The organism is Salinisphaera dokdonensis CL-ES53 (genome assembly GCF_040361215.1).
Lineage (GTDB): Bacteria > Pseudomonadota > Gammaproteobacteria > Nevskiales > Salinisphaeraceae > Salinisphaera > Salinisphaera dokdonensis.
Genome location: NZ_APND01000004.1, coordinates 1 through 405,000, shown reverse-complemented (window position 1 = coordinate 405,000; position 405,000 = coordinate 1). Strand labels below are relative to the sequence as shown.

372 protein-coding genes, 7 tRNA genes, 1 pseudogene and 1 riboswitch (1 of these 381 only partly in view) are annotated in these 405,000 nt (G+C 61.3%); of the genes and pseudogenes, 197 read left to right on the top strand and 183 right to left on the bottom strand.

All coding sequences use genetic code 11. The features are described from left to right. The 10 genes from SADO_RS14280 to SADO_RS14235 all read right to left on the bottom strand — a co-directional run. Nucleotides 1-610, bottom strand: partial view of a pilus assembly protein gene (locus SADO_RS14280; RefSeq protein ID WP_353112549.1) — the 5' end (the start) only. It extends 3,425 nt beyond the left edge of the window; the window shows 610 of its 4,035 coding nt (coding positions 1-610); it begins with the start codon at nucleotides 608-610; its stop codon lies beyond the left edge, outside the window. An 11-nt stretch (nucleotides 611-621) separates the two neighbouring features. Next, on the bottom strand, nucleotides 622-1,209 hold the full coding sequence (locus SADO_RS14275) for a pilus assembly PilX family protein (RefSeq protein WP_353112547.1): 588 nt from the start codon (nucleotides 1,207-1,209) through the stop codon (nucleotides 622-624). Nucleotides 1,210-1,217: 8 nt separating this feature from the next. Then, nucleotides 1,218-1,994 (bottom strand): PilW family protein, encoded by a 777-nt coding sequence (locus tag SADO_RS14270; RefSeq protein WP_353112545.1) that lies wholly within the window; start codon nucleotides 1,992-1,994, stop codon nucleotides 1,218-1,220. After that, nucleotides 1,991-2,542 carry a type IV pilus modification protein PilV gene (gene pilV, locus SADO_RS14265; RefSeq protein WP_353112543.1) on the bottom strand — a complete coding sequence of 184 codons (552 nt, stop codon included), beginning with the start codon at nucleotides 2,540-2,542 and terminating at the stop codon, nucleotides 1,991-1,993. Before pilV ends, SADO_RS14270 begins: the two co-directional genes overlap by 4 nt. Next, nucleotides 2,542-3,087 carry a GspH/FimT family pseudopilin gene (locus tag SADO_RS14260; protein ID WP_353112541.1) on the bottom strand — a complete coding sequence of 182 codons (546 nt, stop codon included), beginning with the start codon at nucleotides 3,085-3,087 and terminating at the stop codon, nucleotides 2,542-2,544. The genes pilV and SADO_RS14260 overlap by 1 nt, the downstream gene beginning before the upstream one ends. Nucleotides 3,088-3,262: 175 nt before the next feature. Continuing rightward, nucleotides 3,263-3,338 (bottom strand) — tRNA-Thr (locus tag SADO_RS14255). Nucleotides 3,339-3,473: 135 nt separating this feature from the next. Next, nucleotides 3,474-4,082 (bottom strand): hypothetical protein, encoded by a 609-nt coding sequence (locus SADO_RS14250; RefSeq protein WP_353112539.1) that lies wholly within the window; start codon nucleotides 4,080-4,082, stop codon nucleotides 3,474-3,476. A gap of 17 nt (nucleotides 4,083-4,099) precedes the next feature. Next, the gene (locus tag SADO_RS14245; protein ID WP_353112537.1) at nucleotides 4,100-4,711 is read right to left on the bottom strand and encodes a C39 family peptidase; all 612 of its coding nucleotides are present in this window, start codon (nucleotides 4,709-4,711) and stop codon (nucleotides 4,100-4,102) included. Between the two features lie 123 nt (nucleotides 4,712-4,834). Then, a complete protein-coding gene (locus tag SADO_RS14240; RefSeq protein ID WP_353112535.1) occupies nucleotides 4,835-5,203 on the bottom strand; it encodes a hypothetical protein in 369 nt (122 codons plus the stop codon). A gap of 117 nt (nucleotides 5,204-5,320) precedes the next feature. After that, a complete protein-coding gene (locus tag SADO_RS14235; RefSeq protein WP_353112533.1) occupies nucleotides 5,321-6,592 on the bottom strand; it encodes a hypothetical protein in 1,272 nt (423 codons plus the stop codon). Nucleotides 6,593-7,331: 739 nt separating this feature from the next. Here SADO_RS14235 and SADO_RS14230 point away from each other — a divergent pair. Together SADO_RS14230 and SADO_RS14225 are read left to right on the top strand one after the other, a co-directional pair. Next, nucleotides 7,332-8,714, top strand: coding sequence for a sigma-54 dependent transcriptional regulator (locus SADO_RS14230; protein ID WP_353112531.1), 1,383 nt, complete (start codon nucleotides 7,332-7,334; stop codon nucleotides 8,712-8,714). 15 nt (nucleotides 8,715-8,729) lie between these two features. Further along, on the top strand, nucleotides 8,730-9,830 hold the full coding sequence (locus SADO_RS14225) for a transporter (protein WP_353112529.1): 1,101 nt from the start codon (nucleotides 8,730-8,732) through the stop codon (nucleotides 9,828-9,830). Between the two features lie 109 nt (nucleotides 9,831-9,939). Here SADO_RS14225 and SADO_RS14220 read toward each other — a convergent pair whose 3' ends face one another. Next, on the bottom strand, nucleotides 9,940-11,730 hold the full coding sequence (locus SADO_RS14220; RefSeq protein ID WP_353112527.1) for an amidase: 1,791 nt from the start codon (nucleotides 11,728-11,730) through the stop codon (nucleotides 9,940-9,942). Nucleotides 11,731-11,965: 235 nt separating this feature from the next. Here SADO_RS14220 and SADO_RS14215 point away from each other — a divergent pair. The 3 genes from SADO_RS14215 (at nucleotide 11,966) to SADO_RS14205 (ending at nucleotide 15,090) form a co-directional block, all read left to right on the top strand. Beyond that, nucleotides 11,966-12,055: transfer RNA gene (locus SADO_RS14215), tRNA-Ser, on the top strand. Between the two features lie 84 nt (nucleotides 12,056-12,139). Beyond that, nucleotides 12,140-13,159, top strand: coding sequence for a class I fructose-bisphosphate aldolase (locus SADO_RS14210; RefSeq protein WP_353112525.1), 1,020 nt, complete (start codon nucleotides 12,140-12,142; stop codon nucleotides 13,157-13,159). Nucleotides 13,160-13,263: 104 nt separating this feature from the next. Continuing rightward, nucleotides 13,264-15,090, top strand: coding sequence for a patatin-like phospholipase family protein (locus tag SADO_RS14205; RefSeq protein ID WP_353112523.1), 1,827 nt, complete (start codon nucleotides 13,264-13,266; stop codon nucleotides 15,088-15,090). A 109-nt stretch (nucleotides 15,091-15,199) separates the two neighbouring features. Here SADO_RS14205 and dapE read toward each other — a convergent pair whose 3' ends face one another. The 6 genes from dapE to map form a co-directional block, all read right to left on the bottom strand. Beyond that, entirely contained in the window at nucleotides 15,200-16,339 is a 1,140-nt protein-coding gene (gene dapE, locus SADO_RS14200; RefSeq protein ID WP_353112521.1) for a succinyl-diaminopimelate desuccinylase, read from the bottom strand. Between the two features lie 2 nt (nucleotides 16,340-16,341). Further along, nucleotides 16,342-16,692, bottom strand: a complete 351-nt coding sequence (locus SADO_RS14195) for an arsenate reductase family protein (protein ID WP_353112519.1) — start codon at nucleotides 16,690-16,692, stop codon at nucleotides 16,342-16,344. A gap of 15 nt (nucleotides 16,693-16,707) precedes the next feature. Next, nucleotides 16,708-17,529 (bottom strand): 2,3,4,5-tetrahydropyridine-2,6-dicarboxylate N-succinyltransferase, encoded by an 822-nt coding sequence (dapD, locus tag SADO_RS14190; RefSeq protein WP_353112517.1) that lies wholly within the window; start codon nucleotides 17,527-17,529, stop codon nucleotides 16,708-16,710. Between the two features lie 63 nt (nucleotides 17,530-17,592). Further along, the gene (gene dapC / locus SADO_RS14185) at nucleotides 17,593-18,798 is read right to left on the bottom strand and encodes a succinyldiaminopimelate transaminase (protein ID WP_353112515.1); all 1,206 of its coding nucleotides are present in this window, start codon (nucleotides 18,796-18,798) and stop codon (nucleotides 17,593-17,595) included. After that, nucleotides 18,795-21,467, bottom strand: a complete 2,673-nt coding sequence (glnD, locus tag SADO_RS14180) for a [protein-PII] uridylyltransferase (protein WP_353112513.1) — start codon at nucleotides 21,465-21,467, stop codon at nucleotides 18,795-18,797. Before glnD ends, dapC begins: the two co-directional genes overlap by 4 nt. Before the next feature lies 1 nt (nucleotide 21,468). Next, the gene (gene map / locus SADO_RS14175; RefSeq protein ID WP_353112511.1) at nucleotides 21,469-22,233 is read right to left on the bottom strand and encodes a type I methionyl aminopeptidase; all 765 of its coding nucleotides are present in this window, start codon (nucleotides 22,231-22,233) and stop codon (nucleotides 21,469-21,471) included. Between the two features lie 232 nt (nucleotides 22,234-22,465). Here map and rpsB point away from each other — a divergent pair, with 232 nt between their 5' ends. From rpsB to truD, 22 genes are all read left to right on the top strand, one after another. Then, the gene (gene rpsB / locus SADO_RS14170; RefSeq protein ID WP_353112509.1) at nucleotides 22,466-23,377 is read left to right on the top strand and encodes a 30S ribosomal protein S2; all 912 of its coding nucleotides are present in this window, start codon (nucleotides 22,466-22,468) and stop codon (nucleotides 23,375-23,377) included. Nucleotides 23,378-23,448: 71 nt separating this feature from the next. After that, nucleotides 23,449-24,330 carry a translation elongation factor Ts gene (gene tsf, locus SADO_RS14165; protein ID WP_353112507.1) on the top strand — a complete coding sequence of 294 codons (882 nt, stop codon included), beginning with the start codon at nucleotides 23,449-23,451 and terminating at the stop codon, nucleotides 24,328-24,330. A gap of 127 nt (nucleotides 24,331-24,457) precedes the next feature. After that, nucleotides 24,458-25,204, top strand: a complete 747-nt coding sequence (pyrH, locus tag SADO_RS14160; protein ID WP_353112505.1) for a UMP kinase — start codon at nucleotides 24,458-24,460, stop codon at nucleotides 25,202-25,204. Further along, nucleotides 25,201-25,758, top strand: a complete 558-nt coding sequence (frr, locus tag SADO_RS14155) for a ribosome recycling factor (protein ID WP_353112503.1) — start codon at nucleotides 25,201-25,203, stop codon at nucleotides 25,756-25,758. The genes pyrH and frr overlap by 4 nt, the downstream gene beginning before the upstream one ends. Before the next feature lie 35 nt (nucleotides 25,759-25,793). Next, nucleotides 25,794-26,516 carry a polyprenyl diphosphate synthase gene (gene uppS, locus SADO_RS14150; RefSeq protein ID WP_353112501.1) on the top strand — a complete coding sequence of 241 codons (723 nt, stop codon included), beginning with the start codon at nucleotides 25,794-25,796 and terminating at the stop codon, nucleotides 26,514-26,516. Nucleotides 26,517-26,522: 6 nt separating this feature from the next. After that, nucleotides 26,523-27,353 carry a phosphatidate cytidylyltransferase gene (locus SADO_RS14145; RefSeq protein WP_353112499.1) on the top strand — a complete coding sequence of 277 codons (831 nt, stop codon included), beginning with the start codon at nucleotides 26,523-26,525 and terminating at the stop codon, nucleotides 27,351-27,353. Nucleotides 27,354-27,499: 146 nt separating this feature from the next. Next, nucleotides 27,500-28,861: an RIP metalloprotease RseP gene (gene rseP / locus SADO_RS14140; protein ID WP_353112497.1), complete on the top strand. Its 1,362-nt coding sequence runs from the start codon at nucleotides 27,500-27,502 to the stop codon at nucleotides 28,859-28,861. Between the two features lie 13 nt (nucleotides 28,862-28,874). After that, nucleotides 28,875-31,265, top strand: a complete 2,391-nt coding sequence (gene bamA, locus SADO_RS14135) for an outer membrane protein assembly factor BamA (protein ID WP_353112495.1) — start codon at nucleotides 28,875-28,877, stop codon at nucleotides 31,263-31,265. 43 nt (nucleotides 31,266-31,308) lie between these two features. Next, nucleotides 31,309-31,869, top strand: coding sequence for an OmpH/Skp family outer membrane protein (locus SADO_RS14130; RefSeq protein ID WP_353112493.1), 561 nt, complete (start codon nucleotides 31,309-31,311; stop codon nucleotides 31,867-31,869). Between the two features lie 4 nt (nucleotides 31,870-31,873). Further along, nucleotides 31,874-32,920, top strand: coding sequence for a UDP-3-O-(3-hydroxymyristoyl)glucosamine N-acyltransferase (gene lpxD, locus SADO_RS14125; protein ID WP_353112491.1), 1,047 nt, complete (start codon nucleotides 31,874-31,876; stop codon nucleotides 32,918-32,920). Further along, nucleotides 32,921-33,391 (top strand): 3-hydroxyacyl-ACP dehydratase FabZ, encoded by a 471-nt coding sequence (fabZ, locus tag SADO_RS14120; protein WP_353112489.1) that lies wholly within the window; start codon nucleotides 32,921-32,923, stop codon nucleotides 33,389-33,391. It begins immediately after the preceding gene. After that, complete coding sequence (lpxA, locus tag SADO_RS14115) at nucleotides 33,381-34,154, top strand: acyl-ACP--UDP-N-acetylglucosamine O-acyltransferase (protein WP_353112487.1); 774 nt, start codon at nucleotides 33,381-33,383, stop codon at nucleotides 34,152-34,154. Before fabZ ends, lpxA begins: the two co-directional genes overlap by 11 nt. Before the next feature lie 40 nt (nucleotides 34,155-34,194). Beyond that, nucleotides 34,195-35,331, top strand: coding sequence for a lipid-A-disaccharide synthase (gene lpxB, locus SADO_RS14110; protein ID WP_353112695.1), 1,137 nt, complete (start codon nucleotides 34,195-34,197; stop codon nucleotides 35,329-35,331). Further along, nucleotides 35,328-35,957, top strand: a complete 630-nt coding sequence (gene rnhB, locus SADO_RS14105) for a ribonuclease HII (RefSeq protein ID WP_353112485.1) — start codon at nucleotides 35,328-35,330, stop codon at nucleotides 35,955-35,957. The genes lpxB and rnhB overlap by 4 nt, the downstream gene beginning before the upstream one ends. A 209-nt stretch (nucleotides 35,958-36,166) precedes the next feature. Then, a complete protein-coding gene (dnaE, locus tag SADO_RS14100) occupies nucleotides 36,167-39,664 on the top strand; it encodes a DNA polymerase III subunit alpha (RefSeq protein WP_353112483.1) in 3,498 nt (1,165 codons plus the stop codon). A 31-nt stretch (nucleotides 39,665-39,695) separates the two neighbouring features. Beyond that, nucleotides 39,696-40,667 (top strand): acetyl-CoA carboxylase carboxyltransferase subunit alpha, encoded by a 972-nt coding sequence (locus tag SADO_RS14095; RefSeq protein ID WP_353112481.1) that lies wholly within the window; start codon nucleotides 39,696-39,698, stop codon nucleotides 40,665-40,667. Next, complete coding sequence (gene tilS, locus SADO_RS14090; RefSeq protein WP_353112479.1) at nucleotides 40,664-41,983, top strand: tRNA lysidine(34) synthetase TilS; 1,320 nt, start codon at nucleotides 40,664-40,666, stop codon at nucleotides 41,981-41,983. Before SADO_RS14095 ends, tilS begins: the two co-directional genes overlap by 4 nt. 54 nt (nucleotides 41,984-42,037) lie before the next feature. Then, on the top strand, nucleotides 42,038-43,681 hold the full coding sequence (pyrG, locus tag SADO_RS14085) for a CTP synthase (RefSeq protein ID WP_353112477.1): 1,644 nt from the start codon (nucleotides 42,038-42,040) through the stop codon (nucleotides 43,679-43,681). Then, nucleotides 43,678-44,520 carry a 3-deoxy-8-phosphooctulonate synthase gene (gene kdsA, locus SADO_RS14080; RefSeq protein ID WP_353112475.1) on the top strand — a complete coding sequence of 281 codons (843 nt, stop codon included), beginning with the start codon at nucleotides 43,678-43,680 and terminating at the stop codon, nucleotides 44,518-44,520. Before pyrG ends, kdsA begins: the two co-directional genes overlap by 4 nt. Before the next feature lie 26 nt (nucleotides 44,521-44,546). Continuing rightward, nucleotides 44,547-45,830, top strand: coding sequence for a phosphopyruvate hydratase (gene eno, locus SADO_RS14075; protein WP_353112473.1), 1,284 nt, complete (start codon nucleotides 44,547-44,549; stop codon nucleotides 45,828-45,830). Between the two features lies 1 nt (nucleotide 45,831). Further along, nucleotides 45,832-46,206 carry a septum formation initiator family protein gene (locus SADO_RS14070; RefSeq protein WP_353112471.1) on the top strand — a complete coding sequence of 125 codons (375 nt, stop codon included), beginning with the start codon at nucleotides 45,832-45,834 and terminating at the stop codon, nucleotides 46,204-46,206. Beyond that, complete coding sequence (truD, locus tag SADO_RS14065; RefSeq protein ID WP_353112469.1) at nucleotides 46,207-47,289, top strand: tRNA pseudouridine(13) synthase TruD; 1,083 nt, start codon at nucleotides 46,207-46,209, stop codon at nucleotides 47,287-47,289. Between the two features lie 15 nt (nucleotides 47,290-47,304). Here truD and SADO_RS14060 read toward each other — a convergent pair whose 3' ends face one another. After that, nucleotides 47,305-47,883, bottom strand: a complete 579-nt coding sequence (locus SADO_RS14060; protein ID WP_353112467.1) for a Smr/MutS family protein — start codon at nucleotides 47,881-47,883, stop codon at nucleotides 47,305-47,307. A gap of 104 nt (nucleotides 47,884-47,987) precedes the next feature. On the opposite strand from SADO_RS14060, the gene surE reads away from it, so the two are divergent. The 9 genes from surE (at nucleotide 47,988) to murI (ending at nucleotide 57,871) form a co-directional block, all read left to right on the top strand. Next, nucleotides 47,988-48,737 carry a 5'/3'-nucleotidase SurE gene (gene surE / locus SADO_RS14055; protein ID WP_353112465.1) on the top strand — a complete coding sequence of 250 codons (750 nt, stop codon included), beginning with the start codon at nucleotides 47,988-47,990 and terminating at the stop codon, nucleotides 48,735-48,737. Further along, nucleotides 48,719-49,426, top strand: a complete 708-nt coding sequence (locus tag SADO_RS14050; RefSeq protein WP_353112463.1) for a protein-L-isoaspartate(D-aspartate) O-methyltransferase — start codon at nucleotides 48,719-48,721, stop codon at nucleotides 49,424-49,426. Before surE ends, SADO_RS14050 begins: the two co-directional genes overlap by 19 nt. 70 nt (nucleotides 49,427-49,496) lie before the next feature. After that, entirely contained in the window at nucleotides 49,497-50,072 is a 576-nt protein-coding gene (locus tag SADO_RS14045; RefSeq protein ID WP_353112461.1) for a YqaA family protein, read from the top strand. 62 nt (nucleotides 50,073-50,134) lie between these two features. Next, complete coding sequence (locus SADO_RS14040) at nucleotides 50,135-50,968, top strand: peptidoglycan DD-metalloendopeptidase family protein (RefSeq protein ID WP_353112459.1); 834 nt, start codon at nucleotides 50,135-50,137, stop codon at nucleotides 50,966-50,968. A 294-nt stretch (nucleotides 50,969-51,262) separates the two neighbouring features. After that, nucleotides 51,263-52,474, top strand: coding sequence for an alanine transaminase (gene alaC, locus SADO_RS14035; RefSeq protein WP_353112457.1), 1,212 nt, complete (start codon nucleotides 51,263-51,265; stop codon nucleotides 52,472-52,474). 85 nt (nucleotides 52,475-52,559) lie between these two features. Continuing rightward, nucleotides 52,560-53,873, top strand: a complete 1,314-nt coding sequence (locus SADO_RS14030) for a homoserine dehydrogenase (protein ID WP_353112455.1) — start codon at nucleotides 52,560-52,562, stop codon at nucleotides 53,871-53,873. Between the two features lie 18 nt (nucleotides 53,874-53,891). After that, the gene (gene thrC / locus SADO_RS14025) at nucleotides 53,892-55,280 is read left to right on the top strand and encodes a threonine synthase (protein WP_353112453.1); all 1,389 of its coding nucleotides are present in this window, start codon (nucleotides 53,892-53,894) and stop codon (nucleotides 55,278-55,280) included. Between the two features lie 61 nt (nucleotides 55,281-55,341). Continuing rightward, entirely contained in the window at nucleotides 55,342-57,075 is a 1,734-nt protein-coding gene (recJ, locus tag SADO_RS14020; RefSeq protein WP_353112451.1) for a single-stranded-DNA-specific exonuclease RecJ, read from the top strand. Next, the gene (gene murI, locus SADO_RS14015; RefSeq protein WP_353112449.1) at nucleotides 57,068-57,871 is read left to right on the top strand and encodes a glutamate racemase; all 804 of its coding nucleotides are present in this window, start codon (nucleotides 57,068-57,070) and stop codon (nucleotides 57,869-57,871) included. Before recJ ends, murI begins: the two co-directional genes overlap by 8 nt. A gap of 31 nt (nucleotides 57,872-57,902) precedes the next feature. Here murI and SADO_RS14010 read toward each other — a convergent pair whose 3' ends face one another. The 5 genes from SADO_RS14010 to sufB all read right to left on the bottom strand — a co-directional run bounded on the left by SADO_RS14010 (nucleotide 57,903) and on the right by sufB (nucleotide 63,230). After that, complete coding sequence (locus SADO_RS14010; protein ID WP_353112447.1) at nucleotides 57,903-58,223, bottom strand: non-heme iron oxygenase ferredoxin subunit; 321 nt, start codon at nucleotides 58,221-58,223, stop codon at nucleotides 57,903-57,905. 73 nt (nucleotides 58,224-58,296) lie between these two features. Next, complete coding sequence (locus SADO_RS14005) at nucleotides 58,297-59,547, bottom strand: cysteine desulfurase (protein WP_353112445.1); 1,251 nt, start codon at nucleotides 59,545-59,547, stop codon at nucleotides 58,297-58,299. A 21-nt stretch (nucleotides 59,548-59,568) separates the two neighbouring features. Beyond that, nucleotides 59,569-60,897 (bottom strand): Fe-S cluster assembly protein SufD, encoded by a 1,329-nt coding sequence (sufD, locus tag SADO_RS14000; RefSeq protein WP_353112443.1) that lies wholly within the window; start codon nucleotides 60,895-60,897, stop codon nucleotides 59,569-59,571. After that, nucleotides 60,894-61,655: a Fe-S cluster assembly ATPase SufC gene (sufC, locus tag SADO_RS13995; RefSeq protein WP_353112441.1), complete on the bottom strand. Its 762-nt coding sequence runs from the start codon at nucleotides 61,653-61,655 to the stop codon at nucleotides 60,894-60,896. Before sufC ends, sufD begins: the two co-directional genes overlap by 4 nt. An 84-nt stretch (nucleotides 61,656-61,739) precedes the next feature. Continuing rightward, on the bottom strand, nucleotides 61,740-63,230 hold the full coding sequence (gene sufB / locus SADO_RS13990) for a Fe-S cluster assembly protein SufB (protein ID WP_353112439.1): 1,491 nt from the start codon (nucleotides 63,228-63,230) through the stop codon (nucleotides 61,740-61,742). A gap of 205 nt (nucleotides 63,231-63,435) precedes the next feature. Here sufB and SADO_RS13985 point away from each other — a divergent pair, with 205 nt between their 5' ends. The 3 genes from SADO_RS13985 (at nucleotide 63,436) to SADO_RS13975 (ending at nucleotide 64,737) form a co-directional block, all read left to right on the top strand. Beyond that, nucleotides 63,436-63,876, top strand: a complete 441-nt coding sequence (locus tag SADO_RS13985) for a DUF3015 family protein (RefSeq protein ID WP_353112437.1) — start codon at nucleotides 63,436-63,438, stop codon at nucleotides 63,874-63,876. A 127-nt stretch (nucleotides 63,877-64,003) separates the two neighbouring features. Further along, nucleotides 64,004-64,459: an acyl-CoA thioesterase gene (locus SADO_RS13980; RefSeq protein WP_353112435.1), complete on the top strand. Its 456-nt coding sequence runs from the start codon at nucleotides 64,004-64,006 to the stop codon at nucleotides 64,457-64,459. After that, nucleotides 64,459-64,737, top strand: a complete 279-nt coding sequence (locus SADO_RS13975; RefSeq protein ID WP_353112693.1) for an Rdx family protein — start codon at nucleotides 64,459-64,461, stop codon at nucleotides 64,735-64,737. The genes SADO_RS13980 and SADO_RS13975 overlap by 1 nt, the downstream gene beginning before the upstream one ends. A 106-nt stretch (nucleotides 64,738-64,843) precedes the next feature. Here SADO_RS13975 and SADO_RS13970 read toward each other — a convergent pair whose 3' ends face one another. From SADO_RS13970 to SADO_RS13960, 3 genes are all read right to left on the bottom strand, one after another. Continuing rightward, on the bottom strand, nucleotides 64,844-65,260 hold the full coding sequence (locus SADO_RS13970; RefSeq protein ID WP_353112433.1) for a DUF3293 domain-containing protein: 417 nt from the start codon (nucleotides 65,258-65,260) through the stop codon (nucleotides 64,844-64,846). A 66-nt stretch (nucleotides 65,261-65,326) separates the two neighbouring features. Next, complete coding sequence (locus tag SADO_RS13965) at nucleotides 65,327-67,792, bottom strand: acyl-CoA dehydrogenase (RefSeq protein ID WP_353112431.1); 2,466 nt, start codon at nucleotides 67,790-67,792, stop codon at nucleotides 65,327-65,329. A gap of 13 nt (nucleotides 67,793-67,805) precedes the next feature. Then, a complete protein-coding gene (locus SADO_RS13960) occupies nucleotides 67,806-68,468 on the bottom strand; it encodes a TetR/AcrR family transcriptional regulator (protein WP_353112429.1) in 663 nt (220 codons plus the stop codon). A gap of 83 nt (nucleotides 68,469-68,551) precedes the next feature. Here SADO_RS13960 and SADO_RS13955 point away from each other — a divergent pair, with 83 nt between their 5' ends. Further along, nucleotides 68,552-68,992, top strand: a complete 441-nt coding sequence (locus tag SADO_RS13955) for an acyl-CoA thioesterase (RefSeq protein ID WP_353112427.1) — start codon at nucleotides 68,552-68,554, stop codon at nucleotides 68,990-68,992. Between the two features lie 36 nt (nucleotides 68,993-69,028). Here the strand turns inward: SADO_RS13955 and SADO_RS13950 are convergent, their stop codons facing one another. Continuing rightward, nucleotides 69,029-69,655, bottom strand: coding sequence for a nitroreductase family protein (locus SADO_RS13950; RefSeq protein WP_353112425.1), 627 nt, complete (start codon nucleotides 69,653-69,655; stop codon nucleotides 69,029-69,031). 8 nt (nucleotides 69,656-69,663) lie between these two features. Continuing rightward, the gene (gene purB, locus SADO_RS13945; protein WP_353112691.1) at nucleotides 69,664-71,046 is read right to left on the bottom strand and encodes an adenylosuccinate lyase; all 1,383 of its coding nucleotides are present in this window, start codon (nucleotides 71,044-71,046) and stop codon (nucleotides 69,664-69,666) included. 149 nt (nucleotides 71,047-71,195) lie between these two features. Between purB and SADO_RS13940 the strand changes: the two genes are divergently transcribed. The 14 genes from SADO_RS13940 (at nucleotide 71,196) to SADO_RS13875 (ending at nucleotide 81,894) form a co-directional block, all read left to right on the top strand. Further along, nucleotides 71,196-72,587 (top strand): class II fumarate hydratase, encoded by a 1,392-nt coding sequence (locus SADO_RS13940; protein WP_353112423.1) that lies wholly within the window; start codon nucleotides 71,196-71,198, stop codon nucleotides 72,585-72,587. 329 nt (nucleotides 72,588-72,916) lie between these two features. Further along, nucleotides 72,917-73,498, top strand: a complete 582-nt coding sequence (locus tag SADO_RS13935) for a DUF6338 family protein (RefSeq protein WP_353112421.1) — start codon at nucleotides 72,917-72,919, stop codon at nucleotides 73,496-73,498. Between the two features lie 304 nt (nucleotides 73,499-73,802). Next, entirely contained in the window at nucleotides 73,803-74,276 is a 474-nt protein-coding gene (locus SADO_RS13930) for a hypothetical protein (RefSeq protein ID WP_353112419.1), read from the top strand. 283 nt (nucleotides 74,277-74,559) lie between these two features. Beyond that, nucleotides 74,560-75,930 carry a GntP family permease gene (locus tag SADO_RS13925; protein ID WP_353112417.1) on the top strand — a complete coding sequence of 457 codons (1,371 nt, stop codon included), beginning with the start codon at nucleotides 74,560-74,562 and terminating at the stop codon, nucleotides 75,928-75,930. 103 nt (nucleotides 75,931-76,033) lie between these two features. Next, nucleotides 76,034-76,507, top strand: coding sequence for a nuclear transport factor 2 family protein (locus SADO_RS13920; RefSeq protein ID WP_353112415.1), 474 nt, complete (start codon nucleotides 76,034-76,036; stop codon nucleotides 76,505-76,507). Between the two features lie 34 nt (nucleotides 76,508-76,541). Continuing rightward, the gene (locus tag SADO_RS13915; protein ID WP_353112413.1) at nucleotides 76,542-76,994 is read left to right on the top strand and encodes a thiol-disulfide oxidoreductase DCC family protein; all 453 of its coding nucleotides are present in this window, start codon (nucleotides 76,542-76,544) and stop codon (nucleotides 76,992-76,994) included. Between the two features lie 90 nt (nucleotides 76,995-77,084). Beyond that, entirely contained in the window at nucleotides 77,085-77,366 is a 282-nt protein-coding gene (locus SADO_RS13910) for a DoxX-like family protein (protein ID WP_353112411.1), read from the top strand. A 162-nt stretch (nucleotides 77,367-77,528) separates the two neighbouring features. Beyond that, nucleotides 77,529-78,239: an AzlC family ABC transporter permease gene (locus SADO_RS13905; RefSeq protein WP_353112409.1), complete on the top strand. Its 711-nt coding sequence runs from the start codon at nucleotides 77,529-77,531 to the stop codon at nucleotides 78,237-78,239. Beyond that, a complete protein-coding gene (locus SADO_RS13900) occupies nucleotides 78,236-78,580 on the top strand; it encodes an AzlD domain-containing protein (RefSeq protein WP_353112407.1) in 345 nt (114 codons plus the stop codon). The genes SADO_RS13905 and SADO_RS13900 overlap by 4 nt, the downstream gene beginning before the upstream one ends. A gap of 147 nt (nucleotides 78,581-78,727) precedes the next feature. After that, nucleotides 78,728-79,873, top strand: a complete 1,146-nt coding sequence (locus SADO_RS13895; protein ID WP_353112405.1) for an ion channel — start codon at nucleotides 78,728-78,730, stop codon at nucleotides 79,871-79,873. A gap of 39 nt (nucleotides 79,874-79,912) precedes the next feature. Further along, nucleotides 79,913-80,404 carry a GNAT family N-acetyltransferase gene (locus SADO_RS13890; RefSeq protein WP_353112403.1) on the top strand — a complete coding sequence of 164 codons (492 nt, stop codon included), beginning with the start codon at nucleotides 79,913-79,915 and terminating at the stop codon, nucleotides 80,402-80,404. Continuing rightward, nucleotides 80,380-80,676 (top strand): hypothetical protein, encoded by a 297-nt coding sequence (locus SADO_RS13885; RefSeq protein WP_353112401.1) that lies wholly within the window; start codon nucleotides 80,380-80,382, stop codon nucleotides 80,674-80,676. Before SADO_RS13890 ends, SADO_RS13885 begins: the two co-directional genes overlap by 25 nt. A 68-nt stretch (nucleotides 80,677-80,744) precedes the next feature. Next, nucleotides 80,745-80,951 carry a hypervirulence associated TUDOR domain-containing protein gene (locus SADO_RS13880; protein ID WP_353112399.1) on the top strand — a complete coding sequence of 69 codons (207 nt, stop codon included), beginning with the start codon at nucleotides 80,745-80,747 and terminating at the stop codon, nucleotides 80,949-80,951. Nucleotides 80,952-81,003: 52 nt separating this feature from the next. After that, on the top strand, nucleotides 81,004-81,894 hold the full coding sequence (locus tag SADO_RS13875; protein ID WP_353112397.1) for an alpha/beta fold hydrolase: 891 nt from the start codon (nucleotides 81,004-81,006) through the stop codon (nucleotides 81,892-81,894). Between the two features lie 5 nt (nucleotides 81,895-81,899). On the opposite strand, the gene mltF is transcribed toward SADO_RS13875, so the two are convergent. Further along, entirely contained in the window at nucleotides 81,900-83,264 is a 1,365-nt protein-coding gene (gene mltF, locus SADO_RS13870) for a membrane-bound lytic murein transglycosylase MltF (RefSeq protein ID WP_353112395.1), read from the bottom strand. Nucleotides 83,265-83,489: 225 nt separating this feature from the next. On the opposite strand from mltF, the gene SADO_RS13865 reads away from it, so the two are divergent. The 39 genes from SADO_RS13865 (at nucleotide 83,490) to SADO_RS13675 (ending at nucleotide 116,884) form a co-directional block, all read left to right on the top strand. Then, on the top strand, nucleotides 83,490-84,512 hold the full coding sequence (locus tag SADO_RS13865; RefSeq protein WP_353112393.1) for a DNA topoisomerase IB: 1,023 nt from the start codon (nucleotides 83,490-83,492) through the stop codon (nucleotides 84,510-84,512). A gap of 59 nt (nucleotides 84,513-84,571) precedes the next feature. After that, entirely contained in the window at nucleotides 84,572-85,633 is a 1,062-nt protein-coding gene (locus tag SADO_RS13860) for an NAD-dependent epimerase/dehydratase family protein (protein ID WP_353112391.1), read from the top strand. Nucleotides 85,634-85,704: 71 nt separating this feature from the next. After that, complete coding sequence (locus tag SADO_RS13855; RefSeq protein ID WP_353112389.1) at nucleotides 85,705-86,202, top strand: disulfide bond formation protein B; 498 nt, start codon at nucleotides 85,705-85,707, stop codon at nucleotides 86,200-86,202. A gap of 36 nt (nucleotides 86,203-86,238) precedes the next feature. Continuing rightward, nucleotides 86,239-86,721: a ribonuclease E activity regulator RraA gene (gene rraA / locus SADO_RS13850; protein ID WP_353112387.1), complete on the top strand. Its 483-nt coding sequence runs from the start codon at nucleotides 86,239-86,241 to the stop codon at nucleotides 86,719-86,721. 144 nt (nucleotides 86,722-86,865) lie between these two features. Then, the gene (locus SADO_RS13845; protein ID WP_353112385.1) at nucleotides 86,866-87,486 is read left to right on the top strand and encodes a uracil-DNA glycosylase; all 621 of its coding nucleotides are present in this window, start codon (nucleotides 86,866-86,868) and stop codon (nucleotides 87,484-87,486) included. A 26-nt stretch (nucleotides 87,487-87,512) separates the two neighbouring features. Beyond that, nucleotides 87,513-89,336 (top strand): excinuclease ABC subunit UvrC, encoded by a 1,824-nt coding sequence (gene uvrC, locus SADO_RS13840; RefSeq protein WP_353112383.1) that lies wholly within the window; start codon nucleotides 87,513-87,515, stop codon nucleotides 89,334-89,336. A gap of 43 nt (nucleotides 89,337-89,379) precedes the next feature. Beyond that, entirely contained in the window at nucleotides 89,380-89,931 is a 552-nt protein-coding gene (gene pgsA / locus SADO_RS13835) for a CDP-diacylglycerol--glycerol-3-phosphate 3-phosphatidyltransferase (protein WP_353112381.1), read from the top strand. Nucleotides 89,932-90,001: 70 nt separating this feature from the next. Further along, nucleotides 90,002-90,076: transfer RNA gene (locus SADO_RS13830), tRNA-Gly, on the top strand. Between the two features lie 80 nt (nucleotides 90,077-90,156). Next, nucleotides 90,157-90,230: transfer RNA gene (locus tag SADO_RS13825), tRNA-Cys, on the top strand. Between the two features lie 118 nt (nucleotides 90,231-90,348). Further along, nucleotides 90,349-90,435, top strand: a tRNA-Leu gene (locus SADO_RS13820). Between the two features lie 34 nt (nucleotides 90,436-90,469). Further along, nucleotides 90,470-91,108, top strand: a complete 639-nt coding sequence (gene ccmA, locus SADO_RS13815; RefSeq protein WP_353112379.1) for a cytochrome c biogenesis heme-transporting ATPase CcmA — start codon at nucleotides 90,470-90,472, stop codon at nucleotides 91,106-91,108. Next, nucleotides 91,105-91,770 (top strand): heme exporter protein CcmB, encoded by a 666-nt coding sequence (gene ccmB, locus SADO_RS13810; RefSeq protein WP_434547914.1) that lies wholly within the window; start codon nucleotides 91,105-91,107, stop codon nucleotides 91,768-91,770. The genes ccmA and ccmB overlap by 4 nt, the downstream gene beginning before the upstream one ends. Before the next feature lie 162 nt (nucleotides 91,771-91,932). Continuing rightward, on the top strand, nucleotides 91,933-92,667 hold the full coding sequence (locus tag SADO_RS13805; protein ID WP_353112375.1) for a heme ABC transporter permease: 735 nt from the start codon (nucleotides 91,933-91,935) through the stop codon (nucleotides 92,665-92,667). Next, nucleotides 92,660-92,812: a heme exporter protein CcmD gene (gene ccmD, locus SADO_RS13800; RefSeq protein ID WP_353112373.1), complete on the top strand. Its 153-nt coding sequence runs from the start codon at nucleotides 92,660-92,662 to the stop codon at nucleotides 92,810-92,812. Before SADO_RS13805 ends, ccmD begins: the two co-directional genes overlap by 8 nt. Then, entirely contained in the window at nucleotides 92,805-93,269 is a 465-nt protein-coding gene (ccmE, locus tag SADO_RS13795) for a cytochrome c maturation protein CcmE (RefSeq protein WP_353112371.1), read from the top strand. Before ccmD ends, ccmE begins: the two co-directional genes overlap by 8 nt. After that, nucleotides 93,266-95,233, top strand: a complete 1,968-nt coding sequence (locus tag SADO_RS13790) for a heme lyase CcmF/NrfE family subunit (protein WP_353112369.1) — start codon at nucleotides 93,266-93,268, stop codon at nucleotides 95,231-95,233. The genes ccmE and SADO_RS13790 overlap by 4 nt, the downstream gene beginning before the upstream one ends. Nucleotides 95,234-95,250: 17 nt before the next feature. Then, on the top strand, nucleotides 95,251-95,769 hold the full coding sequence (locus SADO_RS13785) for a DsbE family thiol:disulfide interchange protein (protein ID WP_353112367.1): 519 nt from the start codon (nucleotides 95,251-95,253) through the stop codon (nucleotides 95,767-95,769). Then, complete coding sequence (locus SADO_RS13780) at nucleotides 95,769-96,251, top strand: cytochrome c-type biogenesis protein (RefSeq protein WP_353112365.1); 483 nt, start codon at nucleotides 95,769-95,771, stop codon at nucleotides 96,249-96,251. Before SADO_RS13785 ends, SADO_RS13780 begins: the two co-directional genes overlap by 1 nt. Then, a complete protein-coding gene (gene ccmI / locus SADO_RS13775) occupies nucleotides 96,248-97,075 on the top strand; it encodes a c-type cytochrome biogenesis protein CcmI (protein ID WP_353112363.1) in 828 nt (275 codons plus the stop codon). The genes SADO_RS13780 and ccmI overlap by 4 nt, the downstream gene beginning before the upstream one ends. Before the next feature lie 64 nt (nucleotides 97,076-97,139). After that, nucleotides 97,140-98,027: a MaoC family dehydratase gene (locus tag SADO_RS13770; protein ID WP_353112361.1), complete on the top strand. Its 888-nt coding sequence runs from the start codon at nucleotides 97,140-97,142 to the stop codon at nucleotides 98,025-98,027. A 46-nt stretch (nucleotides 98,028-98,073) separates the two neighbouring features. Beyond that, nucleotides 98,074-98,979: a UTP--glucose-1-phosphate uridylyltransferase GalU gene (gene galU, locus SADO_RS13765; protein WP_353112359.1), complete on the top strand. Its 906-nt coding sequence runs from the start codon at nucleotides 98,074-98,076 to the stop codon at nucleotides 98,977-98,979. A gap of 136 nt (nucleotides 98,980-99,115) precedes the next feature. Beyond that, nucleotides 99,116-102,013: a 2-oxoglutarate dehydrogenase E1 component gene (locus tag SADO_RS13760; protein WP_353112357.1), complete on the top strand. Its 2,898-nt coding sequence runs from the start codon at nucleotides 99,116-99,118 to the stop codon at nucleotides 102,011-102,013. A 61-nt stretch (nucleotides 102,014-102,074) separates the two neighbouring features. After that, complete coding sequence (gene odhB, locus SADO_RS13755) at nucleotides 102,075-103,394, top strand: 2-oxoglutarate dehydrogenase complex dihydrolipoyllysine-residue succinyltransferase (RefSeq protein ID WP_353112355.1); 1,320 nt, start codon at nucleotides 102,075-102,077, stop codon at nucleotides 103,392-103,394. Nucleotides 103,395-103,436: 42 nt separating this feature from the next. Then, a complete protein-coding gene (gene lpdA / locus SADO_RS13750) occupies nucleotides 103,437-104,876 on the top strand; it encodes a dihydrolipoyl dehydrogenase (RefSeq protein ID WP_353112353.1) in 1,440 nt (479 codons plus the stop codon). A 6-nt stretch (nucleotides 104,877-104,882) separates the two neighbouring features. Further along, the gene (locus SADO_RS13745) at nucleotides 104,883-106,853 is read left to right on the top strand and encodes a potassium transporter Kup (protein WP_353112351.1); all 1,971 of its coding nucleotides are present in this window, start codon (nucleotides 104,883-104,885) and stop codon (nucleotides 106,851-106,853) included. Nucleotides 106,854-106,940: 87 nt separating this feature from the next. Continuing rightward, nucleotides 106,941-107,690 carry a YebC/PmpR family DNA-binding transcriptional regulator gene (locus tag SADO_RS13740; RefSeq protein WP_353112349.1) on the top strand — a complete coding sequence of 250 codons (750 nt, stop codon included), beginning with the start codon at nucleotides 106,941-106,943 and terminating at the stop codon, nucleotides 107,688-107,690. Between the two features lies 1 nt (nucleotide 107,691). Next, complete coding sequence (ruvC, locus tag SADO_RS13735) at nucleotides 107,692-108,204, top strand: crossover junction endodeoxyribonuclease RuvC (RefSeq protein WP_353112347.1); 513 nt, start codon at nucleotides 107,692-107,694, stop codon at nucleotides 108,202-108,204. After that, nucleotides 108,201-108,812, top strand: coding sequence for a Holliday junction branch migration protein RuvA (gene ruvA, locus SADO_RS13730; RefSeq protein WP_353112345.1), 612 nt, complete (start codon nucleotides 108,201-108,203; stop codon nucleotides 108,810-108,812). The genes ruvC and ruvA overlap by 4 nt, the downstream gene beginning before the upstream one ends. Before the next feature lie 2 nt (nucleotides 108,813-108,814). Then, a complete protein-coding gene (ruvB, locus tag SADO_RS13725; protein WP_353112343.1) occupies nucleotides 108,815-109,870 on the top strand; it encodes a Holliday junction branch migration DNA helicase RuvB in 1,056 nt (351 codons plus the stop codon). Then, the gene (locus SADO_RS13720) at nucleotides 109,863-110,279 is read left to right on the top strand and encodes a YbgC/FadM family acyl-CoA thioesterase (RefSeq protein ID WP_353112341.1); all 417 of its coding nucleotides are present in this window, start codon (nucleotides 109,863-109,865) and stop codon (nucleotides 110,277-110,279) included. The genes ruvB and SADO_RS13720 overlap by 8 nt, the downstream gene beginning before the upstream one ends. After that, the gene (gene tolQ, locus SADO_RS13715) at nucleotides 110,276-111,037 is read left to right on the top strand and encodes a protein TolQ (protein WP_353112339.1); all 762 of its coding nucleotides are present in this window, start codon (nucleotides 110,276-110,278) and stop codon (nucleotides 111,035-111,037) included. The genes SADO_RS13720 and tolQ overlap by 4 nt, the downstream gene beginning before the upstream one ends. A gap of 22 nt (nucleotides 111,038-111,059) precedes the next feature. Continuing rightward, complete coding sequence (gene tolR / locus SADO_RS13710) at nucleotides 111,060-111,500, top strand: protein TolR (protein WP_353112337.1); 441 nt, start codon at nucleotides 111,060-111,062, stop codon at nucleotides 111,498-111,500. Then, nucleotides 111,501-112,610, top strand: a complete 1,110-nt coding sequence (tolA, locus tag SADO_RS13705) for a cell envelope integrity protein TolA (RefSeq protein WP_353112335.1) — start codon at nucleotides 111,501-111,503, stop codon at nucleotides 112,608-112,610. It abuts the gene before it with no gap. Further along, on the top strand, nucleotides 112,607-113,917 hold the full coding sequence (gene tolB, locus SADO_RS13700; protein WP_353112333.1) for a Tol-Pal system beta propeller repeat protein TolB: 1,311 nt from the start codon (nucleotides 112,607-112,609) through the stop codon (nucleotides 113,915-113,917). Before tolA ends, tolB begins: the two co-directional genes overlap by 4 nt. Before the next feature lie 78 nt (nucleotides 113,918-113,995). Further along, the gene (gene pal / locus SADO_RS13695) at nucleotides 113,996-114,568 is read left to right on the top strand and encodes a peptidoglycan-associated lipoprotein Pal (protein ID WP_353112331.1); all 573 of its coding nucleotides are present in this window, start codon (nucleotides 113,996-113,998) and stop codon (nucleotides 114,566-114,568) included. A 9-nt stretch (nucleotides 114,569-114,577) separates the two neighbouring features. After that, nucleotides 114,578-115,336, top strand: coding sequence for a tol-pal system protein YbgF (gene ybgF / locus SADO_RS13690; protein WP_353112329.1), 759 nt, complete (start codon nucleotides 114,578-114,580; stop codon nucleotides 115,334-115,336). 47 nt (nucleotides 115,337-115,383) lie between these two features. Continuing rightward, complete coding sequence (gene queE, locus SADO_RS13685; protein ID WP_353112689.1) at nucleotides 115,384-116,052, top strand: 7-carboxy-7-deazaguanine synthase QueE; 669 nt, start codon at nucleotides 115,384-115,386, stop codon at nucleotides 116,050-116,052. Nucleotides 116,053-116,064: 12 nt separating this feature from the next. Next, nucleotides 116,065-116,760, top strand: coding sequence for a 7-cyano-7-deazaguanine synthase QueC (gene queC / locus SADO_RS13680; protein ID WP_353112327.1), 696 nt, complete (start codon nucleotides 116,065-116,067; stop codon nucleotides 116,758-116,760). A 48-nt stretch (nucleotides 116,761-116,808) separates the two neighbouring features. Next, a tRNA-Lys gene (locus SADO_RS13675) sits at nucleotides 116,809-116,884 on the top strand. Nucleotides 116,885-116,954: 70 nt separating this feature from the next. Here the strand turns inward: SADO_RS13675 and SADO_RS13670 are convergent. Together SADO_RS13670 and SADO_RS13665 are read right to left on the bottom strand one after the other, a co-directional pair. Then, the gene (locus SADO_RS13670; protein ID WP_353112325.1) at nucleotides 116,955-117,821 is read right to left on the bottom strand and encodes a tyrosine-type recombinase/integrase; all 867 of its coding nucleotides are present in this window, start codon (nucleotides 117,819-117,821) and stop codon (nucleotides 116,955-116,957) included. A 138-nt stretch (nucleotides 117,822-117,959) separates the two neighbouring features. Next, on the bottom strand, nucleotides 117,960-118,214 hold the full coding sequence (locus tag SADO_RS13665) for a DUF4224 domain-containing protein (protein WP_353112687.1): 255 nt from the start codon (nucleotides 118,212-118,214) through the stop codon (nucleotides 117,960-117,962). Between the two features lie 319 nt (nucleotides 118,215-118,533). Between SADO_RS13665 and SADO_RS13660 the strand changes: the two genes are divergently transcribed. Then, nucleotides 118,534-119,220, top strand: a complete 687-nt coding sequence (locus tag SADO_RS13660; protein ID WP_353112323.1) for an SOS response-associated peptidase — start codon at nucleotides 118,534-118,536, stop codon at nucleotides 119,218-119,220. 15 nt (nucleotides 119,221-119,235) lie between these two features. On the opposite strand, the gene SADO_RS13655 is transcribed toward SADO_RS13660, so the two are convergent. Together SADO_RS13655 and SADO_RS13650 are read right to left on the bottom strand one after the other, a co-directional pair. Continuing rightward, nucleotides 119,236-119,535, bottom strand: a complete 300-nt coding sequence (locus tag SADO_RS13655) for a hypothetical protein (protein ID WP_353112321.1) — start codon at nucleotides 119,533-119,535, stop codon at nucleotides 119,236-119,238. Between the two features lie 580 nt (nucleotides 119,536-120,115). Beyond that, nucleotides 120,116-121,027, bottom strand: coding sequence for a hypothetical protein (locus tag SADO_RS13650; protein ID WP_353112319.1), 912 nt, complete (start codon nucleotides 121,025-121,027; stop codon nucleotides 120,116-120,118). Nucleotides 121,028-121,566: 539 nt separating this feature from the next. Here SADO_RS13650 and SADO_RS13645 point away from each other — a divergent pair. The 8 genes from SADO_RS13645 (at nucleotide 121,567) to SADO_RS13610 (ending at nucleotide 127,781) form a co-directional block, all read left to right on the top strand. Beyond that, on the top strand, nucleotides 121,567-122,394 hold the full coding sequence (locus SADO_RS13645; RefSeq protein ID WP_353112317.1) for an endonuclease/exonuclease/phosphatase family protein: 828 nt from the start codon (nucleotides 121,567-121,569) through the stop codon (nucleotides 122,392-122,394). 37 nt (nucleotides 122,395-122,431) lie between these two features. Next, on the top strand, nucleotides 122,432-122,893 hold the full coding sequence (locus SADO_RS13640; protein ID WP_353112315.1) for a hypothetical protein: 462 nt from the start codon (nucleotides 122,432-122,434) through the stop codon (nucleotides 122,891-122,893). Between the two features lie 119 nt (nucleotides 122,894-123,012). After that, nucleotides 123,013-123,162: a hypothetical protein gene (locus SADO_RS13635; RefSeq protein WP_353112313.1), complete on the top strand. Its 150-nt coding sequence runs from the start codon at nucleotides 123,013-123,015 to the stop codon at nucleotides 123,160-123,162. A 75-nt stretch (nucleotides 123,163-123,237) separates the two neighbouring features. Continuing rightward, the gene (locus tag SADO_RS13630) at nucleotides 123,238-123,432 is read left to right on the top strand and encodes a hypothetical protein (RefSeq protein WP_353112311.1); all 195 of its coding nucleotides are present in this window, start codon (nucleotides 123,238-123,240) and stop codon (nucleotides 123,430-123,432) included. Between the two features lie 75 nt (nucleotides 123,433-123,507). Beyond that, nucleotides 123,508-123,699: an antitoxin Xre/MbcA/ParS toxin-binding domain-containing protein gene (locus SADO_RS13625; RefSeq protein WP_353112309.1), complete on the top strand. Its 192-nt coding sequence runs from the start codon at nucleotides 123,508-123,510 to the stop codon at nucleotides 123,697-123,699. A gap of 85 nt (nucleotides 123,700-123,784) precedes the next feature. Beyond that, nucleotides 123,785-124,135: an RES family NAD+ phosphorylase gene (locus SADO_RS13620; RefSeq protein ID WP_353112307.1), complete on the top strand. Its 351-nt coding sequence runs from the start codon at nucleotides 123,785-123,787 to the stop codon at nucleotides 124,133-124,135. Between the two features lie 146 nt (nucleotides 124,136-124,281). After that, nucleotides 124,282-126,048 carry an ATP-dependent nuclease gene (locus tag SADO_RS13615; protein ID WP_353112305.1) on the top strand — a complete coding sequence of 589 codons (1,767 nt, stop codon included), beginning with the start codon at nucleotides 124,282-124,284 and terminating at the stop codon, nucleotides 126,046-126,048. Continuing rightward, complete coding sequence (locus tag SADO_RS13610; protein ID WP_353112304.1) at nucleotides 126,045-127,781, top strand: UvrD-helicase domain-containing protein; 1,737 nt, start codon at nucleotides 126,045-126,047, stop codon at nucleotides 127,779-127,781. The genes SADO_RS13615 and SADO_RS13610 overlap by 4 nt, the downstream gene beginning before the upstream one ends. A gap of 167 nt (nucleotides 127,782-127,948) precedes the next feature. Here the strand turns inward: SADO_RS13610 and SADO_RS13605 are convergent, their stop codons facing one another. Then, the gene (locus tag SADO_RS13605) at nucleotides 127,949-129,667 is read right to left on the bottom strand and encodes a hypothetical protein (protein ID WP_353112303.1); all 1,719 of its coding nucleotides are present in this window, start codon (nucleotides 129,665-129,667) and stop codon (nucleotides 127,949-127,951) included. A 379-nt stretch (nucleotides 129,668-130,046) separates the two neighbouring features. Between SADO_RS13605 and SADO_RS13600 the strand changes: the two genes are divergently transcribed. Next, on the top strand, nucleotides 130,047-133,772 hold the full coding sequence (locus SADO_RS13600) for a hypothetical protein (protein ID WP_353112302.1): 3,726 nt from the start codon (nucleotides 130,047-130,049) through the stop codon (nucleotides 133,770-133,772). Between the two features lie 589 nt (nucleotides 133,773-134,361). Continuing rightward, nucleotides 134,362-138,588, top strand: a complete 4,227-nt coding sequence (locus SADO_RS13595; protein ID WP_353112301.1) for an NACHT domain-containing protein — start codon at nucleotides 134,362-134,364, stop codon at nucleotides 138,586-138,588. A 201-nt stretch (nucleotides 138,589-138,789) separates the two neighbouring features. Here SADO_RS13595 and SADO_RS13590 read toward each other — a convergent pair whose 3' ends face one another. From SADO_RS13590 to SADO_RS13570, 5 genes are all read right to left on the bottom strand, one after another. Further along, a complete protein-coding gene (locus SADO_RS13590; RefSeq protein ID WP_353112299.1) occupies nucleotides 138,790-139,209 on the bottom strand; it encodes a hypothetical protein in 420 nt (139 codons plus the stop codon). Next, nucleotides 139,209-140,435, bottom strand: coding sequence for a DNA polymerase Y family protein (locus tag SADO_RS13585; protein ID WP_353112297.1), 1,227 nt, complete (start codon nucleotides 140,433-140,435; stop codon nucleotides 139,209-139,211). Before SADO_RS13585 ends, SADO_RS13590 begins: the two co-directional genes overlap by 1 nt. Before the next feature lie 179 nt (nucleotides 140,436-140,614). Then, a complete protein-coding gene (locus tag SADO_RS13580) occupies nucleotides 140,615-141,187 on the bottom strand; it encodes a hypothetical protein (RefSeq protein ID WP_353112295.1) in 573 nt (190 codons plus the stop codon). A 25-nt stretch (nucleotides 141,188-141,212) separates the two neighbouring features. Continuing rightward, nucleotides 141,213-141,482 carry a hypothetical protein gene (locus tag SADO_RS13575; protein WP_353112293.1) on the bottom strand — a complete coding sequence of 90 codons (270 nt, stop codon included), beginning with the start codon at nucleotides 141,480-141,482 and terminating at the stop codon, nucleotides 141,213-141,215. Then, nucleotides 141,475-142,293 carry a hypothetical protein gene (locus tag SADO_RS13570; RefSeq protein ID WP_353112291.1) on the bottom strand — a complete coding sequence of 273 codons (819 nt, stop codon included), beginning with the start codon at nucleotides 142,291-142,293 and terminating at the stop codon, nucleotides 141,475-141,477. Before SADO_RS13570 ends, SADO_RS13575 begins: the two co-directional genes overlap by 8 nt. A gap of 662 nt (nucleotides 142,294-142,955) precedes the next feature. Between SADO_RS13570 and SADO_RS13565 the strand changes: the two genes are divergently transcribed. Then, nucleotides 142,956-143,405 (top strand): hypothetical protein, encoded by a 450-nt coding sequence (locus SADO_RS13565; protein ID WP_353112289.1) that lies wholly within the window; start codon nucleotides 142,956-142,958, stop codon nucleotides 143,403-143,405. 1,389 nt (nucleotides 143,406-144,794) lie between these two features. Here SADO_RS13565 and SADO_RS13560 read toward each other — a convergent pair. Then, nucleotides 144,795-145,514 carry a nuclease-related domain-containing protein gene (locus SADO_RS13560; RefSeq protein ID WP_353112287.1) on the bottom strand — a complete coding sequence of 240 codons (720 nt, stop codon included), beginning with the start codon at nucleotides 145,512-145,514 and terminating at the stop codon, nucleotides 144,795-144,797. Between the two features lie 741 nt (nucleotides 145,515-146,255). Here SADO_RS13560 and mobI (SADO_RS13555) point away from each other — a divergent pair. The 8 genes from mobI (SADO_RS13555) to SADO_RS13520 all read left to right on the top strand — a co-directional run bounded on the left by mobI (SADO_RS13555) (nucleotide 146,256) and on the right by SADO_RS13520 (nucleotide 155,079). After that, nucleotides 146,256-146,735 carry a conjugative transfer protein MobI(A/C) gene (mobI, locus tag SADO_RS13555; RefSeq protein WP_353112285.1) on the top strand — a complete coding sequence of 160 codons (480 nt, stop codon included), beginning with the start codon at nucleotides 146,256-146,258 and terminating at the stop codon, nucleotides 146,733-146,735. 51 nt (nucleotides 146,736-146,786) lie between these two features. Continuing rightward, nucleotides 146,787-147,101 (top strand): hypothetical protein, encoded by a 315-nt coding sequence (locus SADO_RS13550; RefSeq protein WP_353112283.1) that lies wholly within the window; start codon nucleotides 146,787-146,789, stop codon nucleotides 147,099-147,101. A gap of 476 nt (nucleotides 147,102-147,577) precedes the next feature. Then, entirely contained in the window at nucleotides 147,578-149,641 is a 2,064-nt protein-coding gene (gene mobH / locus SADO_RS13545; protein ID WP_353112281.1) for a MobH family relaxase, read from the top strand. 729 nt (nucleotides 149,642-150,370) lie between these two features. Next, nucleotides 150,371-150,871, top strand: a complete 501-nt coding sequence (locus SADO_RS13540) for a hypothetical protein (RefSeq protein ID WP_353112279.1) — start codon at nucleotides 150,371-150,373, stop codon at nucleotides 150,869-150,871. Nucleotides 150,872-150,961: 90 nt separating this feature from the next. Next, entirely contained in the window at nucleotides 150,962-151,375 is a 414-nt protein-coding gene (locus tag SADO_RS13535) for a hypothetical protein (RefSeq protein WP_353112277.1), read from the top strand. Nucleotides 151,376-151,479: 104 nt separating this feature from the next. Continuing rightward, nucleotides 151,480-151,719 carry a hypothetical protein gene (locus SADO_RS13530; protein ID WP_353112275.1) on the top strand — a complete coding sequence of 80 codons (240 nt, stop codon included), beginning with the start codon at nucleotides 151,480-151,482 and terminating at the stop codon, nucleotides 151,717-151,719. Nucleotides 151,720-152,146: 427 nt separating this feature from the next. Then, a complete protein-coding gene (gene dinG, locus SADO_RS13525; protein ID WP_353112273.1) occupies nucleotides 152,147-154,294 on the top strand; it encodes an ATP-dependent DNA helicase DinG in 2,148 nt (715 codons plus the stop codon). A gap of 29 nt (nucleotides 154,295-154,323) precedes the next feature. Further along, entirely contained in the window at nucleotides 154,324-155,079 is a 756-nt protein-coding gene (locus SADO_RS13520) for a hypothetical protein (RefSeq protein WP_353112271.1), read from the top strand. Between the two features lie 260 nt (nucleotides 155,080-155,339). Here SADO_RS13520 and SADO_RS13515 read toward each other — a convergent pair whose 3' ends face one another. Beyond that, complete coding sequence (locus SADO_RS13515; protein WP_353112269.1) at nucleotides 155,340-156,014, bottom strand: GntR family transcriptional regulator; 675 nt, start codon at nucleotides 156,012-156,014, stop codon at nucleotides 155,340-155,342. Between the two features lie 163 nt (nucleotides 156,015-156,177). Between SADO_RS13515 and SADO_RS13510 the strand changes: the two genes are divergently transcribed. From SADO_RS13510 to SADO_RS13455, 12 genes are all read left to right on the top strand, one after another. Continuing rightward, nucleotides 156,178-157,218, top strand: coding sequence for a zinc-dependent alcohol dehydrogenase (locus tag SADO_RS13510; RefSeq protein ID WP_353112267.1), 1,041 nt, complete (start codon nucleotides 156,178-156,180; stop codon nucleotides 157,216-157,218). After that, complete coding sequence (locus SADO_RS13505; RefSeq protein WP_353112265.1) at nucleotides 157,218-158,222, top strand: NAD(P)H-quinone oxidoreductase; 1,005 nt, start codon at nucleotides 157,218-157,220, stop codon at nucleotides 158,220-158,222. The genes SADO_RS13510 and SADO_RS13505 overlap by 1 nt, the downstream gene beginning before the upstream one ends. Nucleotides 158,223-158,277: 55 nt before the next feature. Then, the gene (locus tag SADO_RS13500; protein ID WP_353112263.1) at nucleotides 158,278-160,002 is read left to right on the top strand and encodes an acetolactate synthase catalytic subunit; all 1,725 of its coding nucleotides are present in this window, start codon (nucleotides 158,278-158,280) and stop codon (nucleotides 160,000-160,002) included. Nucleotides 160,003-160,053: 51 nt separating this feature from the next. Then, a complete protein-coding gene (locus SADO_RS13495) occupies nucleotides 160,054-161,277 on the top strand; it encodes an ABC transporter substrate-binding protein (protein WP_434547913.1) in 1,224 nt (407 codons plus the stop codon). A 53-nt stretch (nucleotides 161,278-161,330) separates the two neighbouring features. Beyond that, a complete protein-coding gene (locus tag SADO_RS13490; RefSeq protein WP_353112259.1) occupies nucleotides 161,331-162,215 on the top strand; it encodes a branched-chain amino acid ABC transporter permease in 885 nt (294 codons plus the stop codon). Nucleotides 162,216-162,255: 40 nt separating this feature from the next. Beyond that, nucleotides 162,256-164,016 carry a branched-chain amino acid ABC transporter ATP-binding protein/permease gene (locus tag SADO_RS13485; protein ID WP_353112685.1) on the top strand — a complete coding sequence of 587 codons (1,761 nt, stop codon included), beginning with the start codon at nucleotides 162,256-162,258 and terminating at the stop codon, nucleotides 164,014-164,016. Beyond that, a complete protein-coding gene (locus tag SADO_RS13480; RefSeq protein WP_353112257.1) occupies nucleotides 164,000-164,704 on the top strand; it encodes an ABC transporter ATP-binding protein in 705 nt (234 codons plus the stop codon). Before SADO_RS13485 ends, SADO_RS13480 begins: the two co-directional genes overlap by 17 nt. A 9-nt stretch (nucleotides 164,705-164,713) precedes the next feature. Further along, entirely contained in the window at nucleotides 164,714-165,514 is an 801-nt protein-coding gene (fabG, locus tag SADO_RS13475; RefSeq protein ID WP_353112255.1) for a 3-oxoacyl-ACP reductase FabG, read from the top strand. A 34-nt stretch (nucleotides 165,515-165,548) separates the two neighbouring features. Beyond that, a complete protein-coding gene (locus SADO_RS13470; protein WP_353112253.1) occupies nucleotides 165,549-166,088 on the top strand; it encodes a 2,4'-dihydroxyacetophenone dioxygenase family protein in 540 nt (179 codons plus the stop codon). A 113-nt stretch (nucleotides 166,089-166,201) separates the two neighbouring features. After that, entirely contained in the window at nucleotides 166,202-167,374 is a 1,173-nt protein-coding gene (locus SADO_RS13465) for an amidohydrolase (RefSeq protein ID WP_353112251.1), read from the top strand. Between the two features lie 53 nt (nucleotides 167,375-167,427). Continuing rightward, nucleotides 167,428-167,655 (top strand): hypothetical protein, encoded by a 228-nt coding sequence (locus SADO_RS13460; RefSeq protein WP_353112249.1) that lies wholly within the window; start codon nucleotides 167,428-167,430, stop codon nucleotides 167,653-167,655. Next, the gene (locus tag SADO_RS13455) at nucleotides 167,652-169,115 is read left to right on the top strand and encodes a sodium:solute symporter family protein (protein ID WP_353112247.1); all 1,464 of its coding nucleotides are present in this window, start codon (nucleotides 167,652-167,654) and stop codon (nucleotides 169,113-169,115) included. The genes SADO_RS13460 and SADO_RS13455 overlap by 4 nt, the downstream gene beginning before the upstream one ends. Nucleotides 169,116-169,604: 489 nt before the next feature. Here SADO_RS13455 and SADO_RS13450 read toward each other — a convergent pair whose 3' ends face one another. Both SADO_RS13450 and SADO_RS13445 read right to left on the bottom strand, forming a co-directional pair. Next, nucleotides 169,605-171,077, bottom strand: a complete 1,473-nt coding sequence (locus SADO_RS13450) for a sodium:solute symporter family transporter (protein ID WP_353112245.1) — start codon at nucleotides 171,075-171,077, stop codon at nucleotides 169,605-169,607. 26 nt (nucleotides 171,078-171,103) lie between these two features. After that, nucleotides 171,104-171,955 carry a carbon-nitrogen hydrolase family protein gene (locus SADO_RS13445; RefSeq protein WP_353112243.1) on the bottom strand — a complete coding sequence of 284 codons (852 nt, stop codon included), beginning with the start codon at nucleotides 171,953-171,955 and terminating at the stop codon, nucleotides 171,104-171,106. A gap of 125 nt (nucleotides 171,956-172,080) precedes the next feature. On the opposite strand from SADO_RS13445, the gene SADO_RS13440 reads away from it, so the two are divergent. The 4 genes from SADO_RS13440 to SADO_RS13425 all read left to right on the top strand — a co-directional run bounded on the left by SADO_RS13440 (nucleotide 172,081) and on the right by SADO_RS13425 (nucleotide 176,127). Continuing rightward, the gene (locus SADO_RS13440; protein WP_353112241.1) at nucleotides 172,081-173,010 is read left to right on the top strand and encodes a LysR family transcriptional regulator; all 930 of its coding nucleotides are present in this window, start codon (nucleotides 172,081-172,083) and stop codon (nucleotides 173,008-173,010) included. Nucleotides 173,011-173,645: 635 nt separating this feature from the next. After that, nucleotides 173,646-174,128, top strand: coding sequence for a CinA family protein (locus tag SADO_RS13435; protein WP_353112239.1), 483 nt, complete (start codon nucleotides 173,646-173,648; stop codon nucleotides 174,126-174,128). A 501-nt stretch (nucleotides 174,129-174,629) separates the two neighbouring features. Continuing rightward, complete coding sequence (locus SADO_RS13430; protein WP_353112237.1) at nucleotides 174,630-175,292, top strand: response regulator transcription factor; 663 nt, start codon at nucleotides 174,630-174,632, stop codon at nucleotides 175,290-175,292. Nucleotides 175,293-175,485: 193 nt separating this feature from the next. Further along, nucleotides 175,486-176,127: a hypothetical protein gene (locus SADO_RS13425; RefSeq protein ID WP_353112235.1), complete on the top strand. Its 642-nt coding sequence runs from the start codon at nucleotides 175,486-175,488 to the stop codon at nucleotides 176,125-176,127. A 52-nt stretch (nucleotides 176,128-176,179) separates the two neighbouring features. Here the strand turns inward: SADO_RS13425 and SADO_RS13420 are convergent, their stop codons facing one another. Then, nucleotides 176,180-177,583, bottom strand: a complete 1,404-nt coding sequence (locus SADO_RS13420; RefSeq protein ID WP_353112233.1) for an amidase — start codon at nucleotides 177,581-177,583, stop codon at nucleotides 176,180-176,182. 400 nt (nucleotides 177,584-177,983) lie between these two features. Between SADO_RS13420 and SADO_RS13415 the strand changes: the two genes are divergently transcribed. The 4 genes from SADO_RS13415 to SADO_RS13400 are packed head-to-tail and all read left to right on the top strand — an operon-like array spanning nucleotide 177,984 to nucleotide 182,203. Further along, nucleotides 177,984-179,615, top strand: a complete 1,632-nt coding sequence (locus SADO_RS13415; RefSeq protein WP_353112231.1) for a DUF4331 domain-containing protein — start codon at nucleotides 177,984-177,986, stop codon at nucleotides 179,613-179,615. 12 nt (nucleotides 179,616-179,627) lie between these two features. After that, entirely contained in the window at nucleotides 179,628-179,888 is a 261-nt protein-coding gene (locus SADO_RS13410; RefSeq protein WP_353112229.1) for a hypothetical protein, read from the top strand. Continuing rightward, nucleotides 179,889-181,088 (top strand): tetratricopeptide repeat protein, encoded by a 1,200-nt coding sequence (locus SADO_RS13405; RefSeq protein ID WP_353112227.1) that lies wholly within the window; start codon nucleotides 179,889-179,891, stop codon nucleotides 181,086-181,088. Continuing rightward, nucleotides 181,085-182,203, top strand: coding sequence for a HupE/UreJ family protein (locus tag SADO_RS13400; protein ID WP_353112225.1), 1,119 nt, complete (start codon nucleotides 181,085-181,087; stop codon nucleotides 182,201-182,203). The genes SADO_RS13405 and SADO_RS13400 overlap by 4 nt, the downstream gene beginning before the upstream one ends. Nucleotides 182,204-182,340: 137 nt before the next feature. On the opposite strand, the gene gloA is transcribed toward SADO_RS13400, so the two are convergent. Further along, on the bottom strand, nucleotides 182,341-182,853 hold the full coding sequence (gene gloA, locus SADO_RS13395) for a lactoylglutathione lyase (RefSeq protein ID WP_353112223.1): 513 nt from the start codon (nucleotides 182,851-182,853) through the stop codon (nucleotides 182,341-182,343). 77 nt (nucleotides 182,854-182,930) lie between these two features. On the opposite strand from gloA, the gene SADO_RS13390 reads away from it, so the two are divergent. The 4 genes from SADO_RS13390 (at nucleotide 182,931) to SADO_RS13375 (ending at nucleotide 187,822) form a co-directional block, all read left to right on the top strand. Continuing rightward, the gene (locus SADO_RS13390) at nucleotides 182,931-183,365 is read left to right on the top strand and encodes a hotdog fold thioesterase (protein WP_353112221.1); all 435 of its coding nucleotides are present in this window, start codon (nucleotides 182,931-182,933) and stop codon (nucleotides 183,363-183,365) included. A gap of 75 nt (nucleotides 183,366-183,440) precedes the next feature. Continuing rightward, a complete protein-coding gene (locus tag SADO_RS13385) occupies nucleotides 183,441-185,093 on the top strand; it encodes an acetolactate synthase large subunit (protein WP_353112219.1) in 1,653 nt (550 codons plus the stop codon). 33 nt (nucleotides 185,094-185,126) lie between these two features. Beyond that, a complete protein-coding gene (locus SADO_RS13380) occupies nucleotides 185,127-187,688 on the top strand; it encodes a sensor domain-containing phosphodiesterase (protein ID WP_353112217.1) in 2,562 nt (853 codons plus the stop codon). Between the two features lie 47 nt (nucleotides 187,689-187,735). Next, nucleotides 187,736-187,822, top strand: a tRNA-Leu gene (locus SADO_RS13375). A gap of 529 nt (nucleotides 187,823-188,351) precedes the next feature. Here the strand turns inward: SADO_RS13375 and thpD are convergent. Further along, nucleotides 188,352-189,305 carry an ectoine hydroxylase gene (gene thpD / locus SADO_RS13370; protein ID WP_353112215.1) on the bottom strand — a complete coding sequence of 318 codons (954 nt, stop codon included), beginning with the start codon at nucleotides 189,303-189,305 and terminating at the stop codon, nucleotides 188,352-188,354. Nucleotides 189,306-189,514: 209 nt separating this feature from the next. On the opposite strand from thpD, the gene SADO_RS13365 reads away from it, so the two are divergent. Continuing rightward, a complete protein-coding gene (locus SADO_RS13365) occupies nucleotides 189,515-190,186 on the top strand; it encodes a potassium channel family protein (protein ID WP_353112213.1) in 672 nt (223 codons plus the stop codon). 6 nt (nucleotides 190,187-190,192) lie between these two features. Continuing rightward, nucleotides 190,193-191,662 carry a TrkH family potassium uptake protein gene (locus tag SADO_RS13360; protein ID WP_353112211.1) on the top strand — a complete coding sequence of 490 codons (1,470 nt, stop codon included), beginning with the start codon at nucleotides 190,193-190,195 and terminating at the stop codon, nucleotides 191,660-191,662. A 24-nt stretch (nucleotides 191,663-191,686) separates the two neighbouring features. Here SADO_RS13360 and SADO_RS13355 read toward each other — a convergent pair whose 3' ends face one another. Further along, the gene (locus tag SADO_RS13355) at nucleotides 191,687-192,058 is read right to left on the bottom strand and encodes a response regulator transcription factor (RefSeq protein WP_353112209.1); all 372 of its coding nucleotides are present in this window, start codon (nucleotides 192,056-192,058) and stop codon (nucleotides 191,687-191,689) included. Between the two features lie 295 nt (nucleotides 192,059-192,353). On the opposite strand from SADO_RS13355, the gene SADO_RS13350 reads away from it, so the two are divergent. Then, nucleotides 192,354-192,977 carry a response regulator transcription factor gene (locus SADO_RS13350; RefSeq protein WP_353112207.1) on the top strand — a complete coding sequence of 208 codons (624 nt, stop codon included), beginning with the start codon at nucleotides 192,354-192,356 and terminating at the stop codon, nucleotides 192,975-192,977. On the opposite strand, the gene SADO_RS13345 is transcribed toward SADO_RS13350, so the two are convergent. Continuing rightward, nucleotides 192,974-197,005, bottom strand: coding sequence for a CheR family methyltransferase (locus SADO_RS13345; protein ID WP_353112205.1), 4,032 nt, complete (start codon nucleotides 197,003-197,005; stop codon nucleotides 192,974-192,976). The genes SADO_RS13350 and SADO_RS13345 overlap by 4 nt on opposite strands. Nucleotides 197,006-198,026: 1,021 nt before the next feature. Between SADO_RS13345 and SADO_RS13340 the strand changes: the two genes are divergently transcribed. Further along, nucleotides 198,027-198,446 (top strand): YbaY family lipoprotein, encoded by a 420-nt coding sequence (locus SADO_RS13340; protein WP_353112203.1) that lies wholly within the window; start codon nucleotides 198,027-198,029, stop codon nucleotides 198,444-198,446. 295 nt (nucleotides 198,447-198,741) lie between these two features. After that, entirely contained in the window at nucleotides 198,742-199,440 is a 699-nt protein-coding gene (locus SADO_RS13335; RefSeq protein WP_353112201.1) for a ferritin-like domain-containing protein, read from the top strand. Between the two features lie 74 nt (nucleotides 199,441-199,514). Here the strand turns inward: SADO_RS13335 and SADO_RS13330 are convergent, their stop codons facing one another. From SADO_RS13330 to SADO_RS13320, 3 genes are all read right to left on the bottom strand, one after another. Continuing rightward, on the bottom strand, nucleotides 199,515-199,901 hold the full coding sequence (locus SADO_RS13330; RefSeq protein ID WP_353112199.1) for a response regulator transcription factor: 387 nt from the start codon (nucleotides 199,899-199,901) through the stop codon (nucleotides 199,515-199,517). Nucleotides 199,902-200,599: 698 nt separating this feature from the next. Then, nucleotides 200,600-200,890, bottom strand: coding sequence for a hypothetical protein (locus SADO_RS13325; RefSeq protein WP_353112197.1), 291 nt, complete (start codon nucleotides 200,888-200,890; stop codon nucleotides 200,600-200,602). Between the two features lie 98 nt (nucleotides 200,891-200,988). Beyond that, on the bottom strand, nucleotides 200,989-201,867 hold the full coding sequence (locus SADO_RS13320; RefSeq protein WP_353112195.1) for an MBL fold metallo-hydrolase: 879 nt from the start codon (nucleotides 201,865-201,867) through the stop codon (nucleotides 200,989-200,991). Nucleotides 201,868-202,287: 420 nt separating this feature from the next. On the opposite strand from SADO_RS13320, the gene SADO_RS13315 reads away from it, so the two are divergent. From SADO_RS13315 to SADO_RS13300, 4 genes are all read left to right on the top strand, one after another. Next, nucleotides 202,288-202,938, top strand: a complete 651-nt coding sequence (locus tag SADO_RS13315) for a phosphoribosyltransferase (RefSeq protein WP_353112193.1) — start codon at nucleotides 202,288-202,290, stop codon at nucleotides 202,936-202,938. 69 nt (nucleotides 202,939-203,007) lie between these two features. Beyond that, entirely contained in the window at nucleotides 203,008-203,244 is a 237-nt protein-coding gene (locus SADO_RS13310; protein ID WP_353112191.1) for a hypothetical protein, read from the top strand. A 490-nt stretch (nucleotides 203,245-203,734) separates the two neighbouring features. Further along, nucleotides 203,735-204,160, top strand: a complete 426-nt coding sequence (locus tag SADO_RS13305; protein WP_353112189.1) for a DUF2267 domain-containing protein — start codon at nucleotides 203,735-203,737, stop codon at nucleotides 204,158-204,160. Nucleotides 204,161-204,260: 100 nt separating this feature from the next. Continuing rightward, nucleotides 204,261-204,455 carry a hypothetical protein gene (locus tag SADO_RS13300; protein WP_353112187.1) on the top strand — a complete coding sequence of 65 codons (195 nt, stop codon included), beginning with the start codon at nucleotides 204,261-204,263 and terminating at the stop codon, nucleotides 204,453-204,455. A 262-nt stretch (nucleotides 204,456-204,717) separates the two neighbouring features. On the opposite strand, the gene SADO_RS13295 is transcribed toward SADO_RS13300, so the two are convergent. Further along, nucleotides 204,718-204,954, bottom strand: coding sequence for a hypothetical protein (locus SADO_RS13295; RefSeq protein ID WP_353112185.1), 237 nt, complete (start codon nucleotides 204,952-204,954; stop codon nucleotides 204,718-204,720). Nucleotides 204,955-205,537: 583 nt separating this feature from the next. Here SADO_RS13295 and SADO_RS13290 point away from each other — a divergent pair. The 3 genes from SADO_RS13290 to SADO_RS13280 all read left to right on the top strand — a co-directional run bounded on the left by SADO_RS13290 (nucleotide 205,538) and on the right by SADO_RS13280 (nucleotide 207,233). Continuing rightward, the gene (locus tag SADO_RS13290) at nucleotides 205,538-205,741 is read left to right on the top strand and encodes a dodecin family protein (protein WP_353112183.1); all 204 of its coding nucleotides are present in this window, start codon (nucleotides 205,538-205,540) and stop codon (nucleotides 205,739-205,741) included. 606 nt (nucleotides 205,742-206,347) lie between these two features. Continuing rightward, nucleotides 206,348-206,653 (top strand): hypothetical protein, encoded by a 306-nt coding sequence (locus tag SADO_RS13285; protein ID WP_353112181.1) that lies wholly within the window; start codon nucleotides 206,348-206,350, stop codon nucleotides 206,651-206,653. A gap of 154 nt (nucleotides 206,654-206,807) precedes the next feature. Beyond that, nucleotides 206,808-207,233, top strand: coding sequence for a DUF302 domain-containing protein (locus tag SADO_RS13280; RefSeq protein ID WP_353112179.1), 426 nt, complete (start codon nucleotides 206,808-206,810; stop codon nucleotides 207,231-207,233). Nucleotides 207,234-207,264: 31 nt separating this feature from the next. Here SADO_RS13280 and SADO_RS13275 read toward each other — a convergent pair whose 3' ends face one another. The 17 genes from SADO_RS13275 to SADO_RS13195 form a co-directional block, all read right to left on the bottom strand. Further along, nucleotides 207,265-207,807: a DUF3280 domain-containing protein gene (locus SADO_RS13275; RefSeq protein ID WP_353112177.1), complete on the bottom strand. Its 543-nt coding sequence runs from the start codon at nucleotides 207,805-207,807 to the stop codon at nucleotides 207,265-207,267. A gap of 55 nt (nucleotides 207,808-207,862) precedes the next feature. Continuing rightward, a complete protein-coding gene (locus SADO_RS13270) occupies nucleotides 207,863-208,606 on the bottom strand; it encodes a hypothetical protein (protein WP_353112175.1) in 744 nt (247 codons plus the stop codon). Then, nucleotides 208,596-209,516, bottom strand: a complete 921-nt coding sequence (locus SADO_RS13265) for a quinoprotein dehydrogenase-associated putative ABC transporter substrate-binding protein (RefSeq protein WP_353112173.1) — start codon at nucleotides 209,514-209,516, stop codon at nucleotides 208,596-208,598. Before SADO_RS13265 ends, SADO_RS13270 begins: the two co-directional genes overlap by 11 nt. After that, nucleotides 209,513-210,349, bottom strand: coding sequence for a quinoprotein dehydrogenase-associated SoxYZ-like carrier (locus SADO_RS13260; protein WP_353112171.1), 837 nt, complete (start codon nucleotides 210,347-210,349; stop codon nucleotides 209,513-209,515). The genes SADO_RS13265 and SADO_RS13260 overlap by 4 nt, the downstream gene beginning before the upstream one ends. A 50-nt stretch (nucleotides 210,350-210,399) precedes the next feature. Further along, entirely contained in the window at nucleotides 210,400-211,332 is a 933-nt protein-coding gene (locus SADO_RS13255) for a quinoprotein relay system zinc metallohydrolase 2 (RefSeq protein WP_353112169.1), read from the bottom strand. A 20-nt stretch (nucleotides 211,333-211,352) separates the two neighbouring features. Continuing rightward, entirely contained in the window at nucleotides 211,353-211,955 is a 603-nt protein-coding gene (locus SADO_RS13250) for a c-type cytochrome (protein ID WP_353112167.1), read from the bottom strand. Nucleotides 211,956-212,077: 122 nt separating this feature from the next. Next, nucleotides 212,078-213,916: a methanol/ethanol family PQQ-dependent dehydrogenase gene (locus SADO_RS13245; RefSeq protein WP_353112683.1), complete on the bottom strand. Its 1,839-nt coding sequence runs from the start codon at nucleotides 213,914-213,916 to the stop codon at nucleotides 212,078-212,080. A gap of 539 nt (nucleotides 213,917-214,455) precedes the next feature. Next, nucleotides 214,456-214,848 (bottom strand): hypothetical protein, encoded by a 393-nt coding sequence (locus tag SADO_RS13240; RefSeq protein ID WP_353112165.1) that lies wholly within the window; start codon nucleotides 214,846-214,848, stop codon nucleotides 214,456-214,458. A gap of 378 nt (nucleotides 214,849-215,226) precedes the next feature. After that, the gene (locus SADO_RS13235) at nucleotides 215,227-215,898 is read right to left on the bottom strand and encodes a response regulator transcription factor (RefSeq protein WP_353112163.1); all 672 of its coding nucleotides are present in this window, start codon (nucleotides 215,896-215,898) and stop codon (nucleotides 215,227-215,229) included. A 181-nt stretch (nucleotides 215,899-216,079) separates the two neighbouring features. Then, nucleotides 216,080-218,290, bottom strand: a complete 2,211-nt coding sequence (locus SADO_RS13230; protein ID WP_353112681.1) for a xanthine dehydrogenase family protein molybdopterin-binding subunit — start codon at nucleotides 218,288-218,290, stop codon at nucleotides 216,080-216,082. Nucleotides 218,291-218,321: 31 nt separating this feature from the next. Continuing rightward, nucleotides 218,322-219,305 carry an FAD binding domain-containing protein gene (locus SADO_RS13225; RefSeq protein ID WP_353112161.1) on the bottom strand — a complete coding sequence of 328 codons (984 nt, stop codon included), beginning with the start codon at nucleotides 219,303-219,305 and terminating at the stop codon, nucleotides 218,322-218,324. Nucleotides 219,306-219,315: 10 nt separating this feature from the next. After that, entirely contained in the window at nucleotides 219,316-219,990 is a 675-nt protein-coding gene (locus SADO_RS13220; protein ID WP_353112159.1) for a (2Fe-2S)-binding protein, read from the bottom strand. A gap of 148 nt (nucleotides 219,991-220,138) precedes the next feature. After that, nucleotides 220,139-220,822: a nucleotidyltransferase family protein gene (locus SADO_RS13215; RefSeq protein ID WP_353112157.1), complete on the bottom strand. Its 684-nt coding sequence runs from the start codon at nucleotides 220,820-220,822 to the stop codon at nucleotides 220,139-220,141. Beyond that, on the bottom strand, nucleotides 220,819-221,847 hold the full coding sequence (locus SADO_RS13210) for an XdhC family protein (RefSeq protein WP_353112155.1): 1,029 nt from the start codon (nucleotides 221,845-221,847) through the stop codon (nucleotides 220,819-220,821). Before SADO_RS13210 ends, SADO_RS13215 begins: the two co-directional genes overlap by 4 nt. Before the next feature lie 234 nt (nucleotides 221,848-222,081). Beyond that, entirely contained in the window at nucleotides 222,082-223,017 is a 936-nt protein-coding gene (gene cbbX / locus SADO_RS13205) for a CbbX protein (protein ID WP_353112153.1), read from the bottom strand. A gap of 90 nt (nucleotides 223,018-223,107) precedes the next feature. Beyond that, nucleotides 223,108-223,524, bottom strand: coding sequence for a ribulose bisphosphate carboxylase small subunit (locus tag SADO_RS13200; RefSeq protein WP_353112151.1), 417 nt, complete (start codon nucleotides 223,522-223,524; stop codon nucleotides 223,108-223,110). 41 nt (nucleotides 223,525-223,565) lie between these two features. Further along, on the bottom strand, nucleotides 223,566-225,017 hold the full coding sequence (locus SADO_RS13195) for a ribulose-bisphosphate carboxylase large subunit (RefSeq protein WP_434547912.1): 1,452 nt from the start codon (nucleotides 225,015-225,017) through the stop codon (nucleotides 223,566-223,568). A gap of 172 nt (nucleotides 225,018-225,189) precedes the next feature. Here SADO_RS13195 and SADO_RS13190 point away from each other — a divergent pair, with 172 nt between their 5' ends. Continuing rightward, a complete protein-coding gene (locus SADO_RS13190) occupies nucleotides 225,190-226,131 on the top strand; it encodes a LysR family transcriptional regulator (RefSeq protein ID WP_353112147.1) in 942 nt (313 codons plus the stop codon). 12 nt (nucleotides 226,132-226,143) lie between these two features. Here the strand turns inward: SADO_RS13190 and SADO_RS13185 are convergent, their stop codons facing one another. From SADO_RS13185 to tkt, 3 genes are all read right to left on the bottom strand, one after another. Further along, nucleotides 226,144-227,025 carry a phosphoribulokinase gene (locus tag SADO_RS13185; RefSeq protein WP_353112145.1) on the bottom strand — a complete coding sequence of 294 codons (882 nt, stop codon included), beginning with the start codon at nucleotides 227,023-227,025 and terminating at the stop codon, nucleotides 226,144-226,146. A gap of 68 nt (nucleotides 227,026-227,093) precedes the next feature. Continuing rightward, nucleotides 227,094-228,122, bottom strand: coding sequence for a class I fructose-bisphosphate aldolase (locus tag SADO_RS13180; protein ID WP_353112143.1), 1,029 nt, complete (start codon nucleotides 228,120-228,122; stop codon nucleotides 227,094-227,096). A 28-nt stretch (nucleotides 228,123-228,150) separates the two neighbouring features. Continuing rightward, nucleotides 228,151-230,229: a transketolase gene (gene tkt / locus SADO_RS13175; RefSeq protein WP_353112141.1), complete on the bottom strand. Its 2,079-nt coding sequence runs from the start codon at nucleotides 230,227-230,229 to the stop codon at nucleotides 228,151-228,153. 231 nt (nucleotides 230,230-230,460) lie between these two features. Here tkt and SADO_RS13170 point away from each other — a divergent pair, with 231 nt between their 5' ends. From SADO_RS13170 to SADO_RS13140, 7 genes are all read left to right on the top strand, one after another. Beyond that, nucleotides 230,461-230,811 carry a hypothetical protein gene (locus tag SADO_RS13170; protein ID WP_353112139.1) on the top strand — a complete coding sequence of 117 codons (351 nt, stop codon included), beginning with the start codon at nucleotides 230,461-230,463 and terminating at the stop codon, nucleotides 230,809-230,811. A 66-nt stretch (nucleotides 230,812-230,877) separates the two neighbouring features. Next, nucleotides 230,878-231,690 carry a TolC family protein gene (locus SADO_RS13165; RefSeq protein ID WP_353112137.1) on the top strand — a complete coding sequence of 271 codons (813 nt, stop codon included), beginning with the start codon at nucleotides 230,878-230,880 and terminating at the stop codon, nucleotides 231,688-231,690. Further along, the gene (locus SADO_RS13160; protein ID WP_353112135.1) at nucleotides 231,687-232,208 is read left to right on the top strand and encodes a TolC family protein; all 522 of its coding nucleotides are present in this window, start codon (nucleotides 231,687-231,689) and stop codon (nucleotides 232,206-232,208) included. Before SADO_RS13165 ends, SADO_RS13160 begins: the two co-directional genes overlap by 4 nt. After that, nucleotides 232,208-233,545, top strand: coding sequence for an efflux RND transporter periplasmic adaptor subunit (locus SADO_RS13155; protein ID WP_353112133.1), 1,338 nt, complete (start codon nucleotides 232,208-232,210; stop codon nucleotides 233,543-233,545). The genes SADO_RS13160 and SADO_RS13155 overlap by 1 nt, the downstream gene beginning before the upstream one ends. Nucleotides 233,546-233,554: 9 nt before the next feature. Then, nucleotides 233,555-236,653 (top strand): efflux RND transporter permease subunit, encoded by a 3,099-nt coding sequence (locus tag SADO_RS13150; RefSeq protein ID WP_353112131.1) that lies wholly within the window; start codon nucleotides 233,555-233,557, stop codon nucleotides 236,651-236,653. A gap of 132 nt (nucleotides 236,654-236,785) precedes the next feature. Next, nucleotides 236,786-237,622 carry an SH3 domain-containing protein gene (locus SADO_RS13145; RefSeq protein WP_353112129.1) on the top strand — a complete coding sequence of 279 codons (837 nt, stop codon included), beginning with the start codon at nucleotides 236,786-236,788 and terminating at the stop codon, nucleotides 237,620-237,622. Nucleotides 237,623-237,970: 348 nt separating this feature from the next. Further along, nucleotides 237,971-238,180, top strand: coding sequence for a hypothetical protein (locus SADO_RS13140; protein WP_353112127.1), 210 nt, complete (start codon nucleotides 237,971-237,973; stop codon nucleotides 238,178-238,180). A gap of 319 nt (nucleotides 238,181-238,499) precedes the next feature. Here SADO_RS13140 and SADO_RS13135 read toward each other — a convergent pair whose 3' ends face one another. The 6 genes from SADO_RS13135 to SADO_RS13110 form a co-directional block, all read right to left on the bottom strand. After that, the gene (locus SADO_RS13135) at nucleotides 238,500-239,567 is read right to left on the bottom strand and encodes an AI-2E family transporter (RefSeq protein WP_353112125.1); all 1,068 of its coding nucleotides are present in this window, start codon (nucleotides 239,565-239,567) and stop codon (nucleotides 238,500-238,502) included. A 413-nt stretch (nucleotides 239,568-239,980) separates the two neighbouring features. After that, nucleotides 239,981-240,808, bottom strand: a complete 828-nt coding sequence (locus SADO_RS13130; protein ID WP_353112123.1) for a hypothetical protein — start codon at nucleotides 240,806-240,808, stop codon at nucleotides 239,981-239,983. 12 nt (nucleotides 240,809-240,820) lie between these two features. Continuing rightward, entirely contained in the window at nucleotides 240,821-241,591 is a 771-nt protein-coding gene (locus SADO_RS13125; RefSeq protein WP_353112121.1) for a DNA-3-methyladenine glycosylase I, read from the bottom strand. Between the two features lie 132 nt (nucleotides 241,592-241,723). Continuing rightward, nucleotides 241,724-243,526, bottom strand: a complete 1,803-nt coding sequence (locus SADO_RS13120; protein WP_353112119.1) for an NAD(P)-binding domain-containing protein — start codon at nucleotides 243,524-243,526, stop codon at nucleotides 241,724-241,726. Nucleotides 243,527-243,597: 71 nt separating this feature from the next. After that, a complete protein-coding gene (locus tag SADO_RS13115) occupies nucleotides 243,598-244,374 on the bottom strand; it encodes an SDR family NAD(P)-dependent oxidoreductase (protein WP_353112117.1) in 777 nt (258 codons plus the stop codon). A 173-nt stretch (nucleotides 244,375-244,547) separates the two neighbouring features. Continuing rightward, complete coding sequence (locus tag SADO_RS13110; protein WP_353112115.1) at nucleotides 244,548-246,425, bottom strand: sigma-54-dependent Fis family transcriptional regulator; 1,878 nt, start codon at nucleotides 246,423-246,425, stop codon at nucleotides 244,548-244,550. Nucleotides 246,426-246,584: 159 nt separating this feature from the next. Between SADO_RS13110 and SADO_RS13105 the strand changes: the two genes are divergently transcribed. Then, a complete protein-coding gene (locus SADO_RS13105) occupies nucleotides 246,585-248,615 on the top strand; it encodes an oxidoreductase (RefSeq protein ID WP_353112113.1) in 2,031 nt (676 codons plus the stop codon). Between the two features lie 147 nt (nucleotides 248,616-248,762). Here the strand turns inward: SADO_RS13105 and SADO_RS13100 are convergent, their stop codons facing one another. Next, a complete protein-coding gene (locus SADO_RS13100; RefSeq protein WP_353112111.1) occupies nucleotides 248,763-249,212 on the bottom strand; it encodes a PACE efflux transporter in 450 nt (149 codons plus the stop codon). A gap of 374 nt (nucleotides 249,213-249,586) precedes the next feature. Here SADO_RS13100 and SADO_RS13095 point away from each other — a divergent pair, with 374 nt between their 5' ends. Continuing rightward, the gene (locus SADO_RS13095; protein WP_353112109.1) at nucleotides 249,587-250,570 is read left to right on the top strand and encodes an acyl-ACP desaturase; all 984 of its coding nucleotides are present in this window, start codon (nucleotides 249,587-249,589) and stop codon (nucleotides 250,568-250,570) included. Between the two features lie 252 nt (nucleotides 250,571-250,822). Here SADO_RS13095 and SADO_RS13090 read toward each other — a convergent pair whose 3' ends face one another. From SADO_RS13090 to SADO_RS13080, 3 genes are read right to left on the bottom strand one after another with little or no spacing between them, the layout of a single operon-like run. Further along, nucleotides 250,823-251,446 (bottom strand): Isoquinoline 1-oxidoreductase subunit, encoded by a 624-nt coding sequence (locus SADO_RS13090; RefSeq protein ID WP_353112679.1) that lies wholly within the window; start codon nucleotides 251,444-251,446, stop codon nucleotides 250,823-250,825. 2 nt (nucleotides 251,447-251,448) lie between these two features. Next, nucleotides 251,449-253,644 (bottom strand): xanthine dehydrogenase family protein molybdopterin-binding subunit, encoded by a 2,196-nt coding sequence (locus SADO_RS13085; RefSeq protein WP_353112107.1) that lies wholly within the window; start codon nucleotides 253,642-253,644, stop codon nucleotides 251,449-251,451. 3 nt (nucleotides 253,645-253,647) lie between these two features. Beyond that, nucleotides 253,648-254,103: a (2Fe-2S)-binding protein gene (locus SADO_RS13080; RefSeq protein WP_353112105.1), complete on the bottom strand. Its 456-nt coding sequence runs from the start codon at nucleotides 254,101-254,103 to the stop codon at nucleotides 253,648-253,650. A gap of 186 nt (nucleotides 254,104-254,289) precedes the next feature. On the opposite strand from SADO_RS13080, the gene SADO_RS13075 reads away from it, so the two are divergent. Next, a complete protein-coding gene (locus SADO_RS13075; protein ID WP_353112103.1) occupies nucleotides 254,290-255,012 on the top strand; it encodes a M15 family metallopeptidase in 723 nt (240 codons plus the stop codon). A gap of 212 nt (nucleotides 255,013-255,224) precedes the next feature. Here SADO_RS13075 and recQ read toward each other — a convergent pair whose 3' ends face one another. The 3 genes from recQ to SADO_RS13060 form a co-directional block, all read right to left on the bottom strand. Beyond that, the gene (recQ, locus tag SADO_RS13070; protein ID WP_353112101.1) at nucleotides 255,225-257,009 is read right to left on the bottom strand and encodes a DNA helicase RecQ; all 1,785 of its coding nucleotides are present in this window, start codon (nucleotides 257,007-257,009) and stop codon (nucleotides 255,225-255,227) included. Nucleotides 257,010-257,040: 31 nt separating this feature from the next. Beyond that, nucleotides 257,041-257,754, bottom strand: coding sequence for a PAQR family membrane homeostasis protein TrhA (gene trhA, locus SADO_RS13065; protein ID WP_434547911.1), 714 nt, complete (start codon nucleotides 257,752-257,754; stop codon nucleotides 257,041-257,043). Nucleotides 257,755-257,954: 200 nt separating this feature from the next. After that, nucleotides 257,955-260,207, bottom strand: a complete 2,253-nt coding sequence (locus tag SADO_RS13060; RefSeq protein ID WP_353112097.1) for an acyl-CoA dehydrogenase — start codon at nucleotides 260,205-260,207, stop codon at nucleotides 257,955-257,957. 263 nt (nucleotides 260,208-260,470) lie between these two features. On the opposite strand from SADO_RS13060, the gene SADO_RS13055 reads away from it, so the two are divergent. Then, nucleotides 260,471-261,172: a TetR/AcrR family transcriptional regulator gene (locus tag SADO_RS13055; RefSeq protein WP_353112095.1), complete on the top strand. Its 702-nt coding sequence runs from the start codon at nucleotides 260,471-260,473 to the stop codon at nucleotides 261,170-261,172. A 13-nt stretch (nucleotides 261,173-261,185) separates the two neighbouring features. Here the strand turns inward: SADO_RS13055 and SADO_RS13050 are convergent, their stop codons facing one another. The 10 genes from SADO_RS13050 to fabD form a co-directional block, all read right to left on the bottom strand. After that, a complete protein-coding gene (locus SADO_RS13050) occupies nucleotides 261,186-261,557 on the bottom strand; it encodes a PilZ domain-containing protein (protein WP_353112093.1) in 372 nt (123 codons plus the stop codon). Next, complete coding sequence (locus SADO_RS13045; protein WP_353112091.1) at nucleotides 261,554-262,579, bottom strand: DNA polymerase III subunit; 1,026 nt, start codon at nucleotides 262,577-262,579, stop codon at nucleotides 261,554-261,556. The genes SADO_RS13050 and SADO_RS13045 overlap by 4 nt, the downstream gene beginning before the upstream one ends. After that, nucleotides 262,576-263,211, bottom strand: a complete 636-nt coding sequence (tmk, locus tag SADO_RS13040; protein ID WP_353112089.1) for a dTMP kinase — start codon at nucleotides 263,209-263,211, stop codon at nucleotides 262,576-262,578. Before tmk ends, SADO_RS13045 begins: the two co-directional genes overlap by 4 nt. Further along, the gene (gene mltG / locus SADO_RS13035; RefSeq protein WP_353112677.1) at nucleotides 263,211-264,161 is read right to left on the bottom strand and encodes an endolytic transglycosylase MltG; all 951 of its coding nucleotides are present in this window, start codon (nucleotides 264,159-264,161) and stop codon (nucleotides 263,211-263,213) included. The genes tmk and mltG overlap by 1 nt, the downstream gene beginning before the upstream one ends. Before the next feature lie 100 nt (nucleotides 264,162-264,261). Next, nucleotides 264,262-265,074 carry an aminodeoxychorismate lyase gene (pabC, locus tag SADO_RS13030; RefSeq protein ID WP_353112087.1) on the bottom strand — a complete coding sequence of 271 codons (813 nt, stop codon included), beginning with the start codon at nucleotides 265,072-265,074 and terminating at the stop codon, nucleotides 264,262-264,264. After that, on the bottom strand, nucleotides 265,067-266,434 hold the full coding sequence (locus SADO_RS13025) for an aminodeoxychorismate synthase component I (protein ID WP_353112085.1): 1,368 nt from the start codon (nucleotides 266,432-266,434) through the stop codon (nucleotides 265,067-265,069). The genes pabC and SADO_RS13025 overlap by 8 nt, the downstream gene beginning before the upstream one ends. A 38-nt stretch (nucleotides 266,435-266,472) precedes the next feature. Beyond that, a complete protein-coding gene (fabF, locus tag SADO_RS13020; RefSeq protein ID WP_353112083.1) occupies nucleotides 266,473-267,714 on the bottom strand; it encodes a beta-ketoacyl-ACP synthase II in 1,242 nt (413 codons plus the stop codon). Nucleotides 267,715-267,812: 98 nt separating this feature from the next. Continuing rightward, a complete protein-coding gene (gene acpP / locus SADO_RS13015; protein WP_353112081.1) occupies nucleotides 267,813-268,052 on the bottom strand; it encodes an acyl carrier protein in 240 nt (79 codons plus the stop codon). 103 nt (nucleotides 268,053-268,155) lie between these two features. After that, on the bottom strand, nucleotides 268,156-268,911 hold the full coding sequence (fabG, locus tag SADO_RS13010) for a 3-oxoacyl-ACP reductase FabG (RefSeq protein WP_353112079.1): 756 nt from the start codon (nucleotides 268,909-268,911) through the stop codon (nucleotides 268,156-268,158). A 44-nt stretch (nucleotides 268,912-268,955) separates the two neighbouring features. After that, nucleotides 268,956-269,918 (bottom strand): ACP S-malonyltransferase, encoded by a 963-nt coding sequence (gene fabD / locus SADO_RS13005; RefSeq protein WP_353112077.1) that lies wholly within the window; start codon nucleotides 269,916-269,918, stop codon nucleotides 268,956-268,958. Between the two features lie 118 nt (nucleotides 269,919-270,036). Between fabD and SADO_RS13000 the strand changes: the two genes are divergently transcribed. From SADO_RS13000 to acnA, 4 genes are all read left to right on the top strand, one after another. Next, nucleotides 270,037-270,480: an NUDIX hydrolase gene (locus SADO_RS13000; protein WP_353112075.1), complete on the top strand. Its 444-nt coding sequence runs from the start codon at nucleotides 270,037-270,039 to the stop codon at nucleotides 270,478-270,480. Next, nucleotides 270,470-271,630, top strand: coding sequence for a tRNA 2-thiouridine(34) synthase MnmA (mnmA, locus tag SADO_RS12995; protein ID WP_353112073.1), 1,161 nt, complete (start codon nucleotides 270,470-270,472; stop codon nucleotides 271,628-271,630). Before SADO_RS13000 ends, mnmA begins: the two co-directional genes overlap by 11 nt. Beyond that, nucleotides 271,627-272,256: a lysogenization protein HflD gene (locus SADO_RS12990; RefSeq protein WP_353112071.1), complete on the top strand. Its 630-nt coding sequence runs from the start codon at nucleotides 271,627-271,629 to the stop codon at nucleotides 272,254-272,256. The genes mnmA and SADO_RS12990 overlap by 4 nt, the downstream gene beginning before the upstream one ends. A 137-nt stretch (nucleotides 272,257-272,393) precedes the next feature. Then, on the top strand, nucleotides 272,394-275,132 hold the full coding sequence (gene acnA, locus SADO_RS12985) for an aconitate hydratase AcnA (RefSeq protein ID WP_353112069.1): 2,739 nt from the start codon (nucleotides 272,394-272,396) through the stop codon (nucleotides 275,130-275,132). A 113-nt stretch (nucleotides 275,133-275,245) separates the two neighbouring features. Here acnA and SADO_RS12980 read toward each other — a convergent pair whose 3' ends face one another. After that, nucleotides 275,246-277,366, bottom strand: a complete 2,121-nt coding sequence (locus SADO_RS12980; RefSeq protein WP_353112067.1) for a putative bifunctional diguanylate cyclase/phosphodiesterase — start codon at nucleotides 277,364-277,366, stop codon at nucleotides 275,246-275,248. A gap of 675 nt (nucleotides 277,367-278,041) precedes the next feature. Beyond that, complete coding sequence (locus tag SADO_RS12975) at nucleotides 278,042-278,824, bottom strand: PilZ domain-containing protein (protein ID WP_353112065.1); 783 nt, start codon at nucleotides 278,822-278,824, stop codon at nucleotides 278,042-278,044. 451 nt (nucleotides 278,825-279,275) lie between these two features. On the opposite strand from SADO_RS12975, the gene SADO_RS12970 reads away from it, so the two are divergent. Then, nucleotides 279,276-279,482 (top strand): cold-shock protein, encoded by a 207-nt coding sequence (locus SADO_RS12970; protein ID WP_353112063.1) that lies wholly within the window; start codon nucleotides 279,276-279,278, stop codon nucleotides 279,480-279,482. A gap of 367 nt (nucleotides 279,483-279,849) precedes the next feature. Continuing rightward, complete coding sequence (locus tag SADO_RS12965) at nucleotides 279,850-280,308, top strand: YaiI/YqxD family protein (protein ID WP_353112061.1); 459 nt, start codon at nucleotides 279,850-279,852, stop codon at nucleotides 280,306-280,308. 50 nt (nucleotides 280,309-280,358) lie between these two features. Here the strand turns inward: SADO_RS12965 and eat are convergent, their stop codons facing one another. From eat to SADO_RS12935, 6 genes are all read right to left on the bottom strand, one after another. Then, entirely contained in the window at nucleotides 280,359-281,786 is a 1,428-nt protein-coding gene (eat, locus tag SADO_RS12960; RefSeq protein ID WP_353112059.1) for an ethanolamine permease, read from the bottom strand. A 25-nt stretch (nucleotides 281,787-281,811) separates the two neighbouring features. After that, the gene (gene eutC / locus SADO_RS12955; protein WP_434547910.1) at nucleotides 281,812-282,684 is read right to left on the bottom strand and encodes an ethanolamine ammonia-lyase subunit EutC; all 873 of its coding nucleotides are present in this window, start codon (nucleotides 282,682-282,684) and stop codon (nucleotides 281,812-281,814) included. Continuing rightward, nucleotides 282,677-284,089, bottom strand: a complete 1,413-nt coding sequence (locus SADO_RS12950; RefSeq protein WP_353112057.1) for an ethanolamine ammonia-lyase subunit EutB — start codon at nucleotides 284,087-284,089, stop codon at nucleotides 282,677-282,679. Before SADO_RS12950 ends, eutC begins: the two co-directional genes overlap by 8 nt. 255 nt (nucleotides 284,090-284,344) lie before the next feature. Next, entirely contained in the window at nucleotides 284,345-286,972 is a 2,628-nt protein-coding gene (locus SADO_RS12945; protein WP_353112055.1) for an EAL domain-containing protein, read from the bottom strand. 383 nt (nucleotides 286,973-287,355) lie between these two features. Then, a complete protein-coding gene (locus SADO_RS12940) occupies nucleotides 287,356-287,661 on the bottom strand; it encodes a hypothetical protein (RefSeq protein WP_353112053.1) in 306 nt (101 codons plus the stop codon). Between the two features lie 145 nt (nucleotides 287,662-287,806). After that, nucleotides 287,807-289,624: a DEAD/DEAH box helicase gene (locus SADO_RS12935; protein ID WP_353112051.1), complete on the bottom strand. Its 1,818-nt coding sequence runs from the start codon at nucleotides 289,622-289,624 to the stop codon at nucleotides 287,807-287,809. 292 nt (nucleotides 289,625-289,916) lie between these two features. Between SADO_RS12935 and SADO_RS12930 the strand changes: the two genes are divergently transcribed. Next, on the top strand, nucleotides 289,917-291,488 hold the full coding sequence (locus tag SADO_RS12930) for an esterase/lipase family protein (protein ID WP_353112049.1): 1,572 nt from the start codon (nucleotides 289,917-289,919) through the stop codon (nucleotides 291,486-291,488). A gap of 7 nt (nucleotides 291,489-291,495) precedes the next feature. Here SADO_RS12930 and SADO_RS12925 read toward each other — a convergent pair whose 3' ends face one another. Next, on the bottom strand, nucleotides 291,496-292,725 hold the full coding sequence (locus SADO_RS12925; protein ID WP_353112047.1) for a D-amino acid dehydrogenase: 1,230 nt from the start codon (nucleotides 292,723-292,725) through the stop codon (nucleotides 291,496-291,498). Nucleotides 292,726-292,887: 162 nt separating this feature from the next. Then, nucleotides 292,888-292,980, bottom strand: a riboswitch (glycine riboswitch). A 104-nt stretch (nucleotides 292,981-293,084) separates the two neighbouring features. Here SADO_RS12925 and SADO_RS12920 point away from each other — a divergent pair. Beyond that, on the top strand, nucleotides 293,085-293,450 hold the full coding sequence (locus SADO_RS12920) for a cupin domain-containing protein (protein ID WP_353112045.1): 366 nt from the start codon (nucleotides 293,085-293,087) through the stop codon (nucleotides 293,448-293,450). A gap of 121 nt (nucleotides 293,451-293,571) precedes the next feature. Here SADO_RS12920 and SADO_RS12915 read toward each other — a convergent pair whose 3' ends face one another. Continuing rightward, complete coding sequence (locus SADO_RS12915; protein ID WP_353112043.1) at nucleotides 293,572-294,600, bottom strand: GGDEF domain-containing protein; 1,029 nt, start codon at nucleotides 294,598-294,600, stop codon at nucleotides 293,572-293,574. 825 nt (nucleotides 294,601-295,425) lie between these two features. Between SADO_RS12915 and SADO_RS12910 the strand changes: the two genes are divergently transcribed. The 3 genes from SADO_RS12910 to SADO_RS12900 all read left to right on the top strand — a co-directional run bounded on the left by SADO_RS12910 (nucleotide 295,426) and on the right by SADO_RS12900 (nucleotide 297,397). Continuing rightward, on the top strand, nucleotides 295,426-296,052 hold the full coding sequence (locus SADO_RS12910) for a carbonic anhydrase (RefSeq protein ID WP_353112041.1): 627 nt from the start codon (nucleotides 295,426-295,428) through the stop codon (nucleotides 296,050-296,052). Between the two features lie 187 nt (nucleotides 296,053-296,239). Beyond that, the gene (locus tag SADO_RS12905) at nucleotides 296,240-296,716 is read left to right on the top strand and encodes a DUF302 domain-containing protein (RefSeq protein ID WP_353112039.1); all 477 of its coding nucleotides are present in this window, start codon (nucleotides 296,240-296,242) and stop codon (nucleotides 296,714-296,716) included. Nucleotides 296,717-296,797: 81 nt separating this feature from the next. Beyond that, entirely contained in the window at nucleotides 296,798-297,397 is a 600-nt protein-coding gene (locus SADO_RS12900; RefSeq protein WP_353112037.1) for a cysteine hydrolase family protein, read from the top strand. A 30-nt stretch (nucleotides 297,398-297,427) separates the two neighbouring features. Here SADO_RS12900 and SADO_RS12895 read toward each other — a convergent pair whose 3' ends face one another. Then, the gene (locus SADO_RS12895) at nucleotides 297,428-298,555 is read right to left on the bottom strand and encodes an aminotransferase class V-fold PLP-dependent enzyme (protein WP_353112035.1); all 1,128 of its coding nucleotides are present in this window, start codon (nucleotides 298,553-298,555) and stop codon (nucleotides 297,428-297,430) included. A 129-nt stretch (nucleotides 298,556-298,684) separates the two neighbouring features. On the opposite strand from SADO_RS12895, the gene SADO_RS12890 reads away from it, so the two are divergent. Continuing rightward, nucleotides 298,685-299,266 carry an acyl carrier protein phosphodiesterase gene (locus SADO_RS12890; RefSeq protein WP_353112033.1) on the top strand — a complete coding sequence of 194 codons (582 nt, stop codon included), beginning with the start codon at nucleotides 298,685-298,687 and terminating at the stop codon, nucleotides 299,264-299,266. A 9-nt stretch (nucleotides 299,267-299,275) separates the two neighbouring features. Here SADO_RS12890 and SADO_RS12885 read toward each other — a convergent pair whose 3' ends face one another. The 4 genes from SADO_RS12885 to hrpA all read right to left on the bottom strand — a co-directional run bounded on the left by SADO_RS12885 (nucleotide 299,276) and on the right by hrpA (nucleotide 306,054). Next, nucleotides 299,276-299,899, bottom strand: a complete 624-nt coding sequence (locus tag SADO_RS12885; protein ID WP_353112031.1) for a hypothetical protein — start codon at nucleotides 299,897-299,899, stop codon at nucleotides 299,276-299,278. A gap of 63 nt (nucleotides 299,900-299,962) precedes the next feature. Beyond that, nucleotides 299,963-300,481, bottom strand: coding sequence for an invasion associated locus B family protein (locus SADO_RS12880; RefSeq protein WP_353112029.1), 519 nt, complete (start codon nucleotides 300,479-300,481; stop codon nucleotides 299,963-299,965). Between the two features lie 500 nt (nucleotides 300,482-300,981). Further along, entirely contained in the window at nucleotides 300,982-301,608 is a 627-nt protein-coding gene (locus tag SADO_RS12875) for a hypothetical protein (RefSeq protein WP_353112028.1), read from the bottom strand. A gap of 540 nt (nucleotides 301,609-302,148) precedes the next feature. After that, nucleotides 302,149-306,054: an ATP-dependent RNA helicase HrpA gene (gene hrpA, locus SADO_RS12870; protein ID WP_353112026.1), complete on the bottom strand. Its 3,906-nt coding sequence runs from the start codon at nucleotides 306,052-306,054 to the stop codon at nucleotides 302,149-302,151. Nucleotides 306,055-306,212: 158 nt separating this feature from the next. Between hrpA and SADO_RS12865 the strand changes: the two genes are divergently transcribed. Continuing rightward, nucleotides 306,213-306,611, top strand: coding sequence for an acyl-CoA thioesterase (locus SADO_RS12865; protein ID WP_353112024.1), 399 nt, complete (start codon nucleotides 306,213-306,215; stop codon nucleotides 306,609-306,611). Nucleotides 306,612-306,651: 40 nt separating this feature from the next. Then, nucleotides 306,652-307,479: an N-acetylmuramoyl-L-alanine amidase gene (locus SADO_RS12860; RefSeq protein ID WP_353112022.1), complete on the top strand. Its 828-nt coding sequence runs from the start codon at nucleotides 306,652-306,654 to the stop codon at nucleotides 307,477-307,479. A 69-nt stretch (nucleotides 307,480-307,548) separates the two neighbouring features. Here SADO_RS12860 and SADO_RS12855 read toward each other — a convergent pair whose 3' ends face one another. The 5 genes from SADO_RS12855 to SADO_RS12835 all read right to left on the bottom strand — a co-directional run bounded on the left by SADO_RS12855 (nucleotide 307,549) and on the right by SADO_RS12835 (nucleotide 311,249). Further along, the gene (locus SADO_RS12855) at nucleotides 307,549-308,694 is read right to left on the bottom strand and encodes a 5-(carboxyamino)imidazole ribonucleotide synthase (RefSeq protein WP_353112020.1); all 1,146 of its coding nucleotides are present in this window, start codon (nucleotides 308,692-308,694) and stop codon (nucleotides 307,549-307,551) included. After that, complete coding sequence (purE, locus tag SADO_RS12850) at nucleotides 308,691-309,185, bottom strand: 5-(carboxyamino)imidazole ribonucleotide mutase (protein WP_353112018.1); 495 nt, start codon at nucleotides 309,183-309,185, stop codon at nucleotides 308,691-308,693. Before purE ends, SADO_RS12855 begins: the two co-directional genes overlap by 4 nt. Before the next feature lie 93 nt (nucleotides 309,186-309,278). Continuing rightward, nucleotides 309,279-309,896, bottom strand: a complete 618-nt coding sequence (locus SADO_RS12845) for a TPM domain-containing protein (protein ID WP_353112016.1) — start codon at nucleotides 309,894-309,896, stop codon at nucleotides 309,279-309,281. Nucleotides 309,897-309,906: 10 nt separating this feature from the next. Then, a complete protein-coding gene (locus tag SADO_RS12840; RefSeq protein ID WP_353112014.1) occupies nucleotides 309,907-310,677 on the bottom strand; it encodes a TPM domain-containing protein in 771 nt (256 codons plus the stop codon). Continuing rightward, entirely contained in the window at nucleotides 310,677-311,249 is a 573-nt protein-coding gene (locus SADO_RS12835) for a LemA family protein (RefSeq protein ID WP_353112673.1), read from the bottom strand. The genes SADO_RS12840 and SADO_RS12835 overlap by 1 nt, the downstream gene beginning before the upstream one ends. A 218-nt stretch (nucleotides 311,250-311,467) precedes the next feature. Here SADO_RS12835 and SADO_RS12830 point away from each other — a divergent pair, with 218 nt between their 5' ends. Next, nucleotides 311,468-312,031, top strand: coding sequence for an SRPBCC family protein (locus tag SADO_RS12830; RefSeq protein ID WP_353112012.1), 564 nt, complete (start codon nucleotides 311,468-311,470; stop codon nucleotides 312,029-312,031). A gap of 116 nt (nucleotides 312,032-312,147) precedes the next feature. Here the strand turns inward: SADO_RS12830 and SADO_RS12825 are convergent, their stop codons facing one another. The 5 genes from SADO_RS12825 to SADO_RS12805 all read right to left on the bottom strand — a co-directional run bounded on the left by SADO_RS12825 (nucleotide 312,148) and on the right by SADO_RS12805 (nucleotide 316,048). Continuing rightward, entirely contained in the window at nucleotides 312,148-312,729 is a 582-nt protein-coding gene (locus SADO_RS12825; protein WP_353112010.1) for a YqaA family protein, read from the bottom strand. A 67-nt stretch (nucleotides 312,730-312,796) separates the two neighbouring features. Continuing rightward, complete coding sequence (locus SADO_RS12820; protein WP_353112008.1) at nucleotides 312,797-313,522, bottom strand: hypothetical protein; 726 nt, start codon at nucleotides 313,520-313,522, stop codon at nucleotides 312,797-312,799. A gap of 91 nt (nucleotides 313,523-313,613) precedes the next feature. Continuing rightward, nucleotides 313,614-313,946 carry a hypothetical protein gene (locus tag SADO_RS12815; protein ID WP_353112006.1) on the bottom strand — a complete coding sequence of 111 codons (333 nt, stop codon included), beginning with the start codon at nucleotides 313,944-313,946 and terminating at the stop codon, nucleotides 313,614-313,616. Nucleotides 313,947-314,184: 238 nt separating this feature from the next. Continuing rightward, a complete protein-coding gene (locus tag SADO_RS12810; protein ID WP_353112004.1) occupies nucleotides 314,185-314,475 on the bottom strand; it encodes a hypothetical protein in 291 nt (96 codons plus the stop codon). Nucleotides 314,476-314,692: 217 nt separating this feature from the next. Further along, nucleotides 314,693-316,048 (bottom strand): MATE family efflux transporter, encoded by a 1,356-nt coding sequence (locus SADO_RS12805; protein ID WP_353112002.1) that lies wholly within the window; start codon nucleotides 316,046-316,048, stop codon nucleotides 314,693-314,695. A 150-nt stretch (nucleotides 316,049-316,198) separates the two neighbouring features. Here SADO_RS12805 and SADO_RS12800 point away from each other — a divergent pair, with 150 nt between their 5' ends. The 4 genes from SADO_RS12800 to SADO_RS12785 all read left to right on the top strand — a co-directional run bounded on the left by SADO_RS12800 (nucleotide 316,199) and on the right by SADO_RS12785 (nucleotide 322,077). Then, entirely contained in the window at nucleotides 316,199-316,627 is a 429-nt protein-coding gene (locus SADO_RS12800) for an META domain-containing protein (protein ID WP_353112000.1), read from the top strand. A gap of 137 nt (nucleotides 316,628-316,764) precedes the next feature. After that, the gene (gene imuA / locus SADO_RS12795) at nucleotides 316,765-317,562 is read left to right on the top strand and encodes a translesion DNA synthesis-associated protein ImuA (protein ID WP_353111998.1); all 798 of its coding nucleotides are present in this window, start codon (nucleotides 316,765-316,767) and stop codon (nucleotides 317,560-317,562) included. Beyond that, nucleotides 317,522-318,946: a Y-family DNA polymerase gene (locus SADO_RS12790; RefSeq protein ID WP_353111996.1), complete on the top strand. Its 1,425-nt coding sequence runs from the start codon at nucleotides 317,522-317,524 to the stop codon at nucleotides 318,944-318,946. Before imuA ends, SADO_RS12790 begins: the two co-directional genes overlap by 41 nt. Then, nucleotides 318,943-322,077, top strand: a complete 3,135-nt coding sequence (locus SADO_RS12785) for an error-prone DNA polymerase (RefSeq protein WP_353111994.1) — start codon at nucleotides 318,943-318,945, stop codon at nucleotides 322,075-322,077. The genes SADO_RS12790 and SADO_RS12785 overlap by 4 nt, the downstream gene beginning before the upstream one ends. A gap of 94 nt (nucleotides 322,078-322,171) precedes the next feature. Here SADO_RS12785 and clpA read toward each other — a convergent pair whose 3' ends face one another. The 5 genes from clpA to SADO_RS12760 form a co-directional block, all read right to left on the bottom strand. Continuing rightward, the gene (gene clpA / locus SADO_RS12780; RefSeq protein WP_353111992.1) at nucleotides 322,172-324,430 is read right to left on the bottom strand and encodes an ATP-dependent Clp protease ATP-binding subunit ClpA; all 2,259 of its coding nucleotides are present in this window, start codon (nucleotides 324,428-324,430) and stop codon (nucleotides 322,172-322,174) included. A 59-nt stretch (nucleotides 324,431-324,489) separates the two neighbouring features. Continuing rightward, complete coding sequence (gene clpS / locus SADO_RS12775) at nucleotides 324,490-324,822, bottom strand: ATP-dependent Clp protease adapter ClpS (protein WP_353111990.1); 333 nt, start codon at nucleotides 324,820-324,822, stop codon at nucleotides 324,490-324,492. A gap of 173 nt (nucleotides 324,823-324,995) precedes the next feature. Next, nucleotides 324,996-326,006: a phosphate acyltransferase PlsX gene (plsX, locus tag SADO_RS12770; protein WP_353111988.1), complete on the bottom strand. Its 1,011-nt coding sequence runs from the start codon at nucleotides 326,004-326,006 to the stop codon at nucleotides 324,996-324,998. Between the two features lie 45 nt (nucleotides 326,007-326,051). Beyond that, a complete protein-coding gene (gene rpmF, locus SADO_RS12765) occupies nucleotides 326,052-326,234 on the bottom strand; it encodes a 50S ribosomal protein L32 (RefSeq protein WP_353111986.1) in 183 nt (60 codons plus the stop codon). Nucleotides 326,235-326,269: 35 nt separating this feature from the next. Further along, nucleotides 326,270-326,806: a YceD family protein gene (locus tag SADO_RS12760; protein WP_353111984.1), complete on the bottom strand. Its 537-nt coding sequence runs from the start codon at nucleotides 326,804-326,806 to the stop codon at nucleotides 326,270-326,272. A 140-nt stretch (nucleotides 326,807-326,946) separates the two neighbouring features. On the opposite strand from SADO_RS12760, the gene SADO_RS12755 reads away from it, so the two are divergent. Then, nucleotides 326,947-327,540, top strand: a complete 594-nt coding sequence (locus tag SADO_RS12755; RefSeq protein WP_353111982.1) for a Maf family protein — start codon at nucleotides 326,947-326,949, stop codon at nucleotides 327,538-327,540. A 16-nt stretch (nucleotides 327,541-327,556) separates the two neighbouring features. On the opposite strand, the gene SADO_RS12750 is transcribed toward SADO_RS12755, so the two are convergent. Next, on the bottom strand, nucleotides 327,557-328,219 hold the full coding sequence (locus SADO_RS12750; RefSeq protein ID WP_353111980.1) for an HAD family hydrolase: 663 nt from the start codon (nucleotides 328,217-328,219) through the stop codon (nucleotides 327,557-327,559). Next, nucleotides 328,216-329,103 carry an RluA family pseudouridine synthase gene (locus SADO_RS12745; RefSeq protein WP_353111978.1) on the bottom strand — a complete coding sequence of 296 codons (888 nt, stop codon included), beginning with the start codon at nucleotides 329,101-329,103 and terminating at the stop codon, nucleotides 328,216-328,218. The genes SADO_RS12750 and SADO_RS12745 overlap by 4 nt, the downstream gene beginning before the upstream one ends. Before the next feature lie 369 nt (nucleotides 329,104-329,472). Here SADO_RS12745 and SADO_RS12740 point away from each other — a divergent pair, with 369 nt between their 5' ends. Continuing rightward, nucleotides 329,473-332,904, top strand: coding sequence for an Rne/Rng family ribonuclease (locus SADO_RS12740; protein WP_353111976.1), 3,432 nt, complete (start codon nucleotides 329,473-329,475; stop codon nucleotides 332,902-332,904). Nucleotides 332,905-332,983: 79 nt separating this feature from the next. Here SADO_RS12740 and SADO_RS12735 read toward each other — a convergent pair whose 3' ends face one another. The 9 genes from SADO_RS12735 to SADO_RS12695 form a co-directional block, all read right to left on the bottom strand. Beyond that, the gene (locus SADO_RS12735) at nucleotides 332,984-333,478 is read right to left on the bottom strand and encodes a low molecular weight protein-tyrosine-phosphatase (protein ID WP_353111974.1); all 495 of its coding nucleotides are present in this window, start codon (nucleotides 333,476-333,478) and stop codon (nucleotides 332,984-332,986) included. Beyond that, the gene (kdsB, locus tag SADO_RS12730) at nucleotides 333,478-334,230 is read right to left on the bottom strand and encodes a 3-deoxy-manno-octulosonate cytidylyltransferase (RefSeq protein ID WP_353111972.1); all 753 of its coding nucleotides are present in this window, start codon (nucleotides 334,228-334,230) and stop codon (nucleotides 333,478-333,480) included. The genes SADO_RS12735 and kdsB overlap by 1 nt, the downstream gene beginning before the upstream one ends. After that, entirely contained in the window at nucleotides 334,227-335,225 is a 999-nt protein-coding gene (gene lpxK, locus SADO_RS12725) for a tetraacyldisaccharide 4'-kinase (RefSeq protein ID WP_353111970.1), read from the bottom strand. Before lpxK ends, kdsB begins: the two co-directional genes overlap by 4 nt. A gap of 11 nt (nucleotides 335,226-335,236) precedes the next feature. Further along, nucleotides 335,237-337,000, bottom strand: a complete 1,764-nt coding sequence (gene msbA, locus SADO_RS12720; protein ID WP_353111968.1) for a lipid A export permease/ATP-binding protein MsbA — start codon at nucleotides 336,998-337,000, stop codon at nucleotides 335,237-335,239. A gap of 65 nt (nucleotides 337,001-337,065) precedes the next feature. Beyond that, nucleotides 337,066-337,473, bottom strand: coding sequence for an ExbD/TolR family protein (locus SADO_RS12715; protein WP_353111966.1), 408 nt, complete (start codon nucleotides 337,471-337,473; stop codon nucleotides 337,066-337,068). Beyond that, entirely contained in the window at nucleotides 337,470-338,081 is a 612-nt protein-coding gene (locus tag SADO_RS12710) for a MotA/TolQ/ExbB proton channel family protein (protein ID WP_353111964.1), read from the bottom strand. The genes SADO_RS12715 and SADO_RS12710 overlap by 4 nt, the downstream gene beginning before the upstream one ends. A gap of 70 nt (nucleotides 338,082-338,151) precedes the next feature. Beyond that, complete coding sequence (locus tag SADO_RS12705) at nucleotides 338,152-340,461, bottom strand: DNA internalization-related competence protein ComEC/Rec2 (protein WP_353111962.1); 2,310 nt, start codon at nucleotides 340,459-340,461, stop codon at nucleotides 338,152-338,154. Between the two features lie 163 nt (nucleotides 340,462-340,624). Continuing rightward, the gene (gene lolD / locus SADO_RS12700) at nucleotides 340,625-341,332 is read right to left on the bottom strand and encodes a lipoprotein-releasing ABC transporter ATP-binding protein LolD (protein WP_353111960.1); all 708 of its coding nucleotides are present in this window, start codon (nucleotides 341,330-341,332) and stop codon (nucleotides 340,625-340,627) included. Then, nucleotides 341,325-342,575 carry a lipoprotein-releasing ABC transporter permease subunit gene (locus SADO_RS12695; protein ID WP_353111958.1) on the bottom strand — a complete coding sequence of 417 codons (1,251 nt, stop codon included), beginning with the start codon at nucleotides 342,573-342,575 and terminating at the stop codon, nucleotides 341,325-341,327. The genes lolD and SADO_RS12695 overlap by 8 nt, the downstream gene beginning before the upstream one ends. Before the next feature lie 95 nt (nucleotides 342,576-342,670). Here SADO_RS12695 and SADO_RS12690 point away from each other — a divergent pair, with 95 nt between their 5' ends. The 4 genes from SADO_RS12690 to mfd all read left to right on the top strand — a co-directional run bounded on the left by SADO_RS12690 (nucleotide 342,671) and on the right by mfd (nucleotide 348,579). Then, nucleotides 342,671-343,093 carry a hypothetical protein gene (locus SADO_RS12690; protein ID WP_353111956.1) on the top strand — a complete coding sequence of 141 codons (423 nt, stop codon included), beginning with the start codon at nucleotides 342,671-342,673 and terminating at the stop codon, nucleotides 343,091-343,093. Next, the gene (locus tag SADO_RS12685; protein ID WP_353111954.1) at nucleotides 343,094-344,125 is read left to right on the top strand and encodes an agmatine deiminase family protein; all 1,032 of its coding nucleotides are present in this window, start codon (nucleotides 343,094-343,096) and stop codon (nucleotides 344,123-344,125) included. Next, complete coding sequence (locus SADO_RS12680; protein WP_353111952.1) at nucleotides 344,125-345,009, top strand: carbon-nitrogen hydrolase; 885 nt, start codon at nucleotides 344,125-344,127, stop codon at nucleotides 345,007-345,009. Before SADO_RS12685 ends, SADO_RS12680 begins: the two co-directional genes overlap by 1 nt. A gap of 72 nt (nucleotides 345,010-345,081) precedes the next feature. After that, a complete protein-coding gene (gene mfd, locus SADO_RS12675) occupies nucleotides 345,082-348,579 on the top strand; it encodes a transcription-repair coupling factor (RefSeq protein WP_353111950.1) in 3,498 nt (1,165 codons plus the stop codon). A gap of 258 nt (nucleotides 348,580-348,837) precedes the next feature. Here mfd and SADO_RS12670 read toward each other — a convergent pair whose 3' ends face one another. From SADO_RS12670 to rpoE, 20 genes are all read right to left on the bottom strand, one after another. Next, nucleotides 348,838-350,604: a hypothetical protein gene (locus SADO_RS12670; RefSeq protein ID WP_353111948.1), complete on the bottom strand. Its 1,767-nt coding sequence runs from the start codon at nucleotides 350,602-350,604 to the stop codon at nucleotides 348,838-348,840. Nucleotides 350,605-351,099: 495 nt separating this feature from the next. Next, on the bottom strand, nucleotides 351,100-351,861 hold the full coding sequence (locus SADO_RS12665; protein WP_353111946.1) for an S-methyl-5'-thioinosine phosphorylase: 762 nt from the start codon (nucleotides 351,859-351,861) through the stop codon (nucleotides 351,100-351,102). A 90-nt stretch (nucleotides 351,862-351,951) separates the two neighbouring features. Continuing rightward, nucleotides 351,952-352,536, bottom strand: coding sequence for a hypoxanthine-guanine phosphoribosyltransferase (locus SADO_RS12660; protein ID WP_353111944.1), 585 nt, complete (start codon nucleotides 352,534-352,536; stop codon nucleotides 351,952-351,954). Then, nucleotides 352,533-353,783: a mechanosensitive ion channel family protein gene (locus SADO_RS12655; RefSeq protein WP_353111942.1), complete on the bottom strand. Its 1,251-nt coding sequence runs from the start codon at nucleotides 353,781-353,783 to the stop codon at nucleotides 352,533-352,535. The genes SADO_RS12660 and SADO_RS12655 overlap by 4 nt, the downstream gene beginning before the upstream one ends. 3 nt (nucleotides 353,784-353,786) lie before the next feature. Continuing rightward, nucleotides 353,787-354,860, bottom strand: a complete 1,074-nt coding sequence (gene nagZ / locus SADO_RS12650) for a beta-N-acetylhexosaminidase (protein WP_353111940.1) — start codon at nucleotides 354,858-354,860, stop codon at nucleotides 353,787-353,789. Further along, on the bottom strand, nucleotides 354,853-355,344 hold the full coding sequence (locus SADO_RS12645; RefSeq protein WP_353111938.1) for a L,D-transpeptidase family protein: 492 nt from the start codon (nucleotides 355,342-355,344) through the stop codon (nucleotides 354,853-354,855). The genes nagZ and SADO_RS12645 overlap by 8 nt, the downstream gene beginning before the upstream one ends. Continuing rightward, the gene (locus SADO_RS12640; RefSeq protein ID WP_353111936.1) at nucleotides 355,344-355,817 is read right to left on the bottom strand and encodes a CYTH domain-containing protein; all 474 of its coding nucleotides are present in this window, start codon (nucleotides 355,815-355,817) and stop codon (nucleotides 355,344-355,346) included. The genes SADO_RS12645 and SADO_RS12640 overlap by 1 nt, the downstream gene beginning before the upstream one ends. Further along, nucleotides 355,817-357,151: a 23S rRNA (uracil(1939)-C(5))-methyltransferase RlmD gene (gene rlmD, locus SADO_RS12635; protein ID WP_353111934.1), complete on the bottom strand. Its 1,335-nt coding sequence runs from the start codon at nucleotides 357,149-357,151 to the stop codon at nucleotides 355,817-355,819. The genes SADO_RS12640 and rlmD overlap by 1 nt, the downstream gene beginning before the upstream one ends. Nucleotides 357,152-357,197: 46 nt before the next feature. Further along, on the bottom strand, nucleotides 357,198-358,118 hold the full coding sequence (gene cysM, locus SADO_RS12630; RefSeq protein WP_353111932.1) for a cysteine synthase CysM: 921 nt from the start codon (nucleotides 358,116-358,118) through the stop codon (nucleotides 357,198-357,200). Nucleotides 358,119-358,196: 78 nt separating this feature from the next. Next, nucleotides 358,197-358,964 (bottom strand): pyridoxine 5'-phosphate synthase, encoded by a 768-nt coding sequence (locus SADO_RS12625; protein WP_353111930.1) that lies wholly within the window; start codon nucleotides 358,962-358,964, stop codon nucleotides 358,197-358,199. After that, nucleotides 358,961-359,722 carry a DNA repair protein RecO gene (gene recO, locus SADO_RS12620; protein WP_353111928.1) on the bottom strand — a complete coding sequence of 254 codons (762 nt, stop codon included), beginning with the start codon at nucleotides 359,720-359,722 and terminating at the stop codon, nucleotides 358,961-358,963. Before recO ends, SADO_RS12625 begins: the two co-directional genes overlap by 4 nt. A 20-nt stretch (nucleotides 359,723-359,742) precedes the next feature. Beyond that, nucleotides 359,743-360,636 (bottom strand): GTPase Era, encoded by an 894-nt coding sequence (gene era, locus SADO_RS12615; RefSeq protein WP_353111926.1) that lies wholly within the window; start codon nucleotides 360,634-360,636, stop codon nucleotides 359,743-359,745. Then, the gene (gene rnc, locus SADO_RS12610) at nucleotides 360,633-361,370 is read right to left on the bottom strand and encodes a ribonuclease III (RefSeq protein ID WP_353111924.1); all 738 of its coding nucleotides are present in this window, start codon (nucleotides 361,368-361,370) and stop codon (nucleotides 360,633-360,635) included. The genes era and rnc overlap by 4 nt, the downstream gene beginning before the upstream one ends. After that, entirely contained in the window at nucleotides 361,360-361,782 is a 423-nt protein-coding gene (locus tag SADO_RS12605) for a DUF4845 domain-containing protein (RefSeq protein WP_353111922.1), read from the bottom strand. Before SADO_RS12605 ends, rnc begins: the two co-directional genes overlap by 11 nt. Nucleotides 361,783-361,804: 22 nt before the next feature. Then, a complete protein-coding gene (gene lepB / locus SADO_RS12600; protein ID WP_353111920.1) occupies nucleotides 361,805-362,584 on the bottom strand; it encodes a signal peptidase I in 780 nt (259 codons plus the stop codon). A gap of 20 nt (nucleotides 362,585-362,604) precedes the next feature. Further along, nucleotides 362,605-364,404 (bottom strand): translation elongation factor 4, encoded by a 1,800-nt coding sequence (lepA, locus tag SADO_RS12595; protein WP_353111918.1) that lies wholly within the window; start codon nucleotides 364,402-364,404, stop codon nucleotides 362,605-362,607. Nucleotides 364,405-364,528: 124 nt separating this feature from the next. Then, nucleotides 364,529-366,028: a DegQ family serine endoprotease gene (locus SADO_RS12590; protein ID WP_353111916.1), complete on the bottom strand. Its 1,500-nt coding sequence runs from the start codon at nucleotides 366,026-366,028 to the stop codon at nucleotides 364,529-364,531. A 118-nt stretch (nucleotides 366,029-366,146) separates the two neighbouring features. Next, nucleotides 366,147-367,142: a MucB/RseB C-terminal domain-containing protein gene (locus tag SADO_RS12585; protein WP_353111914.1), complete on the bottom strand. Its 996-nt coding sequence runs from the start codon at nucleotides 367,140-367,142 to the stop codon at nucleotides 366,147-366,149. Beyond that, nucleotides 367,139-367,807, bottom strand: coding sequence for a sigma-E factor negative regulatory protein (locus SADO_RS12580; protein ID WP_353111912.1), 669 nt, complete (start codon nucleotides 367,805-367,807; stop codon nucleotides 367,139-367,141). Before SADO_RS12580 ends, SADO_RS12585 begins: the two co-directional genes overlap by 4 nt. A 7-nt stretch (nucleotides 367,808-367,814) precedes the next feature. Next, nucleotides 367,815-368,390: an RNA polymerase sigma factor RpoE gene (gene rpoE / locus SADO_RS12575; RefSeq protein ID WP_353111910.1), complete on the bottom strand. Its 576-nt coding sequence runs from the start codon at nucleotides 368,388-368,390 to the stop codon at nucleotides 367,815-367,817. Nucleotides 368,391-368,611: 221 nt separating this feature from the next. Here rpoE and nadB point away from each other — a divergent pair, with 221 nt between their 5' ends. After that, nucleotides 368,612-370,270, top strand: coding sequence for an L-aspartate oxidase (gene nadB, locus SADO_RS12570; protein ID WP_353111908.1), 1,659 nt, complete (start codon nucleotides 368,612-368,614; stop codon nucleotides 370,268-370,270). On the opposite strand, the gene SADO_RS12565 is transcribed toward nadB, so the two are convergent. From SADO_RS12565 to SADO_RS12530, 8 genes are all read right to left on the bottom strand, one after another. Continuing rightward, the gene (locus SADO_RS12565) at nucleotides 370,255-371,664 is read right to left on the bottom strand and encodes an alpha/beta fold hydrolase (RefSeq protein WP_353111906.1); all 1,410 of its coding nucleotides are present in this window, start codon (nucleotides 371,662-371,664) and stop codon (nucleotides 370,255-370,257) included. The two genes, nadB and SADO_RS12565, sit on opposite strands and share 16 nt — an antisense overlap. A gap of 67 nt (nucleotides 371,665-371,731) precedes the next feature. After that, complete coding sequence (locus SADO_RS12560) at nucleotides 371,732-372,199, bottom strand: protein YgfX (RefSeq protein WP_353111904.1); 468 nt, start codon at nucleotides 372,197-372,199, stop codon at nucleotides 371,732-371,734. A gap of 5 nt (nucleotides 372,200-372,204) precedes the next feature. Beyond that, nucleotides 372,205-372,462, bottom strand: coding sequence for an FAD assembly factor SdhE (locus SADO_RS12555; RefSeq protein ID WP_353111902.1), 258 nt, complete (start codon nucleotides 372,460-372,462; stop codon nucleotides 372,205-372,207). Nucleotides 372,463-372,550: 88 nt separating this feature from the next. Beyond that, nucleotides 372,551-373,330 (bottom strand): succinate dehydrogenase iron-sulfur subunit, encoded by a 780-nt coding sequence (locus SADO_RS12550; RefSeq protein ID WP_353111900.1) that lies wholly within the window; start codon nucleotides 373,328-373,330, stop codon nucleotides 372,551-372,553. A 60-nt stretch (nucleotides 373,331-373,390) separates the two neighbouring features. Further along, nucleotides 373,391-375,184: a succinate dehydrogenase flavoprotein subunit gene (gene sdhA, locus SADO_RS12545; RefSeq protein ID WP_353111898.1), complete on the bottom strand. Its 1,794-nt coding sequence runs from the start codon at nucleotides 375,182-375,184 to the stop codon at nucleotides 373,391-373,393. Beyond that, nucleotides 375,184-375,570: a succinate dehydrogenase, hydrophobic membrane anchor protein gene (gene sdhD / locus SADO_RS12540; protein WP_353111896.1), complete on the bottom strand. Its 387-nt coding sequence runs from the start codon at nucleotides 375,568-375,570 to the stop codon at nucleotides 375,184-375,186. Before sdhD ends, sdhA begins: the two co-directional genes overlap by 1 nt. Before the next feature lie 45 nt (nucleotides 375,571-375,615). Next, on the bottom strand, nucleotides 375,616-376,002 hold the full coding sequence (gene sdhC, locus SADO_RS12535; protein ID WP_353111894.1) for a succinate dehydrogenase, cytochrome b556 subunit: 387 nt from the start codon (nucleotides 376,000-376,002) through the stop codon (nucleotides 375,616-375,618). 42 nt (nucleotides 376,003-376,044) lie between these two features. Continuing rightward, the gene (locus tag SADO_RS12530) at nucleotides 376,045-376,257 is read right to left on the bottom strand and encodes a DUF1674 domain-containing protein (RefSeq protein ID WP_353111892.1); all 213 of its coding nucleotides are present in this window, start codon (nucleotides 376,255-376,257) and stop codon (nucleotides 376,045-376,047) included. 129 nt (nucleotides 376,258-376,386) lie between these two features. On the opposite strand from SADO_RS12530, the gene ygfZ reads away from it, so the two are divergent. Beyond that, entirely contained in the window at nucleotides 376,387-377,268 is an 882-nt protein-coding gene (ygfZ, locus tag SADO_RS12525; RefSeq protein WP_353111890.1) for a CAF17-like 4Fe-4S cluster assembly/insertion protein YgfZ, read from the top strand. A gap of 30 nt (nucleotides 377,269-377,298) precedes the next feature. Here ygfZ and lysS read toward each other — a convergent pair whose 3' ends face one another. Together lysS and prfB are read right to left on the bottom strand one after the other, a co-directional pair. Further along, entirely contained in the window at nucleotides 377,299-378,813 is a 1,515-nt protein-coding gene (lysS, locus tag SADO_RS12520; RefSeq protein ID WP_353111888.1) for a lysine--tRNA ligase, read from the bottom strand. A 30-nt stretch (nucleotides 378,814-378,843) separates the two neighbouring features. After that, a protein-coding gene (gene prfB / locus SADO_RS12515) for a peptide chain release factor 2 (protein WP_353111886.1) occupies nucleotides 378,844-379,942 on the bottom strand; the annotation gives its coding sequence in 2 pieces (ribosomal slippage) (nucleotides 378,844-379,869 and nucleotides 379,871-379,942; 1,098 coding nt in all). A 204-nt stretch (nucleotides 379,943-380,146) separates the two neighbouring features. Between prfB and SADO_RS12510 the strand changes: the two genes are divergently transcribed. Together SADO_RS12510 and SADO_RS12505 are read left to right on the top strand one after the other, a co-directional pair. Next, on the top strand, nucleotides 380,147-381,289 hold the full coding sequence (locus SADO_RS12510; RefSeq protein WP_353111884.1) for an OmpA family protein: 1,143 nt from the start codon (nucleotides 380,147-380,149) through the stop codon (nucleotides 381,287-381,289). A gap of 158 nt (nucleotides 381,290-381,447) precedes the next feature. Beyond that, nucleotides 381,448-381,957, top strand: a complete 510-nt coding sequence (locus tag SADO_RS12505; RefSeq protein WP_353111882.1) for a DUF6231 family protein — start codon at nucleotides 381,448-381,450, stop codon at nucleotides 381,955-381,957. A 3-nt stretch (nucleotides 381,958-381,960) separates the two neighbouring features. On the opposite strand, the gene gluQRS is transcribed toward SADO_RS12505, so the two are convergent. Beyond that, entirely contained in the window at nucleotides 381,961-382,839 is an 879-nt protein-coding gene (gene gluQRS, locus SADO_RS12500; protein ID WP_353111880.1) for a tRNA glutamyl-Q(34) synthetase GluQRS, read from the bottom strand. A 365-nt stretch (nucleotides 382,840-383,204) separates the two neighbouring features. After that, nucleotides 383,205-383,903 (bottom strand): SOS response-associated peptidase, encoded by a 699-nt coding sequence (locus tag SADO_RS12495; RefSeq protein ID WP_353111878.1) that lies wholly within the window; start codon nucleotides 383,901-383,903, stop codon nucleotides 383,205-383,207. 149 nt (nucleotides 383,904-384,052) lie between these two features. On the opposite strand from SADO_RS12495, the gene SADO_RS12490 reads away from it, so the two are divergent. Genes SADO_RS12490 through SADO_RS12480 form a run of 3 tightly spaced genes read left to right on the top strand, consistent with a single transcriptional unit; the run spans nucleotide 384,053 to nucleotide 385,420 of the window. Beyond that, nucleotides 384,053-384,373 (top strand): type II toxin-antitoxin system HicA family toxin, encoded by a 321-nt coding sequence (locus SADO_RS12490; RefSeq protein ID WP_353111876.1) that lies wholly within the window; start codon nucleotides 384,053-384,055, stop codon nucleotides 384,371-384,373. A gap of 13 nt (nucleotides 384,374-384,386) precedes the next feature. Further along, entirely contained in the window at nucleotides 384,387-384,887 is a 501-nt protein-coding gene (locus SADO_RS12485) for a toxin-antitoxin system HicB family antitoxin (protein WP_353111874.1), read from the top strand. A gap of 2 nt (nucleotides 384,888-384,889) precedes the next feature. Next, a complete protein-coding gene (locus SADO_RS12480; RefSeq protein WP_353111872.1) occupies nucleotides 384,890-385,420 on the top strand; it encodes a preprotein translocase subunit SecB in 531 nt (176 codons plus the stop codon). Nucleotides 385,421-385,487: 67 nt separating this feature from the next. On the opposite strand, the gene SADO_RS12475 is transcribed toward SADO_RS12480, so the two are convergent. Then, nucleotides 385,488-385,925 (bottom strand): thermonuclease family protein, encoded by a 438-nt coding sequence (locus tag SADO_RS12475; RefSeq protein ID WP_353111870.1) that lies wholly within the window; start codon nucleotides 385,923-385,925, stop codon nucleotides 385,488-385,490. Between SADO_RS12475 and SADO_RS12470 the strand changes: the two genes are divergently transcribed. Continuing rightward, nucleotides 385,924-386,100, top strand: a complete 177-nt coding sequence (locus tag SADO_RS12470) for a hypothetical protein (RefSeq protein ID WP_353111868.1) — start codon at nucleotides 385,924-385,926, stop codon at nucleotides 386,098-386,100. The genes SADO_RS12475 and SADO_RS12470 overlap by 2 nt on opposite strands. Nucleotides 386,101-386,743: 643 nt before the next feature. Next, complete coding sequence (locus SADO_RS12465) at nucleotides 386,744-386,938, top strand: hypothetical protein (protein ID WP_353111866.1); 195 nt, start codon at nucleotides 386,744-386,746, stop codon at nucleotides 386,936-386,938. Nucleotides 386,939-387,765: 827 nt separating this feature from the next. Here the strand turns inward: SADO_RS12465 and SADO_RS12460 are convergent. From SADO_RS12460 to mobI (SADO_RS12440), 5 genes are all read right to left on the bottom strand, one after another. After that, nucleotides 387,766-390,726 (bottom strand): type I restriction endonuclease subunit R, encoded by a 2,961-nt coding sequence (locus SADO_RS12460; RefSeq protein ID WP_353111864.1) that lies wholly within the window; start codon nucleotides 390,724-390,726, stop codon nucleotides 387,766-387,768. Between the two features lie 2 nt (nucleotides 390,727-390,728). Continuing rightward, entirely contained in the window at nucleotides 390,729-391,868 is a 1,140-nt protein-coding gene (locus tag SADO_RS12455; protein ID WP_353111862.1) for a restriction endonuclease subunit S, read from the bottom strand. Further along, a complete protein-coding gene (locus tag SADO_RS12450; RefSeq protein WP_353111860.1) occupies nucleotides 391,861-393,369 on the bottom strand; it encodes a type I restriction-modification system subunit M in 1,509 nt (502 codons plus the stop codon). The genes SADO_RS12455 and SADO_RS12450 overlap by 8 nt, the downstream gene beginning before the upstream one ends. Then, nucleotides 393,366-394,835: a type I restriction-modification system subunit M gene (locus SADO_RS12445; protein ID WP_353112671.1), complete on the bottom strand. Its 1,470-nt coding sequence runs from the start codon at nucleotides 394,833-394,835 to the stop codon at nucleotides 393,366-393,368. Before SADO_RS12445 ends, SADO_RS12450 begins: the two co-directional genes overlap by 4 nt. 462 nt (nucleotides 394,836-395,297) lie before the next feature. Beyond that, nucleotides 395,298-395,813, bottom strand: coding sequence for a conjugative transfer protein MobI(A/C) (gene mobI, locus SADO_RS12440; RefSeq protein WP_353111858.1), 516 nt, complete (start codon nucleotides 395,811-395,813; stop codon nucleotides 395,298-395,300). Nucleotides 395,814-397,370: 1,557 nt separating this feature from the next. Between mobI (SADO_RS12440) and SADO_RS12435 the strand changes: the two genes are divergently transcribed. Beyond that, nucleotides 397,371-397,736, top strand: coding sequence for a hypothetical protein (locus SADO_RS12435; RefSeq protein WP_353111856.1), 366 nt, complete (start codon nucleotides 397,371-397,373; stop codon nucleotides 397,734-397,736). A gap of 363 nt (nucleotides 397,737-398,099) precedes the next feature. Here SADO_RS12435 and SADO_RS12430 read toward each other — a convergent pair whose 3' ends face one another. The 3 genes from SADO_RS12430 to SADO_RS12420 form a co-directional block, all read right to left on the bottom strand. Then, a complete protein-coding gene (locus SADO_RS12430; protein ID WP_353111854.1) occupies nucleotides 398,100-398,519 on the bottom strand; it encodes a type II toxin-antitoxin system VapC family toxin in 420 nt (139 codons plus the stop codon). Further along, complete coding sequence (locus SADO_RS12425) at nucleotides 398,516-398,749, bottom strand: FitA-like ribbon-helix-helix domain-containing protein (protein ID WP_353111852.1); 234 nt, start codon at nucleotides 398,747-398,749, stop codon at nucleotides 398,516-398,518. The genes SADO_RS12430 and SADO_RS12425 overlap by 4 nt, the downstream gene beginning before the upstream one ends. Nucleotides 398,750-398,848: 99 nt before the next feature. Then, the gene (locus SADO_RS12420) at nucleotides 398,849-399,277 is read right to left on the bottom strand and encodes an Xre family toxin-antitoxin system antitoxin (RefSeq protein WP_353111850.1); all 429 of its coding nucleotides are present in this window, start codon (nucleotides 399,275-399,277) and stop codon (nucleotides 398,849-398,851) included. A gap of 176 nt (nucleotides 399,278-399,453) precedes the next feature. Between SADO_RS12420 and SADO_RS12415 the strand changes: the two genes are divergently transcribed. After that, a complete protein-coding gene (locus SADO_RS12415) occupies nucleotides 399,454-399,723 on the top strand; it encodes a hypothetical protein (RefSeq protein WP_353111848.1) in 270 nt (89 codons plus the stop codon). A 503-nt stretch (nucleotides 399,724-400,226) separates the two neighbouring features. On the opposite strand, the gene SADO_RS12410 is transcribed toward SADO_RS12415, so the two are convergent. The 6 genes and pseudogenes from SADO_RS12410 to SADO_RS12385 all read right to left on the bottom strand — a co-directional run bounded on the left by SADO_RS12410 (nucleotide 400,227) and on the right by SADO_RS12385 (nucleotide 404,682). Further along, entirely contained in the window at nucleotides 400,227-400,859 is a 633-nt protein-coding gene (locus tag SADO_RS12410) for a hypothetical protein (protein ID WP_353111846.1), read from the bottom strand. A 106-nt stretch (nucleotides 400,860-400,965) separates the two neighbouring features. After that, a complete protein-coding gene (locus SADO_RS12405; RefSeq protein WP_293624180.1) occupies nucleotides 400,966-401,790 on the bottom strand; it encodes a manganese catalase family protein in 825 nt (274 codons plus the stop codon). Nucleotides 401,791-401,847: 57 nt separating this feature from the next. Next, nucleotides 401,848-402,288 (bottom strand): DUF2383 domain-containing protein, encoded by a 441-nt coding sequence (locus SADO_RS12400; RefSeq protein WP_353111843.1) that lies wholly within the window; start codon nucleotides 402,286-402,288, stop codon nucleotides 401,848-401,850. Between the two features lie 683 nt (nucleotides 402,289-402,971). After that, nucleotides 402,972-403,205, bottom strand: a pseudogene (locus SADO_RS12395) (integrase core domain-containing protein); the annotation flags it as partial. A 104-nt stretch (nucleotides 403,206-403,309) separates the two neighbouring features. Further along, a complete protein-coding gene (locus SADO_RS12390; protein WP_353111841.1) occupies nucleotides 403,310-404,188 on the bottom strand; it encodes a hypothetical protein in 879 nt (292 codons plus the stop codon). A gap of 38 nt (nucleotides 404,189-404,226) precedes the next feature. Further along, the gene (locus SADO_RS12385; RefSeq protein ID WP_353111839.1) at nucleotides 404,227-404,682 is read right to left on the bottom strand and encodes a hypothetical protein; all 456 of its coding nucleotides are present in this window, start codon (nucleotides 404,680-404,682) and stop codon (nucleotides 404,227-404,229) included. Between the last annotated feature and the right edge of the window lie 318 nt (nucleotides 404,683-405,000).

The following is a 405,000-nucleotide window of genomic DNA, read 5'->3' as shown; positions in this document are numbered from 1 at the left end:
TGTTGAAACAGATATATCCATTGCGGTCAGGGATATTTCCGTAGTCCGTTGCGGGAATCACCATTCCCGTTTGAAAATCGAAGGCTCCGGAGTTAGTCGTAGTCAGATTTATATCGCCATCGGCTTCATTTGGATCGTAGAGCGCCTCATCGGGTTCTGTCGGCGGATAGCTTTCGGTCGGCCACGCGCTATATTCGGTAGCGGGATTGAAATAGGCCTTGTTGTAGTCTGAAGAACGCGCGTAAGCGAGCTCGGGGATTGGCGGAATCGTCAGGCCTTGGGCGAGGATCTGATCGAACGGAAACAGGTAGCCGTAAGTCTCCCCGCTGTTATAGAACGTACCGTTGCTATCGGCCCCGGCACTGTTGTTGTCGCTCCAGTAGAGCCACCCTTCGTCTGTCGGGAAAAGCGTCTCCATGTCCATGGAGCCGGAATCGTCGACGGCAACCAGTACATTCGGCTCGGCGCTCGTGCCTGAGAACAATGGCGTTTGCGATAGCTCGAGATAATCCGCTGCCGTTGCAGATCCGAATGCACTGGCCAGCACTGATGCAGCGAAGAACGAGGTGAACTGGCGGCGTAAAGTTTTTTTCATTCCGATGATGCTCATGGGCGCCGCCATTAGTAGTTCTTTTCGTAGAGGCTTTGTGTAACGGCGAGTGCAGCCGGATTCTGGCCGCGCGCGCGAGCGGTAATCCGATACAGCATTGCGCCATCGCAGACCGCCGAGGTATCGGGGTTCAAATCTCGGGCGACACAATCGTAATCTTCCACGAAGTAGTCGATAGGCGGCATCTGTGTATCCAGCACGTACGAGAGTGGTTTGCCGTCTGCCCAGGTTGAGTCGTCTAGAAATGCATCCGCGCTATCTTTCTTGTCTTCGTCTTCGATCATGTCCGCACGCTGCCAGAGCTTCACAGAGATAGCGCCGGTGCTGGTCTTGGAGTCGTTCGGGAAACTTACCGCCACCGTGGAGCCAGGGGCTTGCGGTGTGGTGAACGCCGCATCTTGGAGAAGAAGCTCGCCGCGCCGAAGCGCCGCGTCTGCGGCCTGGCGGGCGCGCGACTTCTCACGCTGATTGGAGGCCATGCGTTCCTGCAGCGTCGAGGAGTTGATTGCGGAAACCGCAAGTAGCGTGATCACGACCAGAAAGATCAGGCTCGTAACGAGCACGAAGCCGTTTTCGCGGCGGGTCTTCGGTATGTGCATGAACCGCCTCATGGCAGCAAGTTGCGCAGGGCAACAGTCTGGTCAATGAATTGATAGGCACGCCGGTCGTCGTCGGTGCTGGTGAACGTGCTCCCGTCTGCAAACTCGAAGTCGCGTGCGAAGCCTTGTGCCAAGACGTTCTCATCGCTACGCAGTAGCAGTTGCAGCCGCAGGCTGCGCACATCGAGCTGGGTATCGTCGTTGCCTAACGCATCGACATAAGCATCGACGACGTTGTCCTTATCGGCGTCTGTATCGAGGCCATATCGAACTCGAAAGCGGGCCACGCTGCCTTCTTCCGTCAGCGGAACGCCGTTACACCGCAGAATGCCGGTGTCGTCTACTGACAAGGAGAAATTACCGACGACGGGCGTATCGGGCGTGCCGACCGCTGCGCCGGTGCAGTCTCGGAAATTGCCATCCGACTCGAAGCGCACATGTACGGCGTCATCCCCTTCGCCTTCGCCGCTATCGATCCCCGATACGACACCGCCGTCCACCAAGGTGAAGCCGTCATCGGTATTCTCGGCAGAGAAGAGGAACTCCTCGTCGGCGATCAGATCGACACGGTGGCCGGCATGGGCGATCACATTTTCAATGAAGAAACTCGCGAGGCGGCCCTGTTCTTGAACGTCGGCGAGCCCACGCTGCGCCTCGAAGCTCTCACGGTTACCCAGCAGAATCTGGAGCACGCCCGCAAGCAGCAGCAGGCCGACGACCAGAGCAACCATTAGCTCCACGAGGCTGAAACCGGCGTTGGCGCGCGGACGGATGGTGTTCATCATGGGCGCACCACGGTCTGGAAGCAGCCACTCACCATGGCGTCGCCGTTGTCACATTGGGCCATATCCACTTCCGCAGCCCCTGCGCCACGATCGGGATCGCGCTCGCTCCAGAGCACCGTAATGAGATAACTGACACATTCGCCGCCCACACTTTCTTCACAATCGACATAGCCAGCGCCGTTGGGAAGTCTCTCGGAAATCTGCTTGTCCCACTCCCAGGCGTCGCGGGTGGCCATGGCGCTGGGGTCGCATGTCTTATTGGGCGTACATGCTTTGGGCTCACTGCTGCCCTCGGCCGCCGGGTTCGCGATGCCTTCATAGGCGCCATCGCGCGCGCCGAGGAAGTTCACACGCATGCGATCCGCCATGTTGTCGGCAGCAAGCGTCGCGTCGCTGCGCGCAGACGAAGAGGCCGTGTTGGCGATACTCACGGTCTGCAGCCCCAGAATGCCAAGCAGCCCGATCGAGACGATAACGACGGTCACAAGCGCCTCAAGGAGCGTAAATCCGGTTTGATTTCTCGGTAGCGATGGGAATGCCGCGTGCATCAGCTGCTCGTCTCCACGGTCTTCTCGGTTCGAATGCGCCCCGTGCCACTGATCACGATTTCGGTCTGCTGCGCGGTCGAGTCGGCGTTGGCAGTAAAGGTGCCGATACTGCCCATGGCGAATCCATTGGGGTCGAAGAACGCCACGGAATCGACGTTGTTGTTGCCGCTTATGGTGATTTGGCCTTCGAGGGCACCCCGAACCCGCAGCGTATTCGCGCGAGTGGGCGTCGTACTGTCGGGATCCGGCACGTAGACGAGCCAACCCTGGCTCCAGTCGCCACCGGCATTGCATGCCGAGTTGCCGCTGCTCTTGCAGACATACACTCGCTGCCCGCGCGTGACAGCCTGACTGCGCGCGTAGTTGAGGTCGCCGACGAGGTCGTTGACCGTGGCAGCCATGGCGTTGCGCTGGACAACGCTACGATATGAGGGAATGGCAATAGCCAGCAGAATCGCGGCCACGGCGATCGTGACCAGCAGTTCCAGAAGCGTGAAGCCTCGGGCGCGCTGGTGGTTCGTAACGGTGTGCGGATGATCCCCCATGCATCCAGTATCGGCACTCGAAGCGCCTTGCGTACCCGCAACGCTGACCGGCGCGGACGTTTCTCCGACAAACGGTGAGTAGCGTGGGCAGACGCGAGTCGAAACCGGGGCGTTCGGTATCTGGAGGGTGCGGGTCAGCCGCATGAGCTGCCCTTGGCATGGATGCGTCAAGGGATGGTGCCGGGGAGAGGAATCGAACCTCCGACCTACTAATTACGAATCAGTTGCTCTACCGACTGAGCTACCCCGGCTCCGTGCGGCAAGGCGCGGATTATAGAGAAACCCTGCGCCTTGGACAATCAGTACGGGCAAGATTCTCGATCGGGGCGCGGTCAGACACAACGCGCGCCGCCGTCTGACACTGGCCTGCGGCGCGGCATTGGATATCAGCGGATAGAGTCCACCAACTGGCGCTGGATCATTGAGCGGCGTAACTCCGCGTTCAGGCCGTTGGTAAGCGTGCGCACGTTGCTGAGTTGGAAGTCGTAGACGGTGGCGTTACGTATCAATTGGTTGTCCAGCGAATTCTGAATGATGGTATGGGCCATGCCGGTATTCGTGTTGAGGATGCTCGACTCAATGCGATTGCCTGGCCCGAGTTGAATCGCGACCGGCTGTCGCGTGTCGGTCATCGCTAGCGCAGGGGGCGCCCCGACGCCGCGCGACAAGCTACCGATGACATCCTCGATTGCGAAGAGAGTCTGGGCAACCAGCGGATTGTCGTTGACCTGGTGGTAGCTCGTCAGGCCGAAAGAGAATTCGAACCCTTTGTTCGAGACGAAACCGCCTCGATATTGATCGAGTTCGGCTAGAGTGAGCCGCGTTGAACTGTCCGCAAATGGCGTGCTGGGGATGTCGATCAGTCGCGAGGCGAACTCGGCGCTGGCCGCCGCGCTGAATAACAACGCGGATGCGCAACCGAGCACTCGCAGCCGGCGTCCCGCCAATACTTTTCGATTTATTGCCTTGTAGCGCCTTGATTTCGTGTATTGCATGACTAGGCCCTCCCGAATCAGAAGTCACGACGCGGCGGACGCAGCAGGGCGAACGACGCCAGGCTGGGGGTGGGCAGACTCTCGCCGAGCGGAGCTTTAACCCATAGGTTCCATTCCTCTCGCCGATTGAAACTGTCCTTCGCCAGCGAACGGTGGCTGCGGACGACAAAGACGATGCCGTTCCACATCTGTTCGAATTCGTTGCGCGAGAATGTGCGTACCCCCAGGGCGGGATCGCCGACGAGTACCTGCTTCGCGGTAACACCCTTGATCAGCACGAAATGCAGGTAGCCGTTTCGATCCAGCAGCACGATCGCCGGTATTTCATTCTCGACCAGCTTGTCCAGCGAAACCCGGAAGCCGTCGGAGGAATAGCCTCGGCGCTCCAGATACTGCTTCATATCGAGCAGAGAGAATCCTTCGTGGGCAATCTTGGCCTGATCGCCATGCTCGTACATGCCGTCAAAGACCGCGAGCTCTTGCACTGGATCGTCGTAGTGATAGGTCAGCAGGGAGGCTAGTGCGGCCGAGCCGCAGCTATAGTCGTAACGCTGCTGCAGGACCGTGCGGAACTTGCGTTCCTTTACGCTTGTGATCCCTACATTGATGTTCACGCCGCCGGCAAGCATGTGGAGTTGTCCGGCATGGGCCTCAGATGTAGTGATGAAGCACAAGACGACGAGCAGCCATGCAGCCAGCGAGTACGACCTGATACTCGATGCGCTGAATAATGAAGTAGCCGTCGTCATGACTCAGGGGCTGATCGAGAAGTTGTAGATGGTCGAGTCCTGGATCACGTTGTTGTTGCCGCTGTTCTGTATGACCGTCGCGTGGCCGCGTACGCCAGAAAACGCCGCATCGCGTATGACGTTGCCGCCGTTGTTATTACCGGTCGCAACGCTATCGATCACGAGCCCGTCCTGACGGCTGGTCGAAGACACAATATCGATGATCGTCGTGCCTTCACGTCCGCGGTGAGTAGCCAGTTCCTGTTCTGCAATGGGTGCGGCGAAGTCGTCTTCTGCCAAGGCTGCGAGGGATAGCGGACTGAACAGTACAATCAGTAGCGTGCCACTCAGTCCTGCTGCGCGGACGCTTGCTGTGAGGCTGGAAAAATTCATGGCGCGGGACTCCCGGAGTTTTCAGCTTGGTCAATGTGTATTGCAGGCCCTGGCGAAAGGCCGGTGGAGGGCCTGGGCCTCTCCACCGGCGATAGGGCTTTGATACACGATCCCGAGCTAGCGGTTGATTTCCGCCTGAACGCTCACGCTCTGCTGCACGTTGCTGTTATGGCCGCTGTTCTGGCCCAGCTGAGTGATGCCTGCCGCATTTGCGAATGACCGATTCGTAACGGTATTGGCGCCGGTGCGGAGCCCGCCACGACCGCGTGAGACAACACTGCCCGAGGTCGTCGCCGACAGAGAGTTGAGGCTTACCGCTGCGTCGATGTCGAAGTCGGTATTGCCACTGTCACGCACAACCGTGCTGTTGTCGCTCATGTCGCGACTGTCGTTATAGCTGTCAACCGCCACATCACCCACGGTGTCGTCGTCACTGTCATTGTCATTGTTGACGACGCTGTTATCGCTCATGTCGCGGTTGTCGGTCTGGTCACGGTTGTCGCTTTGATCACGACTGTCGCTCATGTCCCGGCTATCGCTATTGTCGCTGTTATCGCTGCGATCGCTGTTGTCGTTATTACTGTTGGACGTAAGCGAGTTGCCGCTGGCGACATCACCGACGGTGTCGCTATTGTCGCTGTTGTTGCTGTTGTCGCTCATGTCACGACTGTCGCTCTGATCGCGATTGTCGCTGTTGTTGCTGTTATCGCTGTTATCGCTGTTGTCGTTGTTGCTGTTGGACGCGAGCGAATTGCCGCTGGCGACGTCACCGACTGTGTCGCTGTTATCGCTGTTGTTGCTGTTATCGCTCATGTCGCGACTGTCGCTGTTGTCGCTGTTGTCGCTCATATCGCGACTATCGCTCATGTCGCGGTTATCGCTGTTATCGCTGTTGTCGTTGTTGCTGTTGGATGCGAGTGAGTTGCCGCTGGCGACATCGCCGACGGTGTCGCTGTTATCGCTGTTGTTGCTGTTATCACTCATGTTGCGACTGTCGCTCATGTCCCGGCTGTCGCTGTTGTCGCTGCTATCACTCATGTCCCGATTGTCGCTCTGGTTGCGACTGTCGGCTTGATTGCGGCTGTCATTGTTGCTGTTCGAAGTAACCTGGTTGCCACTGGCGATGTCGCCGACGGTGTCGCTGTTATCACTTTGATTACGGCTATCGTTCTGGCTATTGGTGTCACCAACCGTCCGATTCGTCGTGCTGCTGTCGCTCGAGTCACTCGAGTTGTTGCTGGCGATTGCGCCGGTTGTCACATCGACCGACTGATCGTGTGTGCTTCCATCGCCCTGAACGGTGTTGTCGTTCAGGTCGTCCGCCCAAGCCGGCACAGCCAGCAAAAAAGCCGAACTGACCAGTACCCCATACATACGCGTCTTCATCATCGTTCTCCTGGCAAGGATGAGTTTGCGGAGACGCCTGGCCCCCCGCTGAATTGGGCGCATTTTCCTCGTGCCCAGGTTGGCTGTAACAAGGAATGTGCCAAGCATTACGCAGCGTTGTTTTCAAACTTATAGAGCCTCCAGAACGCGAGAAAACAACGGATTTATGCGGACCAGCTGTAGGGTAGTGGTAACCAGGCGAAACAAGCTATTGCCAAGATTTAAGTACGTATTCCGTAAAGCTCCGAGGCTAAAGTGAAATATTGGAGCCAGGTGCTGTCAGGTAAAGCGACGCTGTCGGAATTAATTGCACTTTTCTATGGGCTGATCCGCGAGGTGGGAGTGGGTGGACGTGGCCGTCTCCGAGCCTGACTGCGCTCGATCGGTGCCTGGGTAGTTCGTACACCACCTACGCATCACGGGTAATCGCGAATATAGGCCGCGGTGGCTCAAACACTCAGGCCTATATATGTGTGGCGCATTCAGAATGTACGACTATATGAAAGCCATTCGGCGGTTTTCGCGATCGCGCAAGGTGATTTGAGACGCAGCTGAGATGGTCCAGGTTGCGGTCATGTGTGGCTACCTTTCTTGTAGCAAAACCGTTTATTTCGTACAGGATTAATGAAGTTCCGCCTAATAGAACATCTTTCGTCGGTGTTGTGGTCAGGTTTGCGTTCGTGCTAAAGCAGGAGTGTCTAGGGGGATGCGCTAGGCCGTCGGTCAAGGGGGACTGGCACAGATGTATCAGCGAGAGATCGTCTGCTTGGACTGCGGTGGGGCGACGCAGGCTATTGCACGAGTACTTGTGGATGGCGGGTGGCGGGTTCGTCCCGCATCAAGCGCGGACGAGGCCAGGCGTTTGCTGGATGAGCTCGCCCCGCGTATTGCGCTGGTGGCATTTGCTGCGGCATTGCCAGATGCGAGTGACGTTCGAACCCTTGAGGATGTGCTCGAGACCAACACGCGTACCGCGTGGGTGGCGCTGGTAGAGCCTGGCCTGCTCGAGTCCCCGGCCATGCAACGGCTTATAGCGAGTTATTTTCGGGATTACATCAGCGCGCCGTTTCTGCCGGAGACCATCCTTCAAAGCGTAGGGCACGCCTACGGCATGGCCACAATAGATGGCGTGGCGTATCAGACGGTCGCTGCTGCGCCGGCAGACGAAATGTTGGGGCAAAGTGCAGCCATGGAAAATGTCCGGCGTGTCTTGCGCAAGTGCGCCCGCTCACGAGCGCCGGTCACGGTCACGGGCGAGAGCGGCACCGGCAAGGAATTGGCTGCGCGCTCGATTCATCATCAGTCGGCCCACGCGACGGGGCCTTTCATCGCCGTCAATTGCGGCGCCATCCCGGCCAATCTTATTCAGGCCGAGTTGTTCGGCCACTGCCGAGGCGCGTTTACCGGGGCCGACCGCGACAAGATCGGGCGTATTGAGGCGGCTCGAGGCGGCACATTGTTTCTTGACGAGATTGGCGATCTTTCGCTTGGTCTTCAGGTCAATCTGTTGCGTTTCTTACAGGAAGGGGTGATAGAGAAAGTCGGTACGCACCGACCGATCTCGGTAGACACGCGGGTGATCGCTGCGACCCACAAGAACCTGGAAAAGGCCGTCGCTGCAGGGGAGTTTCGCGAAGATCTCTACTACCGTTTGAACGTCCTCTGGGCCGAAATGCCACCCCTGCGTGAGCGTGCGGATGATATCGAACTGCTCGCTCAGGCATACCTCGAGCGCTTCTCTAGCCTGCGCAACGGCCGCGCGGCGGGCTTCTCCAGGCAGGCGCTCGCGGTCATCAAGGCCCATCCGTGGCCAGGCAATATCCGCGAGCTTGTGAATAGGGTTCAGCGTGCGGTCGTCATGTCGGACCGGCGCCTGGTGACGCCGGCCGATCTTGATCTCGACCGCCGCTGTATCAGCCGGAATCCGCAGACCCTCGAGCAGGTCCGCGCCGCCGCGGAAAAGGATGCGCTTCGACGCAGCCTGCGGCACTCAGGACATAACGTGGCCGAGACCGCTCGGGATCTAGGCGTCTCGCGTCTGACGATATATCGACTCATGGAAAAGCATGGGCTTCAGCAAAACGCGAGCGGTGTGCCGTTGGCGTGCACGAATCGCAACGCATAATCGAGGGGTAATGGCGTGACGAAAATACTATACGGAAAGCGTGTTGCTCTGCCGGTGGCGCTTGCAGCGTTATCGCTGCAGATTTCCCTGGCGCAAGCTCAATCGGAAGGTACCGGGCCCGGGGGCCAGGGGGCAGGCCAGGGCGAGTCGTTTCGACCGGGGATCTATGAGGAGCCCGAAGAGAATTTGCCGGCGGATGTCGGGGAGTTGTTTGACGATCGCGGGGTGCTCACACCCAAGGGTGCGTTGATCATGGAGCCATCGCTCTCGTTCAGCCATTCGTCTGCCAATCGTGTCGCCATTGAAGCATTTACTATCGTGCCGGCCATCGCTGTAGGTCTTATCGACGTCCGCGAAATTCGACGGGATACGTTTATCCTGGCGGGAACGTTCCGGTACGGAATCACCAGTCGCCTGGAATTTGAAACACGCATTCCGTACGTGCGGCGCAGCGACGACGTACGCAGCCGTCAGCTCCTCGAAGCGAGCTCCGATGACGTGATCATCGATTCCAACGGCAACGGCCTGGGCGACATTGAGGCGGCACTGCATTACCAGCTGAATATCCCCGATCCGGGCGACCCGTATTTCATTGCCAACCTGCGCGCCAAGAGTCGTACCGGCACGGACGTGTTCGAGGTTGACCGCGAGCTGGTGATGCAGGATGACTTGATCGTCGGTGAGCGGTTAATGGAGCAGCCGACCGGCTCGGGGTTCTGGGCTATCGAGCCGAGTATCACCGCCGTCTATCCCACCGATCCGGCCGTATTCTTCGGGAACTTCAGCTATACGTGGAATCTTGAGCGCGACGTGGGCGGGAATATCGGCGAGATAGACCCGGGCGACTTCGTGGGCATCAACTTCGGCATGGGGTTCGGAATCAACGAGAACACGTCGTTCAGCCTGGGCTACGACCACACGGTCGTGTTCAGGACGGAACAGAACGGTAGCGTGGATCAGACCGAATTCGACCGAATCCACGTGGCCAGTCTTCTGCTGGGCTTCGGCCATTCCTTCAGCCCGAAGGCGAATCTGAACCTGGCGCTGGCGATCGGCGTGACAGAAGACGCGCCGGACGTTCAGGTCACGATGCGGTTGCCGATTCGCCTGTTCTAGTGCACGGGGCGAGCCCGCGGAGCTAATCACAGCACAGGCGGAGTAACCCTCTCCGAGGTGGTAAGAGGCGGCCGGTTTGCACCGGCCGCCAACTATTTCTCGCGAGTGGTCAGTCGTCGTTCGCCGCCAGTTCGGGCGTGAACGTCGGTGCCGCGCGCGGGGCGAAGTTCTCCTGGTAGCTGTAGGCCAGACGGATGAGCGTGGGCTCATCAAACTCTCGGGCCAGAAGCTCCATACCCACCGGCAGGGCGGGCTCGGCGTCCGCCGTCTCATCGTCCGCAGCCGGAACAACCATGCCCGCCGGCATGCTCAGTGCCGGGAATCCAGAGAAGGGGCTGAGGCGGTTGTTGCTGCCCGCGCTTGGAGAACTGCCCAGGTCCGGCGCGAGGCTCTGCACGGAGGGATAGAGCAGGGCATCGTAAGGTGCGCCCAGGGCGTTCGCGCTCATGTCGTCGCCGTCGCGATTTTCGAGGATGCGCAGCAGGCCGTTGCGTACGATCGTGGGGCGTTCCTCTATATTGCGCTGGTACTGGTTACGGTAATCGACGGCGTCCTCACTCATGTCGTCCGTGTTTTCTAGCGCGATACCGATAGCGCCATAGAACGCGAAGGTGCCTGCATTGCGTTCCTCGTAGCCACCGCTTGCTGCGACGGCGTCGAAACTACGCAGATGGCCATCAAGGTCGGATGACCAACTCATGAGATAGTCCGTGGCGTCGCGCCGAAACTCGAAGCGGGAGTTGCTCGGAAAATCCGTGAGTTCGTCAGTCGAGACATTCCGCTCGGCGAGATCGGCTTCGGTGAGGACGTCTACCGTGGCGCCAGCGCTACGCATTTTTTCGATCGCATCCATAAGAGCGGCCTGCACTTGTCCGTTCTCGCCTTCGCCGTTGCCGAACAACGGCAGGATTGCGGCAATACGTGCCCCGTCGAGTCCATCTGCGTCCAGAAAGTCGGTGTAGGTCGTGGGGACGTTGGTGATCGTCGCGTATTCGGCCGCGCTTTCGATTGCGGCGGAGTCATAAGCGAATTCCTTACGCTGATTCGCCGCAGGGCTATCGTCAAAGCCGACCATGGCGTCCAGCATCAGCGCGCAATCTTCTACGGTCCGACACATCGGTCCGCCGGTATCCTGTGAGGCGGCAAGCGGCAGGATGCCGTCCTGGCTGACCAGGCGCAGACTCGGACGGATGCCGACAAGGCCTTCGAGGCTGGACGGTACGCGGATCGAGCCGCCGGTATCGCTGCCCGTGCCGGTCATCGCGAAGCTTGCCGCGATGGCCGCGCCGGTGCCGGAAGATGACCCGCCGGGGCCTTTAGTCGGGTCGTAGGCGTTCTTGACCTGTCCCCGCACCGAGCTGCTGCCACGGAAGCCGAAGGCGAATTCATCCAGGTTCGCCTTGCCGAGGATCAAGCCGCCCGCATCGACAATCCCCATCACCGAGAATGCATCGTCGGGCGTCTGGTTGTACTGCAACGCCATGCCGCCCGCAGTGGTCGTCACGTCTACGGTATCGAAATTGTCCTTGAGTAGGACCGGTACGCAGTGAAGCGGGCCAGTGGCACCACTACGGCTGTAGTCGGCGTCGAGCATGCGGGCACGATCGAGCGCAAGCGGGTTCACCCGGATGACGCTACGTAGCTCGGGTCCGGCGTCGTCGTAAGCGCGGATGCGGTCGATATAGCCCTGAACCAGCGTTTCGCAGGTCAGCGTGCCGTCGCGCATAGCGGCGTGAGCCTGTGCGATGGTGCCTTCGACGAAATTGAAGGTCGCGGGGTCTGTCGGTGTCGCCGGCGAACCGCCGCCTGATGAAACGTCGTCGCCCGAGTCGGAGTCGCTGCCGCAGCCAGCCAATAGTGCTGCCGATAACGACAGCAGGAGGAAAAGCCTCGATTTCATGATGTCCCCAAAAAAGTGAAAAATCCGCCCGAAATCTCGAGCGGGTAGATAGAGGGCACAGATCGGCTCGCCCCAGGGCAGTGCACGTCACACCGCTCCGGCCCCCTGCAAGCCCCTGAAGCAAAAGCTGTGCCGTTGCATGCCGCATGCAGCGGATAAGGGTGGGCTCGGGACGCCCGGGCTTGCGCTATGAGGCCCGGGTCTCGGACAATGCGCTCGCTCGCAAGCGCGCTGCGGAGAGGTGGCAGAGCGGTTGAATGCACCGGTCTTGAAAACCGGCAGGGGTTCACGCCCCTCGTGGGTTCGAATCCCACCCTCTCCGCCATTTCCCGCGCAGCGCCAGCATGGTTCTCCAACGCTGGCGTTTTACGGTAAAATCCCGCGAAATTGGCTCATGAAGGACTCGCGCATGCACGAACAAGCACTTATCGATACCGCCAAAGCACTCGTCGCGGATGGCAAGGGCATCCTTGCCGCCGACGAATCGACGGGCACCATCAAGAAACGTCTCGACAGCATCGGCGTCGAGTCGACCGAGCAGACCCGTCAGGCCTATCGCAACTTGCTGTTCACGACTCAAGGCGCGGAAGACTTCATCAGCGGCGTGATCCTGTTCGAGGAGACGCTGTTCCAGAAGGCAGACGACGGTACGTCGTTCGCCAAGCTGCTCGCCGACAAGGGCGTTATCCCGGGCATCAAGGTGGACAAGGGCGCCAAGCCGCTGGCCGCCAGCACCGAAGAGAAAGTCACTGAAGGGCTCGATGGCCTGCGCGAGCGTCTCGCCGAATACGCGGAAGCGGGTGCCCGGTTCGCCAAATGGCGCGGCGTGATCGACATCACTGACGATCGCCCGACCGACTACTGCATCCACGTCAATGCGCATGCGCTGGCGCGTTATGCGGTGCTCTGCCAGGAAGCCGGTATCGTGCCGATTGTCGAGCCGGAAGTGCTGATGGATGGCGCCAACTCGATCGAGCGCTGTGAAGAAGTCACCGACGCCGTACTCGATGCCGTGTTTGCAGAGCTCAAGAAGCAGGAAGTCATGCTCGAGGGCATGCTGCTCAAGCCCAACATGGTCATCTCGGGCAAACAGTGCCCGCAGCAGGCTGGCGTCGAACAGGTCGCAGAAGCCACGCTGCGCTGCCTCAAGCGTCGTGTGCCCTCCGCAGTGCCGGGCATTGTGTTCCTGTCGGGCGGCCAGAGTGACGAGCTCGCGACCGCCCACTTGAATGCAATGAACCGTATGGGGCCGCAGCCCTGGAAGCTGTCGTTCTCCTATGGTCGTGCCCTGCAGGCGCCGGCACTGGATGCCTGGCGTGGCAAGCCGGAGAACGTCGAGACGGCACAGGGCGCCTATCTCAAGCGCGCACGCAACAACGGCGCGGCTGCGCGTGGCGAGTACACGGCCGAGATGGAAGAGGCGGCCTGAATCGTCCAGTAGACTTCATCGTATCGATGTCGTGAAAAGCCCGGGGTTCGCCCCGGGCTTTTTTATGCGCGACGTAAACGCCTGTCGAGCCGTAGAATGATGCAATGGATATAGTCGCCGCACTCAAGTCGAGCACGCTGTTTCGTGAGCTCGACCGGCGTGCACTGCGATCGATCGCCTCCAAGGCCGAATGGATAGAGCGTGGCGGCGGGCAGTATCTGTTCCGGGTGGGTGAGGACAGTGATGCGCTTTATCTCGTCGCTTCCGGCCGCATCCGGGTGGTGCGCCCCGAAGCCGATCGTACGCCGCTGCTGCTTGGCGAGATCGGCGCTGGCGACACCGTCGGCGAGATCACGCTAATCACCGCAGAGCCGCATTCATCGGATGCCTATGCGCTGCGCGACACGGCGCTGATTCGCATATCCCGGGAAGTGTTCGAAACGCTGGTGGTGAGCCATCCGACCGCCATGCTGCGGGTCACGCGCATGGTGGTCGATCGGCTGCGTTCGGCGCGACCGGCGCCGCAGCGCGAAAGCGTGCGCAGCGCGCGCACCTTTGCTGTCGTCCCGGCCCATCCCGGCGTCGACGTCAAGGCGTTTGCGGCCCACCTGTCTCGGGAACTCGGCCTTGCCGGGGCGACGCTGCGACTGGATGCCGAACGCGTGAATCGGGCTATGGGCGAGGGCGCGTCGGCGGTCGATTTCGGCATTGGGGAGCGGAATCGTGAACTGGCGGGGTGGCTGACCCAGCTTGAGGAGCGCTATCGCTATATCGTGTACGAAGCGAGCCCGGAACCCGACGCCTGGACAAGACGTTGTCTGCGCCAGGCCGATCGCATCCTCCTGATTGCCCACGGTGATCAGCGCCCATTCCTGTCACGCAACCTGAGTTGGATTCGCGAGCAGGCCTTGCGAGCCCCGCAGGAGATGGTCGTGCTGGCCCCGGCAAACGCCGGGTATTCGCCGCGCTCCTGGAAAGAATGCGCCGGCGCGAGCGCCCAACACCGTGTACAGATGGGCCTGCCGGATGCCCAGATGGGGCGTCTGGCACGCATGGTGTCCGGGCGCGCCGTCTGCCTGGTGCTGGGCGGCGGCGGCGCACGCGGGTTCGCGCATCTCGGCCTGATTCGCGCGATGCAGGAAAAAGGCATTCCTATCGACGCGGTCGGCGGCACCAGCATGGGCGCGATGGTGGCCGCGATGCTTGCCATGGGGCTCGACGCGCAACAGATGCTCTCACGTATGCGAGAGACGTTCGTCACTGGCAAGTTCCTGAACGACTATTCGTTATCGCGGATTTCGTTGATCAGCGCAGAGAAATTTCGGCGCCAGCTCAAGGTCGTGTTCGGCGAGCGCCATATCGAGGATCTGGAGCTGCCGTTCTATTGCTTGAGCACCAATCTCACGCGAGGCATTCCCGTGGTGCACGATCAGGGCGAACTCGCGACATGGGTGGGGGCGAGCATGGCGGTGCCGGGCATCGCGCCACCGATCGTGCACCGCGGGGAACTGCTCGTGGATGGGGGGCTATTGAACGCCATACCCTTTGACGTGATGGCGGATATGGGCCGTGGTCAGGTGATCGTCTCCGATGTCAGTCGCGAGCCGAATCTACGGGTCGAAATGGCTGAAGACGCCGATGCGACGTCGTTACTATCGCTCGGCGCAGGCGCACGGCATCTGAACATGTTCAAGATTCTGTTTCATACCGCAACGCTCACGAGCGAGCGCGAGAGTCGAGACATCGATGCCCGTGCCGATCTGGTTCTGCATATGCCGGTGGGCGGTATCAGCATGTTCGACTGGGACGAACTGGATGAGATTGTCTATCGCGCCTATCACCACGCCGACCAGAAGCTCGACGAATGGCGCTCGAACCAGGTTGATGCGTTCCGGGCACGGGTGATCGCAAATCGGGCAGAAAAGAGCTAGCTCCAGTGCTTCGGCGCGACGCAGGAAGCGGAGCAAGTTCGATCCAGCGAAAGCATGTCGTCAGCTTGGCCTTACTTCCCAAGTTGCTCTTAGCGAGGTCCGAACGCTCTCAGGAGACCAGAACGCCTGTAACGATGCTCTCGTAGATGGCAGCGAGCTCATCGACATCTGCCGCACGAATACGCTCGTTCGCCTGGTGGATGGTGTCGTTCAGCGGGCCGAGTTCCAGCACTTCGGCCCCGGTCGGTGCGATGAACCGGCCATCGGACGTGCCGCCTGCGGTCGATAGCGTGGTCTCGATGCCGGTCTGGGCGTGGATTGCTCTACGCGTGGCCTCGATCAAAGCACCGCTCCGCGTGATGAACGGCGCGCCCGACAAGCGCCATTCGATTGCGTCCGGTGCGATGCCGAAGGCCTCACACCGACGCTCGACATGGGCACGAATGCTGTCTTCACTCTGTGCGGGATTGAAACGCCAGTTGAACCGCGCTTCGGCCACGCCCGGAATCACATTCTCGGCACCGGTGCCGGAAATGAGGTTGGATACCTGAAACGACGTCGGCGGGAAGAACTCGTCACCGTCGTCCCAGTGGTGGGCGACGAGGTCGGCGAGCAGGGCCGTAAGCCGATGCAGGGCGTTGTCGGCCTTGTGCGGATACGCCACATGGCCTTGGCGCCCCTGGATCCGTGCATGACCATTAAGACTGCCGCGCCGGCCGCTCTTCACCGTGTCGCCAAGCGTCTCGCTGCTCGAAGGCTCGCCGACAATGCAGTAGTCGATTTCAATACCGCGTACACCAAGCCAATCCATGACGGCACGGGTGCCGTCTACGGCCGGGCCTTCTTCGTCGCTGGTCAGCAGGAAGGCCAGTCGACCGTCGTGTTCCGGATGTGCGGCACGAAAACGTTCGGCGGCGCACACCATGGCCGCCACGCTGGATTTCATGTCCGACGCGCCACGCCCGTTCAGCCAGCCCGATTCGTCGACCGTCGCGCTGAATGGGTCGTGGTGCCAGTCTTCTTCAGGGCCAGGCGGCACGACATCGGTATGCCCGGCAAAGCACAGCAGCGGGCCACTATTGCCGGCGACCGCCCACAGATTATCGACGTCACCAAACCGTAGGTGCTCGACCTCGAACCCGGCCGCCGCGAGACGCTCGCCAATGAGCTGCTGACAGCCGGCGTCTTCAGGCGTGACCGATGGGCGCGAGATCAGCTCGCGCGCGAGTTGAAGTGCGTCGTCGCTCATGGTCAGTCTGCGCCGGCAAGCGCGGCTTCGTAGCGGTTGGCGGCAAACCCGGCCAGGGTGTCGGTCGCCGTTTCCAGTATCGGGCGCTTGATCAGCGTGGGGTGTTCGACGAGAACGGGCACCGGGTCGTTCTCGGCCCGGGCCCGCTCATCGCTGTCGAAATCACGCCAGGTCTTGCTGCGCTTGTTGAGTAGCGCCGCATCGCCGAGCGCGTCGCGCCACTGCTCGAGACGCTCGCGGGAGACGCCGTCTTGGCGCAGGTCGACCCATTCGTGATCGATACCCGCATTGGCCAGCCACTGGCGTGCCTTGCGGCAGCTGTCGCAGTTGGGAATGCCGTAGAGTCTGATCATGATGCAGCCGGAAAATCAGGCGCTGCGCAGCAGCTCGTTGATACCGACCTTGGCCCGCGTGCCTTCATCGACCTTCTTGACGATGATCGCCGCGTTGATGCTGTAACGGCCGTTGTCGCGCGGCAGGCTGCCGGCCACTACCACCGAACCGGCTGGTACTTCGCCGTGCAGGATCTGGTCGGTTTCTCGATCGTAGATCGGTGTGGAGGCACCGATGAAAACGCCCATGGAGATGACCGAGCCTTTGCCGATGCGCACGCCTTCGACGATCTCGGAACGCGCGCCGATGAAGCAGTTGTCTTCAATGATGGTCGGGGCGGCCTGCAACGGCTCGAGCACGCCGCCAAGTCCGGCACCGCCGGACAGATGCACGTTCTCGCCGACCTGGGCACAGGAACCCACGGTGGCCCAGGTATCCACCATGGTGCCGCTGCCGACATAGGCGCCGATGTTCACATAGCTGGGCATGACCACGGCGTTCGGTGCGATATGGGCGCCGCGACGCACCATAGCCGGCGGCACGATGCGTGCGCCCTGACGTTTGAAGTCGTCCGCGTCGTAATCGGCGTACTTGGCCGGAACCTTGTCGAAATAGCGCGTATGCCCGCCATCGATCGGCGTGTTATCGCGCAGGCGAAACGACAGCAGAACGGCTTTCTTGAGCCATTCGTTGACGACCCAGCCGTCATCGGTCGGCTCGGCGACACGACCTTCGCCGGAGTCGAGCAGGTCGAGCGCGCTTTGAACCGCGTCGCGTACGCTTTCCTCGGCATTATCCGGCGAAATGTCGGCACGGTTTTCGAAAGTTTCTTCGATGATCTGCTGCATGTCGGCCATGGATGCTCCCTTGCGAGGCGTGGTTCGCGAATGACTGAAGTTTTTTGGACGGCGGAGTTTAACCTAGACGGCAAGGGTCGAGCAGACGCGGGCCAGCCGCTGTACGGCTGCCACGCAGTCCTCGGTGCTCGCGACCAGCGACAAACGAAGCCGGTTCTCGCCGGGGTTGTGGCCGTTCACGGCGCGTGCCAGGTATCGGCCCGGTACGACCTTTAGATTCTCGTCACGAAGCGCGGCGATGGTGAGTTGTTCATCGCTGCTGTCGAACGCGGGCCACAGATAGAACGACCCACTCGGGCGCACGACATCGCAGATTGGTTCGAGCACCGGCATGACGGCGTCGTACTTGGCGCGATAGCGCTCGCGGTTTTCCCGCACGTGCGCCTCGTCGCGCCAGGCCGCGATGCTTGCTGCCTGAATATGATTACCCAGCGTCGCGCCGTGGTAAGTGCGATAGCGCAGGAATTCGGCCAGCACACGGCCGTCGCCGGCAACGAATCCGGAACGCAGGCCCGGCAGGTTCGAGCGCTTGGACAGGCTGTGAAAGACGATGCAGCGCTCGAAATCGCTGCGGCCCTGTTGATGCGCGATGTCCAGAAGGCCGGGTGGCGGCGCCGACTCGTCTGAATAGATTTCGCTGTAGCACTCGTCCGAGGCAATGATGAAATCGTGCCTGTCCGCCAATTCTAGGGCGCGTTCAAGATAGGCCCGATCGGCGACCGCACCCGTGGGATTGCCGGGAGAGCACAGGTATAGCAACTGTACGCGATCCCAGTCGCTGGGTCCGAGCGCGTCAAGATCCGCGAGGAAGCCGGTTTCCGGCAAGCAGGGCAGATACAACGGCTCGGCCCCGGCGAGCAGCGTAGCGCCTTCGTAGATTTGATAACCGGGATTTGGCATGGCCACGGCCGCACCGGTCTTGCGCGGATCGACTACGGCCTGGGCAAAGGAAAACAACGCTTCGCGGGTGCCTGCAGCCGGCAGAATATGGCGCGCATCATCAATCGTTTGGCGCGCTACGTTAAAGCGCTTTGCCAACCAATCGGCTATCGCTGCACGTAACGCTTCACTACCGCGTGTTGGCGGGTAATTCGCGACGCCGCCCATCTGAGCGATTAGCGCATCGCAGGCAACCTGGGCGGGCGGGTGCTGTGGTTCGCCGATAGCCAGAGAGATCGCATCGCGATCGGGATTTGGCGTCGTGTCGCGAAGCAGTGTCGCCAGCCGCTCGAATGGATAGGGCTGAAGCGTATCGAGTCGAGGATTCATGGGTCGTTCTTGTCGAGTTCAGAGGTGAGTGCTTCCCGAATGCGGGCGCGGGTGTCGCGGTCCCGTATGGGCGCGTGTTCGCGATCGGTGATGAAGAACACGTCCTCGGCACGCTCGCCGATGGTTGCGATCTTGGCGGTCTCGAGCAGGATGCCGTACTGGTAGAAGATATCGCCGATTATCGAAAGGAGGCCGGGACAGTCGGCGGTCACCACTTCCATGACGGTACAAGCGCGTTCCGAGGCCTCACTGAAATAGATCTGGGTGGGAACGTTGAAGTAGCGGCTGCGGCGCGAGGCGCGGCGCGTCACATCGATGCTCTCTACGTCCGGATCTGCAATCGCGGCGCGGACCGTGTCCTCGATCTCCCGACGTCTGAAGTCATCGGTGATTGGCTGACCGTCGCTTTCGCAGATCACATACGTATCAAGGGTGTAGTCGTCGCTCGTCGTGTTGATGCGTGCGTCGAGGATCGACAGGCCCAGTTGCGCGAGTACGCCTGTAGCGACGCCGAACAGATAGTTTCGATCGCGGCTGTACACGAACAGCGTGCTGCCTTGATCGGAAATCTCTGCGAGTGTGACCAGCGGCCCGTCGCCTGTGTGGGTCACGATCGCGCGTGTCTGGCGCGCGACTTCCTCGGGGCTATGGCGCAGAAAATAATCGGGTTCAAAGCGTGCCCATACGGCCTTGAAAAGGGGCGTGTTCACACGGGTTCGCGTCAGCATTGCGGCGGCCGCACTGCGGGTCTCTGCGACCAGTTCGGCTTCGTTCAGCGGATCGTCGAGCCCGCGCTCCAGGGCGCGGCGGGTGCTGGTGTACAAGTCCACCAGCAGACTTTCCTTCCAGGAGTTCCAGAGGTTCGGGTTCGTTGCCCGAATGTCGCAGACCGTCAGGAGGAATAGCCGATCCAGGCGCTCGCGCGATCCCACTTCACGTGCGAACTCATTAATGACCTGTACATCGTTGATGTCACGACGTTGTGCGGTCATCGACATGAGCAGGTGCTGGCGAACGAGCCAGCAGACCAGATCGGTGTCATCCGAGGAAATGCCGTGATCCCGGCAGAAGGCGAGCGCGTCCGCTGCGCCCAATTCCGAGTGGTCGCCGCCGCGGCCCTTGGCAATATCGTGCATAAGGCCGGCGATATAGAGGATCTGCGGTTTGTTGAGCGACTGCATCAGCTCGCTGGCGAACGGCAGCTCGTGCCGAAAACGCGGTAGCACCAGCCGGCGTAGATTTCGGATAACAAACAGTGTGTGCTCGTCGACCGTGAGCGTATGGAACAGGTCGTACTGCATCCGACCGATGATCTTTCGGAAGTTGGGCAGATAACGGCCGAGAATCCCGTACCGATTCATCCGGCGCAGGGCGCGTGTCACGCCACCGCGTTGGCGCAGAATTTCTGTAAAAAGACGCCGGCAATGAATTGATGAGCGGAAGTTTTTATCTATGAGGTGGCGGTCGCGCCGCATCAGCCGCAAGGTGTGCGCACGGATGCCGGTCAGCCGCGGCCGCGTCTGCATGAGGTAAAAAATTTCGAGCAGGGCGCTGGGCGTCTTTACGAATACATCGTCGGCAGTGACTTCGATAAAGCCATGCCGCGACTGAAACCGCTCGTTGATAGCGCGCGGGCGCTCGCTCTCGCCGTAATGGAGAATCGCCTCAGAGAAAAGTTGAAGCAATATGTCATTTAGCGCAGTCAATGCCTTGATATTACGATAATATCGCTGCATGAACTGCTCGACCGCGAGGTTGTTCTCCTCGTCTTCGTAACCCAGCATCTTCGCGATCTGGATCTGATGGTCGAAAAGCAGTCGATCCTCGGCGCGATCGGTGAGCGTGTGCAGCGCAAAACGCGCCCGCCAGAGAAAGGCCTGCCCGCGCTTGAGCTCGGTGAACTCGCGATCGCTCAGAAATCCGTAATCGACCAGGCCGTCGAGCGTCTGCGCCGCGAACTGTCGTTTGGCGACCCAGGCGATGGTCTGGATGTCGCGTAGCCCGCCGGGCGATTCCTTTGTATTCGGCTCCAGCTTGTAGGCCGTCTCGTCGTAGCGCGCATGACGGACTTCCTGTTCCTCGACTTTCGCCTTGAAGAAAGCGGCGGATGGCCAGATATGCTCGACCGAGGTTGCCGCGCGCATTGCCGCGAACAGGGCGGCATCGCCCGCGAGCGCACGGGACTCCATCAGATTCGTCATGATCGTGATGTCGTTTTCGGCCTGCTCGGTACACTCGCCGGGTGAGCGTACGCTGTGGCCGACTTCCAGTCCGATATCCCAGAGGTGGGTGAGAAATCGTTCCAGTGCAGGCCCGACGGTCTCGAGCGTGCCTTCACGGTAGAGCACCAGCAGGTCGATATCGGACTGCGGCAGCAGCTCGCTACGCCCGTAGCCGCCAACCGCGACCAGGCACGCGTCGGAGGTGTCGACAACACAGTGCCATGCGTTGATCAGGACCGCGTCCACAAGTGCGCTGCGGGCGCCGACGAGCGTGTCGACGTGCGCGCCGTTGCGAAAGCTTTCCTCGATACGCACGCGGCCCTCATTGAGCTTGTCGCGCGCATCGCTGATCGAGGTGCCCTCGATCTTGGAAACGCTATCCAGAAACGCGTTCCAGTCCGTGGGCCCCGGGCGTGCTCGCGACCGGTCGGCAGATCGGATCGACACCCTAGGAGGCCAGTTGGCTCGGGGTCAGGATTTCGACGCCGTCCTCGGTGACCAGAATGGTGTGCTCCCACTGTGCCGACAGCGAGTGATCCTTGGTTACGACCGTCCAGCCATCGGGCAGTACTTTCACGTGCCGCTTGCCGGCGTTGACCATCGGCTCGATCGTGAACGTCATTCCGGCCTCAAGCCGTAGGCCCGAGCCGGCTTTGCCGTAATGCAGCACCTGGGGTTCTTCGTGAAAGCCCAGGCCAATCCCGTGGCCGCAGTATTCGCGCACCACGGACGCACGACGGGATTCGACGTATGTCTGGATGGCCGCGCCGATATCGCCAAGCGTGGCGCCCGGGCGCACGACGTCGATGCCCTTGTAGAGCGCGGCTTCCGCGATGTCCGACAGGCGGCGCGCCTTGATCGACGGTTCGCCTGCGAAAAACATCCGCGAGCTGTCGCCGTGGTAGCCGTCCTTGATCAGGGTGATGTCGATGTTGACCGCGTCACCTTTCTTCAGCGCCTTCTCGCCCGGGATGCCGTGGCACACGACGTGGTTGATCGACGTACAGATCGATTTCGGGAAGCCGTGGTAGTTGAGCGGCGCGGGCGTCGTGCCCAGTTCGTCGACCATGAATTCGTGACAGCGGGTGTTGAGTTCGTCCGTGGTCACGCCCGGTTCGACATAGGGTGTGATCATGTCGAGGACCTGCGCGGCGAGCCGACCGGCCTCGCGCATCTTGTCCTGTTCTTCGGGCGTCTTGATGGTCACGCTCATGCGTCTTAAATCCTTGCGAATCCGGGAAAAAAATGGCCGAAAGCACGGCCGGTGCTAGCCTATCGAAGGCCGCTATGGTATAAACCGCTCGCGTTTGCGGCAACGCAGCGCCAGAAATCGGCGAATGAACGGCGGTTTCTGCAATCAATCCACACGCGTATCGACACATGAAACTGGGTGCCCGAAAGGGTTGTTTCATGGGATGCGCGGAGGCACAACCCGGAGACAATCCATGAGCCAGATCAGCATGCGCCAGTTGCTCGAGGCGGGCGTCCATTTTGGACACCGCACCCGTTACTGGAACCCCAAGATGGCCCCTTATATCTTTGGCCATCGCAACAAGATTCACATCATCAACCTCGAAGAGACGCTGCCGCTCTTCAAGGATGCGTACAACTATATCAGCCGCTTGTCCGCGAACGGCGGCAACATCATGTTCGTTGGTACCAAGCGCGCAGCGCGCGAAGCGGTGGGCAAGCAGGCCCAGCGCGCCGGTATGCCGTTCGTGAACCATCGTTGGTTGGGCGGCATGCTCACCAACTTCAAGACGGTCAAGAACTCGATCCAGCGTCTGCACGATCTCGAACAGATGATCGAAGACGGCTCGATCCGTAAGCTCAACAAGCGTGAAGCTCTCGATCTGTATCGCGAGCGCGACAAGCTCGAGCGCGGCATCGGTGGCATCAAGGAAATGACCAGCCTGCCGGACGCGCTGTTCGTCATCGACGTCGGCTTCGAGAAGATCGCCATCGATGAAGCGCGCAAGCTGGGCATCCCGGTGGTCGCCGTGGTCGATACCAACTGCTCGCCGGACAAGATCGACGTGGTGATCCCGGGCAACGACGACGCCATCCGAGCGATCCGTATCTACACCGAGATGGTGGCGGATGCCGTGCTGGCCGGTCGTGGCAGCAAGGGTGACTTCACGGGCCAGGACGACGTGGTCGAAGTTCAGGAGAAGGGCGCCGATCACGAAGCCGGCAAGCCGGCCGAGAACGAAGCGGCCAGCGAAGCGACTCAGAACTCCGTGATCCAGGAATCCCAGGGCGAAGCCGAGCCGACCGCAACTGCGTCGCTGGGCGACGTGGCCTCGGTGCCTTCGGAAAACCCGGAAGAAGCCGACCCCAAGCAGGCGGACAAGTAATCACTGCCAGGCCGGCCCGATGCTGATCGGGCCGGCTTGGCTGTTACCTCATTCTTTGCGGAGAACGAATCATGGCAATTAGTGCTGCTCTGGTTAAAGAGCTGCGGGAACGCACCGGCGCCGGCATGATGGAGTGCAAGAAGGCACTCACGGCCGCCGACGGCGATATCGATACGGCGGCGGACAACATGCGTCGCGAAGGCCTGGCCAAGGCCGACAAGAAGGCTGGCCGTGTGGCCGCCGAAGGCCGCGTGGCCACCGCGCTGTCGAGCGATCAGACCGTTGCGATCCTGCTCGAAGTGAACTGCGAAACCGATTTCGTGGGCAAGAACGAAGATTTCATCGGCTTCGCCGAGACGGCAGCCCAGGCCGCGCTCGACAACGGTCCGGCCGATGTCGATGCCTTGGCAGCGATCGAAGTCAACGGGGAAAGCCTCGACGCCACGCGTCGCGCACTCGTGGCCAAGCTCGGTGAGAACATCACGATCCGGCGTTTCCGTCGTATCGAAGCCGGTGAAGGCAAGCTTGACGTCTACATGCACGGCGCGCGTATCGGCAGTGCCGTTGCGGTGTCCGGTGGTGAAGACACGCTGGCCCGCGATCTGGCCATGCACGTGGCCGCGACCGCGCCGGCGCACCTGTCGGCCGACGACGTGCCGCAGGAACGTCGAGATTCCGAGAAGGAGCTGCTGATGGCGCAGGCCCGCGATAGCGGCAAGCCGGAAGAGATCATCGAGAAGATGGTCGAAGGCCGTCTGCGCAAGTTCCTGGCCGAAATCACGCTCATGGGTCAGCCGTTCGTGAAGGATCCGGACGTTACGGTCGAGAAGCTGTGCAAGCAGCAAAACGCGACCGTTTCCGACTATGCCCGGATCGAAGTCGGCGAAGGCATCGAGAAGAAACAGGAAGACTTCGCGGCCGAGGTCAAGGCGCAAGCCGAGAAAACAGCCTGAGGGCTTGATGGCCGGCTGCTCAGACAGCCGGCTTTTTTTTGCCTTGACGGTATGATGCCGTCAGGAAGCTGAGTTATCTTTGCCGGCCAGGAGCCGCCTTCATGTTGCTGTACGCCCGCGCGATTCGATGAGCAAGAAAAAGTCGACCCCCAAACGCATATTGCTGAAACTCAGTGGCGAAGCCCTCATGGGGCAGGCCGACTACGGTATTTCCGCCGATGTAGTCGAGCGGCTCGCCGCCGAAATCCGTGATCTGATCGATTCCGGAATCGAGGTGGCGCTGGTTGTCGGCGGCGGCAATATCTTCCGCGGCGTCGGTTTGGCCGGCCGTGGCATGGACCGCGTGACCGGCGACCAGATGGGCATGCTCGCAACGGTGATCAACGCACTCGGCTTGCAGGACGCCATCGAGCATGCCGGCATGACGGCACGCGTGATGTCGGCGATCCGGATCAATCAGGTCTGCGAGGACTATATCCGTCGGCGGGCGATCCGCCATCTGGAGAAGGGCCGGGTGGTCATCTTCGCGGCCGGCACCGGCAATCCGTTCTTTACCACGGACTCCGCTGCCAGCCTGCGCGCGATCGAGATCAACGCCGATCTGATGCTCAAGGCCACAAAGGTCGACGGCATCTATAGCGCGGACCCGATGCGCGACAGTAGCGCGAAACGCTATACGCACCTTACATACGATGAAGTCATCGACCAGCGGTTGACGGTGATGGATACCACCGCGATCGTGCTGTGCCGAGATAACGGCATGCCGCTTCGCGTGTTCGACATCAACCGCGCAGGCGATCTGCAGAAGATAGCGGCGGGCGCCGATGACGTCGGCACGCTGGTCGACAACGATACGACGAGAGCCAACGGATGATTGACGAAATCTACAGCGATGCCGAACAGCGCATGGACAAGACGATCAACGTCATGCGCGACAACTTCAGCAAGATTCGCACCGGCCGCGCGAGCACCAGTCTGCTGGATCATGTGACGGTGGATTACTATGGCGCGGATGTGCCCCTGAATCAGGCGGCCAACGTGTCGCTCGAGGACGCGCGCACGATCAGCATTCAGCCGTGGGAAAAGACCATGGTGCAGCCGATCGAAAAAGCGATCATGAAGGCGGATCTGGGTCTGAACCCGTCTACCGCTGGACAGGTCATTCGTGTCGTGCTGCCGCCCTTGACCGAAGACCGGCGCAAGGATCTGGTCAAGGTCATCCGTGCCGAAGCCGAGGACGGCCGTGTCGCCGTGCGTAACATTCGGCGCGATGCCAATTCCACGCTGAAGGAGTTGGTCAACGAGAAAGAAATCAGCGCCGACGACCAGCATGGCGGTGAGACGCGTGTTCAGCAGCTCACCGACAAGCACATCGCCCGTATCGATAGCCTGCTCGAAGACAAGGAGCAGGAGATCATGACGGTCTGAGTGCAGACCGCGGACGAGTGACAGGCGCCTCGCGTATGAGTGTTCCCGAACACGTCGCCATCATTATGGATGGTAACGGCCGGTGGGCGAGCCACCGCGGTATGCCGCGCGCGACCGGTCATCGGTCGGGCGCGCGTGCGGCTCGAGAAATTGTGGAAAGCGCTAGAAAAATGGGCGTCAAAACGCTGACGTTGTTCGCATTTTCGAGCGAAAACTGGCAGCGCCCGCGTGCGGAAGTGCGATTGCTGCTCGATCTGTTTCGACGCACGATCCGTCGCGAGATTGACTCGATGCACGCCAATGGCGTGCGTCTCAGCTTCATTGGTGAGCGCTCGCACTTCTCCGACGCCCTCCGGCGCGAAATGAGCAAGGCCGAGGAAAAGACGCTCGGCAACGACGCCCTGAGTCTGGTGATTGCGATCGACTACGGCGGCCGTTGGGATATCGTCGAGGCGACGCGTCGTATTGCGCGCGAATGTGCTGCCGGTACGCTCAGCACGGATGAAATTGACGAGTCCCACGTCGGTCGCCATATGGCGCTATCGCAGTTTGGCGCGCCGGATCTGTTCATCCGGACGGGCGGCGAGCGACGGGTGAGCAATTTTCTGCTTTGGGATCTGGCGTACAGTGAGCTGTACTTCTCTGATGAACTCTGGCCGGATTTCAACGATGAAAGCCTCGCAAATGCGATCGAGTGGTTTGCACAGCGACAGCGGCGCTTCGGCCGTCTGCCGCAGGCCGTAGCGCCCGGCGGCTGAACAAATATGCTGATGACTCGTATCGCGACCGCACTGGCGGTCGTCCCGCTCGCCGTTCTGGGCATGCTGTTTCTGCCAACGGCAGCCATCACGCTCGTATTCGCGGTACTCATGCTCATGGGTGCCTGGGAATGGGGCAATCTGATGCGGCTGGCGGACACGGGTCGTATTCTGCTCACGCTCACCGTCGCGCTCCTTATCTTCCTGTTTGCTCTGGTGCGCACGCAGTTCTGGATCGTTGCGGTCGACAATGTAGTGGTCGGTGCCGCCTGTCTTTGGTGGCTGATCGCCATTTACTGGATCACGTGTTTCCCGAAGGGATGGGCGCAGACCGTCGGGCGTACCGACGTCGGTATCGTGATTGGTCTGATCGTTCTGGTCGCGCCGGTGGCAGCGGTCACCTATCTACACCAAAGCGATCAGGGGCCGCTGCTTCTTCTCACGTTCTTCTTTCTGGTCTGGGCGGCGGATACCGGCGCCTATTTCGCGGGGCGGACCGTCGGGCGTAACAAACTCGCGCCGGCGGTCAGTCCGGGCAAGACAAGAGAAGGCGCGATTGGGGGATTCGTCGCGGCCATGTTGTTCGCCGGTGCCGGCGCCTGGCTTCTGGGCTACAGCGGTGATCGGCTTGTCGCCTTCATGTTTCTCGGTGGCTGGGTAGCGATCATTTCGGTGGTCGGCGACCTGGCGATCAGCATGTTCAAGCGCCATGCAGGTATCAAGGACAGCGGTAAGCTGTTCCCGGGCCACGGAGGCGTGCTTGATCGTCTGGACAGTGTGCTGGCCGCCGCGCCCTGGTTTGTCGCTGGCCTGCATTGGTTGCCGTCTGGCGTCTAGGCGCCTTTGGGCATCGCTGCTGTGCCGAAGCACGTAGCAATAGACAGAAAATGTGCCGCGTTCAGCAGCTTACGGATCGTCTGCGGCGTTACGCGGTCTAAGCGCCGATGGCGGTGAGCCAATTCCTGGAAAGAGAGCAGTAATCCATGTCTGACTGGCTGATGTCAGTGCCCGCGTTCATCGTCTCGATTGGCCTGCTCGTGGCGATTCACGAGTACGGCCATTTCTGGGTGGCACGCCGTCTGGGCGTCAAGGTGCTGCGCTATTCCATCGGCTTTGGCCATCGCGTCTGGGGATTTACCGGACGCCGAAGCGGCATCGAGTACTGGCTATCGGCCATCCCGTTGGGCGGCTACGTCAAGATGCTCGACGAGCGCGAAGGCGAGGTGGCTGATGCCGACAAGCCCTACGCCTTCAACAGACAGCATCCCTGGCGTCGTATTGCGATCGTGGCGGCCGGGCCGGGCGTGAATTTCGTTTTTGCGATCCTGGCCTACTGGCTGGTGTTCATGATTGGCGTCGCCGGGATCAAACCGATCATCGGGAACGCCCCGGACGGCACGCTGGCCGCGTCCGCGGGGTTGCGATCGGGTGATGAGGTCGTGGCTGTCGACGACCGTGCAATCGGCGATTGGCAGGATCTGCGACTCACTCTGCTGGAACGTGGCCTCGACGGCGACCCCGTGACTCTCGATGTGCGCGCACAGAGCGGCACAACGCGCCAAGTCGAGCTGGACCTTACCGGCGTATCGGCCGACCCTGAAAAACTGTTCGACCGCCTGGGCCTGGCCCCATACCAGCCGCCGGCTACGCCGCTGATCGCGCAGGTGGTCGGCGACTCCGCGGCGCAGGCTGCTGACCTTCGCGCCGGCGACGAAGTCCGTGCCGTCGATGGTGAGGCCACGAACTCACCTCAGGCGCTGGTCGAACGGATCAAAGCGCGACCCGGCGAGAAGGTGGTGCTGGCGATCACGCGTGACGGCCGAGAGATCGATGTGCCGGTGACGCTCGGTGAGGCGCAAAACGACGCGGGTGCAGCGGAAGGGCGCCTCGGCGCTCAGATCGGTGTCGATGCGCAAGCGTGGCAGGCCATGCAGACCACGCGCCAGCTGGGCCCGCTGGCTGCCGTTCCGGCTGCCGTTTCCAAGACTTGGGAAGTGTCCGCGCTGACCCTGCGCCTGATGACGCGCATGATCACCGGCGACGTTTCCTGGCGTAATGTCAGCGGCCCCATCCAGATCGCGAACTACGCCGGGCAGACTGCAAGCATTGGCGTGGAAGCCTTTGTCGGCTTCCTTGCGCTGGTGAGCGTGAGCCTCGCGGTACTCAACCTTCTGCCTATTCCGGTGTTAGACGGGGGGCATCTTCTGTATTATTCGATCGAATGGATAAGGGGCCGGCCTCTCTCCGAGGCCGTTCAGGTCGCTGGACAGCAGTTGGGCATGGTCGCTCTCCTGATGTTGATGACCCTGGCTTTTTACAACGATATCCTGCGCTTGCTCGGGTAGCGGAGCTTAATATATGCCTGTAATTCTGATGCGCGCGTTCGCCGTGCTCCTGTGTCTTTTTGCCGTGAACGCGTGGGCTCAGAATCAGTCCGAACCCGGCCAGTCGGGCCAGGGGAGTAGCCAGAGCGGCTATGACTTCCGTGTCGCCGATGTCCGCGTCACTGGCGTCCAGCGCCTCGAGCCCGGCACGGTGCTGACCTATCTGCCGCTGTCGGTTGGTGATCGCCTCAGCGCCGGCCGTGCGCAGCAGTCGATCCGCGCGCTCTACGAAACCGGCCTGTTCGAGAACGTCACGCTCCAGCGCGAAGGCAACACGCTCGTCGTGGATGTGCAGGAGCGGCCGGAAATCGCGCGCTTCACGATCGAGGGCAACAAGAACATCGGCGGCGACCAGCTCAAGGATGCGCTTGCCGACCAGGGCCTCGCTCAGGGCGAGCTCTACAAGCGGTCGCTGGTCGATCAGCTGGAGCAGGAGCTGCGCCGCCAGTACTACGCCAACGGCTATTACAGCGTCGCGATCGATACCGAAGTGGAGGATCTGGGCAACAACCGTGTCGCGATCGACATCGCTGTCACTGAAGGTCAGGTTGCGTCGATCAAGGACGTCAACATCATCGGTAACGAAAACTTTACCGATGAAGAGTTGCAGGACGTGTTTGAACTGCAGGCCAGTTCACCGGCCTATACCCATCCGCTGACGTTCTGGCGCAGTCGTGATCGCTATTCGCGCGAGAAGCTGCTGGGCGATCTCGAGTCGCTGAATTCCTTCTACCAGAACCGTGGCTATATCCGGTTCAACGTGTCCTCGATTCAAGTGTCGCTGTCGCCGGACAAGCGCAACATCTTCCTCACGATCAACGTCGATGAGGGCGACCAGTACACGATCAACGATTATGAGTTCGCCGGTGACATGATCGTGCCGCAGACCAGCCTGCAGCGGCTGGTCACGGTCGAGGGCGGACAGATCTTTTCGCGTAGCGATGTCGACGCTTCTGCTAACGCCATCAGCTCCGGCCTCGCCGACTTCGGCTATGCCTTTGCCGATGTTGACCCGCTCACCCGTGTGGACGAAGACGAGAAGACCGTCGACCTGACGTTCTTCATCGATCCCGGCAAGCGCGCCTACGTTCGTCAGATCACGTTCAACGGCAACGAGAAGACCAACGACGAAACACTGCGTCGTGAGATGCGCCAGTTCGAGGGTGCTCCTTTCTCGCGTCGTGGCGTCGAGCGTTCGCGCACTCGTCTCGCCCGTCTGCCCTATATCCAGGATGTTCAGGTCAATACCGAGAAGGTGGCCGGCAGCGAAGATCTCGTGGACGTCGACTACGACCTGTCCGAGCGCGCGGCGGGTACGCTGCAGTTCGGTGTCGGTTTCTCCGACGCCCAAGGCTTTCTGGTCAACGGTAGCGTGTCGCACAGCAACTTCCGCGGTACCGGTAACCGCGTGAGCCTGCGTGCGGAAACCAACGACTACGCCAAGAGCGTGGGTGCGAGCTGGACCGACCCGTACTTCACCGACGAAGGCGTATCGCGCACCATTTCCGCCTTCTATCGCAATACCGATCAGTTGATTCGTATCGGCTCCGGTTTCGATCTGAACTCGCTCGGCGGCGCGATGACCTTCGGCCTGCCGATCACGGAATACTCGCGCCTGCGTGCCGGTCTCGGCGTTGAGCGCAACGAGATCAATTCGGCTGTGAACCGCGACGGCGAGGATCGCCTCTCGGACGAACTGCGTGAGTTCATCGACGAGAACGGCCGCGAAGCGACCACCTACGAACTCCAGACCGGCTGGCAGCGCGATACGCGTAACCGCACCTTCTTCGCCACCCGTGGTTCGAACACGGAGTTCGAGTTCAACATCAAGGGCCCGGGCTCGGATCTCGAGTACTACGACAGCAGCATCGAACACGAACGTTATTTCCGTATCGGCTCGTGGATTCCGGGACTGTCGGACAAGGTCGTGTTGTCCATGGACGGGCGTGTCGCCCAGACCGATGTCTGGGGCGACGGCGAGGACGTGCCGCCGTACGACAACTTCTTTGCCGGCGGCGCACGTTCGGTTCGTGGCTTCTCGAATGGCGGTCTCGGCCCACGTGACTCGTTCGATAATCCCTACGGCGGCCAGTTCCTGACCACGCTTCAGAGCGAGTTGGTGATCCCGACGTTCCTCGAGTCCGATAACAAGTCGACCCGCCTGACGGCCTTCTACGACATCGGTAACGTCTACGAGGACGCGAGCGCGTTCGAAGCATCGGACCTGCGCAAGTCCGCCGGTGTTGCGTTCTACTGGTTCACCCCGTTCTTCGGGCTGCTCCGCGTGAGCTACGCGGCCTATGTCGACGGTGAGGAAGATGACGAAGTCGATCGCTTCCAGTTCTCCTTCGGTGTGGGCCTGTAACGACACGGCTCGAGCGACAGACCACCCAGGCGAGGCCGCACGCATGACTCAACGACCGCTCAAGCAGATCTTCGGCGCCGCACTGCTGCTGTGCTTCGCGGTAACCCCCGCGATGGCGCAGCAGGCCACGAACGCCGCGCCGACCGCCGCCACGACGACCGATGGCGAAGTGTTGCGTATCGGCGTTGTCGATGTTGCGCGCGTGGTCAGCGAGTCGCCCCAGGCAGCGCGCGCCAAGACGAGTATGGCCAGCCAGTTCGCCAAGCGGAAAAACGAGCTCGAGGCGGAGTCCAACGCTCTGCGGCAGGATATCGACCGCCTGTCCCAGGACGGCTCCGTGATGAGCGAGGGCGATCGTGAAAAGCTGCAGGGCGAGATTCGTGATCGTCAGCGCGAGCTGCAGATGCAGCGCAGCAAATACAACGATGATGTCAGCGATGCCGAACAGAAAGAGTTCGACCAAATGCGAGCCGACATCCTCGAAGTGATTGATGACTACGCCCAGGCCAATGATTACGACCTCATTCTCGGCGATGGCGTGCTATACACCAGCAACGCCGTAGACGTCACCGACGAAATTCTCGCCGAACTCGAGGACGGCTAGACCTATGGCCAACGCGCCTGATTCGACAGTGACGCTGGCGTCGCTCGCGGAACGCTTTGACCTAGAGATCGCCAGCGGCGACCCGAATACGACGATCAACGGCGTCTGTGCACTCGAACCCGGCCAAGCGGGCTGTATTGCGTTCGCCGAGAACGCGGCGAACGCAGCGGCGTTGTCTGGCAGTGCCGCCGAAGCGGTCATCCTGCCGGCAGCGCTAGCCGAGGGGGCGGCCGTTCCGGCACTCATCGCCAGCCGGCCGCGACTTGCTTTCGCCCGTGTTGCGGCCCTGTTCGAACGCCCCAAGCCCGCCCCCGGTGCGCACGCCAGCAGCGTGGTCGATCCTTCAGCGCAAGTGCATCAGGATGCCCACATCGGTGCGAACGTGGTGGTCGGCGCCGGCACGGTGATTGAAGCGGGCGTCATCATTGGCCCGAACACCGTGATCGGCGCCGACGTACGCGTTGGATCGCAATCCACTCTGGCGAGCAACTGCAGCATCGGTGACGGCGTGCAGATTGGTTTACGCGTGAGCATCGAGGCGAATGCCGTGATCGGTGCCCGCGGGTTCGGCCTGGTGCACAACGGCGGTGGCTGGGAAGCCATCCCGCAGATGGGCACCGTGCATATTGGCGACGATGTCGAGATCGGCGCGGGCACGACCATCGACCGCGGCGCGCTCGATAACACCCGGATCGGGCAGGGCGTGAAAATCGACAACCAGGTGCATATCGGTCACAACTGCGTGATCGGCGCCCATACAGTCATTGCCGGCTGTACCGGTATCGCCGGTTCGTGCACGATCGGTTCGAATTGCATGATCGGCGGCGGTGTCGGTGTTGGCGATCACGTCAGCATTACCGATGGTGTGATCATCACCGCGGCCAGTCAGGTACCCAAGGACATAAAAGACAGCGGGGTATACTCGTCGACCTTCCGCGCCATGCCAGCAGGGACATGGCGCAAGCGTCTGGCGCTGTTTCGTCAGCTCGATCGCATCGAGCGGCGTATCCGGCGCGTCGAGCGTGATGCCCCTTCAAGTGGAGATCAGTGAATGAGCGAGCAAGACGATATCCGGGCCATCATGCGCATGGTGCCGCACCGGTTTCCCTTCCTGCTGGTGGACCGAGTGCTGGACTGCGAGCCCGGCAAGTCGATCACCGCGATCAAGAACGTGACGATCAACGAGCCGTTCTTCCCCGGGCATTTTCCAGGCCATCCGGTCATGCCCGGTGTGTTGATTCTGGAAGCACTCGCGCAGGCGGGCCTGATTCTGGGCATGCGCACGGTGGATTCGGCCGACGGCACGATCGTCTACTTCGCCGGGATCGACAAGGCGCGGTTCAAGCGTCAGGTGATCCCCGGTGATCAGCTGCTGCTCAAGATCGTGATCGGCTCGGCGAAGAAGCGCATCTGGCGTTTTGATGCCGAAGCCTGGGTCGGCGACGAGCTGGCCTGTCGTGCACAACTCATGGCGATTCCGGCCAAGCCGGACGAGCAGCCGGAGGCGGCCGATGCCAATTGATCCCAGCGCCCAGGTTCATCCCGAAGCGCAGATTGCCGACGATGTGGATGTCGGCCCGTTTACCGTTATTGGCCCGCACGTGCGTATCGGCGCGGGTTCACGTATCGGGCCGCATGTGGTCATTTCCGGGCATACGACAATCGGGCGCGAGAACAACGTGTTCCAGTTCGTATCGCTCGGCGCCGAGCCACAGCATCGAGTCTATGCCGGCGAGCCGACGCGGCTGACGATCGGTGATCGGAATACCTTCCGCGAGTATTGCAGCGTGCACCGCGGCACCACGATCGATCAGAGCGAAACGATCATTGGTGACGACAATCTGCTGATGGCTTATACGCACATCGCGCATGACTGTGTGCTGGGCAACGGCATAACCATGGCCAATGGCGCGAGCCTGGCCGGGCATGTGCGTATCGGCGACTACTGCATCCTTGCCGGTTTTGCGCTGGTCTACCAGTTCCGGCGCGTGGGCAAGATGGCGTTTCTCGCGTATTGCAGTGGCGTGCAGCAGGACGTACCGGCCTTTGTGCGTTCGGCGGGTGCCCCGGCGGTGCCGCATGGCATCAACTCGGTCGGCATGCGCCGTCGCGGCTACAGCGAGGAAGAGGTTGCGGCCGCCAAGCGCGCCTATCGCACCATCTATCGCTCCAAGCTGCGTCTCGAGCAGGCCCGCGAGGCCTTACGCGAACCGGCGCAGTCGAGCGAATCGGTGCAGCTGATGCTCGAGTCGCTGGAGATGGCCGAGCGCGGCATCATTCGCTAGCGCGGCGCGCGCCGCTGTGGCGAACGACAATCCCTTGTTTGTGATCGTCGCCGGCGAGCAGTCCGGCGACGTCCTTGGCGCTGGGCTCATGAAAGCGCTGCGCGTTCATTATCCGGACGCGCGCTTCGAAGGCGTGACCGGCCCGCTGATGCGCGCCGAAGGCTGTGAGTCGCTGGCAGATATCGAAGAGCTGGCGTTGTTCGGCATAAGCGAGGTGGTAGGCGAGATTCCGCGCCTGCTGCGATTGCGGCGGCGTCTGTTCGCGCATGTGCGTGATGCCCGGCCTACGGCTTTCATCGGCATCGATGCGCCGGCATTCAATACCGCACTTGAGATTCGTGTGCGCCGCTGCGGTATTCCCACGGTGCACTATGTCTGCCCGACCGCCTGGGCCTGGCGCCAGGGGCGCACGAAAAGCATTCGCAGGGCCGTGGATCTGCTGTTGGGCATCTTCCCGTTCGAAGAGGCGTTTTTCCGCCGTTTCGATATCCCCGTGACTTTCGTCGGCCACCCGCTGGCCAACGAGTTGCCGCTTCATCCCGACGGTGCGAGTGCGCGTGCGGCGCTTGGACTGCCGAGCGACGGGGCGCTGGTGGGGCTGTTGCCCGGCAGTCGCGGCTCCGAAGTGCGCCGACTCGGGCCGTTGTTTATCGAAACCGCTCTCTGGCTGGCACGCCGCCAGCCGGGCCTGCGGTTCGTGGCCCCGATGGCGAACGAACGGGTACGCGCCTTGTTCGAAGCGCAGCTCGCCGAGGCCGACGGTGATCTGGACATCACGCTGGTCGACGGACGCTCGCGTGAAGTGATGCGAGCCGTCGACGTGCTAATGCTCGCGTCCGGCACCGCGACGCTGGAAGCGTTGCTGGCCAAGACGCCGATGGTCGTCGCCTACATGCTGTCCCAGTCCAACTACGCGATAGCGCGCGGCCTCGACCTGATCAAGATCGAGCACGTAAGCATGCCCAACCTGCTGGCCGGGCGAGAGCTGGTGCCGGAATTTCTGCAGACTGAGGCACGGGCCGAGATGATCGGTCCCTGGGTCTACCGCCTTCTGAAGTCCGAATCGGCCCGTGCGTGCCAGATCGAGGCGTTCGATGAGATCCATCGCCAGCTCGCCCTTGACGCGGACACACGGGCGGCACAGGCGGTCGCCGATTTGGTCGAATCCCGGCAATGACGCGGCGAAAAAAGACCACACGGTTCGCCTGTCCGTTCATTGCCGGTGTCGACGAAGTCGGACGGGGCCCGCTGGCCGGGCCGGTCGTTGCGGCTGCGGTGATTCTGCCGCCGCGGCCATTGCCGCGCGGACTCACTGATTCCAAAGCGCTGAATGCCGCGGACCGCGAACGCCTGGATGAAAAGATCCGCGCCCGTGCGCTGGCCTATGCGATCGCCGAAGCCTCGCCGGCAGAGATCGACCAGTTCAATATCTTGCAGGCCAGCCTGCTCGCGATGCAGCGGGCTGTACAGGCACTCTGGCTGCGACCCGGTGCGGCCTGGGTCGACGGCAATCAGCCGCCGCCGCTCGGCGTGCCACTACGCACCATCATCGGCGGGGACGGAAGCGTGCCGGCGATCAGCGCCGCGTCGATCATCGCCAAGGTCGAACGGGACCGGCAGATGGTGGCGTTCGATGACCAGTATCCCGGCTATGGTTTTGCGCAGCACAAGGGCTACGGTACGGCTGTGCATCGTGCTGCGCTTGCCGCTCAGGGCATCACCCCGATTCATCGGCGCAGTTTTGCGCCGGTAGCGCGCGCAGCCGGGCCGAGCCAGATGGATTTCGACGATTTGATGAGGTGAGGAAAACCGCTTGCAGCAGGCTTTCACAGGCCAGCGCAGGCGCACGCATCAGAACGTGCCCCATGCCGTGGGCGATGCTCGTTAGAATGAACCCAGCCGCTGCTTTACGCGCGAGTCGGTGGCGACGTTGTTCGATGCCGCGTCGCTGCGCCGACTATTGATGATCCATACCTGATCGATCCATTCGCGATTCAGACCGACCCGATTCTATGCCTGCCGATTTCGTCCATCTTCGCGTTCATACCGAATATTCGCTGTCCGACGGCATCGTGCGGATCAAGCCGCTGCTGTCGCAGACCCGCGAAGCCGGCATGCCGGCCGTAGCCGTCACCGACAACGTCAATCTGTTCGGGATGGTCAAGTTCTACAAGGCCGCGCTCGGCGCCGGCGTCAAGCCGATTGTGGGCGTGGATCTGCATATCGACGAGGGCCCGCAGGAAACCCCGTCGCGACTGACGCTGATCGCCCAGCACCGGGACGGTTACCGACATCTCTGCGAGTTGCTCACGCGGGCGTATCTGCATGGCCAGAGCCGCGGCCAGGTGCTATGCAAGCGTGAATGGGTAGCCGAGAAGGCCGAAGGGCTGATCGCGCTCTCGGGCGGCATGGTCGGCGATACCGGTGTGGCCCTGATGGCCGGCAAGCCTGAGCTCGCGGATCAACGCGCGCTTGAATGGCAGCAGATCTTTGGCGATCGCTATTACCTGGAAGTCACGCGCTGTGAGCGTAAGGGCGAGGCCGCTTGGTTGTCGGAAACCGTGGGTCTGGCGCTGCGCCATGACATCCCGGTGGTTGCCACCAACGATGTGCGTTTTCCGCACGCCGAGGATTTCGAGGCCCATGAAGCGCGCGTGGCCATTCACGGCGGCTATACGCTCGCCGACCCGCGGCGACCGAAGAATTACACGGCCGAGCAGTATCTGAAGACGCCCGAGCAGATGGTCGAGCTGTTCGCGGACCTGCCGGAAGCGCTCGAGAACACGATCGAGATCGCCCAGCGCTGCAATCTCGAGCTCACCCTCGGCGAAAATGTCCTGCCGGAATTTCCGATACCGGAGGGGCACGACGCGTCGTCGTTCCTGCGCGCGGAATCCGAGCGCGGGCTGGCCTTGCGCATGGCCGATCTCTATCCAGACGCAGACAAGCGTGCCGAACAGCAGCCGGTGTACGACCAACGCCTGGACCATGAGCTCGGCGTGATCGAGTCGATGGGGTTTCCCGGCTACTTCCTCATCGTGGCGGACTTCATCCGCTGGGCGCGTGAAAACGGCGTGCCGGTGGGGCCGGGGCGTGGTTCCGGCGCTGGTTCGCTGGTTGCCTATGCGCTCGGCATTACCGATCTGGACCCGCTCGAATACGACCTGCTGTTCGAGCGCTTTCTGAATCCCGAACGCGTATCCATGCCCGACTTCGATGTCGACTTCTGCATGGACGGGCGCGACCGGGTGATCGAGTACGTCGCCCAGGCTTACGGGGCCAACAAGGTCAGCCAGATCATCACCTACGGCACGATGGCCGCCCGCGCGGTGGTGCGCGACGTGGGCCGCGTGCTCGGCCACCCCTACGGGATGATGGATCGGATCGCCAAGCAGATTCCCTTCGCGCCGGACATGACGCTGGAACGTGCCCTGGAGGAATCCGAGGAGCTGCGTCAGTCGAAAGAGGACGAAGAGATCGGCTACCTGCTCGATCTCGCCATGGCCCTGGAAGGCCTGTCCCGAAACCCCGGCAAGCACGCCGGCGGCGTGGTCATCGCACCGTCCGACCTGATCGACTTCACGCCGCTCTATTGCGAGCCGGGCGGCAACAACCGGGTGACCCAGTTCGACAAGGATGACGTCGAAGCGGTCGGCCTGGTGAAGTTCGACTTTCTGGGGCTGCGCACGCTCACGATCATCGATCGCGCGGTGAGCGTCGCCAACGAGCGCATGGCAAAGCAGGGCAAGGAGCCCATCGACATTCGCTCGCTGGGCATGACCGACAAGGCGACTTTCGATCTGCTCAAGGCCGGCGACACGACGGCCGTGTTCCAGGTCGAATCCTCGGGCATGCGACGGCTGATCAAGCGCCTCAAGCCCGATGCCTTCGAGGACATCGTTGCACTCGTGGCGCTGTATCGGCCCGGCCCGCTGGAATCCGGCATGGTCGAGGACTTCATCGACCGCAAGCACGGCGCAAAAGTCGTCTATCCGCACAACTCGCTGGCCGAAGTGCTCGAGCCCACGTACGGCGTCATCCTGTATCAGGAGCAGGTGATGCAGATCGCGCAGGTGCTGGCCGGCTACTCGCTTGGCAGCGCGGACCTGCTGCGCCGCGCGATGGGCAAGAAGAAGCCCGAGGAAATGGCCAAGCAGCGCGGCGGTTTCATCGAAGGCGCGGTTGCAAAGGGTATCGAGGAGAACACTGCAGCCTATATCTTCGACCTGGTCGAGAAGTTCGCCGGCTATGGCTTCAACAAGTCACATTCGGCGGCCTATGCGCTACTCACCTATCAGACCGCCTGGCTGAAGGTGCATTACCCGGCCGACTTCATGTCGGCGGTGCTCTCGGCTGACATGGATCACACCGACAAGGTCGTGATCATGATCGACGAGTGCCACCGCATGGAAATCGAGGTGGCGCCGCCAGACGTGAACGCCTCGGAATATGATTTCTCGGTGGTCGACGATGCGACGATCCGTTACGGCCTCGGTGCACTCAAGGGCGTGGGCAAGGGCGCGATAGACACGATCATCGCCGAGCGGCGCGATAACGGCGTCTACGCCAATCTCTACGATTTCTGCCGGCGTATCGATACGTCCAAGGCCAACCGTCGGGCGCTTGAGGCCATGATCAATGCCGGCGCGCTGGATGCGCTGGGCCCTAACCGGGCCAGTCTCATGCAGGGCCTTACACGGGCGCTTGCGGCCGCCGAGCAGGACCGCAGCGCTGCCAGCGCCGGCCAGAACGACATGTTCGGCCTGGCCGAGGATGCGGCCGACAACCTCGGCCCGCCGCTGGAAGAGCGCCCCGAATGGCCTGAGGACGAGCGCCTCAAGGCCGAGCGCGACACCCTGGGCCTGTATCTCACCGGCCATCCGATCAAGGCCTGGGAAGATGAGCTGGCGCTGATGACCGGCGGCAAGATCGCCGATCAGGTCGCCGCGATGCCGCGCCCCGAAGAGGGCGGGCGCGGCCGGCGTGGCGCCAAGCGCAGCGCGATCGTGGCCGGGCTCGTGGTCGAAGTGCGCCGAATGAAAAAAGGCAAGCGCATCATCGTCGTGCTCGACGACGGCAGTGGGCGCATCGAATGTCCGCTGTTTGAGGAAAAGGCCGCCGAGTACGGCCACCTGCTCGCTGCGGACAAGCTCGTAATCGTCGAGGGCAATCTCCAGTACGACGATTTCACCGACGGTTTCCGGCTGAACGCGAATACGGTGATGGATATCGGCGACGCACGCTCGCGGTTCGCCAGCCGCGTGCTGCTCAGACTGCAGGCGCCCGCCACGCCGGATATCGACGCGCTGGCCGGTTGCGTAGACCGCCATCGCGCCGAGGCAGGCTGCGATGTCGTGCTGCGCTATGCCAACGACCGAGCGCGCGCCGTGTTGACGCTTGGCGAAACGCGAGTGCGCGTATGCGACGAATTACTCGCCGACCTGCGGCATCTGGTGGGTGCGGATCAGGTACAAGTACGTTATCGTCGCGCACAGACCCCGGTTCAATAAATCCGTACAGCGGAAAGACACAGCAATCACGATGGCGCAGAAAAACCTCGACTATCTCGAATTCGAACAGCCGATCGCCGAGCTGCAGGAAAAGATCGAGGAGCTGCGCTTTGTCGCGGACGGCAGTGAGGTCAATCTCAACGAGGAGATCACCAAGCTCGAGGGCAAGCGTCGCAGCTTGACCGAGCAGATCTTCTCCAAGCTGTCGACATGGCAGGTCGCGCAGATGGCGCGCCACCCGCTGCGCCCGTACATGCTCGATTACATCGAGGGCATGTTCACCGACTTCGTGGAACTGCACGGCGATCGCGCCTATGCCGACGATCGCGCGATCATCGGCGGCACCGCGCGTCTGGGCGGTCAGTCGGTGATGGTGATCGGCCACCAGAAAGGTCGCGACACCAAGGAAAAGATCTACCGCAACTTCGGCATGCCGCGCCCTGAGGGTTATCGCAAGGCGTTGCGCCTGATGAAGCTCGCCGAGCGTTTCAACATGCCGGTGCTGACCTTCATTGACACGCCGGGTGCCTATCCGGGCATCGGCGCCGAAGAGCGCAATCAGTCCGAAGCCATCGCCCGCAACCTGTTCGAGATGGCGCGCCTGCGGGTGCCGATCCTGTGCACGGTCGTGGGCGAGGGCGGTTCCGGTGGCGCGCTCGCCGTCGGCGTCGGCGATCACCTGATGATGCTCCAGTACAGCATCTACTCGGTCATCTCGCCGGAAGGCTGTGCCACCATTCTCTGGAAGTCCGCCGAGCGGGCCGAAGAAGCGGCCGAGGCCATGAAGGTGGGTTCCGAGGACTTGCACCGGCTCAATCTGGTCGACGAAGTGATCGAGGAACCGCTCGGCGGCGCCCATCGCGATCCCAAGCAGCTGATGGAGCAGATGCGCGAGCGACTGCTCTCGAATATGGCGCGACTCAAGCACATGAGTGTCGATGAACTGCTGGAAACGCGTTACAAGCGCTGGATGGCGTTCGGCGACTTCAAACTCGTGGGGTGAACGCGCGCACCGGGGCGCTGGTCAGCGCACTGGCCGCACCGCCCGAGAAGACCCGAGCGCTGGTCGTCGGTTTCAGTGGCGGGCTCGATTCAACCGTGCTTCTGCACGCCTTGGCGCACCACGCGCCGCCGTTCGCGGTACGCGCGATCCATGTCTGTCACCACCTGCAGCCGCAGGCCGAGGTCTGGGCCGAGCATTGTCGTCGGCAGTCCCTTGACTGGGGCATCGAGTTCGAGCGGCTGGATGTGTCGGTCGATGGGGCGGGGCGCGGCATTGAAGCGGCTGCGCGCGAGGCACGCTATAACGCCATCGGGACGGCGCTGACGGCCGGCGAAACCTTCGTGACGGCGCATCATTGTCAGGATCAGGCGGAGACTTTTCTCCTCCAGGCGCTCCGCGGTGCCGGCCCGCGCGGCTTGGCCGGCATGCCGGTACTGGGGACGCTCGGGCGCTATTACCATTGGCGGCCTTGGCTTGGCATCGAGCGCGGGGCGATCCGGGACTACGCAGATGGGCAGGGGCTGGACTGGATCGAGGATCCAACCAATCAGAGCCCGGATCTGGCCCGCAGCTTTCTCCGTACGCGGGTCATGCCCGCAGTGGAGGCTCATTGGCCGGCTGCCGGAGCCACGTTGTCGCGCGCGGCGGCTCATGCGCAGGAAGCTGCTGAGGCGATCGAGGCTTTGGCCCGTGTCGACCTGGCCAATGTGCGCGAGGGGGAGGGCGCGTTGTCCTGCGCAGCGCTTGCTGGTCTTACGTCAGCGCGTACGAAACAGGTTATCCGGCTTTGGCTCGAAGAAGCGGAGCTCGATACGCCGGATCATCGGCATTTGGAACAAATCCTCGCGTTGCCAACGTCGCGGCTCGCGTCCAGCCCCTGTGCGCATTTCGCCGATACGGATGTACGCCTGTTCGACGGGCAACTCCATTGCGTCCCGGCACTTGTACCACCGCCGACAGGGCAGACGCTGACATGGGACGGCGGCGAGTTGTCGTTGCCTGCGCGCTGCGGCACGCTGGATATGGAGAATGCGGCTGCGCAAGCCTTGTCGTTGACCGTCACATTTCGCGCCGGCGGTGAGCGCCTGCGCCAGGCCGGATCGGGCCATCGTCGGCTCAAGGACGTGTTGCGCGAAGCCGTGATTGCGCCCTGGGTGCGCGAGCGTATGCCCTTGATCTACTTCGGCGACGCGCTCGTTGTCGTGCCCGGTGTATGGCGACACCCGGAGATCGAGCGCATCGCGGGTGCCGAATTCGGCACCGTTATCTGGCGTCATCGGCTACTCGATGGGTCACTGCGCGTTGTCCGCGCCTAGGCTTTCGGCTAGCATGCGCGCTGTTATTCCCCCGGCATGAGTCTTGGATCGCGCATGGTAGGCGACGCGGCAGGCACCCGCTATATTTTTGTGACCGGTGGGGTGGTGTCCTCGCTCGGTAAAGGCATCGCGGCAGCATCTTTGGGTGCATTGCTTGAATCGCGAGGCCAGAGTGTTTCGGTCATCAAGCTCGACCCGTATCTGAACGTGGATGCGGGCACGATGAGCCCGTTCCAGCACGGCGAGGTCTATGTGACCCGCGACGGTGCGGAAACCGACCTCGATCTCGGCCATTACGAGCGTTTTCTAAAAACGCGCACGTCGAAGTTGTCGAACTTCACGACCGGCCAGATCTATAACAACGTCATCAACAAGGAGCGCCGCGGCGACTACCTGGGTGGCACCGTGCAGGTCATTCCGCATATCACCGACGAGATCAAGCGCTGTATCCTCGAGGGTGGTGAAGGCGCGGATATCTGTCTGGTCGAAATCGGTGGCACGGTCGGCGATATCGAGAGCCTGCCGTTTCTCGAGGCGATTCGTCAGTTCGCGGTCGAACTCGGCCACCATCGGGTGCTGTTCATGCACCTCACGCTGGTGCCGTATATCGCATCCAGCGGCGAGATGAAGACCAAGCCGACCCAGCACTCCGCCAAGGAGTTGCGTTCGATCGGCATCCAGCCGGATATTCTGCTGTGTCGCGTCGATCGGCCGTTGCCGGAGAACGAGCGCCGCAAGATCGCGCTGTTCACCAACGTGTCGGAGCGGGCGGTGATCGCCTGTATCGACGTGGACGACATCTACAAGATGCCGGGCCTGCTGCAGGCGCAGTCGCTGGACGCGCTCGTGCTCGAGCATTTCAACATCACCGCCCCGAACGCGGACCTGTCCAACTGGTCGGCGCTGGTGGAAGCGCGTCGCACCCAGGACGTGACCGTGAAGGTCGCGATGGTCGGCAAGTACGTCGATCTGGCGGATGCCTACAAATCCGTCAACGAAGCGCTTTCCCACGCGGGCCTGCATACCGGCACGCGGGTGGATATCCATTACATCGACTCGGAAACGGTCGAGCGCGACGATGGCGCCTGCCTCGAAGGCATGGACGCGATTCTTGTGCCGGGCGGTTTCGGCGAGCGCGGCATCGAAGGCAAGGTCGCCGCCGCACGCTATGCCCGTCTTCACCAGATTCCGTATTTCGGCATCTGTCTGGGCATGCAGGTCGCCTGTATCGACTTTGCCCGAGATATCGCGGATCTGCCCGGCGCACACAGCACCGAGTTCGTGGCAGAACCCGAGCACCCGGTGATCGCGCTGGTCACCGAATGGCATGATCTCAGCGGCGACGTTCAGCGCCGTGATGCGCGAGCGGACCTCGGTGGCACGATGCGTCTTGGCGAGCAGCGCTGCAATCTCGTCGAAAACACGCTGGCCGCCCGCTGCTACGACGCCGGCGAAGTGTTCGAGCGCCACCGTCATCGCTACGAGTTCAACAATCTCTATCGCGACCGGCTTGGCGACAAGGGCCTGGTGTTTTCGGGCGTATCGGCCGAGGACGATCTGGTCGAGATCATCGAACTGCCGGATCATCCGTGGTTCCTGGGCTGCCAGTTTCATCCCGAGTTCACCTCGACGCCGCGCAACGGCCATCCGCTGTTCATTGGCTTCATCGCCGCCGCGCGCGAGCGCTGCACGGGATGAGGCTCTGCGGGTTCGAGGTCGGCATGGACCGGCCGCTGTTTCTTATTGCCGGCCCGGACAGCCTCGAATCGCCCGGCATGGTCATGGACGTCGCTGGCCATATGGCCGAGCTGTGCCGTGAATTCGGCATCGGCTATGTCTTCAAGGGCTCGTTCGACAAGGCCAATCGCAGCTCGGGCGACAGCTATCGCGGGCCGGGTATCGAAGCCGGCCTGGAGATGCTGGCTGCTGTGAAACGCGAGATCGGCGTGCCGGTGACCACCGATGTGCATGTCGAGAGCCAGATCGGCCCGGTGACTGAAGTTGTCGATCTGTTGCAGACACCCGCTTTTCTCTGCCGGCAGACCGATTTCATCCAGGCCGTTGCCGCGAGCGGTACGCCGGTGAACATCAAGAAAGGCCAGTTCCTGTCGCCGGGCGAGATGAACGGCGTGGTGGCCAAGGCACGCGCTGCGGGTGGCGAGCAGATCATGGTCTGCGAGCGCGGCTACGCCTTTGGTTACAACAATCTCGTCGCCGATATGCGTAGTCTGGCGCTGATGCGCGAAACCGGCTGTCCGGTGGTGTTCGACGCCACGCACTCGGTGCAGTTGCCGGGCGGTCAGGGCAACAGCTCGGGCGGCGCGCGTGATCAGATTCCGGTATTGTCTCGGGCCGCCGTTGGCGCCGGGGTTTCCGGATTGTTCATGGAAACGCATCCCGATCCGGACAACGCACTGTGCGACGGCCCGAATTCATGGCCGCTGGCGCATATGCGCGAGTTGCTGGAAACACTCGTCGAGCTCGATGCCGTGGTCAAACGGCGCGGCACGATCGAGTCGACACTCGTACAACCGTAAAACGAAACGCGAAAAGCAGTATTCCTATGTCGAAGATCAAGCAAATTCGTGGCTATCAGGTAATCGATTCTCGCGGCAATCCCACCGTGGCGGCCCGCGTCACGCTGGAAACCGGTGCCGTCGGTGTCGCGATGGTGCCCTCGGGCGCCTCGACCGGCAGCCTCGAGGCTGTGGAGCTGCGTGACGGCGATGCGGATCGCTTCCTCGGCAAGGGCGTGACCCGTGCCGTGGCCAGCGTCAATGGCGAAATCGCCAAGAAGCTCAAGGGCTTCGAAGCCGACGATCAGGCCGGCCTCGACAAGGCGCTCATCGAATTGGACGGCACGGAGAACAAGGGCCGCCTGGGCGCGAACGCGCTGCTCGGCGTGTCGCTCGCCAACGCGCACGCGGCTGCGAACGATACGAAGAAAGGCCTGTATGACTTCCTAGGTCACGACGATGCCGTGAACCTGCCGGTGCCGATGATGAACGTCATCAACGGCGGCGCGCATGCCGACAACAACGTCGACATCCAGGAATTCATGATCGTGCCGGCCGGCATGTCCACCTTCGCAGAAGCCATGCGTTGCGGCGCCGAGATTTTCCAGCATCTCAAGAAGCTGCTGAGCGAGCAGGGCCTTTCCACGGCAGTCGGGGACGAGGGCGGCTTCGCGCCGAACCTGCCGTCCAACGCGGCCGCGCTGGATACGCTCGTCCAAGCCATCGAGCGCGCCGGTTACAAGCCGGGCGAGAACGTCTGGCTGGGTCTGGATGCCGCGAGCACCGAGTTCTGCGAGAACGGCCGCTACAAGCTGTCTTCCGAGAACGCGGAATACGATGCCGCCGGTTTCGTCGACTATCTCGCCGATCTGGTCGACAAGTACCCGATCCTCACCATCGAGGACGGCATGTCCGAAGACGACTGGGACGGCTGGGCGCTGCTTACCGAGCGTCTTGGCGACCATGTCCAGCTCGTGGGCGATGATCTGTTTGTGACCAACACGCGCATCCTGCAGAAGGGTATCGAGGAGGGCATCGCCAACTCGATTCTGATCAAACCGAATCAGATCGGCACGCTCACGGAAACGCTTCGCGCAATCGATGTCGCCACGCGGGCAGATTACACCGCCGTGGTATCGCATCGCTCCGGCGAAACCGAGGACTCCACGATTGCGGATCTGTCGGTCGCCACCTCGGCGACCCAGATCAAAACTGGCTCGCTGTCGCGCTCGGATCGCATCGCGAAATACAACCGCCTGCTGATGATCGAAGCCGAACTCGGCACCCGGGCAGTCTACCCGGGCCGGAACGCGTTCAAGGTCGGTTTCTAGCATGGCGCTGAGCGCGGATCTCGCCCGTGCTGGACAGCGCCCGCGGGCGCGCTACAATCGCCGCATGTATCGCATCGTGCTCATTGCGCTCGTGGTCGTGCTCGCCGGTCTGCAGTATCGTCTGTGGATCGCCGACGGCGGCTGGGCGGAAGTCCACCGCCTGAGTGAGATGAAGCAGGAGCTGCACGAGGCGAACGAACAACGCCTCGCGCGTAATAACGCCTTGCAGGCAGAAGTCGACGACCTCAAGTCGGGCGAAAGCGCGACCGAGGGCCGGGCCCGTTCCGATATGGGCATGATCCGGCGCGACGAGAGTTTCTTTCTCACCATCGCGCCGCCCGGCACCGTCGACGGTAACCACCAGGCCGCACGCTGAATGCCCTTGCTTGAGGGCGACGCTGTCGACGTCGCCGCGTTGGCCTACGCGCGCGGCAATCCACCCGAAGCGCATGCGGTCATCCGCCAGGAACCTGCGGATTTCTTTGTCGATGAAGACTGCGCCATTGAACTGAGTGGTAGCGGCGAGCACCTGTGGTGCCATATCGAGAAGACGAATCTGACCACGCAGGATGCCGTCCAGGCGCTCTCGCGAGCGGCCGGCGTGCATCCGCGCCAGATCGGCTTTGCCGGCATGAAGGATCGGATCGCGGTGACCCGCCAGTGGATATCACTGGCGTGGCCGATCGCCAGCGAGTTGCCCGCGCTGGAGAATATCCAGGGCATTACGATCCTCGAGATGCGCCGGCATGATCGCAAGCTCAAGCGGGGCGCCCATCGCGGCAATCGCTTCGTGTTGCGTCTGCGCGATCTGCACGGCGATCCGGCCACCATCGAGCAGGACCTGATTCGTATCCGCGATCAGGGCGTGCCGAATTATTTCGGTGCGCAACGCTTCGGCCGTGGTGGGCGCAATCTCGGCTTGTCGCGCGCGCTGTTTGAAGGCAAACGCCTATCGCGTAATCGACGCGGGTTCGCCCTGTCGGCGGCGCGTTCACTCCTGTTCAATGCCGTGCTCGATGCGCGTGTACGCGACGGGAGCTGGAATCAGCTGGTCGCGGGCGAAGCGGTGATGCTCGACGGCAGCCACAGCCTGTTTGCGCTCGACGGCACAACGCAGTCTGCTGACGAACTGCAACAGCGTCTGGAAGCCTTCGACATCCACCCGAGCGGGCCCATGCCGGGACGCGGTGGCAACGATGTCGTGTCGTCGGCCGCCAGCGAACTCGAGACGGGCGTACTCGCGGCGTATCCGGATCTGGTGGCGGGCCTCGAAAGGACCGGCGTCGACGCCGCACGCCGTGCGCTGCGGCTGACTATTCCGGATCTAACCTGGCAGTTCGAAGCCGAGGACTGCCTGCAACTGTCGTTCTCGCTGGCGCCGGGCGCGTTCGCCACCAGCGTGCTGCGGGAGCTGGCGATCGCCCGCGAAGCCGGCGAAATCCAGGACGAGACTGACTAACGGCGGCGTACGCGCTCAGCCGCGGCGCAGCAGCACGTATACGGCGCCCGTGCCGCCGTCCGTTTCGCGGGCCGAGCAGTAGGCAAGCACCTCATCGCGCTGGCGCAGCCAGCCGGCGACCTTGATCTTGAGCACAGGCCCGCGATTACCCGAACGCAGCCCCTTGCCGTGTACGACACGAACGCAGCGGTAGTCGCGGTCGAGGGCTTCGCGTAAAAACACCGCCAGGCATTGTCGGGCCACATCGACAATCATGCCGTGGAGGTCGATCTCGGCCTGGCAACGGTACTGGCCGCGCCGTAGTTTGCGCATCACCGAAAGCTGCACGCCTTCACGACGGTGGAACAGGTCATCGCCGGTTTCGATGTCATAGGGCGGCGGCGTATCGAGCAGCTCGCCGATCACGGCCTGTTCGTCGGCTTCACGCATTGCGGGGCGCGGCGAGGGCATACGCCGCCAGGGCGCGCGACGCTTGCCCTTGGCGACTTTCGCGACCGGTCCGACTGCATCGCGAAACAGCGCGCTGTCGTCGGCATCGATGGGCACGGCGTCGTTACGCTTTGTCTTGCCCGGGTTGTCGGAACGTTCGCTCACAATGTGATTTCAACCAAGCAGGAAACCGCAAAGATAGGCTATGCTAGCGAGCCTGCGGCGTGCTTGCACGTGCCGGTTTCCACGCAATTTTTCAAAGCCCTTGCATGCGATTACTGCTGAGTAATGATGACGGATGTCACGCGCCCGGCCTGACGGCTCTGCGCGCTGCCCTGGCCGAAATCTCCGACGATCTTGTGACGGTCGCGCCCGACCGCAACCGAAGCGGCGCGAGCAACTCGCTGACGCTGGAGCGGCCGTTGCGCGTCAACCGCGTGGCCGAAGGCCTGTATTCGGTCGACGGCACGCCGACGGATTGCGTGCACCTGGCGACCACCGGCCTGTTCGAGCAGGACGCCGACATGGTGGTGTCCGGCATCAATCATGGCGCAAACCTTGGCGACGATGTGCTGTATTCGGGCACCGTCGCAGCGGCGACCGAAGGCCGCTCGCTGGGGCTGCCTGCGGTCGCGATCTCGCTGATGGGCGAGAATCCACGCCACTTCGACACTGCGGCCCGGGTTGCCGTATCGGTCGTTCGGCTGCTGATCGATCATCCGCTACCCAACGACACGATCCTCAATGTGAACGTGCCGGATCTGGCCTTTGAAGAGCTCGACGGCTTCGCGGCGACCCGCCTGGGTAATCGCCACCGTGCCGAACGGCTGATCGAGGACAGCGACCCGCGTGGCCGGCCGATCTTCTGGATCGGGCGCGCCGGCGGCGAAGCGGATGCGGGCCCGGGCACCGATTTTCATGCCGTGGCGCAGGGCAAGGTCTCGATCACCCCGATCCAGATCGACCTGACGCAACACAACGCTGTTTCGAGCGTGGGCGAATGGGTCCAAAGGCTGTGAACGCGCAGGAGAAGCATCCCCATGTCCGGGGTTTCGGCATGGCGTCTGCACGTAGCCGCGCGCGACTCGTGGAGCGCCTGCGCAGCCTGGGTGTCGAAGACGAGACCGTGCTCGCGGCGATCGAGAAGGTGCAGCGGCACCAGTTTGTCGACGAGGCCATGACCAGCCGCGCCTATGACGACACCGCGCTGCCGATCGGCTACGGCCAGACCATCTCGCAGCCCTATATCGTGGCGCAGATGACGAGCTTGCTGATCGCAGACGGCCTGCCGGAAAGCGTGCTGGAGATCGGCACCGGCAGCGGGTATCAGGCCGCGGTGCTGGCCGAAATCCTGCCCTCGATCTATACGGTCGAGCGCATCAAGCCGCTCTACGAGCGCGCCCGCAAGCGTTTCGCCGAGCTCGGTTATCGCCAGGTTCGCGCGCGCTTGGCGCGCGATGGCGTACTGGGCCTGCCGGATTACGGCCCGTTCGATGCGATTCTCGTAACGGCCGGCGCCGAAAAGCTGCCCACGTCGCTCTACGAGCAGATCGCCGATGGCGGCCGCATGATCGTGCCGGTCGGGCCGAGCGGCGACCAGCGTCTCATGGTCATTCATCGTGAGGGCAGCAGCTTTGTCGAGCAGACACTCGATGCGGTGAGCTTTGTCCCGCTCATCGAGCAACGCGCAGATGAGCGAACGTCATGACGGCGACGTATCTCGTTGCGTTGATCAGCCGCGGCATTCTGCCGAGCGTAAGACGATAGGGGCGGCGCTGATGTTTCGTCGTCTCTACGAGGCCGTGGTCCGCGCCTCCGGCCATCGCCGCGCGCCTTCGATACTCGGGCTGCTTGCGTTCTCGGAATCTTCGTTTTTCCCGATCCCGCCGGATGTCATGCTCGCGCCGATGGCGCTGGCGCGCCCGCAGCGGGCCTGGTGGTTCGCGACGATTTGCACGCTCGCGTCAATCGCGGGTGGCGTTCTCGGCTATCTGATTGGCGCCGTGTTTCTGGAAGCGCTGCTGCCGTGGCTGAAGGATCTGGGCTATGTTCATGCCTATGAGACCGCGCGCGACTGGTTCGAGGTCTATGGCTTCTGGGCAATCTTGCTCGCGGGCTTTTCGCCCATTCCGTACAAGATATTCACTGTCGCTGCGGGCGCGGTGGCGATGCCGTTCCTGCCGTTCCTCGTGGGCTCGGCGGTCGGTCGCGGCGCGCGCTTTTTTCTGGTCGCAGGGCTGGTACGCTGGCTGGGTCCCGTTTTCGAGCAGCGTCTGCTCAAATATATCGACTGGATAGGATGGGCCATCGTCGCCGTAATCGTTATCGTGATCGCCGTGCTGCAACTGCGATGAAGCGCCTCGGCATCATAGTTCTCGTCGCTATGGTCGTTGCCGGCTGTTCGCTGCGCGGCGCCATGCGTCCCGACGTGTATACGGTCGAGCGTGGCGACACGCTATCGCGTATCGCGGCCACCTACGGGTTGAACTGGCGGGATCTCGCGCGCTGGAACCAGATCGGGCCGCCGTACCGGATCGAGGTCGGCCAGCGGCTGTCGCTGGACCCGTACCCGCCGCTCGACTATCCCTCATCGACGGCTCGCCGTGCGCCTGCACCGCCGGCGGCACGCCAACCGCGCGTGGCGCGCGCCCCGCAGGATTCGCGTGCGGCACAGGAGGCCGCGATCCGTGCATCGACTCCGCAGCTCACACGCACCATCGAACACGTCGATACACCGGACACCGGGCGGCCGACAACGCCCCAACCGGCGCCGCGGCGCGAGCCGGAACCCGTGCCCGAGGAAGACGTTGCGACCGACGCCCAGATCAATCAGGCCAGTGAGCAGGCACCGGTCCGGCCGACTTCGACCGGTGGCCCGAGCGAAGACGGTTGGCAATGGCCGGCCAGTGGCTCGATCCTGCGAAGCTATGCCGCGCAGCGCGCCCGCCAGGGCATTGATATCGGCGGTCGTGAAGGTTCACCCGTCTATGCCGCCTCAAGCGGCCGCGTCGTCTATCACGGCACCGGCCTGAAGGGTTACGGCAAGCTCATCATCATCAAGCATGACGAAGAGTATCTGTCGGCCTACGGGTTCACCCGCAACACCCGTGTGACACAGGGCGAGGACGTGGCGGTCGGCACGCGCATCGCGGATATGGGCCTGGGCCCGCAGAACACGCCGATGCTGCATTTCGAGATTCGTCGCGACGGCAGTCCAATCGATCCGGTCACGCTGCTCCCGGAGCAATAGGGCGGCGCCGTGCCGGCGATGAACGCACCGCGGACAAGGGGCGCCGTGACTTGGCTGCCCGTCCAGCTGTAGCTCGATAGCGAAGGCGATCCATCGTCCGGGCACGGCTGTACTTGACCCAGTCGCGCTATCACGCGCCGCCTCACGATGGCCGGCGGCATGTACGCATGCGCCGCAATGAGTGTAGCCCCGTGAACCGTGTAGCTGCACTGTCGCTATTCTGGCAAACTGCGGCGCTTGCTTTTGTGTCCGCTGACCCACCGAGTCGCCCGCGACTCTTCAAGCCGATCGACCATGTCAAATCCCACGCCCAAATCCGAATTCGCGCGTATCAATCGCCTGCCACCGTATGTGTTCGCGATTATCAACGACCTCAAGCAGGAAGCGCGAGCGCGGGGCGAGGACATTATCGATTTCGGCATGGGCAATCCGGATCAGCCCACGCCCGAGCACATCGTCAACAAGCTCGTGGACGCGGCCCAGCGTCCGGACACGCACCGCTATTCGGTGTCGAAGGGCGTGCCGCGCCTGCGACTGGCGATCTGTGACTGGTACAAGCGGCGTTTCGACGTCGATCTGGAGCCGGACACCGAGTCCATTGTCACGATGGGTTCGAAAGAGGGCCTGGCCCATCTCATGCTCGCCATCCTCGAGCACGGTGATCAGGTACTGGTGCCGAACCCGGCCTATCCGATCCACCCCTACGGCGCGGTAATCGCCGGCGCCGACGTGCGCCACGTGCGGATGATGCCGGACACGGATTTCTTCGCCGAACTGGAAAAGGCCATCAAAGAATCCTGGCCGCGTCCGAAGATGATGCTGCTCAATTTCCCGGGCAACCCGACCACGCAGTGCGTCGAGCTGGAATTCTTCGAGCGCTGCGTCGAGATGGCCCGCGAATACGATCTCTGGATCGTGCAGGATCTGGCTTATGCGGATCTGTGCTTCGACGGCTACGAAGCGCCGTCGATCCTTCAGGTGCCGGGCGCGAAGGACGTGGCGGTCGAGTGCTTCACCTTGTCCAAAAGCTACAACATGCCGGGCTGGCGTGTTGGTTTCATGTGCGGCAACCCGACACTGATCGCGGCGCTCGCTCGCATGAAGTCGTATCTCGACTACGGCATGTTCACGCCGGTTCAGGTCGCGGCCATTGCCGCGCTGAACGGCCCGCAGGAATGCGTGACCGAGATTCGCGACATGTATCAGAAGCGTCGCGATGTGCTCTGCGACGGACTCAACGATATCGGCTGGCTGGTCGACCGCCCCAAGGCGACGATGTTCGTCTGGGCGCCGATTCCGGCACCGTATCTGGAGATGGGCTCGCTCGAGTTCACCAAGAAGCTGCTGGCCGATGCCGACGTTGCGGTATCGCCGGGGATCGGCTTTGGCGAGTACGGTGATACCCATGTTCGTTTTGGGCTGATCGAGAACGAGCAGCGTACGCGTCAGGCGCTGCGCAACATCAGGCGCATGTTCAAACGCGACGGGCTGATCGACAGCCTGTAGCAAGCGACAATCCGGGCCCGTCCTGCGGTACGAAAAGGGACGGGAAAGGGCGCGTCGCGCACGAGAACTCAACAAGGAGACGCAAGTGCAACCGGTCAACGTGGGACTTCTCGGGCTCGGCACTGTGGGTGCCGGTGCCGTCAATCTGCTCGAACGCAACGGCGTGGAGATCACGCGCCGCGCCGGCCGCGAGATTCGCGTCACCCGCGCTGCGGTGCGCAATCCGGACAAGGCGCGTGAGTGCGATGTCGCCGGTATCGATATCGGCACGGATTGCAACGCAATCGTCACCGATCCCGATATCCACGTGGTGCTCGAGCTGATCGGCGGCGATACCGAGGCCTATGACCTGGTCATGGCAGCAATCGCCAACGGCAAGCATGTCGTCACCGCCAACAAGCACTTGATCGCGCTGCACGGCAACGAGATCTTCGCCGCGGCCGACGAGGCTGGCGTGGTGGTCTCCTTCGAGGCGGCGGTGGCTGGTGGCATTCCCATCATCAAGGCCATGCGCGAGAGCCTCGCGGCGAACCATATCGAGTGGGTCGCCGGCATCATCAATGGCACCGGGAATTTCATCCTCAGCCAGATGATGTTCGAGGATCAGAGCTTCGAGGACGCGCTCGCCGACGCCCAGCGTCTCGGTTTTGCCGAGGCCGACCCGACTTTCGACGTGGAAGGCATCGACGCGGCCCACAAGCTGGCGATCATCGGCGCCATCGCCTTCGGCATCCCGCTGTCGTTCGACAAGATCTTCACCCAGGGCATCCGCGATATCGACAGTGTCGATATCGAGTACTGCGCCGAACTGGGTTACCGGATCAAGCATCTGGGCATCGCGCGCCGCCAGGACACTGGCGTGGAGCTGCGCGTGCACCCGACGCTGGTGTCGCAAAAGGCACTGCTGGCCAACGTGGAAGGCGAGAAGAACGCCATCATGGTCTATGGCGACGCGGTCGGGCCGACGGTCTATTACGGCGCCGGCGCAGGTGCCGGGCCGACGGCCTCTTCGGTTGTCGCGGATCTGATCGATACCGTGCGCATCATGAGTATCGATCCGAAGGGACGCGTGCCGCATCTGGCGTTCCAGCCCGACGCGATCACCAACGAGACGGTGCTCGGCCCTGAGGATTTCATCTGCGGTCACTATTTCCGTGTCCAGGTCGCCGATCAGATCGGCGTGATGGCCGAGATCACCCGCGCATTGGCCGACCAGAAGATCGGTATCGAGGCGATTCTGCAGAAGGACCCGCCCACCGCGGAAGACGATGCCCGCGTGATGATCGTCACCAAGGAAGCGCGCGAGAGCCAGCTCATGAAGGTTCTCGACCATATCCGTTCGTTGCCCTATACCCGCGACGGCATCGTCCATATGCGCGTCGCCCAGTTCGAAGACTAGAGGACGGCCAGGCATCTGATGCGATACATCAGCACCCGGGGCAGCGCGCCCGCACTGAATTTCGAAGAGGTCGTGCTTACCGGCATGGCCAGCGACGGCGGGCTGTACGTGCCCGAGACCATTCCGCAGTTCTCGCATGATGAACTGGCGGAAATGGCAGGGCTGCCGTACACCGAGATCGCATTCCGGGTGATGAAGCCTTTCGTGGGCGGCGAGATCGACGATGCGACGTTCCGCTCGATCGTCGATGCCTCCTATGCCACCTTCAAGCACGATGCCGTCGTGCCGCTCAAGCAGCTCGACAGCAACCATCATCTGCTGGAGCTGTTCCACGGTCCGACGCTGGCGTTCAAGGACGTGGCCCTGCAGCTGCTCGGGCGCCTGCTCGATCACTTCCTCGCCAAGCGGGATCAGAAGGGCGTGATCATGGGCGCGACGTCTGGCGATACCGGTTCGGCCGCGATCGAAGGCTGTCGCCACTGCAATAATCTGGACATCTTCATCCTGCATCCGCACGAGCGCGTCTCGGCGGTGCAGCGCCGACAGATGACCACGGTGCTGGACGACAACGTCCATAACATCGCCATCGAAGGCAATTTCGACGATGCCCAGGCCATGGTCAAGGCCAGTTTTGCGGATCAAGGCTTTCTGCAGGGTACGCAGCTGATCGCCGTGAACTCGATCAACTGGGCCCGCATCATGGCTCAGATCGTCTACTACGTGGCGTCTGCAGTGGCACTCGGTGCGCCGCATCGGGAAGTCAGCTTCACCGTGCCGTCGGCGAACTTCGGCAACCTGTTCGCCGGTTACATGGCCAAGCGCATGGGGCTGCCGGTCAAGCAGTTCGTGATCGCGACCAATGCCAACGACATCCTGCACCGCACGCTGGCCGACAACGACTTCTCCAAGCAGGCGCTCAAGGCCACGCTGGCGCCGTCGATGGACATCGTCGTGTCTTCAAACTTCGAACGCCTCTTGTTCGAGGCCTACGATCGGGACGGGCAGGCTGTCGCAGATCTGCTCGAGCGATTCCAGCAGTCGCCCACGGCACTGCACGACGCGCCGCTGGCCGGTCTGCGCGCGCTTTTCGGCAGTCACAGCGTGGACGACGATACGATCATCGAAGTCATCCGCGAGGCGTTCGAACATACCGGCGAACTGCTCGACCCGCATACCGCGACGGGCTATCGCGCTGCCCAGCGCGCGCGTTCGGATGCCACGACGCCGATGATCACGCTCGCCACCGCGCACCCGGCCAAGTTCGAGGACGCGGTTGTTAAAGCCGGCTTCGAGGGCGCGCCGCTGCCGGAGAATATGCACGATCTGATGACGCGCGAAGAGCGTTACGACGTGCTGCCCGCGGAGCTCGCAGCGGTTCAGCGATACGTGGCCGAACACCGCCACTGAGCCGCTACCGCCGCGTCGGGTGACGGCGCGGCCGTTCACTTTCCCTGGTTCGAAGGTCGCCATGAGTCGCGATGAAGCCGCGCTGCCAAGAATTGTCGAGCGCGATGCGGCCGTACAGGCCGGACTCGCCGAGCTGGCATCGCCGCTACTGCAACGTCTCTATGCCGGGCGTGGCGTCACCGATGCAGATGAGCTCGAATACTCGCTCGCACGCCTGCCGCATTATCGCGATCTGCACGGCATCGACACCGCCTGCGACCTGCTCGAAACGGCGCTCATTTCCGGCCACCGTATTCTCGTGGTCGGCGATTTCGATGCGGACGGCGCCACGAGTACGGCTTTGGTCTGCGACGTGCTCGAAGCCATGGGCGCGGGCCGTGTCGACCATTTCGTGCCGCATCGGGCCCGCCACGGCTATGGCCTGTCGCCGGCAGTGGTCGAAGCCGTAGGGCACGGTGATACAGGCGATCTGATCGTCACCGTGGACAACGGTATCGCCAGTGTCAGCGGGGTCGAGGCGGCCCACGCGGCGGGCTGGCAGGTACTGGTCTGTGATCATCATCTGCCCGGCGATACGCTCCCGGCGGCCGAGGCGATCGTGAACCCGAATCAGCCCGGCTGTGCGTTTGCCGGCAAGACGCTGGCGGGCGTGGGCGTGGCGTTCTATCTTATGGCGGCGCTGCGTGCACGCCTGGCTGAACGCGATCCGAATCGCGCCTTGCCCCGGATGAGCGATTATCTGGATCTTGTCGCGGTAGGCACCGTAGCCGACGTCGTAGCGCTTGATCACCTCAACCGCACGCTGGTCAGCCAAGGTCTGCGGCGAATTCGGCGCGGCCTGGCCCGTCCGGGCATCGCCGCCCTCATCGAGGTGGCCGGGCGTGATGCGACTCGTCTGAACGCCGCGGATATCGGCTTTGCGGTCGGCCCGCGCCTGAATGCGGCGGGGCGGCTTGAGGATATGAGTATCGGGATTGCCTGCCTGCGCGCCACCGATGGTGCCAGCGCTCGAACACTCGCGAGCGAGCTGTCGGCAATTAACCGTCAGCGTCAGAGTGTGCAACGTCGAATGCAGGAAGAGGCCGATACGGCGCTGGCGGCATTGGATCAACCCCCGGCCGAACGCGCTGCATTGGTGGTCTACAGCGACGACTGGCACGAAGGCATCGTCGGGCTGATCGCGTCGCGTTTGCGGGAGCGCCATGGCCGGCCGGTGATTGCGTTTGCGCCGGGCGCGCATGGCCTGCTCAAAGGGTCCGCGCGTTCTATCAACGGCCTGCATATCCGCGATGTACTGGCCGCGATCGATGCGCGCCACGACGGGCTGATGGCCCAGTTCGGCGGCCATGCGCAGGCCGCCGGTTTGGCGCTACGCCCGGAAGCAATCGGCGAATTCGAGAAAGCTCTGGAAAGCGTCGTCGCCGAGCGGCTCACGCCGGCCATGCTCAGCCCGGATATCGTCACGGACGGCGCACTGGCGGATGAGGAATTGGCACTCGACACGGCGCGATTGCTGGAATCGAACGGCCCCTGGGGTGCGGGTTTCGATGAGCCGCTTTTCCACGGTGTGTTCGAAATCGTGTCCCAGCGAATCGTGGGCGAAAAGCATCTCAAGCTGGAAGTTCGACCGGTCGCCGGATCGACGGTCATCGAGGCGATGCGTTTCAATCACGGCGAAATGCTGGACGCGGGGACATGCTATCAACTGGTCTACCGACTGGCGGTCAACGTCTTTCGCGAGCGCACGACGGCTAACCTGATTGTGATCCACCACAGGTCGGCCAAGGGTGGCTGAAACACAGCGCCCGATTCTTGTATTCGATTCGGGGTTGGGCGGGCTCACCGTATTACGCGCTGTGCGCGCGGCACTTCCCGGCCGGCGCGTGATCTATGTCGCCGATGACGCCGCGTTTCCCTACGGCGACTGGCCTGCGCAGACGTTATGCGCGCGCCTGGTCGAGCTGTTTTCCGAACTGCTTGCGCGATACCAACCGGCCATCGTCGTATTGGGCTGCAACACGGCGTCGACGCTGGCGCTTTCGGATCTACGCAGTGCTTATCCGCACACCCCGTTCGTCGGCACCGTGCCGGCCATCAAGCCGGCGGCGCAACGCAGCCGAAGTGGTGTCATCGCGCTACTTTCGACGCCGGCAACGGCGAGCCAGCGCTACACGCGCGAACTGATCGATCAATTCGCCGTTGAATGCCATGTCGAGCGTGTGGGGAGCCCATTGCTCGCTCGCCTGGCCGAGGCGCATATGCAGGGAGACACTGTGGCGGATGCCGATATTCTCGGCGAGATATCACCCTGCTTCGTCGCCCACGGCAGTCGGCGTACGGATGTGGTGGTGCTTGCCTGCACCCACTATCCGTTGCTGGCGGACAGCTTGCGTCGGCTGGCGCCCTGGCCGGTAATATGGCTCGATCCGGCCGAGGCGATCGCGCGGCGCGTGCAGGCGCTGGTGGCCGAACACATCGCAGAAGGGCCCGCCAGCGATCGAGTCGAGCTGGACCGCGCGGTATTCACCCGTGGCATCCCGAAGGACTCGATCAGACGCCTGATGGCGAACGAAGGGCTGGTTTTTCAATAACTCCGGCTCGGCCGGCCGGCCAGGGCAGTGGTCAGTCGAAACGGTCGTCGCAGACCTGGATCATGCCGTCCTCGACCCGAACCGGGAAGCTGTAGACGTCTTCGTAGGCGGGCGGGGTGAGGGCCTTCCCATTCTTGATGCAGAACCGCGCACCGTGGCGCGGGCAGACGATCTCGTCGCCGTCGACTTCGCCACTGGCCAGTTCGCCACCATCGTGGGTGCACATATCCTCGATGGCGTAGTAGCTGCCTTCGCGATAGAACACGGCCACCATCACGTCGTCTACATCGACGACGCGGCACTGGCCTTCCTTGAGTTCGCCGTCCTTGGCGACATCAACCCAGTCCGTCATTATTTGCTCTCGCTACGGTTGCGAAAAATGAATCGTATGCCGGCGCGCTCGACCTGCCAATCGCCGACTTGATCTAGCCGAAGATTCGCTGGACGCTCTCGAGGCCCTTGATCAATGCGTCGACATCGCTGTCGTCGTTGTAGGCCGCGAATGAGGCACGCGCGGTGGCCGGCACGCCAAAGCGCGTCATCAGCGGCATCGCGCAATGGTGGCCGGTACGGATCGCCACGCCGGATTCATCGAGCAGGGTGCCGATGTCGTGGGCGTGGACGCCGTCCATGACGAAAGAAATCGTCGCGGCCTTACCCGGTGCGGTGCCGATGATGCGCAGGCCATCGATGGCAGACATGCCGGCGGTCGCGCGCTCGAGCAGACGATGCTCGTGAGTCGCTACGGCGTCGAGATCCACACCTTCGAGATATTCGATTGCGGCGCCGAAAGCAGCAGCGCCCGCGATGTTCGGCGTGCCGGCCTCGAACTTGTAGGGCAGCTCGTTCCAGGTCGTGCCCTCGAAGGAGACCGTCTCGATCATGTCGCCGCCGCCCTGGTACGGCGGCATGGCATCGAGCAGCGCTTCCTTGCCATAGAGCACGCCGATCCCGGTCGGCCCAAACAGCTTGTGCCCGGAGAAGACATAGAAATCGACATCCAGGGCCTGCACGTCGACCGGCATATGAGCCACGGCCTGGGCGCCGTCGATGAGCGTCACCGCGCCGGCATCGTGCGCAGCGGCGACCATCTCGTTCACCGGCAGCACGGTGCCCAGCGCGTTCGAGACATGCGCAAACGCGGCAATCGCGGTGCGATCCGACAGCTTGGCCTTGAATGCCTCGAGCGTGATGCTGCCGTCGTCCTCAACGGGGACGACGATGACTTTGGCACCGGTCTGCTCGGCGACCATCTGCCACGGCACGATATTCGAGTGGTGCTCGAGTTCCGTGACCAGGATCTCGTCGCCGGCCTGCAGGCGCGGCCGCGCATAACACTGGGCCACCAGATTGATGCCGTCCGTGGTGCCGCGCGTGTAGACCACCTCGGCCCGCGAACGCGCGTTGATGAAGTTCACCAGGCGATCGCGCGCGCCTTCGTACTGCCGGGTCGCGCGCTGCGACAGGGCATGAATGGCGCGATGCACGTTCGCGTTGGCGTGACGGTAGTAGTTGTCACTGGCCTCGATCACGGCCCGTGGTTTCTGCGTGGTTGCCGCATTGTCGAGATACGCCAGTTGCACACCCTGATCCAGCGGCTCCGACAGGATCGGAAAATCGGCCCGGAAGCGGGCCGGATCAAAGGTCAGGTTTTTTACGGCTTCGGCGATGGCCATGATTGTTCTCTCGCGTTGCGATCAGGCGAGGTCCGCGTAACTCTTGCCGCCCGGTAGCTTGGCCAGAAGAGCGGCCTCGACATAGCGCTCGACGGGCTCGATGCCGACTTTTTGCACCAGTGCGTTCGCGAAGCTGTAGGTCAGGATCGCTCGTGCACCTTCGTCCTCGACACCGCGACTCTTGAGATAGAACACGGCGTCTTCGTCGAGCTGGCCGACGGTCGAGCCGTGTGCGGCCACGACGTCGTCGGCATAGATCTCGAGCTCCGGCTTGGCATCCACTTCTGCCTTGTCGGACAGCAGCAGTGCGTCGCAGCTCAGATCCGAATCGGTTTTCTGGGCGTCCTTGCGGATCAGAATCTTGCCGTTGAAAACACCGCGCCCGTAATCGGCAAGCACGCCCTTGTAGATCTCGCGGGACATGCTGTGTTCGGTGTCGTGGTCCACACAGGTGTGGTTGTCCATATGTTGACGCCCGGTCGGCGCATAGACCCCGTAGAAGTGGACCTCCGCGTTTTCCTCGATCAGGTTGGCATTGGTATCGGTACGCGCCAAGCGCCCGCCCAGATCAAAGCCGTGGTTGAGCACGCGGCTGTCGCGCGTCTGACGGGCGAAGAAGCTGGCCACGTGATACCCGCGGTTGGACTCCTGTTGCACACGACAGCGGGTGAGCTGGGCGTTCTGGCTCATCACCGCCTCGGTCACCACGTTGGTGAAATAGGGCTTGTCGCCCAGGCCGACGTAGTGCTCGATAATCGAAGCCTGGCTGCTGGGCTCCATCACGTAGCGATGGCGTACCTGCGACATGCGCTCGTCATGGCCACCACTGGAAACGGTGACCACGTGGATCGGCTTGTCGGCGGCAGCACTCGCGGCGAGATGCACATAGGCACCGTCGGTCGCGAACGCGGCGTTCATGTCCGACAGGCTACCCGGCTGCGACGCGATCTCGGCTGCCTTCACGGTGGCTTTGTCGTCCTTCGCCAGATACTCGGCGAAGGACTGCACGGTCACGCCGTCGGGCAGACCGTCCAGCGTCGACAGGCGCGCACTGAAGTGGCCGTCGACGATGACGATGCGATAGGCGTCCAGATCGGCCGGCAGGAAGGGGGCGAGGGCGTCTTCGGAAACGTCGCCCACTTCGTCGCTGATCTCGAAGCGACGCTTTTCCACCGGGCGCAGGCTGGTGTATTTCCATTCTTCCTGACGCGTATCCGGGAAGCCGGCTTCGCCGAAGGCTTTCAGATCGGCCTTGCGGGCCCGCTTGTTCGCGTCGCTGCCCGGCAGCTGGCGCTCGATACGGGCGTATTCGGCCAGATAGTGGTCGATAAGCGGCGCGATGTCGTTCATGAGGAGGCTGCTTCGCTATCGGTTTCGAGATTGACGTAGCCCTGTTCCTCGAGCGTGTCGGCCAGTTCCGGGCCGCCCGAACGCACGATGCGGCCTTCGGCGAGCACATGCACGCGATCGGGCACGCAGTGTTCGAGCAGGCGCTTGTAATGGGTCACGAGCACGGTGGAACGCTCCGGCGAGCGCAACCGGTTGATGCCGTCGGCGACGATCTTGAGTGCGTCGATGTCGAGGCCGGAGTCGGTCTCGTCGAGGATCGACAGGCTCGGCTCGAGCACCAGCATCTGGAAGATCTCGTTACGCTTCTTCTCGCCGCCCGAGAAATCCTCGTTCACGCCACGCTTGGCCATGTCCATGCTCATGCCCACATGCGCGATCTTCTCGTTGATCAGCTGCATGAACTCCATCGCCTCGATCTCGGACTCGCCGTGATACTTGCGACGGGCATTCACGGCCGCGCGCAGCAGGTAGAGGTTGGACACGCCCGGAATTTCGACCGGGTACTGGAAACCCAGGAACACGCCTTCACAGGCACGCTCGTCCGCGCCCAGATCGAGCAGATCCTTGCCCTTGTAAGTGACGCTGCCGCCGGTGATGTCGTAGTCCTCGCGGCCGGCGAGAATGCTGGCCAGCGTGGACTTGCCGGAGCCGTTCGGGCCCATGATGGCGTGTACTTCGCCGGTCGGAATCTCGAGGTTGACGCCGCGCAGGATCGGCTTGCCCTCGACCTCGGCCTGTAGGTTCTTGATGGAAAGCATAGAGTTTTTTTACGGATTAATAACGTGGCAGGCCCGCGCACGGGGCGCGGGCCCGATAATCTTCTGCCGGGCTGTCGCGGGCGATCAGCCGACGGCGTTTTCCAGCGTGACGTTAAGCAACGCGCGCGCCTCGACCGCGAACTCCATCGGCAGCTCCTTGAAGACGTCCTTGCAGAAGCCGTTAACGATCAGGTTCACGGCGTCCTCTTCGGACAGCCCGCGCTGCTGGCAGTAGAACATCTGGTCATCACCGATCTTGGAGGTGGTGGCCTCGTGTTCAAGCTTGGCGGTCGAGTTCTTGGTCTCGACGTACGGGAACGTGTGCGCACCGCACTTGTCGCCAATCAGCAGCGAATCGCACTGCGTGAAGTTACGGGCGTTGTCGGCGCTGGGCAGGATCTTCACCAGCCCACGATAGGACTGCTCGCCGCGTGCGGCCGAGATGCCCTTCGCGATGATCGTGGACTTGGTGTTCTTGCCCACGTGGATCATCTTCGTGCCGGTATCGGCCTGCTGCATGCCGCGGGTCACCGCGACCGAGTAGAACTCGCCGACCGAATCATTGCCGTTAAGCACGCAGCTCGGATACTTCCACGTGATCGCCGAACCGGTCTCGACCTGGGTCCAGGAGATCTTGGAACGATCACCGCGGCAATCGCCACGCTTGGTGACGAAGTTGAAGATGCCGCCCTTGCCGTTTTCGTCGCCCGGATACCAGTTCTGGACCGTCGAATACTTGATCTCGGCGTCGGCCTCGGCAACCAGCTCGACTACGGCCGCATGCAGCTGGTTCTCGTCGCGCTGCGGCGCGGTGCAGCCTTCGAGATAGCTCACATGACTGCCTTCCTCGGCAATGATCAGCGTGCGCTCGAACTGACCGGTGTTCTCGGCGTTGATACGGAAGTAGGTCGACAGCTCCATCGGGCAACGCACGCCCTTGGGGATGTAGACGAACGAACCGTCGGTGAACACCGCCGCGTTCAGACCCGCAAAGAAGTTGTCCCCGCGCGGCACAACCGAACCGAGATGCTTCTTGACCAGTTCCGGATGCTCGCGGATCGCTTCCGAGATCGAACAGAAGATCACGCCGGCATCGGCCAGTTTCTGCTTGAAGGTGGTCGCCACCGAGACACTGTCGAACACCGCGTCGACCGCGACGTTATTGCTCTTGGCGCCGGGATGGGTCGCGCCTTCGACGCCGGCCAGCATTTCCTGTTCGTGCAGGGGAATGCCCAACTTGGCGTAGGTCTCAAGCAGCTTGGGATCGACCTCGTCGAGGCTCTTGGGCTTGTCCTTGGCGCTCTTGGGCGCGGAATAGTAGGAGATCGCCTGATAATCGATAGGCTTGTAGTGCAGATGCGGCCATTTCGGCGTGCGCATCTGCTTCCACTGACGAAACGCCTCGAGACGCCATTCAAGCATCCACTCCGGCTCTTCCTTCTTGGCCGAGATGAAGCGGATGACATCCTCGTCCAGCCCGGGCGCAACGGTATCGGATTCGAGGTCGGTGACGAAGCCGGGTTCGTATTCGCGTTCGGCGACCAGTGTTTCGACGTCTTCCTGATGTGCGGCCATAGCTTTTTCGATCGTTCGGAAGTATGCGGTTTATCCCGCCGAGTATAACGCGAAACGCGAGTCTCCCGGCGGCATGCATCACGATATGAATGATAGTGGGGGTCTATCGAACTCGTTCAAGGCATCGGAAATCCCGAACCAGTTGCGAGTACAGTGGATTCAAGCTCTAATGTCAGTTCTTTACATTACAAACAGGGAGTTCCATATGCGGCCTATGATTCGTCTGGGTGCATTGGCACTGGCGGGCACGGCACTTGCCGGCTGTTCGCAGATCACCATCACCTCCGACACCATTGTCGACGGTACCGCGCGTATTGCCGACGCCACGACCAATGCGGTCCAGGGCACCAGCAACGTGACCACCAACACCGCCAACGACGTGGATGCGCGCACGCATGCCGCACGGCGCGAGTTCGTCGGCTCGCAGATGGCCATGATCAAGCGCGAAGCCGCGCGTGGCCAGGGCGAAAATCTCGAAACGCTCGCTTACATGATGCATGCCGAAGATACGCAGGCATTCGAGCATCAGGTGCAGGCGAACTACGCAAGCCTGTTCGCTGGCGATGCAGACGCCGAGCAGTGGCTGACCGGCCTGTATGAAGTCGTCGGTACGCCGCCCGACATGCAGGTCGCTTCCGCGCGCTAGTAAACGCGCGTTGCGTACCGGCCGGCATGTTTCTGCATGCCGGCTTTTTTATGCCCGGCTGGTATGAAAGCCCGGCGGCGCGCTAGGCTTGCCAACGTTTTTCATTGCACGCTTGAGAGGTCGCGCGATGCCGCGCAGTGACGACTGGGATATTGAAGCGCCGTTCGTGTCGGCGTTCACCGTGGACGAGGCGCATATCGACCGTCTCGAGCACATGAATAACGCCATGTATCTCACATTCATGGAGCAGGCTGCCTGGCACCATACCGAAGCGCTGGGTATCGACTGGCAGACCTATGTCGATCTCGATGCGGCCTGCGTGGTGCACCGCCACGAACTCGACTATCTCATGCCGGCCTATCTCGGCGATGAGCTGGAAGTCGCCACCTGGATCGCCGAGAACGACGGTCGCCTGACCATGTGGCGCGGTTTCCAATTCCGGCGTGTCGCCGACGGCCGTACGGTGTTCCGTGCCCGTACCCAGTACGTCACCGTCAAGCTCTCGAGCGGCCGGGCGCGGCGTATGCCGCAGTCGTTCGTCGAGGCTTATCGTGCGTTGTCTGGCGCGCCGACCAGTAGCTGATCGTGCCGTCTCCACGCGTCGAAATTCATTACTGTCCCGGCTGTCGCTGGGTCGCCCGCGCCGCCTGGATGTCACAGGAACTGCTCACGACTTTCGGCGAGGCGCTCGGAGAGGTCGCGATCGTACCGGCCGGTTCCGGCGTGTTCGAGATCCATCTCGACGGCGAACTGCTGCACTCGCGCAAGCGCGATGGCGGCTTTCCGGAGCCCAAGCCGATCAAGCAGTTGATCCGCGACCGAATCGACCCGGAACGCGGCCTCGGGCATAGCGATCGATGAGACACGCTCTGAATGTCGTGGCCTTGTAAGCGGACACAGCTGACCGGGGCGTTGATCGAACGTATTGGCGTGCCACCGGCTCCGTGTATCCCGGACGTTTTCCGAGCTAGAACCAGACCAGCGTAACGGGGCCGTCCGCAGGCACCGCGACGATCGCCGCCTGCGCAAAGCGGCGCGCCTGTGCACGAACTTCTCCTTCCTCGATGCCAATCACGAACACGCCCGGCTCGTCGGGCCAGTCGTCCGCGGGATCCTCGTTGACCGTTTCGAGCCAGGCGCTGGCCCGCCGTGCGACCCAGGCATGAAGCAGCGCATCTCGCCCCCGATTACGCTCGGCATCGATCTGTTCGGCGTTCGGGTTGAAGGCTGTGATCAGCCAGGCGCAACCCCCCGGCGCATGGCGTTGTACCCAGACCGCGAGTGGTTCAGGGCAGGGCGCGCCGATTGTCAGCACGTGGCTGTTGTCGTCGATGAAGACCCGATAACGGGTGGCTTCGAAGGCAGCGTTTAGATCGTCGGACATAAAAAAGGCCCGGAAGAGAACTCCCGGGCCTTGTACCGCGAAAGGCGGTGCGCGTGCCAGCGTGGGCTAGGCGACGCGCGATTCGAGGCGCTTGTCCTCGTGCTGGTGCGAGATCGGATCCCGCAGGTAGTCCTTGCTGAATGCATCGGTGAGGATTGCGTCGTAGCGCAGGTCGTCGTATTCCTTCACCTGCTTGGCTTCGGCCTCGGTCAGAATGTCGTTCTTGACCGCGTCCGCCAGTTGCGCGTCCACGGTGAAGCCGGAGACTTCGCCCTTGGAGATGGCCTTGGCGAACTTGTCGTAAACCGGCTCGACCTCGATCAGCTTGTTGAACGCCTTCTCCATACGGCCGGTAGCGCTACGCTCGTCCGTGCCGAGATAGATGTTGGCGGTCATCCGGTCACGGAAGGCCGACGGCTCGAGGATGGCATCACCCAGGGCATTGATGAGCTTGTCGCTCGGGCCCTTGTGGCGACGGCCGGTGGGGAACACCAGCACGCGCATGGCGCCGCCCACGAACGCGCTCGGGAAGTTGCGGAAGAAGCCGTCGAAGGCTTCCTCGATCTTGTGCAGGCAATCTTCCATCACGTAATGCAGATGCGCGATGTCTTCGGCGTCGCTCTTGCCTTCGTCGTAGAAGTATTTGAGCGTGGCCGAGCCGAAGTACAGCTCGGAAAGCACGTCACCCAGACGCGCCGAGAGCAGTTCCTTCTTCTTCAGCTCGCCGCCGAGCATGCCCATGGTGATGTCCGAACAGATCGCCAGCGCCGAGGAGAAACGCTCGAGCTTGCGATAGTAGGGCGCTGCGACGCCGTCGACCGGCGCTTTGGCGGTGATCGAACCGGACAGGCCGAAGGTCAGCGTACGCGCGGCACGGTTGACCGAATGGCCGACGTGCGACCACAGCAGATGATCGAACTCGTCCAGATCGTCCTTGCGCGCCGCTTCCATTTCGTCGAAGACGTAGGGATGGCAGCGGATCGAGCCCTGGCCGAAGATCATCAGGCTGCGGGTGAGAATGTTCGCACCCTCGACCGTGATCGCGATCGGCACCGACTGATAGGAGCCGAACAGATAGTTGCGCGGACCCTGCTGGATACCACGACCGCCGTGGACGTCCATGGAGTCGTTGACGATCTGACGCATCCACTCGGTCATGTGGTACTTGGCCATGGCCGTGACCACCGACGGCGTGCACTGGTCCACGCCCGATGCGGTGAAGATACGCGCGGCTTCCATCTTGTAGTTCAAGCCGCCGATACGCGCGGTGGCTTCCTGTACGCCTTCGAACTTGCCGACTGGCACCTTGAACTGGCGACGGATACGACCGAACGCGCCGGTCATGCGATACGCGGTCTTCGAAGCGGCCGAGGACAGCGCCGGCAGCGAGATGCCGCGACCTGCCGACAGGCATTCGACCAGCATGCGCCAGCCGCCGCCGGCCTTTTCCTGGCCGCCGATGATGGCGTCCAGCGGCACGAACACGTCTTCACCGTAGATCGGGCCATTCATGAACGCGCCCGGGGCATGACGACGGCCGATTTCCACGCCGGGTTCTTCCGACGAGATCAGCGCGCAGGTGATGCCGTAATCGGTCTTGTTCTCGTCGCCGAGCAGACCTTCCGGGTCATACAGCTTGAACGCCAGGCCGATCACCGTGGCGACCGGCGCGAGGGTGATCCAGCGCTTGGAGAAGGTGAGCTTCATGCCCAGCACTTCTTCGCCGTTGTAGTCGCCCTTGCAGACGATGCCGGTATCCGGCAGCGCGCCGGCGTCGGAGCCGACTTCCGGGCCGGTCAGGCCAAAGCAGGGGATCTGGCTGCCGTCCGCCAGGCCGGGGAGCCATTTCTGCTGCTGTTCCTTAGTGCCGTAATGCACGAGCAGCTCGCCCGGGCCGAGCGAGTTCGGAACCATGACGGTGATTGCCGCGGTCAGCGAGCGCGAGGCGATCTTGGCGACCACCGTGGACTGCGCGACTGCGGAAAAGCCCAGGCCACCGTGCTCCTTGGGGATGAGCATGGCGAAGAATTTGTTATCGCGGATGTACTGCCAGGCGGATTCCGGCAGGTCCTTGAGTTCGGCTACCACTTCCCACTCGTCGAGCATTTCGCAGAGCGTTTCGGTCTCGTTCTCGAGGAACGACTGCTCTTCATCGGTGAGCTGGGTGCGTTTGAAGTCCAGCAGATACTGCCAGTCCGGCTTGCCGCGGAACATCTCGGCTTCCCACCAGGTGCTGCCGGCTTCCAGCGCTTCGCGCTCGGTGTCCGACATGGGCGGCAGGACGGCTTTGAAGCCCTTGAAGATCGGCGCGGTGACGATCTTCTTGCGCAGGCTCGTGGTGTTGAAGATCGCCAGGATCGGCACGAAGACCACGGCGGCGATGATCACGCCCACCCAGCCGATCGCGCCGACTGCGGCCAGCAGGCCGAAGTAGACGACCACGGCCGCGCTCCACGCCGCCAGTGGCGCGCCGACATAAGCCAGCGTCCAGACGGCCGCGATCGCGACCAGAATTGATAATAGAGCTGTCATAACAACCTCCGTTTTAGAATTCCTGGCCGCCGCTGTTGGCGGCCCAGCCGGTAACCGGCGGCGGCGCGTCGGTGGCGGCATCAAGTTCCGAGGGCATGAGACTGACCATCAGAAAGCGTACGTACTCGGCGAATGCCGGTTCATCGGCGCTCGGCCATTCGCCTGGCAGATCGCGCCGGATCTGCAGCGCGCCGAGAAAGACCGAGAACGTCATGAGCGCCCAGCGGCGCGCGTTGTCGGCCGACAGCCCGAGCGCGGCGTAGCTGTCGACAATGAAATCGAGCCGGCGCTTGGATACCCGCTCCACATAATCGCGCACGAATGCCGGCTTGGTCGCGCTGGAAAGCGCCATGTAGACGCGGCTGGCGCGCTTGGATGTATTCACCTCGGTGATCAGGCGCTTGATGCGCGCCCGTGGATCGGTTTCCTGCTGTACGCGGCCGAGCACATCATCGGTTTCGCGCGCTTCCCAGCGCTGGAGCGCAGCCACCAGCAACGCTTCCCGGTTAGGGAAGTGCCAGTAGAAGCTGCCCTTGGTCACGCCCAGGTCGCGGGCCAGCGGCTCGACCGCCACGCCTTCCACACCGCGCAGCCCGATGGCGTCGAGCGCGGCTTCGGCCCAATCCTGGGCGGTCAGCATCACTTTCTGCGATTTGGTCATGCGGCGCTGCATCATAGGACTTCCGTATAATGTTGCTGACTTGCCGTGACGTGTCAATACGCCGGCGTATGGAAAAATGGATGAGCCAGGGAGCCTGCATGCGTCAACCGACCCGGTCCGATTACGCCCACTATGTGCCGATCACAGTGAAATGGGGCGAAATGGACAGCCTCGGTCATGTGAACAACACCGTGTTCTATCGATACTCCGAAGATGGTCGTATCGACTACATTCACATGATTGCCGACGGCGGTGATACCCAGACCAGCGATGGCCCGATCCTCGCGGATCTGCGCTGCAGCTTTCGCCAGCAGCTGCGATTTCCCGCGGATGTAGAGATCGGCACGCGCGTCAAACGCATCGGTCGCGCGAGCTTCGAGTTGGAGCAGTGCCTGTTCTTTGCGGAAACCGAAGACGTGATCGCGGTCTACGAGACCGTGGTGGTGTGGTTCGATTTCGGCGCCCAGACCAGCATGCGCGTGCCGGAAACGATCCGTGAACGCATCCGCGAATACGAAAACGTGCCGCCCGAAGAGTAGGCTGGCACGCGCCCAGCCGCGCCCGCGCGGCGAAGGCTATTCCGTTTCGTACTCGCTTTCCGGGAAGCGGTCACGCATGAAGACCTCGTCGAGATCGAGCTGACCGCTGCGCGGATGCGCACCTTTCAGCGTCTTGCCGATACAGATCATCATGCAGATGCGGTGATCCGGCGGCAGGTCGATGAGATGGCCGACCCGCTTGAAGTCGAAGCCGTCCATCGGGCAGGAATCGTAGCCCATCGCGCGGGCGACCAGCATCGCCGTCTGGGCGGCCATGCCACAGGAGCGCATGCCCTCGTCACGCTGCAGGGCTTCGTCGTCGCGGTAGAAGTGCTTGATCTCGCGCACCATTCCGTCGGCGACGTTCGCCGGCGCGTTGCGCCAGTAGCGCTCCGGCGCCTTGGCCCAGCTCTTCAAGTCCATGCAGAGCACCAGCAGCAGCGAGCATTCGGTGATCTGGGCCTGATCCCAGGCCGCCTTGCGAATCTCGCCGCGTAGCGCGTCGTCTTCGACGGCCACGAAACGCCAGTTCTGGATATTGAACGCAGTGGGCGAGAGCAGCACATGCTCCATGAGCTCGCGCACCTCGGTGTCCGCCATCCGGTGTTCGGGGTCGAAATGCCGCACCGAGCGGCGCGTGGCTATCGCCTCATAGACATCCATACCCGCGCCTAGCCTTGCGTGCCGCGAACGGCGCGTGCCTGTTCGGGCGCGTTGCCGACATAATCCTGCGGACGCATGGCCTTCAGGCGTGCTTTGTCATCGGCCGGAATATCCAGCGATTCGATGAACGTGCGCATGGCATCGGCATCGATCACCTTGCCGCGGGTCAGCGCCTTGAGCTGCTCATAGGCGCCGCTGATGCCGCGAATACGCATCACCGTCTGCACGGCTTCCGCGAGCACGATCCAGTTGTCTTCCAGGTCGGCATCCAGGCGCTCGGCGTTGGACTCGAGCTTGTTGATGCCCTTGAGCAGCGAGGCATAGGCCACGCTGCCGTGTGCCAGGCCCACGCCGAGATTGCGCAGCACGGTGGAGTCGGTGAGGTCGCGCTGCCAGCGCGAGATCGGCAGCTTGGCCGCCAGATGATCCATGATCGCGTTCGCCAGCCCGAGATTGCCCTCGGCGTTCTCGAAATCGATCGGGTTCACCTTGTGCGGCATGGTCGACGAGCCGACTTCGCCCTCAACCGTGGCCTGCTTGAAGTAGCCCACCGAGATATAGCCCCAGACGTCCTTCGAGAAATCCAGCAGCACCGTGTTGATACGCATCAGCGCATGGAAGAACTCGGCGATGAAGTCATGCGGTTCGATCTGCGTGGTCGCCGGGCTGACTTCCAGGTTCATGCCACGGATGAAGCGCGTGGCAATGCCGGGCCAGTCCGCGTTCGGATAGGCCGCCAGATGCGCGTTGTAGTTGCCCACCGCGCCATTCATCTTGCCGAAGATGGTGACTTCGGCGAGCAGCGCGCGCTGGCGGCGCAGGCGCTGTACGAACACCGCCATTTCCTTGCCCAGCGTGGTCGGCGAGGCCGACTGGCCGTGGGTGCGCGAGAGCATGGGCGTTTCCGCCTCGCTTTCTGCGATCGCAGCGATCGCCTCGATCACGCGGTCGATCGCCGGCAGCATGTTGTCGTCGCGCGCATCACGCAGCATCTGCGCGTAGGCGAGGTTGTTGATGTCCTCGGACGTGCAGCCGAAGTGGATGAACTCGTTGACGTGCGCGATCTCTTCGAAGTTCTTGATCTTGTTGCGCAGGTAATACTCGACCGCCTTCACGTCGTGATTGGTCGTGTCCTCGATCGACTTCACCTGCTGGCCTTCGCCGATATCGAAATCCGCAATCACGCTTTCCAGGTAATCGGTCGCCGATTCGGACAGCGGCTCGATATCGCCCACCTCCGGTTCGGCGGCGAGCGCCTGCAGCCAGCGGATCTCCACGATCAGCCGGTAGCGGATCAGACCGTATTCGCTGCAGATCTCGCGCAGATCCCAGGTCTTGTCGGCATAACGGCCGTCGATCGGGGAAATCGCAGACAGCGCTGTGAGTTGCATGGCCATGGGCACGCGTCCGTAAAAAGGGCAGTGATAGAATCGCGGATTCTACCGAATTCAAAGGGCGTGCGTCGCCGGTGCGAGCACGCTGGACTTTACCCCGACCGGGTCCGCGCCCGGTCGCCAGCAACCTTAAAGAGGAGCGATCGATGGCCCCACAGGACGATTACCGGATCGAGAAAGACAGCATGGGCGAACTCAAGGTGCCCACCGACGCGCTCTGGGGCGCCCAGTCGCAGCGTGCCGTCGACAACTTCCCGATCTCGGATCTGCGCGCGCCGCGCGCCATGATCAACGCGCTGGGTCTGATCAAGGCCGCCGCTGCCGAGGTCAACCGCGATCTGGGTCTGCTCGATGCGGATATCGCCCAGGCCATCATCGACAGCGCCACGGCCGTGGCCGAAGGCCAGTACGACGATCACTTCCCGGTCGATATCTTCCAGACCGGCTCGGGTACGTCGAGCAACATGAACACCAACGAGGTGGTCGCCCATCTCGCCACCAAGGCCGCCGGCCAGACCGTGCACCCGAACGACCACGTCAACATGGGCCAGTCGTCCAACGACGTGATCCCGACCGCCATCCACGTTGCCGCCGTCATCGAAGGCGAACGCAAGCTGCTGCCCGCGCTCACCCACATGCGCGACACCCTGCGCAATAAGGGCGAAGAGCTTTCGGAAGTGGTCAAGACCGGCCGCACCCATCTCATGGATGCCATGCCGGTACGCTTCGACCAGGAACTCGGCGGCTGGGCCACACAGATCGATTCCGGCATCGCCCGGGTCGAGTCCGCGCTCGTGCGCCTGCGTCATCTCGCCCAGGGCGGCACGGCGGTCGGCACCGGCATCAACGCGCATCCCGAATTCGGCGAGCGTTTCGCCAAGGCCATCGGTACCGCCAGCGGCTGCCGCTTCGAGCCCAGCAGCAACTATTTCGAAAGCCTGTCTTCTCAGGATGCCGCGGTGGAGCTGTCCGGTCAGCTCAAGACGATCGCCGTCTCGATGATGAAGATCGCCAACGACCTGCGCTGGATGAACTCCGGCCCGCTGGCCGGCCTCGGCGAAATCCAGCTCGAAGCCCTGCAGCCCGGCTCCAGCATCATGCCCGGCAAGGTGAACCCGGTGATCCCGGAAGCCGCTGCCATGGTCAGTGCCCAGGTCATCGGCAACGACAGCACCATCACCGTGGCGGGGCAGTCCGGCAACTTCCAGCTCAACGTCATGCTGCCGGTCATCGCCTACAACCTGCTGCAGAGCATCGAACTGCTCGCCAACACCAGCCAGGTCATGGCCGACAAGGCCATCGCCAGCTTCACCGTGAATCAGGACAACCTCAACGACGCGCTCTCGAAGAACCCGATTCTCGTCACCGCACTCAACTCGGTGATCGGCTACGACAAGGGTGCGGCCATCGCCAAGCAGGCCTACAAGGAAGGCCGCCCGGTGAAGGAACTCACCCTTGAGCAGACCGACTTGAGCGAAGAAGAGATCGATCGGCTGCTCGATCCGGCCGACCTGACCAAGGGCGGCATCAAGAAATAGGGCGTTCTCGAAAGAATGGCTCGATGAAAGGCTCGCTTCGGCGGGCCTTTTTTATGTCCAAAAGTATTGTTGCGGGATGCAGGTGGTTTTGGGTAGGTTCGACTGATCCGGGCACGCCCATGCGCGTTGTAAATTTGGGGCGGGGCGATCATGCAAGGGAGTCGGGCAAATGGCGAAATACTTCAATCGCACGGCCGTGCGAGCAATTTTGGCTGCTGGCATCGTAATGCTGCGTTTTACTGCGTTGAAAGACTCAACGTGGGGTTTCGAAGCGTCGCGTATGTGGCAATGCAAGGCCTGACCCCGTGCTTTCTGCGAGATAGCGTTTTATGAATATTTGGACCCCGGATAGCCTCGTTCTATTCGTTGCGTTCGCTATACCTGGATTTGTCGCGTCGAAAACGTACGAAATTCTCGTACCCAGCGAGGGGTCGGCTAAGTTAATTGATGCGGTAGCCTACAGTTGTGCAATTTACGCTGTTGTCGGAGCACCTCTGTATCTCACAGCTCGTTCTGATTGGAGCTTAAATCATCCAGTCTGGCTAAGTTTACTGTTCGCTGTTGTATTGTTCGTCTTACCGATCTTGGGTGCTTTAGCTTGGTGGCAGCTCCGTAAGGCTCAGCTATTCCAAACGTTTGCTCCACATCCAACGTCTAATTCTTGGGATTTTATTTTCTCGCAAAGAAAATCGTATTGGGTAAAAGTACATACAGCGGGCGGAAAGATATACGCCGGATGCTTTTCTTCAAAATCGTTTGCATCTAGCACACCAGCTGAAGAGCAAATCTATCTGGAAGAAAGTTGGTTATTAGATGACCAAAATGGTTTTGACCGTGTTAAGAATAGGAGCGCTGGCGTTCTTATCTTGAAATCAGATATTTCTGCGATCGAATTTTTTGACTTTGAATAAATTAAGAGGCTAGACAAATGCCTGACCGTAAAAAACGCATTGATGAAGGCTATCAGCCTAGTAAAAAAGGGTGGAAGCCAAAGTTACCTCATCCCAACCACAAGCCGAAACCGGAAAGTGGATATCAGCCGTCAACCAGTCAAGGTGACAATCCGACTAAGCCCAAGCCTCCGAAAGAAGAGTAAGCGCATAACAAAGCGCTGCAGCCGATCGCCCAAAACGCTGCCGCGTTTTGGATACCCTCGGCAGGCTTCGCCCACTTCGGCGTCGGCTGAGCTTCGGCGTTAGGCACAAAGGGAGCTTAATGGAACTCTGGCAAAAGATCGTAGATCTTCCCGTAATTATCCAAGGCGCATTAGGCTCCTTTGTCTTCTGGCTTTGCTACGAAGCTGCGAAACTCATAGTCAACTTGATTGCTGACATTGGCGGGCGATTGAGTAGAAAGTATCGCCGAGAAAACGTTCTTTTTGAGCTGGCGAGCCTGTACCAGGATCTTTCCGAGCCCGATGAGGTTCGGGGAAATCGGGCTCATTTGTTGAGCATGCATGCTGCGTTGTATCTAACGATTCAGGGGTTGATTTTTCTCTGCCTGGGTTTCATAGCATCAACTCTCTTGGGGGCGATTTCTGTCGTAGGGTATTTAATCGCTATATTTTTCTTCTTCCGAGCCCTTCGCGCCGCTTATGTTGAGTTTTTTGATAACGGTCAGACCAAAGAAGAAAAAGAAGAAAAGGTTAAAAAACTACTTAAAGAACTAGAAGATACCAAGGAGAAATAAAACGCCTAACAGGTCGCGACAGTTGCCGCCCAAAGCGCTATCGCGCTTCGGCCGGCAACTAAGCTTCGGCGTTAGATAATAAGCGGGAGAAAAGAATGAAAGTGAGTATCAAGGGTTTAAACGTCGACATTAATAATAGGGACAGACCCCAATTTCCGGGCAATAAGAGCATGTTGCGCGGATAGACGAAGCCACTCGGCCAAGCGACGCTGTAAGTTTCGCCGCGAGGGCGGTTTCGGGCAGCATATGGCCGCCCAGCCATCCCCACATTGCTACCGCCGTCATGCTCTACACCCTGATTCTCGTCGCCCTGATCGCGTTCATCGTATTCGCGACCTCCGGCCTCAAACTGCATCCGTTTCTCGTTCTGCTGTTCGCTGCGCTGATTGGCGGGCTGGCCTATGGCGTGCCGGCGGCCGACGTCGTGGAAGCGATCGGCGAGGGATTTGGCGGCATCCTGGGCAGCATTGGGCTGGTGATCGTGTTCGGCACGATCATCGGCGTGATCCTCGAGAAAAGCGGGGCGGCGTTGACGATGGCGGAGACGATCATCCGTGCGCTGGGCCAGCGCTTTCCCACGCTCACCATGTCGCTGATCGGCTATCTGGTGTCGATACCGGTGTTCTGCGATTCGGGTTACGTGATTCTCAACTCGCTGAAGAATGCGGTCGCGGCACGCATGAATGTGTCGGTGACGGCGATGAGTGTCGCGCTGGCGACCGGCCTCTATGCCACGCATACGTTTGTGCCGCCCACGCCGGGTCCGATTGCGGCGGCCGGCAATCTCGGCATCGGCAACAATCTGGGGCTGGTAATCCTGCTTGGCGCCTTTGTCGCACTCGTTACGGCGATGGCCGGCATGCTGTGGGCCAACCGATTTCTCGGGCGTGACGATGCACAGGCGGGGTTGCTGACGGACGACGCAGACGAGCTGAACGCCGAGGACGCGTTCGCCGCGTTTCGTGAAAAGCACGGCACGCTGCCGAGTGCGTTCGCGTCGTTTGCGCCGATCCTGATTCCGATCGTGTTGATCTGCCTGGGTTCGGTCGCGGCATTTCCATCCGCGCCGTTGGGCGAGGGCGGTTTGTCGTCCACGCTCCAGTTCCTGGGTGACCCGTTGATCGCGTTGGCGCTAGGGCTGGTCGCCGCATTCCCGCTGTTGCCGAAAACCGATCGCCGCGATGCCTTGCAGGATCGCGTGGCTGGCGGCATCACGGCGGCCGCACCCATTTTGATGATCACCGGCGCGGGCGGCGCGTTCGGCGCGGTGCTGAAGGCCACGCCGCTGGCGGATTTCATCGGCGAGACATTGTCCACGATGGGAATCGGCATCTTCATGCCGTTTGCCGTGGCCGCGGCGCTTAAGACGGCGCAGGGTTCGTCGACCGTGGCGCTGGTTGCCACCTCCGCGCTGGTCGCGCCGCTGCTGGGCGATATCGGCCTCGACAGCGAGATGGGCCGCGCGCTGTGCGTGCTGGCCATTGGCGCGGGTGCGATGACGGTTTCGCACGCGAACGACAGTTTCTTCTGGGTGGTGTCGCAGTTCAGCCGCATGCCGGTGGCGCTGGCGTATCGCGCGCAGACGATGGCAACGCTCATCCAGGGCATTACCGGCATCATCGTCGTGTGGCTGATGTCGCTCGTACTGCTCTGATTACTTGGCTCGCCGCAGAACCTGGCGAGTGCGGCCGGTGGCTGCAGGAATGAGCGGTCGTCGTGCATGATGCACGGACCCGTTTGGCAACTCTGGAGCCGTGATGGCCGACGAATCCAAGCCGCCGTTTCCGCCGTTCGATAACGAAAGCGCAGCACAGAAGGTGCGCATGGCGGAGGACGCCTGGAACTCGCGCGATCCGGAAAAGGTATCGCTCGCGTATACGCCGGACAGCGAATGGCGTAATCGCAGCGAGTTCCTGAAAGGCCGTGAGCAGATCGTGGCGTTCCTACAGCGCAAGTGGAACGAGGAACTCGACTACCGCCTGATCAAGGAACTGTGGGTGACCGATGGCAACCGGATCGCGGTGCGCTTTGCCTACGAATGGCATGACGACACCGGCGCCTGGTTTCGCGCGTACGGCAACGAGAACTGGGAGTTCAGCGAGGATGGCCTCATGCGCCGCCGTATCGCCAGCATCAACGATCTGCCGATAAGCGAGGATCAACGCAAGTTCCATTGGCCGCTGGGCCGGCGCCCGGACGATCATCCGGGCTTGTCCGAACTGGGGTTGTAGCGGTGCGGTGTGTGGCCAAGCACTTGGGTGCAGCATGAGCACGCAGCAATCTTCAGCCCCGGTGGCCACGGGTGAGCGTGTGATCCTGTTCGACGGCGTGTGCAAACTCTGTAATGCGTGGACCCGGTTCATTATCCGCCACGATGATGAACACCTGTTTCGACTGGCTTCGGTACAGTCGCCGGCCGGGCAGCGCATTCTCGAATATTTCGATATGCCGACGACGACGTTCGACACGATGCTTTATGTCGAAGGCGATCGGGCATTCGACAGAAGCGACGCCTTCCTGCGAATCGTGGTTCAACTCGGCTGGCCGTGGAAACTGCTCGCAGTGGCACGCCTATGCCCGCGCGTGGTGCGCGACTGGTGCTATGACCGAATCGCGCGAAACCGCTACACGATCTTCGGTCGCTACGATCAATGCGTATTGCCGAGCTCGGATCATGACCGACGGTTTCTGGACGACACGACTTCCGGCGATGGCTGAACTGGCGCGTATCAATCGCGTCTGCCGCTATGCCCTGGCTTTTGTCTTCGGCTTTCATGGCCTCGTCCGGGGATTGTCTGACTGAGCCCGATGGAAACCGCCTGGGTGACTACGCATCATCTGTCGCCACCGCCCGCGCTGCTCGCGGCCATCGCGGGCGTGTTCGAGATCGCTATCGCGGCGGCCGTGGCGATGTATGGGCGCACGCCGTGGCCGGTGAGCCTGGCTGCCGGGTTGCTCGCGCTTCTGCTCGTCGACGCGCTGATGTTTACACCGGCGTTGCCGATCCAGGCGTTCAACCCGGTGACCACGAACACCGCCGCGCTCGCGCTGTGCTACGCGATCTACGCGAGCCAGCCGGCAATGCGCTAGTGCCCGCTGTCGCGGGTATAGCGTCCGGTCGTGGCCGGCTCGCGCATGGCATCCAAGAATCACCCTCGACTGCTACGGTTCCAGCCATTGTCTGTATCGTGCAAGATCGCGCCTCTGCGGCCACTTTGTTGCCGCGCTTGGGGTAAACAGGGGAGTCGAACGATGAGCGGGCAGACGCGACTGCGCGACGATTTTCTGGCCGGCGCACGAGCGGTGGCACCGGTGCTGATTGGCGTATTGCCGTTCGCGCTGATTGCGGGCGTGGTTGCGGTACGGCTCGGGCTGTCGCCGCTGGCGGCGAGCGGGCTATCGGTACTCGTTTTCGCCGGCGCGTCACAGCTTGCCGCGATCCAGCTCATTCACGACGGCGCGCCGCTGCTGATCATTCTGGTTACGGTGTTCTTCATCAACGCGCGCTTCACCATGTACAGCGCGTCGATCGCACCGCATTTTCGTGGCGCGCGAGCACGGACCAAGGCGATGATCGGCTATCTGCTGACCGATCAGGCCTATGTGCTCGGGCTTTATGGGTTCTCGGACCGGCCGGAACTGGCACGTCGCATCGCCTTTTATCTGGGCGTCGCACTGCCGTTGTGGCTTTGCTGGCAGGTGGCCACCGTGGTGGGCGCGGTCGCAGGGTCGCGCTTGCCGGAGTCCTGGGGGCTGGAGTTCGGTATACCGCTCACCTTCATGGCGATGATCGTGCCGTCGATCACCGACAAGGGCACGGTTGCCGCGGCACTGGTGGGCGGCGCGCTCGCGGTGGCAGGGCATGCGCTGCCCTGGAATCTCGGGCTGATCCTTGGCGCGCTTGCGGGCATTGCGACGGGGATGCTCGTCTCCACGCTCGCGGGTGACGAGGTGCAGTCATGAGCGAAGGAATGAGCACCACCATGGTCTGGCTCACGATCGCCATGGCAGGGCTACTGACATTCCTGTTGCGCTGGTCGTTCATCGCCATGATCGACTCGCTGGAAATGCCGCCCGCCGTGCGCCGCGCGCTGCGTTTCGTGCCGGCCGCGGTGTTGTCGGCAATCATCTGGCCGGCGGTGATCGTTCAGGACGGCGCGATCGATCTGTGGATCGACAACCTGCACCTGATCGCGGCGCTCATTGCAGCGGTCGTCGCCTGGCGCACGCGCAGCATCTTCTACACGATCGCGGTCGGCATGCTCGCGCTGTGGGGGCTGACCGCGCTGGTGAATATCGCCTGACGAGGGATCTCTTCGGGATAGCCCTCACCGCTTGTCGTCTCGATGCACCACCCGAGCGTTCGCAACCGCGCGGCCAGCAGGTATCGTGACGGCACTGTCTGACGAATAACCATCGCCGCGGGCCGGACGCCGGCCGTGCGTGCCGCCATGCTCCAGATTCGACTCAAACGCCTGCGGCGACGTTCGCACCAGCGCATCGCCCGCGAACTGTATTTCGATATCGGCAGCCGTGTACGACGGCTGCTGCTCGTGCTGCTGGGTGTGGCGATCGCGCATACGCTGGCGATGCTCTGGTTCGAGGACATCGGCGTATCGGACGCGATCTGGCTCACGCTGACCACCCTCACAACCGTCGGCTACGGCGACTTTTCGGCGGCGACGGTGGGCGGGCGCGTTGCGACCACGGTGCTGCTCTACGCGGTCGGCATCACCGTGCTTGCACAACTGGCCAGCGACTATATCGACTACCGCCTGCAGCGCCGCCAGCGCATGATCGAAGGCAAATGGGACTGGGATATGGAAGACCACCTGCTCGTCATCAATACGCCGAAGTTCAACGGCGCGCACTACTGCGAGATCCTCGTGCGCCAGATCCGCGAGACGCCGGCCTTCGCCGAGGTCCCGATCCAGTTCCTTACGACAGGCTTTCCGCACGGCCTGCCGGATGCGCTGCGTGCGCATGGCGCGCTGCATCGCCACGGCGAGGCGGACAATGCCGATGATCTTGCCCGCGTCGAACCAGAAAACGCGCGTCATATCGTTGTGCTGGCGCATGACCACTACGACCGCCACGCCGACAGCCTGACGTTCGACACCACCCACCGGCTGATGCAGCACATCGATCGTAATCGCACCCATGTGATCGTCGAGTGCGTGAACGACGCCAACCGCCAGCGGCTGCGTGACCTGGGCGCCCATTCGGTGATCCGCCCGATTCGTGCTTACCCGGAATTGATCGTGCGGGCCATCGTGTCGCCCGGCGTGGAAACGATGATGGAGAATCTGTTCACCCATCACGGCGATCATTCCCAGCGCTACAATCTACCGGTCGACGGGCTACGCTGGGCGGATCTGGTCGCCGGGCTCATCCAGGCCGACCTGGGCACCGCGCTCGCCTATACGGACGAGACCGGCGAGGTGATCTGCAATCCGCCATCCGACACGCGCGTCCACGGTACGGGCCTGATCGTGATGGTGCGCGCGGATCAGGAACCAACGCCTGCGCGGATCCGCGAATGTCTGGCTGGGATTGCCCGGCAGTCAGCACACGCCGCGGCCGCCGCCAGCGACTAACGGCGCGGCTGATTTTTTGTTTATGCAACGACGCTACCCATGAAACCTTTCGTCCCCGATGACTTCGACGTGCCAGAACAACTGACGGGTGAGGACTTCATGCTGCGCCCGCTCACGGTTAACGACGTGGTCAAGGACTACGACGCCGTGATGACCAGCCGGGCGCGCCTGGAAGACCTTTTCGGCCCGGGGCATGGCTGGCCGGCGCCGGATCTGTCGCTGGAGCAGGACCTCATCGATCTTGGCTGGCATCAGAAGGAATTCCAGATCCGGCAGTCCTTCGCTTATACCGTGATGACGCCGGACGATAGGCGCTGCCTCGGCTGTGCCTATGTCGAACCCTCGCCAAAACAGGGCTACGACGTGCAGGTCTTTTACTGGGTCCGGGACAGCGAGCTGAATACGGGGCTGGAATCGCGCCTCGATGACGCGCTGCATCGCTGGATCGCCGAGCGCTGGTGCTTCGAAAGCGTCGCCTGGCCGGGGCGTGATACGCCCTGGGCCGAATGGCAGGCGCTGCCGGATCGCTGACCGCCGTGGTGACCGATGATCCGCTGCGTTTCTATCTCGTGTACGCACAAGCCGCAGACGCTCAGGCGTTGCAGGCGAGCTTCGACGCGGTCTGGCTGCGCGACGATCTCTTTGCCGTGCATACACGCATGACACGTTCCGAGCTTTACCACGCCGTGCGTGATCTGTGCGTTCCGGACGCGTTGCTGGTCGCGCCGTTGGCGGCACACCCCAAGTTTCGCGGCATGGCGCCCGGCGCGTTGAAATGGTTCAAGCAGCGCAGCAACGATTGAAACGCACGGCAACCGACGCTCGCGGCTCGGCGTAGCTTGCCCGTATTTCATAACGACAGGAGCGACACATGGCACGTTCGATTGGCGATACGGTGAAATGGAACTGGGGCCAGGGCACGGCCGACGGCCGGATCATGCAGATCTACAAGGAGCGCGTGAGCAAGACGCTGAAGGGCTCCGAAATCGTGCGCGAGGGTAGCGACGACAATCCCGCGTATCTGATCGAGCAGGAGGATGGCGATCAGGTGCTCAAGCTGGGCTCCGAACTGGATTGATCGCGGGCGCGTAGCGCGAGACGCGGCCGACGCAGCGAATAAGGAAGTCACGATGCCGATGCCGGACGAGTTCGACAGCACGTACGTCGACACGGGCGAGGTGACATTGCATGTCGCCCACGCGGGCAGTGGCCCGCCGTTGCTACTGCTGCACGGTTATCCGCAAACGCACGTGATGTGGCATCGACTCGTCGGGCGCCTGGCGCAGCATTTTCACGTGATCTGTCCAGACCTGCGCGGGTACGGCGACAGCGCCAAGCCACCGGGTGGAGTGAATCACGCTGCTTACAGCAAGCGGGCCATGGCCCATGACTGCGTGGCGCTCATGCGCCATTTCGGGCACGAGCGTTTCGATATGGTGGGCCATGATCGCGGCGCACGGGTCGGCCATCGCCTGGCGCTCGATCATCCGGACGTGCTTTCGCGGCTATGCGTGCTGGATATCGCGCCCACGCTGCATATGTTTGAGACCGCCGACCAGCATTTCGCTTACGGCTACTATCACTGGTTCTTCCTGATCCAGCCGGACGGACTGCCCGAGCGGATGATCGGCGCCGACCCGGCGTATTACCTGAACGAGAAACTCAAGCGCTGGGCTGCACCCGGTGCATCTTTCGACCCCGCTGCGGTGGCCGAATACGAACGCTGCTTTCGCGACCCCGCCTGTATCCACGCGACCTGCGAGGACTATCGCGCGGCCGCCGGGATCGATCTCGAACATGACCGCGTGGATCGCGCGCAGGGTAGGCAGATCGACTGCCCGCTGCTCGTGCTGTGGGGCGCCCACGGCTTCGTGCACAAAAGCTACGACGTACTCACGGTGTGGCGCGACTACGCCCGCGAAGTGCAGGGCCGGGCATTGAACTGCGGCCATTTCGTGCCGGAAGAAGCGCCCGACGCGTTATACGCCGAGCTGCAATCGTTTCTCGACTTTGCCGACTAGCGCGTCTACTGAACGTGCCTGCGAATCACGTCCTCGTAGTCACGAATACGATGGATATAGCGCACCGGCTCGGGGCCACGGGCATAGCCGTATTTCAGCGACGGGTAATAGCGTTTGTCGGCGAGTAGCGGCAGCACCCGCTTGAGATCGGCCCAGGATTTCGGATTCTTGCCGAGACGCGTGGCGAGTTTCTGGGCGTCGCGAACATGGGCCAGACCGATGTTGTAGGCAGACAACGCCATGAACAGCCGGTCGGGCATGGGTACGGACTCGTCGATACGCGCCCGCATCCGGTCCAGATACTTCGCGCCGCCGCGTACGCTTTCGGCAGGATCCAGACGATTATTGACGCCCATGGCCTTGGCGGTAGGGCGGGTGAGCATCATCAGGCCGCGTACGCCGGTCGGGCTTTTCGCCTTCGGGTCCCATTTCGATTCCTGGTAAGCCTGGGCAGCGAGTAACAGCGGCGGCAGGGCGTGTGTTTCGCCCGCGCGATCGAACAGCCCGTCGTATCGGGGCAACACGGAATCGATGCGCCGCACGAGCGCACGGCGATCGACGAAATCGAACTCGGGCAGATAGTCGTAATAGCGACCTTGGGTCGCGGTCCGAGCCTGCTTGCCGGCCGCGCTTTGCAGCCAATCGGACGCCTGGGTTTTCAGGGCCTCAGCCGGGGGTGGCAGGGCCCAGGCGAGCGATTCCGTCTCATGCAGATCGAACATGACTTTCAACTGCGGGAAGTAGCGTCGGTTGATATCCACGATGTTCGAATCCGCCACGGTGCAGTCCAGCTCGCCTTCCCAGACTTGATGCAGCAACTGTTCCGTGCCGACCTCGTCGTCTTCTGTCCAGTCCAGTTCGGGGTGGTCGGTCTTTAGCGATTCCAGCCGTTCGCTGTAACTGCTGTCGGCAATCACCTCGAGCGAGACATTGCCCAGTTCCGACACGTTCTCGGGCTTTGCGCTATCGGCGTTGCAGACGACCTGTTGCTGTACCTGCTGATAAGGCGCGCTAAACCGAAAGCGTTCGCGTCGAGCAGGCGTGGCCGTCAAACCGGCAGCAGCCATATCGGCGTCACCGGCGGCTAGCGTGGCGAGCACCCCGCTAATCGAATTCTTGACCTGGTACTCGATCTCCACGCCGAGATGTTCAGCAAAGGCTGCGGTGAGCGCGCGTTCGGGACCGGCCGGTTTCTTGTGCCGGTCGATGTAGTAGCTGGTCGGTGCGTTGCGCGTGACCACCCGCAATGTGCCGGTCTCGCGAATGTGGTCGAGATCGCCCCCGTTGTTGTTGACCGATTCGGCGTCTGAGCAGGCCGATACCAGGCCTGTGCATGCGACAAGTGCCGCGAGCGCGATGATTCGATCCATTGTTCCCCCGTATTCGATCCTGAATCGACCCTAGCAGACGATGCCCCGCTAGCCCGCATAGCCGCGCGTTGTGCCGCTTCTATCACCCGCGCTTACGAAAAAGTCCGGATTGTTGCGCGGGTTTGGCTGGTCAATGCTTCGCCGCGCATGGCGACGCATCGCGCCCGCCGACTAAGCCGTAAGCGCATCGATTGAATCCGGCGTTCGCCGGCGAACAGGAAGGCCATGGCCGAAAACAGCAAGACTCGCCACGAGGTCGTCACCCGCCATCGTTGTGGCAAGGGATTTACCTATCGCCTCCCTAGCGGCGAGACGCTGCGAGACAAGCAGCAGCGCGCCTGGATCAAGGCGCTGGCCGTACCGCCTGCATGGCAGGACGTCGAGATATCGCTGGACCCGAGCGCCCGCGTACATGCTACGGGGCGGGACGCCGCAGGCCGCAAGCAGTATGTCTACAACAGCGACTGGCGTGAGGCCCGCGAGCAGGCGAAGTTCGACCGGATACTGGCGTTCGCGGGGCAGCTTTCGACCATGCGGCGTGCCACCGGGCAGCATCTGCGGCGCAAGACCATGTGCCGCGAGAAGGTGCTGGCGTGCATGGTGCGGCTGATCGACGGGGCCTATTTTCGTCCCGGTAGCGAGCGCTATGCGCGCGAAAACGATGCCTACGGGCTCACGACCATGCGCTCCAAGCATCTGACAATCGAAGACGATGCGCTGATCTTCGATTACAACGGCAAGAGCGGCCAGTCCCAGCATCGCGTCGTCGAGGACAGGCGGCTGGCGCGGATCGTGGCCGAGCTCGATGATCAGCCTGGCTACGAGATCTTCAAGTACTACGATGACGATGGTGATCGCGTGGACGTGGATAGCCGCGATCTGAACGACTATATCCAAGAGATCATGGGTGAGGCGTATAGCGCCAAGGATTTTCGCACCTGGGCGGGTACCTCGCTGGCCGCACTGGCGTTGGACGAACTCGGCCCGGATGACGACGATCAGATCAGCGAGAAGAATGTCCGCGAGGTGGTCGAGCGGGTGGCGGAGCGCCTGGGCAATACGCCGAGTATCGCGCGCGCCAGTTATATCGACCCGCGCGTTATCGAAAGCTATCTGGACGGGCGCACGCTCAGCCACTTCCATACCTTGATCGAGGCGGAACTGGAAGAGGGCGATCTCACCGGGCGACAGGAACGTGCGGTCATGAAGCTGCTGGAAAGCCGACTGGAACAGGCAGCGCAGCGCTAAGCCGGTCACGGTATGCGACTTTTGTATAGGATGAGCGCAAATACTCATCGAGTACGTCCATGACGTTCGACAAGACAAAGCCGGTTCTTGTGACTGGCGGCAATGGTTATGTGGCTTCGTGGCTGGTCAAGTATCTGCTCGAGGACGGCATTGACGTTCATGCCACGGTTCGCGATCCGGCCAACAAGAAGAAAGTCGGGCATCTGGAAGCAATCGCGGCCGATGCGCCCGGCACGCTGACGCTGTATGCCGCCGACCTGTTCGACGAGAACGCCTTCGACGAGCCGATGCAGGGCTGCGAAGTGGTCTTTCATACCGCTTCGCCGTTCGTCATCTCCGGCATCAAGGATGCGCAGGCGGAGCTGGTGGACCCGGCGCTGAAGGGCACGGAGAACGTGCTCCAGGCCGTGGAGCGGGTAAAAAGCGTCAAACGCGTAGTGCTCACATCCAGCGTGGTCGCGATCTACGGCGACGCCGCCGACATGGCGGATGCCGGCATCGACGCCTTCACAGAAGCCCACTGGAACACGACGAGCAGCGTCGACCACCAGCCCTACAACTATTCCAAGGTGCGCGCCGAACGCCGCGCCTGGCAGATCAACGAAAAGCAGGATCGCTGGCAGCTTGTGACCATCAACCCCGGCTTTGTGCTTGGGCCGTCGCTGACCCAGGCCAGCGCCTCCACCAGCCTGGCGACGATGAAGCAGTTTGCCGACGGCACACTCAAGATGGGCGCGCCCGAGCTGTATTTCGGCGTGGTCGACGTACGCGATGTGGCACTGGCGCATATCAAGGCCGGTTTTACGCCGGACGCGAGCGGGCGCCATATAACCAATAGTGAAACCCTCAGCATGCTCGAAATGGGCGAGGCCCTGCGGGGTGAGTTCGGTGAGCGCTATCCGTTCCCGACCCGCGAGCTGCCCAAGGCACTGCTATGGGTGGCCGGGCCATTCCAGGGGCTGGCGCGCAAGTTCGTGGCGCGCAACGTGGGCTATCCGCTGGCTTTCGATAACAGCTATACGAAACGGGATCTGGATATGGAGTTCCGCCCGGCGCGCGCGACCGTGGTCGAGCATTTCCAGCAGATGCTCGATGACGGCGTGGTACGTCGTCGGGGCTGAGCCGGAACGCCGTTGATCGTCAGTAGGCTGACCGCATTGTCGGTCTTCGGGCGCTATGGGATGATCGCGCCATGACCACACGCAGCTATTTCCTCGCGGGCTTTCTCGCGGCCGCGGGCGCCTTGGCGTTCGCCTATTATCTCCAGTATGCCCAGGGCCTGGACCCTTGCCCGCTGTGTATTTTTCAGCGTATCGCGATGGCCGGCGTGGGTCTGTTCTGTCTGATCGGTTTCGCGCACGGGCCCGGAGTAGGGGGGCGCCGCATCTACTCCGCGCTGGCAGCGCTGAGTGCCGTACTCGGCGCCGCGATCGCCGCGCGCCACGTATGGTTGATGCATCTGCCCGCCGATCAGGTGCCGGCATGCGGCCCAGGGCTCGATTATCTGGTCGACGTGATGCCGCTTGCCGAGGTGCTTTCGACAGTGCTGCGCGGTGACGCCAGCTGCGCCGAAGTGAAGGGCGCATTCCTGGGTATCAGCCTGCCCGCATGGACCGGAATCTATTTCCTGATGCTGGCTTTCGGCGCGTTGGCCGGCATATTCGGCCGCTTCACGCGTGGCCGGGCTTAAGCGCAACTCTATTCAATATTCGAGAAAGGACGAGCCATGACAACACCTGTGACCGACCTCTGTGACGAATTCAGCGACAAGCTGCAGATCGCCGAACCGATGTTTACCGATTTTGGCGGCACGCTGGATTTTGCCGGCCCGATCAGCACGGTGAAATGTTTCGAGGACAACTCCCTCGTGCGTTCCGCTCTGGAAGAGCCGGGCGAGGGCCGTGTGCTCGTGGTCGATGGCGGCGCCTCGGATCGCTGCGCGCTGTTGGGCGACAACCTCGCCCAGTTGGCGATCGATAACGAGTGGGCGGGCATTCTCGTCTACGGCTGTATCCGCGATTCGGCCGAGATCTCGCAGATGGGTGTGGCCGTAAAGGCGCTCAACGCCCATCCGAAGAAGTCGAACAAGAAGAACCAGGGCGAACGCGACGTGCCGGTGCGCTTCGCGGGCGTGTCCTTCATGCCGGGTGACTGGATCTATGCCGACCTCGACGGCGTGGTCGTGAGCGCTTCCGAACTGGAGCTCTAGCGCTCGACGTTCTGATGGACGCAGCGCCCCGGACGGCTTCGGCCGCCGGGGCGTTTTACCGTCAGGGCGTTAATAAGGGTAGTTGGATATTCGTAATATCAATAAGTTACGTAATAAATCTGATGCTAGAACTGACGTGAAGTCATGACGCAACCGCCTGCCGATTGCAGTTCATGCCCCCGATTGGTGGCACTTAGAAAGCAGGTGCAAATCGACCACCCCAACCATCATGCGGCACCTGTGCCGGCCTTCGGCCCGGCCGATGCGCGCTTGCTGGTTGTTGGTCTCGCGCCGGGTATGCACGGCGCCAATGCTACGGGGCGGCCGTTCACGGGCGATCATGCCGGCGTACTGCTGTACCGCACGCTCTACGATTTCGGCTTCGCCTCGTCGCCGGTTTCCGAACAGGCCGACGATGGGTTGAAGCTGATCGATTGCCGGATCACGAACGTCGTCAAATGCTTGCCGCCCGAAAACAAACCCGTGGCTGCCGAAGTAAACGCCTGCAGCCGCTTTCTGATGGACGAGCTGGGCCCGCCGGATGTGCTGTTGGCCTTGGGCGGCGTCGCGCACAAGGCGGTGATCCGTGCTTACGGCCTGCGCCAGAAGGATCATGTGTTCGGCCACGGCGCGGAGCACGCGCTCAACGAGCGACAAGTGCTGATCGATTCGTATCACTGCAGCCGTTACAACACGAATACGCGCCGGCTCACGCCCCGCATGTTCGCCGACGTATTCGCCGCTGCGCGTAAACGCCTTGCCTGATCCCACTTTGCCGCCATCATGACCGCATGAGCGATACCGGTTTCGATCCCCGTACGTATTTGCGCCAGCTGACCCAGGCGCCCGGCGTCTACCGCATGTATGACGCCAAGGGCGATGTGCTCTATGTCGGCAAGGCGAAGAATCTGAAGAAGCGGGTCTCCAGCTATTTCCTGCGTGCGTCGGGTAACGCCAAGACCGAGGCCATGCTCGATCAGGTGGCCGATATCGAGGTCACGATCACGCATACGGAAGATGAGGCGTTGCTTCTGGAATCGACGCTGATCAAGCGTCACCGGCCGCGTTACAACGTCTATCTGCGGGATGACAAGAGTTATCCCTACCTGATGATCACCGGCGACAACGACTACCCGCGGGTGGTCTATCACCGCGGCGCACAGAAGCGTAAGGGCCATTATTTCGGCCCGTTCCCCAGTTCCGGGGCGGTCAAGCAGACGCAGGACACGCTCATGCGCCTGTTCAAGCTGCGCAACTGCCGCGACAGCTTCTTCGAGAACCGCTCTCGCCCTTGCCTGCAGTACCAGATCAAGCGCTGCACCGCGCCGTGCGTGGGCTATATCAGCAAGGAGGACTACGCGCGCGACGTAAAGGACGCAACGGAGCTGCTGGAAGGGCGCAATGAAAAGCTCATCGACCGACTGGTCGGTGAGATGGAAGCGGCCGCCAAGGCACTGGATTTCGAGACGGCGGCACGGCTGCGCGAAAAGATTTCGGCGCTACGCCGGCTGCAGTCCCAGAGCCAGAAGGTCGGCGGGCAGAGCGATTTCGATATCGTCTGTGCCGCGATCGACGGCGGCGTGGGTGCCGTCGTGGTCGTCACAGTGCGTGGCGGTATCAACCTCGGCCATCGGAGCTTCTTTCCCCACGCGCCGCCCGGCACGGATGTCGCCGATCTGACCGCGGCCTTCATGAGCCAGTACTACCTCGAACGCCGGCCGCCGCCGGAACTGTTGGTCGACCCGCTGCCGGCAGACGACGCCTGGCTTGCCGAGAGCTTGGCGCGGCGGGCCCAGCGCAAGGTGGCGTTCAAGACCAGCGTGCGGGCCGAGCGCAAACGCTGGCTGGAGAATACCCGCGCCACGCTCGCGCAGACGTTGTCGGCGCAACTGGCCAGCCGTGCCGGCGTAGAGAAGCGCTTGTCGTCGCTGGCTCAGGGGCTCGGGCTTTCTGGCCCGCCCATGCATATGGCTTGCTTCGATATCAGTCATACCGGTGGCGAACGGGCGGTCGCGTCCTGCGTGGTGTTCGAAGCGGGCGCGCCGAACAAGTCCAAGTATCGGCGCTTCAATATCGATGGCATCGAGCCGGGCGACGACTACGCGGCAATGCGCCAGGCACTCACGCGCCGTTTCAAGCGCGTCAAGGCCGGCGAGGACAACACGCCGGATCTATTGCTCATCGACGGCGGCAAGGGGCAGCTCGCGGTTGCCGTGGAGGCGCTCGAGGAACTCGAGGTGAAGGGCGTACAGATCATCGGCGTGGCCAAGGGCTCGACGCGCAAGCCCGGGCTGGAGCAGATATTTCTTCCGGGCGAGAAATCGCCGCTTATACTGCCGGCAGACTCGCCGGGCCTGCATCTGATCCAGCAGATTCGCGACGAAGCACATCGCTTTGCCATCGCTGGCCACCGCGGCCAACGCGGCAAGGCGCGCCAGGGCTCAATGCTCGACGGCGTGGACGGGCTGGGCCCGAAACGGCGCAAGAAGCTGCTGCAGACTTTCGGCGGGCCGAAGCAGGTTGCTCGCGCGGGCGTGTCCGAACTTGCGCGCGTGGAAGGGATCAGTGCGACCATGGCGCAACGGATTTACGATTATTTTCATAACACGGCGTGATGATGGCTCGATTCCATTCACGTCGGACCGCGAGGAGACCCGTTTGAACCTGCCCATCTGGCTGACGCTTTTCCGTCTGATCCTCATCCCGTTCGTGGTGGCGTTGATGTTTGTGCCACTGGCCGGCGCCAACATCACGGCTGCCATCCTGTTCGGTATCGCGCTCGCCACCGATTGGCTGGACGGGCATCTCGCCCGGCGGTGGAATCAGACCTCGGCGTTCGGTGCGTTTCTCGATCCGGTGGCCGACAAGCTCATTGTCTGCGCGGTACTGGTGATGCTGGTTTATCGCGACCCGCATTATTACGTCGCCCTGTCCGCGACGATCATCGTCGGCCGGGAACTGACCGTGTCGGCGCTGCGTGAATGGATGGCGGAGCTCGGCGAGCGCGGGGTGGTCGCCGTGGGATCGCTCGGCAAGTACAAGACCGCGATCCAGATGGCCGCGATATTCCTCATGCTCCTCGACCTCGAGCAGCGCAGCGGAATCTACATCGTGGGTGTTGTGCTGCTCGCCATCGCGGCGGCTCTGACGCTCTGGTCGATGGTGATCTATCTGCGTCAGGCGTGGCCTCGACTGAACATGGAACGCTGATCTGAAAAATCGTTCTGCGATATGGGTTGACACCCGTTCGTTTAGCCCTAGAATACGCACTCTCAACGGCGCGGGAATAGCTCAGTGGTAGAGCACAACCTTGCCAAGGTTGGGGTCGCGAGTTCGAATCTCGTTTCCCGCTCCAAATAGACATTGCCGAAAAACCTCGGCCCGCCGGCCGGGGTTTTTCTTTATCAGCATCCGGCTCTCAGGATGTATGCGACCGGCCAGGTGGCAGAGTGGTGATGCAGCGGCCTGCAAAGCCGCGTACCTCGGTTCGATTCCGGGCCTGGCCTCCATCCTCCGCAATGTTTTCAACTCCTCACCGTGCGGTATCAATCGCGATGTGCTCATCGCGGGCTTTTCTGCGTTCGCTCGATGCGAACGTGGTGTGAACTGCTAGAATTCCGCGCTCGCGCCCGGATGGCGAAATTGGTAGACGCATGGGACTTAAAATCCCTTGTCCTTCGGGACGTGCCGGTTCGAGTCCGGCTCCGGGCACCAGCCATTGGCCTCGTGCCACCCCAGAAAGCGAGCTATGACGCTGCCGCGACTCGTCATCCGGAATCTGAGCTGTGGCCGCGGCGAGCGGGCGCTGTTCCGCGATCTCGATATGACGCTTGAGGCGGGCGAGGCCGCACGCATTCTGGGCGAAAACGGTTCCGGCAAGACGACCCTTCTGCGCACTCTTGGCGGGCTCCAGTCGCCGCTTGCCGGCGACATCGAATGGCAAAGCGCGACGCCCTCCGACGACGGCGAGCCAATCCTGCTCCAGGACGATCTGTGCTTCATCGGCCACGAGAATGCGCTCAACGGCGCGCTGACGCCGGTCGAGAATCTCGACGTGTTGATGCGTCTGTCTGCACGACGCGTCACCGAAAAACGCATTGTCGAAACGCTTACGGATCTCGGACTCAAGCGGGTCGCCCGTCGGCCGTGCGAGCGCTTGTCGGCCGGGCAGAAACGGCGGGCGTCACTCGCACGTCTATGGCTGACCGATGCGCCGCTGTGGCTGCTCGACGAGCCGGCGTCTGCACTGGATGTCGACGCGCGCGGCGTGCTGTGTGCGCGCATCGATAGCCATGTTTCGGCCGGCGGCGTCGTGGTGTTCACGACCCACGAAGAGCTTGCGATCGCGAATGGATCCGTCCGACGTGTCGAGCTTGCGCCGTGCTGAGTGTTTTCTGGGCGGTACTGCGACGCGACCTACTGCTGGCATTTCGCCAGCGCGGCGTTCTGGTGCATCACCTGTTGTTTTTCGTGCTCGTGGTCGCGCTGTTCCCGCTGGGGACCGGCGCGGATGCAGCCGTTCTGGTCACGGTGTCACCGGCACTGATCTGGATGGCCGTGCTGCTCGCCGCACTTCTTTCGCTGCAACGTCTGTTTCGGCCAGACTACGAAGACGGCACGCTGGAGCAATACGTGCTTTCGCCCGAGCCGCTGGCGCTGATCGCGCTGGCGAAGGTTGTGGCGTACTGGCTCGCTAGCGGGCTGGTCTTTGTGCTGGCTTCGCCGCTGCTCGTGCTGCTGCTTGGGGTGCCTGCGCACGCTGTACCCGTTATCATGGCCAGCTTGCTGCTGGGCACGCCGACGCTCGGTTTGGTGGGCGCGATTGGCACGGCGCTGACGCTGAGCCTGCCGCGGGCCGGCTTGTTGCTCAGTCTGCTGATTTTTCCGCTGTATGTGCCGGTGCTCATTTTCGGGGCCGGGGCGATGCGGGCGGCCATTAGCGGTCTGCCGTCGGCAGGCGCGCTGTACCTGCTCGGCGCGCTGCTCGCGCTGGGCATCACGACCGCGCCGTTCGCAATTGCGGCGGCACTGAAAATCAGCCTGGAATAGGGAGCGCCAAGCCGCCTCTGGTGTCGAAAGCCCGAATGCTGCGCCCGGCGCGGCCGAAGAAAAGGACAGGAGAACGCGCTTTGCGCGCTGAAGATATGCGTCGACCCGCAACACAATCCACTACCGGCGACACGGTCTAGCGTTTTGGCCAAGTCTGCGTTCATGGTCTGGCTACACCGCTTTGGCTCGCTGCCGTACTTCTATCGGGTGAGCCGGCCGATTGCGTGGGTGCTTGCCGTGCCCGGGGTGCTGCTGGCGGCCTATGGCATCTATGGTGGTCTGGTCGAAGCGCCGGTCGATTATCAGCAGGGCGATGCATTCCGGATCCTCTATATCCATGTGCCCAGTGCATGGCTGTCGCTGTTCGGGTACACGAGCATGGCGGTGGCAGGTTTTGTGGCGCTTGTCTGGCGCCTCAAGCTCGCGGAGATCTTTATTGTCGCCGCGGCGCCGGTGGGAGCGAGCTTCACTTTTCTGGCGTTGGTTACCGGCTCCATCTGGGGCAAGCCGATGTGGGGCACCTGGTGGGTCTGGGATGCGCGCCTGACATCGGAGCTGATTCTGCTGTTTCTCTATCTCGGCGTTATTGCGTTGCATAACGCGATCGAGTCACCGCGTACCGCGGCACGCGCCTGTGCGCTGTTAGCGGTGGTGGGCGTGATCAACGTGCCGATCATCCATTACTCCGTGGAGTGGTGGAACACCTTGCATCAAGGGCCGACGGTCACGCGCTTTGGCCGTCCGGCGATGGAAATGGACATGCTGGTGCCGCTATTGTGTGCCGCACTCGGCTTCACGCTGATCTTCGGCTGGCTCACGCTCTGGGGCATGCGCACGCAACTGCTCTGGCGCGAACGGCGTAGTCGTTGGGTGAAAAGGCTTTTTTCCGATGGATGATTTCTGGGCGATGGGCGGCTATGCCGCGTATGTCTGGAGCAGCTACGGTATCGCCGCCGTGGTGCTGCTCGGCAATATCTTCGGCCCGCTGATCGCGCATCGACGCATCGCGCGGCGTATCAAGAACGAGGAATTCGATGACTAGGACGCGACGCCGTCGGCTGATGCTGGTGGGTGGTCTGTTCGTCGGGCTGGCCGCTGCGGTCGCACTGGCACTGACCGCTTTCAGCGAAAACATCCTCTATTTCTATCAACCCAGCGAAATCGCCGCCGGCGACGTGCCGACGAACACGCGTTTCCGTATCGGTGGTCTGGTGGAAAACGGTTCGGTGGAGCGCAACAACGACGATCTGCTCGTGCGCTTCACCCTGGCCGACTGCGAAGCAAGCGTGCCGGTGCAATTCAAGGGCACGTTGCCGGATCTGTTCCGCGAGGGGCAGGGCATTGTCGCCTACGGCGCGCTGAACACATCGGGGCAGTTCGTGGCCGACGAAGTTCTTGCCAAGCATGACGAGAATTACATGTCGCCCGACGTGGCTGAAGCAATGAAAGACAACCAGGGCGAGAGCTGCATGCCGACCAATATGCAGGCCAATCGATGATTCCGGAGATTGGCCATTTCGCGCTGATCCTGGCGCTCGGGCTGGCGATTATCCAGACCGTGGTGCCGCTCTACGGATTTGCGCGGTCCCGCACGGATTGCCTGGCGGTTGCCGCACCGGCTGCCATTGGCCAGTTCGCGATGCTGGGCATCGCTTTCGCAGCGCTCACGTTTGCGTTCTACGGCAACGATTTCTCTGTCGCTTATGTGGCGGCCAACTCGAATACGCATCTGCCGTGGTTCTATCGGATCGCCGCTGTCTGGGGCGCGCATGAAGGCTCGCTACTGCTCTGGATGACGCTGCTGTCCTGCTGGAGTCTGGCGGTGGCCGCGGCCAGCCGCACCCTGCCGCGCGAAGTGGCCAGCTGTGTGCTCGCGGTGATGGGCTCGGTGAGTGTCGGCTTTCTGCTGTTCACGCTGTTTACCTCCAATCCCTTTGCGCGCGAGTTCCCGATCCCGGCCGAAGGGCGCGATCTGAACCCGCTGCTGCAGGATCCGGGCCTCGTGATTCATCCGCCCATGCTCTATATGGGCTATGTCGGCTTCTGTGTGGCTTTTGCATTCGCCATCACCGCGCTGCTCACGGGCCGTGTGGATAGCGCATGGACGCGCTGGACCCGGCCGTGGACGACGGCCGCCTGGGTGTTTCTCACCATCGGCGTGACGCTCGGCAGTTGGTGGGCCTACAACGAGCTGGGCTGGGGCGGCTGGTGGTTCTGGGATCCGGTCGAGAACGCGTCGTTCATGCCCTGGCTGGTCGGCACCGCGCTGATCCATTCGCTGGCAGTGACCGAGAAGCGGGGCATCTTCAAAAGCTGGACGGTGCTGCTGGCGATCACCGCGTTTGCGCTGTCGTTATTGGGCACGTTCCTGGTGCGCTCTGGCGTGCTGATTTCGGTGCATGCGTTTGCGACCGACCCGGCACGTGGCGTCTATATCCTCGCGTTCTTTGCCATCGTGGTCGGCGGCTCCTTGCTGCTGTACGCGATTCGCGCGCCGCAGTTCGAGGCCGGCTCGGAACCGGTGGCCGCGCTCTCGCGCGAAGGGTTGCTGCTGCTCAACAACATCTTTCTGGTGGTCGCCGCGGCGGGCGTGCTTCTGGGCACGCTTTACCCGATTCTGGCGGATTCGCTGGGCATGGGCCGTATTTCCGTCGGCCCGCCTTACTTCAACAAGGTATTCATTCCGCTCACGGCACCGCTGGTGCTGCTGGTCGGCGCGGCATCGGTGATGGCCTGGAAGCGCACGCGCGCGGAAGTGCTTCGTTCGCGACTCTGGGCGCCGGCGTTGATTGCGATCGTGCTCGGTGTGGCCTTGCCGCTACTGACCGTGGGCACGGGCGCGCTAGCCGCTGTCGCCGGTTGCGTGCTCGGCTGCTGGGCGATCGTGACGGCGCTCGAGGACGTCGTTCGGCGCTGTCGCGGTCGCCGCATCATGCTGCCGCGCAACGTGCTGGGCATGGCGCTGGCGCATATAGGCGTGGGCGTTTTCGTGATCGGTATCAGCCTGGTCAGCGGCTTCGGCGGCGAACATGACGTCCGCCTGGCGCCCGGCGAAAGCACGACCATGGCCGGCTACGACTTCACATTCCTGGGTACGCGCCATGAGGAAGGCCCCAACTTCGTGGCCGAGGTGGGTGATTTCATCGTGCGCGAGGACGGTGAGCAGATCGCCGAGCTGTATCCGTCCAAGCGTCGCTACAACGCGAGTGGTCAGACCATGACCCAGTCCGGCGTCGACGCTGGCCTGTGGCGCGATCTCTATGTATCGCTGGGTGAGCCGCTATCGGGCGATGCCTGGAGTGTGCGTATCTATCATCGACCGTTCATCCGCTGGATCTGGGGCGGCGCGTTCCTCGCCGCACTCGGCGGCGTGCTGGCACTTTCCGACAAGCGTTATCGCCGCCGGGCGAGCTCGCGCAAGGCCGTGGCGACCGACGGCGGCAAAAAAGCGGCCTACGCCTGATGCGCTGGCGCCTGATCGTGCCCGTTGTCGTTGTGATGATGCTGATCGTGTTGCTTGGCTACGGCCTCACGCGGCGTCCCGACGTATTGCCCTCGGCGCTGCTCGACAAGCCGGCCCCGGAGTTCGATCTGCCCACGCTGGCTTCGGACCGGGAGCGTATCCGCACCGCGGACCTGAAAGGCGAGGTCACGATGGTCAACGTGTGGGCGAGCTGGTGCGTGGCCTGCCGCGCCGAGCACGCGCTGATCACCGAAATCTCGCGGCGCACCGGCGTGCCGGTCGTAGGGCTGAACTACAAGGATACGAAAGAGGGCGCGCTGCGCTGGCTGGGGCGCTATGGCAATCCGTTTGCTGTGGTCGCGTTCGACCAACGCGGTGATGTCGGCATCGACTGGGGCGTGGCTGCTGTGCCAGAGACATTCGTCGTGGATGAGGAGGGTGTTATCCGCTACAAGGTCGTTGGCGCGATCACGCGTGAAGAGATGAACGAAAACCTCGTGCCCACGCTCGAACAGCTCAAGGCGTCGGACTCCTGATGCGTGCACTGCTGTTTTTTGTGCTTCTGCTTGGGGTTGTTGCAAACGCGCCCGCGGTGGATCTTGAAGGTGAGCAGCTGGCCCGCTATCACGACCTCAACGCGGAACTGCGTTGCCTGATCTGCCAGAACCGCAGCATCGCCGAGTCCGATGCGCCGCTTGCGCAGGATCTGCGTGCAATCGTGGAGCGACAGATCGCTGCCGGGCGCAGCGACGGCGAGATCAAGCAGTATCTGGTCGATCGCTACGGTGACTGGGTGCTTTACGACCCGCCGTTGAACTCGGGTACGTTGATCCTGTGGGCTGGGCCATTCGTGCTGCTCGCGGTGGGGCTACTGGTGGTCGTATTGATGATGCGACGCCGCCGCAGCGCCCCGGTATCGGAGCCAAGCCTCGATCGCGACCGGTTGGCGCGCCTGCTGGACGATGAAAAGCCCCGGCCATCTTCTGACGACGACGATTCTTCCAGAGAGCGCTCATGACCGAGTTTCTCGTTTTTGCGGCCGTACTTGTGGTCGCGAGCCTCGTATTTGTCCTGGTGCCGCTATGGCGTGCCGGCACGCCCACGCCCGACAAGCGGCGCGAGGCGAACATCACGATCTACCATCAGCGCTACAACGAAATCGAGCGCGAGGTGGGCGCCGGGCGAATCACGCGGCTCGAAGCCGAACACGAGAAAGACGAGCTCGGGGCCCGGTTGCTTGCCGATGTGGAGGACACGCCGGAACTCGTCTCGTCGCCGCAGGCGGCCTCTCGTCCCTGGTTCGCGACACTCCTGGTCGTGGTGCTTCTGGTCGGCGGCAGCAGCGCGACGTACTGGTATCTGGGGGATCACGCGGCGATCAGCGGCAAGGAGATGCCCGATATCGCGACGATGATCGGCGAACTGGAACAGCGCGTCGCCGAAGCGCCTGACGACGTCCAGGCCCGCTCGATGCTGGCCCGCGCCCAGCAGGCCACCGGCGACTATGCCGGCGCGGCTCGTAATTACCGGGCGATCAACGCCTCGATGCCGCAGCCGCGTGCCCCCATACTCGCGGCCGAAGCGGCAGCCACGCTGCAGGCCAGCGATGACCTTCAAGGCCGCACGGCCGAGCTCTATCAACAAGTGCTCGAGCTGGATCCGGCGAGCAGCGAAGCGCTGTGGTACCTGGGCCTGGCGGCGGCCGAGCGAGGTGAGTCATCGCAGGCGATCGATTACTGGGACCAGTTGCTCGATCAGGACCTGCCCGAGGAATTTGCCAGCATGGTCCGCAACCGTCGCGCCGAACTGGCCGGGGAGAAACCGTCCTTGCAGGGTAGTTGAGCGTATTGTTTCGCCCTGGCAAAGCGGTTAACGTCCCGATCAGCTTTTATCAACGATAAATTACATGGCCCAAGAGACACGGCTCGAGTATCAATCCCTGCCGGCGGTCGCCCCGTCCTACCTGAGGGCTGCGACCACGCTGTCCGGCGGATTGTCCCAGGGTGAAACGATTCCGGACATCGTCGCCGAGATCGCCGACCTCGAAGTCCGCGCCGAGGAACTCGCGAAATATCGCAAGGTCTGTGGTTTTCGCCATTCGCCTTATCTGCCGGTCACTTATCCGCACGTGCTCGCCTTCCCGATCCATATGGCGGTGATGACGCACAAGCAGTTTCCGCTGAAGCTGCTGGGCCTGATTCACATCCGCAATGAGATTACCCAGTACCGGAATATCGAGGTGGCCGAGAAGCTTCACCTGCAGGTGAGCGTGGGCGGCCATGAAGAAGTGGCGAAGGGCGTCGAGTTCGGCCTGGTCACCCGGGTACGCGATCGCGCAGGCGATCTGATCTGGGAAGCAACCGCCACGATGCTGTCGCGGCAGAAGACGAGCGTGTCGGACTCGCACTCCAAGCCGCGAAAGAAGCCGGAAGAGGGCTTGCCGTTCGAGCCATCCGACGAAGCAAGCTGGGACGTTCCGGCCGATATCGGCCGCCGCTATGCGAGTGCGGCCGGCGACTACAACCCGATCCACCTGAGTCCGTGGAGCGCGAAGCTGTTCGGTTTTCCCCGTGCCATCGCCACCGGCATGTGGACCAAGGCACGCGCTGCCGCAGAACTCGAACCGCATCTCAAGCAGTCCGCCTACACGCTGTCGGTGGGCTTCAAGAAGCCGGTATTCCTGCCGAGCACGGCACGGTTCGCCTACAACACTGGCGACAACGGCGCGGATTTTGCGTTAACCAACGATAAAGGCGACATCCTCCATCTTCTCGGGGATGTCCGCTATGTCTGATTTTTTACTTTCGTTTTGCTTAGGCCTTTGAGCCAAGGGATCGTCTATGCGTATTCGTAAAGCCGTTTTTCCGGTTGCCGGGCTGGGAACACGCTTCCTGCCTGCAACCAAGGCCAGTGCGAAGGAAATCCTGCCCGTCGTCGACAAGCCGCTGATCCAGTACGCGGTGAAGGAAGCCATCGCCGCGGGTGCCGAGGAGATGGTGTTCATCACCAGCCACACCAAGAACTCGATCATGGATCACTTTGATCGGGACTATGAGTTGGAGGCCACGCTCGAAGCCAAGGGCAAGGAAGAACTGCTCAAGGCCGTCAAGGATGTGCTCCCGCCGGGCATTAGCTGCGTCTATATTCGCCAGCCCGAACAGATGGGCCTCGGCCACGCGATCAACTGCGCGCTGCCGGCGGTTGGCGATCAGGATTTCGCCGTCATTCTTGCCGACGATCTGATCGCGGGCTCGTTCCAGCCCTGCATGGCCCAGATGCAGCGCGTGTACCAGGAGTACGGCACCAGCGTACTCGCGGTTCAACGCGTGCCCTGGGAAGAGACTTACAAGTACGGCATCGTCGAAGTCGAGCCGATCGGGCCCGGCCTGTCGGAAATCCGCGGCATTGTCGAAAAGCCGGATCCCGACAAGGCGCCGTCGAATCTTGCTGTAGTCGGCCGCTATATCCTCACGCCGCGTATTTTCCGCTTGCTCGACAAGACCAAGCCGGGCGCCGGCGGCGAGATTCAGCTGACCGATGCCATTGAAGCTCTGATGGGCGAACAGACCGTATTGGCCTATGAGTTCGAAGGCACCCGCTACGATTGCGGCAGCAAATTCGGCTATCTCAAGGCGAACGTGGAGATGGGGCTGCAGCATAAGGAAATCGGCGACGAGTTCCGCAGCTATCTGAAAGATCTCACGTCCGGCTGGGACGACGAAGACAAAGGCGACAACAACGGCTGATCGACGGCCGACAGACAGCGCGGCAAATTGTTCGGTTTGTTATCATTCGCCGCATGGGGCGCCAACCGGCAGGCGCTGTAGCGGCACGGTTTGAACGAGGCGATTCCGGCGCCTCACGCGGCCACGAGCCTACTTTATGAAAAGCGAACTTAACGACAAGTTCATCTCCAATTCGCCGCTTTTCGGCGGTAACGCAGCCTACGTCGAATCCTATTACGAGCAGTACTTAAAAGATCCGGATTCAGTCGAGCCCAGCTGGCGCGAGTATTTCAAGAGTCTGAATGGTGATGGCGCGGAAGATATTCCGCATAGCCCGATTCGCGACTCCTTTGTCGATACTCAGGCTTCGGCTGGCCAGGGTGCCCGGCCTCGCGCCAGCATGTCGCAGCAAGCGGCACAGAAGCAGGCCGGCGTGCTGCGCCTGATCAACTACTACCGGATGCGTGGCCACCAGGCCGCAAATCTCGACCCGCTGGGCCTGTACCAGGCACCGGCGGTACCGGATCTCGATCCGGCGTTCCATGGCCTCGGCGAAGCCGACATGGATACGGTGTTCAACACCGGCTCGCTGTTTACCCAGGCCGATGAGTTGCCGCTGCGCGACATCATCGACGTCTGCAAGCGCGTGTACACGGGTACCGTTGGCACCGAGTACATGTACATCACCGATACACGCCAGAAACGCTGGATCCAGCGTCGCCTGGAAGCGAGTATCGACGAGCAGCGTCTCAACGAGAAGGAAAAGCGCGAAGTGCTGCGCCAGCTCACCGCTGCGGAAGGCATCGAGCGCTACCTGCATACCAAGTATGTCGGCCAGAAGCGTTTCTCGCTCGAGGGCGCCGACAGCATGATTCCGGCACTCGACGAAGTCGTGCGCTCGGCAGCGCGCAGCCACGTCGACGAGATCGTGATCGGCATGGCGCATCGCGGCCGCCTCAACGTGCTGGTGAATATCCTCGGCAAGTCGCCGCAGGAATTGTTTGCCGAGTTCGAGGGTGATTACGACCTCGACGATCTCGAAATGTCGGGTGACGTGAAATATCACCTCGGCTTCTCGACGGATATCGAAATCGAAGACGAGCGCGTGCACTTGGTGCTCGCCTTCAACCCGTCGCATCTGGAAGCGGTGAACCCGGTGGTTCAGGGTTCGGTGAAGGCGCGCCAGGAGCGCCGTCACGATGACGACGGCGATACGATCCTGCCGGTGCTGATTCACGGCGATGCGTCGTTTGCGGGTCAGGGCATCGTGATGGAAACCCTGCAGTTGTCGCAGGCGCATGGTTATTCCACGGGCGGCACGTTGCACGTGATCGTGAACAACCAGCTTGGTTTCACGATGCAGAATCCGATCACGGCCAAGCAGGGCGAGGTGTCGCGCACATCGCAGTACTGCACGGACATCGCCAAGATGCTCGAAGCGCCGGTATTCCACGTCAACGGTGACGACCCCGAGGCGGTGGTATTCGTCACCCGTCTGGCGATGGATTATCGCGAGACCTTCGGCAAGGACGTGATCATCGACATGATCTGCTATCGCCGCCACGGTCATAACGAGGCCGATGAGCCGGCGGTGACGCAGCCGATGATGTACCAGAAGGTCAAGCAGATGGAGACCACCCGCAAACTGTATGCGGGCAAGCTGGTCTCCGAAGGCGTGATCGAAGACGACGAGGCCGAGAAGCTGTCGCAGGCCTATCGCGATGGCCTCGACGAAGGCAAGAACATCTCGCGCACGACGCTCGGCCTGGTCGGCAACGAGCACACGGTCGACTGGGCACGTTATAGCCGCGACCATTGGTCGAATATCGTCGACACGTCGGTCCCGGTCGAAACGCTTCAGCGTCTTTCCTCCAAGCTGCACGAGCTCCCGGAAAGCTTTGAGTTGCACAAGCGCGCTCAGCGCATCATCGACGACCGCGCCAAGATGGCCGCGGGCGCGTCGCGTATCGATTGGGGGTTTGCCGAGCATATGGCCTATGCCAGCCTGCTCGATGACGGATTCAACGTACGCCTGTCGGGCCAGGATTCCGGTCGCGGCACGTTCTTCCATCGGCATTCGGTGCTGTACAACCAGAAGGACGGCGAAGAGTTCATCCCGCTGCGCCATGTCGGTCGCGACAATGCGGTCTATACCGTCAATGACACGCTGCTTTCGGAAGCCGGTGTTCTTGGTTTCGAGTACGGTTACTCCACCGCGGACCCGTCGACGCTGACGATCTGGGAGGCGCAGTTCGGTGATTTCGTGAACGGCGCCCAGGTCATCATCGATCAGTTCATTTCCAGTGGCCAGGCCAAATGGGGCCGGCTCTGCGGGCTGGTGATGTTCCTGCCCCACGGCTACGAAGGCCAGGGCCCGGAGCATTCCTCGGCACGCCTCGAGCGCTTCCTGCAGCTGTGTGCGGAACGCCACATGCTCGTGTGCGTACCTTCCACGCCGGCCCAGTGGTTCCACCTGCTGCGTCAGCAGATGGTTCGCGACCTGCGTATGCCGCTGGTCGTGCTCACGCCCAAGAGCCTGTTGCGTCATCGCCTGTCCACGTCGACGTTGGAAGACCTGGCGGAAGGCCAGTTCAATTTCATCATCGACGAGCCGGACAGGATCGACGACGACGCGATCGAGCGTGTCGTCTTCTGCAGTGGCAAGGTCTACTACGATCTCTACCAGGCACGCGAGGAGCGCGAGCTCGACAACGTGGCGCTGGTGCGTATCGAGCAGCTCTATCCGTTCCCGGCCAACGACTATGCCGCGGTGCTGGATCGTTACAAGAACGCCGACGAAGTCGTCTGGTGTCAGGAAGAGCCGGAAAACCAGGGCGCCTGGTACCAGATCAAGCATCGCCTGCAGGTGCCGCTCGCCGATCGCCACGAACTGCTTTATGCAACCCGTCCGGGTGCGGCCACCACGGCGGTCGGTTATCACAAGCTGCATGTGAAGCAGCAAGAGGCCGTTATCGAGGCGGGACTTGCCGGCGGCGAACGTCTCGTCGACAAGGGCAAGGCCCAGACCCGCAAACCCCGTTCAAAGAAGAAGTGACGCGAAGACGTAATACCACGTCTGCGTACTCCAAGATCTCGACAAGTTAGGAACGACAAGCATGGCCACAGAAGTCAAAGTCCCGGAGCTTCCGGAATCCGTCAGTGAAGCCACTGTGGGTGAATGGCAGAAGAACAAGGGCGACAAGGTCGGTCGCGACGAGAATATCGTCGATCTCGAAACCGACAAGGTCGTGCTTGAAGTTCCGTCGACCTCCGCAGGTGTACTCGCTGAAATTAAGGTCCAGGCCGGTGACACGGTCAAGGCCGGCGACGTGCTGGCGATCGTCGAAGAAGGCGATGGCGCCGGTAGCGGCGATGACGACAGCGATGACGGCGACGACTCGGACAAGACCGAGAAGAAAGAGGACAAGGCCGAGTCGAAGTCGGAGGACGACAAGTCTGACGAATCCGACGATGCCGATAGCGAAGAACCCGTTGCCAGTCCCGCAGCCAAGAAGCTGATGGACGAAAACGATATCGCCGCGCGCGACGTCGACGGTTCGGGCAAGGACGGCCGCATTACCAAGGCGGACGTGCAAGACGCCATCGACAACAAGAGCAGCAGCAAGAGCGACGACAAGCCCGCAGCCAAACGCGAAGACGACACCAAGTCCGAGCGTGAAGCGCAGGCAGTCTCCGAGCAGGCCGACCGTCAGGCACTGGGCGAGGCGCCGACCGAGCGCACCGAGCAGCGTGTGCCGATGACGCGCATCCGCCAGCGCATTGCCGAGCGCCTGCTGGATGCCAGCCAGAACACGGCCATGCTGACGACCTTCAACGAGGTCGACATGCAGCAGGTCATGGATCTGCGCAACCAGTACAAGGACAAGTTCGAGAAGGATCACGATGTCCGTCTCGGCTTCATGTCGTTCTTCGTCAAGGCAGCGGTCGAAGCGCTCAAGCGCTTCCCGATCGTCAATGCCTCGATCGACGAAGGCGATATTGTCTATCACGGTTTCTACGACATCGGCGTGGCCGTGTCCTCGCCGCGTGGCCTGCTCGTGCCGGTGCTGCGTGACGCGGACCAGCAGTCCTATGCCCAGGTCGAGTCCACGATTCGTGACCTCGGCAAGCGTGCCCAGGAAGGCAAGGTCACGATGGACGAGATGACCGGCGGCACCTTCACGATCACCAATGGCGGCGTGTTCGGCTCTTATCTGTCGACCCCGATCATCAACCCGCCACAGGCGGCTATTCTCGGCATGCACGCCACCAAGGAACGCCCGGTGGTGGTCGATGGCGAGATCGTGGCACGCCCGATGATGATGCTTGCGCTGTCCTACGATCATCGCCTTATCGACGGTCGCGACGCGGTGCTGTTCCTGCGCACGATCAAGGAATTGATCGAAGATCCGGCACGCCTGCTGCTGCAGGTCTAGAGCCGCTCGCCGCGACCGCTACACGTTATTTCAAGGAAGAGCATGAGCAACAAATTCGACGTCGTCGTCATCGGCGGTGGCCCTGCAGGCTACGTCGCCGCCATTCGCGCCGCACAGCTGGGCATGAACGTCGCCTGTATCGACAAGTGGCTGGATCTGAACGACAAGCCCTCCTTGGGTGGCACCTGTCTGAACGCCGGGTGCATCCCGTCCAAGGCTTTGCTGGAATCCAGCGAGCTGTATGACCGCGCCAATTCCGAATTCGCCGATCATGGCATCAAGACCAGTGGTGTGGAACTCGACCTGGCACAGATGCAGAAGCGCAAGGCCGGCGTGGTTTCGCAGTTGACCGGTGGTATTGGCAGCCTGTTCAAGGCCAACGGCGTGAAGTCGTACGCTGGCCGCGGTCAGGTCGTCGACTCCGGCGAAGTGCTGTTCGTCGGTCACGACGGCAAGGAAGAAACCCTGCAGGCCGAGAACATCGTGATCGCAGCCGGCTCGGAGCCGGTCGAACTCGATATCGCGAAGTTCGACGGTGATCGCATCGTGGACTCCTGGGGCGCGCTGGAGCTCGATGAAGTGCCGAAGAAGCTCGGCGTCATCGGCGCCGGTTATATCGGCGTGGAACTGGGCAGCGTCTGGTCGCGCTTGGGCAGCGACGTCACGCTGCTCGAAGCCGTCGATGACTTCATGCCGATCGCAGATCGCGATGTGGCCAAGGAAGGCCTCAAGTCGTTCAAGAAGCAGGGGCTGGATATTCAGCTCGGTGCCCGCGTCACCGAAGCCAAGGCGACGAAGAAGGGCGTAGAGGTCAAGTACACGCAGGGCGACGAATCGCACAGCGTGACTTTCGACCGCCTGATCGTTGCCGTCGGCCGCCGGCCGCACACGAAGGATCTGTGTGCCAAGGGCGCGCGCGTCGAACTCGACGACAAGGGCTTCATCGACGTCAACGACCAGTTCCGTACCAGCCTGCCGGGCGTCTATGCCGTCGGCGACGTGGTCAGCAATCCGATGCTGGCCCACAAGGGCATGGAAGAGGGCGTGGCTGTCGCCGAGATCCTGGCTGGCCAGAAGCCGCATCTCAACTACGACGTCATCCCGTCGGTCGTCTATACCCATCCCGAGATGGCCTGGGTCGGCAAGAGCGAAGCGCAGGTTAAATCTGCGGGTACCGACTACCGGGTCGGCCAGGTGCCGTTCGCGGCCAATGGTCGTGCCAAGGCGCTCGGCCAGCAGGGCGGCTTCATCAAGATGATCGCCGATGCCAAGACCGACGAAATTCTCGGCGTGCACATGATCGGTCCGTATGTGTCCGAGCTCGTGCAGGAGATGGTGGTCGCAATGGAATACAAGGCGTCCAGCGAAGACATCGCGCGCATCATCCATGGTCACCCGACCCTGGGCGAGACCGTGCACGAGACCGCTCTGGCGGTCGACGGTCGTCCCATTCACTTCCCGCCGAAGCGAAGCAAGAAGTAGGCGCGGATGCCCGCGGACGAAGAGGACAGGTCTCTAGCCAAGGGCAGCAAGAACGGCGCGGGCAACAAGAACGGCGGCGGACGCGGTTCCGATAGTGGATCGCAGTCGGAGGATCACGGCGAGGGGCAGTCCTTGCCGTTCCTCTGTCTTGCCGCCCTCGGTATCGTCTATGGCGATATCGGCACCAGCCCGATCTATGCTCTGCGTGAGGCCTTCTTCGCCCACGGCGGAATCGGCGTAGCGCCCGAAAACATATTCGGCGTGTTATCGCTTCTGTTCTGGTCGCTGATCATCGTGATCTCGATCAAGTACCTGGCCGTGGTCATGCGGGCGAGCAACAACGGCGAGGGCGGCATCATCGCCCTCGTCGCCTTGCTCAACCCCTGGAAAACCGAGAAAAAAAGCCGTCGTTATCTGCTCATGCTGCTGGGCCTGTTCGGCGCAGCACTACTGTACGGCGACGGCACCATCACGCCCGCGATCTCGGTCCTCAGCGCGATAGAAGGGCTGGAAGTCGCCACCCCGGCGTTCAAGCCTTATGTCGTGCCGATCACCATCGCGATCCTGATCGGCCTGTTCCTCATTCAGAAACGCGGTACCGCGGCGGTGGGCTCCTTGTTCGGCCCGGTCATGCTGACGTGGTTCGTGGTGCTCGGCCTCTTGGGCATCAACGGGATCATTCAGCACCCAGGGGTGTTCGCGGCATTGAATCCGGTGCATGCCTTCGGGTTCTTCCAATCCAACGGGATGGCCGGTTTTCTCGTGCTCGGCACGGTATTCCTCGTCGTCACCGGCGGCGAAGCGCTGTATGCCGATATGGGGCATTTCGGCCTCGCGCCGATCCGTCTGGCCTGGTTCTTTCTGGTGCTGCCCGCGCTGGTGCTGAACTATTTCGGCCAGGGCGCGATGATGCTGGAGAATCCGGACATCACCCAGCCGTTCTATCAGATGGCGCCCGGTTGGGCGCTGTATCCGGTAGTGGGGCTGGCGACGCTGGCCACGGTCATCGCCTCTCAGGCGGTGATTTCCGGCGTGTTCTCGCTGACCCGTCAGGCCGTACAACTCGGCCAGCTGCCGCGGCTGAATATCGTTCAGACCTCGCACGAATCCTACGGCCAGGTCTATATCCCGTTCATGAACTGGATCCTGATGATCGCAACCATCGGGCTCGTGCTGGGCTTTCGTTCCTCGAGCAACCTGGCGGCGGCCTATGGTGTGGCGGTATCGATGGACATGGTCATCACCACGATTCTCGCGTTCTTCGTGGCTTATCGCTGGGACTGGTTCCCGCGCTTTGCCGGCGTTATCGCGGTGCTGTTGCTGATCGTCGACCTGGCTTTCCTAGGTGCCAATCTGTTCAAGGTGCCGGACGGCGGCTGGTATCCGTTGCTCGTGGCCGGCGTGATCTTCTTCATCATGGGCACCTGGCGGCGTGGTCGCGAACTGGTGGGGCGCCACCTCAAGGGCGATACCGAGCCGCTCGAGGACTTCATCGAGTCGATCGATGACGACGCCACCCGTATCGACGGCACAGCCGTGTTCATGACCGACTCCGGCACCAAGACGCCGCCGATGCTCCTGCATCACTTGCGCCACAATCGCGTGCTGCACAGGCAGGTCATACTGCTTACCGTGCACACCCTCGACGTGCCCCGGGTGCCGGCGGCCGACCGGCTCAAGCTGGAGGATCTCGGCAAGGGCGTGCATCGCATGCAGGTCTACTACGGCTTCATGCAGGCGAACAACGTCCCGGTGGCGCTGCGTTTTGCCAGTGAGTTCGGGCTCGACGTGGAGGTCGACGAGGCCACGTTCTATGTCGGCCGGGAATCGTTGATTCCGACCAGCGAAGTGCCGGGCATGATGGTCTGGCGCGAGCACATGTTTGCGTTCATGGCGCTCAACGCGACCCGGGCAACGTCTTATTACCGTATTCCGCCGGATCGCGTCGTCGAACTGGGTATCCAGATCGAGATCTGAGCGCGTTCCCGCAACGCGATCCATCCCGGATCAATCGATCCGGCTGTTAGAATCCCTGCAAGGTTTGCAGCGCAACCACGAGGCATCATGGCAGGCCATAGTAAATGGGCGAACATCCAGCACCGCAAGAACGCCCAGGACAAGAAGCGCGGTAAGATTTTCACCAAGCTGATCCGCGAGATCACGGTCGCAGCACGCATGGGCGGGGGCGACCCGAACGACAACCCGCGTCTGCGGCTGGCCTGGGACAAGGCGCTCGCCGCCAACATGCCCAAGGACAACATCGAGCGCGCTGTAAAGCGCGGCACCGGGGACGGCCAGGGCGACAACTACGAAGAGATCCGTTACGAAGGCTATGGCCCGAACGGCGTCGCGATCATGGTCGACTGCATGACCGACAACAAGAATCGCACGGTCTCCGAAGTTCGCTATACCTTCGATCGCAATGGTGGCAATCTCGGCGCTGCCGGTTCGGTCGCCTATCTGTTCGATCGCAAGGGTGTGCTGACCTACGGCCCGGACAACGACGACGAGGACGTGCTTGCCCCGGCCCTCGACGCCGGCGCCGAGGACCTGGTCGAATACGAAGACGGCTCCTTCGACGTGCTCACGTCCCCCGACGACTACAACACCGTCAAGGCCGCCGTAGAGACCGCGGGCTTCGAGCCCGACGCTGCCGACGTCACCATGCGCCCGGCGACCACCGTGGATCTGCAGGGCGAAGACGCCCAGAGCTGTCTCAAGCTCCTCGACGCGCTCGAAGATCTTGACGACGTGCAGAACGTCTACAGCAACGTCGAACTCGACGAAGAGACGCTATCCGGCGCGCCGGCCTAGCATGGCGGTGATACTCGGGATCGATCCCGGTTCCACCATCACCGGCTATGCAGTCGTCGAAGCCGGCGCGCAACCGCGGGCGATCGAGATTGATTGCATTCGACTGCCGCGCACCGATTTTCCGACTCGACTGGGACTCATCTTCCAGCGCTTGAGCGAGGTGATCGAGACGCATCGGCCCGAGCAGATGGCCATCGAGAACGTATTCGTCTCGCGCAACGCGGCAAGTGCGCTCAAACTGGGGCAGGCGCGGGGCGCGGCGATCTGCTCGGCAGCCTCACGGGGCATTCCGGTGTCGGAATACACGCCCACTCAGATCAAACAGGCGATCGTTGGCCGCGGCCACGCCGACAAGACGCAGATCCAACATATGGTGAAAGTGTTGCTGGGCGTTCAGGGCGCGCTACAGGCGGACGCCGCGGATGCCGCGGGCGTTGCCATCTGTCATATCCATCACGAACGCACGGCGTCGCGTATGCGCGTCGCGGCGACCACAACAGGACGGCGGGCATGATCGGCCAATTGCGCGGGCGCATTATCGAGAAACAGCCACCCCGGTTGGTCATCGACGTGGGCGGCGTGGGTTATGAAGTCGAAGCGCCGCTGTCGACATTCTTCACGCTTGGCCAGGCCAGCCGCAGCGATGGCGAAGTCACGCTGTTGACCCAGATGGTGGTGCGTGAAGACGCGATGCTGCTCTACGGTTTCGCGACCAACGACGAGCGCAGCCTGTTTCGCGAATTGATCAAGGTTTCCGGCGTGGGCGCGAAGCTCGCGCTCACCGTGCTCTCGGGCATGAGCGTGGCCGATTTCGTGGCTACCATCGAGGCCGACGACGCGACGCGTCTCACCGGTCTGCCCGGCGTCGGCAAGAAGACCGCCGCGCGGTTGCTGGTGGAAATGCGCGACAAGCTTTCGGGCAGTAGCATTGCGCCGGCGCTGGCACCCGGCGCGCCTGCAGGCGCCAGTGGCGGGGGCGATGCCAAGGCCGTCGCACGTCAGGCGCTCATGTCGCTGGGCTACAAGCCGGCCGAGTCGGAGCGCCTGCTCGGCGGTATCGACGCCGACGGCATGGATAGCGAAACGTTGATCCGCGAAGCGCTACGCCGGGCGGTACGTTGACCATGGAAGATCAGGAACGCCTGATTGGCGGCGCCGCGCAAGGGGATGAAGGGCGTTTCGACCGCGCACTGCGTCCGCGCGGGCTGGCGGAATATATCGGCCAGGCAAGCGTGTGCGAGCAGATGGAAATTTTCGTCAGCGCCGCGCGCGCTCGTGGCGAGGCACTCGACCATGTGTTGATCTTCGGCCCGCCCGGGCTCGGCAAGACCACGATGGCGCACGTCATCGCCAACGAGATGCAGGTGGGGTTTCGCCAGACGTCGGGGCCCGTGTTGGAGCGCCCGGGCGATCTCGCCGCGCTGCTGACCAACCTCGAACCCAACGACGTGCTTTTCATTGACGAGATCCATCGTCTGTCGCCGGTGGTCGAGGAAGTGCTCTATCCCGCGCTTGAGGATTACCAGATCGATATCGTGATCGGTGAAGGCCCCGCCGCGCGGTCGATCAAGCTCGATCTGCCGCCGTTCACGCTGGTCGGCGCAACCACGCGCGCCGGCGCGCTCACATCGCCGCTGCGCGATCGTTTCGGTATTGCCCAGCGTCTGGAATTCTATTCGCACACGGACCTGGCGCGGATCGTCGATCGGTCGGCGCAGATTCTTGGTGTCGAGATCGTCGCGGCCGGCGCCAACGAGATTGCCCGACGGGCGCGTGGCACGCCTCGTGTGGCGAACCGTCTGCTGCGCCGCGTGCGTGACTATGCCGAAGTGCGGGCCGACGGGCGGGTCAGCGAAGCGGTGGCCCAACAGGCCATGGACATGCTCAAGGTCGACGATAACGGCTTCGACATCATGGATCGCAAGCTGCTCGGCGCGCTGGTCGAAAAATTCGAGGGCGGCCCCGTCGGCGTCGAGAGCCTGGCCGCGGCCATTGGTGAGGCGCGCGAGACCATCGAGGACGTGATCGAACCGTATCTGATCCAGCAGGGCTTCATGATGCGCACGCCGCGCGGACGACTGGCCACGTCGGCGACCTATCGCCATTTCGGGTTGCCGCAGCCGGCTGGGCGCGCGACGCCAGCTCAGGATATGTTCGAGGACGACGAAATCGATGGCTGAGACAGCGGTCGAGCACCCAAAGCTCTCTTACCAGCTACGGGTGTTCTACGAGGACACAGACGCAAGCGGCGTGGTTTATCACGCCAACTACCTCAAATATCTGGAACGCGCGCGAACCCTATGGCTGGAGGCCCAGGGCCATAGTCACCGGGCGCTGGCCGCGGATCACGGTGTCGCATTCACGCTCGCGGATGCCCAGCTCAAGTTCAAATCACCGGCTCGCCTGGATGACACGATCGATGTCACCACCTGGGTCACGGAACACCGGCGCGCACGAATTGTCTTCGAGCAAGAGATTCACTGCGAAAATTGCCTGCTCATTAAGGCACTATTCACGGTTGCGTGTGTCAGAATCCGCGACTTCCGGCCTTGCGCGCTGCCCGATTTTTCTCAAAAGGAGATGGAATGAACGTTGCGACCGACATGTCCCTGTGGGGGTTGGTCATGCAGGCGAGCCTGCTGGTCAAGCTCGTCATGCTCGCGTTGCTGCTGGCGTCCGTTGGCTCCTGGATCGTGATCTTTTCCAAGCGTCGTATGCTGCGCCAGACGCAGAACGACATGGAGTGGTTCGAGGACCGCTTCTGGTCGGGCGGCAATCTCAAGGATATCTACGCCGAAACGCAGCAGCAGGCCGATACCAGCCGTGGCATGCCGTCGATCTTTCGCGGCGGTTATGAAGAACTCAAGCGTCAGCGCACTGCCGGTGTCGCCACCCCGCAGGAAACCGTGCCTTCGGTTCAGCGGGCCATGCGCGTCGCGCTGTCGCGCGAACTCGAGCGCCTCGAACGCGGCCTCGCAATGCTGGCAACGGTCGGCTCGATCAGCCCTTACGTGGGCCTGTTCGGCACCGTCTGGGGCATCATGAGCGCGTTCATCGCTTTAGGTAACGTCAAGCAGGCGAGCCTGTCCATGGTCGCGCCGGGCATTGCCGAAGCGCTGATCGCCACCGCGATGGGCCTGTTTGCAGCCATCCCCGCGGTGGTCGCCTACAACTTCTTCAGCAACAAGGTCGATTTCATCGAGAATCGGTTCCAGACCTTCATGGAAGAGATGTCGGGCATCGTCGAGCGCGGCATGAACGCGGCCAGCCCCGCGCCGAAGGCTGCCAGCGAAAAGCCGCGGCCTGCCGCCAACCCGGAACCGGTTCGTACACCGCCGGAACTCTAGTCTTTCGACGGGACATCTGAACATGGGTATTCGAGGAAAACGCCGGCTCGCGAGCGAAATCAACGTCGTTCCCTATATCGACGTCATGCTGGTGCTGCTGATCATCTTCATGGTCACCGCACCGTTGCTGACGACCGGGGTCGAGGTTGAGCTGCCGCAGGCGCCGGCCGAAACAATCGACTTCAGTGAGGAGAACGAGCCGATCGTGCTCTCAGTCACGAGCGATGGCGGCCTGTACCTGAATGTCGGCGAGAACACCGATTCCGCGCTTTCGCCGGAGCAAGTCACGGATATCGCCAGTCGCGTGATCCGGGCGCGCCCGGATGCGCCGGTGGCAGTGCGCGGCGACGGCTCGGGCTCCTACGGCAACGTCGTGCGCGGCATGGTTTTGTTACAACGAGCCGGTGCTGAACAGGTCGGCCTGCTTACCGACGGCATCGACGACACCGAGAGCGAACGCTGAATGTTTCGAAAGCTGGCTGACAACTGGCGTTCGGTGCTGCTCGCGCTCGGGTTGCACCTGTTGATTGCGGCTTTGCTGGTCGTGGGCGTCAATTTCGTGAGTGAATCGTCCTCACGCGGCAACCGCGGGCAAAAGATCGTGAAGGCATCCGTGGTCAATCCTGACTCGGTGAATACGGATATGCCGGCCATGCCGGAAGCCGTATCGCCGGCATCCGAGCCGGCGCCGAGCGAGCCGGAACCGAAGCCCGAGCCCGAGCCTGACAAGGCCGCTGAGAAAGCCGCCGAGCAAGATGCCGCGGAACAGGCCGCCCGCGAAAAGGCACAGGCCGAAGAGGCAGCCAAGGCCGAAGCAGTGCGCGAGAAAGCCGAGGCCGAAAAGCAGGCTGAAGCCGAAGCCCGACGCAAGGCCGAGGCACAGGCCGAGAAGAAGGCTGAAGCCGAGCGCCAAGCGAAAGCCGAGGCGCAGCGAAAAGCCAAGGCTGAAGCAGAACGCAAGGCACAAGAGCAGGCTGCGCGCGAAAAAGCTGCGGCCGAAGCCAAGCGTAAAGCCGAGGCCGAAGCTAAAGCCGAAGCGGAAGCGGCGCGCAAGAAGGCGGAAGCCGAGCGCGAGGCCAAGGCTGAGGCTGCTCGGAAAGCGAAGGCTGAGGCCGAACGCAAGGCCAAGGCGGAAGCGCAGCGCAAGGCGGAAGCCGAGAAGAAAGCCCGCGAAGAAGCCGCGCGCAAGGCCCGTGAGGAAGCTCAGCGCCGTGCAGCCGCTGAACAATCGGCCCGCGAATCCGCCATGCGCGAGGCCATGCAACGCGAGGCTGCAGGTCGCCAGAATGCCGCAAATTCTCAGGCGCTGGGTGCCTATGTGCAGGCGATCAAGGATCGTGTCGAGTCGAACTGGCTACGCCCACCGGGTGCGCGCAATATTTCCTGTAAAGTACGGGTAAATCAGCTCCCGGGTGGACAGGTCACGGGATTCCGCCTGCTGGGCTCCTGTGGCAGCGCAGCCGTCGATCGCTCGGTCGAACAGGCCATCCGCAAGTCGGATCCGCTGCCGAAGGCACCTTCGGACAGCGTCTTTTCTCCTGAAATCGAGTTTAATTTCGAGCCGGATCAATGAAAAAATCTCTAGCCAGAACATACGTCGCCTTCACGGCCCTGGTCGGATTCGTGCTGACGGCCGCAGCGCCGGCCCAGGCCGCCTTGCAGGTCGATATTACCGACAGCTCGCAGAGCGCAATTCCGATTGCGATCGCGCCGTTCGGTAGCGACGGCGGGCAATTGCCGGTCGACGTGGCGCAGGTCGCGAGCGACGATCTCGAATCCACCGGCCTGTTCGACGTGTTCGAGCGCCAGAACATGGTCGCGAAGCCGACGCGTGCGGACCAGGTCAACTACGAGAACTGGCGCACCTCGTCGGTCGATAACCTTGTGGTGGGCTCGGCTGCACCGAACGGCCAGGGCGGTTATCGGATCACCTTCGATCTGCTCGACGTCTATCAGGGTCGCTCGATCGCCAGCTTCCAGATCAACGCCGGCCGTAACGAACTGCGCGACGCCGCGCACACGGTCGCCAATCTGATCTACGAGAAGTTCGTCGGCGAGAAGGGCTACTTCCTGTCGCGTATCGGCTATATCACCATGGCCAAGGAAAATGGCGGCCTGCGCTATCGCCTGATCGTATCGGACTACGACGGCAATAACCCGGCCACGGTGTATTCCTCGCGCGACCCGATCATGTCGCCGTCGTGGTCGCCGGACGGCACGAAGATCGCTTACGTGGCGTTCGACATCAATCGCGGCCGTAGCAGCCTGCGGGTGCAGGATCTAGCCACCGGCAATATCCGGGAAATCTCGTCGCGCGAAGGCATCAACGGCGCGCCGACCTGGTCTCCGGACGGTCGCCGGCTGGCGATGACGCTGTCGTATCGCGGCAACCCGGATATCTACAGCTACGATCTGGGCACCAATCAGCTGACCCAGCTCACGAACAACGGCGCTATCGATACGGAGGCCAACTGGTCGCCGGACGGCAACCATATCGCCTTCACCTCGGATCGCGGCGGCAAGCCGCAGGTCTATCGTATGCGTAGCGACGGCAGCCAGGTCGAGCGCCTGACTTTCGAGGGCCAGAGCAACCAGCGTGCGAGCTATTCGCCGGACGGCGAGCAGATCGCCATGGTGCAGAAGAGCGGCAACGGCTTCCGTATTGCGGTGATGGATACGCAGACCAATAATATCCGGATCGTCAGCGAAGGCCCGCTCGATGACGGCCCGGATTTCGCACCCAATGGCCAGGCGATCATCTACGCCCGCCAGGGTCGCAATAACGAACTGGCCACGGTCTCCACGGATGGACAGACGCGTTCGCGGCTGTCCCAGGGTGGCGAAGTCCGCGAGCCGGCTTGGGGACCGCTGGGGTATTGAACACCGGTCAGGTAGTGTTTAGACAAGAAACGGCCATTGGCCGAACAGTCCATAGGAGTTTTCACAAGGATGAAAAACATGACGATTAACAAGGGCCAGCGTTTGCCGCTGGTGGCGTTGCTGATGGCCGCTTCGGTGGCGCTGGCAGCGTGTGGGGGCAACAAGAACCTGCGTGATGGCGAAGACATGCCGGCTGCCGGCATGGGCAACCAGGGCGATCAGGGCATGGGCATGAACTCCGGTCGCGACATCGATGTTCGTGGTCTGGAAGGCATCGACCCGGCCGACCGCAGCATGTTCACCGACCCGAACAACCCGCTGTCGACCCGCATCATCTATTTCGATCTCGATCAGAGTGCGATCCCGTCGCGCTTCTCTCAGGCGATCCAGGCCCACGGCCGTTACCTGAGCGAGCACCCGAACGTGAAGCTGCGTATGGAAGGCCACACTGACGAGCGCGGCACGCGTGAGTACAACGTCGCCCTGGGCGAGCGTCGTGCGGAATCCGTGCAGCAGGCGATCGTGCTCTCCGGCGCCAGCGCCAGCCAGCTCTCCACGCTGTCCTTCGGCGAAGAGCGTCCGGCCGAGCTGGGCTCGACTGAATCGGCGTATTCGCAGAACCGTCGCGTCGAGTTCATTTACACCAAGTAAGTACCCGTCATGCGTCACGCTTTATCTATTGCTTTCGTGACGTTTGCCGTGGCCACGGCGGCCGGGACTCAGTCCCGGCCGGCGTCGGCTGCTCCGGCAAGCGCCAACGACCAGCCGGTCATGCTCGCTCAGAACAACAGCGGCGGGCCCAACCTGTTTTCCCTGTTTCAGGATATTCAGCGACTTCAGTCTGAAGTGCGTGACCTGCAGGGGCAGGTCGATACGCTGCAATACAAGCTGCGTCAGAACGAGCAGGGTCAGCGTGATCTCTACGAGAATCTCGACAAGCGTTTGAACGCGCTCGAGAACGGCGGCGGCACGCCCGGCGGTGCCGGCATGCGCGACGGATCGTCGACTCAGCAGAACGACGACTACGCCAACTCCCAGGATCCGGAGGTCGAGAAACAGTACTCGGCAGCCTTCGATCAGTTGAAGAATGGCAATTACGACGCCGCCATTGGCGCTTTCAAGGGCTTTCTTCAGCAGAACCCCGAAAGCAGCTTTACCGACAACGCCTGGTACTGGCTCGGTGAAGCCAACTACGTCAAGCGTAATTACGACGCCTCGCTGGAAGCTTTCCAGACCGTCGTGAATCGTTTCCGCGCCAGTGACAAGGTGCCGGGTTCGCTCTACAAGATTGGCGTAATCCAGGACGAGCGCGGCGAAGTCGATAACGCTTATGGCACCCTCAAGCGGGTTGTCGACCAATATCCCGACAGCAGCGTGGCCGAAATGGCCCGCAAGCGTCTTCAGGGCCTGGACGGATAGCATTGCCGACCGTTATCGAGGCCGGGGAACGGCCTCAATCCGAAGGCATTACTGAGAGCCGCTGGCAGGAGCGCGTCAACGCGCTGCGCCTGACGGAGATCTTCTGTTCACTGCAGGGCGAGGCCCGCGAAGCGGGTGCGGTCTGCACGTTCGTGCGCCTGACCGGCTGCCCCTTGCGCTGCCATTACTGCGATACCGCCTATGCGTTTTCCGGTGGTGAGTGGCATACCCTCGACGAAATAGTCGCCGAAGTGGACCGTCTCGGTGCGCGCCATGTATGCGTCACCGGGGGCGAGCCGCTGGCTCAGCCGAACGCAGCGATGCTGATTCGTCGGCTCTGCGATGCCGGCTACGCGGTGAGCGTTGAAACCGCGGGCGCGTTGGATATTCGGCCCGTCGACACCCGCGCGTCGCGCGTTGTCGATATAAAGACCCCTGACTCGGGTGAAAGCGCCCGTAATCTCTGGGGCAACATCGACGCACTCACCGACCACGACCAGATCAAGTTCGTCATCTGCTCGCGCGCGGATTACGAATGGTCACGGGATCGGCTTGCGGAATTGTCCCTGCCAAACGGTTGCGAAGTCTGGTTCTCGCCGAGCTTCGGGCAAGTCGATGCCCGCGCACTAGGGGAATGGATCGTCGCCGATCGTTTGCCGGTGCGTCTGCAGCTTCAGCTGCACAAGCAACTCTGGGGCGACGAACCCGGTCGCTAACGAAAGTCCATCATGTCTGATATGAACCATCAACGGCGCGCCGTCGTGCTGTTTTCCGGCGGCCTGGACTCCACGACCTGTCTGGCGAAGGCGAAGGCAGACGGTTATGTCTGTTATGCGCTGAGCTTCGACTATGGCCAGCGACACACGGCAGAGCTTGAGGCGGCTCGGCGACATGTCGCGGAGAACGAATGGATCGCAGACCATAAATGTGTTCGGCTCGATTTCGACGGCATGGGTGGGTCCGCGCTGACTGACGACGGCATCGACGTGCCGGAATCACCGAGCGAGGGTATTCCTTCTACCTACGTCCCGGCACGAAACACGGTGTTTCTTTCAGTTGCGCTGGGCTGGGCGGAAGTACTTGGGGCCGAGGCGATCTATATCGGGGTGAATGCGGTCGATTACTCCGGCTACCCCGATTGCCGGCCCGAGTTCATCGACGCGTTCCAGAAACTTGCAGGCTTCGCGACCAAAGCGGCGGTCGAAACAGGCGAGCGCGTACAGATTTCCACGCCGCTCATGCACCTGAGCAAGGGCGAAATCGTAAGTCTCGGTACGTCGCTCGAAGTGGATTACGCCCGGACCGTTTCCTGCTATCAGGCCGACGCCGAGGGCCGTGCCTGTGGGGTTTGCGACGCGTGCCGACTACGTGCAGACGGCTTCGCCGATGCCGGGTTCGCAGACCCGACAATCTATCGCGAATAAAGCGCTGATTTTCACGCGCGAATCGGGTATGATGCGCGCCGCAACAGCGGGCCGTTAGCTCAGTTGGTAGAGCAGTTGACTTTTAATCAATTGGTCGCAGGTTCGAATCCTGCACGGCCCACCATTTTTTCAGGTACTTGCGAGTGTGCATAATGCATGCTTCGCTCGTTATTTTAGAAGAATTCTAAAATAACCTAGTAAACAGGTCGGAATTTTTCCGGCTTCCGACGGTATATCCGACGCCTAGTCGCCTCGCTCATGTGGCCTAGCAGGCGTCCGTCGCCGTCGTCTGAACCCGCCTTTGCCCTGATATCGTGGAACGTGAATCGCTCCGATATCACGCCTGCGCGCATAGAGTCTTCCATCAGGCGTTGCCACGCAGTCTGCACACCGGCGGAGGTATATCTCTGACCATCGCTTTTGCAGATCACGTATAGGCTGGGGCCTTCAGTGAGTTCCCCGGCCGCGCTCAGCACGCTCCTGAGCTGGTCTGAGTATTCGATGATGAGCTTGCGCGCCACTTTGCCTCGCGTGACGCTCTTTTGCTGCCGAAAGTGGATACCGTCTGCTCGAAGCTGCGATCGTTTTAGGCCGACGAGATCAGCTTGGCGCTGCCCGGTGAGATAGGCCAGATCCATGAGAACCCGCATTTGGGCGCTAGCGCGCTGCCAGACTGCGTTGTACTCCTCATGCTCGATATAGCGATCTCGAGCCTCTTCTTTGTGCCGTTGAATCGTAGAGCAGGGGTTAACACCTGACGGCAATTTTCCGATGCGAATCGCATACCTCATAACGTGGGAAAACAGAGCGAGTTCACGGTTAGCGGATACTGCTCGATCACGGCCGCGGATATCGTGGAACTGTGCTACGTGATGCGGCTTTATCGAAGGTGGCTCCATGGCGCCGAATATAGTTTCGAGCTGTTCGAGTTGTCGCCCTTGGGTTTTAGCCGTGCTTGCTGCTTTCTTAGGGAGCACATCTGTACGGTAACGGCGAAAGACCTCTCGCATACCTGGCTCGGCGGTTGTTGTCTCTTTCAACGCCGCGAGATCGCGCAACATGGCCGCCTCGCCGTCAGCCACTCGCGTAAGTCGATTCCAGTTCCCGCTCGTATCAACAAAATAGTAGCTCGGGCCTCGGATATAGACTCGTTTCGGCAGGCCGAGGTCGCGCTGTCTACGACGTCCCATCTCGCTTACTTAACCGCGGGCTTGATGTTTCGTCGCGCGTGCACGCAGCGCATCAAAGTTTGGCTCGCTCGAAGCCGATCCAGCGCTCGCCATGGCACGCTCGTACGCACCCCAGGTCGTACGCGGGCGGCCGTCACGACGCAGTGTGAATGCAACGCCGTTTTCCTTAAGCCATCGCATTTGTCTTTGGATCTGATTCGGCTCGTATCCCGTCAGTTCGGCGAGATCTTCATCGCTCAAGAGAGGCTGTGGGTACAAAGTCATGAGGTCCTCGGAAGTGATCGTCACGGCACACTGCCGATGAGACCAACTTACAACGAGGCATGTGATCGACAAGACGCGCAAAACGCCGATATCGACTACTTTTCCTATATGCGATCTCGAAACTTAGTCTTGGGCAGGCGACTCTCGTGAGAGGCGACTCAAGCGGAGGAGGCTCGTCGCGATCGGCTGCGTATCGTCCTGCATGGCGAGCTCCAAAATTAAAGGGCTCCGCCTGGAGCCGACCCCTACACGCGCAACAGCTCTGGTGCGGTAGATTAAACTCAGGGTTCTGGAACGACGCTGATCGCGTGCTATTGCTATGTGTGGACGCTACGGCCGAACGACCTCGGCAGCGCATTTTGCGAAACTGATCGAGGCGGCCTCGCCCGAAGATGTAGCCGACGTACCAGGGTATAACCTGCCGCCAGGTGGCATGCGGGCGTGCGCACTACGCACGCCACGCGACAACAGCCTCAAGATGGGTTCGGCGTGGTGGGGCTTGATTCCGAGTGGCGCAAAAGACGAAAAGTTTGCTCCGATCAACGCGCGCAGCGAGACGGTTGCAAGCAAGCAGCCTTTCTCCAACGCCTTTCAAAAGCGCCGGCTGCTTTGTGCAGCCGACTACTGGATCGAGTGGCAGAAACGCGAGGAAGGGGGCAAACAACCCTGGTTGATTCGACCTGGGGACGGCGAACCGTTCTTCTTTGCCGGACTATGGACGCAGGCGAAGGGGCTGCCTTCGGATCACAAGCTCGCTGGTGCTGTGACGTTCACGATCCTAACCGGCAAACCGCACGACGATATCGCTCATATTCATAGTCGCCAGCCGCTGGCCCTGACCAACGACGCAGCACGCGCTTGGGTCGATGCGCCGGCCGATGCTTCAGTCGAGGATCTGCATGGAATTCTCGAAGACGGGGTGGTTCGATCCTACGAGAGCTGGCCGATCTCAACACTCGTGAATAAACCGAGCAACGATGAGGCGGCGATAATCGAGCGAGTGTAAGGTCCGGTCGTGACGCTATCCGCGATAGGCGCGGCGCCGCTCCTGTTCGCGCTCAGCCGCAGGGAGCTGTCGTAGATAGGTGTCGAGAGCCGCGCTGAGATACTTTTCCAAGAATCTCCGTCGCAGGTAATACGCTGCGAGAAGCACCGCAGCGAGTACGGTGCAATAACCCGAACCGTCGAGCGGGATCGTGGCCCCGAAACGATCCTGCGTGCTCCATTCGTTCAACAATATGGCCATAAGGGTGGCCCCGAAGAACATGCCCCAGGAGTATTTCGCCCAGGCGGCCAGGCTTTCCCGGTGGGCATTTCGCATGGCTTGGTAGTCGCTCGCGCTCAAAATCGACGATGGGATTGGCATACGCTGGTACGGGGTTAAGACGTGAAGGAAGCGGGCCGAGCAAACTTTCTTCACGTCCGCTCGGCCTCAAGATCAATAGCGAAGACCGAACCGGCCGGTAGAGCGCCGATTCAGGCAGAAGTCGAGGTTCGCAGCGGCCCAGCCGGAGTAGGGACCTCCAGTACGCCGTTTCGAATCGACCTGTCGAGTCGTGCTGGATCGGTGGTGAACTGGCCGATGCGAAACTGAACCATGTCGCCGACGTGATCAACGGTAAATCGTCGTAGCAAGTCAGCCATGCCACGTTGCAGCTGGATTTTGATACCGTGGTAGCGCTGGCCCGAGCACGCGATAATTTCAGTACGTCCGATCGCATACTCGTAGACCTCATCCGAGCTCGCGCTCCGATTAAGGCCAGTCGAACCCGTGGCCGCTAAAGCCGGCACGCTTAACGCTCAGCAGATCGCAGTAGCGAACCCGACCTTGAGGCCGATTATTTTCTTATTCACTGGGCTTTTCCCTTCGTTATATAGCGCAATCTGCGCATGAGAGCGGACTAGGCGCCCGGTGCTGGTTCGATGAAGTACAGCGCCTGGCCCTCGTGGAGAACCATCGGGGCCGGGAACAGGGCGTACTCGGACTCGTTCTTCTGGAATGGCATGCGGTTCGGCGCGATATAGATGAAGTAATTGCGCGGCAATTCTGTGCTCATGCCGTTGAGCAAGCGAAGCATTGGCAGGTGTGGCTCTTTAGTAGCCGTCCAGCCTGCGGTGTCGCGGAAGTAGTAGCTCACGCCGAATTCAACGCGCCACGCTGGATAGCCGCCGAGCACGGCCGGTGCAACTGCATCATTGATCTGTTGCGAGGCCTTCCCGAGCATGGGGATGCTGAAGCTCACTTCGCAGATGTAGGACGATGTTTCGCATTCGCCGCCGCCGATGTATCCAATTAGCGCGTCATAGGAGGCTTTTTGCGGGTCGGTTTGCCTGATCCGCTCCCAATGGTAGGGAGTGGGCATCTGCATGGCTTCCATGCCCGCGCGGGCCAGCGTCGTCATGCGGCTTTTCGCCTGAACGATTGCTTCATCGCTGGTGGCAGCTTCGCTTTTCGGAATCCAGGCAACGATGTTCGTGCCTCCCGCCTTGGGCACGTCGCCGCCCAGAAGCAGGTTCGTGAGCATGTTCATGCCGACGTTGCCGCCGAGAGAAAGACCATTGGGGTTACTCAGAAAGCCCAGCCCGCCGGCCGCCAGCGTGCCGCCCAGGCTCGCGCCGTTCGTGTCGATCTGTTGCTCGACCTTTTCGTGTTCTACGTCTTCGAGGGTTTCGTAGCCGGCCGCACGCGTGAGATTCCACGCTTGTGAGTGGTCGGGGTCGGTGTCGTGCATAGTTGGCGGCGCCGTGGCGCAGCCCGACAAGGCGGTCACTGCGAGCGCGGCTGTAATACCGAAGGTGTGGCGAGAGATCATGGGCTTGGTTTCCTGATAGGTCGTATCGTCAACGCTAGAGCGAAGCGTTGATTCCACAAGCAACTTTAGTTCCTTAGATAACGACCGCGCACGCCAGGGCAAAATAGGGTATGACAAGCGAGACAGCCTTGTCTGCAGCCGAGTTAGTGGACTTGTCCCATCGGGGTGAACTCGGCTAGCTGTCGCGAAATTGAAGCAGCGGCTTCTTCTTTCTTGCTCTCGAATTGGAAGCGGCGTTCGTTCGCACCGTTCGATATCGACAATGCAGTTGCCTGCACCGAGGGCGCGACTGGGTCCGTCGAAGATCAACTCATACCGGTTCTTGTTTCCCCGAACCGTAAACTCACAGGCGCTCTACCGCGGCCGCAGGTGAGCCATACCGACATAAGCCACCCGGATATAGATGGCGCTGGTTCCGGAGTCCCTCATGTTTGAGTTGTCCAAGTAGTCGATAAAGCACCAAAAACAACATCTTCTCGCTGCTTGTGCAGGGATCGACGCGATCTATAGTGGCGCCTGTTTTCAGGGAGACAGGAAGTATGCGCGCTAGGATATTGGCCTCGGTTTTTCTCGTTCTTGCATTCGTGGCTGGCTCGGCACAGGCCAGCCTGAGCGTTGCGAGTTGGAATGTTAGGCACCTGGGTTGGGACAACGAGAAAAACGAGGCGGCGGTGGCCGAGGTGCTCAGCCGGTTCGATCTAATCGCCGTTCAGGAGGTGATGAAGCCACAGGTGATCAAGCGGCTAGAGCAGCGTCTGGAGTCCGTGACGAACGAGGGGTGGAGCAGCCTCGCCAGCGACACGATCGGGCGTGGCTCATACAAGGAGGCCTATGCGTTCATCTGGCGCGATGCCGAAGTCTCGTTCGAGGGTGGGGCAGTCGTCTATCTCGACCCCGGCGATGTGTTCGCGCGTGAGCCGTTTTCGGCGCTGTTCGCCGATCGCGATGACGGCCAGCGATTCGTCTACGCCAGCGTTCATATCCTTTACGGCGACGGCAAAGCCGATCGCACACCAGAAATTCGGGCGCTTGCCGATTACTGGCAGTGGCTCGAGGAGAGCTTCGATGCGCCGGCTGTGCTCGCGGGCGATTTCAACATGACGCCGGATGAGCCGGCTTGGCGAGCACTCGGTCAAAATGCACGCCCGTTGATTACCCATGGCGCCACAACCCTGTCGTCACACGACAATCGCTTCGCAAATCTCTACGACAACATCTGGGTGCGGCCTGGGCGGCTCGATATCGCAGGCAGCGGGATTGCGGATTTTCCGAGTTGGCTGAACATCACCCACGAAACCGCGCGTAAAACCGTTTCAGACCATGCGCCCGTCTACATCACGCTCGGCCAGACCAGAGGCGCGCGTTAAATCAAACGAGAACGATAACAACACCGAGGCAACGACCATGGATAAGACGATCACCTACAAACAGCTAAAGCGGGCACGGCGCATCGGTATACCACTAAAGCTGCTTCTCATATTGTGTATCCCGATCGCTCTTTTTCTCGATGCAGTTTTGATTTTCGAGCTGTCCGTGGTGCCGGGGTTCCATATTCGATCGTTCTTCCTTCCCTTGGCCACAAATGTGCCGACCATAGCTTTGGCGTGGCTGGTGGTCAGGCGTGACAAACGAATCTTCGCGCGCATTCAGAAGCTGACCTACGCAGAGTTTTCTAAGCTGCTGCGCGAGAACCGTGTGGCGGGTGATCTGCGTGCCAAAGGCCTTCTCGATCCGCTGGATCGAAAGGCCAGCGATTGTTACGTGCTCGATGATGGTTGCTTGGTGGAGGTCGCGGGCACGGTAAATCCTCGGCGTGACCACGACACCTATCGTTATTTCCAGAATGTCGAGATTTACAAGATCTAGTGCAATTCCCCTGAGTTCGAGAGAACGCCGACCGGTAGCCCGGCCGGCGTTTTTTTGTCTTGCAGAAATGCCGACCCCTTTTAGCTTTGAGCTGAACCTCAACAGCTAAAGCAACCACCGTGAGTGCAGTCCTTGAAACCATTGACGAACCGACCTTCTTCGCGCCGGCCAACGATGACGCCGTTGATGTTCTGATCGGACAGTACGATGACGCGTTTCCCGGCGTGTTGATTAACATGCTCATACCCATGGTGCTGGCGTCGGAATAAGTAGCGGTATTGGATTGCTCCGCAATGTTGAGATCGTCGGAATATAATGACGATCGCGACACCGATGTAATCGCCATGAGCGTGAACGTAGAGATGAGTCGTAGCGAACGCACGCTCGCCCTGCTGGGCGGTGCACGATTCGTCCAGTTGTCTGCTCGCGAGCTGGGCGACCCGGCCAAGGTCAGAAGCGTTATTCGTGAAGGACTGCCTGTGGCCAGTGCCCAGTACGCGCGTGAGCATAGCGGCGTGCCGAACCGGCTGTTCGATTAGGTCGTACCACGCACGACGCTGATTTCGGCTGGCAAGAGCAAATCGAAGCGACTATCAAAGCGGGTTTCTGAGGTTGTGCTGCGCGCGGCCAAGATCATCGCGCTTGCAGAGGAGGCTTTCGGCGACCGCGATCGCGCGATGCATTGGCTTAATATCCCGAATCCGGTATTCGAAGACGAAGCCCCGGTCACCCTGATGGATACGGAAAGCGGTACCGAGTGGGTCGAACAGTTGCTGGGCCGGATGATTTACGGCGTTGATGCTTGATGCGGTTATATCGCGTCGCACTGCAACGCTATGACGAGGATCTAAGCGGAAAGGGCGCTGAACTCTACGGCGGACGGTTGCGCCTGTGGGGTATCCGGCGATCTACACAGCGGAGCATCCCGCGCTCGCGGGTTTCGAGAAGCTCGTTCATGGCGGCATCGACTTGGCGAGTGCGCGGCTCGCGCATCGGCTGATCGTGCTCGACGTGCCGGGAGGCGACGTCGAGCGTGTTGCGCATGTGCCGAACGATCCCATCGATGTCGGGCAGGCATGGCTCGATGCTGGCGACAAGTCGCTTCTACGGGTGCCATCGGTTGTTGTGCCGTACGCTTGGAACTATCTGATCAACGTTCTCCATCCTGCGATGGCAGATTTAACCGTCAGCGACAACGTGGCATTTGTTTTCGACGGGCGCATTGGATCAGGCCGGTCATAGCGGTCACATAACGCGGCTCCGAACACGTCTACGTCCAATAAGCGCTTCTTACCGCACGGTCTAGCGTCCGGCGGCTATCTGAGCAGCTTGACTCCCCTTGTATTCAACAAGGAGTATCAGAGCGTTGGGGCGAATTAGGGGTAACCGTGTATCTGGCCGAACTGAAGATTTTCAACTTCAGAAAACTGCGGAAGGTTGAGCTGAGCTTCCAACCAGGATTGAACGTTCTCGTCGGTTCTAACAACGCTGGCAAGACCGCCGTGATAGATTCGCTGCGCGCCCTGCTAGCAGGATATGACGGGCCATTCCCGAGACTAGACGCCGAAGACATACATCGGCCTATAGACGGCGTGCCGCCCGGCAACATTGAGTTTCGGTACATCTTTCGCGATCTAGATCCGGACGACGAAGCAGATTTCCTAGCAGCCCTGAAGCCTCGCGCGGACGGCAAGCTTGAAGCTCATATCGCCATTCGCTACTCGGAAGCGGACAAGGCCGGAAGGCTTCGTGCCAAACGCTGGTGCGGGGACCACGAAGACGTGGGCTTGACAACAGACATGTTGGAAAACCTTCGTGGCGTCTACCTGCCGCCATTGCGTGATGCCTCGCAGGGACTTAAGCCAAACCGCACCAGCCAATTGTCACGGTTGTTACAGCTTCTCTCTGATGATGCCGGCCGCGACGGAATCAACGAGGCGTTAAAAAGGCTTGACCATGAACTGAAGGAATACGAGCCAATCGTCAAAACGCACGCTGCGATTAAAGGCCGCCACGACACAATGCTCGGCCCGCAGCTCGCCCAATCGTTAGACGTCGAACTGAGCGGCACCGATTTCCAACGACTTGCTTCGCGCCTATCGCTGTTGGTGGACGCTTTCGAGATCGAGCAGAACGGACTCGGCTTCAATAATCTGATATTCATGGCTGTGGTGCTCAGTGAGCTGGCCAAGAACCCGGAAGCGAACTACCGCAGCCTGATTATCGAGGAGCCGGAAGCGCACCTGCACCCACAGCTCCAAGCGGTGCTACTCAACTACCTGGAAACGATCCCGGCTGTCGAAGGTGAAAAGCCTGTCCAATTGTTCGTCACTAGCCACTCTCCGAATTTCGCCAGTATCGCCAACCTAGACAGCCTCGCTTGCCTGGTCGATACGGGAACATCCATAGAAACGTTCTTTCCACGAACGATTCCCTTCGAGAAAAACAAGCGAGAGAAACTGGAACGCTATTTAGATGTAACGCGCGCCGAGCTGTTCTTTGCTCGCCGCGTCATTTTTGTCGAAGGCGCTTCTGAGTTGATGCTAATGGGCGTGCTCGCAGATAAGTGCGGATACAAGCTGCGCGATCACGGCGTCAGTCTGATCAGTGTCGAAGGCCTGAATTTCGACTCGTTCTTGCCGTTGTTCGGCGAGCAGGCATTAAAGACACCGGTTGCGGTTGTGACCGACGCTGACCCAGTAGGTGAATCCGACGATGACGGGGAGCCTGTGGCAGTCTATCCCGCACCCGGCGACGTGATTAAGGTCTCGGATAACACTGCCAGAATGCAAGAAAACGAGGATGCCTTAGTAAAGATTTTCCATGGGCTCAAGACGTTCGAATATGATTTGGCCCTGTATGCCGTCAACCGCACGGCTATGTTGGCGGCACTCGAAGAAATACATCCTAAAATCTGCGAAAAGGTAGCAGCGGCTGTCGAGGAGGCAGAAGGAGACGCAGCCGAGGCGCGCGCACTTTTCTGCGGTATGTTTGAACGCCGGCAGAACAACGTGCAAAAAGGGCGCTTCAGCCAAGCACTTGCACAGGTGATAACTAGTGGCGCGGATTTCGTAGTGCCTGACTACATTTGCGAAGCGATTGGCCACGCGTGTCAGGTGCAGAACAATGAACAACACGAACAAGTCGAGCAGTGATCCAACCCTCTGACGAGCAGCTGGGGATCATCGACGCGCCGATGACACCGCTATCAGTGATTGCCTGCGCCGGCAGCGGTAAGACCTTCACGGCTGTGCGTCGGCTCGCACAGATGCGTAGGCAACTCGGCGATCATCGCGGCCGGGTCGCTCTCCTATCGTTCTCAAACGTCGCCGTGGACACCTTCAGGCAGGAATACCGAAGCTTAATCGAAAACGCGTCCGCTGCAGTCGCGTCCAACCGCGTCGAGATCAGCACGCTTGATGGGTTCATCACCAGCCACGTGCTACGCACACATGCCTATCGGACTATGGGAGCGCAGCAAGCAGCATTTCTCGTTACGGGCGGAGAAGCTTTCTTGGCTGGCTTCACTTTACCCACGAATACTTATCCGCTCGAAATCACAAAAGTGCAGGTCGGAATTGACGACGGCGGAATCTACTTCTTCTACTCGCGCAACAATCGCGCGTATAGGCTGAACAGCGAGCTGGCGCAACAAATTGTTCATCGCCTTGGGGAAGTAGGTGCATACACACATAACCTCGGGCGCTATTGGTGCTATCGCACTCTGATACATCAGCCTAGAATTCTCCGCGCCTTAGCCCACCGCTATCCGCATATCCTCATCGACGAGGCGCAGGACATTGGTACGGTGCATCAAGCCATCATTGAGCAGCTTATCGGCGCAGGCTGCAGTGTCTCGCTCATCGGCGACCCGAACCAAGGCATTTATGAATTCGCAGGCGCAAACGGCACATTCCTGACTCAATACAGTCAACGGGAAGGTGTGGACGATCTCGGGCTCACCCGAAACTACCGATCCGTGCCCGCGGTAGTGGATTTGGCTAACCAATTGTCGGCGCGCAATGACATCGCAAACAGGGACGCGCCCGATAGTAAACATGGCGCCTACTTCGTGCCTTATCGCGAAGCTGAACGGGAAAACCTCGTCGCTGCGTTTCGAGTGGCAGTTCTAGAAGCCGGACTTGAGATCGAGCGCTCTGCAGTCCTCTGTCGCGGCAGGGACATGGCCGACAGACTCGCCGGCAATCAAGATGCACCGGGCCGAGGGAAAGTCAAGACCCTCGCGCGAGCCGCAATCCTTCGTGACCGGCATCGGGACTATCACGGTGCATTCAAGCTGGTGGCAGCCGGCATTGTCAACCTGCTGGCGGACCCGCCACAGGGCCTCGTCGCAAGGCTCACGCAGCCCGCGCGCTATCCGGATGACCGTGATCTTCTCCGGTTACTCTGGGCGTATACACGCGACCCGCATTCAGGACTCCCTTCTGCGACCTTGCTCGGGGATACAGAATGGCACCCGACGCTACTGCAAAGGACGAGGGCACTGCTGGCGCAAATAGCGCAGGCCCATGGGATGGCTAGTGCCGCAAATCTAGGCAACAAGCTCGCGAGAAGGGGTTTGTCCAATGCACCTTTGAGTTTCGCTGCTGATCTGGCCGAAAACAACGATGCGCCACGCATTCGCGTGGATACAGTTCACCAAGCAAAGGGCGAAAGCCTTGATGCAGTGATGTATCTGGCAAGTCGGCCGCACGTCAACGCGTTCTTGGCTGGTGTAGATACCGAGCTCGGGCGCATTGGCTATGTTGCCGCAACCCGCGCGCGCAATCTCCTTTGGCTTGGCGTACCCGCGAATTCGCTGGAAGGCCTGAGGCCTGAATTGCTCAAACGCGGGTTCCAACAATTAAATGCAATGGGTCCCAATTAAGTTCCAGTCCGAACCGCTGAAATGGCTTCTCTTGGCCGATTGCGACCCGAAGCAGACATCTGAACGTTAAGCGCGGATCATGACCACGTTCCCAACGTCATCGGCTAGCTGTGCGATCGTATCAACGCCTAATAGGTGTCGATATCTCAAGCCCCGACGTCCGCGCCCTAGCCTAGCTTGATCGGCGTGTCGAATGCTCTTAGTACAGAAACGAATGTGTCGTCGCATTCGCCCGCCAAGGCAGTGAACTGTGCGCGCAACGTGCCGTGGTCTTTGCGCGCTCTCTTAGAAGCGGCCGTACGCTGCGAAGGGGCGCCGTGGCCTTTCAGGACGCTGCGCAGCTCATGCAAACGGGCCAGTGGCTCTAGCACCGCTCTCGCCTCCTCAGGGACACGACCTCGTGCTTCCAGATAATCCTGCAGCAAGCGCAACGATTGCCAACCCTTTTCGATCTCGCGACCGGCGTTAACCGCGAGCGTCTTCAAAGGCTTTGCGAGGAAGCCTTCGACCAAGAGCTGGTCTAGCGCGAGGATCTCGTCACCCCACTCGGACACTGAATCGGTCGCCGGATAGTGGACGACGTCTATCAACTCGTCGCCGCGAACCTTCCACCACGCGGGTGGATTCTGGTCGAGCTGGCGGATTTTGTACTTCAGCATCTGCAAAGGATCGTACTCGCTGCTCCACTTACCTTCGAAATCATTCTCGTAGGCACGCTTGGAAATCGGTGCCTTGGGCCATTCGTTGAATGACTGCCAATACACCTGCTCCTCGTACGGCAGCTTGGCCAGGTAACCGACGTACGTGTGGACCTGTCCGGCTTCATTGATGTCGTAGGTCTTAAGGTACCAAGCATTTCGGCACCCGATACTCCGGTCTTCCAAATCGTACTTTTCAGGATCGTTCTTGAATCGCGTGAGCACCTCGGGGCGAAAGAATGCTGGTGAGATCTCGAAAGGCTTGTCGGACTTTTCGAAGTAGTTCGACAAGTGGTCTGGACCGCAAGATGTTTCTATCTGGCGCTGGTTCTTCCAGTCGAAGATCTTGAAGATGGCGTACTGCTTTTTGGATTCGTCCTCTTCTTCCCTCCACGCCTGAACGAGTTGGTCGACCGTGACTTTGGAGCGTAGAATCATGGTGCCGTTGGCATAGCTGGCGTTCGCCGAGTAACCCACGTCGTAGAACAGGTCTGGCGCCGACTTCTTGCCTGACAGAGGCCCCTGATGCCAGCCGTCGAAGTTCTTGGGATCAAAGCGAGTGAAATCGAATTTCAGCACGAGCGCCATGTGAGCTAGTGTCATGTAAGTGGCCAAGTCCTCGATCAGGATGGTCACCACCGCCATGTCGGGCTCCATTGGTGGCCCCTTGAACCAGATCACCCGGATAACGTCTTCGATATCGCCGCGATTATCGAGTCGACAATACGCATTTCGCTCTTCGACCCAGTACAGCCCCAAGCTGTGCACCAGTTTCTGACTCAGTTCAACAGGCGGGGCGTCTTTGGTCACAGCGTTAAACGAACGGCGGTAAATCAGCTTCTCACCACCCACTAGGGATTTGCAGCCCGCGCTGCTAAGAGGCGGCTCGAGGTACATTCGATGACCTTGATCACCGCCCCAAGCTCGTTGAATGCACCACGCGTCCTCCGGCATAAGGTAGGCACCCCTCAAGTCGTCGTGGTCTGGCGGAGTCACCTTCTTGGCCGGTGCGAGTACGCCATGTACCAGGACCGCGCCACCACTAGCGTAGATCATGAGTTCATCGCGCGTGGCGTTATCTCGCAGGAAATCAACAGAGGCCTCGGCACCGAGCAACCATGCGGCCGCGTCTTCTTTTCCCGGAGACCACGCCAGGGCGCCCAGAGCCGTTCTATCGAATCGCCGCATTCCTTCCCTCCAAACGATATGGCCACGGCTTTGGCAGGCAGCCCCTGCTTTGGTCGATTACGTCCGCGAGCACACGTTCCTGTAGTGCGCGTGCGATCCCTATTACTTCAATCTTCTATGGCACCGCCGCGCACCGCAACAGGAATTGTTCATTTTCTCGATATCGTGCCCGAGTAGTTCATTCAGGCGCACGATGCGTTCGGCGACATGGTAGACACCATGTGCGAGCACAAGCCGCACGCCGACAGCAAATGGCAGCGACATGTGGGACTCGGACAGAGGTAAAAAGTCATCGTTCGTACAATAGCGATATGGCAATTGCGTCGGCGGGCTCAATCGGTAACAGTCACGAATAACCGATTTCAGGCGAAAGAAGACGATGTCTAAGCTCAAGCGCAAGAAGCCACGCCGTAGCAGAGCTCGAGGGCCGAAGTGTTCTGTCAACGAAAGCGAGAAGGAATTAGATCGCAGTATTGCAGCGGTCCTCGCTCAACTCACTTCGGTCAGCGCGATTGATGCTTACCTAGCGTTGCTAGTCGGCGAACTATGGTTACCCAATATCTCTGCGCAAAGCCGTCAGGCATTGGCGGTGTCCGTCTTCGTATCGGCGAAAGCCTCAGCCTTTGCCGACCGCAGTTTGAACCAGTACGTCGAGTTCAGCGCATTCTTGAGTCGTTTGTATGCGCTCCTGCCTACGTTCCCAATGTTGGACGACTACGTTCCCGAACCAGATTGGGGGCAAGTACGAATCGGCTTCGAAGGCACGGCTTATCGCTTGATGTACGGGAGCGCCATCGAGCGCATACCGGATTTCGTCGATGCCTTTCGCCTTGCAAAGACGGGAGGCATACCGGCTCAGAATGATCTGAGTGCGGTATTAACGCTGCAGGATTACTTGCTGGCGAACATCGCACAGTCGAGCGACGTCAGCAGTATTAACCTGGGCCACCTCGAAGTTCCGCCGAAAGACTTCTGGGTGCAGGCCCGGGAGGTATTGAAGGACGTTCCAGACATAGCGGCCACACAGTCTGTCAGTACGGCATTGGTCGCCCGCCAAGGTGCAACCACGCGTCCGGACGATGCCTCGTTCACGACTAAGTTCATGGCTGGGAAGCTATTGCCGTTTTTGTGGCTCGAACTGGAGGGGAGGCGCTTTCCAGTTAGTCCGAGAAATCTATGTGGCGTGGTGATTCAGTACTGGGAGGAACGCGAGGCCAGGCCAAGCAGACAACTGGAACGAGAGACTGCCAAGCAAACCGCGAACTTCTTGGCAGCGCGCTTCCGATCAGCAGACGTCATTCCGGGACCGATGCGCGTGTCGCTTCGCCACTCTAGTTTGATCGATCTACAGGTCAGCGCATTGTTACGCATGCGCGAGGTGCTTTGGGTGGTCCTCATCCTTGATGTAAGGCGAGCCCGCGACCTGTCTTCTGCCGAGGAACGGCTTCGCGCACTTATAGAGGAAGACGACGGCCTGGTGGCGCAGGACCTGGCCACGGGCCGTATTCTGCACATACCGCTTCGGGAGCAGTCGGCGGATGCCGTTCGGGTGCTTGCGGTGATCGTGGCACCCATCACCGGCGCTTCGGTCCAGCTCCCACGTTCTCCGACACTCAAGACGTGGTTCCTCATTGATCTGGTTTCGATCGTCGAATCGGTCGAGAGCATGAAAGACATGGAAGCTTATTTTGCCTTCGTGGATGCTAATAAAGAATCGGCCTCGCCGTTGGCCGGCCCGATGGATCACTTCGCAGCCTATCGACAGTCGCACGGCGTGCTTATCGGCGGCGCGATTCGCCCAAGCTTCATCATGCTGGACCCGCACGGCGGGTCTAATTTTCGGTTTGAAAACCTACGGGATTTTTGGGCATCTGCGCCTAGTCAGTTTCCTGACGACGACGCCACGACCTGGTCGGTCGAGCCTACTGCCGGCACCTTGCGGCGACTGATCAATCGCAGCCGCCCGCAGCTTTCGTGGTGCGCCGATCGAGTCGCACCGACGCTGCATTTTATGCTCGATGGCGAGGCGCAGGATCTGGAGCTCCGGCACGGCAAGCTTTTAGAGCTATTCGTCCATTGCGTGGCCGACGCGTGGAATGAGCGGGCCGAGCTGTTCCCTGCCAGTTTGCTTACAGAAACGCGGATTGTGACGCATTGCCGAGCCAACCGTGATTGCTTGCCATTGGAGAGTGGCGGCGAGTCTTCCATCGACCCTTTGCTAACGGGATGGTCGATCCGCGAACGCAACGCAGACTCTTCTGTTCTAGAAGTCCATGTGGACCTGTCTCAGGTCGCTTTTGGCCTGGAGGATGCTTCGGATGCCCAATTCGAAGCCTTCTGCGCGGGCGAGTGGCTACAAGGCGCGTGCGAAATTTTGGGCTCGTCGCTCGATGAGCAGGTCCTGGGGGCGCTCGCGGAGACGGGTAACCGGGCGCCGCGCTTCACGCTCTCGCACTCCGAGCGAACGGTGGACGTTCCGGAACATCCCGATCCGACATCGGCCGACCCGGAGCACTTTAAGTTGGCCCGGCGCGATCTGGCGATGGAGTTTCGTGCCGAAGGCGTTAAACCAGGTCGCTATGAACTCAAGCAGGCCAAGTCGATTATCGACAAGATTCGGGATCGCTACCGATCTATAGTCCATGAACACATTCGCCGGTTCGATCAACACGGGCTCATTCGCTATGGCGTTGAGCAGTTTGACCAATTGGCGGAAAACTATGACCGCGAGAGCATGCGGCTTCGAATGAGTCGGTCGCACGAAGTCGATTTCGATCGCACCGAGCGGCAGGCCAAAGCGCACGAAGAATTCGTGCGGACGACAAGAAACGTGCGCTACGTGCTGGAGTTTAGGTACAGCAGCGGCATAGCCGGTGAGATAGTTCCACGCGTTGAGGATTGGCAACGGCTGCTCGCGCAAGTGGATTGGCTGCTGGTGCTCTATGGTGCGAGCGACACCCTACATAACCAGCTAGAAGTCGGCGGCATCGACGTGGACAACGACTTCATTCCAGAAGTCTTCTACCAAGGTGGCGATGACAAGGCGTATCAGCAAGAAGCCGCGAACGAGACTCTAGAGCACAACATTGCCGAAGATCGCGTGTCGGAGATGGACGGGACGGAGAAGCAGCGGCTAAACACCGCTTTCGTAGATAGTTTCGGCTTTGCCTTGTCGACGCTGCTCCAGGTATTGACGGTTCTCAGCCGCTGGGCGCGCGCCAACGAAGCGGCGCCGCCGCTCGCGTGGTCATACGAAGCGCCCAAATCGGATGTGGTGGCGACGCTCGTAGCGCACTTCCCAGAGGTGTCGGCGGTAGAGGCCGCGGCGGCTGTGGACTTCCTGACCTTGGACGCAAGCGGCGTGCGCGTGCTCGCCGGTCGTGATCGCGAGGAGGGCGATGTGCCCGTCTGGGAGCATCGCAAGCGCGTGCATCGCTACGCCATTCGTCCCTTGCTTCAGATAAAGCAAGACACGCTGTTGTGGGGGGCAGCGGCCGCGTATCGCGCCTTCGGCATCTGGAATGGCACATTCTCGGACGGCTACCCACCGGCCGACTTCGGATATCGAGAGATCGAAGACGTTGCTAGGTCGATCAAGCGCCGCATCGAGTACGACCTGGAGCTCCGTGCCGCTGAGGTGTTCAGTCGACACTATAGATATTTCGAGCACGGCATCGACTTTCGTTCTCGGTTTCCGCAAGAAGGCTTCGACAACGTCGGTGACTTTGACGTGCTGGCCTATCGCCCGGCGGACAATCAGTGGTTCATGGTCGAATGCAAGTACAACAAACCACCGTTTTGCATCAAAGACGCACGCCGCCTTCGCGAAGAAGTCTTCGGAAGGAGCCCCGAGTCGGGGCAGCTGGCGAAGATCGCGCGTCGACGCCGGTTCTTGGAAAAGCACGCGCCGAAAATACTCGAGCTATTGAACTGGCCCGCAGGGGCGGCCGTGGAGCGCCGGATTGAGGACTTGTACGTGTGTCCACGCATTTTCCCATTTATGCGTCGCACACCGCGCATTGTGTCGACACAGTTCGTTCCACTGGGCAAGCTCGATCCTCTGGTTCGCAGTCGACTTTATGGCGGAGCGGATCCGAGTGAATAAGCTTCTCTGCGCCGCGGTGGGAAAGGTTCTACCGCGGCGGTGTGGCGCTCAATTGACATTGCTACAGGTCGGGAGGAAGCGGCGGAGGCGCGCTATCCCCTCGTGTGATGAGTCGGTTCTGTCGCGCGTTGAACGGTGGTGCAAGAGACTGGCGCAGATCGACAAGGCGATTACCGCGTATACGCTGCGCTATCGACAGGCCGAATCAATCCCAGCGAACCGCTAGTAGAGTCGCGCGAGTCCACCCTCAATGTGCGCTACTGGCCGATTGCGACCCAAAGCTGCGTTCGGTTCGGTGACACTCAGCTTACGTGCGAAGCACGCAGCGCGGCCGTTGCGCACAGCCATTCTAGCCCCTTCCGTAGCGGCGCTAACGTCACGCGTGAAAATCAATGGAGCCTAAGGCGGCGCAAACCATTCCTACGCCGGGAATGAGCGTCGCCTTTAGAGTTATTCGTGGGAATGAAGATTTATATCGCGGCAAATTTGTTAGGTTCGAAATTTGACGCAACGTCGAGTGAACAACGATTCGCGGCTAATTAGCGACCCCAGTCGGCTCAATGAGCAGTATGCAAATAACGATATAGCTATGCATGAAATTGACTTTCAAAAAATAACGCCGCGAGGCGGAAGTGTAGAAGAGGCTTTTGAGGAACTGTGCTGTCAATTAGCCTCCAGAACTCGTCCGGCGGGGGCAAAACTGGAGCGTTATCGAGGTGATGGTGGCGACGGCGGCGTGGAATGCAAAGTCGTTTATGCGGATAGACCGGTAACCGGCTGGCAAGCCAAGTATGTTTTCGAAATCGATCGGCTCATAAAGCAGGCTGGAAAATCGCTTGAAACGGCGTTATCCATCCATCCCGACCTCGAACGCTATGTGGTTTGCTTTCCCTTCAATCTCACTGGCCCGACCGCGCGTAAAGGCAAATCCCAGACCGAAAAATTTGACGAATGGGCTCGACGCGCTGAGGCCGATGCGAATGCTCGCGGGACAACGTTGACCGTCGAACGCTGGTCGGCTCACGATATCCAGAATCTACTTCTAAAGAACGACCTTTCAGGCGGCCTGCGCCACTACTTCTTCTCCGAAACCACTTTATCGGAGCAGTGGTTTGCGGAACATATCTCCGCGGCAATGAGCTCGGCGGGACCAAGGTACAGCCCTGAAGTGAGCCTCGAGACCCCCTTGTCCGGATGGTTTACCTCCTTTGGTGAAGGTTCTAACTGGAAGACGCAACTCACGAACAAAGTCGAGATTTGCCGAAAGCAGTCGGCCCACCTTAGGGAAATGATAGAAGACAGCGGTGGTCATTCGGTGTATTCCGCTTGGCCGGAAGCTCTTTACGAGCAGGGCCAGAAGATTTCCGCCAACTCCGTCAGCTGTATTGAGAGCGCGGAAGAGCTTGCAAGCGCTCCCACTGAGAAGGGGCTTTCGAATCTACAGGTTGCGATCGAGCACCTAGTTGACGACCTCGACGGCATTGATCACCAGCTCGCCGAGGATTTAGACGCTAAGCACGGGGAAGGGATGGCGGACTCGAAGCAGTTCCGATCCTATATGGCCGAGTACAACTGCTCTTTTCCAGCGGCTAATCTCGATACGGTACGCGAGGCACGACAACAATGGCACACGTTTTCGGATTGGCTTTCATCCCCAGAGGGATTTCTCGCTTTTAAACAAGTGTTTGTTCTATCAGGGCGAGGAGGCTCGGGGAAGACTCACAGCTTGTGTGATATTGCGCAACGTCGACTGAGCGATGGTGCCTATACATGCCTCGTTTTCGGACATCAATTCAATGGTGAACCCGACCCTTGGACTCGCTTCATCGAATCGCTTGGAGTTCCACTTACGCTAGGTCGCGACGGCATTCTAGATGCGCTTGATGCAGCGGCCGAACATTCAGGGAAAAAACTTCTGGTTTGCATTGACGCGGTGAATGAGACCAATCCCAGAGTGTATTGGCTTACTCGTTTCTCCGAGTTCGCCGACGCGATAACTCGACGTGCGCATCTCAAGCTCTGCGTCTCTTGCCGTACTTCATTTCTCCCGATCTCTCTACCGAACCGCTTCGTGGACCAGGCGATTGAGCATTTGGGCTTTGCGGGCATGGAACGTGAGGCGTGCAACAGCTTTTTCTTGTACTACGACCTCGCCCCGCCGCTGGTACCAGTCCTTCAACCTGAGCTTGCGAATCCGCTCTATCTAACACTCGTTTGTCAGACTCTTAAGGCACGAGCGCTCAAGGAGCTGCCGGCAGGATGGTTTGGTATAGCGCCCGTAATTCGGGCCTTTCTTGCCCACAAAGAAGAACAGTTTGCGACGGAGCACGCCGTTTCCGTAGGCGCCTCGATAGTCAGTGGGGCCCTTATAGCGGTCGCCTCCTCGATTGCCCGACGGGGTAGTACGACACTTTGCTGGTCCGATGCTGAGTCGGCGATTCATGCGGTAAAGCCTCAGGCAAAAGGTATGAGAGTGTTGCAGTGGCTCGTTACTGCGGATCTACTGATTGAAGATGGCCCAGCAACAGAGGCCATTGGCGCGGAAAGCGTGATACGCCCGGCATTTGAGCGATTTGGCGACTTTCTCGTCGCGTCGGAAATGCTCAAAACCATCACGAGTTCGAAGTTCAAAGAAGCCTTTCAAAGGGGTGGCCAGTGTGCCCAGCTCGTAAGCACGGTGCAGGCTGTCCATGAGAACAGAGGGCTACTGTCGGCGCTTTCTGTTCTATTGCCGGAAAAACTTCGCGATGTGGAACTCTCTGATCTGATAGACAATGAGCCAATACGAGGCGAAGTCACAAAAATCGTCGTACAGTCGCTTCATCAGCGTGCAGTCGAGACATTCTCGCCAGCGACCCAGAGAATGCTTCGGGAAGCGCTCAGCAAATATGACGCGTACTCAGCAATGGATGCGATTCTCGCAGTTTCCACCCAAGTATCGGAAATCGATGCATATTGGCTTCACCAAACCTTAGGTTGGTTGTCGTTAGCTGAACGGGACGCGTTCTGGTGCGGCTACCTAAAACGAGGCTTCGAAAAAAATAGCATTGTCCGCCGATTGATTGATGCCGCTCAGCGTATTGAACTCCGGGACGTCAAAGAAAATACCGCAGAACGTTGGTGCATGGTTCTCCTTTGGTTCACCGCCGCGGCCGATCGCAGAGTAAAAGACTCTGCGACTCGAGCCACGATAGCTATTTTGCGCTATCACGCTGTCCTAGTCGTTAAGTTGGTAAGAACGCTTCTCTTCATTGATGACGATGCCGTGAGAGAGCGCACCTTACTCGTGGCTTATGGGGTCCTAACTCACTCACGCAATGAAGCCGTTCTGAAGGAGCTAGCTGACCATCTATTACATACTTATTCGGCGCGCTCGGCAGATTTCCAGAATGCGATCATCCGCGACCATATTCGGTGTATCGCGGAGTTGGCGACCAAACATGGGTGTCTTGATGACAAGCTAGATCCGACGCTCACGACCCAGCGCAACCACAACAAAGTACTATGCCCTGTTCCTCCAACGGAGGAAGAGGTGGAAGGGTTAGACGAAGGCAAAGAGCATGGCGTAAGCCTGTTGCTCCGAAGTTGTCTAAACGACGACTTCAATCACTACTCGATTAATTGTCTCGACCCCTGGAATCACGCGATGCCGAAGCCCGCCATCGGACGCTGGATCGCGAAACGAGTTTTGGACGACTTTGGGTACCGGGGTTCAAATTGCTCTGGGTATGACTCAAAAGTGACGCAAGAAACCGGCGGTGGCAGGGGAAAGCCGGCGTGGGCAGAGCGTATCGGGAAAAAGTATCAGTGGATCGCAATGTATCAACTCGCGTCCCGCCTTCACGATAGCGTTGACCGTCAAAAGGATCTGTTTACGCGCACAACCGGATGTCTTCCATTGATCTTGCAAGAGGAGCGGAAGCTAGACCCCACCATCTCTTGGCCTAAGTCAACCGAGGACTCGCCGGTTGAGTGCTGGTGGGTGGGTAATAACGTCGATCTGGCCGCCACAAAGAAACTCGACTACGCCGAATGGATTGATTGCCGAGACGATCTCCCGTCGATGGCGTCGCTGCTCGCGCCTCTACACCATGAGGATCAGAGTTGGCTGACTCTAGCTTGTTATCCGACATGGTCGGAATACGACATAGACCGTCCTTATAGCGAGCCTTGGAGGTTGACCCGGATCGACGTAAAAGGTTTCTTAGTATCGGAAGCGCAATTCGATGCTGCGGTGAGGTCGCTATCCGACCGTAACTTTTTTGGAGGATGGATGCCGAGCGGCGCGCGCTGGCTCCACACGTTCGTCGGAGAATATCCATGGGCAACCGCGTGCAACGTTGAAACCGATGACTGGCTTGGCTTCGGAACGAAAGCTCGCGGTTCTTCGGTTGAGCTCATTCCCGTTCATAACGAGATAGTTTGCGAGTGGGAATACGACGCCAGTCTTCCAGCAACTGTCGACTTTCACGTTCCTGCCCGCAGGTTTTTCGAGGCGGACCAGCTCCGCTGGAATGGGAGAAACGGATTCTCAAAACCTGATGGAAAAACTGTTTTCTGTGATCCATCAGCGTTGGAGGGCGGCCCGCCAGCCTTACTGGCAGACACTAACGATCTTTTATCTCACTTGGAGAAATTAGGCGTTCGAGTTATCTGGACCCTGCTGGGTGAGAAATTAGTTCTCAACGAAGCACCCGGTGATATGAATCGTGTGTCGTTTTCCCAAAACGCTCATCTGAATAAGGATGGCGGCATCACCATCGGTGATCGCGCCTTTTTCGATAACTACAGCAGCAGCCAAGGGCCGGCTAAGTAACTCGTTTGTCTAATGCGATCCCATCCGAACGCATGACCGCTTCTGGCCGGTAGAAGACACGCCGTACATCCGTTGGACAGCATAAGGGATCGCGCGAAGGTTTGAGCCGAATTGCCTAGCTCAAGCGGCCGAAAATCAGCTCCCTCAATCAGCCACGAGTGCGGCATGTAGCAGTATGACCCGCGTCTTAGCCCTACGGCCTCAAGTTGGAACTATGACTAGCCGCGGCCACCGCTCGAACTCTCCCACGTCGGGCGCGCAGTCAAGCGTTACCACGTAGACCCGACGCTCTCGCTCGAGCGTCGCCACACACCCCTGCAAGAACTGGCCACGCGTGACCATGAACCAGTGCTCTCGGCCGGTGACATCCCGCTCGGCGAATTCATAGACCGGTAGCCGCACGGGTTTCGGGCCGAACTGATCCCAGACACCGCCTTGCAGATGCGTCAGATGCGCCCAGCCGCCTTTTGGGAGCTTTCCCGGTTCATCCGGGCGACGCCCCCAAGGCATGAGCACGATCTGGGCGCCGCGTCGCGCCGAGACGGGCAGACACGCACTGCGATGCTGGAACCGGCTCAGGCGCTCGACCTGGCCGTGCAGATAGCGCACCGCCCAGCTCATCAGTAGTCGATCGATTCACGATGGCCACTCGGCCGCCAGCACGGCGAGATGACATTGGGCATGTCAGTGCGACGAACCAGCGGCGCCCTGTGCACGGCAAACGCGCCGAACTTCTCGTTGATGGCGTCCACTGTCGCGTTCAGACTGTCTGCGGCCGTGGTGACCGTGGCGAACAGGTCGCCTTGCTGTGCCGCCGGTCGTGGATCGAGGGCATTGATCTGCACCTGGAAGCCGCCTTGGCCACCCCAGCGCTTGTCGATGAAGGTCTTGGCCAGCGCGTAGATCGCGGCGCCATCGTCCGTCGCGGCCACCGTGCGGTACTTCGCGCCAATGCCACCGAGATCCGTGCGCAGGCTGATCGCGAAGGTCTGGGCCTCGAGGTCGTTCTTGCGCAGTCGGCGCCCGACCTTTTCGGCCATGTGCAAGTAGTACATCAGCAACAGCTCGCGATCGCGCGTGTCGGGCGCGATCACCTTGCCGTGACCGAGTGATTTCGCCGGCGCAGTTTCTTGCTGCACCGGCTCGGGATCGCGGCCCTGTGCCATCAGCCAGAGTCTGCGACCGGGATTGCCGAAGCGCTGGGCGACTGCGCTGATCGGGATACGTTTCATGTCGCCACAACGCTCGACGCCGCGGGCTTTGAGAAATGCCCCGATGCCGTCGCTGATACCGCACAGCTCGGTGACCGGCTCGTTGGCCAGCGTCGCCTCGGCATCCCAGGGTGGCACCACCGTCAGGCCGACTTTCTCGCGCTTGGCAGCCCACTTGGCTGTCGTCTTGTCGCCGCTGATGCCCACGGCACAGCGCAGCCCGGAGGCATCGAACACGGTCTGCTTGATCAGACGGCCGATCTGCTCAGCCGTGGTGTTGTAGTACGACTGGCAATGCGTCAGATCGAGGAAGGCCTCATCGACCGAGAAGATCTCTATATCGGGGGTGATGTCTTCGAGCGCAGCCATGATCGCGCTGGAGACTTCGGTGTAGCGGACGGGTCGTGACGCGACCTGGATGAAGCCAGGGCAGAGCTGCTTGGCTTCCTTCACACGCATACCGGTTTTGACTCCGAAGGCCCGTGCCTCATAGGACGCCGTGATGATGCACGTGCCGCGCTCGCCGTTGGTCACGCCGATTGGACGGCCGCGCCATTCGGGGCGGTCCATCTGTTCCACGCTTGCGAAGAATGCCGCCATGTCGATTAAGGCGATGATGCGGGGCCAGCGAGTCATAAAGCGGTGCCGAAAAGGTGTATATTTATACAATAATCACGACGAGCAACGAACCCGTCAACGATCGTCGCCCGAGTGCCCGTTCCTCGGTCATCAGGGCCGCCTACGGATCGTGAAAGCGCGCATAAAAAACCCGGCGCATGGGCCGGGTCTGCTGCTTTAAACAGGGTGGGTGGGGCTTATTCGCAGCCGCGAGCTAGTCCATCGGCATCGGCATCCGTGAATACACGCCAGTGGCGCCAGCCCCGCTCACACCAGAAGCCCCATTCGCGTGATTTCTCCGCGGTCAGGAACAGCGTCGTGACCGGACGGCCCTCATCGAGTTCGACGCGGTGCGGGTAGGCCGCTTCGCGGCGCACGAAAATATCGCCAGCCGTTCGCCGGCGGCGCACAGTGGGGCCGGCGGGGTAGTCGAGATCAGCCGGGACATGCTCCCAATAACTGCCATCGAGCAGAACGGTGACCCAGCTCCAGGGATGGTCGTGCAGCGCGCGATCGTCATCGCTACGCAGAAAGCGATGCACGTAGGCGTTCTCGAGCGCGCAATCCTGTGACTGCCAGAGGCGCTTGAGCCACGGTTCGCAGAAGGCGTCGAGCTGGTGAAACTTGCGGCGGGCGAACCACCGCAGCATGTAGGGGTTGTCAGGGTCTGGAATGTACTCGTCCGGCGCGCGATCGTCGGTATGACAGGATCGAGCCCAGTCCAGCATCTTCGACAGCGTTTCGGCGTCCAGCATGCTGTCGCGTTCCAACAATGTCTCTACCAAACCCTACGTCCTACTTGCGTGTGATCCTGATCTGCCAATCGCCGATGGGCTCGCCACCAGCCGATGCGCCGTTGAGGTCGATCGTCGCGCTATCGGCATTGCTACGGCGGGCGAGATCTACCAGCAGATGTGCAGCCATCGCGGTATGCGCACCGGTCGCACCGTACTCGTCGCCGCACATCTGAGAAAGCTGGCGCACCAGCTTGCCGAGCGCGGCATCATCCCAAGCGAGGTAGTTATCGGCAGCTTTTTCGGCTTCTGTGAGGATCAACTCAGCCATTGTTCGCTCCCGACGCGACGCGGCGCGCGACCACCATGCGGATTGTCTGGATGATGTCGCTCGCGGTCATCCACGGCGCGTTCAGGCCCAACTGGCGCAGGAACAGCGTTGCAATCCGGTAGGCGTCCTCTGGCTTCATCGGCACGGCCCGCACCGGATGATCTTTCGCCCAGGTGCGCACGAACAGCTTATTGCCCTGATCCTCGATCGAGAATCCCTTGTCGTTGTTCGCACCATGATTCTTGTATTCGCAGCTCGGAATCAGGCCGAGCAACACGCCGGCGACGACTGGCAACTCGTCACGCGTTAGCTGAACGCGCAGCTTGCTCTTCCAGTCGTACTGACGTGGGGCATTAGAGGTGGCGGAGTCCAGTGCAACCGTGAAATCGTCGCCGCGCGTTGTGGTCGGCTCGAAGCACAGGGCAGCCTTGCCGCCGTAGACGTGCATGGTGTATTCGAATTCGCGTGGCGCGCCGTCGCCGTTCTGTGCCGGCTGCGTGAGCGCCTGCTGCTGTACCGGGGCGCGAGCGCCTTCGAAGTCCGGCCCATCCTGCGGCGCGGGTCGCGGCGCGCTCTGCTGCTGCGGCGCATTCACAACGGACGCTGCCGTCGCACCCACCTCCTTGATCGCCTTTTCCACGAACGCTCGCGCGTTGCGGTCGCTGTGCATGGTTGTGACGGCGGAGATGAGCTGGTTGCGGGGTTTGGCTTCTCGCAGGCTCTTGAACTGTTGTGCCGACAAGTGCGGCAGTTGGGCCTGCTCAAGCAGAGTATTGAATGCGCGCAGGGTTCGAGGGGCGGTCGTGGTCATTTCCTTGCCTGTTCTAACGTCGTAGCTATTACAACTCCCATTGTCGTTATATGGCTGATTCTGCAAGGCGGTCGGATAAGGACGTGTTCGCCAGCCACCACAGCTGAACGCTCGACACTAGAACGGCAAGAATGTGTCGTTGATCTATCAATTCGTGGTAGCTAGCACAAGATATTAGTACAGCCTGAGTACTCACCCGGATCACGCCTACGCCACCGGTTGTCCAGCTAGCTTTGCCGAGTCTCTGCACGCGATCGAGTCCTCGTTTCTGATGCGCGACCACACCACAAGCGCGATCCGCTACATCCGCGGCTCAAGCAAGAAACGCGAATGTCTATGGGTGCGCGGATTCAGTAACAAGGTCGGCTGTAACTGCTAATTTTACAAAGGTCGCTTTCAGAACAGCGGACTGCGGCCGAAATGTAATAGCGAGAATTGGCCAGATTAGAGACTCAAGTATGTTCGGACACGATCCACGGCCGTATTGGCCCAACTTTTCTTGGCAGCCGGGTTCTGGCACGGGGGCGAGTGGGCCCATCCGCGGCTATGAGCGTCTTGAAGGCGAAGCGCGAGACTTGTCCTCGTCCAAGACTAATGGCTACCACGTTAAGACGTTTCATATCGATAACCGTCCTGTCAGCGTGGCCACACGGAACTTGTTGATGATCAGCAACGGGGATCGGGTGCGCGTTGCGGGCGCCAACCGCGCGGGCGTGATCGAGGCGGTCGCTTTCGAGAACATCACCAAGGATTACCGGATTAAACCGTCGGTGCTCAACACGCAGATCGCCATGCTGGTCGGGCTATTAATTATGGTGGTTTTCGGTCTATTCCTGGTGGCCACAGCGTTCGGAGCGATTTCACACGCACTGACCGGCACGGCTTCGGCAGCTTCCGCCTGGTTCGCGCTCGGCGTCCCAGCGCTTTTTCTTGGACTCGGTGGGTTGATCTACCGCCAAGGGCGTTTCAATCATCGCAGCCTCCAGGCACTGGGCGACGGATCGGCGCATACAGCCCAATCCCCAGTTATCACAGCTCCCGAACAAGCGGCTGTACCTATGGCAACCCGTAAGCGTAAGGCGCGCCGTAGCGAATCGGATTTGTGGGAGTAGAGAAGTCCAACTGGGGCACGCAACTGCCACGCTTGTTGGTCACTGCAAGCGGGGGAGGTATTTGTCCAGGTGTGACGCCTAGTACACGCGGCGCGGGTGCGATCCAGCGCTATCGTAGTCGCAGTCCGCGGGTTCATGATGGCCACCGCCGGCTTGGGTATGTCGAATCACAATTCGGCGGCTGGAGCTTGCTCGTCATGCCGCCGGTGGCGTGGAGCACATCTCTGGCGGGTTCGCCGGCACAGGGTGCCATGACTGGATCGGTCGGCCCGAGATCGGTCTGACATAGGTGATCTATCAGCCCCTTGCGGATTCTCTGACCTAGCAGAAACTCGCCTGTAGCTAACCCCGACCATATTGGGAAGTGGAGGTGCACGATGAGACTTCGATTCCGGAAAGTGGTGCGTACGAGCCTTGCGAACGAGCTCAACAAGCTAGCTTGGTGGCTCCTGGCCGGCAGCGTACTTTGCATTACAGTATTCGAGGCCGAAATATGGGTGATGGCCAGTGCCGTCATGGCGTGGATGACACTCGAAGGGGTCACTCTGATGCTGCGTGCTTTGGATGACGACATAAATCGGACAACGCAATGACGGACCATTTAGAAGAACGAGATCTTGAATTTCGATCGAGACCGGTATGGTCATCGAAAAGTGACTGGCTAGCGAGGATCAGGCGATGGTGACCTACGTAATTTTTGGCCTACAGCTATTTGCGGTTCTGATCGCGTGCTTCATCGGGTATATCGGCGTCATATCGAAGCGCGAAGAAATTCAGGCCCGATGTAAACTGGCGCAACGGAAAAACCACGGATCGCATCACCAGTCACGCACGACTGATTCAATGTGATGTAGGCGTGCTCTTTGCAGACCGAAGCGAGGCATATATGTGGCTCGATTTGTTGAGGTCTGCTGTGACGCCTGGATGGCTAGACAATCCCTGCGCTACGCAAGCTGCGTGGATCGGGCGTTCACGTTGTGTCGCCCAAGTCGTTTTATAAGGGTGCGTCGAACGTGTGCGGAATGTTTGGCGCTAAATCGTGTGGCGCGCCTCTTCGCAGTTGCTGTTATTCCCCAAGATCGTTTCAAGGCTGGGCCCCATCTGGGGCCCGCTCGGGGCCCAAGTGGGGCCCAACGGCCGTTGCTAGCGCTGTAGCCGATCCGCTTGGGCCCCAACTCGGCCCCGATTGGGCCCCAGATGGGGACGAAGCCTCTGTTGCGATCTTTCGTCGAAGATAGAAGTCTGAACACGCTATCGTCGCCAAGCGTAGCCGCGCCGGCAGGCTTGCTGACTTTGACCATAGAGATCCAGCGGTATCGCCGTTCAAGCGACGGGCGAAGGGGCGGGGATAGGAGCCGCCCACTTCTGTGGGCAACGGATTGGCGAGCGTCATCGATGCGTCTCACGTGGCAACAATGCGTTGCGGATCTGCGTGACCTTGAAATCTTCCAGTAGTCGCACGTTGGAGCTAAAAAGCGCGTGCTCGATACATCGCGTATCGAAAGCCAGTATCGGCGCAGGTTGGATTTGGTTGTTTTGCCACTGTGTGTGGCGACTGCCGCTAATGACCAGCGGATTGACCCATACTCGTATCCCTCGCCGTTTGAGGTGCTCGCGTAGCGCGCGGGCTTGGCCAGTCGCCTGGCGCACCGGATTGCGCGTTTGCGAGTAGTACACGGTGCCCCCGCGGCCGACTTTCCGTACCGGCCAGTAGCGCTTGTGAGCGCTATCGGCTATTACAACGCCCCGATTACTTTTCACTCCTACAACGCAGACCCCTGTAGGGCCGACGATAACGGCGTCGAGCACGGTGACGTCCGGATGCGAATACGGGTTCGGTATCTCTAACTGTGTGAAAAGGCTGTAGCCATCAGGCAGGAGTCGAGCGATTCGACGAGCAACCGCGACCTGTCCGCGATAGGCCACCCGTCGGGAAGCTGGCACGCTCATCCAGTTGAGTGTTAAACCGCCAAATACCAATAGCGCCAGCGGCTCTTGCGTGCCGAAAAGAGCGAACAACATGGGCAGTGCGGTTACGCTCCAAAGCAGCAAGCGCCAGCGCTGGCGAATGTAATCCCGGGGAAAAGAAAGATAGGTCAGAGCGGCCATTGGGGCTCCAGAGAAGCCGTACAGCGTGTGCACGGCGGAAACCCTTAGCGTCCCTTCGTCTGAGGATTGTGCAACTGGGTCCTAAGACGGTTGCAGCCTTACAGAGCACCTCCGCTTGCCACGGATAGGCCTGCTTAGGCGCGCGTGGAAAACGCCATTAGCGGCGCGCCGCCCGGTCGAACAGGATGCCTAGCGCCGTTCGAGGCCTCATCCCGCCCATCGTCCAGAGCCGTTCTGTCCGCCCAACTATGAATAGGGCACCACGCACCGATTGGCCAACTACGCGCGTGCGCACACACACGGTGGGCATTCGAGCCAGCTGTCCGCTATTCATAGTTGAGCAGTTGGGCGTTATCGCACCCCAGCCGGTCTGTGACGTAGTAGAAAAAGCACGATTTTCGACGTTTTGCGCCCGCCGAATCGCCTGTCTCAAGCCCAGACTTATCACTCGACCTACTCAACTATGAATAGGGCAATACGCTCCCAGTGCTCAACTTTCATAAAGCGTGTAAGTGCGCCAGTCACCCTCTATTCATAGTTGGGCGAACGGCACGATATCGGGCTTCGATTTTGGCTCTGGTGGTACATATCAACGGGCACCCAACCGCTCAACTATGAATGAGGTCATCAGACAGCAAGTGCCCAACTTTCCGCGTGCGCACGCGCGCGCGGTGGGCACTTCTGTCTAGCGCCCTATGAATAGAGAAATGGGCAGTTGTGTGCCATGTAACGAGACGCTGAATGAACGAAAGACAGGAACATCTGCTGGATCTTGTGCTGGAACACCTCACCGGTTACGCCGATGAGCTCAAGGACCAGGCCATGGCGGGCGCCGACCAATTTTGGATCAAGCACCATGAGGTGCGTAAGACCCGTCCGAAGCACGAATGGGGCTTTGTGGGCGTGCGGGTCCGACAACGCGCCGGCGCGGTAATGGTCGAGTGGTTCCGCGCGAAATATTGGCAGAAGCGTCGGTCCGCCGACGGTGGCGAGTCGAATATGCCTGCGCTTGAGTATCTCGCGCGCGGCAAAGCGATGCGCTACAGCGTGCATCCCTTTGAGCGCGTGAAAGCCAAGCCTTGGGAAATCGAGCTCGCGATGGAGCTCGAAAAGCAGTTCGAGATGATCCGACGACAGAGCCAGATGCTCGGCAAGATTCGCCGCTATATCCATGAGACTCGACGTGCAGACAGTCGGGCTCAGGAAAAAATATCGACTTGACGTTTCGGCGGTCTGTGGAGAATCAAATCGACATTCATTGCCGAGAAGCTGATGACCCACTCCACAGTGACCGAGACCCCTGAGTTCTGGCGCGCCGTCTACGACGCGTGTCAGCTGACCGAGGTGCCCGGGGCCCCATCTTTCGTTAGATTTCTTGAACGGCCCCGGGCGTATCTCGACGAATTTGGACAGAGCGAGGCGCTGGCCAGCATGGCGGCCGGATTTCACCCTCTGCTGCCGATTCAGGTTGCGATCGCGAAGCGGCTGCGTGCTGAGACACAGCGCGAATTCCCTTCGAGCAAGGCGCGACGCCAGCTGTCAGTTAGCAACCAAGCGGATAGTTTCGTATTGGAACGCAGCGAGTAGTCCAGTTCAGGGCAGACCGAGCTGGGCTTGTCGTTTGGCAAGTGTTATGTGAAGAGCCTTAACGCAAAGCACACCGTAGCGCTCATGCCGAGCGCGGCCTGGGCATCGACACCCAGAAAGGTTAATACGGCGGCAAGGGCCACGGAAATGATCAGAGCTGGGAATAGAAAAGTCATAGCAGTTAGTCGTGTTAAGTGAGTAACTGCAGTGGGGCTAGGGCGGACAAATCTCGTTCTCGCCTAACTGCTGCGATCGCACCTGCCTATTTGTCTGACTGCGCGGGTCTCAGACCCGACTATCTGACCAGTAGGCAAGGTGCTCCGAACGATCTCGCAACGATGAATAGAGTAAGAGTGAGAGCTTCGACGCGTACAGATCAGCTCATGAGAAGCGTCAAAAATCGGCATTTATCGCCCGCACGGTTGCGGAGGCCACACCGAGAATAAACAGCATGCCAACCAACCTGAGAACTCAGCATGCTCAAGAAAATTGCCTCCTTATTCAGCTCTTCGTCCGATATGACGGCCGCTGACCTTGACGCCCCTCACTACCCACCCCTGCCCAAGGGCATCCCAGCCGTACGAGAATCGACGCTGTTAAAGCCCCACGTCGAACTGATAAAACAGATCCATCAGGCGGTGATGTTCAAGCGTAGTGATTTCGACGCACTAGTCCTGCCGGTTCTTCAACGCTACGCAGCTTTTGTTCACCTGCTGCCTGCTTCCGAAGCGCATCATCACCGCGGGGAGGGCGGTCTTCTACACCACGGTCTTGAGGTGGCCTTTCTGGCGACACGCTCGTCCGAAGATGTTGTGTTCGGGGCACGCGAGGTGCCCCAGCGGCGTCTCGCGTTGGAGCCTCGCTGGCGTCTCGCAGTCTGCATGGCAGCTTTGACCCATGACATCGGCAAGGTGGTAACCGATGTTTCGGTCACCGATAGCACGGGCAAGCACCGATGGGACTGCTGTTCGCAGTCCATAGCTGACTGGTCCGCACGTCACAAGATCGACCGTTACTTTTTGAGCTGGCACCCCGATCGGCAAAGCGAGCACGAAATGATGAGCGCGCTTGTCTTGGATCGGGTGCTGACTACAGAGATCCGGACCTATTTGGGCAGTATGGGCCCGGAGATCATGCAGGCGATGATGAGTGCGGTCCTGCATAGGACATCAGACCCAGGGCATATCGCTCGTCTGGTAAGACATGCTGACTCCGCCTCAGTAGAACGCGATATGCGGCGCCAGCCGACCCCGGGAAATGTGTCGCATGGAGTCCCGGTGGAACGCTATCTTCTCGACGCGATGCGTCGGCTAGTCAAGAGCGGACAGTGGAAAGTTAACGAGAAGGGCGCTCGCCTATGGATGTTAAACGGAGACTTGCACATCGTCTGGCATGCGGCTGTAGAAGACGTCACGAAGTTGCTAAGTCAGGACAAGGTTCCGGGTGTACCGCGTGATCCGGATGCCATGGCCGACGTACTGATCGACCGTGCGCTGGCCAGTCCGCGGGAAACCCACAGTACGACCTATCGGTATTGGCGCATGTGTTCTGTGTCCTTTACCGGCGCCACCCCGCAATCGCTACTCATGCTCCGGCTGAGCAGTCCCCAGCTCCTGCTGGATGTCGAGCCACTATCTATACCTGCCCAGGTCATGGATACGCTAGCGGGCGGGGAAACCGAACAATCGGGTGCCGAAACGATCGCCAGAGTTGATGACGCAGCGGTCCCAGAGCCTCACTTGGCGTCGCCAGCCATCATGGAGCGGCCAACGAGGTCTCGTTTCGATGCGGGCCACGCTGATCTGTTGTTGGAAAGGATTTTTGCAGAAGGAGAGTGGGGCAAACATCTATTCGAGCACAACGGTCAGGTTGTCATCGCTTACCCTGAGGGTGCGGCACTGGCCGCGCAACCGGCCGAAGTGCAGCGCTTGCTCGGTGACGAAGGCATCGTCGTACCCGATCCAATGAGCTCACTGGTCATCGTGCGGTTCTTCAATGGACGCAAAGGCATCATGCTCACCCCACGTATTTCGGCCCTGATCCTTGATCGGCACGGGCGAGAGACGACGGTGCTTTCGCAAGAAGCCCAGGAGACGAGGGCTCAAGAGCAGGAAGCGCTTACCGTCGAAGCAATCCAGGCGGGGCAGGGTAAGTCTGACCAGAACGCGGCGTGGCCCGACGATAGCCAGGTGCCAAAGAATAGGGGCCGGCGTAAGCGAGGCAAGAAGAAGCCGTCGATGTCTGACCAGGCGGCCGTCGTTGCCCACGGCGCTGTCCAGTCGAGCACGAACGAGCCGCTGGATCGGTGCGTTGCCGCGCTCCTAGCGACCGTGCGCGAGGGCACGGGCCGTATTGGTCAGCCGTGCAAAGTCGAGGGCGACTGGATTCGTGTACCGCAATACCTGGTCGGGCACGCAGCTTCAGAGTTCGGCGATGCTCAGGTAATGACTACAGAGCTTCGTGGTGCTCTTCTGAAGCATCCTGATGTCGAGGTCCGAGACCCGAAAAGCTTGTCGGTCCGCGCAATACCGACAGATTGAGACCCATCGCCCTGTGGTAGTCATTTAGACCATCGCACTCTCGAAGTGATTCGCAAGCACTCAAGTTGCAGGATGCCGCGCTCGAGGAGAATAGATCAGATCGATGCGACAACAGGCCGGGCCCGGCCGTTAGCCGGGGTGGGACAAGCTGGCGGTGTCCCGGTCGTCATAGCCGAATAACCACCCGCAGTCAGAGAGGGGCCCGCTCTAATACGGCACCTGCGCCCGCGCGATCTGACCGTTTGCCTCATTATCGGCACGTAGTCTCACGCCCGGCGGCTTCGAGTGATAACCGAAGCCGCCCGGCAATTTGTCCCATACGGCTGCAGACTTTGATAACCAGGGGCGCCTTGCGGATTCCGCGACCTGTTCTACGTTTGCATCGTCCTCCCTTCGCAACTGGCGAAAAGTGACGAAATGCAGCCGTTTACGCCCCTATGCACTACCTCCACCGTTCTACAACCCCGACACGGCTGTACGTGCATGAATGGCTACCTGCTCAAGAGTATTTCCAAGCATCCGAAAGAGGGTGATACACAGTCTGAGCCGGGCTCTGTCGTGGCAAGTGGCTCTTGACCGCTTGTCGTTGCGATACCGCGCCTGGACCGCCGCTGGGCTACCGCGATACAGCGGCCCAGTGCCGGCCTATTTGCGAAGCCGACTGGCGCGCCAGTCAGGCGGTGGCGATGGATCCCTCGGATTCGGGTGCGATGGCACAGGAACCAACCCATGCAAAGACTGCTTGAACTGACCCGCAAGGAAATCGAACTCACAGCCTGGAGTCACGTCGAGAGCGCCCACGAGCCCATGGATGGCAAGGAGCCTGACGCGTTCGCCGATGACGGCGTGGATGTCGTCGCCGACGTGCGCGGCTACACACTTCTCAAGGGCACAACACCACTGGGCAACGAGCTGACCGTGCTCGTCAACTGGATCTGCTACGGCGAGAAGAGTCGTCATCTCCCCGGGGTTTATATCTACTACCCACCGGTGCCCGATCTGGCCAAGCGGCCGGGTCTGACGCTGATGGAGTATGCCGTAGTGCACGATGACGACGGTTGCGCACTGAGCACGTGCGAGCTGACCCGCGTGCTGGGGAGCAGCACCTGGTCATCGAAGTGGTTCACCCAAGCGATTGCCTGCCTGCCACGCAATCCGCACATCGTAACCAGCCAGCGCGCGCCCGCCCCTCGTTCTGGCGCAAATTCACTGAGCGAATACGAATCCTGAATCGAACTGACGCAGCCACTGCATGACGGCTCGCAGGCCGAGCCCGGTCTGGCTCACAATGTGCATCGATTTTTCTCGCACGCTGCCTACATGAACCACGACACACCCATGGCCGAGGTCATCGCCGGCATGGCCCGGGCCGAACACGCCGCCTGCTACGAATTCGTGCGTCGTCAGACGCGCGAGGATCAGCAGGCCCTCGAGACCGGCGCGATCCTGCTACGCGATATCGCCACCGATCTGCGCGCACGCGATGTCGTGGCTCTGATGGCGTGGAAATCCCCCGAGACCTACGACCCCGTGCCTGAAGCGCTGCTCAAGCAAGCCCTCAAGGGCGCGGCCGGCAACGACACCGCGCGCGTGCGCGGCGCGCTCGAGCCGATGGCCTTCGCCGATCTATGCGCCATGGCCACCGCGGCGGATTATCTACGCCAGGCGGCCCAGCACCTGCGTCTGTACGGCGGGCACGGCAACGCAGCGAAGCCCCAGCGCGAGCTGATCTGAGAAAATTTTTAAGCATTTTTGATCAAAAATGCGACCGCCTGAAACGCTTTGCGCCGATCGCCCGAGCGAGTTCCGCGCGGGAATTTCGACCACGGACCGACCCGATGAAACTCTCCGATCTGCGCACCGCGATCGCGTTCTATCGCGGCAAGATCCGCGCCCAGGTCAATCGCGGCCCGATCTATGACGACTACATCATCGTGATTCGCTTTGGCAGCAATGAATGGGCCGTAGTGGAGACCGGCGCCGGCGCCTACCGCACCTTCAAGACGATCGATGCCGCCGTCCGCGTCGTTCACCAGCTCGGCCTCTCCCATGCCGAGGTCGAGACACGCCCGCGATAGAGCGCCTGCCGTTCTGGCAGAACAGGGCGCAGGCAACGCGTCCACACACGACCGCCATCTCGTGATGTCGAGGCCCGGCGCGACCGGCACCTGGTTACATCTGAAGCCACCGCATCGGGTTTTTATCAGCGCGTGCACAAATGCGCGTTTACGGGGCTTGCACATTCCGGCGGCCGTGGAGAATGGAACCCATCAACGCAACAACAGGCCGGCCCCAGCCGCTAACCGGGGTGGGACAAGCTGGAGGGTGTCCCGGTCCACATAGCCGAATAACCGCCAGCAGTCAGAGAGTGGGTTCGCTCTAACACAGCACCTCCGCCTGCGTGATCTGACCGGATTGCCTCGTCATCGGCACGCCTCGCTGACGCTGGGCGGCTTCAACCCCGAAGCCGCCCGGCGGGCAGCCCCTAATTCGAAGGACATGGCAATGGACGACAAGACCGACAACGAATCCATCGAGACGCCGCTCGCCGAGATCCATGACGCACACGCCCAGGTCGTGCAGACCATGCCCGGCTTTCGAGAGCGCGAAGGCCAGTGCCAGATGATCGACGCGATTGCCTACACGCTCCTGGGCGGTACGGCATCGCCGCTGATCGCGATCGAGGGTCAGACCGGTACCGGCAAGACGCTGGGCTATCTGTTGCCGGCGATCCCGGCTGCCAAGGCCCGCAAGAAGTCCCTGATCGTGACCACGGCCACCACTGCGCTGCAAAGCCAGCTGATGCGCAATGAGCTGCCTGCGCTAGCCAAGTATTCCGGTCTGCAATTCACCGCGGTAATGGCGAAGGGCCGTTCGCGCTATGCCTGTCCGTTCCGGATTGAGACTGCACTCGCCCAGGGCGGTGGCCATGCCGATATGTTCGGCCCCGACGCCGATCTGCCGGATAACACGGGCGGCTTCACCCCGAATGAAGACCAAAGCGCGCTGCTCGCCGATCTCCAGCTTCAGCTCACCACAGGCGAATGGGATGGCTGCAAGGACGAACTCGATGAGGACATCGATTCGCGCCTGTGGTCGGCGATCTCGAGCACGCCGCACAGCTGCACCGGCCCGAATCAGTGCGCTCCGCGCGGCCTATGCCCGTTTCATCGCTCGCGTGCGGACATGCGCGAGGCCGACGTCATCGTGGCCAATCACGATCTCGTGCTCTCCGATGTCTTTCTTGGCGGCGGCATCGTACTGCCCGATCCAAAGGACACGTTCTATATCTTCGACGAGGGCCATCACCTGCCGGAGAAGGCCGTAGAGCACGGCTCGGCCCGTAGCTCGATCGGTGCCATGCGTGAGCATGTGCGATCGCTACAGCGGCTGCTGCCCAAGCTGCCGGCCCATATCGCACGCCCGGATATCCGCGAGCCGGCCAAGGACGCCGAATCGGCGCTCAAGGCCCTTGGTGTGGCCTACGGCGAGCTTACGTTCACCCAGGATCGTGACGAGCTGTTTCGTTATCGCGCGCCGCACGGCAAGTTGCCCGAGCCGGTCCGCGAGGCCGCCAACGCGCTGCACGCCGAGATGGCGGTGCTCTGGGAAGTGGCCAACGACATGGCCGAAGAACTCGACGACAAGGAAGGCAGCGCGGGCGCTCAGCAAATCGCGCGTGTGCTGGGCCCGGAGATGGGCAAGCTCTCCGGTCTGCTGGAGAACGATCTGCGTCTGCTGCGTCTGCTCAAGACAGAGCAACCCGATGATGCACCGCCGATCGCGCGCTGGGCCGAGCACGACAACAACGAACTCTGGCTGGAGGCCGCGCCGGTGACGGCCGCGCCCATGCTGCGCACGATGCTCTGGGACAAGTGCGCAGGGGCTGTGATCACCTCGGCGACGCTGACCTCGCTCAACCGCTGGTCGCGCGTTCGGGCCAAGGCCGGCTTGAGCGGCAGCGACGGTACCCAGTATCTGCGCCTGCTTTCGCCGTTCGACTATCCGCGGATCGCCGAACTGCGCGTGCCGTGGATGAAGCACGACGGGGGCCAGGCGAACGGACACACCGAGGAGATCAAGGCGATGATGCCGTCGCTACTGGCGCACTGTTCGAGCGGGACGCTGGTGCTGTTCGCTTCGTGGTATCAGCTCAACGCCGTCTACAAGAGCCTGCCAGCACCGCAGAAAAAGCAGGTGCTGTGTCAGGGCAAGCTCAGCCGCGACACGCTGGTCGCCCGTCATCGCAAGGCGGTCGCCGCCGGCAAAGCCAGTGTCATCTTCCGACTGGCGAGCATGGCCGAGGGCGTGGATCTGGCGGGCTCGGCCTGCGAGCACGTCATCATCGCCAAGCTGCCGTTCGCGCCGCCGACCTCGCCGATCGAGGCCACGCGCGCCGAGTGGCTGGAGAAGCACCGCAAGAACCCGTTTATGACCATGGCCGTGCCGGATGCCTCGCTCAAGCTGATTCAGGCCTGTGGCCGGTTGATTCGCTGCGAGACCGATCAGGGGCGCATCACCTTGCTCGATCGCCGGATCGTGACCAAACGCTACGGCAAGCAGCTGCTGGACTCGCTGCCGCCGTTTCACCAGAGCATCGAGCGCAAGCCGCCGCCTGCGCCTGAGAACACCCGTCAGGCGGCGTTCACCTGATACCTGAAAACCAGACCCAAGAAACCGCTATGACCGCTAAAACTCGACAACTGCCGCCGCACAGCGCGGGCCTGGCCTCGGTACTCTCCAGCCATACGACCGCACTTCAGCGCGCGGCCGTGCGCGCACCTGAATCCTTCCTTCTGCTGGCTGTTTTTGCTGTGGTGGTCGGGCCGGTCTATGCCATGACCCTGTGGTTCGTGCCCCAGGGCATCGGTGGGCTGCTGGCGATGTATCTGCTCGCAGCGATGAGCTATGTCGCGGTCGTGGTGGCCGGCATGCTGCTGATCCATACCGAAGGTCGGCGCCAGAACGAGAACGCACGCAGCCGCCTGCCTCAGCGCTGGACGTTCGTGCGCGCCGAGGTGGGCAAGAACGTCTTCTTCGGCGTCTTATTGCTGGCCGCGATCGACTTCGTTTTCAGTCTGGCGTTCGGTTTCGAGGGGCCGTCACTGCCGGGCAGTGTCTATACCGATGACCTTGTGATCCACGCCACGGCCGGCGCGGCGATGATGGCCTGGGCGGGACATATACGGGCCTGCGTGCATCTCCCCCAGATGATGATGCTCTGTCGTGATCAGCCGCTGGAAGCGCTGCGCAAGATGCTCGCTACCAGAGCGCGCGAACGCTACGACGCCGCGGTCACGTTTGGACTTTTGATCCCGATGACGATGGCGGTGATCACTAGCGAAGTGGCGCCGCTGCTCTCAGTGTTCGCCTGGCTACACACGGCCTGGTACCTACACGTCACGTTGTCAAAGGCGTGGCTTAGCAATGATGGCTAAGCCACGTGTGATACGAACGAATACGCAACGCAACACACCAAGGGCAGGGCGTGCGGCAAATTAGAGCCTAGGCCTGAGAGGCCTTGTTAGCGCAGGGCAAAGCACGCTAGGGATCGATCGGCGAAAGAGGAGGGAACCAAGTTAGCACCGCGAACCGTTTTGCAACCGGCTGTATGCCTTTCTATCAGCGGAACGGGTACGTGGATCTGAGTGTGTATCGCTATCCGCTCAACAAATCGTTTTTCCAAGGTATAAACAATTCAATCGGAATAGTTTTCGACAAACTCGTTCAGACGTCTGCCACCTTCCACTATATCGCGCTCCATTGCGGCACGCGCCTTGGCTCCGTCTCGATCGCGGAGACCCTCCAAGGCGGTGTCGTGAGGATGCGTCTCCCAAGGTAAATCACCTTCATCGTAGAGATGACTAAGGATCGGGCCACAGCGCATCCACAACGTCTCGAGGATCTGGTACGTAATAGGCTGGCGTGACGCGCGCACAAGGCCGAAGTGGAACTCCTCGTTCAGGATCAGGGCTTGGCCAAAGTCGTGCTCAGCGTGACAACGTTTGATTTCGTCCTGAATATCGCTCAACTCGTGAAGCTCTTGTTCAGTGATCAAGGCCGCCGCGCATTCTGCCGCGCCGCCCTCCAATGCAATGCGTAGCTTTTGGATCTCTTTGAGTTCATCTGGTGCGAGCATCGGTACAACAGCCGAGCCACGGCTATCCAGGCGAAGGGCATTCTCCGACACCATTCGAATTAGGGCCTCGCGTATTGGCGTAATGCTGATACCTAAATGGCGCGATAGAGGCCTGAGCCTGAGTATTTCTCCAGGAGCCAGCTCGCTGCGCATTAGGGCGCGTCGCATTTGCTGATAGGCAAGGTCGCTCAGGTTTTCCTTTGCGACCTTTGAAAAGGCTGGAACTCCACTCATTACCAAAAGCTCGATTGTGTCGTCCGCCCATTATGCGTGCTTGACATCGTCTTATCCTCTTGTCCAGTCTCTGTTATAACAAATAAAAAATAACATGATGAGCCCATCGAGCTGCTGTATCGCGCTTTGGTAGCGCCGCAACAGCTCGGTAGCGAGGAGATCAATGCAAGCGCTACGAAAGCTATCCACGGAGTTCGGCCTAGAAGTTGTCGATGTGCCGGAGCCCACCGCGCCGCGGCCTAGCGAGGTCCAACTACGGATCGCATCGACAGGTATCTGTGGGAGTGATCTGCACGTCTACGAATGGACGCCAGGGTACGAGTTCATGACCGACCGGTTGCCCGTAACAATCGGCCATGAATTCGCAGGTACCGTCATTCAGGTGGGGTCGGATGTCACAGAGTACGAGCCCGGCGACCGCGTCACCGCTTGGCCGACTACTGCCTGTGGTGACTGCTTTCACTGCAATCGCGGGAGGCCGCAGGATTGCCAGTCGCGGGAAGTGATTGGACTGCATGTCGATGGTGGATTCGCGGCTCGCGTCAACGTGCCTGCGAAGAACTGTTTTCGACTGCCCGACGACCTTGACCTGGATGTGGCAGCCCTATGTGAGCCGCTGTCCATCGCCGAGAATGCTCTAGACGTTGGCGAATGTGCCGAAGGTGACGCTCTCGTGGTGCTCGGACCCGGGCCGATTGGGTTAGCTCTGGCGTGGTTGGCGCAGCATCGGGGCTGTAGCCCGGTATTACTTGTCGGGATGAACGATGACTCGCGGCTACGGCTGGCGCGTGAGATGGGCATTGCGCACTGTGTTGACCTGCGCGACGAAGACTTGGATACGGCGGTGGACCGAGTGTTCGAGCGCAAAGTCGATCGTGTCATCGAAGCCACGGGCGCAACGCAGTCGGTCACTGACGGGCTGCGTAATCTGCGGTCTAGCGGAATTCTTGTTGTTGCCGGGATTCACAGCGCCGCTGTCGAGATCGATTTAACACCGTTCGTGCGTGACAAGAAGCAAATCCGCGCTGCGCACGATACGAACTTCGACGCTTGGCCGCGTGTGATCGACGTGCTGTCCAAGAACGCCGACATCTTTGCACGAATGATTACGCATTCCGTTGGCCTCTCAGAAGCAATCGATGGGTTCGAGCGGGCGCGTCGCAAAGACGCGATGAAAATTATCGTTCACCCAGAGGCAATTTGATGACGAAGCAAACTGAATCGATGCGGGTAGTGGTCGCGGCCTCTGCGGGAGGCCCTGATGTGCTCACGCACGAAGAACGACCGGTGCCGATTCCTAACGACCGAGAGCTGCTCGTCTCAGTCGCAGCCGCGGGCGTAAACCGGCCGGACGTCATGCAGCGGATCGGAGACTATCCGCCACCGCCGGGCGCCACCGATGTGCTGGGCCTTGAGATGGCTGGCGAAGTCATCGCCGTTGGTAGTGCGGTGTCGCGATATCGCGTTGGCGATCTGGTCATGGGGCTAGTCCCGAGCGGAGGGTATGCAACCCAAGCGATCGTCGACGAGCGCAATGCGCTGCCGGTGCCACGCGGGTTCACGCTCACTGAGGCGGCAGCAATACCGGAGACTTTTTTCACCGTTTGGACGAACGTTTTCGACCGCGCGCAGCTGCGAGAGGGCGAGCGTTTGCTGGTTCATGGTGGGACATCGGGAATTGGTACGACGGCTATTCAGCTTGCTAAGGCGATGGGCGCTGAAGTGATAGCGACCGCGGGTAGTGACGAAAAATGCCGATTCTGCGAAAGCCTTGGCGCCGCCTTTGCGATCAACTATCGGGACACCGATTTCGTCGATGAGGTGAAGTCTTATACCGGCGGAGCCGGTGTTGACGTCGTACTCGACATGGTTGCCGGTGACTACGTCAATAGAAATCTGGATGTCCTGGCCATCGAAGGACGTCTGGTTCAGATAGCGCTCATGCAGGGCTACGACGTGCGGATCGACCTTCGGCGATTGATGCCCAAGCGCGCCACGCTGACGGGGTCTACGCTTCGACCACGCCCGATCGAAGACAAGGCTGCAATCGCGGCCGCACTCGAACAAAAAGTAGCACCGCTCTGGCAGGCAGGTAAGTGCCGTCCTGTCATTGATTCCACGTTTGCCTTTGAGGATGTTGTCGCCGCGCACGAGCGCATGGATGCGCCTCACATCGGCAAAGTCGTGCTCTTGATGAAAAACCAATAGGCCAGTCATACCAGCGCCCGTTAGGGGTGGCCAATAAAATCTGGAGGAGAAAAGCATGGATGGATCAGCGTCCGAACAGAAGAGTGGTGCGCAACGCCTGGCTGCAGCGCTAAGCCGACATGGCGTGACCGAAATCTTCGGTCAAAGCATCCCCTCGAAACTTTTTTTAGCGGCGCCCGATTACGGCATGCGACAGATTGGCTACCGCACCGAGAATGCCGGCGCGGCCATGGCCGACGCCTATGCGCGTGCTTCCAATCGTGTGGGCGTGGTTGCTGCCCAGAATGGGCCGGCGGCCACGCTCCTGGTGGCTGGATTGGCTGAAGCGCTGACGGCTTCGACGCCGCTGGTGGCTATTGTTCAGGACGTCGCACGGCCTAACACCGACCGTAACGCTTTTCAGGAGCTCGATCACTTGGAGCTCTTCAAGGGGGTGAGCAAATGGACGCGGCGAATCAATCGCGCTGAGCGTATTGAGGATTATGTGGACATGGCGTTCACTGCTGCGGCCTCAGGGCGCGGTGGCCCGGCGGTGCTGTTGGTACCGGTGGATGTCCTTGACGAGATAAGCGAGCCCGCTCGCGTAGCGCGCTCAGCCGAACTTGGTCGTTTCCCGCTCGATCGCACGGTCGCGGCACCGGCACAGGTTGAGGTCGCCGCCCGCGCGTTGGCGAGTGCGGAGCGTCCAGTGATCATTGCCGGTGGCGGCATCCATGCTTCCCAGGCAATCGACGAACTGTCAGCGATTCAGGAGCACGGCTTCCCCGTGGCCACCACAGCAATGGGCAAGGGCGCAATCGACGAGCAACATCCCTTGTCGATTGGGGTTGTGGGCTATTTCATGGCCCGGCGCGGTCGTACCGCGGCACTTCGCGCTCTGGTCAGCGAAGCTGATGTAGTTCTGCTTATCGGCAACCGAACGAACCAGAATGGCACTGATAGCTGGTCGTTGTATCCCGCGAACGCAAAATATATTCACTTGGACATAGACGGTCAGGAAGTCGGCCGTAACTACGAAAGTATTCGCCTCGTAGGCGACGCCAAACTGACACTCGCAGCTCTTGATGATGCGCTCGACAGGCAGGATCTGGGTGAGCGCGAACGCGCTCGCGCGTCGCTTGAAAGCACCATAGCCGACGCCCGTAAGGCCTGGCACGAAGACCTCGAGGCGCTGGTGGACTATGACGCCCGCCCAATTCGTCCTGAGCGACTGATGCGTGATGCCGACGCGCTGCTTACATCGGACATGCTTGTCGTTGCCGATGCGAGCTACGCGTCGATTTGGGTCTCCAATTTTCTGACTTGCAAGAAACGCGGCAGCCGCTTCATAACGCCGCGCGGCCTCGCAGGACTCGGCTGGGGGCTGCCCTTCGCGCTCGGCGTGAAGGCCGCTCGACCGGAGTGTCCGGTGTTCTGTCTGACCGGCGACGGCGGCTTTGGGCACGTGTGGGCCGAGTTAGAGACCGCGCGCCGTATGCAGCTTCCGGTAGTCATAACAGTACTCAACAACCAGATTCTGGGCTATCAAAAACATTCTGAGCAGGTGCTGCACGGACGTTATACCGATGTGTGCGAGTTCACGGCCGTGGACCACGCCGCAATTGCGCGTGCATGCGGCTGTAATGGCGTGCGTATCGAGGACCCAGCAGATTACGGGCCTGCACTTGAGCAGGCCTTGGCAACAGATAGCGTGACGGTGCTGGACGTTGTGACGGACGAACGTGCCTACCCGCCGATTACTGGCTTTGCGGGCAGCGACAACCTAGACGAAAAGTTCTAAAAGATTCCAAAAAAATAAAGGGGCACCGCCCCTGCGATCGAGGAGATAACAATGTCACATGTAACGATATTTAAACGCCTGCCCGGAGCGCTTGCCGGGCTGCTGGTGCTAGGCGTGCTCGGAGTGGGTTCGGCCCACGCGGAAGTTAAATTCGGCGCGTTGTATCCATTCAGCGGTCAACTTGCGCTGCTCGGCGAGGAAAGCGCCCGCGGTCTCGAATTGGCCGTGGATGAGGTGAATGAAGCCGGCGGTGTGCAAGGCGAAAAAGTCGTGCTCGTGCGCGGCGACGCGGTCGATAACAACCAGGCGATTGGTGAGGCCCGCCGTCTGATATCACGAGAGCGCGTGAAAGCGATCTTCGGCACGTATTCGTCTTCTCGCGTCATCGCCGCTAGCCAAGTGGCCGAGCTTAGCCGTATGCCCTATTTTGAACTGGGCGCGGTGTCCCAGCAGGTTACAGATCGTGGGCTGGAATACCTGTACCGCACGAATCCGACTGCCAAGGACATGGCACGCACGATCATCGACATGATCGAACAAGCGGTATCACCGAAGCTGGGTGTAGAGCCAGATGACCTGCGTATTGGGCTGATTCACGAGGACTCGAGCTACGGCACCTCCGTGGCCCAGTTCGAGCGCCAGTTCGCCGAGGAAAGCGGCCTAGACATTGTCTCCGAGCAGTCCTATCCGGCTTCCACGGTCGACATGTCATCGATTGTTCTCGCACTGAAGCAGGAAGACGTCGACATTGTGCTGCAGACGTCCTATCAGAACGATACGGTCCTGTTCCTTCGCCAGGCGAGTGAGGCGAACTACAAGCCCAAGGCCATCATCGGTGGTGGTGGCGGATACTCGATGCAGCCGACTGCCGAAGCGGTAGGCCACGACGCAATTGATGGCGTGCTGGACGTGGATTTCACCCAGTACAACGTTGATCCGGAGTTTGCGCCAGGCGTCAAACAGTTCGTTGCTGACTACAAGGCGAAGTACGGCGAGTCACCGCGCTCGGGCCATTCGCTGAACAACTACGCTGGTGCGATGGCTATCCTCAACGCCATCGATAACGCCGACGGATTTGAAGCCGACACCATTCTTTCGGCCGTGGAAGCCATCGATATACCGATGGGTGAAACCGCTGCCGGATACGGGGTGAAGTTCGGGGAGAACAATCAGAACACCCGCGCCCAAATGATGGGCATGCAGTGGCAGGACGGGGAACTCGTAACCGTGTTTCCCAAAGAGGCCGCAACTGCCGAGCTGCAAGTCAATCAATGAGATGTATCGCCGAGGGCATGATCGCATGCTCTCGGCGCATCCAGGGGTGAGCGATGGATATCGTGCTACAGATTCTGGTCAACGGGCTGATGCTCGGAGGCCTATACGCAATCGTGAGCGTCGGATTGACGTTGATATTCGGCGTCACGCGCGTGATCAACTTTGCCCACGGCGAATTTCTGATGGTGGGTATGTATCTCGTGTATTTGCTGACGACTCGACTCGAGGTGCATCCGTACCTAACGGTGGTAGGGGTGCTGCCGTGCCTGTTCTTGCTGGGGGCTTTGACTCAAAAGCTCATAATTGAGCGGCTGCAAAATTCCGACGAGCATGTGCAGATCTTTGCCACGGTCGGCCTATCGATTGCACTGATTAACCTAGCGCTGCTGGTCTTTGGTGCGGACATCGCATCTACGCCGTCGTCCGGTCTACGCACTCGAATTAGCCTTGCCTCCAGTGGCGTATTGCTCGGTCAACTTGTGATCTTCGTGACCGCTATCGGCCTAGTAGCCGGTCTTCAACTCGTTTTGTCGCGCACCCGTCTCGGGCGTGCGATCCGCGCAACTGCTCAAAATCGGGCTGCAGCACGGCTGATGGGGATCAACGTGTCGCGGATCTACGCGTTTACATTCGGCCTTGGTGCGGCATGTGTTGGCCTTGCCGCTGTGATGGTCGCACCTCTCTATCCAACGTCGCCGAACATTGGCACTTACTTCGTGCTGATCGCCTTTGTTGTAGTCGTGATGGGTGGTCTCGGCAGTATCACCGGTGCGTTTGTGGCCGCACTTATTGTCGGGCTAGTGGATGCATTCGCCAGCTACTACTGGGGATCGGATCTCAAGGAAGTAGCGGTATTTGGGATCTTCCTCCTGGTTTTGATTCTGCGCCCGTCCGGGCTATTCGGTACCGCTCGGAATCTTTCGCACGTCTCTCCATGAGGCTGACAAAATGAAGAATTACATTAGTCTGTCGCCAGCAATGCACCGGCGAGCCGGCCCTGTGCTGCTTATGTTTGTGTTGCTGGCGTTACTGGTGATCCCGATGGCGATAGGCGATGCCTTTGTCTATCACATCTTCATCACGATCTGCATGTTTGCGGGCCTCGCTACCGCATGGAACATAGTCGGGGGCTATGCCGGACAGCTGTCTTTGGGCCACGCCGTGTTTTATGGCATCGGGGCGTATGTAGGCATGCTGCTGGTTAGCGCCGGTATCACGCCGTGGATCGGTATGTTTGCGGGGGCGGGCATCGCCGCGCTGGTGGCTGTGGCTATTAGCTATCCTTGTTTTCGCCTCCACGGGCCATTTTTCGCGCTGGCCTCAATCGCATTCCTCGAGGTCTTCCGTGTACTAGCACTGCATTTCGGCGATATCACGGGCGGCGCCACCGGAATGATGGTGCCGCTCGAAACGGGTTGGCAGTGGATGATATTTCGGGATCGTCTGCCCTCGCTGGTCATCGCGTTCGGGCTGATGCTGACCACGCTTGCCGTCGCCTGGGGCCTACGGCGGCATCGCTTCGGATTTTATCTGGTCGCTACGCGCGAACGTGAATCGGCGGCGCGATCGGCGGGAATAGGTACAGTGCGGATGCGACTGCTAGCTGTGGCAGTTTCAGCCGCGCTCACCGCAATGATCGGCACATTCCACGCGATGTACCTAACCTTCATCGAGCCGAGTTCGGTTTTTTCGCTCACGTTCTCGATTCAGATTGCGATGTTCGCGCTTATTGGCGGCATCGGCACCATCTTCGGGCCGCTTGTCGGCACTATTCTGCTGGTGCCTCTTACTGAACTGGCTCGCGGCTGGCTCGGAGCCGAAGCACTAGGCCTCCATGGGTTTGTTTACGGCACGGTGCTTGTACTCGCCGTTTTGTTCATGCCCGACGGCATCATGAGTGCGCTTGGGAAGCTCGTACGCAAGCGCGCTACGGCGCCTGGCGCAAGTGAAGGCGCGCCCAGAACCGCTGAATCTGTCGAGCGCCCTGCGATAGGTGGGGCGGTTCTTAAGGCAGAGAATCTCGACAAGCATTTCGGTGGCCTGCATGTAACCAATAACGTGTCCTTCACCTTGCGGGAAGGCGAAGTGTTGGGCGTGATCGGACCCAACGGCGCTGGCAAGACCACGGTGTTCAATATGCTTTCCGGCTTTCTCAAGCCGGATTCCGGGCGGGTCTTGCTTCGCGACGCCGACGGCGAGTTCCGGAGTCCGACAAGTCCGGGCGACTTTGCGCGGCTTCAGCTCGGGCGAACCTTTCAGATCGTACAGCCATTCGCAGCTATGACAGTCGAAGAAAACATCATGGTGGGCGCGTTCCACCGGCATCCGCGTGTCGCAGATGCCCGCCGCGCGGCCCGTGAGATGGCTGAACGCATGGGCCTTTCGCGCCATCTTGACGACGAAGCACGAGGATTGCCCGTTGGCGCTCTAAAACGCTTGGAAATTGCACGGGTAATGGCGATGGAACCACGCGTGCTACTGCTCGACGAAGCTATGGCTGGCATCAACCGGGCAGATTTGCGTCAAGCGATTGAGCTCATCCGTGAGATTCGCGATACCGGTGTGAGCATTATCGCTATTGAGCATGTCATGCAAGCGATTATGTCGTTGTCGGACCGGGTCATCGTAATCAATTCAGGCGAGGTCATCGCAGAGGGCGAACCGGATGCGGTCGTCCGCGATGAAGCTGTAATCGAGGCCTATCTAGGCAAGGAGTCAGTCGATGCTGAAGCTGCATAACGTCAGGGCTGGATATGGCGATGTCAATGTACTCGACGACGTATCTCTCGAAGTCGACGAAGGTGAGATCGTCACCATTGTGGGCGGTAATGGCGCGGGCAAAACGACAACTTTGCGGACCATTTCCGGGCTCATTGAACCTACGGCGGGCGAGATCAGCTTCGAGGGCCAACCGATCGGCGGCCTGGCGTCGCATCAAATCGTAGACCTCGGCATCACGCTCATACCGGAGGCAAGGCAGCTTTTTCCAGAGATGACGGTCCGGGAAAACCTTCTGATGGGCGCTTATCGCAAGGGGGCTCAGGCAGGTCAAAGTGCGCGCCTCGACGATGTTGTCGGCATGTTTCCCAGGATCGGAGAGCGATTGGCACAGCGTGCGGAGTCGCTGTCGGGCGGTGAGCAACAGATGGTCGCGATCGCGCGCGGGATGATGGCCCGACCGCGACTGCTCATGTTCGATGAACCTTCCTTGGGACTTGCGCCGATCATCGTGTCGCAGGTGTTCGAGGTGATCGAACAAATTAGTCGAGCCGGCGTGACCGTGCTCATTGTGGAGCAGAACGTCTACCAAACCTTGAAGACTGCTAACCGTGGCTATGTGCTGGATAACGGGCGCGTCACGATGGCAGACGCTGCCGAAAGGCTGCTCGAGAATGATCACGTAAGACAAGCCTATCTCGGCATCTAGGGTGCTCTTATGTCTGAAGATAAAAAGCTAACGAGGTCCAATCAGGGATCACATCTCGGCCGGCGTGTGTTGGTAACCGGAGGCGGCGCAGGGATAGGTAGGGCGATCGCGCTGGGCTTCGCACACCAAGGTGCTGAGGTCGTGATAGCCGATTGGTCGGCCACCCAAGCAAAAGAAGTTGTCGAAGAGATTCGATCTACTGGAGGCCCGTTGGCTGACGCGATATCTGTAGATGTGGCCGACTATGAAGCACTCGCGGCAGCCTTGGCCGAACTCCCGCCGGCTCGAAACGAATTCGACGTTCTAATCAACAACGCTGGCATATCGCCTAAGCACGAGGGGCAAGCTCACCGGATCTGGGAAATGGATCCGACCGAATGGAATCGGGTTGTTGGCGTCAATCTCACCGGTACGTTCAACGCCATTCGCCTCTTGGCCCCAGGAATGCGTCAGCGACAGAAGGGCGCGATCGTGAACATGTCCTCGGTGGCCGGTCGTACCTATTCGCCCATCGTGGCGAGCCATTACGCGGCGACCAAGTCGGCGATTATTGGTTTTACCAAGCATTTGGCAGCTGAACTCGGTCCTTACAATGTTCGAGTAAACGCGATGGCGCCCGGACGTATCGAAACACCTATGGTTCGAGGCGTGGACCCGGCGATCAACGACGAACAGGTTCGGCTGACCCCAATGGGGCGACTTGGCCAGCCCGAAGAAGTCGCCGATCTTGCCCTGTACCTCACGTCTGATCAGTCCAGCTTCGTTACGGGTCAAACAATCGACGTGGCTGGCGGCTTGTACATGACGTGACCAACCGGTCCGGATTTGGCAAAGGAGCAGAAAAATGAAAGATGATCGTGATCGGAGCGCAGTGGCGTACCAGCTGCCACAGCCGTTCGGCATGAGGCCCGACGTGTTTCTTGGTGGCGGTCTTGTACTGCCCGAGACATTATCTAAGGACGACCCGGAGTGGATCGTTCAAGACGAGAATGTTTGGTTCAAGCCATTGATCCTGTCGGTGAGCCAGGGCTTTTACGTCAATATCCTTTGGGTAGCCAAGGCCGGCGTGCTTTCGAGACACCGGCATACAGGGCCGGTCCACGCATTCACGCTCCGTGGGGCCTGGCACTACCTGGAGCACGACTGGGTCGCGCGTGCTAACGATTACGCGTTCGAGCCGCCCGGGGAAACACACACGCTCGTAGTACCCCAAGAGTCCGCGGAGATGGTGACGCTATTTCACGTTACTGGCGGCTACACCTATGTCGATCCCTATGGCAAGGCGTTAGGGTACGAGGACGTATTCACCAAACTCGCTAATGTTCGCTCGCACTATGAAAATCTCGGTATGGATCCTGCAGAGGCCGATAAGTTCGTCCGATAGCCCCCTGTCTGGTAGAGATATTCATGCGGTTTAATTTTACTGAGATCGTATTCCAACCTTGCTAATTTGTATTGCAAGCCAATTGGATCAAGAACTCAAAGGCCGAGGATCCCATGTTGGATGAAGTGCCCAACCACCTTTTGACCCTGCGTCATGCATTGCACGAGAACCCGGAACTCGGGTTCGAGGAAAAGGCGACCGCTGGCCGCGTATGCCAATACCTGGACGAGCTCGGCGTCGCTTACGAAAGCGGCATCGGTGTGACGGGTATCGTGGCATGGGTATGTGGGGATAACACCGGTAGCAGCCAATGTGTTGGGTTGCGCGCAGACATGGATGCGCTGCCCATTCACGAGAGTAGCGGCGTTCCCCATGCTTCGAGAGTCGCCGGTCGCATGCACGCCTGTGGCCACGATGGCCATACGACTATGCTATTGGGCGCTGTAGAGCACTTCGCTGCGAACCGGGATTTCGTGGGTACGGTGTACTTTATCTTCCAGCCGGCAGAAGAGGGCGTTGGCGGGGCGAGCGCGATGATCGCGGACGGGCTGTTCGAACGATTTCCCATGGACGCCGTCTATGCGCTGCATAATTGGCCTGGGTTACCGTTAGGGCAGTTCGGCTTGATCGAGGGTCCCATCATGGCTGCCGGCGATCGCGTGGATATCGTGATTCATGGCCGCGGTGGCCACGGCGGGTTGAATCCGCACGGCTGCATCGACCCGGTACGTATCGCCGGTGAGTTGATCACGCAGGCACACTCGATCGTTGGTCGGGATATCGATCCGTTGGCACCCGCGGTTATCAGTCTGTGTTCGGTTCAGGCAGGGGATCTTGCCGGTTTTGCTGTGATTCCGGATACGGCCCGTTTGTCGGGCACGCTGAGGGCACTCGATACGGAGACACTCGAGGCGCTACGCGAGCGTCTTCGCACCCTTTGTGCCGGTCTGGAAGCGACCTATGGGGCGACCATCGAAGTCTCGATTGAGGACAAGTTCAGCGTCACATATAACCATCCGGGACCTACGGCGACAGCACGGGCTGCCATCGTGGCTCGCTTTGGCGAGGCCGCGCTGGCGCCGAACTACCCGCCGTGTATGGGCGGTGAGGATTTTTCCTACATGCTGGATGTGTGCCCGGGCGCCTATATCCATGTCGGCTCCGGCGACGCTGACCATACTCACGGCCTTCACCATCCGGCGTACGACTTCAACGACCGCATCATGGCGCCAGGTATAGACCTGTTCGTTCAACTCGCGCATGAGGCGCTCACCGAATCTGGCTGAGTGCCCTAGACGTTGAGGCAGGGCAGAGTACCGCCAAGACAGGGGGAAGAAGAATGGAAAACACCACCAGACGACGAAAGGCTACCCGCGGTTATATCGTGTTTCTGATCGTGGCTTTGCTTCTGATGACCGTGCCGGTGTTCACCTTCGCCGACCGCGTCGAGCCGATCACGCTCGGGTTGCCTTTCAATCTGTTCTGGATCGTGCTCGTAGAACTGGCCGCGTTCCTGGCGATCCTCGGCTTCTATCTGTTTGAACACGGCGGCGGAGAACAGCAATGAGCAACTGGGTCTTCGCGCTCGGCGCCATGCTGGTCTATCTGGCGTTCGCATTCGCGCTCGGGTTACTCGCCGGTCGTAAGCGTTCGTTCTGGTCGGTGTCCGAATATGCGGTCGCCGATCGTGGGCTCGGCTTCATCGTGGTCTGGTTCATGATGGGCGGCACTGTCTTCAGCGCGTTTGCCTTTCTCGGTGGGCCTGGCATGGCGTTTTCGCAGGGCGCCGCGGCGTATTTTGTGCCGGCATATCTCGCCCTCGGCATTCTGCCCTGGTACGTGCTGGGCCCCAAGGTAGGGCGGATCGGCGCGCGCAAGAACTTCGTGACGCTCGGCGAATTCGTTGGTGATCGCTACCGATCGCGTGCGCTTACGGTTCTGATCGGCGTCATATCGGTGTTGGCCTTCATTCAGTACCTCACGCTGCAGATCAAGGGCATGGCCTTCATCTTCAATATTCTGACCGAGGGTGCGATCCCCTACTGGTTCGGCGCGCTGCTGGCCTACGGGATCGTGGTGGTCTACGTGGCCAGTTCCGGGGTGCGCGGGGCGGCCTGGAGCGATGTACTTCAGGGCGCACTGATGCTGATCGTCGCCTGGGCGGTCGGCTTCTATCTGGTGAATACGCTCCACGACGGTCCGACCGACATGTTCACGGCGATCGCCGCCGAGCGGCCGGATTTCCTGACTATCGGACGGGACGGCTCACCGATGTCCTCGATGGCTTTCCTGACTGTCATCGTCGTTTCGGCGCTGGGTTTTCTGATGTGGCCCCATCTATTCACGAAGTCCTATACCACGACCGAAAAGCGCATCAAACTGACGACGCTCGCCTTTCCCCTGTTCGGGATTTTTCTCGTGCCAGTGCTGTTCGTGGGGTTCGCCGGAATCGGTGTGGTCGAACCTGATGCACTCGGCAGTTCGGACGAACTGCTGCCTTATTTGATCACCAATGAACTCGGTGCGAGCGGTTGGCTCTATGGGCTAATTGGCGCGGGTTCGCTCGCGGCGGCGATGTCCTCGTCGGATGCCATCACCCATGGTGGCTCGGTGTCCTTCGGGCGCGATATCTGCCGAGCCTTAGTGCCCGGTCTGTCTGAGCGTGCCCAGATCTGGATCATGCGCTTGGCTGTGGTTGGGATCGGCGCGGCTGCTTACTGGCTATCGATTTTCGGTGCAGCCGGGATTATCGCGTTGCTGGTCGGCGCATACGGCTCGATCGCCCAGTTCGTGCCGGCTGTCTACGGGGCGTTGATCTGGAAACGCGGAACCGCTGCCGGGGCAATCAGCGGGCTCATCGTCGGAATCGGCGTGAATTATTACTACCAGATTGTGGCCGACCAAACGCTGTGGGACATGAACGCCGGCTTCCTCGGGCTACTGTGCAACTTGGTTATCTTCGTCGCTGTTAGCTTGATTACCTCCCCGGTAGACGAATCGCTTGCGGACGAATATAGAAATGCTTGAACTGCAATGCTTCCGGGCCACCGTGCTCGCCTGATGGTAGGCAGTTCGACATCCATCTCAAATCCGGCCAATCCGACGAAGTTGTAGGCGGCGAGAGTTGCACGGATGACCAAAGAGCGACGATCTCCGGAGCGTTCGAATAGCGAGCAGCCCCGGGATTGATCGAACAAGCACATGTCGGTTGACGTGCTAGAGGAGACTATACCTATCAGCAGTTAACCCGGGTAAACAGAGAGTCGACCCTTTAGGCACGCCGGCTTAATGTGCGGCCATAGGTTCTAGCAACGAGCAATTATTTAGCGGCGGAATCTTGGCCAATTTGGGCCGTATAGAACAGCATTGACCACGAAACCGCCGCGACTTTTCAGTTGGCTTGGCGATGCGCCTGATCTCAGTTGCGATACCAGATAGCGAGGCTAATCGCGCTGGCGAGCAATGCGCCTATGGTTCCATACAGCCAGATCGTCATCATTTCATTGACCCACATGATTAGCCCTCTTGTTTGGTGAGATGGTGTCGCGTCGCGTAGCCAACCGCCAGCATGACTGCTAGGCCGATAACGACCCCAACAGATCCTGCAGCCATAGTGCTTTTAATCGCACCTGAGACCAAGATCGCTAGATAAGACACTAGCCCGGCAACTAGAGAACAGGAGGCTGCCATTCGCGTAGCCATGGCGGGGAAGAACAAGCTAGCGAGCAAAGGGCCAAGGGTGCCCGACGCAACGCCGGAGATACCAATCCAGATGAACATGCCGATTGACTCCGGCGGGTTGAAAACGATCAGTGATGCGATTACACCAACCACGATCACTGATATCCGAGATAGCCATAGCGCTGTTTGTTCGGCTTCTGCCTGAGACTTCTTAATATAGCCGCGGCGGACCAAGAACTTGAGGTAGATGTCGTTCGCGACAATGGTGGACATCACCACAAAAATGCCGTCCGTAGTCGACATCGCAGCGGCGATGATCACAAGTCCAAGAAACGCAGATACGATGGGCGGGAAGGCGACTGTCACATAGCTCAACAAGCTCTTATCAAGATTTTCGACATCGACCGTCACGGCTGCGTACAGGCCGCCGAAAATTACGAGCAGGAAGCACAGAGCGGCGACGATGTAGACAAGGATCATGCGACGCATGTCCTTCGGGTCTTTCAGTGCCAACACCTTATTGAAAAGCTGAGGCTGTGCCGCGAAAGCGAACTGAATGATGAAAGCCCCAATGATGGCCGGTATCGAATAGAAGACAATCGAATCCGGGTTGGTTACGGCCACCAGGTTCGGGTCGCGTTCGCCCAACGTTTCCGATATCTGGGTCATTGCGGAGGTAAGTCCGCCATCGAACATCCAGAACACCGAAAAGAACACCAGCAAACCCATAATGACCATGAGGAGCGCTTGTGCAGCATCGGTATAGATATCTGCATAGGAGCCACCGCCGAATACGTATGCGACGACAATAACGGCGATAAACACGACGCCCACGTCGTAGGGCAAGCCAAGCAGCGTGTTGAAAATCCAGGCACCGGCGGCGAACTGTGCGGCGATATAAAAGATGTTGAACAGGCAGATCAAAGCTGCGCCTACACGGACGAAATCGCTGTCGTAACGATCGCCGAGCCAGTCAGGTAGCGAAAGCGATTTTTGGGTTATGTTCATCGCACGGGCGCGCTTTGCGATAACAATGAGGCCTAGCGGTGACGCCGCTATCAGCGTCAGAAAGATCCAGAGCGAGGAAAAACCCCACTCATATGCCCAGCCGGTATAGCCGATAAATGTCGAGGCACTGAAGAAAGTGGCTGCATAGGCCAAGCCAAGAACCACCGGCCCGAGTGATGCGCCTGCGATAGAAAAGTCGGCAATGGTGGAGGTCTTTTTCGAGCCGATGTAGCCGAGTATGGCAACCAGCGCCAGAAAAATTACTAGGCCCACCCATGTCATGATCCGAGCGTCGGTCATTATTTAATCCCCCTAAGTATCAATCGTTAGAGCAGCCGGTCGGTCAGAAACCGATAGCTGGTGCGTGCGGTGATCAGGTCTTCCGCATCAAGCACTGCACGTATTGTCTCGGCGTCGCTATCACCGGCTGTGGCCTTAACCACCCCTGTCGGGGCCACGACTTGGCTTAGACCGAGTCGTTCCCACGTGCCTGCTTGGCTGCCCATATCGAGATGGCCGCATGCGTTGCATGCGACGACGAATGCCTGGTTCTGGATAGCGGTAACCAGCGGTAGCGCTGACCAGTAATCGCGCTTGACATGTTCGATACCGACACCACCTTTGGCGCCGCCTTTCCAGGTCGAAGAGCAGAACACGATGATGTCTGCATCCTGGTCGGAAAGAGCCCGGAAATACTCCGGGAACATGACGTCATAGCAGATTGCGATGCCGATCCGTCCGAGCGGGGTCTCGATGACGCTGATCGAGTCAGAAGGCGTGTAATAAAGTTTCTCGAGACCCGGCAAGTGAACCTTGCGAGTCACACCCAAAATGCCATCGGGGCCGATCAGTGCAGCGCTGTTGTAAATAACGCCGGTAATTTCTGCCCGCTCCGCAAAACCGACGATTGCGTACAACTGCGCGGCTTTTGTAGCCGAGATAACTCGAGCGAGCTCGGGCCCGTCCAATTTTACTGTGGCGTAGCGCCAGTAGCGCTCATAGCCCCCTGGCTCATGGCGGAAGAAGCTCGTGATACCCATTTCAGGGAACACGACGAGCTCATTTCCATTCTCACCTTCATCGGTGATGGTTTGTTCGATGTATTGAAGGTTCGCTTCAATCTGATCCATATCGCCCGGCTGATGCTGGACGACGGCAACGGAGATATTCGATTGCATGAAAATGTATTCATTTCAGCGGTAGACCGTGTGACAAAACTATCGGCTGACGGGAGAGCCCGATAGGCAAAAATTCTTACCCCAGATGTCATAATTTTTACCAAGGCAATGTCGGGAGTCGCGCAATGTCAGACGAGGCACAGGTATTAGCAACCAATTGGGATGATCTGAAATACTTTCTTGCGGTCGCACGCCATCGGCGGCTCACGCTCGCGGCGCGAGTGCTTGAGACATCGCATGTCACGGTAGGTAACCGTGTACGTTCGTTAGAGGCTGCGTTAGGTACGCAGCTTTTTGTCCATACCGGCGAAGGTTTTGAAATGACCTACGCTGGTGACCGCTTATTCCGGTATGCGGAAAGTCTTGAGAGAAATTTACGGCTTGGATTGGAGGCTATCGGTACGCCCGGCGCTAAGATGTCTCGCGTTCGCATCGGAGTCACGGAAGGCCTAGGCGATAACTACTTGGCACGTCGTATCGCAGGTTGGATCCCGGATAAGCAGGTCGAGATCGATTTCATCTCACTGCCCAAGTCAACAACTGTGACGAGCCGCGAAGCGGATATCAGCATCACACTGGAACAACCCACTGGTGAGTTTGTAATACGGAGACTGTTGACCGATTACAGCTTGGGCATATACGCGAGCAGAGATTACCTTGACCTTCATGCACCCATTTGCCAAAGGCAACAGCTCGTTAACCATGCGTGGATTGGTTATATCGAGAACATGATGTTCACTGGCGAGCTCAAGTACCATTACGAGATATCGTCGGCGCTCAACTTCGTGTTCCAGAGCACCACCATCGCAGCTCAGCGTGAAGCAGCAGTTGCTGGCGTTGGTCTCTCGATTCTCCCCAACTACATGGCCGCCGAAGATCCCAGGCTGGTGCGCGTGTTGGAGGACATCCAGTTCGAGCGCCATTATTGGATTTCGACGAACCGCGACCTCCATCGTTTTTCAGCTGTCAACGACGTTTGGCATTTCATAATCGATCAATGCCGGGCAGACCAGCATTTGCTCCACAAGACTGATGTTAAGACGGGACGTTTTTAAGCTTGTGAGCGACCGGATCGCTCTGCCGCTTAATAAGCGGTAGGCGAACCAGCAGGGCGATTAACGCTTCTAAAACCGCCTCTCGGTGCCACGTTAAAACAGAAACTTAGGCCACATGTCGAATTAGAATATTTCGCCTTAAGGTAATGTTTTTGCACACTTGAAATGGTGTCTTTTAATCAATTGGTCGCAGGTTCGAATCCTGCACGGCCCACCATTACTCTCCCGCGCGAGTGACCGCGTCCCCTGTACTGGACTGCGAACCGCGTACCGATTCAGCCTCTCAGTATTACCGTGGCGAGCCTTGGCTTGCGTACTGCGGCGTTAAAAATTCTGGCGCGACGGTCGCCGTGGCTGCTGCGCGCGAAATCGCTCGAGCAAACTACTGGAACAGCGTGCGGCGCGGGCAGCCCGCGTGATTATGTCTCGTGCGAACGGCTCGGGTCGTAGAGAGGTAACGCCGGGCGCGCGTAGATTGTTTCCCCGGACGCTCCGGGCGACTCCACGACTGCAAGACTCCAAGTCGAAAGGGCACGGCTGGGCCAGCATCTTTGCCTATCTCCGAAAAGACACGGAGAGATTACCCGAGGGGGCGTAGCTATTCTGCTCGACTTTTATCGTGAGAATGCGCTTAGATGCCGCCGATAGACGTTATTGTGGATTACCTTGTCGAGCACCGACTCAAGGTTGCGACCGCTGAATGCGGTACCGGCGGATTGATCGTCTCCGAGATCTTGAGAACCACCGGCGGGCGCGGCGTCCTCGAACACGGCATCTTCGCGCAATCCGGCGAAGCACAGGCCCGCTACCTCGGCGTTCACGATCAACTGCGACACGAACACGGGTCGAACAGCGACGTCGCGGCAGCTGCCATGGTACAGCGACTCATGAGATCGAGCGCGGCCAATATCGTGATTGCGAACACGGAAATCAGGCCCTGCACGCCCGCCGAACCTGAGGGCCCAGGCCGAGCGGTGCTCGGTTGGGGCATACGACGCGACGCGCGATCGCGAATCCACATCAAATCCTGCGTTTTCGAAGGGGATGCTTTCGAGCAACGCCTGGAGGCGACGTACACAGGTCTGCGCGAAGCCATCCGCTTGCACGGCGAGTTCTAATCGTCACACCGGGCGACGAGTAGCGAGGCAACGCACAACGAATATCCGCAGGTGTGGCCGGCCAGTTCACGTCCGACGAACACCACGCTTAGCCCTGCCAGCCTGATGGATCGTCGAGAGCGCAGCCAGGTAGCGTATACCGACAGAACAAACCAGCAAGGGGGAGTTCAGGCGGCTTGCCCTGCAATGGTCCAGGAGCGGATCTGACTTCACCGCGTGCCGAGCGCTGATACATGCACCGAGCCGTGGTTCGGGCGGTTTCGGGCAAGATTTTGCAATACGAAACACAACTCTTGAAAAGCGGGAGTCGATCCGTACATTGGATTTGAGTGGCAAACCTGTATGTCCGAACAACGGCGCACAGGTCCACGATCGCATATCGACCTTCTAGTACATACCGGGGCATGCGCCCCATCCGAAAGAGGCACTTTCAAGCCACTGAATAACTGGGTTCCCGTCAATAAATGCTTGTCGAAAATCAAGTAATCCCAGGAGAGAACAGTGAGTGACTATATTTCGATCATCGACGACGACGATGCAGTCCGCGAGTCCCTGAAGGGCCTGCTCGCCGTTGCCGGCTACCGCGTGCGTTGCTTCAGCAGCGCCGAGCGATTCCTCGAGAATTCCGAAGCGAAACGGGATCGCTGTGCGGTGATAGATATACGGCTGCCGGGCATGGACGGCCTGGCACTTCAAAAGGAGCTGAGCAGCCGGGGTCTGAATCTGCGAACCATCTTCATGACCGGCTACGCGACGGTTCCCTTGGCCGTCGAGGCCATGCGACTGGGTGCCTCGGGTTTCCTTCCCAAGCCGGTCGAGCCCGAGCGATTGCTTGCGGAGATCGAACATTGTGTAAAAACGACCCACGCGCGTGATACGCAGAACGAAGATACCCGCATGTACGTGCAACAGCTCGATCAACTCACCCCGAGAGAGGCAGAGATTGCGAGCGGCATCATTCAGGGGCTATCGACGCGTCAGGTCGCCGTTGCACTCGGTATCAGCAGTCGTACGGCTGAAAGCCATCGCGCGAACATCATGGGCAAGTTGCGCATCGGTTCGGTGGCGACGCTGACCAGGATGGCATGCCTGACCGCATCACAGAACAGCTTGCCGGCGTTCGGGGAGGAAGACCGCGAGCCAGATGACAGCTCATGTGCATGATATGGCCGGCTACGCTGGGCGGTCGTGGATAAGGCGGATAAGGCCGATTTTGCGCGGGGCGGCGCGGCCTGGCTTGACTGGCATTCACAAGACCCAAGCGGCCAGACGTACTATTACCGACAGGAAATCACCGAATTAACCTACTGGGCCTGTCTCTATATTGTGCGGCCGATTACTTTAATGGAGCAGTGCCATGTGGCAATTCATCACGGACCATGGCGCAGCGCTAACGGTTATCGTGACGGCAGTCACGCTGGTGGTCTGGACGGTTTACGGGCAGCTGATGGCGGCGAACCAAAAGCGCCAGCAGAAGACGAGCCTGTTCATAAAACAGGGTGACGGCACGGGTTTCGACTCCATGTGCTTATTCAGCAATATGGGCAAGGAGTCGGTATACCTGCGCGGCGTGTTCATCGATCTCTACACTTCAGATGGTGAACGCTTCACCGAGGTGGTCGAAAAAGATTGGCAGGAAGAGCCCGCAGCCTGCACCGCGCAGGACATCGGGCAGGGGCCCGTGGGTGCCAGCCAGCAACTTGCGGTGGGGCCGTTCAGACGCCTCGTGCTTGAGGCTGCACGTAAAGCCGGCCTGAACTGCGGCAGCGATGCCAGCGACGACGACACGCTCTGGCAACAGCTCCGTTCATTCAAAATCACCGCGATCGTGACCGTCGGCCCGTACGAACAGATCGTGGGTGCGGAGCGCAGCTTCGAAGTTGCCCCTGCAGAAGCGAGACTTCTTCCCGGACGCGACGGCACGATCCTGCGCCAGTCCGCCAGCGACGCCAAGTCGTTGCAGGGATATCTGATGACGCTGACAGAAGAGAACAGCTAACCGAGGAATTCCGCTCTGCGGCACTGCTGTGACCCCACGCTGTTCTCAGGCCTTAATGTTCAGCGATCGCTAGCGGCGTCGGCGATTGCGAATGTAATCGTTCCCACATCCGTGCAATGCATAGCAATCGCTGCTCACCGCCGGCGCGAGCGAGCAGTTGCATGCCAACGGGCAGGCCTTCGCGATCGAAGCCGGCCGGCAGGTTGATGCTCGGCAAACCGGTTACCGGGGCAAGGAGACCATTGCTGCCGTTCTGGTCACCGCCCAACGTTGTGGGTGGTTGGCGCACCGTTGGGTAGACCAATAGGTCCAGCCGGTGTTCGTCCAGATACGTTTCAATCGTCTCACGCAGCCGCTTCTGAAGTGCGAGCGCTTCGAGGTACTTCGGGTCATCGGTACCCGGGTGTGCCACGCGCTTTTCGAATACGGGCGTGAGCTGCTCGTGATTCAGACCAGACGCCAGAATCGCGGCGAGTGTTTTGACAGGGCTGGTTGAACGCTCGGCAAGATACCGGGACAGCGCTTGGTCGAACTCGAAGGCAATGACATTGGCGGTTTGCGCGTCAGCCAGAATATCGGCGATTGAGGCCTCACCTATCCGAGTGCCTTGATCGCGCAATCTCTCGAGCGCGTTGTCGACAACAGCGGAGATGTCAGCGCCGTCGGGCGCGGTTCTATCGAAGGCCTCGCTCAGCACGCCGATCGATATGTCGGTAGCGGTTTCGGTCGCGGCAAGCGGCATGTCTGAAAGCACCGAGAATGCGCGCTCCAAATCCGCGGCGTATCGCGTCAATGGACCCGCCATATCCTGTCGCGGCGATAGCGGCATGATGCCTGTCATCGGCAACGTGCCGCGGGTCGCGCGAAGCCCGTAAAGGTTGTTGAACGCCGCAGGAATCTGGACTGATCCAGCCGTGTCGGTCCCAATCGCCAAGGGCGCATAGCCCGCAGCCACAGCCACGGCGGCGCCACTGCTCGATCCACCGGGCGAGCGGCCCAGATGGTATGGATTGCGTGCGAAGCCGGTCAGCGACGAAGCACCAGTGATGCCGCAAGCAAGTTCATGCATCGCGGTCTTGCCGATCAGGACAGCTCCGGCACGACGCAGGCGCTTCACGATTTCTGCATCGTGCTCGGCGACAAGGCCGTCCAGAGCCCGCGAGCCGCCGCGGGTAGGCCAGCCTGCGACGTCGATATTGTCCTTAAGGAGCACCGGTATGCCTTCGAGCAGCCGCGCCGGCTCACCCTGTGCGCGGCGGTGGTCGCTTTCCAGTGCGGCGGCGCGCGCCTGATCGGCGGCCACGTAGGTCATGGCGCAAAGCGAAGGCCCTTGCTGATCCAGATCCCTGATACGCGCAAGCGTCGCTTCAACGAGATCAAGTGCGCACGTGTCGCCACTAGCGAGCGCGGCCAGCAGGGCGTCGATCGAAGCGTTGGCTGGATCACTATCAATCATTGGTTGGCCCTGCAAAGCGGTGTATTGGCATTGAGCCTCTTCCGAGGCAGGTGCAGCCTAGCAGGGCGCCGGAACCACCGGGGCAGGACCCACTGGGGCGGCGCGATCGCGCGCAATTTATTTTTATACCCTCTGCGCACGTTGTAGTGATTGCATGGACACATGCTGTCCGGTCGTCCGGAGATGCTTTGCCTGCTTGGCTTTTGTCTTTGAAATTCTCCGATTCTTCGCGCATGAAGAACGGGTATGGTGGCTCGCAACCCTCATTTGTGATAATTATCCCAACCAGGCGTCGCGTATGCGAATCAGGCTGAAATCGCCGGTTGGCTGGCGACGCCGCAACAAATAAGCGGCTACTGCACGCAACAAACTAACTCGCTCTGCGAGAGGGGACAGAATAATGATTAGAGTACTCAAGCAACCCGCGCAACTGGGTGCCATTGCGGCGCTGGGTTGCGTGCTAGCGAGCTCTGCAGCGTTAGCCTCCAGTCACCGCGAGGCGCCGTTCATTGCGGAATTGCCGAAAGTGGATGGCACCGATTTCTACATGTTTCGTAGCTACGAGACCGGGCGCGAAGGCTTCGTCACGTTGATTGCCAACTATCAGCCGTTGCAGGACGCCTACGGCGGCCCGAACTATTTCACGATGGATCCGGACGCGCTGTACGAAATCCATATCGATAACAATGGTGATGCAGTCGAGGACATCACGTTCCAGTTCCGCTTCCAGAACACCTACAGAAACGCGGCACTACCCATCGGACCCGACGGGGCGAACGTCACCATCCCGTTGGCGAACGTCGGCCCGGCCGGCAATGCAGCAGACGTGGGCCCCGGTGTAGACGACAACGACGGCCTGAATGTTGTCGAGGACTACACCCTCAGCGTCGTACGCGGCGACCGCCGGAGCGGCAGCGTCCAGCAGGCGAGCAACATGACGCCGTCTAGCAGCAGCGACGCCTCGCAGTTCCGCAAGCCGGTCGACAACATTGGCGAGAAGACCATTTCGGATTACGCGACCTACGCCCAGAACCACGTGTTCGACGTCAGTATTCCGGGTTGTAGCGGCGACAGCCGTGTGTTCGTCGGCCAGCGTGCCGAGGGTTTCGTCGTCAATCTCGGCGAAGTTTTCGACCGGATCAATCTGGACCCGCTCGGCGATCGCAATTCCGCGTCCAACATCATCGAGGGCGCGAATATCACGTCGCTGGCGCTCGAAGTCCCGGCGAGCTGCCTGACGGCCGGTAATGAGCCGGTGATCGGTGGCTGGACGACCTCGAGCCTGCGCCAGGCCCGTGTTCTCAACCCGATGCCGCAAGGCCCGACCAACGCCAGCGGCCAGACCGGCCCGGCCGTGGAGGGTGGCCCCTGGACCCAGGTTTCGCGTCTCGGCAGCCCGTTGGTGAACGAGGTCGTGATCGGTCTCGACCAGAAGGATCGGTTCAACGCCAGCGAGCCTGCGGGCGATCTGGATGCGGACACCGGTTTCGGCACGTTCGTTCTCTACCCGACGCTGCCGGCGCTGGTGAATGCGCTGTTTGATGTCCCGGCTCCGGCCACGCCACGCAACGACCTTGTTGCTGCGTTTGTTACCGGTATCCGCACCTCGGTCAACGGCACGCAGACGAACTTCACTCAGCCGCAGGCCATCACCGATGGCACGGGTTCGGGTGGCGAAATGCTGCGTCTGAACACGGCGTTTCCGACCGGCACCGACGCGGTAGCGCCGGGCCCGGACGGGCAGAGTGATCTCGGCTTCCTGGCTTGCGATCTCAACGGCTTCCCGAATGGGCGCCGCCCGATCGACGACGTGGTCGATATCGAACTCAGCGTTGCCGAGGGCGCGATCACGGCCGACAATCCGAATAACCTCCAGACCTGCGATGTCAGCGGTGAGTCGCCGACGGTGGTAAACGAAGGTGCAGTCGTCAACGATAACGCCCAGCCCGACGCGGGCGAGTACCTGACCGCATTCCCGTACCTCAACACGCCGTTCCCGGGTTCGCCGAATCCGGAAACGCCCGTTCAATAACGGAGGCCTGGCATGAAGATCACGTATCTACTCATTGGCCTGTCGTGTCTCGTACTGGCGGCTTGCAGTGACGGCGATGCCGATATTGCAATCGGCGGCAACGGCAACGGCAACGGCAACGGTGGCGGCGGCGTTGCCGACCTGAGCGCTCTTGTCATCCAGCAATGCACGAAGATGCCGGAGAATCAGGACCCGGTGGCCATCAACGGCCTCGGTTTCCCGGACGGAACCAACGACCCCAATAATCAGGCTTTCACGAACGCCTGCCTGTAAATGGGATGTAAAGGGCCCAAAGCCCGGCTCGCCCGCCACGCTCTGCGTGGCGGGCTTGTTTTGGCCTGCGTAGCGCTCACGCCCGCCACTGGCGTGGCATCGCCAGCCTATCGTCCGGATAGCGATGCGACCGTACTGGAGCGCTTACCTGCTTCCGCCGAACTGCAGCAGCTCCAGCCACTGCGAGACGCGGTAGAAACTTTTCCGAATCGCCTGGCGCCCGCGCTCGAACTCGCGCGCGCCTATATTGAACTGTCCCGCCAACGCGCCGATCCGCGCTATCTCGGCTATGCCGAAGCCACGCTCGAACCGTGGAGCACCGGCGCGTCGCCACCGATCAAGGTGTTGCGTGCCACGATCGCGCAAAGTCGGCATGAGTTCGAAGATGCATTGGTGTTGCTGAACCAGGTGCTAGATCGAGATCCGGGCAATGCACAGGCCCGAATCACACGGGCGACGATCAGACAGGTGCAGGGCCGTATCGCAGACGCGGCCTCCGATTGCCAGCAACTGGCGGGGCATACCGCTGTGCTTGTCGTCGTCATTTGTCACAGCAACGCACGCTCCCTGAAAGGCGACCTCGACGGCGCCTACGACGAGTTGTCCCGTACGTTGAAATCGACACCTGGCGTGCCCGCGACGTTGCGCGTATGGGCGCTGACATCGCTTGGCGAAATGGCGGTGCGTCAGGGCCGGGACGAGATCGCCCGAGCGCACTACGAGGACGCCCTGAAGATAGCGCCCGACGATATCTACCTGCAGGCGGCGTACGCCGATCTGTTGCTGCGACACGGTGAAAAAGCGCGGGTTATCCAGTTACTGCGCGAGCGCGAAGGCCAGGATGTACTTTTGTTACGGCTTGCGCTGGCCGGCGCGGGCACCGAAGACGGCCGGCGTTGGGCGACGACACTCGCTGATCGCTTCGATGCCGCGGCACGGCGGGGCGACACGACCCACGCACGCGAACAGGCCCGCTTCACGCTCGTGATCGAGCAGGAACCCGAGCGTGCATTGGCGTTGGCCCGCGCGAACTGGGATGTGCAGAAAGAACCCGCCGATATCGAAGTGCTGCTGCGTAGCGCCCAAGCGGCAGGTCAACCCGATGCCGCGGAGCCCGCCTTGGCGTGGCTATCAACGCACAGCTATCAGGATCAGCGTATCCGTGCGCTGATTTCAGACCTGCAGAGCACATCGCAATGAGCATTGCCCGCCGCGCCGTGGTGTTGCTGGTCTGCGTGTTCTGGGCCGCAATGCCGGCCAGTGCCCACAAGCCGAGTGACAGCTATCTCAATATCGACACCCGGGGGGAGCAGGTCGAAGGCCGCTGGGATATCGCGCTGCGTGATCTCGAATATGCGCTGGGCCTTGATGGCAACGCAGACGGCGCGATTACCTGGGGCGAGCTCAAGTCACGTCGTGCGGTGATATTCGCCTATGCGCTGGGCCGTCTGTCACTTGCACGTGGTGCGACCTGTACGACCCGCGCGGGTGGACTGCAGGTGACCGACCACACAGATGGCGTTTATGCCGCACTCGATTTCTCTGCCGACTGTCCGGACCAGGGTGCGTCGCTGACCGTCGGCTATCGTCTGCTGTTCGATATCGACCCCAGTCATCGCGGTCTGCTGCGTCTGGACAGTAGCGCCGGGACGCACACGGCCGTGTTCTCACCCGCCCGTGCGCGCCAGACCTTTGATCTGGGCAGCGTCAACGCCGTACAGGCCTTTCTTCAGTATCTGGTCCAAGGCATTCACCATATCTGGATTGGTGCGGATCACGTGCTGTTCGTGCTCACGCTGCTACTGCCGGCTGTTCTGGTACGCGAGAGCGGGCGCTGGCTGGCGCGCACGTCGGTGCGTTCGGCGGTTGTTGAGGTCACCCGGCTGGTGACGGCGTTTACCGTGGCGCACTCGATTACGCTGGCACTGGCCGTGCTCGGTTTCGTGGATCTGCCCAGTCGCCTGGTCGAGTCCACGATTGCGTTGTCGGTGGTCGTGCTGGCGTTGAACAACCTGGTGCCGATCATTCCGCAGGGCCGCTGGCTGCTTGTATTCGGCTTCGGGCTGATTCACGGCTTCGGGTTTGCGAGCGTACTTGGCGATCTGGGGCTACCGGCCGGCGCACTCGCCGTATCGCTGGTGGGGTTCAATGTGGGCGTGGAGATCGGCCAGCTGGCGATCGTCGCGGTCGTCTTGCCGGTGGCGCTGCTGCTGCGCGGCACGACGTTCTATCGCCTCGCGATCCTCGGTCTGGGTTCCGCAGCGGTGGCGGTTGTAGCGGCCTACTGGTTCGTGACCCGGGCTTTCGGGTACTGAAGAGCCTCTAGAGTTTGGCCGGGGTCGCCCGGAGCGTTCCCAGCGACACAAAGTCGCCTGTCCCGCCATTGCGGCGCACCGAGCATAAAAGGGCGGCGACCCGAAAGGCCCGCCGCCCTCATCGACCAGGTCGCCTGTTACTTGCGACCGACCAGCTCGATCCAGTAACCGTCGGGGTCGAGCACGAACGCGATATGGTTCATGCGTCCATCTTCCGGCCGTTTCTTGAACGTGACGTCGTTCTCGTCCATCCAGGCGCAGGCTGCCTGCAAATCTGGAACGGTGAAGCAGATATGACCGTAGCCCTGGGGTTCGTCGTTGCCATTGTGGTAACTGGCGTTGGGGTCTTTCTCGGTGCCCCAGTTATGGGTGAGTTCGAGCACGCCTTCGCGCCCGTTTACATATTGACCGCGTGCTGCCTGGTCTTCGGGTACATCGTCGTCACCCGTGCAGGCCAGAAAATAGAGCGTGAACTCGGCTTCCGGCATATCGACCTTGCGCAGCAAACGCATGCCGAACACCTTGGTATAGAACGCGAGCGATGCTTCCGGATCGACGATTCGAACCATCGTGTGGTTGAAGATGAAACCTTTCGTCTCGGCCGGCAGATCCTTGTGAACGCCGGGACTTTCTTCGGTATTGAATGCCATGTCGATTTCTTTCGAGAGCGATGAATGCGTGCGTTGTACTATGCCTGAGCCATACACACACGTGAACAGGACGATAGATGTCGCGCTACTGGTTTGAACCGGTCGATCTGGATCGGCTGAACGCTCTCAATGAACGAGACATGATCTCTCGTCTCGGTCTGGTCTATACTCGTATCGAGGACGGGATGCTGGAAGCCGAATTCGAGATCGACGAGCGCACACGCCAGCCGTTTGGGCTGTTGCACGGCGGGGTGTCCTGCGCCGTGTCGGAGTCGATGGGCAGTATCGCGGCCAATCTTTGCGTGGATCGCAAGAAACAGGTGTGCGTCGGCGTCGATATCAATGCCAGTCATTTACGCGGCGCTTCCTCGGGTCGTGTTGTCGCGCGTTGCACGCCGATTCGCGTTGGCCGTGGCACGCAGGTCTGGCAGACGGACCTCTACGACGCAGACAATCGCCATTTGTGCGTATCGCGCCTCACCGTTGCCGTGATCGCCGCCGGCGAGAAATGATCGCCGTCCCCGGGGTACGGCCAGCGCGCGGCAATAGGCTATATTCGGGTCACGAGTCTCATTGATGGAAGCGGTTTGAAAGCATCCGATCTGTTTGTTCGTTGCCTTGAGGAAGAGGGCGTCGAGTATGTCTTCGGCGTACCCGGCGAGGAGAATCTGGACCTCGTCGAATCTCTTCGCGAAAGCCGTATCAAGCTCGTCGTCACGCGTCATGAACAGCATGCGGCGTTCATGGCGGCGACCTACGGTCGGCTCACGGGCCGCGCCGGCGTGTGTCTATCCACGCTTGGTCCGGGGGCAACGAACCTGCTTACCGGCGTGGCCTATGCGCAACTTGGCGGCATGCCTTTGCTGGCGATCACCGGACAGAAGGCGATCCGCGATAACCGCCAGGGCAAGTTTCAGCTCATTGATGTGGTCGACACCTTTCAGCCGGTCACCAAGTGGGCGTATTCGGTTACCGATAGCGGCGTGATCCCGCGTTGCGTTCGTCATGCTTTCAAGCTAGCCGAAAGCGAACGGCCGGGCGCGGTGCACCTCGAGTTGCCCGAAGACGTCGCCGGCGAGGACATCGTCCCGAGCGTGCCGCAAAAGCGCATCATGCTGCGCCGGCCGAATGCGGATGATCAGGCGACCCAGCAGGCTGCCGACATGATTCGTGCGGCCGAGCAGCCGATCATCATCTATTCGGCGGGTGCGAACCGAAAACGTATTACCGAGCAACTGGAGGCGTTCGTCGAGGCCACCGGGCTGTTCGCGATCGGCACCCAGATGGGCAAGGGCGTACTCGCGGACGACCACCCACAAAGCCTGTTCTGCATGGGTATTCACAAGCACGACTACGTGCATAGCGCGATCGACGAGGCCGATCTCGTGATTACGCTGGGCTACGACGTCGTCGAGTATCCGCCGGCGGTCTGGAATGCGGACAAGAGCAAGACGATTGTCCATATCGACTTCGTCACCGCGGACCCGGACGAATACTACAGCCCGGCCCACGAGGTGATCGGTGATATTTCCAACACACTCAAGAATCTCCGAGCACGCCTTCAGGACAAGACCTTCGACCGCGCCCGTTTCGGCCGCCTGCGCGACTACGTCAATGCCACGCTGCATGAGAACGAGGCCGAATATAGTTATCCGCTAACGCCCCAGCGCATCGTCCAACAGGTGCGCAAGGCGATGGGCCGGTTCGACGTCATAAGCCTCGATAACGGCATCTACAAGATCTGGTTCGCGCGGATGTATCCCGCGTTCGGTCACAACACGGTATTGCTGGATAACGCATTGGCGAGCATGGGCGCGGGCCTCCCGGCAGCGATGGCGGCCAAGATCGTGCACGCCGATCGACGGGTACTCGCGATCTGTGGCGACGGCGGGTTCATGATGAACAGCCAGGACATGGAAACCGCGGTCCGGCTCGGTCTGGACCTCGTGATCCTGCTTGTGCGTGACGACGGCTATGGTTTCATTCGCTGGAAACAGTCCGGCGCCGGTTTTCCCGATTTCGGCATGTCTTTCGGCAACCCGGATTTCGTCGCCTATGCCCAGGCCTATGGCGCGACCGGCCTGCGGGTGGAAGAGGGCGATCGCCTCGCGGATGTACTCGAGCAGGCCTATGCGCAGGGCGGTGTCGTACTCGTGGACTGCCCGATCGACTACAGTGTTAATCAGGATCTCGATCACGATCATCACGTGCCGGCAGCGGTGCTCGACGGCACTGGCTGATCGCACCGGCGTCAATCGCTGGGGGTAACCGGGATGAACGCGGCACGCTCGGATCTACCGGAACCGATCAAGACGCTGGCCGAACAGCGCTTCGTTCGGCTCGACGATGCCCTGCCCGAGATCATGGAAGTGGCCGCGCATGTGCTGGACGTGAGCCGCGTGTCCGTCTGGCTTTTTTCGCGCGATCGCCGCCGGATCAATCGGGTTCACGCATGGCCTCCGGCGGACCAACGCGAGTTCGGCCTGACGCTGGATATCTCGCTGCGACCGGAGTATCTCCAGGCACTGGGGCAGGAATCCATCTTTCGGTTGAGCGACGCGGCGGAAATTGCACCGCGTTCGGACGACGCCTTTGCTCGTTATCTTCAGACGTTCGGGATCGTGTCGCTACTGGATTCCGCGGTGTTCACCGAAGGATCCCTTGCGGGTGTTCTCTGCCACGAAGATTCGCGACCGCGCTCGTGGTCGCAGCCCGAGCGCGATCACGCGATTGCGCTTGCCAAGATCGTCGGTCGTGCAATCGTCGAGACGCGGGCCTGCCAGTCGGCGGTCGTAGGCGAACGCTTTCGCCGCATCGTGGAAGCAAGCGTCGATGCTGTCGCAATCGCGACGCCGCGTGGCGCCATCGAGTATCTCAATCCCGCGGCGCGTGAACTGCTCGGGCTCGCACCGGACGAGCCGATCTACGGCTTGTGCCTGAAGGACTTCATGGCGAAGCCAAGCCGTGAGCACGTGCGCGACGTGATACTTCCGGCCGCGCGCGACAAAGGAAGTTGGACCGGCGCGCTCCAGCTGTACACGCGGCAGGGGGAACGCTTCGAACCGACGGTCACACTGGACCTGCACCAGGATCCGGACGAGGGCGCAGAATATGTAACCTGCACGGTTGGGGACCTGGCCCGGCGTCTCGAGCTTCAACGGCAGGTGGACGAGGTCCGCAACCATTACGAAACCGCTCTGGCACAGACCGGCGACTGCATGTTTCTCGTCGACCCGGCGACGACACGAATCCTGTACACCGACGCCTCGTTCCAGGAGCTTCTGGGCTACACCGCAGCTAAGCAGGAGTTGATAACTCTGCATGAACTCAGCGAAGAATCGGCAGGCGATGTACAGGCGCGCGTAGAGCGCGCTCGCAACGAAGGACATCTCCTATGCGGGGAACGCCGTCTGCGACACGCGCGAGGCGGATGGGTCGATGTCGAGATGTCCATGTTGCGGGCGCAGTGGCAGGATTTACCCGCGATCTCGGTACGGGTCCGAAACATCGCGGAGCTGATGCAACGTCGCAAAGAGATCGAACGGCTGGCTTATTTCGATCCGCTGACTGGGCTGGCCAACAGCAATCTCTTGCGCGAACGCGCGGACGTCATGCTCGGGAAAAGCCTGGGCCGCCGGGAGAGGGTGCACTTCATGCTGCTCCAGATCGTGCGCTGGGAGAGGGTCTTTGATATTCAGGGCTATCGAATCGCCGAATCCCTCATCCAGCAGATCGGTGCGCGACTGCAGCAGGCCTTTTCGCGCCACGAAGTGACGCTGGCGCGGGTCCTGGGCGGGGTGGAGCTCGGTCTGTTATTCGACGACAGCGAATCGCCCGAGCAAATCGTCGAGATTGCGCACGCGGCATTCGATCCGGTCTTTCACGCCGACGGCGAAAAGATACATCTGCGTGTGCGTAGCGGCAGCGCGCAGGCCCCGCACGACGCGGTCAACTTCAAGGATCTGACCAAAAGAGCGGGACTGGCTCTACGCAACGCAAATCTGCGCGGCATGACGCACTGCCAATACGACCCGACCCAATCAAGCCGCATCCAGGACGAGCGCCTGCTCGAAGACGATCTGCGCGGGGCGATTGGTAGTACGCAGATCAGCCTGCGTTATCAACCGGTGCGGTCGATCGCACGCCAGGGGGCCTGGAGTGCAGTGGAAGCACTCGTGCGCTGGCATCATCCGCAGCTGGGCGAAGTCGCGCCCACGGACTTCATACCGTTGGCAGAAGAAAGCGAACTGATCCTCGCGCTAGACCGTTATGTGCTCGGCGAGGCCTGTGCCGCGGCAGCCGGTTGGCACGACGTGCTCGGCCCGTTGCGCGTGTCGGTCAATATATCGGCCGTCACGCTCATGCATGCCGACGTGCTGACCATGATCCAGCAGGCGATCGAAACCAGCGGAATACTGCCAAGCCAGCTTTGTCTTGAGGTGACGGAGACCACGGTTATTCGAGACCTCGGCCATGCGGTGTCGGTTCTCCAGCGTCTGCACGAACTGGGCGTTTATATCGCCCTGGACGATTTCGGCACGGGCTTTTCCTCGCTTGCCTACCTGAAGGATCTACCCGTCGATGTACTCAAGATCGACCGTGACTTTATCCGCGGCATCGGTCTGGATACACGCGACGAGCGCACCATCACGGCCATCATTCAGCTGGGCCACGACCTCGACATAAAGGTCGTCGCAGAGGGTGTGGAGAAGAGCGACCAGTATCGCTGGCTCGCGCTGCAGAATGTCGACTTCGTACAGGGCTTTCATGTGGGTTCACCCGTAACCTTGCAGGCATTGCGCCGCCAAGGTGGCGATCGGGCAACACGCGGGTGAAAACGTTGCTGCGCGCGAGGGCATTCATCGGTTAGGATAGCGGCCCTGCCGCCGTGGTGGAATTGGTAGACACGCTAGGTTTAGGTCCTAGTAGCCGAAAGGCTGTGGGGGTTCAAGTCCCTCCGGCGGCACCATATATTCCGAATCGTCATGAGCCATCATGGCGATTCGAACCAACTGGTTTAGGCTGCCGGCCTGAACCGTGGTTACGCGCTCGTCGTACCCCCACAATCCATAGATGACCCGCCATCAGTCGGGTTGTGGATGGCGCCAGTGCTTTCGATCGCAGAGTGGTTGTACACGGCCTGGGATTTGCCCTGGCGAAGGCCGGATAACGCCGAGCCGATACGCAGACATCAAAAACCCGCCCGGCTAGCGCCTGGCGGGTTTTTTCATGCTTGGGACTAGGATTTGAAAATCGGGGAGATAGACAGTGGGAAAGTCGGCTGTCTACATCGCGGCGAATTCAGCAGCGCATTTCGCCGAACTGATTGAGGCTTTCCGACCTGTTTCCGTCGCAGCGAAGCCGGTCGATGAACGTAGTCCTTGGGCATGCCTTTTTTGTGCTGCCTACGTGACAGAGAGGCACGCCTTGGCCTTTAGACCGGGATTGGCGCCCCGGGCAAACCCGAGGCGCCAAGGCGCGGTCATACAGCCGCTTATTCAGATCGTCTTCAAATCGGGATGGGCGGCCAAAGGCTCGAAAGCGGCGTCGTTCATCGCCAGCGGTTCAATATTTTCACGCGCGGCGAGGAAATCCGGACGCGGTTTGTTACCGCAATACGGATCTGTCAGAACATTGTCTACACTGTTGTAGACGAAGAACAAATTGGAGCGCGGCCAGGGCGACATGTTCTGATTGGACGCATGAAGGGTATTGCATTCGAACAGCAGTAGGGAGCCGGGGCGTCCCTTGGGCGCCTGAATACCGCCACGACGGGCGAGCCAAGCGAGATGTTCCTGCTCCGGCACGCCAACGCGCTGTGCCTTGAGGGAATCCTTCCAGTTCTGGTCAGGGGTTTTCTGTACGGCCGGCACGAAGTAGTGGTGCGAGCCGGGAATCAGCATCAGCGGGCCGTTGAACTCGTTGTTATCGGTAAGCATCAACGACGCGGATATGGCGCGCATGCGCGGCATGCCATCCTCGCTGTGCCACGTTTCGAAATCCGAATGCCAGTTGAAGCCGCTGCCCTGGAATCCGAACTTATCGTTGATGCGCGACTGATGGATATACGCGTCGCTACCCAGTAGCTGGCGGATCATGCCCAGAATGCGGGGGTCGCGCGTGAGCTCCGAGAATCGTTCCGAGATCTCATGCATCGCGAATACCGAACGGATCTCGTCGGCTTCGGGATCCTTGATCACCCGTTTCGAGTTCATCAGCTCACTGTCGTTCGCCATATTGCGAAGCTCGTCGAAGAACGGCTCGACGCGTTCTTCGGAAAAGAAGCCTTCAAACCACAGGAAGCCGTCGCGCTCGTAGCTTGATAGCGCCTCTTCCCCAAGCGGACCGTCCCAACGTGCCTGGTTGCGGGTATGCACGACAGGGTCTCGTCGCGGAAAAATGGATTGCTTTTCGCCGGTACGGGTGACGTATTCGTCTTGTGAATCAGACATGGTTCTCTTGGATGGGCGCCGTAAACGATGGTGATTGCAGCGCGTGATTGGCTGCTCAAAATTAGCAGCCGCGGTGTGGCATGGATCTTAGGGTGATCCACTAGCGTGCGTCGGGGATGTCCGAAGATCGACTACGTGAGGCCGGTGTGCGGTTTCGGAATACGGCGATGCCGTACAGAATGTCCGCTGTTCAACTGCTGGAGTAGGGCATGCGAATCATTGTGGTCGGCGCCGGCCCGGTGGGCGAATATCTCGTGGATCTCGCCGTCGAGGCCGGACATGAGGTGGCTTTGATCGAGGCAGACGAAAGCCGGGCTGAGCATTGCGCGCAGCACTATGACGCCATGGTGCTGCATGCACCGATCGATGCCGAAGGCATTCTGGACGAGGCCGGTGCCGAGCGGGCAGATGCCTTGATTGCCACCACGGACGACGATTCGACGAATCTGATGACGATGGTGCTCGGCAAGGAGTACGAGATAGACAACCTGACCAGCACGGTGAACGCACGCCACCGCGAGCGCTTGTTCAAACGCCTCGGCGTGAACACGCTTGTCGATCCGGAGGTTCTTGTCGCACGGCATCTGCTCGGTCTCATCCAACATCCGAAAGCCGAAGGCGTGACGGCATTGCCGGGACGCGGTCAGATTTACGAAGTCACGCTGGACGCAGAATCGTCTCTGGTCGACCGAACGTTCGGCGAAATCGATGACGACGATCTGCTCCCGGATAAGGTGTTCGTGGCCTACGTGGAGCGCGACGACGAGGGCTTCTATCCGCGTGAACAACAGCGGCTACAGAGCGGCGACACCTTGTTCGTGTTCAGTAGCGAGCCGCTCTCGGAAGCGGACATGCAGGTCTTTTGCAAGGCATCCGACTGAGTTGCCATGACAGCATGGCGACATCGACTCGAAGGTATGCGGCCGGTAGCACGCGGCGTCGGGCTATTGCTGCATGTGCCCGCGCTCATGGGTGTCGCCTCGATTCCTATCTGTCTAGTATTCGACGAGATGGCCGGCGCCCGAGTGCTCCTGATCACCATTGGGCTGTCTACCGTCATCGCACAGGTCCTGTATTGGCCAGCACGCCGGGGCACCCAGGTGTTTCGGCGCCATGCGATGCTGATCGCCGCGATTTCGTGGCTACTTATCGCCTGCCTTGGCGCGGTGCCGTTCGCGATCGGCGGTGGCATCAAATGGCTCGACGCGGCTTTCGAATCGCTGTCCGGATTCACGGGCACCGGCCTGAGCGTACTCGAGCCCTCGACGCTGCCCCATTACCTGCAGTGGTGGCGCAGTCTTTCCCAGTGGATCGGCGGGGTCGGCGTCATCGTCCTGCTGCTGTCCATTCTTCCGCCGCGTCGCGGGGCCCTGGAGCTCTATTACTCGGAGACCCGAGACCAGAAAATTCTGCCCAGCGTGCGTGCGACGGCACGCGTCATCTGGTCGGTCTACTGTAGCTATACGCTCGTCGCGGTAGGCTTGCTGTGGCTGGCGGGAGAGCCGCTATGGCGGGCTCTCAACCACGGCATGACAGGCATCGCGACCGGCGGCTTCACGATCACCGACGACAGTTTTCAGTCGGCATCGCTCGCTGTGAAGCTGGTCAGCCTTCTTATAATGACCGCGGGTGCCATCAGCTTCTTTGTTCATTACCGCGCGATCCAGGTCAAACCGAGAGCAAAAGCGCTTTTTGCCGGCGCGGAACAGCGCCTGTTCTGGACCGTACTCTGCGGGGGCGCCTTGCTATTGACGCTCGATAACCACGCGCTCGGCCAGAGCGGCTGGGTCGATAGCGTCTTCCAGTGGGTCTCGGCGGTGACGACAACCGGGTTCCAGAGTGCGGCATTGAGCAACTGGCATACCGGGCCGTTGCTCATGCTCTGCCTGGTCATGCTGGTCGGTGCGACAGCGGGTTCAACAGGCGGTGGCCTGAAAATGCTTCGCTTCGTGCTGCTGTACAAATCCGTGCGCTGGAGCTTGCAGACGTTCACCCGGCGTCCGCATGAAGTGTTGCGGCTAACTTTCGATGGGCAGGCTCTGACACGCGAGGATGCCGCGTCGCGTACGCGCGCCGTCACAACCTTGAGCATCGCCTGGATGACCGTAAGTCTGCTCGCCGTGATCATCATGACCCACTGCGTGGCCGACGGAGTGCCGCTGCAGGCTGTGGTGTTCGATGTCGTCTCGGCTCAGTCGAATGTGGGGCTCTCCAGTGGCCTTGTGGATACGGACCTCAGCGCCAGCGGCAAACTTCTCCTCATGGCAGTGATGTGGGCAGGCCGACTCGAGATAGTGCCGGTACTGGTGCTCGTCGCATTGCTGGTGCGCGGGCGTACCCCGAGCGTGAGTGGTTGATCGGGTAGGTCGGCGCGAAAAACGCTATCCAGCGTCAAGGCTGTCGCAAAGGCACTGCTGCGTGATGTTGAGCAATGCTTCGGGGTCGACGGGTTTACGCAAGAACTCGATCGCGCCAGCCGCCATGGCCGCATCCATGTCCGCGCGAGTCGCGTCGCCGCTAACGAAGATCACGGGTAGTCGCGGACTATCCCAGTTGATCAGGCGTTGCAGTTCGATGCCGCTCATGCCGGGCAGACGCAGATCCAGCAACACGCAACGGGGCGCCGTCGGCGCCGTCGGCGCCGGATGCGCGATATATTCTTCCGCTGACGCATAGCTGATGCAGCGGTAAGGCACCGCCTCGAACAGTGCCCGCAGAGACTCCCGTACGCCGGGATCGTCATCGACGAGCACCACTGTCGCCTGACTCGGATCAAACATCACTCGAAAACCCAAACCTATGACCGTGTCTTGCTTAATACGTCTGTCATGCCATGGCGATGCACGACATCTTGATATCAACACACAAGGTAGTTAGAGCGATACAAGCCCAATAGAAGGTTTGGGCGCACCGAATTCGAGAGACTTCAGGCGACTGAAGAAGACGATCACGCACGAGTTTCGCGTTATTTACGTACAAGTACGGAGCGTATCCAAGCGGCCGATGCTGATAATTTACTGATGTCTACCTTATGGTTAGGAGCAACATGTGACGCTCAAGGCACTGGTACACGTCGTCGATGACGATGCGGCCGTCCGCGATTCGGTTCAGGCGTTACTGGCATCGATCGATATCGATACGCTCTGCTACGCGAGCGCACGTGATTTCCTCGACGCGCCGAACACCATGCAACCGGGCTGCATCCTTCTGGATCTGCGCATACCGGACATGAGCGGTCTGGAGCTGCAGACTCTCTGCGCGGATCGCCCCCAGCGCAAGCCCGTGATCTTCATGACCGGCTACGGCGATGTCGATGTGTCCGTGCGCGCGATGCGCCAGGGCGCAGCGGAGTTCCTGACGAAGCCGGTCAACGACGAGCGCCTGCTGCAGACGGTGCGCGAAGCAATCGAACTCAACCGCGCAGAACAGGCCGAGTACAACCGGCGTGAAACGTTGCGCGCACGTTTCGACCTGTTAAGCGAGCGCGAGCGGCAAGTCCTCGAAGGCATCGTGGAGGGCGGCTCCAACAAACAGATCGCTCAAACGCTGCGGATCAGTCACAAGACGGTCGAGCTGCATCGGGGCAACGTGATGTCGAAGATGCGCGCCGGCTCGCTTGCCGAGCTCGTCCGGCTTTACATGGGGCTGGAGTCCGAGGCCCGACTCGCCTAGCGCTGACCTGCCGCCATGCCTGCCGGGAGTCGCAGATAGAACGTCGCGCCGTCGTCGAGTTTCGAGTCGGCCCATATCGATCCGCCATGCGCCTCGATGATCGACTTGCTCAGAGATAATCCCAGGCCGGTGCCTTCAAGCTTCGACGTATAGAACGAATCGAATATACGACCAAGCTTTTCGCTCGGAATGCCCTCGCCGGTGTCCTGCACGCTCAGCTCCACGGCGTGATCGTCTATTGGACGCGTCCGCAGCGTCAGATTGCGATTCTGGTTGGCCATGGTTTCCATCGCATCGATCGCGTTCACCATCAGATTGATGATGACCTGCTCGATCTGGATTGACATGCACTCCAGCTCCGGCAGCGGCGTGTAAAGGTCGAGGTGGATCTCGATGTTGTGTTTGCGAGCCAAACCTTCAGTCAACGACACCGCGCGATGGACGAGGGTATTGATATCGATTTCGCTGTCGTCATTGGTGCGTTCCTTAGCGAAATCGCGCGTTAGTGTCGCCATGTCGGCGGCGTGCTGCACCTGATCGGCGATTTTGTCGAGGATCTGCGCGATGTCGGCCGGATCACGTCCTGCGTGCGTCATCCGCTTGAGGGCGCCGGCGTAATTGTTGATCGCGCTGAGGGGTTGCTTGATGTCGTGGGCCAACGTGCTCGTCATTTCGCCAATCGTGGCCATGCGCTGCAGGTACACGAGCCCGCTTTGACTGTCGATACGGTCGCCCGCGCGCCGGCCGTGCGTGCCGGCGTCAGCCACCAGTAGATACAGCCCGATCGTCTTGCCGTCGACGACTTGCGGAACATGATTGACCGTAAGCGTGCGTGTCTCGCCGTCCGCCATGGCCTGTTCGACCTGGCAGTTGGCCGCACGACCCGACTTGGCTGCCTCGATACAGGGTTCGATCGCGGCATAGCCCTTCTCGTCGAAAAGCTGAGATAGCGTACGCCCGGCCACGTCGCCGGGCGCGTAGCCGAACCCGTCGTTGAACGCCTTGTTCACGAATTGGACGGTTCCATCGACGTCGACATAGCCCACCATCTCGGGGACCGCGTCCGCGAGCAATTGCAGGCGAACGCGCGCCTGGGCGGCGTGGACATCGGTGAGCTTGTGCTCGGTGATGTCCCGATCGATTCCGATCCAACGTGTGAGTTGGTCGTCGTGATCCTTGACCAGCGTGCCGAAGCTGGTGAACCAGCGAATGCTGCCATCACGATGACGGATTCGGTAGTTCACTCCCTCGGAACCGGAGGCCCGGCGCCGCTTGATATCGTGGAAGATGGGGCGATCGGACTCGACGACCCGTTCTTCCCAAGCCTCTAGAGAATCCGGGAACTGGTCATCCTCGAAACCGAGCATTTCCTTGAGCCGCGCCGAGAGATAGACCCGGTCAGGGCGCGCGTCCGTCTCGTCGGCCGTCAGATGCATATCCCACATGCCGCCGCGGATCGCGCCCATCGCCAGATCAAGACGTCGCTCGCTTTCCTGTGAAACGAGCGATGCGCGCTTGAGGTCCGTGATATCGGCGAAGGTAATCACGACACCATCGATCGTGTTGTCCTGGGTCTGGTAAGGCAGCACCCGGCGCTGATACCAGCGCTGGTTCTGGGCCCGCACTTCTTTCTCGACCTGCGTGAGATCCTGCATCACGCGATCGGCATCGGCTTCGAGATCCGGATCCTCGAACTTGAGAGAGATATCGCTGAGCGGCCTGCCGATATCCGAGGCGATCAGGCTCAGCAGCGATTTGATCGCCGGCGTGAACCGTTTGATGCAGAGCGACTTGTCGAGAAAGAGCGTCGCCACATCGGTACCGGCGAACAGGTTCTGCAGATCGTTGTGGGCCGTCTGAAGTTCCGAGACCTTGTTCTCGAGCTCGGTATTCACGGTCACGAGTTCTTCGTTGACCGATTGCAATTCCTCTTTCGAGGTTTCCAGTTCCTCGTTGGTCGACTGGAGTTCCTCGTTCATGGACAGCACTTCCTCGTGCGATCCCTTAAGGTCCTCGTTCGAGGCCTCGAGCGCCTCGATGGTGCTGTTGAGTTCGCTACGTGTGGCGTCAAGCTCGTCGGCCAACTGTGTCTCGTTGTCCGTCGCCGAGCTGCTGCTCGCGCCGGCGCTGGATGCCTTGCGCATGCGCTCGAAGGTGACAAACACGAGCCCCCGTGCGGATTCCGGGTGGAGCAGCGGCCGGGCCGTAATCCGCACGACGTGGTCGCCGCCCTCGGGCATGCCCACCACGGCTTCTGACCGCTCTTCGTCACGAAACGCACGGTGCGTGATCGCGCGGGTGCGGCTTCGGTATTCCTCCTGGACCATGTCGATGAGCGAAAGCGACGAGGTGCCGAAAGGTAGCGTCAGATAATCCTGCGTCGCGCCATAGCTGCAGAGTATTTCGAGCTTGCGGTTGATCAGCACAGACGCCGGCACGAACTCCCGCAAGAGAATGTCCCGCGCAACCTGCTCGGGCTCTTCATCATGTGTTTGATGGTCGGCGGCATGCTCGTTCGCATTTTGGCTGCGCCTGCCGCCTTGGGGCGAAAAGGGCAACGCGACACGCGACGGCCGCTTTGTACCGATCCGCTTGAACAGACGGGCCCTTTTGTCCAGTGATTCGAACAGATCGATTTGGCCGCTGAGCGTCTCGGAGGACCCTAGAAACAGCATGCCCCGCGACTTCAGAGCGAAGTGAAAGGTCGCGATCACCCGTTTCTGCGTTTCCGGCAGGAAATACATCAGTAGATTTCGGCAGCTGATGAAATCCAGACGCGAGTAGGGGGGATCCTCAATCAGGTTCTGGGCAGCGAACACGACCCGTTCGCGCATACTGCGTTTGACGCGATAGTGATCATCGGTCTTGTCGAAGTAATGGCGCAGTTGTGCCGAGGAGAGATCCGCGGCAATCGACTCGGGGTACACGCCAATACGGGCCAGCTCGAGCGCTCGTTGGTCGATATCACTGGCGAATACAATGAAGTTATGGTCTTTGCCGGTTTTGCGAATCGCCTCGTCCAGAGCGATGGCGATCGAATAGGCTTCCTCGCCGCTGGCACAGCCCGGCACCCATATTCGCAACGTATCAGCCGGGTCCCGATCGGCCAGCAGCTGCGGGATCGCTTTGTTACGAAGCACCGCGTACGCCTCTGAATCCCGAAAGAAGTCCGTCACGCTGATCAGAAAATCCTGGGCGAGATTGATCCGCTCGTCGCTATCGTCTTGCAGAAGTTGAATGTATTCGTCGTTCGATTGGGTGCCGACCAATCCTTTACGCCGCTGGATGCGTCGCTTGAGCATATTCGGCTTGTAAGCCGAAAAGTCTCGTGTTTTGTCCGTGCTGCGCAAAAACTCGAGCGTGCGCTCAAGCATGCTGTCGTCGATCTGACGCTCTGGCTGCTGGTTCTTCTGCGCAGTGGGTGTATTCAGGTGTGCGACGTTGTTGTACAGATGGTTGCACAGACGCGACAGCAGGCCTGGCGTTTCCGATACATAGTCCGGCGAAGCGCTGTCGATAGCGAAACGGGGCATGCTCGGATGCTGCGCGGTCTCCGGATCCTGGACCAGCGCCAACCCGCCATTGAGCTTGATCGCCTTCAGGCCCAGCGCCCCGTCATTGCCGCCACCCGAAAGGATGACGCCCACCGCACGCGGGCCATGTGCTTCCGCGAGCGAGCGCATGAAGCGGTCGATCACGGTCGGGCTCGGGTCATGTTCCTTCGGGTGCAAGTGAAAGACATCACCGTCGATCGTCACGGCCGCGTCTTCGGGCAGCACATGGACCTGGTTTCCGGTCGCCTGCATGCCCTCTTCGATGGTGACCACGGAGAGCGCGGTCGCTCGCGCCAGCAACTCCGGCAGCTGCGAGGTGCGGTCGCTGGACAGATGCTGCAACACGACATAAGCCGCGCCGGTGTCCGTCGGGATACCTTCTAGAAGGGTCGAAATCTGCTCGAGCCCGCCCGCCGAGGCGCCGATGGCGACAATGGGCGCAGTTTTACCTGCTTCGGATCGGTTCTCAGTCATAAAGCAATACTACGCGCGCGGCGACGGGGGGTACTTTGCATTGTCCCATTAATTCAGTAACTAGCGGGCCGCGGAATCGAATCGTTTGTATGGGGCCAAGGCAGGCCCGAAACCGGGCCGCCGAGGCCAAGCGGCAGCACGCCCAGGACTTTGTGGTTCGCGACAGTGCTCGCGTCAGTTGCGTGCCGTAACAACGCACATCGTGCGCCAGCAGGCCCCGCGATTCGCCCGCTCGGGCTGTGCCTGGTCCGATGCAGCTCACGGGGACGGAGAAGTCGCGGTAATCGCACAGGATTCTTGGACGCCCACGGCGGCGGATTGTGGCCAATGCACCGCAGACTTTGCTTTGCATTAAGCGGGATATAGCCGCCAGATCGATTATCACGTTCGCGCGCCTGCAGGTCGGACGAGTGGTGTGCCTCAAGCCAACCAGCGCACAAGCAGCCTTCTAGATTGCAAAGGCACTCGCGCGTCGAAAGCAAGTCACGCCCCGTGTAAATCAAGAACTCGGGCGACAGAATGCGGCAGGCTAGCAAGGGGGCAAGAAGCTAGCGTGGCGGAAGAGGTGCACTGCTGACGCCCGAGTTCAGTGAATGATCTACCAGCCGGCCCTCGGGGTCACTGAGGGACGTGCCTAGGTCGGTCCGGGTTCTGCACACGCAACCGGGGCGCGATGCCTGCGATTGGCACGGCGTGAGCCCGCTGCCTGCGCATGCTAGGTGATCTGCGAGGCGGATTCGGGGTTCGCACCAGCGGCCCGAATGATCAGAAGTGCCTAATCTGGTTACAAACGGGATAGAGCTACCGTGGTGTTGACCCGCTCGGGCCCGACTTCTGGTGTTCTACGGCACCAGCGCATCCCCTGATGATCTTGTGTGGCGCCGGGCGCGCTCGAAGCCACGTTCGGCCGGCCCTGCCGCCTGAGAACGGAGCATGGGGCTACCAAGGTCGCCCGGGCCGGCCCAGCTCTATGCTTGGAAAGGGCCTGTTCTTTTCTTGTATCGCTGCGCACCGGTGACCCATGCGGCAAAGAAAGTACATCGTCCCCGTAATCGCAGCTGCGGTGCTTATATGCGCTGCCTGCGGGCCACAGGGTGAAGCAAACATCGTTTTGAGAGGCCAACTCACTTACCCGAGCGATGCGTTGATACCGCAAGGATCGTTGGCGCGAATCAGCGTGCGTGAAGCGGGAGCCGACGCCATTGTCCGGCGGATCGTCACGGAGCGTTACTTGTACGCCATTGGGCAGAAGCCGGTGGCATTTGAGCTGCGCATCCCGCGGCCGCTGCTGCGTGCCCAGAGCGATTACTCGCTCTGGGCGGAAATATTGGGGAACGCCGGCCAGACGCTTTGGGCGAGCGAGAATGCCTTGCCAGTAAGCTTGCCTGGCGACAGCCGCCAGCCACCGTTGACCCTCCATCTTTCCGCTGCCCGGCAATGAGCGGTGGACGGGTGACTCCTTTCACCGTCGCAAGCGTGCAGTCACGGGCTATGCCTACCCCGGATAAGTGAATCTGCTGCTTCTGATCCGTGAGTGAATAAAGGATGCTGGAAGCCTAACGGCCATACGGCATTTGCCCTTGCGGCAGCCCTGTTCGAGATGAACCGTCTGCGAAACCGCCTTCTTCAGCCCTTGGCTGGGACGTCCTCGACGAGGCCGCCAGCGGATAGGCGGTGGGTCGACGCAAAGGCTCGTGTCGTTCGCCAACCGTTATTCCATTGGCAAGGAGCTCCTCATGAAAACGTCCTCATCGCATGTACGCGCGGATAACAGCGACCAAGATCTTCAGGGTCGGATCGAAACCGAGTTGTCCGACGCGGGCCTGATGCGCGCGACCGCCGTGGGGCAGCGGCTGCGCGCAGATATGGACCGCGAGTTGAGAGATGTCTCCAGTGAGCATGAATCAGCAGGGGCCAAGGTCGCGCCGATAGCCGATGATCGCCAAGAAATGGCGTTACCGCCGTATTCGGCGGTTCAGTTACCGCATGAGGATACGCAGACCGCCTGCGCGATCCTCAATCAATCCTTGGCCGACTGCATCAACTTGCAGCTCCAGAGCCAGCAGGCGAAGTGGGAGGCCTCGGCTGACGGCTTGAACAGACTGTCAGATCTTTTCGAGGAAATCGGCCGCACCATGTGCGAACACCAGGAGCAGGCCGCGGCGCGCATTCTGGCAATGGGCGGAACCGCACACGGTACGCTCATCCATGTTTGCGAACGTTCGGGACTGGCCGGTGATTCGTCTGCCGAAATGCCGGCCACAACGCCGATAGACACCATCTCCTCGGCACTCGACGTGATGTGCACCCCCTTGGATGGAGACATCGAGGTACTCGCCGAGATAGGCGATGCCGCAAGCGCGGATATATTGACCGCGCTTTGGTACACATGCGCCCTGTATCGCGACTCGCTGGGAAAGCAGGGTAGCGTGTAACCCAGTCGTTGGCCCGGTCGGTAAGGGGCCTCCAGAGAAAGGCTACGGCACTTATGGGAGGCTGGCGTTGACGCTTACACCAAGCGCTCAACGCACCTCAAAAGGTCTTCCGGGGCAAACGGCTTGTGAAAGAATCCGCTTGCGCCGCCCTTGAACGCGCGTTCCACATAATCAGAGTTTCCACTGCTGATGAAAATCGTCGGCAGCCGGTGCGCGCGCTGATTCCTGAGCAATTTCTGCAGCTCTAGACCGCTCATTCCGGGTAGTTCCACATCCAATACCAGGCAACCGCGCGGCGTCTGCACTTCTTGATTCAGGAATGCTTCCGCGCTTGCAAATCCCGTAAAACGATAGTCCGCGGCCTTGAATAAACACGCCAGTGCATCCCGAACGCCCGAATCGTCGTCGATCGCGAAGATACGAACGGGGTCATTGGCATTGTCTGGAGACGCAGGATGCATGATCAATAACGATGTATTCAGCCTCTAGGCTTCGCCCAGCGCCAAGCACTCACTGCTCGGCCATGCGTTCGATGTGGTTGCCATGAGGTCATCGTATTTTGCGGTGTCCCGGCCTTCATATACGTAACATCCACCTACTCGTGTAGTGCCCCCCCATCTGGCCGAAGCTTCGGCATAAAGACAGCGAGGGCGCCCAGAGCAGGGCGGGTAGATCGTCCTGGCGGCACTCCCATTTAACGCGATACAACAGCCGAGACGCGAGCGGGTTCCGAGACCGGATGCGCGGCAGAAGCTTGATTCCGAAAACCCGCGACCCACAGCAAAGGTTTCAGAGGTGGGCTACAGGCTTGCGCAGCGTAGCGAACGATGAGTTGGCGTGCGCCCAGCCTTGAAGCCGGGGATACATAAAGGTTCGCGCCAGTTCTTGCGTCTGGATCCATCCACAAATTCATGTGGCGTGGCCGTCGCGCCTGCACGTACGCCGTCTCGAACGCCAATTCCAGCCGAACCTGCTCGTAGTCGGCCACTTGCGAGGGCGTCAAATAGAGTTGGTACCACGAGTTTTTTCTGTGCTTTCTGGGCCAGATAAACAGATTCATGGCAGCCGTCCGGGTGTTTCAGTCGAATTTACCGATATTAGATAACAGCTTGAAACGCCGGAACATGCGACGAGTTCCCTATCACAGGTAGATGAAACTCTAGGCACGCGGATGATCTGCGTTCTTTTCAGCCACGTGATCCAGCCAAGTCCCAACTTCCACAGGCGCCGAGCCATACCAGAGAGGGCCAAGATCGAAGATATATAAATGGCTCCAATCGTCTATATAGCCGCGGATATGCGTATAAACGGCGTCTGCGGATTGAATGCTGGCGATTACGTAGCAGTTATCCGCTATTCGGCGCCAACCGAGGTAGCTCTTCATGGCGCCGCACAGGCTTGAACCCATCAGGCTATCCATGGCGTCGTGGACAACTAAATAGTGTTTCATTTATAGCGCCTCCCCCAGTTCTGGCGCATCTGAGTCACAGTTCCGGATGCGACTCTCGTATAGACAATCGAAGAAAGAGTCATGAAGCGAATATCCGGCTAGGGAGCGCCGCGTTCGGTTGCCCGTGGCGGCATGGCCAATTCTTCAAAGCTGGCTACTAGATGGGCCAGCTGAACCGTCAGTTTATGGCCCTGCATCGGCATACCGTGGCCCGTCATGGCGATCGCCGGTTTGAGCCCGTAGAGCCGTTCGACAGAGGCTTTTGCGCGTTTCCAGTCCGAGGTGTAGTAGCGGGGTGGGCCGTTGACCTCACGCTTCTGCGTCAGAACATCGAAGAGCGCTTCCTGTTTGACTGTTACGAACGCATCTCCGGCAACGAGTGCACCGTCTCGCCGCCTGAACAGAGAGATGTGCCCGGGCGTATGGCCGGGGGTCGGTATCCATTCCCAGCCGGTCAGGCCCGGGATCGATTGGTCTTCGGGCAGCGGGTGTACCCGATCACTGATATCAATCGGTGCGTTGGGAAAGAAGCGGGACAATGTCGACACGAGCCCGTTGCCCGCGTCGGGATAGGGGCCGTCGTAATCGGCTGCACCGGTCAGATAGGGCATTTCTCGATCATGCGCATAGACCGGCACGTCCCATCGCTCGGTAATCTCCGATAGCGCGCCCACGTGATCGAAATGGCCATGCGTCAGGATGATCGCCTGCGGTGGATTCTTCGGCCCGAAACGCCAGACCGCGGTTTGCACGATGTGTTTGCCTGCACCATGGAGGCCGGCATCGACCAGCACCCAAGGGTTGCCATACCCGGGGGTACCAAGAAAATAGACGTTCACGATCTGTGTGGTCAGACAGTACACATCGTCGAGAACCGCAAAACCTTGCCCGCTGTGCACGGAGGTCATGGGTAGCGGGTCCGTTTGTCCGAGTTTGATATGCATGGATTTACCGTCGATGCGGAAGCAGATCAGCATCTTGTGATGTGTTTATTGCTTTCATTAGACGGGTTGGCCAATCCGCGTGGCTAGAAGGTCAAGCCCGAGTACCGGTAGGGAGTGCGCTAGTCGCATCGATTCAGGCGCCGCGTTATAGCTTTCTGGCGCATCGGGACAGTCCATAGAGTCGTTCATGTCGACCGCCATTCAGAATGGCCAGAACGGCTTTTCTCCCCCAGTTGAATAAGGGATGGCCCTTATAGCCGCTCCTCGCGCGCTGCGTATCCTGATGCCAATCCCATACTCAGCCGTCGACGCGCCGCGACTTTAGTTACGGCGCAGCCCGCTCGGCGACGTGGCGGTAGGTAATTAACGTTTTGCGGCGTCTATTGCCGCAGGCCGTAACGCAGGGCGAACGGCGTCGGCCCCACCTGACAAGTCTGGACGAGGAAGCTCGATATGACGCTTTTCAACGATCGCCGCGACGCGGGCCGCCAGCTCGCGGCCATGCTTGGCCTCGATGGGAATGACAGTGTCGTCCTGGGGCTGTCGCGCGGCGGTGTGCCGGTGGCGTTTGAAGTCGCGAGAATGCTCGGCAAGCCGCTGGATGTCTTCGTCGTGCGCAAGCTTGGGGTGCCCGGTCAGCCCGAGGTGGCGATGGGCGCGATCGCAAGCGGCGGGGGCAGGGCAATCAACAGCGATATCGTCGCGCAGCTCGATATGACCGACGAGACCATCGAGGAGGCGATAGCCGAGGAACGCGACGAACTTGCGCGGCGCCAGCGAATGTATAGAGGCTGGGACACGCCGGCCGCCGTATATGGCCGACACGTAATTCTTGTGGACGACGGCCTCGCCACCGGTGCAAGCATGCGCGCGGCGCTAGATGGCGTACGCGCATTGGACGCGGGTAGCGTGACCATCGCCGTGCCGGTGGCTGCAAGAGACACCTGCGCCTGGTTCACGCAGGCGGCGGATCAGTTGGTATGCCTTGAAACACCCGAGCCGTTCGGAGGTTTAGGTCGTTGGTACCGCGATTTCGGTCAGACCAGCGACGACGAAGTCTGTCGGCTATTAGGGCAGGCGCGTGCGATTCGCCGATCTGCTTGATCGCCACGAAACTCGTTCGCGTTCCCACTGGTCTTAATCGTAGGTTCGAATCGATAGAGAGACGTTGTGATGACTGACCGCAAGAACTGGGCTCAGGTGCGCGATCAAACCGATTCCGGCCGCACCGGTGACAAGGTCTGCGCCTCCGACCCGGCCGCAGCACCTCTCGGCACCGACGAAGAGGCAGGCGGTCATGCCACCGCGCCAGAGGACATCGCGCGTACCGTGCGCGAAGTGCCACGCCCGCGCAGACCTAAATCGGGTTTGCTCGAGAAGCTGGGGTTACGTTCTCGCCCGAAGTCTTAGCCCCGGCCATAGCCAGCCACTCCTCTGGCACTGCTCTGGCACTACGCTGGCCCGTGGCGGCGCTGCGTGGCCAAAGCGGGATACAGCCAATTATCGATCGGATGGCGTTCCCCGAACGCCGTTCTAAGCCAGCGACGCCTAGCTTTAGGGAAACACTTAGGTGGGTTGGGGGCGGTGCCGTGTTGTGGATCAGACACTGGTGCGCTTTTCTAGGCGTCTTAACTTCCACACGGGCAGATGCAGTGAACATAAGCATTTATGACTTCCCGATTGCCGCCCGTTCAGCAGTAGTCGATGGATTGGCCCTGCTGACAAGACGCGGCGAACGGTACCGGCACGACACAGTCAACACCCAGCTGCGAGGGTTGCCAAGCTCGAAGATTCGGGCGCGCCGTCTGCAACGCATGGGCGTCGGCGTCGCAACACACACACCGCTAGTATCGCGAGCACGTGACGCCTCCCGCGCCTCCGCGGCGAGCGGAGCGTTGCGATGAACGCGGCCGACGTGGTTTCACGGGTTAACCGTCGCTGTCCCGAGCTTGACCCTGTGCGCGCACATGACGTGACCATCATCACGATGCGCACTTTCGCCGAGTACTTGTCCGCTGAGCAGATCGAGGCGATTGCGAGCGTGCTGCCTGCGGTATTCGCCGAAGCCTTCGACGCGGCGCGGGGCGAAAAGCGCCCCCAGGCCGTCGAAACATCTCTTGAAGCCTTCGAGGAACAACTCGTGGCGCGCGCCGAAGTAGGGCACAAGACCGCTGGGGACGTAGCCCGTGCGGTCGCGCGTGTTTTGCGCACGACGCTGGTCGAAGAAAAAGCACAGATCAAACTCGAGTTGCCCCACGAACTCGACAAGCTGCTTGAGTCGGACGAATCCGAGGCTTTGAAAAAGCCGGCCGCCGCGCCTACATGAGTCCGCATATGGACTCATCTCGCCTTGCATTGCGCAGCGCCGGTTTCCGGTTCGGATTTCCAGGCCTCGCAGGCGCATTAAACGATTTGGCGGCGCGCTATTGTGCTCGGGCTATCGAATGATCGCGCAGCTCGGCACCGTCAATGTGGCAGGGCTGCTCGGGCTACTCGCGTTCACGCAGTACGCAGTGATCTCGTTATGGTGTGCCTACGCTGCGGTTTTGAGCGTGCTGCTCTATAGCCATTGCCATCGGCGCTGTCGTGCGAACTGCCTTGGCGGGCCGTTGAAGCATTAGACCCATTAGACCCATGAGCCCCGCGCCACGTAATAACCTCTTCTTGGTCGCGATGGCCGAACGACCCATTCGTCCTTGGCTAGGCACTAAGTTTTTGCCCTCGGCGCGCGGACAGCGAGCACCACACGCGTAGAAGACAGGTGGTGGCCCATATTGGTTTACTGCCTTCGCAACAGGCGTCACGCGAGTCGTTCAGATCACTAGATGCCGCCTCGCGTATATCCAATCACCCGTCCTCTACTTGCGGTGAGTCGATTTGACGTTACTGGCGATCCTGCAGGGCTGTGGCGCCGTTCGTCTCGGCGCAGTGGGCGCAACAATAAACGCTCCCATCGGCTTCCAGGCCGTGTCCCAACACCCGGCAGCCACAGGCCTGGCAACTTGGCGCGATCACGTTGGCCGCGCATTCGATGGAATCGAACACGTGGCGTTGGCCGTCGCTGGTCTCGACGGTGAAGGCCTTGTCGTAGTCGTTACCGCAACATTCACAGCGTGGCATGGCAGACCTCAAATTTTCGGGGTTTTCTACTCGAACAACGACCGTAACAGGCGTTCGCAGGGTGCCGTGATAGGGAAAATCCTAGGTCCAGACCCGGACTTTATGTGGACTGTGAATGCCTTCATGGACGTGGATGCCGGGCCGTGATGCTCAACGAAGTACGCGAAAGTCATCATGGTGTTAACCGCTTCCCGGGTTATGGACGAGGCATCTCGGAGCAAGAGCTGCACTGGGCGAGAAGAACAAAGCCGCCGGGGTGGGTTCACTGGTATCTCGCTGGCAGGCGACAAGCGACACTCCTGTACTGCGCGTTCGCTTGATCGAGGGGGAAGACCATACGCGCGATCGCATCTAGTCGCCGGAGCGGCCACGGCGGTCTATGGAACTGATTAATGGCCCATGCCTTCGCCGTCCTTCCGGATGTTGTCGCTGAGGCACAAATGGCCGCTGGAGGCTTCTGCCCATCAATATCGGGCGATGCCTAGTCGTCAGGGGCGATATTCCGCATAGCTACGGGTGTGCGGATCCGTTGTCATGTTGCTGGCGACAGCGCCAGACATTTATCGACGCGGAGAAGGAAACCATGTCCTTTGCGAAAGTCATTGAAATGAGCGCGCATTCCACGGAAAGCTTTCAAGATGCCGCCAAGCGCGGTGCGGAAAAGGCGAAAGAGCGCCTAGACCACGTGCAGAGCATCTGGGTCAAAGACCACGAGATCACTATGAACGACGGACAGGTCACCGGTTACAAGGTGCATTTGAAGGTTACATTCGAAATGCGTGATTGATTGCTTGATGGCGCGAACCAGAGTCCAGGAACGTGTAGGCGCCCTCACTAACACGTCCATAGTGGCTCTGGCGGAAATACCATCCTGATTGGGTGGTTGTTTCAACCCCGGCCGAGGCCGGGGTTTTTTATTCCGAATTTTCTCGCGGGCGGTCCGCTCGGATCGCGGTTTCCCCGGATTGCAGTCGTCTGGCCTGACGCACGTAATTGAAACACCGCTCAGTTTGGCGTTATCCCTTGAAGAGGCTTGCGACCGATACGTCACAAGGAACACCACACGAGCCGGGATGCCGAGCAAGCCGCCAATACGGAGAGACGAGCTTTTCACGCGGAATCGGCCGACGATGTACTCGAGGGTCGCGAAGTCGATGCCGGCAAGGGCCTGAGCACGAAGCAGGCGAAACGTACGTACGGCGACGCGAAAAGTCAGGCATGGACGAGGGGCAACGTCTTTAAACATTTACGGCGCGGCGAGCCCTCGCGTCTAAAGAAATCGTCCGCTCCGCCGTTACAGAACTCCATGATGCTTCGGGCCGATTCGGATCTCTCGGCCTTGTGGTGTGAATGTTCGTTTGTCTGGGTCCGTTCTTGAAAGGGTCGCATCCCCATGGCATCACGGCGTCGTTATCTGGAAGTTCTACACGCCTTGAGTGCGACTCACAGTCGCCGTAAGCGACGACAGGTGCTGCTCGAAGTATTCATGGAAACCGACGATGAAGTCCTTGCGGGACTTCTCGAGGACGCACTGGCCGCGATGCTGCGATCGCGCACCAACCTGCGACGCACGTCCATTCGGAACGCGCCCGATATCGATGTCGCCGCTTTAAGCCATCATTGCAGCCAACGCATTTTCGGGCGGATCACGTCCACGTCGCTGGTTATCCCCCAGAACAGCGTGGACTGGCTGTCCTGAGATCGAGTAACGCGCTTTAGACACTCTGGCAGGGCGGCGGTCTGGTTCGACCCGTGTCGTAGAACACCCTACGCTCTGCTACATTCGGTTCATGCGTCGCCGATCCTGTCTTTTCGCGTTTTTCCTCATCTTGGCCGCTTTATGGAGCGCGTCTGTGAGTGCGGGCGAGCGCGCTCAGTACGACCGGATCGCGCCCGCAGACAAGAACTTCGTCGATGTGGTGCTTGATCTGGAGCAGGCGATCGGCGAGCACAATTTTGCGATCGTCGGGCGAAACGAAATTGGCGAAGCCGTGCGCCGTCGTGGGCATGCGGATTTCGGCGATGCGGCCATCGTGCACTTCTGCAATCTGCAGTACGCACGACGCGCGATGACAATCGATCCGTCCTTGATTCTCTACATGCCGTGCCGGATTGCCGTTTTCGAGGACGACAATGGCCGGATCCACGCAGGGAGCCTGTTGCTGCCCGAACAGACGTCCCACGAAGCCTTCAACAGTATGGCCTTGGATGTGAACCGCCAGATCCGGGAGATCATCGACTACGCGGTAGCACCGGTCATCGAACCGGAGTCGCCGTGAGCGCTATCGTGACGAATGAGTCGCGGGGCTGCTAGCCCGCACCATCCTTCGCGGCGGCCTGTCGTGAGCGGTAGTTGGATAGAAGACTGTGCTCGATGAGATAGCGGGCGGCGCTGCGCCAGGCCTCGTCGGTATTGCCGCGCATATCCACTGATGCACCGCCGACGGGCTTTGCCTTGCTTACGTCGTAGAGCGTGGCGTTGATATTGATGATGAGGTTGCTGACCTTCTGAACCCAGCCGGTCATCACCAGATCGGCGCCCGCAGACTTGCCCAGATCGATCTCGCAGCCGTTGCAGGCGTACAAATACCGATAAGAACCCTGCGCCGCGTCAATCTGCTTCCCCACACCGGTATTCGAGATCAGAGCGAACTCCGAGCTCTCGTCCAAGGCACGATGAATGACCTTTTCGGTGCGGCGCAGGCGCGCGACGTCCGCAGGCAGCGGGCCGTGATTCATTTCGCCCTGCAGGCTGCTGTCGACCATATCGAAAGGCAGAACGAGCAGCTTTGCCGCCTGACCTGAATCACCGGCCGCGGCGACAGGATCGGCCAGGGCCGGGGTCCAGAACATGACCGCACACAGCCATACGATTAGCTGGACCTGCACAACCTTGCCGCTGGGACGATCAGCTGCCCGTCGCACTCTCGGCTCCAACGCGCTGAGCCGATTTCAGGGCCAGCCGCTCCACCGTCTTGTTGGAAGCGCCGTTCTGCGGCGGGATCTCGCTACGCATTTCCAGTACGCCGCCGGGCACCTCGTCCGACAGGGTGATGACATAACGTTTCTCGGTCTCGCTACCCAGCGCTTCCCGGTGCGCTTTCTCCTGCTTGAAGGGTTGCAGGGAAATCCGTTTGACGGCCACTTCGTGACCATCGTACTCGGCTTTGCCTTCCTCGACCGTCGCCTCGTCTTCAAACGCGAACTTCATTCGCCGCTGAAAATAGCGCCAGCTCCCGCCGGTGCGCTCGGCCAGCGACAACACGTCGTTCTGCAGGAACATCATGATGACGGGATTACCGCGTGCATTGCCCACGTCTGGCGCGTGACGGTGGCGGTCGCCGCTCAAAAAATCCACCTTGACGCTCTTGCCGACGTGTTCGCCCTTGGCCACATCGAGATCGACATGATCGTCAAAGCTATCGTTCTTGTCGCCCTGACGGGTAAAGCTGTACTTCAGCACTGCGGGCGTTTCGACGTTGCTCATGTGGTCGGTCATGAACAGCAGGCGATTGGCCTGCGAGAAGTCGTCGGCGCCAGCCGTTTCATCAGCGTGGGCGGCCAACGTGAAAACGCTGGCTACAAGCACCAACGCGAGCCGGTGCGCGAATTTTGAAAACGGGCCGAAAGTCTTGCGGGCATCAATCATCATCGTCCTCCTGTACCTGGCGATCCTCTTCCCGCAGGGGCACGAGCGGCACCCCGTAGTCTTCCAGAATCGCGATGATTTCGTCGTGGTTGTCGTCGATCAGGCCCTGGACCGTGTTCAGCCAGTCGTCGTTGCCGTAACGCACGCCCATGGATACGGGGAAGTCGAACATCGGACCGTCTTCTCGGGAGAATGGAACGACCTTGATATCTTCTCCTTCGACCTGTCGGGCGTAATAGCCGGCGATTGGCCCCCAGACCACCGCCACGTCGATATCACCACCCGCGAGATCCTTCGTGACCATATCCGCCGGGTCGACATCATAGCCGCCGGACTGCGCCCGGTAGCTGACGATCTGCCCGATCAAGCCTTGCTGAATCACCCAGTCGCCTGCAGGCGAACCGGTAAATACGCCGATACGCAGATCGCTCTTCGTCTTGTCGGGTAGGGCAGCGAGATCGCTGGGCGTATCGACCGAGTCCAGATCCTGGCCTTTGAGGTACGTGATCGCATAGGTCGATCGATAGTAGGGCAGTGTCGTCTTGCCCACCTCGAATGCACTGCCCACGCTGATAATCAGATCACAGGCGTAGCGATTCTCCTCTGGGAGCCAGCGCTTGATGGTGTTGCGCCCGAAACCCATCTGTTCGGGCATCCATTCATATTCCACCGGCACGCCAAGCTTTTCGCCGAAGAGTGCCGCAATCTTGTTTTCGAAGCCTTCGCGCTTGTCGTTCGAGAAGGGCATGTTGCTTGGGTCGGCGCAGACGTAGAGCGTTTCGCTCGCCGGGTTCTCGACGGTGCGGTTCGCGGCAAAGCTCGCCTGAGTGCCGGCGATCCAAAGGACGGCCGCGCCGGCCGCGAGGCCCAACGCCTGTAAATTGCTGCGGTTTCTGTATTGTTCCAGGGTCATGAAGTCGTTTCCTGCTGTTGGGGCGATTCCGCTTCGGGCGCCGGCCACGTCTGTTCGAACTCGTTCTCCTCGTTGTCCTGCACGTGGGCCGATAAATCACCCGGCGTGTCGTCTTTTACAGAGAACTGGAGACTGGGGTTCGCACTGAGTGAAAAAGTCATCGTGGAGTCGAATACCAGCGCGTCGCCCTTGCGTACCGTGATGGCATCCACGAAGTGTGCGGGCTCGACGAGCCTTGTGAGCTGGTCCATTTGCAGACCGGTGATGTTCGGGTGCCGAATCATCAACTGCGTGCGCTTATCGTTACTCTCGCCCGCGCGGACTGTGCGCAGGCGCATCTGCCCCAAGTTCTCGCGTGCCTTGTCGAGGTCACGGCCGATCGGTGCCGAGCAGCCACCGCTCGCCTTGACGTATCGCTTGACCATGTAGAGCTTGTCGTCGCGGGTCTCGGCGATCACGCGCATGTACGTATAGGAGTTCACCCTGACGCGGGTGGCGATCGTTGCCGACGCCGCGGCCGGGCCCAGGTCGAAGCGTGCCGACATGGGTACCGGGTTGTTATCGATGACAAGCCACAGCCGACTGATCGCAGGACCGCTGTTGCCTGCGCGCTCATCCGTAATGGTGATGGGCACCACCGAAGGGTCTTCGGCGCGATAGGGCGCATCGAGGGAAACCACGTCGGTGCCATCGGCAATCGCCCGATCCCCGAAGTGAGCCTTGCGAATGCTCTTCCACACGGTTTCTTCCTGGTCACGCCGCTGGACGTCGGCCATGGCCGGCATCGCGACCGTGGCCAGCGCCACGAACATCGTTATGAATAAATAACGCAAGCGTGCTCGAGTGCGGGCGCGACTCGGTTCGCATGGTCGGGCGTGTTTGTTCATTCCCATTCGAGCTCCGTGTAGGCAGCGGTTACGTTGCGGGCGTGGTAGGCGTCGAACAGCAGCCAGCGGCTGCGCTGTTGCGTGCCCGTATGTTGCACGGCGTGCTGTAGCCCGTAGCCGTCTGCGATCGCTTTCCGTACGTCATCCCGAATGGTTTCAAGGTAGCGGCGTTCGGGCGCTGTCGCACGGGCGAGATCATGCTTCACCGGGCCGTGGCCCGGCACGACCGTACCGACCGTTCCATTCTCGGCGAGGCGATCGAGCACCTGTAGCCAGCCGGTAATGCTGCCGTCGATTGACGGCACGCGGTCGACAAACAGCAAATCACCCGTCCAGAGGGTGCCGGTATCTTCGTCGTAAACGGTCAGATCATTGTCGGTGTGGGCCGTGGGCCAGCTTTGAAGCGTGACCTCACGTCCGCCGAGATCTAGCTTTGCGGCCCCGTCGATCTGCCGGTCGGACAGCACGATCCACGACGAATCTGCGGTAATACCAATCGTTTCCGGCATACGGGTGAGATAGCTTTCGCTGCGGGCCGCCAGTGCGCTATCGAAACCTGCTGCGGCGATGAAAGTCGTGTCGTCCGCCGCAAACGCACGGTTACCCAGTACATGGTCCGGATGCATATGTGTGTTGATTACACAGCAGACCGGCGTTGCGGTCTGTTCGGATATCGCGGCGCGTAAGCGCGCACCTATCTGCGGTGTGCCGCCTGTATCGATCACCGCGACACATTCATCGCCGACGATGAATCCGATATTCGCGATATCGCCCGCATTGCCGCGATTAGCCTCTGCCTGATCGCCCAGATGCACGAACACGCCTTGGGCGACCTCGCTCACTCGCAAGGGCTGCGGCACGTCGTCGGCGAGTACCGAGGACGTGCCCGACAGAACGGCGAGAGCGGCAAGCCAGTACGTGATTCGCATGGCGGGCTACCATCTTCCGACTAGCCGTTGCCGTCCATCGGCTCGGGACGACCTGCAGGAAGGGCACCATCAGAACGCGCTTTCAAGAACGCCCACAGCTGTTGCATGTGACTCATAACGTCTTCGTTATTCGACCACGCCGGCATGACGCTGTACTGGCCGGTGGTGGAGTCCAGACGGGTGACACCGCCGGCCACTGCGGCCGTGAAGCGACCCTGGCCCATGCCCTTGAGACGGTCGACGAGACTTGGCGCAAAGGTGCTGCCTTCGGCGTTCTGAGCATGACACTGGGCACAGTGGTTACCGAATTTCTCATATCCGACCATGACGTCTTCGCTCACCTTGCAGGAGCCTTCGCCTTCACAGTCGACCTTGTATAGTTCGCCGTCTTCTTCACCGCCGCTGGACGCGGTCTGGCTACTCGAGGACGTGCTCTTGCTTGCAGCCGAATCGTCGCTGCTCTTTTCGTCGGCGCTGCTATCGCTGCTGCCGCCGTATTCGGCACCCATGCTGCTGTAGTCATTGACGATCGGCTCGTCCTCGGCCGCGAATGCAGCGCTGGCGAGTGGCAGGCTTGCCATGGCGACGACGAGCGCCGCGATCGTCTGGCGGGTTCTTGTCATTTTATATCTCCTCGGTTGCACGATGACCGTCTTGTCGAAGCCAAGAAAAAGCCCGTACCCGCCGAACACGTGGCGCGACGGATACGGGCTGCGTACGACTAAGACGTCATACTCTTATCGCGTTACTTCGACGCGACCTGGCTGCTGGCTCCAGCCTTCTTGGCGACGGAGTCGGGCAGGGTGAAGACCGTCAGAACGCCGCCCAGCTGGGTGTAGTTCTTGAGGTCCTTGTAGCCGCCCACGGCGCCGAGACCGGCGTTCGGGTCGGTCAGGCCTGCGGCCATGCCGATACCGGCCCAGCCACCAATGCCCGAAAGCACGCCGACATACTGCTTGCCGTCATACGTCCAGGTGTTGACGTTGCCGATGATGCCGGACGGGGTCTTGAAGCTGTACAGCTCCTTGCCCGTCTTGGCGTCGACCGCCTTCAGGTAGCCCTCGAGCGTGCCGTAGAACACGACGTCGCCCGCGGTGGCGAGTGCACCACTCCAGACCGAGAAGCGTTCCGGAATCGACCACTTGATCTTGCCTGTGGTCGCGTCATAGGCGATGAACGTGCCCATGCGCTTGCCGTCGAACTCCTTGACCGGGTTGGTGATGTCGTCCGGGCCCGGATACATGGCGAGCGTGGCACCAACATACGGCTGACCCGCGGTGTAATCGACCTTAGTCGGCTCGTAGTCCATGCAGACGTGGTTCGTCGGCACATAGAACAGGCCGGTCTTCGGCGAGTAGGACGCGGGCTGCTGATCCTTGGAGCCCAATGCGGCCGGGCAAATATCGGTGACGTTCTCGTCGACCTTGCCCTCGGTCGAATATTCCGCCACCTGCTGCGGGCGGCCCGTCTTCATATCGATCTTGGTTGCCCAGTTGACCGACGGGTCGTACTTCTCGGCTACGAGCAGTTCACCGTTGGTGCGGTCCTGCGTGTAGGCGAAGCCGTTGCGATCGAAGTGCACGACCAGCTTGCGATCCTTGCCATCGACCTTCTGGTCGACAAGAATCTTCTCGTTGACGCCGTCATAGTCCCATTCGTCATGGGGTGTCATCTGATAGAGCCACTTGGCCTCACCGGTGTCCGGGTTACGGGCGAAGATGGTCATCGAGTACTTGTTGTCACCCGGACGCTGGGTCGGATTCCAGGTACCCGGGTTGCCGGTGCCGTAGTAGAGCAGGTCCAGTTCGGGGTCATAGGTGAACCAGCCCCAGGTCGTGCCGCCACCGATCTTCCACTGATCGCCTTCCCAGCTCTTGAGGCTGGAGTCCTTGCCGACCGGCTCCTGCGTGACCGCGTCGATGGTCTTGTCGGGGTCGATCAGCATCGTGTCATCGGGACCCGTGCTGTAGGCCCGCCAGGCCATCTTGCCGTCGTCGATGTTGTAGGCCGTCAGATAGCCACGAACGCCGAACTCACCGCCGGAAATGCCGGTAATGACCTTGTCCTTGACGACAAGCGGCGCGTTGGTCGCGGTCTGGCCCTTGCTGGGATCGCCGTTGACCGTCTTCCAGGCGACCTTGCCGGTCTTCTGGTCGAGCGCGACGAGCGTGGTATCGGCCTGCTGGAGGAAGATCTTGCCGTCACCGTAGGCCAGGCCGCGGTTGACGGTGTCACAGCACATCACGGGGATGACCTGCGGATTCTGCGTCGGCTCGTATTTCCACTTGATGGCGTGGGATTCGAGGTCGATCGCAAACACCTTGTTGGGGAAAGGTGTGGAGATGTACATGGTGTCACCCATGACCAGCGGGCCACCTTCGTGGCCACGCAACACGCCGGTGGAGAACGTCCATGCCGGTGAAAGATTACTGACGTTCTCGGCGGTGATCTGATCGAGTTCGCTGTAGCGCTGCCCGTTGTACTGGCCACCCCACATGATCCAGTTATTCGGGTCCTTCTGCATCTCTACGAGGTCAGAGCTCTTGGAGCTGCTGTCCTGTGCCAGGACGATTCCGGAAGCCATCAGCGAGGATACGGCAAATGCTGCCGTAGCCAGGCGGAGTGCCTCCTTGGCTGGTTTCAATTTCACGACGTTTCTCCTCCGTCTCGTTTTTATTTGGCTTTGGCCATTGTTTTTATTCACGCATGGCCGTAGCCGCACTCGGGCTTGGCGAACATGCGTCCGGTCAACCCCTCACGTTTTCGATAGCACGCACTGCTACTACCGTCAATTGGAATACGCGTTGTGGCAGCGACCGGATGAGTGCCTTTTTCGAATGCTGGAAACTCAGTAAAAGTCCGTAGCCTCCCGGAATCGCGACGAGACAAGCAACTTCGCGTTTTTATTGCGCTTTGACGTGCCCAGCACATCGTGCGCCTTATGGGAGCCATGATTAAAACTTATGGATTATGAGAAGCCCGCACCGCCCCAAACGCGCGCTGCGTTGCAGCATAATAAAGGTTATTCTGGTGAATAATTAACCAGAAAACTGGCCCTGTATTTGCCCCTCAAAGTAAGTGCCTCCTCTTAACCCTCGGCCGGCAGCAAGCAGTCGTGACTGGCTAATTGCCGGCGTTACGGTTGCTGCCGATCTTGCTGGTATCGATCAGGCATTGATCGGCCGCCTCGGCCTTGAGGCTCGCCAGCTGAGAGCGGCTATCGCGAGCGATAGAGCCTTCACGCAGGACTTCGGGACGTTCACCTGCTGCGTTCTGGCCGCGTTGGTAGGTGTCGAGCGTGATGAAATCATCGTAGGGCAGCTGGTCGGCAATGTAGTCGATGCTGCACGAGCATTTATAGAGCGTGTCATAGCTCTCACCACCGAGTTGGTTCATGCAATCGAAGACATACTCAACGCGGGCCTGGGTGGGGTAGTTGTGTGACGGGGTGCTTGCGGCCATCGCCGCGCCGGGTAGCGCCAGGCTGGCCACCAGCAGGGGCAGGGAATACTTCATTGAACTCCTCCATTTTTTATATTGATTGTTCGGGAATTACATTGCACCGCTTGGGCGTCTGGGCGCAATGCGTGAGGATCACCCAACGAGGAGGACACGCTTGGGCGTCCGGAATCGAGGAGTTTGCATGTGCCTGCGGCAAGGGCACTCGGCCAGCGTCGAAGACTAGTCAGCAAGCTCAGGAATCTGGTGGAACGCTCGATGACTACCGTTTCCAAGACCTGACCGTCTTACGATCCCCATCGCACGTTGCGATAAGTCGCTTTAACTACCGAACGATACGAGCGTTTTCTCGACTCCGTCTACGAGAATGCGACCCATAGAGACGGCAACCGGGCACTCCCGGGAAACAAACCGGCGGGCCGTCTGATTGTCGAACTAGGCGGAAGCCCGATCGGCGAGCTGATACCCGACGCCATGCACCGTTCGAATCAGTGATTCGCCGCCGACTTCAGCCAGCAGATGGCGCAGGCGATGAATATGTCCACGGAGCGCTGCCTCGGAGGCCGGCGGCGCATCGGGCCAGACCGTGTTCTCGATCTCACGCCGGGTCACCACCTGCGGGTGCCAGCGAACCAGCAGTTCGAGAATGCGATAACTGGTGGGGGCCAGCGGTACCGTCTCGCCAGCGCAATGGGCGGCTATGAGGTCAGGATCGAGGTATAGCGACGCGCTGCAGATTTCGTGTGCATTGCGGCGTTTGCGATAGACCGCAGCTTCGAGTCGTTCATAAAGCGCGGGCAGGGCCGCTGGCGCGGACAGGCAATTGAGATGATTGCTTTCAGCGTCGGGATTATCCGAGGCGTCGTCGCAGACGACCAGTATCGGCGCCTGGGTACACATGTCGGCGCGCAGACGGGCGCACAGGGTTGAATCATCCAGACGGGGTGGATCGGGATCGAGAATGATCGCGTCGTAGCGGTACATCTCGCACAGGCGAACGGCGAGCCGGCTGTCCGACGCGAAATCCGGCTCATGCCCGTGCTGGGTGAGATAGTCGCCGATATCGATCGCTCGCTGATCGTCGGCTTCGATGATGAGAACGTCCATCGCTCCGATTGCCTTTCTGAATGCTCGGCCGCAACAGGGCATGAGACAGTCAGGTTGCGCAAAGGTTTAATCGAAACAAAAGGTTTCGCAAAGTCGTTCCAGTGAATGCGTCGCCGCCCCACAGAAACGCCATAAAAAAAGGCGGCCGAAGCCGCCTTTCGTACCGTGAAGGATTGGGCGCCTAGGCGCTCATGAGCTCCTCCAGGCGAATCGGCAGTTCGCGCACGCGTTTGCCGGTCGCGTGATGCACGGCGTTGGCCACCGCGGCGGCCATGCCGGTGATACCGATCTCGCCAATGCCGCGGGCCCCGAATTCGTTGAATTCGTAGTCCGGGTGATCGAGCAGGATCACATCGACATCGTCCGGTTGGTCCGCATGAACGGGCACCAGATATTCCGCGTAGTTGTTGTTGATCGGCAGGCCCGACCGCTCGTCGTAATCGGTGGCCTCGAACAACGCCATGCCGATACCCATGGCGACCGCGCCCTCGACCTGATTGGCCGAGGTCTTTTCGTTGATGATCTGGCCCACGTCGATGGCGCTGACCACACGCGAAACCCGCAGTCGCGAAATGCCCGCATCCCAACGCACTTCCACGAAATGCGCGCCGAAGGAGCGGAACGAATACTCGCCCTGAGGTGCGCCCGGCGTGTGGGCTTCACCGTCGGCGTTGGCCAGCTTGAGCTCCTGGAGCACATCGGTATAGGCGACCGACTTGCCGTTGTCGTCCGCCAATTGGCCGTCGTCGAAGCTGAGATCCTCGGCCTTGGCGCCAGCAAAGGCGCCACCGTCACCGATCGCATAGCTCTTGAGTGCCTCCACAGCCTTGCGCGTAGCGCCCGCGATGGCGGGCAGGGTGGTGGCCGTGGCCCAGGAGCCGCCCGAAACCGGCCCGCTCGGGTAGCTCGAATCACCCAGCTCGACCTCGATCCTGTCGATCGGAATACCCGTAATCGACGACACCGCCTGGGCAACGATCGTGTACGTACCGGTGCCGATATCCTGAGTTGCGCAGGAAGCGAACGCGGTGCCGTCTGCACGTAGGGACACGCGTGCATCGCAGTTCATCTTCAGCGCTTCCCAGTTACAGGCGGCCATGCCCCAGCCGATGACTTCATCGCCATCGCGCATCGAGCCGACCTCGTGATTGCGCTTCGACCAGCCGAATTTCTCTGCGCCCTTGTCGAACGCTTCCATCAGATGGATGCTCGAAAACGGCAGGTCCATGCTCTGGTCACGCTCGGTGTAGTTGGCCTTTCGGAACTCGAGCGGATCCATGTTCAGCTTTTCGGCCATCTCGTCCATGGCCGATTCCAGTGCGAACAGGCCGGGGGCGGCGCCGGGCGCGCGCATCGAGGTCGGCGTGCCGTGATTGGCGCCGATCGTGGCGTGGCTGACCCGCAGGTTGGCGCAGTCATACAGGCTCTTCGTGCAGCTGCCTGTCGTTTCCACGTAGGTATCGGTCATCGAGGTGGTATTGACCGTATCGTGGGTCAGCGCCGTGAGCTTGCCGTTGTCGTCGGTGCCGATCCGGATCTGCTGGCGGGTCGGCGGGCGATGGCCGGTGGTGGTGAACATGGCATGGCGCGGCACCATGAGCTGTACCGGTCGGCCGATCTCTCGCGAGGCCGCAGCGGCAGCGATCGCATGGGGCCATATCCACAGCTTGCTGCCGAAGCCGGAGCCGATGAACGGCGAGCGCACCTCGACACGTTCGGGCGGCAGGCCGAATACCTTGGACATCACGTTGCGCGCGAAAATCACGCCCTGTGATGCCTCGTGCAGCACGAGGTCGCCATTCTCCCAGCTTGCCGTGCTGGCGTGCATTTCCATCGGGTTATGGGTTTCCATCGGCGTAACGTAGGTCACGTCGATCTGGTTCGACGATGAATCAAACGCATTGTCCGGATTGCCGCGACTGTGGCCGCTGGAATCATCGGTCTTGGGTTTGTCGCCGCGCGCCAGTGCCTGGCTGAGCGTGGCGACCGGTTCGGCGTCGGCGCTGTATTTCACTTTTACCGCGTAGGCAGCCGCCCGCGCGTTGGCAAAGGTGTCGGCGACTACCAGTGCCACGAACTGCCCCGGGTAGTAGACCCGGTTGTCTTCGAAGGGCAGGCGGGTCTCGTCGACCTTGTTTTCCTGGGCGAAGCTGCTCGGCGTGCGATACAGATCGGGGAAATGATCGTGGTGGAAGATATCGATCACGCCCGACATCTGTTTCGCCTGCGAGAGATCAATATCATCGATCGTGCCGCTGGCAACGGTGCTGAATACGCCGTAGGCATAGGCCATGTTCGGCAGATGATAATCGGCGGCGTACATCGCCTGGCCGCTGAGTTTCTGCGGACCGTCGATACGCGGCTTGGACGCACCGATGATCTTGGCTTGGATCTTGTCAGTCATGGTTGCTTATCCTGTGAGTTCAGGCTGTCGTGGCGTTTCGGAGACTGCGCACGACAGCCTGCTGCCCGAGCGGGATCTTGAACGCGTTGTGTTCGTAGGGCGTCGCGCCTTCGAAGGCGATTTCGGCGGCCTTCTTGAAGCTGGCCTCGTTGGCCGGCTGGCCGACCAGCGCCTGTTCTGCCCTAGTGGCACGCCACGGCTTGGTGCCCACGCCGCCCATGGCAATACGGGCCTCGCGGATCGTGTCACCGTCAGTCGCCACGATCACGCCAGCCGAGGCCAGGGCGAACTGATAGGAAGCGCGGTCACGCAGCTTGAGATAGTGCGAGCTGTTGCCTTTCACCGGCGCGTCGAGCGTGACGTGGGTGATCAGCTCGTCGGCCTCGAGCGCATGTTCTTGCTCCGGCGTGTCGCCGGGTAGCAGATGGAAATCGAGGAAGTCGATCTCGCGCTCGCCGTTGGGCCCATTCACCGTCACGGTCGCGCCGATCGCGGCCATCGCCACACACATGTCGGACGGATGACTCGCAATACAGTGCTCGCTGGTGCCCAGCACGGCATGCACGCTGCGATTGTCGCCGCCGATGGCTGAGCAGCCACTGCCCGGCTCGCGCTTGTTGCAGGGCGAAACGCCGTCACGGAAATAGGCGCAACGCACCCGTTGCATCACGTTCCCACCGGTCGTGGCCTTGTTGCGCAATTGAGTTGAGGCCCCGGAAAGCAACGCCTCGGATAGCACGGCGTAATCGTTTTTTACGCGGTCGTGATAGGCGAGATCGGTATTCGTGACCATGGCGCCGATCTTCAGGCGTCCGTCATCGAGTTCCTCGATGTCGTACAGCGGCAGATCGTTGACGTCGACGATCCGCTCCGGCTGCATCACATCCAGCTTGACCAGATCGAGCAGGGTGGTGCCGCCAGCGATGAACGACGACGGCTGGCCCGCATGGGCCGACACGGCCGTGTCGACGCTGTCTGCACGTTGATATGAAAAGTTTCGCATCGGTTGCTCCCTAGACCTTGCCGCGGGTCGACTGCACCGCGGCAAGAATGTTCTTGTAGGCGCCGCAGCGGCAGATGTTGCCGCTCATCGCTTCGCGCACGGCTTCATCGCTCGTGCCGACGCGGTCGTCGGCCAGGATCGAGGTCGCGCTCATCATCTGACCGGAGGTGCAGTAGCCACACTGGTAGGCGTCCTCTTCAAGAAAAGCCTGCTGGATCGGGTGCAGTTGGTCGCCCTCGCCCAGGCCTTCGACGGTGGTGATCTCGTCGCCTTCGTGCATCACCGCAAGGCTCAGGCAGGAATTGATCGCCACGCCGTTGACGTGAATCGTGCAGGCGCCGCACTGACCGTGGTCGCAGCCTTTCTTGGTGCCGGTCAACTGCAGGTCGTCGCGAATGGCGTCGAGCAGGATGACGTTGGGGGTCACGTCGATCTGCTTCATCTTGCCGTTGATCTTGAACGTCACCCGGGTCTTGCCTTCGGCGGGTGCATCGTTGGTGGCCGACTCGGGCGCGCCTTCGTCGGCGAATGCCTGGCCCAGGCCGGCACCCGAGGTGGCGGCCGCGATGCTCGACATGCCCACGCTTTTCATGAATCGACGCCGCGATTCGGAATGCGCCGGCTGGCCCTTGCGTGGGTGATCGGCCGCGCCGCGGACGGCGCCACTCTGGTCACGGTTGCTCATTGTTTACTCCGGGTCGGGGCAGCGCTCGGGGCGCTGCTCGGTGGAACTGACTTTTTATGGATCGTGTATCGATCCTGTTTATTGTCGGATTCGCTATGGAATGCGCTACGAGCTCGGTCTTTCTGAACACATGGTAATTACAGTACTCCTACACCATAAACGATCGCAGCGCGGTGTATCTTTGGTCTCGAGTTTGAGTCTTATTCGTCGTCGATCGTCGCCCGGTGCGTGGTCGACGGGCGTTTGCCGCACGTCGCAAAGCGGCCGGTGTATCAATGTCACGCAAGCTCGTGTCGCGGGCCGCGACTAGCCGATAGCGGTCGCGCGGCACCCCGTCCAACACGGCTTTGGCACCGCCATCGCCCTCCAATGCCGCCATGGCGGGGAACAGCTGGCGGGACACGAGCACCGGATGCCCCGGCAGTCGTTGGCTGACCGGCCGCACATAGTCGAGTCCGGCATGCCAGGCATCCCGCAACCGTAAGACGAGGCGCGGCTCCATGTCCGGCATATCGCCCAGACATATCAATGCGCCATGACAGGCCTGTGGCAATGCGGCGAGGCCGCAACGCAGGCTGCTGGCCATGCCGGACCTGTACGCCGGGTTATTTACAAGTCGTACCCGGCGTCGCTTATAGCGACTGCTACGAATCAGCCGTTCGACGCGACGGCGTTTGCTACCGGTCACGACCACGATCGGGCCGACTGATTGTTCGAGCAGGCAATCCAGGCTGTGTTCGATGACTGCCTGGCCATGGAGCCGGGCCAACATTTTGGATTGCGCGCCGTAGCGGCGCGACGAACCCGCCGCGAGAACGATGGTGCCTATCAAGCCTGAGTCGCGCGCTCACGTGGGCGCAGCGCCACCAGTTCGGCGAGCACCGACAACGCGATCTCGCGCGGCTCGCGGGCATTGATCGAGAGACCCGCCGGCGTATGCGGGCGCGCCAGATCGTGATCGTCGAACCCGTCATCGCGCAATCGCTGCACGCGTTCCGCGGCCTTGGTCCGGCTACCCAGTGCCCCGACGCTGAAGGCCGGCGAGGCCAGCGCCTTCGCCAGCATGGCGTGGTCGTCGTCAATATCGTGGGTCAACGTATATACCGCGCTCGACGCGTCCAGTTCGAGGCTTTCCAACGCCCGGGCAAGCGGACGCGTGTCGTAGTGCGCAAGCGTCGTCCCGGGCGGCGGTGCGGCAGGCCCGTACGGGCGCAGTAACACGACGTCATAGCCAAAGGTCGGCGCCAGCTGGGCCAGGGCAAGCGTGACCGGGTCACCGCCGGCAATCACCAGCCGCGGGCTCGGCAGATAGCGTTGGTGAAACACGCGACGCCCTGGATCGTCGCCGCCCGGGCCGTAACCATGGCTGCCGTCCGACAGGTCGATACGTACATCGAAGGCCCGTCGGCGAATACGCGCGTCGTTCCAGCGCGCGACGTAATCATCGGCATCAGGGAGGGCGCGTACGAAGATGCCAATCCGTCCGCCGCAGGTCAGTTGCACGTCGAGCACCGGGCTTCCGGCGCCGTAATCGAGCGTCACCGGCGTGCCGGTTTCCAGTACCTCGAGTGCCTGGGCGGCGACAGCCGCTTCCACGCAGCCGCCGGAGACATAGCCCGCGACTTCGCCACGATCATTGATCGCCATTTCGCTGCCGACCGGGCGAGGCGAAGAGCCGTTCACGTGTACGAGCGTGGCCACCGCAATACGGCGGCCTTGTGCCCGCCATGCGCGCATTACGGGCAGCAGGTCGTCCACCAGGCCATAGGTTGGCCAAGCCGGCCAGTCGGCTCGTTGCGGCCGCTCGGCTTCCGGCGCGTGGAAGCGCTCGGTAAAAGGGGTGATCTTGTCTGCCATGCTCGATGCCGACATTAGCGCCTGCGATCACCGCTGCCAACTACGCAGGCCGCCGCGCTTTGCGGGGTCGGCTCGCCAGACGGCAACTTGAACAGACGGAGTATGTATGGGGCAGACAATACGGTCGCGCGCAATCGAATACAACCGTGGACGCCGAGCGATGCTTTGTCCCGGGCGAGCCGATCCCGTGCCGACTGAACCCGCTGTCCGAAATATACAAGAGCGGCAGGTGTTCTAGGCGTCGCTGTTCAACGGCTCCACAAACACGCGGCTGGCGCGCACGTCTGCAGCTTCCAGAGTCGTGAGATCCCTGCGCGTGACCGATCCGCGGGCTTCGAACAGACGCTTTGCCTGGCGCAGCCGCATGCGATCGAGCGCGTTGCGGATCGAGCGGGCATTGGCGAAGTGGGGCTGCTGCATACGCCGCTCGATGTATTCGTCGAAAGCGGTCTTGGCCTCGTCACTGAACTGATAGTTCTCGTCAGCGAGCATGAGCTGGCTGATCGAACCCAGTTCGTCGGGCGAATAGTCGGGGAAATCGATGTGATGGGCGATACGTGAACGAAAGCCCGGATTGGATTCGAAGAAACGATCCATGCGGTCCTTGTAACCGGCCATGATCACCACGAGATCGTCGCGATTGTTTTCCATGACCTGCAGCAGAATCTCGATCGATTCCTGGCCGTAGTCGCGTTCATTCTCGGGCCGGTAGAGATAATAGGCCTCGTCGATGAACAGCACGCCGCCCATGGCACGCTTGATCACTTCCTTGGTTTTGGGCGCGGTGTGGCCGATGTACTGGCCAACCAGATCATCGCGCGTGACGGACACCAGATGGCCTTCGCGCACGTAGTTGAGCTTGTGCAGAATCTGAGCCATGCGCTCGGCGACCGTTGTCTTGCCGGTGCCGGGGTTGCCGGTGAAGCACATATGCAGGGTCGGCGTATCCGATGCAAGATTGAACTGGCGCCGGACATGATCGACGAGCAGCAGGGCAGCGATCTCGCGGATGCGGGTCTTGACCGGCGTCAGGCCGATCAGGTCGTGATCGAGCTGATCGAAGACTTCCTGGATCTGCGACTCCTCGAACACCACGTCGAGATCGACCCGGGCATCGTCGGCCAGGGGCTGCTTGTCGTCGCGGCCCGTGGTGTCTTCTGCGCTGCTCATTATCGCCTCCTGCATGATCGCTGTCTGTCTATACGGCTATTCCATGGGCGCCCGGAAGGTGTTTGCGGGCGCCCACGGCTGCCGTGATCTCTAATAGCGCTGGCTTTCGGGTTTATCGGTGGCGTAGCTGTGGATGGTGTAGCGGATCTTGCGGCCTTCCCATTCCTGACGCGTGACCTGGAAGCCGGGCTCCTCGGGCGGCCGGTTGACGATGAACGACAGCCGCGGCGTTTCCCACTGGTGGGTACTGTCGAAGGCCGTCAGCCGGATGTAATGATTCGGGAAGGTCTTGCGACATTCCTCGAGATCCATCATCAGCCCGGCTGGGTCCTTGAGATCGAACATCGGCTGGCCGTACATCTCCCAGTAGGTGTTGCGGGGATGCGGATCGTCGGTGTATTCGAGGTTCACCGCCCAGCCGTTGTCGAGGCAGTACTTCACCTGTTTCTTGATCTGCTCGTCGGTGAGGTCGGGCAGGAACGAAAACGTGCCTTGGGTCAGTCGCATGGCAGTATCTCCTTGTTCTTGTGAGGCGTGTATTCGAGCGCCTAGCTGGAGGCGGTGGCCGTCGGCACGAAGTCCGGGGTATCGGTCGACGTGTAGTCGAAGGTGATGTCCTTCCACGTATCCAGCGCGTGCTGCAGTGGTTTGCAGTCCTTGGCGGCCTTGTTGAGGATGTCCGGGCCTTCGCTCAGGTAATCGCGGCCCTCGTTGCGGGCCATGATCATGGCTTCCAGCGCCACGCGATTGGCGATGGCGCCGGCCTGGATGCCGTCCGGGTGGCCGATGGTGCCGCCGCCGAACTGCAGCACGGTGTCCTCGCCGAGGTAGTGCAGCAGCTGATGCATCTGGCCGACATGGATACCGCCCGAGGCGACGGGCATGCACTTGTTAAGGCCCGCCCAGTCCTGATCAAAGAACACGCCGTGTTCCAGGTTCTGTTCGTTGAACGGCTCGCGCAGCACGTCGTAGAAGCCGGCGATCTGGTTCGGATCACCTTCGAGCTTGCCGACCACGGTGCCTGCATGGATATGGTCCACGCCGGCCATGCGCATCCACTTGGAGATCACGCGAAACGACACGCCATGATTTTTCTGCCGTGTGTAGGTCGAGTGACCGGCACGGTGCAGATGCAGGATCATGTCGTTCTTGCGCGCCCAGTTGGACATGGACTGGATCGCCGTATAGCCGATAACCAGATCGATCATGATGATGGACGAGCCGAGATCCCTGGCGAATTCGGCACGCTCATACATGTCTTCCATGGTGGCCGCAGTCACGTTCAGGTAATGCCCCTTGACCTCGCCGGTTGCGGCACTCGCCTTGTTGACGGCTTCCATCACATAGAGGAAGCGGTCACGCCAGTGCATGAACGGCTGCGAGTTGATGTTCTCGTCGTCCTTGACGAAGTCCAGACCACCCTTGAGGGCTTCATAGACCACGCGGCCATAGTTGCGACCCGACAGGCCCAGCTTGGGTTTCGTGGTCGCACCAAGCAGCGGCCGGCCGAACTTGTCCAGACGCTCGCGCTCGACAACGATGCCGGTGGGCGGGCCCTTGTAGGTCGTCATGTAGGCGGTCGGGATACGCATGTCCTCGAGGCGCAGCGCACTGATCGCCTTGAAGCCGAACACGTTGCCGATGATCGACGCGGTCAGGTTCGCGATGGAACCCGGTTCGAACAGCTGAATATCGTAGGCAATATAAGCGAAATACTGGTTCTCGTTACCGGGCACCTGATCCACGCGATAGGCCTTGGCGCGGTACTTGTCGCAGGCCGTCAGGCGGTCGGTCCAGACCACGGTCCAGGTCGCCGTCGACGACTCGCCGGCCACGGCCGCCGCGGCCTCCTCGGGATCGACACCGTCCTGCGGGGTGATCCGGAACAGGGCGATGATGTCGGTATCGAGCGGCTGATAGTCCGGCTCCCAGTAGCCCATCTTCTTGTAGGGAATCACCCCGGCTTCATAGCGTTTGTCGTTCTGGATGGTTTGTGCCATGTCCAATCTCCGGTGTTTCGTGGCATCTGACGGTATTCTCGCGACAGGGTCAGACTAGGCCCGGCTATTGATAAATAAAAGTAAATAGTTATTATTGTTTTCATAAGAAAACATGAGACCTGATAGACGCTATTGAGACGTCTCGAAATCAGGCTCCCAGCCGGTGCGATGGATGAACATAACCCTGCGTCAACTCAAGGTTTTCGAGGCGGTCGCACGACACGCCAGCTATACCCGCGCGGCAGAGGAACTACACCTCACGCAGCCCGCGGTATCGATCCAGGTAAAGAGCCTGGAAGAATCCGTAGGCCTTGCCTTGTTCGAGCAGTTCGGCAAGCAGATCTATCTCACCACTGCCGGCGAGGAGATCCTTCGCTACAGCCGCTCGATCGCGGCCCAGATCGACGAGGTGGGCGACGTGGTCGCACGCTTGAAAGGGGTATCCAAGGGCAGTCTCCATCTCGCGGTGGCGACAACCGCGAACTACTTCATCACCCATCTGCTGGCGGCTTTTCACCGCGAGTTTCCGGAAGTTTCGATCAACCTGTCGGTGACCAACCGCCAGGCGCTGCTCAAGCAGCTGGCCGAGAACCGGATCGATATGGTGGTGATGGGCGAGCCCCCGGCCGAGCAGGGCCTGGCTGGCACGGCATTCATGGAAAATCCGCTGGTGGTCATTGCGCCGCCGGGCCATCCGCTGGGTGAGCGCAAGCGCATTCCGCTCAAGACCATCGCCAAGGAAGAATTCGTGGTGCGCGAAGAAGGCTCGGGCACGCGCGCTGCGATGACCCGGTTCGCGCGCCGCCACCAGATCGCGATCACGCCGGCGATGGTCATGACCAGCAACGAGGCGATCAAGCAGGCGGTGAGCGCCGGGCTCGGGCTTGGACTGGTGTCGGCGCATACGCTGGAGCTCGATCTTTACGCCGAACGGCTGCAGATCCTCGACGTGGCGCATTTCCCGATCATGCGCGAGTGGTATGTCGTGAACCGCGAAGGCAAGCGGCTGTCGCCGGCGGCCGAAGCCTTCAAGCAGTTCCTGGTCGACAACGCCGACACGGTCTGGCCGACGGCCACGAAGGCCGTCGGCGCGGTGGCGGGGCAGAGCGGCTAAAGCCCGCGTTGGCTAGCGGTAACGCACGACGCCGGTTGTGACCATCGATTCGATCAACGGCTGCATGATGATCTCCATGGCGAAGCTCATCTTGCCGCCGGGCACCACCAGCGTGTTGCGCCGGGACATGAACGAGTCGTGGATCATCGACAACAGATACTGAAAATCCACGTTGATCTGCTTCGGATCACGAAAACGGATAACGATCAGGCTTTCATCCAGCGTCGGGATATAGCGGCTGATGAACGGGTTGGAGGTATCTACCGTCGGCACGCGCTGAAAATTGATATGCGTGCGTGAGAACTGCGGCGTGATGTAGTGCACATAGTCGTGCATGCGGCGCAGAATGACGTCCATCACGGCCTCGGTGCTGTAGCCGCGGGCCAGCTTGTCGCGGTGCAGTTTCTGGATCCACTCCAGGTTGGTGATCGGCACCACGCCGACCAGCAGGTCGACATACTTCGCCACGTCAACCAGATCGGTCGTCACGCCGCCGTGCAGGCCTTCGTAGAAGAGTAGGTCGCAACCTTCGGGGACTTCCTCCCAGGGCGTGAACGTGCCCGGCTCCTGATTCCAGGGCTCGGCTTCTTGCTCGTTGTGAAGGTAATGCCGGCGCTCGCCGCCACCCGTTTCGCCGTGCACGCGGAACAGCTCCTCGAGCTTGTCGAAATGATTGGCTTCCGGGCCGAAATGACTGAACGGCCGGCCGTCTTCCTCGGCCTGTTTCACCTGGCGCTTCATTTCCATGCGCTCGTACCGGTGGAAGCAGTCACCTTCCACCGTGGCGGCCCTGAATCCGTCACGGCGAAAGATATGTTCCATGGCCTGGCGCACGGTCGATGTGCCGGCACCGGACGAGCCGGTAACCGCGAACACGGGATGCTTGATCGACATGGTGCTCCTCCCGCTGGGGCAATCGCGCTGTTTGATCTGGGTTTGTTATCAGCTGGTGCCGAGACTGTTTATGCGACCTGTCGCTCCTGAGCCGGATCGTACTGACCCTGCGAGGCCGCACGATTGCAACGTGCCCGGTGCAGCAATGCGTTCTGTGCCGCCTCGGTATTGGCCTTGTCCCCGCGCCAGGTATCCAGCGCCGGCTGCTGCAACGCGCGGGCGTAGGAGAACGTGAGCTTCCAGGGCGCGGCGCCGGCATCGATCCGATTCATCGCATCGAGATGGGCGGTGGCGTCCTCGTTGCTCTGGCCACCAGAGAGAAACGCCACCCCAGGGACCGACGCCGGCACGCTCGCATACAGACAGCGCAGCGTAGCCGCGGCCACCTCACGCCCGTCGGCCTGCTGGGCCGCATGCTTGCCGGGCAGCACCATGCTGGCCTTCAGGATGAGCCCGGGCAGGTGCACATTCTGTTCGCGCAGCTGGGCAAACAGCTGCGTGAGGGTTTCCTCGGTCACCTCATAACAACGCGCGATATCGTGATCGCCGTCGAGCAGCACCTCCGGCTCCACGATCGGCACGATCCCGGCCTCCTGACAGAGCGCAGCATAGCGGGCCAGTGCATGCGCGTTGGCGGCGTAGCAACCGGCGCTCGGAATGCCGTCGCCGATCGTGATCACCGCTCGCCATTTCGCGAACCGGGCGCCCATGGCGTGGTATTCCGCCAGGCGCTCGCGAAGGCCGTCGAGCCCTTCTGTGACTTTCTCGTCGGGATGACCGGCGAGATCCTTGGCGCCGGTATCGACCTTGATGCCGGGGATCACACCGTTGTCGCTCATCATCTGCGCGAATGGCGTGCCGTCGACGGTCTTCATACGCAGCGTTTCGTCATAGAGGATCGCGCCGCTCACGCTCTCGCCCAAACCCGGGGCCGACAACAGCAGGGCACGATAATCGCGGCGATTGTCCTCGCTGTTCTCGATGCCGTAATCCTCAAAGCGCTTGCCGCAGGTCGGCGTGCTTTCGTCGATCGCCAGCAGGCCCTTGCCATCGGCGAGCATGCGCTGGGCAATGTCCTCGAGTGTGGTTGTATCCATTGTCATCTCCTCGCGTTCGTAGCGTTTGTTATGCGGTTTCGGGCTCGGCAATCAGCGCGTACAGGGCCTTGGCCAGATGCGCCTCGGTGAGACCGAAGTGGCGGTATAGATCCGCGGCCGGGGCCGACTCGCCAAAGCTGTCCACGCCCAGCACGCGCCCACGCGGGCCGACGTAGTAGCGCCAGAGCGCGCTGACGCCGGCTTCGATCGCCACGCGTGCGTCAATATGTGCCGGCAGTACCGATTCGCGATAGGCCGTGTCCTGTATCTCGAACAGGTCGAGGCAGGGCATGGACACGACCCGGATCGCGCGTCCTTCGGCGGCCAACGTCTTCGCTGTGGCGATCGCAATCTCCACCTCGGAGCCGGTGGCAATGATCAACGCTTCCGGCGACTGCGGCGGCTCGTGCAATACATAACCGCCGCGCAGGATGTTCTCCACCGTGGGCACGTCACGTTCGAGATGCGGCAGATCCTGACGGGACAGAGCGAGAGCGGTCGGCCCGTCGGCGCGCTCGATCGCCGCTTTCCATGCCGCCACGGTTTCGACATCGTCGGCCGGTCGCCAGACATGCAGGTTCGGGATTAGGCGCAGACTCGAAAGATGCTCGACCGACTGGTGTGTCGGGCCATCCTCGCCGAGCCCGATGGAGTCGTGGGTGTAGACGAGGATGCTGCGCGTGCCCATGAGCGCGGCCATGCGCACCGCGTTGCGGGCATAGTCGGAAAAGGTCAGAAAGGTGGCCGTGAACGGGATATAGCCGCCGTGCAGAGCGAGCCCGTCGGCCATGGCAGTCATGCCGAATTCGCGCACGCCGTAGTGCAGATAGTTGCCGCTGTACCCGGGCGCGCCGATGGCCACATGACCGTTCCAGTCGGTGCCGTTCGAACCGGAGAGATCGGCCGAGCCGCCGAACAGCTCTGGCAGGCGCGGCGCGAAGAATTCGAGCATCGCCTTCGACGCCTTGCGCGTGGCGGTATCGGCACCCTGGACCTGAATATGATGCAGATGGCGCATCATGTGCCTGGACCAGTCCTCTGGCAGTGCGCCGGCCTGGCGGCGGCTGAATTCGGCCGCCAGTTCGGGATAGCTTTCGGCATAGCACGCGTAGCGCTGCTGCCACTCCTGTTCCCAGGCAGCGCCAGCGTCCTGCTTGTCCCACGCAGCATATATCTCGTCGGGGATGGCGAAGGGCGTCGCGTCGGCCCAGCCGAGTTGTTTGCGGCTGGCGGTAATCTCGTCGTGACCCAATGCGGCGCCGTGCACGCCTTCCGTGCCCTGTTTGTTCGGCGAACCCCAGCCGATGACAGTCTTGCAGCAGATCAGGGTGGGCCGTTGCGTATCGACCCGCGCGGTCTGGATCGCTTTTGTGATGGCCTCGGCGTCGTGGCCGTCGACATCGCGCACGACCTGCCAGCCATAGGCCTCAAAGCGCTGCGGCGTATCGTCGCTGAACCAGCCGTCGGTTTCACCGTCGATCGAGATCCCATTGTCGTCATAGAACACGACGAGCTTGCCGAGACCGAGATGGCCGGCCAGCGAACAGGCCTCATGCGAAATACCTTCCATGAGACAGCCGTCGCCGACCAGGCACCAGGTCCAGTGATCGACGATGTTCTCGTCGTCGCGATTGAACTCGGCGGCGAGTGTGGCCTCCGCGAGCGCCATGCCGACGGCGTTAGCCAGGCCCTGACCGAGCGGGCCGGTGGTGGTCTCGACCCCGGGCGTCAAACCGTACTCCGGATGGCCGGGGGTTTTCGAATGCAGCTGCCGGAAGTTGCGCAGTTCCTCGAGCGGGAGGTCGTAGCCGGTCAGATGGAGCAGGGCGTACTGCAGCATGCATCCGTGCCCGTTGGAGATAATCAGCCGATCGCGATCCGGCCAGTCGGGATTAGCCGGATTGAAGCGCATCACGTCGTTCACCAGCACTTCGGCGATATCGGCCATGCCCATGGGCATGCCGGGGTGCCCGGAGTTGGCCTGCTGGACCGCATCCATGGCCAGTATCCGGATCGCGTTCGCGCACACACGCCGATCGACCTGCGACGTGGGCGCACTGCGGTTTGCAGCGCCCGGAGCGCTGGCAAGCAGATCGGTTGAATCCATCGGTCTGTCTCCTGGCTATACGGGTTCGCTAACCCGGCACGCATCGCAAGCACGAACGGCTCTGTGCCGCTCTTTTCGCTGCCAATATGAGACAGACAAGAAATAAGTAAAAATAAATCTTTATTGGCAAACTGATAATATTATCTAATGCATAGGCCGATGGAATCGCGATCTCGCACGGCGCAAAAATGCAATCACGTTGATTGCGATCCCTGTGCTAGGCTCTCGCTCATGCTCGTTCGTAATGGTCGACTGCAACGGCTTATCGCCGTACTGCTCGTGACGCTTGTGGCTGTCAGTGCCCAGGCGTGGGCGAGTCATGTCGACTGGCCGACGAACCAGAGCGGCGAGCATGCCCATGTCGATATTTCCGCTTTCGACGACAGCGCCACGCTGACCGACCTTGAGTCGGCTGATACAGCACACAGCGATCACTGCTGCCATGCAGCGGCCCATCTGGTAGGGCTGCGTTCACACGCCGACGGCGTGGATTTCCGCATGGCCACGCCGCATCGCGCCGAGCGGCGCAACCGCTATACCAGCCTGGCTCATCCGCCTCTGATCGATCCCCCTATCGCCTGAATCGTCTTCCTCGACGCGCCGCACCGCGACGCGTCCTTTTCCGATTCACTGCGATAAGGATCATCCATGTCCCTGCGTCATTCGACGACAGGCGCGACCGCCATTGGTCTGTGCCTGCTGTGGCTTGCTGCGCCGTCTGCGGCCGTCACACAAATCCCCCAACCACTCACGCTCGGTGCGGCGCTTTCCTGGGCCGGCGAGTACAACCCCGGCGTGCGGGCTGCACGCCTTCGTATCCAGCGTCTTGGCGGTGAAGCCACGCGTGCCGATGTCGCGGTGCCGTCCAATCCCCGGATCGAGATCGAAGCCGGTGAGCGTGACCAGCGGTCTGGCATGCGTACTGATATCGGCATCCGGGTCAGCCAGGAATTCTGGATTGCCGGACAGGGCGGCCTGCGCGAAGACGCGGCCGGCAACCGCCTCGAGGCAGCTCGGGCAGACTACGGCTATCTCGAAGCGGCCACGGCGGCGCGCACACGCGCGGCGTTCCTGTCGGTGCTGGTAGCCGAGCAGGCCGTAGCGACAGCCCAGAAGGTGGTCGCGACCAACACCCAGCTGTCGGACTACGCGAGCAAGCGTCTCGATGCCGGCGCGGGCACGCGGATCGAATCGAACGCGGCCCGTCTCGGGCTGCAGCGCGCCCGCGCGCCGCGGCCCGTCTCGGGCTGCAGCGCGCCCGCGCGCTGGCTGCCGCAGCCGGTAATGCGGCGACACAGGCACGGCTTCGCCTCAAGGATCTGCTCGCGATCGATCCGACCCGCCGGCTGGCCATCGAAGGCAACCTGGCTTTTCGCCGCCTGGACCTGCCCGACGAGAACGCACTGCTGTCGCGCGCTGTCGAGCGACGCACTGATCTGCAGGCCGCGGCCGCACGTGTGATCGCCGCGCGCCGGGACCTGTCGCTCGCCAAGCGCCAGATCGTGCCGAATCTCACCGTGTTCGGCTTCTACCGCGAAGAGGCGGGCGGGCGTGCCGACGGCGGCTCCGACATCACCGGCGGCGGCCTCGGGTTCGAGCTGCCGTTACTGGATCGCTACACCGGTGAACGCGAGATCGCCAACGCGGATCTGACCCAGGCACAGCTCGAGCAGGACAACCTCCAGCGCGAGGTGCGTCTGCAGGTGCTGTCGGCCATTAGCGCCTATCGCGCCGCGCGCGCACGGGCCGACGCACTCAGCGACGCAGTGCTCGAAGCCGCCCAAAGCACGCTTGAACTGACCCGGCGCTCGTTTGCCGCCGGCAAGGTCGGCGCCCCGGCAATCACGTCGGCGCAGAACAACCTGATCGATGTGCGCAGCGACTATCTCGACGCGCTCGGCGCGCTGGTCGCCGCCGGCACCGACCTGGAGCGCGCCACCGGCGGCCTGCTCGTCATGGACAGCGGGGAAACCTCCTAATGACTTATCGAAACATGACGCTTCGTATGGTTTCCGGGCTGCTGTGTGTATTGGCTTTTTCAGGCGGCCTTGCTGGCTGTGATACCAGCGGCGCCGGCGCAGCCGGCACCGCGTCGGATTCGGTCACCGCCGATGATGATCACGCGGAACATGACGATCATGACGCCAAGGGACACGGCGGCGACGCGCACGCGGCAGAGCAAGACGGCCACGATGCAGAGGAAGGCCACGCCGAGCACGCCGCGGCCCGTGTCGAGCTGAGCGCCGAACAGCGGGCACAGCTGGATATCGAGATCGGCGAAGCCCGTGCCGGCAGCGCCGGAGCATCGATCCAGGCGCCGGCCACGCTGCACTTCGATGCCGACCGTGTGGCGCGCATCGGGCCGCGCCTGCAGGCCAAGGTGGTCGAGGTCTCGGCCGATCTGGGCGACAGGGTTTCGCGTGGCGATACGCTCGCGGTGCTCGACAGCGTGGCGCTGGGCAAGGAGAAGGCCGCCTATCTGACGGCCTCCGCCCGCTATCGCACCCGCCAGGCCGCCTATGCGCGCGATCGCAAGCTCGCAGCCGACCAGATCGTAAGCGAATCGGCGCTCGCCGAGACCCGTGCCGCCTACCAACAGGCGCAGGCCGAACGGCGTGCGGAGCGTGCCGAGTTGCGCCTGTACGGGCTCGACAATGCCGCCATCGATGCGATCGAGCGTAGTGGCGACGAACCGTTGTCCCGGCTCGAGCTCGTCGCTCCGCGTGATGGCGTGATCGCCAAGCGCGACGTCGTGGCGGGGCAGACGATGGACGCCAACGAGACGCCGATCCATGTCGTCGACAACTCGCGCATGTGGCTCATGATCGATGCCGCGGAACAGGCGTTGCCGCGACTGGTCGCCGGCCAGTCGGTCACATTCACCGTGCGGCCGTTGCCCGACGAGCGCTTCACGGGCGAGATCGACTGGATTTCGCCGCGACTCGATGCCGAGGCGCGCACTGTTCGCGTACGCGCCATTGTCGACAATCCCAGCGGGTTATTGCGTGCCGGCATGTTCGCGAACGCGAGCATACAGACGGATACGCCAACCCAGGGCCAGGATCCGAGCTCGCCCCAGGGCACGCTCGTGCCCGTCGGCGCGGTCCAGCAGATCGGGGAACGAGCCGGCGTATTCGTGCCCGCCGAAGAGGCGAACGCATTCCGGTTCCAGCCGGTGGAAACCGGCGCCGAGAGTGCAGGCCAGGTGGAGATCCGGAGTGGCATTGCAGCGGGCGACGCGCTCGTGGTGCGCGGCGCCTTCGATCTCAAGGCAGCACTGACTGCTCGTGGCCGCAGCGCCGCGCATAGCCACTAGGAGGGCGACATGATCAATTCCATCATTCGCCTGGCCATGGCGAACCGGCTCATGGTGCTCGTTGCTGTGGCCGCGCTCGCGATCGGCGGCTATTTCTCGCTGCGTTCATTGCCCGTGGACGCCTTTCCGGACGCGACCCCGGCACTGGTCCAGATCTATACCGCAAGCCCCGGTCTGTCGCCGGTGGATATCGAAACGCTGATCTCGTACCCGATCGAAATCAGCATGTACGGCCTGCCGGGGCTGGAGAAGGTGCAGTCGACGTCGATCTTCGGGCTGTCGCGTGTCGACGTGTATTTCGAGGATGGCACGGATATCTACTTCGCCCGCCGGCTGGTCAACGAGCGCCTGGCCGATGCCCGCCGCGACATACCTGATGGCTTCGGCGAGCCGCAGCTCGGCCCGATCACCACGGGGCTCGGCCGAATCCTAATGTACTCGGTCGAGAACACGGACGGGGCCGAGCATTCGCTGATGGACCGGCGTACGGTGCAGGACTGGCTGATCAAGCCGCAGCTACGCACCGTCGACGGCGTGACCGGCGTGCTGTCGATCGGCGGCTATGAAAAGCAGTACCAGGTCAGCCTGGATATGACGGCGATGACCGCTCGCGGTTTGACCCCGGCCGACATACGCAGCGCACTCGAACGCAATAATCGCAACGTGGGTGCTTCGTTCATCGAGCGCGGCGGCGAGGAATACATCATTCGCGGTTATGGCTGGGTGGCGCCTGGCGACGCCGGGCTCGACGATCTGCGCAATACCCGCGTGGCGACACGCAACGGCTCGCCGGTCTATGTCCATGACATTGCCGAGGTCGATTATGGCCGTGCGATCCGCCGCGGCGCGGAGATAGCCAACGGTGAAGAAGCCGTAGGCGGCTACGTGCTCAAGCTGATCGGCTCGGATACCCAGCGCGTGCTCGACGACGTCACCGCCAAGCTCGACGAAATCAATGCTTCGCTGCCCGAGGGCATGACCACCAAGGTCTACTACTCGCAGGCCGAGCTGGTCGACAAGGCCACCGGCACCGTGGTCCAGGCGCTACTGATCGGCGCTGTGCTGGTGCTTGCGCTGTTGTATCTATTCCTGGGCAACCTGCGTTCAACGCTGATCGTGGTCTCGAGCGTGCCGTTGTCGTTGCTGGTGGCGTTCATCGCCATGCGCGCATCCGGGCTTTCAGCAAACCTGATGAGCCTGGGTGGGCTGGCTATCGGCATCGGCATGATGGTGGACGGCTCGGTGGTGATGATCGAAAACATCTTCCGCCATTTCGAGCAGCGTGATATTCGTGCCCTGAGCATGGCCGACCTAGTGGGCGCAGCGGCGCGAGAAGTCGGGCGGCCAATCGTATTCGCGGTGGCGATCGTCATCCTCGTGTTTCTGCCGCTGTTCACGCTGCAGGGCGTGGAGGGCAAGCTGTTCTCGCCGATGGCGTACACGATCAGCTTTGCGCTGGCCGCGGCGCTGCTGCTGTCGCTCACGCTGGTGCCGGTATTGGCAGTGCTCGTGTTCCAGCGCGCTACAACGATGCGCGAACCGCGGTTCGTGGCCTGGATGAAAGCCGGTTATCGGCCAGTCCGCGATGCGGCGTTGAAAGCGCCGGCAGTCGTGCTCGGGGTCGCGGTGGTGCTGTTTGGCGCAAGCCTTGCCGTATTTCCGCAACTCGGCACCGAGTTTCTGCCCACGTTGCGCGAGGGCACCTTCATGGTCCGTTCGACACTGCCGCCTGGTGCAAGTCTCGATTCGGCGATCGCCTACGGCAAACGCGTGCAGGATACGGTGCGCGAATTCGACGAGGTCACCGGTGCCTACTCGCGTGTCGGTCGGGCGGAGGTCGGCGGCGATCCCGAGCCGGTCAACGTGGTCGCGACCACCATCAACCTCAAACCGCTCGACGCCTGGCAGAGCGGGCACTCCTATGAAGGGCTGCAGAACGCCATGTCCGAGCGTCTGGCCGCTCGCGTGCCGGGGCTGGCAAACAACTTCTCCCAGCCGATCCAGCTGCGTACGGACGAACTGCTTTCCGGCGTGCAGGCGCAGCTCGTGGTGAGCATTTTCGGCGACGATCTCGACAAACTGGCATCTCTCGGTCAGCAGGTGGCCGGACTCGCGGGTAATACGCCCGGCGCCGTGGACGTGCGCGTGCAACAGCAGGGCGGCAAACAGCAGGTGGTGATCAAGCCGGACCGCGCCGCGCTCGCGCGCTACGGCATCAGCGTGGACGACGTGCTCGATACCGTCTCTCTGGGCGTAGGCGGTGAGGCCGTCGGCCAGGTCTTCGACGGCGTCAAGCGTTTCGATATCTTCATGCGCCTGCAGCCCGATCAACGCGAACGCATCGACGCCATTCGCGATCTGAGCCTGCGAGCGCCCGGGGGCGCGCTGATCCCGATATCGCGCGTCGCGGATATCAACGTCTATACCGGGCCTAAGAAGATATCCCGGGCCAATGCCAGCCGGCGTCTGTTCGTGCAGATGAACGTGCGCGGTCGCGACATGGGCAGCGTAGTCAATGATCTGCGCGGCGCCATCGATCGCGAGATCGACATGCCGGCCGGCTATTTCGTCGACTTCGGCGGCCAGTTCGAGAACCAGCAGCGGGCTATGAAACGCCTCTACCTGGTGGTGCCGGTCACCATGGCGCTGATCTTTCTGCTGCTCTACACCGCGTTCACCAGCCTGCGCTATGCGGCGCTGATATTCCTCAACGTACCGTTCGCCATCATCGGCGGCATCTTCACACTGTGGTTCTCGGGGCTGTATCTGTCGGTGCCGGCAGCGGTGGGCTTCATCGCCGTATTCGGTGTCGCAGTACAGAACGGCGTGGTGATGGTCTCGTATATCAACCAGTTGCGAGAGCAGGGCACACCGATGCAGGACGCGGTGCGTATCGGCGCCGAACACCGGCTACGGCCTGTGTTGATGACCGCGCTCACGGCGGTTCTCGGCCTCATCCCGTTATTACTCGCAGACGGGATCGGCTCGAACGTGCAGCGACCGCTTGCGGCGGTGGTTATCGGCGGGCTGATGACCTCGACGCTGCTTACATTGCTCGTATTGCCCAGCGTCTATCGCTGGTTCGCAGAGCCCGATAGCGTGCGGTGACGTCACGCAGCGGTGCCTGGCGACGGGCGACTTGTCGCCGGGCACCGGTCGATGTCATAACATCCGGCCGCGCGGCACTCGCGTAGGTGAGTGATGTCCTACAACCCGACACAAGCAACCAACGGCCTGGGTATGACTCGAGTATTACGCGCTGCGGTACTGGCGCTTGGCGTGACCGGCATGATCTATTCGATCACCGGTTCTGCTGCGCCCGCTTATTCGGAAGACGTCGCGCGCGCGATGCGCGCCGGCGATTACGACACGGCGCGTTCGCTGTTGCGTGAGCGCGCCGAGGCCGGCGAGGCGGAGGCACAGCTCAATCTCGGGGTATTGCTCGCTACTGGCCAGGGCGGCGCGCCGAGCCCACAGGAAGCTGTGCGCTGGTATCGCGAAGCCGCTGAGCAGGGCAACGCAAGCGCCCAGAACAACCTTGGCCGCGCCTATCTCGAAGGCATGGGTGTGCGCCGCCAGCCCGATACCGCGGCACGCTGGTTTCGTGATGCGGCGGAGCAGGGTGATGCAGGCGCGCAATACAACCTGGGCACTCTTTATGCTCAGGGCCGCGGTGTCGAGCGCGACATGACCCAGGCCGTGCAGTGGTGGCGCAAGGCCGCGGAGCAGGGCGTCATTGCCGCGCAATACAATATGGGCGCTGCCAGTGCGGACGGCGTGGGTGTCAAGCAAAGCGATGCCGCCGCGGTGTATTGGTTTGCAAATGCAGCACAGGCCGGCAATAGTCGGGCACGCGGGGAACTGGAATCCTACGTTTCGCGGCTGCCTACACAACGAATCGGCGCGACGAATGTACAAATACGTGCCGGTGCCGGTACAGACACGCCGGTCATCACCCGGATGCAACAGGGCGCCAAGGTATCGGTGCTTGGCCGCAGTCGTGACGACTGGACGATGATCTATATGCCGGAGCCCCAACAACTCGGCTGGGTGGCGAGTCGACTGTTGGACGAATAGCCAGGCACTCGGGTCGGAGCGCACGCCGCCTGAGGCCAGGGAACGTCGTTATTCGCCATTTGTCTCTTATGCCCATTCGCCGTTGGATTTGGCGACTAGCGTCTGAAACCCAAGACGTAGAACATCGATCCATACATGAACATGGCCCGGTGATTTAACGACGCGGAAATTTTCCTGTTCGCTATCAAGATCAGCCCACACCCGCCGTAAACTAGGCCATCCGACACTACGTATTGATTAGTACGCTGGTGTTACCCAATTACTCAGTGCTTTGAGATGACTGCAGACGGCGACGATTCGCTGCTTTGTCGGTTCTGGATTGATTCTGCTGCGCCCCTGGAGGGTCATATGCTGCTTAATATCCGCCAGTTGGGACTGGCTTCCTGGATCACGACGCTTGTAGCGGCCTTCCTGATGACTGGCTTTATCGCCAGCATCATGTCTGGCACCGGCGTCGAGTGGGCCGTGTTGGCGCTCGCAACGTCAATTCTCGGTACGCAGGCGATCAGCTATCGCCGGGCACGCGCACACCGATCGTCGTTGGCGGCCGCTCCGTAACTGGTTCTTCCAAAACCTCAGCGCGACGTTGAGGCACTAGCAAGAGAGCCCGTGCTTCAATTGCGTTCGACTATGCAACCCGGGGAGCGCTTCGCACGGGGACGTCTGCGCGTCGCGAAGATCTCGGGCACACCGCCGAATAACTCGGGCGACGAGCAACGTAACCCAAAGTCAGGGCGGCTGGTCGCGACGCACAGGCCCGATGGAAGAGCATTAACGATGCAATCCTCACCGGCAATAATATTGCATTTAACATAATATACATTATGCGCAGCTATTGGTGCGGCGGTCGGCAGTCTTGACGAGACAACCGCATCGATCACCGCTGCCGTGTAACCGCTTCATGGTTAGGCGGCTCGTTTTCGGCATGTCTCTCGGAAAGGAAGTCGCCCAACTCATGGAGCTCTTCGATGTGATCGCAAAACGTCTTGACCGTTACGAGCAGCGGCACGGCCACGATCATCCCGACGGCCGACCATAGCCAGGCCCAGAACGATACGGCGAGAAACACCATGACCGTGTTTACCCGCAGCTTGCGGCCCACGAAATACGGCGTCACGAATTGGCCTTCGATGGCAGTCAATCCGAGATACACACCCGCAACCAATGGCGCCCAGACGATGCCCTCGAGCGCTACCAGCGCGACCGCGCCGGCAATCACCACACCACTGATCGCGCCCAGGTACGGGATGAAATTGAACACGAACGCAATCACGCCAAAAATCAGCGGGCTTGGCATGCCCAGCGCCCACATGGCTGCGCCGACACAAACACCCAGACCGGCGTTGATCAGCGTGATCGTCATCAGATACTGCGACAACTGGCGTTCTATGCCGTAAACAATGCGCACGGCCCGCCGCTTGTCCTTGAGCGTCGGGATCACGTGGACCAGCTTCTCGTAGAACATGTCGCCGGACGCCAGGAGGAACAGCAATAACACGAACGTGAAAAGGAATTGCGTCATTACGCTCGGTGCCAGTAATGCCGCGTTGGTTACCAAGCCGTTGTCGGCCATCTCGACTTTCTGGATCTCACTCGAGCCTGCTTCTTCGGCGGCCGTGACTTCTCTAATACGTTCGTTGGCTTCATAAAGACCGTTCAGAGAGGCCGACAAATGTGTGATCTTCTTCTGAATCTGGCGTTCGATCTGCGGCGCGTTCTCTATCCAGGTGCTCACCGGCATGGCCAGCGCGGTCACGATGCACAGAAATCCGGCAAGCAGTAGCAGAACAATGCCCAATGAGGACACGCCGGCAGGAATGCCGCGACGCCCCAAAAGACGCCGTAGCGGCGCAAACACCATCGCCAGCAAAAATGCCAGCACGACGGGCACCAGGAAGTTCTTGGCCTGCGCCAGAACGGCCACTGACGCGTAGACGAAAAGCATCAGACCGATCCAGCGAGGGATCGTGCGCGGCCAATAACGATGGGAAGAGTGATCTTCCTTAGGGGTGTGGTCGCCCATTTTGTTTCAATTGACCGGTTTGGAACTAATAACGAATTATCAGGCTACCCGAATCAATATGAAGGCGATACACCGTAATGATACGGTGGTCTATTGGCTTATTATTCCCACTTTAATCGGCGCCCTGCATCCAACATGTGGCCAGCTAGAATGAGAAATTATGCGAAAAGAATAAATTTCTACAAACTCGCAGTGACCGCTCATTTTAACCCCCCAATACTCCGTCAAGCCGCCTGAGTAAGAACGCGCCGAAACGATAAGCAGCACTCCGCACGTCGGTGTCAACCTCGACGTACGCACAGAGGGCCGGACGGCCCGCCCAAGAGAGAAATAACTTACGCCGGCGAGTTGGCCTTCCCGGACGAGTGGTCTGAGCTCTCCTGAGAGCGCCCTTCAACCTCGGTCGACTCTTCGCCCTCGTTCGTCGACCGCGCACCACCCGCATTCGGATCTCCGCCCTCGCCTTCAGCGCTCTCGGCCGGCTCGATCTGCGAGGGCGTCTGGTCGGGCACCGGTTCGCAAAGGGTATGCTCACTGCCGTCTACGCGAAAACTAATACGCTCATCGGTTTCGGTCTTGAGCCGATTGTCGTGCTCGTCGACAAAACTGTCGCCGCCCTGCGTTGCCGGAAGTACGAGCCGCCGATTACCGAGCCGTACAATCGCGCGATCCGTATTGGTGACCGCCGAGAGATGGAAACCGTCCTCGCATCGGTACTTGCGAAACGCCAAGTCCATCTCCTGACGTGCCTTCACCAGCTCGAGTTTGACGCCTTCGCTGTTTTCGAGCGGCTTGAATCGCAATGGCTGATCCATCTGCCAAAGCACGTCGCCCTCCGGCGCCATAACTTCAGCGCGCAGCCCGTATTCCTCGTTCGGTTTTATGAGGTTACGCGCGATTTCCAGATCGAACTTTATGGTCTCACCCTGAACCTTGTGAATAGACCGTTCGGCGACGATGCGTTTGTCGCCACCACCGTCGCGATGCTCGAACATGCTGATTCGAGCGCTTGCGTTCGCGGGAAGCGCCTGCTCAGTGTTGCGCACGAGTTCCCCGGACACGTTGATGTTCGGATCGGGCTCCGACCCGCAGCCCGCGAGAACTGCTGAAAACGCGATGAAGAGCATCGCGCACAAACGACGAAACGGATTGTCTCGGAACATTAAATACCTGGTCTAATTAATTGAAAAAGCGAGTATCTGGCTGAGCTGGCAGAAGGGCCGCTCGGTGGCCTCCTCCCAGTCATTGAATGCGGTCTGGATCTCGGCGAGCGCCGCCTTGCTGGTGGTGCGCCCTTCATAGACACCCCAGTGCGCTAGCGCGCGCACCACCCAATCGGTGAGCAAGAACGTGTCTTTTCCACACATGCGAAGAAAGGCGGGAGCCGAGTTACCGCCCAACTGGGTGAAGCGCCGCCGCAATTCCTGCCAGAGATCGACGATCTCGTCTTCCGGCCATTCCGCCAACCAGAAGCCAAAGCTGCCGAATTCTTCGACGATCTTCTGCATGGCTATGGCGTTGTCGCGAACGGCAAATATCTTCTTGCGGTGCCGAATCAGGCTTTCGTCGCGGGCCAGACGTTGCAGGTCGGTATCGTCGAACGCGGCGACCGTGTCGAGATCAAAATCCGCAAATGCGACTTCAAATGCCGGCCAGCGCTGGTCGACAAGGCGATGCGTAAGCCCGGCGCGGAACACGCGCCGATTCATGACCGACAGGTAGCGATCGTCGCCGATCATGGCGAGCGACTCGGGCGGCTCGGGGCTGATCAACTGCGATTGGAGCGCTTCCTTGCCGCCCACAAGTTCGCGCGCTCTTTTTTCGATAACCGAGAACTCGGTCATATCGGAACATACCCTGCCTGAAAACGACCCCAAGTTTACCTTAGACGGTCGCCACGCACGGTAACTGACCGTATCCGCAAGTTTTACGGGCGTTGGCGGCATGTTTCGCTCAGGTCGACAATGCCCATCTGACTTGAACAGGCCAGACAAATTCCACGACCTGTGGCCACACCCGTAAAAAAACGGGGGCTCAAGGCCCCCGCTGGATACTTCAAGTGATTTCTAGGCCAAGCATCAGTGCGTATGGTGCGGCTTCTGCTGGCCGTATACCGGGGTCTTCACACCCTCCATCCTCGCCTTCAGCTGCAACGCGAGAAAGTGCGAATAAAACCTTGACTGCGCGAGATTACCGCCATGGAACCACAGCGCGTCCTGTTGCGTCGGCTTCCACATATTGCGCTGCTCACCTTCCCACGGTCCCGGGTCCTTGGGCGTGTCCGAACCCAGGCCCCAGACCTTACCCACTTTGTCTGCGACATCCTGCGATATCAGGTCGGCCGCCCAGCCATTCATAGAGCCGTAGCCAGTCGCATAGATCACGACGTCTGCCTGGACCTCGCGCCCGTCCTCCAGCACCACGCTGTTCTTCGTCAGCCGTGCGACCTGCGAACCGCTCTCGAGCCTGATCGTGCCGTCGATGATCAGCTGCGATGCGCCGACATCGATGTAGTAGCCGGATGCGCGTCGCAGGTACTTCATGAACAACCCCGAGTCGTCCGGGCCGAAGTCGAGCATGAAACCGGCTCGTTCCAGCTGGTCGTAGAAGTCGGCGTCGACCTTCCGGATCTCGTCGAATATCGGCTTCTGGAAATCCGCCATGATCGCGTAGGGAATCGAGGCGAACAGCATGTCGGCCTTCTCGGTCGTGATCCCGTCCGCGAGCGCTTCTTCGGAATAGAGTGGCCCGAGCGCGTACTTCATCAGTGATTCCGAGCGCGAAATATGCGTCGACGAGCGCTGAATCATGGTCACGTCGACGCCCGCCTCGGCAAGTGCGGCGCAAATGTCGTGCGAGGAGTTGTTGGAGCCGATCACGGCAACCTTCTTGCCTTTCATGCCGTCCGGGCCAGGATGTTCGGACGAATGCTGCTGGATGCCCTCGAACACGTCCTGGCCCTCGATGTCGGGCACGTTGGGCTTGGCCGACATGCCGGTGGCCAGCACGAGCTGGCGCGGCTTGAGCGTTATCTCCTTGCCTTCGCGCTCGACCACAACGGTCCAGGTCCCGCTCGCCTCGTCGTAGCTGGCCTTGCGCGCCTCGGTCGAACCCCAGAAGTTCAGCTCCATCACGCGCGCGTACATTTCCAGCCAGTCGCCGATCTTGTCCTTGGGCGCAAAGACCGGCCAGTTACGCGGAAATTTGATATACGGCAGGTGGTCGTACCAGACCGGATCATGCAGGCACAGCGATTTGTAGCGTTTTCGCCACGAGTCCCCGGCCCGCTCGTTCTTCTCGATGATCAGCGCGGGCACGCCGAGCTGGCGTAAACGTGCGCCGAGGGCAATGCCGCCCTGCCCGCCGCCGATGATGAGCACGTACGGCTGGGTGTCCACGCCGAGCGACGCGAGCTCGTGTTCGCGCTCTTCTTTCCACGTGGGCTGGCCCTGTTCGTCGCCGTGCTTGGCGCCGAGCGGGCGCGAATCGCCGAGCGGTTCTTCGTAACCCTTTAGCTCATCCATGGTCGTGAGCAGCGTCCAGATCAGGCCGTCCTTGATACGCACAAAGCCCGAACCACGTGCGACCGCGGTCTCGAACACGATCCAGGCCTCGATGACGCCATCGGTTTCGGTGGCCGTCTCGCGCTCGTCCAGGGCCCAGTCGTGGGGCTGGGCGTTGTCGAGGCAGTTGGAAAGCATGTCCCGGATGCCGCTTTTGCCTTCCACGGTCTTGATGTTCCAGGTGAACGCGACGATGTCGCGCCAGTAGCATTCGACTGCGAACAGCTCGAGCGCGGCCTCGATATCGCCCTGGGTGAGCGCCTCGTCAAGGCGGTTGAGTACGCTATTGGCCTGTGCGGCCGCTGTGGTGTCGAGCATGAAACTCCTCCTTGCTTCTATTTATATGTAGGGGCTGTATCGCCCTCTTCTGCCAGCGATCTTTTGATCAACTACAACGAAAAACCGCCGTCGACTGCAATGGCCTGCCCGGTCACGTGTTCCGCGCCTGCCAGATAGACCGCGAGTTGGCCCATGTCTGCAGGCGTCTGGGCCACGCCTTGCGGCAGCAGCGTCTTCTGGTGGCGTTCCCAGGACTGTTCTTCGGTTTCGCCCGGCTCGCTCCAACGGCCGGAAAGGCCGTCGTCACCGCGCCACATGCCGGTTCCGACAATGCCGGGGCAGATTGCGTTCACGGTAATACCTTCGGCCGCGACTTCCTTGGCGACGGCATTGGTGAAGCCGATCACCGCGAACTTGGACGCGGAATAGTGGGACAGATCGGGAAACCCGACCTTGCCGGCGATCGAGGCGACATTGATGATCCGGCCCGATTGGCGCGGCCGCATGACGGCGATCTCGGCCTGGGAGCAGAGGAATACGCCGCGCGCATTGACGGCCATGATCTGATCCCAGTCGTCGACGCTGATTTCGCCGACGCCCTTGATGCTGATGACACCGGCGTTGTTTACTGCGATATCCATATCGCCGAGCGCGTCCTGTGTCGATGCGACCATGGCTTCGACCGACGCCGGATCTCGTACGTCCACAGTGATGGCCGTGCTGCGACGCCCGGCCTGTTCGACCTTGTCTGCTGTTTCGCGGGCGATGGCGGCGTCCACGTCGGCGACCGCCACATCGGCCCCAGCCTCTGCCAGCGCTAGCGCTATGCCCTGCCCGATTCCACGGCCACCACCGGTGACCAGGGCCACTCTATTCTCGAGTTGCATGTGTTCTCCTCCGGATTATTCGCATCGCCGTCTTTATCGACGGTCTGACGCTGCCAGAGCAAGAGCCGTGCCGCTCTCGCAGCACACTGTTTTAACGAAGTTTTTTGCGCTCCGGGCGCACGACTGTTCGGCCTGCTGCAACAGGTAACGCCACAGGTGTGGCAACAACCGGCTCAGTGTTGCGTGGCGCTCTGCCGAGAGCGTTTCAGGCGTCGGTGGACGGTCGAGCGATCGACGCCAAGACGGCGCGCCAGTGCGGAGACATTGCCGTCGCACTGCTCGAGCTGGCGAAGCAGGTCGGGTTCGGTCGACGCCGGCTGGCGGATCGTATCCGGCAGGTGTCGCTCGCGGATCACGCCGTCGTCGGACAAGGCGGACGCCACTTCGAGCGCATTCTGCATTTCGCGCAGGTTGCCCGGCCATGCGTACGCGCGCAGCAGGCGCCGCGCTCTGATATCGAGACGATAGCTTTCGCCGTAGCGCCGCCCGAGATCGTCGACGAGCCGATCGAGCAGCCCATCGAAATCCTCACGCGCACGCAGCGGTGGCAAGCTCAACGTCGCCGCGTTGAGGCGGTAATACAGATCCTCTCGGAACACGCCATCGGCGACCAGCGTTTTCAGCTCGCGATGAGTGGCAGACACAAGCCGCAGTTCGACCTGTTTCGGCTCCACGCCCCCCACCGGCACGATCTCGTTTTCCGACAGCACGCGCAGGAGCCGCGTCTGCAATGCCAACGGCATGTCGCCGATCTCGTCCAGAAACAATGTGCCACCGGCTGCGGACTCGACCAGCCCCGTCTTGCCCTTGCGCGCGGCACCGGTAAAGGCGTTCGGGACATAGCCAAACAGTTCGGATTCGATCAGGTGTTCGGGGATCGCGGCGCAATTGACCGCCACAAAGCGGCCTCCGTCGTTGCAGCTGTCGTGGATTGCGCGGGCGAGCACTTCTTTTCCACTGCCCGTTTCACCCTGGATAAGAATCGGGATATGGCGCGCCGCGAGCTTCGCCGCCTTGGCCTGAAGCGACTGCATGGTCGTATCGCCGTGGCTCATCGCGTCGAGCGCTTCCTTCTTCGGGACACGTGCGACGGGCACCACGACTCGCTGCGGATCTGCCGGCGACATGGCACTCGCGAACAGCATGGGCTCGCCATTGGCATGCAGCAGCCGCTCACCGGCCGGATGGCCGCGCATGAAATACGGCAACTCGTCGACATCGAGATCGAACAACGTCGAAATAGGCTGGCCAATCAGGGCCTGCGGATTGTTGCCCACGAACCCCAACGATCGTCCCAGTGACTCGAGGCCGCCGAGCGTGAGGCCTGTGATCCGCCCGGCGCCGTCGAGCGATATGGCGGCATCCGGCGCGGTGTCGAGAAAATCCGGCGTGCGCGACAGGCGCAGCACCCATTCGTCGCCGGTGCGGGCGACGAGGTTCGCCATTTCGATCCGGCGTGCCGTCGCCTTGGCAAGATGCAGCGCCAGGCGCTGACTGGTCTTCGCGATCGGCGAACTCAGCTGCGAGATATCGAGCACCGCGGCCAGTTCGCCGCGTGTATCGAAGATCGGCGCAGCGGTGCAGGTCAACGGCGTATGGGTCGGGTCGAAATGGTCGTCCTGATGGATCACCACGGGCTCGCGACTGACCATGCAGGCGCCGACCGCGCAGGTGCCTGCCCGGTTCTCCGACCAGTCCGCGCCGAGATACAGTCCGGCACGCCGGAGTTCGCGATCCAGCCGCGGATTGCCCAGATAGTCCACGGCAACACCGCGGGCATCGGAGAGCAGGAGCACATAGTCGTCAGCGGCAATCTGGTCGAAAAGTGCGGCCAAGCCGGCACGGCTGATACGGATCAGTGACTCGGCCTGTTCCTGATGTTCGCGCAGTGTTGCATCAGGGACGATATAAGCGTCCTGCGCGTTGGCGGGATCGAGCTTGTATTCGTTCATGCAGCGCAGCCAGGACTGCACCACGCACGGGTCGCGGTGGCTTTGCTCGCCGGCCGCTACGCGCTCGATCTCCTTGACGTGCGAATCTATTGAATTCATGCCGCACTCTCCTCCTGATCGGACACTGACACAGCATCTGGGCATGGACAATCACATAAGTCAGGCGCGTGACCGCCCGTGGTCAACCGCTCAATGGTGATCCCGGTTACCGATCGATGCTGGATATAATCCATCTGCCATGTCGTCTTTGGGAAGATCATGAACAACCCCGGTTACCCGCGCCTTTTCGAACCGCTCGATCTGGGCTTCACGCAGCTGAAAAATCGCGTGCTGATGGGGTCCATGCATACCGGCATGGAAGACTTCTTCTGGCATTACGACGAACTCGCCGCCTATTTCGCGGAGCGCGCGGCCGGCGGCGTGGGGCTGATCGTGACCGGCGGTATCGCGCCGAACGTCGCGGGCTGGGTGTCGCCCATGGCCGGGCAGATGTCGCACCGTCTGCACGTGTGGCCGCACCGCAAGATCACCAGGGCCGTGCATGCCGAAGGTGGCAAGATCTGCATGCAGATCCTGCACGCCGGGCGCTATGGCTATCACCCGTTCATCGTTTCCGCGTCTGATCGCAAGTCGCCGATTACGCCTTACAAGCCCAAGCGCCTGACCACTGCCGGCGTCAAAAGCACCATCCGCGACTATATCCGCTGCGCGGAACTCGCCCGCGAGGCCGGTTATGACGGCGTGGAAGTCATGGGCTCGGAAGGCTATCTGATCAACCAGTTTCTCGTGGAACGTGTAAACGACCGTGATGACGAATACGGCGGCAGCGTCGAAAACCGCCAGCGCATCGCGGTCGAGATCGTGGAAGGCATCCGCAAGGCGCTCGGCCCGGATTTCATCCTCATCTATCGCCTGTCCATGCTCGACCTGGTCGAGAACGGCCAGCGCTGGGAAGAGATCGTGCAGCTCGCCAAGGCCGTGGAAGCCGCGGGTGCGACGATCATCAACACCGGCATCGGCTGGCACGAAGCGCGCATTCCCACTATTGTCACCCGCGTGCCACGCGCGGCCTTCGCCTGGGTCACGAAAAAACTCAAGAGCGAAGTCGCCCTGCCCTTGTGCACCACCAATCGCATCAACATGCCGGATGTGGCCGAGTCGCTGCTTGAGGACGGCACCGCCGACATGGTGTCTATGGCGCGCCCGTTCCTGGCCGACCCGGAGTTCATGAACAAGGCCGCGGCAGACCGCGTGGACGAGATCAATACCTGTATCGCCTGCAATCAGGCTTGTCTTGACCACACGTTCCAGTGGAAGCGAGCCAGTTGTCTGGTCAACCCACGCGCCGGCCACGAGACCAAACTCAATTTCCCGGTCGCGAAAAAGCCGCGTGATGTAGCCGTGATCGGCGCAGGCCCCGCGGGGCTGGAGGCCGCTACTCGGCTGGCTGAACGCGGCCACAACGTGGCCCTGTTCGACGGGGCAAGCGAAATCGGCGGCCAATTCAACATGGCCAAGAAGATTCCCGGCAAGGAAGAGTTCTACGAAACATTACGCTACTACGCCCGCAAGCTGGAACTGCTCAAGGTCGACGTCCGTCTCGACACGCTAGTGGACGCCGACGATCTTGTTTCCATGGGCTTCGACGAGATCGTTATCGCCACGGGCGTGAACCCACGCACGCCGGCTATCGAGGGCATCGACCACGCCAGCGTCGCCTCCTACATCGACGTCATTCACGGCCGTGTCGAAGCCGGCCGACGGGTTGCGGTGATCGGTGCTGGCGGCATCGGTTTTGACGTCAGCGAGTTCCTGACACATATCCGTCCGTCGCCGGCCGAAGACAAGCAGAAGTTCTTCGACGAATGGGGCGTCGATCCGACGCTGGCCAACGAATCCGGATTGACCCGGCCAGACCCGGAACCGTCACCGCGCGAGGTCTGGCTGCTCCAGCGCACCGACGCCAAACCCGGCAAGGGCCTGGGCAAGACCAGCGGTTGGGCCCACCGCGCCTCGCTCAAGCATAAAGGCGTACACATGCTCGGCGGCGTTGCCTACGAACGCATCGACGATGCCGGCCTGCATATCCGCATCAATGACGAAGCAAAACTGCTGGATGTCGATACGGTCGTCATCTGCGCCGGCCAGGAAACGCGTCGCGACCTCGCCGATGCGCTGGGCGCGCGCGGGATCAAGACGCACATCATCGGCGGCGCAAATCTGGCGGCGGAACTGGATGCGAAACGGGCGATTCGGGAAGCAGCGGAACTGGCCGCTGGTATCGATTAGCGACTCACGCCTCGCCCAGCTGCGTCACGCCAGTTCCCGCAAAGTACGCAGCGCCAGCGGGTTCGAACGCGACTATCTAATGGCTAGTCCGCTGCCGACCAAAACCGGACGTGACTTCCCGTGCTTAGAGACTGGATGCAGGTCGTCCTAGTGGCCCCAGCGCCGCCCCCTGGGCAGCTCGGACGGCGCTACAGGCGGGAACAACGCATCGTATGCCCACGTAAAGACGAAGGCGTAGCTCAAGTAGAAGGCTGCAAAAGACAGATCCATCAACAACGCCGCTAGCAGAGATACGTTCAGCCAGTAAGCGAAGAGTGGCAGGAGAATGACCAGCAGCGAGGTTTCGAAAAGAATCGCATGCGCCAGCCGGAGCGACACCGTTTTGTTCGGGTTGCCGCGCCATCGGTACATGGCGTGGTCGAAGCCGAGATTGAAAACGTAGTTCCAGACCGTCGCGGCGGTGCCACCGACCAATGCTAAACCCCCTATATCACTGAGGGCGTGATCAAAGATCCACGCGAACAGTGGGGTGACGATCACAAGGCCGATGATCTCGAAGCTAACGGCTTGGCGAACACGATCTGCGGTGCTGCGCATGGGTGGTCTCCGAATTTTCTTCGGGCCGTCCCGCGTGCAGACCGACTGGTCAAGCGAGGTCGTCCTCGCTCACCAACTATATGACCATCGGGCGCTGAATATTCAATGGCGGACCACCTTGCATCCGCTTCGAGTCACTACCTTCCGGTGGCCGACACCGGACCCGCTCAAGCGGTCCGATCGAGCGCATGATTCACAGCTCTTTTGACTTCGGCCCATTCTCCGACCAGCCGGTCACGCAGCAAACGGATACCCGGAACCACACAAGTCTAGAAAATTCTGGATCTAATTGCGTTACGCTGTGGATACGGCCTCGCAAAAATCAATCAAGTCGCGAGGCAATCCCGAATTCGTAAATTTAACGGCGGTTCTCAATGTCCAATTCCGACAACGACGTCCACGCTCTAGACATAAAGTCGGAAGCGTTGGCCACGCTGGAGCCGCTGGCAGCGGAACTGATGGCCCGGCATAAGGAGAATCGCCGGCTGTGGTTCCCCGGCGACTTTCTGCCCGCCAACGAACAAATGACCGATGAACAGGCGCGCGATATGGCCGAGTTGCCGGAGCGCGCCCGCGGTATGCCCGACGCCGTACGCGTGGCGGTGGCGCTCAACCTGCTCACCGAGGAGGGGCTGCCGCATTTCCACCGGCTGCTGGCGGTAACCCTGGGCAGCGACAACGCCTGGGCACGCTGGAACTACATGTGGACCGCAGAGGAAGACCGCCACGGCTGCGCCTTGCATGACTATGTGCGCGACGCCCGCCTGTTCGACATGCGCGCGTTCGAGGTGCTCCAGTACCAGTACGTCGAATCCGGCTTCGACCCGGAATCGAGTGGCGACCCCTACCAGGTGATCGCCTATACCACCCTGCAGGAGCGGGCCACTCAGGCCGCGCACGCCAACACCGCGCGCGTAGCGGGCCGACACGAACCGATCATTCAGCGGCTGCTGGCCCACGTGGCAAGCGACGAGTCGCGGCATTTTCGTTTCTATCGCGACGTGTTTCGCGGCATCCTCGATATCGACTGCACCCGCGCGCTTCAGGCTGCTCTCAAGGTCGTGCCACGGCTGGCCATGCCGGGCCATACGATACCGGGCTACATGGAAATGGCCGAAGTGGTCGGACGCTCCGGGATCTATGGGCCACGCCACTACCGCAAGGTCGTGGCCGAATGCCTCGAGGCCTGGGAAATCAGCCGGCTCACCCCCGATGATGCCGCCGGCCGCAAGGCGCAGGATCGCTTGATGGCCGTTCCGGACCGCCTGGACCGGCTGGCCGACATCCTGGAAAAACGGACCAAGAGCAAAAGCTTTTCGTTCGACTTCATCTATGCGCGGGTCCTGGAACTCAACTGACGCTGATTAAGCATCACGACGGCGGCACGCGCACCGTGGGCCGCCTGTATATCCACGCCTCGTGGCCGTGGGCGGAATGGGTAGACAATCGACCCAAGCACGGGAAGACAGCGTCTCCACTCCGCTCAAATAAGGCCGGTTATCGGCGCGCCCGCCTCGCCTGAACAACCGCAGCGCGCGATGAAACGCAACACGTTGTCGTGTTGCGATTGTAGAAACCCAGACTTTCCCGCTGATCTAACGGCTCCAGCCCTATTCCACCGGGCAATGCGCTCCGGAATGCGCCCACGCCGCGAACAGCTTGCCGAACTGCTCTTGCGTGCCGGGCACCGGCTGGCGATCGCCGCCCGGATGCCAGCCCCAGCCGACCAGGTCGTCTTCGGCCATGTGCTCGATGAGCGCATCCATATCCATACCGCCGTTGCGGTCCTGATCCTTGATCTGGGTGCAGATTTCGGCGAGTGACTTGCCGTACCAGGCCATGGAACGCGGCGCGAGATGCCAGTTCGGATTGCCGGGTACGCCGGCCGGGTCAACATTCTCCGGCTGGTGGCAGGTGCTGCACACCATGCCGGGCGCGCCGTGGTTATCCGGACCACGTACGACTGGCGGTTCGTGCGGGCGCATGTCCATGCCTTGGCGCGGGGTATCCGTTACCGGGTGGCAGTTCACGCAGCGCGGATGCTGGATGACCTTGCCGGCCTCCTTGAACATGGCGCGCGAGCGCTCGGCCTCGTCCTCGATATGCTTGAAGGCTTCCGGACCCTTGAGCTGCTGATCGGACCTGGGCTCGGTGGCGTGGACACTGCCGAACAAGGAAAGCCCGAGCAGAGCGGCGACACTGGCGATGCGGATTGTTTTCACGACGGCCGACATCCTCATGAGATTTTCACGAATGGCAGATCACGCACGGCGTCGCCGGTAAGACGGCGCCATGCATTGGCGAGCGCGGGTGCGATCGGCGGCACCCCGGGCTCGCCCACCCCGGTCGGATCCTTGTCGGATTTGACGATATGGACCTCGACGTCGGGCATCTCGTGGATGCGAAGCGAACGGTAACGGTCGAAATTCGCCTGCGCGACGCGGCCACCCTCTTCCAGGGTGATCTCGTTGTAGAGCGCCGCGCCCAGGCCGAAGCCTATGCCGCCCTCCATCTGCGCGCGGATCACGTTAGGATTCACCGCCACGCCACAATCCACCGCGCACCAAACCTTGTGCACCTTGGGTGTGAGGTCTTCGTTCTGCGATACCTCGACGATCTGCGCCACATAACTGCCGAACGACTTGTGCACGGCTACGCCGCGGGCACGGCCCGACTCCGCCGGCTCCAGGCCGTCCGCGAGTTCGACGACGGCCTTCAACACACCGGCATGGCGCGGATGCTCGCCGAGCATGGCGAGCCGGCCCTCGACCGGGTCCTTGTCGGCCAACTCGAGCAGCTCGTCGATGAAGGTCTCGGTGGAATACGCGGTGTGCGTATGGCCGACCGAGCGCCACCACAGAATCGGCACGCCCGCTTCGCCGTCGTGCAGCGAGACGCGGAAATTGGGGATGCCGTAGGGCAGATCCTCGGCGCCTTCGACCGAGGACGGGTCGATCCCGTCCTTGATCATCGCCGCGAAGGCGCTGCCGCCGAAGATCGACTGACCCACGATGGTCTGGTCCCAGAGCGCGATATTGCCGTCGGCATCCACACCACCCGACAGGCGGTGTACGTTCAGTGGCCGGTACCAGCCGCCCTGGATATCGTCTTCACGCGTCCACACGAGCTTGAGCGGCCGCGACTTGCCGTGCGCCTTCGCTACATGGGCCGCCTCGGCAGCGAACGGACTGCCGGGCTGGGCGCGGCGGCCGAAGCTGCCACCGGCATACATGGTGTGGATCGTCACCTGTGCCGGTTCGAGCCCGAGAATTTTGGCGATCGTGCCCTGATCGCCAGTCTGCAGCTGTGAGCCGAACCAGGTCTCGACCGCGCCGTCTTCAGCGTGGATGACGCAGTCGAGCGTCTCCATCGGTGCGTGGGCGAGATAGGGGAAGGTGTATTCGGCGGTGAGCGTCCTGGCCAGGCCCTCACGGCCCTGTTCGGGCTTGCCGCGGCTTGCTGCGTTCTTGCCGGGTTTCTGCGCGCGGTGGCGATAGTCTTCGGTGATCTCGCGGGTCGAGCGAGTCTCGGCGTTGGTCGTGTCCCAATCCACCTTCAATGCGCGCCGGCCCTGGAGCGCAGACCAGGTGTCCTGCGCATAGACCGCCACGCCCGTCGGAATTTGCTGCACGTCGACGACCCCGGACGTCGCCTTGGCCGCACTCGCGTCGACGGACTTCACCGTCGCGCCGAACTGCGGCGCGTGCGCCACGATGACTGTCAGCATGTCGTCGTGATGCAGGTCCTGGGTGAACAGAGCCTGGCCGTTGGTTTTGATGTTCGTATCCAGCTTCGGCACGTCGGTACCGATGAGCTTGAACTCGCTGGCTTTCTTCAGTGGCAGATCCTCGGGCGGGTCGAACTGTGCCGCGGCCTCGGCGAATTCGCCGAAGGCGCCCGAGTTGCCGCTGCCGGCATGGCTGATCTGGCCCTTATCGACCGTGATCTCGCCAGCGGGAACTCCCCATTGTTCGGCGGCCGCGCGAACCAGCAGTGCGCGTGCCGTCGCACCGGCCTTGCGCATCTGCATGTAGGAGTTGGCGATGGCGGTCGAGCCGCCGGTGCCCTGCATGCCGAAGGCAAAATTCTTGTACAGCTCGGCGTCGGCCGGCGCGCTGGCGGCGCGCATCTGCGACCAGTCGGCGTCCAGTTCTTCGGCCACCAGCGTGGACAGGCCGGTGAACGGGCCCTGGCCGAATTCGATGTGCTTGATCAACACGGTCACGGTGTTGTCGGGCGCGATACGCACGAAGGCATTGGGCGCAAAGCCGGCGGCCTCCGGGCTGACTACCGACGAGTTTATGGCCGTTGTATCCATTGCCGCGGCTCGCCCACGGCCCGGCAGCGCCATCGCGATGACGAGGCCCGCACTGCCCCAGGCAGCGTTGCGCAGGAAGTCGCGACGGCTGAGAGATTTCGGTATCACGCTCATGAGTTACGCCTCCAGCTTGTCGGCGGCGTCACGCACGGCCTGGCGGATGCGTACATAGGTCGCACAACGGCAGATGTTGCCCGCCAGGGCGTTGTCGATATCCGTATCGCTGGGCGCCGGCTTTTCCTTGAGCAAGGCGGTGGCCGTCATCACCTGCCCGGATTGGCAGAAACCGCACTGCGGCACGTCGATCGCGCGCCAGGCGTTCTGGATGGCCTGGAACTCATCGCCGTCCATGCCTTCGATCGTTGTGATTTCGGCGTCGGTGACGAACTTGAGTGACGTGACACAAGAGCGCTTCGGCTGGCCATCAACCATGACCGTGCAGGCGCCGCACTGGGCCACGCCGCAGCCGTATTTGGTGCCGGTAAGCTTGAGCCGATCGCGAATGGCCCAGAGCAGAGGCATGTCTTCCGGCGCGTCGATCTCGTGTGACGACCCATTGACGGTAATCTTCATGTGCCGCGTTCCCCCGTTGCTTGTATGGGCCAAATGTACCGGCTCAGGCTTGGAGCGCAACCCCGGAAATGCAGATATCCGGATGTTGCGAACGGTTGTCATTTGGACAGTCATCTCAACAGTTTGCAGCGCGGACTCGATTACCCTGTTGGTCTGAATCCCGCTTATAAAAACTGTCTGTTGTTCATGCACATCGACCGCCCCATTCCGCCACAACGCGTTCCCGACACCCCGCAGATACGGGCACTGCCCATTGAGGACAACGGCGAAGCGCTCGTACCGGCAAGCCTCGCACCGGACCGGATCCTGGCGCGCCCGCGCTACCACCTGGAAGGCTTGCCGGGAGCGCTGCCCGAGTGCTTCGTGCGGGAAGGCGTACTTAAGCGCCTGCTGGCCGCGGCCGACGCCCTGCCGAAGGGACATCGATTGGTCCTCTTCGACACTTGGCGACCGGTTGGCCTGCAACGCTGGCTGTTCGAACATTTCGTCCACGAGTGCGAGCAGGCACACGGCGAAGATGGTGCCAGGGACGCGGAGTCGTTCGTGTCGCGTCCGATGGCGGACAGCCAGGCCAGCCCGCCCTATCACCTCACTGGTGGCGCCGTGGATCTATCGATCGCGGACGACGAGGGCAGATTGCTGGACATGGGGACCGACTTCGACACGATGACCGACGCCTCGCACACCCGGACATTCGAGGATGCGCAACCAAACGACTCGCGGCGACGGATAGTGCGCGACAACCGGCGCCTGCTCCATCACGTCATGATCGACGCCGGATTCGTGAACCTGCCGAGCGAATGGTGGCATTACGACTACGGCGACCAGCTCTGGGCCTGGACCCGCGGCCAGACCCATGCGATCTACGGCGCTGCGCAGCCGACTTTTCGCTGGGGCGAACTACCCTAGTGAGGCGAACCGTTGGGGTCGGACGTCCGAACCGCTGCGATCCGCCGAAGCAGATCGTAGCAGCGGCGAAGCAGCGAATCATCGGCTCAGTCAGGCGGGTTCAGACGCAGAGCGGCTTTGGGAGTCTAAACGCGTACGAAGCTCGATGGCGTGGATGTAGGCGCCGTGCTCACAGCTTGTTCAGACGGGCCCAGCTGAACCATTGGCGATCGCTAATCGACGTGGGCGGCGATGACATCCACGAAGGCACGCCCGTAGGCATCCCGCTTTTTCTCGCCGATGCCCGGCACGTCGGCGAGCTCGCCTACGGCGGTCGGCCGGCGGGCCAACATCTCGCGCAGGGTCGCGTCGTGGAAGATGACGTAAGGCGGCACGTCCTGTTCCTTCGCGAGACTAAGCCTCAACTCACGCAGGGCTTCCCAGAGCGGCTCGTCCTCGAGCTCTATTGGCGGCAGCTCCTTCTTGAGCCGGCTGCGGCTGCGGCTTCGCTTGCCGCTGCGATCGACGCGCAGCTCCAGCGTCTCCTCGCCCTTGAGCAGATCACGACAATCCGGCCCAAGGCCAAGCCCGCCATACGCCGGATCCACACGGACATGGCCCAGTGCGATCAGCTGGCGTAATACCGAACGCCACTGCTTGGTTTCGATCTCGCCGCCAACGCCGAACGTTGAAAGCTTGTCGTGGCCCAGCTCTTTCGCCCGGTCGCTGGCTGCACCGCGCAGGTGATCGATCACGTAACCGGTGCCAAAACGCTGGCCGGTGCGATAGACGGCCGACAGCGCCATGCGGGCATTGCGCGTGGCGTCGTAGGTTTCCGGCGGGTTCAAGCAGGTGTCGCAATTGCCGCAGGCGGTATCGCACTCTTCGCCGAAATAACCGAGCAGGCTTATGCGTCGGCAGCTGGCCAGTTCGCAGTACGCCAGCATCGAGTCCAGTTTGGTTCGTTCGACGCGCTTACGCTCTTCGGGCGCGTTGCCCTGCTCAATCATGCGCTGGCGCTGCACGACATCATTGAGGCCGTAGAGCATCCACGCAGTAGCCGGCGCGCCGTCACGCCCGGCACGGCCGGTCTCCTGATAGTAGGCTTCCATGCTCGCGGGCAGATCGATATGGGCGACAAAGCGTACATCCGGCTTGTCGATACCCATGCCGAAGGCGACCGTCGCACAGATGATCACGCCCTCTTCGCGTAGAAAGCGCGCCTGGTGGGTCTGGCGCAGGGCCGCCGGCAGGCCCGCGTGGTAGGCCAGCGCGGTCTTGCCGCGCACGTTCAGCCATTCCGCGGTCTCTTCGGTCTTGCGGCGCGATAGGCAGTAGACGATACCGGCGTCGCCGTCGTGCTCGCGGTCGATGAAATCGAGCAGCTGCTGGCGCGCGCTGCCTCGCTCGGCCACCCGGTACTGGATATTGGGCCGGTCGAAGCTGTGCAGATAGACCGCGGCTTGTTCCAGGCGCAGACGCTCAACGATCTCGTCGCGGGTAGGCAAATCGGCCGTGGCCGTAAGCGCCACGCGGGGAATATTCGGGAACCGATCCGCAAGCGCGGCGAGCTGGCGATACTCGGGCCGGAAATCGTGCCCCCACTGGGACACGCAATGGGCCTCGTCGATCGCAAATAACGAGATATGACAGTCGCCGACCAGATCCAGCATGCGCGGCTGCATGAGCCGCTCGGGCGCGACGTAGACCAGGTCGATCGTGCCGGCACGCATGGCCTGTTCGATTTCGACCTGCTTGCCGAATTCCAGCGTGGAATTGAGATAAGCCGCGCGCACGCCGAGCTGTTCGAGCGCAGCCACCTGATCGGACATGAGTGCAATCAGTGGCGACACGATAATCGCCACACCGTCGCGCACCAGCGCTGGGATCTGGTAACAAAGCGACTTGCCGCCGCCGGTAGGCATGAGCACCAGCGCGTCTTCGCCCGCGCACACCGCTTCGATGATCTCGGCCTGACGCCCACGAAAGGCGTCGTAACCGAAAACAGACTGCAGCACCCCCGTGGGGGTCGTGGCGTGACCGCTCACGCTAGCCCAGCAGATCGAGAGCGGCCGGCGCCAGCGGGATCACGTAGAACAGCACCGCAAAGAAGTGGAAGACGCTGCCGCCGATGACAAACAGATGCCAGATCGCATGGTTATAGGGCATCCGGTTCCACACATAGAACAACACGCCAACCGTGTAGGAAATACCACCCGCGAACAGCAACCACACGCCGCCCATGGCGACGTTGTCGATGACGGGCCCGATCACGAGCACCACGGTCCAGCCCATGGCGACATAGAACGCAGTCGAGAGGTATTTCACGTCATTCAGGCGCGTGAGCTTGATCAGCACGCCACCGATCGCCAAGCCCCAGATCAATACGAACAGGCTCCAGCCCCATACGCCGCGCAGATTCACCAGCGTGAACGGCGTATAGGTACCCGCGATCAATACGTAGATCGCGAGATGATCGAAGACCTTGAGCACACTCTTGGCACGCGGGGGCGCTATGGCGTGGTACAGCGTCGACGACAGGTGGCTGAGAATAAGGCTGGTGCCGAAGATGCTCACGCTCACGACATGCCAGACGTCGCCGCGCAGCGCCGCGTACACCACGAGCACCACGAGTCCGCCAATCGACAAGGCGGTCCCGATGCCGGATGTGATCGCATTGGCGATCTCTTCACCCAGGGTATAGCCCGAGCTGTTCACTCGTGGCTTGGTGGTATTGCTGGCGGTCGTGTTCATGCCGCGCATTCTGCCATGCGCCGGCGGCATTTGCCGGTGCAATCGCGACGATAGCGACACGCCCTTCCAGGCCCGGCTGCGGTATTCGCTACGCCGCAGCGGTAGCTTGAAATTTATGCTTCAACGCCCGTCAAGACGCGTCGCGGTGTGCACCAATAAAAACGGGCGCCTCGAGGGCGCCCATCCAATCAACTCCGATTAATGACCGACTATTCGTTGGCGGCGCGTGCCATACGCGGCGCTTCGCGATTGTCGGACACTTCGTCCTTGTAGTAATCCTCGGCCGAGAACGTATCCACCTGGATCGCCTCCATCCGCGCGGCTTCAGCCTTGCGGATCGTCTCGCCCTCGTCTTGAGTAATCACGCCAGCCTCGACGGCAGGCTCGATTGCCTCGACGAGATCGTTCGCCTTGATCTGCTTCTTGTGCAACGCCTTGCGCACCTTGCGGGTCGCGCCCTGCGCTTCACTCACCAGCCGCCATGCGTGTAGCAGACGCCCCATGCCGGGCTCGTCTTCACGCGGCGTACCGAGGCCGCCGGCAACGCGTTCGTACTGCTCGCCCGGCTTCTGGATGCTGGCCGCGACTGCACGGTCCATGCTGTCTTTCGGACCGGTCGAAAGCGGGTTGATACGGAGCCAGAAACGACCCGGATACCGCAGGAACCAGCCGATCACCGGCACATTGAAGTTGGCATAAATGCCTTCGAACGCCAGCTGAATCTGCTGCAGGCTATAGCGAAGCGCCCAGTGCACGAGCGGCAGATCCTCCTTGCGGCGGCCTTCGGCCTCGAAGCGGCGCAGCGTCGTCACGCCGAACAGCATCCACGACAAGGCATCCGAAAAGCGACCCGACAGCTTGCCGCGCTGCTTGAGCTTGCCACCGATCAGGAACATCGCCAGATCGGTCATGAAGGCGAACCGGCTCGCGGCCCAGCCCAGCTTGCGGAAGTATTGCGCGGTCTCGTCCTTGACCGGCGTGCGGACCGTCCAGCCACGGGTCACACCGCGCACGATGCCGCGGAAGAAATTCGTGGTGGAGTGACCCATCCAGCCGAGAATCGCCTTGCGGAACGCGGGCACGTCGTCGGCTTCGATGGCGTTGAGCGTATCCAGCGCATGCGGGTGACAGCGCACGGCGCCCTGGCCGAAGATCATCAGCGTCCGCGTGAGGATGTTCGCGCCCTCTACGGTGATGCTGACCGGCGCGCCGACATAGCCTCCGCCGAGAATATTGTTCGGGCCCTGCATGACGCCGGCGCCCGCCATGACGTCCATGCCATCGGTTACCAGCTGCTGGCCCACTTCGGTGGTCTGCTGCTTGAGGATTGCGGAAATCACCGGCGGATGATTGCCGTTATCGACACCGGCACAGACATAGATGCGCGCGGACTCCATGACATAGGTCAGCGCCGCAATACGGGCAACTCGGGTTTCCACACCTTCCATAAGGCCGACCGGAATACCGAACTGCTCACGCACGATGCTGTACGGGCCGGTCGCCGCTGCACTGATCTTGGCTAGCGCGACGCCGCCGGCAGGCAGCGATACGGCACGGCCGCCGCCGAGCTGTTCCATGAGCATGCGCCAACCCTGGCCGGCGCCGTCGGGGCCGCCCACGATATTGTCGACCGGCACGATAACGTCCTTGCCGTATATGGGGCCGTTATCGAACGGGCCGATCGGCAGATGGTGATCGCCCAGGCCTAGGCCTTCGGTACCCTTCTCGAGCATGACCACGCTAATGCCCGGGAACTCACCCTTGCCCAGAATGTTGTCGGGATCGTGTAGCGAACAGGCCAGGCTCACGATATTCGCAACCGGGGCAAGCGTGATATAGCGCTTGGAGAAATTGAGACGAATCTTCGCTTCGCCGTTCTCGTCCTTGAAGACAACGCCTTCGGCCTTGATCGATGCCGCATCCGAGCCGGCGGTCGGCTCCGTGAGGCCAAAGCAAGGTACGAGCTCGCCCGAGGCAAGACGTGGAAGGTATTTGTCTTTCTGTTCCGGCGTGCCGTATTCAATGAGCAGCTCGGCAGCACCCAGCGTGTTGGGGATGACAACGAGCGTGCCGATCGGCCCCAGACCGGACGTCTTCATCATCACCGCACTGCGACCCAGTACGGAGAAGCCGGAGCCACCGAACTCTTTCGGAATGATCAGTCCGAAAAAGCCCTTGTCGCGCAGGAACTGCCAGACATCTTCGGGAATACGGCGCGTCTCGCGCAGCTGCCAGCTGTCCACCATGTGCACCAGCTCTTCGACCGGCCCGTCGAGAAATGCCTGTTCCTCGGCGGAAAGCCCGGGATAGGCCTCTCCCATGATTTTCTGGAAATCAGGATTACCGCCAAAGAATTCGCCGTCAACCCATACCGAGCCGGCTTCGAGTGCCTGACGTTCGGTGTCGGAGATCTTCGGCAACAGCTTGGCGTCGTTGATCTTTTTTAGAAGCGTGGCAAACATGACGTCTCCGTTGAGTTCCAGCGACCATGCCACCGGAACAACCGGGCGAATCGCGCCGGGACAATTGACTTTCGTTCACTGGAACTATACGCCGGGATAATGCAGCGCACAAAGATAATTGTGATTATTCTCCGAGCGTGCGCGCCCGACGACGCACGGGATTACCCTGTGTGTTTTCAAGTTGCCCACAATTATCTCAAGCAGTTACACAAACTTGGGGCGGCCCGTTCAGGTTGCTAGAGTTATGCCATGCATGCTGTGTAATGGTGATTACTTTGATCGACCGCTATCCGAAGACTACGAGCGAACGCGAGCGCACCCTGGCCCGGCTGGATCCAGCCACCCGCGAGCGAATTGAATTCGCCGCCCTCGACCTGTTTTCGGAACGCGAGTTTCACCGGGTCAAGCTGATAAACATTGCACGCGAGGCACGCATCAGCCTCCAGACGCTTTATAAGTACTACGGCAGCAAGGAAGCCGTGCTTTTCGCGAGTCTGGATACCTGGTTGGGTGAGCTGGCCACCCGCATGATCGACCATCTTCAGGGAATCGAGAACTTCGAAGATCAGCTACGCAAGGTATTCTGGGTTCTGCTCGACTACTTCGAGCGTAACCCCAAGGTCGCGCAGATTATCCTCAGTTCGGTCTATCTGAGCACGTGGCGGGACGATGACACTTTCCGCCAACCGGCATTGATGTCGGTGTTCCTCGGTGTCATTCAGGATGGACGCGAGCGCGGCATCCTGACTCGCGAAGTCGACGAGATCGAGATTTCAGACTTCATCTGGGGCGTCGCCAATCGCATGGTCGCGATGTGGCTGCTGCGGGGGCGCAAGAAACCCTTGGCGGCTAAGGCGCCAGCGCTGTTCAACATGGTCTGGCGAGCAATCGCGAGCGAACAGGTGCTCGCCGAACAGCTGATGGGCCGCTCGATGCAGCAGGAAAGCAGCGCAGCGACCGGCTGAACGTGAGCGCTCGCTAGAGCGTGTGGGTCGCCCGGGGGCTTTCGAGCGCGCCGGCGAGCAACGTTTCCAGACGGCGCTGGGTCGCCCCATTGTCCTGATTCGAAAACTGGATGCCGACCCCGGACGGACGCTGTGCGCCGCCGTTACGCGGCGTCACCCATATCACCTTGCCGGCGACCGGCAGCCGCTCGTTCTGCTCAACCAGATGCATGAGCAGGAAAACGTCGCTGCCCATATCGCAGCGTGCATTGCCGAGCGCCGCCTGCGTGACGAACAGGCCCCCGTTGCTTACAAACGGCATATACGCGAGAAACAGCTCGTCGCGGTCCTTGATATCCAGCCGCACGATGCCGGACTGACTGGCGACGTTGGGTTCGGTCATCATGGCGTTCGCCTGCGTTTGACGCAGCTCTTGAGGCTCAGAAATAACGACTCTACCACCAGCTGCCAATCGGCGTTAGTACGCGCCAGTCGGGCTGTATCGGCCACTCGGGCACACCAGGGCTGGAACACGACCGGATCGAGACGAATGGCGATACGCGCCAGCGATTCGGGCAAATCGCGGCGTTCGGGCGTGGTTTCAGCCGGGTCCATGCCGGTCTCTGCCGCCTCCAGCGCCAAGGCCAGCATGGCGCCGGCACGGCGATAGAGCCAGTCGAGAAACAAGTCCCTCGGCGGCGCCGACAGCCGTTCCGATACATTGGCTGCGTCTTCGCGTCCACGAATCGCATTCGCCAGATCGGCATCCCAGTTCTCGACCAACGCCGGGTAGTCGCGATCGCCACGTTCAACCGCTGCAAACGGCGCACGCAGACTGTCCGCGTCGAGCTGCGACGTATCGATGCCATTTCCATCGAGCCAGCGCTGGGCCGTATCCGGGTCAGGCGGCGGCACGCGCCAGAGTTGGCTGCGACTACGCACCGTCGCCATGAGCGCAGACACACGGTCGGTTACGAGCACAATATGGCAATCGGGCGGCGGCTCCTCCAAGGTCTTGAGCAGACTGTTCGCCGCGCTGGCGGACAAGTCTTCGGCCGGCTCGATCCAACCGATACGTCCGGTCGAGTACTGCGGTGTGAGCTGCAGGCGCTGCGAAAAGCTCCGTACTTGCTCGACCTTGATCAGCTTGCCCCGCTCTTCCGGAACGAGCCGGGAAATATCCGGATGGGTATCGGCGATTCGCTGTCGACAGGTCGGGCATTGGCCGCAGCCGTCGCCGCTGGGCACGCGTTCACGGCAAAGTAGCGCCGCGACGACTCGCGACGCGAAACGGCGCTTTCCGACGCCGGGCGGCCCGCAGACCAGTAGCCCGTGGGCAACGCGGTCGGTCTCGATGGCTTGCGCCATATGCGCCCACAGCGGCTCGTGCCACGGCGGCGACGTGAGTTCAGGCGCGCTTTCGCTCACGGCCAGCTCGCGAGCGCCGATTCGATCTGTTCCCGCACCCGGTCAAGCGGCGCTGCAGCATCGATCACGCGATAACGCTCCGGCGCCGCTTCAGCACGCGCAAGATACGATGCGCGAACGCGCTCATGGAACGCGACGGTCTCGCGATCGAAACGATTGCCGTGACCACGCTTGCCCGCCCGGGAGAGCCCCTGCTCCACCGGGATATCGAACACGAGCACACCGTCCGGCCGGCGCTCGCCTTGAACGAGTCGCTCAAGTGTCGCCACCGCGTCGTCGCCCAGGCCGCGGGCCGCGCCCTGGTAAGCATAGCTCGCATCGGTAAAACGGTCGGTGACCACCCAGGCGCCGCGGGCGAGCGCCGGTTCGATCACCTGCGCCAGATGAGCCGCGCGAGCCGCGAACATCAGAAGCAACTCGCTCATGGCTGGCATGGGGTGATCGTACTCGTTCATGAGTACACCGCGCACCGCCTCGCCCAAGCGCGTCCCGCCGGGCTCGCGTGTGGTCACCACCTTCAGTCCGCGTTCCTTGAGTAGCGCGGCTACGGTATTGATCTGTGTGCTTTTGCCGGCGCCCTCACCGCCTTCGAGCGTGATGAGTCGCCCGGCTTGTATATTCGTTTCGGTCATCAAGACCCACGCTGGTACTTGTCGACGGCCCGGTTATGATCGGCCAGTGAATCGGAGAACACGTGGCTGCCGTCGCCACGCGACACGAAATAAAGCGCGCTGCCGGGCGCCGGATCGAGGGCAGCCTTGATTGCTGCACGCGAAGGCATGGCGATCGGCGTAGGCGGCAGTCCGGCACGCGTATAGGTGTTGTAGGGGGTATCCCGGCGCAAGTCGGAGCGTCGGATATTGCCGTCGTAATTCTCGATCCCGTAGATCACGGTCGGGTCGGTCTGCAGACGCATGCCTTTCTCGAGACGCCGGGTGAACACCCCGGAAATACGGCCACGCTCTGCGGGCACAGCCGTTTCCTTCTCGACGATGGACGCCAGAATCAGCGCCTCGTACGGCGACTCGACAACCGTGCTCTCGGAGCGGTTCTCCCACGCATCGTCGAGAAAGGTTTGCATGGAATCGTAGGCGCGCTTCAGGAAGGCGATATCCGTCATGCCACGGGGGAACAAGTAGGTGTCCGGCATGAAGCGCCCTTCGGGCTGCTCGTCAGGGTGACCGATCGCGGCCATCACCTCAGCCTCGGTCTTGCCAGTGAGCTTTTGCTCGAGCGCGTCGTTGGCCTCGAGCTGCTCACGGATTTCGCTGAAGCGCCGGCCTTCGACCAGCGTGATCCGGTATTGGCGCGTCTTACCCGAGACCAAAAGCTCCAGCAAATGTGCAGGGGTCTGGCGTGCCGGCACGGCGTACTCGCCCGCTTTGATCTGGTTTGCCACACCCTGATAACGCGCATAGAGCGACAGGTAGCGGGCGTCGCGCGGGTTTACGATCACGTTCTCTTCCACCAGCCGATCGGCGATGGATTTGAAACTCATCCCAGACTCCACCGTGACGAGCTGGCCTGATGTGTTATGCAGCGGCGACGTGAAGAATCGCCCCGCGTCCAGACCGAGCGCCACGACAGCGAGCAACCCGACCGCAAGGACTATCCAGATAAAACGCTTGATCACCGGCACCTGCCTGTTTTCTTCCGTGACCGCTCAACGCGGCGTTATGTCGTTACGAATCCAGAATGCTACGCGCCCATTGCGCGGCCTGGTCACTGCCTGCGAGCGCCCGACCGTCGATACGCGCGACCGCCGCGATTCCGGCTACGCTGTTACAGGCCAGAGCGCCCACAAAGCCCTCAAGTTCCTGCGGCGATATATCGCGCTCGAGCAGCTCGACATGGCGCTGCCTCATCGCGCGCATGAGCCGTTGCCGCGTTGCGCCGATGATACCGGCTCGGGTGATCGCGGGGGTATGCCAACAGCCCTGCTCGTCTATGAAAAACAGGTTTCGCATGGTCGTGGCGACCACGAATCCCGTGCTATCGGACATCCATGCATCAGCATGGCCAAGTCGTTCACACTCGCCACGCGCGAGCACCTGTTCCAGCCGGTTGAGATGTTTCACCCCCGCCAGCCGCGGCTGACCCGCCAGCACGATTGACGAACGCCCGAGCTCAAGCGGCTCGGGTACGACGTCGGCGTGGGCCGGCAACGCATGTGCCGCCACGATGCGCCGCACGCTTCCGGTCGGCGGCGTATATCCGCGTCCGCCGCTGCCACGCGTGACCATGATCTTGCACACGCCGTCGTCATCGCGGGTGAACAGGCGCCGCATATCGCTCGTCAGCTGCGCGCCGTCGGGCGTCGGCAGTTCAAGCGCGCCACAATCGAAGCGCAGACGCGCCAGGTGGTCTGGCCAAGCGACCGGGTTGCCGCGCGCGATTCGCACGGTTCGAAAGATGCCGTCGCCATAAGCCAGGCCGCGATCCGTGCTGGGCACCGACGCGACGAATTCGCCGTCGACCAGAACCCTGTCAGCCATAGGCGTGACCTGTCCTATCTATAAAACTTCTCAATACGCCGCGTGCTTTTACGCGCGTTTCCTCAAGTTCCTTATCAGGATTTGAATCCGCGACGATTCCGGCGCCCGTCCTCAGGGTGAGATGCTTGCCGCGCTGGGTCAGCGACCGGATAACGATATTGGTATCGAGGCGTCCGCAGCGGCTTAGATAACCGATGCTCCCGGTATACGGCCCGCGTCCTTCGCCCTCGAGCTCGGCGATGATCTCCATGCAGCGCACTTTCGGACAGCCGGTGATTGTGCCGCCCGGGAAAACTGCCTGCAGTGCCTGACCGGGGCCGACGGCGGCCGCGAGTGCACCACGAATGTTCGAAACGATGTGATGAACGTGCGCATAGGATTCGGCCACCATCAGCTCATCCACGACAATCGAACCGGGACGACAGACCCGACCCAGATCATTGCGCTCGAGATCGATGAGCATCACGTGCTCGGCCCGTTCCTTGGGATGGGTTAGCAGCTCCTGTGTCATGCCGGCATCGGTTCCCGGGGTACGTGCACGCGTGCCGGCAATGGGTCGCGTCTGGGCGACCCCATCGTCGACGAGCATGAGCCGCTCGGGCGAGGAACAGGCCAAAGCTGCGCCTTCCCACTGCACCAGCGCCGAGAACGGTGCCGGATTTGCTCGCCGCAGCGCTGCATACACGTTCGCGGGCGACGCGTCGGCGTGCAGTTCGCCCCGCCACGCGCGCGACAGATTCACCTGAAACACATCACCGGCGTGGATAAGCTCACGGGCGCGCTCGACCGAGGCGGTATAGGCGTCGGGCGGCGACTCGGCCCACTCGGCCACCAACGGATCCGTGCCGATCGCCTCGTCCTGCTTCGCGAAATCCTCCCGCATCTGGGCGAGTTGCTTCTCGCTGTCGCCGGCGCATTCGGCGACAAACAACAGGCGGCGCTCGCGCCGGTCATGGATGATCGCAGCCGGGCAGCGGACGGCGAACGCGTCCGGGAAAGCCGCATCCGGGTCGGGCGCCAGTTGCAGCGTGGGCTCGACGCATCCGGCCATCTCGTAGCCAAGGTAGACGAACCAGCCGCCTACGAAGGGCACGCCCGGGATCGCCTCACGACGCGAATCGCGATCGAGTGCGTCTATCGCATGGAAAAAGTCGGCGCCGTCCTGATCCGCGCGAGCACGAATGACGCGATCGGGATAGGCCAGCAGAATATCGAAGCGGCTCTGCGCGGCCGCGCCGGCACTGCTTTCCAGAAGAAACGGGTAGCGCTCCGGCTCGGCACTCGCCAGCCGGAGCAGATCCGGCGCCTCGGACGCCGGCACTTCGACGATCCGAAGATCGTCGTGCTCGTAGTCGCGCACCGATCCCGCCTGGCGTGTATGGACGCCGGGCGAGCGTCTCAATCGAGACGCTTGAAGATCAGCGAGCCGTTAGTGCCCCCGAAACCGAAGGAATTCGACAGCGCGGCATCGATCTGCATATCACGCGCCTCATGCGGCACGTAGTCGAGATTGCAACCTTCGGCCGGATTATCGAGATTGATGGTCGGCGGCGCCACCTGGTCGCGGATCGCGAGCAGCGTGAAGATGGCCTCGGCCGAGCCTGCCGCGCCGAGCATGTGCCCGGTCATGGACTTGGTCGAACTGACCGCGACATCTTTCGCGGCGTCGCCCAGGACGGCTTCGATCGACTGGCTCTCCGACACATCGCCCACGTTCGTGGACGTGCCGTGGGCGTTGATGTACTGCAACGCGTCCGGGTTCATTTCGGCATCGGCCAGCGCGTTCGCCATGCACTGGCGAGCACCGCGGCCACTCGGCTGCGTGATGTGATGTGCGTCACCACTCATGCCGAAGCCGACGACTTCGCCGTAGATTTTGGCGCCACGCGCCTTGGCCTGCTCGTACTCTTCGAGCATTACCACGCCTGCGCCATCGGACAGCACGAAACCGTCGCGGTCCTTGTCCCACGGCCGACTGGCGGCTTCGGGATTATCGTTGCGGCTGGATAGTGCGCGTGCTGCGCAGAACCCGGCCAGCCCGATCGGGTTGACCGCCATCTCGCAACCGCCGGACAGCATGGCATCCGCATCGCCGGCCGCGATCAGGCGGGCAGCGAGTCCGATGTTGTGCACGCCGGTCGTGCAGGCAGACACCGCTGCGATGTTCGGCCCGTGCAGGTTCAACTGAATGGATACCTGCCCGGCCGCCATGTTGGCGATGCTGCTGGGAATGAAGAAGGGCGAAACTTTTTTCGCGTTGTAATCGGCTTCGTGAAAGCCGACACAGGTCTTGAGGATGGTTCCGATACCCCCGATACCGGAACCCACCGCCACGCCGACGCGGTCGTTGTACTCGTCGTCGAGCTCCAGACCGCTGTCGTTGAACGCTTGCACGGAAGCCGCGACGCCGTAATGCACAAAGGCATCGTAACGCTTGGCTTCCTTGCCCGACATGTACTGGGTGACATCGAAGTCACGAATCGGGCCGCCGAAACGCGTCGGGTAGCCCGACACATCGAAGCTTTCGATATTCGAGATACCGCTGCGACCGGCCAGAATTGCCGACCAGCTCGATTCCACATCCAGGCCCATCGGGGAAATCAGACCCAGCCCGGTAACCACTACACGACGCTGTCTCAACGGGGGCCCCCTACTTGCTTATTCGCCGCATGACTGCGGCGGTGTAATTGAGTCTGGCCGGCCGGCTCCTGAAGCCGAACCGACAACACAAGAAGTCTCTAGCCTTCGGCGTGTGACTTGATGTAGTCGACCGCGTCCTTGACGTTCACGATCTTTTCGGCTTCCTCGTCCGGGATGTCGATCTCGAACTCTTCCTCAAGCGCCATGACCAGTTCGACGGTATCCAGGGAATCCGCACCGAGATCGTCGACGAACGACGCTTCCGTGGTGACCTGGTCTTCGCTCACCGAAAGCTGCTCGGCAATGATCTTCTGTACTCGTTCTTCAACGCTGCTCATCGGATTCTCTCCTGATTGACTATGGTTTACGCGTCTAACGCGCGCATTCGCCCTCGCGAACCGCGCGCCATTCTAGGGAAAAAGGGTTGGCCTCGCCAGAAGCTCAGGACCCCATGTACAGGCCGCCGTTGACGCTGAGCGTCTCGCCGGTGATGTAGGCGGCCGATGGGGAAACCAGAAACGCGACACTCGCGGCGATATCGTCGACGCTACCAAGCCGCTGCAGCGGGATCTGCTCCAGCATGGTGTCACGGGTCTTGTCGTCGAGATCGCGGGTCATATCCGTTTCGATAAAGCCAGGTGCGATGGCGTTGACTGTAATCTGACGCGATCCGACTTCGCGTGCAAGCGAACGGGTGAAACCCAGCAGGCCCGCCTTGGCGGCGCTGTAGTTTGTCTGTCCGGCGTTGCCCATCAGGCCCACGACCGATGCCACGTTCACAATGCGCCCGCCGCGTGCCTTCATCATGCCGCGCAGTGCCGCCTTGGAGACACGAAACACGCCCGACAGATTGGCGTCGATCACCGCCTGCCAGTCCGACTCTTTCATCCGCATGAGCAGCGTGTCGCGCGTGATGGCCGCGTTATTGACCACGATCGTCGGCGCGCCGAATTCCTTCGTGATGTCCTTGATGAGCGCGGTGACGCCGTCCTCGTCCGTCACGTCCAGACGACGACCCGCGCCGGGCACGTCGGCCTTGCCCAGACGTTCGTCGATTCGGGTTGCGCCGTCGTCGCTGGTCGCAGTGCCCACAACGGTCGCGCCGTCAGCGGCCAGCTGATCGGCAATCGCCGCGCCAATGCCCCGAGAGGCGCCGGTCACCAGCGCGACCTGGCCGGATAGTTTGCGATCTGTCATGAGGTTCCTGTGTTGCTCAGGCCGGTGTCACGCAAAAAGCGCGACTAATCGTCTTCGTTCTGTGTTGCAGTCAGGGCCTCGCGCAGATTCTCGCTATCCGACAAGGGCAGCGACGTCACGCTCTTGTCGATGCGCTTGTTCAGCCCGGAAAGCACCTTGCCCGGTCCGCACTCGATAAACAATTCGCAATTAGCCGCACGCATCGCACGGATCGTATCCGCCCAAAGAACGGACTGGGCGAGCTGGCGCACCAAGGCCTTGCGGATACCGTCGACATCTTCGCGCGGTTGCGCATCGACGTTGTGCAACACCGTGAGCTTCGGTTGACGCAGCGGAATCTCGAGCAGGTGTGCCTGCAGACGCTCGGCAGCCGGCTGCATGAGCGCACAATGAGACGGCACGCTCACCGCAAGCGGCTTCACGAGCTTCGCGCCTTTTTCCTTGGCGAGACGTCCCGCGGTGGCCACGGCCTCTGCGTGGCCTGCTACGACTACCTGCAGCGGCGCATTGAAGTTCGCGGCGGAAACCACGAGACCATCGCTGGCGTGCTCCTGCTCGGCCTGGGCGCAGGCTTCGCGCACCGCGTCGTCCTCAAGACCAATCACGGCCGACATGGCGCCTTCGCCCGGCGCGACCGCATTCTGCATGGCCTTGCCACGCATACGCGTCAGGCGCAGTGCATCACCGAAGTCGAGCGCGTCCGCGGCTACGAGCGCTGTGTACTCGCCGAGGCTGTGTCCGGCCAGGAACTCCGGCGTACGTCCGCCGCGGCTTTGCCAGATACGCCATACCGCCACACCGGCCGTAACCAGTGCGGGCTGGGTGAACTCGGTCTGGTCGAGCCGGTCGGCCGGACCGTTGTTGATCAGATCGCCGACGTCATAACCCAGCGCTTCGCTGGCTTCTGCGTAGGTGTCCGCAACTACCGGATAACGTTCGGCCAATGCTGAAAGCATGCCGACCGACTGGGCCCCCTGCCCGGGAAAGATCATCCCGAAACGCGACATATAAACCGTCGTGAACAAGCGATGGCGGCATCATACCCACCCGACCTGCACTTGGCCACGTGAAAAGGCCCTTTGCTAGAATCCGGCCTTATTCAGCCCGCTTTTCGCGGAGGCCGCCTTGGTCCATGCCGAACTTACCGTTGCCGCCATCGTGCGCGTTAACGACCGCTATCTGGTGGTCGAGGAATTCGCGCACGGCGAACGCGTGATCAACCAGCCCGCGGGCCATGTCGAATCCGGGGAGACCATCCTTGACGCCGTCGTTCGCGAGACCCGCGAGGAAACGGCCTGGGGCTTCAAGCCCACTGGTCTGGTAGGCATGTACTACTGGCCGCACGAGGATGGCCGCGCCACGCTGCGCTTCGCCTTCTGCGGTGAAGTGGATGATCACGCGGCCCAGCAGGACCTGGACGAAGGCATCATCGCGGCGCACTGGCTCAGCATTGACGAGTTGACGGCACGAGATGATCTGCGCAGCCCTCTGGTCATGCGTGCCATCGAGGATTTCGCCAGCAGCGAGCCGCTCCCGCTCGACCGGGTGCAGCATATCCATGGCCGCTGATACCGCACCGGCCTTCTGGCAACAGGCACCAGCGGACACGCGTGTAATCGTCGGCCTGTCCGGCGGCGTGGATTCGTCGGTAACCGCTCTGCAGCTGGTCGAGGCCGGTTATCAGGTGGAAGGTCTGTTCATGTTCAATTGGTCGGAAGACGAAGCGGGCCGCTGTCAGGCCGCAGACGACTTCGACGACGCAGCCGCCGTCTGCGAAGCGCTCGACATCCCTTTGCACCGGGCCGACTTCTCGCGCGAGTACAAGTCACGCGTGTTTCGTTACTTTCTCGACAGCTATGCCGCAGGGCGCACACCCAACCCGGACGTGCTCTGCAACCGCGAGATCAAGTTCGACGCGTTTCTTCACCATGCAGAACGCCTGGGCGCGGACGCGATCGCTACCGGACATTACGCCCGTATCGAACACGACAGCAGTGGCACGCGTTTGCTGCGGGGACGCGATCCCGGCAAGGACCAGTCCTATTTTCTGGCGGCCGTGCCGATGGCAGCACTCGAGCGCACGATGTTCCCGCTGGGTGAAACGCACAAGACCGATGTGCGCGCCATGGCGCGCGCCGCGGGCCTGCCGATTCATGACAAACCCGACAGTACGGGCGTGTGCTTCATCGGCGAGCGCGATTTCGAAGGCTTTCTGCGCGAATATCTATCCGGCCAGGCCGGTCCCGTGCGCGTTTCCGGCGGGCCGTTGGACGGGCGTACAATCGGCGAGCACGCCGGGCTCATCTATTACACCATCGGCCAGCGCAAGGGCCTCGGGCTCGGCGGCGTTGCCGGTGCATCGGACGCGCCCTGGTATGTCGCAACCAAGGATCTCGACAGCGACACACTCTGGGTAACCCAGGACCATGCGCATCCCGCACTGGTCGAGACGACGCTGACGACTACGCCGCCCCATTGGCTGATCGACGCACCCGCATTCCCGCGTCGCTGCAAGGCTCAGGTACGCTACCGCCAGCGCGCGATCGACTGCGTCGTCGACAAAGGCCCGGACGGCGGCCTGACCGTCACTTTCGACCAGCCGCCGCGCGCCATCGCCCCCGGCCAATACGCCGTGTTTTATGACGACGACCACTGCCTCGGCAGTGCCGAGATCCTGCACGCCGGTCGTCCCGATCTTCGAGTTTCAGTGAGCGCATGAGCGAACAATCAATGCACACCCTGCGCGACCAGGCCCTTTCTCTGGCCGGCGTGGCGCAGTTCGCGCTCTACGCGCATGAGCTGGCATCCGACGGCCGCGACCTGCCACAGCGTATGGAAGTCGCCCAGCACGCCATCTTCTCGACCGATCCGGACTCGGTCGTCGACGTCTATGGCGATCTGTCGAGCGTAGGTGACGGCATTGCTTACCTGAAGGGTCAATTGGCCGGACATAAACCGGACCAGAAAGCCGCGCTCGTCGCGCGCTATATTGGCCAGATCCTGCGCCTGTCCGGCGCGCTGCTGAAAGACGATGCCGCGTTGAAGAGAATTCGCGGCGCCATCGATCGCGCGCGCCTTGCAGAAGCGGCCGACGTGCCAGCCATTCTTGACGACGCCTACCGCAACAGCATCAGCCCCGTGAAGCCGCGCATAATGCTTCACGGGCATCCGACATATCTACAGAACGAGGCGATTCAGGCTCGAGCACGCACGCAACTGCTGGCTGCCGTTCGCTGCGCGATCATGTGGCGCCAGTGCGGTGGCGGCTTCATCACCCTGTTCTTTCGGCGCAAGGCATTGCTCAAATCCCTGGAGAGCATCGGCCCCAGCGCGCCCGTGCGCTAGCAGCCGCTATCGCCTCACCCACGCCTGTGGCGCTGTCTGCAGGCAGCCGCACGAAAAAGCTATAATGTGCGCGCTTTCAGGAGCCCGGATAGAAATCGGGCCGAAGATCCACCGAGTGTCTTTGGAGATAAGAACCTATGACGGACAGTTTCAATACACGCTCGCAGTTTACTGCCGGCGATCGCAGTTTCGACTACTTCAGCATTCCCAAGCTTCAGGAACAGTTCCCGGGCGTGGCGAAGCTGCCCTACGCGCAGAAGATTCTGCTCGAGAACCTGCTCCGTCATGAAGACGGTTCCAACGTCGACGCCGAGGACATCAAGGCGATGGCGAACTGGGACGCCAAGGCCGAGCCGAACAAGGAAATCGCCTTCACCCCGGCGCGCGTCGTTCTGCAAGACTTCACCGGCGTGCCGGCGATCGTCGACCTGGCCGCCATGCGCGACGCCATGGCAAACCTCGGTGGCAGCGCAGACAAGATCAATCCCCTGTCCCCCGCCGAGCTGGTCATCGACCACTCCGTCATGGTCGACGAGTACGGCAGCGACAAGGCCTTCGATCTGAACGCCAAGCTCGAATTCAACCGCAACAAGGAGCGTTATGCGTTCCTGCGCTGGGGTCAGGGTGCGTTCGACAACTTCAAGGTCGTGCCGCCGGACACCGGCATCGTCCATCAGGTCAATCTGGAATATCTGGCCCGTGTTGTGTTCGGCAACGAAGACACCAATCTGGCCTACCCGGACACGCTGGTCGGCACCGACAGCCATACCACGATGATCAACGGCGTAGGCGTGCTCGGCTGGGGCGTTGGCGGCATCGAAGCCGAAGCAGCCATGCTGGGCCAGCCCATCACCATGCTCATCCCGCAGGTCGTCGGCTTCAAGCTCAAGGGCAAGCTCGCCGAAGGCACCACTGCCACCGATCTCGTGCTGACCGTTACCGAAATGCTGCGCGCCAAGGGCGTGGTCGGCAAGTTCGTCGAATTCTTCGGCGACGGCCTGGCCGATCTGCCGCTGGCCGACCGTGCCACAATCGCCAACATGGCGCCGGAATACGGCGCGACCTGCGGCATCTTCCCGGTTGATGGCGAGACCATTCGCTACATGGAACTCACCGGCCGTCCGCAGGAACAGCTAGACCTGGTCGAGGCGTACGCCAAGGCGCAGGGCATGTGGCGTGAAGAAGGCGAGCCCGACGCCGACTACACCGACGTGCTGGAACTGGACCTGTCCACCGTGCAGCCGTCGCTTGCCGGCCCGAAGCGCCCGCAGGATCGCGTGCTGCTCACCGACATGCAGAAGACCTATCGCCGCGAAGTCGAGCCGTTCATGAAAGGCCGTGCGGAGAAGCAGGAAAAGAGCATGGCCGAGTCGAAGCAGCAGAGCGAAGCCGGCCTGGCATCCGACGACATCGGCGGCCCCGTGCACGCGCCGGTCTCCTACAAGGACGCCGACTTCGACTTGCACGACGGCTCGGTCGTGATCGCTGCGATCACTTCCTGCACCAACACCTCCAACCCGGCCGTGATGATCGGCGCCGGCCTGCTGGCGCGTAACGCGATCCAGAAGGGCCTGCAGGTCAAGCCGTGGGTCAAGACGTCGCTGGCCCCCGGCTCCAAGGTGGTGACCGAGTACCTCGAAAAGGCCGGTCTCGACACGGATCTCGACAAGCTCGGCTTCCAGCTCGTGGGTTACGGCTGCACGACCTGCATCGGCAACTCCGGCCCGCTGCCGGAGCCGATCGGCGAAGCCGTTCGCAGCCACGATCTCAACGTCGCCTCCGTGCTCTCGGGCAACCGCAACTTCGAAGGCCGTGTGCATGGCGACGTGCGCATGAACTTCCTGGCGAGCCCGCCGCTGGTCGTGGCCTACGCGCTGGCCGGCACGATCGATACCGATCTGACCAGCGACCCGCTGGGCCAGGACGCCGACGGGAACGACGTCTACCTGAAGGACCTGTGGCCGTCTCAGAAGGAAATCTACGACACCATCGGCACTTCGCTGAACTCCGAGATGTTCAAGGACAGCTACGGCGACGTGTTTGCCGGCGACTCCCGCTGGAAGGGCCTTGACGTACCGGAAGGCGAAATCTTCGACTGGGACGACAACAGCACCTACGTGCAGAACCCGCCCTACTTCGAAGGCATGTCGGTCGACGTGGACGACATCCCGACGATCAAGAGCGCGCGTTGCCTGGCCCTGCTGGGTGACTCGATCACCACCGACCATATCTCCCCGGCCGGTGCGATCACCAAGGACTCGCCCGCAGGCCAGTACCTGCAGGAAAAAGGCGTCAAGCCGTCGGACTTCAACAGCTATGGCTCGCGCCGTGGCAACCATGAAGTCATGATGCGCGGCACCTTCGCCAACGTCCGCCTGCGCAACCTGCTCGCCCCGGGCACCGAAGGCGGCTGGACCCGTCATCAGCCCTCCGGCGACGAGATGTTCATCTACGACGCCGCCATGCAGTACAAGGACGAGGGCACGCCGCTCGTCGTCCTCGCCGGCAAGGAATACGGCACCGGTTCCTCGCGTGACTGGGCCGCCAAGGGCACCCTGCTACTGGGCGTCAAGACGGTGATCGCCCAGTCGTTCGAGCGTATCCATCGCTCGAACCTGGTCGGCATGGGCGTGCTGCCCCTGCAGTTCAAGGAAGGCGAAAGCGCCGACTCCCATGGGCTCGATGGCAGCGAAACCTTCGATATCGAAGGCCTGTCCGCCGGTGCCACGAGCGTGACCGTAAAGGCAACGAAGGAAAGTGGCGAGACCACTGAATTCGAAGCCAAGGTCCGGATCGACACGCCGAAGGAATGGGACTACTACCAGAACGGCGGCATCCTGCACTACGTGCTGCGTCAGCTGGCCAAGGCCGCCTGATAACGAACGTCCAGTGTTCGTGAAAAAGCCCCGCTTCGGCGGGGCTTTTTTTATGCCTGGAGTGTTAGCGAAAACGGCAGTGCCGCGAGCGGGGCGGGCTCCGCAAAAGCTGGCTATGCGCCAGGCAACATGTGGAGAGTCGCCTTGCCGGCGCGACCGGACTGCTGCGCGACCACTTCACCGAAAGCGGCTGCCGGCACCGGACGGCCCATGAGAAAGCCCTGCACCTCGTCACAGTCTAGACTGTCGAGAAACGCCATCTGCTGCTCTGTCTCCACACCTTCAGCGACGACACGCAGTCGCAGGGCGTGGGCCAAGCCGATAATCGAGCGCACGATCTCGACGTGGTCGCCATCACAGGCACCCAGGTCCTTGATGAACGAGCGATCGATCTTGAGCTGCTGAATCGGCAGCTGGCGAAGATACGACAGGCTCGAATGACCGGTACCGAAATCGTCCAGCGCAACGCGTACACCCATGGCGCTGAAACGTTTGAGTGCTTCGACCGCGCGCAGGATCTCGCGCACCGCGAGCGATTCGGTGATTTCGAACATCAGATAGCTGGCTGCGACGCCGTGCTTATCGAGGCAAGCCTGGGTACGTTCCGGCAGATCCTCGTTGTGGATACGAATCGCGGACAGGTTCACCGAGATCGGCGGCACCTCCAGCCCCATGTCCAGCCAGCGTCTGATCTGCGCGCAGACCGAATCGAGCACCCAGGATTCCAGATCGTTGATCAGCCCGCTGCGCTCGGCGATGCCGATGAACTGATCCGGCGGAATCATGCCCTTGTCTGGATGTTCCCAGCGCACCAACGCCTCTGCGCCGGTGAGCTGCCGATCTCGGGTCGAGTACTTGGGCTGGTAATACACCACCAGCTCGCCGTCCTGGATCGCATCGCGCAGGTCTTCCTGCACGGTGTATTCCTCGGCAATACGCGTCGCCATGCTCGACTCGTAAGCCTGGTAGCAGTTCTTGCCCTTGTTCTTGGCGATATACATCGCGACATCGCCGGCCGTGACCAGATCGGAAAGCGCGGTCCCATCCCTCGGGCAGGTAGCCGAACCGATACTGGCGGAAAGACGGGCGGACCCCTCACCGACCTGGGCGATGGCGTCGAGCAGTTTCTCGCATACCCGGGCGACCGCCTCTTGCGTGCTCAGCCCCTGCAGCACCACGATGAACTCATCGCCGCCCATTCTCGCCACGGTATCCCCATGGCGTACGACGGACGTCATCGCCGCCCCGGCGCGTTTGAGCAGCTGGTCGCCGACGTCATGACCCAGTTGATCGTTGATTACCTTGAAACCATCGAGATCGATATATGCGATCGAGAATCGGGTCTTCTTCTCACGCCACTGCATAAGCGCCTGTTCGACACGCTCATGCAGCAGATGACGATTGGCGAGATTGGTAAGCGGATCGTGCCGGCTTGCATGGCGCAGGCTGGAATTGGCCTCACTCAGCGAGTAGATCAGCTGGGCGGTGTGGCTCTCCAGTCGGCGGTCCAGGGCCGCCGCTGTAAGCGCGGTGCCCAGCAACAGGATGGTACAAGCACCAACCAGCGTGGCCAGCCAGACACTGTCGAGCTGCGACGCCGCGCCACAAATACTGCCGATCGGGAACTTGGCGGCCGCCATGCCCGCATAGTGCATGCCGACGATGGCAGCGCCCATGAACACCGCAGCGCCCGCCTTGCCAGCGAAACCGCGCACACGGCTGACTTCACGCAGATAGAAGGCGATCCACAACGCAGCGCCCGACGCGGCCAAGGCGATGAGCAGAGAGATTCCGACCCATAGGGGGTCGTAGACGATCCCGGGCTCCATGAGCATCGCCGCCATGCCCGTGTAGTGCATCCCTGCGATGCTGACAGCCATGAACACGGCACCGATCAACAGGCGTGCACGCGACAATGCCGCACGACTGGCCAAGAACAGAGCGACCGACGAAGCAAGCACCGCCATCAACCACGACAGCGCCGTGATATGGATGTCGTAGCCCATCTCGATCGGCAGCTCGAAGGCGAGCATGCCCACGAAATGCATGGACCAGATACCGGTACCCATCGCGACCGCGCCGGCCGCAAGCCAAGCGAAAGCGTCGCGACTTCGCGTGGCGGCACTGACGCGACCGACCAGATCCAGCGCGGTATAAGAGGCAAGAATAGCCACTACAACAGCCAGGACGGTGATCCGGTAGTCGTAGGTTCCGAACATGTAATCTATGCTCACACTACTTACTCCCATCGCGATGGACGCGTTTCCATCGACCTGGGCAACGCTGAAATCACGGCGGCCGTCGGCGGTTGGTACGCATTAAACTAGATCAGACTTTCCATCGGCCGCCGGCGGCAAAACTTTATCCCAGGACAAGCGCCACGCCGGTCGCTCGCCAAACATGCATGCAGCCAGCTTGTGGCTGCGCGACAAGTGGTGTGCAGTCACACGAGACCGATTCGATGGATCGCGGACTGGTTCGGTGGCGTCTCACGAAAGACTTTGCATGTAGAAAGCCCCTGCGCGAGCGCATCCTATCGAGTGCCGGTGCAGACCACGGCCCCGCCTTGAGATTCGGCGGCACCGTGAATAGGGATTGATGTCGACCATATGCAAGCGACGGAGAAGGCAAACTCGCCACCGCACGACCTTTAGAATTGACGTCGAATCCAGCGATCAGGTCGCACCCGCCGCGCTGTTCGCAGATCCTTGCGCTGCACTCAAGTGCTGCGGCTGCTTCGACACGCAGGCTATCGTTCCGGCTGACGCCGCGATAGAAGGCACTGCCCACGTTGCACGCTCTCGTTCAGGATGACACTGAAGAAATCCCGCGCCGAGACCCGCGAAGTAGTCGATTAGCGGGCGACGCTTGGCGCTTCGCAGTCGCCTACCCGCTGCTCACTCCAGCGATTACTGCGCCAGACTGTCTGAATCGCCCTCGAAAAGCCTTGAAGCGGCAAGCGGTCGTAACTCGGGGCGCACACTTGTCTGGCGCGCCACTTCCCGCTCGACCTCGCGGACATAGAACCAGGCTTCGCGCGCTTCCTTTTCGAGGCCGATATCAAACGTGACACCGATATATGTCAGGCCGGCGTCTTCATCGACATAACTGTGGCTGAGATGGCTCGACGCCTCGAACGTCTCACCATTGGGGAAACAGGCGCGCGCCTGGTAGCGCCCGCTCCCGATCTCGAGCCCCGCCTCTTCACCCGACGGCAGGCTCAGCAAACAGCCGCCGATCGAAAGATCCCGCAGCGTCGCACGCCATTCGCAGCCGCGCGCGCCGGAGAGGACGACCTCTACTGCCATACCGTCATTCAAGGCGGCACGGAAATAGCCGCGACGTTTCAGCAGAATCAGATGCGACGGAAGCGCACAGCGCAGCCCCAGACGTGCAGAACGCTTGACGACTTCGAAGGTCGACATCGAACTGGTCTGCAACGCGGCCGAGGCCTGCCGCGCGTGGAGTACGAATGGCTGCTGCACCGTGAGGAGCCGACTGACGTCGCCGATGCCGGTAATATCAAGCAAGCAGTGACCCAGAATCCGATCCACGGCCATCACCGAGACCGGGTAATGGATCATGCTGCCGTCGAAACGCAGCGTCACCTCGTGCACGTTGCGCGTGAGATCTACAAAGGCGTCTGCAATCGCTTGAGGAGAGTCGATTTCGGCATAACGCGCGTTCGGCATGGCAGGTCTTTCCGATGGGTGGCAATTCGCTCGACCCCGCCCTATCGGCAACGCACCCGTTTGGCTTGAGTCGAACAAGCGACAGCTGAGCACTATGCTTCACACAAGCTCTTCCATCTGCACGCGAGGAGGAGCAAATCACTCCACACGGCGCATATTCGCGCAGACGACAATGGTTTCGCGCAACCATCTTTGCCACGGCAAAGCATCGAGAAACGCCGCCGCCAGACGACCAGAACATGACTCGAAACGCCCATAGGTATCTGGGCCGAATGACATTATTTCCGGATTAGGCCTGACCTACTTCGCTTGCCGCCTGTCTAATCAGCACTCTGCGCCTGAGGGCCATGCAAATTAATTTCTTGTTTTTTAGCCTCGGGCCGGGTTCAACAGTTACACTGTGCGCGCAGAAATCTGCAAACAATTAGTTCGATCAAGCAAAGAGAAAATTATGGCCAAAGGCACCGTTAAGTGGTTCAGTTCCGAGAAGGGTTTCGGCTTCATCGCTCCCGAGGATGGCAGCAAGGACCTTTTCGTGCACCACTCTGAAATCCAGAACGGCGGCGGCTTTGCCACCCTCGAAGACGGCCAGGCGGTCGAGTTCGAAGTGGGCGAAGGCAAGAAAGGACCGTGCGCCAACAAGGTTGTCGCGGTTTAAAGAAAATATTGCATGACGGTTGGCGTGTCGCGCCTGGCGCGGCTCAAGCAACGCGCGTTCGATTTTTCGAGAACGCTTGCGGACCCAACCGGCTAATGCATTAGTACCGAATCTTCGCGATTCAAACCTCTATATGTCGGATAGCAGCAGCGGTCGCTGACCGTTCTTCGGAATGGGCAACATCTCGTTGATGCTGTCCGGCATGTAGCGGAGGCGCGGGCACAGTCATATTTGCCCCGCCACCCCTTCCGTCCAACGCCAGGCACGCCAGCCGCACACCGGCTACCGAGCCCGCCTACCACCGCGTATGGGCACGCTCCGCCCGTGAGCAAGCCAAGGGCCTGACTGACAGCGCTTTGAGCAAACCATGAAGATATGGGTCGACGCGGACGCCTGCCCGGGTGTCATCAAGGACATCCTGTTTCGAGCCGCTCGGCGTACCGGAATCAGCCTGACGCTGGTGGCCAATCAGCCGATCCGCATCCCCAAATCTCCGAACATCTTCTTTGTCCAGGTTTCGGCCGGCTTCGACGTGGCCGACAACGAAATCGTCAAACGGCTCGACGCCGGCGACCTCGTGATAACCGCAGATATTCCGCTTGCGGCAGAGGCTATCGAGAAGAATGCCTTGGCGCTTAATCCGCGCGGGGACATGTATACCCGTGACAACATCAAGGCTCGCCTGAGCATGCGCGACTTCATGGACAGCCTGCGCGGCGCCGGAGTCGATACCGGCGGCCCACCACCGCTGCAACAGAATGATCGCCACGCCTTCGGCCAGCAGCTGGACCGGTTGCTCGCGCGCCAGCAACGCAGGCCCTCGTAACGCTAGCCTCGCTCGCGGCCGGCAAGCGATTTCCAGAGATACGGGTCTGATTAGGGCGAGGTCGATGCCCCGTCATCTTCTTCAAGATCCGACTCCGCCTGCGCCAACAGCGCGAACTCCTCTTCCGCCGTCTTCGCCACCAGATGGTTTTTACTGAACAGGAAGAAATACGCCGCGCCGATCGCGAACAACACCATGGTGTAGCCAAAGGCACGCGGATCGAACGCGTACACGCCGGTCAACGCGATCAGCGACAGCACCAATGCGATGCCAGAGGTGACCATGCCGCCCGGTGTCCGATAGGGCCGTTTCAGATCCGGCTGGTTCACGCGCAACAGAATATGGCTGAGCGCCATCAGTGCGTAGGACAGGGTCGCGCCGACCACGGCCATACCCAGAATCAGATCTCCTGCGCCGCTGAGCGAAACCAGGAAACCCAGAACCCCGGGCACGATCAGCGCCCACGTCGGCGCCTTGCGGGAACTCGTCAGTGACAGGAACTTGGGTAGATAGCCGGCCCTCGAAAGTGCAAAGACCAGGCGGCTATAGCCGAATATGATCGAAAAGAACGAGGCGATCAGGCCAGCAAGACCGAGCACGTTCACCACCGTGCCAAGCGTTTCGCTGCCACTTTCCTTGAGTGCCGTCACCAGCGGCACGCCACTCTCGCCGATCGACTGGGCGCCGACCGCGCCCGCAAGCAGAAAGACCACCAGCACGGCGGTACCCAGCAGAAACACCATGGCGCCAATGATGCCCTTGGGCACATCGCGGGCCGGATCCTTGGCCTCTTCCGCTGCCAGCGGCACGCCTTCGACGGCCAGGAACAACCACATGCCGAATGGCAAGGCCGCCCATACGCCGTACCACCCCAATGGCAGAAAGCTGGATGCGCCGACCGCGTTCGTGGGCTCCATATCGAACAGATTTGACGCGTCGAAATCACCGATGAGCGCGATAGCCGTGGCCAGGATGGCGAATACCGCAAGGCCGCTGATCACCATCATGACTTTCAGCGCTTCGCCAACGCCCGCGAGGTGAATGGCGATGAACACCGCATAGAACGTCGCGTAGACCAACGGGCCATTGATACCCAGCAACTCTTCTACCGCGGCGCCGATGAAGATGACGATGGCCGCGGGCGCGAGGGCATATTCGATGAGCACGGCCAGGCCCGTGAGATAGCCGCCGGCCGGCCCGATGGCCTGGCGCGCAAAACTGTAGCCGCCGCCGGCCGCGGGGATCGCCGCGGACATTTCGGCCAACGCCAGCACGAGCGTGAAATACATTAGCGCCATCAAGGCAGCGGCAATAGCGAACCCGCCCCAACCGGCTTCCGCAATACCGAAGTTCCAGCCGGCGAAATCACCGGATATGACATAGGACACGCCGAGGCCGGCGAGCAATACCCAGCCCGCGGTTCCACGACGCAGCTGTCGCTTGGCCAGATAGTCGTCGTCCAGTGATTGCCCCGCCATGGCCTTACCTCGTTGTGTGGACTAGTCAGGAAATCAGGAAATTGCCCGGTTCGCTGTCATGCTCGATGACATCGTCGCCACTGCGGTCCTTGAGCTTGACGCCGGACAGCTCGAGGCGGCGCGCTTCACGCAGGAGATAAAGCGCGCGCTCGCTGGCCTCTGCGATCTGCAGTCCCGCGGGGCGAATATTGGAAATACAGTTGCGGTAAGCGTCGGTGGTGCCCGGCTCGGGCGACCAGGTGAGATAGACGCCAAGACTGTCAGGCGAACTCAAGCCCGGGCGCTCGCCGATGAGCACGAGCACGGCGCGTGCGTTCAGGCGCTCGCCGATCTCGTCGCCGATCGCCACCCGGCCCTGCTCGACGACCGTGAGCCGCGCAAGCTGCCATTCGTCGTCGTCTGCATCGAGCGCATCAGACAAGGCACCGATGAAAGGCGCGGCATGCGCCTGGACTGCGCGCGCCGACAAGCCGTCGACCACGACCAGGGCCAGATCACAGGCCGCTTGCGTATCGCTTTCATCGCCGCCCAGCCGTGCGCACGATTCGTCGTCGAGTCTGCGCCCCAGATCCGGGCGCTGCAGGTAGGTGATTCGGTCATTGGCCTGGCTGCGCAGGCGAAGCGGCTCGTCCGTGGGCGCCGGCGCACCCAGCGCCATCAAATGCTCGCATAGCGTGCCCACGTCCAGCGGCAGATGCACCGCGTCCTTGGCCTGCGCGTGGGCCAGCTGGAAGGCAAGCAACTCGTGGGTGGGCAGGCTTATACCGGCGCGGCCCAGGCCGATCCGGGCATCCGTGAAATCGCGCAGCGCACGCCAGGGGTTATCCACGACGCCGGCGGCCCGCCGGGTTGTCGCGATATCCGCTGCTTCGCTCTCGCCGTTGGTTCGTTCAGCCACGATTGGCACTTCGTGGCAGGTGGTCGAGCGATGCCGCGAACGACGACGGCATCCGCTCGTGCAGCAGCGCGCGGTCGCTGTCGCGCATGATTTGCATCCGCTCCAGCCATGCGCCGAATTCCGGGGCCGGGCTCAAGCCCAGTGCTCGCCGGGCATACAGCGCGTCGTGGAAGGACGTCGTCTGGTAATTCAGCATGATGTCGTCCGAACCGGGGATGCCCATGATGAAATTGGCGCCGGCGACCCCGAGCAGCGTGAGCAGATTGTCCATGTCGTTCTGGTCGGCTTCTGCATGGTTGGTGTAGCACACGTCACAGCCCATGGGCACACCCAACAGCTTGCCGCAGAAATGATCCTCGAGGCCCGCGCGAATGATCTCCTTGCCGTCGAACAGATACTCCGGGCCGATGAAGCCGACGACCGTATTCACCAATAGCGGACTGAACTTGCGCGCCACCGCATAGGCCCTCGCCTCGCAGGTCTGCTGATCCAGGCCATGGTGGGCGTCGGCCGACAGGGAGCTACCCTGGCCGGTCTCGAAATACATGACGTTGTTGCCGACAGTCCCGCGCGCCAGCGATTGCGCCGCGGATTCGGCCTCGGCCAGATCCTTGAGGCCGAAGCCGAAACTGCTGTTGGTGGCCTCGGTTCCACCGATCGACTGAAACACCAGATCCACGGGCGCACCCTGCTCGATCGCCTCCATCGTGTTGGTCACATGCGTGAGCACACAGGACTGGGTCGGAATTTCGTACTTGCGGATGACTTCGTCGAGAAGGCGCATGAGCTTTATCGACTGGGCAACGTTGTCCGTCGCCGGGTTGATCCCGATCACCGCGTCACCGTTGCCATACAGCAGGCCATCGAGGATGCTCGCCGCGATGCCGGTGGTGTCATCGGTGGGATGATTGGGCTGAAGACGGGTCGACAGATGCCCCGGCAGGCCGATCGTATTGCGAAATGCAGTGGTGACCCGGCATTTTCGTGCGACGAGAATCAGATCCTGATTACGCATGATCTTGCTGACCGCGGCCGCCATCTCCGGGGTTATGCCCGGTCGCAGCTGCTCAAGCACCTCCGGCGGGCTGTCGTCGCTGAGTAGCCAGTTGCGGAAGTCGCCTACGGTGAGATGGGCGATGGTCTGGAAAGCATGCGCGTCGTGATCGTCCACGATCAGTCGCGTGATCTCGTCGTCCTCGTAGGGGATCAACGGCTCTTCGAGAAATGTCTTCAGCGGCAGTTCGGCCAAGACCATCTGGGCGACCACCCGTTCCTCGGCCGACTCCGCGATGACGCCGGCCAGTCGATCACCCGAACGTTCGGGCGTGGCCTTGGCCATGACCTCGGCGAGGTTGGCGAACCCGTAGGTTCGTTCGCCGAGGGTGTAGCGATACTTCCCGCTCATCTAGGTTTCACCTCGATGGCCCGATTCGCAACATGCGAACACAGTGCGTCGTTCGAGACTAAACCAAAGTGGGAGGCGGCACGATAGCCCTGGTCATGAAATGGTCATGTGCATGGCCTGCCCCATTTCGAATTACGCCGAGCATTCAACTGCATACGAACCGACCGAGGATGTGAAAAGTATTTGCATGGGTCGCACATGCGGCGCTACGTCCGGGCATAAATTTGCAGGCCTCTGTATGTTCGAGGCAAAGGGTCACGCCTGGGGACGCCCTGCACTGCGGCTGGCGGCAATGGCCTGGCCGTCGAGGAAACCGGAGACCTGGCTCAACGGCATCGGCCGCGCGAACAGATAGCCCTGAAACAGATCACAGCCCCGTGCGCGCAGGAACTCGTGCTGCTCGATGGTTTCGATACCTTCCGCGACCACTTCCAGGCCCAAATGGTGGGCCATGGTGATGATGCCCTGGGCGATCGCCGCATCGTGAGCGTTCGTGGTGATCTCGCGCGTGAACGTGCGATCGATCTTCACCTTGTTGATCGGCAGATTCTTGAGATAACTCAGGCTGGAAAAGCCGGTACCGAAATCGTCGATGAACACATCCACTCCCATATGCCGCAGCGTGCGCAGGATATCGATGGCGGCATCGGTATTTTCCATCAGCACGCCTTCGGTCAGCTCGATCTTGAGCAGATGCGGCGACAGATTCGTCTCCTCCAGAACCTCGAGCAGACTGCCCAGGAAATTGCGGCCGTGGAACTGTACCGGCGAGATATTCACCGCTATCGAGTGGCTGGTGCCATGGGCACGGTTGAGCGCCACAATGTCATGACAGGCGCGCCGCATCACCCATTCACCGATCGGCGTGATCTGGCCCGTCTGTTCGGCCAGGGGGATGAAAGTAACCGGCGGCACCAGACCGCGTTCCGGATGATGCCAGCGTATGAGCGCTTCGAAGCCGTCCACCTCCCCGGAGTGTGCGTCGACGATCGGCTGGTAGTGCAAGGTGAATTGCTCGGCCGCCAGGGCATCGTGCAACTCGCGCCGCATGGCTACCCGTTCGTTCATCGTCTCGGTGATGTCGTCGGTATACCAGTGATAGGTGTTCCGGCTCTTGCGCTTGGCCAGGTACATGGCCATGTCGGCGTGCCGGATGAGCACACTTGCGGTATCCACGCTGGGCTCGTTCACGGCGATACCGATGCTGCCGGTGACATGAACCTCGTGCACTCCAATCCGATGCGGCCGGTCGAGCACATTCAGCGCGCGCTCGGCCATCGCCAACACCTGCGCTGAATCCTCGAGGTTGGGCAGGAGCATTACGAATTCGTCGCCGCCCACGCCGGCGAGCGTATCCCCGGGCGCGAGCATGCCCGACAACCGACGCGCCACCGTATTCAGAAGTGTGTCGCCCACGCCATGGCCGAGCGTGTCGTTCACTGGCTTGAACTCGTCGAGATCGATATAGAGTACGGCGAGTAGACGATCGTGACGGCGCGCCTCGGCAAACGCTGTCTGCAGGCGCTTCTCGAGCAGCCCACGATTGGGAAGCCCGGTGAGTGGCTCGTGGCTGGCCTGGTGGGCGAGATCCTCTTCGTGCGCTTTCTGCACCGTTACGTCGTGGTGAATACTCACGAAGTGCGTGATCTCGCCGTTTTCGTCCGGCACCGGCGACACGAACAGATCGTCCCAGAACGTGCTGCCATCCTTTCGATATTGCAGCAGTGTCACGCGCCCCTCGCGACAGGCCGCCGCACGCTCACTAATGAACGCGATCGCCTTCGGGTCCGTTTCCGGCCCATGCAGAAAATCGCAATTGAGCCCCATGACCTCATCGCGGGTGTAGCCGGTCATGCGCAGGAATGGCTCGTTCACGTAGGTCATCGCCCGATCGGGGCGCGTGGCATCCGCGATCACCACGCCGTTCACCGTCGTCTCGACGCTGCGCTGCAGAATCCGCAGCTGGGTCTCCTGCTCGCGGCGCCGGGTGATATCCTTGGCGATGCCGTAGACGCCCGCCACTGCACCATCGACCATGCTGGGCAGGTTGGTTATATCGAGCGCGCGCAGCGCACCATGCGCGTCGACAATCTGGATCTGATAACGCTGCGGCACGCCCGCAATCGCATCCTGGAACGACCGATCCGTGAGTGCGCGATCATCGGGAACCACAAAATCGTGATAGTGGAGGCCGATGAGTTCGACTTCCGGCACGCCGGTGACATCACAGGCCGCTTGATTCACGCTACGCAGGAAACCGTCCTTGTCGAGCGAAAATACGGCGTCGGGATTATGGGTGAACAGCGAGCTATAGCGTTGCTCGCTTTCGCGCAGTGCACGGCGGTCGCGATGACGCTCTATGGCCAGCGCGACCAAGCCTGCGGCGCGTTCGATCGGCGCCCGCTGTGCTTCGGTCGGCGCACCGGTCTTTCGCTGATAGATCGCAAATGTCCCCAGCAGACTGCCATCCTTGGTCAACAGCGGGTAGGACCACCCCGCGTGTATTCCGAGCTCAGAACAAATCGCCCGGTAGCCTTCGCAGTTCGGATCCCTGGAAATGTCCTCGCATATGACCACATCGCGCCGATGGGCCGCCGTGCCGCAGATGGCCTGCTCGGGACCGACCGGCACCTGTGCCGCTGCCTCACGAAAAATCGCGGGCAAGCTACTGCCGCCTGCTCGGAACTTCAGCGTGTGCGTTTCCCAGTCGAAGAGCATGATCGAGGTCATGGCCTCGGGAAGATCTGCCTCGATCATCTCGCAGATCGCGGCGAGCGTATGCTCCAGCGGCGCTTCCTGCGCAATCATGTACTGGATCGACTGAAGCGCGTCATCACGCGCATCAATATTGTCCACGCCGATGCCCTCCGAAATCGGAATCATTGCTATGCAATGGATTCAGATCGCCCCGCGATAACCCGGCGGTTTGCAGGGGTATTGTTTTTTATCGAGACTACACCTTTTCAGGCGCTCCCAGAGCTTTAATCTAAATCAAACGCGTAATCAGGGAAAGTTTTACCGCCGCGAAAACTGGTTTGCGGGACTCAGGGCAAGAAAGAGGAACACGCCGCAGGCAAGGCGCGTAATGCGCAAAATGGCGTAGTTTTCGGCGCCAATGTACTGAACGCGACGGGCGTCGAGCGACATAGCACCCGCCATAACTATATTTTTAAATGTTTTTTATCTGCAGCCGGGCCATGATGCGGATTATTGACATCAGCCAATGATCACGATGCCGGCATGACGGCATTCAGAATTGCCCGAACTCAGGATTTGCCCTGCGAATTCGCGCGATGCGACTTGATCTGCTCGCTGGCCTGCTCGCGCAGGCTGCCCAGCTCCTTGAGCGTCGCCACCACGGCCGCGACACGCTCCTGCGGCCAATCCTGCACATAGGCCGGGATCGAGCCATCGCCCTCGCGCATCTGGGTGTCGATCGCGAGCGCATCCGGAAGATGTTGCTCGAAGCGCGCCATGTCCGGGAGAACCTGGCTGAGCTCTTCCCGCGGTAGCGCCACACCGCCGATATCCAGATGGGATGCAGGAATGCTGGGCTGGTCGTTCACGTTCACGGCTGCCTCGGTTCGTGGAATGAGAAGCAAGTCTCGACGAACCCGAGCATGGGTCGCAGGCAGTAGCAATACAAGAGCAGACGATTACCGACCGGACAGACCAATCACGGCACGGTACGGGCGAATCCTATAAAGCTGGCCGCCCCTACTTGCTTGTACTCGCGCGTTTCGGCTTGCCTTTGCTCTTGGTCTTGCCCTTCGACGATTTTGCCTTGCGCGGCTTCTTGGCTTTCAAAGTCGACGGCTTGTTCCGTCGCCCTGCCGCGGGTGCCGGCGGTGCGTCGTGTTCGCGGGTAATTGCCAATTGCCGGTTGGCGACCCAGACCGTCTTGAGATGTTCGAATATCTCTTTCGGCATCCCCTTGGGCAAGTCAACGAGACTGAACTCGTCCTGGATGTCGATTCGACCGATATTCTTGCTGTCGACGCCCGCTTCGTTGGCAATCGCCCCGACGATATTGCGTGGCTCGACGCCATGCGCGTGGCCTACGTCGATTCGAAAGGTCTCAAGATCGCCGTCGGTGAACGCCGCATCGCGCTTCTTGGGTTTGCTCGATCCGTCTGCGCTGTCGCCAAATTTCGCAGAGCCTGGTTTAGCACCTTTCTTCCCCGCCTCGAGCATCAGCGGCTCGTCGCCCTGAGCGAGATAGGCCAGCACAGGCGCCAGCTCTTCGAGCTCCACGTTGTTCTCGGCCTGATACTCGTCGATCAAGCGTCGGAACGTGTCGAGCTTGGCGCTTTTCAGCGTGTCGGTAATACGCTGCTTGAACCGACCGATGCGCTGTTCGTTGACCTCCGCCATGCTGGGGAGATCCATCGGTTCAATCGACTGTCGAGTAGCTCGCTCGATCGCCTTGAACAAGCGTTTCTCGCGCATCGTGACGAACAGGATCGCATCGCCTTCACGGCCGGCCCGGCCCGTCCGCCCGATCCGGTGCACATAGGACTCGGTGTCGTGCGGAATATCGAAATTGATGACGTGGCTGATGCGTTCGACATCGAGACCACGAGCAGCCACGTCGGTGGCAACGAGAATATCCAGTTGGCGATTCTTGAGCCTGGCAACCGTGCGTTCACGCTGCGCCTGTGCGATATCGCCGTTGAGCGAAGCACAGGCATGACCACGCGCTGACAGACGTTCGGCCAACTCGTCGGTCGCTTTCTTGGTGCGCGCAAACACGATCATCGCATCAAACGGCTCGGCCTCGAGCAGACGCGTAAGCGCATCGAGCTTGCTCGTGCCACCGCCGACAATCCAGTAACGCTGACGAATATTGACCGCGGTCGTCGTCTTCGTCTGGATCGTGACTTCCTGGGCGTCCTTCAGATGCTTCTTGGCGATCCGCCGGATGGCCGAGGGCATGGTCGCCGAGAACAGCGCGACCTGGCGCTCCGGCGGCGTCTGCTCGAAGATCCATTCGACATCGTCGATGAATCCCATGCGCAGCATTTCGTCGGCTTCGTCGAGAACCATCCAGCTGAGCGCGTCGAGCTTGAGCGTGCCCTTCTTGAGATGATCCATCACGCGCCCGGGCGTGCCGACCACCACATCCACACCGCGCTTGAGCGCAGACAGCTGCGGCCCGTAGCTCTGACCGCCATAGATCGGCAGCACGGTAAAGCCACCGATATGACTGGCATAGCGCTGGAACGCTTCGGATACCTGAATCGCCAGCTCGCGCGTGGGCGCCAGCACAAGCGCCTGGGGCGCCTTGCCGCGGCCGCGGCCGTTCTCGCGCAAACGCGAAAGAATCGGCAGCGCAAACGCGGCCGTCTTGCCGGTGCCCGTCTGCGCCTGGCCAAGTACGTCCCGGCCTTCGAGCAGCGGCGGAATGGTGGCTGCCTGAATGGGGGACGGCGTCTCGTAACCGACCTCCGACAGCACCGACATCACGGCATCGGAAAGGCCCAGGTCGCGGAACGCGATCGGGTCGGAGGAATCATCTTGGGAAGAGGCGGACATGCGTTGCCTGCAAGCGCGGGGCGCTGGCGTGCGCCCTAGAAACTGCCGCGCCGAATGACGCGGGCGCATATTCTAACGCGTTCGCTCGGGTAATCGCGGAAAATGCCACAAATTAGTGATTCGAGTCTCCTGGCGCGTGGAGCGGCACGCCATATCCCGCTTGTGGTCCTTCGCGCACGGTGCTAATTAATCCTTCAGGGTGCACCGCCCGTGCACGGGGACATCGCCTGAGATGCTTGTCGGGAATGCCAGAGGCAGCGCCCGTGCGCAGCACAGGCAGGGGGATAGCGAGATGTCGATCGAGGCGCCGTATTTTCCGATTATTTATGTGCGCGGCTACGCCGCCACCGACGGCGAGATCGAAGACACCGTCGCCACGCCGTACATGGGCTTCAACCTGGGCGCGACCAAGAGCCGTCAGGATCACGAAGGCACGATCAACCGCTTCATTTTCGAATCACCGCTGTTGCGGCTGATGAAGGATGAAGGCTATACCGACACCTATCGAGACGGTGACTATGTCAAGGGCGAAGCGCCGGCGCGCAGTGTCTGGATCTTTCGCTACTACGAACAGACATCGAACGACCTCGGCGATGGAAAACGCCGACAAATGGTTGAATTCGCAACGGACCTGCGCCGCTTCATTCTCAGCGTACGAGACAAGGTCTGTGGTGCCGACAACGAAGCCCGCGACCGATTTCGTGTCTATCTCGTCGCGCACTCAATGGGCGGGCTGGTCAGTCGCTGCTATCTTCAGAACATCTGCATTCACGGTAGCGGCGATGCAAAGCTCGACGGCCAGCTCGAACTGCCAGGCGCAAGCCTGGTCGACAAGGTCTTCACCTACGGCACGCCGCACAACGGGATCGATATCCGCGGCTTCAATGTGCCGGACCTCGGCCTGACCCGAGCGTTCGAGGCGGATACCTTCAACCGTGGCGACATGGCGGAGTATCTGGCATTCGACGGCAAACCGGCACGCGTCGACAGCCTGGGCGGCCATTTCCCACCGGAGCGCTTCTTCTGCTGCCTGGGCACCAACTACAACGATTACACGGCTTTTTTCGGCCTCGCCCGCAAAGGCACGGGGCCGATGAGCGATGGCTTGGTGATGATCAGCAATGCGGCAGTCGACCGGGCGCCGCGGGCGTTCATCCACCGTAGCCACAGCGGCGCCTACGGCCTGGTCAACAGCGAAGAGGGCTACCAGAACCTGCGGCGTTTTCTATTCGGCCAGTTTCGCGTGGAGGCGCAGCTTGCTGTCGATGGCATCACCCTGCCCCCGGCGATCGAGAAAGCCGTCGGCGGCCACGCCGGTCGTCATCGAGTGAATGCCGCCTATTACATCGAAACCGAAGCCGCCGTGCGCGGCGCGCGCTATTTCCTGCACCAGCGACGCTTCGACCAGGGCTCGGCGTTGATGAAGAACTACAACGAACTCGTGCACGAGCACGACCCGCTATATCTATTCACCGGATACCTGCACGGCGGCGCCAAGATGCCGGGAAGTCGCGATCGCGCCCTTGCCTTCCAGTTACGCGTCGCGGTTCAGGTGCCGGCCTACGAGATCGACAACGCGTTCTGGTTCGACGAGCACTATCCGGGCGATTACATCTTCGACGACACCCTGACTTTTGAGGTGCGTCTCGGGCAATCGCCCGTGTCGATCAGCTACGGACTGGCGTCGCAGCATGCGCCGCGACGCGCACCGCGCCGTATTCCGAATGATGATCTTGCAATCGCCACGGACGGCACGATGCGCTTCGAGATCCCGCTGGGCTTCGATCCCGCCAGCGCCAATCCGCCCGCACCCGGTTTTTCCGGACGCTTGCTGTTCACTGCGTCGCCCTGGAATATGAGCTAGCCGCGATCTATTGAGCCCGCTCGTCGACCGCGGCCGCAATCCAGTCCGCGGTAAGTGCCGACAGGGTCCAGCCCAGATGTCCATGTCCGGTGTTGTAGAACACGTTCGCGACCTTGCCGCGACCAACCTTCGGCATCATGTTCGGCATCATCGGGCGCAAGCCGGCCCAAGGCACCACATGCTGCGTGCGCACGCCCGGAAAACACTGATTGACCCAGTCCACCAGCGGCTCGATCCGATCGGCGCGTATATCGCGGTTGAAGCCGTTAAACTCGGCAGTGCCCGCGACCCGGAAGCGATCCGGCCCGAGTCGACTACTGACGAGCTTGGTCTCGTCGTCGAGCAGGCTGACTTCCGGCGCAGCCTCGCGTGATGCCTGGTCAGAGAGATCGACGGTGATCGAATACCCCTTCACCGGGTACACGTTCACACGGTCGCCCAGTTGGGCCGCCATGTCCCGACTCCCCGTGCCGGCACAGATCACGACATTCTCGAATTCCGTTGTGTGTCGGTCATCGGGCAGGTCGTTTTCGTAGGCCGTTACGTGAACGCGCTGACCATCCGTGCGTACGCTCTCGACCGTGTGGTTATAGCAAAAGCGTACGCCGTGGCGTTCCGCCGCAGCGGCGAGCCCATTGGTGAATTTGTGAATATCCCCCGTGGAGTCGCTTTCCGTGAAGAACCCGCCGTAATATTCACCGGCAAGCGTCGGCTCGATGGCCCGCATTTCCTCAGGGGTAACCGGCTGGCGGTCCAGGCCACCGGCGGCCAGCAGCTTGGATACCTTTTCCGCATGCCGGTATCCCGAGCGATTGCGGTAGATATGCAGAATGCCCTTGCGCTTGACGTCGAAATCGACGTTTTCGCGCTCGGCCCAGGAGAACAGGTAGTCGCGTGCCTCGATCGCCATGCGGGCGGTTTCGGTCGTGTTCTGCTGGTACTGCGGTATGGCCGCCATGAACTCCAGAAACCAGGAGAACTTGTGCCAGGAAGGCTTCGGGTTGACGAGCAACGGCGCGTCGTTGCGGAACATCCACTTCAGGCCCTTGAAAATCATCGGCCAGTGGTTCCATACCTCGGCATTCGAGGCCGACAGCTGCCCACCGTTCGCGAACGACGTTTCCATCGCCGCATAACGGTTGCGGTCGTAGAGGGTGACGCCGTAGCCGCGGGTAATCAGTGCGTAGGCCGTAGTGACGCCGGTGATGCCGCCGCCAATGACTGCGATCTGGTTCATGACTCTCTATCCGATAACGTCGAGCGTTTGAATCCCTGCACACACCGCGCAGAAAGTGCCCCTCCGTTTCTGGACCTGAGAGATTCGCGACTCGGCTAAATGCGAAACGCTTGCTCCTTCGGTGTGCCGGCGGACGAATGCACCGGCAGCTCTTCGGAAGATGGGGTGATACCGGTCCCTGGTGCCTGAGAGTTTCCGGGGCGGTTGCTCCTTCGGCGCCGGTTCCGCAGAACCGAGCTCTCCCGATATCACACGCTGTTTGTGTACCGTGGTCACACAGATGAACTTGTGACCACCGGTCGCTGCATTTCCCTGGGCATCGACCGGGAGTCAAGAATAACACGAGCGGGCCAAAGGGCATGCAGCCAGAAGTGATGTATCAAGCGGCTTACAGCGAATTCGATACCGATGAACGCTGCGCGATTCTGGAAGTCTCCAACCACCCGGGCGACCCGGCGGTCTCCATCGCCCGAGCGCGGGTCGCGCCCGGGGTCACCACGGCATGGCATCGTCTGCGCAACACCGTGGAGCGCTACCTGATCGCGAGCGGCACCGGCACGGTGGAAATCGGCGACATGGCGCCCGCGCAAGTCGCCCCCGGCGATGTAGCACTCATCCCGGCCGACACGCCGCAGCGCATTCACAATACCGGCACGCAGGATCTGATCTTTCACGCGATCTGCTCGCCACGATTTCGACCCGACTGCTACGAGTCGCTGGAATGAAATCAGGCGGGGTCAGCGTCATTCGTATTTCATACGGCGCACAACCAGCCGAAGTCGATTGACGCCCTATCTTTTGCAACCGGGCACGAGCAAATCGAGCCGTACAACGCGGCGCGTGACGCTAGCCCACCACGCGATCGCGGCCCTCCGCCTTGGCCTTGTAAAGACGCCGGTCTGCGTTCGCGAATACGCTACGAAAATCCAGCCCGTCGCGGCCGAGCTCCGCGATGCCGATACTGATCGACAGCGCAATCTCCTGCCCCCGATAACGACACGCCCGCAGTCGAACACGCTCGCAAAGCATGTTCGCCACCGGCCGGGCATAGTCGATATCGGCGCCTGAAAGCAGGATACCGAACTCTTCGCCACCCAGCCGCCCGGCGACATCCGTCTTGCGGATACGCCCGGCCAGGATGTCGGCCACAAAACACAGTGCGACATCTCCGGCATCGTGACCATAGTCGTCATTGACGCGCTTGAAGTGATCGACGTCGACCACGAGCAGCGAAACCGGCGTCTTATGGCGTAGAAACCGCTGGCGCTCCTGGGCGAATACGTCGCGAAAGCGCGAACGATTGGCCAGGCCCGTCAATGGATCCACCAGTGCCAGGCGTCGCAGCTCGGCTTCGGTGCGCTCACGGCTCGCCTCGTACACATGAGAGAAGCCAGCGATAGCGATCGCACAAAGTATGACGTGCACAACCTCGATCAAGCCCGGCATTCCCGGGGTCACCTCGAACTTGCGCGCCAGAATCACCCCGGCGCAGCCCATGAACACCATCGCCACGACCATGCCCTGCCATCGCCCGAGCAGCAGGTGCGACAGCAAAGGCACGAGCAGCACCCACACAAACACCGTGGCGCCGTTTTCTGGCGATGCGAGCGCATACATCATCACGATGAAGAACGGCACGATGAAGAGCAGGCTGCGAGGCCTCAGGCGTTCGATTTCCTGAAGCACGTACAGCAACAGCGCGGCATAGGCGACAAGACAGAGCTCGGCCACTGCCAGCCAGATATCACCGACATAGAAATGCAAGGCGGCGAAACACAGTACCGCGGAACAGGTAAACCACAGCAACGCCCGCAGCACGGCGCGCTGGTGCGGGCTGACCTCTCGGCTGCGGAACGAGTATTGCGGGTCAGCCATGGGTTAGCGCGTCACCTTGCCGCAAGGCGGCTCAATATTTTCGACGCGACAGGAGCCGGCAGCAGACCACTTCATCACATCGTCATGCACGTTGGCGTACCCGCGATGATCCCCCGCATATGTCGTCGTACCAGCCAACGCATTCTCCCCAGGGCACGAATCGCTGCAGCCGACTGGTTGCGCGCAACTCCAATGAATTCCCCGATTCTGGTTATAAAGACAATCAAACAACCTGTCGACGCTTCTTTCGCAGTAGCCACACGGCCCGTAAATGAATTGCCCGTTCAGGTTTTCTTCAACACGCATGCGCATCGTCGCGATATCTATGGCCAAGAAACTGATCGCATGTATATTCCGGTCGATTAGTGTCCTTAGGTCCCTGACTTCGCCACGCAAGTCGCGGCGTCCCACAGGCGCCCGCTGCCAAGAAGCTGCGGACATCTACCGACCGGAATGCGGCGCCTATACAGTGGGCGTGCGCCAGAATCCTGGCCACGCACGACCACGCTGGCGGCCTTGGTGAGCTATCCATAGCCATACCCGCGCTGGTTCAATAAGCGTCTGATACACCCTATCGGCCGTGCGCGTGAAAACCACTGCGGCCACGCGCGGTCGACGCGTGAGCGGGCAAACCTAGTCTTCGGCCCGACCTCTGGAATATTCGCCGATCGGTCAATAGTGGATGGTGGTTAACGCTTGGCCACGCCTGGCCGTCGCGGGCATGCCAGCTCAGGGCTGGCTCGTGCCGAGCGTCCGCGCTTGGTGTAAGTTGGTAAGCGATTTTCCGACATCGACCCACTGTTTCTTAAAGGACTTGGACACCCCATGATCAACGCAGCCGAAGCGATCGAGCGCCTCAAACTGGGCAACCGACAGTTCATGGATAATATCCAGAACGAGGCCACGCTGAGCAAGTATCCGCGCCCCGCCGAACTGGTCCGAGAGCAGGAACCGTTCGCTATCATCCTGGGTTGCTCGGATGCCCGTGTGCCGGCGGAAATTGTATTTAATCAGGGGCTTGGTGATCTTTTCGTTATCCGTGTTGCCGGCAACATCGTTGCGCCGACTCAGATCGGCAGCATCGAGTTCGCAGCGGCCAAGTTCGGCACCCCGCTGGTTGTCGTACTCGGCCACACGCAATGTGGCGCCGTCACCACAACACTCGACGAGCTGCAACAACCGACCGAGAATCAGTCACCCAATCTGCGAACCATCGTGGACCGCGTTCGACCGTCGGTAGAGCAGCTCCTGGAGACCGACCTAGCCAGCGATCGCCATGCGTTGATCCGCGCCGGTGTGCGGGCCAACGTGGCCAAGTCGGTACAACGGCTCCGGAATGGCTCGGACATTCTCGAGCAGCTGATCACCGACAAGCAGCTCACCATTATCGGCGCGGAATACGCGATCGAGACGGGCGAAGTGGTGTTTCTGGACGAGTATGTCGAAGACTGATCGACACTCGATCTTTTCGCTCACACGACCATCCACCTGATTACCAACGCGGTCGCTGAGCTTGCGACCGCGGACAGCTTGGCCATACCCGGTAAGCCGGCTACTCTCGGTCAAATGCAGTTAGCAGCCTCCGACAAGCGCTGCCCGGGATCTAGCCGACCTGTCTAAAACAACGAGGAGAACAACAATGAAATTACTATCCAGTCTTGCGGCGATGGCGCTTCTGTTTGGCTCGACCGGCGTGACCGTTGCCGCCGACTCAATAGATGGCCTCGTGAAAACCGAAAGCCCGTATCCGGTAGCCGAGACAGTCCAACGCTTCGAAAAGATCGCAAAAAAGAAAGGTCTGACGATTTTTGCGACTGTCGAGCATGCCAAGGGCGCTGAGAAGGTCGACATGACGCTGCGCCCCACCACCGTCGTGATCTTTGGCAACCCGAAGGGCGGTACGCCGTTCATGCAATGCGCGCAATCGATCGGTATCGATCTGCCGCTGAAGGCGCTGGTCTGGGAAGATGCAGACGGCCAGACATGGATGGGTTACAACGACCCGGCCTACATCGCCGAACGTCACGGTGCCTCCGACTGTGCCGCGGCACAGCCCATCAGCAAGGCCCTCGCTGGTCTGACCAAGGCAACGGTCGCCGAGAAGAGCGGCGGCTAAAGCGCCGTCCGACAATCACGACACAACAAATAACAAGCCGCGTCACGAACGCGGCATTTTCATGCGATCAGGAGATCGACCATGGCTGAAGGTTCCCCCAGACTGCGTACGGTATCCGGGCTCAGCGACGCGCCGCCGTCGTTGTCCCAATCCGCGCTCGTGCTTATTGATTGCCAGAACACCTATCGGGAAGGCGTGATGCAGCTCGTCGGTGTCGAGGCCGCGCTATCGCGCGCTCAGACTTTGCTCATGCGTGCACGCGATGCGGGAATTCCCGTGTTCCATATCCGTCACGACGCGGGCGCCGGCTCACCCTATGATCTGGATACCGCGCTGGGTCAGATCTCCGACGAGGTCGCGCCGCGTGACGGCGAGTCGGTGATCACCAAGACACACCCGAATGCGTTCGTGAACACCGATCTGCACGACCAGTTGCAGAAGGCCGGCGCAAGCCAGCTGGTACTTGGCGGATTCATGACCCATATGTGCGTGAATTCCACGGCCCGGGGTGCTTTCAATCAGGGGTACGCGCCAACCGTGGTCGCCGCTGCAACCGCAACTCGCGACCTGGCTCGTGGCGATCACGTGACCCGTGCCGCCGATCTGCACGAAGCCAGCCTGGTGAGCATTGCCGACCTGTTCGGCGTCGTCGTAGACGACGTCGACGATCTACCCGGCTAGAAATTCAGCCCGCTAACGCCGAGGCGCCGTTCAACTGACCTGCTCGAGCGCCTCGGCAAATCGCGTCACGGTACGGTCGACATTCTCGAGTTTGTCCAAGCCGAACAGACCGATCCGGAACGAGTGAAAGTCGTCGCCCTCGTCGCACATCAGGGGCACGCCGGCTGCAATCTGCACGCCGGCTTCCCGAAAGCGCTGACCTGACTGGATCTGCGGGTCGTCAGTGAAGCTCACGACAACCCCCGACGCCTGGAAGCCCTCGGCCGCCACACTGCGAAACCCCTTCGCCTCGAGCCGTTCGCGCACCGCGCGTCCCAGCGCGAACTGGCGTTCCTTGGCCGCGTCCAGGCCGAGCGCCTCGGTCTCTTTCATCATCGCCAGCAGCCGGGTCAGGCCGTCGGTCGGCATGGTGGCGTGGTAGGCGTGCTTGCCGGCCTCGTAGGTTTCGATGATCTGCAGCCACTTGCGCAGATCGCAGGCATAGCTGCTGCTGGTGGTCGATTCGATCCGCTCACGGGCCGTTGCGCTCAACATCACCATCGCGCAGCAAGGTGAACTGCTCCACCCCTTCTGCGGCGCGCTGACCAGCACGTCCACGCCGCAGGCCTCCATATCGACCCAATGGGTACCGGAAGCGATGCAATCGAGCACGAACAGGCCATCGTGCTCGTGCACCGCATCAGCAATCGCACGCAGATAGTCGTCGGGCAGAAGCATGCCGGCCGACGTCTCGACATGCGGCGCGAAAACGACAGCGGGCTTTTCCTCGCGGATACGTGCGACGACCGTCTCCACCGGCGCCGGGCGAAACGGCGCCTGCGCGCCTTCGCCTTCGCGTTGTGCCTGCATCACCGTCGAGCTTCGAGCGATATCGCCCATCTCGAGTATTTGGGTCCAGCGATAGCTGAACCAGCCATTACGGATGATCAGGCAATGTTGGCCGCCGGCAAATTGACGCGCCACGGCTTCCATACCGAAGGTACCGCTGCCCGGTACGATCACACAGGATCGCGCGCGATAGACTTCCTTCAACCGTTCGGAGATTCCATTCAGCACGTCCTGAAAACGTACCGACATGTGATTGAGCGAACGATCCGTATAAACGACCGAATACTCGAGCAACCCGCCCGGGTCGACCGGCGACCATGAGTCCGTCATGTGCTCCACCTGAGTGTCTGCGCGTCAAAGCACTTACTGTCGCATAAAACAGTGACGTCGCCGGTAGCGTCGCACCGATAAAGGTTCTAGCGGCCTGTATGCTGAGGGTATGCGCGACGAAACCAAACCATGAATCTGCTGGCTCACCTGTTGCTCGCAGACCGCAGCAATACATCTTTCGCGGGCCAGATCCTTGGCGACGAGATCAAAGGCTGGCTCGACGATCGTTTTGCGCCGCGTACGCGGCACGGGATCAAGCTTCATCGCGCCATCGACCGCCACAGCGACGACCATGCCCTCCATCGCACACTACGCCAGCGCTTCAATCCGCCGCTGCGTCGCTATGCCGGCATCGTTGTCGATATCGGCCTCGATCACGCGCTGGCGCGGCAATGGCATCGTTTTCACGACGAGTCGCTGCCCGTCTTTGCACGCCGCGCGCAGACGCGCGTAATCACCGAATGGCCAGACGACGCGCCCTTCAGTGCCGACCGTCTCCGCGGGCTATCCAGCGTATTGGTCGGTTATGCGCAGCCGGAGGGAATAAAACGAGCGCTCGACTCGGTCAAGCGGCGATTGCGTCGCCAAAATCCGGTTGGGGACGCGTTGCCCGAACTGCTCGCACTCAATGAGGCTTTCGACGCCTCGATCGCGCCGCTACTTGCAGAGCTTGAACAGGTCGTTCGCGAACTCGACAGCGAGCGGAAATAGCGCCGTCGCTCAGGCGGTGTCTTCCCAGTTCTTCTCGAGCGCTCGACGAACATCGATATCGCGCATCGATCGAATATTCGGTTTCTCGATCTCTTTGGCAATGTAGCGCGCGACGAAGCGGCGCAGCTCTCCATCCACGTCCGCGACCCCATCCAGTACCGAGGCACGCAGTCCCTGGGCCTCGATTTTCACTTCGACATCCTTCTCGCTCGGTGCGGGAATATCGATGAATACATGCAGGGGACGTTTCGCGCGCGCCGTCAACGACAGCTTGGCGCGTAGATCCGCACGAAAACGGTGATCGTGAGCCGCAAGACGCACAGTCAGCTCGAGATAGATCGGGATGACGACCGAAAACTGAATCAGATCGCCTTCTACTGACGAGACCGAAGGCTCGCGTATTTCCCCCTTTGCCTTGATGCTGGCCAGCCCCGCCGGGCCGACATTGCGGGGCCCGAAGTCGATCGCATTACCCGTCAGGCTCGCTAATGCAGCCTGGATACGATCCGTCGTAACCGCCGTCTCAAAAAAGTCGCGCCCGAAAGCCTCATACGAATACTCGGTACGGGATTCCGGACTAGGCGCGTCGGGGTTGTGAGTCATGGCGGGGGTGGTTGGAACGCTGCTCGCCATTGTGCCCGCGCCAACCGACTGGGGCCAGTTGCAGGCCGCCGCATCGGTTGGCGCGCTTGGCAGCTATCGACGGATACGGTTGTCCGCGTCGGTAAACCCCTGCAGCGAAACAGTCAGGTCCATGCGCTCGCCCTGCGGATCAATCAGGCTCACGGTGGCGTTGCTGCCGCTACGCATGCGATTGCGCAGCGCGTCGTCGACCGGGAAATCCGCTCGGCAGCCCTGCTCTAGGCAAATCTGGAACGGAAACGCCTGCGCCTGGCCGCTGTCCACCTGCAGCTGCACGCCCGGCGCCAGCCGCGTGCCCAGCGGCAAGATGAACACCATGGCCGCGGTATCCACTTCCGGCGGGTACCCCATCACCACGCGCAAAATCGGCTTGCCGTTATCCGGACTGTTGACGAGCTGCGTCATCTCACAGCCGCCGTTCCTGGCCTGTTCAGGGCAGCGAACTTCCCAGTCGTTATAGGTCTCGACCTTCATATTCTCGCCGCCGGATTGCTGAGCGAAGCCCGGCGCGGAAAACAGCAGCGATACCGCGAAAACGGCGGCGCTAAAACCCGATACAAGGCGCAACGACATATCCAATGATCCCAGAGCGTGTATGTGCGCTTACTTTACTAGACAAAGCCGCACGCGTGGCCGAGTCACATGGGTAAACACACCCGGCCGTCAGTTGAGGCCACTGAGTGCACGGAGGGTCTGCCGGTTCTCATAACCCTCAGGGTCGTACAAATCGTTCACGGCTCGCAGACTTCTTCGACCCGGTTGTCCGCAGTTCACTTCCGTGCTTTGTCGAAAGCAAGCACTACCTCTCGACCGTCGCCCAGATGAAACCTTGATTTTTTGGCCAGCCGCGTCGCCAACACCGGTGGGCAACATGCGAACACTTCGAAAGTGCGCGGCCATCCATCAGATGTAACCGGCCGCGGGATAGAGGCGTCGGCCGAATCTCGCCGCGGCGTCCGCAATTCCAGCCACCATTATGAAGCGCGGCTGCGCTATCGGTAACTAGACAATCAACGGCAATAAAAAACCGGCAACCCAAAGGTTGCCGGTTCGATACCGTCGACTTGACGCTACTAGATCGTCGAATCGAAACCCGAGCGGCGGCGACGCGCCACAAATCCCAGGCCCACCAGAGCGAGTGCAAACATCGCAATCGTGCCAGGCGCAGCTACGGTTGCATCGGCGATCAGGCTCAGCGTGGCCGCGACTCTCGCACCGTTGCGCTTACCCCCATCTAGACCGAACAAACCTTCGTTGAACGTTTCGTCGGACAACGAGATCTGAATCTGGCCGTCACCAAAAGGTCCATAGAAGAAATCGGCCGGGCCATTCCAGGTCAACATGCCTTCCTGATACAGGCCGAACAACACGCTGTTACCTACCGTGTCGCCGCTCACGGTCGAGCCACCGACCTCGGGCAGAATGAAGTCAAAGTTGACAGCTATCCCCATCGGGTCTTGGTCGTCACCGTTAACCGTTCCTTCGTTGGTCCATATCTTGAAAAGATCAAACGTAACGGAGTCGCCCGGGTCCAGATCAAAGGTGAACGGGTTGGATGCGATATCCATGTTTTCTATTACGAGACCCGGGTCGGTCTCGTTCGCAACAACCGTATAACCGGCCTGGATCTGTGTCGCCTGTGCGCCGGCGGATACGAGCAGCAGCGCGAGCACACCGCTTAGTTTTTGACGTAGGTTCATCTCTTTACCCCTCATGATGGAATGACCATTGGCTCTTCATAAGCCCATCAGGCGGTGAGGCGCTGCTGCGGCTTGATGAGGGGATTGCAAGACACAGGCCAAACGCGTCCGGACTGATCGCCCGCGGACCCAAAGATATGAAACAGGCCCCGCCGATCCGGATTATTTCGTTTTATCAACAGGCGCTTGTAGGGTTTCTCAAGCAAACTTCGATGTCGATTTCATAAAAAATTAAACCGCATGGGCCCGACGAACTTCTGACTTATTCGTCAATTTGTCGCCAAGGCCGCATCGAATGTCAGATGATCCGACACATGGCACGTGGGTTGGCAGCCGGCGTGGCCTTGCCGCGACAAGCAGTTCGTATTTCTCTTCGATCATCAATTTCGAGATAATTCCCGCGTGACTGTATCTATTGGATTTTTTCGTTCACCCGAGCAATAGAGAAGGCAAGGATCGTATCTTTGCCGAGTGTCACCGATACCGACAGTGGTCTCTCGTGCGCGTAGAAAAACGCCGTTTGACTCGTCCTCCGAGTTTTTACTTGAGCTCGGAGATGAGCGTATCGAGCCTTTTAGCAGACACTTTCATTGCGGTGCCCAACGGTTGAGCGAATACCTGTACGCGGTATTCCTCGACCATCCAGCGCAGCGTCCGCAGTTCCTGCGGTCGTTGTCGACGTGATAGCGCACGCTCAGCACGCTGCTTGTACGCGTGCCAGTACGGCGCAATCTCTTGCATGCGCTGTTTATCGGCGCTGGCACCTTCCCGTGCCAGTTTGTCTAGGCGTTGTTCCAGAGCGGCCAGGTAGCGGTCCAAGTGTCCCGCGAAGGCCGCTGGGTCGTTCTGATCATTAATGAACCCAGCGTAGACGAGATGGGCGAGTTGATCGCGCATGTCTTCCACGGCCGCCATCCAGTCGAGGCCGATATTCTTCGACAACCGCTTATTGACGGCCGCGAGTCTCGCGAGGGCCGGCTGTAGGCGTTGCCAGAGTGCGACCGCCTCGGCCACAAGGTCTGCGCGCACTTCAGTGACAAGCGACGCGAATGCGGCCGTAGTTCTGATCGGCGTTTCTATATGCGGGCCGATCAGCGCGGTGAGCAGATCGGCCAGCAGTACCGATTCGGTATCGAGCGCAATGCTGCTCTGCGTCGCCGGGTCAGCTAGCGCGGTCGGCGGCGGGTCTGGCCATTTCTGGACCGCGAGCGATTTGAAATCCTTGAGGTCGCGCTTGACCAGTCGGCACTGCTTGGCTGCGCCGAGGCGTAGCAAACGGATGGTCCCCAAGCGATGTTGCACTGCCGCCTGTTCGGGGTCGTCGAGCAGTTCGAGGTCTGCATGGGTGCCGCGATCGATCAGCGCCGGGGTTGCCTGCACTCGCACACCGGCGTGACGCAGCTCTACCTGTTCGGGCAGGTCGCGATCCGGCCAGGCCGTCAGTCCCGTCTCGGACAGATCATCGTCGGAGGCTTCGGCAACCGCGGCGCGGGCTCGACCGCTGAGGTCGTGGCTCAGAGCCTCGAGGTCGCGGCCGACAGCCACGGTTTCACCATCGTCGTCGACGATCTCGAAACGTAGTTGCAGATGCGCGCTGGGCGTGAAGTCGTCCCAAGCGTCGGCCGGGATCTGCACGCCGGTCATGGCATGGACCGCTTCACGCAGAGCGTCTAGCGGATCGCCCTCGCCGAAATCGGCGCGTTCGGCGGCAGCGCGGGCGAATTCAGGCACTGGTACTACCGCACGGCGTAGCCGTTTTGGCAGCGCTTTTAGGTATTCGCGATATTTCTCCTCGAGCAGCCCCGGCACGAGCCATTGAGCACGCTGAGCCGGCATTTGATTGAGTGCGGCCAGAGGTACACGCGCCGTGACGCCGTCGCGTTCGGTGCCGGGCTCGAAGGCGTAGTCTAGGCCGATCGGCAGATCGCCCAGACGCATGGTTTCGGGATAGGCGTCCTCGGGTAGATCCACGCCGGCATGACGCAACAACGTCTCCTCGTCGAAACGCAGCACGAGGTCGTCGTTGTCCTTCAACCACTGCTGCAGCGTCTTGCGATCACGCACGGTCGCCGGCAGGCGCTCGTCGTAGAAACGTTCCTGGGTGGTTTCGTCGACGAGCAGGTCGCGACGCCGAAAACGCGCTTCCTGGGCGGCGATGTCGTCAACGATCATCTGGTTGTACTGCAGAAACTCGGGCAGCCGCCCACGGGAATCGGCGACGGTAAAGGCCACCAGTCCGTCCCGGATGAATATCTCGCGTGCGACGGCCGGCTCCATGCGGCCGAAGTCCACCTTGCGCCCGTCCGCCAGCGTGAGACCGAACAGCTTGACGCGCTCGTGCGCGGCCACCTGGCCGCGGCGTTTCTCCCAGTGCGGTTCGTAGTGCTCACGCGTAACCAGATGCTCGGCGGCTTTCTCGATCCATTTCGGGTCGACGCCCGCGATCGTATGCGCGAACAGCTGGCTGGTTTCCAGTAGCTCGCCGGCCACAATCCATTTCGGGTTCTTCTTTGCCAGCCCGGAGCCGGGAAAGATACGGAACTTGCGCCCCCGGGCGCCCTGGTACTCGCCCTTCTCGTCGAGCTGTCCGACATGGTCGAGCAGACCCGGCAGCAGCGCTTGATGGAGCGCCACGAAATCGACTTCGGCCAGCGGCGTGTTGGTCGGGTTCTGGCTCATGCCGAGATCGGCGGTTATACGGCGCAGCTGGCGCGCCAGATCTTCCCATTCACGCATGCGCATAAAATTGATGAACCGCTCGCGACACCAGCGACGCAGCTGATTGCCGCTGTGTTCCTTGCGCGCTGCCGAGAAGCCGTCCCAGAGCTTGAGCAGGCTGGTGAAATCCGAGCGTACGTCGACGAACTCGCGCTGCGCCTGATCCGCCGCCTGTCGTTGGGCCGCCGGGCGTTCGCGCGGGTCCTGGATCGTCAGACCAGCAGCGAGCACGCGCATGGCCGTGGGCACGCCCATAGCGTTGCCGGCGATGAGCATGCGACCGATACGCGGGTCCAGCGGCAACCTTGCCAACTGGCGGCCGAGCTTGGTGATCTTGCCGTTGCTCATCGCCTGCAGCTGCATGAGCAGGTTTCGGCCGTCGTTGATATAACGCCGCTCGGGCGGGTCGACGAACGGGAAACGTTCGATCTCGCCGAGTTTCAGATCCGCCATGGTCAGTAGCACGTTGGCCAGATTCGTGCGCCGGATCTCGGGGTCGGTGAATGCAGGCCGGTTGTTGTAATCGTCCTCGTCGAACAAACGGATGCAGATCCCAGGCGCAACGCGTCCGCAGCGGCCCGCGCGCTGGTTGCAGCTGGCCTGCGACACCGGTTCGATCGGCAGTCGCTGGACTTTGGCGGAGGTCGAGTAGCGGCTGATGCGCGCCAGCCCGGTATCGATGACATAGCGAATGCCCGGCACGGTCAATGAGGTTTCGGCCACGTTGGTCGACAGCACCACACGCCTGCCGTTGCTGGCCGAGAAGATCCGGTTCTGGGCACTGCGTGTCAGGCGTGCGTAGAGCGGCACGATCTCGGCGTTATGCTTGTCGCCGGCGAGCGCCTTGGTCAAATGCTGTTCGCAATCACGGATATCGCGCTCGCCGGGCAGAAAGACGAGGATGTCGCCCGGGCCTTCGCGCCAGAGTTCGCGCACGCCCGATTCGATGGCGAGCGCCAGGTCGGCGTCTTCCTCCGGCGGGCGATAACGCACGGTCACAGGATAGCCGCGCCCTTCCACGTTGATGACTGGCGCGTCGCCAAAGAATTTGGCGAAGCGGTCCGGATCGATCGTGGCCGAAGTGACCACGACCTTCAGGTCGGGCCGCTTGTTGAGCAGCTGCTTGAGATAGCCGAGCAGGAAATCGACGTTGAGGGTGCGTTCGTGCGCCTCGTCGATGATGATCGCTTCATAGCGGTTGAGAAAACGATCGCGCGCGGTCTCTGCCAGCAGAATGCCGTCGGTCATCAACTTGATCTGGGTGGCATCGCTCAGCTTCTTTTCGAAACGGGTCTGAAAACCCACCCGTTCGCCGAACGGCGTGTCGAGTTCTTCAGCGATACGCTGGCCGACACTGCGCGCGGCCAGTCGGCGTGGCTGGGTATGGCCGATCAGCCCGCGCGCACCAAAACCGGCCTGCATGAGAATCTTGGGCAGCTGGGTCGTCTTGCCCGAGCCGGTTTCGCCACAGACCACCACCACCTGGTGTTCACGCAGGGCCGCTGCGATCTCCTCGGCTCGCTCGGTGACCGGCAGTCCCTCGACGAGAGAGACGTTGCCTTGGGCGTGCGCTCGCTCACGGGTGATAGCCGCACTGGCCTCGATGGCTGCATTGACGCGCGCACGCTCGTCGTCGGTTCGCGCACGCCGCAGTTTCTGCTGAAGACCATGCCGGTCCCGACTTTGGACATCGGCGAGCAAATCAACTTTTTTGGCGGTTTGAGTCAACGACACTCCTGAACAATGGCGATACGCCACCACGTATGACGCGCATAAAAGCGTGTCGTGCGGGCGTGCGATCTGGCGATCGATCGGGTCATGGCCGATCCGCAGCGCATCGGGTAGCCTGCATGGCTTTGCGGCCAAGCTGCGATCGAGGATCGATCATGAATTTTCATACGCGCAAGTGGATTAAGCCGGAAGATCTCAACCCCAACGGCACGCTTTTCGGCGGCAGTCTGCTGCGCTGGATCGATGAAGAAGCCGCGATCTACGCGATCATCCAGCTCGACCAAGCGCATATCGTCACCAAGTACATCTCCGAAATCAATTTCGTCTCCAGCGCGCGCCAGGGCGACATCATCGAGCTGGGCATCGCCGCCGTACGATTCGGCACTACGTCGCTAACCATGTGCTGCGAAGTGCGCAACAAGATCAGCCGCAAGAGCATCCTCACGATCGACGAACTGGTGTTCGTGTGCATGGGCGACGACGGCAAACCCAAGCCGCACGGCAAAACCGAAGTGACCTATATCAAGGATCGTTTTGCCGATGGCGAAGCCTGATTCCTTACCACTGATGTCGAAACCCCGGAGTGAAGCCCTCATGCGCACGACCCGTCTGGCCTTGTTGGTCGGTATCGCCTGGGCGATTACCGCCTGTACGCCCGCCACCCTCAAGCAGCGCAATGGCTACTGGGCGGATCAGGCACAGAGCGCGCGTGCCTACAATCAGCGCGTGCGATTTCTGGTGATGCATTACACCGGTGGCGACGAACCGCGCGCACTCAAGGTGCTGACCGGCAACTCCGTCAGCTCACACTACCTCGTTGGCGATCGGCCGCCCGAGCATAGTGGTGATCCGGTCGTGTATCAGCTCGTCGACGAGTACGCGCGGGCCTGGCATGCCGGTACCAGCGCCTGGGCCGACCGCAGCCATCTCAACGACAGCTCGATCGGTATCGAAATCGTCAACGCGGGGCCGATCGAGACGGCCGGCGGACCGGCCTGGCAAGGTTTCGGCGGCGGCCAGATCGAGGCCGTGACCACGCTCGCACGCGACATTATCCGGCGCTACGACATTCAGCCGGTGAACGTGGTCGGGCACTCGGATATCGCGCCCGGGCGAAAAGTCGACCCGGGCCCCGCGTTCCCCTGGGAAGAACTCTATCGTCGCGGTATAGGCGCCTGGCCGGACGCCGCCACGGTGGATGCCTACCGGCGACGCTTTTTCCAGCGCATGCCGGATATCGCAGCCATCCAGTCGGCGCTCTCGCGCTACGGCTATCAAATACCGGTCACCGGCGTGCTCGATCAAAGGACGCACTCAGTGCTGGTGTCGTTCCAGATGCATTTCCGCCCCGCTCGCTACGACGGCACACCCGATGTCGATACCGTAGCGCGGCTTTGGGCGCTGAACGACAAGTATCGCTAGCCGCCGAAAAACCGATGGCGGGATGAGTGCGCCGCCCAGCCCGTGCGGGCGGCGGTCGAACGGGTCCGGCTAGCGGCGGCCCGCGATAAGGGCGTCTCGCGCGGCGATTGCGTGCCTAGCGGCGTCTTCGCCGTCGTCGCCGAAGGCCGTCAGATGCCCCATCTTGCGCCCCGGGCGTGCTTGGGCCTTGCCGTAGAGATGCAGCTTGAGCGCGGGGTCCGATAGCGCGGCGCGCCAGTCGGGCATGCCGTCGGCCCAGAGATCACCCAGCAGGTTGACCATCGCCGAGGGGCGCAGGCGGCGAGTGTCGCCCAGCGGCAGCGCGCAGACTGCGCGTAGCTGCTGTTCGAACTGGCTGGTCACGCAAGCATCGAAGCTGAAATGACCGGAGTTGTGTGGACGCGGCGCCAGTTCGTTAATCACCAGGCTGCCATCGGTCTTGAGGAAGAATTCGACGCAGAGCACGCCCACCACGTCGAGCGCTTCGAGCACGCCGCGTGCGATCTCGACCGCTTCCTGGGTGATTTTCGGATCGATATCCGGATCGGGAATGGAGACATCGAGAATATGGTCGCGATGGCGATTCTCGGTGACCCCGTAGTGGGCAAACTCGCCGTCGCAGCCGCGTGCGGCGACCACCGAAATCTCGCGCTCGAAATCCACGAAGCCTTCGAGTACGGCCTCGCCCGCGCCGATGGACTGCCAGGCGTCATCCGCCTCGCTCGCGTCACGGATCACGGCCTGGCCCTTGCCGTCGTAGCCGAAACCTGCGGTCTTGAGCACGGCGGGCGTGCCGATACGCGCAAGCGCCGCATCAAGTGCTTCTCGATCCGGCACATGTTCGAACGGCGCGGTCGGGAAACCCGCTCCGGCGAGAAAATCCTTTTCACGCTGACGATGCTGGGCGGTATGCAGCACTTCGCCGCGTGGGCGTACGGGCACGTGCTCGGAGGCCGTACGCGCAGCTTCGAACGGCACGTTCTCGAACTCGAAGGTCACAACGTCGACGCGGCTGGCGAATTCGCCTACCGCCTCGAGATCGTTGTAGTCACCCACCGCCTCGCGGTCGGCGACCTGGCCCATGGGCGTGTCGTCCCCAGGCGAGAAAGTATGGACGCGATAGCCCATACGGCGTGCAGCAATGGCAAACATGCGGCCCAGCTGGCCGCTGCCGAGTACGCCAACGGTGGCGCCGGGAAGAATCGGTCGAGTCATAACGGCAGCTCGTCGTTCTGAACCTTGTCGGCCTGGCGCTTGCGGAAATCGGCCAGCGCGGCGCGTAGTTCCGGGCGAGTATTGGCAAGCATAGAGACCGCAAACAGTGCGGCGTTACGCGCCCCCGAACTGCCGATGGCAAATGTAGCGGTCGGCACGCCGCCCGGCATCTGCACGATCGAGAGCAGCGAATCCAGGCCGTTCAATGCGCGGCTTTTCACCGGCACGCCAAGCACAGGCACCAGCGTCTGCGCGGCGACCATGCCCGGCAGGTGGGCCGCGCCACCGGCGCCGGCGATGATGGCTTCCAGGCCCCGTTCCTCGGCGGCATGCGCGTAATCTCGCATCACATCCGGTGTGCGATGCGCGGAAACCACGCGGCATTCATGGGCCACGCCGAATTCGTCGAGCACTTCGTGGGCCACCTGCATGGTGTCCCAATCCGAGGTGCTGCCCATGATTACGCCGACCAGCGGCTTGTTGTTATCCATCTCGCCCCCTGCGCAGCTCGCAGAAAAGCGGCCTAGTCTATCAATTTAGTGCGGTATTGGCCGCACCAGGCCTGCGATCCAGCGAGGGTGTATCTAATCGAGTACCACCAGGTGATTCGGCAGCTCGTTGCGTTCATGGGTGGCGGGCACCGCGGTGTGGAGTTTCTCGCCACAGGCGGCGATGCATTCAAGGAAGCCGGCGCGGGTTTCGCCGGCTCGCACGCGCGCCGTGAAGGCCGAAACAATCGCCTGCCATTCGCTATCGTCGACATGCTGTGAGATGCCACGGTCCGCGATGATCTCGACATAACGCTCGGCTTCGGACACAAAGATCAGCATGCCGGTGGCATCGCGAGTGTGGTGCAGGTTCTGCTCCAGAAACTGACGACGGGCGAGATTCGCTGCCCGCCAATGGCGTACCGATTTCGGGATCATCCGCGTCGTGACGGCAGGCAGCCGGAAAACCAGCGCCAGCGCGACGAAAACACTCCACTGAATGAGCAGCAGCGTGCTCGCAGAAATCGCGGCCGTGAAGAACAGCAGTGCGCCCGGCAATAGCAGCGCGATCAGCCCGGCCCACAGCAGCGGGATATAGGCGTAGTCGTCGGCGCGCTCGGCGAGCACGGTCACCAGTTCCGCGTCGGTCTCGCGTTCGACCGCGGCAATCGCGTCGGTCACCTGCTGGCGTTCGTTGTTGTTGAGTAATGTCATACGAATCTCGTTACCAACCACCGGAGGCGCCGCCGCCCCCGAAGCCACCGCCACCGCCGGAAAATCCGCCGCCACCGAAACCGCCACTGCTGCCGCCGCCGAAGCCGCCGCCCATCATGATGGGCACGCCCCAGAGGCCGCGCCGCCGGCGACCGCCCCGGCCGCCGCCACCGCCGCTGCCAAACAGGCCGATGATCACGATCATGAGTACGAAGAAGCCGAGACTACGCAGGATCGATGGTTTGCCGGCCTCGCCGCGCGAACGCTGTTCGGGCTCGGCCAGCGGATCGCCGCCAAGCACCTGCACCATCGCGGCCGTGCCGGCGACAATGCCCTGGCTGAAATCGCCCTGGCGAAAAGCGGGCGTGATGACGCGGTCGATGATGACGGAGGACTGCGCGTCGGTAAGTCGGCCTTCCAAGCCATAACCCACTTCGATCCGGATCTTGCGTTCGGCCTTGGCGATGATCAGTAGCGCCCCCGTGTCCTCGCCCTCTTCGCCAATGCCCCAGTGCCGACCGAGTTGGTAGCCGTACTGCTCGATCGTCTCGCCGCCAAGCTCCGGCAAGGTCACGACCACGACCTGTTCGCCACTGGCCTGTTCGTGGGCGGCCAGCATGTCCGTCATCTGTTGCCGATCCGCCGCGTCGAGCATCTGGGCGTTGTCGACGACGCGCCCGGTCAGCTCCGGGAACGACGGTGCCGCCCAGGACGCCGTGCTGACCAGCAAGAGAATCGCGACGAACACGAAATAGCGCGCACTGTTCGAACTCGATCGCATCAGAACTGAACCTGGGGCGCCTGCTCTGCGTTCTCCGCCGCAGCCTCGAAGTTGGCGTGTGGCTCCATGTCGCTATACATCAGCGAATGCCAGAGTCGGCCCGGGAACGTGCGCAGCTCGGTGTTGTAACGCTGCACGGCCTGAATGAAGTCACGGCGTGCGACCGAGATCCGGTTTTCCGTACCTTCCAGCTGCGACTGCAAGGCCAGGAAGTTCTGGTTCGATTTCAGATCCGGGTAGCGCTCGGAAACCGCCATCAAACGGCTCAGCGCACTGGACAGCTCGCCCTGGGCCTGCTGGAACTGCTGTAGTTTCTCGGGATTATTGAGGATGCTCTCGTCGACCTGGATCGACGTCGCCTTGGAGCGTGCCTCGATCACCGAGGTCAGCGTCTCGCGCTCCTGTTCGGCGAACCCTTTCACGGTCTGAACCAGATTCGGGACCAGATCGGCCCGGCGCTGGTACTGGTTCTCGACCTGCGCCCAGGCAGCCTTCACCTGCTCGTCGTAGGTGGGAATGTTATTGACGCCGCAGCCGGTCAGCGAGACCAGCAGCGCGAGCAACAGCAGCATGCCCGGCAGGCGTTTATGAAAAAGAACAGGCGTCGCCGACATGAAGATAGAACTCCGTAGAACTAATCGTTGAATGGCGATCACTCTACGGCAAAGTGCCGTGACGCAACACGCCTGAACGGCTGATCGCTTGGCCTGCAAGGTCAGCGCGTATAGATTGGTTGTGCGCAGTGCAATGGAGCACGGCGCAAATATAACGAGAACACGAGGAGAATCCGATGAAATACAGCGCATGGCCGAAAACGGCCGCGGGCTTAGCCACGGGCCTGGCTCTGGCCACCCTGTTTGCCGGGACCGCCCTCGCCGCTCATCACGAGGAAGGCGACAACGGCATGGCCGCGGGCAGCATTACCGTTACTGAAAGCGTGGCGATAAACGCCGGTCCGGACAAAGTCTGGGGCCTCGTGCGTGACTTCAACGGACTGGCCAACTGGCACCCCGCCGTGCAGTCGAGCGAGCTCACCGAGGGCGAAAACAACGAGCCCGGGGCCGTGCGTCATCTCATGCTTGGCGATGGCGGCAGCATCAACGAAAAGCTCACCGCGTGGAGCGATGAGGAGATGCAGTTCAGCTACGAGATCGTCGACGGCGTGCTGCCGGTCTCGAACTATGCCTCGACGATCATGGTCGAGGCCGAAGGCGAATCCAGCGCCAAACTGACCTGGAAGGGCCAGTTCGACGCTGCCGAAGGCACGGCCGACAAGGACGCCAAGGGCGTGATCATCAATGTCTATCGTGCCGGCCTGACGACCGTGCGGACGATGGCCACCGGCGAAGAGTAGCCCTGCAGTATTCGGCCCGCCCACAGCGGGTCGATTTCTTTCTCTTGCCTGCGTGTTTCCGGCCCGGTCGGCTAGCTACACAGCGGCAGCCCCCACTTCACCGTTCGCGTTATTGCCTAGGCCGTCATGAACTTCATGGCGACGAATATCGCGCCGATAATCAGTAACACCGCAAACCCCGTCGCGACCGCATGGCGCCGCCACAGCGCCAGTGCCCGCTCGCCAACGAGCCACACCAGTAGCGCCAGGCCGAAATAACGCAGCCCGCGCGCGATGCCCACCGCGGCCAGAAACAAGGGCATTGAATACCCCGCTATGCCGGCGGCGAGCAGTGCAACCTGAAACGGCACCGGCGTGACGCCGATCGCCAGAATCGCCAGAAAGCCGTTATCGTCAAACTTCTTCTCGAAGCTGTCGTAGGCATCCTGGGCATTCATCCATTCGAGCAACGGTTGGCCAATCGAGTCGAACAAGAAGAAGCCGACCGTGTAGCCGATGAGTGACCCAACCACGCAACCCAGCAGCGTCACGCCCGCGATCAGCCAAAGCCGCCGCGGACGCGCCAGCATATACGGCACCATGATCAGCTCGATCGGGATCGGCAGGATGATTGTCTCCAGTGCCGAGAGCACACCGAGCCACGCCAGCCCGTGGGGCGAATCGAGCAGTCGTTGGGTCCAGGCCGCAGTGCGGCTCAAGACGCTGCGCCCTGCTGGCGGGCCGCGCCGATCGTCGTTTTTCGAATCTGCATCGCGCTATCTTCGGTCAGAACGACAGTTGAAGCGAGTCATCTTCGGCCATGAACGGCCGCGCGCGGGCCATGGCCATCCAGTGACGCGTCTCGATCGTGTACGCATGCCGAGGCGCGCTACGGGCGAGCGTATAGCCGCCGCTTTCACGCCAGACGACGACACCATAATCGGCCGGTATCTCTTCGGGCTCGGCAATGCCCTCGGCCAGGACGAAGAACACTTCGCCGGCCAGTTCGCGGTAGCGTCGCGTCTTTTGTGAACGCAGCTCGCCGAGCAGATCGCTGCGCCGAACCTTGATTTCGTGCACCTGCGGTGCCAGATGGTCCGGCCGCAGACTGCGCGTAAGCGAAAACACGTCCGGCTTGCAGAGCGACCAACGTCCTTCCGCGGTGTGCTCGACGGTATGAATAGACAGCTCGGTAAACACCAGTCGCCCGAGCCCAGCCAGATGGCGGGCGACGCTTTCGGCAACCTCCGCATGGCGGCTGCGCGCACGACGATTGCGCACCACGGCCTCGCCAAGCGCGTCACGCCCAAGTGCGGTGACCAGGAAATGGCTCGCAAGAGCCCCATCTGCGATCTCTTCGATCAGCCCCCAGCGCAATAGATCCAGGTCGATATTGTCGTGGCAAGCCCAGCCGTGGCTGCGCCAGTAGTGGCGCAGGCGAGTCGCATGGCGTCGAGGTAGCGTGGCCGGCACGTCCTGGCCAGCTGTTGAATTGCGGGAAAGCGCTTTCATCACGCCATAGCGTAACGGCTCTCGCGCCGATTGAGATGCACAAAAAATGCCCGGCACAGCGCCGGGCATCGTAGGCAGAGTCGGTACTGGGCTACTGTTCGGCTTCGTCGCCGGACATGCTGTCACCCGAGCCGGATTCGGACATGCCCGGATCCTGTGACATTTTATCCTGCTCCTTCATCCCTTCCTTCTGTGCTTTGGTGGCCGGCATATCCTCCGACGTCGGCATCTGCTCGCCGGTATTCATGCCGTCGGCCGATTCCGGCACGTTGCGCACGTTCTCGGACTGATGCTCGGTCGCCGGCATGGCGGTCTCGCCCGCTTTCTCTTCGGAATCAGCTGCAAAGGCCGGCATCGCGGCCATACAGCCCAGCAGGGTCAGGCCGAGGCTCGCGCGGCACAGCATTCTGAATCGATTACGCATATCGCTCCTCCGTGGGTATGACGGTCTTTGCGGATGACGAGCGGCAGGTTGCCGGTCGGTCGATCACGACCGCTTCATGTGGAATTCAAATGTCGCGCAATCCATCGGCCGCTTCAAGCGTCATCGCACCGCGAGCTGACGGACGGCAGAAGCGTTCAACGCGGACGTCGGGCATAAAAAAGGCCCGGCAGAACCGAGCCTTTCTGTTCCAACAGCCACGTCAGTGGCCGCAAGCAACTTACTGGCTGGCCAACGCCATGCGGGCATGACGCGCGTGGCTCAGATCGAGAACCTCGATCTGGCTACGGCTGGCCGGCACGTCGTCACTGGACGGCGTGGCCGCTGCCACGTCAGCATTGGCCGGCGCGCCGTGACGCAGCATGGCGGACTGCGAAGCGGACATCGGCGTGACGTTGTCCTGATAGCTCTGCGGATTGGAAGCGGCCGTTGCCGGCACGGCGAATCCTGCAAGCGTAAGGACGGCAGCAGCGATCGCGCTCTTGCGATTCAAATAGCGTGATGTAGACATTGAAGTCTCCCTTTCTAAGCAAATGACAAACTAAAAACTGGCTTGTAGAAAGAGATTGGACCGGCGCGCGCGTTTTCAATCGCTGCAGTGCAACATTTTTGAGGAACGCGGTGAAAAGGTGCTTTTCGATCACATAACGCCGCATTTAGACGCCTTTTGATCGCAACTGTCTATATGCCTATCGACAGCTCCGATAACGCTACAACCGGATCCGGACTCAGCGCTTTGCCGCCTGCTCCGGCAACTGGCTCATGCTGCGCCGGAAGGCCAGCCATGCCATCGTTCCGGCCAATGCATTGCCCAGCGCCGCGCCGAGCCCGACATAGCCCATCTCGCCGAGTAATACCCCGACTGCGATACACGGCAGATAGCAGACAAACAGGCGCGCAAAGGAAATCATCATCGCACGCAGCGGCCAGCCCAGCGCGTTCGACGCCGAAACAACGAGCATGCACAGCCCAAGCAGCGCATAGCTGGGCAGCATGGCGCGGATCAGCCAGGTCAGACTCGCCTGCACGCCGGGATCGTCCGACAGACCGCCGGCAATCCAAGGCGCCGCCAAGGCCATGACCACACCGAACAACAGCTGCCAGATAATCACGGCCTGAAAGGCGATCGACATCAGCACGCGGATACGCGGCCAGTTGTGCGCCCCGTAGCAATGGCCGAGCCACGGCGGCAACGACATGGTCAGCCCCAGCACGAGCATCAACGAGACCGTCTCCAGCCGGCTCGCCAGTCCCCAGGCGGCAACGGCCTGCTCTCCCAGCGATGCGATCAAGGCCGTGGCGGCCATCGCCGATAGGGCCGGCATGAGCTGGCTGAGCATGGCAGGCCCTGCGATCACTGCGAACGCGCCGGTCGATCGGCGGGCCTCGCCCGTCAGATCGGTGAAGCTCAGCCAGTCCCGCTGCGACAGCCGCCAGCCCACCAGCAGCAGACCGACAGAGAACGCCAGGGTTGTCGCCCAGGCCGCACCGGGCAGCCCCAAGCCGCCCCAGTCTCCAACACCGAAGATCAGCAACGGATCGAGGACCAGATTGAGCAGGCTGGTCGTGACCATCAGCAAGCCCGGCAGACGCGTGTTGTTGTGGGCACGAAACAGCGTGTAGCCGAAATACAGCAGCGCCGCGAACCAGTTGGCCAGCAGCTGCACGGGCCAGTACCGAGCGATGAGTTCGAGTGCTTCGCCTTCGGCGCCCAGCTGGCGAAAGAGCGGCTGCTGTAAAATCCATAGCGCGATGGCGAGCAGACCGATCACCGCCGCGCCGCCGAACAGTACGAGGCTACCGAGCCGCCGTGCGCGTTCGGCCTCACCGGCACCGATCGCGCGCGAGATGAGCGCGGCGATCGCGATACCCAGTCCGACCTGAACGCCGATCATCAAAAAAGTGATCGGAAACGTGAACGACTGCGCGGCCAGCGCCGCCGTGCCGAGACGTGCCACGAAAGCCGAGTCCACCAGTTGGAAGCCCAATAGCGACATCACGCCGATTGCCATCGGCCAGGTCTGGGCAAACAGCTGACGGCGCAATGCACCGGTGCTGGCGTAGGTGGACGAGGAGTCGATCAAGAAAAGCTTATCGCTGCGAAATGCCGCGCGATTCTACGCCATGATCGAACCCCCGGAGGCAGCAGCCGCGGGCGAACACGTGCAATAGCGCCCCCGGGGCCGCTACGCTTGGGGCCGGACCGGTTTCAACTACGCCATATACGAGGCCCCATGCACGCTATCCGCACGTTCTGTCTGCTTGTGCTTACCACACTGGTGCTCGCTGCCTGCGCCGGCACGCCCGATTTCATCCGCCTGGCCGACACCGAGTGGCAGCTCGCCCAGCTCGACAACCGTCCGGTCGATCGCGAGGCCACGCGGCGTGACCCCTATCTGCTGATGCACGGCGACAGCCAGCGCGTGGAAGGCTTTGCCGGCTGCAACCGCCTCAACGGCGTATACAGCGGTGGCGGCCAGAGCCTGCGTTTCGATTCGCTGGCAAGCACGCGCCGTTACTGTGCCGATGCCATGGAGCAGGAAGAAGCCTTCATGCACGCGCTCGAGCGCACCAGCGAGGCACAGGTCGACAACGGCATGCTTACGCTGTTCGACAACCGTGGCCGCACCCTGGCCCGCTTCGAGGCCCTGCCCACCCGCTAACTGGCGCAACGCGCCGAGCGAATCCCGCGACGCGCGTACCGGCCGGTGCGCGCCAATCGCCCAATTGACGGGCCGCGCCTGCTCTGAGGTTGGCTCAGGGGTAGCCACTGCTCTTTTTACTGTATATAAATACAGTCATGAGCAATCTATACACCTCCACATCGAATCCCGCGGCGAAACGCCGACTGGCCGAACACGAAGCCTATTGGCGGCGCTTCGGCGTCCATCGCGCCACGCGTCAGGCCGAGTTGCCGGCGATGAGTACGGGCTCGGCGGCACTTGACCGGCTGCTGCCCGGCGGTGGTTATCCCATTGGCGCGGTCACGGAGCTGTTGAGTTCCAACACGGGCATGGGTGAACTGAGCCTGTTGCTACACGGCCTCGCGGCCCGCATGGCCGCTCATCCACGTCGTCAGCTGGCTTTCGTTGCGCCACCCGGCACCCTGCATGCCGCTGCGCTTGCCCAGTCGGGTATCGACTGTGCTCGACTGCCTATCATCCATTGCCGGGACGACAACGAACGGGTCTGGTGTGTCGAGCAGATGGCCCATGCCCATGCGTTTACGGCTTTCGTGGTCTGGGGGGACAGCCTGGATACCACCGCCCTGCGCCGGCTGCAGCTGGCCGCTGAAAAGTCGGTCTGCCCGGTTTTTGTCTATCGCGATATTCGTCGCGCGGCCGAGCGCTCCCCGGCCGCTTTGCGAGTGGCGATCACCGCCGGCGCCAAAGGCCAGCGTCTGGAAATACTCAAATGTCGCGGCCCTGCCGGTGCCCGGGCTGTCGGTCTGCAGGCCGCGCTCGACCAGCCCTGGCAGATGCGCCCCGCTCCTGTTTCGCTGGCCAGCGTGCGTGCACCGGCCAGCAATGAATCCACCGCTTCGGAGACCAGATCGCATGTGGCTCGCCCTGCGTTTCCCCCACTGGGCACTCGATAGCCTTAGCGACGCTGTCGCACCCGCCACGACGGCCACACTCGTAGTCGAGAACCAGGCCGGAAAGCGGCGGGTTGTTGCTGCCGGCGAACCCGCGATCGAGCAAGGTGTGCGCCGCGGTATGGTGCTCGCGGATGCGCGCATGCGCGCACCAGACATGCACATACTCGAACGACGTATCGCTGGCGAACAGGCTGCACTGGAACGCCTGGGCGGCTGGGCATGGCGCTATAGCAGTCAGGTTCATATCGCGCCGGCGGGTGATCAGATCGAATGCAGCCGTGTCGTGCTCGAAATCGGCGCGAGCCTGAAACTTTTTGGCGGCCGACAAAGATTACTGCGTGCCGTGCGCCGGGATCTCAACCGCATGGGCTATCGCTACAGCCTCGGCGTCGCCGATACGCCGGATGCCGCACTGGCTTTTGCCCGAGCGCCCACACGCGGCCAGAAAGACGGATCGCTGGCGCATCTGCCACTGCACTGTCTCGATCTTGATCCCCGCGCCGAACTCTCGCTCAAGGCCAGTGGCTTGCGTCAGACCGGTGAACTACTGGCTTTGCCGCCCGGCGCACTGATACGCCGCTACGGTCAGGCCACACTCGACCATCTGGAACGTGTGCGAGGACAACGGCCACACGAATTGACGCTGTATCAACTGCCGCAACGCTACGGCACCAGGCATGAGCTCACCGGCGCGGTCGAAACCACGCAGGGACTGGTGTTCGTGCTCCGGCGCATTCTTGGCGAACTCGCCGCCTTTCTACAGGGGGCGGATGCCACGATCCAGACGCTGCAGATCAAACTCTTTCACGACGATCTTCCGCCCACCCGGCTGATGCTGCGACTGGCCGCCCCTTCGCGCGCGGCTGATCATCTGGAACGTGTTGCTCACGAACGCCTGGCACGGCTCACCCTCGCTGCCCCAGTGCTCGAGATCGCGCTGGCCAGCGACCGATTACGCCGCCACGAGCACGAACAGGACAGCCTCTGGCGCGACGAGGACAGCACGGGCTGTGAACAGTGGCCGGCGGTTCTCGATCGCCTGCGCGCACGGCTCGGCCATTCGGCCGTGGGCTGGCTGCAAGCGGTGGATGATCACCATCCCGACCAATCAAGCACCGAGATCGATAGACCGCCGACCGACAGTGCAGCGGCCTCCGCCCCGCGCCCGCTCTGGCTCCTCGACGAACCACAGCGGGCGCCGAATGATCTGACCCTGATAAGTGGCCCGGAACGCATCGAGACCGGCTGGTGGCAGCACAGCATCCGGCGCGACTATTTCCGCGCCCGGGACAGCCGGGGACGCCTGCTCTGGGTCTATCGTGATCTTGTCCATGCGCGTCCCGACAGTCCGCCCGTGTATTACATGCACGGCCTGTTCGGATGACAACAGACGAAGACTCGCCCGCCCCGCCCGGCTACGCCGAACTGTGCTGTGTCAGCGGATTCTCCTTCCAGCGCGGCGCGTCGACACCAGAAGAACTGGTGACACGCGCCGCGGAACTCGGCTACGCCGCAATCGCGATCACCGACGAATGCAGCCTGGCCGGCGCGGTACGTGCTCTACAGGCCGCCGAACGCAGCGGTATACCGCTGATCCTGGGCAGTCGCTTCCAACTGGCCAACGGCATTACGTTGGTTGTGCTGGTCCGTAATCGGCCCGGTTACACAAGGCTTTGCCAATTGATCACGACAGCCCGGCGCCGCGCGCACAAGGGCAGTTACGCGCTCGATCTCGCTGATCTTCAGGCCGCCACGCTCGATGATTGCCATCTGCTTGTACTGCCCGACTACGACAGCCCGCCCACTGCCGCGCTATGCGACGTGCTCGGCTGGCTGGCAAGCGCTTATCCGCGTCATGCCCATATCGCCCTCGCGCTGCACCGCCAGGCCCGCGACGACTCGCACCAGCGCCGTCTTGCCGCCTTGCGAGCCCAGTACGGTCTGCCGCTGGTCGCCGTGGGCGACGTGCACATGCACCGGCGCGCACGCCGCGCCTTGCAGGACATATTCACCGCGTTGCGCATGGGCCGCACCGTGGCCACGGCAGGACAGACCCTGTTCGCCAACGGGGAGCGCTACCTGCGCCCGCTGTCGACGCTGACCGCGATTTATCCGGCCGAAGCCCTGGCAACGAGTGTTCGGATCGCGACCGACTGCCACTTCAATCTGCGCGATATTCGTTATGACTATCCGGCTGAACTGGTGCCTGCCGGCCAGAGCGCGCAAAGCCATCTGCGCGCGCTGGTCGAGCAAGGCAGCCGCAAGCGCTGGCCGAACGGGCCCAGCGCGACGGTACGGGGCCAGATCGAGCGCGAACTCGAACTGATCGCGGAAAAGAACTATCCGCACTATTTCCTCACCGTGCACGACATCGTCGCCCATGCCCGCAGTCGGGGCATTCTTTGTCAGGGGCGCGGGTCGGCTGCCAACTCTGTGGTGTGCTTCTGCCTGGAGATCACCGAAGTCGACCCGGTCCGGCACGACATGCTCTTCGAGCGCTTCATTTCACGCGAGCGCAACGAACCACCCGATATCGACGTGGACTTCGAACACGAGCGCCGCGAGGAGGTTATCCAGTACATCTATGCCAAGTACGGTCGCCGCCGTGCTGCCCTGGCGGCGACCGTCATCCATTACCGGCCGCGTAGTGCGATGCGCGATATCGGCCGAGCCATGGGTCTGAGCGTCGATCAGATTGATACGCTTGCCCGGGCTATGTCACGCCGCAGTGACGACGGCACGCTTGCCGATCAGCTCGAAGAACGCGGTATAGATATCGACGAGCAGCAGCTCACCCGTATTCTCGTGCTGGTCGATACGCTCATCGGCTTCCCGCGTCATCTTTCCCAGCATGTCGGCGGATTCGTGCTCTCCGAAGCGCCGCTGGAGGAACTGGTGCCGGTAGAGAATGCCGCCATGCCCGAGCGCACCATCATCCAGTGGGACAAGGATGATCTCGAAGCTGTCGGCCTGATGAAGATCGATGTGCTGGCTCTGGGCATGCTCAGCTGTATACGCCGCTGCTTCGACCTGGTTTCTGCATGCCACGGCCGGCAACTGACCATGGCCAGCATTCCCGGCAAGGACAAGCCGACCTACGACATGGCCTCGAACGCCGACACCATCGGCGTATTCCAGATCGAGTCGCGTGCCCAGATGAGCATGTTGCCGCGCCTGAAGCCGCGTACGTTCTTCGACCTTGTCATCGAAGTCGCCATCGTGCGGCCCGGGCCGATTCAGGGCGGCATGGTCCATCCCTATCTGGAACGTCGCGACAACCCGCAGCGGGTAAGCTATCCGAGCGATGCCCTGCGCGGCGTGCTCGAACGCACGCTCGGCGTACCCATCTTTCAGGAACAGGTGATGAAGATCGCCATGGTGGCGGCCAACTTCACACCCGGCGAGGCCGATGGTCTGCGTCGCTCCATGGCAGCGTGGAAGAAAAAAGGCGGGCTCGAGCCCTGGCGCGAACGCCTTAGGTCCGGGATGGCCGCCAATGGCTACAACGAGGATTTCGCAGATCGCATTTTCGAGCAGATCAAGGGTTTCGGCAGCTACGGGTTCCCGGAATCCCATGCTGTGAGTTTCGCCCTGCTCGTCTATGTTTCGGCATATCTGAAATGCCATTACCCGGCCGCCTTCACCGCCGCCCTGCTCAACAGTCAGCCCATGGGTTTCTACGCTCCAGCCCAGTTGGTGGGCGATGCCCGCCGGCATGGCGTGGTCGTGCGCGAGCCGGACGTCTGTTATTCCGACTGGGACTGCACGCTTGAGCCACTGGACGACGTGACGGCGACAGCTCATAACCGATTCGCCCTGCGCCTGGGTCTGCGGCTGGTGAAAGGACTCGCTCCCGATACCGCTGCGCGTGTCGTCACCGCTCGCGGGCAACGGCCGTTTCGCAATGTGGCGGATCTGGTCACTCGTGGCACGCTGGAACGACGCGCCCGGGATGCGCTGGCGCGTGCCGATGCGTTACGCAGCCTGGCCGGCCACCGGCATGAAGCCCAATGGCAGATCGCCGCGACTAAGGTGCATCAGGATCTGTTCGCAGACCTGGAAGCGCCCGAGGAACCGGTCGACCTGCCGGCACCGGATGAAGGCACCGATGTCGTCGCCGATTACGCCAGCCTCGCTCTGACCCTGCGTCGACATCCACTGGCGCTATTGCGCGAGCAGTTACAACGCGAAGGTGTCCTGACCGCAACCGATTTCGGTCGACTCGCCGACAAACAGACGGCGCATGTTGCCGGGCTGGTCACCATTCGCCAACGTCCCGGCAGCGCCAAGGGCACGACCTTCGTCACTCTGGAAGACGAGACCGGGCCGATCAATCTCGTGATCTGGCCCACTCTGTTCAAGCGTTACCGCGTCGCCGTCACCAGCGCACGGCTACTGCGCGTATTCGGGCAGATGCAGCGCGCAGGCCCCGTCACCCATTGCGTGGCGCGCCATATCATCGACGACAGTCATCGACTTGGCGGACTAAGCACACGGTCACGTGATTTTCACTGATTTATCAGAGCGCTATGAAACCAAGTTAATTCAGCGCATAAAAAAGGCCCGGTGAATCTACCGGGCCTGCAATCCAGAGACAGGGCGCTATTGGCTAAGCTTCTGCGACCTCGCGCGGCGAGACGTCGAGTTCGATCTCGTCGTCGGCCACGCGCACGACCACTTGGCCGCCATTGGCCAGGCGCCCGAACAACAGTTCCTCGGCCAACGGCTTCTTGATGTAATCCTGGATCACGCGGGCCATTGGCCGAGCACCCATCTTCACATCGTAGCCGCGGTGAGCAAGCCAGCTGCGTGCCTCGGACTCCACCGTGAGCTCAACACCGCGCGCCTCAAGCTGAGCCTCAAGTTGGAGCACGAACTTGTCGACGACTCGCTCGATGACCTCACCCTGGAGCGGCTCGAACTGAATGACCGAGTCCAGACGGTTCCGGAATTCCGGCGTGAATCCGCGCCGGATCGCTTCCATACCATCCGAGCTGCTGTCACTCGGGTTGAAACCGATGCCACGGCTGGCCATGGCTTCCGCGCCGGCATTGGTCGTCATCACCAGGATCACGTTGCGGAAGTCCGCCTCGCGCCCGTTGTTGTCGGTGAGCTTGCCGTGATCCATGACCTGCAGCAGCAGATTGAAGATATCCGGGTGTGCCTTCTCGATCTCGTCGAGCAACACCACCGAATGCGGCTGCTTGGTTACCGCCTCGGTCAGCAGGCCACCCTGGTCGTAACCAACATAGCCGGGCGGCGCGCCGATCAGGCGCGACACGGTGTGGCGCTCCATATACTCGGACATATCGAAGCGGACCAGTTCGACGCCGAGATGCAGCGCCAGCTGGCGCGTGACCTCGGTCTTGCCCACGCCGGTGGGGCCGGCGAAGAGGAAAGAGCCGATCGGCTTGTCGCGATTATCCAGCCCGGAACGCGACATCTTGATCGCGCTCGCCAACGAGGTGACAGCCTCGTCCTGGCCGAAAATGACCAGCTTGAGATCGCGCTCGAGGGTCTTGAGTACATCGCGATCGTCCCGCGAAACCGTCTTGGAGGGAATCCGCGCGATACGCGAGACCATGTCCTCGATATCCCGTACCTGCACGGTCTTGCGGCGCTTGCCGGACGGACGCAGGCGAAGCCGGGCGCCGGCCTCGTCGATCACATCGATGGCCTTGTCGGGCAGGTGGCGATCATTGATATGGCGCGCCGACAGCTCAGCCGCCGCTTCGAGCGCCGGCTGGGTGTAGCGCACCTGATGATGGGTTTCGAAGCGTTCCTTGAGTCCGCGCAGGATCTGCACGGTATCGGCAACGCTCGGCTCGGGCACGTCGATCTTCTGGAAACGACGCGCGAGCGCACGATCCTTCTCGAACACGCCGCGGAACTCCTGGTAGGTCGTCGCGCCCATGCAACGCAGCTCGCCCGAGGCCAGCTTGGGCTTGAGCAGGTTCGAGGCGTCCATGACGCCGCCCGAAGCCGCGCCCGCACCGATAATGGTATGGATCTCGTCGATGAACAGCACCGCGCCGTCCTGCTTGTCGAGCTCCGCCAGTACGCCCTTGAGACGCTTCTCGAAATCGCCGCGGTACTTGGTACCCGCAATCAGTGCGCCGAGATCCAGCGCATAGATCACACTGTGGTTGAGCACGTCGGGCACTTCACCATCGACGATCATGCGCGCGAGGCCTTCAGCGATCGCCGTCTTGCCCACGCCCGCTTCGCCGACGAGTAGCGGATTGTTCTTGCGCCGGCGGCACAGCGTCTGAATCACGCGTTCGATCTCGTGATCGCGCCCGATGAGCGGGTCGACGTCGCCTTCTGCCGCCTTGCGGTTGAGATTGGTTGCGTACTGCTCGAGCGGCGACTTGTTCGACTCGCCCTCTTCAGCGGACTTCTCGGTCGTCGGCCCGACTTCCGGGCTGTCCGATTCGGACTTGGACACGCCGTGCGAGACGAAATTGACCACGTCGAGACGCGTCACATCCTGCTCACCGAGCAGGAACACCGCATGCGACTCTTGCTCCGAGAAGATCGCGATCAGTACATTGACCGCGGTGACCTCCTTCTTGCCCGAAGACTGCACATGGTAGACCGCGCGCTGGAGCACGCGCTGGAAACCCAGGGTGGGCTGCACTTCGTGATCCTCGCCGGCCGGAACCACGGGCACATGGGTATCGATATAACTCTTGAGCTCGCGCTCCAGACGGGGAATATCGGCATTGACCGACTCGAGCACCTCGACCACGGCCGGATTGTCCAGCAGCGACATCAACAGATGTTCGACGGTAAGCATCTCGTGATGCTGCCGCCTGGCCACCATGAAGGCAGCATCGAGAGCGGTTTGGAGTTCCTGGCTCAGCATTTTGCGTCCCCGAACTTGACGTTCGATTGAGGCCTGATGATTCCTTTATCGGCCGGAATTCAGGCTTTTTCCATAGTACACAACAGCGGGTGCTGGTGGGCGCGTGCATGGTCGTTAACCATGGCCACCTTGGTCTCGGCAATCTGAGCCGTGAAGGTCCCTGCAACCGCCTTGCCGCGCGTATGAACGGTAAGCATGACTTGTACCGATTGCTCGCGATCGAGCGAGAAATAGGTCATCAGCACCTCGACCACGAACTCCATCGGCGTGAAGTCGTCGTTGTGCACGATCACCTTGTACAACGGCGGTTGCTTGGTTTTGGGACGACTGGTTTCGACGACGGCTTCGCCTTCGTCTTCCACTGTCGGCTTCGGTTTGTCGGACTGACTCATCACGCCTACCTTAAGATTGCAGCGGCCAGTGTTTCGGCCAGACTGCGATCACACCCGGTTTTCTATACGCAGGATATAAGGATACGGGGGCGCCAAATCAATCGATTGGGAGCAATCGGTTGTCCCGACAATGCCAGGGCGCGCGTGGACGCCGCGCGACGCGCGGCCGGCGCCTATTCGCCGAGGCTGTGCGCCAGCAAGGTGCGGATACGCTCGGGCACCTGCTGCTCGACTTCCATGCGCGCCACATCAATGGCGCTGGCGAATGCCACCGCGTCCGCGTCACCGTGCGACTTGATCACCGTGCCCTGAAGGCCGATGAATGTCGCACCGTTGTACTGACGCGGGTCGACACGGCGACGAAAGGCACGCAGCACCGGCATCGCGAAGAGGGCCGCGGTCCGGGTAAGCGCGTTGCGCGAGAATTCCTCACGCAGGAACTGAGCGATCAGCTTACCGAGGCCCTCGCTGGTCTTGAGCGCGACGTTACCGACGAAACCGTCGCACACGACCACATCCACGTCGCCGATATAGATATCGTCGCCTTCGACGAAGCCGATGTAGTTGAGTTCGCTATCGCCGATGAGCTTGCCCGCCTGCTGGATCTGGACATTGCCCTTCATCTCTTCGGCGCCGATATTCAGCAGGCCAACGCGCGGACTGTCGACGCTATGCACCGCCTCGGCAAGCACGGCGCCCATCACGGCAAACTGAAACAGCTGTTCGGGGGTGCATTCGGCATTGGCGCCGAGATCCAGCATCAGCGTGTGACCACGACGCGAGGGGATCGGCGACACGATCGCAGGCCGGTCGATGCCAGCCAGCGTCTTCAGCACGAAACGTGCGGTCGCCATCAGGGCGCCGGTATTGCCGGCCGACACGCATGCGCTGGCCGAGCCCTGCTGCACCAGATTGATCGACACGCGCATTGACGAGTCTTTTTTCTGGCGCAGCGAGCGCGCCGGCGACTCGCACATGCCGACAACCTCTGCAGCGTGCTGCACAGTCAGGCGGTCACCCACATCGGCCTTGCGATGGCGGGCGATTTCCTTGTTCAGCGCATCCGCATCGCCGACCACGATGATTTCGAGATCGGGATGCGCTCGCAAGCTCGCCATGACAGCTTCCACGGCCACAGGGGCGCCGTGGTCGCCGCTCATGGCGTCGACAGCAATACGGGTCATAAGATTGTCGCGACGGCCCCGACCGGGACCGTCATCAATCGACTGCTAGGCGTCGTCGCCGATGTTCACGACACGGCGACCACGGTAGAAACCGTCGCGCGTGACGTGATGACGACGATGGGTTTCGCCGGTCGTCGAGTCGATGGACAGCGTCGGGTGCGTCATCTGGTCGTGGGTACGACGCTTGTCGCGCTTCGAGCGGGATTTGCGGTTCTTTTGGACGGCCATGGCGTTCTATGTCTTCCAGCGTATTGTAGAAATCGTCAATCGTTGCGCTTGAGCTGATTCAGCACGGCGAACGGATTGTTCGGTTCTTGCTCTTTCGTCTCTCGTCGCGGCGCCTCGTCCTTGACGTACGCCGCACTACAGGCCGGTCGTGCGCAGCGCGCCACGCTCGGCATCGCCAGCAGCAACTCGTCGGCTACCAGCGCATGAACATCCAGCAGATCGCCATCGGCCATCACTGGTTCGTCGTCACGCGGCACATTGGCTGCCGCGTCATCGTCACCGACGACAACGCCGGCGACATCGACATGCATCGACTCGTCGAAGACCTGAAGACAGCGCTGACACTCCAATAGAAGCGTCGTGTCTATCGTGCCTTCGACACGAACTCGCCGTTGCGCGTCTTCCTTGAACTCAAGGTCGACAGCAATGGTATCGCCGTCTCGCGCCGCGCCAGCCATTTCGGCTGTCACGCGAGGCAAGCGGGACAATTCAATCTCGCCGCTCGCACGCCCCTGCTGGGTGGCGAGCCGACGGTAATCGACACGATGTGCCAGCGTTCCCAGCCTGTTCATGGCGCGCGATAATAGGGCCGAAGCCGCCGCAAGTCAAAGCATTTCGCGGCGTTCGCGCACCACAGCAAGCATCCGCTAACGAATTATACAGGGTGATCGTTTATCCTCCAGCGGCTCGAGAATTGTCCCAAGGACCTGTCATGGCCCCAGCGAATCCCGGTCTTATCATTCTGGCTTCCAGCTCGCCCTGGCGTCGTCAGCTCATGCGCCAGCTCCAGATCAAATTCGAGGCAACCTCGCCGGACGTCGACGAAACCGCGCAGCCGCAGGAAACACCTATCGCTCTCGCACGCCGTCTTGCCATCACCAAGGCCCAGAGCGTGGCCGAGATGTGGCCGGAGGCGATCGTGATCGGTGCCGACCAAGTGGCGGACGTGAACGGCATCATCCTGGGTAAGCCGGGCACACGAGAAAACGCGAAGAAGCAGCTGCGTCAGCAGTCGGGCCAGAGCGTTCTATTTCATAGCGGTTTGTGCGTGTGTGCACCCGGGTTCGACGAACCGCTCGCGACGGTGGAAACGGTGACCACACGTTTTCGCGAACTCAGCGATGCCCAGATCGAGCGCTATGTTCAAGCCGAAGATGTGACCGCAACGGCGGGCAGCATCAAGTCCGAAGGGCTCGGCATCACTCTGGTCGAGGCCATCGAGTCGAGTGATCCCTCGGCCCTCGTCGGCTTGCCGCTGATCGCCTTGCGCCGTTTTCTGGAACAGGCCGGCGTCGACCTTCCCTAATTAACGGGGCCGGCGTTCAGGCCGATCTTTGCTCACAGGCCAGCCACGCTGGAAGCGCTTCGACCGTGTCGAGCACATCGAGCGCGCCGGCACGGCGCAGGCGCGCGGCATCGTGAACACCGCAGCCAACGCCGATTGCGTCCACGCCCGCGGCACGCGCCATGGCGATATCGTATTCGGTATCGCCAATCATCAGCGCCTTCTCCGTCAGAGTCGCGGAGCGCAGCAGGATGTCCTCGAGCATCGCCGGCGCCGGCTTGGGGAGCGACTCGTCCGCGCAGCGCGTGAACGAAAAGAAGTCTCGCGTGCCCGTGTCTTCCATGGCGGCATCGAGCCCGCGACGACTCTTGCCCGTGGCAACCGCCAGACAATAGTCCCTGTCGCGAAGCATCTCCAACGCGGCCATCACCGGCGGAAACAGAATCGCTGTGCTGCGTCGCATGCCGTAACGCGCGCGATAGGCATCGAGCTTCGCACGAACACGTTGCGTATCCAGTTCGGGGAACAACCGCGCGAGCACATCATCCAGACCCAGACCGATGAGCTGGCGCATCTGCTCGGGTGTGCGCTCGGGCAGCCCGGTCGCCTGGATCGCATGCTGCATGGCCGAGACGATCTCGCCCGCCGAATCCATCAAGGTGCCGTCCCAGTCGAAGACCAGCAGTTCGTAGCCCTTCATTGGTTCGGCTCCAGCGTATCGAGAATCTTGTGCAGGTCATCGGCCAGCGGGGCCTTGATATCGAGCGTCTCACCGGCGTGTTGCAGCTGCAGGTGTTCGGCGTGAAGGAACATCCGCTCGAGCCCACGCTCGCGCCAGCGCGCCGCACGGGCGTTCGCGCCGTATTTGTCGTCAGCCGCAACCGGATGGCCGCAATGCGCCGCGTGCACGCGTATCTGATGGGTTCGCCCCGTCTTGATCTCGACCGACATCAGCGTGGCGTCTCGATAAAAGGCGATCGGCGTGAAGTGCGATACGCTGGCCTTGCCACCTGCCGTATCGACCACTACCATCCGCTCGCCACTCCGCTCGACGTCGCGCGACAGCGGCACATCGACCTCGATCGAGCCGTGTTGCCAGTGTCCGTCTACAAGTGCCAGATACCGCTTGCTGGCCGCCGCATCGTTGAGCCCTGCCCTCAGGCTATCGAGCGCGGCGCGTGATCGGGCGACCAGAAGACAGCCGCTGGTGTGGCGGTCCAGGCGATGCACGAGTTCTACATATTCCCCCGCGCGCGAGACACGCAGTATCTCGATAAGCCCGAAGCGCAGACCGCTACCCGCGTGCACGGCGAGCCCGGGCGGCTTGTTGAAGACGAGCACATCATCCCGTTCGACAAGTAACGCCTTGTCGACACGCTTAATGAGATGATCGGGCGGTCGCCCCGGGCCGGGCTTTTCCTTCTGCCGTACCGGCGGCAGCCGGATCTCGTCGGCCTCGGCCAGACGAGTCCCCGGCTTGGCGCGGCCGCGGTTCACGCGCACCTCACCGCTACGAATGATCCGGTAGACCTTCGATTTGGGCACGTTCTTGAAGGTGCGTAGCAGAAAGTTGTCGAGTCGCATGCCGGCATCGTTGTTATCGATACGGACATAACGAACTTGAGCGGGTGCCGTAGTCAGATTACACTCCCAAGGTCAGGTTGATTGACCTGTCCGCCGACGCCTTTCCCGCGCGGGTACGCAATCACCGACTGACAGTTTTTGTCACACGCTGAAATCGAGGGCAAGCCTAGCATGCGCCCTGAACAGCGTGTTTTCCGTGAAGAGTCACTTAAATTTTATCCATGTGCTCCTGTCTGATAGCTGCTCTGTATCGCGTGATAGTCGACGCCCTCGCCGGGCGCGAATATTTCGGTACGCCGGCGGCTGGCGCCTATTTGCGCGCGCCGCAGACGCTTTTCGACAGTCGAGCGCCAGTCGAGATTCATCCGAATGAAACGCATTTTGATCAACGCCACGCAGCCCGAAGAGCTGCGCGTGGCGATCGTCGATGGCCAGAAGCTTCATGATCTAGATATTGAAGTTGGCAGCCGCGAACAGCGCAAGGCCAATGTCTACAAGGGCCGCGTCACACGCGTCGAGCCCAGCCTCGAGGCCGCCTTCATCGATTATGGCGGCAATCGCCACGGTTTCCTGCCGCTCAAGGAAGTGGCCAAGGAGTACTTCAACAACGGCCAGAGCGGCGGCAAGGAAAGCATCAAGCACGCGCTTTCCGAAGGCCAGGAAATCATCGTCCAGGTCGAGAAGGAAGAACGCGGCAACAAGGGTGCTGCACTGACCACCTTTGTGAGCCTGGCCGGGCGCTATCTGGTGCTCATGCCGAACAATCCGCGTGCCGGCGGCGTGTCCCGCCGTATCGAGGGTGAAGACCGCAACGAGCTGCGAGAAGCCCTCAACGAGGTACAGGTGCCCAACGGCATGGGCGTGATCGTGCGCACTGCTGGTGTAGGCCGCTGTGCCGAAGAGTTGCAGTGGGATCTCGATTACCTGGCCCACGTCTGGAAGGCGATCGGCGATGCCGCCGAGGCGCGCAAAGCGCCGTTCCTGATCTATCAGGAGTCGAATGTCATCATTCGCGCACTGCGCGATTATCTTCGTGACGACATCGGCGAAGTGGTCATCGATCAGGACGAGATCTACGAAACCGGGCGCGAGTTCATGCAGCAGGTGATGCCGCATGCGCTCAACAAGCTCAAGCATTACACCGACGAAACGCCGCTGTTTTCGCGTTTCCAGGTCGAATCCCAGATCGAGAGCGCCTTCGAGCGCGAAGTCACCCTGCCCTCCGGCGGCTCGATCGTGATCGACCACACCGAGGCCATGACCTCGGTGGACATCAACTCGGCGCGCGCGACCAAGGGCAGCGGCATCGAGGAAACGGCTTTCAACACCAACCTGGAAGCCGCCGACGAAGTCGCGCGCCAGCTGCGTATCCGTGATCTCGGTGGGCTGGTCGTCATCGACTTCATCGACATGGAGAACAACAAGAACCAGCGCGAGGTCGAGAATCGCCTCAAGCAGGCCGCCAAGGTCGACCGCGCTCGGGTTCAGATCGGACGCATTTCGCGCTTCGGCCTGCTGGAAATGTCACGCCAGCGCCTCAAGCCGTCGCTGTCCGAGTATTCCAGCCAGGCCTGCCCGCGCTGCCTCGGCCGCGGCAGCATCCGTAGCGTGGAATCGCTGTCGCTGTCGATCCTGCGCCTGCTCGAGGAAGAAGCGATGAAGCCGGCCACCGGTCGCGTCATCGTGCAGTTGCCGGTCGCCGTCGCGAGCTTCCTTCTCAACGAGAAGCGCGACGATATCGCGGGCGTCGAGAAGCGCTCCGGCACCCAGGTCACACTGGTACCCAACCACACGCTGGAAACCCCGCATTACGAGATCAAACGCGTACGCGGCGACCAGCTCAAGGAAGACGCCAACGACGCGACCAGCTACCGCCTCGACACGCACGTCGAGATCGAAAAGCCGGTCGAGCCGAACCACGCGAGCGCTGCCAACACGGCTCGTGAAGAACCGGCCGTCAAGCGGGTTGCCCGCCCCGATGCGCCCGTGATCGAGCGCAAGCAGGACACGCCCGAACAGGCCGCGGCCACCGCAGCGCCCGCGGCATCAGCCGCTGCTGCCATGACGCCCTGGCAGCAGCTGTGGGATGCCATGCGTCGCATCGTCGCTGGCGACAGCGCGGCACGGTCCAAGGCAACCACCAAGGCCGCGCCGGCCCAGGGCAAGGCCGAACAGAGCAGCAATAGCGACAACGCGTCCAGCGGCGGCGCACAGAAGACCCGGCCCAGCCGTTCGCGCCGCTCCGATAACGCGAGCGGTGACAGCAACAGCAGCGGCAACAAGCGTTCACGTCGCGGTGGCCGCAATCGCCGTAACAACCGAGGCAACAACGACGCCGGCAACGGCGAGAATGCGCAGGACGCCGGCCAGAGCAATAACCAAGGCAATGATCAGCGCAACAGCCAGAAAAGCAACGGCTCGAAGAACGCCGACCAGGGCAAGAAGAACAACGGCAAGTCGGATGGTTCGCCCAAGAACGCCGATGCCGGCAAAAAATCCGGTAACGGAAAACAGGCCTCGAACGGCAAGAGTAATAACGAGCCGAAGCCCGACAATCAGCCGAAGCAATCCAAGTCGGATGATCGCCGCAATGCGAAACCGGCCGAGGACAACGGCGAGTCAAAATCCGACGAGACTCTGAAGCAGCAGGCAAACGCGTCGACCTCCACCGACAGCGCTGACCAGAACGATGACGCGCGCGGTCAAGCCAGCACTGACAATAACGACGGCAACCAGGATGGTGAGTCCGGCAACGGCGGCCGTCGCCGTCGCCGCCGTGGTGGTCGCGGCCGTCGCGGGGGCCGCAACCGCAACCGGCAGGCGGAGAACGACGCCGAGTCGAACGATTCCGACAACGGAACCGATAACAACGCCAATTCCGCGTCTGACGATTCTGGTGAAAACGCGCCCAAGCCTGCCGCCCAGCCAGAACCGGCGGCCACGACGCCGGCCCCGTCCGACGACAGCGCGCTTAACGCAGACAAGCCGGATGCCGCGGCCAAGGACGATTCACCCAGCGAATCGAATGACGCCGCCGAGCCGAGCACCGAAAAACAGGCCAATGCCTCGAGCGCATTGAAGGCCCCGGCGCCTGAGGACGATGAGCCGTGGTCTGCGGTGACGGCGAGCGACAACGCACGGGCGGCGTCCGAGCGGCAGAGCTCGGCCACAAGCGGTGCTGGGCCGGCCCTTGAGGCCGAAGCCATTAGCGACTCACCGCATACGCCTGAGGCTGCTGACGCCGAACCGGAACCGGAACCGGAACCGGAAATCAAGTCTGAGGCCGAAGAGGCTCAGCCGAAAAAGAAGCCGAAACGCGCTCGCAAGCCGCGCAAACCCGCGGCGGACAAGAAGGAAAACGTGCCGGCCGCCGATAACGACGAAGCCGAAGCTGAGCAGCCGAAACCCAAGCAAGCGGCAACGGCCGAAGATGCGCCGAAACCGGCCGAGGCCGAGATGCCTGAAGCCGTCGCTGAGACAGAGGTCAGCGCCCAGTCTGACGACAGCGAGGCGGCCCCCGAACCGACACTTCAGCAAGTCGAAACCGTAGCCGAAGACAGCACAAGCCAGTCCGAGGTCAAAGACAGCGCCGAGGTTGAAACCAGCGAGGAGCCGAAGACGGCAACCACCGCCGAAACCGTTGCAGAAGCGCAACCGCGGGCAAGCGTCGACGAAATCGTCGCCTCTAGCAAAGACAGCGCCGACAACGAATCGCCCAAGCTTCAGCAAGTGGAAACCGCGAGCGTCGCTGACGACGAAGCGGATGATGACAGCAAGGCAAACACCTCCACGCAAAGCTGAATCCAGGCTGCGCTCAGTAAAAAGCCCCGACCCGTAGAACGGGCGGGGCTTTTTCATGCCTTTTTGGTCAGCACGAAAGTCAGCTCAATCGCGCCTTGATTTCCTCGAGCAGCCCAGCGGATGCATCTTCGATCATGTCGAGGACATGCTCGAAACCCTGGTCACCGCCGAAATATGGATCCGGCACGGGCGCGTTCCGATAGTTGGCGCTGTACGCACCGAATAGCGCCACGTATGCCCGCACCTGCCCTGTTGCGGGCGCCATACGCTCCAAGTCCGCAAGGTTGTCGGCGTCCATGGCGAGTACATAATCGAATCGATTCAGGTCCGCTGGCGTGACCTGCTGTGCTCGCAGGTCAGTGACATCGATGCCCCGCGACGCAGCTGCGGCGGTAGCCCGCCGATCGGGCGCCTTGCCGATATGCCAGTCGCCCGTCCCCGCGGACTCAATAGATACTCTATCGCCAAGGCCTGCTTCGGCCACGGCCTTGCGAAACACGCCATGCGCGCTTGGCGAGCGGCAGATATTGCCCAGGCACACAAAGAGCACGGAAAGCGTTTCGTCCTGTTTCATTATTGCGCGCTAGCCTCCGCTATCAGTTGCGCCACGCGATCCAGGTCGGCGGCCGTATCGACGCCGGGGCCGGGTACGGCCACTGCCTCGACCAGTGCAATCGGAATATCCAAATCGAAAGCCCGAAGCTGCTCGAGTGATTCCCGTTTTTCGAGCATACCGGGCGGCGCCGCCGAGAAACGCTTGAGCGCACCTACGCGATAAGCGTAGATACCAAGATGGCGAAAAGCACCTTCGAATTCGGCGTTGGCGCTTTCGCGGTGAAACGGAATGGCGGCACGGCTGAAATACAACGCACGCCCCTGCGCGTTGGGCACGACCTTCACGACATTCGGATTGAGGAATTCCTCGTGATCCGTGATGGGAGTGCACGCGGTCGCCATCCCCGCCGACGCGTCGTCTGCAAGCGCCGCGCCGACCTGGTCGATCAGGCTTGACGGCATCATCGGCTCATCGGCTTGCACGTTCACCACGATGGCATCGTCCGGCCAGCCACGCTGGGCCGCCACTTCCGCGATCCGATCGCTACCGCAGGAATGATCCGCCCGGGTCATGCAAGCCGTCGACCCGGCCTGCTCGGCCGCGCGCGCAATCGCATCGGAATCGGTCGCGACACAGACCTCGGCTGCCGCACTTGCCAGCGCGGCACGGCAGACGTGCGCCAGCATCGGCTCACCTGCGATCTCGCGCAGGACCTTGTCCGGCAGCCGCGTACTGGCCAGACGCGCCGGAATGACAACGACAAAACTCATGGTGTGGGGCTCTCCTGGGTCCGGCCATGTGCGCACAGGCGCTCGAGCAATGTATCGACCCGCGCTTCGGCAGACGGATCGAATACCAACTCCGCACTCACGTACCAGTGTTGCGCGTCTGCGAAGCCCGCGCATTTGACGGCATCCTTGTGCGTCATCAAAACGGGTAACGAATCGTCAAAGAGGATATCGTCGGGTTCATAGATATGGTGGTCTGGCATGGCGTGCTCGATGACCGCCAGCCCCGCCTCGCGAAGCATCGCGAAAAAGCGTGCGGGGTCGCCAATACCCGCCACGGCGTGCATCGTGTCTCCACGAAAGTCGGCCAATACGTGGCTTTCATCACCGACAAGCGCATGAACCGCCCCCGGCGCTAACCAGAAGTCCGCACCCGCGCCGTGCGTCAGCGCCAGATCGACCGTGCTCAACCTCTTCTGTGGCTCACGCAGCGGTCCTGCCGGCAATAGCCAGCCATTGCCCAGTCCGCGTCGGCCGTCGGTCACCGCGATTTCGCCGTCGCGCGCCAACGCATAGTGCTGGAGCCCGTCATCGGCGATGACGATATCGACGTTCTCCTGATCTACCAGCCAGCGGGCGCCGCGCGGGCGTCGCGGATCGACCACGACCGGCACCCCGGTCACGCTGGCGATCATCAACGGCTCATCACCACAGACAGCCGGCGACGAATCAGCTGTAACCCGTGCCGGATAGGCGGCGGCATGACCGCCATAGCCGCGAGAGACAACGCCGACCCGTCGCCCTTTCGCCTTCAGCTTTTCAACGAGTGCCAGCGTGAGCGGCGTCTTGCCGCTACCGCCGACCGTAATGTTTCCGACCACAAGCACGGGCGCAGCAACGCGCTCCGTTTGCAGCCAGCCGCGTCGATACGCCATCTGACGCAGCGCGACGCCCCACCCAAACAACCAGGCCAGCGGTTTGAGCAGAATCCAGGCCCCGCCCGGGCGGTACCAGCTGCGTTCAAGCGCCGCGCGCACGCGAGCCCCGGCTAGCCCGGCTGCGAGAACTGAATATCGTGCAGGCTGCGGTAATGGCCGCCAATCTGCATGAGCTCGGAATGGGTGCCCTGCTCCACCAGCTCGCCGTCGTGCATGACGACAATCCGGTCGGCATCCTGAATCGTGGACAAGCGATGCGCGATCACGAGCGTGGTGCGATCGCGCATGAGCACGTCCAGGCCTTTTTGAATCGCCTTTTCCGATTCCGTGTCGAGCGCGGAGGTGGCCTCGTCGAGAATAAGAATCGGCGAGTCCTTGAGCAGCGCACGCGCGATAGCGATGCGTTGGCGCTGCCCGCCGGACAGCATGATGCCGTTCTGACCCACCAGCGTGTCATAGCCGTTCGGCAGGGACTCGATAAAGTCTGCCGCATAGGCACGGCGCGCGGCGTCGACCACGGTTTCGCGATCCGCGCCGCCGAGTGCGCCGTAGGCAATATTGCCGGCCACGGTGTCGTTGAACAGCACCACGTTCTGATCCACCAGGCTGATCTGCTGACGAAGGTCGCCGAGCTTGTAGTCCAGCAGCTCGTGACCATCGAGGCGCATGCTGCCCTCGCTGTAGTCGTAGAACCGCGGGAGCAACGACAACAATGTCGATTTGCCGCTGCCAGATCGCCCGACAAAGGCTACGGTCTGACCGGGTTTGACTTCGAAATTGATATTGCGGAGCACCTTTTGCTCGGTGCGCGGATAGCGGAAGGACAGATCCCGTACGACGATATCGCCTTTGGCGCGTTCGATGGAGCGCGTGCCGCTATCGTTCTCTTTCGGCTCATCAATGAGCTCGAAGATCGCACCGGCGGCCGCCATACCCGCTTGGATAGTCGCGTTGACGCTGGTCAGGCGCTTTATCGGGCCCATCATGGCCATCATGGCGCCAAAGAACGTCGCCAAGTCACCGGGTGACATGATACCGCCACCACTGTCGCGGACCGCCACAGATACCACGAACGCCACGGCGAACGCGGCAATCAACTGAATCACCGGTACGCTGGCCGCACTGGTCGTCGCCTTGCGCATCGACATGCGTCGATTGCGTTCATTGATGCGGTCGAAACTCTTACGCTCATGCTCTTCGCCGCCGAACACCTTCACCACGCGCTGGCCCGTGAGCACTTCCTCGCTCACATGGGTGATGTCGCTCATCGACTGCTGAATGCTCATGCTATAGCGGCGAAAGCGCTTGGACACATGGCTGATGATCACCGCAATGATCGGCCCGACGACCAGCGTGATCAGCGCCAGGGACCAGTTCACCCAGAACATCAGGAACGTGAACCCGACGATCCGAAGCGTATCCTGGATCATGATCGTGATCGCGCTGGTCGCGGCGCCGGATATCTGGCCGGTGTAATAGGTCAGCTTGGCGGTGGTTTTACCGGTAGAGTTCGCATCGAAAAAGCTCGAGGGGAGCTTCAGGAACTGAGCGAAAATATCGTGCCGTACGTTGTAGATGACGCGGTTGGCGACCCAGGACATGCCGTAGCTGGAACAGAAGCCGAACACCCCGCGCATCAGGAACAACCCGAGCATGAACAGCGGGATCCAGCGGATCATCCACGGATCGCGATCGACGATGCTGCCGTCCAGCAACGGTTTCAGGATATAGATCAGGCCGGTGTCGGCCGCGGCATAACCGGCCATACCGACCATGGCGATACCCAGCCATTTCTTGTGGACCCACGTATAGCGCAGCAAGCGAGGATAGATCTCGCCAATCGGCATGTGGGTCTCGATTTTCTTCTTCGCCAAAATCCGAAGCCTGTTCCGTAGGGAGAATCAGTATCGACAGAGCGGGCACCGCCCGCGTCGGGTGTTCAATTGCCGCTGCGCGTCGCGATCTCGACGCGCTCGAACCCGGCCTGCGAGGCCGAGTCCAACGCGCGCACCACGGCCGTGTGTGCCGCGCTGCCGTCGGCACGCACTCGCAGCGCACGATCGGGGTATTGTGCCCGTAGCGCACGCAGGGACGCGACCAGCGCCGCTGACTCGGTCGTGTCGCCGTCCACCCGATAGGCGCCTTCGCCGGTCACGTCCACGACCAGTGCGTCCTCGCTGACGCTGGGTTGTGCGGTAGCCGCCGCCGGCAACTCCAGACGCAGATCGCGCTCGTCAATGAAGCGGCTGGAAACCATGAAGAAGATCAGCAGCAGAAAGACGATGTCGATCAGCGGCGTAAGATTGACCGAGGGCTCCTGATCGACCGTTCGGCGCACAAACTTCATGGGCGGCCGTCACCGCGCTGCAGCTCGATCAGGCGAACCGCCCATTGCTCCAGTAGCAGCCCGCGTTTTTCCACCAGACCATTGAAATAGCGATAGGCCACGAGTGCCGGGATCGCCACACACAGACCGGCTGCAGTAGTCACGAGCGCCTGACCGATGCCGCCAGCCAGGGCCTGCGCGTCGCCGAGCCCGGATTCGGTCATCGTGGCGAAGATACGGATCATGCCCGCCACCGTGCCGAGCAGGCCGAGCAATGGGGTAATCGCGGCAATGGTGCCGAGCGTATTCAAGTAGCGCGACATGTCGTGCGCGGCCTGGCGACCAGCCTCCTCGATTCTCTCGCGCCGGATGTCCGCACCATCGTTGCGGGTCGCAAGCACCGCAGCCCATACGCGACCGAGTGGGCTGTGGGACTCCATGGCCTCGCGGTCGGGCGCGCTCAACGCGGGCGATCGCGCCAGCTGATCGCGCTGTTCGACGAGACGTGGCGGCGCAATACGCAATGCGCGCAAGGCCCAGGCGCGCTCGATCACGATCGCGAGCCCCAACACTGAGCAGATTGCGATCGGCAGCATCAACCAGCCGCCGGCCGCGAGCATATCCGCCATGCGTCTCCCTTTAGATATCAGGCGAGCCGGCATGATAATCGTGCGCGCCGGTCGCGGCCACCCGCCGCTGTCACGGTACCCGCCAGGCCCGTGCGGATATCGCGCGCCACGATTCGACCTCGATCGGACTTCCCGGCGAGACCCGCACTTCGATCGCACCTGCTGTCGCGGTGTTCCTTATCTGTGCGCCAACTGCCGACAGCCGCTGAACAACCGTGGCCGCGGGGAAGCCCCAGCGATTGTTCCACCCCGCCGAAATCAGCGCATAGTCAGGCGTCACGGCGTCGAGAAACGCCTGTGAGCTGGAACTGGCGCTACCGTGATGGGGAACGATGAGCACGTCGGCGGCGAGTGATGGCATATCGCGCGCAACGAGCAACGCTTCGGTTCTGTCCTCGATATCGCCGGTCAGTAGCGTCGCCCCACCTGCGCCGTTGATACGCAACACGCAGGATCGCGCATTGCTGGGACTGTCCGCGCTCAAGTCGCCCGGGCGCGGATAGACGAATGAGAAGCGAACACCGTCCCACGCCCAAGCTTCGCCAGCCCAGCACGCGCGTGTTCCACCGGCACCGACCCGCTCTTCAACAGGCAACGCTTGTGCGAGGGCGTTCGCACCGCCGGCATGATCCAGATCACCATGGCTGAGGATCAGCCGTTCGACGTACGGGCGCTGCACATAGCGCAGATACGGCACGACAAAGGCCTCGCCGGCATCGAAGCCACTGCGATAAGCCGGGCCGGCGTCGTAGACCAGCGTATGCGTACGAGTGCGCACCACCACGGCCAGCCCCTGTCCCACATCCAGCATCGTCAACCGATAGCCGCCCGGCGCGATAACGTCCCCGACCGGTCGCCAACCAAACAACGCGGGCAACAGAAATACCGGCGCCAACCAGCGCCCGGGCAAACCACGTGGCATACACAGCACAGCGACGCCCAGAACTGCCAACGCGAGCGCAAACATGCCGGGGATCGCGATATCGACCGCTGCGCCCGGCCATTCGGCGACTGCGACCAGCGCGGGCCAAGCGAGATTGAGGGCATCCGACAACAGCGCCAGCAGCGGCCCGCCTGCCGTAGGCCACGCAAGCGCCAGCATCGTAATCGCCAGAATCACCGGCACCGCGAATGCAGCGACCGGTATCAACAGCGCATTCACCAGCGGCGCGACCAGGGATGCTGAACCGAAGAACCAGGCCGTCACCGGAGCAAGCCCTGCGACAAGCGCCAGTTGCAACACAATGAAGCCCTTGACGCGACTCTGCGTGGCGAAGCGACCGAGGTACAGCAGCCATGCCACGGCGCCAAAGGACAACCAGAAGCCGGGCGCAATAACCGAGACGGGCGACCAAAGCACCACGCCAATCGCAGCGATTGCCAATACGCGCGTGAGCGCTAGCTGGCGCATCGTAACCGTCGCGAACAGTCCCGCTGCGACCATGATCACGGCACGTTGGGTCGGCAGGGCAAGTCCTGCAAGCAGCGCATAGGCCAGCGCGCCCGCAAAAGCCACCACCGCAGCGAAACGCGTGGCGGAGATACCGCAAGACAACCGTAGCGCCAGCCACCGCGTCACGAAGAATAGCCAGCCTGCGATCAGCCCGATATGCAGTCCGGAAATCGCCACCAGATGATTGGTCCCAGTAGCGCGTAGTACATCCCATTGCGGATCGGTAATGCCGTCCCGCGCCCCGAGCGATAGCGCCGCGATGATGCCCTGCATCGGCGCGCCGGCCAACATGCCCTCCAGGCGTTCGAGTGCAAGGGCCCGCCAACGATCGATGGACATGATCGCCGGCAGATCGCACTGACCCATCGTGCGGATATAACCGGTGGCATCAATCCCTTCCCGCCAGAGCCAGGCTTCGTAATCGAAACTGCCGGGATTTACCGAACCATGCGGCGTATCGAGCTTTGCCGAGGCCGTCACGCAATCGCCCGGTAGAAGGCGACGTTCCGCGTCGTACCACGACAGACGCGTGCGATAAGGCGGGGTGTCGCGTTCGAGCACGAAACGGCTGCGAAAGGCATCTTCGGCAACCAGCCCGGAGACACGCCCGGTCAGCATCAGCGTTTCGCCGGTGCGCGCCACTGGCCAGCGCGAGTCGAGACGCGCCTGCATGTCGATGCTCGCCAATGCGCTGGCACAAAGCACGACCGCAAACAGCACATGGCCAGGCCATCGAAGAAGACAAGTCGGCAGCAAGGCGAGCAACACGCCCAATGGCAACGGCTGGGGTTGCAGATAGACCACGAGCGTCGACGCAACCACGGCTACTGCGACTACCCGCAGATCTCCATCCGCAACGCGCAGTCCATAGGTCAGCCAACCGCCGTAGCTACGCTGCTTCTGCCCTGCCGGGTGACCGCTCGGCATTCACACCCCGGCGCGCGCCAACGCACGCGCCTTAGTTACAACTGCATGGAGTGTATCGGCCGCCCTGCTCTACAACTCAAGCGTGGAGCGGCGAGCCCGGTAGAGCGCGACCGACCATGCGTCGCGTACACGGGTGTTCGACGTATCGACGCCAGGCCGGAGACTAGGTAAAAGCGCTGGCCTCGGCCGCGGCGAGATGGCCGTCCTCGAGCGTCCAGACCTGGTCCATACGCTGGGCCAACTCGCGGTCGTGGGTCACCATGACGAGACTCGTGTTCAGCGACTCGTTGAGCTCAAGCATCATGTCGAACACGCTCGCCGCGGTGCGATGGTCGAGGTTGCCGGTCGGTTCGTCGGCGAGAATGCAGGCCGGGCGCGTGACCAGTGCCCGCGCCACGGCCGCGCGCTGGCGTTCGCCGCCGGACAACTCCGTGGGCTTGTGATCCAGCCGATCGCCCAGCCCCACCTTACGCAGCAGATCGCGGGCGGCATCCAGCGCTTTCTTCGGCGGACCACGCCGGATCAGAAGCGGCATGGCCACGTTCTCGACTGTAGTGAATTCCGGCAGCAGGTGATGAAACTGGTAGATGAAACCCAGCTTTTCATTGCGCAGCTTGCCGCGGGCCGAGTTCGACAGCGTCGTCATATCGCGCCCGCCGATACGCACTTCACCCTTCGTGGGTACATCGAGGCCACCGAGCAGATGCAGCAACGTCGACTTGCCCGAACCGGAAGCACCGATCACGGCAATCTTGGCGCCCGGAGCGACATCCAGATTGATATCGTCGAGGACGGTGACCGGCTCGCGCACCTCGGTGAAGGCCTTGGACAGATGCGTGCAGCCCAGCACGTTGGTCGCCTGGTCACTCATAGCGAAGCGCCTCCGCCGGCTGCACCCGGGCCGCGCGCCAGGCCGGGTAAAGCGTGGAAAGAAAAGACAGCACGAGCGACAGCAAGGCGATACGTACCACGTCGGCCTCGTGCAGCTCGGCCTTGAGCTGGCTGATGTAGTAGACGTCTGCGGACAGCAGATCGGTCTTCAGCAGGCTTTCGAGCATCGGCACGATATGTTCGATATTGATCGACAGCAGGATGCCCAGCGCCACGCCGACCACGGTGCCGATCACGCCGATCAGCGAGCCCTGCACCATGAAGATCGCCATCACCGATTTCGGCGCCATGCCCAGTGTTCGCAGGATGGCGATATCGCCCTGCTTGTCGGTGACCACCATGACGAGCATGGACACGATATTGAAGGCCGCTACCGCGATGATCAGGCTCAGGATGATGAACATCACCGTCTTTTCGGTGGCGATGGCGTGGAAGAAGTTGGCGTGCTGGCGGGTCCAGTCGGACACGCGCTTGCCGGGATCCAGCATCACCTGCAGCTGACGGCTGACGTCAGGCGCGTCGAACATGTCCTTGAGGTGCAGCCGCAAGCCGCTGACACCGTCTTTCATGTTGTAGAGCGTTGCCGCGTCGGCCATGTGGATCATGACCATGCCGCGGTCGTACTCGTACATGCCGACCTTGAAGATGCCGCCCACGGTGAAGCGCCGGAAACGCGGCACAATCCCGGCCGGCGTGATGTTCGCCTCTGGAATCATGAGGTCGACCTTGTCGCCTACATCCACGCCTAGCAGCGTCGCAAGCTCCGCGCCGATGACAATGCGGTACTTGCCCTTCTCCAGAGAATCGAACTCGCCCCCGACCATGTGCTGGGACACGTCGGATACGTTGCGTTCCTGTGCGGGCAGCACACCGCGAATCAACGTGCCGGACAGATTGCGACCCGTACGCAGCATGCCTTCGCCACTGATATACGGCGCGGCGCCATCGACGTTCTCCACGCGGCGGTCGACTTCCTTCTCCAGCGACTGCCAGTCGCTGAGCGAGCCGCGCCCACTGGAGATCTCGACATGCGAAGCCATGCCGAGGATGCGGTCGCGCAGTTCTGCTTCGAACCCGTTCATCACCGACAGCACTGTGATCAGCAGCATCACGGCCAGCGCGATTCCGCCCATCGAGATGGAGGAAATGAACGAGATGAAATGGTTGCGCCGCTTGGCCCGCGTATATTTCAGGCCGGCGTAGAGTTCGAGGGGTCTAAACATTGGCGCGCATTAAAGCATAATGGCGTTCATCGGCGCAGGGGGTCTGCTGCCGACAAGCACATCGGGGGAAATCGGTCATGCGCATGAGAACATCTGTGATTCTTTTAGTTCAGGCCTCGGCACTTATTTTTCCGGCCGCGGGCGCGCTCGCCGCGGCCACGGACGGATACGGCAGCGGCGAATACACCACGCCGCAACCGGCCGGACAGCGTACACAAACCACCACACGCGGCACCGTACTCGACATGCCGCGCGCATCTGGCACTTCGCAGGACAGCGCGCCCGCCACGCCGGCGACCCGCCCCGATACGCCGCCGCGCGGCATGACCAAGTCCCGCGTGCTTGCACGCTACGGCAAGCCGGTGAGCCGGAGTGGCCCGGTCGGCCAGCCACCGATCTCGCGCTGGGACTACCCCGACTACCGGCTCTACTTCGAGTACGACCACGTACTCCACGCCGTGGTGCCGGATCATCCCGAGCCAATTGCCCACACCGAAGAGCTCCAGACCGATAACTAGATGACAACACGGATCCTGCCGCCGGAATGGGCGCCACAACAGGCCACCCTTCTCGTCTGGCCACGCGACGGCGCCGACTGGGGCAATGGGCTGGCCGCCGCCCGTGATGCCATCGCCGCGCTCGCCGCTATCCTCTGCGAGTACCAGCCGGTTCTACTCGCAGCCGCCGATAGCGAATGCCGCGACAGCATCGCCGCCCATTCCGCGCTCGCCGGTCTTGTCGCGCTCACCGTGGTAGAGGTGCCCAACGACGACATATGGGCCCGCGATACCGGCCCCATAACGGTCTTCGACAACGAGGTGCGCCGGTTCCTGGATTTTCGCTTCGACGGCTGGGGCGGCCAGTTCGCCGCCACTCGCGACGATGCCTTCACGGCCGCCGTGCTTGCCACAGGGACATTGGGAGATGGCGCGCTGGAGCGTCACGAGTTCACGCTCGAAGGCGGCAGCATCGAGGTTAACGGCGCCGGCGCCTTGCTGACGACCGAGCGTTGTCTGATCAAGGGCCGGCGTAACGAGGATATTGATCGCGACAGTGCGGCGACCCTGCTTCGTGACGCACTCGGGGTGGATACAGTGCACTGGCTCGCCAGCGGCGATCTCATCGGCGACGATACCGACGGCCACATCGACACCCTCGCTCGCTTCGTCGCGACCGACACCATTGCCTACCAGGGCTGTCGCGACACCGACGATGCCCACTACGCGTCGCTGGCGGCCATGGCCGAAGAACTCGCCGCGCTAACCAACGCCGAGGGCCTGCCCTATCGGTTGGTCGAATTGCCGCTGCCGAGCCCAATTCACGATCCGGACGACGGCCACCGCCTGCCCGCAGGCTATGCGAATTTCCTGATCGCCAACGGCTGTGTGGTCATTCCCGCCTTCGACGATCCCGCCGACAAAGCCGCGCACGAGATCATCGCCGCGCTGTTTCCGGACCGCGACATCCGCGCTGTCGACAGTCGTGCCTTGATTCGTCAGCACGGCGGCCTACATTGTGCTGCCATGCAGATCCCTGCCGAGCACTCGTAATGACCGATCGATCCCAGCTGCGCGTCGCCATCGCGCAATACGCCTGCACGCCCGATCTTGGCACCAATCTGGATACGGCCGTGACCTATATCGAGCAGGCCGGCGCCGCAGGCGCGAAGCTTGTGCTGCTTCCCGAGCTGCATAACACCCCTTATTTCTGCCAGCGCGAGGATCCGGCTCTCTTCGATCTGGCCGAGCCGATTCCCGGTCCGTCGACCGAACGGCTAGCCAGAGCCGCCCGCGGCTCGGGCGTCGTGGTCGTGGCCTCGTTGTTCGAACGTCGCGCTGCCGGGCTGTACCACAACACAGCGGTCGTACTGGACAGTGACGGCACGCTCGCCGGGCGTTATCGCAAGATGCATATTCCCGACGACCCCGAGTACTACGAAAAGTACTACTTCACGCCCGGCGATCTGGGCTTTACCCCGATCGATACCTCGATCGGCCGACTGGGCGTGCTCGTCTGCTGGGACCAGTGGTATCCGGAAGCCGCCCGCCTGATGGCGCTCGCCGGCGCAGAACTGCTGATCTATCCGTCGGCGATCGGCTGGGACGACGCTACCGACGACAACGCGGAACAAACCCGCCAGCTCAGCGCCTGGCAGGGCGTACAGCGTGGCCACGCGATCGCCAACAGCCTCGCCGTGGTGACCTCCAACCGCGTCGGTATCGAAGGCGATAACGGCACCGAAATCCGTTTCTGGGGCCACAGCTTCGTGTTCGGGCCGCAGGGCGAAACCCTGGCAGAAGCCGGCGAGAATCCCGAACTGCTCGTCGCCAACGTCGAGCTGCAACGCACCGAGCAGTTACGACGTATCTGGCCGTTCCTTCGTGACCGGCGTGTCGATGCCTTCGGCGATATCACCCGTCGTTACCGCGACTGATACACCGGTTGACTCCGTGATTCGCCGGACTCGTTGCAGCCCGGCCGTTGTGCAATAATCCGCGCCCTTGCGATGACCAGTCTCTCCGAAAATACCGCGACCGTGCGCGCGCTGAACCCGCCAGCACTGCGCCCCGGTGCCCACGACCGCTGGCACGGCCTGCACGGCTGTGCGGCTGCCCTGGCACTCGCGCGTGCCGCGCAGGACAACGCCGGACTGACCGTAGCCGTCGTCGCCGACGAGCACCGCGCCTATCGGCTCGAAGAAGAACTGCGCTTCTTCACGGCACAGGACCTGGGGGTTAGACATTTCCCGGACTGGGAAACGCTGCCTTACGACGTCTTCTCGCCCCATGCGGATATCGTCTCGGAGCGTCTGGCGCTGCTGCATGCCCTGCCCGGCATGCGCCGCGGCATTCTCATCATCGCGGCCGATACGCTACTGCAGCCGCTGCCGCCGACCACGTTCGTCGACGCCCGCGCGATGGTCTTCAAGGCCGGCGACACGCTGGACTTTCACGCGCTGCGCGAACGCCTGGAAGCCGCTGGCTATGCCGCGGTCTCGGAAGTGCGCACCCACGGCGAATACGCCATCCGCGGCGCGGTGATGGATCTCTACCCGATGGGCACCGAGACGCCCTATCGGCTCGATCTGTTCGACGACGAGATCGACACCATCCGGGCCTTCGACCCCGACACCCAACGCTCGACCGACAAGCTCGACCAGATCCGCCTGCTGCCGGCGCGTGAATTCCCGCTCGACGAGGACGCCATCAAGGCGTTCCGTTCGCGCTACCGCCAGCGCTTCGAAGGTGATCCGGGCGCGAGCATGATCTATCGCGATGTCTCGCGCGGCATTCCGCCGGGCGGCATCGAGTCCTATCTGAACCTGTTCTTCGACGACACCGCCTCACTGTTCGACTACCTGCCCGCTGAAAGCGCGGTGATCGAACTCGGCGATGTAGACGCCGCCGTCGATACCGCCTGGCAATCGATCGAATCGCGCTACGAACAACGATCGGTCGATCCGGAACGCCCGCTGCTCGCGCCCGACGAGGCCTTCGTCACGCCGGCGCGCCTGCGTAGCGGGCTCGACGGGATCACGGCCGCGCGTATGGTCGACGACGCGAGCGACGACGGCGTGGTCTTCGACGTCTCTCCCGTGCCGGCACTGACCGGCGCGGACATCGTTGCCACCGGCCGTGCCCTGCGTGCCTTCTTCGACGAGTTCGACGGCCGCATCCTGATCACCGGCGATTCCGCCGGCCGCCGCGAAGCGCTGCGCGACTGGCTGACCTCGCTGGGCCTGTCGCCCGCGCGGGCCGAAGGCTGGTCGGATTTCGTCGACTACAACAAGCACATCGCAGTCACGAGCGCGCCGCTCGAAGCCGGCGCGATTCTGGGCGGCGACGCGATTGCCATCATCGCGGAGAGCCAGCTCACCGGCAGTCGCCCGCCGGCCAAGAAACGCCGACGTGTGCAGCGCGATCCGGAAACCGCGATCCGCGAGCTGACCGATCTCGCGCCCGGCGCGCCGGTCGTGCATCAGGACAACGGCGTGGGTCGCTACAAGGGCCTGCAGAAGCTGTCCGCCGGCGGGGTCGAGAACGAATTCGTCACCATCGAATATGCCGGCGGCGACCTGCTCTATGTGCCGGTCGCCTCGCTGCATCTGGTGCATCGCTTTACCGGCGCCGACGCGGAAACCGCGCCGTTGCACCGGCTCGGCAACGACCGCTGGGCCAAGGCGCGCAAGAAAGCCGCCAAGCGCGCGCGCGACGTCGCCGCCGAACTGTTGGAAATCCAGGCCAAGCGCGCCGCGCGTCAGGGCGTGTCGATGGTGCCCGATGCGGACGACTACGCCCGCTTCGCCGCCGGCTTTCCTTTCGAGGAAACGCCCGACCAGCAGCGTGCCATCGACGAAGTACTCGCCGATCTCGAGCGCGAAACACCGATGGACCGCGTCGTCTGTGGCGACGTCGGCTTCGGCAAGACCGAGGTCGCCCTGCGCGCGGCGTTTGCCGCGATCTCGGCCGGTTATCAAGTCTGCGTGTTGGTACCGACCACCCTGCTCGCCCAGCAGCATTACCAGAACTTCGCCGATCGATTTGCCGACTGGCCGGTCAAGGTCGCGGCCCTGTCGCGCCTGCGTACCGGCAAGCAGCGCGACGAGCTGTTGGAGGACATGACCAACGGCAAGCTGGATATCGTCATCGGCACCCACCGGCTGCTGCAGAAGGATATCCGCTTCAAGAAGCTGGGCGTGCTGATCGTGGACGAGGAGCACCGCTTCGGCGTGCGCCACAAGGAGCGCATCAAGAGCCTGCGCGCGCAGGTCGACCTGCTCACGCTCACCGCGACGCCGATTCCGCGCACGCTGAACATGAGCCTGTCCGGCCTGCGTGATCTGTCGATCATCGCCACCCCGCCTGAATCGCGCCTGGCGATCCAGACCTTCGTGTCACGCCAGGACACCGCGCTGATCCAGGAAGCCGTGCGCCGCGAGATGCGCCGCGGCGGCCAGGTCTATTACCTGCACAACAAGGTCAAGGACATCGAGCGCAAGGCGCGCGATCTCGCCGCGATCCTGCCGGAAGCGCGCATTCGCGTCGCGCACGGGCAGATGCACGAGCGCGAGCTCGAGGCGGCGATGCTCGATTTCTATCATCGGCGCTTCGATATTCTACTGTGCACTACTATCGTGGAGTCGGGTATCGACGTGCCGAGCGCGAACACCATCATCATCGATCGTGCCGATACCTTCGGCCTCGCCCAGCTGCATCAGCTGCGCGGTCGCGTCGGGCGTTCCCATCATCGCGCCTATGCCTATCTGCTGACGCCGGAGCAGTCGCTGATGACGCCCGACGCGCAGAAGCGGCTGGACGCGCTCGCCTCGCTTGGCGATCTCGGCGCCGGTTTTGCACTGGCGACACATGACTTGGAGATTCGCGGCGCCGGCGAGCTGCTTGGCGAAGGCCAATCCGGCCAGATCCAGGAAATCGGCTTCGATCTCTATCGCCAGATGCTCGATCGCGCCGTGGGCGCATTCAAGCGTGGCGAAGTCCCCGAAGCCGATGCCGACGAATTGATGTCGGCAACCGAAGTCGAGCTGGGCGCGACCGCTCTGCTGCCCGAGGAATACATCCCAGATGTGCATATGCGGCTTGTGCTCTACAAGCGCATCAGCGCAGCGAAGGATCACGGCGCCCTGCGTGCACTCAAGGTCGAGCTGATCGATCGTTTCGGCCTGCTGCCCGAAGCGACCGAAACGCTGTTCTCGGCCACCAGCCTCAAACTCATGGCCAGCCCGCTGGCGATCGCCAAGATCGAAGCCGGCCCGGACGTCGGCCGTATCAACTTCGCCCGCAACAGCCGTGTCGACCCCGCGCGCCTGATCGCCCTTGTTCAGGCCGACGCCAAATCCTACCGCTTGGAGGGTGACGCCCGCCTGGTGTTCTTCACCGACATGCCGGATGTGGAAACACGCGTCGAGCGTATCCAGACACTGCTTGAGAAACTGGGCGCGCCGCCTGCACGCAACGAGTCGGAAGCCGCGCTGGATCGCCTTTAGGCACGGCGTTCAACACGAATGCCTAAGCACGGTAATGCGCCACCCTCAACCGCACACGCACCAACGCCGACTAAGACAAATAACTGTTTAGTCGCATTCCGCTGATCGCCCCGTTTCTATGAATAGTGCGGGCGTCGGCTATCGGCCAGAAGCAGCTGGTCACCGCAAATGAAAGCGGACGTTCAACGTGAAGATGAGCAGCGCCTTGCCGCAACGTGTCCGAGTCCATCGACCTGTTATACGGCATCTGCGACGCTCTCACGAACTCGCGTTCTTCTCGAAGAGTAGCTTGCCGATCCACCACACGGCGTGCCCGACGTTGCGGATAAGTTGCTCGCCCTGGCGCAGGTACGAGAAACTCTCGTCGATCCCGGCAAGCTTCAGGGCCTCCCCAATCTTCGATCCAGTCGGGTGCGCATCGCCGACTCTCATCTCATAAGCGCCGACCACGGGACCAAGTACCGTTCGCGCTTTTTCCTCCCCGACTTGCTTGGCTAGTACGTCCTGAAGGAGTTTGTTGGAGCCAAGCTTGTCCTTCTCCTGGTGAGTCGAGAGTTTACGGAGCTCTCGAACGTTAAGGCGATCCGAAAAGACTCGGATGATCTCCTTCGCGAGACGCAGCAATGAGGCTTGGTCCTTGCTGTGAAAGCGGGATACCTGCTGCATAGCTGACTCGTCGTCGATACTGTGGCTGAACAACTCAACCCTAAACTTGTCGCGGAAGCCCTGTTCGAGCATTCGCATGCTCACAAAGAGCAAATCTTCCACGGCATGTGTAGACGCCGGTTGCGTCTTAACTTGCGCAGATAGCAGTTCTCCTGAGACTTTTCCATCGGGTGCAACGTTGTGTGCTGCCCAGATATGCTGCTCCCACGCCGCGAGCCGTGCGATATCGTAGGCGTAGACAGTTAGCAAGTCAGCGGAATTGATACCGAAATGCGTGGCGTAGCCAGAGGTAGACCCAATGGCACCAGTCTCTGCGGTATACCACTTGAGGGAAAAGCCACGTCGGCCGAGTAGGTCGGTCACCACGCTTGTGCGAAACCATAGCCAGCGACCAATATCTTCAGAGTCGAGCGCTGAGGATGCCGCCCTTGTTCCATCTGTCTCAATGATGAAGTGCGGTAAAGATTGATCGATGTCGCCGCGAACCCGCACGCTCAGGCCTCGGTGATCAATCCACTCATCTTTCCAGAACTCACCTTCAACGCGGACTCCGTCGGGCCCGGATCGGACGCCTCCCGACTGCTCGGATTCTGTGTTGTCGTCTCTCTCCGGTCCCAGCACGGGAGCGTCCTCTTCCTCATCGACATCAGTTCTCCAGACGCGGAACGACGCCCAACTTCCGCCATAGACGTCATTGAGGCTTCGAGTGAGGAGTTCAAAGCGACCGCCATCTCGATCGTTCTGATGGTTCTCCAGCCCTTCGTACTCAGTGCCTTCAAGCGAAGCTACATTCTCAACACGTTGCCGATAGTAGGAGAGACGTAGCGCAAGACCTCTGGCGGCAAGATAGTCGATCAGAAACTCTCGTTTGATCTCGATAAGCCGATGCTTGCCATCGTCGTCAAAAACCTCGCGAGCGACGACAACGAAGTCTTCCTCCGGCCTCACCCAGTTGTTGCCTTCCTTAACTAGGCGGAGCGCGATGATAAGGTCTGGATTCAGTACCCACTTTGTGCCTCCGACAACAGGCTGGTCATGCACGAATACCAGCTCAACTCCGATCGGCTCTTTGTCGTTGTACTGGTACTGATCTACCGGCGAGTAGTAGCCATCCTCATATGCGTACGATCGCGCGCTGTGGCCGATGCCGATATCGCTCCAGCTTAGTTTCTGTGCGACTTCTCGGTGTTGCGGAGGGAATGCGACCGATCCGCAGCCGAAGACCTCGCTGACATAGCCAACTTGAGTAACCCGAGCTTTGCCCTGCTCAGCATCTTGTGATGCGCGCAGCGGCACCCATGTCGCGTTCGCAAAGGATCGGCGCGTCTCGCGTGTTTGAAGAACCCAGTCTCTGTTCATTTTGTGGTCACTTAGGGTCAGAGGTGTCGCTCCATCTCGGTCGGCGACCAATATGCCTGTTCAGGCCGCGCCGTGTACCGCTGCAGCTTCCTTATGCCGCTGTATCCCACGAAACCTACGAGATAAACTGGGCCGTGCGGGATATTCTGAACACTGATTTCTCCTGGAAGTGGCTTGCAGCACAGGTTTGCTTGGGACGGCCTAGTCAAAGCAACGGGCAGCAAATCAATGGTCGCTTCCGGGTGGCTTTGCTCAACGGCGGCTCAGGATCGTTAGCCCCCTATTCGCAGATGGAAGAGCTATCTCACGCGCCCCAATCGTGGCGAGCGCCCGTCATGGGCCACACTTGGGCGCTTAAAGAGGTGAGCGGGTCCGGCTCGGCTGACTAGCGATAAATCGTTTATAGCGTCGTGTTTCGGATTCGATCGAGGATGTTCGCGGCATCGATTTGGGCCGCTTTGCGGCTTGGCATACGACAAGCCTGCTGCCAAGGCGCTAGGTGAGCGCCGGCAGCACCGCGACCAGCAGGCGTTCGATATCAGCCATGCCTTGGGCGAGCGTGGCTTCGATTTCGGCATGGATGGCCGCCCCACCGCTGCGACCGGCGGCCTTGTTGACCACGACCGCGCAACAGGCATAGTCCAGCCCGGCTTCGCGGGCGAGTGCAGCTTCGGGCATGCCGGTCATGCCGACGATGTCGCAGCCGTCGCGGGCCATGCGGTCGATTTCGGCGGCGGTTTCGAGGCGCGGGCCCTGGGTGACGCCGTGTACGCCACCTACCGCCGGATCCAGGCCGAGCTCGGTGGCGCTACGTGCCAGCGCGTCGGACAGCCGTGCGTCGTAGGGGGTGGTGAAGTCGATATGGTCGAGCAGACCGCCTTCTGCATCGTCGTAAAAGCTGTGTGCCCGGCCCCAGCTGTAGTCGATGATCTGGTCCGGAATGACGATCCGGCCGGCACGCATGACGTCTGTGATGCCCCCGACCGCGGCGATCGCGATCACCTGACGACAGCCGGCATCGGCAAGTGCGCGGATATTGGCTCGGTAGTTGATGCGATGCGGGGCGAGCTTATGGCCCGGGCCATGGCGCATCACGAAGCAGACGGGTCGACCCGCGAGATGACCACGCGCCAGCGGTCCTGAGGGCGCTCCCCAGGGCGTAACGATATCGTCGCGGATCTCGGCAGACTCAAGTTCGGCCAGATCGGCCAGCGCGGTGCCGCCGATAATGCCGATGGGGGCGTTCGTTGCAGTCATGAGCGCTTCAAGCGGTCGGTCTGGGGAATCGGGCACACACGATCCCGCCGGACATGCGCTGGCGCGCAATCCGGCGAGCCGTTTGCTGCCTCAGGCGTGCTTCGGGTGCTGATCTCCGTCAACCGCGTAGACGGCCGGCAGCTGGCGGAAATAGCCCTTGTAATCCATGCCTGCGCCGAAGACGTAGCGGTCCTCGATATCGGCACCGACGATATCGGCATGCACGCCGGGCGCGCAGCGATCGTGATCTTTCTTGAGCAGCATGGCGGTCGTAACCGACTCCGCGCCCTGGGCCTCGATGGCGTTGATGATCGCTTCCAGCGTATGTCCTTCGTCGAGGATGTCGTCGATGATCAGCACGTGGCGATCATCGAGACGCAGGCCCGGGCTGACCTTCCATACGAGTTCCCCGCCGCTGGTCTCGCCGCGATAACGCGTGGCGTGGAGATAATCCAGTTCGAAAGGGAAATCCAGGCGCTTGGTGATCTCCGCCGTGGGGTGCAGGCCGCCGAACATGACGCACATGATGATCGGGGCCTTGCCCGACAACTCGGCCGTGATCTTCTCGGCCATGCGGTCATAGCAGGCGCTCAGCTCAGCCTCGTCGATCAGGCAATCGGCGCTTGCGCGGATGGCGCAGGCTTCGTCGTATCGTTCTTGGTCAAAACCGCTCATGCTTCGCCTTCTTCGGTGGGGCTATCCGGGCCCCGGGTTGATTGCGCACGCGTGCGTTCGCGCGCCATGGCCTTGTCGCGCTCGGATTGTACCTTCTCGGTGTCGATTTCTTCCTGTTCTTCGTCGCCGTCGCTGCGCCGCGCCTGCGAAACGACCAGTTCATCCGGTATATGCATGGTCGTGGTCGGGTACGCGATGGCCGCGCCGTGATCGCGCACGACGTCCTGCACGCGCTGGAGCACACTTTGCTTGACGGCCAGATACTCGGCCCAGTCTGTCGTGCGCGTGTAGCAGTACACCAGCAGGTTGATGGCGCTGTCGCCGAGGCTGTCCAGATAGGTGAGGATGACTTGATCGCTATCGATCGCCTCGTCTTCATCGAGCATTCGCCGCACTTCGTCGACGATATCCGGAATCGAGGCCGCGTCATCGTAGCGTAGTGCGACGGTTTCCATGATCCGCCGATGCGTCATCCGTGACGGGTTCTCCAGCGACACGTTCGAGAAAACCGCGTTGGGCACATACAACGGCCGCATATCGAAACGCCGTACGGTGGTCGCGCGCCAGCCAATCGCTTCGACCACGCCCTCGATCTCGCGATCCGGCGAGCGAATCCAGTCACCGACAGAAAACGGCCGATTCAGATAAATCGTCAAGCCGCCAAAGATATTCGCGAGCACATCCTTGGCCGCGAAACCCAATGCGATACCGCCCACACCCGAAAACGCCACCAGCGCCGACAGCGAGACGCCGAACACCTGCATGATGATCAGCCCGGCCGTGACAACAGCCGAGATACGCAGCAGCTTGCCGATGGCGTCGGCCGTGGTCGGGTCGATGGCATTGTCGCGGCCCGCCGCGCGCGCAAGCATGTTGGCGCCAGCCGAGCGGATCAGCCGGAACAGGAACCAGGTCAGCAACCCGACCAGAATCACGCCGCGCACCTTGGGCAGGTAACTCAGCCATTCCAGCCCTTCATCGGGTCGCGCCATGCGGATCGCGACCGATAACCCGACCACCCAGATCACGCCCTGTAGTGGGCCGTTGACGCTGTAATAGAGCGCGTCGTCCCAGATGTTGTGGCTGGCGCGCACCCGGCGGCCGAACCACGCCAGCAGGCCGCGCGTGATCAGGTCGAGCAGCCCCGTGGCGAACACGACGCAGAAGATATCCACGGCCAGGCCCCACTGCTCGCGCAGGCTCTGGTATTCCGCGATCAGCTCCTGCAACCACCCCCAGTCGAACATCGCCTAAAGCCCGTTCTCGTATTCCTGCGCCAGCTGCGCGTTGAGTGCACAGGCAGCCTGCCAGCGCGCGTTGTCCTCGAGCTTGAGGGTCGCGTCGATCCCTTCGGCGGGGCCACACCGCGCATGCAGCGTCTCACGCCGCGCGCAGGCGGCTTCATCGTCGTATGGCACGTCGTCGAGCAGCTCGAGCAGGCCTTCGCGGTCATTGCAGACCGGCAGGTAATCACAGCCGGCTTCCTGCGCCAGGCGCGCGCGTTCGCGATACCCGCCGATGACGGCTGCGCCGCCCATGCTCAGATCATCGCAGAACACGCAGCCGTCGAAACCGTACTCGCCGCGCAGGATGTCTTCGATCCAGTGCCGCGACAGGCTGGCCGGCAGATCGTCCACTTCGGGATAGCGCACATGCGCCATCATCAGCGAATCCAGACCGGTCTTGATGAGCGTCGCGTAGGGCGCCATGTCGTCGGCGAGCCCGGCACGATCGCGTTCGTCGATCGGCAACTCGGCATGGGAATCGGCCACGACGTAACCGTGGCCGGGAAAATGCTTGGCAGTCACAGCGCTGCCGCCGGCGTGCAGCCCTTCGCCAAAAGCCTGCGCGAGCGCGCCGACCCGACCGGGCTGCGCCGCAAATGCGCGATCGCCGATGACGGTGGACGCGCCGTAATCCAGATCGACCACCGGCGCGAGCGGCATGTCCACGCCCGCCCGGCCAAGCTCGACGGCCAGCAACCAGCCGATCTCGCGTGCGGCATGCAGCCCGGCATCCTGATCCCGGGCGGCCAGCGCGCCAATCGCCTTCATGGGCACGACACGGGTAAAGCCGTCACGAAAACGCTGCACCCGTCCGCCTTCTTGGTCTGCCGTGATCAGCAGGTTCGGGCGGACATTGCGCATGGCGGCCGTCAGCTCGGCCAGCTGCACCGGGTCACGATAGTTGCGTGTGAAGATAATGGCGCCGCCCACTGCCGGATGCGCCAGGATGCGCTCATCCTCGGCGGTCAGCGCAGTGCCTTCAATATCCGCAATCAGCGGGCCCGGACGGGGCCCGCTGCGATGACTGCCCTCACTCATTGATTTCAACCTTCGTGCCCACGGGCACCCGATCGAACAGATCGATCACGTCACTGTTGGTCATGCGAACACAGCCGATCGAGCCCGGCTTGCCCATGACCGCCGTATCCGCCGCGCCGTGGATATAAATGAAGCGGCGCATGGTATCGACACCGCCGAGCCGGTTGCGACCGACTTCCTCACCGCACAGCCACAGAATGCGCGACAGAATCCAGTCGCGGCGCGGCGACGCCTCGGCCAGTTCCAGGGAATACACCTCGCCGTTGGGGCGCCGGCCCTTGAACACCGTGCCCGGCGCGGCGCCGGCGCCGATCTTGGCGCGAATGCGATGGCTACCACGCGGCGTCTGATGGCTGCCCTCGAACTCACCGCCGCCTTTCGTGGCGGTCGATACGAGGTACTGCTTGATTTCGTCGCCGTCAGCGTCGAACAGGGTCAACGTCTGCTGGGACAGGTCGATCTCGATGCGAGGCGTTGCAGACATCAGGACGTCCACCGTGCATACGGGCTGAAGGCCAACGCATGATTGTAGTAGCGACGATCGTGGGTCACCTCTTCGCCGAGCCAGGCCGGCCGCTCGAACGTCTCGTCGACGCTGTCCACCTCGATCTCGGCTATGATCAACGGCGCGTTTTCGCCTGCGAACTCGTCGATTTCCCAAGTATGTCCGGCGTACGCTACCCAGTGACGCGTCTTGATCACAGGCGGCGCTACGCACAGTGTCGCCAGCATTTCACGCGCATCCTCGAGCGGCACGGGGTATTCGTACTCGGCGCGCACGCTGCCCACCACGGCGGCCTTCACGTTGATGTTCGCGCGACTGCCTTCGATACGCACGCGCACCGACGCCGGGCCGTCGCCGCAGAGATAGCCCTGCTCGAAATCCTGACGGGCGTGCGCTGCATCGCGCCATTCGTCGCCGACGACCAGAAACTTGTGCTCGATCTCGGTAGCCATTACGCGCTTTCTCGGGTGAATACGGCCATGGATTCAACGTGTGCCGTGTGCGGGAACATGTCCATCACGCCGGCATGGGTCAATCGGTAGCCGTGCTGATGCACCAGTTCCCCGGCATCGCGCGCTAGCGTGGCCGGATGACAGGAACAGTAGACGATCCGTTCGGCGCCAGTCGCCGCAATCGCCTCCAGCATCTCCGCTGCACCGGAACGCGGCGGATCGATAAGCACGCGATCGACCTTCCTGTTCATCCACGGCGCATCCGCGGATGGCTCGAACAGATTGGCGACATGCGCCTCGATATTGTCCGCGCCGTTGATACGCGCGTTTTCCCGTGCCCGCTCGACCAGCGATGTCTCGCCCTCGACCGTAACCACGCGCGCCGCCTTGCGGGCCAGCGGGATCGAGAAGTTGCCCAGCCCGGAAAACAGTTCCAGCACGCTGTGATTTTCGTGTACGTCGAGCAGTTCCAGGGCCTGGTCGATCATGCGGGCATTGATGCCGGCATGGATCTGGACGAAATCGTTGGGCTGGAAATACAGCCGCGCGTCGTAGGCCGGCAGATCGTAGTAAAGCGCCGGCGCATCGGCATCCAGTGGCGCGATCGTGTCTTCGTTACCGGGCTGAAGATAGATCGAGAAACCGAACTCCCTGCCAAACGCACGCAGCCGTTCGCGATCCGCCTCGGTGGGTTCGTCCAGCACGCGGAAGACGAGCGCGACGGCATTGTCTGCCGCGGCGACCTCGATCTGAGGCAGGCGCTCGCGGATCGACAGCCCGTCGATGAGCGTCGCCAGATCGGTCAGCCGGCTGCCGACCGATTCGACCAGCACTTCGCAGCGCTGCAGCAGCGCAATGAACGGTGCGCCGCGCTCACGAAAACCCACCAGCGTGCCGCCCTTCTTCGGCACGTATTTCGCGCCCAGGCGCGCGCGCCGACGGTAACCCCAGCGCGCGTCGACCAGCGGGTCGAGCACCGAATCCGGCATCACCTTGCCCACGCGTTCGAGCGCATCCAGGAGCTGCTGCTGCTTGAACTCGAGCTGGGCGTTCTCGCCCGCGTGCTGAAGCGCACAGCCACCACAGAGGCCGAAATGCGCACAGCGCGGCGTGACCCGCTTCTCGGAGGCCGAGAACAGCGTCTCGAGGCTGGCTTCCTCGTAGTTCTTCTTCCGTTTGGTCGGCCGATACAGGGCCTGCTCGCCGGGCAGCGTATCGGCCACGAAGACGGCCTTGCCGTCGACATGACCGACGCCGCGCGCATTGCTGGCGAGGTCCTGTATCTCGATCACCCCTCGTTCGGCCGGCTTGCGCCGGCGCTGGCGCCGACTCATGCGCGTCGCATCCGTATCTGGCGGTCTGGAATCATCAAGGACAGCTTCACGGCTTGTCGTACACCCCGGTCGACAGATAACGATCACCCCGATCGCAGATGATCATGGCGATCGTGGCGTTCTCCAACTCCTGGGCCAGTGTCAGGGCGGCAAAAACGCTGCCGCCGGAGGACGGCCCCGCGAAGACGCCCTCTTCCCTGGCAAGACGTTTCATCGCGGTCTCGGCATCGTTCTGCTCGACGTCGATCACGCGATCGACACGCTCCGGCTCGAAGATCTTCGGCAGATATTCCTCGGGCCAGCGGCGGATACCGGGAATTTTGGACTCGCCCGCTGGCTGCACGCCGATGATCTGGATATCGGGGTTCTTTTCCTTGAGATAGCGCGAGCAACCCATGATGGTGCCGGTGGTACCCATGGTCGCCACAAAATGCGTGATCTGGCCGTTCGTGGCGTTCCAGAGTTCCGGCCCGGTGGTTTCGTAATGGGCACGCGGGTTGTCGGGATTGGCGAACTGGTCGAGGACTACGCCCTTGCCGTCGCGATGCATCTCGGCAGCCAGGTCTCGAGCGCCTTCCATACCCTCGGACTCGGACACGGAAATGATCTCCGCACCGTAGGCCCGCATCGACGCGCGGCGTTCCTCGCTCATGTTCTCCGGCATGATCAGGACCATCCGATAGCCCTGCATGGCCGCAACCATGGCCAGCGCGATGCCGGTATTGCCACTGGTCGCCTCGATGAGCGTATCGCCGGGCTTGATCTCGCCGCGCTCCGCGGCGCGCCGGATCATGCTGTAGGCGGGCCGATCCTTGACCGAACCGGCGGGATTGTCGCCCTCGAGCTTGGCCAGCAGCGTGTTCGATGCGTCGCCGCCATAGCTTTCAGGCAGCCGTTGCAGTCGCGTCAGCGCGCTGTTGCCGACGAACTGATCGAGGGTGGGATAAAGGTTGTTCTTGCTGTTCATTGGCGGATTCTAGCAGTGCGGACCACGACAGGTTAACGGGGTTTCAGTGGTGTGCAACGCGCATGAACCAAGGCCGCGTCAACGCAGCGCGCGACGCCCGCTATCCATGGCGGCACGCATCGCGCGCACGGCTTCGGCAATACCGACGAAAACCGCATCTGCGATCAGTGCATGGCCGATATTGAGCTCCACGATGGCTTCGATCGCGGCGATGGGCCCGACATTGTCGGTAGTCAGCCCGTGACCAGCATGCACCTCGATGCCGAGCGAGTGCGCGTGGGCGGCCGCTGACTCGATCCGTTCGAGCTGGGCATCGCGGTCGCCGCCTTCGGCGGCATCGGCATAGGCGCCGGTATGCAGTTCGATAACACGCGCGCCGGCGTCCGCTGCGGCGTCGATCTGAGCGGTATCCGGATCGATGAACAGCGCGGCATGGATGCCCGCGCCCTGCAGCCGGGTCACGGCGTCGCGTACTGCTTCGACCTGGCCGGCGACGTCGAGGCCACCCTCGGTGGTCAGCTCCTCGCGGCGCTCGGGTACGAGACAGGCGTCGCGCGGCTTGAGCCGATCGGCGATATCGAGCATTTCCGCTGTCAGTGCCATCTCGAGATTCACCGGCACATCGCCGGCCGCGGTGAGCGCCTCCACGTCGGCATCCTGAATATGTCGGCGATCCTCACGCAGGTGCACGGTGATGCTGTCGGCGCCGGCCGCCATCGCCGAACGCGCGGCGGCAGCCACATCGGGATAGGTGGTACCGCGGGCCTGGCGCAGTGTAGCCACATGGTCCACGTTCACACCCAGGCGCAGCGGCGCGTGGCCGTTTGAGTTGTGGTTGTTGGTCATTGTCGATCTCCGGAAGACGGGGCGCTGGCGGCCGGGCTGCCGGACGCCTTGAATGCCTGCATTGCTTTGAGCGTTTCCACCGATTTCAAGGGGCGACCGCCCAGATGCGGCGCGATGGCGGCCTGCATCAGGGCGCGAGCCTCATGTACCTGGGCCCGTCCGGGGAAGCGGCCTTCGACGAGACCAATGAGGGCCGCGCCGGATACACGCACATCGTCGGCCTGCCCCTGGCCATGGGCACGGCGCAGGCCCAGTTCGGCATCGTAGAAATAATCGGCATCGGCGACGACGGCTTCGCCGGAATCGCTGGTGGTATCCAGCGGCACACCGTAGCCCAGCTCATCGAGCAGATCGCGCTCAAAGAACCGCAGCGCCACAATCGCCGGCGCGCCGTCGGACAAGGCCGCGAGTAGCGCCGAAAGGCTGTCGTGGATTGCAGGATGAGGGTCGTCGCGGGCAATCAGGCGCAGCACCAGTTCGCAGGCATAGAAGCCCGCCATGAGCGCGTTGCCGGACAAGGCATGACGACGCAACGTTTCGATATCCGTGAGCGTGTACAACTCGCCACGCCCGCTCCACGACAACTGCAATGCGGCCAGGGGCTCGAGCAGCCCGCGCCAGCGCGATTTCGGCCGACGCGCGCCTTTGGCTACGAGGCCGATTCTGCCATGCTCGCGCGACAACGCCTCGATGAGAAAGCTCGTATCGCGCCAGGCCCGCCGATGCAGGATGATCGTGGGCGAGAGTTCGACCCGCATGGGCGTGCTAAGCGCCGCGTTTAGTGGCCAAGATCGCGCACGCTGGCTTCGCTGTCGATCCAGTTCTCGCGCACCTTCACCCACAGGCGAAGATCGACGCGATGGTCCAGCCGCTCGACCAGGTCCAGGCGCGCTGCGCGACCGATGCGCTTGAGCATCGACCCCCCCTTGCCGATCACCATGGCCTTGTGATTGTCACGCGAGACCCAGACACAGGCATGGATCTCGATCTGCTCCTCGCCCTGTTCGAAGCGCTCGATCTCGACCGCGGCGGAGTACGGCAGCTCCTGCTGCATGTACATGGTGAGCTTTTCACGCACCGTTTCCGCGGCGATGAATCGTAGATTGCGGTCGGTGTATTCGTCCTCGGGGAAGAGGAACGGGCCTTCCGGCATGCGCGACGCACATTCGGCAACGATCGAATCCAGATTCTTCTTCTTCTGTGCCGAAACCGGCGCGATGAACGCGAACTCGCGCCGCGCGCTCATCTGCTCGATATAGGGCAGCAGCTCGGTCTTGTCGGGCACGCGGTCGACCTTGTTAATGATCAACCCCACTGGGGTGCGCAACGACTTCAATCGCTCCAGCGCTGCCTCGTCCTCGGCGCGCCACTGGCCAGCCTCGACCACGAACAGCACCACGTCGATACCGGCAAGGCTCGACATCGCGGTTTCGTTAAGCACCCGATTGAGCGCGCTGCGCTGGCCGGTGTGCAAGCCGGGCGTGTCCACCAGCGCGATCTGCATATACGGTTCGGTGAGCACGCCAACGATACGGTGCCGGGTCGTTTGCGGCTTGGGCGTGACGATGCTGACTTTTTCGCCGACGAGCGCATTCACGAGCGTTGACTTGCCGACGTTCGGCCGGCCCACCAGGGCAACCATGCCGCTTCGGGTGGTCTGGGAGTCGCTCATTGGGGGGTGTCCTTGGTGGCTGCGTTGTCCGTGTCCGGATCGGTTTCGAGTGTCTCAAGCATACGCCGGGCCGCGTCCTGTTCAGCCTTGCGCCGACCACCGCCCTCGCCTTCGACGGCGGCGCCGGTATCGACGAGGGTGCAGCGCGAGACAAAATGCTGACAGTGATCCGCTCCGGTCACGCTCACCAGTTCGTATTCGGGGCGGTTTCTAGCGCGGGCTTGCAGCCATTCCTGCAGCCGCGTCTTGGAATCCTTCAGGCTCGCGGCGCTGGGCAGTGTGGCCAATCGCTGGGCGTAGAGATGCATGATGACCTTGCGCGCCGCGTCGAATCCGCCCTCGCAATAGATCGCACCCAACAACGCCTCGACGCCGTCGGCCAGAATCGACACACGTCGACGGCTGCCGTTGCGCATCTCGCCCGGCCCGAGAACGATGGCCTGACCCAGTTCGATTTCATCGGCAATGACGGCCAGCGTGCGTTCACGTACCAGTGCCGCACGCAGCCGGGACAGATCGCCTTCCGGCGCATCGACGCATTGTTCGAACAGCGCGGCTGCGATAACGAAGTTGAGCACCCCGTCGCCGAGAAACTCGAGCCGCTCGTTGTGATCGGGCGCGGCGCTGCGATGTGTCAGCGCCTGTTCCAGCAGCTCCCGCGTCTCGAACACATAGCCGAGACGCGCTTCCAGCGTCGCACGCGCGTGTGCCTGGTTTTCGTTGCTATCCGCCATCGGTCCCCGTCAGCGGCGCCGTTTCCTCGAACGCAAAGACAAGCGACACGTCGAACATGAGCGGACGACGGACTTCGTAGGCGATCGAAATCTCGCGTCCGCCGCCAGCTACGCGGCTGACGGCCACGTCGCGGCCTTTCACGTTGTCGACATAGCCGGCGTCGAAACGACGCTGGATCGCGCTCTGGATCTGTGCGGCCGGCACCGTCATCAGGTCCGGCTGCTCGGCGGCCCACTCGATCGTCTCGCGGATATCGTAGGCATTCAGATAGACCGGCACGGCCTTGATCCCCACCAGCAGCAACAGGCCAGCGGTGAAGAGTACGTAAATCAGCCCCCACATCGTCATGCCACGCTGGCGGTGCATGGAAGCGATTGAAGACGAGGCCGGGAATGGTCGGCAGTCAGACATGGTCACGCTCGCAGTCATGTGGCTAGTGCAGGATATTGCCGATGCGGTCGAATCGCACGTCGAATTCGCCGAAATCGACGCTCATCCAGATCATGAAGGCCTTGCCGACGAGGTTGCGCTCCGGCACGAAGCCCCAGACCCGAGAGTCCGCGCTGTTGTCACGGTTGTCGCCCATCACGAAGAAATGATCCTGCGGCACGGTGACGCTCACGTCCGGGCCACGCCGGCCTTCCACCTGTAGCACCGGATGCTTGGCGCCGTTCGGCAAGGATTCGACAAACTCGCGCATGGTGGAGAATGCTTCACCGTCCGGGCCGTTGTAGATACCCAGATCCTCGAGCGACACGGGGTCGCCGTTGATGAAAAGTTGCTCGTCCGCGTAGGCGACCTGATCGCCCGGCATGCCGATCACACGCTTGATGTAGTCCTTGGTGGGATCCGGCGGATAGCGAAACACCACGACGTCGCCACGCTCGGGCTCGCCCAGATCAAGAAACTTGGTATGGAAAACCGGTGCGCGCAGTCCGTAGCTGAACTTGTTCACGAGCACGAAGTCGCCAACGAGCAGCGTCGGCACCATGGACTTCGAGGGAATACGGAACGGCTCGAACACGAAAGCACGCAGTACCAGAACGGCGATCAGCACCGGGAAGAACGAACGCGCGAATTCGATGACGGCGTTCGCCTCCTCGTGCGGGCCACGACGCGCGCGCAGCACGAGCCGATCCACCAGCCACACGACACCGGTCACCAGGGTTGCGATCGCAAGCCAGGCCTCGAAATCCATATGCACGTTGTTCATCGCCTACACGCTCCCGCGCGCTAATCGGAGTCGTCGGTCGAGAGCACGGCGAGGAAGGCTTCTTGCGGAATCTCCACGCTGCCCACCTGTTTCATGCGTTTCTTGCCTTCTTTCTGCTTCTCCAGCAGCTTGCGCTTGCGCGAGACGTCACCGCCGTAGCACTTGGCGGTCACGTTCTTACGCATGGCCTTTACCGTGGTGCGCGCGATGATGCGCGTGCCGATCGTGGCCTGAATCGCGACGTCGAACATCTGGCGCGGCACGATCTTCTTGAGCTTCTCCACCAGCGCCTTGCCACGCTCGTAGGATTTGTCACGATGCACGATATGCGCGAGCGCATCGACCGGGTCGCCGTTGATCAAGACGTCCAGGCGTACAAGCTGCGCCGCCTGGAAACGCGCGAAATCGTATTCGAAGGAAGCGAATCCACGCGACACCGATTTCAGCTTGTCGAAGAAATCGAGCACGACTTCCGATAACGGCAGCTCGAAGTTCATGGCCACCGAGTTGCCCATGTACTGCATGTCCTTCTGCACGCCGCGCTTTTCCATGCACAGCTGCAGAACCGGGCCCACATACTCCTGCGGCATCAGAATACTGGCGTGGATGATCGGCTCGCGGATTTCCTCGATCTCGCCGACGCTGGGCAGCGACTGCGGATTGCTGATCGAGAGCACGGTGCCTGAGGTGGTGAGCACCTCGTAAACCACCGTCGGCGCGGTGGTGATGAGATCCAGACCGTACTCACGCTCCAGGCGTTCCTGCACGATTTCCATGTGCAGCATGCCGAGGAAGCCGATCCGGAAACCGAAACCGAGGGCGGCCGACGTTTCCGGCTCGTAGTTCAACGAGGAATCATTCAGGCGCAGCTTCGAGAGCGCGTCACGGAAATCCTCGTATTGGTCGGAATCCACCGTGAACACCCCGGCGAACACGCGCGGCTGCACCTGCTTGAAGCCGGGCACCCGCTCGGCACAGGGCGCATGCGCGTGGGTGAGCGTATCGCCCACTGGCGCGCCGTCGATATCCTTGATGCCTGCGATCACGTAACCGACTTCGCCGACTTCCAGCGCTGCCAGCGGCTTTTTCTTGGGCGTGAAGATGCCGACGTCGTCGACCTGGTACTCACGTGAGGTCGACATGACCTTCATACGGTCGCCCTTCGCGAGCCGACCGTTGCGGATACGCACCAGCGACACGACGCCGAGGTAGTTGTCGAACCAGGAGTCCACGATCAACGCCTGCAACGGCGCTTCGGGATCGCCTTCCGGCGCCGGAATGCGACGGATGATTGCTTCCAGCACGTCGGCTATGCCCTCGCCCGATTTGGCGGAGCAAAGCAGCCGATCGGTGGCGTCGATACCGATCACGTCCTCGATCTGCTGCGACACGCCATCAGGGTCGGCGGCGGGCAGATCGATCTTGTTGAGTACGGGCAGGACTTCGAGATCCTGCTCGATCGCCGTATAGGTGTTGGCCACGCTCTGGGCTTCGACGCCCTGCGATGCGTCCACCACCAGCAATGCGCCTTCGCAGGCGAACAGCGAGCGCGAGACTTCGTAGGAAAAATCCACGTGCCCCGGCGTATCGATGAAGTTCAGATGGTAGGTCTCGCCATCGGCCGCCTGGTAGTCGAGGGTGACTGCCTGCGCCTTGATGGTAATCCCGCGCTCACGCTCGAGATCCATGGAGTCGAGCACCTGCTCGGCCATTTCCCGCTCGGTGAGCCCCCGGCAGGCCTGGATGAAGCGATCCGCGAGCGTCGACTTGCCGTGGTCGATATGCGCGATGATGGAAAAATTGCGTATGCGTGACTGCATCAGGACTTCATTGCGGCGCGCGATGGCGACATAAAACAATCGCCCCGGCAAAACCGGGGCGATGCGATAGTCACACAGTATACGCCGTCGCGCCCCGGCGTTTCAGCCGTAGGCGTCGCTGCGTTCAACCTTTTCCAGGACGCATGGCCAGATAAAGCCGATTGCCCTCGCGCAGAACCAGCAATGCGACCGGGCCATCGGCCGTCTTGAGCGCCTTGCGCAGCGCGGCGACGTCTTCGACATTCTTCGACCCGACCGCGAGTACAACGTCGCCCGGCTGCAGGCCCGCGTCGGCGCCCGCGCCCTCGGCGACCTCGGTCACGCGAACGCCGCCCTGCTCCAGTTCCAGTTCGCGGCGTTGCGCGGTATCCAGAGACTCCAGCGTCAGGCCAAAGGGCTGTTTCGCCTGCTCCGGAGCCTTGTCTTTCGTCGGCCCACCGGCAAGGAGATCCTTGGGCAGTTTTTCGATCTCGACATCGATCTGCTCACGCTCACCGTCACGCAGTACCGTGACCGTGGCACTGCGGCCCGGCTCGACCGTGCCCACAAGCGGTGGCAGCGCCGCTGCAGAATCCACCGGATGATCGTTGAACAGCAGGATCACATCGCCCGCCTGCAGGCCCGCCGCTTGCGCGGGCGATTCGGGCATCACCCGGGCAACCAGTGCGCCTTCGGGACGCTTGAGCTTGAACGACTCGGCCAGCTCCCGATCCACGTCCTGGATCTGCACACCCAGCCAGCCGCGGGTAACGCTGCCGTTTTCGCGCAGCTGCCCGGCGACATCCATCGCGATGTCGATGGGGATGGCGAATGACACGCCCTGATAACCGCCGGTCTGGCTGTAGATCTGGGAGTTGATCCCCACGACCTCACCCTTGAGATTGAACAGCGGCCCGCCGGAGTTGCCCGGATTGATGGCGACGTCGGTCTGCAGGAACGGCACATATTGATCGCTGGCCAGACTGCGCTGCTTGGCCGAGACAATGCCCGCGGTGACCGAGGTCTCGAACCCGAACGGCGAACCGATGGCCACGACCCAGGATCCGACCGGCAGCTTGTCCGGATCGCCGATCTTCACCGTGGGTAGATCCTTGGCATTGACCTTGAGCACGGCAAGATCGCTATAGCTGTCCTGACCGACCACCTCGGCGAGCAACTGACGGCGATCGTTGAGCTTGACCACGATCTGGCCCGAATTCGCCACGACATGACGATTGGTGAGGATGTAGCCGTCCGAAGAGATGATGAAGCCGGAGCCCAGCGACGGATGCGGCGTCGCGCCCGGCCCGCGGGGCATCGGCAACGGCGAACGCTCGCCCTCGCCCGGCCCTTGTCGCGGCATCTGCCCCTGACCCGGGCCATCCTCGAAGAAGCGCTTGAGCCAACCTTCCAGCGGGTTCTCGCTGCCCTCGTCCGAGTTGCCCGCCGCTTCTTCGTCTTCCGCCGGCACAGCGCTGATATTCACCACCGCGGGCGACGCCTGCTTCACGAGCCCCGTGAAGTCCGGCAATTGGCCGCCGCTGATCGGGGTCGACTGCGCCTCGTCGTCACCGCAGCCAGCCAGTAGGACAAGCAGCATCAGCAGCAGCACGGCAACTTGCGTGGAACGTGGGCGGATATTCATGGCGATTCGCTCTTCCCGTGGCCTGGCAATCAATATATTGAGCGTGAGGTCGGCCGCTTGGGCCGCCCACCGGGCACCGACATTAGCGCAGGCGTCCACGCGCCGTCACGAATCAGTGTTAGTTACCGGCTGCCTTGGTCTCGCGAACGAGATTGCGAGCGATCTGCTCTACGGTGATCGCCGGCACTTCGCCGACCACCGTGATCTGCGTGCCTTCTACCACGTGGCCGAACGCGTTGACCGCACCCATGGTCGTCGCGCCTTCCAGCGGCTTGCGCAAGCCCTCCGGCGCAATGAACGCGGAGACCGTGGCGACGCCGTCCGTGAACAGCATCTGGCGTACATAGCCGGATTCAGTCACGCGGCGCACACCGTCTTCGGCCAGCTCGAAACCGGGCGGCAGATCGGTGGGCTGCCAGGCGTCTTCGGGGACCGGTTTGTCTTCGACCTGAACCGCCTGATGCTTGACCACGCGAAAGCCTTCGATGTCGTAGCCGGGCTCGAACTCGCTTTCCGGAATCGATCCGGGAAATTCGATCTGCGTGAACATCAGCTGCTCGAGCACGTCGTTGTCGCGCATGAGGTCGAGTTTGAGCGGCAACTGGGTCTGCTCATCGATGAGCATTCGATAGCCATAGCGGTACTTGTCGCGCGGCTCGATCCGCACCAGCCGGCCGATGCGATCGGCCAATCGACGCTGGCCCATATCGCTCACGCTGTAATGTTCGCGCATGCGATCGGCCGAGAACTGCGCCACGCTGCCGAGCAGGCTCTCGCGTTTGTGGCGCGATATAAGCACGACTTCGTTATTGGGGAGAATCGACGTGACCACGCCACCGCGGCGGATCACTTCGCGCGGCTGGCCAGTCAACGATACAAGTCGCTCCTGCTCCAGACCGTCGCTGTAGCGATGGGTCACGCGCAGCGTGTCGAGCTGACCTTCTCGCAGGTAAACCAGAATCCCACGGTAGTTTTCGCTGCGTACGGCCTGGGAGGCGCGGCCGAGCAGGTCGTTGATCGAACTTTCAGATGGAGCGTCGTCGGCGGCGTAGGCAGCGCCGGCGAGCGCGGAAAAGACGAACAGCCATAGGAACGCAGAAAGCGCTCGTGTCACTGCGTCGTTTCCTGCCCATAGGTGGCCACGCGAACAAAGCCGGGCGTGGTGCCGGACATGCCGTAGCCGCGCGCCAGACCATTGTGTTCGACAAGATAGCCGTTGAGTTCGTCTTCGAGGTCCGGGTCCGAAACCGACCAGTGATCAGCCGGGCCCTGTTGAATGGCGGCGTTGCTCGGGCCGGCCTTGCGAAGCATGTCGCTGGACAGCTCGTTCGAGGCCACCATCTCGCCGGCGTCATCCGCCGTGGCCGACGACACGGGCGAGGCGTTTGCGGCGACGGTCGCGCCGGGACTGGTTCCTCCCGCTCCATCGCGCTGCAGCGGATTGCTCACCAGCAGCACGATGCCGGCTGCCGAGGCGACTGCGGCGAGCCCTGCCATGCTGCGCCAGCGCCGACGTGCAGCCACACGCATCGGTACCACGCGGCGAGCAGCCACGGATTCGGGCTTGTCTTCGGAGATGGCAGCCATCACCCGCGACGAAAAGTCACGATCGAGCGGTACGGCAACCTCGCCGCTGTGCGCCCGCAAGGTAGTGCGAAGCCAGTGCTGGCGACCCCAGCTGTCGCGCAGCTGATTGTCGCGCAGCAATGCGCTGATCACCGAATCGGCTTCGTCGCGCGTGGCTTCACCGTCCAGGAATGCGGAAAACTGCTCGTTCATGCTGACCTCACTTGTCCGAAAGGGACACCAGTTTCTGCTCGATCGCCGCGCGTGCACGAAATATGCGTGATCGTACCGTACCTACTGGGCAATCCATTGATTGTGCGATCTCTTCGTAGCTCATGCCGTCTAGTTCCCGGAGCATGATCGCCGTACGCAGATCCTCCGGCAACTCGCCGATGGCCGCGATCACGGCATCGCGTATCTCTTCGCTCTCCAGCAACGCCTCGGGCGTGTCCTGCTCCGAGAAACGATCCGTATGCCCGAAGGCCTCGGCATCCGCCACGTCGATGTCCTGACTGGCCGGCCGGCGTGAGCGGGCCACCAGAAAGTTCTTCGCCGTGTTGATGGATATTCTGTAGAGCCATGTATAGAAAGCGCTATTGCCCTTGAATCCACCCAGCGCCCTGTACGCCTTGATGAAGGCTTCCTGTGCCACATCCTGGGCGTCCGCCGGATTTACGTAGCGGGCCACCAGTTTCACGACCTTGTGCTGATACTTGCGGATGAGCAAGTCAAACGCCCGGTCGTCGCCGGATTGGGCACGGGCTACCAGTTGCTCGTCGCTGACGTCTTCAGTCATCTAGATGCAGCGCCGAGTTAACCGTAGAGCAAGAATAACGTCGCGCAATTACCTCGTCTTTGTGGCGCGTCAAATCGCCGATACCCACGTAGACCGCGGATTCAACAATAAGTTCGCGACAATTTTGCGCTATGCTGCCAGCCGTCATCTGCCCGCCAACCATTTTGAATGGGACGCCTCGCGTCGGGGCGCTCAGTCTATCGACGCAAGCACGATTCGTCATGCCAGAGACCGATCCACACTCCGTCCAAAGCTTCGATGTCGTGGTCGTGGGCAGCGGCGCGGCAGGCCTTACGCTCGCACTGCGCCTGGCCGGCAGCGGCCGCCGGATCGCGGTTATCTCCAAGGGCGCGCTGGCTGAAGGCAGCACACTTTACGCCCAGGGCGGCATTTCGGCCGTGCTCGACGCGCAGGACAGTATCGAGGCGCACGTCGCCGATACCCTCAATGCCGGCGCGGGTCTGTGCGACGAAGCTGCCGTGCGCCATACGGTCTCCCACTCCCGCGAAGCCATCGAATGGCTGATCGACCGCGGCGTGCCGTTTACCCGCGCCGACGGCAACGAAGGCGACGCCGGCTATGCCTATCACCTGAATCGCGAAGGCGGGCACAGCCATCGGCGCATCATCCATGCCGAGGACGCCACCGGCCGTGCGGTCGAGACCACGCTCGAAGGCCTGACGCGGAACACGCCGCAGATCACGGTGTTCGAGAACCACATGGCGGTCGAACTGATCATGATGGCCGACGACAGCGAGCCCCGCGGGCGCTGTCGCGGTGTCTATGTGCTGGATATCGAGGCCGATATCGTGCGCACCTTCGCCGCAGACCAGACCGTGCTGGCCACCGGCGGCGCGAATCTGGTCTATCTCTATAGCAGCAACCCGCACGCAGCCAGCGGCGACGGCATCGCCATGGCCTGGCGCGCCGGCGCGCGCGTGGCGAACATGGAATTCATGCAGTTTCATCCGACCTGCCTGTTCCACCCGGAGGCCCGGTCCTTCCTGATCAGCGAAGCACTGCGCGGCGAAGGCGCGGTGCTGCGGCTGGCTGACGGCAGCCGCTTCATGCCGCGTCACGACAAACGCGCCGAACTCGCACCGCGCGACGTGGTGGCGCGCGCGATCGACGCGGAGATGAAGCGTACCGGCCAGCCGCATGTCTGGCTGGATATCAGCCATCACGACAAGACCTTCATCGAAAAGCATTTTCCGGGCATCAACCAGCGCTGTCTGGAACTCGGCCTCGACATGAGTCGTGATCCTTTGCCGGTGGTGCCCGCCGCGCATTACACCTGCGGCGGTGTGATCACCGATCTCGCCGGGCGTACCGATATCGCCGGCGTATACGCCGTCGGCGAATGCGCCTTCACCGGCTTGCACGGAGCCAACCGCATGGCCAGCAATTCGCTGCTGGAATGCATCGTCTATGCGAGTGCGGCCGCTGCGGATATCGAACAACGCGACGAACGACCCGTGCCGATCGATCTGCCCGCCTGGGACGAATCGCGCGTACAGGATTCCGACGAGGAAGTCGTGGTCGCCCATAACTGGCAGGAGCTGCGCCGGTTCATGTGGGACTACGTCGGCATCGTTCGTACCACCAAACGACTTGAGCGCGCGTTGCATCGTATAGAGCTGCTGCGGCGCGAGATCCACGACTATTACGGCAGCTTCCGGGTCACCCCCGGGTTGCTGGAACTGCGCAATCTCGCCCAGGTCGCGGAGCTGATCATTCGCAGCGCGCTGGATCGGCGCGAAAGTCGTGGCCTGCATTTCATCCGCGACTATCCGCATACACTGCCGCGCGCGATGAATACGGTGCTCTCACCCGAGGTAGAACCTCGCGCAGGCTTCGGCGTGGTCTATCGCCCGCTCTGATCGGGCTCCTCGCTCGTACAGTCGACGACCGGCGTTTGTTCCGGGCTTCGAAGAAACGACCCGACGACGCGCTGTGCGCAGGCGTTCGATAGTGTCGAAACATGAGCCGCGCCGGGGACATCGACCCACTTTACGTTTGGCCGACCCAGGGCATAACTGTCGCTCCAGGCTGGCGGCGTAATGCGATCCGCCGTACCGGAGACGACTAGCGTCGGCGTCCCTGCTTGCTCGCCAGTCGCCGGCGGCTCGACCTCGGGCACGGGCCACCGATCACAGACCGACGCCTGGCGCGCCTGGGCCACGTAGGGCGCGACCAGCGGCGCCTGGACAAGAGCGTCTCTCCAGGCACCTTCATCGGCCTCCTTTCCGTCGAGGGCGCAACGAGTACTCCAGAACACCGGCTCGCTGCGATCGTCGTTGCGCGCCTGCCCTTCGAGGCGCGCAGCCAACGGCCTGAGCGCCGCCGCATCACCGCTGAGCGCCCGTTCGATACGTTGCACGGTATCCGCACTGCGGCCCGGCTCGTAGCTCGCGAACAGAATCATGAGCAGCAGCCGATACGGCGTGACCTCGAAACGCCGACCTGCCCAGCGCGCATCGCCCAACCGCAAAACCGCAGGTGATCTCCGGTAGCGCGCCAGCAACGCTTCAATCGCACGTGCCGGCGCAGACGACGCGCAGCGGCTCGCCGGCTGATCACAGAAGACAGCAAGCTGCTCGATCGCGCCCTGCAGTTGCCGTGGCATCGCCAACAGCTCGTTCTCCGTGAACGGCACCAGCGAATCCAGCACCAATGACGCTACCCGCTGCGGATGTCGGCTCTCGAACAGGCGCGCCAGCCGGGTGCCATAGGAAACCGCCCAGAGGTTGACCCGCTTGAACCCGAGACCGTCGATGAGCACTTTCAGGTCGCGCAACTGTGCGTCCGGGCCCAGCGCGGCGGCCGTGGCATCACCCAGTCGGCGCCGACAGCGCGCCGCGCGTGCGGCCTCGCGGGTCAGCTCGTTGTCGTCTTCTCCGATAGTTGCTTCGACGTTGCGCCACGGCGGTACCACGCCGGAATTACAGCGGACAGGGGGCTGGCTTTCGCCCGTACCGCGCGGGTCGAAAAGCACGATATCGTGCGGCCAACCCGCGCGTTGCTGCCATTGCCGCCAGCCTGCGAGCGCCTGCGGGTTCAGGCCGGCACTCTCCCCCGGCCCGCCAGGCAGATGAATGACCGGCTCACGGTCACTTTGGCCCGGTCGCGCGCGCAGCACTGCAAAGCGAAGCCGTACCGGCGCTGCCTCGATCTTCTCGCCCGTATGCAGCCAGCCACATTGCATCTCGGCAGCGCTCCCCTGGGTGTCCACCGCAGGGCATTCGGACCACTCGACATGAGCATTGGTGGCCATCGACGGCGCTGCCCAAGCCAACGCCACGCAGGCTGCGATTACGCGGGTGTAGCCGCACCGAGGACGATCAGGGCGCATCGCGAGTCGCAGAACTGCCGAGCTCCGTGATGGTCAGGCGCGCTCGCAGATGTCGATGGTCCACATCGGAGAGTGCATCGGAGAAAAGAAGACATGGCCGCGTGAAAAAACGCCGAGAATCGCGTCGCAGTCCAAGCGAGACGAGCCAATCGCCTACGCATACGGCGCTTGCGATCTGCCCGGATTGCCATTCACCCGAGCGCTGCTGCCAATGCCAGATGCCGTTGGCGCCGACACGCAGACGCACGATGGCGCGCTCGGTACGCAGGCGCGCACGTCGCCATGCCAGCCAGCCTGCGATGGCTACACAGGGCAGGAAAACAAAGAGAACCGGCCGATGAAGCGCTAAAGCGGCGGTTACGATCAGGGCCAATCCGTACATCAGCACGATCAACGCCTGATGCGTCGCGGACGGGTGCACACGCACGTGCAACGTATCCGCGAAAGGGTTGGACATCGCGTCTAGCGGGCGACGCCCTGTGGCCGCTGGAACTGACGGATACGCGAAAGCAGATCCGCCTGCAGGTCATGCGCCGGCTCGGCGCGCCCCATGACCAGCATGTAGAGATCGGGATCTTCCATTTCGACGAGCTCGACCAGGGCGGCATGCTCGCGCGCGTCCAGATCGTCGTAGTCGGCGACCATGAAGCGCTCGAGAAGCACGTCCAGCTCTTTCATGCCGCGACGACACATCCAGCGTATACGCGATTTTTCGCTCATGCTTTACCCGGGTGGCCGACCAGATCGGCTATTGGAACAGCGTTGAAAATGAAGCGGCCCGCGCAAAGGCGGGCCGCATCGGGTCGTGCTAGCCGCGGCGTTCGAGCAGCAGCTTCTTGGTCTCGGCGATCGCCTTGGCCGGGTTCAGACCCTTCGGGCAGGTATTGGTGCAGTTCATGATCGTGTGGCACCGATACAGCTTGAACGGATCTTCCAGATCGTCCAGCCGGTCGCCCGTGGCCTCGTCACGCGAATCGACGATCCAGCGGTACGCCTGCAGCAGCACGGCCGGGCCCAGATAACGCTCCGGATTCCACCAGTAGCTCGGGCAGGACGTGGAGCAGCAGGCACACAGGATGCATTCGTAGAGGCCGTCCAGCTTGGCACGGTCCTCCGGCGTCTGCAGCCGCTCGCGGGTCGGTGCCGGCGTGTCGGTCTTGATCCACGGCTCGATGGACTCGAGCTGGGCGTAGAAGTGCGTGAGATCCGGCACCAGATCCTTGACCACCGGCATATGCGGCAGCGGATAGATCCGCACGTCGCCGCTGATGTCGGTGATACGCGTGGTGCAGGCCAGCGTGTTCTTGCCGTCGATATTGAACGCGCAGGAGCCGCAAATGCCCTCACGACAGGAACGGCGGAAGGTCAACGTCGGGTCGACCTCGTTCTTGATCTTGATGACGGCATCGAGAACCATCGGCCCGCACTTGTCGAGATCGATGGTAAAGCTGTCCACGCGCGGGTTTTCGCCCGACTCGGGCTCCCAGCGGTAGATGCGGAACGTCTTGGTGTTCGTTGCACCCTGGGGCGCATCGAACTTCTTGCCCTTGGCAATCCGCGAATTCTTCGGCAGTCGAAATTCAGCCATGACAGGCCTCCGTTACTCAAAGACGCGCCGCCGGCCACGGGAGCCGGCGGCCATAGTGTGTCAGTAGGTACGCTTTTTCGGCGGAACGTGCTGCATGTCGTCCGACATGGGCTGCATGTGCACCGGCCGATAGTCGATATGCGTATCCGGGCCACCGTCATGCCAGATGAGCGTGTGCTTCATCCAGTTCTCGTCGTCGCGCTCGGTGTGCTCTTCGTGGGCATGCGCGCCGCGGCTTTCCTTGCGGTTGGCCGCTGCGTGCATCGTGGTGATCGCGCAGCCCAGCAGATTCTCGAGCTCGAGGGTTTCCACCAGATCGCTGTTCCAGGTCATCGAACGGTCGGTCACGCCGACGTTCGCGAACGCCTCGACTTCCTTACTGATCTGCTCCGCACCCGTGTTGAGACTTTCCGTGTTGCGGAAAACCGCCGCGTACTTCTGCATCGAGTTCTGCAGGCTCGAGCGCAGTTCGGCCGTGGGCGTGTCGCCGTTGGCATGACGCAGACGATCGAAGCGTTCCAACGCCTTCTGCTCGGAGGCCTTGATGTCACCGCGATGCGGCGCGCCCTTGCGCACAACTTCCGTGCAACGGTGGGCAGCGGCACGGCCGAAGACCACCAGATCGAGCAGCGAGTTGGAGCCGAGACGGTTGGCACCGTGAACCGACACACAGCCGGCTTCGCCCACGGCCATGAGGCCGGGCACGACCGAATCCGGATCGCCGTCCTTGAGGGTGACCACTTCGCCGAAGGCGTTGGTCGGCACGCCGCCCATGTTGTAGTGCACGGTCGGCAGGACCGGAATCGGCTCCTTGGTGGCATCCACGCCGGAGAAGATCATTGCCGTTTCGGTGATGCCCGGCAGGCGCTCGTGCAGCACTTCGGGGCCGAGGTGCTCGAGATGCAGCAGCGTGTGGTCCTTGTTCTCGCCCACGCCGCGGCCTTCGTTGATCTCGACCGTTTCGGCGCGGCTGACCACGTCACGCGAGGCCAGATCCTTGGCGTTCGGCGCGTAGCGCTCCATGAAACGCTCGCCTTCAGAGTTGGTGAGATAGCCACCCTCGCCGCGCGCGCCTTCAGTGATCAGGCAGCCTGCACCGTAGATACCGGTCGGGTGGAACTGCACGAACTCGGGATCCTGGATCGGCAGGCCGGCACGCAGCGCCATACCCATGCCGTCGCCGGTGCAGGTATGCGCGGACGTGCAGGAGAAGTAGGCACGACCGTAACCACCGGTCGCCAGAATCACCTGCTGGGCCCGGAAGCGATGCAGCTTGCCGCCCTGAAGATCCCAAGCCAGCACGCCGCGGCATTCGCCGTCCTCGGTCATCAGCAGGTCGGTGGCGAAGTATTCGATGAAGAATTCCGCGCGCGCCTTTAGCGACTGCTGATACAGCGTATGCAGCAGCGCGTGGCCGGTACGGTCGGCCGCGGCACAGGTGCGCTGCGCGGCTGGGCCTTCGCCGAACTGGGTCGTCATGCCGCCGAACGGACGCTGGTAGATACGCCCGTCTTCCGTGCGCGAGAACGGCACGCCGTCGTGCTCGAGCTCGATGATTGCCGGAATGGCTTCCTTGGTCAGGTACTCGATCGCATCCTGGTCACCGAGCCAGTCACCGCCCTTGATGGTGTCGTAGGCGTGCCAGCGCCAGTCGTCGTCGCCCATGTTGCCGAGCGCGGAGGCGATGCCGCCCTGCGCGGCCACGGTATGGCTACGGGTGGGAAAGACCTTGGTGATACAGGCGGTCGAAAGCCCTGCGTCGGCCAGCCCGCGCGTCGCGCGCAGACCGGAACCACCGGCACCCACCACCACGACGTCGTGCTGATGGTCGATGATGTCGTAGCTCTCGCTCATCAGGCGGCTCCTACTAGAATCATGATTACAGAAAAGATGGCAGCCACGGCGAGGATAATGTTGACCAGCTGAAACGTGATCAGCAGCCCCATCTTGAGACCTTCGTGGTGAATATAGTCTTCAACCACGACCTGCAGGCCGAGCTGCGAGTGATAGAAGATCGCCGCCAGATAGATCGCCAGCAGCGAAGCCTGCAGCGGCGAGGACAACCAGTCGGTGACGCTGGAATAGTCAGCGCCCAGCTGCGACGCCAGGCAGGCGACGAACCAGAGTGTCAGCGGCACGAGCGCGACTGCGCTTACGCGCTGGGCCCACCAATGGCTTACGCCTGTCTTGGCACTGCCCAGCCCGCGCGCACTCGCGAGTGATGAACGAATACTGCTCATTTCAAAGTCTCCCGGAACACGAAATCGATTGGGATCAGGCGGCTATCAGGCGATGAAGGCCCAGATCCAGACAAACAGGGTCAGCGCGGCGGCGACACCGATCGCGGCATAGCCGGTCAGGCGCGCGGTTTCGAGATCCAGGCCGACGCCCACATCCCACACGAGGTGACGGATGCCGTTGCACAGGTGATAAAACAGCGCAAAGGACCACAGGAACATGAGCAGCTGACCGAACCAGGACGCCGCGAATCCGTTGACGCTGGCAAAAGTGTCCGGGCCACTACCCGCGGCGATCAGCCATATCGCGAGAAATACGCTGCCGATCGAAAGCACGATGCCCGAAGCACGGTGTGCGATCGAGGTCAGCATCGATATCTGCCAGCGGTAGATCTGCAGATGCGGCGAGAGCGGGCGGTTGGCCTGTTGACTCATGAAGGTCCCCGAATAGCGGTGGAAAACGGATCGAAAAGGGGGTCAGAAGTCGATGCAGCGTCCGCCCTTCTCCCAGTCGCCATAGCGCACCGGGTCGGGACCCTTTCGGCCACCGTACTCACGGGGCTGATCTGGAGACTCGGCCGCAGGCAGCGGCGTGGGGTCGGAAGCGCCGGGCGCGGGATCCTTCTCGGTCGAGCGAGTGGAGGCAGGTTCCTGAGGCTCGTCCGAGGCCGGCAAACGTTCGTCTGACATGGCGATACTCTAAACGGGTGATGTGTTTCTGGCAATGTGAACATTGGCTGAATCAACCGGGCGCGACACCGCGCACAGCCGGTTTACGCACGGGCTAGAATACGCCCACATGACGACTTGGATGCAGACATGACCGACGCCGAACCGCTTCGCGCCGCGCCGCTCGGGGCCATCGCCGTGACCGGTACGGACGCCGCTGATTTCCTGCGCGCGCAGCTCACGAATGATGTGATGCGCCTCGGGCCGAATCGCCATTTCCTGGCCGCCTGGTGCGACGCCAAGGGACGCACGCAAATGGTGGCTCGTGTATGCGAATACGAAGGGGCTTATCTACTGATCGTGCCGCGCGAACTGATTCCCGCGTTGATCAAACGGTTACGCATGTTCGTGTTACGCGCGAAGGTCGACGTCGCCGACATGAGCGACTCTCTGCGTATCGAGGGTGTGACCGGCGGCGATCTGCCCGTGGCCAACCGGTGCGAGAAACAAGGCATACACACCCTGCTCGGCCTTCCGGCGGGCAGCAAAGACACCCCGCGCGCACTGGTGCTTGCGCCTGCCGACAGCGACGACAGTCTTGCGGGCGCGGTATCTGCAGATAGCGACGAATGGGAACGCAGCGAGATCGACAGCGGCCTCCCGAGCATTTTCGGCGCGACTCAGGGTCTGTTCGTGCCGCAGATGCTCAACCTGCACTGGCTGATGGCGATCGACTTCGACAAGGGCTGCTACCCGGGTCAGGAAGTGATTGCACGCCTTCACTACCGCGGCACACTTAGCCGGCGCATGTTCCGCCTGGAATGGCAGGGCCGCCCGCCAGCGCCCGGCGATGATGTGCTCGACGAAGCGGGCGAGCGCCAAGGCACCGTCGTACGCTGCGCGCCGAGCGCATCGGACAACAGCAGCGGCACTGCCCTCGCCGTGCTGAAAGTTCGAGCAGCGGACAACGCGCTGGCAACCCCTGACACGCGACTGTCCCTGCTCGATTTGCCGTACCCAACCCCGGCCTGAAGCAAAGCGGGAGCCCGGACTGAGGCGTGCCTACTCGTTGGGTACGCCCTGCGGCCGCAGCTGGGGAAACAGCAGCACGTCGCGTATGGCGGAGCGCCCGGTCAACAACATGACCAGACGGTCGATGCCGATACCCGCCCCCGCCGTCGGCGGCAGCCCGTACTCGAGTGCGTTCACGTAGTCCGCATCGAAATACATGGCCTCGTCATCACCTGCGGCCTTGGCCTCTGACTGGGCACGGAAGCGTTCAGCCTGATCTTCGGCATCGTTGAGCTCGGAAAAGCCGTTCGCGATCTCGCGCCCGGCCACGAACAACTCGAAACGCTCGGTGACATCGGGGTTGTCGTCCCGGCGCCGGGCCAGCGGGGACACCTCGGCAGGATAGTCGATCACGAATGTCGGCTGTTCCAGGCGGTGCTCGACCGTTTCCTCGAAAAGCTCGGTCAACCACTTGCCGTGGCCCCATTCGTCCTTGCCACGAACACCTGCGGCTTCCGCTGCTGAAATCAATGACGCTTTATCGTCAATCGCTTGCGCGTCAATATTCTCGTTATACTTGAGAACAGCATCGCGCATGGATAGCCGTTCGAACGGTGCATCGAACCGTACGGACTGCTCGTTGCAAGCGCCGGAATGCTTCTCAAAGACCTTGGCTGAGAGCTCGCGGAACAGCGCCTCGATCTCGTCCATCAGCACGTGATAGTCCGCGTAGGCCTGATAGAACTCGAGCATCGTGAACTCGGGATTATGTCGAGTCGACACGCCCTCGTTGCGGAAATTGCGGTTGAGTTCGAAAACCTTCTCAAGTCCGCCGACGACCAACCGCTTCAGATAGAGCTCAGGCGCCACACGCAGATAGAAGTCGTGATCCAGCGCGTTGTAATGGGTGACGAACGGCTTGGCCGCCGCACCGCCAGGGATGGCCTGCAGCATGGGTGTCTCGACCTCTAGAAACCCCCGAGCTTCGAAGAAATCGCGTACGCCCCGCACGATCGCGCTACGCGCCAGGAATACCGCGCGCGAGTCCGGATGCATGATCAGGTCGACATAGCGTTGGCGATAGCGCGCCTCGGTATCCGACAGGCCGTGCCATTTCTCCGGCAACGGACGAAGCGACTTGGTCAGCAGCTGCCACTGGCTTGCGCGGACCGACAACTCGCCCTTGTTCGTGCGAGACAGCGGGCCCTTGATGCCAACGATATCGCCGATATCGAGCTGCTTGAACGCCTTGTAGGCATCCTCGCCCAGCAGGTCGCGCTGCATGAAAAGCTGAATCCGGCCGCTGCGATCCTGCAGCGTGGCGAAGCTCAACTTGCCCATCACGCGCTTAGCCAGCAGACGGCCAGCGATGGCGACCTCCTTGCCGGCCGCGTCTAATGTGTCCGCGTCATCGTCAGCATGTGCGCGCTGCAGGTCGCCAGCCAGTGCGTCCGGGCGGAAATCATTGGGGAACGCGTGCCCCTGGTCGCGCCAGGCCTGGAGCTTTTCCTTGCGCTGCGCGACGAGCCGATGGGTATCGGTGTCGTTCGAACTGGAATCGGTCATTGAGTTGGGTCCTTTTCCCGGGTCCTGCTGCTAGAGCCCCTGCTTGAGACTTTCTTCGACGAACACGTCGAGCTCGCCATCGAGCACGGCCTGCGTGTTGCCGACTTCCACGCCGGTGCGCAAATCCTTGATTCGCGACTGATCCAGCACATAAGAACGAATCTGGCTGCCCCAGCCGATATCCGACTTGCCGGCTTCCGTGACTTCCGCCTCCGCGCGACGGGCAGCCAATTCGCGCTCGTACAGCTTGGACTGCAATTGCTTCATGGCTGTCGCGCGGTTCTTGTGTTGCGAGCGATCATTCTGGCACTGCACCACGATGCCGGTCGGCTCGTGAGTGATGCGCACCGCGGATTCGGTCCGGTTGACGTGCTGCCCGCCCGCACCGCTGGCGCGATACACGTCGACGCGCAGATCGGACGGGTCTATCTCTATAGATATGTCGTCATCGATTTCGGGCGCAACGAATACAGCAGCGAACGACGTATGACGACGCGCGCCGGAGTCGAAGGGCGATTTGCGCACCAGCCGATGCACGCCGGTTTCGGTACGCAGCCAGCCGTAGGCATAACTGCCTGTCACGGCGATCGTCGCGCTCTTGATGCCCGCGATATCCCCCGCCGAAAGCTCAGTGACCTCGGTTTCGAAGCCACGCCGTTCGAACCAGCGCAGGTACATCCGCAGCAGCATTTCGGCCCAATCCTGTGCCTCGGTACCGCCGGAGCCGGCTTGGATATCGACAAACGCATTGCTCTCGTCAGCTTCGCCCGAAAACATTCGCCGGAACTCGAGGCTTTTCAAATGCGATTCGACCGTGGTCAGTTCGGCATCGATATCCGCGAGAACGTCTTCGTCGCCCTCGGCAACGGCCATTTCGACCAGCTCGACGCTGTCGTCCAGGATCGCCTGCGAGCGCTCCATAGGCCCCACGACATCTTCGAGCCGCGCTTTTTCCTGACCGAACGCCTGAGCCTTGTCGGGATCCTCAGCCCAGATCTCGCCCTGGGCGAGTTCCGCGTCTATTTCGTCTAGCCGATCCTTTTTCTCAGCGTAGTCAAAGATACCCCCTGAGGTCGCCCAACCGCTCGCGCAGATCCTGCATTCGGGTGTTCACAGCGTTCGTATCCATCGGCTTTCCAAGGGTTACAGTGATTGTTTCGGGCGCGGATCATTGCAGCTAAATATTTACAGCACAACCGCGACGATTAATTGCTAAATCCAGTGATAGGCCCCATAATCCGGTTGCACGTCACCGGTTTGGGAACGCTTGTTCGCCAGGTTGGTGAATGGGACCGCACAACAAACCTAAACCCGTTCAAGGGAGTTTTGAACTATGAAATTTAAGCAACCACTCACCGCAGGTGTTGCTGGCGCGCTGGGGCTCGCCTTCGCGACTAGTGCAATGGCGCAGATGGATAAGCCGCAGGACAAGCGCTTCTATGTGGCGCCGATGGTCAGCTACGGCTTCTTCGATAACGACCGCATTGGCGGCGCCGGCAGCAGCTTTGGCGAACTTGAAACCGACAACAACGACAGCATTGGCGGCACGCTTGCGATCGGTAAGCCGATCAACAGCTGGTTGAACCTGGAACTGTTCGGTTTCTATTTCAACCCGGACCAGGATCTGAACAACAACGACGCCGATGACGCCGACCTGTACGGCTTCGGTCTCGACGCGCTGTTCTTCCCGGCCCGCGACACCCTGCCGGTCTACGGCATCCTGGGTGCGGCCTTCGGCAAGACCGATCCGGGCTACGGCTCGATCAACGGCGCCGAAGTCGGTGACGACGCAGATGCCGACTTCCTCGACGCCGGCCTGGGCTACATGTACCAGCTCAACGACTACGGTCTCGCCGTTCGCGCCGAGTATCGCTATCGTTACACCACCGTCGATTCAGCCGACGTCCTCGGCGCGGGCTACGAAGACGCTCGCTACAACGACCAGATCGTTTCGGTGGGCCTCCAGATCCCGCTGGGCGCGCCCCCGCAGGCTGCTGAGCCGGCTCCGGCCCCCGCTCCGGCACAGCCGATGGATAGCGACGGCGACGGCGTCATCGATGCCAACGACCAGTGCCCCGGCACCCCGCGTGGCACCGAAGTTGACGCACGTGGCTGCCCGATCGAGAAGAAGGCACCGATCGTCCTCAAGGGCGTGACCTTCGAATTCGATTCCTCCAAGCTCACGATGCAGGCCGAAAACCGCCTCAACAACGTTGTTGATGCGCTGCAGGCCAGCTCGGAAGTCAAGTTCCGCATGGACGGCTACACCGACAGCATCGGCACCGAGCAGTACAACCAGGGCCTCTCGCAGCGTCGTGTGGATTCGGTCAAGCAGTACCTGATCCAGCACGGCATCACCTCGAGCCGTATCACCGGCACGCAGGGTCATGGCGAGTCCAACCCGGTTGCGACCAACGAGACGGCCGCTGGCCGCGCTCAGAACCGTCGCGTCGAACTGAACGTTACCGAGCAGTAACGCCAGTAAGACCGACTGTTTGAAAGTCGGGCCCGGCCTCTTCGGAGGCCGGGCTTTTTTTCGTCCGGAGTTCGCCAGACCGGCATGGGTTGAATGCATTTAGCTTGCAGTGGCCCGCCGCACGGGAACGCCGAGCTTCGATGTACTAAGCTTGTTTCATGATGTCGACCACACCTCAACCCGTCGCTGCTCATTTTGCTCACCTCGTGGGGGAGCGAGAGCCAGGGCGAGTGCTTCTGATCGGTGTGCCCGAGGCCGTCCAGCGACTGATCAAGGCAGATCTGCCATCGGACTGCGAAGTCGTTGCGCTGCAACACGAAGACATTACGAGCGCGCAGCCAGACGCAACCGAGCGCTACGACATCGCAATCGTCATGCATACGCTGGAAACGATGAGTCCGGCAACCGCTCGACTATTGCTGGGAAGGCTGCGCGATATGCTGGCGCGCTGCGTTGTCGTCGGCATCAGCAAAGGCGCGAAGTCAGCCCAGCGCTGGACGATCGCCGACTTCATCGCGATGGGATTTCGACGCAGCTCGGGCAGCCGTGACCTGCCTAAGGACTGGAATGTCTATCGGTTCGACATCCACGACTATAAAACCACACCAAACTGGCTGAGTTCGCGCTACTGGGCCAACCCGGAACGCTGGGACGGAGAGCGCTGGTGATTCTTAAGCTCTAAGCTGGGCTAGACGAGGCACACGCTGAATCGACCAGTTCTCGGTCGCCCAACGCAGCACCGGGTGCACTGAAGTTTGACATAACGATGCCGGCGGGCACTGGCCGAGCAACTCAAGACACTTGAACAACTGCTGTCCCGGCGCACCGGCCTCCAGTGCCAACGCCCCCGTGCTTTTGCCCAGCTTATCGCCCTCTTCATCGACCAATACCGGGAGATGCGCATACACCGGCGTAGGGGAACACAGCGCTTTCTGGATCGCTATCTGGCGTGGCGTCGACGACAGTAAATCGGCACCACGCACGACTTCCGTTATGCCCTGCGCCTCGTCGTCGATCACCGTCGCCAGCTGATAGGCGGTAATGCCATCCGCCCGCCGGATCACGAAGTCCCCGATGTCCTGCGCCAGCCGTTGTCGGCATACGCCCTGAACCAAGTCATCAACTTGCACCGGCTCGTCATTAACGCGGAATCGGATCGATCGCGCTGTCCGCCCTTCCGGCAATCCGACCCTACAAGTGCCGGGATATACCGGGCCTTCGATACCTGCGGAACCCGCCTGGGCTTCGCGGCGCGTACAGCCGCAATCGAAAGCCTGATTCTGCCTCTTCAGCCGATTGATCGCGTACGCATAAGCATCGCCGCGCGTGCTCTGACGGAACACCTCACCATCCCACAGCAGCCCGAAGTGCAACAGCGTATCGACTATGAGTCGTTCTGCGCCCGGCTTCACCCGCGGCGTATCCAGATCATCGATACGCAATAGCCACGGAGCGCCCTGGGCCCGCGCCTGGAGATAGCTACCCAGCGCGGCAAGAAGGGAGCCGAGATGCAAGGGCCCACTGGGCGACGGCGCGAAACGACCGGTCACGGGCGAGGTGCCGAGAGTACGGCGCGGCGAACACCAGATCGGCCCGCTATCTTGCGGCTAGTTACGGCCACAGGCCGCGTTGAAGGCATAGCGCGGGAGCGCGCTGGAGCGGAGAGAACGCGAAAAACACCCAACGCACAACACAGGCACTTCACAAGGCGCATGTTTGCGGGCAATTGTCCGCGAAGAAGGAAGGATTGGTCGGGGTAGCAGGATTTGAACCTACGACCTTCTGCACCCCATCTAGGCCTTATGTCCGACCTATGCCACTGATCTTTATGCATAGCTTCCGATAATTAGGCCGGACAATTCGGACATTTCTGAGTCCTTTAATCAAAGAGTTACAATGCGGTTTCGGTAGTCTCTCAGCCGAGCTCTACCCTGTCGAGGATCGCCGGATCATCGTTCTTCGGGCTTCCGACGCGCGGTGCGATCGGCCATGATTCGTAGCTCGAATGCCGTTCGTCTTGAAGGATCTCTTGCGCTTGCCCAGCGTCCATATCCGGATCGATCCACGAGCGCGCGCCAGCGTTGGTCAGCGCCTGGGGTTGCCGCTTATGGATATGAGCGATGTCGGCGTTCGGCTCAGCCGTCAGGATTGCGAACGTGACCTCGCCTGCCGCGGAATGGTCGTCGGGGAGGCGCGACGCTTTGGACCATATACCCGCGAAAAAGAAAGGCTCTCCATCGGCCGGGCGAATCGCATAGGGCTGGTTCTCGTCGCCGTCGCGGCTCCACTCGATCCAATAGTCGGCAGCGACGACACACCTCTGATGTGCGAATGCTTTCGCAAACATTTTCTTTTCGGCCGCAGTTTCGGATCGAGCATTGACTGGCGATAGCTTCGTATCCGTCGCCCAGCTCGGTATGAAGCTCCACCAGGCCGGGCCAAGGGTGGTCGCCCCGTCGTCGGGGTTGAGAAGCCCGATAAGCTGGAACGTGCCGGGCGGCCGGTTGTATCGAACGTCATCCGTAAAGCGCGTAGAGACCGTTCCTTTGATGATTCCCGCAAATCGTTCGCCCGGCGTATACCTTCCGTATCTTCCGCACATTGCAACACTCAAAATACACGTAAGTTTTACCTTGGTAGAGTATCCGAGGAATCTAACGCATCTAAAATGTGCTTGCGATTGTGCCGATAAATATGACGAGCCTAGATGAGGGTTCAGCGCTTAATGAAAACTTGCCTTGAAACGTCGAAACGTGACACTATATGTGGTGTCACGAGGAGGAGCGCATGGACTTAGATGAGACGCGTGAGCGGCTCATGGCTTCGAAGAAAAATTTTCGGTGTCAAGACTTAGTTCAATTGCTTGAATCTCTTGGATTCAACGTACGCAATGGAAAGCGCGGCGGCCATAAGATATGCACACATCCTCACCTACCTGAGTTTCATTCGGTGTCATTCAACTGCGGGCATGGAAAAAATCCCGAAATAAAACCGAGCTATATAACGAACGTGTTGCGCACGCTAGAAACGCATGAGGATGATCTGCGTCGCTATCTAAACGAACGCGAATCTAACAACGGGTGACAGAGGGATCGAAATGTTTGATGCCGCTCTATATACAATTAATGTACGCAAAGGCGAGTTCGACGGCGAAATCTGCTTCGAAGCGACTGTTCGTGAGCTGCCTGATGTGGCGGAGTACGGCGACTCCTATGATGAAGCTTATGAGCTCGCGCTGGACACTATAGAAGCCACTTATGAAGCTCTTTCCGAACTTGGGAGGCGTATGCCCAAGCCTGACGCGTCGCGCCAGACCTTCAGTGGCCGAGTGACTTTGCGCCTCCCTAAAAAGCTTCACCGTATGATTTATATTGAAGCGGAGTCGGAAGGGGTGAGCCTAAACCAACAGATTGTTAATATTTTAACGTTCTGGAGCGGGATCACCACTCGCACTGTCGCGCTATATGATTTTTCTAGCGGTTGGCAGAAACAAGTACATTCTTTGCCGCAAACTGAGGATAAGAAAAGACCGAGTCATATTCGAGTTGTTACTCGAAATACTTATAATGATTTGGAATCTAATCGTGTGGCTTGCTAATAGTGTCAGATTCTGCATTGCAACGAGCGATTGACGCCCTCAGTTTCAACGATGTCTACATCGCACGTACTGAGGCTTGGTTGGCGGACGGGTTCGAGCCGCAATACAGTGACACCGCCCAACTCGATACTTCTTGGAAACATGTCGTTACCCAATCACAGGTGGCGACACTTGTTTCTGACGAGGGCGAGGAAAGATTGCTTTTCCGCGTAATGATCGACCTAGGGATGCGCCTGAACGAAGTCAAAGATCAGAAGCCTGAGAAGCCGGACGCAGACGACGAATCATCTTCCTCCGATAATGCAGATTTGGATGAGATATACGCGTGCGTAGAGGCATCTTTCGTTGCTGAATATGAAATGAAGGGCGAGCTAGATGAAGAAGCCATGCGGACTTTCTCGCTGAATAATGCTAGCTACCACGTATGGCCGTATTGGCGCGAATATTTGATGAGCCAATGCACTAGAATGAACCTGCCGAAAGTGGCGGTTCCCGCCCGTCAATTTGCGCAAAACCGGAGTGGAAATTCGTAATTGTCTTGCGATAACTTCAACTCTTGAAGGCTATGCCGAGTACCGGCGGCTTATCGGTCTCAGTGGTTCAGTGGCTACACCAACCTACCCTAGCGCCGCCATCGTAAGGATGGGCTAAGCCTGCGGCGATAAGCTCCTCGCCCAGGTCGCGCGCGTCGACCTCAACATCGGCCACGATCCTAAAATACTTCCCGCGCTCCATATCCCGAAGCTCTATCGTGCTCGCGTTGCGTAGCGCGGCTACCGTGAACTGCTTCGCCTTCCGCGCCAGCTCCTTCTCAGCCTGGCACTTCCCGCGCATCTCGGGGGTATCGGCGCCTCGTAGCCGGATCGGCACTCGTTCGCCGATGATCCGTGGCCATCCCGCAATATCGACGCGAAACGTATCGCCGTCATATATCGATGTGACACGCTCGACCTGGGCATCGCCGTAATCACGAGCGATTGCGCTACCAAGAAGCGCGGCCAATACTGTATAAACGCACACTACGCGGAGCGTAACCATGGCCCGACGCAAACCCCTTACCGATGAACAGATGCGCGAGATCGCCGAGTCTATCGAGCGAAAGCGACGGGCGCTCGAGCGCGGCGACAGTCCTGCGGAACCCCGTTTCGGGCCGTCCTACGATTTTGCTGACGGCTATGCAGGACCTGGTGGTGAAGAAGAACGCGGGGAATAGACTACCACCTCGTTTTGCGCCCCGATCAGATGGGCTTTGTGTAACCTGAGCGTATGCGACACGAACCATCGATCGCCGCCCTTCTCTTCGCGCTGCCTAACGCGTTGTGGCGCCATCCGAATGGCAAGCCAGCCTATCTATTGGCATTGAGCATGGTCGCGCTATACGCCGGCTGGATCGCGACGTTCATGATTCTGCTAATCGCCGCATTTGTGGGCTGAAGCCTTTTCGGCAGTCAGTAATCCTTCGCGATCATCCTGGTTTGTGGTATTCACGGTGGCAAACGAAAAGCGGAACTATGCGTCTGGCAGCACTCATACTATTTGTCGCCCTGGCCGGCTGAGCCTCGGTCGATACACATCAGACCCTGCGACAAGATACATCTGTCGAGCGCACGGCAAGCATCAGCAGTGTGATCTTCTGAGTCGATAAAACACAATTCCTCGAGAACGCATTCGGGGGCGCCAACATTTTCGGACGCAAGACCTTTGCGGCCACACCGAGATGCGCTTTAGGGGCGTGAACGATCGCGGTGATCCGGTACTGCGTGTCGTCGACTTGGATGTCACAACTACAGAAACGACTGTCGCGTACCGGGGTCGGGTTATCGAATACGCAAAGTCGCGTGACCAGCGGGCCCAGCATGTCCACCTTCCAATCGAACACGGTGTATTCACAGCTGCCGAATGGCGACACGACCGTTCTACCGCCCAACGTCTCGCAATTCGCGCTGAATCTCGACCAGACGCGAGAGCCGACTATTCGGGACGTCACAATTACCGTGCTCGATGCTAGGCCCTACAACCTTCGCTATCGCCTGGACGACGCCGGCAGTTGATTCCTCGTATACCGTCGTTATCGGTTAGCCGAGTGAACCCGTGCCATTGCAATGTCAGCACTGAGTCACAAAGTTAGCGCGATCCGAATTTGATCGATTATGAAATGCCAAACGTCACTGAACATTGAGAACCAAGAAAAGTCGCGGTTCGCCGAAGTTCAATTATGACGGTCGTACATTAAGGCTGTTACAGGTATGAAAATACGTGCCACTTTGCTAGGAGCAAGTGATTCGGACAATCTGGCCACAACCGAATGGCTGAAAGCGTCCGGTCTTATTCCTACGCAAGCCTCACAGTATTTGTCCCCGGAAAAGATTTTCGAGATACAGTGCCATACCACTCCACCTGAGCTGGCATATTTTAGCCAAGCCGATGGAACAGTGTCTGTCGCACGTATTACGTCGCACGGAATTGCCTTTTATCTCACGGACCCGGCCAATACCGCCCCGCGGGTGCAATCAGACCACCCTGACGGGTGTGTGTTTGTACCAATGTCTAACATCATGTGTATCAACACTCTTGGCAGCATCCACCCTCGTCCGCGTTAACTATAGCTAAGTTCCAACCTGAAGTGCGCGCCATCGCATGGGACGATGACGGCGGTTGTTTCAGCAAAGCGCCAAGAGAACAATTACAACCAACACGGGTATCGCCAACAACGTGTGAGAGCTACGTCGGAAATAAGCTTCACGGTGTCCGCTCCGAAAAAACCCTCCTCAACTGCCAATCTGAACTTGCTCGGCTCCCTCGCCCTTCAAACAGGCCCGCTAACGCCTCTAAGCCGCGCCTCATCCCGCTCTGTCTGAGCATCACAACGCAGGGCTGATCAGTAATATTCCTGGATGTAGCTGTAGGAGCGTTCGAACAGGACTGTGTCTTGGTGCAGCTTGTATTTGAACAGGGTATGTCGCAAAGCTTTTTTCACTTCCCGCTCGCCAGCATGGGTTACCTGCCACCCATCGAAGCGCACGGCGCGGACGATCTCGTCGATGTCATCCACGACACGCTTAACCATGATCGGCGTCTCTCCGTTCTTCGCCTCTTCGAAGAGTTCGGTGAGCGCGGCCTTGCCACGGTCGAGGTCTTCCTCTACGGGGGTCTCGCGTTCCATCTTGACGACGTTCTGGGCGAGCGCGAGCAGTTCTTTGAGGAAATCGATGCTGAGTAGTAGCCCTTGCTGGTGCCGGTTCTTGAGATCCTCGAGACGCTCGGCCAGCGCTTTGTACTTCGGGTTCCCAGCGTGCTTACGAAGCCGGCCCGTCAGCTTGGCCGAGATCTCCTTGGCTTTCTTCTCAGGGTCCGGGTTGCCGAGAACGGCCTCGAGCAATTCCGCGTCCATCACTAGCGTGTCGAGGTCGTCCCGCACAGCATCGACGTGGACGTTCTCGTGAATTAGCTCGATCGTCTTGGCCCCGAGCCGGTGCCAGAGCAGACGCCCGGTGCCCGTCGACGGCTTCAGTGACTCATAGACCTGCGCCAGCCAGCGGTAGTCCGTCTCGTGGGGTGTCAGGACCGGGTCCGGCGACAACGCCTCCCAGATGCGGCTCAGCACGCTGAAGTCCGATGCGAACGCGTCACGGCGCTCGTCGTTCGGCAGGCAGTCTTGTGCGGCAATCAGGCCCTCGTAGCCAGTGAGGCTGCGGTCGACGCCGGCGAAGTACTCGAGGCACTTCTGGATCGCGGACGGCAGCATCGCGGCAAGTTCAGCAATGTTGGAGACAGCTTTCTGAACGCCCTTCTCGTCGAACTTCAGCGCCTGCGCAACGTCGTCGAAGATCCCGAGGTAGTCGACGATTAGGCCGTGGGTCTTCTCCTCGCCATAGGGGCGGTTCGTCCGGCAGATCGCCTGGAGCAGCGTGTGGTCGCGCAGCGGCTTGTCCAGGTACATCGTCTGCAGGATGGGGGCGTCGAAGCCGGTCAGCAGCTTCGATGTGACAATGATGATCTTCAGGGGGTCCTTCGGATCGCGGAAGCGGTCGAGCAGTTTTTCCTCGGCATCGCGGTCGCGCTTGTAGGCCGCGTATTCCGGCTCGCCGCTGTTCACTGAGATGACAATGTCGGAGGTTTCCGGCGGGAGATGCTTGTCGAGTGCCTGCTTGTACAGAAGGCAGCTTTCGCGGTCGAAACAAACGACTTGAGCGCCAAAACCGTTCGGCTGAACTTTCGCTTGGAAATGCTGCGCGATATCAGCACATATCTCCGATACCCGTTTCGGCGATTTCAGCAGATTGGGCGTCTTAGCGACGGTGCGCCCCAGTTTGTCTTTGTCTTCATCGGACAGGCCTGCGGTCAGTTCTTCGAACGCCTCGTTGATCGCATCTTGATCGATGTGCAGGTCCACCAGCCGCGGCTCGAAATGCAGCTCCTTGGTCGCGCCGTCGCGGATCGAGTCGTTGAGCCCGTAGCGGCTCATGTAGCCGTTCTCGTCGATCTCGGCTCCGAAGGCATAGAACGTATTGCGATTGGCCCGGTTGATCGGGGTGCCGGTCAGGCCGAACAGGAACGCGTTCGGCAGCGCCTCGCGCATCTTGCGGCCGAGGTCGCCCTCCTGCGTGCGGTGCGCCTCGTCGACCATGACGATAATGTTGTCGCGGTCGTTCAGCACGCCGTCCGCCTCGGCGAACTTGTGGATTGTGGTGATGACGACCTTTCGCACGTCATTGGCCAGCAGGTCGGACAGCTCCTTGCGGCTGTCGGTGCGCACCAGGTTGGCCATGTCGGCGGCATAGAAGGTGCCGGCGATCTGGCTGTCCAGGTCGATGCGATCGACCACCACCAGAACGGTCGGGTTCTTAAGCGCTGGGTGCAGGCGGAGCTTGCGGGCGGCGAACAGCATCAGCAGCGACTTCCCGGAGCCCTGGAAGTGCCAGATCAGCCCCTTGCGCGGCTGGCCGGCGACCACGCGCTCAACGATCTTGTTGACGCCCTCGACCTGTTGATAGCGGGCGATGATCTTGACGCGCTGCTTGCCCTTCTGCGTCGCGAAGGCGGTGAAGTTGGCGAGCAGGTCCAACACCATCGCCGGCCGCAGCATCGCGTTGACCGACTTGTCGACCTCACACATCGACTGCGGGCCATCGGCGTCCGTGCGCCATGGGCCCCAGAGATCGACGGGCATCCGGACGGAGCCGTAGCGGTATTCCTTCCCCTCGGTGGCGACCGAGAAGACGTTCGGCACGAACAGCTCCGGCACGTTCTGCTCGTAGTCTTCATGGACCTGCAGCGCGCCATCCAACCAGCTTTCGCTGGAGCGGACCGGCGTCTTGGCCTCGATCAGAACGAGCGGCAGGCCGTTGACCAGCAACACCAGATCGGCGCGTTTTTCGGTCTTGCCGGCGCGGAAGGTGAATTGCTGGGTGACGACGAAGCTGTTCTGCTCGATGTCATCGAAGTCGATCAGGCGGACGGTGACGTGCTGGCCGTCCGCGCCGAAGGGCATGGAGCGTTCGCCGAGCATCCAGGCGGCGAGTTCCTCGTTGGCCTTCACCAGCCCGTCCGAGCGCGCGCTCATGACGATCGCGCGCAGGCGATAGAGCACGTCGTCCACGCGGGACGGGTTGGCGCCGATGTCGGGGTTCAGACGGATCAGGGCGTCGCGCAGATACGGCTCTACCAGCGCCTCCTGCGCCTGCCGCGGCAGGTCGGCCGGGCCGACGAAATGCCAGCCGAGACCGGAGATCGCGCCGCCTTGCCGGGCGATGCCGGGCGTGACGGACGGGGAACTGCTGCTGCCCGCGAGGCGGTCACGGATGAAGGCTTCGACGGTGTTGGCTTCGTTGAATGTCATGACTACCCCACAACGCCCTCAATGAACTTCCTTTTGAGAGCCGCAACCTCACTCAATCGAATCTCTGTTGATTTAATCTCTTGAAGTATCTGATTGTGCCGCGAAATCAGCTGATCCTGAACGGCGTGATCCTCTACAGGGATAGCAGTTTGCTCAATGGTTTTGGCTTCTAATCGTTTGGTCCCATGGCTCGACTCCGCAGTGCGCGATAAAAACCATGGCCCCATCCATTCCGCCCATGCGGTTAGGTATTCGGGGCGAATCTTCGGGCCTGCTACTAGTGCTCTGAGGTCCTGATTGAACGCCATCGGTACTTGGCAAACTGAGACAGGGAATGTGTGCGCTAAGATCATCCCGCGAACGACAATTAGAGTTGCCCGTGCAGGAGCAATCTTTGCTGCCTTCCAACCCTCGTCGGTGAGGTGCTCTTCTGTATCCGACAGTTGGCGCACCTTCAGATCTTTGCCGCTCGCCCAAGGCAAGGTGCCGCCCCAATAGTTCTCTTTGGAACGAGAAGGAGTGCCACCGGATCGCAGGTCGATCACGCTCTTTAGTGGCAACCCCGTATCAAGACGCGGCAGGAAATGATCGCTTAAGAATGAGATCCGGAGAGCGTTTAGTGAATCGAGGCTATTCCGGTAGCCATCAGTTGTGGCTTCAATCGCCACGCTTGCCTCAACCAGCCGCGCCTGCTCTTGGATCGGCGGCAGCAGGAATTCCTCCTTCGCCAACGCCTTCCAGTTAATCGTAGGTGAGAGCGAGCCAACAGAGATGCTGAGCGCTCGCTCCATGAACAAATCGCTCTGCATGAAGAACGGCAGAAACTCCGACAGCACGGTGTCTGACTTGGCCCGCAGCACCATGGCGTGCGCCGAGCAGATTCCTTCGAAATCCGCCACCGCCACCTTGCGTTGATAGACCCGGCGCTTGCCGAAGATAATGTCGCCCGGCTGGAACAGCAGCTTGGTGGACTCGACCTCGCTTGTGTCGCCCCAACGACGGATGCGCAGGCTGTCGGGATCGAGGTGTTCCAGACCGACATAACGATCCACGTCGGCCTCATCCGGCATGACGCGCTTGTTGATCTGATCCGCCAGTTGATCGAAGCGGTAGGAGATGAGTTTTGACGGGCGCTCAAGCATCGGCGTCCTCCGCCGGTGAAAGCCCGTCCAGCATGTCGACCAGCCCATCCATGCCAGTCCAGAACTCCCGCCCTTCGGCATCGAAATTGCCCCAGGCCAGAGCCAGCGAAACAGCATCCTCTGCGGCGACCTCTACCTTTGGCTTTTTCACATAGCGGGCGATAGACAGATTCCCCTCTGCCGCCAGCACATCAGCATTGCTGACCACGGCGGCAAAGCCGGGTGCATCCTCAAACGCCTGATAGGCCGCGAAGATGCGGTCCTGATGTGCGTCGCGCAGAAAGCTCTGCGCCCGCTCGCGCGCGATCTCGGCCACCGCGTCGATGAACAGGATGCGTCCCTGCCGTTCGGCCGGTTTACCGCTGCGGCAGATGATGACACAGGCCTCCATCGGCGAGTTGTAGAACAGCCCCGGCCCGAGCCCGAGCACGCATTCCACCAGATCGGCCTCGATCAGCTTGCGCCGCATCTCGGCCTCTTCGTTGCGGAAGAGCACGCCATGCGGGAACAGGATCGCGCAGCGCCCGGCCTCGGGGTCCATGCTTTGCAGAATGTGCTGGAAGAAGGCGTAGTCTGCGCGCCCCTGCGGCGGGGTGCCGAGGAAGTTGCGCCCCCAGACATCCTTCTCCCACGCGCCGCGGTTCCATTTCTTGATGGAGTACGGCGGATTGGCGAGGACCACGTCGAAGGTGCGCAGTTCGTCGCCCTTCGCGAAGGCGGGATTGGCGAGCGTGTTGCCGCTGGAGATCTGGAAGTCCGACACGCCGTGGATGACGAGGTTCATCCGGGCGATGGCGGCGGTGATGGTGATGAGCTCCTGCCCGTAAAGGCCCATGGTGCGCGTCTCGCCGCCGCGCCGCTTCACCTCGGCCAGGCAGGAGATCAGCATGCCGCCGGTGCCGCAGGTCGGGTCGTAGATGCTCTCGCCCGACTTCGGCTCCAGCATTTGCGCCATGAGGTGGACCAGCGTGCGGTTGGTGTAGAACTCCTGCGCGGTGTGGCCGCTGTCATCGGCGAACTTCTTGATGAGGTACTCGTAGCCGTTGCCAAGCTCGTCCTCGGGCACGGCGGCGAGCGTCAGGTCGTGCTTTGAGAAGTGCTCAATCAGGTTCTTTAAAGTCGAATCCGAGAGCTGCCCCTTATCCGTCCAGTTGGCGTTGCCAAAGACGCTTTGTAGACGTGATGGGTTGCCCGTTTCAATAGCTAGGAAGGCCGACAGAAGCGCGCGACCGACATCCTTCGACGCACTCCGCACATTTTTCCAATGCGCTCCCTCAGGGATAACGAAGCGATCATTTGCTGTGGCCTGAGCGTAGCCAGGGTCGCCAGTCTCTTCGAGCGCTTCCCTATAGTCTTCGTCCCATACGTCGGAGAGACGCTTAAAGAACATAAGTGGGAAGATAAACTGCTTGTAGTCGCTGGCATCAACAAGGCCGCGGAGAAGCGTAGCCGCACCCCACAAGTAGCTTTCGAGTTCGCGTTGGGAGAGTTGTTCGGTCATTGCAGCCAGCCACCCTCGGTCAGCACCTTGCGCAAGTGATTTTCAGCCGCGTGCGCATCTTTAAGGGCTTTCTTGAACGCCTCGATCGCGTCAGGAAGCGGTGGAATGTCTTCGCCGATGGTCGGCAGGACATACCTGGAGATGTTGAGCGTCCAGTCCTCATTCTTGATCTCGTCGATGGTCGCAACCTTCGCGCGATCCTCTACATCCTGAAAAGCGCGATACCAAGCCACTATCTGGTCGCTATGCTCTTTGTCGAGGAAGTTCTGCGCGCGCCCTTTGCGAAACATGCCTGACGCATCAATGATTAGAACCTTGTTTTTTCGCTCAGCCGGCTTCGCGCGCCTAAGTACGACCACGCAGCCTGCCAACTGCGTACCATAGAAAAGATTGGGGGCAAGTCCGATGACGGCCTCGATCATGTCGTTCTCAAGCAAGGATCGACGAATCGCGCCTTCCGACGATTTCCGAAAAAGAGCCCCCTGCGGCAGCACGACCGCCATCCGACTATTCCCAGTCGATGCCATCGAAGCAATCATGTGCTGGACAAATGCGTAATCACCGTAGCCGGCAGGCGGAATGCCGTAGCGAGCCCGGGACCACGGATCCGCTTCCCATAGCTCCCGCCCCCATCCCTTGAGAGAGAAGGGCGGGTTTGCGACGACACAGTCGAAGGTGGCGAGTCCGCTGGTGCTTGCATCCGTGAACGCAGGACTACGAAGCGTGTCTTCACGCGCAATCGCGAAATCCTCTATTCCGTGCAAGACGAGGTTCATTCGCGCAATCGCAGAGGTCGTTAGGTTCTTTTCTTGGCCGTAAATCTTGCCGTAGAACGTCCGCGCGTCACCGCCCTTGCGTTTCACATGTTCTATCGCGCCCAGCAGCATGCCCCCAGTACCGCAGGCGGGGTCGTAGATGCTTTCGCCCTCTGAGGGGTCGAGGATCTCGATCATCATTCGCACGACGCTTCGGGGGGTGTAGAACTCGCCCGCTTTGTTGCGCCGGGTCACATCGGCGAACTTTCCGACCAAGTACTCGTACGCATCTCCGAGGACGTCTGTACTGACCGCCCTATTGCCTAGAGCAATGCCAGAGAATCCCTCGATTAGATCCTTGAGCAGATCGTCTGAGAATTTCTCTTTGTTACCCCAGTCGGCCGCTCCGAACACGCGAAAAAGGGTATCCGGGTTTGCACGCTCGATCTGCTGCATCGCGTGCTGTAGCGCGGCGCCAACATTCGTTGCAGTCCCGCGCACGTCCTCCCAGTGGCAACCATCAGGAACAACGAAACGGTGAATCTCTGGAAAGAGCGATGGGTCCGTCTCTCCGTACAGCTCCTGCGCCTCGAACGTCTCCTCGTCCCACACGTCGGAAATACGCTTAAAGAACAAAAGCGGGAGGATGTAGCCTTTCCAATCTGTTCGATCTACAGCGGAACCGCGCAGCGTGTTGGCGGCTGCCCACATTGCTGCCCGCAACTCCCCGGCCTTATCTCCTTTCACGTCAACCAGCCTTCGAACACTTCAGACAAAAAACGCACTATAACTGCTATATACAAGGCGCTGTCGGACTAATCTGCCGGACGGCTGAATCGGCTCAGGATCTACGTCGGCAATTGACAGCGCCTACCACGAACGACTGGCTCGACGGAGCCAAGCCTTTGCTTCGCTCGCTGCTTCCGGCTATGGCGCTACAGCCGCTACAGCAAGGTATGCGGGAAGCCAACTATCTCCCGTGTTGGCAGCTTTACGGAGATTGGAATCAAGGCCTTACGCGAAGCCGACTCTGGGCTAGGTACGTGCGTTATGTGTATTGCCACCCGGCGGGTGCGGCGCTCTTTTGCGTGGCGCCCTATCCTCGCCCGTGACAACAGTGCGATGGTTAGCTTGCCAGAGCCATCGCACCGACGGACATGCGCTTACGCGATCTCAATCGCAAATAGGGGATAGCGCCTCGTCGCTTGCTGGCAACGCTCGCTCGGCAGCGGCTGCCTTTCGCGTCTCAATAATGTATCGACGTACCTTACCGAGCATTTGGCTCTGTCGACGAATCGCCTCGAACTCATTTTCGAATAGCATCGCCAAGTCGATTTCCCACTCTTTGGCTCGAACACGGCGAAACGCAGCGGCAGAGTAACGCATGGACTTGCCCCGCGGCAGGTATTGCAAGGCGGGCTGTCGCCGAGTGTCGTTGCCAGAACGGTAGCGCGGTTGCCAATACTTCGCGCGAAACCATTCGATCTGTACTGAGCCGTTGCGTAGGCGCACTCTCACGCCGATAAAGCCCCATTCATGTTTCGGCCGTAATTTATGGTTCCGGTGATGTGCCTCCCAGAACGCTTCGGCCGCCGCGAATGCGCGCTCGTAGAGAAACTGAGCGCCCTTGAGCGCCCCTTCGTAGGCTTGGTCGAGCCCCTGTTCTAGCTTGTCTTCTGTGTCGTTCACTATTTCGCCTCGATCGTGTAGCGGTGCCCTGCCCACTTCACTATCAAGTGGGGCGTTGGGCCAGATATCCTTCCTGCGCACGCGCACGCGGAAGTAAAGGGTATTTGGAGTAAGAACCCCTTTATGAAGGAGATATTTCGGGTGCCTGCCAGGTTCCGGTTCTGACTCCGTTTTTACTGCCTATTTAAATGGCACCCAATTACGTAAAGGGTGAAAGGTTCAGTTAACCATTTACGAATAAGGGGTTATTGCTTGCTTCGACCTCCTTCATAATGGATTAGCCATTTCAGATATCTTGCCGTCCGGGCAAATAGTCGCGAGGGCGCAAAGTTCCGATTTTCGTAACTTTTCGACTTTTCAAGGCGGCAACGTTTCCGCTCGCGCAGCGAATACCGCTATGTACCTTGGGTGTAACGGTTCGCAGACCTCGCGTATCCGCGAGTGCGAAATAGAGGACACTGGGGATGTAATCCCCCTTACGTAACGGGCGCTCTTAAGCGCGTACTTCTAAGTTCGTTGGAACGGGCTGGTTACATAGGCAGACCCGTTACGCCGTTCGACAAGCGTTCGAGGTTAAGACGCGAACGCGTAAACCCGGCAACGGCCTGCCCAAAACGTATCTTGCTTCGGCACAGAACTAGACGCGTGAACCCACGAGGGCCCCGATCGGGCCCCGGCCGGGGCCCGATTGGGGCCTTTTGCGTTTAGCGTGGTTCGAATCGGCCGTCTTAGGGGCCCAACTGGGCCCCTGCCGGGGCCCAGTCGGGCACTACCGGCGCTTATTCGATATGAGGAACAGCCCGCGAGCTATGGCGAGGATTAGAAGCGCAGTCGCTTACTAATCGGTGGACTCGAAGCCTTGGCGACTGAGGCGTGCCGACGCGCTGTAAGGAAAGTAACGCTATCAGGGATTGGACGCGCCGCTACTAAGCTTGCCGACCCCAAAAACCCGAGACACAGCAGTGCGCCGGATCGATCTTCTGCTAGCGTCCAGGTCGGGACTTACAATCGGCAAAGCGTGAATGCTTCGAAGACTGATCTTTGCGCAAACGTTCCTGCTGTTCCTCGCGCTTGGAAATCACTGAGATATACAGAACTCCAAGGCCCAGAAGAACGGCAATGAGCTGGATCGCCAGGATCACATAACTCGCCATAGCAGGTCTCCGCGACGTACTTCGATAGTTGAGAGTAGCAAACCCGCGAAGCGATAGATGGGGCCTGCCCCTGCTCATCGAGTATTACTACCGCCCTCGGTCAACCATATGGCTCTTTATGCCTTGGGTACCGTCAGCGCAGGCTGTTAGAGCGCTCGAAGCCCAGAAATACGCAGATGCAGAATCGCCTCTTCGGCGTCATCCCGCCACGTTTCTAGCACCGGTTCGACGAATGGCTCTGGGGCGCTTACGGCTGTCTCTGACAAACCGGAAATTCTGTAGAAGCGTAATCGTGGCGTTAGCCCTATTTAAATTGCGTACCGGCTGCTGCGCGCACTACAACTAGTACTACCACCGCGCGACTGAGTTGCCTGACCGTGTCGCCGACCGGCACAGTTCTTCCATGCTTCGCCGGATCTCCAACGCCCTTGTAACGACCGCACTCGCCTTTATCCTGGCTGTGCTCGGCTTCTTCGTGCTCGTGGCCTGCGTCCTGCCCGTGGCCGCACATATCGAAGCGGGATTGCGGGGTCAATTCGATGTGGAGTGTCGCGACATGACTGAGGCGGCACTGCGATCGCATATCGTGCGCCACCTCAAGCAGCATGACCCTAGCGCCGAGGTCGCTTCGCTAGAGCTCGTTGGTGAGCCGCGCTACGACCAATCAGACAAGACGGTCGATTTCCTCGCTGTAGCGTTCGATACAAACCGGGCTCAGCAAACCGCGATGGTGGGATGCTTTGGGAATGTCGAAATCAGCGTACGGTGATTTGCTGGCAGTCGACGACATAGGCTTGAAAACACCTCGCCGATACAGGGATTGAAAGTGCTCTGCCGCTCGGTGTCGCTGTAATTAAAAGCGCGACGCCGTGCTTCCATGATCACGGCGCGATAGAGGCGTCCGATTCGCCACTTAGGCCAGTATCCCTCGAAGTGTTGCTCGCTGCGTGCCATCACGCGCGCGCCCTTGCAGAACGGCTCACGACAGCGCCAGTGATAGTGGTCGGCCGAGGCATCCTCGAGCACCAGCGGTTCCTGGCACTCCGGGCACGCCGGTCTGGGATCAGCGTGGGCTGAGCTGCACATGGGTATCACTCGTGGCGATCATGGCCTTCATACGCCGAACGCCGCCCTACTCGGCCCACGGATTGATTACGGGCACCCCGGCAGCCGCGAACGGTTCGATGTCGCGCGTGGCCACGCTGAAACCGTGCGTCGCGGCAATCGCGGCGATCTGACCATCAGCCATAGGCAATACACGGCCGCTGGCCCTGACCGTTGCGCTCATCTGAGCGAACACCTCGGCCTCCCGCTGGTCGAACGGCAAAATGCGCTGGTCGAACAGCGCCCGTAACAAACGGGTCAGGCCATGCCGCAGATCATTCTGGCGTTGCCCTACCGACATCTGCTCCACCCCCGCCAACAGTTCAGCGAGGTTGACGACCGTAAGGTAGAGCGTCTCGGGCGCCTGGCGATCCAGCCACTGCGTTACCAGCGGGTTCGCCTGGGGCTTCATGGGTTCTGAGACGACGTCGGTATCGAGAATGATCACTCGAACGTCGCTGGCTCGAGGGGTGAATCATCGCGGTTTGTTGGCAACTCCACGCCGCCCATTTCCCGGCCGAACTCGGCGAGCGCTGTCCCGAGGCGCGTCTTCGGGCGCACGGCACTTTCGAGAATGGCGCGCAGTTCAGCTTCCATGCTGCGGCCGTGCTTAGCAGCACGCACCTTGAGCGCACGGTGGGTTTCTTCGGAAAGGTTGCGAATGGTGACGGCTGACACTACTAGCATTCCTGTGCATTGCTTGCAGTGCAAGCATAATCCATTAACCGCTAGCGCGTGCTGGATGCCGATCAAGCACTGAATCGCGCCACTGGTCGCTCACAGGGCGCTGCCATGCTCCAGACGTCCCAGCAGATCCTCAACGGCTTCCAGGCCGGCGCTGTTCTGCATCGCGACTGTCATCGGTGCCTGGTCGTCGAGCAAGGGGTGTTTACGCTCGAGGAAGGCCCGGGCGGTTTCATCGTCCTGGTAGACACGAACCGCGGCCGTCCAGGCTCGCGCGACGCGATACGCCTTCTCGCTGTCGTGAGGATTCAGGGGTTGCCGCATCTTGCGCCGGCGCTGAAGCGTGGGCCGCGCGACAATGCGATACACGAACCCCTTGTCTTCGGGTGCCACGGCGCGTTGCAGGCGCATGAGCGTGTTCACCGGGAACCCGCGCTGTATGCGCTCAGCCATGAGCAGCACGGATGAGCGTTCGGAGTGTTCGAGTCCGAGGACGCGTTCAACGGCAGTGACGTCTTCCATAGAAAGGCTACAAACGTAATGCGTTCACATAAAGCTATATGATCGCTCGAACGAGCGCACGGCGACGGGATCTTGCTGTGCGCATCCCTCGGCCACCGTACGGGTAGCGTTGACTCAGGCACGCAGAGCGAGCGGAATAGACACGTTCACGGTCGATCTAGCAAGGAACTCGATTCATGCGGGATAGCGATGATCTGCGGCAGTACCTGGGCGTTCCAGCCGAGATAGGCCCGCGCCTGGATAACGAGGAGCTGCGAGCGATCTACCAGGGGGCGTTGTCGCGCCTCGACACGAAGTTCAATGCCCGCCAGCCCGCTAGCGCACTACTCGAGGAGTTCGTGGGCGATGAGCGCGATGTCGCGATCGTGAAGCTGGTCGAGCATTTGTTCGCTCCAGAACGAGATCCGCTGCCGGCGTGGCTGGAACTGCCGTCGACTCAAGATTAGCGGTCTGAACAGGACAACGCGCCGCCATTGCCGCTTTTCGTCGCCCGTTGTCGCGCTTTCAGGTTGGATCACCAGTAGAGTCGGCTTTATCAACGCGCATACCGGCCACGCCTCGCGCGGCGGGTAAAGGGCTAGCGCTGCATACAATCCCACTCCTAAAGCGGGGGTTGCCATCGTGGTCTTGCAGGGGCTCAAACGCGGTGTGCCTGGCGAACTTCAGCGCCTGCTCTGCGTCTTCGATGGCCGCGAAGAAATGTGCAGCTGCGGCAGGGTCGTCGGAGGCGAGCCACTGACGCATCTCATGTATTCGTTCGGCGGCTGTATCAAGAACCTCGCCCAGAGCGAGACCCGTCAATTCTTTTTGTCGCTTAGTCATCGCCCGTACCCGATGGTTTCAGCATCATGCCCGCGCATAGCCGCGTTCCGGGAAGCTTAGCTGAGTGTTCGCAATACGGGTATGCCCGTTGGTGGGCCATTAAGTTGTGAACAATTTGGGTGGCTAGTTAGATTTCTCGTTCGACCCAATGCTGCAACTTCTGGCGGGCGGCGCGTTTCGCCATCCTCTTCGTGTTGATCGCGACCGGTCGCAGTAGCTGGTTGTCGTCGCCTCGAACGAGGAACTTGCGCTGCGCGCCGATAATCCCGCCTTCGGGGCCATAGCTGGCGATGACGGTGATCTTGAAGTTGTTCACGTCGAGGTCGCGTAGCAGCTGCGACTCGTCGGCGCTCAATTCCTTGTGCCGCTCTGCCGTCTGGCGAAGCAATGAGCGGAAGGTGCCGAGATTGATCTGCTCACCCGGGCGTAGCGGGCCCTGCAGGGTAATTTCCTGCGGCCGGTCCTCGCTATCTTTCGGCTTCGCATTGTCGAAGTCGGTCACCGACTCGGTATATTCGTTATCGCTAGCTCGAATGGTCAGATTGATGCTGTGAATATAGATCGGCTCCTGACTCATGTTGCTGATCAGGCACACCGAATCGACCTGTTGCCCCCACCCCTGATTGATCAGGATTCGTGCCTGGCGCTGGCGACGAAAACCGGCATAGAGCAGGTGCGCATAGAACAGCCACACGCCGAGCGTACCGACGCTGGCAAAGAAGGATAGCGCTTGCGCGTTCTGGTTAATCCACTGCCACATGGAGGATAGCAATCTTCAGGCTGATCGCAGGCGCACACGCCGGCGAATTAAACATAAAAAACTGCCGCGCCAGCGGTAGCCGGCGCGGCAGCCTGTCGTACCGGAACTACATCTGTTCCTTCTGGGCACGCGCGCCTTCACGCGCCTTGCCGAGCGAGGGTTCCTGACCCAGCGGCTCGGGCTCCTGCTTCATCGAGTATTCGCTACGCCCGTCCAGCGACGGCCCCTGGCTCCAGCGGCCTTCCGGGGCCTGCTTGTCCAGCAGGGTGTTGAGGTAGTAGTAGGAATGCTCCTTGGCTTCGTGATCATCGGGGGTCGAGTTCGGAATCGGCAGCTGTTCTTCCATGCCGCCGAGCTCCTCGATGATCGCCAGCCACTGCTGCTGGTGATAGGTATCCCGGGCGATCAGGAACGACAGGAAGTCCTTCATGCCCTTGTCGTCGGTCCAGTTGTAGAGCCGCGAGGCGAGCACCCGACCGCCGGCCTCGGCTGCCACGTTGCACATCATGTCCGCCCCGATGTTGCCGGTGGCATAGACATGGCTCATGTCGAACGGCACGCCGTTGGCGTTGACCGGCATCGCCGACAGGCCCGAGGAAAGCAGATGCCGCGGGTTCATGCCGCCGAGAATGGCGTTGATGACCGGGTCCTTGGCGGATTCCTCCTGATAGGACAGCGGCGCTCCTTCAAGATTGAGCGCGACCGCATGGCCGAGCATCTCGATATGCGACAGCTCTTCGGTGGCCGTGGACATCAGCAGATCGCGAATTCGATCGTCGCCGCGGGCGCCCATGGCCTGGAAGAAATACTGCATGGCCACGCGGATCTCGCCCTCGACACCGCCGATCGCCTGCTGGAGCAGCATGGCGAACTGCGGGTCGGGCTTGTCCACCTTGACCGGGTACTGAAGCTTGGAGGAGTGACGGAACATAGTGAGTCCTCGGTATTTGAAAGGAAGAGTTGCACAGCGAAAGTGACGCGTGAGGTACTACGCGCGCTCTTTCATCCACTGTTTGTGACGCGCCTCGTCTGCCATGGCTTCCTCGAGCTTGGCGCGGAGTCGATCGTCGATATCGGTACGCGCACTGGCCGTGCGATAGGCAGCTTCGGTTTCCACCTCGTTCGTCGCCATCGCCGTGAGAATCGCGGAATCGCCACCGATGTTGGCGAACTTGACCTTGCCTTGAGTCAACAGACTCTTCGGGCCGCTACCCGTAGGCACGTCGCCGCCCATATCGCGCAGATGAGGTGTCAAATCGCTTATATGGCGTTCGTGATCCTTGCGGAACGACGCCAGGGCTTCCTTTGCCCGCGTGTCCTCGAGCCGCTCGATCGCCGCGTCGTATGCGTCGATCGCGTCATAATCGAGCCGAATCAGATCCCAAAGCAGATCGGTGAGATCGCCTTCATGACCGACTAAAGTAACCATGCGATTGCCGTTGCATCGAAATAGAGCCGCTCACGATGCACGCGAGTTCGGGGTTCGAATATCAGGGTTCCTACGGTCAGTAGATTGCCGCTAGTGAGAGTTTAGGAGTAGTGCTAAGAGCGGCCAGCGGTAGGTCGCGGTCTGCTAACGGCAGGAATCGACCCATAGCAGCCATTCGTCGCAAAGACCGCCTTATGGCTGGCTGTTTTGCTGCCCGTTATATGACGTTGATAGCACGCTAACTAAGTGGCCCTAGTCGCCACGGCTACTACTGGCCTAGGGACAACAGAATCTCGTGCTACGTAGTTGCGGAATCAGTTCGTAGTAACAGTACGCGTAAATGATTTGCTACTTCCTGAACACACTCCAAAAGCACATGCCACCCAGCGTGATAAAAACGAAGCCGACGATATCGTGGTGTCCGCCGAAGCTAACGGCTCCGAATCGCGAAGAATAGTAGCCGCCCTCAAAAAAGATCAGGGTGCCGAAGATAACCAATACTGTGCCTAAATATAGGAAAAACAGATTATCTGATTTTTTATTCATCGGTTCTGAAAATACAAGCAGCCTTTATCATCGCCGCACTGACGATCGTCTGATGGCGACCCAAAGCGGTCATGGATGGAAGGGCATATCAACGTCAGTGAATCGCCCCGGGCTTCCCGGAGGCTCGTGGGTTTGAGTCACGCTGCCTCGGCGGACTCGGAAAGTGTGGCATAGAACTCTTCTTCAGCCTCGGCCGGCGGGATGTCGCCGATGGGGCCGAGAAGGCGTTGACGGTTGAACCAGTCGACCCAGCCCATGGTGGCGAATTCCACCGCCTCAAGATGGCGCCACGGTCCGCTGCGACGGATGACCTCGGTCTTGAACAGCCCGATTACCGTCTCGGCCAACGCGTTGTCGTACGCGCTGCCGACGCGATCAGCGCCCTGGAAGCGATACGGCTATGCAAGCGCTGGCTTCGCAGGTGACGGCCTCGTTCGGACGCCGTTCCTCGCGTGGAGCGCGAAAAGCGCCAAGGCTATCTCAACAGCCCCAGCCAGAATTGAGCCTTCAACAGTCGACCATCCTGCATACCGGCGCGGATTTCATCGACGATGCTTTGAGTCTTATCTAGACCTTGCTGCGCAGCGTCACCGCTCGCGTGATCGACGGTATACGGCTCAAGTACCACTTCCTCGGAGTAATGGACCTCGTAGGCGTTGGCACCATTCGACGTATGGGTCTGAAACTTTGAAGGCAGCCCGGTCGTCTGCGCTTGGTCACTATCGGAAAATTTCGTCACCATGGCTTCGAGAAAGTCGAAATCGGTCGTATGGTTAAAGTCGTAGCCTGGATCAAGATGGAATTCGAGAAACCCAAGGTCGAAGCGGGTCGAGTTCAGTGCATCGCTGTTTTTAATGCGTTCAGCCGTCGCGGCATCCGCTTCGATAAAACTGAAGGTCTTCTGATGGCCTTCCGAATCGAACCGGTTACCGTTGTTGGCGTTGGCTACAATTCTGCCGTTGTCTTTACGTCGATAGTCCGCCAGGTCGTATGCCACGCTATCCACGTAATTCAGATCGGCGCCTTGCGAATCGGCATACGCGTACATATCCGAAAGCATGCTGCGGTCATCGGCTGTTAGAAACAGATGGCGATTCTTGAATAAGTCAGTACCCATCCCGTTGCCCGAAAGCATGTCCGGCTTGGCGTTAGGATCGTCTGTCGCAAAAAGACGCGACAACATGATTGAGCGCCCTTTAAGGGCGACTGACGTGCTGCTTTCAGTCGACTTCTGAGCGTGCTCGATGCGACCGGAGGATTGACTCCCGGCCGCATCGAGCGCTTTAGAGTTTCCCTTACGTTGCGCCGCGTTCGAAGCATCAATATTTAGAGAAGACTGTACGGCTTTCATCATGATCTCTACAAATTCTATTAACGCGCAACGCCCAGCGATTACTCGATTTCGTACACAAGCGTGACGGAATCCTCGCCTTCGGGGTATATAAACGTATCCGTTGCTTGGTCAGTACCGTGGACGATTGAGACCTGTACGCCGTCTTCGAATCGTAGATCGTTGAAGTCAGTACTCGTACCGTTGCTATTTGGGGCGATGTCGACACACCGAGCCGGTTCTGCTTGATAAGGTTCGTAGAAGCATAGATCGACGACCTCTGCGGTTGCCTCGGGATAGTAGGTTGTGTCCCAGTCGATAGCAGTGAGTGTCTTCTGATCGAGCGACGTGCCGCTATGAAAATCCAAAGCACTGACGTAAAAGTTCGCCATGCTTTGGCCGCCCGTGCTTAGTACAAGCATCGACCCCGGACTCATGGATTCGGAAATCGTGTTCGCCGCAAAGGCCGGGCCTGAAACAAGGCTCGCGATCGCTAGTGCTGCAAACGATTTACGCATTCTTATTCTCCCTCCGTGAATTTTCGCAAGGAGGAGCTAGTAATGTAGCTTCCCCCTATCGGTTGTATCGACTAATCGCAGGCCGGCTTTAACTAGCGGAGGGATAGCGGTCGCGCTACCGCTCGAGCCCCTGATCTTTGCCGACCTTGTTTTCCGGCTTCGTTTTCCGGCTTCCGGCTCGCCGCCGACCATCCCCCGCTATTGAGTAGCAGCCCAATCTCGAGGCATAGCAACCTAGGCGAATCGATGGTCGCAAGGTCCGCTTTTGGCCCAGGCTGTGTGAAAACGCGTGAGTTAGCGTACTTTTCCCCATCAGCT

Bases quoted from the DNA above. Each gene is read 5' to 3' on its own strand.
- SADO_RS13135 (WP_353112125.1), bottom strand. From the start codon at position 239,567: ATGCTTTTCGTCTACGCGTCAGTGGCCGTTCTGGCGCAGGCCAAGAAC.
- lpxA (WP_353112487.1), top strand. From the start codon at position 33,381: ATGCCAATTGATCCCAGCGCCCAGGTTCATCCCGAAGCGCAGATTGCC.
- fabG (WP_353112079.1), bottom strand. From the start codon at position 268,911: ATGACAGATCGCAAACTATCCGGCCAGGTCGCGCTGGTGACCGGCGCC.
- plsX (WP_353111988.1), bottom strand. From the start codon at position 326,006: ATGACCCGTATTGCTGTCGACGCCATGAGCGGCGACCACGGCGCCCCT.
- SADO_RS12565 (WP_353111906.1), bottom strand. From the start codon at position 371,664: ATGGCCACCAATGCTCATGTCGAGTGGTCCGAATGCCCTGCGGTGGAC.
- SADO_RS13585 (WP_353112297.1), bottom strand. From the start codon at position 140,435: ATGACTCGCTGGCCCCGCATCATCGCCTTAATCGACATGGCGGCATTC.
- SADO_RS12810 (WP_353112004.1), bottom strand. From the start codon at position 314,475: ATGTCTACATCACGCTATTTGAATCGCAAGAGCGCGATCGCTGCTGCC.
- SADO_RS13145 (WP_353112129.1), top strand. From the start codon at position 236,786: ATGACTCGAGTATTACGCGCTGCGGTACTGGCGCTTGGCGTGACCGGC.
- SADO_RS13930 (WP_353112419.1), top strand. From the start codon at position 73,803: ATGGAACTCTGGCAAAAGATCGTAGATCTTCCCGTAATTATCCAAGGC.
- SADO_RS12645 (WP_353111938.1), bottom strand. From the start codon at position 355,344: ATGTCTGCAACGCCTCGCATCGAGATCGACCTGTCCCAGCAGACGTTG.
- cbbX (WP_353112153.1), bottom strand. From the start codon at position 223,017: ATGAGCAGCGCAGAAGACACCACGGGCCGCGACGACAAGCAGCCCCTG.
- SADO_RS12855 (WP_353112020.1), bottom strand. From the start codon at position 308,694: ATGACTCGACCGATTCTTCCCGGCGCCACCGTTGGCGTACTCGGCAGC.
- SADO_RS13470 (WP_353112253.1), top strand. From the start codon at position 165,549: ATGAAAGATGATCGTGATCGGAGCGCAGTGGCGTACCAGCTGCCACAG.
- SADO_RS12590 (WP_353111916.1), bottom strand. From the start codon at position 366,028: ATGAATATCCGCCCACGTTCCACGCAAGTTGCCGTGCTGCTGCTGATG.
- nagZ (WP_353111940.1), bottom strand. From the start codon at position 354,860: ATGAGTGAGGGCAGTCATCGCAGCGGGCCCCGTCCGGGCCCGCTGATT.
- SADO_RS13125 (WP_353112121.1), bottom strand. From the start codon at position 241,591: ATGCCGCCAACGCCCGTAAAACTTGCGGATACGGTCAGTTACCGTGCG.
- SADO_RS12860 (WP_353112022.1), top strand. From the start codon at position 306,652: ATGCGCACGACCCGTCTGGCCTTGTTGGTCGGTATCGCCTGGGCGATT.
- SADO_RS13080 (WP_353112105.1), bottom strand. From the start codon at position 254,103: ATGAAGATTACCGTCAATGGGTCGTCACACGAGATCGACGCGCCGGAA.
- SADO_RS13845 (WP_353112385.1), top strand. From the start codon at position 86,866: ATGACGCAACCGCCTGCCGATTGCAGTTCATGCCCCCGATTGGTGGCA.
- SADO_RS13255 (WP_353112169.1), bottom strand. From the start codon at position 211,332: ATGCGAATCACGTACTGGCTTGCCGCTCTCGCCGTTCTGTCGGGCACG.
- SADO_RS13425 (WP_353112235.1), top strand. From the start codon at position 175,486: ATGTGGCAATTCATCACGGACCATGGCGCAGCGCTAACGGTTATCGTG.
- SADO_RS12715 (WP_353111966.1), bottom strand. From the start codon at position 337,473: ATGAAGTTTGTGCGCCGAACGGTCGATCAGGAGCCCTCGGTCAATCTT.
- SADO_RS14205 (WP_353112523.1), top strand. From the start codon at position 13,264: ATGGATATAGTCGCCGCACTCAAGTCGAGCACGCTGTTTCGTGAGCTC.
- SADO_RS13095 (WP_353112109.1), top strand. From the start codon at position 249,587: ATGTCCAATTCCGACAACGACGTCCACGCTCTAGACATAAAGTCGGAA.
- SADO_RS13465 (WP_353112251.1), top strand. From the start codon at position 166,202: ATGTTGGATGAAGTGCCCAACCACCTTTTGACCCTGCGTCATGCATTG.
- SADO_RS12415 (WP_353111848.1), top strand. From the start codon at position 399,454: ATGCGGGATAGCGATGATCTGCGGCAGTACCTGGGCGTTCCAGCCGAG.
- sdhA (WP_353111898.1), bottom strand. From the start codon at position 375,184: ATGAGCGAGAGCTACGACATCATCGACCATCAGCACGACGTCGTGGTG.
- SADO_RS12750 (WP_353111980.1), bottom strand. From the start codon at position 328,219: ATGAAGGGCTACGAACTGCTGGTCTTCGACTGGGACGGCACCTTGATG.
- pyrH (WP_353112505.1), top strand. From the start codon at position 24,458: ATGAGCAAGAAAAAGTCGACCCCCAAACGCATATTGCTGAAACTCAGT.
- galU (WP_353112359.1), top strand. From the start codon at position 98,074: ATGCGTATTCGTAAAGCCGTTTTTCCGGTTGCCGGGCTGGGAACACGC.
- SADO_RS12460 (WP_353111864.1), bottom strand. From the start codon at position 390,726: ATGACATTCAACGAAGCCAACACCGTCGAAGCCTTCATCCGTGACCGC.
- pabC (WP_353112087.1), bottom strand. From the start codon at position 265,074: ATGGCTGACAGGGTTCTGGTCGACGGCGAATTCGTCGCGTCGGTGCCC.
- SADO_RS12905 (WP_353112039.1), top strand. From the start codon at position 296,240: ATGAAATTACTATCCAGTCTTGCGGCGATGGCGCTTCTGTTTGGCTCG.
- SADO_RS12925 (WP_353112047.1), bottom strand. From the start codon at position 292,725: ATGAACCAGATCGCAGTCATTGGCGGCGGCATCACCGGCGTCACTACG.
- acpP (WP_353112081.1), bottom strand. From the start codon at position 268,052: ATGAGCAGCGTTGAAGAACGAGTACAGAAGATCATTGCCGAGCAGCTT.
- SADO_RS13640 (WP_353112315.1), top strand. From the start codon at position 122,432: ATGGATAAGACGATCACCTACAAACAGCTAAAGCGGGCACGGCGCATC.
- SADO_RS13320 (WP_353112195.1), bottom strand. From the start codon at position 201,867: ATGCTGATCTGCTTCCGCATCGACGGTAAATCCATGCATATCAAACTC.
- cysM (WP_353111932.1), bottom strand. From the start codon at position 358,118: ATGAACAGCAAGAACAACCTTTATCCCACCCTCGATCAGTTCGTCGGC.
- SADO_RS12815 (WP_353112006.1), bottom strand. From the start codon at position 313,946: ATGCGTAATCGATTCAGAATGCTGTGCCGCGCGAGCCTCGGCCTGACC.
- SADO_RS14050 (WP_353112463.1), top strand. From the start codon at position 48,719: ATGGGTCCAAAGGCTGTGAACGCGCAGGAGAAGCATCCCCATGTCCGG.
- SADO_RS12475 (WP_353111870.1), bottom strand. From the start codon at position 385,925: ATGGTTACGCTCCGCGTAGTGTGCGTTTATACAGTATTGGCCGCGCTT.
- sufB (WP_353112439.1), bottom strand. From the start codon at position 63,230: ATGGCCGCACATCAGGAAGACGTCGAAACACTGGTCGCCGAACGCGAA.
- clpS (WP_353111990.1), bottom strand. From the start codon at position 324,822: ATGAGTCAGTCCGACAAACCGAAGCCGACAGTGGAAGACGAAGGCGAA.
- SADO_RS14235 (WP_353112533.1), bottom strand. From the start codon at position 6,592: ATGATGAAGACGCGTATGTATGGGGTACTGGTCAGTTCGGCTTTTTTG.
- SADO_RS13305 (WP_353112189.1), top strand. From the start codon at position 203,735: ATGAACGCGGCCGACGTGGTTTCACGGGTTAACCGTCGCTGTCCCGAG.
- SADO_RS13965 (WP_353112431.1), bottom strand. From the start codon at position 67,792: ATGACAGCTCTATTATCAATTCTGGTCGCGATCGCGGCCGTCTGGACG.
- SADO_RS12990 (WP_353112071.1), top strand. From the start codon at position 271,627: ATGAGCGAACAATCAATGCACACCCTGCGCGACCAGGCCCTTTCTCTG.
- SADO_RS12790 (WP_353111996.1), top strand. From the start codon at position 317,522: ATGTGGCTCGCCCTGCGTTTCCCCCACTGGGCACTCGATAGCCTTAGC.
- SADO_RS13855 (WP_353112389.1), top strand. From the start codon at position 85,705: ATGACCACACGCAGCTATTTCCTCGCGGGCTTTCTCGCGGCCGCGGGC.
- SADO_RS12435 (WP_353111856.1), top strand. From the start codon at position 397,371: ATGCTTCGCCGGATCTCCAACGCCCTTGTAACGACCGCACTCGCCTTT.
- SADO_RS14095 (WP_353112481.1), top strand. From the start codon at position 39,696: ATGGCGCAGAAAAACCTCGACTATCTCGAATTCGAACAGCCGATCGCC.
- SADO_RS13950 (WP_353112425.1), bottom strand. From the start codon at position 69,655: ATGGATGTCTATGAGGCGATAGCCACGCGCCGCTCGGTGCGGCATTTC.
- SADO_RS13435 (WP_353112239.1), top strand. From the start codon at position 173,646: ATGCCGCCGATAGACGTTATTGTGGATTACCTTGTCGAGCACCGACTC.
- SADO_RS13740 (WP_353112349.1), top strand. From the start codon at position 106,941: ATGGCAGGCCATAGTAAATGGGCGAACATCCAGCACCGCAAGAACGCC.
- SADO_RS13120 (WP_353112119.1), bottom strand. From the start codon at position 243,526: ATGCTCGACACCACAGCGGCCGCACAGGCCAATAGCGTACTCAACCGC.
- sdhD (WP_353111896.1), bottom strand. From the start codon at position 375,570: ATGAGCAGTATTCGTTCATCACTCGCGAGTGCGCGCGGGCTGGGCAGT.
- fabG (WP_353112255.1), top strand. From the start codon at position 164,714: ATGTCTGAAGATAAAAAGCTAACGAGGTCCAATCAGGGATCACATCTC.
- SADO_RS13110 (WP_353112115.1), bottom strand. From the start codon at position 246,425: ATGAATTCAATAGATTCGCACGTCAAGGAGATCGAGCGCGTAGCGGCC.
- SADO_RS14040 (WP_353112459.1), top strand. From the start codon at position 50,135: ATGCGTCCCGACGTGTATACGGTCGAGCGTGGCGACACGCTATCGCGT.
- nadB (WP_353111908.1), top strand. From the start codon at position 368,612: ATGCCAGAGACCGATCCACACTCCGTCCAAAGCTTCGATGTCGTGGTC.
- dapD (WP_353112517.1), bottom strand. From the start codon at position 17,529: ATGGCCGACATGCAGCAGATCATCGAAGAAACTTTCGAAAACCGTGCC.
- SADO_RS13875 (WP_353112397.1), top strand. From the start codon at position 81,004: ATGCCGATGCCGGACGAGTTCGACAGCACGTACGTCGACACGGGCGAG.
- SADO_RS12910 (WP_353112041.1), top strand. From the start codon at position 295,426: ATGATCAACGCAGCCGAAGCGATCGAGCGCCTCAAACTGGGCAACCGA.
- rpoE (WP_353111910.1), bottom strand. From the start codon at position 368,390: ATGACTGAAGACGTCAGCGACGAGCAACTGGTAGCCCGTGCCCAATCC.
- SADO_RS14260 (WP_353112541.1), bottom strand. From the start codon at position 3,087: ATGGGGGATCATCCGCACACCGTTACGAACCACCAGCGCGCCCGAGGC.
- SADO_RS12455 (WP_353111862.1), bottom strand. From the start codon at position 391,868: ATGCTTGAGCGCCCGTCAAAACTCATCTCCTACCGCTTCGATCAACTG.
- SADO_RS12470 (WP_353111868.1), top strand. From the start codon at position 385,924: ATGGCCCGACGCAAACCCCTTACCGATGAACAGATGCGCGAGATCGCC.
- gloA (WP_353112223.1), bottom strand. From the start codon at position 182,853: ATGGCATTCAATACCGAAGAAAGTCCCGGCGTTCACAAGGATCTGCCG.
- mfd (WP_353111950.1), top strand. From the start codon at position 345,082: ATGACCAGTCTCTCCGAAAATACCGCGACCGTGCGCGCGCTGAACCCG.
- SADO_RS13660 (WP_353112323.1), top strand. From the start codon at position 118,534: ATGTGTGGACGCTACGGCCGAACGACCTCGGCAGCGCATTTTGCGAAA.
- SADO_RS13865 (WP_353112393.1), top strand. From the start codon at position 83,490: ATGGCCGAAAACAGCAAGACTCGCCACGAGGTCGTCACCCGCCATCGT.
- SADO_RS12605 (WP_353111922.1), bottom strand. From the start codon at position 361,782: ATGTCTGACTGCCGACCATTCCCGGCCTCGTCTTCAATCGCTTCCATG.
- SADO_RS12385 (WP_353111839.1), bottom strand. From the start codon at position 404,682: ATGCGTAAATCGTTTGCAGCACTAGCGATCGCGAGCCTTGTTTCAGGC.
- SADO_RS12875 (WP_353112028.1), bottom strand. From the start codon at position 301,608: ATGAACCTACGTCAAAAACTAAGCGGTGTGCTCGCGCTGCTGCTCGTA.
- SADO_RS13165 (WP_353112137.1), top strand. From the start codon at position 230,878: ATGTCCCTGCGTCATTCGACGACAGGCGCGACCGCCATTGGTCTGTGC.
- SADO_RS13130 (WP_353112123.1), bottom strand. From the start codon at position 240,808: ATGTTCCGAGACAATCCGTTTCGTCGTTTGTGCGCGATGCTCTTCATC.
- SADO_RS12970 (WP_353112063.1), top strand. From the start codon at position 279,276: ATGGCCAAAGGCACCGTTAAGTGGTTCAGTTCCGAGAAGGGTTTCGGC.
- SADO_RS14045 (WP_353112461.1), top strand. From the start codon at position 49,497: ATGTTTCGTCGTCTCTACGAGGCCGTGGTCCGCGCCTCCGGCCATCGC.
- tmk (WP_353112089.1), bottom strand. From the start codon at position 263,211: ATGACCGAAACGAATATACAAGCCGGGCGACTCATCACGCTCGAAGGC.
- SADO_RS12760 (WP_353111984.1), bottom strand. From the start codon at position 326,806: ATGAACAGGCTGGGAACGCTGGCACATCGTGTCGATTACCGTCGGCTC.
- lpdA (WP_353112353.1), top strand. From the start codon at position 103,437: ATGAGCAACAAATTCGACGTCGTCGTCATCGGCGGTGGCCCTGCAGGC.
- SADO_RS12935 (WP_353112051.1), bottom strand. From the start codon at position 289,624: ATGTCCGCCTCTTCCCAAGATGATTCCTCCGACCCGATCGCGTTCCGC.
- SADO_RS13195 (WP_434547912.1), bottom strand. From the start codon at position 225,017: ATGGCACAAACCATCCAGAACGACAAACGCTATGAAGCCGGGGTGATT.
- SADO_RS14195 (WP_353112519.1), bottom strand. From the start codon at position 16,692: ATGATCAGACTCTACGGCATTCCCAACTGCGACAGCTGCCGCAAGGCA.
- ccmD (WP_353112373.1), top strand. From the start codon at position 92,660: ATGGATGATTTCTGGGCGATGGGCGGCTATGCCGCGTATGTCTGGAGC.
- SADO_RS13665 (WP_353112687.1), bottom strand. From the start codon at position 118,214: ATGACTTTGTACCCACAGCCTCTCTTGAGCGATGAAGATCTCGCCGAA.
- SADO_RS12660 (WP_353111944.1), bottom strand. From the start codon at position 352,536: ATGAGCGGTTTTGACCAAGAACGATACGACGAAGCCTGCGCCATCCGC.
- ccmE (WP_353112371.1), top strand. From the start codon at position 92,805: ATGACTAGGACGCGACGCCGTCGGCTGATGCTGGTGGGTGGTCTGTTC.
- acnA (WP_353112069.1), top strand. From the start codon at position 272,394: ATGACGGACAGTTTCAATACACGCTCGCAGTTTACTGCCGGCGATCGC.
- SADO_RS12735 (WP_353111974.1), bottom strand. From the start codon at position 333,478: ATGAAACAGGACGAAACGCTTTCCGTGCTCTTTGTGTGCCTGGGCAAT.
- kdsA (WP_353112475.1), top strand. From the start codon at position 43,678: ATGAGGCTCTGCGGGTTCGAGGTCGGCATGGACCGGCCGCTGTTTCTT.
- SADO_RS12965 (WP_353112061.1), top strand. From the start codon at position 279,850: ATGAAGATATGGGTCGACGCGGACGCCTGCCCGGGTGTCATCAAGGAC.
- tsf (WP_353112507.1), top strand. From the start codon at position 23,449: ATGGCAATTAGTGCTGCTCTGGTTAAAGAGCTGCGGGAACGCACCGGC.
- SADO_RS13235 (WP_353112163.1), bottom strand. From the start codon at position 215,898: ATGGACGTTCTCATCATCGAAGCCGACGATCAGCGAGCGATCGATATC.
- SADO_RS13270 (WP_353112175.1), bottom strand. From the start codon at position 208,606: ATGATGATTGATGCCCGCAAGACTTTCGGCCCGTTTTCAAAATTCGCG.
- SADO_RS13460 (WP_353112249.1), top strand. From the start codon at position 167,428: ATGGAAAACACCACCAGACGACGAAAGGCTACCCGCGGTTATATCGTG.
- rpmF (WP_353111986.1), bottom strand. From the start codon at position 326,234: ATGGCCGTCCAAAAGAACCGCAAATCCCGCTCGAAGCGCGACAAGCGT.
- SADO_RS13170 (WP_353112139.1), top strand. From the start codon at position 230,461: ATGCTCGTTCGTAATGGTCGACTGCAACGGCTTATCGCCGTACTGCTC.
- SADO_RS13570 (WP_353112291.1), bottom strand. From the start codon at position 142,293: ATGACCACGACCGCCCCTCGAACCCTGCGCGCATTCAATACTCTGCTT.
- SADO_RS12745 (WP_353111978.1), bottom strand. From the start codon at position 329,103: ATGCGACTCGACAACTTTCTGCTACGCACCTTCAAGAACGTGCCCAAA.
- SADO_RS13535 (WP_353112277.1), top strand. From the start codon at position 150,962: ATGAACCACGACACACCCATGGCCGAGGTCATCGCCGGCATGGCCCGG.
- SADO_RS12945 (WP_353112055.1), bottom strand. From the start codon at position 286,972: ATGATTCCGATTTCGGAGGGCATCGGCGTGGACAATATTGATGCGCGT.
- ruvA (WP_353112345.1), top strand. From the start codon at position 108,201: ATGATCGGCCAATTGCGCGGGCGCATTATCGAGAAACAGCCACCCCGG.
- SADO_RS13400 (WP_353112225.1), top strand. From the start codon at position 181,085: ATGAGCATTGCCCGCCGCGCCGTGGTGTTGCTGGTCTGCGTGTTCTGG.
- SADO_RS12710 (WP_353111964.1), bottom strand. From the start codon at position 338,081: ATGGCGGATATGCTCGCGGCCGGCGGCTGGTTGATGCTGCCGATCGCA.
- SADO_RS13550 (WP_353112283.1), top strand. From the start codon at position 146,787: ATGACCCACTCCACAGTGACCGAGACCCCTGAGTTCTGGCGCGCCGTC.
- SADO_RS13240 (WP_353112165.1), bottom strand. From the start codon at position 214,848: ATGAAGTATTCCCTGCCCCTGCTGGTGGCCAGCCTGGCGCTACCCGGC.
- eno (WP_353112473.1), top strand. From the start codon at position 44,547: ATGTCGAAGATCAAGCAAATTCGTGGCTATCAGGTAATCGATTCTCGC.
- SADO_RS13895 (WP_353112405.1), top strand. From the start codon at position 78,728: ATGCTCCAGATTCGACTCAAACGCCTGCGGCGACGTTCGCACCAGCGC.
- SADO_RS13055 (WP_353112095.1), top strand. From the start codon at position 260,471: ATGGTGATTACTTTGATCGACCGCTATCCGAAGACTACGAGCGAACGC.
- SADO_RS13500 (WP_353112263.1), top strand. From the start codon at position 158,278: ATGGATGGATCAGCGTCCGAACAGAAGAGTGGTGCGCAACGCCTGGCT.
- SADO_RS13330 (WP_353112199.1), bottom strand. From the start codon at position 199,901: ATGCATCCTGCGTCTCCAGACAATGCCAATGACCCCGTTCGTATCTTC.
- SADO_RS13805 (WP_353112375.1), top strand. From the start codon at position 91,933: ATGGTCTGGCTACACCGCTTTGGCTCGCTGCCGTACTTCTATCGGGTG.
- SADO_RS13455 (WP_353112247.1), top strand. From the start codon at position 167,652: ATGAGCAACTGGGTCTTCGCGCTCGGCGCCATGCTGGTCTATCTGGCG.
- SADO_RS13310 (WP_353112191.1), top strand. From the start codon at position 203,008: ATGACTGACCGCAAGAACTGGGCTCAGGTGCGCGATCAAACCGATTCC.
- SADO_RS13200 (WP_353112151.1), bottom strand. From the start codon at position 223,524: ATGCGACTGACCCAAGGCACGTTTTCGTTCCTGCCCGACCTCACCGAC.
- SADO_RS13115 (WP_353112117.1), bottom strand. From the start codon at position 244,374: ATGCAACTCGAGAATAGAGTGGCCCTGGTCACCGGTGGTGGCCGTGGA.
- SADO_RS12390 (WP_353111841.1), bottom strand. From the start codon at position 404,188: ATGATGAAAGCCGTACAGTCTTCTCTAAATATTGATGCTTCGAACGCG.
- ruvB (WP_353112343.1), top strand. From the start codon at position 108,815: ATGGAAGATCAGGAACGCCTGATTGGCGGCGCCGCGCAAGGGGATGAA.
- SADO_RS13060 (WP_353112097.1), bottom strand. From the start codon at position 260,207: ATGTTTGCCACGCTTCTAAAAAAGATCAACGACGCCAAGCTGTTGCCG.
- SADO_RS12640 (WP_353111936.1), bottom strand. From the start codon at position 355,817: ATGGCTACCGAGATCGAGCACAAGTTTCTGGTCGTCGGCGACGAATGG.
- tolR (WP_353112337.1), top strand. From the start codon at position 111,060: ATGGGTATTCGAGGAAAACGCCGGCTCGCGAGCGAAATCAACGTCGTT.
- map (WP_353112511.1), bottom strand. From the start codon at position 22,233: ATGAGCGTGACCATCAAGACGCCCGAAGAACAGGACAAGATGCGCGAG.
- eat (WP_353112059.1), bottom strand. From the start codon at position 281,786: ATGGCGGGGCAATCACTGGACGACGACTATCTGGCCAAGCGACAGCTG.
- SADO_RS13520 (WP_353112271.1), top strand. From the start codon at position 154,324: ATGACCGCTAAAACTCGACAACTGCCGCCGCACAGCGCGGGCCTGGCC.
- rlmD (WP_353111934.1), bottom strand. From the start codon at position 357,151: ATGAGTCGGCGCCAGCGCCGGCGCAAGCCGGCCGAACGAGGGGTGATC.
- SADO_RS13860 (WP_353112391.1), top strand. From the start codon at position 84,572: ATGACGTTCGACAAGACAAAGCCGGTTCTTGTGACTGGCGGCAATGGT.
- SADO_RS14240 (WP_353112535.1), bottom strand. From the start codon at position 5,203: ATGAATTTTTCCAGCCTCACAGCAAGCGTCCGCGCAGCAGGACTGAGT.
- SADO_RS13245 (WP_353112683.1), bottom strand. From the start codon at position 213,916: ATGGCTTCCGGAATCGTCCTGGCACAGGACAGCAGCTCCAAGAGCTCT.
- sufC (WP_353112441.1), bottom strand. From the start codon at position 61,655: ATGCTTTCCATCAAGAACCTACAGGCCGAGGTCGAGGGCAAGCCGATC.
- SADO_RS14250 (WP_353112539.1), bottom strand. From the start codon at position 4,082: ATGCAATACACGAAATCAAGGCGCTACAAGGCAATAAATCGAAAAGTA.
- trhA (WP_434547911.1), bottom strand. From the start codon at position 257,754: ATGCGCGGCATGAACACGACCGCCAGCAATACCACCAAGCCACGAGTG.
- lpxD (WP_353112491.1), top strand. From the start codon at position 31,874: ATGGCCAACGCGCCTGATTCGACAGTGACGCTGGCGTCGCTCGCGGAA.
- lepB (WP_353111920.1), bottom strand. From the start codon at position 362,584: ATGAACAACGTGCATATGGATTTCGAGGCCTGGCTTGCGATCGCAACC.
- SADO_RS13485 (WP_353112685.1), top strand. From the start codon at position 162,256: ATGCACCGGCGAGCCGGCCCTGTGCTGCTTATGTTTGTGTTGCTGGCG.
- mnmA (WP_353112073.1), top strand. From the start codon at position 270,470: ATGGCCGCTGATACCGCACCGGCCTTCTGGCAACAGGCACCAGCGGAC.
- SADO_RS12400 (WP_353111843.1), bottom strand. From the start codon at position 402,288: ATGGTTACTTTAGTCGGTCATGAAGGCGATCTCACCGATCTGCTTTGG.
- SADO_RS13935 (WP_353112421.1), top strand. From the start codon at position 72,917: ATGAATATTTGGACCCCGGATAGCCTCGTTCTATTCGTTGCGTTCGCT.
- SADO_RS12695 (WP_353111958.1), bottom strand. From the start codon at position 342,575: ATGTTTAGACCCCTCGAACTCTACGCCGGCCTGAAATATACGCGGGCC.
- SADO_RS12665 (WP_353111946.1), bottom strand. From the start codon at position 351,861: ATGACTGCAACGAACGCCCCCATCGGCATTATCGGCGGCACCGCGCTG.
- sdhC (WP_353111894.1), bottom strand. From the start codon at position 376,002: ATGAGTCAACAGGCCAACCGCCCGCTCTCGCCGCATCTGCAGATCTAC.
- SADO_RS13650 (WP_353112319.1), bottom strand. From the start codon at position 121,027: ATGATCTCTCGCCACACCTTCGGTATTACAGCCGCGCTCGCAGTGACC.
- sufD (WP_353112443.1), bottom strand. From the start codon at position 60,897: ATGAACGACATCGCGCCGCTTATCGACCACTATCTGGCCGAATACGCC.
- ccmA (WP_353112379.1), top strand. From the start codon at position 90,470: ATGACGCTGCCGCGACTCGTCATCCGGAATCTGAGCTGTGGCCGCGGC.
- SADO_RS13760 (WP_353112357.1), top strand. From the start codon at position 99,116: ATGAAAAGCGAACTTAACGACAAGTTCATCTCCAATTCGCCGCTTTTC.
- SADO_RS13220 (WP_353112159.1), bottom strand. From the start codon at position 219,990: ATGAGCAACCGTGACCAGAGTGGCGCCGTCCGCGGCGCGGCCGATCAC.
- SADO_RS14010 (WP_353112447.1), bottom strand. From the start codon at position 58,223: ATGACGGACTGGGTTGATGTCGCCAAGGACGGCGAACTCAAGGAAGGC.
- SADO_RS12890 (WP_353112033.1), top strand. From the start codon at position 298,685: ATGAATCTGCTGGCTCACCTGTTGCTCGCAGACCGCAGCAATACATCT.
- SADO_RS13440 (WP_353112241.1), top strand. From the start codon at position 172,081: ATGTCAGACGAGGCACAGGTATTAGCAACCAATTGGGATGATCTGAAA.
- ruvC (WP_353112347.1), top strand. From the start codon at position 107,692: ATGGCGGTGATACTCGGGATCGATCCCGGTTCCACCATCACCGGCTAT.
- SADO_RS13480 (WP_353112257.1), top strand. From the start codon at position 164,000: ATGCTGAAGCTGCATAACGTCAGGGCTGGATATGGCGATGTCAATGTA.
- queC (WP_353112327.1), top strand. From the start codon at position 116,065: ATGTCTGATATGAACCATCAACGGCGCGCCGTCGTGCTGTTTTCCGGC.
- SADO_RS13075 (WP_353112103.1), top strand. From the start codon at position 254,290: ATGCACATCGACCGCCCCATTCCGCCACAACGCGTTCCCGACACCCCG.
- imuA (WP_353111998.1), top strand. From the start codon at position 316,765: ATGAGCAATCTATACACCTCCACATCGAATCCCGCGGCGAAACGCCGA.
- SADO_RS13720 (WP_353112341.1), top strand. From the start codon at position 109,863: ATGGCTGAGACAGCGGTCGAGCACCCAAAGCTCTCTTACCAGCTACGG.
- SADO_RS12845 (WP_353112016.1), bottom strand. From the start codon at position 309,896: ATGACATTACTCAACAACAACGAACGCCAGCAGGTGACCGACGCGATT.
- SADO_RS13915 (WP_353112413.1), top strand. From the start codon at position 76,542: ATGAGCACGCAGCAATCTTCAGCCCCGGTGGCCACGGGTGAGCGTGTG.
- rnhB (WP_353112485.1), top strand. From the start codon at position 35,328: ATGACGCGGCGAAAAAAGACCACACGGTTCGCCTGTCCGTTCATTGCC.
- SADO_RS12450 (WP_353111860.1), bottom strand. From the start codon at position 393,369: ATGACCGAACAACTCTCCCAACGCGAACTCGAAAGCTACTTGTGGGGT.
- SADO_RS12420 (WP_353111850.1), bottom strand. From the start codon at position 399,277: ATGGAAGACGTCACTGCCGTTGAACGCGTCCTCGGACTCGAACACTCC.
- SADO_RS12580 (WP_353111912.1), bottom strand. From the start codon at position 367,807: ATGAACGAGCAGTTTTCCGCATTCCTGGACGGTGAAGCCACGCGCGAC.
- SADO_RS13885 (WP_353112401.1), top strand. From the start codon at position 80,380: ATGGCAGGCGCTGCCGGATCGCTGACCGCCGTGGTGACCGATGATCCG.
- SADO_RS12930 (WP_353112049.1), top strand. From the start codon at position 289,917: ATGTCGATCGAGGCGCCGTATTTTCCGATTATTTATGTGCGCGGCTAC.
- SADO_RS13410 (WP_353112229.1), top strand. From the start codon at position 179,628: ATGAAGATCACGTATCTACTCATTGGCCTGTCGTGTCTCGTACTGGCG.
- SADO_RS12670 (WP_353111948.1), bottom strand. From the start codon at position 350,604: ATGAACAGAGACTGGGTTCTTCAAACACGCGAGACGCGCCGATCCTTT.
- SADO_RS12915 (WP_353112043.1), bottom strand. From the start codon at position 294,600: ATGGCTGACCCGCAATACTCGTTCCGCAGCCGAGAGGTCAGCCCGCAC.
- SADO_RS12865 (WP_353112024.1), top strand. From the start codon at position 306,213: ATGAATTTTCATACGCGCAAGTGGATTAAGCCGGAAGATCTCAACCCC.
- SADO_RS13940 (WP_353112423.1), top strand. From the start codon at position 71,196: ATGGCCCCACAGGACGATTACCGGATCGAGAAAGACAGCATGGGCGAA.
- SADO_RS13510 (WP_353112267.1), top strand. From the start codon at position 156,178: ATGCAAGCGCTACGAAAGCTATCCACGGAGTTCGGCCTAGAAGTTGTC.
- SADO_RS13565 (WP_353112289.1), top strand. From the start codon at position 142,956: ATGATCAGCAACGGGGATCGGGTGCGCGTTGCGGGCGCCAACCGCGCG.
- rnc (WP_353111924.1), bottom strand. From the start codon at position 361,370: ATGGCGGATAGCAACGAAAACCAGGCACACGCGCGTGCGACGCTGGAA.
- SADO_RS14005 (WP_353112445.1), bottom strand. From the start codon at position 59,547: ATGGCCATCGCCGAAGCCGTAAAAAACCTGACCTTTGATCCGGCCCGC.
- SADO_RS13745 (WP_353112351.1), top strand. From the start codon at position 104,883: ATGCCCGCGGACGAAGAGGACAGGTCTCTAGCCAAGGGCAGCAAGAAC.
- SADO_RS12445 (WP_353112671.1), bottom strand. From the start codon at position 394,835: ATGTGGGCAGCCGCCAACACGCTGCGCGGTTCCGCTGTAGATCGAACA.
- SADO_RS13420 (WP_353112233.1), bottom strand. From the start codon at position 177,583: ATGATTGATAGTGATCCAGCCAACGCTTCGATCGACGCCCTGCTGGCC.
- SADO_RS13210 (WP_353112155.1), bottom strand. From the start codon at position 221,847: ATGGCAGACAAGATCACCCCTTTTACCGAGCGCTTCCACGCGCCGGAA.
- mobI (WP_353112285.1), top strand. From the start codon at position 146,256: ATGAACGAAAGACAGGAACATCTGCTGGATCTTGTGCTGGAACACCTC.
- SADO_RS13630 (WP_353112311.1), top strand. From the start codon at position 123,238: ATGAGCGTGAACGTAGAGATGAGTCGTAGCGAACGCACGCTCGCCCTG.
- SADO_RS13250 (WP_353112167.1), bottom strand. From the start codon at position 211,955: ATGACAAGAACCCGCCAGACGATCGCGGCGCTCGTCGTCGCCATGGCA.
- SADO_RS13380 (WP_353112217.1), top strand. From the start codon at position 185,127: ATGAACGCGGCACGCTCGGATCTACCGGAACCGATCAAGACGCTGGCC.
- SADO_RS12880 (WP_353112029.1), bottom strand. From the start codon at position 300,481: ATGTCGTTGCGCCTTGTATCGGGTTTTAGCGCCGCCGTTTTCGCGGTA.
- SADO_RS13050 (WP_353112093.1), bottom strand. From the start codon at position 261,557: ATGATGACCGAACCCAACGTCGCCAGTCAGTCCGGCATCGTGCGGCTG.
- SADO_RS13445 (WP_353112243.1), bottom strand. From the start codon at position 171,955: ATGCAATCGAATATCTCCGTTGCCGTCGTCCAGCATCAGCCGGGCGAT.
- SADO_RS14245 (WP_353112537.1), bottom strand. From the start codon at position 4,711: ATGCTTGCCGGCGGCGTGAACATCAATGTAGGGATCACAAGCGTAAAG.
- SADO_RS13490 (WP_353112259.1), top strand. From the start codon at position 161,331: ATGGATATCGTGCTACAGATTCTGGTCAACGGGCTGATGCTCGGAGGC.
- rraA (WP_353112387.1), top strand. From the start codon at position 86,239: ATGACAACACCTGTGACCGACCTCTGTGACGAATTCAGCGACAAGCTG.
- SADO_RS13955 (WP_353112427.1), top strand. From the start codon at position 68,552: ATGCGTCAACCGACCCGGTCCGATTACGCCCACTATGTGCCGATCACA.
- SADO_RS12830 (WP_353112012.1), top strand. From the start codon at position 311,468: ATGAAATACAGCGCATGGCCGAAAACGGCCGCGGGCTTAGCCACGGGC.
- alaC (WP_353112457.1), top strand. From the start codon at position 51,263: ATGTCAAATCCCACGCCCAAATCCGAATTCGCGCGTATCAATCGCCTG.
- dapE (WP_353112521.1), bottom strand. From the start codon at position 16,339: ATGAGCGACGACGCACTTCAACTCGCGCGCGAGCTGATCTCGCGCCCA.
- SADO_RS13590 (WP_353112299.1), bottom strand. From the start codon at position 139,209: ATGAGCTGGGCGGTGCGCTATCTGCACGGCCAGGTCGAGCGCCTGAGC.
- SADO_RS13595 (WP_353112301.1), top strand. From the start codon at position 134,362: ATGCATGAAATTGACTTTCAAAAAATAACGCCGCGAGGCGGAAGTGTA.
- uppS (WP_353112501.1), top strand. From the start codon at position 25,794: ATGAGTGTTCCCGAACACGTCGCCATCATTATGGATGGTAACGGCCGG.
- SADO_RS13670 (WP_353112325.1), bottom strand. From the start codon at position 117,821: ATGTTGCGCGATCTCGCGGCGTTGAAAGAGACAACAACCGCCGAGCCA.
- SADO_RS13335 (WP_353112201.1), top strand. From the start codon at position 198,742: ATGAAAACGTCCTCATCGCATGTACGCGCGGATAACAGCGACCAAGAT.
- purB (WP_353112691.1), bottom strand. From the start codon at position 71,046: ATGCAACTCACAGCGCTGTCTGCGATTTCCCCGATCGACGGCCGTTAT.
- SADO_RS13150 (WP_353112131.1), top strand. From the start codon at position 233,555: ATGATCAATTCCATCATTCGCCTGGCCATGGCGAACCGGCTCATGGTG.
- SADO_RS13185 (WP_353112145.1), bottom strand. From the start codon at position 227,025: ATGTCGATCAAGCATCCCGTGTTCGCGGTTACCGGCTCGTCCGGTGCC.
- SADO_RS12685 (WP_353111954.1), top strand. From the start codon at position 343,094: ATGACAACACGGATCCTGCCGCCGGAATGGGCGCCACAACAGGCCACC.
- surE (WP_353112465.1), top strand. From the start codon at position 47,988: ATGCGATTACTGCTGAGTAATGATGACGGATGTCACGCGCCCGGCCTG.
- SADO_RS13530 (WP_353112275.1), top strand. From the start codon at position 151,480: ATGAAACTCTCCGATCTGCGCACCGCGATCGCGTTCTATCGCGGCAAG.
- SADO_RS13315 (WP_353112193.1), top strand. From the start codon at position 202,288: ATGACGCTTTTCAACGATCGCCGCGACGCGGGCCGCCAGCTCGCGGCC.
- rpsB (WP_353112509.1), top strand. From the start codon at position 22,466: ATGAGCCAGATCAGCATGCGCCAGTTGCTCGAGGCGGGCGTCCATTTT.
- SADO_RS13090 (WP_353112679.1), bottom strand. From the start codon at position 251,446: ATGTCGGCCGTCGTGAAAACAATCCGCATCGCCAGTGTCGCCGCTCTG.
- SADO_RS13790 (WP_353112369.1), top strand. From the start codon at position 93,266: ATGATTCCGGAGATTGGCCATTTCGCGCTGATCCTGGCGCTCGGGCTG.
- SADO_RS13180 (WP_353112143.1), bottom strand. From the start codon at position 228,122: ATGGATACAACCACACTCGAGGACATTGCCCAGCGCATGCTCGCCGAT.
- SADO_RS14210 (WP_353112525.1), top strand. From the start codon at position 12,140: ATGCACGAACAAGCACTTATCGATACCGCCAAAGCACTCGTCGCGGAT.
- SADO_RS12555 (WP_353111902.1), bottom strand. From the start codon at position 372,462: ATGAGCGAAAAATCGCGTATACGCTGGATGTGTCGTCGCGGCATGAAA.
- pyrG (WP_353112477.1), top strand. From the start codon at position 42,038: ATGGTAGGCGACGCGGCAGGCACCCGCTATATTTTTGTGACCGGTGGG.
- era (WP_353111926.1), bottom strand. From the start codon at position 360,636: ATGAGCGACTCCCAGACCACCCGAAGCGGCATGGTTGCCCTGGTGGGC.
- SADO_RS12485 (WP_353111874.1), top strand. From the start codon at position 384,387: ATGTTTGATGCCGCTCTATATACAATTAATGTACGCAAAGGCGAGTTC.
- bamA (WP_353112495.1), top strand. From the start codon at position 28,875: ATGCCTGTAATTCTGATGCGCGCGTTCGCCGTGCTCCTGTGTCTTTTT.
- SADO_RS13140 (WP_353112127.1), top strand. From the start codon at position 237,971: ATGCTGCTTAATATCCGCCAGTTGGGACTGGCTTCCTGGATCACGACG.
- SADO_RS12950 (WP_353112057.1), bottom strand. From the start codon at position 284,089: ATGAGCGGGAAGTATCGCTACACCCTCGGCGAACGAACCTACGGGTTC.
- SADO_RS12785 (WP_353111994.1), top strand. From the start codon at position 318,943: ATGACAACAGACGAAGACTCGCCCGCCCCGCCCGGCTACGCCGAACTG.
- SADO_RS12530 (WP_353111892.1), bottom strand. From the start codon at position 376,257: ATGTCAGACGAACGTTTGCCGGCCTCGGACGAGCCTCAGGAACCTGCC.
- SADO_RS13890 (WP_353112403.1), top strand. From the start codon at position 79,913: ATGAAACCTTTCGTCCCCGATGACTTCGACGTGCCAGAACAACTGACG.
- SADO_RS12410 (WP_353111846.1), bottom strand. From the start codon at position 400,859: ATGTGGCAGTGGATTAACCAGAACGCGCAAGCGCTATCCTTCTTTGCC.
- SADO_RS13575 (WP_353112293.1), bottom strand. From the start codon at position 141,482: ATGGCTGAGTTGATCCTCACAGAAGCCGAAAAAGCTGCCGATAACTAC.
- SADO_RS12705 (WP_353111962.1), bottom strand. From the start codon at position 340,461: ATGCCGAGCGGTCACCCGGCAGGGCAGAAGCAGCGTAGCTACGGCGGT.
- SADO_RS13900 (WP_353112407.1), top strand. From the start codon at position 78,236: ATGAGCGAAGGAATGAGCACCACCATGGTCTGGCTCACGATCGCCATG.
- SADO_RS14270 (WP_353112545.1), bottom strand. From the start codon at position 1,994: ATGATGAACACCATCCGTCCGCGCGCCAACGCCGGTTTCAGCCTCGTG.
- uvrC (WP_353112383.1), top strand. From the start codon at position 87,513: ATGAGCGATACCGGTTTCGATCCCCGTACGTATTTGCGCCAGCTGACC.
- SADO_RS13920 (WP_353112415.1), top strand. From the start codon at position 76,034: ATGGCCGACGAATCCAAGCCGCCGTTTCCGCCGTTCGATAACGAAAGC.
- SADO_RS12560 (WP_353111904.1), bottom strand. From the start codon at position 372,199: ATGTCCAACCCTTTCGCGGATACGTTGCACGTGCGTGTGCACCCGTCC.
- SADO_RS13910 (WP_353112411.1), top strand. From the start codon at position 77,085: ATGGAAACCGCCTGGGTGACTACGCATCATCTGTCGCCACCGCCCGCG.
- dapC (WP_353112515.1), bottom strand. From the start codon at position 18,798: ATGAATCCTCGACTCGATACGCTTCAGCCCTATCCATTCGAGCGGCTG.
- SADO_RS13405 (WP_353112227.1), top strand. From the start codon at position 179,889: ATGGGATGTAAAGGGCCCAAAGCCCGGCTCGCCCGCCACGCTCTGCGT.
- SADO_RS13295 (WP_353112185.1), bottom strand. From the start codon at position 204,954: ATGCCACGCTGTGAATGTTGCGGTAACGACTACGACAAGGCCTTCACC.
- pilV (WP_353112543.1), bottom strand. From the start codon at position 2,542: ATGCACGCGGCATTCCCATCGCTACCGAGAAATCAAACCGGATTTACG.
- SADO_RS12490 (WP_353111876.1), top strand. From the start codon at position 384,053: ATGTGGTGTCACGAGGAGGAGCGCATGGACTTAGATGAGACGCGTGAG.
- SADO_RS13365 (WP_353112213.1), top strand. From the start codon at position 189,515: ATGCGAATCATTGTGGTCGGCGCCGGCCCGGTGGGCGAATATCTCGTG.
- SADO_RS14070 (WP_353112471.1), top strand. From the start codon at position 45,832: ATGGCGCTGAGCGCGGATCTCGCCCGTGCTGGACAGCGCCCGCGGGCG.
- SADO_RS13980 (WP_353112435.1), top strand. From the start codon at position 64,004: ATGCCGCGCAGTGACGACTGGGATATTGAAGCGCCGTTCGTGTCGGCG.
- frr (WP_353112503.1), top strand. From the start codon at position 25,201: ATGATTGACGAAATCTACAGCGATGCCGAACAGCGCATGGACAAGACG.
- SADO_RS13780 (WP_353112365.1), top strand. From the start codon at position 95,769: ATGCGTGCACTGCTGTTTTTTGTGCTTCTGCTTGGGGTTGTTGCAAAC.
- tolQ (WP_353112339.1), top strand. From the start codon at position 110,276: ATGAACGTTGCGACCGACATGTCCCTGTGGGGGTTGGTCATGCAGGCG.
- SADO_RS13960 (WP_353112429.1), bottom strand. From the start codon at position 68,468: ATGATGCAGCGCCGCATGACCAAATCGCAGAAAGTGATGCTGACCGCC.
- SADO_RS13495 (WP_434547913.1), top strand. From the start codon at position 160,054: ATGTCACATGTAACGATATTTAAACGCCTGCCCGGAGCGCTTGCCGGG.
- SADO_RS13645 (WP_353112317.1), top strand. From the start codon at position 121,567: ATGCGCGCTAGGATATTGGCCTCGGTTTTTCTCGTTCTTGCATTCGTG.
- SADO_RS13265 (WP_353112173.1), bottom strand. From the start codon at position 209,516: ATGACCCTGGAACAATACAGAAACCGCAGCAATTTACAGGCGTTGGGC.
- fabZ (WP_353112489.1), top strand. From the start codon at position 32,921: ATGAGCGAGCAAGACGATATCCGGGCCATCATGCGCATGGTGCCGCAC.
- SADO_RS13560 (WP_353112287.1), bottom strand. From the start codon at position 145,514: ATGGCCGCTCTGACCTATCTTTCTTTTCCCCGGGATTACATTCGCCAG.
- SADO_RS12975 (WP_353112065.1), bottom strand. From the start codon at position 278,824: ATGCCGAACGCGCGTTATGCCGAAATCGACTCTCCTCAAGCGATTGCA.
- SADO_RS12755 (WP_353111982.1), top strand. From the start codon at position 326,947: ATGGCCCCAGCGAATCCCGGTCTTATCATTCTGGCTTCCAGCTCGCCC.
- SADO_RS13415 (WP_353112231.1), top strand. From the start codon at position 177,984: ATGATTAGAGTACTCAAGCAACCCGCGCAACTGGGTGCCATTGCGGCG.
- SADO_RS13505 (WP_353112265.1), top strand. From the start codon at position 157,218: ATGACGAAGCAAACTGAATCGATGCGGGTAGTGGTCGCGGCCTCTGCG.
- truD (WP_353112469.1), top strand. From the start codon at position 46,207: ATGCCCTTGCTTGAGGGCGACGCTGTCGACGTCGCCGCGTTGGCCTAC.
- SADO_RS12405 (WP_293624180.1), bottom strand. From the start codon at position 401,790: ATGTTCCGTCACTCCTCCAAGCTTCAGTACCCGGTCAAGGTGGACAAG.
- dinG (WP_353112273.1), top strand. From the start codon at position 152,147: ATGGACGACAAGACCGACAACGAATCCATCGAGACGCCGCTCGCCGAG.
- tkt (WP_353112141.1), bottom strand. From the start codon at position 230,229: ATGGATTCAACCGATCTGCTTGCCAGCGCTCCGGGCGCTGCAAACCGC.
- SADO_RS13155 (WP_353112133.1), top strand. From the start codon at position 232,208: ATGACTTATCGAAACATGACGCTTCGTATGGTTTCCGGGCTGCTGTGT.
- tolA (WP_353112335.1), top strand. From the start codon at position 111,501: ATGTTTCGAAAGCTGGCTGACAACTGGCGTTCGGTGCTGCTCGCGCTC.
- SADO_RS13770 (WP_353112361.1), top strand. From the start codon at position 97,140: ATGGCCCAAGAGACACGGCTCGAGTATCAATCCCTGCCGGCGGTCGCC.
- SADO_RS13285 (WP_353112181.1), top strand. From the start codon at position 206,348: ATGGCATCACGGCGTCGTTATCTGGAAGTTCTACACGCCTTGAGTGCG.
- SADO_RS12920 (WP_353112045.1), top strand. From the start codon at position 293,085: ATGCAGCCAGAAGTGATGTATCAAGCGGCTTACAGCGAATTCGATACC.
- kdsB (WP_353111972.1), bottom strand. From the start codon at position 334,230: ATGAGTTTTGTCGTTGTCATTCCGGCGCGTCTGGCCAGTACGCGGCTG.
- lepA (WP_353111918.1), bottom strand. From the start codon at position 364,404: ATGCAGTCACGCATACGCAATTTTTCCATCATCGCGCATATCGACCAC.
- fabD (WP_353112077.1), bottom strand. From the start codon at position 269,918: ATGTCGCGTTTCGGGATGATCTTTCCCGGGCAGGGGGCCCAGTCGGTC.
- SADO_RS14130 (WP_353112493.1), top strand. From the start codon at position 31,309: ATGACTCAACGACCGCTCAAGCAGATCTTCGGCGCCGCACTGCTGCTG.
- SADO_RS13360 (WP_353112211.1), top strand. From the start codon at position 190,193: ATGACAGCATGGCGACATCGACTCGAAGGTATGCGGCCGGTAGCACGC.
- SADO_RS13290 (WP_353112183.1), top strand. From the start codon at position 205,538: ATGTCCTTTGCGAAAGTCATTGAAATGAGCGCGCATTCCACGGAAAGC.
- SADO_RS12900 (WP_353112037.1), top strand. From the start codon at position 296,798: ATGGCTGAAGGTTCCCCCAGACTGCGTACGGTATCCGGGCTCAGCGAC.
- SADO_RS13925 (WP_353112417.1), top strand. From the start codon at position 74,560: ATGCTCTACACCCTGATTCTCGTCGCCCTGATCGCGTTCATCGTATTC.
- SADO_RS13605 (WP_353112303.1), bottom strand. From the start codon at position 129,667: ATGCGGCGATTCGATAGAACGGCTCTGGGCGCCCTGGCGTGGTCTCCG.
- SADO_RS12510 (WP_353111884.1), top strand. From the start codon at position 380,147: ATGAAATTTAAGCAACCACTCACCGCAGGTGTTGCTGGCGCGCTGGGG.
- thpD (WP_353112215.1), bottom strand. From the start codon at position 189,305: ATGTCTGATTCACAAGACGAATACGTCACCCGTACCGGCGAAAAGCAA.
- SADO_RS12820 (WP_353112008.1), bottom strand. From the start codon at position 313,522: ATGAAAGCGCTTTCCCGCAATTCAACAGCTGGCCAGGACGTGCCGGCC.
- SADO_RS14275 (WP_353112547.1), bottom strand. From the start codon at position 1,209: ATGCACATACCGAAGACCCGCCGCGAAAACGGCTTCGTGCTCGTTACG.
- ccmI (WP_353112363.1), top strand. From the start codon at position 96,248: ATGACCGAGTTTCTCGTTTTTGCGGCCGTACTTGTGGTCGCGAGCCTC.
- SADO_RS13345 (WP_353112205.1), bottom strand. From the start codon at position 197,005: ATGACTGAGAACCGATCCGAAGCAGGTAAAACTGCGCCCATTGTCGCC.
- SADO_RS12840 (WP_353112014.1), bottom strand. From the start codon at position 310,677: ATGCGATCGAGTTCGAACAGTGCGCGCTATTTCGTGTTCGTCGCGATT.
- SADO_RS12625 (WP_353111930.1), bottom strand. From the start codon at position 358,964: ATGACCAACAACCACAACTCAAACGGCCACGCGCCGCTGCGCCTGGGT.
- purE (WP_353112018.1), bottom strand. From the start codon at position 309,185: ATGGATAACAACAAGCCGCTGGTCGGCGTAATCATGGGCAGCACCTCG.
- ybgF (WP_353112329.1), top strand. From the start codon at position 114,578: ATGCGTCACGCTTTATCTATTGCTTTCGTGACGTTTGCCGTGGCCACG.
- SADO_RS13880 (WP_353112399.1), top strand. From the start codon at position 80,745: ATGGCACGTTCGATTGGCGATACGGTGAAATGGAACTGGGGCCAGGGC.
- odhB (WP_353112355.1), top strand. From the start codon at position 102,075: ATGGCCACAGAAGTCAAAGTCCCGGAGCTTCCGGAATCCGTCAGTGAA.
- SADO_RS13600 (WP_353112302.1), top strand. From the start codon at position 130,047: ATGTCTAAGCTCAAGCGCAAGAAGCCACGCCGTAGCAGAGCTCGAGGG.
- SADO_RS13340 (WP_353112203.1), top strand. From the start codon at position 198,027: ATGCGGCAAAGAAAGTACATCGTCCCCGTAATCGCAGCTGCGGTGCTT.
- rseP (WP_353112497.1), top strand. From the start codon at position 27,500: ATGTCTGACTGGCTGATGTCAGTGCCCGCGTTCATCGTCTCGATTGGC.
- mltF (WP_353112395.1), bottom strand. From the start codon at position 83,264: ATGGATCGAATCATCGCGCTCGCGGCACTTGTCGCATGCACAGGCCTG.
- SADO_RS12655 (WP_353111942.1), bottom strand. From the start codon at position 353,783: ATGTTCGACTGGGGGTGGTTGCAGGAGCTGATCGCGGAATACCAGAGC.
- SADO_RS12835 (WP_353112673.1), bottom strand. From the start codon at position 311,249: ATGCTGCTGTTGCTCGCGCTGCTGGTCTCGCTGACCGGCTGCGGCGTC.
- recO (WP_353111928.1), bottom strand. From the start codon at position 359,722: ATGCGGGTCGAACTCTCGCCCACGATCATCCTGCATCGGCGGGCCTGG.
- ygfZ (WP_353111890.1), top strand. From the start codon at position 376,387: ATGACCGACGCCGAACCGCTTCGCGCCGCGCCGCTCGGGGCCATCGCC.
- SADO_RS12740 (WP_353111976.1), top strand. From the start codon at position 329,473: ATGAAACGCATTTTGATCAACGCCACGCAGCCCGAAGAGCTGCGCGTG.
- SADO_RS14220 (WP_353112527.1), bottom strand. From the start codon at position 11,730: ATGAAATCGAGGCTTTTCCTCCTGCTGTCGTTATCGGCAGCACTATTG.
- SADO_RS13105 (WP_353112113.1), top strand. From the start codon at position 246,585: ATGAACAACCCCGGTTACCCGCGCCTTTTCGAACCGCTCGATCTGGGC.
- SADO_RS12800 (WP_353112000.1), top strand. From the start codon at position 316,199: ATGCACGCTATCCGCACGTTCTGTCTGCTTGTGCTTACCACACTGGTG.
- SADO_RS12550 (WP_353111900.1), bottom strand. From the start codon at position 373,330: ATGGCTGAATTTCGACTGCCGAAGAATTCGCGGATTGCCAAGGGCAAG.
- dnaE (WP_353112483.1), top strand. From the start codon at position 36,167: ATGCCTGCCGATTTCGTCCATCTTCGCGTTCATACCGAATATTCGCTG.
- thrC (WP_353112453.1), top strand. From the start codon at position 53,892: ATGCGATACATCAGCACCCGGGGCAGCGCGCCCGCACTGAATTTCGAA.
- SADO_RS12895 (WP_353112035.1), bottom strand. From the start codon at position 298,555: ATGACGGACTCATGGTCGCCGGTCGACCCGGGCGGGTTGCTCGAGTAT.
- SADO_RS13985 (WP_353112437.1), top strand. From the start codon at position 63,436: ATGCGGCCTATGATTCGTCTGGGTGCATTGGCACTGGCGGGCACGGCA.
- SADO_RS14145 (WP_353112499.1), top strand. From the start codon at position 26,523: ATGCTGATGACTCGTATCGCGACCGCACTGGCGGTCGTCCCGCTCGCC.
- SADO_RS14230 (WP_353112531.1), top strand. From the start codon at position 7,332: ATGTATCAGCGAGAGATCGTCTGCTTGGACTGCGGTGGGGCGACGCAG.
- SADO_RS12505 (WP_353111882.1), top strand. From the start codon at position 381,448: ATGATGTCGACCACACCTCAACCCGTCGCTGCTCATTTTGCTCACCTC.
- tolB (WP_353112333.1), top strand. From the start codon at position 112,607: ATGAAAAAATCTCTAGCCAGAACATACGTCGCCTTCACGGCCCTGGTC.
- SADO_RS13540 (WP_353112279.1), top strand. From the start codon at position 150,371: ATGCAAAGACTGCTTGAACTGACCCGCAAGGAAATCGAACTCACAGCC.
- SADO_RS13970 (WP_353112433.1), bottom strand. From the start codon at position 65,260: ATGTCCGACGATCTAAACGCTGCCTTCGAAGCCACCCGTTATCGGGTC.
- SADO_RS12680 (WP_353111952.1), top strand. From the start codon at position 344,125: ATGACCGATCGATCCCAGCTGCGCGTCGCCATCGCGCAATACGCCTGC.
- SADO_RS13275 (WP_353112177.1), bottom strand. From the start codon at position 207,807: ATGTTCTGGACCCCGGCCCTGGCCGATCCTGTCGCCGCGGCCGGTGAT.
- SADO_RS13100 (WP_353112111.1), bottom strand. From the start codon at position 249,212: ATGCGCAGCACCGCAGATCGTGTTCGCCAAGCCGTTAGCTTCGAGATC.
- SADO_RS12885 (WP_353112031.1), bottom strand. From the start codon at position 299,899: ATGGCGAGCAGCGTTCCAACCACCCCCGCCATGACTCACAACCCCGAC.
- pal (WP_353112331.1), top strand. From the start codon at position 113,996: ATGACGATTAACAAGGGCCAGCGTTTGCCGCTGGTGGCGTTGCTGATG.
- clpA (WP_353111992.1), bottom strand. From the start codon at position 324,430: ATGCTGAGCCAGGAACTCCAAACCGCTCTCGATGCTGCCTTCATGGTG.
- SADO_RS13085 (WP_353112107.1), bottom strand. From the start codon at position 253,644: ATGAGCGTGATACCGAAATCTCTCAGCCGTCGCGACTTCCTGCGCAAC.
- SADO_RS13450 (WP_353112245.1), bottom strand. From the start codon at position 171,077: ATGACCGACGCTCGGATCATGACATGGGTGGGCCTAGTAATTTTTCTG.
- SADO_RS13515 (WP_353112269.1), bottom strand. From the start codon at position 156,014: ATGAGTGGAGTTCCAGCCTTTTCAAAGGTCGCAAAGGAAAACCTGAGC.
- lysS (WP_353111888.1), bottom strand. From the start codon at position 378,813: ATGACCGATTCCAGTTCGAACGACACCGATACCCATCGGCTCGTCGCG.
- mobH (WP_353112281.1), top strand. From the start codon at position 147,578: ATGCTCAAGAAAATTGCCTCCTTATTCAGCTCTTCGTCCGATATGACG.
- SADO_RS13655 (WP_353112321.1), bottom strand. From the start codon at position 119,535: ATGCGAAATGCCCACCGGGAAAGCCTGGCCGCCTGGGCGAAATACTCC.
- SADO_RS13325 (WP_353112197.1), bottom strand. From the start codon at position 200,890: ATGAAACACTATTTAGTTGTCCACGACGCCATGGATAGCCTGATGGGT.
- SADO_RS13905 (WP_353112409.1), top strand. From the start codon at position 77,529: ATGAGCGGGCAGACGCGACTGCGCGACGATTTTCTGGCCGGCGCACGA.
- SADO_RS12465 (WP_353111866.1), top strand. From the start codon at position 386,744: ATGTCCACCTTCCAATCGAACACGGTGTATTCACAGCTGCCGAATGGC.
- recJ (WP_353112451.1), top strand. From the start codon at position 55,342: ATGAGTCGCGATGAAGCCGCGCTGCCAAGAATTGTCGAGCGCGATGCG.
- SADO_RS13225 (WP_353112161.1), bottom strand. From the start codon at position 219,305: ATGCGAAACTTTTCATATCAACGTGCAGACAGCGTCGACACGGCCGTG.
- SADO_RS13190 (WP_353112147.1), top strand. From the start codon at position 225,190: ATGAACATAACCCTGCGTCAACTCAAGGTTTTCGAGGCGGTCGCACGA.
- lolD (WP_353111960.1), bottom strand. From the start codon at position 341,332: ATGAGTGACCAGGCGACCAACGTGCTGGGCTGCACGCATCTGTCCAAG.
- SADO_RS13390 (WP_353112221.1), top strand. From the start codon at position 182,931: ATGTCGCGCTACTGGTTTGAACCGGTCGATCTGGATCGGCTGAACGCT.